This is a genomic window from Rhizobium indicum (genome assembly GCF_005862305.2).
GTDB classification, from domain to species: Bacteria; Pseudomonadota; Alphaproteobacteria; order Rhizobiales; family Rhizobiaceae; genus Rhizobium; species Rhizobium indicum.
On sequence record NZ_CP054021.1, the window covers coordinates 2,622,501 to 3,082,370 of the forward strand.

At 60.9% G+C, this 459,870-nt stretch carries 410 protein-coding genes, 2 tRNA genes, 9 pseudogenes and 2 riboswitches (1 of these 423 cut by a window edge); of the genes and pseudogenes, 228 read left to right on the forward strand and 193 right to left on the reverse strand.

Translation table 11 applies throughout. From position 1 onward, the window contains the following. Positions 1-89: 89 nt before the first annotated feature. From lhpI (FFM53_RS13025) to FFM53_RS13040, 4 genes are all read left to right on the forward strand, one after another. Positions 90-1,037, forward strand: a complete 948-nt coding sequence (gene lhpI, locus FFM53_RS13025) for a bifunctional Delta(1)-pyrroline-2-carboxylate/Delta(1)-piperideine-2-carboxylate reductase (protein WP_138389307.1) — start codon at positions 90-92, stop codon at positions 1,035-1,037. Beyond that, complete coding sequence (gene hrpB / locus FFM53_RS13030) at positions 1,034-3,499, forward strand: ATP-dependent helicase HrpB (protein WP_138389308.1); 2,466 nt, start codon at positions 1,034-1,036, stop codon at positions 3,497-3,499. Before lhpI (FFM53_RS13025) ends, hrpB begins: the two co-directional genes overlap by 4 nt. Before the next feature lie 23 nt (positions 3,500-3,522). Further along, positions 3,523-4,851, forward strand: coding sequence for an ActS/PrrB/RegB family redox-sensitive histidine kinase (locus tag FFM53_RS13035; RefSeq protein WP_407073882.1), 1,329 nt, complete (start codon positions 3,523-3,525; stop codon positions 4,849-4,851). Positions 4,852-4,919: 68 nt separating this feature from the next. Continuing rightward, complete coding sequence (locus FFM53_RS13040; protein WP_138389309.1) at positions 4,920-5,498, forward strand: ActR/PrrA/RegA family redox response regulator transcription factor; 579 nt, start codon at positions 4,920-4,922, stop codon at positions 5,496-5,498. Between the two features lie 23 nt (positions 5,499-5,521). Here the strand turns inward: FFM53_RS13040 and FFM53_RS13045 are convergent, their stop codons facing one another. After that, positions 5,522-6,016 (reverse strand): MmcB family DNA repair protein, encoded by a 495-nt coding sequence (locus tag FFM53_RS13045; protein WP_138389310.1) that lies wholly within the window; start codon positions 6,014-6,016, stop codon positions 5,522-5,524. Between the two features lie 179 nt (positions 6,017-6,195). On the opposite strand from FFM53_RS13045, the gene FFM53_RS13050 reads away from it, so the two are divergent. Then, positions 6,196-6,879, forward strand: a complete 684-nt coding sequence (locus FFM53_RS13050) for a L,D-transpeptidase (RefSeq protein ID WP_003544194.1) — start codon at positions 6,196-6,198, stop codon at positions 6,877-6,879. Positions 6,880-6,948: 69 nt separating this feature from the next. Here FFM53_RS13050 and FFM53_RS13055 read toward each other — a convergent pair whose 3' ends face one another. From FFM53_RS13055 to hslV, 6 genes are all read right to left on the reverse strand, one after another. After that, positions 6,949-9,120, reverse strand: coding sequence for a malate synthase G (locus tag FFM53_RS13055; protein WP_138389311.1), 2,172 nt, complete (start codon positions 9,118-9,120; stop codon positions 6,949-6,951). Positions 9,121-9,206: 86 nt separating this feature from the next. Next, a complete protein-coding gene (locus tag FFM53_RS13060) occupies positions 9,207-10,619 on the reverse strand; it encodes a cytochrome P450 (RefSeq protein ID WP_138332016.1) in 1,413 nt (470 codons plus the stop codon). Positions 10,620-10,667: 48 nt separating this feature from the next. Further along, positions 10,668-11,615, reverse strand: coding sequence for a DUF1402 family protein (locus FFM53_RS13065; RefSeq protein ID WP_138389312.1), 948 nt, complete (start codon positions 11,613-11,615; stop codon positions 10,668-10,670). Positions 11,616-11,799: 184 nt separating this feature from the next. Continuing rightward, complete coding sequence (gene hslU / locus FFM53_RS13070; protein ID WP_011649875.1) at positions 11,800-13,107, reverse strand: ATP-dependent protease ATPase subunit HslU; 1,308 nt, start codon at positions 13,105-13,107, stop codon at positions 11,800-11,802. After that, a complete protein-coding gene (locus FFM53_RS13075) occupies positions 13,104-13,616 on the reverse strand; it encodes a GNAT family N-acetyltransferase (protein WP_138332013.1) in 513 nt (170 codons plus the stop codon). Before FFM53_RS13075 ends, hslU begins: the two co-directional genes overlap by 4 nt. After that, on the reverse strand, positions 13,603-14,130 hold the full coding sequence (hslV, locus tag FFM53_RS13080; RefSeq protein WP_017962666.1) for an ATP-dependent protease subunit HslV: 528 nt from the start codon (positions 14,128-14,130) through the stop codon (positions 13,603-13,605). The genes FFM53_RS13075 and hslV overlap by 14 nt, the downstream gene beginning before the upstream one ends. Before the next feature lie 156 nt (positions 14,131-14,286). Between hslV and hisB the strand changes: the two genes are divergently transcribed. From hisB to coaA, 9 genes are all read left to right on the forward strand, one after another. Then, the gene (gene hisB, locus FFM53_RS13085; RefSeq protein ID WP_003544176.1) at positions 14,287-14,895 is read left to right on the forward strand and encodes an imidazoleglycerol-phosphate dehydratase HisB; all 609 of its coding nucleotides are present in this window, start codon (positions 14,287-14,289) and stop codon (positions 14,893-14,895) included. A 22-nt stretch (positions 14,896-14,917) separates the two neighbouring features. Further along, a complete protein-coding gene (locus FFM53_RS13090; protein WP_138389313.1) occupies positions 14,918-15,403 on the forward strand; it encodes a DUF2628 domain-containing protein in 486 nt (161 codons plus the stop codon). A gap of 2 nt (positions 15,404-15,405) precedes the next feature. Further along, a complete protein-coding gene (gene hisH / locus FFM53_RS13095; RefSeq protein ID WP_138389314.1) occupies positions 15,406-16,056 on the forward strand; it encodes an imidazole glycerol phosphate synthase subunit HisH in 651 nt (216 codons plus the stop codon). A 141-nt stretch (positions 16,057-16,197) separates the two neighbouring features. Next, entirely contained in the window at positions 16,198-16,380 is a 183-nt protein-coding gene (locus FFM53_RS13100) for a hypothetical protein (protein WP_029768237.1), read from the forward strand. Then, positions 16,377-16,934 carry a hypothetical protein gene (locus FFM53_RS13105; RefSeq protein WP_138389315.1) on the forward strand — a complete coding sequence of 186 codons (558 nt, stop codon included), beginning with the start codon at positions 16,377-16,379 and terminating at the stop codon, positions 16,932-16,934. The genes FFM53_RS13100 and FFM53_RS13105 overlap by 4 nt, the downstream gene beginning before the upstream one ends. Before the next feature lie 6 nt (positions 16,935-16,940). Next, the gene (gene hisA, locus FFM53_RS13110; protein WP_138389316.1) at positions 16,941-17,687 is read left to right on the forward strand and encodes a 1-(5-phosphoribosyl)-5-[(5-phosphoribosylamino)methylideneamino]imidazole-4-carboxamide isomerase; all 747 of its coding nucleotides are present in this window, start codon (positions 16,941-16,943) and stop codon (positions 17,685-17,687) included. Continuing rightward, positions 17,688-18,476, forward strand: coding sequence for an imidazole glycerol phosphate synthase subunit HisF (hisF, locus tag FFM53_RS13115; protein ID WP_138389317.1), 789 nt, complete (start codon positions 17,688-17,690; stop codon positions 18,474-18,476). A gap of 17 nt (positions 18,477-18,493) precedes the next feature. Next, positions 18,494-18,817 (forward strand): phosphoribosyl-ATP diphosphatase, encoded by a 324-nt coding sequence (locus tag FFM53_RS13120; RefSeq protein ID WP_017962659.1) that lies wholly within the window; start codon positions 18,494-18,496, stop codon positions 18,815-18,817. Beyond that, positions 18,814-19,809, forward strand: a complete 996-nt coding sequence (gene coaA / locus FFM53_RS13125) for a type I pantothenate kinase (protein WP_003544165.1) — start codon at positions 18,814-18,816, stop codon at positions 19,807-19,809. Before FFM53_RS13120 ends, coaA begins: the two co-directional genes overlap by 4 nt. Positions 19,810-19,920: 111 nt before the next feature. Here the strand turns inward: coaA and FFM53_RS13130 are convergent, their stop codons facing one another. From FFM53_RS13130 to FFM53_RS13140, 3 genes are all read right to left on the reverse strand, one after another. After that, positions 19,921-20,538 carry an alpha-ketoglutarate-dependent dioxygenase AlkB gene (locus tag FFM53_RS13130; RefSeq protein WP_138389318.1) on the reverse strand — a complete coding sequence of 206 codons (618 nt, stop codon included), beginning with the start codon at positions 20,536-20,538 and terminating at the stop codon, positions 19,921-19,923. A 1-nt stretch (position 20,539) separates the two neighbouring features. Then, positions 20,540-20,983, reverse strand: coding sequence for an alternative ribosome rescue aminoacyl-tRNA hydrolase ArfB (arfB, locus tag FFM53_RS13135; RefSeq protein WP_025396530.1), 444 nt, complete (start codon positions 20,981-20,983; stop codon positions 20,540-20,542). A gap of 108 nt (positions 20,984-21,091) precedes the next feature. After that, a complete protein-coding gene (locus FFM53_RS13140) occupies positions 21,092-22,702 on the reverse strand; it encodes a phosphoenolpyruvate carboxykinase (protein ID WP_138389319.1) in 1,611 nt (536 codons plus the stop codon). A gap of 337 nt (positions 22,703-23,039) precedes the next feature. On the opposite strand from FFM53_RS13140, the gene FFM53_RS13145 reads away from it, so the two are divergent. The 12 genes from FFM53_RS13145 to trxA (FFM53_RS13200) all read left to right on the forward strand — a co-directional run bounded on the left by FFM53_RS13145 (position 23,040) and on the right by trxA (FFM53_RS13200) (position 40,776). After that, positions 23,040-23,774 (forward strand): response regulator transcription factor, encoded by a 735-nt coding sequence (locus FFM53_RS13145; protein ID WP_191092491.1) that lies wholly within the window; start codon positions 23,040-23,042, stop codon positions 23,772-23,774. Positions 23,775-23,959: 185 nt separating this feature from the next. After that, a complete protein-coding gene (locus tag FFM53_RS13150) occupies positions 23,960-25,750 on the forward strand; it encodes a sensor histidine kinase (RefSeq protein WP_017989882.1) in 1,791 nt (596 codons plus the stop codon). Continuing rightward, the gene (locus tag FFM53_RS13155; RefSeq protein WP_138389321.1) at positions 25,747-26,199 is read left to right on the forward strand and encodes an HPr kinase/phosphorylase; all 453 of its coding nucleotides are present in this window, start codon (positions 25,747-25,749) and stop codon (positions 26,197-26,199) included. The genes FFM53_RS13150 and FFM53_RS13155 overlap by 4 nt, the downstream gene beginning before the upstream one ends. Positions 26,200-26,347: 148 nt before the next feature. After that, complete coding sequence (locus tag FFM53_RS13160; RefSeq protein WP_003544139.1) at positions 26,348-26,749, forward strand: PTS sugar transporter subunit IIA; 402 nt, start codon at positions 26,348-26,350, stop codon at positions 26,747-26,749. A 9-nt stretch (positions 26,750-26,758) separates the two neighbouring features. Further along, positions 26,759-27,034 (forward strand): HPr family phosphocarrier protein, encoded by a 276-nt coding sequence (locus tag FFM53_RS13165; protein ID WP_138389322.1) that lies wholly within the window; start codon positions 26,759-26,761, stop codon positions 27,032-27,034. 158 nt (positions 27,035-27,192) lie between these two features. Then, the gene (ahcY, locus tag FFM53_RS13170) at positions 27,193-28,593 is read left to right on the forward strand and encodes an adenosylhomocysteinase (protein WP_003544127.1); all 1,401 of its coding nucleotides are present in this window, start codon (positions 27,193-27,195) and stop codon (positions 28,591-28,593) included. Between the two features lie 203 nt (positions 28,594-28,796). Next, positions 28,797-31,382 (forward strand): sensor histidine kinase, encoded by a 2,586-nt coding sequence (locus FFM53_RS13175; RefSeq protein ID WP_138389323.1) that lies wholly within the window; start codon positions 28,797-28,799, stop codon positions 31,380-31,382. Further along, positions 31,379-32,896 carry a tRNA (adenosine(37)-N6)-threonylcarbamoyltransferase complex ATPase subunit type 1 TsaE gene (gene tsaE / locus FFM53_RS13180; protein WP_138389324.1) on the forward strand — a complete coding sequence of 506 codons (1,518 nt, stop codon included), beginning with the start codon at positions 31,379-31,381 and terminating at the stop codon, positions 32,894-32,896. Before FFM53_RS13175 ends, tsaE begins: the two co-directional genes overlap by 4 nt. 13 nt (positions 32,897-32,909) lie before the next feature. Next, a complete protein-coding gene (locus FFM53_RS13185; protein WP_138389325.1) occupies positions 32,910-33,641 on the forward strand; it encodes a nucleotidyltransferase family protein in 732 nt (243 codons plus the stop codon). 3 nt (positions 33,642-33,644) lie between these two features. Then, complete coding sequence (gene addB, locus FFM53_RS13190; protein WP_138389326.1) at positions 33,645-36,836, forward strand: double-strand break repair protein AddB; 3,192 nt, start codon at positions 33,645-33,647, stop codon at positions 36,834-36,836. Continuing rightward, positions 36,829-40,380: a double-strand break repair helicase AddA gene (gene addA / locus FFM53_RS13195; protein WP_138389327.1), complete on the forward strand. Its 3,552-nt coding sequence runs from the start codon at positions 36,829-36,831 to the stop codon at positions 40,378-40,380. Before addB ends, addA begins: the two co-directional genes overlap by 8 nt. Before the next feature lie 75 nt (positions 40,381-40,455). Next, positions 40,456-40,776, forward strand: a complete 321-nt coding sequence (gene trxA, locus FFM53_RS13200) for a thioredoxin (RefSeq protein ID WP_003544118.1) — start codon at positions 40,456-40,458, stop codon at positions 40,774-40,776. A 70-nt stretch (positions 40,777-40,846) separates the two neighbouring features. Here trxA (FFM53_RS13200) and FFM53_RS13205 read toward each other — a convergent pair whose 3' ends face one another. From FFM53_RS13205 to FFM53_RS13250, 10 genes are all read right to left on the reverse strand, one after another. Further along, positions 40,847-42,199 carry a bifunctional folylpolyglutamate synthase/dihydrofolate synthase gene (locus FFM53_RS13205; protein WP_171600302.1) on the reverse strand — a complete coding sequence of 451 codons (1,353 nt, stop codon included), beginning with the start codon at positions 42,197-42,199 and terminating at the stop codon, positions 40,847-40,849. 27 nt (positions 42,200-42,226) lie between these two features. Further along, the gene (gene accD / locus FFM53_RS13210) at positions 42,227-43,132 is read right to left on the reverse strand and encodes an acetyl-CoA carboxylase, carboxyltransferase subunit beta (RefSeq protein ID WP_138389328.1); all 906 of its coding nucleotides are present in this window, start codon (positions 43,130-43,132) and stop codon (positions 42,227-42,229) included. A 142-nt stretch (positions 43,133-43,274) separates the two neighbouring features. After that, entirely contained in the window at positions 43,275-44,114 is an 840-nt protein-coding gene (trpA, locus tag FFM53_RS13215) for a tryptophan synthase subunit alpha (protein ID WP_029874599.1), read from the reverse strand. A gap of 3 nt (positions 44,115-44,117) precedes the next feature. Next, complete coding sequence (gene trpB, locus FFM53_RS13220; protein WP_003544114.1) at positions 44,118-45,338, reverse strand: tryptophan synthase subunit beta; 1,221 nt, start codon at positions 45,336-45,338, stop codon at positions 44,118-44,120. 2 nt (positions 45,339-45,340) lie between these two features. Continuing rightward, positions 45,341-46,009 carry a phosphoribosylanthranilate isomerase gene (locus FFM53_RS13225; RefSeq protein ID WP_011649850.1) on the reverse strand — a complete coding sequence of 223 codons (669 nt, stop codon included), beginning with the start codon at positions 46,007-46,009 and terminating at the stop codon, positions 45,341-45,343. A gap of 167 nt (positions 46,010-46,176) precedes the next feature. After that, positions 46,177-46,935, reverse strand: a complete 759-nt coding sequence (locus FFM53_RS13230) for a M48 family metallopeptidase (protein ID WP_138389329.1) — start codon at positions 46,933-46,935, stop codon at positions 46,177-46,179. Positions 46,936-47,042: 107 nt separating this feature from the next. Then, positions 47,043-47,477, reverse strand: a complete 435-nt coding sequence (locus tag FFM53_RS13235) for a DUF2852 domain-containing protein (protein ID WP_017962639.1) — start codon at positions 47,475-47,477, stop codon at positions 47,043-47,045. Positions 47,478-47,622: 145 nt separating this feature from the next. Continuing rightward, entirely contained in the window at positions 47,623-48,900 is a 1,278-nt protein-coding gene (locus FFM53_RS13240) for a polyhydroxyalkanoate depolymerase (protein ID WP_138389330.1), read from the reverse strand. Between the two features lie 205 nt (positions 48,901-49,105). Next, positions 49,106-49,948: a fumarylacetoacetate hydrolase family protein gene (locus FFM53_RS13245; protein WP_138389331.1), complete on the reverse strand. Its 843-nt coding sequence runs from the start codon at positions 49,946-49,948 to the stop codon at positions 49,106-49,108. 144 nt (positions 49,949-50,092) lie between these two features. Then, positions 50,093-51,052: a glutathione S-transferase family protein gene (locus FFM53_RS13250; protein ID WP_138389332.1), complete on the reverse strand. Its 960-nt coding sequence runs from the start codon at positions 51,050-51,052 to the stop codon at positions 50,093-50,095. Positions 51,053-51,223: 171 nt separating this feature from the next. Between FFM53_RS13250 and FFM53_RS13255 the strand changes: the two genes are divergently transcribed. Further along, on the forward strand, positions 51,224-51,508 hold the full coding sequence (locus FFM53_RS13255) for a DUF2218 domain-containing protein (protein ID WP_138389333.1): 285 nt from the start codon (positions 51,224-51,226) through the stop codon (positions 51,506-51,508). A gap of 46 nt (positions 51,509-51,554) precedes the next feature. Beyond that, positions 51,555-52,154 carry a nitroreductase family protein gene (locus tag FFM53_RS13260; protein WP_138389334.1) on the forward strand — a complete coding sequence of 200 codons (600 nt, stop codon included), beginning with the start codon at positions 51,555-51,557 and terminating at the stop codon, positions 52,152-52,154. Positions 52,155-52,240: 86 nt separating this feature from the next. Here the strand turns inward: FFM53_RS13260 and gyrB are convergent, their stop codons facing one another. The 5 genes from gyrB to FFM53_RS13285 all read right to left on the reverse strand — a co-directional run bounded on the left by gyrB (position 52,241) and on the right by FFM53_RS13285 (position 57,567). Further along, entirely contained in the window at positions 52,241-54,676 is a 2,436-nt protein-coding gene (gene gyrB, locus FFM53_RS13265) for a DNA topoisomerase (ATP-hydrolyzing) subunit B (RefSeq protein ID WP_012759550.1), read from the reverse strand. A gap of 135 nt (positions 54,677-54,811) precedes the next feature. Continuing rightward, entirely contained in the window at positions 54,812-55,189 is a 378-nt protein-coding gene (locus FFM53_RS13270; protein ID WP_018244167.1) for a helix-turn-helix domain-containing protein, read from the reverse strand. Beyond that, on the reverse strand, positions 55,186-55,752 hold the full coding sequence (locus FFM53_RS13275) for a Smr/MutS family protein (RefSeq protein WP_138331986.1): 567 nt from the start codon (positions 55,750-55,752) through the stop codon (positions 55,186-55,188). Before FFM53_RS13275 ends, FFM53_RS13270 begins: the two co-directional genes overlap by 4 nt. Next, positions 55,752-56,870: a murein transglycosylase A gene (gene mltA, locus FFM53_RS13280; RefSeq protein WP_138389335.1), complete on the reverse strand. Its 1,119-nt coding sequence runs from the start codon at positions 56,868-56,870 to the stop codon at positions 55,752-55,754. The genes FFM53_RS13275 and mltA overlap by 1 nt, the downstream gene beginning before the upstream one ends. Further along, on the reverse strand, positions 56,863-57,567 hold the full coding sequence (locus tag FFM53_RS13285; RefSeq protein ID WP_003544090.1) for a Tim44/TimA family putative adaptor protein: 705 nt from the start codon (positions 57,565-57,567) through the stop codon (positions 56,863-56,865). The genes mltA and FFM53_RS13285 overlap by 8 nt, the downstream gene beginning before the upstream one ends. 131 nt (positions 57,568-57,698) lie before the next feature. Here FFM53_RS13285 and FFM53_RS13290 point away from each other — a divergent pair, with 131 nt between their 5' ends. Both FFM53_RS13290 and secB read left to right on the forward strand, forming a co-directional pair. Then, complete coding sequence (locus FFM53_RS13290) at positions 57,699-58,205, forward strand: FxsA family protein (protein ID WP_138389579.1); 507 nt, start codon at positions 57,699-57,701, stop codon at positions 58,203-58,205. Between the two features lie 101 nt (positions 58,206-58,306). Then, a complete protein-coding gene (secB, locus tag FFM53_RS13295; RefSeq protein WP_003544086.1) occupies positions 58,307-58,789 on the forward strand; it encodes a protein-export chaperone SecB in 483 nt (160 codons plus the stop codon). 68 nt (positions 58,790-58,857) lie between these two features. Here the strand turns inward: secB and dnaQ are convergent, their stop codons facing one another. The 5 genes from dnaQ to FFM53_RS13320 are packed head-to-tail and all read right to left on the reverse strand — an operon-like array spanning position 58,858 to position 62,488. Beyond that, on the reverse strand, positions 58,858-59,580 hold the full coding sequence (gene dnaQ / locus FFM53_RS13300; RefSeq protein WP_138331984.1) for a DNA polymerase III subunit epsilon: 723 nt from the start codon (positions 59,578-59,580) through the stop codon (positions 58,858-58,860). Beyond that, positions 59,573-60,184 carry a dephospho-CoA kinase gene (coaE, locus tag FFM53_RS13305; RefSeq protein WP_138389336.1) on the reverse strand — a complete coding sequence of 204 codons (612 nt, stop codon included), beginning with the start codon at positions 60,182-60,184 and terminating at the stop codon, positions 59,573-59,575. Before coaE ends, dnaQ begins: the two co-directional genes overlap by 8 nt. Next, a complete protein-coding gene (locus FFM53_RS13310; protein ID WP_138389337.1) occupies positions 60,184-61,041 on the reverse strand; it encodes a shikimate dehydrogenase in 858 nt (285 codons plus the stop codon). The genes coaE and FFM53_RS13310 overlap by 1 nt, the downstream gene beginning before the upstream one ends. Next, positions 61,034-61,633, reverse strand: coding sequence for a Maf-like protein (locus FFM53_RS13315; RefSeq protein ID WP_138331981.1), 600 nt, complete (start codon positions 61,631-61,633; stop codon positions 61,034-61,036). The genes FFM53_RS13310 and FFM53_RS13315 overlap by 8 nt, the downstream gene beginning before the upstream one ends. A 33-nt stretch (positions 61,634-61,666) precedes the next feature. Next, complete coding sequence (locus FFM53_RS13320) at positions 61,667-62,488, reverse strand: pyruvate, water dikinase regulatory protein (RefSeq protein ID WP_138389338.1); 822 nt, start codon at positions 62,486-62,488, stop codon at positions 61,667-61,669. A 401-nt stretch (positions 62,489-62,889) separates the two neighbouring features. On the opposite strand from FFM53_RS13320, the gene hemE reads away from it, so the two are divergent. From hemE to FFM53_RS13360, 8 genes are all read left to right on the forward strand, one after another. After that, positions 62,890-63,921, forward strand: a complete 1,032-nt coding sequence (hemE, locus tag FFM53_RS13325; RefSeq protein ID WP_138389339.1) for a uroporphyrinogen decarboxylase — start codon at positions 62,890-62,892, stop codon at positions 63,919-63,921. A gap of 2 nt (positions 63,922-63,923) precedes the next feature. Continuing rightward, positions 63,924-64,460 carry a protoporphyrinogen oxidase HemJ gene (gene hemJ / locus FFM53_RS13330; protein ID WP_138389340.1) on the forward strand — a complete coding sequence of 179 codons (537 nt, stop codon included), beginning with the start codon at positions 63,924-63,926 and terminating at the stop codon, positions 64,458-64,460. Positions 64,461-64,657: 197 nt separating this feature from the next. Next, positions 64,658-65,923 (forward strand): transcription termination factor Rho, encoded by a 1,266-nt coding sequence (gene rho, locus FFM53_RS13335; protein WP_012759538.1) that lies wholly within the window; start codon positions 64,658-64,660, stop codon positions 65,921-65,923. Positions 65,924-66,027: 104 nt separating this feature from the next. Continuing rightward, positions 66,028-67,347, forward strand: coding sequence for a tRNA uridine-5-carboxymethylaminomethyl(34) synthesis GTPase MnmE (gene mnmE, locus FFM53_RS13340; protein ID WP_138389341.1), 1,320 nt, complete (start codon positions 66,028-66,030; stop codon positions 67,345-67,347). Between the two features lie 72 nt (positions 67,348-67,419). Continuing rightward, positions 67,420-69,297 carry a tRNA uridine-5-carboxymethylaminomethyl(34) synthesis enzyme MnmG gene (mnmG, locus tag FFM53_RS13345; RefSeq protein ID WP_138389342.1) on the forward strand — a complete coding sequence of 626 codons (1,878 nt, stop codon included), beginning with the start codon at positions 67,420-67,422 and terminating at the stop codon, positions 69,295-69,297. A 25-nt stretch (positions 69,298-69,322) separates the two neighbouring features. Further along, positions 69,323-69,940, forward strand: a complete 618-nt coding sequence (rsmG, locus tag FFM53_RS13350; protein WP_138389343.1) for a 16S rRNA (guanine(527)-N(7))-methyltransferase RsmG — start codon at positions 69,323-69,325, stop codon at positions 69,938-69,940. A gap of 19 nt (positions 69,941-69,959) precedes the next feature. Further along, positions 69,960-70,754, forward strand: a complete 795-nt coding sequence (locus tag FFM53_RS13355) for a ParA family protein (RefSeq protein ID WP_011654065.1) — start codon at positions 69,960-69,962, stop codon at positions 70,752-70,754. A gap of 32 nt (positions 70,755-70,786) precedes the next feature. Then, complete coding sequence (locus tag FFM53_RS13360) at positions 70,787-71,668, forward strand: ParB/RepB/Spo0J family partition protein (protein ID WP_017962618.1); 882 nt, start codon at positions 70,787-70,789, stop codon at positions 71,666-71,668. 73 nt (positions 71,669-71,741) lie between these two features. On the opposite strand, the gene holA is transcribed toward FFM53_RS13360, so the two are convergent. The 3 genes from holA to leuS are packed head-to-tail and all read right to left on the reverse strand — an operon-like array spanning position 71,742 to position 75,934. After that, the gene (gene holA / locus FFM53_RS13365) at positions 71,742-72,782 is read right to left on the reverse strand and encodes a DNA polymerase III subunit delta (RefSeq protein WP_138389344.1); all 1,041 of its coding nucleotides are present in this window, start codon (positions 72,780-72,782) and stop codon (positions 71,742-71,744) included. A 10-nt stretch (positions 72,783-72,792) separates the two neighbouring features. Next, entirely contained in the window at positions 72,793-73,314 is a 522-nt protein-coding gene (gene lptE / locus FFM53_RS13370; protein ID WP_138331972.1) for an LPS assembly lipoprotein LptE, read from the reverse strand. Further along, a complete protein-coding gene (leuS, locus tag FFM53_RS13375) occupies positions 73,304-75,934 on the reverse strand; it encodes a leucine--tRNA ligase (RefSeq protein WP_138389345.1) in 2,631 nt (876 codons plus the stop codon). Before leuS ends, lptE begins: the two co-directional genes overlap by 11 nt. A gap of 200 nt (positions 75,935-76,134) precedes the next feature. Between leuS and FFM53_RS13380 the strand changes: the two genes are divergently transcribed. The 3 genes from FFM53_RS13380 to FFM53_RS13390 all read left to right on the forward strand — a co-directional run bounded on the left by FFM53_RS13380 (position 76,135) and on the right by FFM53_RS13390 (position 79,871). Further along, positions 76,135-76,794, forward strand: a complete 660-nt coding sequence (locus FFM53_RS13380; protein WP_138389346.1) for a YggS family pyridoxal phosphate-dependent enzyme — start codon at positions 76,135-76,137, stop codon at positions 76,792-76,794. 75 nt (positions 76,795-76,869) lie between these two features. Then, positions 76,870-78,780 (forward strand): propionyl-CoA synthetase, encoded by a 1,911-nt coding sequence (locus tag FFM53_RS13385; protein ID WP_138389347.1) that lies wholly within the window; start codon positions 76,870-76,872, stop codon positions 78,778-78,780. A 155-nt stretch (positions 78,781-78,935) separates the two neighbouring features. Beyond that, entirely contained in the window at positions 78,936-79,871 is a 936-nt protein-coding gene (locus FFM53_RS13390; protein WP_138331968.1) for a flagellin N-terminal helical domain-containing protein, read from the forward strand. 76 nt (positions 79,872-79,947) lie between these two features. On the opposite strand, the gene FFM53_RS13395 is transcribed toward FFM53_RS13390, so the two are convergent. After that, positions 79,948-80,652 (reverse strand): DUF1013 domain-containing protein, encoded by a 705-nt coding sequence (locus FFM53_RS13395; protein WP_007632151.1) that lies wholly within the window; start codon positions 80,650-80,652, stop codon positions 79,948-79,950. Positions 80,653-80,884: 232 nt separating this feature from the next. Between FFM53_RS13395 and acs the strand changes: the two genes are divergently transcribed. Then, positions 80,885-82,840 (forward strand): acetate--CoA ligase, encoded by a 1,956-nt coding sequence (acs, locus tag FFM53_RS13400; RefSeq protein ID WP_138331967.1) that lies wholly within the window; start codon positions 80,885-80,887, stop codon positions 82,838-82,840. A 223-nt stretch (positions 82,841-83,063) separates the two neighbouring features. Here acs and FFM53_RS13405 read toward each other — a convergent pair whose 3' ends face one another. Beyond that, complete coding sequence (locus tag FFM53_RS13405) at positions 83,064-83,288, reverse strand: DUF1674 domain-containing protein (protein WP_138331966.1); 225 nt, start codon at positions 83,286-83,288, stop codon at positions 83,064-83,066. 110 nt (positions 83,289-83,398) lie between these two features. Between FFM53_RS13405 and htpX the strand changes: the two genes are divergently transcribed. The 4 genes from htpX to purH all read left to right on the forward strand — a co-directional run bounded on the left by htpX (position 83,399) and on the right by purH (position 89,456). Beyond that, positions 83,399-84,361: a zinc metalloprotease HtpX gene (htpX, locus tag FFM53_RS13410; protein WP_138389348.1), complete on the forward strand. Its 963-nt coding sequence runs from the start codon at positions 83,399-83,401 to the stop codon at positions 84,359-84,361. Next, positions 84,352-85,740 (forward strand): RsmB/NOP family class I SAM-dependent RNA methyltransferase, encoded by a 1,389-nt coding sequence (locus FFM53_RS13415; protein WP_138389349.1) that lies wholly within the window; start codon positions 84,352-84,354, stop codon positions 85,738-85,740. The genes htpX and FFM53_RS13415 overlap by 10 nt, the downstream gene beginning before the upstream one ends. Positions 85,741-85,960: 220 nt before the next feature. Further along, positions 85,961-87,634 carry a heparinase II/III family protein gene (locus FFM53_RS13420; protein ID WP_138389350.1) on the forward strand — a complete coding sequence of 558 codons (1,674 nt, stop codon included), beginning with the start codon at positions 85,961-85,963 and terminating at the stop codon, positions 87,632-87,634. Positions 87,635-87,839: 205 nt separating this feature from the next. Then, on the forward strand, positions 87,840-89,456 hold the full coding sequence (purH, locus tag FFM53_RS13425; protein WP_138389351.1) for a bifunctional phosphoribosylaminoimidazolecarboxamide formyltransferase/IMP cyclohydrolase: 1,617 nt from the start codon (positions 87,840-87,842) through the stop codon (positions 89,454-89,456). A gap of 46 nt (positions 89,457-89,502) precedes the next feature. Here purH and FFM53_RS13430 read toward each other — a convergent pair whose 3' ends face one another. Both FFM53_RS13430 and FFM53_RS13435 read right to left on the reverse strand, forming a co-directional pair. Next, entirely contained in the window at positions 89,503-90,891 is a 1,389-nt protein-coding gene (locus FFM53_RS13430; RefSeq protein WP_138389352.1) for an MFS transporter, read from the reverse strand. Between the two features lie 26 nt (positions 90,892-90,917). Next, positions 90,918-95,693, reverse strand: a complete 4,776-nt coding sequence (locus FFM53_RS13435) for an NAD-glutamate dehydrogenase (RefSeq protein WP_138389353.1) — start codon at positions 95,691-95,693, stop codon at positions 90,918-90,920. Positions 95,694-95,969: 276 nt separating this feature from the next. Between FFM53_RS13435 and pdxY the strand changes: the two genes are divergently transcribed. The 3 genes from pdxY to FFM53_RS13450 all read left to right on the forward strand — a co-directional run bounded on the left by pdxY (position 95,970) and on the right by FFM53_RS13450 (position 99,274). Beyond that, entirely contained in the window at positions 95,970-96,845 is an 876-nt protein-coding gene (pdxY, locus tag FFM53_RS13440; protein WP_029874631.1) for a pyridoxal kinase PdxY, read from the forward strand. A gap of 71 nt (positions 96,846-96,916) precedes the next feature. Continuing rightward, a complete protein-coding gene (locus FFM53_RS13445; protein WP_003544008.1) occupies positions 96,917-97,558 on the forward strand; it encodes a carbonic anhydrase in 642 nt (213 codons plus the stop codon). A gap of 96 nt (positions 97,559-97,654) precedes the next feature. Next, entirely contained in the window at positions 97,655-99,274 is a 1,620-nt protein-coding gene (locus tag FFM53_RS13450; protein ID WP_138331959.1) for a GGDEF domain-containing protein, read from the forward strand. A gap of 45 nt (positions 99,275-99,319) precedes the next feature. Here the strand turns inward: FFM53_RS13450 and FFM53_RS13455 are convergent, their stop codons facing one another. From FFM53_RS13455 to FFM53_RS36910, 3 genes are all read right to left on the reverse strand, one after another. Then, entirely contained in the window at positions 99,320-100,141 is an 822-nt protein-coding gene (locus tag FFM53_RS13455; RefSeq protein WP_138389354.1) for a lytic murein transglycosylase, read from the reverse strand. Positions 100,142-100,418: 277 nt separating this feature from the next. After that, positions 100,419-101,453 carry an aspartate-semialdehyde dehydrogenase gene (locus FFM53_RS13460; RefSeq protein WP_003543997.1) on the reverse strand — a complete coding sequence of 345 codons (1,035 nt, stop codon included), beginning with the start codon at positions 101,451-101,453 and terminating at the stop codon, positions 100,419-100,421. A gap of 111 nt (positions 101,454-101,564) precedes the next feature. Beyond that, positions 101,565-101,777 (reverse strand): hypothetical protein, encoded by a 213-nt coding sequence (locus FFM53_RS36910; protein WP_011654045.1) that lies wholly within the window; start codon positions 101,775-101,777, stop codon positions 101,565-101,567. 87 nt (positions 101,778-101,864) lie between these two features. On the opposite strand from FFM53_RS36910, the gene FFM53_RS13470 reads away from it, so the two are divergent. From FFM53_RS13470 to FFM53_RS13490, 5 genes are all read left to right on the forward strand, one after another. Further along, positions 101,865-103,619 (forward strand): alkaline phosphatase, encoded by a 1,755-nt coding sequence (locus FFM53_RS13470; RefSeq protein WP_138389355.1) that lies wholly within the window; start codon positions 101,865-101,867, stop codon positions 103,617-103,619. Between the two features lie 96 nt (positions 103,620-103,715). After that, positions 103,716-104,183 (forward strand): hypothetical protein, encoded by a 468-nt coding sequence (locus FFM53_RS13475; RefSeq protein ID WP_138331956.1) that lies wholly within the window; start codon positions 103,716-103,718, stop codon positions 104,181-104,183. Between the two features lie 6 nt (positions 104,184-104,189). Further along, positions 104,190-104,882, forward strand: a complete 693-nt coding sequence (locus FFM53_RS13480) for an ABC transporter ATP-binding protein (protein ID WP_138331955.1) — start codon at positions 104,190-104,192, stop codon at positions 104,880-104,882. Beyond that, complete coding sequence (locus FFM53_RS13485) at positions 104,879-106,189, forward strand: ABC transporter permease (RefSeq protein WP_173883582.1); 1,311 nt, start codon at positions 104,879-104,881, stop codon at positions 106,187-106,189. Before FFM53_RS13480 ends, FFM53_RS13485 begins: the two co-directional genes overlap by 4 nt. A gap of 248 nt (positions 106,190-106,437) precedes the next feature. Further along, positions 106,438-108,324: an MFS transporter gene (locus FFM53_RS13490; RefSeq protein WP_138331953.1), complete on the forward strand. Its 1,887-nt coding sequence runs from the start codon at positions 106,438-106,440 to the stop codon at positions 108,322-108,324. A gap of 167 nt (positions 108,325-108,491) precedes the next feature. Here FFM53_RS13490 and lpxE read toward each other — a convergent pair whose 3' ends face one another. Then, positions 108,492-109,226: a lipid A 1-phosphatase LpxE gene (gene lpxE / locus FFM53_RS13495; RefSeq protein ID WP_138331951.1), complete on the reverse strand. Its 735-nt coding sequence runs from the start codon at positions 109,224-109,226 to the stop codon at positions 108,492-108,494. A gap of 279 nt (positions 109,227-109,505) precedes the next feature. Further along, on the reverse strand, positions 109,506-110,618 hold the full coding sequence (gene leuB, locus FFM53_RS13500) for a 3-isopropylmalate dehydrogenase (RefSeq protein ID WP_003543987.1): 1,113 nt from the start codon (positions 110,616-110,618) through the stop codon (positions 109,506-109,508). 166 nt (positions 110,619-110,784) lie between these two features. On the opposite strand from leuB, the gene FFM53_RS13505 reads away from it, so the two are divergent. Further along, positions 110,785-111,717 carry a pyridoxal-phosphate dependent enzyme gene (locus FFM53_RS13505; RefSeq protein WP_138389357.1) on the forward strand — a complete coding sequence of 311 codons (933 nt, stop codon included), beginning with the start codon at positions 110,785-110,787 and terminating at the stop codon, positions 111,715-111,717. A gap of 60 nt (positions 111,718-111,777) precedes the next feature. Here the strand turns inward: FFM53_RS13505 and leuD are convergent, their stop codons facing one another. The 3 genes from leuD to FFM53_RS13520 all read right to left on the reverse strand — a co-directional run bounded on the left by leuD (position 111,778) and on the right by FFM53_RS13520 (position 113,306). Continuing rightward, positions 111,778-112,386 carry a 3-isopropylmalate dehydratase small subunit gene (leuD, locus tag FFM53_RS13510; RefSeq protein WP_003543984.1) on the reverse strand — a complete coding sequence of 203 codons (609 nt, stop codon included), beginning with the start codon at positions 112,384-112,386 and terminating at the stop codon, positions 111,778-111,780. 134 nt (positions 112,387-112,520) lie between these two features. Continuing rightward, positions 112,521-112,943 (reverse strand): VOC family protein, encoded by a 423-nt coding sequence (locus tag FFM53_RS13515; protein WP_003543982.1) that lies wholly within the window; start codon positions 112,941-112,943, stop codon positions 112,521-112,523. Between the two features lie 129 nt (positions 112,944-113,072). Beyond that, complete coding sequence (locus FFM53_RS13520; RefSeq protein ID WP_017962593.1) at positions 113,073-113,306, reverse strand: hypothetical protein; 234 nt, start codon at positions 113,304-113,306, stop codon at positions 113,073-113,075. A gap of 137 nt (positions 113,307-113,443) precedes the next feature. Between FFM53_RS13520 and FFM53_RS13525 the strand changes: the two genes are divergently transcribed. Further along, positions 113,444-114,364, forward strand: a complete 921-nt coding sequence (locus tag FFM53_RS13525; RefSeq protein ID WP_173883583.1) for an HpcH/HpaI aldolase/citrate lyase family protein — start codon at positions 113,444-113,446, stop codon at positions 114,362-114,364. Then, entirely contained in the window at positions 114,364-114,570 is a 207-nt protein-coding gene (locus FFM53_RS13530) for a DUF1737 domain-containing protein (RefSeq protein ID WP_017962591.1), read from the forward strand. Before FFM53_RS13525 ends, FFM53_RS13530 begins: the two co-directional genes overlap by 1 nt. A gap of 102 nt (positions 114,571-114,672) precedes the next feature. On the opposite strand, the gene FFM53_RS13535 is transcribed toward FFM53_RS13530, so the two are convergent. Continuing rightward, positions 114,673-115,110, reverse strand: coding sequence for a metallopeptidase family protein (locus FFM53_RS13535; protein ID WP_003543974.1), 438 nt, complete (start codon positions 115,108-115,110; stop codon positions 114,673-114,675). Positions 115,111-115,271: 161 nt separating this feature from the next. Between FFM53_RS13535 and FFM53_RS36295 the strand changes: the two genes are divergently transcribed. The 5 genes and pseudogenes from FFM53_RS36295 (at position 115,272) to bfr (ending at position 122,105) form a co-directional block, all read left to right on the forward strand. Next, complete coding sequence (locus FFM53_RS36295; RefSeq protein WP_246412971.1) at positions 115,272-116,216, forward strand: ImuA family protein; 945 nt, start codon at positions 115,272-115,274, stop codon at positions 116,214-116,216. Positions 116,217-116,256: 40 nt separating this feature from the next. Then, the gene (locus FFM53_RS13540) at positions 116,257-117,672 is read left to right on the forward strand and encodes a Y-family DNA polymerase (protein ID WP_246413154.1); all 1,416 of its coding nucleotides are present in this window, start codon (positions 116,257-116,259) and stop codon (positions 117,670-117,672) included. Further along, positions 117,669-121,132, forward strand: a pseudogene (locus FFM53_RS13545) (error-prone DNA polymerase). Before FFM53_RS13540 ends, FFM53_RS13545 begins: the two are co-directional and overlap by 4 nt. A 123-nt stretch (positions 121,133-121,255) precedes the next feature. Then, a complete protein-coding gene (locus FFM53_RS36300; RefSeq protein WP_138331946.1) occupies positions 121,256-121,654 on the forward strand; it encodes a (2Fe-2S)-binding protein in 399 nt (132 codons plus the stop codon). Beyond that, the gene (bfr, locus tag FFM53_RS13555; RefSeq protein ID WP_003543950.1) at positions 121,620-122,105 is read left to right on the forward strand and encodes a bacterioferritin; all 486 of its coding nucleotides are present in this window, start codon (positions 121,620-121,622) and stop codon (positions 122,103-122,105) included. The genes FFM53_RS36300 and bfr overlap by 35 nt, the downstream gene beginning before the upstream one ends. A 134-nt stretch (positions 122,106-122,239) precedes the next feature. Here bfr and FFM53_RS13560 read toward each other — a convergent pair whose 3' ends face one another. From FFM53_RS13560 to rsfS, 6 genes are all read right to left on the reverse strand, one after another. Continuing rightward, entirely contained in the window at positions 122,240-122,773 is a 534-nt protein-coding gene (locus FFM53_RS13560) for an RNA pyrophosphohydrolase (RefSeq protein ID WP_138331945.1), read from the reverse strand. 49 nt (positions 122,774-122,822) lie between these two features. Next, the gene (locus tag FFM53_RS13565; protein WP_138331944.1) at positions 122,823-124,019 is read right to left on the reverse strand and encodes a divergent polysaccharide deacetylase family protein; all 1,197 of its coding nucleotides are present in this window, start codon (positions 124,017-124,019) and stop codon (positions 122,823-122,825) included. 77 nt (positions 124,020-124,096) lie between these two features. Further along, on the reverse strand, positions 124,097-125,419 hold the full coding sequence (locus FFM53_RS13570; RefSeq protein WP_138389360.1) for a S41 family peptidase: 1,323 nt from the start codon (positions 125,417-125,419) through the stop codon (positions 124,097-124,099). Further along, positions 125,409-126,809 carry a murein hydrolase activator EnvC family protein gene (locus tag FFM53_RS13575; RefSeq protein ID WP_138331943.1) on the reverse strand — a complete coding sequence of 467 codons (1,401 nt, stop codon included), beginning with the start codon at positions 126,807-126,809 and terminating at the stop codon, positions 125,409-125,411. Before FFM53_RS13575 ends, FFM53_RS13570 begins: the two co-directional genes overlap by 11 nt. A gap of 171 nt (positions 126,810-126,980) precedes the next feature. Then, positions 126,981-127,463, reverse strand: a complete 483-nt coding sequence (gene rlmH / locus FFM53_RS13580; RefSeq protein ID WP_011654027.1) for a 23S rRNA (pseudouridine(1915)-N(3))-methyltransferase RlmH — start codon at positions 127,461-127,463, stop codon at positions 126,981-126,983. A gap of 117 nt (positions 127,464-127,580) precedes the next feature. Beyond that, entirely contained in the window at positions 127,581-128,024 is a 444-nt protein-coding gene (gene rsfS / locus FFM53_RS13585; protein ID WP_032984631.1) for a ribosome silencing factor, read from the reverse strand. Between the two features lie 210 nt (positions 128,025-128,234). Between rsfS and FFM53_RS13590 the strand changes: the two genes are divergently transcribed. Continuing rightward, positions 128,235-128,612, forward strand: coding sequence for a winged helix-turn-helix domain-containing protein (locus FFM53_RS13590; RefSeq protein ID WP_138332030.1), 378 nt, complete (start codon positions 128,235-128,237; stop codon positions 128,610-128,612). On the opposite strand, the gene modC is transcribed toward FFM53_RS13590, so the two are convergent. From modC to obgE, 7 genes are all read right to left on the reverse strand, one after another. After that, a complete protein-coding gene (gene modC / locus FFM53_RS13595; RefSeq protein WP_138389361.1) occupies positions 128,613-129,680 on the reverse strand; it encodes a molybdenum ABC transporter ATP-binding protein in 1,068 nt (355 codons plus the stop codon). Further along, on the reverse strand, positions 129,677-130,378 hold the full coding sequence (gene modB / locus FFM53_RS13600) for a molybdate ABC transporter permease subunit (protein ID WP_138389362.1): 702 nt from the start codon (positions 130,376-130,378) through the stop codon (positions 129,677-129,679). The genes modC and modB overlap by 4 nt, the downstream gene beginning before the upstream one ends. Positions 130,379-130,715: 337 nt before the next feature. Next, entirely contained in the window at positions 130,716-131,507 is a 792-nt protein-coding gene (gene modA, locus FFM53_RS13605; RefSeq protein ID WP_138389363.1) for a molybdate ABC transporter substrate-binding protein, read from the reverse strand. A 498-nt stretch (positions 131,508-132,005) separates the two neighbouring features. Beyond that, positions 132,006-132,686, reverse strand: coding sequence for a nicotinate-nucleotide adenylyltransferase (locus FFM53_RS13610; RefSeq protein WP_138389364.1), 681 nt, complete (start codon positions 132,684-132,686; stop codon positions 132,006-132,008). Then, positions 132,661-133,947: a glutamate-5-semialdehyde dehydrogenase gene (locus FFM53_RS13615; protein WP_138389365.1), complete on the reverse strand. Its 1,287-nt coding sequence runs from the start codon at positions 133,945-133,947 to the stop codon at positions 132,661-132,663. Before FFM53_RS13615 ends, FFM53_RS13610 begins: the two co-directional genes overlap by 26 nt. Beyond that, entirely contained in the window at positions 133,940-135,109 is a 1,170-nt protein-coding gene (proB, locus tag FFM53_RS13620; RefSeq protein WP_138389366.1) for a glutamate 5-kinase, read from the reverse strand. Before proB ends, FFM53_RS13615 begins: the two co-directional genes overlap by 8 nt. Next, positions 135,096-136,190 (reverse strand): GTPase ObgE, encoded by a 1,095-nt coding sequence (gene obgE, locus FFM53_RS13625; RefSeq protein WP_012759481.1) that lies wholly within the window; start codon positions 136,188-136,190, stop codon positions 135,096-135,098. The genes proB and obgE overlap by 14 nt, the downstream gene beginning before the upstream one ends. An 84-nt stretch (positions 136,191-136,274) precedes the next feature. Here obgE and FFM53_RS13630 point away from each other — a divergent pair, with 84 nt between their 5' ends. Then, positions 136,275-137,141: an endonuclease/exonuclease/phosphatase family protein gene (locus tag FFM53_RS13630; RefSeq protein WP_138389367.1), complete on the forward strand. Its 867-nt coding sequence runs from the start codon at positions 136,275-136,277 to the stop codon at positions 137,139-137,141. 92 nt (positions 137,142-137,233) lie between these two features. Here FFM53_RS13630 and FFM53_RS13635 read toward each other — a convergent pair whose 3' ends face one another. The 4 genes from FFM53_RS13635 to rplU form a co-directional block, all read right to left on the reverse strand. Further along, entirely contained in the window at positions 137,234-137,821 is a 588-nt protein-coding gene (locus FFM53_RS13635) for a GNAT family N-acetyltransferase (protein ID WP_129422109.1), read from the reverse strand. Then, a complete protein-coding gene (locus FFM53_RS13640) occupies positions 137,818-138,474 on the reverse strand; it encodes a GNAT family N-acetyltransferase (RefSeq protein WP_027668026.1) in 657 nt (218 codons plus the stop codon). Before FFM53_RS13640 ends, FFM53_RS13635 begins: the two co-directional genes overlap by 4 nt. A gap of 126 nt (positions 138,475-138,600) precedes the next feature. Then, entirely contained in the window at positions 138,601-138,870 is a 270-nt protein-coding gene (rpmA, locus tag FFM53_RS13645; RefSeq protein ID WP_003543909.1) for a 50S ribosomal protein L27, read from the reverse strand. A gap of 34 nt (positions 138,871-138,904) precedes the next feature. Then, positions 138,905-139,222 carry a 50S ribosomal protein L21 gene (gene rplU / locus FFM53_RS13650; protein WP_003543907.1) on the reverse strand — a complete coding sequence of 106 codons (318 nt, stop codon included), beginning with the start codon at positions 139,220-139,222 and terminating at the stop codon, positions 138,905-138,907. 304 nt (positions 139,223-139,526) lie between these two features. Between rplU and FFM53_RS13655 the strand changes: the two genes are divergently transcribed. The 3 genes from FFM53_RS13655 to FFM53_RS13660 all read left to right on the forward strand — a co-directional run bounded on the left by FFM53_RS13655 (position 139,527) and on the right by FFM53_RS13660 (position 141,748). Next, positions 139,527-139,616: transfer RNA gene (locus tag FFM53_RS13655), tRNA-Ser, on the forward strand. A gap of 98 nt (positions 139,617-139,714) precedes the next feature. Further along, positions 139,715-140,068, forward strand: a complete 354-nt coding sequence (locus tag FFM53_RS37010; protein ID WP_425504957.1) for a DUF6538 domain-containing protein — start codon at positions 139,715-139,717, stop codon at positions 140,066-140,068. Between the two features lie 375 nt (positions 140,069-140,443). After that, positions 140,444-141,748 carry a DNA cytosine methyltransferase gene (locus tag FFM53_RS13660; RefSeq protein ID WP_138389368.1) on the forward strand — a complete coding sequence of 435 codons (1,305 nt, stop codon included), beginning with the start codon at positions 140,444-140,446 and terminating at the stop codon, positions 141,746-141,748. A gap of 814 nt (positions 141,749-142,562) precedes the next feature. On the opposite strand, the gene FFM53_RS13665 is transcribed toward FFM53_RS13660, so the two are convergent. After that, complete coding sequence (locus FFM53_RS13665) at positions 142,563-144,899, reverse strand: sensor histidine kinase (RefSeq protein ID WP_138389369.1); 2,337 nt, start codon at positions 144,897-144,899, stop codon at positions 142,563-142,565. A 199-nt stretch (positions 144,900-145,098) separates the two neighbouring features. Here FFM53_RS13665 and FFM53_RS13670 point away from each other — a divergent pair, with 199 nt between their 5' ends. Next, on the forward strand, positions 145,099-145,524 hold the full coding sequence (locus FFM53_RS13670) for a very short patch repair endonuclease (protein ID WP_138389370.1): 426 nt from the start codon (positions 145,099-145,101) through the stop codon (positions 145,522-145,524). Between the two features lie 562 nt (positions 145,525-146,086). Here FFM53_RS13670 and FFM53_RS36305 read toward each other — a convergent pair. The 4 genes from FFM53_RS36305 to FFM53_RS13690 all read right to left on the reverse strand — a co-directional run bounded on the left by FFM53_RS36305 (position 146,087) and on the right by FFM53_RS13690 (position 150,263). Further along, on the reverse strand, positions 146,087-146,239 hold the full coding sequence (locus FFM53_RS36305) for a hypothetical protein (RefSeq protein ID WP_246412973.1): 153 nt from the start codon (positions 146,237-146,239) through the stop codon (positions 146,087-146,089). A gap of 57 nt (positions 146,240-146,296) precedes the next feature. Next, positions 146,297-147,928 (reverse strand): ArnT family glycosyltransferase, encoded by a 1,632-nt coding sequence (locus tag FFM53_RS13680; protein WP_138389371.1) that lies wholly within the window; start codon positions 147,926-147,928, stop codon positions 146,297-146,299. A gap of 301 nt (positions 147,929-148,229) precedes the next feature. Next, positions 148,230-148,790 carry a DsbA family protein gene (locus tag FFM53_RS13685; RefSeq protein ID WP_138389372.1) on the reverse strand — a complete coding sequence of 187 codons (561 nt, stop codon included), beginning with the start codon at positions 148,788-148,790 and terminating at the stop codon, positions 148,230-148,232. A gap of 36 nt (positions 148,791-148,826) precedes the next feature. Then, positions 148,827-150,263, reverse strand: a complete 1,437-nt coding sequence (locus tag FFM53_RS13690; protein ID WP_138389373.1) for a DUF6880 family protein — start codon at positions 150,261-150,263, stop codon at positions 148,827-148,829. 201 nt (positions 150,264-150,464) lie between these two features. Here FFM53_RS13690 and FFM53_RS13695 point away from each other — a divergent pair, with 201 nt between their 5' ends. After that, the gene (locus FFM53_RS13695) at positions 150,465-150,719 is read left to right on the forward strand and encodes a DUF2934 domain-containing protein (protein WP_130718321.1); all 255 of its coding nucleotides are present in this window, start codon (positions 150,465-150,467) and stop codon (positions 150,717-150,719) included. A 33-nt stretch (positions 150,720-150,752) separates the two neighbouring features. Here FFM53_RS13695 and FFM53_RS13700 read toward each other — a convergent pair whose 3' ends face one another. Further along, on the reverse strand, positions 150,753-151,316 hold the full coding sequence (locus FFM53_RS13700; protein ID WP_138389374.1) for a GNAT family N-acetyltransferase: 564 nt from the start codon (positions 151,314-151,316) through the stop codon (positions 150,753-150,755). A gap of 141 nt (positions 151,317-151,457) precedes the next feature. After that, on the reverse strand, positions 151,458-152,102 hold the full coding sequence (locus FFM53_RS13705) for a ThuA domain-containing protein (RefSeq protein WP_138331931.1): 645 nt from the start codon (positions 152,100-152,102) through the stop codon (positions 151,458-151,460). A 268-nt stretch (positions 152,103-152,370) separates the two neighbouring features. Between FFM53_RS13705 and galE the strand changes: the two genes are divergently transcribed. Beyond that, the gene (gene galE / locus FFM53_RS13710) at positions 152,371-153,354 is read left to right on the forward strand and encodes a UDP-glucose 4-epimerase GalE (protein WP_138331930.1); all 984 of its coding nucleotides are present in this window, start codon (positions 152,371-152,373) and stop codon (positions 153,352-153,354) included. Then, entirely contained in the window at positions 153,332-154,891 is a 1,560-nt protein-coding gene (locus FFM53_RS13715) for an alkaline phosphatase family protein (RefSeq protein WP_138389375.1), read from the forward strand. The genes galE and FFM53_RS13715 overlap by 23 nt, the downstream gene beginning before the upstream one ends. A 124-nt stretch (positions 154,892-155,015) precedes the next feature. Here the strand turns inward: FFM53_RS13715 and FFM53_RS13720 are convergent, their stop codons facing one another. Further along, the gene (locus FFM53_RS13720; RefSeq protein WP_138331928.1) at positions 155,016-155,513 is read right to left on the reverse strand and encodes a DUF1993 domain-containing protein; all 498 of its coding nucleotides are present in this window, start codon (positions 155,511-155,513) and stop codon (positions 155,016-155,018) included. A 375-nt stretch (positions 155,514-155,888) separates the two neighbouring features. On the opposite strand from FFM53_RS13720, the gene FFM53_RS13725 reads away from it, so the two are divergent. From FFM53_RS13725 to FFM53_RS13780, 12 genes are all read left to right on the forward strand, one after another. After that, entirely contained in the window at positions 155,889-156,818 is a 930-nt protein-coding gene (locus FFM53_RS13725; protein ID WP_138389376.1) for a sugar ABC transporter substrate-binding protein, read from the forward strand. Positions 156,819-156,887: 69 nt separating this feature from the next. Next, positions 156,888-158,429: a sugar ABC transporter ATP-binding protein gene (locus FFM53_RS13730; RefSeq protein WP_138389377.1), complete on the forward strand. Its 1,542-nt coding sequence runs from the start codon at positions 156,888-156,890 to the stop codon at positions 158,427-158,429. A 34-nt stretch (positions 158,430-158,463) separates the two neighbouring features. Beyond that, positions 158,464-159,489 (forward strand): ABC transporter permease, encoded by a 1,026-nt coding sequence (locus FFM53_RS13735; RefSeq protein WP_018244091.1) that lies wholly within the window; start codon positions 158,464-158,466, stop codon positions 159,487-159,489. Positions 159,490-159,738: 249 nt separating this feature from the next. After that, on the forward strand, positions 159,739-160,797 hold the full coding sequence (locus FFM53_RS13740; protein ID WP_029874673.1) for a dipeptidase: 1,059 nt from the start codon (positions 159,739-159,741) through the stop codon (positions 160,795-160,797). Positions 160,798-160,834: 37 nt separating this feature from the next. After that, on the forward strand, positions 160,835-162,478 hold the full coding sequence (locus tag FFM53_RS13745) for an ABC transporter substrate-binding protein (RefSeq protein WP_138389378.1): 1,644 nt from the start codon (positions 160,835-160,837) through the stop codon (positions 162,476-162,478). A gap of 18 nt (positions 162,479-162,496) precedes the next feature. Then, on the forward strand, positions 162,497-163,564 hold the full coding sequence (locus FFM53_RS13750; RefSeq protein WP_138389379.1) for an ABC transporter permease: 1,068 nt from the start codon (positions 162,497-162,499) through the stop codon (positions 163,562-163,564). Next, positions 163,561-164,496 (forward strand): ABC transporter permease, encoded by a 936-nt coding sequence (locus tag FFM53_RS13755; protein ID WP_138389380.1) that lies wholly within the window; start codon positions 163,561-163,563, stop codon positions 164,494-164,496. Before FFM53_RS13750 ends, FFM53_RS13755 begins: the two co-directional genes overlap by 4 nt. Next, positions 164,493-165,326, forward strand: coding sequence for an ABC transporter ATP-binding protein (locus FFM53_RS13760; RefSeq protein ID WP_138331920.1), 834 nt, complete (start codon positions 164,493-164,495; stop codon positions 165,324-165,326). Before FFM53_RS13755 ends, FFM53_RS13760 begins: the two co-directional genes overlap by 4 nt. Beyond that, positions 165,323-166,072 (forward strand): ABC transporter ATP-binding protein, encoded by a 750-nt coding sequence (locus tag FFM53_RS13765; RefSeq protein WP_138389381.1) that lies wholly within the window; start codon positions 165,323-165,325, stop codon positions 166,070-166,072. The genes FFM53_RS13760 and FFM53_RS13765 overlap by 4 nt, the downstream gene beginning before the upstream one ends. A 162-nt stretch (positions 166,073-166,234) precedes the next feature. Continuing rightward, on the forward strand, positions 166,235-166,423 hold the full coding sequence (locus tag FFM53_RS13770) for a hypothetical protein (protein WP_020052143.1): 189 nt from the start codon (positions 166,235-166,237) through the stop codon (positions 166,421-166,423). Positions 166,424-167,363: 940 nt separating this feature from the next. Then, on the forward strand, positions 167,364-175,883 hold the full coding sequence (locus tag FFM53_RS13775; protein WP_138389382.1) for a glycoside hydrolase family 94 protein: 8,520 nt from the start codon (positions 167,364-167,366) through the stop codon (positions 175,881-175,883). A gap of 101 nt (positions 175,884-175,984) precedes the next feature. Further along, positions 175,985-177,223, forward strand: coding sequence for an OpgC family protein (locus FFM53_RS13780; protein WP_138389383.1), 1,239 nt, complete (start codon positions 175,985-175,987; stop codon positions 177,221-177,223). Between the two features lie 50 nt (positions 177,224-177,273). Here FFM53_RS13780 and FFM53_RS13785 read toward each other — a convergent pair whose 3' ends face one another. From FFM53_RS13785 to FFM53_RS13790, 3 genes and pseudogenes are all read right to left on the reverse strand, one after another. Further along, positions 177,274-177,627 carry a VOC family protein gene (locus FFM53_RS13785; RefSeq protein WP_138331916.1) on the reverse strand — a complete coding sequence of 118 codons (354 nt, stop codon included), beginning with the start codon at positions 177,625-177,627 and terminating at the stop codon, positions 177,274-177,276. 461 nt (positions 177,628-178,088) lie between these two features. Next, a pseudogene (locus FFM53_RS36315) lies at positions 178,089-178,449 on the reverse strand (transposase); the annotation flags it as partial. Positions 178,450-178,607: 158 nt separating this feature from the next. Then, entirely contained in the window at positions 178,608-180,371 is a 1,764-nt protein-coding gene (locus tag FFM53_RS13790; RefSeq protein WP_138331914.1) for a glucan ABC transporter ATP-binding protein/ permease, read from the reverse strand. Positions 180,372-180,688: 317 nt separating this feature from the next. On the opposite strand from FFM53_RS13790, the gene FFM53_RS13795 reads away from it, so the two are divergent. The 3 genes from FFM53_RS13795 to FFM53_RS13805 all read left to right on the forward strand — a co-directional run bounded on the left by FFM53_RS13795 (position 180,689) and on the right by FFM53_RS13805 (position 185,886). Continuing rightward, a complete protein-coding gene (locus FFM53_RS13795; protein WP_138389385.1) occupies positions 180,689-181,444 on the forward strand; it encodes a helix-turn-helix transcriptional regulator in 756 nt (251 codons plus the stop codon). A 215-nt stretch (positions 181,445-181,659) separates the two neighbouring features. Next, positions 181,660-185,124, forward strand: coding sequence for a pyruvate carboxylase (gene pyc, locus FFM53_RS13800; protein ID WP_138389386.1), 3,465 nt, complete (start codon positions 181,660-181,662; stop codon positions 185,122-185,124). 189 nt (positions 185,125-185,313) lie between these two features. Beyond that, positions 185,314-185,886 carry an NADPH-dependent FMN reductase gene (locus tag FFM53_RS13805; protein WP_138389387.1) on the forward strand — a complete coding sequence of 191 codons (573 nt, stop codon included), beginning with the start codon at positions 185,314-185,316 and terminating at the stop codon, positions 185,884-185,886. Positions 185,887-185,930: 44 nt separating this feature from the next. Here the strand turns inward: FFM53_RS13805 and FFM53_RS13810 are convergent, their stop codons facing one another. The 4 genes from FFM53_RS13810 to FFM53_RS13825 all read right to left on the reverse strand — a co-directional run bounded on the left by FFM53_RS13810 (position 185,931) and on the right by FFM53_RS13825 (position 189,379). Beyond that, a complete protein-coding gene (locus FFM53_RS13810; RefSeq protein ID WP_138331910.1) occupies positions 185,931-186,692 on the reverse strand; it encodes an amino acid ABC transporter ATP-binding protein in 762 nt (253 codons plus the stop codon). Further along, entirely contained in the window at positions 186,689-187,369 is a 681-nt protein-coding gene (locus tag FFM53_RS13815) for an amino acid ABC transporter permease (protein WP_138389388.1), read from the reverse strand. Before FFM53_RS13815 ends, FFM53_RS13810 begins: the two co-directional genes overlap by 4 nt. A gap of 214 nt (positions 187,370-187,583) precedes the next feature. Beyond that, positions 187,584-188,357 carry an amino acid ABC transporter substrate-binding protein gene (locus tag FFM53_RS13820; protein WP_131663109.1) on the reverse strand — a complete coding sequence of 258 codons (774 nt, stop codon included), beginning with the start codon at positions 188,355-188,357 and terminating at the stop codon, positions 187,584-187,586. 152 nt (positions 188,358-188,509) lie between these two features. After that, positions 188,510-189,379: a DMT family transporter gene (locus tag FFM53_RS13825; protein WP_138389389.1), complete on the reverse strand. Its 870-nt coding sequence runs from the start codon at positions 189,377-189,379 to the stop codon at positions 188,510-188,512. Positions 189,380-189,591: 212 nt separating this feature from the next. On the opposite strand from FFM53_RS13825, the gene FFM53_RS13830 reads away from it, so the two are divergent. The 4 genes from FFM53_RS13830 to hisC all read left to right on the forward strand — a co-directional run bounded on the left by FFM53_RS13830 (position 189,592) and on the right by hisC (position 194,048). After that, a complete protein-coding gene (locus FFM53_RS13830; protein WP_138389390.1) occupies positions 189,592-190,368 on the forward strand; it encodes a DeoR/GlpR family DNA-binding transcription regulator in 777 nt (258 codons plus the stop codon). 63 nt (positions 190,369-190,431) lie between these two features. After that, entirely contained in the window at positions 190,432-191,622 is a 1,191-nt protein-coding gene (locus tag FFM53_RS13835; protein WP_138389391.1) for an MFS transporter, read from the forward strand. Between the two features lie 97 nt (positions 191,623-191,719). Then, positions 191,720-192,970 carry a flavodoxin-dependent (E)-4-hydroxy-3-methylbut-2-enyl-diphosphate synthase gene (ispG, locus tag FFM53_RS13840; RefSeq protein ID WP_138389392.1) on the forward strand — a complete coding sequence of 417 codons (1,251 nt, stop codon included), beginning with the start codon at positions 191,720-191,722 and terminating at the stop codon, positions 192,968-192,970. A 16-nt stretch (positions 192,971-192,986) separates the two neighbouring features. Continuing rightward, positions 192,987-194,048, forward strand: a complete 1,062-nt coding sequence (gene hisC, locus FFM53_RS13845; protein WP_138389393.1) for a histidinol-phosphate transaminase — start codon at positions 192,987-192,989, stop codon at positions 194,046-194,048. Between the two features lie 9 nt (positions 194,049-194,057). Here hisC and FFM53_RS13850 read toward each other — a convergent pair whose 3' ends face one another. Next, positions 194,058-194,972, reverse strand: a complete 915-nt coding sequence (locus tag FFM53_RS13850; RefSeq protein WP_138389394.1) for a polyprenyl synthetase family protein — start codon at positions 194,970-194,972, stop codon at positions 194,058-194,060. A gap of 135 nt (positions 194,973-195,107) precedes the next feature. Here FFM53_RS13850 and mtgA point away from each other — a divergent pair, with 135 nt between their 5' ends. The 5 genes from mtgA (at position 195,108) to FFM53_RS13875 (ending at position 198,269) form a co-directional block, all read left to right on the forward strand. Further along, positions 195,108-195,845 carry a monofunctional biosynthetic peptidoglycan transglycosylase gene (mtgA, locus tag FFM53_RS13855; protein ID WP_128460421.1) on the forward strand — a complete coding sequence of 246 codons (738 nt, stop codon included), beginning with the start codon at positions 195,108-195,110 and terminating at the stop codon, positions 195,843-195,845. Between the two features lie 146 nt (positions 195,846-195,991). Continuing rightward, complete coding sequence (locus FFM53_RS13860; RefSeq protein ID WP_138331903.1) at positions 195,992-196,714, forward strand: DUF1868 domain-containing protein; 723 nt, start codon at positions 195,992-195,994, stop codon at positions 196,712-196,714. Positions 196,715-196,727: 13 nt separating this feature from the next. Beyond that, the gene (locus tag FFM53_RS13865) at positions 196,728-197,375 is read left to right on the forward strand and encodes a glutathione S-transferase family protein (protein WP_138389395.1); all 648 of its coding nucleotides are present in this window, start codon (positions 196,728-196,730) and stop codon (positions 197,373-197,375) included. Between the two features lie 155 nt (positions 197,376-197,530). Next, positions 197,531-197,716, forward strand: coding sequence for a 50S ribosomal protein L32 (gene rpmF / locus FFM53_RS13870; RefSeq protein ID WP_003543812.1), 186 nt, complete (start codon positions 197,531-197,533; stop codon positions 197,714-197,716). Between the two features lie 145 nt (positions 197,717-197,861). After that, positions 197,862-198,269 carry a hypothetical protein gene (locus FFM53_RS13875; RefSeq protein WP_138331901.1) on the forward strand — a complete coding sequence of 136 codons (408 nt, stop codon included), beginning with the start codon at positions 197,862-197,864 and terminating at the stop codon, positions 198,267-198,269. Here FFM53_RS13875 and phaR read toward each other — a convergent pair. Continuing rightward, positions 198,264-198,836, reverse strand: coding sequence for a polyhydroxyalkanoate synthesis repressor PhaR (phaR, locus tag FFM53_RS13880; RefSeq protein WP_029870831.1), 573 nt, complete (start codon positions 198,834-198,836; stop codon positions 198,264-198,266). The two genes, FFM53_RS13875 and phaR, sit on opposite strands and share 6 nt — an antisense overlap. A 238-nt stretch (positions 198,837-199,074) precedes the next feature. Here phaR and FFM53_RS13885 point away from each other — a divergent pair, with 238 nt between their 5' ends. Beyond that, positions 199,075-200,256 (forward strand): acetyl-CoA C-acetyltransferase, encoded by a 1,182-nt coding sequence (locus FFM53_RS13885; protein WP_012759437.1) that lies wholly within the window; start codon positions 199,075-199,077, stop codon positions 200,254-200,256. Between the two features lie 71 nt (positions 200,257-200,327). Continuing rightward, positions 200,328-201,053, forward strand: a complete 726-nt coding sequence (gene phbB / locus FFM53_RS13890) for a beta-ketoacyl-ACP reductase (protein ID WP_138331900.1) — start codon at positions 200,328-200,330, stop codon at positions 201,051-201,053. Between the two features lie 601 nt (positions 201,054-201,654). Here the strand turns inward: phbB and FFM53_RS13895 are convergent. Both FFM53_RS13895 and FFM53_RS13900 read right to left on the reverse strand, forming a co-directional pair. Next, positions 201,655-201,912 carry a YMGG-like glycine zipper-containing protein gene (locus FFM53_RS13895; protein WP_003589657.1) on the reverse strand — a complete coding sequence of 86 codons (258 nt, stop codon included), beginning with the start codon at positions 201,910-201,912 and terminating at the stop codon, positions 201,655-201,657. A gap of 27 nt (positions 201,913-201,939) precedes the next feature. Next, positions 201,940-202,095 (reverse strand): DUF3309 family protein, encoded by a 156-nt coding sequence (locus tag FFM53_RS13900; protein ID WP_007632343.1) that lies wholly within the window; start codon positions 202,093-202,095, stop codon positions 201,940-201,942. An 824-nt stretch (positions 202,096-202,919) separates the two neighbouring features. Between FFM53_RS13900 and FFM53_RS13905 the strand changes: the two genes are divergently transcribed. The 5 genes from FFM53_RS13905 to FFM53_RS13925 all read left to right on the forward strand — a co-directional run bounded on the left by FFM53_RS13905 (position 202,920) and on the right by FFM53_RS13925 (position 209,308). After that, on the forward strand, positions 202,920-206,156 hold the full coding sequence (locus FFM53_RS13905) for a helicase-related protein (RefSeq protein WP_138389396.1): 3,237 nt from the start codon (positions 202,920-202,922) through the stop codon (positions 206,154-206,156). A gap of 2 nt (positions 206,157-206,158) precedes the next feature. Next, positions 206,159-206,563 (forward strand): RNA-binding S4 domain-containing protein, encoded by a 405-nt coding sequence (locus tag FFM53_RS13910; protein WP_138331898.1) that lies wholly within the window; start codon positions 206,159-206,161, stop codon positions 206,561-206,563. A gap of 194 nt (positions 206,564-206,757) precedes the next feature. After that, entirely contained in the window at positions 206,758-207,096 is a 339-nt protein-coding gene (fdxA, locus tag FFM53_RS13915; protein WP_003567552.1) for a ferredoxin FdxA, read from the forward strand. Positions 207,097-207,490: 394 nt separating this feature from the next. Further along, positions 207,491-208,063: a CarD family transcriptional regulator gene (locus tag FFM53_RS13920; RefSeq protein ID WP_003543775.1), complete on the forward strand. Its 573-nt coding sequence runs from the start codon at positions 207,491-207,493 to the stop codon at positions 208,061-208,063. A 381-nt stretch (positions 208,064-208,444) separates the two neighbouring features. After that, positions 208,445-209,308 (forward strand): RNA polymerase factor sigma-32, encoded by an 864-nt coding sequence (locus FFM53_RS13925; protein ID WP_012759432.1) that lies wholly within the window; start codon positions 208,445-208,447, stop codon positions 209,306-209,308. A 113-nt stretch (positions 209,309-209,421) separates the two neighbouring features. Here FFM53_RS13925 and FFM53_RS13930 read toward each other — a convergent pair whose 3' ends face one another. Both FFM53_RS13930 and FFM53_RS13935 read right to left on the reverse strand, forming a co-directional pair. Further along, complete coding sequence (locus tag FFM53_RS13930) at positions 209,422-210,966, reverse strand: M48 family metalloprotease (protein WP_138331897.1); 1,545 nt, start codon at positions 210,964-210,966, stop codon at positions 209,422-209,424. Positions 210,967-211,357: 391 nt separating this feature from the next. After that, the gene (locus FFM53_RS13935) at positions 211,358-212,896 is read right to left on the reverse strand and encodes an MDR family MFS transporter (protein ID WP_138389397.1); all 1,539 of its coding nucleotides are present in this window, start codon (positions 212,894-212,896) and stop codon (positions 211,358-211,360) included. A 116-nt stretch (positions 212,897-213,012) separates the two neighbouring features. Between FFM53_RS13935 and FFM53_RS13940 the strand changes: the two genes are divergently transcribed. The 4 genes from FFM53_RS13940 to FFM53_RS13955 all read left to right on the forward strand — a co-directional run bounded on the left by FFM53_RS13940 (position 213,013) and on the right by FFM53_RS13955 (position 216,825). After that, a complete protein-coding gene (locus FFM53_RS13940) occupies positions 213,013-213,540 on the forward strand; it encodes a MarR family winged helix-turn-helix transcriptional regulator (protein WP_138331895.1) in 528 nt (175 codons plus the stop codon). Positions 213,541-213,597: 57 nt separating this feature from the next. Next, positions 213,598-214,254 carry a thiamine diphosphokinase gene (locus FFM53_RS13945; protein ID WP_173883584.1) on the forward strand — a complete coding sequence of 219 codons (657 nt, stop codon included), beginning with the start codon at positions 213,598-213,600 and terminating at the stop codon, positions 214,252-214,254. A gap of 3 nt (positions 214,255-214,257) precedes the next feature. Beyond that, positions 214,258-216,075 carry an ABC-F family ATP-binding cassette domain-containing protein gene (locus tag FFM53_RS13950; RefSeq protein WP_138389399.1) on the forward strand — a complete coding sequence of 606 codons (1,818 nt, stop codon included), beginning with the start codon at positions 214,258-214,260 and terminating at the stop codon, positions 216,073-216,075. A 120-nt stretch (positions 216,076-216,195) separates the two neighbouring features. Beyond that, positions 216,196-216,825 carry a hypothetical protein gene (locus FFM53_RS13955; RefSeq protein WP_138389400.1) on the forward strand — a complete coding sequence of 210 codons (630 nt, stop codon included), beginning with the start codon at positions 216,196-216,198 and terminating at the stop codon, positions 216,823-216,825. A gap of 71 nt (positions 216,826-216,896) precedes the next feature. Here the strand turns inward: FFM53_RS13955 and FFM53_RS13960 are convergent, their stop codons facing one another. Further along, a complete protein-coding gene (locus FFM53_RS13960; protein WP_171600246.1) occupies positions 216,897-218,786 on the reverse strand; it encodes an ABC transporter ATP-binding protein/permease in 1,890 nt (629 codons plus the stop codon). A gap of 114 nt (positions 218,787-218,900) precedes the next feature. Further along, a riboswitch (SAM riboswitch) is annotated at positions 218,901-218,978 on the forward strand. Positions 218,979-219,026: 48 nt separating this feature from the next. Between FFM53_RS13960 and metA the strand changes: the two genes are divergently transcribed. The 6 genes from metA to FFM53_RS13990 all read left to right on the forward strand — a co-directional run bounded on the left by metA (position 219,027) and on the right by FFM53_RS13990 (position 225,062). Continuing rightward, the gene (metA, locus tag FFM53_RS13965; protein ID WP_027668526.1) at positions 219,027-219,950 is read left to right on the forward strand and encodes a homoserine O-acetyltransferase MetA; all 924 of its coding nucleotides are present in this window, start codon (positions 219,027-219,029) and stop codon (positions 219,948-219,950) included. A 226-nt stretch (positions 219,951-220,176) separates the two neighbouring features. After that, on the forward strand, positions 220,177-221,199 hold the full coding sequence (locus tag FFM53_RS13970; RefSeq protein WP_138389401.1) for an aldose epimerase family protein: 1,023 nt from the start codon (positions 220,177-220,179) through the stop codon (positions 221,197-221,199). 164 nt (positions 221,200-221,363) lie between these two features. After that, the gene (locus tag FFM53_RS13975; RefSeq protein ID WP_003543751.1) at positions 221,364-222,137 is read left to right on the forward strand and encodes a GntR family transcriptional regulator; all 774 of its coding nucleotides are present in this window, start codon (positions 221,364-221,366) and stop codon (positions 222,135-222,137) included. After that, positions 222,134-223,165, forward strand: a complete 1,032-nt coding sequence (locus FFM53_RS13980) for an SIS domain-containing protein (protein ID WP_138389402.1) — start codon at positions 222,134-222,136, stop codon at positions 223,163-223,165. Before FFM53_RS13975 ends, FFM53_RS13980 begins: the two co-directional genes overlap by 4 nt. Beyond that, the gene (gene nagA / locus FFM53_RS13985; RefSeq protein WP_138389403.1) at positions 223,165-224,316 is read left to right on the forward strand and encodes an N-acetylglucosamine-6-phosphate deacetylase; all 1,152 of its coding nucleotides are present in this window, start codon (positions 223,165-223,167) and stop codon (positions 224,314-224,316) included. The genes FFM53_RS13980 and nagA overlap by 1 nt, the downstream gene beginning before the upstream one ends. A 17-nt stretch (positions 224,317-224,333) precedes the next feature. Further along, on the forward strand, positions 224,334-225,062 hold the full coding sequence (locus FFM53_RS13990; protein ID WP_130822695.1) for an SIS domain-containing protein: 729 nt from the start codon (positions 224,334-224,336) through the stop codon (positions 225,060-225,062). A 225-nt stretch (positions 225,063-225,287) separates the two neighbouring features. On the opposite strand, the gene efp is transcribed toward FFM53_RS13990, so the two are convergent. Beyond that, a complete protein-coding gene (gene efp, locus FFM53_RS13995; RefSeq protein WP_012759420.1) occupies positions 225,288-225,857 on the reverse strand; it encodes an elongation factor P in 570 nt (189 codons plus the stop codon). A gap of 149 nt (positions 225,858-226,006) precedes the next feature. On the opposite strand from efp, the gene epmA reads away from it, so the two are divergent. From epmA to FFM53_RS14040, 9 genes are all read left to right on the forward strand, one after another. Beyond that, entirely contained in the window at positions 226,007-227,068 is a 1,062-nt protein-coding gene (epmA, locus tag FFM53_RS14000; protein WP_138389404.1) for an EF-P lysine aminoacylase EpmA, read from the forward strand. Next, positions 227,065-228,117 (forward strand): lysine-2,3-aminomutase-like protein, encoded by a 1,053-nt coding sequence (locus FFM53_RS14005; protein ID WP_138389405.1) that lies wholly within the window; start codon positions 227,065-227,067, stop codon positions 228,115-228,117. The genes epmA and FFM53_RS14005 overlap by 4 nt, the downstream gene beginning before the upstream one ends. Before the next feature lie 263 nt (positions 228,118-228,380). After that, the gene (locus tag FFM53_RS14010; protein WP_003543737.1) at positions 228,381-228,632 is read left to right on the forward strand and encodes an acyl carrier protein; all 252 of its coding nucleotides are present in this window, start codon (positions 228,381-228,383) and stop codon (positions 228,630-228,632) included. Next, a complete protein-coding gene (locus FFM53_RS14015; RefSeq protein ID WP_138331885.1) occupies positions 228,632-229,813 on the forward strand; it encodes an acyl-CoA dehydrogenase family protein in 1,182 nt (393 codons plus the stop codon). The genes FFM53_RS14010 and FFM53_RS14015 overlap by 1 nt, the downstream gene beginning before the upstream one ends. 5 nt (positions 229,814-229,818) lie before the next feature. Further along, entirely contained in the window at positions 229,819-230,727 is a 909-nt protein-coding gene (locus tag FFM53_RS14020; RefSeq protein ID WP_138331884.1) for an amino acid--[acyl-carrier-protein] ligase, read from the forward strand. Between the two features lie 8 nt (positions 230,728-230,735). Beyond that, complete coding sequence (locus FFM53_RS14025) at positions 230,736-231,698, forward strand: DUF1839 family protein (protein ID WP_138389406.1); 963 nt, start codon at positions 230,736-230,738, stop codon at positions 231,696-231,698. Between the two features lie 16 nt (positions 231,699-231,714). Continuing rightward, positions 231,715-234,195, forward strand: a complete 2,481-nt coding sequence (locus FFM53_RS14030; RefSeq protein ID WP_138389407.1) for a glycoside hydrolase family 2 protein — start codon at positions 231,715-231,717, stop codon at positions 234,193-234,195. Between the two features lie 45 nt (positions 234,196-234,240). Beyond that, complete coding sequence (locus FFM53_RS14035) at positions 234,241-235,419, forward strand: glycosyltransferase family 4 protein (RefSeq protein ID WP_138331881.1); 1,179 nt, start codon at positions 234,241-234,243, stop codon at positions 235,417-235,419. A gap of 82 nt (positions 235,420-235,501) precedes the next feature. Then, positions 235,502-238,813 carry an oligosaccharide flippase family protein gene (locus FFM53_RS14040; RefSeq protein ID WP_138389408.1) on the forward strand — a complete coding sequence of 1,104 codons (3,312 nt, stop codon included), beginning with the start codon at positions 235,502-235,504 and terminating at the stop codon, positions 238,811-238,813. 91 nt (positions 238,814-238,904) lie between these two features. On the opposite strand, the gene FFM53_RS14045 is transcribed toward FFM53_RS14040, so the two are convergent. From FFM53_RS14045 to FFM53_RS14055, 3 genes are all read right to left on the reverse strand, one after another. Next, a complete protein-coding gene (locus FFM53_RS14045) occupies positions 238,905-240,083 on the reverse strand; it encodes a glycosyltransferase family 4 protein (protein ID WP_138389409.1) in 1,179 nt (392 codons plus the stop codon). Positions 240,084-240,333: 250 nt separating this feature from the next. Beyond that, the gene (locus FFM53_RS14050; RefSeq protein WP_003543721.1) at positions 240,334-240,570 is read right to left on the reverse strand and encodes an Lrp/AsnC ligand binding domain-containing protein; all 237 of its coding nucleotides are present in this window, start codon (positions 240,568-240,570) and stop codon (positions 240,334-240,336) included. Positions 240,571-240,638: 68 nt separating this feature from the next. Then, complete coding sequence (locus FFM53_RS14055) at positions 240,639-241,547, reverse strand: LysR family transcriptional regulator (protein WP_138389410.1); 909 nt, start codon at positions 241,545-241,547, stop codon at positions 240,639-240,641. An 84-nt stretch (positions 241,548-241,631) separates the two neighbouring features. Between FFM53_RS14055 and hglS the strand changes: the two genes are divergently transcribed. The 6 genes from hglS to FFM53_RS14085 all read left to right on the forward strand — a co-directional run bounded on the left by hglS (position 241,632) and on the right by FFM53_RS14085 (position 250,046). Further along, positions 241,632-243,062, forward strand: a complete 1,431-nt coding sequence (gene hglS, locus FFM53_RS14060; RefSeq protein WP_138389411.1) for a 2-oxoadipate dioxygenase/decarboxylase HglS — start codon at positions 241,632-241,634, stop codon at positions 243,060-243,062. 68 nt (positions 243,063-243,130) lie between these two features. Next, the gene (locus FFM53_RS14065; protein ID WP_138389412.1) at positions 243,131-244,414 is read left to right on the forward strand and encodes an NAD(P)/FAD-dependent oxidoreductase; all 1,284 of its coding nucleotides are present in this window, start codon (positions 243,131-243,133) and stop codon (positions 244,412-244,414) included. A 26-nt stretch (positions 244,415-244,440) separates the two neighbouring features. Beyond that, positions 244,441-245,979, forward strand: coding sequence for an L-piperidine-6-carboxylate dehydrogenase (gene amaB, locus FFM53_RS14070; protein ID WP_138389413.1), 1,539 nt, complete (start codon positions 244,441-244,443; stop codon positions 245,977-245,979). Positions 245,980-246,178: 199 nt separating this feature from the next. After that, positions 246,179-247,195, forward strand: coding sequence for an iron ABC transporter substrate-binding protein (locus tag FFM53_RS14075; protein WP_138331873.1), 1,017 nt, complete (start codon positions 246,179-246,181; stop codon positions 247,193-247,195). 149 nt (positions 247,196-247,344) lie between these two features. Continuing rightward, entirely contained in the window at positions 247,345-249,012 is a 1,668-nt protein-coding gene (locus FFM53_RS14080) for an ABC transporter permease (RefSeq protein WP_138389414.1), read from the forward strand. Beyond that, entirely contained in the window at positions 249,009-250,046 is a 1,038-nt protein-coding gene (locus FFM53_RS14085; protein ID WP_138389415.1) for an ABC transporter ATP-binding protein, read from the forward strand. The genes FFM53_RS14080 and FFM53_RS14085 overlap by 4 nt, the downstream gene beginning before the upstream one ends. A 68-nt stretch (positions 250,047-250,114) precedes the next feature. Here the strand turns inward: FFM53_RS14085 and FFM53_RS14090 are convergent, their stop codons facing one another. From FFM53_RS14090 to FFM53_RS14130, 9 genes and pseudogenes are all read right to left on the reverse strand, one after another. Then, positions 250,115-251,449 carry a glucoamylase family protein gene (locus tag FFM53_RS14090; protein WP_130662450.1) on the reverse strand — a complete coding sequence of 445 codons (1,335 nt, stop codon included), beginning with the start codon at positions 251,447-251,449 and terminating at the stop codon, positions 250,115-250,117. Positions 251,450-251,703: 254 nt separating this feature from the next. Beyond that, entirely contained in the window at positions 251,704-253,542 is a 1,839-nt protein-coding gene (locus FFM53_RS14095) for an ABC transporter ATP-binding protein (protein ID WP_138389416.1), read from the reverse strand. Positions 253,543-253,566: 24 nt separating this feature from the next. Continuing rightward, the gene (locus tag FFM53_RS14100; protein WP_138331868.1) at positions 253,567-254,322 is read right to left on the reverse strand and encodes a DUF1028 domain-containing protein; all 756 of its coding nucleotides are present in this window, start codon (positions 254,320-254,322) and stop codon (positions 253,567-253,569) included. Positions 254,323-254,324: 2 nt separating this feature from the next. Further along, a pseudogene (locus FFM53_RS14105) lies at positions 254,325-256,108 on the reverse strand (gamma-glutamyltransferase family protein). 21 nt (positions 256,109-256,129) lie between these two features. Further along, entirely contained in the window at positions 256,130-257,005 is an 876-nt protein-coding gene (locus tag FFM53_RS14110) for an ABC transporter permease (RefSeq protein ID WP_138389418.1), read from the reverse strand. Continuing rightward, entirely contained in the window at positions 257,002-257,949 is a 948-nt protein-coding gene (locus FFM53_RS14115) for an ABC transporter permease (protein ID WP_138389419.1), read from the reverse strand. The genes FFM53_RS14110 and FFM53_RS14115 overlap by 4 nt, the downstream gene beginning before the upstream one ends. Before the next feature lie 126 nt (positions 257,950-258,075). Beyond that, positions 258,076-259,584, reverse strand: a complete 1,509-nt coding sequence (locus FFM53_RS14120; protein ID WP_138389420.1) for an ABC transporter substrate-binding protein — start codon at positions 259,582-259,584, stop codon at positions 258,076-258,078. A gap of 93 nt (positions 259,585-259,677) precedes the next feature. Beyond that, positions 259,678-260,409: a FadR/GntR family transcriptional regulator gene (locus FFM53_RS14125; RefSeq protein WP_138389421.1), complete on the reverse strand. Its 732-nt coding sequence runs from the start codon at positions 260,407-260,409 to the stop codon at positions 259,678-259,680. A 211-nt stretch (positions 260,410-260,620) separates the two neighbouring features. Beyond that, positions 260,621-262,063: a M81 family metallopeptidase gene (locus tag FFM53_RS14130; protein ID WP_138389422.1), complete on the reverse strand. Its 1,443-nt coding sequence runs from the start codon at positions 262,061-262,063 to the stop codon at positions 260,621-260,623. Between the two features lie 473 nt (positions 262,064-262,536). On the opposite strand from FFM53_RS14130, the pseudogene FFM53_RS14135 reads away from it, so the two are divergent. Continuing rightward, positions 262,537-262,641, forward strand: a pseudogene (locus FFM53_RS14135) (LuxR C-terminal-related transcriptional regulator); the annotation flags it as partial. Here the strand turns inward: FFM53_RS14135 and FFM53_RS14140 are convergent. Beyond that, positions 262,640-263,572, reverse strand: coding sequence for a LysR family transcriptional regulator (locus tag FFM53_RS14140; RefSeq protein ID WP_171600227.1), 933 nt, complete (start codon positions 263,570-263,572; stop codon positions 262,640-262,642). The pseudogene FFM53_RS14135 and the gene FFM53_RS14140 sit on opposite strands and share 2 nt — an antisense overlap. A gap of 58 nt (positions 263,573-263,630) precedes the next feature. On the opposite strand from FFM53_RS14140, the gene FFM53_RS14145 reads away from it, so the two are divergent. Together FFM53_RS14145 and FFM53_RS37015 are read left to right on the forward strand one after the other, a co-directional pair. Then, complete coding sequence (locus FFM53_RS14145; protein ID WP_138389424.1) at positions 263,631-264,380, forward strand: SDR family NAD(P)-dependent oxidoreductase; 750 nt, start codon at positions 263,631-263,633, stop codon at positions 264,378-264,380. Positions 264,381-264,500: 120 nt separating this feature from the next. Beyond that, positions 264,501-264,740 (forward strand): annotated as a pseudogene (locus tag FFM53_RS37015) (hypothetical protein); the annotation flags it as partial. Between the two features lie 44 nt (positions 264,741-264,784). Here FFM53_RS37015 and FFM53_RS14150 read toward each other — a convergent pair. Beyond that, positions 264,785-264,859, reverse strand: a tRNA-Gly gene (locus FFM53_RS14150). Between the two features lie 256 nt (positions 264,860-265,115). On the opposite strand from FFM53_RS14150, the gene FFM53_RS14155 reads away from it, so the two are divergent. From FFM53_RS14155 to FFM53_RS14170, 4 genes are all read left to right on the forward strand, one after another. Further along, a complete protein-coding gene (locus tag FFM53_RS14155; protein ID WP_138389425.1) occupies positions 265,116-265,625 on the forward strand; it encodes a prolyl-tRNA synthetase associated domain-containing protein in 510 nt (169 codons plus the stop codon). 160 nt (positions 265,626-265,785) lie between these two features. After that, positions 265,786-266,760, forward strand: coding sequence for a thioredoxin (gene trxA / locus FFM53_RS14160; RefSeq protein ID WP_138389426.1), 975 nt, complete (start codon positions 265,786-265,788; stop codon positions 266,758-266,760). 262 nt (positions 266,761-267,022) lie between these two features. After that, positions 267,023-267,709 carry an LON peptidase substrate-binding domain-containing protein gene (locus FFM53_RS14165; RefSeq protein ID WP_171600225.1) on the forward strand — a complete coding sequence of 229 codons (687 nt, stop codon included), beginning with the start codon at positions 267,023-267,025 and terminating at the stop codon, positions 267,707-267,709. Between the two features lie 9 nt (positions 267,710-267,718). Then, positions 267,719-267,907 (forward strand): Trm112 family protein, encoded by a 189-nt coding sequence (locus tag FFM53_RS14170; protein ID WP_017962471.1) that lies wholly within the window; start codon positions 267,719-267,721, stop codon positions 267,905-267,907. 43 nt (positions 267,908-267,950) lie between these two features. Here FFM53_RS14170 and FFM53_RS14175 read toward each other — a convergent pair whose 3' ends face one another. Then, a complete protein-coding gene (locus FFM53_RS14175) occupies positions 267,951-269,165 on the reverse strand; it encodes a ubiquinone biosynthesis hydroxylase (protein WP_138389427.1) in 1,215 nt (404 codons plus the stop codon). Positions 269,166-269,248: 83 nt separating this feature from the next. Here FFM53_RS14175 and tesB point away from each other — a divergent pair, with 83 nt between their 5' ends. From tesB to FFM53_RS14205, 6 genes are all read left to right on the forward strand, one after another. Beyond that, positions 269,249-270,133: an acyl-CoA thioesterase II gene (gene tesB / locus FFM53_RS14180; protein WP_138331857.1), complete on the forward strand. Its 885-nt coding sequence runs from the start codon at positions 269,249-269,251 to the stop codon at positions 270,131-270,133. Positions 270,134-270,344: 211 nt separating this feature from the next. Further along, positions 270,345-270,695 carry a P-II family nitrogen regulator gene (locus tag FFM53_RS14185; RefSeq protein WP_003543684.1) on the forward strand — a complete coding sequence of 117 codons (351 nt, stop codon included), beginning with the start codon at positions 270,345-270,347 and terminating at the stop codon, positions 270,693-270,695. Between the two features lie 27 nt (positions 270,696-270,722). Further along, positions 270,723-272,153, forward strand: coding sequence for an ammonium transporter (locus FFM53_RS14190; RefSeq protein ID WP_138331856.1), 1,431 nt, complete (start codon positions 270,723-270,725; stop codon positions 272,151-272,153). 250 nt (positions 272,154-272,403) lie between these two features. Continuing rightward, on the forward strand, positions 272,404-275,091 hold the full coding sequence (locus FFM53_RS14195; RefSeq protein ID WP_138331855.1) for a DNA translocase FtsK: 2,688 nt from the start codon (positions 272,404-272,406) through the stop codon (positions 275,089-275,091). Between the two features lie 139 nt (positions 275,092-275,230). Further along, positions 275,231-275,899, forward strand: coding sequence for an outer membrane lipoprotein carrier protein LolA (locus tag FFM53_RS14200; RefSeq protein ID WP_138331854.1), 669 nt, complete (start codon positions 275,231-275,233; stop codon positions 275,897-275,899). Positions 275,900-276,216: 317 nt separating this feature from the next. Then, positions 276,217-277,020 carry an exodeoxyribonuclease III gene (locus FFM53_RS14205; RefSeq protein ID WP_138389428.1) on the forward strand — a complete coding sequence of 268 codons (804 nt, stop codon included), beginning with the start codon at positions 276,217-276,219 and terminating at the stop codon, positions 277,018-277,020. Positions 277,021-277,069: 49 nt separating this feature from the next. On the opposite strand, the gene FFM53_RS14210 is transcribed toward FFM53_RS14205, so the two are convergent. Together FFM53_RS14210 and FFM53_RS14215 are read right to left on the reverse strand one after the other, a co-directional pair. Then, on the reverse strand, positions 277,070-277,525 hold the full coding sequence (locus FFM53_RS14210; protein ID WP_029870886.1) for a cyclic nucleotide-binding domain-containing protein: 456 nt from the start codon (positions 277,523-277,525) through the stop codon (positions 277,070-277,072). 137 nt (positions 277,526-277,662) lie between these two features. Continuing rightward, positions 277,663-278,346 (reverse strand): response regulator transcription factor, encoded by a 684-nt coding sequence (locus FFM53_RS14215; RefSeq protein WP_017995455.1) that lies wholly within the window; start codon positions 278,344-278,346, stop codon positions 277,663-277,665. Between the two features lie 167 nt (positions 278,347-278,513). On the opposite strand from FFM53_RS14215, the gene FFM53_RS14220 reads away from it, so the two are divergent. Next, entirely contained in the window at positions 278,514-279,035 is a 522-nt protein-coding gene (locus FFM53_RS14220) for a L,D-transpeptidase family protein (protein ID WP_138331853.1), read from the forward strand. Positions 279,036-279,166: 131 nt separating this feature from the next. Beyond that, positions 279,167-279,997, forward strand: coding sequence for an aldo/keto reductase (locus tag FFM53_RS14225; RefSeq protein WP_138389429.1), 831 nt, complete (start codon positions 279,167-279,169; stop codon positions 279,995-279,997). An 86-nt stretch (positions 279,998-280,083) separates the two neighbouring features. Here FFM53_RS14225 and FFM53_RS14230 read toward each other — a convergent pair whose 3' ends face one another. The 10 genes from FFM53_RS14230 to ffh form a co-directional block, all read right to left on the reverse strand. Then, the gene (locus FFM53_RS14230) at positions 280,084-280,437 is read right to left on the reverse strand and encodes a cell surface protein (protein ID WP_138389430.1); all 354 of its coding nucleotides are present in this window, start codon (positions 280,435-280,437) and stop codon (positions 280,084-280,086) included. Between the two features lie 423 nt (positions 280,438-280,860). After that, positions 280,861-282,270, reverse strand: a complete 1,410-nt coding sequence (leuC, locus tag FFM53_RS14235) for a 3-isopropylmalate dehydratase large subunit (protein ID WP_138331850.1) — start codon at positions 282,268-282,270, stop codon at positions 280,861-280,863. A 283-nt stretch (positions 282,271-282,553) separates the two neighbouring features. Then, positions 282,554-283,366, reverse strand: a complete 813-nt coding sequence (locus tag FFM53_RS14240; RefSeq protein ID WP_138389431.1) for an amino acid ABC transporter permease — start codon at positions 283,364-283,366, stop codon at positions 282,554-282,556. A gap of 16 nt (positions 283,367-283,382) precedes the next feature. Next, positions 283,383-284,180 carry a basic amino acid ABC transporter substrate-binding protein gene (locus FFM53_RS14245; RefSeq protein ID WP_011653909.1) on the reverse strand — a complete coding sequence of 266 codons (798 nt, stop codon included), beginning with the start codon at positions 284,178-284,180 and terminating at the stop codon, positions 283,383-283,385. A gap of 145 nt (positions 284,181-284,325) precedes the next feature. Beyond that, the gene (rplS, locus tag FFM53_RS14250) at positions 284,326-284,880 is read right to left on the reverse strand and encodes a 50S ribosomal protein L19 (protein WP_012759374.1); all 555 of its coding nucleotides are present in this window, start codon (positions 284,878-284,880) and stop codon (positions 284,326-284,328) included. A 287-nt stretch (positions 284,881-285,167) separates the two neighbouring features. Beyond that, the gene (gene trmD, locus FFM53_RS14255) at positions 285,168-285,899 is read right to left on the reverse strand and encodes a tRNA (guanosine(37)-N1)-methyltransferase TrmD (RefSeq protein ID WP_138389432.1); all 732 of its coding nucleotides are present in this window, start codon (positions 285,897-285,899) and stop codon (positions 285,168-285,170) included. Then, a complete protein-coding gene (gene rimM, locus FFM53_RS14260; protein ID WP_012759372.1) occupies positions 285,899-286,468 on the reverse strand; it encodes a ribosome maturation factor RimM in 570 nt (189 codons plus the stop codon). Before rimM ends, trmD begins: the two co-directional genes overlap by 1 nt. A gap of 113 nt (positions 286,469-286,581) precedes the next feature. Next, positions 286,582-286,953 (reverse strand): 30S ribosomal protein S16, encoded by a 372-nt coding sequence (gene rpsP / locus FFM53_RS14265; protein WP_012759371.1) that lies wholly within the window; start codon positions 286,951-286,953, stop codon positions 286,582-286,584. Between the two features lie 49 nt (positions 286,954-287,002). Continuing rightward, positions 287,003-287,323 (reverse strand): chorismate mutase, encoded by a 321-nt coding sequence (locus FFM53_RS14270; RefSeq protein ID WP_003543666.1) that lies wholly within the window; start codon positions 287,321-287,323, stop codon positions 287,003-287,005. A 16-nt stretch (positions 287,324-287,339) separates the two neighbouring features. Beyond that, positions 287,340-288,926 (reverse strand): signal recognition particle protein, encoded by a 1,587-nt coding sequence (gene ffh, locus FFM53_RS14275; RefSeq protein ID WP_138331848.1) that lies wholly within the window; start codon positions 288,924-288,926, stop codon positions 287,340-287,342. A 470-nt stretch (positions 288,927-289,396) separates the two neighbouring features. On the opposite strand from ffh, the gene FFM53_RS14280 reads away from it, so the two are divergent. The 6 genes from FFM53_RS14280 (at position 289,397) to FFM53_RS14305 (ending at position 294,828) form a co-directional block, all read left to right on the forward strand. Then, positions 289,397-289,621, forward strand: a complete 225-nt coding sequence (locus FFM53_RS14280; protein WP_138389433.1) for a hypothetical protein — start codon at positions 289,397-289,399, stop codon at positions 289,619-289,621. Between the two features lie 116 nt (positions 289,622-289,737). After that, positions 289,738-290,643 (forward strand): diaminopimelate epimerase, encoded by a 906-nt coding sequence (gene dapF / locus FFM53_RS14285; RefSeq protein ID WP_138389434.1) that lies wholly within the window; start codon positions 289,738-289,740, stop codon positions 290,641-290,643. Continuing rightward, entirely contained in the window at positions 290,640-291,914 is a 1,275-nt protein-coding gene (gene mtaB, locus FFM53_RS14290) for a tRNA (N(6)-L-threonylcarbamoyladenosine(37)-C(2))-methylthiotransferase MtaB (RefSeq protein ID WP_138389435.1), read from the forward strand. Before dapF ends, mtaB begins: the two co-directional genes overlap by 4 nt. Positions 291,915-291,930: 16 nt before the next feature. Further along, positions 291,931-293,523 (forward strand): signal recognition particle-docking protein FtsY, encoded by a 1,593-nt coding sequence (gene ftsY, locus FFM53_RS14295; RefSeq protein ID WP_138389436.1) that lies wholly within the window; start codon positions 291,931-291,933, stop codon positions 293,521-293,523. Between the two features lie 76 nt (positions 293,524-293,599). Then, positions 293,600-294,244, forward strand: a complete 645-nt coding sequence (locus tag FFM53_RS14300; RefSeq protein WP_138389437.1) for a septation protein A — start codon at positions 293,600-293,602, stop codon at positions 294,242-294,244. Continuing rightward, positions 294,241-294,828 carry a DUF2585 domain-containing protein gene (locus tag FFM53_RS14305; RefSeq protein ID WP_138389438.1) on the forward strand — a complete coding sequence of 196 codons (588 nt, stop codon included), beginning with the start codon at positions 294,241-294,243 and terminating at the stop codon, positions 294,826-294,828. Before FFM53_RS14300 ends, FFM53_RS14305 begins: the two co-directional genes overlap by 4 nt. A 172-nt stretch (positions 294,829-295,000) precedes the next feature. Here the strand turns inward: FFM53_RS14305 and FFM53_RS14310 are convergent, their stop codons facing one another. From FFM53_RS14310 to ccmA, 5 genes are all read right to left on the reverse strand, one after another. Then, entirely contained in the window at positions 295,001-295,609 is a 609-nt protein-coding gene (locus FFM53_RS14310; RefSeq protein WP_138389439.1) for a DsbE family thiol:disulfide interchange protein, read from the reverse strand. Beyond that, complete coding sequence (gene ccmD, locus FFM53_RS14315; protein WP_012759361.1) at positions 295,606-295,785, reverse strand: heme exporter protein CcmD; 180 nt, start codon at positions 295,783-295,785, stop codon at positions 295,606-295,608. The genes FFM53_RS14310 and ccmD overlap by 4 nt, the downstream gene beginning before the upstream one ends. A gap of 2 nt (positions 295,786-295,787) precedes the next feature. Then, on the reverse strand, positions 295,788-296,549 hold the full coding sequence (locus FFM53_RS14320) for a heme ABC transporter permease (RefSeq protein WP_138389440.1): 762 nt from the start codon (positions 296,547-296,549) through the stop codon (positions 295,788-295,790). A gap of 48 nt (positions 296,550-296,597) precedes the next feature. Further along, entirely contained in the window at positions 296,598-297,257 is a 660-nt protein-coding gene (gene ccmB, locus FFM53_RS14325; protein WP_138389441.1) for a heme exporter protein CcmB, read from the reverse strand. Between the two features lie 226 nt (positions 297,258-297,483). Continuing rightward, entirely contained in the window at positions 297,484-298,128 is a 645-nt protein-coding gene (ccmA, locus tag FFM53_RS14330) for a heme ABC exporter ATP-binding protein CcmA (RefSeq protein WP_138389443.1), read from the reverse strand. Positions 298,129-298,390: 262 nt separating this feature from the next. Between ccmA and acnA the strand changes: the two genes are divergently transcribed. The 3 genes from acnA to FFM53_RS14345 all read left to right on the forward strand — a co-directional run bounded on the left by acnA (position 298,391) and on the right by FFM53_RS14345 (position 302,830). Then, the gene (gene acnA, locus FFM53_RS14335) at positions 298,391-301,081 is read left to right on the forward strand and encodes an aconitate hydratase AcnA (protein WP_138389444.1); all 2,691 of its coding nucleotides are present in this window, start codon (positions 298,391-298,393) and stop codon (positions 301,079-301,081) included. 236 nt (positions 301,082-301,317) lie between these two features. Beyond that, positions 301,318-302,058: a DUF1223 domain-containing protein gene (locus FFM53_RS14340; protein ID WP_003543652.1), complete on the forward strand. Its 741-nt coding sequence runs from the start codon at positions 301,318-301,320 to the stop codon at positions 302,056-302,058. A 370-nt stretch (positions 302,059-302,428) separates the two neighbouring features. Next, positions 302,429-302,830, forward strand: a complete 402-nt coding sequence (locus FFM53_RS14345) for a DUF2794 domain-containing protein (protein ID WP_129422205.1) — start codon at positions 302,429-302,431, stop codon at positions 302,828-302,830. A gap of 6 nt (positions 302,831-302,836) precedes the next feature. Here FFM53_RS14345 and FFM53_RS14350 read toward each other — a convergent pair whose 3' ends face one another. From FFM53_RS14350 to FFM53_RS14365, 4 genes are all read right to left on the reverse strand, one after another. Further along, positions 302,837-303,394 (reverse strand): GNAT family N-acetyltransferase, encoded by a 558-nt coding sequence (locus FFM53_RS14350; RefSeq protein WP_138389445.1) that lies wholly within the window; start codon positions 303,392-303,394, stop codon positions 302,837-302,839. Between the two features lie 110 nt (positions 303,395-303,504). Then, complete coding sequence (locus FFM53_RS14355; RefSeq protein ID WP_138389446.1) at positions 303,505-304,233, reverse strand: Bax inhibitor-1/YccA family protein; 729 nt, start codon at positions 304,231-304,233, stop codon at positions 303,505-303,507. Between the two features lie 180 nt (positions 304,234-304,413). Then, a complete protein-coding gene (locus FFM53_RS14360; RefSeq protein ID WP_138389447.1) occupies positions 304,414-306,957 on the reverse strand; it encodes an ABC transporter permease in 2,544 nt (847 codons plus the stop codon). Beyond that, positions 306,954-307,661: an ABC transporter ATP-binding protein gene (locus FFM53_RS14365; RefSeq protein ID WP_138331835.1), complete on the reverse strand. Its 708-nt coding sequence runs from the start codon at positions 307,659-307,661 to the stop codon at positions 306,954-306,956. Before FFM53_RS14365 ends, FFM53_RS14360 begins: the two co-directional genes overlap by 4 nt. Positions 307,662-307,733: 72 nt before the next feature. Here FFM53_RS14365 and FFM53_RS14370 point away from each other — a divergent pair, with 72 nt between their 5' ends. Continuing rightward, positions 307,734-308,378, forward strand: coding sequence for an arylesterase (locus tag FFM53_RS14370; protein ID WP_138389448.1), 645 nt, complete (start codon positions 307,734-307,736; stop codon positions 308,376-308,378). A 68-nt stretch (positions 308,379-308,446) separates the two neighbouring features. Continuing rightward, a complete protein-coding gene (gene thpR / locus FFM53_RS14375) occupies positions 308,447-309,040 on the forward strand; it encodes an RNA 2',3'-cyclic phosphodiesterase (protein ID WP_003543644.1) in 594 nt (197 codons plus the stop codon). On the opposite strand, the gene FFM53_RS14380 is transcribed toward thpR, so the two are convergent. Beyond that, positions 308,947-309,447 (reverse strand): low molecular weight protein-tyrosine-phosphatase, encoded by a 501-nt coding sequence (locus tag FFM53_RS14380; RefSeq protein WP_138331833.1) that lies wholly within the window; start codon positions 309,445-309,447, stop codon positions 308,947-308,949. The two genes, thpR and FFM53_RS14380, sit on opposite strands and share 94 nt — an antisense overlap. Before the next feature lie 34 nt (positions 309,448-309,481). Here FFM53_RS14380 and FFM53_RS14385 point away from each other — a divergent pair, with 34 nt between their 5' ends. Together FFM53_RS14385 and FFM53_RS14390 are read left to right on the forward strand one after the other, a co-directional pair. Then, positions 309,482-309,787: a 4a-hydroxytetrahydrobiopterin dehydratase gene (locus FFM53_RS14385; RefSeq protein WP_138331832.1), complete on the forward strand. Its 306-nt coding sequence runs from the start codon at positions 309,482-309,484 to the stop codon at positions 309,785-309,787. Between the two features lie 66 nt (positions 309,788-309,853). Next, entirely contained in the window at positions 309,854-310,246 is a 393-nt protein-coding gene (locus FFM53_RS14390) for a YkvA family protein (protein WP_138389449.1), read from the forward strand. Between the two features lie 34 nt (positions 310,247-310,280). Here the strand turns inward: FFM53_RS14390 and FFM53_RS14395 are convergent, their stop codons facing one another. Then, the gene (locus FFM53_RS14395; RefSeq protein ID WP_138389450.1) at positions 310,281-310,841 is read right to left on the reverse strand and encodes a sigma-70 family RNA polymerase sigma factor; all 561 of its coding nucleotides are present in this window, start codon (positions 310,839-310,841) and stop codon (positions 310,281-310,283) included. A gap of 336 nt (positions 310,842-311,177) precedes the next feature. Here FFM53_RS14395 and FFM53_RS14400 point away from each other — a divergent pair, with 336 nt between their 5' ends. From FFM53_RS14400 to FFM53_RS14420, 5 genes are all read left to right on the forward strand, one after another. Further along, positions 311,178-311,687 (forward strand): invasion associated locus B family protein, encoded by a 510-nt coding sequence (locus FFM53_RS14400; protein ID WP_017962430.1) that lies wholly within the window; start codon positions 311,178-311,180, stop codon positions 311,685-311,687. Between the two features lie 249 nt (positions 311,688-311,936). Further along, positions 311,937-313,166, forward strand: coding sequence for a dual-specificity RNA methyltransferase RlmN (gene rlmN, locus FFM53_RS14405; RefSeq protein WP_138389451.1), 1,230 nt, complete (start codon positions 311,937-311,939; stop codon positions 313,164-313,166). Positions 313,167-313,259: 93 nt separating this feature from the next. Next, on the forward strand, positions 313,260-314,213 hold the full coding sequence (locus FFM53_RS14410) for an ABC transporter substrate-binding protein (protein ID WP_138389452.1): 954 nt from the start codon (positions 313,260-313,262) through the stop codon (positions 314,211-314,213). A 130-nt stretch (positions 314,214-314,343) separates the two neighbouring features. Further along, positions 314,344-315,222: an ABC transporter permease gene (locus FFM53_RS14415; RefSeq protein ID WP_138389453.1), complete on the forward strand. Its 879-nt coding sequence runs from the start codon at positions 314,344-314,346 to the stop codon at positions 315,220-315,222. Further along, positions 315,219-316,013 carry an ABC transporter ATP-binding protein gene (locus tag FFM53_RS14420; protein WP_011653880.1) on the forward strand — a complete coding sequence of 265 codons (795 nt, stop codon included), beginning with the start codon at positions 315,219-315,221 and terminating at the stop codon, positions 316,011-316,013. The genes FFM53_RS14415 and FFM53_RS14420 overlap by 4 nt, the downstream gene beginning before the upstream one ends. Before the next feature lie 460 nt (positions 316,014-316,473). Here FFM53_RS14420 and FFM53_RS14425 read toward each other — a convergent pair whose 3' ends face one another. The 3 genes from FFM53_RS14425 to FFM53_RS14435 form a co-directional block, all read right to left on the reverse strand. Then, the gene (locus FFM53_RS14425; protein ID WP_138389454.1) at positions 316,474-316,839 is read right to left on the reverse strand and encodes a hypothetical protein; all 366 of its coding nucleotides are present in this window, start codon (positions 316,837-316,839) and stop codon (positions 316,474-316,476) included. 276 nt (positions 316,840-317,115) lie between these two features. Then, a complete protein-coding gene (locus FFM53_RS14430; RefSeq protein WP_131640836.1) occupies positions 317,116-317,757 on the reverse strand; it encodes a LysE family translocator in 642 nt (213 codons plus the stop codon). A gap of 84 nt (positions 317,758-317,841) precedes the next feature. After that, positions 317,842-318,693: an SDR family NAD(P)-dependent oxidoreductase gene (locus FFM53_RS14435; protein ID WP_138389455.1), complete on the reverse strand. Its 852-nt coding sequence runs from the start codon at positions 318,691-318,693 to the stop codon at positions 317,842-317,844. A 177-nt stretch (positions 318,694-318,870) separates the two neighbouring features. On the opposite strand from FFM53_RS14435, the gene FFM53_RS14440 reads away from it, so the two are divergent. After that, the gene (locus FFM53_RS14440; RefSeq protein WP_138389456.1) at positions 318,871-320,094 is read left to right on the forward strand and encodes an argininosuccinate synthase; all 1,224 of its coding nucleotides are present in this window, start codon (positions 318,871-318,873) and stop codon (positions 320,092-320,094) included. A gap of 484 nt (positions 320,095-320,578) precedes the next feature. Here FFM53_RS14440 and FFM53_RS14445 read toward each other — a convergent pair whose 3' ends face one another. From FFM53_RS14445 to FFM53_RS14465, 5 genes are all read right to left on the reverse strand, one after another. Then, the gene (locus FFM53_RS14445; protein WP_025397033.1) at positions 320,579-320,761 is read right to left on the reverse strand and encodes a hypothetical protein; all 183 of its coding nucleotides are present in this window, start codon (positions 320,759-320,761) and stop codon (positions 320,579-320,581) included. A gap of 34 nt (positions 320,762-320,795) precedes the next feature. Beyond that, positions 320,796-322,223: a TRAP transporter large permease gene (locus tag FFM53_RS14450; protein ID WP_138331823.1), complete on the reverse strand. Its 1,428-nt coding sequence runs from the start codon at positions 322,221-322,223 to the stop codon at positions 320,796-320,798. Next, complete coding sequence (locus tag FFM53_RS14455) at positions 322,220-322,867, reverse strand: TRAP transporter small permease subunit (RefSeq protein ID WP_011649261.1); 648 nt, start codon at positions 322,865-322,867, stop codon at positions 322,220-322,222. Before FFM53_RS14455 ends, FFM53_RS14450 begins: the two co-directional genes overlap by 4 nt. A 58-nt stretch (positions 322,868-322,925) precedes the next feature. Next, entirely contained in the window at positions 322,926-324,056 is a 1,131-nt protein-coding gene (locus tag FFM53_RS14460; RefSeq protein ID WP_138331822.1) for a TRAP transporter substrate-binding protein, read from the reverse strand. A gap of 608 nt (positions 324,057-324,664) precedes the next feature. Then, positions 324,665-325,822 (reverse strand): acyl-CoA dehydrogenase family protein, encoded by a 1,158-nt coding sequence (locus FFM53_RS14465; RefSeq protein ID WP_138389457.1) that lies wholly within the window; start codon positions 325,820-325,822, stop codon positions 324,665-324,667. Positions 325,823-325,987: 165 nt separating this feature from the next. Between FFM53_RS14465 and FFM53_RS14470 the strand changes: the two genes are divergently transcribed. After that, entirely contained in the window at positions 325,988-326,680 is a 693-nt protein-coding gene (locus tag FFM53_RS14470) for a winged helix-turn-helix transcriptional regulator (protein WP_138331820.1), read from the forward strand. Positions 326,681-326,854: 174 nt separating this feature from the next. Here FFM53_RS14470 and FFM53_RS36320 read toward each other — a convergent pair. After that, positions 326,855-326,996: pseudogene (locus FFM53_RS36320) on the reverse strand (integrase); the annotation flags it as partial. A gap of 156 nt (positions 326,997-327,152) precedes the next feature. On the opposite strand from FFM53_RS36320, the gene FFM53_RS14475 reads away from it, so the two are divergent. Next, positions 327,153-327,794 carry a LysE family translocator gene (locus FFM53_RS14475; protein WP_003543626.1) on the forward strand — a complete coding sequence of 214 codons (642 nt, stop codon included), beginning with the start codon at positions 327,153-327,155 and terminating at the stop codon, positions 327,792-327,794. Positions 327,795-327,820: 26 nt separating this feature from the next. Here the strand turns inward: FFM53_RS14475 and FFM53_RS14480 are convergent, their stop codons facing one another. After that, positions 327,821-328,252, reverse strand: a complete 432-nt coding sequence (locus tag FFM53_RS14480) for a hypothetical protein (protein WP_138331819.1) — start codon at positions 328,250-328,252, stop codon at positions 327,821-327,823. Positions 328,253-328,480: 228 nt separating this feature from the next. Between FFM53_RS14480 and FFM53_RS14485 the strand changes: the two genes are divergently transcribed. The 4 genes from FFM53_RS14485 to ppa all read left to right on the forward strand — a co-directional run bounded on the left by FFM53_RS14485 (position 328,481) and on the right by ppa (position 334,034). Next, on the forward strand, positions 328,481-330,568 hold the full coding sequence (locus FFM53_RS14485; protein WP_138389458.1) for a M3 family metallopeptidase: 2,088 nt from the start codon (positions 328,481-328,483) through the stop codon (positions 330,566-330,568). Between the two features lie 157 nt (positions 330,569-330,725). Continuing rightward, positions 330,726-332,546: a translational GTPase TypA gene (typA, locus tag FFM53_RS14490; RefSeq protein WP_113546755.1), complete on the forward strand. Its 1,821-nt coding sequence runs from the start codon at positions 330,726-330,728 to the stop codon at positions 332,544-332,546. A 247-nt stretch (positions 332,547-332,793) separates the two neighbouring features. After that, positions 332,794-333,300, forward strand: a complete 507-nt coding sequence (locus FFM53_RS14495) for a GNAT family N-acetyltransferase (protein ID WP_003543622.1) — start codon at positions 332,794-332,796, stop codon at positions 333,298-333,300. Positions 333,301-333,500: 200 nt separating this feature from the next. After that, entirely contained in the window at positions 333,501-334,034 is a 534-nt protein-coding gene (ppa, locus tag FFM53_RS14500) for an inorganic diphosphatase (protein WP_011653868.1), read from the forward strand. Between the two features lie 4 nt (positions 334,035-334,038). On the opposite strand, the gene FFM53_RS14505 is transcribed toward ppa, so the two are convergent. Then, a complete protein-coding gene (locus tag FFM53_RS14505; RefSeq protein WP_138389459.1) occupies positions 334,039-334,350 on the reverse strand; it encodes a DUF167 domain-containing protein in 312 nt (103 codons plus the stop codon). Next, positions 334,347-334,637 carry a YggT family protein gene (locus tag FFM53_RS14510; RefSeq protein ID WP_018448228.1) on the reverse strand — a complete coding sequence of 97 codons (291 nt, stop codon included), beginning with the start codon at positions 334,635-334,637 and terminating at the stop codon, positions 334,347-334,349. The genes FFM53_RS14505 and FFM53_RS14510 overlap by 4 nt, the downstream gene beginning before the upstream one ends. 139 nt (positions 334,638-334,776) lie before the next feature. Here FFM53_RS14510 and FFM53_RS14515 point away from each other — a divergent pair, with 139 nt between their 5' ends. Further along, complete coding sequence (locus FFM53_RS14515; RefSeq protein WP_138389460.1) at positions 334,777-336,024, forward strand: MFS transporter; 1,248 nt, start codon at positions 334,777-334,779, stop codon at positions 336,022-336,024. Between the two features lie 3 nt (positions 336,025-336,027). On the opposite strand, the gene FFM53_RS14520 is transcribed toward FFM53_RS14515, so the two are convergent. The 6 genes from FFM53_RS14520 to hemC all read right to left on the reverse strand — a co-directional run bounded on the left by FFM53_RS14520 (position 336,028) and on the right by hemC (position 341,875). Further along, the gene (locus FFM53_RS14520; protein ID WP_138389461.1) at positions 336,028-336,801 is read right to left on the reverse strand and encodes a glutamine amidotransferase; all 774 of its coding nucleotides are present in this window, start codon (positions 336,799-336,801) and stop codon (positions 336,028-336,030) included. Continuing rightward, positions 336,770-337,255 carry a tellurite resistance TerB family protein gene (locus FFM53_RS14525; RefSeq protein WP_017962409.1) on the reverse strand — a complete coding sequence of 162 codons (486 nt, stop codon included), beginning with the start codon at positions 337,253-337,255 and terminating at the stop codon, positions 336,770-336,772. Before FFM53_RS14525 ends, FFM53_RS14520 begins: the two co-directional genes overlap by 32 nt. A 17-nt stretch (positions 337,256-337,272) precedes the next feature. Beyond that, entirely contained in the window at positions 337,273-338,889 is a 1,617-nt protein-coding gene (locus FFM53_RS14530; RefSeq protein WP_138389462.1) for a heme biosynthesis protein HemY, read from the reverse strand. Between the two features lie 4 nt (positions 338,890-338,893). After that, positions 338,894-340,162, reverse strand: a complete 1,269-nt coding sequence (locus FFM53_RS14535; RefSeq protein WP_173883586.1) for a COG4223 family protein — start codon at positions 340,160-340,162, stop codon at positions 338,894-338,896. A 68-nt stretch (positions 340,163-340,230) separates the two neighbouring features. Continuing rightward, positions 340,231-340,938 carry a uroporphyrinogen-III synthase gene (locus tag FFM53_RS14540; RefSeq protein ID WP_138389464.1) on the reverse strand — a complete coding sequence of 236 codons (708 nt, stop codon included), beginning with the start codon at positions 340,936-340,938 and terminating at the stop codon, positions 340,231-340,233. Between the two features lie 7 nt (positions 340,939-340,945). After that, a complete protein-coding gene (hemC, locus tag FFM53_RS14545) occupies positions 340,946-341,875 on the reverse strand; it encodes a hydroxymethylbilane synthase (RefSeq protein WP_138389465.1) in 930 nt (309 codons plus the stop codon). 72 nt (positions 341,876-341,947) lie between these two features. On the opposite strand from hemC, the gene tsaD reads away from it, so the two are divergent. From tsaD to FFM53_RS14575, 6 genes are all read left to right on the forward strand, one after another. Beyond that, positions 341,948-343,057: a tRNA (adenosine(37)-N6)-threonylcarbamoyltransferase complex transferase subunit TsaD gene (tsaD, locus tag FFM53_RS14550; RefSeq protein ID WP_138389466.1), complete on the forward strand. Its 1,110-nt coding sequence runs from the start codon at positions 341,948-341,950 to the stop codon at positions 343,055-343,057. Further along, positions 343,054-344,037 carry an NAD(P)H-dependent glycerol-3-phosphate dehydrogenase gene (locus tag FFM53_RS14555; protein ID WP_138389467.1) on the forward strand — a complete coding sequence of 328 codons (984 nt, stop codon included), beginning with the start codon at positions 343,054-343,056 and terminating at the stop codon, positions 344,035-344,037. Before tsaD ends, FFM53_RS14555 begins: the two co-directional genes overlap by 4 nt. 9 nt (positions 344,038-344,046) lie before the next feature. Beyond that, positions 344,047-344,340, forward strand: a complete 294-nt coding sequence (locus FFM53_RS14560; RefSeq protein ID WP_138331809.1) for a YciI-like protein — start codon at positions 344,047-344,049, stop codon at positions 344,338-344,340. A gap of 2 nt (positions 344,341-344,342) precedes the next feature. Next, entirely contained in the window at positions 344,343-344,774 is a 432-nt protein-coding gene (locus tag FFM53_RS14565; RefSeq protein ID WP_003543603.1) for an EVE domain-containing protein, read from the forward strand. Next, the gene (locus FFM53_RS14570; protein WP_138331807.1) at positions 344,771-345,463 is read left to right on the forward strand and encodes a class I SAM-dependent methyltransferase; all 693 of its coding nucleotides are present in this window, start codon (positions 344,771-344,773) and stop codon (positions 345,461-345,463) included. The genes FFM53_RS14565 and FFM53_RS14570 overlap by 4 nt, the downstream gene beginning before the upstream one ends. Before the next feature lie 80 nt (positions 345,464-345,543). Continuing rightward, positions 345,544-347,223, forward strand: coding sequence for a glycoside hydrolase family 3 protein (locus FFM53_RS14575; RefSeq protein WP_138389468.1), 1,680 nt, complete (start codon positions 345,544-345,546; stop codon positions 347,221-347,223). Between the two features lie 590 nt (positions 347,224-347,813). Here FFM53_RS14575 and FFM53_RS14580 read toward each other — a convergent pair. The 9 genes and pseudogenes from FFM53_RS14580 to FFM53_RS14615 all read right to left on the reverse strand — a co-directional run bounded on the left by FFM53_RS14580 (position 347,814) and on the right by FFM53_RS14615 (position 355,580). Further along, positions 347,814-348,227, reverse strand: a complete 414-nt coding sequence (locus FFM53_RS14580; RefSeq protein ID WP_138331806.1) for a DUF3830 family protein — start codon at positions 348,225-348,227, stop codon at positions 347,814-347,816. Next, a pseudogene (locus FFM53_RS14585) lies at positions 348,224-348,475 on the reverse strand (hypothetical protein); the annotation flags it as partial. The pseudogene FFM53_RS14585 and the gene FFM53_RS14580, both read right to left, overlap by 4 nt. Next, entirely contained in the window at positions 348,408-348,620 is a 213-nt protein-coding gene (locus tag FFM53_RS37020) for a hypothetical protein (RefSeq protein WP_425504942.1), read from the reverse strand. The gene FFM53_RS37020 and the pseudogene FFM53_RS14585, both read right to left, overlap by 68 nt. Positions 348,621-348,631: 11 nt before the next feature. Then, the gene (locus tag FFM53_RS14590; RefSeq protein WP_138389469.1) at positions 348,632-349,360 is read right to left on the reverse strand and encodes an amino acid ABC transporter ATP-binding protein; all 729 of its coding nucleotides are present in this window, start codon (positions 349,358-349,360) and stop codon (positions 348,632-348,634) included. After that, positions 349,357-352,303, reverse strand: a pseudogene (locus FFM53_RS36840) (FAD-dependent oxidoreductase). Before FFM53_RS36840 ends, FFM53_RS14590 begins: the two are co-directional and overlap by 4 nt. Further along, positions 352,300-353,190: a 4-hydroxy-tetrahydrodipicolinate synthase gene (gene dapA / locus FFM53_RS14600; RefSeq protein ID WP_138389470.1), complete on the reverse strand. Its 891-nt coding sequence runs from the start codon at positions 353,188-353,190 to the stop codon at positions 352,300-352,302. Before dapA ends, FFM53_RS36840 begins: the two are co-directional and overlap by 4 nt. Positions 353,191-353,205: 15 nt before the next feature. Continuing rightward, a complete protein-coding gene (locus FFM53_RS14605; RefSeq protein ID WP_138389471.1) occupies positions 353,206-353,898 on the reverse strand; it encodes an amino acid ABC transporter permease in 693 nt (230 codons plus the stop codon). A 76-nt stretch (positions 353,899-353,974) separates the two neighbouring features. Further along, a complete protein-coding gene (locus tag FFM53_RS14610; RefSeq protein WP_138389472.1) occupies positions 353,975-354,811 on the reverse strand; it encodes an ABC transporter substrate-binding protein in 837 nt (278 codons plus the stop codon). A gap of 115 nt (positions 354,812-354,926) precedes the next feature. After that, positions 354,927-355,580, reverse strand: coding sequence for a GntR family transcriptional regulator (locus FFM53_RS14615; protein ID WP_173883587.1), 654 nt, complete (start codon positions 355,578-355,580; stop codon positions 354,927-354,929). A 112-nt stretch (positions 355,581-355,692) separates the two neighbouring features. Between FFM53_RS14615 and FFM53_RS14620 the strand changes: the two genes are divergently transcribed. Further along, positions 355,693-356,376, forward strand: coding sequence for a GntR family transcriptional regulator (locus tag FFM53_RS14620; RefSeq protein ID WP_138331801.1), 684 nt, complete (start codon positions 355,693-355,695; stop codon positions 356,374-356,376). A 315-nt stretch (positions 356,377-356,691) separates the two neighbouring features. Beyond that, positions 356,692-357,549, forward strand: a complete 858-nt coding sequence (locus FFM53_RS14625; RefSeq protein ID WP_138389475.1) for a LysR substrate-binding domain-containing protein — start codon at positions 356,692-356,694, stop codon at positions 357,547-357,549. A gap of 92 nt (positions 357,550-357,641) precedes the next feature. Here FFM53_RS14625 and FFM53_RS14635 read toward each other — a convergent pair whose 3' ends face one another. From FFM53_RS14635 to FFM53_RS14650, 4 genes are all read right to left on the reverse strand, one after another. Beyond that, the gene (locus tag FFM53_RS14635) at positions 357,642-358,940 is read right to left on the reverse strand and encodes an aspartate aminotransferase family protein (RefSeq protein ID WP_138389476.1); all 1,299 of its coding nucleotides are present in this window, start codon (positions 358,938-358,940) and stop codon (positions 357,642-357,644) included. Beyond that, entirely contained in the window at positions 358,913-360,199 is a 1,287-nt protein-coding gene (locus FFM53_RS14640; RefSeq protein WP_138389477.1) for a TRAP transporter large permease, read from the reverse strand. The genes FFM53_RS14635 and FFM53_RS14640 overlap by 28 nt, the downstream gene beginning before the upstream one ends. Continuing rightward, positions 360,196-360,660 (reverse strand): TRAP transporter small permease, encoded by a 465-nt coding sequence (locus FFM53_RS14645; protein WP_062941283.1) that lies wholly within the window; start codon positions 360,658-360,660, stop codon positions 360,196-360,198. The genes FFM53_RS14640 and FFM53_RS14645 overlap by 4 nt, the downstream gene beginning before the upstream one ends. A gap of 93 nt (positions 360,661-360,753) precedes the next feature. Next, complete coding sequence (locus tag FFM53_RS14650; protein WP_138389478.1) at positions 360,754-361,752, reverse strand: TRAP transporter substrate-binding protein; 999 nt, start codon at positions 361,750-361,752, stop codon at positions 360,754-360,756. Between the two features lie 221 nt (positions 361,753-361,973). Between FFM53_RS14650 and FFM53_RS14655 the strand changes: the two genes are divergently transcribed. Next, positions 361,974-362,231, forward strand: coding sequence for a CrpP-related protein (locus tag FFM53_RS14655; RefSeq protein ID WP_011653840.1), 258 nt, complete (start codon positions 361,974-361,976; stop codon positions 362,229-362,231). Between the two features lie 84 nt (positions 362,232-362,315). On the opposite strand, the gene FFM53_RS14660 is transcribed toward FFM53_RS14655, so the two are convergent. The 19 genes from FFM53_RS14660 to speB all read right to left on the reverse strand — a co-directional run bounded on the left by FFM53_RS14660 (position 362,316) and on the right by speB (position 383,597). Beyond that, on the reverse strand, positions 362,316-364,118 hold the full coding sequence (locus FFM53_RS14660) for an adenine deaminase (RefSeq protein ID WP_138389479.1): 1,803 nt from the start codon (positions 364,116-364,118) through the stop codon (positions 362,316-362,318). A 108-nt stretch (positions 364,119-364,226) separates the two neighbouring features. Continuing rightward, complete coding sequence (locus tag FFM53_RS14665; RefSeq protein ID WP_138389480.1) at positions 364,227-365,417, reverse strand: amino acid aminotransferase; 1,191 nt, start codon at positions 365,415-365,417, stop codon at positions 364,227-364,229. A gap of 83 nt (positions 365,418-365,500) precedes the next feature. Next, positions 365,501-367,114, reverse strand: a complete 1,614-nt coding sequence (hutH, locus tag FFM53_RS14670) for a histidine ammonia-lyase (RefSeq protein ID WP_138389481.1) — start codon at positions 367,112-367,114, stop codon at positions 365,501-365,503. After that, positions 367,111-367,293: a hypothetical protein gene (locus FFM53_RS14675; protein WP_138389482.1), complete on the reverse strand. Its 183-nt coding sequence runs from the start codon at positions 367,291-367,293 to the stop codon at positions 367,111-367,113. Before FFM53_RS14675 ends, hutH begins: the two co-directional genes overlap by 4 nt. 15 nt (positions 367,294-367,308) lie before the next feature. Then, entirely contained in the window at positions 367,309-367,887 is a 579-nt protein-coding gene (locus FFM53_RS14680) for a TIGR02444 family protein (protein WP_138389483.1), read from the reverse strand. Beyond that, positions 367,887-368,954, reverse strand: a complete 1,068-nt coding sequence (locus FFM53_RS14685; RefSeq protein WP_138389484.1) for an ABC transporter ATP-binding protein — start codon at positions 368,952-368,954, stop codon at positions 367,887-367,889. The genes FFM53_RS14680 and FFM53_RS14685 overlap by 1 nt, the downstream gene beginning before the upstream one ends. Next, positions 368,951-369,982 carry an ABC transporter ATP-binding protein gene (locus FFM53_RS14690; protein WP_138389485.1) on the reverse strand — a complete coding sequence of 344 codons (1,032 nt, stop codon included), beginning with the start codon at positions 369,980-369,982 and terminating at the stop codon, positions 368,951-368,953. The genes FFM53_RS14685 and FFM53_RS14690 overlap by 4 nt, the downstream gene beginning before the upstream one ends. Before the next feature lies 1 nt (position 369,983). Continuing rightward, positions 369,984-370,907, reverse strand: a complete 924-nt coding sequence (locus FFM53_RS14695) for an ABC transporter permease (protein ID WP_138389486.1) — start codon at positions 370,905-370,907, stop codon at positions 369,984-369,986. Next, on the reverse strand, positions 370,904-371,899 hold the full coding sequence (locus FFM53_RS14700) for an ABC transporter permease (RefSeq protein ID WP_138331788.1): 996 nt from the start codon (positions 371,897-371,899) through the stop codon (positions 370,904-370,906). The genes FFM53_RS14695 and FFM53_RS14700 overlap by 4 nt, the downstream gene beginning before the upstream one ends. A 67-nt stretch (positions 371,900-371,966) precedes the next feature. Further along, positions 371,967-372,905 carry an isocitrate lyase/PEP mutase family protein gene (locus tag FFM53_RS14705; RefSeq protein ID WP_017989680.1) on the reverse strand — a complete coding sequence of 313 codons (939 nt, stop codon included), beginning with the start codon at positions 372,903-372,905 and terminating at the stop codon, positions 371,967-371,969. Positions 372,906-373,050: 145 nt separating this feature from the next. Beyond that, positions 373,051-374,661, reverse strand: coding sequence for an ABC transporter substrate-binding protein (locus FFM53_RS14710; RefSeq protein WP_138389487.1), 1,611 nt, complete (start codon positions 374,659-374,661; stop codon positions 373,051-373,053). A 107-nt stretch (positions 374,662-374,768) separates the two neighbouring features. Beyond that, the gene (locus tag FFM53_RS14715; RefSeq protein WP_138389488.1) at positions 374,769-375,344 is read right to left on the reverse strand and encodes a UbiX family flavin prenyltransferase; all 576 of its coding nucleotides are present in this window, start codon (positions 375,342-375,344) and stop codon (positions 374,769-374,771) included. Continuing rightward, the gene (locus tag FFM53_RS14720) at positions 375,341-376,783 is read right to left on the reverse strand and encodes a UbiD family decarboxylase (protein ID WP_138389489.1); all 1,443 of its coding nucleotides are present in this window, start codon (positions 376,781-376,783) and stop codon (positions 375,341-375,343) included. Before FFM53_RS14720 ends, FFM53_RS14715 begins: the two co-directional genes overlap by 4 nt. Before the next feature lie 156 nt (positions 376,784-376,939). Beyond that, the gene (locus tag FFM53_RS14725) at positions 376,940-378,790 is read right to left on the reverse strand and encodes a LysR family transcriptional regulator (RefSeq protein WP_138389490.1); all 1,851 of its coding nucleotides are present in this window, start codon (positions 378,788-378,790) and stop codon (positions 376,940-376,942) included. 278 nt (positions 378,791-379,068) lie between these two features. Further along, on the reverse strand, positions 379,069-380,040 hold the full coding sequence (gene lhpI, locus FFM53_RS14730; protein WP_138389491.1) for a bifunctional Delta(1)-pyrroline-2-carboxylate/Delta(1)-piperideine-2-carboxylate reductase: 972 nt from the start codon (positions 380,038-380,040) through the stop codon (positions 379,069-379,071). Positions 380,041-380,196: 156 nt separating this feature from the next. Beyond that, positions 380,197-380,844 carry an amino acid ABC transporter permease gene (locus FFM53_RS14735; protein WP_138331783.1) on the reverse strand — a complete coding sequence of 216 codons (648 nt, stop codon included), beginning with the start codon at positions 380,842-380,844 and terminating at the stop codon, positions 380,197-380,199. Continuing rightward, positions 380,841-381,509, reverse strand: a complete 669-nt coding sequence (locus FFM53_RS14740) for an amino acid ABC transporter permease (RefSeq protein WP_138389492.1) — start codon at positions 381,507-381,509, stop codon at positions 380,841-380,843. The genes FFM53_RS14735 and FFM53_RS14740 overlap by 4 nt, the downstream gene beginning before the upstream one ends. Positions 381,510-381,653: 144 nt before the next feature. After that, entirely contained in the window at positions 381,654-382,451 is a 798-nt protein-coding gene (locus FFM53_RS14745; RefSeq protein WP_003543549.1) for a transporter substrate-binding domain-containing protein, read from the reverse strand. An 84-nt stretch (positions 382,452-382,535) separates the two neighbouring features. Then, positions 382,536-383,597: an agmatinase gene (gene speB, locus FFM53_RS14750; protein WP_173883588.1), complete on the reverse strand. Its 1,062-nt coding sequence runs from the start codon at positions 383,595-383,597 to the stop codon at positions 382,536-382,538. 261 nt (positions 383,598-383,858) lie between these two features. Between speB and FFM53_RS14755 the strand changes: the two genes are divergently transcribed. The 6 genes from FFM53_RS14755 (at position 383,859) to FFM53_RS14780 (ending at position 389,357) form a co-directional block, all read left to right on the forward strand. Continuing rightward, positions 383,859-384,935 (forward strand): extracellular solute-binding protein, encoded by a 1,077-nt coding sequence (locus tag FFM53_RS14755; RefSeq protein WP_064649722.1) that lies wholly within the window; start codon positions 383,859-383,861, stop codon positions 384,933-384,935. A gap of 93 nt (positions 384,936-385,028) precedes the next feature. Beyond that, positions 385,029-385,913, forward strand: a complete 885-nt coding sequence (locus tag FFM53_RS14760) for an ABC transporter permease (protein WP_138389494.1) — start codon at positions 385,029-385,031, stop codon at positions 385,911-385,913. Continuing rightward, on the forward strand, positions 385,910-386,749 hold the full coding sequence (locus tag FFM53_RS14765) for an ABC transporter permease (RefSeq protein WP_138389495.1): 840 nt from the start codon (positions 385,910-385,912) through the stop codon (positions 386,747-386,749). Before FFM53_RS14760 ends, FFM53_RS14765 begins: the two co-directional genes overlap by 4 nt. 10 nt (positions 386,750-386,759) lie before the next feature. Next, positions 386,760-387,824 (forward strand): ABC transporter ATP-binding protein, encoded by a 1,065-nt coding sequence (locus FFM53_RS14770; RefSeq protein WP_138389496.1) that lies wholly within the window; start codon positions 386,760-386,762, stop codon positions 387,822-387,824. A 131-nt stretch (positions 387,825-387,955) separates the two neighbouring features. Next, positions 387,956-388,825 (forward strand): LysR family transcriptional regulator, encoded by an 870-nt coding sequence (locus FFM53_RS14775; RefSeq protein ID WP_173883589.1) that lies wholly within the window; start codon positions 387,956-387,958, stop codon positions 388,823-388,825. Between the two features lie 178 nt (positions 388,826-389,003). Continuing rightward, positions 389,004-389,357: a RidA family protein gene (locus FFM53_RS14780; RefSeq protein WP_138389497.1), complete on the forward strand. Its 354-nt coding sequence runs from the start codon at positions 389,004-389,006 to the stop codon at positions 389,355-389,357. Positions 389,358-389,483: 126 nt separating this feature from the next. Here FFM53_RS14780 and FFM53_RS14785 read toward each other — a convergent pair whose 3' ends face one another. Then, complete coding sequence (locus tag FFM53_RS14785) at positions 389,484-389,975, reverse strand: hypothetical protein (RefSeq protein ID WP_138389498.1); 492 nt, start codon at positions 389,973-389,975, stop codon at positions 389,484-389,486. 315 nt (positions 389,976-390,290) lie between these two features. Here FFM53_RS14785 and sdhC point away from each other — a divergent pair, with 315 nt between their 5' ends. The 17 genes from sdhC (at position 390,291) to lpdA (ending at position 408,055) form a co-directional block, all read left to right on the forward strand. Beyond that, entirely contained in the window at positions 390,291-390,686 is a 396-nt protein-coding gene (gene sdhC / locus FFM53_RS14790; protein ID WP_138331774.1) for a succinate dehydrogenase, cytochrome b556 subunit, read from the forward strand. A gap of 10 nt (positions 390,687-390,696) precedes the next feature. Further along, positions 390,697-391,077, forward strand: coding sequence for a succinate dehydrogenase, hydrophobic membrane anchor protein (gene sdhD / locus FFM53_RS14795; RefSeq protein WP_018448193.1), 381 nt, complete (start codon positions 390,697-390,699; stop codon positions 391,075-391,077). A gap of 6 nt (positions 391,078-391,083) precedes the next feature. Further along, the gene (gene sdhA, locus FFM53_RS14800; RefSeq protein ID WP_028743656.1) at positions 391,084-392,925 is read left to right on the forward strand and encodes a succinate dehydrogenase flavoprotein subunit; all 1,842 of its coding nucleotides are present in this window, start codon (positions 391,084-391,086) and stop codon (positions 392,923-392,925) included. 18 nt (positions 392,926-392,943) lie between these two features. Further along, positions 392,944-393,723, forward strand: a complete 780-nt coding sequence (locus FFM53_RS14805; protein WP_003567268.1) for a succinate dehydrogenase iron-sulfur subunit — start codon at positions 392,944-392,946, stop codon at positions 393,721-393,723. A 382-nt stretch (positions 393,724-394,105) separates the two neighbouring features. After that, a complete protein-coding gene (locus FFM53_RS14810; RefSeq protein ID WP_011653815.1) occupies positions 394,106-394,621 on the forward strand; it encodes a protease inhibitor Inh/omp19 family protein in 516 nt (171 codons plus the stop codon). A 47-nt stretch (positions 394,622-394,668) separates the two neighbouring features. Next, entirely contained in the window at positions 394,669-395,832 is a 1,164-nt protein-coding gene (zapE, locus tag FFM53_RS14815; RefSeq protein WP_138389499.1) for a cell division protein ZapE, read from the forward strand. Between the two features lie 177 nt (positions 395,833-396,009). Beyond that, positions 396,010-396,972, forward strand: a complete 963-nt coding sequence (gene mdh / locus FFM53_RS14820) for a malate dehydrogenase (protein WP_003543522.1) — start codon at positions 396,010-396,012, stop codon at positions 396,970-396,972. A gap of 36 nt (positions 396,973-397,008) precedes the next feature. Beyond that, a complete protein-coding gene (gene sucC, locus FFM53_RS14825; RefSeq protein ID WP_138389500.1) occupies positions 397,009-398,202 on the forward strand; it encodes an ADP-forming succinate--CoA ligase subunit beta in 1,194 nt (397 codons plus the stop codon). Positions 398,203-398,221: 19 nt separating this feature from the next. Then, positions 398,222-399,124 carry a succinate--CoA ligase subunit alpha gene (gene sucD / locus FFM53_RS14830; RefSeq protein ID WP_020051980.1) on the forward strand — a complete coding sequence of 301 codons (903 nt, stop codon included), beginning with the start codon at positions 398,222-398,224 and terminating at the stop codon, positions 399,122-399,124. A gap of 173 nt (positions 399,125-399,297) precedes the next feature. Beyond that, on the forward strand, positions 399,298-402,282 hold the full coding sequence (locus tag FFM53_RS14835; RefSeq protein WP_138389501.1) for a 2-oxoglutarate dehydrogenase E1 component: 2,985 nt from the start codon (positions 399,298-399,300) through the stop codon (positions 402,280-402,282). A 15-nt stretch (positions 402,283-402,297) separates the two neighbouring features. Continuing rightward, positions 402,298-402,606, forward strand: a complete 309-nt coding sequence (locus FFM53_RS14840) for a YciI family protein (RefSeq protein WP_033181816.1) — start codon at positions 402,298-402,300, stop codon at positions 402,604-402,606. Between the two features lie 39 nt (positions 402,607-402,645). After that, positions 402,646-403,923, forward strand: a complete 1,278-nt coding sequence (gene odhB / locus FFM53_RS14845; RefSeq protein WP_138389502.1) for a 2-oxoglutarate dehydrogenase complex dihydrolipoyllysine-residue succinyltransferase — start codon at positions 402,646-402,648, stop codon at positions 403,921-403,923. 13 nt (positions 403,924-403,936) lie between these two features. Beyond that, positions 403,937-404,686: a DUF4241 domain-containing protein gene (locus FFM53_RS14850; protein ID WP_138389503.1), complete on the forward strand. Its 750-nt coding sequence runs from the start codon at positions 403,937-403,939 to the stop codon at positions 404,684-404,686. Then, complete coding sequence (locus tag FFM53_RS14855; protein ID WP_138389504.1) at positions 404,683-405,213, forward strand: hypothetical protein; 531 nt, start codon at positions 404,683-404,685, stop codon at positions 405,211-405,213. The genes FFM53_RS14850 and FFM53_RS14855 overlap by 4 nt, the downstream gene beginning before the upstream one ends. After that, positions 405,210-405,962: an SDR family oxidoreductase gene (locus FFM53_RS14860; RefSeq protein WP_138389505.1), complete on the forward strand. Its 753-nt coding sequence runs from the start codon at positions 405,210-405,212 to the stop codon at positions 405,960-405,962. The genes FFM53_RS14855 and FFM53_RS14860 overlap by 4 nt, the downstream gene beginning before the upstream one ends. 20 nt (positions 405,963-405,982) lie before the next feature. Next, positions 405,983-406,621 carry a LysE family translocator gene (locus FFM53_RS14865; RefSeq protein ID WP_138331765.1) on the forward strand — a complete coding sequence of 213 codons (639 nt, stop codon included), beginning with the start codon at positions 405,983-405,985 and terminating at the stop codon, positions 406,619-406,621. A 27-nt stretch (positions 406,622-406,648) separates the two neighbouring features. Beyond that, entirely contained in the window at positions 406,649-408,055 is a 1,407-nt protein-coding gene (lpdA, locus tag FFM53_RS14870) for a dihydrolipoyl dehydrogenase (protein WP_138389506.1), read from the forward strand. 128 nt (positions 408,056-408,183) lie between these two features. On the opposite strand, the gene FFM53_RS14875 is transcribed toward lpdA, so the two are convergent. Both FFM53_RS14875 and FFM53_RS14880 read right to left on the reverse strand, forming a co-directional pair. Further along, complete coding sequence (locus FFM53_RS14875) at positions 408,184-409,260, reverse strand: TraB/GumN family protein (protein ID WP_138389507.1); 1,077 nt, start codon at positions 409,258-409,260, stop codon at positions 408,184-408,186. Positions 409,261-409,449: 189 nt separating this feature from the next. Then, on the reverse strand, positions 409,450-410,385 hold the full coding sequence (locus tag FFM53_RS14880) for a tyrosine recombinase XerC (protein WP_138389508.1): 936 nt from the start codon (positions 410,383-410,385) through the stop codon (positions 409,450-409,452). Between the two features lie 139 nt (positions 410,386-410,524). Here FFM53_RS14880 and FFM53_RS14885 point away from each other — a divergent pair, with 139 nt between their 5' ends. Beyond that, complete coding sequence (locus tag FFM53_RS14885) at positions 410,525-411,475, forward strand: GNAT family N-acetyltransferase (RefSeq protein ID WP_138389509.1); 951 nt, start codon at positions 410,525-410,527, stop codon at positions 411,473-411,475. Positions 411,476-411,489: 14 nt separating this feature from the next. After that, on the forward strand, positions 411,490-411,987 hold the full coding sequence (locus FFM53_RS14890) for a GNAT family N-acetyltransferase (RefSeq protein WP_138389510.1): 498 nt from the start codon (positions 411,490-411,492) through the stop codon (positions 411,985-411,987). On the opposite strand, the gene FFM53_RS14895 is transcribed toward FFM53_RS14890, so the two are convergent. The 3 genes from FFM53_RS14895 to FFM53_RS14905 are packed head-to-tail and all read right to left on the reverse strand — an operon-like array spanning position 411,968 to position 415,496. After that, positions 411,968-412,900 carry a dihydrodipicolinate synthase family protein gene (locus FFM53_RS14895; protein WP_138389511.1) on the reverse strand — a complete coding sequence of 311 codons (933 nt, stop codon included), beginning with the start codon at positions 412,898-412,900 and terminating at the stop codon, positions 411,968-411,970. The genes FFM53_RS14890 and FFM53_RS14895 overlap by 20 nt on opposite strands. 14 nt (positions 412,901-412,914) lie before the next feature. Next, positions 412,915-413,787: an amidohydrolase family protein gene (locus FFM53_RS14900; RefSeq protein WP_138389512.1), complete on the reverse strand. Its 873-nt coding sequence runs from the start codon at positions 413,785-413,787 to the stop codon at positions 412,915-412,917. Next, positions 413,784-415,496: an IlvD/Edd family dehydratase gene (locus tag FFM53_RS14905; RefSeq protein WP_138389513.1), complete on the reverse strand. Its 1,713-nt coding sequence runs from the start codon at positions 415,494-415,496 to the stop codon at positions 413,784-413,786. Before FFM53_RS14905 ends, FFM53_RS14900 begins: the two co-directional genes overlap by 4 nt. A 240-nt stretch (positions 415,497-415,736) precedes the next feature. Between FFM53_RS14905 and FFM53_RS14910 the strand changes: the two genes are divergently transcribed. Next, a complete protein-coding gene (locus FFM53_RS14910) occupies positions 415,737-416,762 on the forward strand; it encodes a Gfo/Idh/MocA family protein (RefSeq protein WP_138389514.1) in 1,026 nt (341 codons plus the stop codon). Positions 416,763-416,792: 30 nt separating this feature from the next. After that, on the forward strand, positions 416,793-417,464 hold the full coding sequence (locus FFM53_RS14915; protein ID WP_017962371.1) for a GntR family transcriptional regulator: 672 nt from the start codon (positions 416,793-416,795) through the stop codon (positions 417,462-417,464). Between the two features lie 56 nt (positions 417,465-417,520). Here FFM53_RS14915 and FFM53_RS14920 read toward each other — a convergent pair whose 3' ends face one another. Continuing rightward, entirely contained in the window at positions 417,521-419,149 is a 1,629-nt protein-coding gene (locus FFM53_RS14920) for a GH39 family glycosyl hydrolase (RefSeq protein ID WP_138389515.1), read from the reverse strand. Positions 419,150-419,500: 351 nt separating this feature from the next. Here FFM53_RS14920 and FFM53_RS14925 point away from each other — a divergent pair, with 351 nt between their 5' ends. From FFM53_RS14925 to FFM53_RS14985, 13 genes are all read left to right on the forward strand, one after another. Next, positions 419,501-421,402, forward strand: coding sequence for an ABC transporter substrate-binding protein (locus FFM53_RS14925; RefSeq protein WP_138389516.1), 1,902 nt, complete (start codon positions 419,501-419,503; stop codon positions 421,400-421,402). Positions 421,403-421,469: 67 nt separating this feature from the next. Further along, positions 421,470-422,474 carry an ABC transporter permease gene (locus FFM53_RS14930; RefSeq protein WP_003543481.1) on the forward strand — a complete coding sequence of 335 codons (1,005 nt, stop codon included), beginning with the start codon at positions 421,470-421,472 and terminating at the stop codon, positions 422,472-422,474. A 6-nt stretch (positions 422,475-422,480) separates the two neighbouring features. After that, positions 422,481-423,338: an ABC transporter permease gene (locus FFM53_RS14935; RefSeq protein ID WP_138389581.1), complete on the forward strand. Its 858-nt coding sequence runs from the start codon at positions 422,481-422,483 to the stop codon at positions 423,336-423,338. A gap of 4 nt (positions 423,339-423,342) precedes the next feature. Beyond that, on the forward strand, positions 423,343-424,377 hold the full coding sequence (locus tag FFM53_RS14940) for an ABC transporter ATP-binding protein (protein ID WP_138389517.1): 1,035 nt from the start codon (positions 423,343-423,345) through the stop codon (positions 424,375-424,377). Continuing rightward, the gene (locus FFM53_RS14945) at positions 424,374-425,261 is read left to right on the forward strand and encodes an ABC transporter ATP-binding protein (protein WP_138389518.1); all 888 of its coding nucleotides are present in this window, start codon (positions 424,374-424,376) and stop codon (positions 425,259-425,261) included. The genes FFM53_RS14940 and FFM53_RS14945 overlap by 4 nt, the downstream gene beginning before the upstream one ends. Before the next feature lie 106 nt (positions 425,262-425,367). Beyond that, positions 425,368-427,584 (forward strand): primosomal protein N', encoded by a 2,217-nt coding sequence (locus FFM53_RS14950; protein WP_138389519.1) that lies wholly within the window; start codon positions 425,368-425,370, stop codon positions 427,582-427,584. An 80-nt stretch (positions 427,585-427,664) separates the two neighbouring features. Then, on the forward strand, positions 427,665-428,054 hold the full coding sequence (locus tag FFM53_RS14955; RefSeq protein WP_138389520.1) for an AGROH133_08824 family phage infection protein: 390 nt from the start codon (positions 427,665-427,667) through the stop codon (positions 428,052-428,054). A gap of 255 nt (positions 428,055-428,309) precedes the next feature. After that, the gene (locus FFM53_RS14960) at positions 428,310-428,876 is read left to right on the forward strand and encodes a F0F1 ATP synthase subunit delta (protein WP_012759251.1); all 567 of its coding nucleotides are present in this window, start codon (positions 428,310-428,312) and stop codon (positions 428,874-428,876) included. Then, the gene (atpA, locus tag FFM53_RS14965; protein ID WP_012759250.1) at positions 428,876-430,405 is read left to right on the forward strand and encodes a F0F1 ATP synthase subunit alpha; all 1,530 of its coding nucleotides are present in this window, start codon (positions 428,876-428,878) and stop codon (positions 430,403-430,405) included. The genes FFM53_RS14960 and atpA overlap by 1 nt, the downstream gene beginning before the upstream one ends. 28 nt (positions 430,406-430,433) lie before the next feature. After that, positions 430,434-431,318 carry a F0F1 ATP synthase subunit gamma gene (locus FFM53_RS14970; RefSeq protein WP_097618016.1) on the forward strand — a complete coding sequence of 295 codons (885 nt, stop codon included), beginning with the start codon at positions 430,434-430,436 and terminating at the stop codon, positions 431,316-431,318. Between the two features lie 23 nt (positions 431,319-431,341). Continuing rightward, positions 431,342-432,778, forward strand: coding sequence for a F0F1 ATP synthase subunit beta (atpD, locus tag FFM53_RS14975; RefSeq protein ID WP_017995355.1), 1,437 nt, complete (start codon positions 431,342-431,344; stop codon positions 432,776-432,778). After that, on the forward strand, positions 432,778-433,017 hold the full coding sequence (locus tag FFM53_RS14980) for a hypothetical protein (RefSeq protein ID WP_003543462.1): 240 nt from the start codon (positions 432,778-432,780) through the stop codon (positions 433,015-433,017). The genes atpD and FFM53_RS14980 overlap by 1 nt, the downstream gene beginning before the upstream one ends. Next, entirely contained in the window at positions 433,017-433,424 is a 408-nt protein-coding gene (locus tag FFM53_RS14985; RefSeq protein ID WP_012759246.1) for a F0F1 ATP synthase subunit epsilon, read from the forward strand. The genes FFM53_RS14980 and FFM53_RS14985 overlap by 1 nt, the downstream gene beginning before the upstream one ends. A 211-nt stretch (positions 433,425-433,635) precedes the next feature. Here the strand turns inward: FFM53_RS14985 and FFM53_RS14990 are convergent, their stop codons facing one another. The 7 genes and pseudogenes from FFM53_RS14990 to FFM53_RS36915 all read right to left on the reverse strand — a co-directional run. Beyond that, entirely contained in the window at positions 433,636-434,373 is a 738-nt protein-coding gene (locus FFM53_RS14990) for a sugar transferase (protein WP_138331749.1), read from the reverse strand. A gap of 167 nt (positions 434,374-434,540) precedes the next feature. Next, on the reverse strand, positions 434,541-435,761 hold the full coding sequence (locus FFM53_RS14995) for an acyltransferase family protein (protein ID WP_138389521.1): 1,221 nt from the start codon (positions 435,759-435,761) through the stop codon (positions 434,541-434,543). A gap of 182 nt (positions 435,762-435,943) precedes the next feature. Further along, entirely contained in the window at positions 435,944-436,954 is a 1,011-nt protein-coding gene (locus FFM53_RS15000; protein WP_138331747.1) for an ABC transporter substrate-binding protein, read from the reverse strand. Between the two features lie 68 nt (positions 436,955-437,022). Then, complete coding sequence (locus tag FFM53_RS15005) at positions 437,023-437,835, reverse strand: ABC transporter ATP-binding protein (RefSeq protein WP_138331746.1); 813 nt, start codon at positions 437,833-437,835, stop codon at positions 437,023-437,025. Next, positions 437,832-438,638, reverse strand: coding sequence for an ABC transporter permease (locus FFM53_RS15010; RefSeq protein ID WP_138331745.1), 807 nt, complete (start codon positions 438,636-438,638; stop codon positions 437,832-437,834). Before FFM53_RS15010 ends, FFM53_RS15005 begins: the two co-directional genes overlap by 4 nt. A gap of 90 nt (positions 438,639-438,728) precedes the next feature. Further along, positions 438,729-439,361: a YkoF family thiamine/hydroxymethylpyrimidine-binding protein gene (locus tag FFM53_RS15015; protein WP_138389522.1), complete on the reverse strand. Its 633-nt coding sequence runs from the start codon at positions 439,359-439,361 to the stop codon at positions 438,729-438,731. Further along, positions 439,352-439,465, reverse strand: a riboswitch (TPP riboswitch). Its footprint overlaps the gene before it by 10 nt. A 244-nt stretch (positions 439,466-439,709) precedes the next feature. After that, a pseudogene (locus tag FFM53_RS36915) lies at positions 439,710-439,799 on the reverse strand (FMN reductase); the annotation flags it as partial. A gap of 109 nt (positions 439,800-439,908) precedes the next feature. Between FFM53_RS36915 and soxR the strand changes: the two are divergent. The 10 genes from soxR to FFM53_RS15065 all read left to right on the forward strand — a co-directional run bounded on the left by soxR (position 439,909) and on the right by FFM53_RS15065 (position 450,795). Beyond that, positions 439,909-440,373, forward strand: coding sequence for a redox-sensitive transcriptional activator SoxR (soxR, locus tag FFM53_RS15020; RefSeq protein WP_017962353.1), 465 nt, complete (start codon positions 439,909-439,911; stop codon positions 440,371-440,373). A 111-nt stretch (positions 440,374-440,484) separates the two neighbouring features. Beyond that, on the forward strand, positions 440,485-441,255 hold the full coding sequence (locus tag FFM53_RS15025; protein WP_138389582.1) for an SDR family NAD(P)-dependent oxidoreductase: 771 nt from the start codon (positions 440,485-440,487) through the stop codon (positions 441,253-441,255). A 102-nt stretch (positions 441,256-441,357) separates the two neighbouring features. Beyond that, entirely contained in the window at positions 441,358-441,699 is a 342-nt protein-coding gene (locus FFM53_RS15030) for an ArsR/SmtB family transcription factor (protein ID WP_138389523.1), read from the forward strand. A gap of 191 nt (positions 441,700-441,890) precedes the next feature. Next, positions 441,891-442,784, forward strand: coding sequence for a LysR family transcriptional regulator (locus FFM53_RS15035; RefSeq protein WP_003543441.1), 894 nt, complete (start codon positions 441,891-441,893; stop codon positions 442,782-442,784). 136 nt (positions 442,785-442,920) lie between these two features. Then, positions 442,921-443,400: a formate dehydrogenase subunit gamma gene (locus tag FFM53_RS15040; RefSeq protein WP_138389524.1), complete on the forward strand. Its 480-nt coding sequence runs from the start codon at positions 442,921-442,923 to the stop codon at positions 443,398-443,400. Beyond that, positions 443,397-444,953 carry a formate dehydrogenase beta subunit gene (locus tag FFM53_RS15045; protein ID WP_173883590.1) on the forward strand — a complete coding sequence of 519 codons (1,557 nt, stop codon included), beginning with the start codon at positions 443,397-443,399 and terminating at the stop codon, positions 444,951-444,953. The genes FFM53_RS15040 and FFM53_RS15045 overlap by 4 nt, the downstream gene beginning before the upstream one ends. A 57-nt stretch (positions 444,954-445,010) precedes the next feature. Beyond that, a complete protein-coding gene (gene fdhF, locus FFM53_RS15050; protein ID WP_138389526.1) occupies positions 445,011-447,890 on the forward strand; it encodes a formate dehydrogenase subunit alpha in 2,880 nt (959 codons plus the stop codon). 37 nt (positions 447,891-447,927) lie between these two features. Continuing rightward, positions 447,928-448,752, forward strand: a complete 825-nt coding sequence (gene fdhD / locus FFM53_RS15055; protein WP_138389527.1) for a formate dehydrogenase accessory sulfurtransferase FdhD — start codon at positions 447,928-447,930, stop codon at positions 448,750-448,752. Beyond that, entirely contained in the window at positions 448,742-448,978 is a 237-nt protein-coding gene (locus FFM53_RS15060; protein ID WP_138331738.1) for a formate dehydrogenase subunit delta, read from the forward strand. The genes fdhD and FFM53_RS15060 overlap by 11 nt, the downstream gene beginning before the upstream one ends. Before the next feature lie 158 nt (positions 448,979-449,136). Then, positions 449,137-450,795 (forward strand): OFA family MFS transporter, encoded by a 1,659-nt coding sequence (locus FFM53_RS15065; protein WP_138389528.1) that lies wholly within the window; start codon positions 449,137-449,139, stop codon positions 450,793-450,795. A gap of 91 nt (positions 450,796-450,886) precedes the next feature. Here FFM53_RS15065 and FFM53_RS15070 read toward each other — a convergent pair whose 3' ends face one another. The 4 genes from FFM53_RS15070 to rocF all read right to left on the reverse strand — a co-directional run bounded on the left by FFM53_RS15070 (position 450,887) and on the right by rocF (position 455,959). After that, complete coding sequence (locus FFM53_RS15070; protein WP_138389529.1) at positions 450,887-452,647, reverse strand: methyl-accepting chemotaxis protein; 1,761 nt, start codon at positions 452,645-452,647, stop codon at positions 450,887-450,889. A 291-nt stretch (positions 452,648-452,938) separates the two neighbouring features. Next, entirely contained in the window at positions 452,939-453,415 is a 477-nt protein-coding gene (locus FFM53_RS15075) for a chemotaxis protein CheW (protein WP_003543427.1), read from the reverse strand. Positions 453,416-453,748: 333 nt separating this feature from the next. Then, entirely contained in the window at positions 453,749-454,948 is a 1,200-nt protein-coding gene (rocD, locus tag FFM53_RS15080; RefSeq protein ID WP_138389530.1) for an ornithine--oxo-acid transaminase, read from the reverse strand. Positions 454,949-455,023: 75 nt separating this feature from the next. After that, positions 455,024-455,959: an arginase gene (gene rocF / locus FFM53_RS15085; RefSeq protein WP_025396247.1), complete on the reverse strand. Its 936-nt coding sequence runs from the start codon at positions 455,957-455,959 to the stop codon at positions 455,024-455,026. Between the two features lie 123 nt (positions 455,960-456,082). Between rocF and FFM53_RS15090 the strand changes: the two genes are divergently transcribed. After that, positions 456,083-456,520, forward strand: a complete 438-nt coding sequence (locus FFM53_RS15090) for an Lrp/AsnC family transcriptional regulator (protein ID WP_011653765.1) — start codon at positions 456,083-456,085, stop codon at positions 456,518-456,520. Between the two features lie 60 nt (positions 456,521-456,580). Here FFM53_RS15090 and FFM53_RS15095 read toward each other — a convergent pair whose 3' ends face one another. Further along, positions 456,581-459,870, reverse strand: the 3' portion of a protein-coding gene (locus FFM53_RS15095; RefSeq protein WP_138389531.1) for a translocation/assembly module TamB domain-containing protein. 3,133 nt of this gene lie beyond the right edge of the window; only the last 3,290 of its 6,423 coding nucleotides appear in the window; its start codon lies off the right edge, out of view — the gene reads right to left on this strand; it ends in the stop codon at positions 456,581-456,583.

Sequence of the window (459,870 nt, forward strand, 5' to 3'; positions counted from 1 at the left end):
GGGCGCCCAACGCGGAATTCCAGGGTGCTTGCCTATGCCACGCCTCACTCGCTAGTTTGGCGATGAAGAAAGATCCGGCGGAGTCAAGAATGCTTGTCCTCGATGAAGAACAGACGCGCGCGGCCTTGCCCTGGCCGGAACTGATCGAGGCAATCGCCCGCATGTTCCAGAGCGAGTGCGTGATGCCGGTGCGTCACCACCATGAGATGGAGGTGCCGGATGAGGAGAGTGCCACACTGCTCCTGATGCCGGCCTGGGTTCCCGGACGTTATGCCGGGGTGAAGACGGTCTCGGTCTTTCCAGGCAATGTGCGGCGGGGCCTGCCGGCGATCTTCGGAACCTATCTTCTTTCCTCCGGCGCTACCGGGGAAATGCTTGCCGCAATCGACGGCGGCGAGTTGACGGCGCGGCGGACGGCGGCAGCATCGGCGCTGGCGGCCCGTTATCTCGCCCGCTCCGACGCGGAAGAGCTGCTCGTCTGCGGAACCGGGCGGCTGGCGCTCAACCTGATGCTTGCCCATGGCACGACCCGGCCGATCAAGAGGTACCGGGTCTGGGGCCGCAACGGGCAAGCGGCGGAAAAGATCGCAGCCGAAGCCCGGGCGCTCGGCCTGAGTGCCGCGGCGGTCGCGGATGCTGAAGCCGCAGCGCGGACAGCCGATATCATTTCCTGCGCCACGCTTTCCAGCGCGCCACTGATATCAGGCGAATGGCTGAAGCTCGGCGCCCATCTCGATCTCGTCGGCGCCTTCAAGCCGAGCATGCGCGAAAGCGACGACGAGGCCATCCGCCGTGCCTCCGTTTATGTCGACACCCGCGCCGGCGCCACCGCCGAGGCAGGCGACATCGTCCAGCCGCTGAAAAGCGGCGTGCTGAAGGAAGGCGACATCCGGGCTGAGCTTGCGGAACTCGTCAGCGGCGCCCATGGCGGACGAAGCCATGACGCAGAAATCACGCTGTTCAAGTCGGTGGGTGCGGCGTTGGAGGATCTCGCCGGCGCCATCCTTGCCTATGAGACAGTGACGGGCCAAAAGTGACAATCAGTGCATCCTTGCCGGAGCTTCCGGTTTCACATGTCCTGCCGGCCGTCGCTGCCGCGCTGGAAAAGCAAAAACGCGCCGTTCTTTCCGCCCCGCCCGGCGCCGGAAAGACGACGCTGGTGCCACTTTACCTGCTCGACAAGGCCTGGCGCGGCAACGGCAAAATCATCCTGCTGGAGCCACGGCGGCTGGCGGCGCGGGCAGCGGCAAGCCGGATGGCATCGCTCATCGGCGAACAGGTCGGCGAGACGGTCGGCTACCGCATGCGCCTCGACAACAGGATATCGGCAGCGACACGGATCGAGGTGGTGACCGAAGGGGTTTTCGCCCGGATGATCCTCGACGATCCGGAACTGAACGGCGTCTCGGTGGTGATCTTCGACGAGTTCCACGAGCGTTCGCTGGACGCAGACTTCGGACTCGCTCTGGCGCTCGACGTCCAGTCGGCGCTGCGCGACGATCTGCGCATCCTGGTGATGTCGGCGACCCTCGATGTCGAACGCGTGGCCGCCCTGCTCGACCATCCACCTGTTATCGAAAGCCTGGGGCGCAGCTTTCCGATCGATATCCGTTACCAGGATCGGCCGGGCGGCGAACGTATCGAGGATGCCGTGACGCGAGCTATACTCGATGCCCATGCCAACGAGGCCGGCTCGATCCTCGCCTTCCTGCCCGGCCAGGCGGAAATCACCCGGACCGTCGAACGCCTGCAGGGACGATTCGGAGCCGAAACACTGATTGCGCCGCTTTACGGCAATCTCAGCCAGAAGGAGCAGGATGCGGCGATCCGACCGGCATCCCAGGGGATGCGCAAGATCGTGCTTGCGACATCGATCGCCGAAACATCGATCACCATCGACGGTGCCAGGATCGTGATCGACAGCGGCTTGCAGCGTCTGCCGGTGTTCGAGGCGTCGACCGGGATCACGCGGCTGGAGACGGTGCGGGTGTCGCGGGCTTCCGCCGATCAGCGGGCCGGCCGTGCCGGACGAACGGAGCCGGGTATCGCCGTCAGGCTGTGGCACCAGGGACAGACCGCGGCATTGCCGGCCTTCACGCCGCCGCAGATCCTTTCCAGCGACCTCTCGGGGCTGGTGCTCGACCTCGCGCATTGGGGCGTTCAAGATCCGGCATCCCTTGCCTTCGTCGATCAGCCACCGGAAACGACGCTGAGGGAAGCGCGGGTGCTGCTTGGCCAGCTTGGCGCGCTCGACAAGGACGGAGCGCTGACAGCGCGCGGCAAGGTGATGCGCGATCTCGCTTTGCCGCCGCGGCTTGCCGCCATGGTCGTCTCGGCGGGAGAAGCGGGGCAGGCCCGGGATGCGGCGATGATCGCCGTGCTTCTCACCGAACAGGGGCTTGGCGGAACGAGTGTCGATATCGAGGAGCGGCTGCGACGCTTCAAGGCCGAGCGGAGCGAGAGAGCAGAGGCCTCGCGGCGGCTGGCGGTACGGCTGGCGAGCGGCCTCGACAGGGTTGCCTCAGCGGCGCCGGCGCTGGCCGGCCAATTGCTGCTGCATGCGTTCCCGGATCGAATCGCACTTCAGCGCGGCGGACGCGGGCGGTTCGTGATGGCGAACGGGCGCGGAGCAGAGCTGCCGGAAACCGAGAGGCTGGCCGGCAGCCAGATGCTGGTGATCGCCGACCTGACCGGACGCGCGGCACAGGCGCGGGTTCTGGCGGCAGCCGAGGTGACACGCGGCGACATCGAAGCCGAGTTGCCCGGTGAGATCAAAACCGGTGACCAGATATTCTTCGACCGCCAGAGCCGGCAAATCCGGGCGCGGCGGGCAACCCGGCTCGGCGCGATCGTCTTCGAAGAGACGCCCTTGCCGCGCCCTTCCGGGGCAGCAGTCACCCAGGCACTGGTGGAGGGAGTGCGCGAGCTGGGGCTCGATCAGCTTGCGTTCTCGAAAGAGGCAGTGCAGCTTCGCGAGCGGATCGGATTCCTTTACAGGACGATCGGCGAGCCCTGGCCCGATGTCAGCGATAATGCCCTGCTTTCCCGGCTGGACGACTGGTTCGCACCCTTTCAGACCGAGGCCCGCGGCCTTTCCGAGATTTCCACAGCCGGGCTTTCGAACGGGCTGATGTCGCTGGTACCGCACGAATTGCAGCGCGACCTTAGCCGGCTTGCGCCAACCCATTTCGAAGCGCCGACCGGCCAAAGGCATCCGATCCAGTATGAGGGCGAGGAGCCGGTGCTGACGATCCGCGTACAGGAGCTGTTTGGACTGAAGCAGCATCCGGCCATTGCCGGTGGCCGCCTGCCGCTGCTGCTCGAGCTCACCTCGCCGGCGCATCGGCCGATCCAGACGACACGCGACCTGCCGGGCTTCTGGGCCGGCTCGTGGAAGGATGTGCGTGCCGACATGCGCGGGCGCTATCCCCGGCATCCCTGGCCGGAGCGGCCGGAGGATGCGTTGCCGACGACACGGGCAAAACCGCGTGGTACATGAGACCCATTCAAGGAGCCCCCGGCATGATCGACAAGCCCAGCATGATCGACAACACGGAAGGCTATACGCAGGAGGACCGGCATAACAGCCGCAGGCTGCGCCTGCAGACATTGGTGCGGCTGCGCTGGCTTGCCGTTGGCGGACAGGCGCTGACGGTTTTCATCGTTGCCTTCTGGCTGAAATTTCCCTTACCTCTGGTTGCCAGTTCTTCGCTGATCGCCGCCCTTGCCTGGGTGAATTTCTACCTGACGATCCGTTATCCGCCGACGCATCGGCTGGAACCGCCTGCCGCCTTTGCGCTGCTCGGCTTCGACCTTTTGCAGCTCTGCGCGCTGCTCTTCATAACCGGCGGCCTTGCCAATCCCTTTGCAGCGCTCGTCTGCGTGCCGGTCATCATCTCCTTTGCCTCGCAGCCGATTCGCTACAGCACCGCGCTGATCGGCGTTGCGATGGTCTGCATCACGGTGCTTGCCTTTTCGCCCTTTCCGCTGCCCTGGTTCGACGGCGTCGAGATCAACGTGCACAACGTCATGCAGTTCGGTGTCTGGTGCTCGATCGCCTCGACCATGGCATTCGCCGCTTTCTATGCCTATCGGGTCTCGATGGAAGCGAGCCAGCTTGCCGATGCGCTGGCTGCGACCGAACTGGTGCTGCAGCGGGAAAAGCATTTGTCGCAGCTCGACGGGCTGGCGGCGGCCGCCGCCCATGAACTCGGCACGCCGCTTGCGACTATCAGCGTCGTCGCCAAGGAAATGGAGCGGGAGCTTAAGAATGATGATCGTTTCCGCGAAGACGTGATGCTGCTGCGCAGCCAGAGCGAACGATGCCGTGACATCCTGCGGCGGCTGACGACGCTTTCCTCCGAAGGCGAGGCGCATATGCGCCGCCTGCCGCTTTCGTCGATGATCGAGGAGATCGTCGCCCCGCACCGGGAATTCGGTATCGCTCTCGAGCTCATCGAAAAGAGCCCGCGCAAGGGTGAGCCGGTCACCGACCGCAATGCCGGCATCATGTATGGGCTCGGCAACCTGATCGAAAATGCCGTCGATTATGCGCGGGAGAAAGTGATCGTTACCGTCGAGCATGATCACGACAAAGTGCTGATCGTCATCGAGGACGACGGCAACGGTTATGCGCCCGATATTCTGACGCGGATCGGCGAGCCCTATGTGACCAAGCGGCAGAAAGAGGATACGGCGGGTGGCCTCGGGCTCGGGCTTTTCATCGCCAAGACGTTGCTGGAGCGCTCCGGCGCATCGCTGATTTTCGAGAACCGCGATCCGGAAAGTGCGGGCGCGCGCATCCGAATCGAATGGCCGCGCATGCTGATCGACGCAAATTCGACAAAATGACTTTGTCGGCATAAACAGGATATAAGCGGTTGACGCAGATCGGGCGTTCAACCGTCGGGACCGAGACGATGACAGAACAGAATCATGACAATTTCGCCGCGTCGAACGAAGACCATATCGGTCCCGACGCCAGCCTGCTGATCGTCGACGACGACGGGCCGTTTCTGCGCCGCCTGGCGCGGGCGATGGAGACACGCGGCTTCCAGGTGGAAACGGCCGAATCAGTGGCGGAGGGCGTTGCGAAATCGAAAGGCCGGCCGCCGAAATATGCGGTGGTCGACCTTCGGCTCGGCGACGGCAATGGGCTCGACGTCATCGAGGCGATCCGCCAGCGGCGCGACGACACCAGGATCATCGTGCTGACCGGCTACGGCAATATCGCAACGGCGGTCACGGCCGTGAAGCTCGGCGCCGTCGACTACCTCGCAAAGCCTGCGGATGCCGACGACGTGTTTTCGGCGCTGACGCAGCGGCCGGGTGAAAAGGCCGAGCTTCCCGAAAATCCGATGTCGGCCGACCGGGTGCGCTGGGAGCACATCCAGCGGGTCTATGAAATGTGCGAGCGAAATGTTTCCGAAACGGCGCGCCGGCTCAACATGCACCGGCGGACGCTGCAGCGTATCCTTGCCAAACGCGCGCCGAAATAGACGAGCACGTCGCGCGTTTATAATTAGACGTCGTCCACAGTGAACGGTTTTCCGTTCGACCATTCGGCCATCATCAGCCTTTGCGCGGCGGCACGCGAGAAGTTGAGCGTGACGGATTTGCGCGTGGCCGGCGCCATGCGGTGTTCCGGCGCCTCGCGAATCATATGGGCGCCATAGCCATCCGACAGGAACAGTCCGCATTCCTCGGGAAAGATCTCCAACGGCACATCCTGGTGAGTCGCGAAGAACAGGCGGTCGCAATGCAGCCTGTATTCCGGCCATTTGCGATCCACCCTGAAATCTTCGATCGAGGTCTTGATTTCGATGATCCAGACCTCGCCCTTTTCCGAAAGCGTGATCAGATCGGCGCGGCGACCGCTGGCCAGCGGCAGTTCGGGCAGCACGGCGTGGCGCATTTCATGCAGCAATATCTGCGTTCCGCGCCGCACCATCATGGCCCTGTCCGATTGCCGGCCATCGATTAACGGATTGTTATTGTAAACGCTCAAAATCGTCATGGATAACCATCGCGGGGGCTGGCGTGTTGTTGCAAAAAAACCATGCGCTTCTAATTTGCGCGGCAGACGAATTTGTCGCGCTGCAGTAGCCTTGCAAAGCGCAAGTTAATCGAAAATAAACCATAATCAACGATGGTCGAAAGACCGTTCTCCTTGCCCCAAAACTTCAAGAGTCATCCATGCGCATCCGCAATGCATTCCCTGTATTTGGCCTGCTGGCGACACTCGCTCTGGCCGGTTGCTCGACGACCTCAGACAGCGCATCCGTCGACAACAAGGGCGCAGGCCCGACGGTTCAGACGGCACAGATCTTCAATGACGCTTACGGCCTGACGAAGGATGCCGGATACTCCCTGCCGGCGATCCCGATCGACAGGGTCAAGCCGCAGTTCCGCCGTCAGGTCGTCAGCTACCAGACCACAGAGCGTCCCGGAACGATCATCGTCAACACGCGCGAGCGCTTCCTCTATTACATCCTGGCCAACGGCAAAGCGATGCGCTACGGCATCGGCGTCGGCAAGCAGGGCTTCGCATGGGCCGGCACCGCCTACGTCGCCTGGAAGCAGGAATGGCCGAATTGGCACCCGCCTAAGGAAATGGCCGTCCGTCGGCCTGATCTCGCCAAGTACGTCGAGGACGGCATGGGTCCGGGTCTCAGCAATCCGCTCGGCGCGCGCGCCATGTATCTCTTCAACGAGGACGGCAAGGACACGCTCTTCCGCCTGCACGGCACGCCGGAATGGGCTTCGATCGGCACCGCCGCTTCCTCGGGCTGCATTCGCCTGATGAACCAGGACGTCATCGATCTCTACAGCCGCGTCCGCCCGGGCAAGGGCACGTCCAAGGTCGTCGTCATTCAGTAAGCTAATTATCGAATTCGGTATAAAAAAGGCCGCCGAACTATCGTTCCGGCGGCCTTTTCGTATTCTCCGTCAGGCAGTCTGCTTCGCCTTGAGCTCGAGGCGGCGGCGGTGAAGCACCGGCTCGGTATAACCATTCGGCTGTTCCCTACCCTTCAGGACGAGGTCGAGGGCGGCCCGGAAGGCGACCGAATCGTCAAAATTGCCGGCCATCGGCCGGTAGGCGGGAACAGACGCATTCTGCCGGTCGACGACGGCGGCCATGCGCCTCATCGTCTCGATGATCTGAGCTTCGGTGACGACCTTGTGATGCAGCCAGTTCGCCATGTGCTGGGCCGAAATGCGCAGTGTGGCGCGATCTTCCATCAAGCCGACATTGTTGATGTCGGGCACCTTCGAGCAGCCGACGCCCTGATCGACCCAGCGCACGACGTAGCCGAGGATGCCCTGAGCATTGTTGTCGAGCTCGCGCTGGATTTCCTCCGGCGTCCAGTTCGGCCGCACCGCGACCGGCACGGAGAGAATATCGGAGAGTTTGGCGCGGGCGCGATCCTTCAGCCCCTGCTGAACACGGGCGACATTGACCCGGTGATAATGGGTGGCATGCAGGGTCGCGGCCGTCGGCGATGGCACCCAGGCGGTGTTGGCACCGGCCTTCGGGTGGGCGATCTTCTGTTCGAGCATTGCCGCCATCAGATCCGGCATCGCCCACATGCCCTTGCCGATCTGGGCGTGGCCGGACAAGCCGCATTCGAGGCCGATGTCGACGTTCCAGTTCTCATAAGCGGAAATCCAGGCCGCCTGGCGCATGTCGCCCTTGCGAATCATCGGGCCGGCTTCCATCGAGGTGTGGATCTCGTCGCCGGTCCGATCGAGGAAGCCGGTATTGATGAAGACGACGCGCTCGCGGGCAGCACGGATGCATTCCTTGAGGTTGACGGTCGTGCGGCGCTCCTCATCCATGATGCCCATCTTGATGGTGTTGCGCGGTAGGCCAAGCGCATCTTCAACACGCGAGAAGATTTCGACGGCGAAGGCCACCTCTTCCGGCCCATGCATCTTCGGCTTGACCACATACATGGAGCCGGTGCGGGAATTCTTCCGCCGGCCGGAGGGACCAATATCATAAAGCGCGATCAGGCCGGTGATCACAGCATCCATGATGCCTTCAGGCACCTCGTTGCCGTCGCGGTCGAGGATCGCCGGGTTGGTCATGAGGTGGCCGACATTGCGCACCAGCATCAGCGAGCGGCGGTGCAGCTCGAAGGCGGCACCATCCGGGCCAGCATATTGCAGATCCGGGTTGAGCTTGCGGATGAAGCTCGTTCCGCCCTTTGCCACCTCTTCCTGCAGGTCGCCCTTCATCAGGCCGAGCCAGTTGCGATAGACGACGACCTTGTCCTCGGCATCGACAGCGGCAATCGAATCCTCGCAGTCCATGATCGTCGTGATTGCCGATTCCAGCCAGACATCGGAAATATCAGCCGGATCGGCTTTCCCGATCGTCGTCGCCGCATCGATGACGATTTCAATGTGAATGCCATTGTTCTTCAGGAGAATATGCGTGGGAGCGGCGGGATCGCCGCGATAGCCGGCAAAACGCTTGCCGTCCGTCAGCATGGCCTGCTCGCCATCGATCGATCTGACGACCAGCGCTCCATCCTTGACGGCGAAGCTTCCGACGTCCTTCCAGCGGCAGTCCTGCAGCGGCGCTGATGTATCGAGGAAATCGCGCACCCAGGCGATGACCTTCTCGCCGCGCTTCGGATTGTAGCCCTTACCCTTCTCGGCGCCATCGCTCTCGGGAATGGCGTCCGTGCCGTAGAGCGCATCATAGAGCGAGCCCCAGCGGGCATTGGCGGCGTTCAAGGCGTAACGGGCGTTCATGACGGGAACGACGAGCTGCGGGCCGGCGATCGAGGCAATCTCCGGATCGACATTGTCGGTCGAAACCTGGAAGTCCGATCCCTCCGGCAGCAGATAGCCGATTTCGCGGAGGAAGGACTGGTATTCGTCCATATCCGCCGGGGCGCCATGCCGACGATACCATTCGTCAATCTTTACCTGCAGTTCGTCGCGTTTTGCCAGCAGCGCACGATTTTTCGGGGCGAGGTCGTGGATGATCGCCGAAAAATCGGCAAAGAACTTGTCCGCATCGACCGCCAGACCCGGCAGCACCTCCTTGACGAGGAAATCATGAAGGACGGTTTCGATGGCAAGACCGTTCTTATCAACGCGGCTCATGCGACATTCTCCCTGGCAACGACTTTTGAATGCTGCCACTTTGCCCGGCCTTCATTCATAGTCAATTCTGCAATAATTCGAAAGATTTATGCCTTCGTGGAAATTGTGCGCGGCGTCACGCGCATCGGCAGTCCATTCTGCGGCTGCGTCGTCAGCTTCTGCACCGGCCAAGGATTGGTCTGATCGGTGGAATCGAAGCGATAGCGATGCATCAGGACAGCAAGCGCGATCACTGCCTCCTGAAGTGCAAAGGTTGCGCCGATGCAGACACGCGGGCCAGCGCCGAAAGGCAGGAACTGAAAGCGGCCGATAGAACCGCGATTTTCCGGCAGGAAGCGTTCGGGCATATAGGCGCGCGGCCTGTCCCAGTGAAGTTCGTGGCGATGCAGCGTCCAGGGCATGACGAGCACCGTGACACCGGCCTCAAGCTCGACCCGCTCCCCCTTGGGGCTTGTCCAGGAATCATCTGATATGGCGGCGCGATTGATGGATGGCGCCGGCGGATAAAGGCGCAAGGCCTCCTCAAAGGCGGCGCGCGTCTGCGGCATCATATCCAGCCATTCCACAGGTTTGGCCCCGGTGGCGAGCACCGCGTCGATTTCTTCCTCCATCCCCTCGCGGATATGCGGGCTGTTCGATACGCAATACAGCGTCCAGGCCAATGCCCGGGCTGTGGTTTCATGCCCCGCGCCGATGAAGGTCAGGATATTGTCTTCGATCTCTTCTTTGGTCAGCCCGTCGGGGCCGGCCTGCTCCAGGAGCAGGGTCAGGAAATCCTCGGGCGCGCTGCTGCGGTCTGCCTTCATCTTTGCAAGCCGCATATCCATCGTGTTGCGCACGATGGCTCGGAATTTCTCCAGCACTTTCTGACCGCCGATGCGTGTCACACGTGGAACCCAGGAGGGAGCGCGCATCAGATCCATCGGATCGACGCGGCCCATGCGATGCAGGAGTTCATTGACGTCGTCGGCGAAATGGCCGCTCGATGTGACGATTTCGCCGGAGAACAATGTGTCAGCCAGAATCGCGAAGGTCAGCTCGGTCATATCGGTGCTGATATCGAAAATTGCGCCTGCCTCGCCTGCGCCCTCATATTTGCGGGCATAATCTTCGGACTGGCGCAGCATCTGCCCGGCAAAGCCTTGGGCATGGCGGGGCGTGAAAATAGGCGCCACCGCCTTGCGCGATCTTTTCCAGACAGGACCTTCGGCGGTCAGAAGGCCGTCGCGGAGGATCGGACGCAGGACGAGCTGGCGCACATCCGACATGCGGTAATTATTGGCATTATCAACAAGCACGTGCTTGATCAGGCCGGGATCATTGACGATCAGCGTCCTCTGGCCGAAGAAATTGGTGCGGATCCACGGCAGCGTGTAGGACGGCTCGCCCCAGAGTTCGAGCGGATTGCGCAGGATGATGCGAATGATTTCCAGCCGGCTCGGCGGCACGGTACGCGGCAGCGGTGCTGGCGGGACGAAGGGGTCCGGACGCATGTCCATCGTAAAAGCCTTTCGGGGAAGATCTAGGCCTTCCCGGCAAGCTTGAAGCTAGAGCAGGCCCTTGAGTTCGTCCAGCTTGTCGTTGATCAGCCAGCCGTAATAATTCTCTTCCGGCCAGACCGCCGCACCGGCGCCGCGGTTTTTCGCAGCAAGTGCTGCGGCGCGCTGGCGCGAATTGCCGACATTATAGAGCGTCGCCGTCAGGCCGGGATTGCCCGAGATATCCATGCCGGCGATCTCCTTGTAATCGTCGATCGACCTGCGGATCGAGGCCGCGACGAAGGCGAGCGAGATATCGGGATCCATGATGGCCCTGTAGACGGCGCCGGCATTCTTCTCGTTCAGCTTCGGATAGCCGGACACGCGGGTCACAAGATCGGAAAGCATCAGCGCCGTCAGCGGATTGACCTGGCCGAGGCCGAAGGTCTGGCCGGCATAAAAGGGCTGGAAGAAAACCGCGCTGAAACGGTTGTTAGGAAAGCTCGTGCCACCCACCGTCTTGCCGCGGAAATCGGTTTCCCAGACATCTTCGCGACAGGACCAGAGCGTGTAGGAATCGCTCTTGCCCTTGCATTCAGAAAATTGCGGCCGCGCCACGAATTCGTCGACGCTTTCCCCATCATAAGCGAAGCGGAAGCTTTCTCCGGCATAGGAGGCAGCCTTGACATAATAGGCCTGCAGCCGGTCGTAGGCATCGACATTATAGGTGTGTTCGCCGACGATCGCGCCGACGACATGGATCGGATTGATGCCGTAAGCGCTGGAGATCTTGCGGATCTTGCTCATCAGCTCGCGATCGGTCGCCAGAAGCTCATGAACCTTTTCGTATTTCAGATCGAAGCTGCTCTTGGTGCCCTTGGTGCGCCGGATGGAAGCGCCCGGAATATCGGGCTGCTCGGCATGACGATTGCCCGCCGGCACCGTCTGCATTGCGAAGGCAGGCGCCGAATTCACCAGGGCAACGGCAATCATAAGGCTTGTCAAAAGGCGTCGCACGATCCGTTATCCCGTCCGTTCCATCGTCCTGTTTGTGATGCGGCTGCCTGGACCAGAATCTTGGCCGAATAAAGCCGAGCGGAAACAAAACGGGCCTTCACTAGAAAGTAAAAGCCCCGTTGTCGAGAGTCGCGTTCGTCACAATCCGTCATTGCCGGGAAAGACATGAAGCGGTGCGTCGATATCACAGAATGAAGCGCGAGAGATCGGTATTCTGTGCTAGATCGCCGACATGTTCGCGCACATAGGCAGCATCGATCGTCACGGCCGTCCCGCCCCGATCTGGCGCGTTGTAGGAAATATCGTCCAGCACCCGCTCCATCACCGTCTGCAGACGGCGTGCGCCGATGTTTTCGACGGAGGAGTTCAGATGCACGGCGACATCGGCAAGCGCGTCGATTGCGTCGTCGGTGAATTCGAGGCTCAGGCTTTCCGTCTCCATCAGCGCGCGGTACTGGCGGATGAGGCTCGCTTCCGTCTCGGTCAGGATCCGGCGGAAATCATCCTTGTTCAGCGGACGCAATTCGACGCGGATCGGCAGGCGGCCCTGCAATTCCGGCAGAAGATCCGAAGGCTTGGAGACATGGAAGGCGCCGGAGGCGATGAACAGGATATGGTCGGTCTTGACCGGCCCGTATTTAGTCGAGACCGTTGTGCCTTCGACGAGCGGCAAGAGGTCGCGCTGGACGCCTTCGCGCGAAACGCCGGCGCCCATGCCACCGTCGCGGGCGGCGATCTTGTCGATTTCGTCGAGAAAGACGATACCGTCATTCTCGGTGGAGCGAACGGCTTCGCGCTGGATCACTTCGTTGTCGATCAGCTTGTCGGATTCGTCGCGGATCAGGTCACTATACGAGGCCTTGACTGTGGTGCGGACCTTCTTGGTACGGCCGCCCATCGCCTTGCCGAACATTTCCGACAGGTTCAGCACGCCGATATTGGCGCCCGGCATGCCGGGAATTTCGAAGCCACCCATGCCGGAACCGGCATCGGCCACCTCGATATCGATTTCCTTGTCGTCGAGTTCGCCGTCCCGGAGCTTCTTGCGGAAGTTTTCGCGCGTGGCAGGCGATGCCGTGGTGCCGACCAGCGCATCGAGAACGCGCTCCTCGGCGCTCACATGCGCCTTGGCCTGTACCTCGGCCCGCTTCTTCTCGCGCACCAGGCCGATGCCGACCTCGACGAGGTCGCGGATGATCTGCTCGACATCGCGGCCGACATAGCCGACTTCGGTAAACTTGGTGGCTTCCACCTTGATAAAGGGCGCGCCGGCGAGTTTTGCCAGGCGGCGGGAGATTTCCGTCTTGCCGACGCCGGTCGGGCCGATCATCAGGATGTTCTTCGGCATGACTTCGTCTCGCAGGCTCGGATCGAGCTGCTGGCGGCGCCAGCGATTGCGTAGCGCAATCGCAACGGCGCGTTTGGCATCATGCTGGCCGATGATGTAGCGATCGAGCTCGGAAACGATCTCGCGGGGGGAAAAAGTGGTCATTGCGTATCATTCTCCTGGCGGTCCAGGGCCATCAACAGCGCCCGGCCGTAATTAGTCGTTGTTTCGCCAAGTCCTTGAAAGCCCGCCTTGGTATAGGCTCTGATTGCGAATGCATTGTCAGGATGCGGATCGACCAGGATCCGCTGCGCGCCCTTTGCAAAGAGCATATCGCAGAACCCTATCATAAAGGCCGGTCCATGACCTTTGCCCGCGAGTTCCTCGATGCCAATGAACTGGTCGATGCCGTAGGTGCCCTTCGGCTGACCGGCGAGCGCTTCATCGTCCTCGTCGTCGAGATCGGCCGCCTGGATAAAGGCGAAGTCCTTTCCATTCAGCGTGACGATGAAGCACGAGACGGAGGCCGCATCGATATGCTTTTCCATCGAAGCCAGCGCCTTGGCCGGATCGCTCCACCAGCGCCTGACGTGCCGGCTTTCCAGCCATTTGGCGAGGAGCGGCAGGTCAACCGCGGCAAGCGGCCGGAAGGCATAGGGTTCAGCCTTCGGCATCCAGCGATTCCACCACGACGTTGTGGTTCGTGTAGACGCAGATGTCGGCGGCGATATCGAGAGCGCGGCGAGCGATCTCCTCAGCCGATTTGTCGGTATCCATAAGCGCGAGCGCGGCCGCGAGGGCAAAATTGCCGCCGGAACCGATCGCCGTCGTGCCATGCTCCGGTTCCAGAACGTCGCCATTGCCGGTGATCGCCAGCGTGATCGACTTGTCGGCGACGAGCATCATGGCTTCGAGATTGCGCAGGTATTTGTCGGTGCGCCAGTCCTTGGCGAGCTCGACGGCGGCACGCATCAATTGACCGGGATATTGCTCCAGCTTCTTTTCGAGCCTTTCGAGCAAGGTGAAGGCATCGGCGGTGGCGCCGGCAAAACCGGCGACGACTTCGCCCTTGCCGATGCGGCGCACCTTGCGGGCATTGCCCTTCATGACGGTCTGGCCGAGGCTCACCTGGCCGTCGCCCGCCATCACCACCTTGCCGCCTTTTCGAACTGTAATGATTGTTGTCATAAAACACCTGTCTGCCGGGCCGCATGCCGGCCCTGTTGAGCCCTATGTAAGTGGGCCGGAGCGGATTGCAAATGGGCCGGCTTTTCTCTTGCCCGGCTTCTGGATATTTCCCGATGCGCCTGATAAGGAACGGCCTTATTCCCGATGGAGGGCCATATGGCCGAGACCGCAGCAAGCCGCACGGGCAGCGTTTCCCGCAAGACCAACGAAACCTCGATTTCCGTTTCCGTCAATCTCGACGGCACCGGCAAATCGACGATCTCGACGGGCGTCGGCTTCTTCGACCATATGCTCGACCAGCTTTCGCGACATTCCCTCATCGACATGGAGATCGATGCCAAGGGCGACCTGCATATCGACGACCATCATACGGTCGAAGATACCGGCATCGCCATCGGCCAGGCGATCTCCAAGGCACTCGGCGACCGGCGCGGGATCACCCGCTACGCTTCGATCGATCTCGCCATGGACGAGACGATGACCAAGGCTGCGGTCGATCTTTCCGGCCGGCCGTTCCTCGTCTGGAATGTCGCCTTCAGTGCGCCGAAGATCGGCACTTTCGACACCGAGCTCGTTCGCGAATTCTTCCATGCACTCGCCCAGAATGCCGGCATCACCTTGCATATTCTCAACCATTATGGCGCCAACAATCACCATATTGCCGAGACATGCTTCAAGGCCGTTGCCCGCGCGTTGCGCACGGCGACAGAGATCGATCCGAGACAGGCGGGCCGTGTTCCCTCGACCAAGGGCACGCTCGTCTGAGCCCTTCAAGGGAGCGGCGGCAATGACATCCAGCTATATCTTCCTGACACCGCCCGGTGGCACGAGCGCCACGGCCGATGAGACGCGAACCATCCGTGACGGCTTCACGCTGCTCGGCTTCCTGTTTCCATGGGTTTGGCTGTTGGCGCATCGACTTTGGCTGCATGCGGCCGCGGCCTTTCTGCTGCAGGGGATTGGTGGTGCGCTGATGGACGAACCCGGCCTCGGGCCGGCGGGAGCGGCAATTCTGCTGGGCGTGAATATTCTGGTCGGTCTCGAGGGCCAGAATTTCCGTGTCCGCAACCTTGCTGCCAAGGGCTGGACCGAAGACGCGCTCATTGCCGCCGATACGATCGGCGTTGCTGAGCAGATCTATTTCTCGGACAGGGCGGTCATCGCAGCTAGTGACGACGCCGCGGCACCGGACTGGCAGAACAAGGCCCGTCCGAACGGCCCGCACGGCGATGCAACATCGCTTGGTCTCTTTGGTTTTGATGGAGGACGCTAACGATGCGCGTTGCGATTATCGACTACGGCTCCGGTAACCTGCGCTCGGCGACCAAGGCTTTCGAACGTGCCGCCCACGAAGCTGGCATCGATGCCCATATCGATCTCACCGACAGGGCGGAGGATGTTGCCGCGGCCGATCGTATCGTGCTTCCCGGTGTCGGCGCCTATGCCGATTGCCGGCGCGGCCTCGATGCCGTGCCTGATATGGACGAGGTGTTGATCGAGGCTGTCGAGAAGAAGGCGCGGCCGTTCCTCGGCATCTGCGTCGGCATGCAGCTCATGTCCTCGCGCGGCCTCGAGAAGACCGTGACGCACGGTTTCGGCTGGATTCCCGGTAACGTCGTCGAGATGACGCCGGATGATCCGGCACTCAAGATCCCGCAGATCGGCTGGAACACGCTCGACCTGAAGCGCGAACATCCGCTCTTCGAAGGAATTCCGACGGGGTCGCAGGGACTGCACGCCTATTTCGTGCATTCCTACCATCTTGCCGCCGAAAACGCCGAGGATGTTATTGCGACGGCCGACTATGGCGGTCCGATGACCGCTTTTGTCGGGCGCGACAACATGGTCGGAGCACAGTTTCACCCGGAAAAGAGCCAGAAGCTCGGCCTGGCCCTGATCGCCAATTTTCTGCGCTGGAACCCGTAGAGCCCGAACCCGTCAAGCATTGTTCACGCAATCCCGAAGCAAAGCGGCTACACGGTTTTGCTGGAATTTCTCCAAGGGCTGGCTTTTAATACAGCCGCCTTATTTCCCTTGTATGGAAACGGCGGAACAGGAGTGCGCTCGATGCCGGCTTCACGGAAATCAGGCAAGGTGTTCTACACGTTGCGGCCCTCCAGGGAGGGCTTGCCCCCCTTTTCTGATATCAAGCTTCCCGGCGGCACGATCATCCGCCGTGTCGACGAAGCCATCCACAGGAAGGCGCTTTCCAATGCAGCCAAGGCGCTGAAAGAAAGGCTGGACCGATGATCCATGAATCTTTCCCCGCGAACGACGGTTCGAGCCGGCGGCAAAACGGCGTCAGCGCCGGCGATATCGCCGAGGCCGTGCTGGAATTCTATATCGAAGGTGAGGACGATCTGATCGGCCTTCTCGCCTACGCACTCTACGAGCGGCAGAAGCGCGATTTCGTTCTCAGCCATCGCAAGCGAAATGCCGGCCGTTCGCCCGATGAGGCCGAGCTTGCCGCCGTCAACAGCAATTATCTCTCGACCGACCTGCGCAACACGCTGCGCGACCGCGCCTCGCAGATCCTTTCGAGTTATGCCGAAACCTATGTCGAGGCGATGGAGCCGCAGATCCGGCTGACTGCCGTCAACAGCGATGCGTTGCGCCAGGTACGAAGCATCGAGAAATCGATCAAGAGGCGCCTGGGCTTCTGGCGACAGGTCCGGGCCGGCTTTGCCGTCACCCTGCTCCTCCTTCTGCTTTTCGGCGCTGCGGCCATTGCCGCTGTCTTTTTCCAATCGGATATCGTAGATGCGTGGAATGCGCTGATGGTACCGACCACTCTACGGATGTAAGACGACATGATCCTTTTTCCCGCGATCGACCTGAAAGGCGGCCAATGCGTCCGCCTGAAGCTCGGCGACATGCAGCAGGCGACGGTCTACAACACCGATCCGGCCGCCCAGGCGAGATCCTTCGAAGATCAGGGTTTCGAATGGCTGCATGTGGTTGATCTCGACGGCGCTTTTGCGGGACATTCGGCCAATGGCGATGCCGTCGAAGCGATCTTGAAGGCAACGGACAATCCCGTGCAACTCGGCGGCGGCATTCGCACCCTCGATCATATCGAGGCCTGGCTGTCGCGCGGGCTGCGGCGCGTCATTCTCGGCACCGTCGCGGTCAGAAATCCGGCGCTGGTCATCGAGGCCTGCCGGAAATTTCCTGATCGTGTCGCCGTCGGCATCGATGCCAAGGGCGGCAAGGTGGCCGTCGAGGGTTGGGCGGAGGCCTCCGAACTCGGTATCATCGAGCTCGCCAGGAAATTCGAGGGCGCCGGCGTCGCCGCGATCATCTACACCGATATCGACCGTGACGGCATTCTGGCCGGCATCAACTGGAGTTCGACGCTGGAACTTGCCGACGCCATTTCCATTCCCGTCATCGCCTCGGGCGGCCTTGCCTCTCTCGACGATATCCGCCGCATGCTGGAGCCCGATGCGCGGAAGCTGGAAGGGGCGATTTCAGGCCGTGCGCTTTATGACGGTCGTATCGATCCCAAGGAAGCGCTGGCGCTGATCAAGGCGGCCCGGGCCAAGGAGACCGCATAAATGACCCTCAAGGCCCGTGTCATTCCCTGCCTCGACGTCAAGGACGGCCGTGTCGTCAAGGGCGTCAACTTCCTCAATCTCGTCGATGCCGGCGATCCCGTCGAAGCCGCGAAGGCCTATGATGCGGCCGGCGCGGACGAACTCTGCTTCCTCGACATCACCGCTTCCTCGGACAATCGCGAGACGATCTTCGATGTCGTGTCTCGCACGGCCGACCAATGCTTCATGCCGCTGACGGTCGGCGGCGGGGTGCGCACCATCGCCGATATCCGCAAGCTGTTGCTGTGCGGTGCCGACAAGGTCTCGATCAATTCGGCAGCCGTCAGCAATCCCGACTTCGTCACTGAGGCAGCCGACAAGTTCGGCGACCAGTGCATCGTTGTTTCGATCGATGCCAAACGCCGGCGCACGCAGGCGGTCGGCGGCGACAATCTCAGCGCCTGGGAAATCTATACCCATGGCGGCCGCAACGCGACCGGCATCGATGCCATCGAATTCGCCCAGAAGATGGTGGCGCGCGGCGCCGGCGAGCTCTTGGTCACCTCGATGGACCGTGACGGCACCAAGGTCGGCTACGATCTGGAACTGACGCGAGCGATCGCCGATGCGGTGCGTGTGCCGGTGATCGCCTCCGGCGGCGTCGGCGATCTCGACGATCTCGTCGCCGGGGTGAAGGAGGGCCATGCCAATGCGGTGCTTGCCGCGTCGATCTTCCACTTCGGCACCTATTCCGTCAGCGAGGCGAAGCACTATATGTCGAAGTGCGGCATCGACATGCGTCTCGACTGAACCTTGAAAGCGGACCTATGAGCGGATTTTCCCTTTCCGATCTCGAAAGCATCGTCGCAGAACGATCGAAAGCTTCGCCGGAGCAATCCTGGACAGCCAAGCTCGTGGCCGCCGGCCAGCCGAAAGCGGCAAAGAAGCTCGGTGAAGAGGCGATCGAAGCCGTGATGGCGGCGGTGACCGGCGACCGCGACAATCTGACCTATGAGGCTGCCGATGTGCTCTATCACCTATTGGTCGTATTGAAGATTGCTGAAATACCGTTAGAGAATGTCATGGCCGAGCTCGAGCGCAGAACCGCGCAGTCCGGCCTCAAGGAAAAGGCCAGCCGGCAGAGTTCATGAGTATCGCGACTGAGATTATCGGGGTGCCGGAAACGTTGGATCACTTCCAGTCGGAATCCTATTCGCCCTACCACTTCTTCTCTTCCGAACAATGGGCGAAATTCCGCGCCGACACGCCGTTGACGCTGACGAGCGACGAGGTCAAACGGCTGCGTTCGATGGGCGATCCGATCGATCTCGACGAGGTCCGGCGCATCTATCTGTCTCTGTCGCGGCTGCTCTCAGCACATGTCGAATCCTCGCAGATGCTGTTTGAACAGCGCAACCGCTTCCTCAGCCTGTCCGATGTGACGAAGACGCCCTTCGTCATCGGCATCGCCGGCTCGGTCGCGGTGGGCAAATCGACCACCGCCCGTATCCTCAAGGAGCTCCTGGGGCGCTGGCCTTCCAGCCCGAAGGTCGATCTCGTCACCACCGACGGTTTCCTCCACCCCAACGCCGTGCTGCAGCGGGAAAAGCTGATGCAGCGCAAGGGCTTTCCGGAAAGCTACGACACGGGTGCAATCCTGCGCTTCCTCTCGGCGATCAAGGCCGGACGGCCGGATGTGAAGGCGCCCAGCTATTCGCACCTCGTCTACGATGTGCTGCCGGACGAATACAAGATCGTCGACCGGCCGGACATCCTGATCTTCGAGGGCATCAATGTGCTGCAATCGCGTGACCTGCCTGCCGGCGGCAAGATCGTGCCGATGGTCTCCGACTTCTTCGACTTCTCGATCTATATCGATGCCGCCGAAGACGAGATCCACAACTGGTATGTCACGCGCTTCATGCGGCTACGCGAGACCGCCTTCCGCGATCCGAATTCCTATTTCCATCGCTATGCCTCGATCAGCGACGCGGAAGCGCTCGAAATCGCCGAGGATCTTTGGGCAAACATCAACCTGAAGAACCTGCGGCAGAACATTCTGCCGACGCGTCCACGCGCCGATCTCATCCTGAAAAAGGGCAAGGATCACCTGATCGAACAGGTCGCGCTGCGAAAGCTATAGCAGCGGTCGATAGAGCCTTTCCGTTTTTCTCCGAATCACGGAAACGCTCTATCGCTTTGTTTTTACGCAATTCCGGACGCAAAACCGCTGCGCACTTTTGCTGGAATTGCTCTAGTCGGTGGGATTGACGCGGCGAAGCGTCAGATTGATGCGGCCACCATTCTTCAGCAGCGTCGACGTCGCCGGATGGATGCGGTCGACGCCGTGGAAACACAGCCTCCCCTCGCCGCCCAGCACCACCAGATCACCGCTCGAAAGCTTGAAAGATAGCGTGCGATCATTGCGGCTGAGGCCGCCGACGCGAAAGAGGCAGCTGTTGCCGAGCGAGATCGAGACGACCGGGGCTTTGAGATCCTGTTCGTCCTTGTCCTGATGCAAGCCCATGCGCGCTTCGTCGGAGTAGAAATTGACGAGGCAGGCTTCCGGCGGCTTGTCGTAACCCGAAACGTCATTCCAGATATCGAGCAATTGCTGCGGCATATCAGGCCAAGGTCTGCCGGTTGCCGGGTGCGTGGGCTGGTAGCGATAGCCGCGCTCTTTGTCCGTCACCCAGCCAAGCGGCCCGCAATTGGTCATGCGCACGGACATCGGCTTGCCGGTGCCGGGCATGGCGGGCACATAAAGCGGCGCTTCGGCGACGACGGTACGGATCACCTCGACCAATGCCTCCTGACGCGCTCGGTCGAGGTAACTGGGGAGATGGCGGATGCCACTCAAGAGCTCCGGCATGTCACTCACCGCTGCCGCCGCCGGGGCGGCCGCGCATTTTCTTGACTTCTGAGCGACCGGATTTTTCCTTCAGGCGGCGTTCGACCGAACCCTTGGTCGGCCTGGTCTTCTTGCGCGGCGGCGGTGGCGGCTTGGCGGCCTCGAGAATCAGTTCCTTCAACCGGTCGCGCGCATCCTCGCGGTTGCGGTCCTGGCTGCGAAACCGGCTCGCCTCGATCATCAGCACGCCCTCCTTCGACAACCGCCGGCCGGCGAGCTTGATCGCATTGGTTTTGACACGATCGTTCAGGGACGGCGAATTCGCGATGTTGAAGAACAGCTGGACCGCGGTCGAGACCTTGTTGACATTCTGCCCACCGGGACCGCCCGCCAGAACGAACTGTTCCGTCAGCTCCCATCCGGCGATGGTGATCCTGTCATCGATATAGAGCGCGTCGCTGGCCATGCGGCGTTCTATCTCACATCGGCGGCGAATTGAAAATATCGGCTGTGACATGGGAAACCCGGCGATCTTGCGATGCCGGGTTTCACGTGAGTCAGAGGTTTGATCTGCCTATTCGGCAGCGACCTTTACGCCGGGGGCCGCATCACGGACGCCGCCGTCAACATGATTTTCGAACTTGGCGAAGTTCGCGATGAACATCGAGACCAGCTTTTCGGCCTGCGCGTCATAGGCTGCCTTGTCGACCCAGGTCGAGCGCGGATCGAGAATGCTGCCATCGACACCGTCGACGGAGACCGGCACGGCGAAGCCGAAGTTCGTGTCGGCACGGAATTCGGCCTGTCCAAGTTCGCCGCTGAGGGCGGCAGCGAGAAGTCCACGCGTCGCCTTGATCGGCATGCGCTTGCCGGTGCCGTAGGCGCCGCCGGTCCAGCCGGTATTGACAAGCCAGCATTGGACGCCATGGCGGCCGATCAGCTCCTTGAGCAGATTGCCATATTCGGCCGGATGCCGCGGCATGAAAGGAGCGCCGAAGCAGGTGGAGAAGGTCGCTTCCGGCTCGACGACACCCTTTTCGGTGCCGGCCACCTTGGCGGTATAGCCGGAGAGGAAGTGATACATCGCCTGATCAGGCGTCAATCGGGCGATCGGCGGCATGACGCCAAAGGCATCGGCGGTCAGCATGATGATTGTCTTCGGATGCCCGGCACGGCCCGTTTCCGAAGCGTTCGGGATGAAGTCCATCGGATAGGCGCAACGGGTGTTTTCGGTCAGCGACCCGTCGTCGAAATCCGGCTCGCGGCTTTCGTTCAGCACGACGTTTTCCAACACGGTGCCGAAACGCTGCGTCGTCGCGTAGATTTCCGGCTCGGCTTCGGCCGAAAGGCGGATGGTCTTGGCGTAGCAGCCGCCTTCGAAGTTGAAGATGCCGTTCTCGCTCCAGCCGTGTTCGTCATCACCGATCAGCGTCCGGGCCGGATCGGCCGAAAGCGTCGTCTTGCCGGTGCCGGAAAGGCCGAAGAAGACCGCCGCGTCACCGTCCGGGCCGACATTGGCCGAGCAGTGCATCGGCATCACGCCCTTGGCCGGCAGCAGATAGTTGAGCACGGTGAAGACCGATTTCTTCATTTCGCCGGCATAGGAGGTGCCGCCGATGAGGACGAGACCGTTGGTGAGATCGCAGGCGATCACCGTTTCCGAACGGCAGCCGTGGCGAGCCGGATCGGCCTTGAAGCTCGGCAGATCGATGATCGTCAGCTTCGGCACGAAGCTGGACAGCGCTGCAGTGTCGGGGCGGATCAGCAGATTGCGGATGAACAGTGAATGCCAGGCGAATTCGGTCACGACGCGGGTCGGCAGAGCATGACCTTCCTCGGCGCCACCGACGAGATCCTGGACGAAAAGCTCCTTGCCCGCGGCATGCGCCAGCATATCGTCGCGCAGAACGGCGAAATGCTCCGGCGAGATCGGCTTGTTGTTGTCCCACCAGATTTCGCCATCGGTATTGATATCGCGAACGACGAACTTGTCGCGCGGCGAACGGCCCGTGTGCTGGCCGGTGATAGCCCGCAATGCGCCTTGAGCGGTCAGTTCGGCTTCGCCCCGGCGGATCGCTTCTTCATAGAGCGCGGCGGCGGAAAAGTTGTAGCGAACGCTGGCTGCGCCGCCCAATCCAACCGTTGCCAGCTCTATTGCCGGGTTATGAACTCCGAACATTTCCATGGCTAGTTCCCTTCACTCAGGCTCGTTGCCGTTAAAACTAACCGCGAAAATACGGGCAGAAATTTTAAAACACAAGATGGAAAACTTGAGAAAATGCAGTGATATCAAACAATTAATCGATTTAAATTTATCGTCCTAATTTTAAATCGTTTGAATAGATCGCGTTTAAAGATTCGGGCGCACTACCTAAGATTGCTCGCGAATTTTACGACAATCTTCCCCTTTATCTTTGCCACAATTTGTTCCACCTTTATCCTCCATAAGCGCATCCGGTCACTGAGACCGCCTGGGGAGAGCAAATCCGGGAGATTGCGCACTGATGACGGAGACCAACACCATGCCGACAATCGCGCTCGTTGATGACGACCGCAACATCCTCACCTCGGTGTCGATCGCACTGGAGGCTGAAGGATATAAGGTCGAGACGTATACGGACGGTGCTTCGGCGCTCGACGGCCTGCTGGCGCGACCGCCGCAGCTGGCGATCTTCGACATCAAGATGCCGCGCATGGACGGCATGGAACTGCTGCGCCGCCTGCGGCAGAAGTCGGACATCCCGGTCATCTTCCTCACCTCCAAGGATGAGGAGATCGATGAACTCTTCGGCCTGAAGATGGGCGCCGATGATTTCATCACCAAACCGTTTTCGCAGCGTCTGCTGGTGGAGCGCGTGCGCGCCGTCCTGCGTCGCGCGTCAAGCCGCGAAGCCGCCGCCGCCGGCACGAGCCCCAGCGGCGCGCCGAAGACCGGCGCGGTGCAGCAGGCCCGCTCGCTGGAGCGCGGGCAGCTGGTCATGGACCAGGAACGCCACACCTGCACCTGGAAGGGTGAGGCAGTGACGCTGACGGTGACCGAATTCCTGATCCTGCATTCGCTGGCGCAGCGCCCCGGCGTCGTCAAAAGCCGCGACGCGCTGATGGACGCAGCCTATGACGAACAGGTCTATGTCGACGACCGGACCATCGACAGCCACATCAAGCGGCTGCGCAAGAAATTCAAGATGGTCGACAACGACTTTGATATGATTGAAACACTCTACGGAGTGGGATACCGCTTCCGCGAAGCAGCCTGAGCCCCGAGCGGCGCAGCGCGCTCCTGCATAATTTCCTAAATCGGCATCGATTTAAGGATTTAATTATGCAGCAGTTCAAAATGTCACAGCGTCCTTTGCGCGTCTGAAAAGACGCGCGGCGCTGTCGGAAATGTTGAGGGCTGCGGGCCGGCCCATCCGGCCCCGCCCTTCGAAAGGGCCTGTCATTGGCACAGTTGGTGCAGGAAAGGGATCTGGACGATGCGGAGGGCGTGAGCACCCGTCGCGTCCGAGGCCGCCGTTGGTCGCATCCCTTCACCCTGATCCGCCGGATCTTCGGCAATGCCGTCTTTTCGAGCCTGACACGGCGCATCCTGTTCTTCAATCTCGTCGCGCTGGTGGTGCTCGTCGGCGGCATTCTCTACCTTAACCAGTTCCGCGAAGGATTGATCGACGCTCGCGCCGAAAGCCTGTTGACGCAGGGCGAAATCATCGCCGGCGCCGTTTCGGCCTCCGCGTCGGTCGATACGAACTCGATCACCATCGATCCGCAGAAGCTGCTCGAGCTGCAGGCCGGCCAGAGCATCACCCCGGTGCCGAACGACGAGGACCTTGAATTCCCGATCGATCCCGAAAAGGTCGCGCCGGTCCTGCGCCGGCTGATCTCTCCGACACGCACACGCGCCCGCATCTTCGATGCCGATGCCAACCTGCTGCTCGATTCGCGCCATCTCTATTCGCGCGGCCAAGTGCTGCGCTTCGACCTGCCGCCGGTGGAGGAAGAGAAACAGACCTGGAGCGAGTGGTTCGCCACCCTCTTCAACAAGGCGCTGCAGCCCGGCAATCTGCCGCTCTATAAGGAAGCGCCGGGCGGCGACGGCTCGATCTATCCCGAAGTGATGAACGCGCTCACCGGCGTGCGCGGCGCAGTCGTGCGCACCACCGAAAAAGGTGAACTCATCGTTTCCGTCGCCGTGCCGATCCAGCGCTTCCGCGCCGTGCTCGGCGTGCTGTTGTTGTCGACACAGGCGGGCGACATCGACAATATCGTCCATGCTGAACGGCTTGCTATCATGCGCGTCTTCGGCGTGGCGACACTCGTCAACGTGCTGCTTTCACTGGTGCTGTCATCGACCATCGCCAATCCACTGCGCCGTCTTTCGGCAGCTGCCATCCGCGTCCGCCGCGGCGCCAAGACGCGCGAAGAGATCCCCGACTTCTCTGCCCGCCAGGATGAAATCGGCAACCTTTCCATCGCATTGCGCGAGATGACGACGGCGCTCTACGACCGCATCGATTCGATCGAGAGTTTCGCGGCCGATGTCAGCCATGAGCTCAAGAACCCGCTGACCTCGCTGCGCAGCGCCGTCGAAACGCTGCCGCTTGCCCGATCCGACGATTCCAAGAAGCGGCTGATGGACGTCATCCAGCACGATGTCCGCCGCCTCGACCGGCTGATCAGCGATATCTCCGACGCCTCCCGTCTCGACGCCGAACTCGCACGCGTCGATGCCGGCTCCGTCGACATGGAGGTGCTGCTGCGCGACCTGATCGAGGTTTCGCGCCAGGTTAGGAGCACCAAGAAGCAGGTGGAAATCGAATATGCGATCGAACGCAAGCCGAACGTCAAGACGCGCTTCGTCGTCAACGGCCACGATCTACGCATCGGCCAGATCATCGCCAACCTGATCGAGAATGCCCGCTCTTTCGTGCCGGAAAAGGGCGGCAAGATTACCGTGCGGCTGGTGCGGACACGCTCGCGCTGCGTCACCACCATCGAAGACAACGGCCCCGGCATCCAGGCGGAAAATATCGACCGCATCTTCGAGCGCTTCTATACGGACCGGCCGGAGGCGGAAGGCTTCGGCCAGAATTCGGGGCTCGGCCTTTCGATCAGCCGGCAGATCGCCGAAGCGCATGGCGGTTCGCTGAGAGCCGAAAACATCACCGATGCCGAGAGCGGGCATATACTCGGCGCGCGGTTCATCCTCTCTTTGCCAATCGGCGCCGCAGCATGACCGAGGCAGGTTTCAACGTCCATGCGACGGCGATCGTCGTCGGCAAGACGGGGCTGCTATTCAGCGGTCCCTCCGGCTGGGGAAAATCGATGCTGGCCTTCACCTGCATGACCGAGGCGCGCCGGCTCGGGCTTTTCACGGCGCTGGTCGCCGACGACCAGGTGCTTCTCTCCGGAGAGGCCGGCGCGGTGATCGCTACATGCCCGCCGTCGATCGCCGGGCTGATGGAGCTTCGCGGCACCGGCATCGTTCGGCAGGACCATATTCCGCGGGCGACCATGCATTATGCCGTGCTTCCTGGCAGCGCCTCCGGTGAAAACCGGGTGCCTCCAGAAGGCGAAACCGTAGGCCTTGCCGCCGGTTTTTCGCTTCCCGCATTGCGGTTGCTCACAGGCGTCTCTTCACCCCTTGCGATCCTGATGGCAAAAGTGCCTGGCATCGGGCACTGAGGCCTTCCGGATTGGTCAATCTGCCTTATATATTCGCATTTTTATCTTGCACTTCGGCTTTTCATAGCCAAGATGTGCCCCCACCGGTGGACGTAATTGCTGCATTGCGATATTGGGGCCACCGTTTGTATATGGGAGCAGTAATATCATGATCGGACTTGTGCTTGTCACTCATGGCAAGCTGGCTGAAGAGTTTCGTCATGCTGTCGAGCACGTCGTCGGTCCTCAGAAATTCATCGAGACGGTCTGTATTGGCCCCGAAGACGACATGGACCAGAGACGGCAGGACATTCTGGAAGCCGTTTCCGGTGCCGATGATGGCCACGGCGTTGTCATCCTGACCGACATGTTCGGCGGCACGCCGTCCAATCTCGCCATATCAGTCATGAGCAGCGGCCATACCGAAGTCATTGCCGGCGTCAACCTGCCGATGTTGATCAAACTTGCCGGGGTGCGCGGCGAGAACAACATGGAGAAGGCGCTGGTCGAGGCCTCCGAAGCCGGGCGGAAATATATCAATGTCGCGAGCCGTGTGCTCAGCGGAAAATAACGGGCATTCATGACATCGCTCTCCCGGGAACTCCTCATCATCAACAAGCGCGGTCTTCATGCGCGCGCTTCCGCCAAATTCGTGCAGATGGTCGAGACCTTCGATGCCGCCATCACCGTTTCCAAGGATGGAATGACGGTCGGCGGAACCTCCATCATGGGCCTGATGATGCTTGCGGCAAGTCCCGGCTCAAGCGTCGTCGTTTCGGCGAGCGGCAGCCAGGCCGAGGAAGCGCTGGAGGCCCTGGACAAGTTGATCCAGAACAGGTTCGGCGAGGAGATATGAGCTCCGATCGAGTTCATATAAACATATAAAGACTTCTTTATATCCTTATTGCTATCACCGGCGAAGCCTGCTAAACGGCGGACATGCCGTGCGCTTGCACGCGGGTCATTTTTCGCGCCTGCGCCAATTTTGAGACGTTTTTCAGCCTGGAGGCCTCTATGAGCACTGAAAAAGATTATGTCGTCGCCGATATCGGGCTTGCGGATTTCGGTCGCAAGGAAATTACGATCGCCGAAACCGAAATGCCGGGGCTGATGTCCTGCCGCACCGAATTCGGCCAGACAAAGCCGCTGAAGGGCGCGCGCATCACCGGCTCGCTGCATATGACCATCCAGACGGCCGTGCTCATCGAGACGCTGGTCGCGCTCGGTGCCGAAGTCCGCTGGGCCTCGTGCAACATCTTCTCGACGCAGGATCACGCCGCTGCCGCGATCGCCGCTTCCGGCGTGCCTGTCTTCGCCATCAAGGGCGAATCGCTCGAAGATTACTGGGTCTACACCGACAAGATCTTCCAGTGGGCCGATGGCGGCCTTTCCAACATGATCCTCGATGACGGCGGCGACGCCACCATGTACATCCTGCTCGGCGCCCGCGCCGAAGCCGGCGAGGACGTACTGTCTCACCCGCATTCCGAAGAAGAGGAAATCCTCTTCGCACAGATCAAGAAGCGCCTTGCCGCTTCGCCTGGCTGGTTCACCAAGCAGCGCGACGCGATCAAGGGCGTCACCGAGGAAACGACGACCGGCGTCAACCGCCTTTACCAGCTCAGCCAGAAGGGCCTGCTGCCCTTCCCGGCGATCAACGTCAACGACTCGGTCACCAAGTCGAAGTTCGACAACAAGTATGGCTGCAAGGAATCGCTGGTCGACGGCATTCGCCGCGGCACCGACGTCATGATGGCCGGCAAGGTTGCCGTCGTCTGCGGCTACGGCGACGTCGGCAAGGGTTCTGCCGCTTCGCTCTCCGGCGCCGGCGCCCGCGTCAAGGTGACAGAAGCCGATCCGATCTGCGCATTGCAGGCTGCGATGGACGGTTACGAAGTCGTTCTGCTCGAGGACGTCGTTTCCTCGGCCGATATCTTCATCACCACCACCGGCAACAAGGACGTCATCCGCATCGACCATATGCGGGCGATGAAGGATATGGCGATTGTCGGCAATATCGGCCACTTCGACAACGAAATCGAAGTCGCTGCACTGCGCAATCTCAAGTGGACCAACGTCAAGCCGCAGGTCGACCTGATCGAATTCCCCAAGGGCAACCGCATCATCCTCCTTTCCGAAGGCCGTCTGCTCAACCTCGGCAACGCCACCGGCCATCCGTCCTTCGTGATGTCGGCTTCGTTCACCAACCAGACGCTGGCGCAGATCGAACTCTTCACCAAGCCCGACCAGTATTCCAACCAGGTCTATATCCTGCCGAAGCATCTCGATGAAAAGGTCGCACGCCTGCATCTCGACAAGCTCGGCGTGAAGCTGACTGAGCTTTCTGCGGAACAGGCTGCCTATATCGGCGTCTCGCCGAAGGGCCCGTTCAAGTCCGACCACTACAGATATTGATCTGATCGTTAATATCCACAAGATGTAGAAGCCGCGGCATTGACAAATGCCGCGGCTTATTTTTTGGACGCTCCCTTCCCGCCGATTCCCTTCCGAAGTATTGTTTTAAGACTTGATTCGTGGCGCCGGACCCTGTTCGGCCGCTGCGAAAATGGGATGTCTTGTCGTAATGCGGCACATTGAAGGACGGAGACATACCGCGGATGTCGGAAATAAAAAGCAGCCTGCCCGGTCAGGCGGATGATGGCGCACGCGCCGATCGCCGCCCGCTGATGGCAGGCCAAGGATATAAATCTGCAACGGCACACGAGGCCGCAAAGCAAGAGCACGGATCATTGGCGCGCTTCCTGAAAAGCTGCGCGGCCGGCACGGCGCTTGCCGCCCTGGCGCGGCCGGCTCTGGCACAGACGGAGCAGCAGGCGGCGGCCTCGGCTCACCTCTTCACATCCTCGCAGGTGATCGGTGTTTCTGTCGTCATTGGCGTCATATCGGCAGCATTGCTGTCAACGCTGTGGCTCGTGCGCCAGCGCGGCAACCTGGAAAACGAGAGCCGGGAAATCCGCTCGGCGCTCTCCGATGCCCAGCAGCGCATTTCGCAATACCAGGCTCTGATCGCCGACAAGAACCGGCGGATCGTCATCTGGGACGGCAATGCACGTCCCGAACTGCTCGGCCAGCTTCCGCCTGAGACCGGCGCGCCGCAGGACGGCGAATTCCTGGCCTTTGGCCTGTGGCTGAAGTCACGTTCGGCTTCCGAGCTGGAAAAGGCGATCGACCGGCTGCGCGACGAGGCGCAAAGCTTCGATATGGTGGTCGAAACCATCCGCGACGAAATCCTCGAGGCGCAGGGCCGGGTTTCCGGCGGGCGTGCCTTCGTCCGCTTCGTGGCGCTCAACAATCTGCGCGCCGAACTCGCAGAGCTCAGGATCGAACGCGACCGGCTGATGACCTCGATCTCGGCCTTCCAGACCATGCTCGACGCGATCGACATGCCGGCCTGGCAGCGCGATCCGGTGGGCCGCCTCACCTGGGTCAACCAGGCTTATGGCGAGGCGGTCGAAGCGCGATCGCCGCAGCAGGCGATCAATGAAGGCCGCGAGATGCTGACGACCGTCGCGCGCGAACGCATTCGCGCCAAGACGACGCCGGAATCGCCCTTCCACGACAAGATCTCGACGGTCGTGCACGGCAACCGCACATTCTTCGACGTCGTCGACGTCAGGGTTCCCGGCGGCTCGGCCGGCATCGCGATCGATGTGTCCGACATAGAGGCAGTGCGCGCCGAGCTGGAACGGACGCTGAAGAGCCATGCCGAAACGCTCGACCATCTCGCCACGCCGGTTGCCATCTTCGACGGCGACCGCCGGCTGCAATTCTACAACCAGGCCTTCGTCGCGCTCTGGGAGCTGGATATCGCCTTCCTCGAAGGCCGACCGGACAATAGCGAGCTGCTCGAGCGGCTGCGGGCGGCCAAGAAACTGCCGGACCAGCTCAACTGGAAAAGCTGGAAGGAAGCCGCGCTTTCCGTCTATCGCGCGCTCGACACGCAAACCGATCTCTGGCACCTGCCGAACGGGCAGACGTTACGGGTCTTTGCGACCGCCCATCCGCAGGGCGGCGCCACCTGGGTGTTCGAAAACCTGACTGAGCAGGTCGATCTCGAAACGCGCTACAACACGCTGGTCAAGGTGCAGGGTGAAACGATCGACCATCTTTCGGAGGGTGTGGCGGTGTTCGGTCCTGATGGACGCATCCGCCTTTCCAACCCGGCCTTCCGCGCGCTCTGGGGGATCACCGAAACCGAAGCCAAGCCCGGCACCCATATCCGTGCGCTCGGTGAGGCCTGCGCGCCGTCCTATGACCGGCCGGACGGCTGGAAGACCTTCGCGGAACTGATCACCAGCTTCGACGACGAACGCCGCTCGGGCCAGGGAACGCTGGAACTCTTCTCCGGCCTCGTGCTCGACTATGCCGTCATCCCGCTGCCGAACGCGCAGACCATGCTGACCTTCGTCAACATGACGGACAGCGTGCGTGCCGAGCGCGCGCTGACCGAGAAGAATGAAGCACTGCGCAAGGCCGACGAGCTGAAGAACGACTTCGTCCAGCACGTTTCCTATGAACTGCGTTCGCCACTGACCAACATCATCGGCTTCACCGATCTCCTGCGCACGCCCGGCGTCGGGCCGCTTACCGAACGGCAGGCCGAATATATCGACCACATCTCGACGTCGTCCTCGGTTCTGTTGACGCTCGTCAATGATATTCTCGACCTTGCGACCGTCGATGCCGGCATCATGCGCCTCAATTATGCGGATATCGATCTCAACGATCTGCTCGACGACGTCTCGATGCAGATCGCCGATCGCCTCCACGAAAGCGGTGTCGCGCTTGAAATTACCGCTCCTGCCTATCTCGGCTCGATCGTGGCCGATCCGCAGCGGCTGAAGCAGATCCTTCTGAAGCTTCTGTCCAATGCGGCGAATTTCTCGCCCGAAGGCACGTCGATCTCACTGGAATGCCGTCGCGAAGGCACGGATTTCGTCTTCGCCGTCAGCGATCGCGGCCCCGGCATCTCGCCTGACATGATCGCGACCGTCTTCGACCGTTTTGCCACGGGGGCAAAAAGCGGCAAACGCGGCGGCGCCGGCCTCGGCCTCTCGATCGTCGACAGCTTCGTCAGTCTGCATCATGGCGATGTGACGATCGACAGCGAACCGGGCAAGGGCACGACCGTCGTCTGCCGTATCCCCTCGGTCGATGTACCGCATTCCGCCGCCGCCGAATGACGACCAGCGATGCGATCTCGCTTTTCCTGAAAGACGAGGCGGCCACCGTCCGCCTCGGCGAAGACTTGGCGCTGGCCCTGAAAGCCGGTGATTGCCTTGCCCTTTCCGGCGATCTCGGCGCGGGGAAATCCTCGCTCGCCCGCGCGATCCTGCGCGCGATCGCCGATGACGAGGGGCTCGAGGTCCCGAGCCCGACCTTCACGCTGGTGCAATCCTACGATCTGCGCATCGCCGTTTCGCATTTCGATCTCTACCGGCTCGGCGATCCCGCCGAACTGACGGAGCTTGGCTTCGACGAGGCCCTGCAGAACGGTATCTGTCTCGTCGAATGGCCTGAGATGGCGCAGAGCGAACTGCCCGTGGAACGAATCACCCTGACGCTGGCGCATGAAGGCAGCGGCCGCCGGGCAACGATCGAAGCCGCTGGCGCGCAAAATACACGCATCCGCCGCGTGCTGGCGATCCGCGATTTCCTTGATGCCGCCGGTTACCCCGCATCGAAACGCCGCTTCCTGACCGGTGATGCCTCGCTGCGCGCCTATGAGGCGATCTATCCGCAAGCCGGGAACCAACGCATCATCCTGATGGACTGGCCGCCGCTTGCTGAAGGCCCGCCGGTTCTCGACGGCAAACCCTATCCCAAAGTCGCGCATCTTGCCGAAAACGCTTATCCGTTCGTGGCAATCGCCGATACGCTGCGCAAGGACGGTTTTGCGGCACCCGAAGTCTACAAGGTGGATTATAACAAGGGTATCCTGCTGATCGAAGATCTTGGCAGCGAAGGCGTGCTGGATGCCCACGGACAGCCGGTTATAGAACGCTATCGCGAAAGCGTTGCCTGCCTGGCCAGGCTGCACGCCCTGAAATTTCCGCAGGACATCCCCGTTGGAAAGGGGCATGTCCACCATATTCCTGATTTCGACCGCACGGCGATGAAGATGGAGGTGCGGCTGGTGATAGACTGGCACCTGCCCTGGAAGCGCCAGGGCGCACCTGCAACGGAAGCCGAACACGCGGAATATCTGGCGATCTGGGATGCGCTCATCGATGAGCTCGCAACGGCCGAGAAGAACCTGCTGCTGCGCGACTTCCACTCGCCGAACATCATCTGGCGCGAACATGAAAGCGGTATTCGCAAGATCGGCCTCATCGATTTCCAAGACGCGATGATCGGCCCCACGGCTTATGACCTTGCCTCGATCGTCCAGGATGCGCGCGTAACGATCGAGCCGGACCTCTTCCGGCAGCTGATGGACGATTATCTGACGCTTCGCCGCGCAGAGAGCGGTTTCGACGAAGCCGGATTTATGAAAGCCTGGGCGATCATGTCTGCCCAGCGCAACTGCAAGCTTGCCGGCCTCTGGGTGCGCTTGTTGCAGCGCGACGGCAAGCCGGGCTATCTGAAACATATGCCGCGCACGCTCGCCTATCTAAACGTCGCGCTTGAGCATGAAACGCTTGCCCCCTTGCGCGATTGGTGCACAAGGGCTGGAATAGGCCAGAGCGAATCATAAGTTCCGGATCAGAATGACCATCAGACAAGCCATGGTACTGGCCGCGGGTCTCGGAACCCGCATGCGCCCGATCACCGATACGATCCCCAAGCCGCTGGTGAAGATCGACGGCAAGCCGATGATCGACTACGCACTGGATTCCCTGGTCGCGGCCGGCGTCGAACGCGCCGTCGTCAACGTTCACCACCACGCCGACCAGATGCTCGAACATCTTGGGAATTATCGCGGCCTCGATATCGTCATTTCCGACGAGCGGGGCGCACTGATGAATTCCGGCGGCGGCCTGGCGAAGGGGCTGAGGCTGCTTAGCCGCGACAATATCTTTGTCATGAATGCCGATCTCTTCTGGATCGGCGAACAGCAGGGGCGGCCGACGAATCTGCAACGCTTAGCCGGCTTCTTCGATGCGGAACGCATGGATATGGCGCTGCTTTGCGTTGGGATCGAGGATACGACGGGTCACAACGGCAAGAACGACTTCAGCCTCGCGGCCGATGGCCGGCTGACACGTTATCGCGACGATCCCTCCAATCCCGTCGTCTATGCCGGCGCGATCGCCATGAACCCGTCGCTGTTCGACGATGCGCCGAAGGATGCCTTCAACCTCAATATCTATTTCGACAAGGCGATCGCGCGTGGACGGCTTTTCGGCATGGTGCTCGAAGGCCATTGGCTGACGGTCGGCACGCCGGAGGCAATCGGCGAGGCGGAGGAAACGATCCGGCGATTGCGGACGTTTGCTTAAGCTATGGCGGAGCGGCACCAGCCACGCATCCTGACGATCCCGGCGGGCCTCTCCTTCCTGAAAACGCTGGCGACGACAGTTTGCGACGGCCGATTGACGCCGATTTTCCGGCACGACGTCGATGATCCGCTGTCGCTTGCCAAAGTCACGATCTACCTGCCGACCCGGCGCGCCGTGCGTGTGCTGCGTTCTGAATTCGTCGACCTGCTCGGCGGCCGATCAGCGATCCTCCCCGTCATCCGCCCGCTCGGCGAAACCGATGACGATAGCGGCTATTTCGACGAGGCGCTGCCGACAACGATCGATCTCGCCCAGCCGCTATCGAATACCGCCCGTCTGCTGGAGCTTGCGCGTCTGATCCTTGCCTGGCGAAATAAGTTGCCGGAGATCGTCCGCCACATTCACTCGGACTCGCCGCTCGTCGCGCCGGCAAGCCCGGCGGATGCGATCTGGCTCGCCCGCAATCTTGCCGAGCTGATCGATTCCATCGAGACCGAGGATCTCGACTGGTCGGAGCTGTCGAAACTCGATACCGGCGATTATGCCGCCTGGTGGCAGTTGACGGCGGAGTTCCTGCAGATCGCCAGCGCCTTCTGGCCCGAACGGCTTTCCGAACTCGGCAAATCCTCGCCGGCACGGCATAGAAACGCCATTCTGCGGGCCGAAGCAGGCCGGCTTTCGGCGACGAAACCCGCGGGACCGATCATCATCGCCGGTTCGACGGGTTCCGTTCCCGCCACCGCCGATCTCATCGCCGCCGTCGCCCATCTGCCTGAAGGTGTGATCGTGCTTCCAGGTCTCGATCTCTCCATGCCCGAAATGCACTGGCAGATGGTCGCGCCGGAACCGGCGCCCGGCCAACATGCCAATCCCGCAAGCCGGAGCCATCCGCAATATGGCCTGTCACTGCTGCTCAAGCGGCTGAAGCTGACACGCGCCGACGTCACGCTCCTCGACAGACCGGAGGCCGATCTTGACCGGCGGGCCGAAATCCTGTCGCGGGCCCTTGCTCCAGCGGAGGCGACCAGCGACTGGGGAGCGTGGAAGAGCGATCTGCCGGCCGGCGCGCTGTCTTCGGCCTTCTCTGATGTCTCGCTGATTGAAGCCGCCAATGAGCGCGAGGAAGCAACGGCGATTGCCATCGCACTCCGGCTGGCGCTGGAAAGACCGGGACAGGACGGCGAGAGCCGGGCAGCACTCATCACTCCGGACCGCAATCTCGCGCGGCGGGTGATGGCCGAGCTTTCCCGCTTCGGCATTCTCGCCGATGATTCGGCGGGCACACCGCTTTCGGCCATGCCGCAGGGCACCTTGCTGCAATTGCTGCTGGAGGCAGCGCTGCGACCGGGCGATCCGGTGGCAATCATCTCACTGCTCAAACATCCGCTTGCCCGCTTCGGCCTGGAGCGCGGCGCATTGATTTCCGCTACCGAGGCGCTCGAGCTGCTGGCGCTGCGCGGCGGTGTGGCCGAGGTGGATATCAGCACGCTCGAACCTCTCCTCACGCACCAACTTGCCGAACAGGCGCTGGACAGGCACGCGCCGCAATGGCGAAAATCGCTTTCGCCTGAGGCCGCCGACGCCGCATGCGACCTTGCCCGCCGGGTCACACAAGCGACCGAGCCTCTGGCTTCGGCGCTGATGCGGCACCGGCCGGAAGATCGTGGAAGAACAGTGCGCTTCACATTGTCCGAATGGGCCGAGCGCACTGGCCGTTCGCTTGAAGCGGTCGCGGTCGATCCGCAAGGCAATCTCGCCGATCTCTGGTCGAACGAAGCGGGAGACGCCCTCGCCGCCCTGCTCAGTGAAGTGATCGACACGGACGGCCAGATGGAGGCCGACGGACCGCAATGGATCGACATCATGGCAGCGCTCGCCGCCGGTCATGCGGTGAAACCACGGGCGCTCAGCCATCCGAGGCTCTTCATCTTCGGCACGCTGGAAGCCCGCCTGCAGAGCGTCGATACGCTGATCCTCGGCGGCCTGAACGAAGGCACCTGGCCGGGACAGACCGCCAACAACCCCTTCATTCCGCGAATGATGAAGACGGAGATCGGCCTCGAGCCGCCGGAGCGGCGCATCGGCCAGCTGGCGCATGATTTCGAGATGGCAAACGGCACACGCCATCTGATCTATTCGCGCGCGCTGCGCCAGGGCTCGACGCCGACCGTCGCCTCGCGTTGGCTGCAGCGGCTGCTGGCGCTCGGCGGAGAGGCGTTCGAAGCGGAATTGAAGGGACGCGGCAATCGGTTCCTCCAATGGGCCGCTCTCATCGATCGGGGAGATGCTCAGGCGCCGGTGCAGCGCCCCTCGCCGAAACCGCCGCTGGCGCTGCAGCCGAAATCCTATTCCTTCAGCGAAGTCGGCCGGCTGCGCCGAGATCCCTATGCCATCTATGCCCGTCGCATCCTGCGGCTTGACCCCGTCGACCCGTTCAATCGTGATCCAGGGGCGGCCGAACGCGGAACGCTCTACCACGAGATCATCGATCGATTCATCCGCGAGGCTCACATCGCCGGCACGCCGGATGCGGCAGCGGCGATGGAGGCCATCCTTTCCGAGCTTTTCGACATGGAAAAGTTGCCGCCGCATATCGACGCGGTGTGGCGGCCGCGCTTTCGCGCGGTGGCCCGCGTCTTCCTCGAATGGGAGGCCGGACGCCAGCATGGCATCCTGAAAACGCTGACGGAAGTACGGGGCGGCATGGAATTGGAGCCGATCAATATCCGGCTCACCGGCGTTGCAGACCGGATCGACGTCACAGGACCAAACTCGGCCGACATCATCGACTACAAGACCGGCTACAATCCCTCACCGGCGCAGGCACGTGTGCTTCTCGATCCGCAGCTTGCGCTTGAAGCGGCCGCCTTGAGCGCCGGTGCCTTCCGCGATGCCGGCAGCCTCGTGCCGCAGGACCTTCTCTATGTGCGTCTGCGACCCGGAAGCCGCTTCCAAGTCGATACCGTCAACAACGAGAGCTCGGCGCGCAGCGACAAGGCGAAATCGGCGATGGATCTGGCCGCCGAATCGATCGACCAGCTGGTCAAATTCGTGGGGTTGCTGCAATCCAGCGAGAGAGGCTTTACCTCGCGGCTGATCCCGGCCCAGCAATTCGATTTCGGCGGCGACTATGATCATCTCGCCCGCGTCTCCGAATGGTCGACGGCCGAAACCGAAGAGGGCGGCGATGAGTGATGTGACCGCCCTTCCCAACGATGACGATCCGGGCGCCTGGATCGGCTGGACGACGATCCAGCAGGCGATTGCCTCCGATCCGCTGCGTTCAGCATGGGTCTCGGCCAATGCCGGTTCCGGCAAGACGCATGTGCTGACACAGCGCGTCATCCGGCTGCTGCTATCAGGTGCGCGGCCTTCCGCCATTTTATGCCTCACCTACACCAAGGCCGCGGCGTCGGAAATGTCGAACCGCGTCTTCGAACGGCTGGCGGAATGGGTGGTGCTTGACGATGAAGACCTCGGCCGCCGCATCACACAGATCGAAGGTACGGCTCCCGACGGACTGAAGCTTGCCGAGGCACGCCGGCTGTTTGCCAAGGCGCTGGAGACACCAGGTGGACTGAAGATCCAGACGATCCATGCCTTTTGCGAGGCACTGCTGCATCAGTTCCCGCTGGAAGCCAACGTTGCCGGGCATTTCTCGGTTCTCGACGATCGCGCGGCGGTGGCGCTGCTTTCCGATGCGCGCCGGGCACTGCTGACGGCAACCGCGCCGGACGAAGACAGCGCCCTTGCCGAGGCATTCGCCTACGTGCTCAATCTCGGCGACGAATCCGGGCTTGAGAACCTGCTCGGCGACATCGTCGCCAATCGCAATGCCATTCGTCGTTTCACCGCGACGGCTGAACAGCAGGGCGGCGTGGAAATGGTTCTGCGCAAAAGGCTCGGCCTTGCCGTCGGCGACACGGAAGACAGGATCGCGGCGCAATATTGGCCTTTGCCGGAGCTTTCGGGCGGCACGCTGGAACTTTATCTTTCGCTTGCCGACCAGAAGGGCGGTGCCAAGGCGCAGGAGGTTGCCTATGGCCTCAGGCTCGCTGGGCGGGAGCGCGATGACGCAAGGCGCGCGCAATTTCTCGAGAAAATCTTTCTGACCGTGAAGGGCGAGCCCAAGGCGGACTCGCAATTCTTCGTCAAGGCCATGCTTGCCGAGGCACCGCAGCTGGCGGAGGCCATCGCCATTGCCCGCGCGCATGTCGCAGCAAGCCGTGACCGGCTGAAACTGATGCGGATGTACGGCGCCACACATGCAGCGCTCGTGCTCGCCGATCGGCTGAATCACGATTATGACGAGTTGAAGAAGCAGCGCAGCCAGCTCGATTTCGAGGACCTGATCACCCGCACCGCCGACCTCCTGACGAAAAGTGGCGTCGGCCCCTGGATCCACTACAAGCTCGATCGCGGCATCGATCATATCCTCGTCGACGAGGCGCAGGATACCAGCCCGATCCAGTGGAGCGTCATCCAGTCGCTCGCCGAAGATTTCTTCTCCGGCGAAAGCGCCCGGCCGATCGTGCGCACGCTTTTTGCCGTCGGCGACGAAAAGCAGTCGATCTATTCCTTCCAGGGGGCAAGGCCCGAGCGTTTCTCCGAGGAGAGCGACCGAACGCGGCGGCGCGTTTCCGATAGCGGGCAGAGTTTTTCCTCCGTGAGGCTGCCGCTCTCTTTCCGCTCGACCGCCGACGTGCTCGAGGCGGTCGACCACATTTTCAAGACACCCGAAAACGCGCGCGGCCTCAGTGCGGTCGGCGAACCGGTCGTGCATCGTTCCAGCCGCATCGGACATCCTGGCGCCGTCGATCTCTGGGAGATGGTTGCGCCGGAAGCGGTGGTGAAGGAGGAGGACTGGACGGCGCCCTTCGATGCGACGCCGGAAAGCGCGCCGGCCGCGATCCTCGCGCGGCGGATCGCCCATTCGATCGGCACGCTTGTTGGCCGCGAAACGATCGTCGACAAAGGCAAGGAGCGCCTGATCGAGGCCGGCGACATCCTGGTGCTGGTGCGCAAGCGCGACGCCTTCGTCAATGCGTTGACGCGGGCGCTGAAGCGCCGCGGCGACATTCCCGTCGCCGGCGCGGACAGACTGGTGCTGACCAGCCATATCGCCGTGCAGGATCTGCTGGCGCTCGGCCGTTTCCTGCTTCTGCCGGAAGACGACCTTTCGCTCGCCGCCGTGCTGAAGAGCCCGTTTTTCGATCTCTCCGAGGACGACATCTTTGCGATCGCCGCGTTGCGCGGCGACAATGAAAGCGTCTGGAGCCATCTCAAAAGCTTCGCAGCAGACGGCACCGAGCGCTTCCGCGCTGCCGTCGAGAGGCTGGAGCTGTTTCTCCGGCAGTCCAGGAGCCTGTCGGTCCATGATTTCTATGCGCGCGTGCTGGGCAGCTATGGCGGGCGGCGGCAATTCCTTGCCCGTCTCGGCACCGAGGTCAGCGATATCCTCGACGAATTCCTGACCTTCACGCTCGACCATGAGAGCTCCGGCCTTCCCGGGCTGCAATCCTTCATCTCGACGCTGGAGCTCGAAGCCCCCGTGATGAAGCGCGAGCAGGACAAGGGGCGCAACGAGGTGCGGATCATGACGGTGCATGCCTCCAAGGGTCTTGAAGCACCGATCGTTTTCCTCGTCGACGGCGGTTCGAAGGCCTTCACCCATACCCATCTTCCGAAGCTTCGCCTGATCGAGACCGGCCCAGACGAGCCGCCGATGCCCGTCTGGGTTCCTGTCTCGGATCTTTCCAATTCGCTTACCCAGGATGATGCCGCACGTATCCAGATGCTGGCGGAGGAGGAATACCGCCGGTTGCTCTATGTCGCCATGACGCGCGCCGCCGACCGGCTGGTCGTCTGCGGCTATCGTGGCGTGCGTGTGAACAATGACACCTGGCATATGATGATTTCGACGGCACTGCGCGACGACCATCCGCATGTGGAGGCGACCACATTCTCCGGTCCCGATGGGGAATGGCCGGGCATCAAATGGCGCGTGCCGCGGGTAGAACGAAGCTTCGAGCGTATCGATCGCAGCGAAGAGCGCGGCAGCGAGGAGACCTTGCCGGACGGCCTGTTGCGGCCATTGCCGCCGCAGGCTGAGCTGCCCCGGCCGCTCAGCCCTTCCGGTGCCGGGACGATCATCGATGAAGACGCGGGTGGCCTGCTGGTCGTTTCGCCGCTGTTCGGCGAAAAGGAGCGCAGCGATCGTTCACTGGAGAAAGGCAGGCTGATCCATCGCATGCTGCAGGCGCTTCCCGAAATTCCGCTTGTGGAGCGACCTGATGCGGCGAGCCGTTATGCTGAACGGGCGGCTCGATTCTGGCCGGAAGCCGAACGGCGCAAGCTTGTCGATTCGGTTCTGAAACTATTGGACGAGGAGGGTCTGCAGGCTGTCCTCGGTGCGCAGGCCCAGCCAGAGGTTTCGATCATGGGAACATTGACGCTCGAAGATCGGCGCTATGCCGTCTCCGGGCGCATCGACCGGCTTGCCGTCCTTGCCGATCGCGTCGTCATTCTCGACTACAAGACCAATCGGGTGCCGCCGGCAACGGAGGAGGCTATCCCCTTCGCGCACCGGGCGCAGCTGGCGATCTATCGCGAGATCCTGGCGCCACTCTATCCTGATAGGCGTATCGATTGCATGCTTGTCTATACCGAGAACGCCTCGCTCTTTACACTGAGCGAAAAGGCGCTCGGTTTGGCGCTTGCAGCGGTCAAGACAAAGTGAAATACCGGACATTGAAAATTCGGCACCGCACCATCACATGTGGTTCAACACCCAATTCCGTTAAAGGAGCAGCCCATGGCTACCGTGAAAGTCGATATCAATAACTTCCAGTCGGAAGTTCTGGAATCCGCAGAACCCGTCGTCGTCGATTTCTGGGCCGAATGGTGCGGCCCGTGCAAGATGATTGCACCGAGCCTCGAAGAAATCGCCGTCGAGATGGAAGGCAAGGTCAAGGTCGCCAAGCTGAATATCGATGAGAACCCGGAACTCGCTGCACAGTTCGGTGTGCGCTCCATTCCGACCCTTGCAATCTTCAAGGGCGGCGAAGTTGCCGATATCTCTGTCGGCGCAAAGCCGAAGACGGCTCTGTCGAACTGGATTTCGAGCGCCGCCTGATTGATATCGGCCAACTTATATTACTTGACGAAAAGCCCGGTTCGACCGGGCTTTTTTCATTTCACGGCCTTTATTTCGGGGGCGTGCCGTTGTCGGCAAGCACATCGCCGACGAGATAGAGAGAGCCGCCGACCAGGATGCGCGGCGGCAATGCCTCCGGATCGAGAACGGCTTTTATCGCTTCCAGCGCATCGCCGACCGTCAACATCGGTTCTGCAACCAAACCGGCATCATAAGCGGCATTCGACAATATTACCGGGTCGATCATCGCTTCGCTGCCGCGGATCGGCACGCAGAAAACCTTCTCGACCAGGCCGGTAAAGGCCTTGAAATAGCCGACCGGATCCTTGGTGTTGATCATGCCGGTAATCAGGAAAAGCGGCCGAGACTGGCGCTCCTCGAAATTGGCCATGGCTTCGGCGATCACTTCGCCGGCACCCGGATTATGCCCGCCATCGATCCAGATCTCGGCGCCGGCCGGCGCATGCGACAGCAGCCGGCCCTCACTCAGACGCTGCAGCCGGCCCGGCCATTCGACCGAACTCATCGCCTTTTCCATCATCGTCTCGGTGACGGCGAAACCCGCCGCCTTGACGGCCCGAATGGCGGCGGCGGCATTGGCATATTGATGGCGGCCGGGAAGGCGCGGCAGCGGCAGGTCGGCAAGGCCGAATTCGTCCTGGTAGACGAGCCGGCCATATTCCTCATGCGCCATGAAATCCTGCCCGAAGACGGTGCTCGGGCAATGCAGCCGTTCGGCCGTCGACATCAGCACGTCGAGAGCTGCGTCATATTCCTGATGACCGATGACAACGGGAAATCCCGGCTTCATGATGCCGGCTTTTTCGGCCGCGATCAGCTCGACCCTGTCGCCGAGATAGGGCTGGTGATCCAGCGAAATCGGCATGATCACCGAGACGGCCGGATCGGAAATGACATTGGTGGCGTCGAACCGGCCGCCGAGACCGACTTCGATGATCGCAGCATCGGCCGGATGTTCGGAAAACAGGATGAAGGTGACCGCCGTCAGGATTTCGAAAACGGTAATGTGCTGTCCTGCATTGGCATCGGCCACGCGACGCACGGCCTCGGCAAAGACGGCGTCGTCGACAAGCTGCCCGCGTCCGCCCTTTACGCCAATGCGATAACGCTCGTGCCAATTGACGAGATGCGGCGAGGTGTGGACATGAGCGCTGTAGCCGCCGGCTTCGAGCAGGGCGCGGCAGAAGGCGGTGACCGACCCCTTGCCGTTGGTGCCGGCGACATGGATCACCGGCGGCAGTTTCCTGTGCGGATTGCCGAGCACATCGAGAAGACGAGTGATGCGATCGAGAGACAGATCAAAACCCTTGGGATGCAATCCCATGAGCTTGTCGATCTCCTGTGCTGCCTCGCTCACCGCGGTTTGGCCTCTGGGTATCAATTCGGCACCCCGCCTGCTTGTCGGTTATCAGGCGCTCGCCGCCAGGGCAATCGCGCCGCCATTCATGTCGTTCGCCGCAGAAACCGGCTTCTTCGTCAGGATCTTCAAGAGGCGCGCCAGCGTTTCCGGAATATCGTGGCGCTTGACGACCATATCGACCATACCATGCTCCAGCAGGTATTCGGCGGTCTGGAAGCCTTCGGGCAGTTTTTCACGCAACGTCTGCTCGATCACGCGCTTGCCGGCAAAGCCGATTTCGGCGCCGGGCTCGGCCAGATGAATATCGCCAAGCATGGCATAGGAGGCCGTGACGCCACCCGTCGTCGGGTTGGTCAGCACGACGATATAGGGCTGGCCGGATTCTTTCAGCATGTCGACGGCAACCGTCGTGCGCGGCAGCTGCATCAGCGACAGGATGCCTTCCTGCATGCGCGCACCGCCGGAAGCGGGGAACATCACCAACGGGCACTTTTCAGACGTCGCACGCTCGAAAGCCTTGACGATCGCCTCGCCGGCGGCCATGCCGAGCGAACCGCCGATAAAGTTGAATTCGTGCACAACGGCCACGAGTTTCAGTCCCTGCACCTTTCCGACGCCCGCGAGGATCGTATCCTCCTGTTCGGTCTTCAGGCGGCTGTCGCGCAGGCGATCGCTATATTTCTTCGAATCGCGGAACTTCAGCGGGTCCTGCGCGACCTTCGGCTGCGGCAGCGATTCGAACTCGCCATTGTCGAAAAGATCGGACAGGCGGGCCTTGGCCGGCATCTTCATGTGATAACCGGACGCCGGAATGACCCATTTGTTGCCTTCCAGATCCTTGTGGAAGACCATCTCGCCCGTTTCCGGGCACTTGATCCAGAGGTTCTCCGGCACTTCGCGACGGCCCAGCATGGAATTGATCCGCGGGCGAACGTAGTTGGTGATCCAGTTCAACTCGAATACTCCTGATAGTCTAAAGCGCGCCGTGATCTTTTCAGATTCGCTGCCACGCTTTAGGTCCTAGTTTCCCGCATGTCGTTGCCGCAAAACCGCTGCACACTTTTGCGCGACATGCTTTATTGCCAATGTGGGCAAACTATTCGGCAGCAACAAGGCGCGCCGAACGTGTTCCCGTGGAAAGGCCGCGCACCAGCGTGGCAACCGCCTGAACGGTGTCCGCCGTTGCCTTTCCGTCATGCGTCAAGCTGGTCGCGACCTGATTGACGATCGCGGTGCCAACGACGACGCCGTCGGCCGAACCGCCGATGACTTTTGCATGTTCCGCCGTCTTGACGCCGAAGCCGACGCAGACGGGCAGCTTGGTGTGCTGCTTGATGCGCTCGACCGCGCCCGAAACCAGCGACGGATCGGGCAGCGCCGAACCGGTGATGCCGTTCATCGAGACGTAGTAGACGAAGCCTGAAGTGTTCTTCAGGACCTTCGGCAGGCGCTTCTCATCCGTCGTCGGCGTCGCCAGGCGGATGAAATTGATGCCTTTGCGGATAGCCGGAATGCAGAGCTCGTCATCCATCTCGGGCGGCAGGTCGACAACGATCAGGCCGTCGATACCGGCAGCGAGCGCGTCGTCGAGGAATTTCTCGACGCCGTAAATATAGATCGGGTTATAATAACCCATCATCACGATCGGCGTCGCATCGTTCGTCTTGCGGAAATCGGCCGCCAGCTGCAGCGTCTTCTTCAGCGTCTGGCCGCCTTTCAGCGCCCGCTGGCCGGCCAGCTGGATCGCCGGGCCGTCGGCCATCGGATCGGAAAAGGGCATGCCGAGCTCGATAATGTCGGAGCCTGCCTCCGGCAGCGCCTTCATGATGCCGAGCGAGGTGTCGTAGTCGGGATCGCCGCCCATGAAATAGGTCACAAGTGCCGGACGGCCCTCGGCCTTCAGCTCGGCGAAGCGTTTGTCCATGCGTGCGGTCATGTCTTACAGTCCCATTCCCAGAATCTTGCCGACGGTGAAGATATCCTTGTCGCCGCGGCCGGAGAGGTTCATCAGGATGATCTCGTCCTTGCCCATCGTCGGGGCGCGTTTGATCACCTCGGCAATCGCGTGCGAGGGCTCGAGCGCCGGGATGATGCCTTCGAGGCGGGTCAGGGTCTGGAAAGCTTCGAGCGCTTCGTGATCCATGATCGGCACATAGTCGACACGGCCGGTATCGTTCAGCCAGGAATGTTCGGGGCCGATGCCGGGATAATCGAGACCGGCCGAAATCGAATGGCCTTCCTTGATCTGACCGTCACCATCCTGCAGCAGGTAGGTGCGGTTGCCATGCAGCACGCCTGGCGAACCGGCGGTGATCGAGGCGCAATGTTCGTCGCCCTGCAGACCCTTGCCGCCGGCTTCGACGCCGACGATCTTGACAGAGGGATCATCCAGGAAAGGATGGAAAATGCCGATGGCGTTCGAGCCGCCGCCGACGGCAGCGATGACGAGATCCGGAAGACGGCCTTCGGCCGCCAGCATCTGCTCTTTCGCTTCGATACCGATCACCGACTGGAAATCGCGGACCATCTCCGGATAGGGATGCGGACCGGCTGCCGTCCCGATCAGGTAATAGGTATCCTCGACATTGGTGACCCAGTCGCGAAGCGCCTCGTTCATGGCATCCTTCAGCGTACCGCTGCCTGCCGTGACCGGTTTGACCTCCGCGCCGAGCAGCTTCATGCGGAAAACATTCGGCGCCTGACGCTCGACGTCGGTGGCGCCCATATAGACGACGCAGGGAAGGCCAAAGCGGGCTGCAACGGTCGCGGAGGCGACGCCGTGCTGGCCGGCACCGGTTTCGGCGATGATGCGGGTCTTGCCCATGCGCTTGGCGAGCAGGATCTGGCCGATGCAATTGTTGATCTTGTGCGAGCCGGTATGGTTCAGCTCTTCGCGCTTGAAATAGATCTTCGCGCCGCCGAGTTCGGCCGTCAGCCGCTCGGCGAAATAGAGCGGGCTCGGGCGGCCGATATAATGCGCGCCGAGATGCTTCAATTCGGCCTGGAATGCCGGATCGTTCTTTGCCCTGTTCCACTCATCCTGCAGGTCGAGGATCAGCGGCATCAGCGTTTCGGCGACGAAACGACCGCCATAAATGCCGAAACGGCCATCTTCATCGGGGCCGGAACGGAAGGAATTCGGTTTAGGCGTCTCGTTCACTCTCAACTCCCTGAGGCCATCATCGGCGCATTCGCCTTTTCGACCGCGTCAAAAAATTCATCGATCTTCGCGACGCTCTTCACGCCAGGCGCAGTTTCGACTCCCGAGGAGACGTCGATGCCCGGTGCCTTGGTGACGAAAAGCGCTTCTGCGACATTGTCCTTGTTCAGCCCGCCGGAAAGCATGTAGTCGACGCTGCCGTCAAGCCAGCTGAGAAGGCTCCAATCGAAGGAAATACCGTTGCCGCCAGGCAGTTCCGAACCCTTCGGCGCTTTGGCGTCGAAGAGGAAACGGTCGGCGATGCCGATATAGGCCTCGACGCGCTTCAGGTCGTCTGCCGTGCGCACCGAAAAGACCTTCATCACGGGCAGACCATAGAGCGCCTTTATGGTCAGCACATGTTCGGGGCTCTCATTGCCGTGAAGCTGGAGCATATCCGGCTTCAACAACGAGACGATCTCGTCGAGTTCGTCATTGGTCGGATCGACCACGACGGCGACGATTTTCGCCTTGCCACGCGCAGGTTCGGCCAGTTTTGCCGCCAGGTCCGGCTCGATATAACGCGGGCTCTTTTCGAAGAAGATAAAACCGATATGGGTCGCGCCGCGCTTCAGCGCGCGATCGACAGCCTCAGGCGTCTTCAAACCACAGATCTTGATATCCGGTCTCATGGCAGCGAAGTGACACGAAATGCGGAAAGAGTCGAGCCAATTTGCGACGGACACTGAATTTAGCGCGGCTCTCGGCTAGAGCGCCGCGCGTCCAAAGGACGCTCTATCACTTTAAATCTGCACATAATGCTTTCCGAAAAATCGATTCCGATTTTCGGGGTTATGCGCTAGTCGAAATCGATGGCATGCAACTGGCTGCCATGCCGCTTGAGCCAGGACTTCGCTTCCTCCATACCGGGGCAAAGCTTACGGCAGAGAACCCAGAAGTGCGGGCCGTGGTTCATTTCCTTGAGGTGGGCGACCTCATGGGCGGCGAGATAATCGATCACCGAAGGCGGCGCCATGACGATACGCCACGAAAAGCTCAGATTTCCCTCCGACGAGCACGAGCCCCACCGGCTGCGGGTATCCTTCATCGAGATCGAGCGGATCGGCGCTCTGATCGTTGCTGCATGCATCGTCGCCAGTCTTGCGAGATCGGCGCGCGCCTCCTTCTTGAGAAAGGCCGCAATGCGCCGTCCGACATGTTCCGGCATACCGCTGACGCGCAACACCGGGATGCCGTCTATGGAAACCGCCTCCGTCAGCCCGCGCAAGCTGCCGCTGTGCTGGATGCGATGGGAAACGCCGCGAAGGAGGATTTCGCCGCCGTCACGCAGGCCGGTATCGGTCGAAAACTTGGCAAGCTTGGTGAGTAGCCACCCCTGGTGACGATCGAGGAAAGCATTGACCTCACGCGCCGCAAGGCCTTTCGGCACCGTCATCTTCAAGGCGCGGCCACCCGGTTCGATGCGCAGCGTGATGCGTGTCGCCCGGTCGTGCTGCTTGATCGTCAGCGGCATGAGCCGGCCGGCGACGTCGAGCGTCCGCATTTCGGGCGGTGACGGCTTTCGCGCCTTCGACCTTGTTTTCAGAAGCGAGAACATGGGTGTTTTCTATACGATTCGCCGGCAAATCTAAATGATCGCCGGAAGGGCAAACGTGGAAAAACCGGCATCGCGAGATGCCGGTCATCAATTCATCGTTCAGGCGTTTACGGTGTCTGGTATTCAGCGACCGGGCCGTTGTCATCGCGCTTGGCGTTTCTGCGGTCGCGCATGAAACGGTCGAACTCTTCCTGATCCTTGGCGCGGCGGAGCTCGCGCAGATAGGAGTCGAATTCCTCGCGCATTTCGTCAAGCTTGCGGCGCTCTTCCTCCATGCGGTCGAGTTCGGCCTTGCGCCAGTCGTCAAAGGCGACGTTGCCGGTCGAAAAATGCGGGCGGTGACGGCCATGCGGGCGGCGGCAGGAGGCAAAGAAGCCATCGGTCGCCTGGTTGACGTCACGCTTGAAGCCGCGCAGACGGTCGCCGAAGATGATGTAGGCAAGCATGGCAAGACCCAGAGGCCAGAAAACCATGAAGCCGAGAATCATCAGGGCAATGGTAGCCGGAGTCCAATCCGGTCGAAGCAATGCTGACTGGTTCATCGTGCGGGTATCCCTCGCTTTCCGCGCCCGGCAGAATACCGAACGCTGAAATCGATGTGGTTACCGCAATAACCGCCTTCAAGACGATTGCCCGCGAAATCGGACAAGGCCTTGAATCCGTTTTGCTAATTCAGCTATCCCTGATTCAGCCCGCCCGGCCGCCCTTGATGACACGCCGGACCGGAGGCTTAACGGCAGAACGCGAATGCTGGCGGACGAAATCGATGATGCGCGGCGCGATCTCGCGGCGGAAACGCGAACCATTGAAAACACCATAATGGCCGACATCCGGCTGAAGATAGTGCATGCGCATATCTTCGGGAATGTTCACGCAGATGGTCTGCGCCGCCTCTGTCTGGCCGACCCCCGAGATATCGTCATTCTCACCTTCGACGGTCAGCAGCGCCACGTTGCGAATTGCCGCCGGATCGACGCGTTTGCCGCGATGCATCAGTTCGCCCTTCGGCAGCGAATGCTTGATGAAGACCTCCTCCACCGTCTGCAGATAGAATTCGGCGGTCAGATCCATGACGGCGAGATATTCGTCGTAGAAATCGCGATGTTTTTCCGGCTCGCCGTCGTTCTTCACAAGATGCATGAAGAATTCCTTGTGCGCGACGAGGTGGCGATCAAGATTCATCGACATAAAGCCCGAGAGCTGCAGGAATCCCGGATAGACCGGGCGCATGAAGCCCGGCTGCGGCCAGGGCACATTCATGATGACATTGTCGGAGAACCACTGCAGCGATCGCTCCTGGGCGAGCTTGTTGACCGCCGTCGGGTTGATGCGCGTGTCGATCGGGCCGCCCATCAGCGTCATCGACGCCGGCGAAAGCGGATCCCTGGCTTCTTCCATCACGGCAGCGGCTGCCAGCACCGGAACGGAAGGCTGGCAGACGGCGATGACATGCGTGTCGTGACCGAGGAAATGCAGCATCTCGATGACGTAGTCGACGTAATCGTCGAAATCGAACGTGCCTTCTGTCATCGGCACCATGCGGGCGTCAATCCAGTCGGTGATGTAGATATCGGCACTCGGCAGCAACGCCTCGACCGTGCCGCGCAGCAGCGTGGCATAGTGGCCAGACATCGGCGCGACGATCAGGATGCGCGGGTCATTGCGGCTGGCGGCGGGCGCATTGCGCGCGAAATGCAAGAGATTGCAGAAGGGGCGCGACCAGATGACCTCTTCGCGGACGGTCACCGTCTTGTCACCGATCGTCGTCTGCTTCAGTCCGAATTCCGGTTTCCCGTAGCGGCGCGTCGTACGTTCGAACATTTCGAGACTTGCCGCCATCGTGCGACCGAATGGCGTATGGGAGAACGGATTCAGCGGATTGGCATAGGCAAATCGCATGATATCGGCCGCGGCGCGAAACGGCGCCATGGCGGCATGGTTCAATTCATAAAGCTGATAAAACATTGGAAGGCGCCACCTTTCTCTATCGAAAAGATGACGCCGATTGAGAGGCATCGACTCTTTTCGTAACGCGGGCACGTCGCGCAGACTAACAGGTTTTTGTTGCACAGCAACATGGGCGTACCAGACCCACACAGGAAATGCCGCAGAATTGACCTGCGGCATCATAATCGACCTGAAAACTTAAGTTTCTCAGCAAGAAGCGTCGTTAACGATCCGCTATGAAGGTCTGCTTCTGCGTGCCGAGACCTTCGATGCCGAGTTCGACCACGTCGCCGGCCTTGAGATAACGCGGCGGCTTGAGGCCCATGCCGACGCCCGGAGGCGTGCCGGTCGAGATCACGTCGCCGGGGTGCAGCGACATGAACTGGCTGAGATAGGAGACGAGGAACGCAACCCCGTAAACCATCGTCTTCGATGAGCCGTTCTGCATCTTCTGGCCGTTGACCGTCAGCCACATGCCGAGGTTCTGCGGTTCGGGAATTTCATCCTTGGTCACAAGCCAGGGTCCGATCGGACCAAAGGTGTCGCAGGATTTGCCCTTGGTCCACTGACCGGACCGCTCGGTCTGGAAAGCGCGCTCGGACACGTCATTGGAAACGCAATAACCGGCGACATAATCCAGCGCTTCGGCTTCCGTCACATATTTGGCAGTTTTGCCGATGACGACGCCGAGTTCGACTTCCCAATCGGTCTTTTCCGAACCGCGGGGAATGATGACATTGTCGTTCGGTCCGACGATTGCGGATGTTGCCTTCATGAAGATGATCGGCTCGGGCGGCACGGTCGCACCGGTTTCGGCAGCATGATCCGAATAATTCAAACCGATGCAGATGAACTTGCCAGTGCCCGCGACGCAGGCGCCGATGCGGCCGGGTGCGATTTCCGGAAGGCTCTTCGGATCGATCGCCGCTATCTTTGCAAGGCCTGCCGGTCCGATCGCTTCACCGCCGATATCGGCGACATGACCGGAGAGATCGCGGATCTTGCCATCGGCATCGAGAAGTGCTGGTTTTTCACTGCCGGCTTCGCCAACACGCATCAGCTTCATGGAATTTCCTCCTCATCGAAAACGGATTTGCAGCCACCTATGAACGAATTATTCATCGGTGTCATTACGGCTTTGCCGGGAAGCGGTACGGCTTTGTCGCGATTCGGATGATTTTCTGCTGAAAACCGACCGTATCTTTCGGCATCATGCTCTAAAAATTTCCGCCAAATCAGGGCCGGCGGGAACGATCTTCGTCGGATTTAGGCTTTCGATCGAATAGTAACCGCGCTTGATGTGATCGAGGTTCACCGTTTCACTGATGCCCGGCCAATCCAGCATGCGGCGGCAGAAGGCGCGCAGCTTGGCATAGTCGGAAAGCCGGCGCAGATTGCATTTGAAGATGCCGTGATAGGCGACGTCGAAGCGCACCAGCGTTACGAAGAGCCGGATATCGCTCTCGGTCGGATGATCGGCGAACAGAAAAGACCGGCCCTCGAATTGCTGCTCGACCCAGTTGAGGCAAGAAAAAACATCGGCAAAGGCCTCTTCATAGGCGATCTGCGTGGTGGCGAAACCGGCGCGGTACACGCCGTTGTTGAGATCAGGATAGATGCGATCGTTGAAAGCATCGATCTCGGTGCGTCTCTCTGCCGGGTAAAGATCGATCGGATTTTTTGCCAGACCACCGAAGCCGCCGTTCAGCATACGCAGGATATCGGCGGATTCATTGTTGACGATGGTCTTTCTCTGCTTGTCCCAGAGAACCGGCACGGTCGCCCGGCCGGTGAAATCGGGTGCTGCCCCGGTATAGATTTCATGCATATAGGTTACGCCGTTGATATGATCCTTTGTCGCGCCGGGATAATCGCCGAAGCGCCAGCCCTGCTTGCCCAGCAGCGGTTCAACGACCGAGACGGAGATGACGTCTTCCAGGCCCTTGAGCTTGCGGCCGATCAGGGTACGTGAGGCCCAGGGGCAGATATAGGCGACATAGAGATGGTAACGGCCGGCGCTGGCTGCAAAGCCGCCCTCGCCAGTCGGTCCGGCACTGCCATCCGGGGTCACCCAATTGCGGAAACTTGAGGTCTGGCGGACGAAGCCGCCCTTTTCGTCCTTTGCCTGAACGGGCTGCCAGTCTTCGGTCCATTTTCCGTTCACCAGCATGCGCAACTCCCCCGAACGATTGACTAAACGGTTTATTATCCTGCTTCGACGCCGGCGTGAGGCCGCTTTTATGGAGACAGTCTGTACACCCAAACTGCGACGATGCTGCGCTTGCCAAGCCGGTGAAGCAGGAAATATGTCTCTGCTATACAAAATGACGTGGAGTTCGAAATGCATCTCTCGAAGGCCGTCGTGCGGACCGAACATGCAAGCCGCTACCTGCAGCAGCTCTGCAAACACTGGAGCCACAAGTTCAGCGTCGATTTTGATCCTCTGAAGGGCCGGGTGCCGTTCAGCGATACGGCCGAGGTAACGTTTGCGGCCGACGATGCGGCGCTGACCATGGCACTTTCCGTCGCCGATCCCTCGCAACAGGAAACGATGCAGCACGTCATCGACGATCATCTGAAGCGCTTCGCCTTCCGCGAAGAACTCGACATCGTCTGGACGGACTAAGCCCAGCCCCCGATCCAAATTTTCTCCCCCCAACCATGGAACAAGCATGACGAAGAGCAATAGTCGCGAATCGGAATATCCCATCGATTCGATGTTTCTCGATCGCTGGTCGCCGCGCGCCTTCACCGGCGAAATCATCGAGGAAGCGCAGCTGCTCGGTTTGCTCGACGCCGCCCATTGGGCGCCGTCCTCGGCCAACCACCAGCCCTGGCGCTTCATCTATGGCCTCAAGGGTTCGGAGCATTGGGAGAAATTCGTCGCTTTGCTCGACGATTCCAACCAGGAATGGGCCAGGCATGCATCGGTGTTGATCTTCGTCGTGTCGCGCACCTTCACCGGGGCTGCCGGCTCGGCTGAGGAAAAGCCGAGCTACACCCATTCCTTCGATGCCGGTGCGGCATGGGGGCATCTGGCGATCCAGGCGCGCCTCTCCGGCCTTTACGCCCATGGCATGGGCGGCATCAAGCATGAGGAGATCAGGCAGGCTTTCGCCATTCCCGAGGGCTACCGGGTTGAAGCAGGCGTCGCCGTCGGCCGGCTGGCCGACAAGAGCGTTCTTTCCGAACGCAATCAGGCCCGCGAACTCCCCAGCCAGCGCAAGCCGCTCTCCGAGGTCGCCTTCAACGGGCGCTTCGTCGCGAATTGAGCGAAGCCAAAGGCCAAGCAGATATCGGGCAAACGAAAGCCCCGCCATCCTAAAGATAGCGGGGCCATTTATTTTTGAAATATCAATTAGATATCGAGGTTTGCAACGCTCAGCGCATTCTCCTGGATGAATTCGCGCCGCGGCTCGACTTCGTCACCCATCAGGCGGGCGAAGAGACCATCGGCGTCGGTGGCGTCGTTGACCCTGACCTGCAGCAGCGAGCGAACGTTCGGATCGAGCGTCGTTTCCCAGAGCTGTTCGGCATTCATCTCGCCAAGACCCTTGTAGCGCTGCATGGTCAGGCCCTTGCGGCCGCTTGCGAAGATCGCGTCGAGCAGGGCGCGCGGGCCGGAGATTTCGATGTCGCCTTCACGGCGATGCAGCGACGGCGGCGTCTGATAGATTTCCTTGAGGCGCGCCGTCAGCTGGTCGATGTGACGGGCATCCGAGGAACCGATCAGCGCCATATCGAGCACGACGAGTTCCCTGACGCCGCGGACCATGCGCTCGAGGCGCAGACCGCCATCGGTTGTCACATCGCCCCGCCAGCCGCGCTCGGTTTCCTCGGCGATGATGTCGAGGCGCCCGGCCACTTCGTTTGCCAGCGCCAGCGCTCTGGCCGGGTCGCTGGCGAGCTCGGCGTTGAGGGCGCCGGCAATCGCCGCTTGTTCGACGGCGGAACGATTGTAGCGCGAATGGAGATTGTCGAGCAGCGCGCGCATACGCAGAGCATCGAGGATGACCTCGCGCAGATCCTGGCCGGCGCGAACCTCGCCGCTGCCGAGCCTCAGCGAAGCATCTTCCAGGCCCTGGCTGATGAGATATTCTTCGAGCGCCTTCTCATCCTTCAGATACTGCACCGACTTGCCGCGCGAGACCTTATAGAGCGGCGGCTGAGCGATATAGAGATGACCGCGCTCGATCAGTTGCGGCATCTGGCGGAAGAAGAAGGTGAGCAGCAGGGTGCGGATATGGGCGCCGTCGACATCGGCGTCGGTCATGATGATGATCTTGTGGTAGCGCAGCTTTTCGACATTGAACTCGTCCTTGCCGATGCCGGTACCGAGCGCGGTGATCAATGTGCCGATTTCCTGGCTCGACAGCATCTTGTCGAAACGGGCGCGTTCGACGTTCAGGATCTTGCCGCGCAGCGGCAGGATCGCCTGATTCTCGCGCGAGCGGCCCTGCTTGGCCGAGCCGCCGGCAGAATCGCCTTCGACGAGGAAGACTTCGGATTTTGTGGGATCACGCTCGGAGCAGTCAGCAAGCTTGCCCGGCAGCGAAGCGATATCGAGTGCGCCCTTGCGGCGGGTCAACTCGCGGGCCTTGCGCGCCGCTTCGCGTGCGGCGGCGGCCTCGACGACCTTGCCGACGAGGATTTTGGCTTCGCTCGGATGTTCTTCGAACCAGGTGCTCAGCGCCTCGTTGACGAGACTTTCGACAACAGGACGGACTTCCGAGGAAACGAGCTTATCTTTGGTCTGCGAGGAGAATTTCGGATCCGGCACTTTGACCGACAGAACCGCAGTCAGGCCTTCGCGGCAATCTTCGCCCTGCAGCGTTACCTTTTCCCTTTTGGTGATGCCGGAACTGTCGGCATAGGAAACGACCTGGCGCGTCAGCGCCGCGCGGAAGCCGGCCATATGCGTGCCGCCGTCGCGTTGAGGGATGTTGTTGGTGAAGCAGAGCACGTTCTCATGATAGCTGTCGTTCCACCACATCGCGACTTCGACGGTGATGCCGTCCTTTTCGCCGTGGATGGCAACCGGCTTGTCGACGAGCGACTTCTTAGCGCGGTCCAGATAGGCGACGAAAGCCTCGAGGCCGCCGTCATAACGCAGTTCTTCCTGCTTGATATCGGAATGGCGCTTGTCGGTCAGCAGGATGCGGACGCCTGAATTCAGGAAGGCGAGCTCGCGAAGGCGATGCTCCAGCGTGCCGTAGTCGAACTCCGTCATGGTGAAGGTGCCGGTGCTCGGCATGAAGCTCACTTCCGTGCCGGTCTCATTCGGCGCGTCGCCCGTAACCTTCAGCGGAGCATCGGCCACGCCATGGGTGAAGCTCATTTCATGGATCTTGTCGTGACGGCGGATCTTCAGCTTCAGCCAGACGGACAGCGCGTTGACGACGGAGACGCCGACGCCGTGCAGGCCGCCGGAAACTTTGTAGGAATTCTGGTCGAACTTACCGCCGGCATGAAGCTGCGTCATGATGACTTCGGCAGCCGACACGCCTTCGCCGGTGTGGATGTCCGTCGGGATGCCGCGACCATTGTCGGTGACGGTCACCGAGCCATCCGGATTGAGAGTGACAGTGACGATGTCGGCATGGCCGGCAAGCGCTTCGTCGATCGCGTTGTCGACGACTTCATAGACCATGTGATGCAGGCCGGAGCCGTCGTCGGTATCGCCGATATACATGCCGGGGCGTTTGCGCACGGCATCGAGGCCCTTCAGAACCTTGATGGAATCTGCGCCATATTCGGTGCTTACGCCGTTTTCCGTCGCGGATGTATCGCTCATTCTGTCGAGATTTTCCCTGTTGTCGTAAAGCTGCGGCGCGCCTTGCGAATCACCGGCTTTCTTCACTCTTGTATATAGGTTTTTTGAACCCACTTCCCAATGGCAAGCCCCTAAAACAAGGCATAAAACAGGGGATTATGACGCTTTTCCGTCGCCTTTGCCGCCATTTTCGAGAAGAGCCGATAGCCGGCCTATCTCCGCACTGTCAAGGTTGCGAATCTGCCGGGCCAGCCGGTTGGCAAATTCGGTATATTCGGGAGGCAAGCCGGAGGTATCGATCACGACGCGCGGGTCGGACGAGCGGGCGAGCAGGAACAGTTCCTCGGCCTCATCCCAGATGATGTTGAAATAGCCCGCGATGCGCTGTAGCAGATCGAATGTCGGCAAACCACGCTTTCCATGTTCGAGCGCCGAGAGATAGGCAGGAGAGACATTCAGTGCTTCCGCCATCTCCTTCTGCGAGACGCCCTTGCGCGCCCGCAACCTGCGAACCGCCTCTCCGAAGGGTGTCATGGCCTTTCCCCATGCCGCCGCGACAGGCGAATGTAGAGCGCGCCCTCACCGCCATGATGTTGTGCGGCCGACTCATAGGAGGAGATCAGGTAGCGGAATTCCGGCTTCGAGAACCAGAGAGGCACGGCCCGCTTCAGCGCGCCCTCGCTGCCCATGGAGCTGCCCTTGCCCGTGATCACAAGCACATGGCGCATGCCGCGCTCATGGGCGCGGATCAGGAAATCGAGAAGGATGGCATGGGCCTCGCTCTGCACCATCCCGTGCAGGTCGATCCGCGCTTCGAGCGCCAGCCGGCCCTTGGCGATCTTACGCTTGACCGGCTTTTCCAGCGGATGATGCACCCCGGCCGATGGCTTTGCCATTGATGGTGCTGTCGGCTGCAGCGGCGTGGGTGTGGCGGGCGTCTGCTTTTCCTGCTCCCGTTCGGCCGCCGCTTCGGCTTCGGCAAGAAAGGCATCAAGTTCGGTCAACGCCCCCGCCTTGCCGGGCATCGGCCGCGTGCTGCGGGCAACCTTGCCCCAGAGGATCCTCTCATCCGCACTCAGCTTGCGATCCCTGGCCATCAGTCGAATCTTCCGGCGGCGGTATTGGGAATGAGGATGGCGAAATCGGCGTCGTTGCGGACCGTGCCGGCACTTTCCCCGGCCATGTCCCCCGAGCCGGTGAAGATATCACCCCGCGCCGGCCCGATAATCGCCGAACCGGTATCGAGCGCCAGCATCAGCCTGCGGAACGGCCGGCCCTGGTCGAGATGGATGAGGCTTTCGGCGCGAATGAAAAAGGGAAAGCCGAAGGTATGGATCATCCGGTCGACCGCAAGCGCGCGCCCGGCGAGAAGCGGCACCTTGGCGGCCGCGATCGGACCTGCCTGCGGATCGGCAACCGGTGCATCACGGAAGAAAGTATAAGAGCGGTTATGCCATAACACTTCGTCGACGCGCTCAGGATTGCGCACCAGCCAGGCACGGATCGCCTGCATCGAAATCTCCGCCCGATTGATCTCGCCGCGCTCGATCAGTAGCTTGCCGATCGCCGAGAAAGCGTGGCCGGCTTTCGCCGCGTAGGTGATGCGGCCGATACGACCATCCTCATAACGCAGGCGGGCAGCACCCTGCACATGCACGAAGAAGACATCGACCTTCGACTTCGCCCAGGCGATTTCGAGCCCGCGGCCCTCGAGAAACCCCTGATCGATGGCGCGGCGGTCCGGATAGGCAGTGACGCAGTCCTCCTGCAGACGGCCGAAAACATAGGCCTTGTCGAGCCCGGCGGGGCGATTGGCGTCGTCGAGATCGATCAGATCGTCCGGACGCCGGTAGAAAGGAAAACGGAAAATTTCGTCCGGCCGCTCCGCCACGTCGATATCGGGTTCGTAGAAGGCGGTGACGAAGCCGGCATTGCCGTCCTTGCGGCGAATCAGAAAGGGCCGACAGCGCGTCTCGAAAAAGGCGCGCGCCGATTCCGGAGATGACGGCGTGAAATCTTCGGCGGCGGCGAGAAGCGGAAGCAGATCTTCGGAGCTCAGACCCAGCGATCCGGTGCGGTACGGTTTGACATCGGTGATTTGCCGCCGGCAGCTTCGCATAACTTCAAAAAGGCTGGAGGGATCATCATCCTTCCAGCCTTCCAGAGTGTCGAAGCTTATGGCCTGCAGGACGAAGTCCGATGCGTGGTCACTCATGTTCCGATTCGGTCGCCACAAGTTTCCAGTTCGGATCGCGCGAGCGGGTGTCGCGGGCGAAGGTCCAGACGTCGTTGACCTCGGCGACGTTTTCAGCGTCGCCCTCGATCAGAACGTCGGCCTTGTCGTAGGTCGCCGATATCAGCTGGCTGGCAATGCGCACGGTGATCTGTGCTTCGCTGCCCTTGGTCTCCGCATGGGTGATCTCAGCCTTGTCGATGCCGACGAAAGTGGACTTCACCTTCTCGCCCCGGGCTTCACGCTCGCCGATCGCCGCGTCGAAGCCGTCATAGACTTCGCGGGACAGCAAGTTTTTCAGCGTTTTCCGGTCGCCATCGGCATAGGCCATGACGATCATCTCGTACGCCATGCGGGCGCCGTTCAGAAACTCCTTCGGGCTGAAGGCAGGATCGGCCTTGTTCAGCGCACGCAGCGATTCGTTGAGCGGCGTTCCGGGCGCCGCGAAAGCATCGATGGCGGCGAAGCGATCCTCATCCTCCGTCGTCGCATCGCGCCGCGGCAGCGTCACGACCTTGCCAGCATCGGCGGCCTCGGCCGGAGCCGCATCCCGCGGCGTATAGAGATCGCGCGGCGGCTTCTCATTTCCTGTACGGCGCCCGAGCACGGAGCGGAGCTGAAAGAAAATCAGCACAGCCGCTACCAGGAAAAATAATGTGATGAAGTCGTTCGAACTCATATCGTATCGCAGCCGCCGTTAACATCTCTGATTTGTACTCCCATATAGTCTGCCTATACAGATGATTCAAATGATCGCTGGCATCTTCGCCAGCGCCAAGAGGAGACCGGCGAGCCCGGGACATGACCGACATGCGTTTTTCGATCCTGCCAGCCTCCATTCTGCTGCTGCCGTTCGCCGAAATTGCCGGTTTCGTCGTCGTCGGCCAGGCTATCGGATTGTGGCTGACGCTTGTTCTCGTCATGCTGGGTTTCGTTCTCGGCGTGGTTCTGCTGCGCCGGCAGGGCATCGGTATTTTGCGCCGCATGTCGAGCGAAGGACGAAATGGGGTGATGCCGGGCCGCGACCTGCTGCGGCCGGCGATGAACGTTATCGCCTCGCTGCTCCTGATCATTCCCGGCTTCCTCACGGATATCATCGCGATCCTCATTCTCATTCCGCCGGTGCGCGATCTCGTCTGGCGGGCGATCGCCAAACGCTTCGTCGTCGTCAATGCCAAGGGCGGCTCTTCTGCCAGCCCGCAACCCGATTTCCGCGACCGCAAGCCGAACTCGAAGGTGGTCGATCTCGACGAGGAGGACTATCATAGAGAGCCGGATCGCAGCTCGCCGTGGTCCGGCAAGCATCTTGGCGATTGAGGCACTGCGGCTGATCAACCGAGCCAAGCGCCCAGGGTTGTAAGCCCTTGCCTGAAATGTTAGATGGCGGCACCATTCCCATGCCCCTCGAGGAAAAGCCAATGGCAGACGATAACAACAGCAACGGTGCGGCCAACCCCACCCTTTCGATCCTTGCGCAATATACCAAGGATCTGTCCTTCGAAAATCCGGGTGCGCCGCGTTCGCTGCAGGCCCGCGACAAGGCGCCGACGATCAACATCAATGTGAACGTCAACGCCAACCCGCTTTCCGATACGGATTTCGATGTCGTGCTGTCGCTGAATGCCGAAGCCAAGGACGGCGACAAGACGGTTTTCCATGCCGAACTCACCTATGGCGGCGTTTTCCGCGTTGCCGGTTTCCCGCAGGAACACATGCTGCCGGTGCTCTTCATCGAGTGCCCGCGCATGCTTTTCCCCTTCGCCCGTCAGATCATCGCCGACGTCACCCGCAACGGCGGTTTCCCGCCGCTGATGATCGACCCGATCGATTTCACGCAGATGTTCGCTCAGCGCGTTGCCGAAGAACAGGCCCGCGCCAAGGTTCAGGCCGTTCCGAACTGACCCGATCCTTCTTGTCTGAAATGCGGATGCCCGGGCCTGGTCCCGGGCATTTTCAATTGAGGACCGGTTTAATCGAGATTGGCGTATTTCGCCCAGACGCTTTTTTCACCGAGCTTGGCGACGAGCGCCTCATGCGCCTGCTCCTCGGATAGGCTGATGCGCGGGGCGAGTGGGCGGGGCCGCTCAAGCACTGCGGCAACCACCACATCGTCTTCCATTGCCGTTTCGCCGTGGCGAGCCTGGCCCGACGTTCCTGATATGCTCAGGCCAAAGGCCGCCTGCCTGCCGCCGATCATCTCGATATAAACTTCGGCAAGCAGTTCGGAGTCGAGCAGCGCGCCGTGTTTGGTGCGGTGCGAATTATCGATGCCGTAGCGCCGGCAAAGCGCATCGAGCGAATTCGGCCCCATCGGATGTTTGCGCCGCGCCATCGACAGCGTGTCGAGCACCCGTTCCGGCAGGATTGGCGGTAAACCGATCCGCGCGAACTCAGCGTTGATGAAGCCCATATCGAAGGTGGCGTTATGGGCAATCCACTTCGCATCGCCGAAGAAGGTGAGGATTTGTTCGGCAACCTCGGCGAAAGGCTGCTTGTCCTTCAGGAATTCATCGGTGATGCCGTGCACGGCGAGCGCATCCGGATGAACCTTCTGATCTCCAGGATTGATGAAGATATGGATCGTGTTGCCGGTGGGGAAATGATTGAAGAGCTCGATGCCGCCGATTTCGATGATGCGGTCGGCGCGGTTGTCGAGGCCGGTTGTTTCCGTATCGAAGATGATCTCACGCATTCCGGAAATCTCCCTTGGCAATCCGCGTTTTCAGTTCGGCGACGATCTCGAACACCCGTTCCCTCGTCGTCGCGATACTGTGACTGGTGTCGATCAGATAATCGGCCCGGCGCCGCTTTTCCGTGTCCGGCGTCTGGCGTGAGAGAATCATGTCGAATTTTTCCTCGGTCATGCCTTCGCGCGCAAGCACCCTTTGGCGCTGAATCTGTGGATCAGTGCTGACGACGACGATGACATCCACTCTTGCCTCGGCGCCGGTTTCGAAAAGTAATGGAATATCGAGCAATACCATGTCGGCGCCGGCGGCGCGTTGTCGCTTCAGAAATTCCGTCTCACGTTTGCGAACCAGCGGATGGACGATCGCTTCCAGGCGTTTGAAGCCGTCGGGATCAAGAGCGAGCAGGCGGCCGAGTTCACGTCGGTCGACGGCTCCATCCTTCATCGTGCCGGGGAAGGCGGCATTCACCAGGGGTGCAGCCTCGCCGGCATAGAGATCGTGGACCACGGCATCCGAATCATTGACCGGGATTCCGGCATCGGCGAAGAGCTTTGCCGCTGTCGATTTTCCCATTCCGATGGAGCCGGTGAGACCGATCTTCAGCATCAGTGTGCTTCCATATCCGCGATGATGAGCGCACGCAGCGCCGCGTCGACGATGGGACGCTGGCCGAACCATTTTTCGAAGCCGGGTACGGCCTGGTGCAAGAGCATGCCGAGACCATCGACGATGGGAAACCCTTGCTCTTCCGCCTGCGTCAGGATCGGCGTCTTCAAGGGCACATAGACGATATCGGTGACGACGGCATCGGCTGCCAGAGGCGAGAAATCGAGTTGCGGCGCCTGCTCGCCGTCCATGCCGAGCGAGGTGGTATTGATGAAGAGGCCGGCCCCTTTCATCACTTCGGCAAGCGCTCCGGCCGGATGGGCCTGGACACGCGGGCCAAAACGATCCGCGAGTTCACGCGCGCGTTCGACGGTGCGGTTGACGACGTGAATCTCCTTGAAACCACGATCACGGACCGCCTGGATGATCGCGCGGCTGGCGCCGCCGGCGCCAAAGACGACGGCCGTGCCATGCCGGTCCCAGCCGGGATGGCGTTCGTCGAGATTGGCGATGAAGCCACGACCGTCGGTATTCGTCGCATGCAGGGCGCCATCCTCCCGCCAGAGCGTGTTCGAGGCGCCGAGTTCGCGCGATAGCGCGTCCGGCTTGTCGGCGAGCCGGAACGCCAATTCCTTGTGAGGAATGGTGACATTGCCTCCGATAAAGCCGGAACTGCCGTCCTTCAACGAGTGAATGAAATCGGCAAAGGCCTCGGGTGCCACTTCATGAGCGCGGTAGCTGCCCGGCAGACCGAGCGTCTTCAGCCAATATCCGTGGATCAGTGGCGAGCGCGAATGCTTGATGGGAAAGCCCGTGACAAACGCCTTCGGCCCGAATGTTTCACGTGAATCACCCATCGATCGCTCCGAGTTCTCGCAATTTTTTTAAGAGCGGCAGCATCGGCAGGCCGAGAATGGTGAAATAATCACCTTCGATCTTTTCGAAGAGCTGGATGCCCTCCCCCTCCAATTGATAGGCGCCGACGCTGGAAAGCGCCCGTTCGCCAACCCGCGCCAGATGCCTGGCGATGAACTCCACCGTCAGTGGCCGCATCGTCAATTCCGCATGGGCGAGATGTTCCCACAAGACCACGCCGTCGCTGACGATCGCGACGGCGCTGTTCAATCTGTGGGTTACGCCGGAAAGAGCTTGAAGGTGGCTAGCCGCGTCAGCCAGGTCCTTCGGTTTATGGAAGACGCTGTCGCCGAGCGACATTGTCTGATCCGAACCGATGATCAGGCAATCCGGAAAGCGGCTGCTGACCTCCTCCGCCTTGGCCCTGGCCAGGACGAGGGCCACGGCATCAGGCTTAGCACCGGCTTTTTCCAACGGCGCTTCGACGGCCCGTTCATCGATCCTTGCGGCATGCGCCTCGAAGGACAGACCGGCATTTTCCATCAGCATCCGGCGAAACGGGCTCGACGATGCAAGGATGAGTTTCGGTGTCATGGGTTCCTCGGCGTGCCGGCTTTTCGTCAGCGCTTAGCGCAGCTTCGGCCGCAGGGCAACGATTGCTGCGGCTGTTTCCTCGATTGAGCGGCGGGTGACGTCGATCAGCGGCCAGTTATGACGGGCGCAAAGCGAGCGGGCATATTTCAGTTCCTCGGAAATCGCGGCGCGATCGGTGTAGTGTTCGCGATCGAAACCCTGCGTCACCCCGAGCACCCGGTTTTCCCGCACCTGGGAAATACGGTCGGTGGTGGCGATCAGGCAGACGATCAGCGGTCTGCTCGCGACGAAGAGGCTCTCGGGCAATGGCACGCCATAGACGATCGGAATGTTCGCCGTTTTGATGCCTCGGTTGGCAAGATAGATGCTGGTCGGTGTTTTCGACGTCCGGCTGATGCCGATGATCACCACATCGGCATCGTTGTAATCGTCGGGCATCTGGCCGTCATCGTGATCCATGGTGAAATTCAGCGCTTCGATGCGCGCGAAGTAGCCGGCATTCATCACATGCTGAGCTCCGACCCGACGGCGCGACGGGGCGCCGAGATAGATCTGGAAGGCATTCATCACCGGCTCCAGCACATTCACCGAAGCGACACCCATCTCGATGCAGCGCTCATCGATCAGGCTCGCAAGCTCCCGGTCGACAATGGTGTAGAGCACGATGCCGGGGGCGTCATCGATCGCCTGCAGAACCGGCAGCAGCTGTTTGCGATTGCGGATCAGTGGATAGACATGTTCGATCGGCTGCGCCGATCTGAACTGCGCCGACGCGGCGCGCCCGGCGGAGATCAGAGTCTCTCCCGTTGAGTCAGAAATCAGATGCAGATGAAAGAAGTTCGTTCTGTTCTCCACGCTATTTTCCGCTGCCTGTTGAAAACACTGGATGAAACAGAGCTACGGCGGCGAGGCAGTCTCCGGCAAGGGAAAACATGCCTCCTTATCCACATTTCGGATTTTGCCGAACGGTTTCGGTTGGCCCTGTGGACGATGGGGAAGGGCTGGGCTTCTTGAAAGCTCGTCCACAGCCTGTCCACAGCTATGAGAAAAATTGTCGATCCGGAAGGATTTGGAATCATTTCTGGATTCGGCTTCTCCCCGAAATTTGGACGAGATGGACAAATCTTTCCGATGTTGTTTTGCAGCCGCGCGACAAATGGCATCGGCGGTGGATGGATTTTAATCCTTGATAGTCACCGACTCTAAGAAATAGAAGCCTTTTAAAATATCTTTGTTATTTTATAGGGAAGAAGCGCTTGAGCGATACGCGCCGAAAGATCATGAGGGTTTTGAGTGGCGAGAGTCTCTCCCCTCCTCCTCTCTGGCTGATGAGACAGGCAGGACGTTATCTCCCGGAATATCGGGAGACACGGGCAAAGGCAGGGAGTTTTCTCGATCTCTGCTACACGCCTGAGTATGCCGTCGAAGTGACATTGCAGCCGATGCGCCGCTATGGCTTTGATGCGGCCATTCTGTTTTCCGATATCCTGGTCATTCCAGACGCAATGAAGCGAAATGTCCGGTTCACCGAGGGCCATGGCCCGGAGATGGATCCGATCGATGAAGCCGGGATCGGCAGTTTGAACGGCGAAGAGGTTGTCGATTATCTCAGGCCGGTTCTGGAGACGGTACGGCGGCTGCGTGAAGAACTGCAAGCGGAGACGACGCTGCTCGGTTTCTGCGGGGCGCCATGGACGGTTGCGACCTACATGATCGCCGGTCACGGCACGCCGGATCAGGCCCCTGCCCGTCTCTTCGCCTACAAGCATCCCCGCGCCTTCGAGCATCTGCTGATGCTGCTTGCCGACGTATCGGCCGATTATCTCGTCGCCCAGATCGATGCCGGCGCCGATGCCGTGCAGATCTTCGATTCCTGGGCAGGTGTTCTCGGTGAGAAGGAGTTCGAGGCGTTTGCGATCAGGCCGGTTGCGCGGATGATTGCTTCCGTCAAATCACAACGGCCGCATGCTCGCATCATCGCTTTTGCCAAGGGCGCCGGCTATCAGCTTAAGACCTATCGCCAGAAGACGGGCGCAGATGCGATCGGCCTCGATTGGTCGGTCCCGCTGGCCTTTGCAGCCGAACTTCAGAAAGACGGACCGGTTCAGGGCAACCTCGATCCGATGCGCGTCGTTGCCGGCGGCCGGGCGCTGGAGGAAGGCATCGATGATATTCTGCAGCATCTCGGCAATGGTCCGCTGATCTTCAATCTCGGTCACGGCATTACACCGCAGGCCGATCCCGAGCATGTGCGTCTGTTGGTGGATCGTGTGCGAGGCGGGGCGTGACGATGGAAAAGCAGACCGATCGGAGGTCTGGCGCTTACGCCCGGCGCCGGGCTCATTTTGCGCTGGCCTTCTTTGCGCTGATGGCGGTCGGGCTTTTTGCCTGGAACCCCGATAATCTCTACCTCTGGGTCAAGGCGCTGCACATCATCGCGGTCATTTCCTGGATGGCCGGGCTGTTTTACATGCCGAGGCTGTTCATCTATCACACCGATGCGGAGCCCGGCTCGGTGCAGTCGGAAACCTTCAAGGTGATGGAGCGTCGGCTGCTTCGGATCATCATGACGCCGGCGATGATGTTGACGTGGATTTTCGGCCTCTATCTCGCCTGGTCGGTTTATGGATTCCAGGGCGGCTGGCTGCATGCCAAGATCGGTCTCGTCGTATTGCTGACCGCTGTTCATATGTTCTTCAGCCGCGCCGTCGGAGCGTTCGAGCGGGATGAAAATCGCCGCTCGGCGCGTTATTGGCGGTTCATGAACGAGGCCCCGACAGTGCTGATGATCCTGATCGTCATCCTCGTCGTGGTGAAGCCGTTCTGAGGAAAATCGTCCTCAGGTTAAATTTGCTTCATTTTAAGCAGCCCTCTTGCGGCAGCGATTGCGAGTCGCTATTTTCCGCGCATCTCATCTACGTGGCATGTGTGTAGAGTTCAGTCGTCTGCGAGCCCTTTCGCGGTACCGAATACGACCCAACATCGCCTTTCCCCTTTGAAATTAAAAAGAGTATTGGTCACTTCATGGCTGAAATGAAGCTTCAGGAACTTAAGAGTAAATCCCCGACGGATCTGCTGGCATTTGCCGAATCGCTCGAGGTCGAGAACGCAAGCACGATGCGCAAGCAGGAGCTGATGTTTGCGATCCTCAAGATGCTTGCCAGCCAGGATGTTGAAATCATCGGCGAAGGCGTCGTCGAAGTGCTGCAGGACGGTTTCGGCTTCCTGCGGTCGCCCAATGCGAACTACCTACCAGGCCCGGATGATATTTATATCTCCCCGTCGCAGATCCGCCGTTTCTCGCTGAAAACCGGCGATACCGTCGAAGGCCCGATCCGTGGACCGAAGGAAGGCGAGCGCTATTTCGCGCTGCTCAAGGTCAACACCATCAATTTCGACGATCCGGAACAGATCCGGCACAAGGTTCATTTCGACAATCTGACGCCGCTCTATCCAAACGAGCGCTTCAAGATGGAACTCGATATTCCGACCACCAAGGATCTGTCGCCACGTGTGATCGACCTGGTAGCGCCGCTCGGCAAGGGCCAGCGTGGATTGATCGTCGCGCCGCCGCGTACCGGTAAAACCGTGTTGTTGCAGAACATCGCGCATTCGATCACCGCCAATCATCCGGAGTGCTATCTGATCGTCCTGCTGATAGATGAACGCCCCGAAGAAGTGACCGACATGCAGCGCTCGGTTCGCGGCGAGGTTATCTCCTCGACCTTCGACGAACCAGCCGTCCGTCACGTGCAGGTGGCCGAGATGGTCATCGAGAAAGCCAAGCGTCTTGTCGAACACGGACGCGACGTTGTCATCCTGCTCGATTCGATCACGCGCTTGGGCCGTGCCTACAACACGGTCGTTCCCTCGTCAGGCAAGGTCCTGACCGGCGGTGTGGACGCCAACGCTCTGCAGCGGCCGAAGCGCTTCTTCGGCGCGGCGCGTAACATCGAGGAAGGCGGCTCTTTGACGATCATCGCGACCGCGCTGATCGATACCGGCAGCCGCATGGACGAAGTGATCTTTGAAGAATTCAAGGGCACGGGCAACTCGGAAATCGTCCTCGATCGCAAGGTCGCCGATAAGCGCATCTTCCCGGCCATGGACATCCTGAAATCCGGTACGCGCAAGGAGGACCTTCTGGTTCCGCGCCAGGATCTGCAGAAGATCTTCGTGCTCCGCCGCATCCTTGCTCCGATGGGCACGACCGATGCGGTCGAATTCCTGATCGACAAGCTCAAGCAGACGAAAAACAATTCCGACTTCTTCGAATCGATGAACACTTAATCCTTAGCCGGATTCACCCTTAAAGCTGGAGGCATCGTCACGATGCCTCCAGCTTTTCTGTTTGAGAGGAATCGATTTCGATTCCATCCGATGAACCAGGCGTTATGGCCATGTTGAATGATACCATATATGCGCTATCGAGCGGTGCCCTGCCGTCGGGTGTTTCAGTCGTTCGAATCAGCGGCCCGCTGACCAAAGACATATTGGTGAAGCTCGTGGGGTCCGTTCCGGTAGCCCGGCGTGCGTCTTACCGAACGATTCGAGCTCGTAACAATCAGCCGATCGATAGCGGCCTGGTGCTGTTTTTTCCTGCTCCAAATTCGTTTACCGGCGAGGATGTTGCCGAGTTGCAGATCCACGGCAGCAGAGCCGTGCTGGCGGCGCTGTTTCACGCGCTTGGCGATATTCCGGGTGTTCGGATGGCGGTTGAAGGCGAGTTCTCCCGCCGGGCTTTCGAGAATGGCAAGCTTGATCTCGTTGAGGTGGAAGGGTTGGCCGATCTCATCGGCGCCGAGACCGAAATGCAGAGGCGCCTTGCGGTCGAACATAGCGCAGGCGGGCTTTCCGCAGTTTACGATTCGTGGGCGGAACGATTAACGCGTGCCCGCGCGCTGATCGAGGCGGAGCTTGATTTCCCCGACGAGGATGACGTTCCAGGGTCGGTATCGGATGCGGTCTGGGCCGATATGGCGAAGCTTCGCAGTGATATCGGGGATCATCTGGCGGCGGCTTCGGCCGGCGAGATCATCCGAGACGGCTTCAAGGTGGTCATCGCCGGCGCTCCGAATGCTGGAAAGTCGAGCCTGTTGAACGCTTTGGCACGTCGAGACGTGGCAATCGTGACGGAGATTGCCGGAACCACCCGCGATGTCCTGCAGGTTGATCTCGATATTGATGGTTACCTGATCAAGCTCTATGACACTGCGGGTCTTCGCGAGGCGGAAGACAAAGTCGAGATGGAAGGTGTGCGGCGCGCGCGTGTGGCACTGCGTGATGCTGATCTTGTCCTGTTGCTGGTCGACATGACGAAACCGCTGATTCCCGACGACTTGGAGCAGTCCTCTCCGCATGTTACTGTCGGGACAAAGATGGATCTGACCGAAGTCGCTTCGAGTCGGTATGATCTGCAGATTTCGACCGCGACGGGTGATGGTCTGCCGGAACTACGGCGGTTGATCGGCGACATCGTTGAGAGACGTTGTGCTGGCCTGTCTATGGCAATCCCCAGCCGGCAGCGGCATAAGGATTCGCTAGCGAAATGTTTAGTGGCGATTGATGCGGCCATATCGCAGACGGATGTGAATCTTGAACTGCGGACCGAGGAGCTGCGAATTGCGGCTGAGTATTTGGGCAGAATTACCGGACGAGTGGATGTCGAACAGTTGCTCGGGGTGATCTTCTCCGAATTTTGTATTGGCAAATGATTCACGTGAAACCTTTGGAGCTAAAGGGCTGTACGGTTTCACGTGAAACGCCTGCCGGATATGGAGTCATGAATGACGGATAATGTCTTCGATGTGATTGTAATCGGCGGGGGCCATGCCGGGTCGGAGGCTGCCAGCGCAGCTGCGCGCCTTGGGGCAAAAACCGCTCTGATTACGCATAGGCGGGACACGATCGGAGTCATGTCCTGTAATCCGGCGATTGGCGGGCTGGGCAAGGGCCATCTGGTTCGCGAGATCGACGCGATGGATGGCCTGATGGGTCGCGTCGCCGATGTTGCAGGCATTCAATTCAGGATGCTCAACAAGAAGAAAGGCGCGGCTGTCCGAGGACCGCGGACGCAGGCCGATCGAAAGCTTTATCGCCTGGCAATGCTGGCGGCGATCGAAGCGACGCCGGACCTGGATATCATCGAAGGCGATGCGTTTGATCTGGACGTTGTCGATGGTTGCGTCGCCGGCGTGATCATGAAGGATGGTCGAACCCTGAAAGCGCCGGCAGTGGTTTTGACCACTGGAACCTTTCTGCGCGGTCTTATTCATATCGGGTCGGAAAAGACACCGGCCGGGCGTGTCGGTGAAGCGCCGTCGATCGGATTGTCTGCAACTCTCGCCCGCCTGGGACTGCGGCTGGGACGTCTGAAGACCGGCACACCCGCCCGGCTGGACGGAAAGACGATCGACTGGCAATCCGTCGGTCGACAGGGAGCTGACGAGGAGCTTGTCCCCTTCTCCTTCATGACCGACACGATTACCACGCCACAAATCGAATGCGGGGTCACCAGGACGACCGAAGCGACCCACCGCATCATTGTCGACAACATTATGCGCTCGGCAATGTATTCCGGGCAGATCGAAGGCGTCGGGCCTCGTTATTGCCCGTCGATCGAAGACAAGCTGGTGAAATTCGGAGAGCGGGATGGACATCAGGTCTTTCTCGAACCCGAGGGACTGGACGATGACACGGTCTATCCGAACGGAATTTCTACCTCCCTGCCGGCGGAGGTCCAGGCAGACTTCATCAAAACCATTCCCGGCCTCGAAGCGGCAAGAATACTGCAACCGGGCTATGCAATCGAATATGATCATGTCGATCCGAGAGAGTTGACTCCATCGCTGGAGGTCAAACGGTTGAGAGGCTTGTTTCTCGCCGGCCAGATCAATGGTACCACCGGATATGAAGAGGCGGGCGCGCAGGGATTGGCAGCCGGGCTGAATGCTGCATTGCGAAGCAGCGATTCGGAACCGTTCCATTTCAGTCGGACGAATTCTTATATTGGCGTCATGATCGACGATCTCACCTCGCGAGGCGTTACGGAACCGTATCGAATGTTTACATCGCGTGCGGAGTATCGACTGAGTTTGCGGGCTGACAACGCCGATATGCGCTTGACGCCGCTGGCCATGCGGCTTGGATGCGTCAATGGCGAACGAGTGCAGCGACTCACATCCTATCAAGCAGAGATCGAAACCAGTCGGGCGCTGTTGCAGTCGCTGGCGGTTACACCGAATGAGGCGCGCCGCGCTGGCCTGAATATCAATCTCGATGGACAGCGCCGAACTGCGTATGATTTACTGTCCTATCCGAATTATGATTTCGCCGCGCTCCGCCTTGTTTGGCCGGAGAAGCTGGGCATGATTGGACCGAAAGTCGCGGAAGCACTGGAAATTGAGGCTGGGTATTCGGTTTACCTCGATCGACAAGCCACGGCGATCAAAGATCAGCAACGCGACGAGGAGCGGCAGATACCGCTTGATTTCAGCTATGACGCGCTGTCCGGTCTCTCGAACGAGCTGAAGGTCAAGCTCAGCGCTGCTCGCCCTTTCAATATTGCCCAGGCTGCAATCGTTGAAGGGATGACGCCGGCGGCAATCGCATTGCTGCTCGTGCATTTGCGTCGACTATCCCCTGCCGAGCGCCATAGCGCTTGATTACAAGATTTGAGAGTCTTTCAGAATGGAATTAAACGGTTTGCGTGTTTCACGTGAAACACAGGAACGGTTGCAACACTTTGCAGCGCTGTTTCAGAAGTGGGCAAAAGCAATCAATCTGGTGGCGCCGTCGACACTCGATGATCTATGGCACCGGCACATCGCTGATAGCAGTCAGGTCTTTCAGATTCATCCTCAACCGATTACCTGGGTTGACCTCGGCAGTGGGGGCGGCTTTCCCGGCGTTATTACGGCGATTTTTCTAGCCGAGCTGCAAGGTGGATGGGTCCATCTGGTCGAAAGCAACCATAAAAAGGCAGCGTTTCTGCGGACAGCGCTGCGGGAGACAAATGCGCGCGGCAGCGTTCATAGCATTCGAATCGAAGATGCTTATACGGAGGTTGGCGAATGTGACGCGATTTCAGCGCGTGCCCTTGCGGATCTTGATTCGCTCATCGGATATTCATCGCCTTGGATGTTTGGCAAGGAAAATTGTCGTGGCTTCTTTCACAAAGGCCGGGATTACCGGAAGGAAATCGACAAAGCACGTGGTCGGTGGGAATTCGATCTGTTAGAACATAAGAGCGCCGTCGAGCAGGAATCTGTTATTTTGGAAGTATCAAATCTCCGGCGCTTGGTTTAACAGATCGGATATTGCGGCAATGGCTGGCGAACGACATCGGATTATCACCATCGCAAATCAGAAGGGTGGCGTTGGTAAGACGACCACAGCAATTAACCTGGCAACGGCGCTTGCTGCTATCGGCGAGCGTGTCTTGATCGTCGATCTCGACCCGCAGGGCAATGCCAGCACCGGCCTCGGTATCGATCGTCGTGATCGCAAGCTTTCCTCCTACGATCTGATGGTTGGTGATCGTGGGATCCCCGAAGTGACCCTCGAAACAGCGGTTCCTAATCTGTTTATCGTCCCGTCGACGATGGATCTTCTTGGCATCGAGATGGAAATCTCGCAGCAGAGCGATCGGGTGTTCAAATTGCGGAAAGCGCTGTCTTCGCCCGAAGCCATGGCGTTTTCTTATATTCTTCTGGATTGCCCGCCGTCGTTCAATCTGCTGACGATGAATGCCATGGCGGCAGCGCATTCGGTCCTCGTTCCGCTGCAATGCGAATTCTTTGCGCTGGAGGGATTGAGCCAGCTGCTCGAGACCGTCAGCCAGGTTCGCCGGACAGTTAACCCGCGTCTGGATATTCAGGGTATCGTCTTGACGATGTTCGATGCGCGCAACAATCTTGCCCAGCAGGTTGTCAATGACGTGCGTACGCATCTCGGGGACAAGGTTTACCACACGTTAATTCCGCGCAACGTCCGGGTTTCCGAGGCGCCGTCCTACGGTAAGCCGGCTATTCTCTATGACTTGAAGTGCGCGGGCAGTCAGGCCTATCTGCAGCTGGCCTCCGAGGTCATCCAGCGAGAACGCCAAAGACTGGCCGCGTGATATCATTTTAGGGGTGTAGGTGAGTGTAGATCATGAATGACGATGTATCAAAGAGGCGATTGGGCCGCGGCCTTGCGGCGCTGATTGGTGAAATGGATCAGCCTGTCCCGGTGGAAGCCGAGCGGACTATCAGCGCCGACAGAATGATCCCGATCGAGTTCGTCAGCCGTAACCCCCGCAATCCCCGTCGGTTCTTCGATGACTCCGAGCTGCACGATCTCGCAAGCTCCATTCGTCAACACGGTATCGTTCAGCCGATTGTTGTGCGGACGATGTCGCGGGATCGATATGAAATTATCGCCGGCGAACGACGCTGGCGCGCAGCTCAGCTTGCCGGGCTGATCGAGATTCCCGTCATTATCCGTGATGTGGATGATAAGACGGCGCTGGAAATCGCCATTGTCGAAAACGTACAGCGCGCGGATCTCAATGCCCTCGAAGAGGCCTTGGGTTATGAGCAGCTTATCGCGGAATACGGCTACACCCAGAACGACCTCGGCGAAATCATCGGTAAAAGCCGCAGCCATGTTGCCAACTCGTTGCGCCTGTTGAAATTGCCTGATCCGGTTCGCGATCTGCTTGCCGCCGGCAGCCTATCGGCTGGGCACGCGCGCGCATTGGTTTCGACATCCGACCCGGCAAGTCTTGCCCGTACGATCGTTGCCAAGGGCATGTCGGTGCGTGACGCAGAAAAGCTGGCGCAAAACAATATCAAGGCACAATCGGAGCCACAGCAGGCGGCCTTGCGGCGAGATCAGAAAGATTCCGACACGCTGGCGCTGGAACGGACGCTTTCCGATGCACTCGGCCTTGATGTTGCGATCAATCACAAGGCAAGCGGCGGCCAGATTAAAATTTCCTATAAGTCGCTAGAGCAGCTCGAGGAAATCTGCCGCTTGCTCGAGAGGCGTTAGAGCACCGACGCTCTAACTTCTTGAAACAACGCATCGTGCTTTCCGAAACATGATTATTGGGCCGACGTGCTGGTCAGGCGGATTTCCGGCCGGATTGAAGGGTGGTGGACAGAAGCGTTTGCATCGCAACGCTGTCTTCCAGCACCTGCCGCCGCCTGCTTTGCAGAATAGCGGCCTGTAGCCGATTGGATTCACGGGCGATGCTTTCCGCTGTCCACTGGCGCAGCGCCTGTTCGATGATCGGCTTGCGGCGGAAATGCAGATGCCGCCCCATTGTCTGCATGATTTGAGGCGGCTGCAGCCGTTTTTCATCCATTTCGGCGCGCATCGAATCCAGAAGCTGGAATTGCTTCAAGCATGCCTGCAGCACAAGAAAGATCGCGGTTTTCGAGCTGCTGATTTTTTGCATGGAGTGCAGAAAGGCGTTGAGATCACCGCCGAAGATGGCATCGACGGCGTCGTCAACCGAGATGGCGCTGGCGTCGCCGATTATTTCGGTAACGTGATGTTCTTCGACCGTATCGAAGCCGCGGCAGTAAAGAGCAAGCTTGCGCACCTCGTTTCGGGAAGCGATCCTGTCGCCGCCGATCAACGCGATCAGCGCCTGGCGCGCGGCCGGCGTAATGCCGAGCTTTTCTGCACTGAGCTCTGTATCGATCAACGCATTCAAGGCGCGGCTGTCATCGGCGTAGGAGGGGATCGTCATGACTGATCGTGCGGCTTCCGCGGTTTTGCGCAGCAGGGAACCCTTCTTGAGGTCACCGGCCTCGACGAGCAGATAGGCGGCTTCGAGCGGTTTATCGGCCAGCAACGCCAGGGAATCGACGAGATATTTCTCGTTGGCGGCACCGCGGATCCAGATCAGTTTCTCACCGCCGAACAGGCCAATCGACTGGACCTCGTCGACCAGCCGACCGGGGTCTTTCTGCAGGTCGCCAATATCGAGCTTCGTCAGCGAGAAGGGATCATCGAGAGCAACACCGCTCTTACCGGCGAGCAGGCTTGCCCGTTCGGAAACAAGGCCGCGATCCGGTCCGTAGATGACGTAAATCCGATAGTTCCGTGCCGATTTCTGCAGGAAAGTCTCGAATTCGTGGGATTTTATCTCTGCCACATCTCCGCCCTCAGCGGCTGAGGGCAGCGGCGATATCGGCTCCCACGAATTCCGCCACCTGATCCGCCGCGCGGTTTTCGGCATCACGGATCGCCCGCTGCTTGGCGAATTCCTGTTCGGAAAAATCCACCAGCGCCGTGGTCGCGCGGCTGCCGGCCTTGATGACGTGATCGTCGGTCGCCGAACGCAGCGTGTAGGTGACGCTGACGGTCACACGGCCAGCGCGCGACGTATCCGTCGAATCCGTCAAGAGTGTGTCGGCAACAGACGTGGTAGCGCGAATCTCAACCTGATATTGCGGGTTTACCGCTTCACCGGCACCGCGCGATGCAAGGAAGATCAGGCGATTGCGCACCTGCTGCTCGACGCGGCTGCTTGCTGGGGAAAAGCCGACCGAGGAAAGCTTTTCGACGACACCGGAACTCTCGGAGTAAAGCGGTCGGACCTGGCAGGCGGAGAGAAAAGCCGCCGAGGCAAAGATCATGGCGATGCCGGCATTGCGGGCCAGCTTGCAAGCGATATCAAACGACAATGTTTACAATCCTTTGGGGAACCACGATGATCTTCTTCGGTGCCTGTCCGTTCAGCGCGTTCTTCACCGCATCCAGATCCAGCACGGCGTCGGTGACGGCATTCTGATCTGCATCGCGAGAAATTGTCAATTCAGCGCGTTTCTTGCCATTGATCTGTACCGGCAGGACGACATCGTTTTCGATGACGAGTGCTTCGTCGTATCGCGGCCAGCTTGTCCGGGCAAGCAGGCCTTCATTGCCAAGCGCGGCCCAGCACTCCTCAGCCAGATGCGGCGTCATCGGAGAGACGAGCTGAATCAGGATCTCGGCGGCATCGCGCACCGCCGCGCGATAGATGGCATCGCCCTCGCCTGCCGCAACTCTCGTCATCGGTGCGGCCAGCGCGTTGACAAGTTCGTAAATTCGGGCAACGGCCTTGTTGAACCACAGCTTGTCATAGTCGTTCTCGACAGCCTTCAGCGTCTTGTGGGCGGCCTGCGAGATCGACAAGGCTTCCCCATCGGTGGCCGGCGCAGGTACCACGGCGGAGAGCGCATCCGCTGCTTCGGAAATCAAGCGCCACAGACGCTGGGTGAAACGATGGGCGCCCTCGACGCCTGCCTCGGACCAGATGACATCACGCTCTGGCGGGGAGTCGGACAGAACGAAGAAACGAGCGGTATCGGCGCCGTAGGAGGCGATGATATCGTCGGGATCGACGACGTTCTTCTTCGATTTCGACATTTTCTCGATCGAGCCGATCGCAACTTCTTCGTTGTTCGTCAGCAGGAAAGCCCGGCGTTTTCCATCGAGTTCATCGATACGGATATCGGCGGGAGCCACCCATTCGCGGCTGGCGCCGGCGCCGCGGCTATAGGTTTCGTGGACCACCATGCCCTGGGTGAAGAGACCCTTGAAGGGTTCGGTGGCCGCGACGTGACCGGTCTCGCGCATGGCGCGGGTGAAGAAGCGGGAATAGAGCAAGTGCAGGATCGCGTGCTCGATGCCGCCGATATACTGGTCGACCGGCAACCAGCGGTTTGCCGCCTCCGGATCGGTCGGCTTTTCTTCCCAGGGCGCGGTGAAGCGGGTGAAATACCAGCTCGAATCGACGAAGGTGTCCATCGTATCCGTCTCGCGGCGGGCATCCTTGCCGCAGTTCGGGCAGGGGACGTGGCGCCAGGTCGGATGACGGTCGAGCGGATTGCCCGGCTGGTCGAAGGTGACGTCGTCGGGCAGCTTGACCGGCAGGTCCGCCTTCGGCACCGGCACGACACCGCAATCATCGCAATGGATGACCGGGATCGGGCAGCCCCAATAACGCTGGCGGGAAATACCCCAGTCGCGCAGACGGAAATTGACCTTGCGTTCGCCCTGCGGCGCATTGCCGAGCGAAGCGGCCGACAGCCGGTCGGCGACGATATTGAAGGCTTCTTCGGTGGTCTTGCCGTCGAGGAAGCGTGAATTGATCATCACGCCATCACCGTCATAGGCGGTGTCGCCAACGGAGAAGCTTGCGGCATCGCCATCCCTCGGCATGACGACGGCCACCACCGGCAGGTCATATTTTCGTGCAAAATCAAGGTCGCGCTGGTCGCCCGAGGGGCAGCCGAAGATCGCGCCGGTGCCATAATCCATCAAAACGAAATTGGCGATATAGACCGGCAGCTTCCAGGAAGGATCGAGCGGGTGCCGGACGCGGATACCGGTATCCATACCCTTCTTTTCGGCGGTCTCGAGTGCTGCGAGCGAGGTGCCGGCGCGGCGGCACTCTTCGCAGAAGGCTTCGATATCAGGGTTCTTCGCGGCAGCATCCTTCGCCAGCGGATGATCGGCGGCGATTGCCAAGAAGGAAGCGCCGAACAGCGTGTCCGGCCGGGTCGTATAGACCGTGACTTCGCTCTCGCCGGCAGGTGTCGTTTCCGGCACGATCTCCCAGCGGATCGTCAGGCCTTCCGAACGGCCGATCCAGTTCTTCTGCATCACCCGCACTTTTTCCGGCCACTGGTCGAGCGTATCCAGCGCGTCCAGCAGATCCTGGCTGAAGTCGGTGATCTTGAAGAACCATTGTGTCAGTTCACGCTGTTCGACCAGCGCGCCGGAACGCCAGCCGCGGCCATCGATCACCTGTTCGTTGGCGAGCACGGTGTTATCGACTGGATCCCAGTTGACCTTCGACTGCTTGCGATAGACCAGGCCCTTCTCCAGGAAATCCAGGAAGAGATGCTGCTGGTGCTGATAATATTCGACGTCGCAGGTGGCGAATTCGCGGCTCCAGTCCAGCGAAAGACCCATGGCCTTCAGCTGCGCCTTCATCGAGCCAATGTTCTGGTGCGTCCAGGAGGCGGGATGCACGCCGCGCTCCATGGCGGCATTCTCCGCCGGCATGCCGAAGGCGTCCCAGCCCATCGGATGCAGCACGTTGTAACCGCGGGCGCGCTTGTAGCGGGCGACGACATCGCCCATGGCGTAATTGCGGACATGACCCATATGGATGCGCCCCGAGGGATAGGGGAACATTTCGAGGACGTAATATTTTTCGCGCGGATCGGCATTGTCGGTCTCGAAGACCTTGTCTTCATTCCATTTCTGCTGCCAGCGGGGCTCGGCATCGCGCGGATTATAACGTTCGGTGGCCATGGTATTCGTATTTCCGGAAAATCAGGGGAGTTGGTCGAGACCTTCACCATGAAACCACCGTAGCGTCAAGTTTTGCAGGCGCTGCGAGCGTCCGATCTTGGTCATGACTAGGCGATTTCGCGAAGGCGGGTCTTGGCAAGCACAGGCTGGCTGGTTAGTTCATTGCCGATCCTTTCATGCTGGTATGTCGAGGCAGAACGATGGAACTTCAAGAGCGCTTGAACGATGTGCGGTCGCGGATTGCGGCCGGGGAACGCGAGGCAGGTCGTCCGGCGGGTTCTGTTCAGCTCGTCGCGGTGTCGAAGACCTTCGAGGCGGACGCGATCCGCCCGGCCATCGAAGCCGGGCAGCGTATCTTCGGCGAGAACCGGGTGCAGGAAAGCCAGGGCAAGTGGCCGGCGCTGAAGGCAGAGCATCAGGATATCGAGCTGCATCTGATCGGACCGCTGCAATCGAACAAGGCGGCGGATGCTGTGGCGCTTTTCGACGTGATCGAAACGGTAGACCGGGAAAAGATCGCCCGCGCGCTTGCCGAGGAGATGAAGCGGCAAGGCAAGGCGCTGCGGCTCTATGTCCAGGTCAATACCGGGCTCGAACCGCAGAAGGCCGGCATCGCTCCTGACGACACGCCGGCCTTCGTCGCCCTCTGCCGCGACGAACTCGGCTTTTCGATCGAAGGTTTGATGTGCATTCCGCCGGCCGAGGAAAATCCCGGACCGCATTTCGCCCTGCTGGCTAAGCTCGCGCTCAAATGCGGCGTCGAAAAACTTTCCATGGGCATGTCGGGCGACTACGGGACGGCCATCGCCTTTGGCGCCACGAGCGTGCGTGTGGGATCAGCGATTTTCGGCACGCGCTGAAACGCTGCTTTGGTCGGGCTTCCCGTTCCCCTTAATGCCGCCTAGATTAGGTTTGCATGTCCTGGGGAGGAGCAGATGCGGAACGGCTATCATCAGGCCTATGCGGCCTGGAAACGCGATCCCGAAGCCTTCTGGCGCGAAGCGGCCAGTGACATCGACTGGTTCAAGCCGCCAGAGCGGATTTTTTCACCCAATGACGGCGTCTATGGCCGCTGGTTCTCAGACGCCGAAACCAATACATGCCACAATTGCCTGGACCGGCATGTGGCTGGCGGCCGCGGCGGCGAGACAGCCGTCATCTTCGACAGCGCAATGAACGGCGAAAAGCGCCGTTTCACCTATGATGAGGTGCTTCGGGAGGTGATGGCCATCGCAGCAGCACTGGTCGAGTGCGGCATCGGCAAAGGCGATCGCGTCATCCTTTATATGCCGATGGTGCCGGAGGCGGTCTTTTCCATGCTTGCCTGCGCCCGCATCGGGGCGGTTCACTCCGTCGTTTTCGGCGGGTTTGCCGCCAGCGAACTTGCTGCGCGAATCGACGATTGCGCTGCGAAGCTGGTGATCACCGCGAGCTGCGGGCTCGAGCCTGGTCGCATCGTCGCCTACAAGCCACTGGTCGATCAGGCAATCGAGATCGCGCGTTCGAAGCCGGATCGCTGTCTGGTGCTGCAGCGGCCGGAGCTTCGAGCAGATCTCGTCAGCGGTCGAGATCAGGATTTCGAGGCGGCAGTGGCGCAGCATCGTGGCGCCGAGATCGCCTGTGTCTCCGTCAAGGCCACCGATCCGCTCTACATCCTCTATACCTCGGGCACGACGGGCCAGCCGAAGGGCGTCGTGCGCGATAATGGCGGCCATATGGTCGCGCTCAACTGGTCGATGCAAAATATCTACGGCTTGAAGCCGGGCGAGGTCTTCTGGACAGCTTCGGATATCGGCTGGGTCGTCGGGCATTCCTATATCGTCTATGCGCCGCTGCTATCAGGCGTAACCACTCTGATCTTCGAGGGAAAACCGATCGGCACTCCGGATGCCGGCACATTTTGGCGCATCGTTTCGGAATATCAGGTGCGGGTGCTCTTCACGGCGCCGACGGCATTCCGCGCCATTCGGCGGGAGGACGGTGACGGTGAACTGATGCACCAATATCCCATGCCGGATTTGCGCGCTCTGTTTCTTGCCGGCGAGCGGGCGGATCCGGAGACGTTGAAATGGGCCGAGCGCATGCTCGGCTTACCCGTCATCGATCATTGGTGGCAGACGGAGACCGGCTGGCCGATCGCCGCAAATCCGCTGGGCCTCGGCGCTCTTCCCGTCAAGCACGGTTCGCCGGCGCTGCCGATGCCCGGCTATGATATTGCGGTGCTCGACGATGCCGGTCATCCGATCGAGGCGGGAACACTCGGCAATATCGTCGTGAAGCTGCCCCTGCCGCCCGGCTGCCTGCCGACCCTCTGGAACGCCGACGACCGTTTTCGCTCCGCCTATCTCGATGAGTTTCCCGGTTATTACAAGACGGCCGATGCCGGCTATGTCGATGAGGACGGCTATCTCTTCATCATGTCGCGCACCGACGACATCATCAATTGCGCCGGGCATCGGCTCTCGACAGGGGCGATGGAGGAGGTCTGTGCGCGTCATCCAGATGTCGCCGAATGCGCGGTTATCGGCGTGATCGATGCGCTGAAGGGTCAGGCGCCCTGCGGTTTCCTGGTGCTGAAACGACATGTCTCCCGCGACGCGACGGCGATCGAATCAGAGGTCGTGGCGATGATTCGTGATTCGATCGGACCTGTCGCCGCCTTCAAGACGGCCATAACCGTTAACCGGTTGCCGAAGACACGCTCCGGCAAAATCCTGCGCGGCACGATGCAGAAAATCGCCGACGGCATACCCTGGAAAATGCCTGCAACCATCGATGATCCAACGATTTTAGAGGAAATTGCCGAGGCGCTGCGCGGCCGCGGTTTAGGCTCCCTGCCGATGTGAATTAAACTTTCGGTAAGCCTAATTGAGGAATTGTTAACCATGTTGATGCAAGCATTTGTTAACGGCAATGGCTTGCATAGCAGGCTTTGCATGACGCGGTCGCCGTTACCGGCTTAGTCCGGATTGCCCCTTTCTCAACGATTGTGGAACGGATCATGACAAGCATCCTCACCAACAACGCTGCCATGGCAGCGCTGCAGACTTTGCGCGGCGTAAACGATAGCCTCAAGGACACCCAAGGTCGCGTTTCATCGGGTTATCGTGTCGAAAAGGCGGCTGACAATGCCGCGTATTGGTCGATTGCTACGACCATGCGTTCTGACAACAAGGCGCTTTCGGCCGTCTCCGACGCGCTCGGGCTTGGTGCAGCCAAGGTCGATACCGCCTATTCGGCCATGGATAGCGCTCTCGATGTCGTTAGCGAAATCAAGGCCAAGATCGTCGCCGCCACGGAAAAGGGCGTCGACAAGACGAAGATCCAGCAGGAACTCGACCAGTTTCAGGAGCAGCTGCTCAGCATTGCCCAGTCGGCGTCTTTCTCCGGCGAAAACTGGGTTGCCGGCGCCTCCGGCACGAAGAGCGTCGTTTCGTCCTTCGTGCGCGATGGCAGCAATGCCGTTTCAGTCAAGACGACGGACTACGTGCTCGATTCAGGCACGCTTGGAAACGTGCTTTTCGGCATGACCAGCACCGGTGCGATCGAGACGAGCAGCGGTATCATCGGTACGGCCTTCAACGGAACCTATGGCGGTACGGTCATCGTCATGCCGTCGATATATGCTCTCGACATCACTGGTTTCACCCAGGGTCAGCTCGACGCAGCCCTGGCCGGTATCGAACTGGTTCTCGGCGCCATGACCGCCGCCGGCTCGGCGCTCGGCTCGATCTCGACCCGTATCCAGCTGCAGGAAACGTTTGTCAGCGGCCTTCACGATTCGATCGACTCCGGCGTCGGACGCCTGGTTGATGCCGATATGGAGGAGGAATCGAGCAAGCTCACGGCGTTGCAGACGCAGCAGCAGCTTGCCATCCAGTCGCTTTCGATCGCCAATAGCTCGGCGCAGAACATCCTCACCCTGTTCCGCAGCTAATCGAAACAGGCCATCCGCAACAAAAAACCCGCCGGTCAGCTCATACCGGCGGGTTTTTCATGCGATCTATGATGTCTCAGTACTGATCGTCATCCTCGTCCTTCGGCGCCGAGCGCAGCGAGCTCAGCTTGCGGAAGACGGCATCGGCGTCGATTTCCTTTTCCTTTTCCTCCTCGCGCTCGTAGCTCGGGGTCAGGCGCTCGGTTTCCTGGGCCGATTGCAGCGTCGCGCCAAGCTCGGCAGCGGTCGGCAGCGGACGGCCCTTGGAGGCCTTTTCCACTTCCATGTCGAGATCGATCTGGCTGCAGAGGCCAAGCGTGACCGGATCCATCGGCGCCAGGTTGGCGGAGTTCCAGTGGGTGCGCTCGCGGATCTGCTCGATCGTCGATTTCGTCGTGCCGACGAGGCGGGAAATCTGCGCGTCCTTCAGCTCCGGATGGTTGCGAACGAGCCAGAGAATGGCGTTCGGGCGGTCCTGACGCTTGGAAACCGGCGTATAACGCGGACCGCGGCGCTTGGATTCCGGCACCCGCACCTTCGGTTCGGAAAGCTTCAGCTTGTGGTTCGGATTGGCCTCGGCGCGGGCAATCTCGTCGCGGGAAAGCTGTCCTGTCGAGATCGGGTCGAGGCCCTTGATGCCCTGCGCCGCTTCGCCATCGGCGATCGCCTTGACTTCGAGCGGATGCAGTTTGCAGAACTGCGCGATCTGATCGAAAGACAGTGCCGTATTGTCGACGAGCCAGATGGCTGTCGCCTTCGGCATGAGCAGTGTTTGAGCCATGGATATAGTCCTTCTATCGTCCGCGCCGGTCGCGGTCCGTGGATTGTCACCACAATGTCCGGGAAATATGGCGCTATATAACCGCACTGTCGCAGAATTGCAATTCTTCCGAAATGAAATGACCTTTGTCTAATTGCCGTGGCGATGCGAACTGCTATGAATTGCCGTGATTTCCAGTCCGGGCCCTTCCCAGCTCAATCGGCCCGTCGCATGTCCCATGAGGAGGAGTTGCATGTCGGAGAAGATCTACCCGGTCACGAAGCCGGTGAAGGCGCGCGCCCTGATCGATAAGGAAAAGTACCTGAAATGGTATGAGGAAAGCGTCGAGAACCCGGACAAGTTCTGGGGCAAGCACGGCAAGCGGATCGACTGGTTCAAGCCCTATACCAAGGTCAAAAACACTTCCTTTACCGGCAAGGTTTCGATCAAATGGTTCGAGGACGGTCAGACAAACGTCTCCTATAATTGCATCGACCGTCATCTGAAAACGAATGGCGACCAGGTGGCGATCATCTGGGAGGGCGACAACCCCTATATCGACAAGAAGGTCACCTATAACGAGCTCTACGAGCATGTCTGCCGGATGGCGAACGTGTTGAAGAAGCACGGCGTCAAGAAGGGCGATCGCGTCACCATCTATATGCCGATGATCCCCGAATCGGCCTATGCGATGCTCGCCTGCGCCCGCATCGGCGCGGTGCATTCGGTCGTCTTCGGCGGTTTCTCGCCCGAGGCGCTGGCTGGGCGCATCGTCGACTGCGAATCCACCTTCGTCATCACCTGCGACGAAGGCCTGCGCGGCGGCAAGCCGGTGCCATTGAAGGACAATACCGATACCGCAATTGACATTGCGGCACGCCAGCACGTGATTGTGGAGAAGGTTCTGGTCGTTCGCCGCACCGGCGGCAAGACCGGCTGGGCGCCGGGCCGCGACCTCTGGTATCACCAGGAAATTGCCACCGTGAAGGCGGAATGCCCACCGGTGAAGATGAAGGCGGAAGATCCGCTCTTCATTCTCTATACGTCCGGCTCGACCGGCAAGCCGAAGGGCGTGCTGCACACGACCGGCGGTTATCTCGTCTATGCGGCGATGACGCATGAATATGTCTTCGATTATCACCACGGCGACGTCTACTGGTGTACGGCCGATGTCGGTTGGGTGACCGGCCACTCCTATATCGTCTATGGGCCGCTTGCGAACTGCGCGACGACGCTGATGTTCGAGGGCGTGCCGAATTTCCCGGACCAGGGGCGTTTCTGGGAAGTCATCGACAAGCACAAGGTCAACATCTTCTATACGGCGCCGACGGCGATCCGCTCGCTGATGGGTGCCGGCGACGACTTCGTCACGCGCTCTTCGCGCTCTTCGCTGCGCCTGCTCGGCACGGTCGGCGAGCCGATCAATCCCGAGGCCTGGGAGTGGTATTACAATGTCGTCGGCGACAAGCGCTGCCCCGTCATCGATACGTGGTGGCAGACGGAAACCGGCGGTCACATGATCACGCCGCTGCCCGGCGCCACCGATCTGAAGCCCGGCTCGGCGACGATCCCGTTCTTCGGCGTCAAGCCGCAGCTGGTCGACAATGAAGGCAAGGTGCTGGAAGGCGCGGCCGACGGCAATCTGTGCATCACCGATAGCTGGCCGGGCCAGATGCGCACGGTCTATGGCGATCACGAGCGCTTCATCCAGACCTATTTTTCCACCTACAAGGGCAAGTATTTCACCGGCGATGGCTGCCGGCGCGATGCGGACGGCTATTACTGGATCACCGGCCGCGTCGACGACGTGCTGAACGTCTCCGGCCACCGGCTGGGCACGGCCGAGGTGGAATCCGCCCTCGTCTCGCATAATCTAGTTTCGGAAGCCGCAGTCGTCGGTTACCCGCATCCGATCAAGGGCCAGGGTATTTATTGCTATGTGACGCTGATGTCCGGTCACGAGGGATCGGATACGCTTCGGCAGGAACTGGTAAAACATGTGCGGGCCGAGATCGGCCCGATCGCCGCGCCCGACAAGATCCAGTTTGCGCCCGGCCTGCCGAAGACCCGCTCCGGCAAGATCATGCGCCGCATCCTGCGCAAGATCGCCGAAGACGATTTCGGCGCGCTTGGTGACACTTCGACGCTTGCCGATCCGGCAGTCGTCGACGATCTGATCGCCAACCGGCAAAACAAGGCGACCGCCTGATAGATCGAGCCGTTCCGGTCCCCTTCCGGGGCGGCTTATTTGCTTCCGCGTATTCGATGCGTGGTTTGCGGCATCCAAGCATGTTCACGGGCGAAGCCCTGAGAAGATTGCCGGCGAGGTCACGGCCGCTAGACGCGGCTGAAATACCTGGCGCCCAAAATATCGTTAGCCGGATTCTTAGTTCCATTCTGCTGCGGCCGCAGAAGCCAACAGTAATATTGGCTTAGAAATCGATCGCCCTGCCATTGATTTCGTAGTCGCCGAAGCGCGCCGGCTCGGCTCCGCCGCGGCCGCCGATCTCCGGCTGCAGTTCCAGCGGCTTCTGGCTCTTTCGCCGCTCTTCGGCTTCGGCAAGGGCGCGTCTGGCAGCCGGGGACAGCATCTTGCGCGGCGGCTCCGATCCCTTGGCCATCGGCGTTTCGCTGTTGTCATTATCGGCGTCCTGCATGGCCGTCTCCTGCCGGAAATATTGAAAATGGCTGATGAATAACCAAATCATAATGCGCCGGTGCCGGGATTGAAAGCTTGTGACGCCGAAATCGGAGATGGAGATCCGCCATGAACCTCGTTCGCACTGCCATGTTGCTTGCTTTCATGACGGCGCTTTTCATGTTTGTCGGCTTCCTGATCGGCGGTCGCGCCGGCATGATGATCGCATTTGTCATTGCTGCCGGCATGAATTTCTTCTCCTACTGGAATTCCGACCGCATGGTGCTTTCGGCCTATCGCGCGCAGGAAGTCGACGAGCGCAACGCGCCGGAATTCTTCCGGATCGTGCGCGATCTCGCCCGCAATGCCGGCCTGCCGATGCCGAAGGTTTATCTTTACGACAGCCCGCAGCCGAATGCCTTTGCTACCGGCCGCAATCCCGCCAATGCCGCCGTCGCCGCCTCGACCGGCCTGCTCAGCGCCTTGTCTGCCGAGGAGGTCGCAGCTGTGATGGCGCATGAACTGGCCCACATTCAGAACCGCGACACGCTGACGATGACGATCACGGCAACGCTTGCCGGCGCGATCTCCATGCTCGGCAACTTCGCCTTCTTCTTCGGCGGCAACCGTGAGAACAACAGCAATCCGCTCGGCTTCGTCGGTGTCATCGTCGCGATGATCGTGGCGCCGCTCGCCGCCATGCTGGTGCAGATGGCGATCAGCCGCACGCGCGAATATTCGGCCGACCGCCGCGGCGCCGAGATCTGCGGCAATCCGCTCTGGCTCGCCTCGGCGCTCGGCAAGATCGCGCGGGGCGCTGCCCACGTGGCGAACGAGGATGCCGAGCGCAACCCGGCGACAGCGCATATGTTCATCATTAATCCGCTCTCCGGCGAGCGCATGGACAATCTGTTTTCCACGCATCCGAACACGGAAAACCGCATCGCCGCGCTGCAGGACATGGCGCAAAGCGGCATGAATGTCTCGACGTCGCCGGCTCGTGCTGCTAATCCGTCGCGCAAATCGCGCTCTGTTCCGGATACGGGTCTTGGTCGCGGTGGTTCGCAACCGCCAAAAGGTCCGTGGTCTTGAATTCAGACGGCACGAAGAAGCCATTCCGCAAGCATAAGCCCTCCACCGAGCGATTTGCTCCGGTAAAGCCTGGCTTGCAGGCCCGGGCCGCGGCGGCAAAAATTCTCGCCGCCGTCGTCGACCGCAAGCTGCCGCTCGACGGCGCTCTCGATCATGAACACGGCAATCCGGCCTATAGGGCGCTCGGCGAAAGCGACCGGGCGCTCGTCCGCGCCATCCTGAACACGACGCTGCGCCATTTGCCGCGCATCGATGCCGCGATTGCCGGCCTGCTGGATTCGCCGCTGCCGGAGGGCGCAAGAGCGCTGCATCACGTGCTCGCAATCGGGGCGGCGCAGATCCTCTATCTCGATGTGCCGGATCATTCGGCCGTCGATCTCGCCGTCGAGCAGGCCAATCAGGATCCGCGCAATCGCCGTTTCGCCAAGCTGGTCAACGCCATCCTCCGCCGGCTCGGTCGCGAGAAGGAGCAGGTGCTCGACGCCATCGGCAAGGTCGCGCCGATGCCGGCCTGGTTCATCGCCAGGCTGGAAAAGGCCTATGGCCGGGACACGGCGCTGGCAATTTCGGAATCCCAGCTCGAACCGGCGGCAATCGATCTGACCGTCAAGTCCGATCCCGAAGGCTGGGCGAAGCGGCTGAACGGCGTTGTTTTGCCCACAGGCGGCATTCGTCTCGCCGCCTTCGACGGCGGCATTCCCTCGCTCGAAGGCTTCGACGAGGGCGCGTGGTGGGTGCAGGATGCGGCGGCAAGCATACCGGCGAAGCTTTTCGGCGATCTCTCGGGCAGACGTGCCGCCGATCTCTGTGCTGCGCCCGGCGGCAAGACGGCGCAGCTCATCCTTGCCGGCGGCGCGGTCACCGCACTCGACCAGTCGGAAAACCGGCTGAGACGGCTGCGCTCGAATCTCGACCGGCTCGGCCTCAAGGCGGAGACGATTGCGGCAGATCTGACGACATTCGAGCCGGCGGAGCGTTTCGACGCGATTCTGCTCGATGCTCCCTGCTCTTCTACCGGCACGACACGCCGGCACCCTGACGTGTTGTGGACCAAGGGGCCTGAGGATATCGCCAGGCTGGCGGCGCTGCAGGAGCGGCTGCTGCGTCATGCGCTGACATTGCTGAAGCCGGGCGGCACGCTGGTTTTTTCGAATTGTTCGCTCGATCCTGTCGAGGGTGAGGATGTCGTCGCGCGTGTTCTTTCCGATATGGATGCGGTCGAGCGCGTTCCGATCGGCGCCGGTGACTGGCCGGGCCTTGAGACGGCGATCACGCCGCTCGGCGAATTCCGCACGCTTCCCACCATGCTGAAAATGCCTGACGGCATCGGCTCCGGCCTCGATGGCTTCTATGCGGCGGTGCTGCGGCGCCTGGCCTGATTGCAAGGCGTGAGCGCTCGCGGCGATCTCTCGCACTATACGAGGTGCTTCATAGCCTCACGTCATGCACGCCGTTCTCTCCAAAACCTGCGGCATGATTTCAGGTGAAACGCGTCAATGTGCGTATATTCGAACCTTGTCACGAATTAATTCATTGCGGACGATGAAATCGGCCGCTTTTCACCTATTCTTAACCACGAGGGTCAATAGACAATAGAATATGCAGTCCGGTCGGCGTTTTGCGAGCATGTATGTTCGGGAGGCTTGGCGGCGCGCCTTGCGCCGCGTCGCGTTGTTGCGCCTGAAGCTCTTTCGTCATTCGATCAAGGTGCCCGAGCGTCTGATCGTCGCGCCGACCGATCTCCGCAGCATCGATCCGCATGTGGCCGACGAGATCCTCAACGGACGGTTTCTCCTGGCCGGGCGCATGCTGGAAACCAACGAGAAGTCGCCCTTCACCTTCACCCTGCCCTCGCGCCCCTTCGCGATCCGTCTTCACAGCTTCGGCTGGCTGCGGCATATGCGGGCGAACAAGACGGAGCGTAGTTCGGCTGTCGCCCGCGCGATCGTCGACAGCTGGCTTTCCATCCATGCCGGTCGCATGGAGGGGATTGCCTGGGAAACCGACGTCACCGCCCAGCGCGTTATTGCCTGGCTGTCGCATTCGCCGGTGGTACTGCAGAATGCCGACCGTGGCTTTTATCGCCGCTTCATGAAGTCGCTGGCGTTCCAGGTGAGATTCCTGCACCGGATGGCGCCGTTCACCCTCGGCGGCCTGGAGTTGTTTCGGCTGCGTATTGCGCTCGCCATGGCTTCCGTCGCCATGCCGGCGCGCGCCTCTACGCTCAGAAGGGCGGCGCAGGCGCTCGACCGCGAATTCGATAGCCAGATTCTATCAGATGGCGGCCATGTGTCGCGCAATCCGCGCGTCGGGCTGGAATTGCTGCTCGATCTGCTGCCGCTCCGGCAGACCTATGTCAATCTCGGCCATGACCTGCCGCAGAAGCTGATCTCCGGCATAGACCGGATGTATCCGGCGTTGCGATTCTTTCGCCATCAGGACGGGGACCTGGCGCTCTTCAACGGGGCGACCTCGACGCTTGCAAACGAGCTGATGTCCGTGCTGCGATATGACGAAACCGCCGGTCAGCCGTTCAAGGCCTTGCCGCATTCGCGCTATCAGCGGCTTTCCGGGGGAAAAACGGTGATCATTGCCGATACCGGCACACCGCCTTCAGGAGGCGCGCTTCGCACCGTGCATGCCGGCAGCCTCTCCTTCGAGATGTCGTCCGGCCGCCATCGCTTCATCGTCAATTCCGGTTCGCCGAAATTTGCCGGGCACCGTTATGTCCAGATGGCGCGCACGACGGCGGCGCATTCGACCGTCATCCTCAACGACACCTCGTCCAGCCGTTTTTCGCCCTCGCCCTTCCTGAACCACGCAATCACCGAACCGGTGAGGACAATCACCGTCGAGCGTGCCGAAACCGAAGACGGACGCGACGGCATCAAGCTCAGCCATGACGGTTACCTCAGGGTGTTCGGGGTGCTGCACGAGCGTGAGCTGACACTCAATGCCGCAGGTTCGATCGTGACAGGCCGCGACCGGCTCGTCGTCCGCGAAGGATATGAGCATGACGAGCCCTTGAAGGCCGTCGCCCGTTTTCATATCCATCCTTCGATCGTCCTGCATCAGAGTGACGGGGAGTCCGTGCTGCTGACGGCGCCGGACGGCGAAAGCTGGCTGTTTTCCGCACCTGGCAATGAAGTGCTGATCGCCGAGGACATCTTCTTTGCCGACAGCTCCGGCATTTGCGGCTCGGACCAGATCGAGATCGATTTCGATCTTGCCGAGAAGACCGAAATCCGCTGGTTTTTGTCCCGCAAAGGCTAGAAGCGGATGATTTTGAGCCGAGCAGCCAAAATCGGGATCCCATCCACAGCAAGGAAGTAAAGTACGATGCCGTCCAAAATGGCTCGTGCTTTTTGGCGTCATGCGCTGACGCCTGTTTGCGCGGCGGCAAAGCTGTGCTAACGCGGCGCCAGCATGCGAACATCCCTTGCGGATGTCCTCCCGAAGCCCGAACGGAGAAGGTTTCATGGCCGTCATTTCCAAGAAGATCCCCGCCCCCGACAAGGTCGAAATCAAGACCGCGCTCATCTCCGTCTTCGACAAGACGGGGATCGTCGACCTCGCCCACGCCTTGTCTGCCCGAGGTGTGCGCCTGCTTTCGACCGGCGGCACGTTTAAAGCGATCACCGCTGCCGGTCTTGCCGTCACCGATGTTTCCGCAATCACCGGTTTTCCGGAGATCATGGATGGGCGTGTGAAGACGCTGCATCCAACGGTGCATGGCGGCCTGCTGGCGATCCGTGACGACAGCGAACACCAGGACGCGATGAAAAAGCACGGCATCGAGGGCATCGACCTCGCCGTCATCAACCTTTACCCCTTCGAGGAGGTGCGCGCAGCCGGCGGCGACTATCCGACGACCGTCGAGAATATCGACATCGGTGGTCCGGCGATGATCCGCGCATCGGCCAAGAACCATGCCTATGTGACGACCCTGACCGATCCGGCCGATTATGCCGAACTGCTGGAGCAGCTTTCCGCAGATGACGGCAAGACCGCCTACGCCTTCCGCCAGCGCATGGCCGCCAAGGCCTATGCCCGCACCGCCGCCTATGATGCAACGATCTCGAACTGGTTCGCCGAGGCGCTGTCAATCGACACGCCGCGCCACCGGGTCATCGGCGGTGCGCTGAAGGAAGAGATGCGTTACGGCGAAAACCCGCACCAGAAGGCCGCCTTCTATGTGACCGGCGAGAAGCGTCCGGGTGTTTCGACGGCCGCTCTTCTCCAGGGCAAGCAGCTCTCCTACAACAATATCAACGATACGGATGCCGCCTACGAGCTCGTCGCCGAGTTCCTGCCAGAGAAGGCGCCGGCCTGCGCGATCATCAAGCACGCCAATCCCTGCGGCGTCGCCACCGGATCGAGCCTGGTCGAGGCCTATCGGCGGGCACTCGCCTGCGATTCCGTTTCCGCCTTCGGTGGCATCATCGCGCTCAACCAGACGCTGGATGCCGAAACCGCCGAAGAGATCGTCAAGCTCTTTACCGAAGTGATCATCGCGCCGGATGTCACGGAGGAGGCGAAGGCGATCGTCGCCCGCAAACCGAACCTGCGACTGCTGTCTGCCGGCGGCCTGCCCGATCCGCGTGCCGCGGGCCTGACGGCGAAGACCGTTTCCGGCGGCCTGCTCGTCCAGAGCCGCGACAACGGCATGGTCGAGGATCTGGAACTCAAGGTCGTCACCAGGCGGGCGCCGACGGCGCAGGAACTTGATGACATGAAGTTCGCCTTCAAGGTCGGCAAACATGTGAAGTCGAACGCCGTGGTCTATGCCAAGGACGGCCAGACGGCTGGCATCGGCGCCGGCCAGATGAGCCGCGTCGATTCCGCCCGCATCGCTGCGCTGAAGGCCGAAGAGGCCGCCAAGGCGCTCGGCCTCGCAGTGCCGATGACGCATGGCTCGGCGGTCGCCTCCGAGGCCTTCCTACCTTTTGCCGACGGTCTTCTGTCGATGATCGCCGCAGGGGCGACGGCGGTTATCCAGCCGGGCGGCTCAATGCGCGACCAGGAAGTCATCGATGCCGCCAACGAACACGGCGTCGCAATGGTCTTTACCGGCATGCGCCATTTCCGGCACTGATCGGGCGCGGGCCGTGGCCGGCGCTCTTCCTCGAGTAGGTTCGTCCCTATGCGCGATCGGCCGGGTAGGGCGTGCGGATCAGGAGCACCAGGCCACCAGCGAGGAACAGGATCAGCGTTGCCATTCCAAGCCGCGGTGATCCGCTCATATAGGTCACCAGCGAAAAGAGCAGCGTCGCCATGAAACTCGTGGCGCGCCCCGAAAGCGCGTAGATGCCGAAGTAGCGGCCGGCTTCCTCGATGTTGACGCTGCGGGCGAGATAGGAGCGTGACGAGGCCTGCACCGGCCCGAAGGCGAGCCCGATCAGCAGGCCATAGAGAATATAGGCCTTTTCCGCCGCCGTACCGAAGAGGCCGCCGGAATCCGCCACCGGCAGCGGCATCAGTCCGAACAGGGTGTAACCCGGTCCTGTCGAAATGATGCCGATGGTGGCGAGAAGCAGCATGGTGAGGCTGATGACGACGGTCACCTTCGAACCGACGCTCTTGTCGACGCGGCCGGCGATCAGGCAGCCGAAGATCGCGACGACATTCAGGATGATGCCGTAGATACCGATCTCGATCGTTGCCCAGCCGAACATGCCGGCCGCGAAGATACCGCCAAGGATCAGCAGGCCGTTGACGCCGTCCTGATAGATCATGCGGGCGATGAGGAATGTCAGGATGCCGCGGCGCTCTCTGAGCTCGCCAAGCGTGTTTTTGAGTTCCCGCAAGCCGGAGCGCACCGCGGTGCCGAAGGGAAGACCCTTGCCGACATCGGGCGTGAAGAAGAACATCGGCAGGATGAAGATCAGATACCAGGCGGCCGAGATCGGCCCGGTGATGCGGGCATCCTGGCCTGTCTCAGGATCGAGACCGAAAAGCGGATCGAGGCCGAGGACGGTCTTGCCGCTCTCGGGGCTCGCGGCCAAAAGCGTCACCACGGCAATGAGGACGATGATGCCGCCGAGGTAGCCGAGCCCCCAGGCGGTGTTGGAGAGCCTGCCGACCTCGTGTTTGCCGACCAGGCGCGGCATCATCGAATCGTTGAAGACGATCGAGAACTCGGCCGAGATCGAGGCGAGGATCATGAAAATGACGGGATAGAGAACAGGCGAGCCGGGTGCGGCGAACCACAGGCAGAAGAGGCTGGCGATCTTGATGACCGCGAAGAAGCCGATCCAGGGTTTGCGTGCGCCGGATTGGTCGGCGATCGAGCCGAGGACGGGTGAGAGAAGGGCGATGATCACCGAGGAGATCGTCGCCATGTTGCTCCACGTCGTCTGCGCGGAAACCGGGTCATCGGTCAGGCGGGAAACGAAATAGGGTCCGAAGATAAAGGTCGTGACCACGGTGAAGAAGGGCTGTGCTGCCCAATCGAAGAACATCCACCCCCAGATGCCCTTCTCCGTGGCCTTCGGCGGTTGCGTTCCTGTCCAGTCAATGCGATTCAACATCCGCTCCTTCTTTGACGCGGACTGTCTCACCTCACCCGGTCGCGCGCAAGATCGGTCAGGATACCTGCAGCAACGGTAATACGCGCGAGATTGGGATCGCCGCCGTCGCTGAGGCTTGAAAGTTCCTCGAGGATACGGTTGATGCGGATACGATCCTGCGCATGCCAGGCTTGAACGGGAAGCTTTTCCTTGCCGTGATCGGAAAGGGCCGAGATGACGATGTCGCGCCTTGCACTGGCGATCTGGTCGATGCTGCGGGCAAGCGCCAGATTCTCGTAATGGTCAGAGGTGAGGATCCGCCCGCCCGCCGCCAGCAGCCTGCCGATACGGAAGGTCTGCGACACGGCGATGTAGTTCTCGGCGGCGCGCACCAGGGGTTCGCCGGTGCGCTCGGCGATCTGCATGATCTCCGGCACCAGTGCGAAGATCGGGAGGCTGGCGATGTCGGCGGCGAGTTTTTCGGGCAGGCCCGCCTGGCTGTACTCCGCCTGGCGCACGGCGACCTCGCCGGCCACCTGTCCGGCGAAGGCGGTTTTCAGCTTCTTCAGGGCTGCCTGCAGCCGGCTAATCACTTCCGCCATATCGGCCTTGGTCATGCCCGTTTTCAACAGCAGGCGCGTCAGCACGATAAAGCTGTGGCTGATCTCCTCGTAGATGCGGTTCTGCATCTCGCCTGATATCTTGCCGTCCAGGGCGTCCGTCCCGGCCCAGAGGCTGGTCAGGTCGAAACCGTCTCTAGCGACGATTGCGGCGCGCACCACTTCCGGTGCCGAAGCCGCCGTTGCGTCCATCATGGCGACGGTGAAGCTTGGCCCGCCGCGGTTGATCGCTTCGTTGGCGAGCACGGTCGCGACGATTTCGCGCTTCAGGCGGTGGCCGGCGATATCGCCGGCATTCGACTTCTGCATTTTCACGGGGAAATAATTCGAAAGCGTCGCGATGAAATAGGGATCGTCGGGCAGATCGCTTGCGGCCAGCGCATCGAAGAGCACGATCTTGGCATAGGACACCAGTACGCCGATTTCCGGCCGTGTCAGCGGCTTGCCGGCCGTATAGCGCTCGGCCAGGGTCTGCTCGTCCGGCAGCGTCTCGACCTTGCGGTTCAGCTGGCCGGCGCCCTCGAGCACGCTCATGAAGCGGCCAAGCTCCAGACCGTTTGCCGTCCCCTTGCGTTCCGTCAGCGAGATCGCCAGCGACTGCAGGTAGTTGTTGCGCAGCACCAGGGTCGCCACTTCGCCGGTCATCGAAGAAAGAAGCTGGTCGCGTTTTGCGCGCGTCAGGCGTCCGTCATGCATGGCGGCTGCCAGCGCGATCTTGATATTGACCTCGACGTCCGAGGTATTGACGCCGGCCGAGTTGTCGATGGCGTCGGAATTGCAGCGCCCACCTTGCAGACCGTAGGCGATGCGGCCTTTCTGAGTAACGCCGAGATTTGCGCCCTCGCCGATCACCTTGGCGCGCACCTCCACCGCGGTGATGCGGATCGGGTCGTTGGCGCGGTCGCCGACTTCGGTGTCGGTTTCGGACGGCGCTTTCACATAGGTGCCGATGCCGCCGAACCAGAGCAGGTCGACCTCACTCTTCAGGATCGCCGTCATGATCTCGAAGGGCGTGGCGACAGCCTTGTCGATGCCGATTGCGGCAACTGCTTCCGGCGTCAGTTTGACCGATTTCGCTGCGCGAGAAATGATCATCGCACCCTTCGACAGCACGCTCTTATCAAAATCCTGCCAGCTCGAACGCGGCAGGTCGAAGAGCCGCTGGCGCTCCGTCAGCGTCTTTTCCATATCGGGGTCGGGATCGATGATGATGTCGCGGTGATCGAAGGCGGCAATGAGCCGGATCTTCGGAGAGAGCAGCATGCCGTTGCCGAAGACGTCGCCCGACATGTCGCCGACGCCGGCGACGGTGAAGGGCGTCGTCTGGATGTCGATGTCCATTTCCCGGAAATGCCGTTTCGCGGTTTCCCAGGCGCCGCGGGCGGTGATGCCCATCTTCTTGTGGTCGTAACCGGCCGAGCCGCCGGAGGCAAAGGCGTCGTCCAGCCAGAAGCCGGCTTCCTGCGCCAGTGCATTGGCGGTGTCGGAGAAGGTCGCGGTGCCCTTGTCGGCGGCGACGACGAAATAGGGATCGTCACCGTCGAGCCTGACGGTATCCTTCGGCGGGGCGATGTCGGCGCCAGATATATTGTCGGTGATCGAAAGCAGCGTGCGGATATAGGTCTTGTAAGCCTCGCGGCCAGTATTGAAGATCTCGTCGCGGCTGCCGCCGACCGGGAGCTTCTTCGGATAGAAGCCGCCCTTGGCGCCGACCGGCACGATGACCGCATTCTTCACTTGCTGCGCCTTGACGAGGCCGAGCACCTCGGTGCGGTAATCCTCGGCGCGGTCCGACCAGCGCAGACCGCCGCGCGCCACCTTGCCGAAGCGCAGGTGCACACCTTCGACTTCGACGCCGTAGACGAACATCTCGCGGAAGGGTTTCGGCTGCGGCAGCCCATCGACCAGGTGCGGATCGAGCTTGAAGGCCAACATCGGTTTCGGCGAGCCGTCCGGGTTCTTCTGGAAATAATTGGTGCGCAGCGTCGCATCGACGATGTTGACGTAGCGGCGCAGGATACGGTCGTCGTCGAGGCTCGGCACGTCGGCAAGCTCGGCCTCGATCGCCTGGTGCAGTTCGGCAAGCTTCTTGACGCGGGCCTTCTCCGAAAGCCGGGTGTCGAGTGTGTCGTGGAACAGCCGGAAGATGGCGGCGGCGACGACGGGATATTTATCGAGCGTCGTTGCGATATAGTCTTGCGAATAGGCGATGCCGGCTTGGCGGAGATAACGGGCATAGGCGCGCAGCACGTTGGTCTCGCGTGCCGAAAGCCCGGCCGAAAGAATCAGCCGGTTGAAGCTGTCATTGTCGATCGTGCCGGCGAAGGCGGCGACGAAGGCTTCCTCGAGGGCGGCGCCGTAACGCACCAGATCGATTTCGCCACCATTGCGGGCCTCGAGCTCCATGTCGTGCAGCACGACGAGTTTCTTTTCTCCATCGGCGACCGGCACCCCGATGTCGAAAGTGCGTTCACTGACGACATTGAAGCCGAGATTCTCGAGAAGCGGCACGCGGCGCGACAGCGCCAGCTGGCCGCCGGCGTGGAAAATCTTCAAGGAAAGGATGGGGCCCTGTTCTTCCTGACGATGGTAGAACTGGATGCGCAGCGGTTCGCCGGCGGCGCAGGCACCGATATCGGCGAGGTCGGCCACGGTTTCCTCCGGCGTGAAGGAATCCTGGAAGGCCTGGTCGACGGATATCTTCGGGGCCTTGGCGCCTGACAGCGCCTCGAAACGGTCGTCCCAGCGGGCCGTGATCTCGCGGATCACCTGCTCGAGTTTTGCCTGCGGAATGCGTGGCGTCTTGCCGCCCGAGCGGCCGATGATGAAATGCACGCGCGCCACGCCGCCTTCCGGGAAAGCCGGGTAATAGGCGGAGACACGGCCGTCATAGACAGTCTTCAGATAGGTGCCGATCCGTTCGCGGACGATCGAATCATATTCCTCACGCGGCACATAGATGATCACCGAGACGAAGCGGTCGAAATGGTCGATTCGCGGCAGGACGCGGACGCGCGGCCGATCGGCCAAGTCGTTGATCTGTTCGGCAAAACTTGCAAGCAGCGTCGTGTCGATCTGGAAAAGATCGTCGCGCGGATAGGATTCCAGGGTGTTGTCGAGCATGCGGCCGGAATGGCTCATCGGGTCGAAGCCGAAATGTTCCTTCACCTTGTCGATCTTGGAACGCAGCAGCGGGATTTCCGAGGCGAGCGAGGTATAGGCCGTCGAGGTGAAAAGGCCGACGATGCGCAGCTCACCGGTGACGTTGCCCTCCGCGTCGAAGCGCTTGACGCCGACATAATCCATATAGGCGCGGCGATGGACGATCGATTTCACATTCGCCTTGGTGACGATCAGGAAGTCGGGGCCGTCGAGGAAGGCAAGGATCTCAGGCGTCGTCGTCACGGCGTCCTTGCCGGTGCGCAGCACGAGAACATCGGGGTTGGAAAGGATGCCGAGGCCAGCACCCTTGTCGCGCTCGACCCTGGCATCGGTCCCCTTGCCGGAATAGACATATTCCCGCATGCCGAGGAAAGTGAAATTCTCATCGCGCAGCCAGGTCAGGAAAGCGACGGCTTCGTCGCGATCGGCCTTCTTCCGGCTGGCGCCGTTGGCCGCAAGCTCGGCGATCACTCCGTCGATCTTGGAAAGCATCGGCTTCCAGTCGAAAACCGACAGGCGGACCTGTTCGAGGACTTTTTCGATGCGTTTGACGAGATCGGCGGCCTGGGCGGAATTGAGGGGCGCTATATGAAGCTGGATATGGCTGACGCGGTTGGCCGGATCGCTCGGGTGATCTGCGGAATACGTCGTCAGCGCCTTGCCCTTTTCCATGACAAGGATGGGATGCACGGCCATGAACAGGTCGCGGTAGGTGCTCGTCACTTCGCCCATGACCGATTCAAACAGAAAAGGCATGTTCTGGTCGGTGACTGAAAGCACCGAGACGGCGATGCCATCAGGCGTCACATCGGCAATCGTGTCGATGCCGACGCGGGGCGCCTTGCCGTTCCAGGCAGCAAGTTCCTTTGCCGAATGCACCGCGGAGAGCGCCAGCATTTCCGGTGTATAGAGTTCGAGATCGTCATTGCTTGCCCGGCCGAAGAGAATTTCCGGATCGAGATGCGCCTCGCCTGTCGCCTTGGCGATCTTGCGCGCGCTTTCGATCTGCTTTTCCCGTTTCGGATTGTTTCTGGCAGCCATGGATCGCCTCCCTCAATGTCTGATTTTTTGCAAGCTAGCAGAAGATTCTTCGAAAAAATCTCTAAAAGAGCGGTCCGAAGGATTGTTTTGACGCTTTTTTGGCGCGGGAAACGAGAAATTGTAAGAGATTTTCCGCTTTCTTCGCCAAGCGAAAGCGAAAGTCCCGTCTTCCGGTTTTTCGTTCCGCCGAACATTTCCACGCCCGCATGAAGAATGGTTGACAGCGTGGCGTCAAAAAGATCATCAAACGCGGTCATCATTCGGATCTTGGATATCATGTCGGAAAATGCAGCGGGCGCAGTCATCGTCATTTCCAGCCATGTGGTGCGGGGCTCGGTCGGAAACCGGGCAGCCGTCTTTGCGCTGGAGACGCTCGGTCATCCGGTCTGGGCCTTGCCGACCATCGTGCTGCCCTGGCATCCCGGCCACGGCCGCTCGACGCGGCTGACTTTTGCGGAAACGGATTTCGACGCGGCGATCGACGATCTGATCCGCGCGCCCTGGATCGGCGAAGTCAAGGCGGTGCTCTCGGGCTATTTTGGCAATGCCGCCCAGGCGCGCTCCGTCGCCCGGCTGATCGGTGCGCTGAGGCAAAACAATCCCGAGCTGCTCTATGTCTGCGATCCCGTCATGGGCGATCTCGGCGGCCTTTACGTGCCGGAAGCGACCGCTGAGGCCATTCGCGACCATCTCATTCCGCTCGCCTCGCTCGCAACGCCGAACCGCTACGAGCTCGCATGGCTTTCGGGGGCAGCCCTCGAAGACAACAGCGCGATCATGGAGGCGGCGCTCGCGCTCGGACCATCGCGCATGCTCGTCACTTCGGCGGTGCCGATGATGGCGGGTGGTACCGGCAATCTCTATCTTTCCGGCCGTCACGCCCTTCTTGCCGAGCATCGTGTTGTCGAGAACCCGCCGAATGGTCTCGGCGACCTCATCGCCGCCGTCTTCCTGTCGCGCCTGCTCTCCGGGATCGAGGACGAAAAGGCACTGCAGCTTGCCACCGCCAGCGTCTTCGAGGTGCTTGCGCGTGCCGTCAAGCGCGGCAGCAACGAGTTGATGCTGGCAAGCGATGCTTCCAGTCTTTCGACGCCGATGGCCATGGTGCAGATGCGCCGCCTCGTGCACCCGGCGCAGCGGCGGAAAAAATGACGCATCTGCCGATATGCTCATTTTGCAGTGCAGCAGTTGATCTTGTCTTCGGCGCGCGCTAATCCAGAAGCATGCAGCGTTTTCCAAATCCCCTTCTGGACGGCTATCGCAACTTTATGAACGGGCGTTATGCCGACGCCCGCGACAGGTATCGGCAGCTTGCCGAAAACGGTCAGAGTCCCCATACGCTTGTCATTGCCTGTTCGGACTCTCGCGCGGCACCCGAGCTGATCTTCGATGCCGGCCCGGGCGAGCTCTTCGTCATCCGCAACGTCGCCAACATGGTGCCGCCTTACGAGCCGGACGGTCATTTTCATTCGACCTCGGCCGCACTCGAATTTGCCGTGCAGGTGCTGAAGGTCTCGGATATCGTCGTCATGGGCCACGGCCGCTGCGGCGGCATCCGCTCAGCACTCGATCCGAATGCCGAGCCATTGTCGCCCGGCGATTTCATCGGCCGCTGGATGTCGCTGGTCAAACCCGCCGCCGAACAGATCCAGAGCAACGACGTGATGACAGCGGCCGAGCGGCAGACGGCGCTGGAGCGTGTCTCCATCCGCAATTCGATCAACAATCTCAGAAGCTTTCCCGACATCAAGGCGCTCGAGGAAGCGGGAAAGATTCATCTCCACGGTGCCTGGTTCGACATTTCGACCGGTGAACTCTGGGTCATGGACGCCGAGACACGCGACTTCATTCGTCCCGAAATCTAGGGACATGCCAGTTTATCAGTTTTTTAAGGATTGTTGTTAAGCTCGCCGTCAATTGGTCGCGCACGACCGACGTTTTGATCACCGTGGCGATTGGCGATGAAGTTCGAAACCATCAAAAGGGTTATCCTGGCCGCCATCATGCTGCCCTTCGTCTTCATGCTCATTGAAGGCGTCGTCGTCATACGTTCTTCGGTCAATCAATACTGGAACCTCGAAAAGGACCGGCAGTTCGCCGATGTGCTTGCCCGTGGCGGGTCGATCGCCGCAACGGAGATTCTGACTGAGATCGGCGCCACCCGCCGCTACCTCGCAGACCCCAGCAGCAGGACTGCCATCGACATGCAGCAAAGCCGGGTGACGCTCGATCGCGAACGCCACGCTTTTTATGCCAGCCTGCCCTCCCGCGATGCGCTCGACGAGGGGCTCGTCGGCGAATTATCGATTCTCAGCCTTGCCTACAGCCGCATCGTCGCGGCGCGCAGCGCCGTAGACCAGGGGCGTTATACCGGCAGTGATCCCGGTTCCATCTACTGGTATGCGGCTCTCAAGCAGCTTGCCGTCGTCGATGCGCTTTCGCCGCTGATCAGCGATCCGGTGCTGCTTGAGAAATCCAACCAGCTGATGGGTATCCTGCTGACCTATTACGGCGAAAGGCTGATCACCGGGATCGGCACCCGTTATCTCAACCAAGGGGCTTCCGCCAGATTGCCGGTGGAGCTTTTCGTACAGGGCAAGGTCATGCTCGGCGAGGGCATGGATCACATGGTTTTCCATTCCTCCGCGCCGGTCGTGCGCCACATCGTTGCTTATCTCGGCCGCAGCAGCCAGGTAAAGGCGAATGCGATCACCGATGCCATTCTCGCCGGATCGCGGCCGACACGCGCCGTGCATGACGTCTGGGCCGCCGCGCAGAGCGAGCGCATGACCTTCCTGCAGCAGAAGATGATCGAGGCCGCAAAGGATATTCATGAGACCGGCGAAAGCCTTTCGACGCGCTCGCACATACACCTGACACGGATCCTGGCGCTGTGTGCCGGCCTGCTGATACTCGCCACATTGGTGCTGCTGCTGGCGGCAAAGGGCCTGCGCCTGATCGACCGGCTGACCCAGGATCGGGAGACGCTGGTGGGCGAGTTGCGCAGCGCCGCCCAGACCGATCTTCTGACCGGCCTTTACAACAGGCGCGGCTTCGAGGTCGCCGCATCCGCACTTCTCACACAGGCCGAGCACGGATCACGCTGGATTTCCGTCGTGCTGTTCGACCTCGATCATTTCAAGAAGATCAACGACCTTCACGGGCATGACGCCGGCGATGCCGTGCTCCGGCATGTCGCGGGCGTCGCGCGTGAGAATTTTCGTTCCTTCGATCTCTTGGTGCGCCATGGCGGCGAGGAGTTCCTGGCGCTTCTGCCGGATTCGACGCCTGACGATGCTGCAATCGTTGCCGAGCGTGTGCGGCTGGCGATCGAGGCGGCGGAAATCCCCCTGCCGAGCGGCGATGTTCTCAAGGTGACGGCGAGTTTCGGATGCGCCGGACGGGCAAATGAAGCCACCAACCGGAACTTCGAGGATCTGGTCAAACGCGCCGACCTGGCGCTTTACGCCGCCAAGGCCTCCGGCCGCAATTGCGTCGTCTCGGGACCAATCATCCAGGCCCCGGTGCAGGAGGAGCGACGCAAGGCGGCTTCCGGCGGCGGCTTTGATTCCCGCAAATGAAAAACGCCGCATATCGCAGCGGCGTTTTCGCGTATTCTATCGGGCCTATTTGCCGTCGATCTGCTGACCGATATAGGCGATCGCCTGCTGGTAGACGCTGGCGGCGTTCCAGCCCTGGATGGCGACGAAATTCGGCTCTCCCGGCTGATAGCCGGCGCCGGCGCGCCAGCCGTGGCCCTTGAGGAAATTCGCCGTCGAGGCTAGTGCATCGGCGCGGGAACCGACCATGTCGACGCGGCCGTTGCCGTCGCCGTCGGCGCCGAAGCGCACGACATTGCGCGGCAGAAACTGCGTCTGGCCGATTTCACCATGGGCAGCGCCCTTGGCCTGTGGGCTCAGATAACCCTCGGAGACGAGCTGGAGTGCTGCATAGAGCTGGTCGGTGAAATATTGCGAACGACGGCAGTCATAGGCAAGGGTCGAAACAGCCGACAGCGTATGCTGGTTGCCCATGTAGCTGCCGAAACCGGTCTCCATGCCCCAGATCGCAATCAGCGGGCCGGCCGGAACGCCGAAACGGCGCTCGATCGAGGCAAAAAGCGCCTGATTGGCGGCCTTCATGCTGCGACCGCGGGAGATGATCGCGGCACCGCCGCGCTTCTGCATGAAAGCGTCGAAGGAGAGCTTAAAGCTCTTCTGGCCGCGGTCGGCGGCAATCGTCGGCCTGTTGTAATTGACGTTGGCGAAGGCGCGGTCGAGGACCGAGCGGCTGACGCCGTTTGCCGCCGCTTCCTGCTTGAAGTCGGCGACCCATGCACCGAAACCGCTGCTATTATTACCGCATTGAGCGCCCTGGGCCGCTGCCGGCAGCGCGTGGAGGACGCCCGCCATCGTCAACGCCGCCAGAAAGAATGTTGTCATGCGCATGAGAAACCCCGCTTCCGATCTACTGAAGCGCGCCGCGGCCGATCGGGGCCATTCGACGCGCTCAAAGTCTTCGTTCTGTTCATGTCGCTGTCCCGAACCGCTGCACGGTTTTGGACGGCATGCTTTGGCTTGACGCCGGGCAGAATGCCAGCCGAAGGCGATCTTGTCACGACCACCTTTTTCAGCAAGCGCTTATGGACAGAAGCGTCCACAATTCGGCAAAAAGCCCTGCCTCATCATCAGCAGGGCTTTAGCATATTATGGTTTACAAATGGTATCAGGCAGCCTGCTTGCGCGGCTTGACGAGACCACGATTGACGAGCAGCTCGGCGATCTGGATGGCGTTCAACGCAGCGCCCTTGCGCAGATTGTCGGAGACCACCCAGATGTTCAGGCCGTTTTCGACCGTCGCATCCTCGCGGATGCGCGAAATGTAGGTCGCATCCTCGCCGGCGGATTCATAAGGCGTGATGTAGCCGCCATCCTCGCGCTTGTCGATGACGAGGCAACCCGGTGCATCGCGCAGGATGTCGCGGGCCTGGTCGGCGGTGATCTCGTTTTCGAATTCGATGTTGACCGATTCCGAATGACCGATGAAAACCGGCACGCGCACCGCGGTGCAGGTCACCTTGATCTTCGGGTCGAGCATCTTCTTCGTCTCGGCCAGCACCTTCCATTCTTCCTTGGTGTAGCCGTCCTCCATGAAGACGTCGATATGCGGGATGACATTGAAGGCAATACGCTTGGTGAATTTCTTGTTCTCGATCGGATCGGCGACGAAGACGGCGCGTGTCTGATTGAAGAGCTCGTCCATGCCGTCCTTGCCGGCGCCGGAGACCGACTGGTAGGTCGAGATGACGACACGCTTGATCTTGGCGAAGTCGTGCAGTGGCTTCAACGCCACCACCAGCTGGGCGGTCGAGCAATTCGGATTGGCGATGATGTTGCGCTTGGTGAACTGGCTGATGGCATCCGGGTTGACTTCCGGCACGATCAGCGGCACGTCGGCGTCGTAGCGCCAGGCCGAGGAATTGTCGATGACGATGCAGCCCTGCTGGCCGATCTTCGGCGAGTACTTCTTGGAGACCTCGCCGCCGGCCGACATCAGGCAGATGTCGGTATCGGAGAAATCGTAATTCTCCAGATTGGAGACCTTCAGCGTCCGGTCACCGTAGGAAACCTCGGTGCCCTGCGAACGCGAGGAGGCGAGTGCCACGACCTCATCGGCGGGGAAGCCTCGCTCCGAGAGGATGTTGAGCATCTCCCGGCCGACATTTCCGGTTGCTCCCGCAACTGCTACTTTGAAACCCATTTCTCAAGCTCTCTTTCTCTTCTCTCCTCTTGTCCGGTGAGGGGAAAGGCGCGACTAATCGCGTCTTCCTGTCCCCAGCCGAGCCGGGGAGAGAGCGGCAGGCCAGAGACGTCAGACGGTTTTCGTCGTCGTTTTGGCCTTGGTTTTGGAAGAAACCGGAACGGCAATGTCCACCCCGGCAACTCGTGCCCGGTCATTGCATTCGGCAATGGCGTGTTCGTCGCGAACCATGGAGATTCCTTTTCCGCTGTTGCTCTTAGAAGGTTTTCCACAGGAGTCAAGGTTTTTGCGCTCAGAGCCGGCAGGCGAAAGCGGCGACCGCAATGCTGCGACGTTTTGTCATGCCGCTGTCATCCTCGGGAGGTATCCCGGCGCGGTTGTTAATGTCTGCAACGAAAACGGGGGTTTTCCATGCGTACGCTTCTTGCCGCCTTTGCGGCCACCACCATCCTTGCGGGCGCCGCTCAGGCGACGACGGTCTATCCGCTTGATCGCGCGACGATCCTTGCCGGTTCGCCGTTCGATTTCAAGGTCGAGCTCAACAAGCAGGTCAAGCTCGAAGACGTGAAGATCACGGTCAACGGCCAGGACTATAAGACCGTGCTTGGGGGCGAGGCGCAGTTCGTCGAACTGGAAAAGGGCAAGGACGACAAGGCTCTCGGTTCCGCTATCCTGCTGCGCGGCCTGAAGATTTCCGCTCCTGGCGACTACAAGATCGAAGTCGCTGCCGGCGACGAAACGAAGTCCGTCACCTGGAACGTTTACGAAACAGCGGCCCAGCCGAAGGCCAAGAACATCATCTTCCTGCTGGGTGACGGGCTATCCGTTGCGCATCGCACCGCTGCCCGCATCATGTCCAAGGGCATGACCGAAGGTAAGGCGAATGGCCGCCTGAATATGGATGATCTCGAGCGTATGGCTTTTATCGGCACGTCGGCGACGAATGCCGTCGATACGGACTCGGCCAACACCATGTCGGCCTACATGACGGGTCACAAGACGGCCGTCAACGCGATCGGCGTTTACGCGGACCGTACGCCGGCATCCCTCGATGATCCGCGTGTTGAAACCTTCGCAGAAGCCGTTCGCCGCCTGACCAAGAAGTCGATCGGCATCGTTGCAACGGCCGAGGTCGAAGACGCCACGCCGGCTGCGGTCGTTGCTCACACCCGCAACCGCAACGACAAGGCCGACGTCGTCGGCATGCTGCTCGACGTCAAGCCGGAAGTCCTCCTCGGCGGCGGCTCGGCCTATTTCCTCGGCAAGGAAGTCGCCGGTTCCAAGCGCAAGGACAATCAGGACTACATCAAGCAGTTCCAGGATGCCGGCTACAAGCTTGCCACCGACAAGAACGAGCTCGCAGCCAATGCATCGGCTGAAGGCAATCTCCTCGGTCTCTTCCACACCGGCAATATGGACGTCACGCTTGATCGAGAGTTCCTGAAGAAGGGTACCGTCGACAAGTTCCCGTACCAGCCAGGCCTCGTCGCCATGACCAAGGTTGCGCTCGACCGCCTCTCGAAGAATCCTGATGGCTTCTTCCTGATGGTCGAAGGCTCCTCGATCGACAAAATGTCCCATCCGCTCGATTGGGATCGTGCCGTCTACGAAACCATCGAATTCGACCAGGCCATCGGCGTGGCCCGCGAATTCCAGAAGGCGCATCCGGATACGCTGATCGTCGTCACAGGCGACCACACACATGGCGTATCCATCATCGGTACCGTCGATGATGAAAAGCCCGGCACGGAAATGCGCGAAAAGGTCGGGACCTATGCCGAAGCTGGCTTCCCGAACTACAAGGACGAAAACGGCGACGGCTATCCCGATAAGGTCGATGTCAGCCGCCGCCTGTTCCTGAGTGCCAACAATGGCCCGGATCACTACGAGACCTTCCGTCCGAAGCTCGATGGTCCGTTCGTTCCGGCTGTCCAGAACGAAAAGAAGGAATATGTCGCCAACGAGCAGTATAAGGATGTTCCCGGCGCGGTCTTCGTTCAGGGCAATATTCCGAAGAGCGGCGATAGTGGTGTCCACGCAGCCGACGACGTCGTCCTTCAATCGGCTGGTCCGGGCGCTGAAGGTTTCCATGGTTACATGGAACAGAGCGACGTCTATCGCGTGCTCGCCGACACCTTCGCTCTCGGCGCCAAGCAGACGAACTGATCTGCCGATCCGGCCAGGCCGCTTGCCGGCCTTGCCCCTTTCACCGATCATGGTCCCGGCCGTTCAGCGGCCGGGACTTCATTCTTGGAGATCGCCATGGAAAAGCTCCCTTCGCTGCATCTCAGCCGCCGCGGCCTGATCGGCGCCATCGGCACGCTGGCCTTGGCCGCTGTTGCTCGCCCGAGTTCTGCTGCGGATTCCTTGATCAGCTTCGATGAGCTTTACGGCAAGTTCGGCGTGCTCGGCCTCGAATTCTCCGACAAGGTGAAGCGCCTTGCCGGCAAAGGGATCAGCATGAAAGGTTTCATGGCGCCGCCATTGAAGGCCGAGGCCCAGTTCTTCGTGCTCACCGAGGTGCCGATGTCGCTCTGCCCCTTCTGCTCCTCGGATGCGGACTGGCCGGACAATATCGTCGTCGTCTATCTCGGCGAGAAGCAGACCTTCGTGCAGCCGCGCCAGACGATCGAAGTGCGTGGTACGCTTGAATACGGTTCGTGGACGGATCCGGAGACAGGCTTCGTCAGCCTGCTGCGGATCCGCCAGGCCGAATATTCCGCCGTCTGAACCGATATGCTCGCTCTCGATATCGAAAACCTGACCGTTGCCTTCCCAGGCCTGTCCTCGCCGGCACTGGCGATCGACCGCCTGTCGATCGATGCCGGCAGCAGGGTCGCCATTACAGGCGCGTCCGGCTCCGGCAAGAGCACCTTCGTCAATATCGTTGCCGGGCTGGAGCGGACACGGCAAGGCCGCATCCGCTGGAACGGCGAGGATATCGCGGGTTTTTCAGAAAGCCGGCGAGACCGGTTCCGTGCCGCCAATATCGGCCTGGTCATGCAGGAGTTCCATCTCTTTCCCGGCCTGTCGGCGTTGGAAAACGTGCTGCTGCCGGCGCGGCTTGCCGGCGCTGCCACGGCTGATGTCATCGAGCGGGCGCATGCGCTTTTGAGCACGGTCGGTCTTTCCCGCCCCGACCAGAAGATCGAAACAATGTCGCGCGGCGAGATGCAGCGTGTGGCGATCGGCCGGGCGCTGCTGCGTAAGCCCGGCGTCATCATCGCCGACGAGCCGACCGCAAGCCTCGATGCCGAAAGCGGCGAGGCGGTCGGCGATCTCATCCTCGATCTGGCCGTTGCCGAAGGCAGCACGCTGATCGTCGTTTCGCACGACCAGCGCTTGGCCAGCCGCCTCGACCGGCGCATCACCTTCGGTTCCGGCCGGATCAGCGAAGATTCCGCGGCAACGGCGGGAGAAGCTGCATGATCCGCTTCATCCTTTCCGATCTTCGTCGCCTCTGGGCGGGATCGCTGGTGGTCGTGCTGCTGGTAGCGCTCGCGACCGCGCTTGGTGTTTCTGTCGTCCTGCAGGAGCGGGCGCTTCGTCTCGGCAGCGCACGCGCTGCCGACAAGTTCGATCTTGTCATCGGCGCCAGCGGCAGCGAGACGCAGCTTGTGCTGTCCTCCGTCTTCCTACAGCCCTCTCCTTTGCCGCTGATGCCGGGCGAAGTGCTGGGCAAACTTGCTGCCGATCCACGCGTCGATTGGGCAGCCCCGATCGGCTTCGGCGATTCCTTCTCCGGCTATCCGATCGTCGGCACGACGACCATGCTGGCGCAGAACCTGTCCGGTGGTTTAGCCGAAGGCAAGATTTTTGAGCGCGAGGGCGAAGCCGTGATCGGCGCGGCTGTCAAGTTGTCGCTCGGCGGTGAGATCAAGCCTATGCACGGTTCGCTGGAAGAGGGCGGCGAGACCCATACCGAACTCGTCTATCATATCGCCGGCCGCTTGCGGCCGACCGGCACCGCCTGGGACCGGGCGATCCTCGTTCCCATCCAGGCCGTCTGGCACATCCATGGCATGGAGGCGGAGGAACATGCGGAGGACGGTGAGCAGCACGAGCATGAAGCTGTGTCCGGAACGGATAACACCGAACATGGTCATGCGCATGAGAAAGCCGGCGCTGATCACGATGGGCATCAGCATCACGGCGAGGCCGATCCGGATGCTGTGCTTGATGAGAGCTGGACTGCGGGCGCTCCCGGCCTTCCCGCCATTCTGGTCAAGCCGAAGACGATTGCCGATGCCTACAAGCTGCGGCAGGACTATCGCAGCGGCAATACCGTCGCCGTCTTTCCCGGCGAGGTGCTGACCAATCTCTACGCCACGCTCGGCGACGCCAAACAGATCCTCGTCGCGGTCGCCTCGGGCGCGCAAGCTCTCGTCGCAGCCTCGCTGGTGCTGATCACGGTCATCCATATCGGCCAGCGCCGCCGTCAGATCGGCGCACTCAGGGCTTTCGGCGCCCCGCGCGGCGCGATTTTCGGTATCGTCTGGCTAGAATTCTTTTTCCTGGTGGCGGTCGGCATCGCACTCGGATTCGCGCTCGGTTATGCCGCGGCCCTCATCTTGTCCGGCATGTTCTCGCAAACGAGCGGGATCACTATGCCGGTCGGCTTCGCCCGCGAAGACGCCGGGCTTGCGGCGGTGCTGCTTGCCTTTGCCACAATTCTTGCCGCGCTGCCGGCAGTGCTCGCCTACCGGCAATCGCCGGCGCAGGCGCTAAGAGCATAACGGATCCACATCACAAACCGCTGTGAAACCTTCTTCCAAACTTCCGGCAGCTCTATCGTCACGGGCGGCGGAGAGCTTGATGTGCATGACAAAGCGTGGCGTCATTAGACTAAAGTCATAATCCGAAAGCCTCTCTCTTTTTGATCTGTCGTTTCTGGCACACTCCCGTCAGGCGTGTCGCGGCCAGGGGTATGCTTTGAGGAGAAGTAAGCCGCGCGCGTTGATCATCACTCTGTGGAGGACAGACAATGGCAAATGTCGCAAGCATCGACGGCGCGAAGGCCGGTCCGATGACCGGCGAGGAGAAGAAGGTCATCTTCGCCTCTTCGCTCGGCACCGTTTTCGAATGGTACGATTTTTATCTCTATGGTTCGCTCGCCACCTATATCGGTGCGACCTATTTCACCCAATATCCCGAGGCAACGCGTAACATCTTCACGCTGCTCGCCTTTGCCGCCGGCTTCCTGGTCCGCCCCTTCGGCGCGCTGGTGTTCGGCCGTCTCGGCGATCTCGTCGGCCGTAAATACACCTTCCTGATGACCATCATGATCATGGGTATGTCGACCTTCCTCGTCGGCATCCTGCCGGGTGCCGCCACGATCGGTATCGCAGCCCCGATCATCCTGATCGCGCTTCGCCTGCTCCAGGGTCTGGCGCTGGGCGGTGAATATGGCGGTGCGGCAACCTATGTCGCCGAACATGCGCCGAACGGGCGCCGCGGCTACTTCACCTCGTGGATCCAGACGACGGCGACGCTCGGCCTGTTCCTGTCGCTGATCGTCATCGTCTTTGTTCAATATCTGATGGGTGCGGCTGAGTTCGCCGCCTGGGGCTGGCGCATTCCGTTCCTGCTCTCGTTCGTCCTGCTCGGCATTTCCGTCTGGATCCGCCTGAAGATGAACGAATCGCCGGCTTTCCAGCGCATGAAGGCGGAAGGCAAGGGCTCCAAGGCGCCGCTGACCGAAGCCTTCGGAACATGGAAAAATGCCAAGATTGCGATCATCGCGCTTCTCGGCGCCACCATGGGCCAGGCGGTCGTCTGGTATGGCGGCCAGTTCTATGCACTGTTCTTCCTGCAGAACGTCCTGAAGGTGGACCTGTTCTCGGCCAATGTCATGGTCGCCATCGCACTTCTCCTCGGCACGCCGTTCTTCGTCATCTTCGGCGGCCTCTCCGACAAGATCGGCCGCAAGCCGATCATCATGGCAGGCCTTCTCATTGCGGCAGTGACCTATCATCCGCTGTTCAAGGCGATGACTTGGACGGCGAACCCGGCGCTTGCCGAAGCGCAGGCTTCGATTCGGGCAACGGTGACAGCTGATCCGGCGGATTGCAGGTTCCAGTTCAACCCGACCGGCACGGCGAAGTTCACCAGTTCTTGCGACGTGGCGACGGCATTCCTGACCAGGAACTCGGTGCCTTACGACGTGGTGCCCGGCACCGCCGGACAGCCGGCAACGGTGAAGGTCGGCAACGCGACGATCCCAAGCTTCGACGTCGTCGCTGCCGGCGACAAGGCCAAGGGCATGACCGCCGCCTTCGAAAAAGGGGTCAACATTGCGCTCCACGATGCCGGTTACCCGCTGAAGCGCGGCGCCGTCAAGGTGCCGGATTCCAAGCTCGATGCCTTCATCGCAGCCAATCCGGAACTGTCGCTCAACGCCGATGCCGTGCGCGCCGGCGAGAAGGAAACCGTACCAGCGGCGAAGCTGGTCGAGACCAAGCTGCTGACCGCGGATGAGGCCAATGGCGTCACCGACATGACGGTCTACAATATCGCCAATGGCGGCACTTTCGCCATGGTCGCCGATCCGGCCCGCGTCAACTGGATCGGCACGATCGCCGTGTTGTTCGTCCTTGTCTTCTATGTGACGATGGTCTACGGCCCGATCGCCGCTCTGCTGGTCGAGCTTTTCCCGACCCGCATCCGCTACACCGGCATGTCGCTGCCCTATCACATCGGCAACGGCTGGTTCGGCGGCCTGCTGCCGGCGACGGCCTTCGCGATGAGCGCTGCCGCGGGCGATATCTACTACGGTCTCTGGTATCCGATCGTCTTTGCGACGATCACGCTGGTGATCGGCCTGATCTTCCTGCCGGAAACGAAGAACAGGGATATCCACGCCATGGATTGAGCGGTGGATTGAGGCCAATCCTTGCTTGAGAAAAAAGGCCCGGCGCTCACAAGGCGCCGGGCTTTTCCATATTACAGCGCCGCGCGTCTTTTCGGACGCGCAAAGAACGCTGTAACATTTTGAATTTCTGCATAATTTTATCCTTAAATCGATTCCGATTTAAGGAGTTATGCAGTGTGAAACAGCCTCTTCGAGAGCGGCCAGCCGTCCGGCGCCAGCTTGAAGAGCAAGCCGCAGCGGGCAAAGACGATCGCCGTCAGCAGCGAGAACCAGGCGCCGAAGGCAAGGCCGGCGATGACGTCGCTTGGATAATGGGCGCCGACCATGACACGCGTCATGCCGAGCCAGATCGCGCAGGCGATGAAGGCAACGCGGTAGCGTGGAAATAGCAGGGCGAAGGCGGCGAAGAAGGCGCCGACCGTGGTGGAGTGGCCGGACGGGAAACTTTCGAAAGCGGAATGGCCCGAAAAGGGCGTGAAGGAAAACATGCCGTAGTCGTGGAAATGATCGGGACGCGCCCTGCCGATCGCACGCTTCAGCAGATTGGCGAGAAGTCCTGAGAAGACGACCGTGAAGAAGAGATAGGCGCCGATCCAGCTGACATAGAGCGCCTGCGCCTTGGAACGCGCCGTCTTCACAAGCTTGTAGCCTGCCCTGCCCTGAAAGAACAGCAGGATGCTGGTGTAGATCAGCCAGGCGGAATCGCCGAAACCGGTCAGCATCTCGCCGAGGTGTTTCACCGGCGCGGGAACTTCGCTGGCGCCGATCGGCGCGTCGAAGAGCAGCATCGAAAGGATCACGGCATTGAGCGTAACGAAGAGGCAGGCCTGCCAGCGCAAAGGCGGCATGCCGACGGCGCTCCGGCGCCAGCGCCTGTCCAGGGAAGCCCAAAATGCCCGCATTTCGTCGTCCGTTCGAATTTGTCCCAGAGCCCGCGCGTCCAACAGGACACGCTAAGGACGCTCTATTACTTTGAATTGACGCACGATCCTTTGTCGAAAATCGCTTCCGATTTCGGGATTATGCGCTCGTTAAAATCCGGCGCAAAAATACACGAGATTGTGGCCGAGAATAGTCCGTTTCGGATAATTCGACCAAGCGGGACGCGCTTCACCGCCCTCAATGGAAAAAGCCCTCCGCATGCGCGATGCGAAGGGCTGGATACTGTTTCACGTGAAATATCAGGCGGAAAGCGTCTTGAACTCGGCGAGGATCGCATCGCCCATCTCGACGGTGCCGACCTGCCTTGCGCCATCGGCCATGATGTCGCCAGTGCGAATGCCCTTGTCGAGCACGTTGGCGATCGCCTTTTCCAGATCGTCGGCTTCCTTCACCAGATTGAAGGAGTAACGCAGGCACATGGCGAAGGAGGCGATCATGGCGATCGGATTGGCGATGCCCTTGCCGGCGATGTCAGGGGCCGAGCCGTGCACCGGCTCGTAAAGCGCCTTGCGCTTGCCGGTCTTGCCGTCAGGTGCGCCGAGCGAGGCCGATGGCAGCATGCCGAGCGAGCCGGTCAGCATGGCGGCGACGTCGGAGAGCATATCACCGAAGAGGTTGTCGGTGACAATGACGTCGAACTGCTTGGGCTGGCGCACCAGCTGCATGCCGCCGGCATCGGCCAGCATGTGTTCGAGCTGGACGTCGGAATATTTCGCCTTGTGCGTCTCGGTTACCACCTGGTTCCAGAGCACGCCCGACTTCATGACGTTGCGCTTTTCCATGGAGCAGACGCGATTCTGCCGCGTGCGGGCCATTTCGAAGGCGACGCCTGCGATGCGCTCGATCTCGTAGGTATCATAGACCTGCGTGTCGATGCCGCGCTTCTGGCCATTGCCGAGATCGATGATTTCCTTCGGCTCGCCGAAATAGACGCCGCCCGTCAGCTCGCGGATGATCAAGATATCGAGGCCTTCGACCAGTTCCGGCTTCAGCGACGAGGCCGCAGCAAGGGCCGGATAGCAAATGGCGGGGCGCAGGTTTGCGAAGAGCTGCAGATCCTTGCGCAGGCGCAGCAGGCCGGCTTCCGGGCGCACTTCATAAGGCACGCTATCCCATTTCGGGCCGCCGACGGCGCCGAACAGAACGGCATCGGCGGCAAGCGCCTTCTGCATGTCGGCTTCTGAGATGGCAGCGCCATGCGCATCATAGGCGCAGCCGCCGACAAGGCCTTCATCGGTGACGAAACCGGCATTCATCGCCTCGTTCATATAGGCGATGATCTTGCGGACCTCGCCCATGGCCTCGGGACCGATGCCGTCACCCGGCAGCAGGAAAAGATTGCGCGCTGTCATGAAACCCTCCTGGGAAAAACAAGTTGCGGTTTCTTAGACCCCGGAAATGGGCATTTCAAGCGACAGAAGCGGTGAATCGGTACGCTTCGCTCCGAGCCGCGACGGTTGCTCCTGCGTCCACAAACGAATTAGAACGGTGACCCTATCTTTATTCTGGATGGTTCCCATGCCTTTCGCGCCTCTCCACCTCGACACGCCCTTGCTCCAGACCGCACCTGGCTACAGCGCCAGCGGCAAACCACTCTGGCTGAAGCTCGATGCGCTGCAGCCTTCCGGCAGCTTCAAGCTGCGCGGCGTTGGCCGGCTTTGCCAGCACGAGGTGGAAAATGGTGCGCGCGAAATCTTCTGCGCTTCCGGCGGCAATGCCGGCATTGCGGCGGCTTATGCCGGCCGGGCGCTCGGTGTGCCGGTCACGATTGTCGTGCCGGAGACGACGGCGGCCGACGTACGGCAGACGATTGCCGCAGCGGGCGCGAATGTCCTCGTTCATGGTTCGGTTTTCGATGAGGCCAATGCCCATGCGATCGAACTCGCCCGGAGCCGCAAGGCAACCTATGTGCACCCCTTCGACCATCCGCTTCTGTGGGATGGCCATGCCACGCTGATCGACGAGGTGGTGGCGAAAGGGGCAAAATTCGATTGCGTCGTCACCAGCGTCGGCGGCGGCGGGCTGCTTGCCGGCATCGTCGAGGGATTGAAGCGCAACGGGCTTTCCGATGTGCCTGTTATCGCCGTCGAAACGGAAGGGGCGGCTTCGCTCCATGCCAGCCTCAAGGCGAATGAGCGTATCACCCTTCCCGCCATTACCTCGATCGCCAATTCGCTCGGGGCGCGGCAGGTGGCGCAGCATGTCTTTGACCTGCCGCAGCAGCATCCGATCGAAAGTGTTCTCGTCAGCGACGCCGATGCCGTTGCCGCCTGCCTGAAATTTGCCGATGCGCAGCGCATTCTGGTCGAGCCGGCTTGCGGTGCGGCCCTTGCGGTTGCCGATGTGCATGCCGGGTTGCTTCAGCGCTTCGATAATCCGCTTATCGAAGTCTGCGGCGGCATCGGTGTGTCGCTCGAAAAACTCAGGGGCTGGAAAGAAAAATTTCTTTGACCCACACCAAAGAAAAAGCCGTGCGTAAGCCCGGCTTGATCGGTAACCGATTGGAAGGGCTCAGGCTGCCCAGGGGTGCGAAGCGGCGTTCTTCTTTTCGAAGCTGTCGATCGCCTTGCCCTTTTCCAGGGTCAGGCCGATATCATCGAGGCCGTTCAGCAGGCAGTGACGCTTGAACTCGTCGAGATCGAACTTGATCAAGCCACCATCGGGGCCGGTGATCTCGAGGTTTTCGAGGTCGACGGTCAGGATGGCGTTGGAGCCGCGCGAGGCGTCGTCCATCAGCTTGTCGAGATCTTCCTGGCTGACCTTGATCGGCAGGATGCCGTTCTTGAAACAGTTGTTGTAGAAAATATCGGCGAAGCTGGTCGAGATAACGCAGCGGATGCCGAAATCCAGAAGCGCCCAAGGTGCGTGCTCGCGCGAGGAGCCGCAGCCGAAATTGTCGCCGGCAACCAGGATCTTGGCATCGCGATAGGCCGGCTTGTTCAGCACGAAATCCGGGTTTTCTGAGCCGTCTTCGTTATAACGGGCTTCGGCGAAGAGGCCGGTGCCGAGACCGGTGCGCTTGATCGTCTTCAGATAATCCTTCGGAATGATCATGTCGGTGTCGACGTTGACAACCGGCAGGGGCGCTGCAACGCCCGTGAGCTTCACGAATTTATCCATGACCCATGCTCCATTTCAGCAAATCTACTTCCAGAATTTGCATCTAGTCCAGTTTTTCGCCGAAATGAAGGAGAATCTTTCACAGATGGCGGCCACGCGACGTTTCGCGCGGTCCGCTCAATTGCGCCTGTCCCTTATTTGGACGCTGCGTTCAACCCCCAGAGGACGCCGAACGGATCACGAAGCTGGCCATAGCGGTCGCCCCAGAACATCAGTTCGACCGGCATGACGACTTCGGCGCCGGCGGCAACCGCGCGATCCCACCAGAAATCGATATCATCGATCACCAGCTGGATTGCAAAGCCTTCATGGCCTTTGAAGGGATGGCCATATTCGGGATAGGCGTCCGACAGCATCAGGGAACTGCCGTTGATGTAGAGATGCACATGCATCGTTCTGCCGCTCTCGTCGACCGGCACGAGATATGCCTCTTCGGCGCCGAAAGCCTTCTTGTAGAATTCCGCAGCTTTCACCGCGCCGCCGACCGTAAGATAGGGCAGCAGGCCGTTCTTGACCGGTGGCATCTTGGTCGGGTTGCTCTCTGTCGTCGCATCCATGCTTGTCCTCCATTCGTTTTTTGAACGCCGGCTGAATGCCTGGCTGCTTCAAGGACGTAGCATGGAAGCGTGATCCGACAGTGTCGGCCGAAATTTTTCGGCGAACCAAAATTTTCAGCAAAAAGGTGATCAGAGATCGATGATCGTGCCGCGGCCGTCGTTCCAGACCCGCATCTCGCGCTGGCCGTTATTTGCCTTGGCGCGGACCGGAGCGGGCTTCATCTTCATCGAAAGCGCGCGTCCGACCATGAGCACGGTCAGGATGCCGCCGACGGCAAGCGTCACTGAAAAGGTGAGAAGCAGCATCGCCACGAAAACGGTGGCGCCGGCAAGCATGAGGAAGATGGAGCGAATGTTCTGCATGTTAGAGACCTTTCTTCGGAAAGGAATGTGGTCCTTCTCTTTCCTCTCTGCAAGGCAAGCATGGCTTTTTGTTGTTCTGTGGGAGGTTCTGGGGTGGGCTGCTTGCTTCGGCTTTCAAAGCTTGGCAGTAATTCGCCATGAGCCGAAACCCGACGACCCGCCCCATCCGCCTGCGCCGTTCGGTGCTGAGCGTGCCTGCCATCAATCCCCGCGCCCTTGAAAAAACCCATGCGGTCGATTGCGATGCGGTGATCTTCGATCTCGAGGATTCCGTGGCGCCGGAAAAGAAGGCGGAAGCGCGGGAAAATCTGAGGAATTTCTTTTCGGCTCGGCCGCTCCAAGGCAAGGAGCGGATCATCCGCATCAACAGTCTGTCCACCAATTTCGGCCTGGCGGACATGGAGCTGGTGACGGCGCTTGGTCCCGATGCCGTGCTGCTGCCGAAGGTCGACGAGCCGCAGGATGTCATGGCGGTGGGCGACCTTCTCTCCGAGGCCGATGCATCGGAAGATCTGCGCATCTGGGCGATGATCGAGACACCGCGCGGCATCCTCAATGCGGCTGCTATCGCCGAAGCCGGGCGCACGCCGGGCTCACGGCTCGATTGTCTCGTCGTCGGGCTCAACGACCTGCGCAAGGAAACCGGCGTGCTGCCGCAGCCGGGGCGGAACTATCTCGTGCCGTGGCTGATGCAGGTCGTCCTTGCGGTCAGCGCTTACGGGCTCGATGCGATCGACAGCGTCTTCAACGATTTCAGGGACGAACAGGGTTTCGATGCCGAATGTCTGCAGGGCCGGGCCATGGGCTTTGCCGGCAAGATGCTGATCCATCCGGCGCAGATCGAGCCCGCCAACCGGCATTTCGGTCCGGATCCGGCAGCGATTGCGGAAGCGGAGGCGATCATAGCAGCCTTTGCCGACCCCGCTTCCGATGGGCTGAATGTCATCAATGCAGGCGGGCGGATGGTCGAGCGGCTGCATCTTGTCCAGGCGGAAAGTCTGGTCCATAAAGCGCGCCTTATCGCAGCCCGCCAGGCTGCAGCACGAAAGACGATGTGATGAAACTCTACCGCTTCCTGACCGGTCCCGACGATGCTTCCTTCTGCCATAAGGTCACCGCCGCCCTCAACAAGGGCTGGTCGCTGGAGGGCTCGCCGACCTATGCCTTCAATGCCGCAACCGGTGCGATGCAGTGCGGCCAGGCCGTCGTCAAGCATGTCGAAGGCAAGGACTACGATCCCGAGATGAAGCTCTCCGAGCAGTGAGGTTTTAGCGCATAACCCCCGAAAATCGTAATCGATTTTCGGGGGTTATGCGTGATTGAAAGTGATAGCGCGTCCTTAGCGCGTCCTTGGACGCGCGGCGCTCTATCGTTCGGCGGCTTCCTCGGCGCTGGCCTCGATCCGCTCCATGTCATCGTCGCTCAGCCCGAAATGGTGGCCGATCTCGTGGATCAGGACGTGGGTGATGATGTCACCGAGCGTCTCGTCGTTTTCAGCCCAGTAGTCGAGAATGGGACGGCGGTAGAGGCGGATGCGGTTCGGCATCTCGCCGGTTTCCACCGTGAAACGTTCGGAAATGCCCCTGCCCTCGAAAAGGCCGAGCAGATCGAAAGGGGTTTCCAGCGCCATGTCCTCGAAAACGTCGTCATCGGGGAAATCTTCGATCTCGATCGTGAGGTTGGTCGTCAGTTGGCGGAATTCATCCGGGAGATGGCTGTAGGCCTCCATCGCCAGCGACTCGAAGGCGCTGATCGTCGGCGCATGGCGGTCCCGCCAATCATCGCTCTGGTCTATGCGGGCCATGAATATTCCTTCCTTTGCGGGCCCATATAGAACCTTTATCGCCGATTTTCGAGTGCGGAATCAAAGGCAGGAATATTTTCATAGAAAATGGCCGTTGACTCTTCATTAGCTCTCTGGAATCTATAAGAACATAACAGGAACAAGACGGATTGGAGAACGCCATGGCGCAGCACGCCCTGGCGCGCGAGCGGCTTTTTGCGCTCCGCGAAACCATCGCCAGACTGGAGGGAAGGCCCGCGCCGGCGCTTGCTGCAGCGGAACGGGAAGCCGTGGCGGAAGGACGTAAGACCCGCCAGGAGCGCACGCTGCCGCCCCTGCCGTTTGGGGTGGAGTTTCTCGACGGGGCGCTGGAAGGCGGCCTGCCGCTTGATGCGATCACCGAATTCCGTTCCGCTCTGTCTCGCGATGCCGGTGCTGCAAGCGGGCTGGCGATGGCTGTTGCCGCGCGGCTGCAAAAACAGGAAGCGGATGCCGGCCGCCTTCTGCCGTTGCTCTGGATCGGCGATGCCGTCGGCACGCTGGAGGCCGGCCGTCCCTATGCTCCCGGGCTTCGGGATTTCGGACTGAGCCCGGAGCGGTTTCTCCATGCGGCGCCGCGCAAGCTGGATGAGGCGCTCTGGCTGGCGGAGGTGGCGGTGGAAAGCGCTGCCTTCTCGGCCGTCATCTTCGAAGTGCGGGGCAATCCCGTCCATTTCGGCCTGACCGAAAGCCGCCGGCTCAGTCTCAGGGCGCATGCTGCCCGCCGTCCGCTCTTTCTTGTCCGTCAAGCGGGAGCGGAGGAGGCAAGCAGTGCGGCCTTGCGTCTGCATGTCGAACCGGCCCCGTCCGCTCTGCGGCCGTTGCCGGATGGATCGACACTTTCCGGCAGCATCGGCAATCCGATTTTCCGTCTCACACTGGAGAAGAGCCGAAATCCGGCCCCGCTCTCCTTTCTTCTGGAGTGGAATCCCCATGAACGCGAATTTCTCCCTGTCGCCGAACCAAACCTCGTTCGTCCTCCAGGCGAACAGTCAGCGCATTCTGGCGCTCAGCTTCCCGCATCTGCCAACGGATCGCATCGCTCGCAAGCGATGGGGGCTCTCCTGGCGTTCGAAAGGGCGTCCTGAGACGCCGCCTATCGTCTGTTCCGGCAAGCTCAACAATGCCATGCGGCTGACGGCACTGGACGAGTTGGCCGAAAGGCTGGGGTTGAGGAAGGAGCTGGGCGTTGCCGAAGCGCGCGCCATGTACCCGATGCTCGAGGTCGCGGAAGAGGATCCGGCGGCCGACCGCCGGTTGCTGGAGGCAATTGCCGACTGGTGCGACCGCTATACGCCACTGGTGGCGTTTGACGGCAAGGACGGTCTGTTTCTCGACATTAGCGGCTGCGCCCATCTTTTCGGCGGTGAAAAGGCGCTTCTCAAGGATGTGCTGTCGCGGCTTTTTCATATGGGGTTCGATGCCCGCGGTGCGATCTCATCGTCACCCGGCCTTTCCTGGGCCGCGTCCCGCTTCGGGCAAGGCGGCGTGATCGAGGACGAAGAGACGGAACATGTGCTGATGTCCTTGCCGGTTGCAGCCTTGCGGCTGGAAGGACAAACCGTCGATGCCCTGAAGAAGCTCGGTCTGAAATATATCGGCGACGTCATCGATGCGCCGCGAGCGCCGCTGACCCGCCGGTTCGGCCCGGAGCTGCTTCTGCGTCTCGACCAGGCGCTGGGACGTGAAGAGGAGCCGGTCTCGCCCCGGCGTCCTGTTGCCAGCCTCTCGGCCGAAAGCCGGCTGATCGAGCCCATCGGGACGGAAGAGCAGATCCTTGCCGTCACCAGGCAGGTCGCCTTATCGCTGCAGCCGTCGCTGGAGGCGCGGGGGGCTGGAGGGCGGGTGTTCGAACTGGTCCTGTTCCGCGTCGACGGCAGGGTCTTTCGTATCTCCGTCGGCGCTTCGCAGCCGCTTCGCGAACCAAAGTTCATCGCCGGGCTTTTTTCCGAGCGATTGCAGGCGGTCTATGACGATCTCGATGCCGGCTATGGTTTCGAGATCCTGCGGTTGAATGTGTTGCGGCACGATCCCTTCAACGAGGCGCAGGGTGATTTCGAGGGCGACCGTCAGGGAGAGGTCTCGCTTTCGGCCTTCGTCGACCGGGTCTCGGCCCGGCTTGGTGCGGATTGCCTGCAAAGCTTCCAGCTCCGCGAGAGCCATGTGCCGGAACGCGCCGTCATCACGGTTCCTGTGATGGAGAGCCTTCCCAGGCGGAAGATAGCGCAGGACATCCAGCTTCCTTTCCGCGAAGAGCGCCCGCTGCGGCTCTTTGCAACGCCGGAGCCCGTCGAGACCATACTTGCTGAAGTGCCGGATGGTCCGCCGCAGATCTTTCGCTGGCGGCGCATGCAGCATCAGGTGGCAAGAAGCGAAGGGCCGGAACGGATTGCCATGGAGTGGTGGATCGATGGAAGTGACGCCGAGGCGCGTGACTATTTCCGCATCGAGGATGAGACTGGACATCGTTTCTGGATCTATCGGCGGGGCTTTTATGGTCAGGCGCTTGATCCTCGCTGGTTCATGCATGGCGTGTTCGCATGACAATCGCGCGCGCATTCTTCGAGATCGGCACGAGGACGAATTTCTCGTTTCTTGAAGGCGCCTCTGGCCCTGAGGAGATGGTCGTGCAGGCCGCTCATCTCAGGCTCGGCGGCCTCGGGATTGCGGACCGGAATTCGGTTGCCGGCGTGGTGCGAGCGCATGCGCAGGCGGAGCAGCTTGAGGAGAGATACAAGAACAGGGATGAGATTCTGGCCCAGGCGAAGAAGGAAGGAAAAGAGGAGGAGATCCTCGATCCTATCCGGATTCAGCCGGGCGCTCGTCTCGTCTTTTCCGACGGAACGCCTGATATCCTTGCCTATCCGCAAAACCGGCGAGGCTGGGCGAACCTTTGCCGTCTTCTCACCGCCGGCAATCTGAAGGAGGAAGCGGTCAAGGAAGCTGCATCCTGACGGAAGCGGAACTCATGGAATGGGGGGACGAGATGATGCTTGCCCTCGTTCCGGATCGCACCCCTGTCGATCATCAGGCGGGTCAGTCGACGCTGGAAGATTATCTGGAACGGTTTCGCAGACGCTTCCGCAAGGCCTTTTTTATGGCGCTGGCGCCAGCCTATGACGGTCGCGACAGGCAGGTCTTTGCGGTGTTTTCCATGCTCGCCGCCCGAAACCGCGTGCCGCTGATTGCAACCAACCAGCCGCTTTATCATCATCCCGAACGCCGGCCGCTTTCGGATGTCGTGATCGCGATCCGGGAGCATGTACAGATAGCGCAAGCCGGATTCCTGCTGGCGCCGAATGCCGAACGCTATCTCAAGGATTCACGTGAAATGGCCCGGATCTTCCGGGACTACCCTGATGCGATCGAGAATACGCAGGTATTTTTCGACAGCTTGACCTTTTCCCTGAAGGAACTCGAGCACAATTATCCGCCGGAAAACGATCCCGGCGAAACGCCGCAGGAGACTCTCGAAAGGCTGACGAGAGCGGGAGCGGCAAGACGCTATCCCAAGGGTATCCCGCCCAAGGTGGCGCCACAGATCGAGTATGAACTCGATCTCATTAAAAAAAAGAAGTATGCCTCTTATTTCCTGACGGTTCACAGGATCATCCAGCACGCCCGCTATGAACTGAAGGTCTTGTGCCAGGGGCGCGGATCGGCGGCAAATTCGGTCATCTGCTATTGCCTCGAGATAACGGAAGTCGATCCTCAAAAAAGCACACTGCTCTTCGACCGCTTCATTTCTATGGATCGCGATGAACCGCCGGATATCGACGTTGATTTCGAGCATGATCGACGCGAAGAGGTCATCCAGTTCATCTATAAAAGATACGGCATAGAACATGCTGGGCTGACGGCGGGGGTGACGACCTACCGTACGCGCTCGGCGGGCCGCGAGGTTTCCAAGGCCTTTGGGCTGTCGGAGGATGTCCAGTCGGCGATCAGCAGCCTCGTCTGGGGCTGGTCGGAGGATAATCTCTCGGAGCGGGACGCGAAGGCGGCGGGTCTCGACGTCAAGGATCCGGTGACCCGAAACGTTCTTCAGTATGCGTCCGAACTTCTCGGCTTCCCGCGCCACCTCACACAGCATGTCGGCGGCTTCGTCATCACGCGTGATAGGCTCGATGAGGTGGTGCCGATCATGAAGACGGCGATGCCGGATCGCTACATGATCGAGTGGGACAAGGACGACCTCGACAACGTCAAGATCCTCAAGGTGGATGTGTTGGCGCTCGGCATGCTGACCTGCCTGCGAAAGGCCTTCTCGCTGCTGGAGTTGCATTACGATGTGAGGAAGACGCTCGCAGACCTCGGTAACAAGGAACATGGGGACGAAGGCGAGCCGGTTTACGAGATGATGGGCCGGGCCGATACGCTCGGCGTCTTCCAGATCGAAAGCCGGGCGCAGATGAGCATGCTGCCGCGTCTGAAGCCGAAGGTGTTCTACGATCTCGTCATCGAGGTGGCGATCGTGCGGCCAGGACCGATCCAGGGCGACATGGTGCATCCCTATCTCAAGCGCCGGGAGCAGCGGGCCAAGAACATTCCGATCAAGTATCCGAGCAAGGAGCTGGAAACGGTTCTGGAAAGAACCCTCGGCGTGCCCTTGTTCCAGGAACAGGCCATGCAGATCGCCATCACTGCCGCAGGCTTCGAACCGGCGGAAGCCGACAAGCTTCGCAGAGCGATGGCGACATTCAAGAGAACGGGTACGATCGGTAACTTCGAAAAGCGGTTCATTGAGGGGATGGTCTCAAAGGGTTATACTCAGGAATTCGCGCAACAGTGTTTCAACCAGATCAAGGGCTTCGGCGAATATGGTTTTCCGGAAAGCCATGCCGCTTCCTTCGCGCTGCTCGTTTATGCCTCCTCATGGCTCAAGGCCTATTATCCCGATGTCTTCTGCGCGGCGATGCTGAACTCCCAGCCGATGGGCTTTTATGCGCCGGCGCAGCTGGTCCGGGATGCACGCGAGCACGGGGTCAAGATCCTGCCGGTCGATATCAATGAATCGAACTGGGATTGCGGTCTGGAAGAGGCCGCTTTCGATCGGAATGCCGTCGATTTTCGGCATCATGAGATGCGCGAGATCATCAAGACCCGGCATGCGGTGCGGCTCGGCTTCCGGCAGATCAAGGGTCTCTCGACAGACGATATGGAACGGCTCGTCAGCCATCGAGGCGAAGGCTACAGCTCGGTGCGTGATCTCTGGCTGCGGTCCGGTCTGCAGAAATCCGTCATCGAGCGACTGGCGGATGCCGATGCGTTCCAATCCCTCAAACTGTCACGACGCGACGCGCTCTGGGCGGTGCGGGCGCTGGATGTGAGGAGTGCTACCGAGGAGCTGCCGCTTTTCGAGCAGGTCCGTCATGTCGACCTCCAGGCCGAGCCTGTAGCGAAGCTGCCGGAAATGCTGCCGGGAGAGCAGGTCATCGAGGACTATCGTTATCTCTCACTGTCGCTGAAGGCGCACCCTGTCTCCTTCCTGCGCGAGGAATTGCGCAAGGCCGGCGTGACGCGCAATGTCGATCTGTTGAAGGTCGCGAACGGAAAGAGGGTGACGATCGCGGGCCTCGTGCTGGTGCGCCAGCGGCCGGGTTCGGCCAAAGGCGTGATCTTCATGACGCTGGAAGACGAGACCGGCGTGGCCAATGCGATCGTCTGGTCGAAAATGTTCGACAAATACCGCTCGGTCGTGATGGGTGCCCGGCTGGTGAAAATCCGCGGCAGGCTGCAAAGTCAAAGCGGGGTGATCCATACCGTCGTCGAGCATATCGAGGATATGACGCCGGCGCTCGGTATCCTGCAACGCGAGGCCCGGCGTTTCGGCGTCTGCGAGCGGGCAGACGAGGTGCTGAGGCCGGGCGTCGATCAGCGACAGAAAAAGCTTGTAAATGCGCAGGAGAGGGCCGAGCTGGAAAAACGAATGGTTGCCACAGGCCGCCATGCGGGTGCAGCGGAAACCGCTGAGGTAATGCCGCGCGGACGCAACTTTCATTAAAAATGCATTGCAGCGATCAAGACCATGCGGCGCGCCTTCATTTGCCTTATGGCGTCATCATCCTGAAACCGCTGCATAATCCCGGACGATATGCATGAAGGCCTCACCGGACACCGCTGTTTGATGCTGCGGGACTCGAATTTTTTCTTGACAGCCACCATCTTCTTTAGCAGAAAACACGATAGTCAGTGTCATGTTTGGAATGAAGACGTGCTCGTCTGCAGCTGCAATTATATAAGCGATAAAGAAATCCGGGAGGTTATCACCAACCTTCTCGATGAAGACTGTTGGCAGCTTATCGTGCCTGCGAAAGTCTACCACGCCATGGAGAAACGCGGCCGCTGCTGCGGCTGTTTCCCCAACGTGGTCGACATCATTATCCAGACAACCGAGGAATATCACGCCCGTCGCCACTCGACGGAGACCGAAATATTTGATTTCATGTCCCGCTTGAAACAATTCCATGAGGAAAACAGGAGAGCGGACATTGAAAGGCGACAAAAAGGTCATCGAGCGGCTTAACGAGGCTTTGTTCCTCGAACTCGGTGCGGTCAACCAATACTGGGTTCATTATCGTCTTCTTGAGGACTGGGGTTACACCAAGCTCGCCAAGAAGGAGCGCGCCGAATCCATCGAAGAGATGCACCATGCCGACCGGCTTGTTGCACGCATCATCTTCCTCGAAGGCCATCCCAATCTGCAGACCCTTGCACCTCTGCGCATCGGCCAGAACGTCAAAGAAGTTCTGGAAGCCGATCTTGCCGGCGAGTACGACGCCCGCGCGGCCTACAAAAAGTCGCGCGATATCTGTCATGACGCAGGCGATTACGTTTCCATGAAACTTTTCGAGGAGCTGCTGGCGGACGAGGAAGGTCATATCGACTTCCTCGAAACACAGATCGACCTGCTCGAGAAAATCGGCGAGAGCAAATACGGCCAGCTCAACGCCGATTCCGCCAACGAAGCCGAATAATATTCGAACGAGATGCCGGCCGCCGATGGCGGCCGGTGTGCCAGATTTGACACCGTTGAACGCAAGTCGGTGCGGTCGGCACTCTTCGGAGGCATCATTGCCGAGCGCAAACGGAGGCGGTTATCCTGCCGTGATCAGTCTTCCGATTGAAGTGTTTCCAAGTGCTGGAACTCGGCCACCACCTGGTCGTAGACGGCGCGCTTGAAGGGCACGATCAGCCCCGGCAGTTGCCGCATCGGCTTCCATTCCCAGGCATCGAATTCCGGTTCATGGCCGCCAGGGGGCGGGTTGATGGCGATCTCGCTGTCGTCGCCGTCGAAGCGGAAGGCGAACCAGCGCTGCGTCTGGCCGCGGAATTTTCCCTTCAGCCCGATGCCGATCAGTGCCGGCGGCAGATCGTAGTTGATCCAGTCTTTCGCTTCGGCAAGCAGGGTCACCGTCTTGATGCCGGTCTCCTCGTAAAGCTCCCGGTAGGCGGCGTCCAATGGATCCTCGCCCTTGTCGATGCCTCCCTGCGGCATCTGCCAGAGCTGCGGCGAGCCATCATATTCGGAATTGCCGTCGGAGATGCGTCTTCCCGCCCAGACGAGGCCATCGCGGTTCAGGATCATCACGCCGACGCAGGGGCGGTAGGGCAGATCCTCGGCTTTCACGGTCGCCTGGCTCATCTCTTCTCCGTTCTGGGATTCTTCTCAGGGGTTCACTCAAGGATCCCTCTCAAGGATTCTTGGGGTCGTTGGAAAGGGCGGCAACGCCGACGATCTCGATGCCGCGCATCGCCGCCTCCTCGCTCCATTTGGCGATGGCGTCAACGCTCTCATCGAAAGCCGAAGCGACGCCGATCGCCTGGCCGTTCTTGCGGGCGATGCGCTCGAGCTCGTCGAGCTTCTTCAGGACGGCGTTGATATCGAGCTGGCCGTCGAGCTGCAGGTCGGCGAAGGCATAGGGCAGTTCCGTTCCCTTGGCGATCGCCGCCGTCTTCGACTGCGCCGATGTGCCGTCGTCGAGAAACAGCAACCCGCGCTTGCCGATGTCGCGCATGACAGGTTCCATGGCGGCGGGGTCGGACAGGAAACGGCCGCCGAGATAGTTCATGACGCCGGTATAGTTGGTGATCTCGCCCATCGCCTTGTGCAGGTTCTCGATGTTGCGGGCAGCCGGTTTCGTGGTCAGCAGCGTTTTGGGGCCTGGATCGTTCGCCGGGTAATCAAAGGGTTCGAGCGGCACCTGGAGAAGGATTTCGTGACCGCCGCGGCGGGCTTCCTGCATCCAGCGCTGCAGGCTGTTGCCGCTTGCAGCAAAGGCGAAGGTGATCTCTTCGGGGAGTTCGGCGATAGCACGCTGCGTTCCGGTCTGGCTGAGCCCGAGGCCGCTGACGACAATGGCGATGCGGACGCCGCGCGCGCCGGACGAGGGACGCGCATATTGATCCATCGGCCGCCGGCCATCGGGGCCGACGATCGGCAGCCTGCCAAAGGGCGTCTCTTCGAGCAGTGCTTCATTGGGCTGGGCTGCCATGCGCGGATCCTGGCCGATCTGCATGGCGTCGACCAGCACAGGCCCGCCGCCGTCGCGTGGGCGGGGACTGTATTTGGTGACGACCGAGCCGTCGCCGGTGACCATCTGCTCGACATTGGCGCCCGAGCGCGGGTCGGTGCGGGGCATGCCGTCTGCCGCTTGGCCCGTGGTGGCCGTCGGCGGCTGAGGCGCATTGGCAGGGGGTGTTGCGGCTTGTTCGGCCGCCGGCGGTTTGGTGCGTTCGAGCTCATCGCCGCGAAATGCCGTATAGAGGGAAAAGCCGCCTATTGCGAAAAGACAAAGACTGGCGGCGATACGGCCGAGGCGCAGGACACCTGGGCGCCGGCTGCCGGTTTTGCGGTTGCGGCCCAAAGGCGCATGCAGGTCCGTTCCCAATTTTTCGCCCGCTCCAAAACCGGGAAACAGCAGAAAGGCTCAAGGCCGGACGAGGTGCCCGGCCTTGAGCTGATCGATTACTTGGCGACGACGGCCTTGTCCGGGTTCGGCGGGAAGGCCGGATCGGTCTTCTTGCCGCGCAGAAGGTCGAGCGCGTAGTTCAGCTGAACGTCGTCCTTCGGGTCAGGCGGGACGTAGGCAACGGAGCCCGAACCTTCGTCCGTCTCGCTCTGGCCCTTGATGTGGCCGCGCAGGCTGGATTCGCCTTCGGTCACCATCTTGCCCTGCAGTTCCTCCGGCAGCGGCTCCTCGACCTTGATGTCGGGGGTGATGCCGGTGCCCTGGATCGAGCGGCCCGACGGCGTGTAGTAGAGCGCCGTGGTCAGGCGCAGCGCGCCGTTTTCACCGAGTGGGATGATCGTCTGGACGGAGCCCTTGCCGAAGGAGCGCGTGCCGAGAACGGTGGCACGGCGCAGATCCTGAAGAGCGCCAGCGACGATTTCCGATGCGGAAGCCGAACCGCCGTTGATCAGCACGATCACCGGCTTGCCATCCGTCAGATCGCCCGGGCCTGCATTGAAGCGGCGGGTTTCATCGGGATTGCGGCCGCGGGTCGAAACGACTTCGCCACGCTGCAGCAGGGCATCGGAGACGTTGATCGCCTGGTCGAGAAGACCGCCCGGATTGAGGCGCAGGTCGAGAACATAACCCTTCAGTTTGTCGGCCGGAACGGTGTCCTTGATCTTCTTGATCGCCTTTTCCATGTCGGGATAGGTCTTCTCGGTGAAGGAGATGATGCGGAGATAACCGACATCGTCCTCGACACGCGACTTGACTGCCTGGACGGCGACGACGTCACGGACGATCGTCAGCTCGATCGGCCTGTCGGCACCCTTGCGGATCAGCGTCAGTTTGATCGGCGTGTTGACGGCGCCGCGCATCTTCTCGACGGCGTCTTCCAGCTTCAGGCCGCGCACCGACTGGCCGTCGATCTCGGAGATGTAGTCGCCGGCGAGAACACCGGCCTTGGCGGCGGGCGTATCGTCGATCGGGGTGATGACCTTGACGAGTTCGTCTTCCATCGTGACTTCGATGCCGAGGCCGCCGAACTCACCCTTGGTCTGGGTGCGCATGTCCTCGGCGTCCTTCGCATTCATGTAGCTCGAATGCGGATCGAGCGAGGAGAGCATGCCGTTGATGGCGTTCTCGATCAGCTTGTCTTCCGCGGGCGGCGTCACATATTGCGCACGCACACGCTCGAAGACATCTCCGAAAACCGAAAGTTCCTTGTAGGTCGAGGATCCGGCCGCTTCTGCCGGCACACCCGCCGAGTAAATGACGCTCATTGCGGTCGCACCCATCAATGCGCCGACCAGAACAAGAGAAGCCCTACGAATCATTGCGTGCCTTTCCAGTGTCTTTGGCGGTCCACCACGGCCGGGAATCGACCGGTTTACCGTCCTTTCGAAATTCAATGTAAAGCGTTGGCCGGTTCGTTTCCAGCGCCAATGCAGTTGCGCTTGCCACTCTTTTCGCGCCCATCACGGCAAGCGGCTCGCCGGAGAAAACGAATTTTCCCTGACGGGTATTGATCGTATCCATTCCCGAGAGAACCAGGTGGTATCCATCGCCCGCGTCGAGGATGATCATCTGGCCGTAACTGCGGAATGCGCCGGCGAAAACCACCAGACCATCCGCAGGCGCCGTCACCACTGTCTCTGGATTGGTGGCGACCGTCATTCCCATGGCCTCGTGCCCGGTGCCGTCGGCATCGCCGAACTGGCGCAGGATATCGCCCGTAACGGGCACCTCCAATTTCGCCTTCAATTCTCCGAAGGGATATGCGGGCGCAATGCGGTTTTTATCGGGCACGCCGCTGTCGGCAAGCGCCTTGGCCTGGGCGCGCTGCTCGTCCGTCAGCAGCTTGCGGTTCTCCTCGGCCTGACGGGCGGCAGCGGCGGCATCCCGCACCGAAGCGATCTCGGATTCCATCGAGGCGACCAGGCCTTCAAGGCTCGTCGCCTTGCCCGCCAACTCCTCGGAACGTTTCCTTTCTGCTTCCAGTTCGGCGGCGTTGCTGCGGCTGAGCTTGTCGTTTTCGGCAAGCAGCAGGTCCATGCGCCGCTCTTCCTCGATGCCATCAGTCATCGTCCCGGTCAGCGAGGCCTTCTCGGCAGCACTTGCGGTCTGCAATGCGGCGAGGCTTGCGAGGTCTGCGGCAAGCTTGTCGGTTTCCTTGCGGATGCCGGGCACGACGGCGCCGAGCAGAATGGCGCTGCGCACGGAGGCGAGCGCGTCATCGGGGGTAACGAGCAAAGCGGGCGGCGGATTGCGGCCCATACGCTGGAGTGCTGCCAGCACCTCGGCCAGCAGGCCGCGGCGCTCGTGCAGGGAACGGCGGATGCCATCCTCCTTGACGCCAAGATCGGCAAGCTTCTTCTCGCTTTCGAGGATCTGCTTTTCGAGCGTCTTGCGGCGGGCGGCGGAATCAATCAGTGCCTGGCGGATGCTTTCCGTGCTCTTTTCGAGATCGGCAATGCTCTGCTGAAGCGCACTCACTTTGTCGGTGGAGAGGCTGATCGTTTTCGACAGGGTTTCGAGTTCGGCACGAGTCTGATCACGCTTGGTGGCAAGTTCGGCCGCCGGATCGGGCGGCGGCGGCTCGGCTGCCGGCTGCGGTGCTGATTGTGCCGCCTCGGGCGCGGCATCCTGCGCCCGGACGATGAACGGATTTGCCGACACGACAATCGCCGCTACACCGACGCCGGCCGCGATAGCCGGCAGGATCATGCGGTGTCGCCTGGTGGATGCTCTCGTCATGCGTGTTGGGGCACTTTCTCAAATCGCGCGGAGACTAAGCTGATTTGGTGCGCTTTGCCATAACGTTTGCAGGAGAACGGGCTGCCTAGCAAAACACGGCTGCGTGACATTGCGATTGTCGACGCATCGGGCCACGCGGCATCAGACGCGGTGATAGGGGTGGCCGGACAGGATGGTGACGGCGCGATAGAGCTGCTCGGCAATCAGTGTGCGCACGAGCTGGTGCGGCCAGGTCATTTTGCCCAGGCACAGCGTGGCGTCGGCACGGTCGTAAAGGGAGGGATCGAGGCCGTCGGCGCCGCCGATCGCGATTGTCAGCTCGCGTTTGCCCTGGTCGCGATAGGAGCCGAGCAGGTTTGCGAAGGCTTCGCTGTCGAGCGCCTTGCCGCGTTCATCGAGAAGAATGAGGATACTGCCATCGGCAAGCGATTTCAGAAGCATCGCCGCCTCTTCGCGCTTGCGGGTCTCCGCATTGGAGGCCCGGCTTTCGGCAACTTCGGCAACGCGGGTCAATTCGAGGCCGACGGCAGGGCCGGCCTTGGCGAAACGGTCGAAATAACGGGCGGCAAGATCCTTTTCCGGGCCGGACTTCAGCCGTCCCACCGCAAAAAGACCTATTCGCATTCATCCGCTCCCGCTCATGCAGCACATCGGGCGCACACTACGCCACCGGCCGGCTTATCTGTTTGCCGGCCAGCCAATGCCACGTCTCAGGCGCCGGACAGAATGCCGGCTTGCCTGTCAGTGCCGTGTTTCTTCATCCATATCCGGAGCCGCCCACATCTTTTCGATGTTGTAGAACTCGCGGATTTCGGGGCGGAACACATGCACGATAATGTCACCGGTGTCGATCAGGACCCAATCGCCGCCTTCCTGACCTTCGACGCGAGCCGTACCGAGGCCGTCATCCTTAAGATCAGTGAGCAGGTGATCCGAGATCGCCATGACATGCCTGTTGGATCGGCCGGAAACGACGATCATGTAGTCTCCCAGCGCCGATTTTCCGGCAATGTCGATGGTAACGATATCTTCAGCTTTGGAGTCCTCGAGGCTGGCGAGGACGGTTTCTAGAGCACGGGCGGCGGCATCGGCGCCACGTTCCGCACTCTTCGGGATGACGGCGAGCGTTTTTCCCTTGGCGTGTACTGTTGTCAGTGCTTTCCCTTTCCTGGAATGACAAACTATGCACAACACAGATCCGATCGAGACCGGATCATGGTTAAGATAGGCATCAAACCATTAATGTTTCAAGACATGCTAAGGTACGGAACGGCCGAAAATCCGATCTACCGTTCGAATTGAAGTATTTGACTGCTCGGGGCGGCCTTGTGCGGGCGGTGTACAGTTTCCATGCCGCAGCGTAAAGTGCGGCAAATTCCACGATCTCCAGATTCAATGACCGACTCAGCCGCAAAAACACTCATGCCCGTCCTGCGAATCAGCTTTCCGGATGAGGATCGCCTCGGCCATGGCAAGATGGAACTGCTGGAGCATATCCGCCAGACCGGATCGATCTCGGCGGCTGGGCGGGCGATGGACATGTCCTATCGGCGGGCATGGCTGCTGGTCAGCGAGATGAACCGGATGTTTAACGAACAGGTGGTGGAATCGCAGCGCGGCGGGCAAAAGGGCGGCGGCGCGGTGCTGACACCGTTCGGCGAGGAACTGCTCGAGCGTTTCCGTCGGATGGAAAAGACGGTGCGGACCAGCCTTGCGGAGGACCTCGCCTGGCTCGAGGCCAAGCGCAACCTGCAGCAGGGCGAGCGCGGCTGATCAGGCCTCCAGGGCAACCGTCTTGATGACGGCGAAGACCGCCCTTCCCGGTTGAAGATCCAGACGCTCGCAGGACAGCGTGGTGATCCGGGAAAGAATGATATCGCCGCCGCAATCGAGCCGGATTTCCACCGTTCCGTCCTCGGTCGACGACATCCCGTCTATCCTTGCTTCCAGGATATTCAGCGCGCTCAGCCCCTCGGGCCTTGCTGTCGCCAGCATGACATCGCGGGAGGGAATGCGGATGCGGACCGATTTGCCGGGCGCAAGGGCCGCACCCGGAATATGGAGCTGACAGGATTTCAGCGCGACCGTCGATAGATGGTGACGCGCATCGAAGCTTTCCACCGTGCCTTCCAGCAGTGCGCCCGCTTCCCGCCGGTCGGAGGCGGTGGAGGGGCGGCTCAATATGCCGATAGCGGGGCCGGTCGCTTCCACCTTGCCGTCATGCATGACGACGACTTGGTTGGCCAGCCGTGCCACCTCGGCGATCGAGTGGCTGACATAGACGATCGGGATGTCGGTTTTGTCGCGCAATCGCTCCAGATAAGGCAGGATCTCGGCCTTGCGCGCCTCGTCGAGGGCGGCGAGCGGCTCGTCCATCAGCAGCAGGCGGGGCGAGGAGAGAAGGGCGCGGCCGATGGCGACGCGCTGCTTCTCGCCGCCTGAGAGTTTCGAGGGGCTGCGCTCCAGCAGCGTCTCGATGCCGAGCAGGTCGACGATGCGATCGAAGCTCTCGCCGCGCGCCGTTCTCGCCGCGAACCAGCGGCCATAGAATAGATTGGCGCGAACGCTGAGATGCGGGAAAAGCCGCGCTTCTTGAAAGACATAACCGAAGCGGCGGCGATGTTTTGGGACGAAGAGGCCGGTTTCGGTTTCGGTCAAGGCCTCGCCGTCGAGGACGACGCGGCCTTCGTCCGGGCGGGCGAGGCCGGCGATGATGCGAATCATCGAGGTCTTGCCGGAGCCGGAGCGGCCGAACAGCGCGGTGACGCCCCGCTCGGAGGTGAAGGCGGCATCGAGCGAAAAAGCACCGAGCCTCTGTTTTGCCGCGACGATCAGCGTCATTCCGGGTCGATCCTCCGGCCGGCGAGGCGGGCGAGGAATTCGGAAGCGAGCAGGGCGGCCATGGAAATGACGACCGCGACGAGCGTCAGGCGGAGCGCGCCGGCATCGCCGCCCGGCACCTGGGTGAAGGTGTAGATCGCCGCCGACAGCGTCTGGGTTTCGCCCGGAATGTTGGAGACGAAGGTGATCGTCGCGCCGAATTCACCCATCGCCTTGGCAAAGGAAAGGATCATGCCGGCGATGATGCCGGGCAGGGTCAGCGGCAGGGTGATCGTCAGGAAGACCCAGACAGGGCCGGCGCCGAGCGTTCCGGCCGCTTCTTCCAGCTTGCGGTCGACCGCCTCGATCGACAGGCGGATGCTGCGCACCATTAGCGGAAAGGCCATGACGGCGCAGGCCAAGGCCGCGCCCGTCCAGCGGAAGGAGAGAACAATGCCGAAATATTGGTCGAGCAGGCTGCCGATCGGACCGCGGCGGCCAAACAGGATGAGGAGAAGAAAACCCGTGACGACCGGAGGCAGGATCAGCGGCAGATGAACGACGCCATTCAGCACCGATTTGCCCCAGAAGCGGCCGCGGGCAAGCAGCAGAGCGACGAGGATGCCGAAGGGCAGGCTCGCCAGCATGGCGACGATCGAGACGCGCAGGCTGAGCAGGATCGCCGTCCATTCCTCATTGCTCAAGCCGAAGATATCCAAATGCAGCTGTCTCCCTGGAAAATCCGGTGTCACCCGATGCCTGCCCCTCATCCGCCTGCCGGCACCTTCTCCCCGCTCGCGGGGCGAAGGGGAATAGCCGCAACCCTCTCCGTCCCTCGCCTCGCCAACGTCTCGCTGGGCACGTCCCCTCGCCCCGTTTACGGGGAGAGGGTTAGGGTGAGGGGCAACCATCGGCACGAAGCGGACACCCATTAGCCCTATGCCTGATATCTATCGATGCGGATGCTTAGGACACAAGCCCGAGCATGACGAAACAGTAATTGGCCGACTTTGTTAGCGCTGCGGTCGCCGATTCCGCGATCATCTCGCCCCTCGATCACTTGAGAATGGTGAAACCCTGCGCCGTGAAGAAGGCGGCTGCCTTGTCGGATTTCAGGAAGTCGAGATAGGCTGATGCATCCGGGTTCTTGCTCTCGGCGAGGATTGCGATCGGATAGATGATCGGCGGATGGGAATCGGCGGGGAAAGTACCGACGATGGCGACACCCTTATCGGCTGCGGCATCCGTCTGGTAGACGATGCCAAAGGGCGCTTCGCCGCGCGAGACGAGTGCAAGGGCGGCGCGCACGCTTTCGGCGCCGGCGACCTTGGTTTCGACCGATTTCCAGACGCCGAGCTTTTCGAGCGCCGCCATGCCGTATTTGCCGGCCGGAACGGATTTCGGCTCACCCATGGCAAGCCTGCCGTCACCCAAAAGCCCGGCGAGATCGAAGCCTTGGTTGATCTCGACCGGTTTTGCCCTGTCCTTTTCCGCAACGAGCACGATCTTGTTGCCGAGCAGGTTGGAACGGGTATCGGCCTTGATCAGGTTCTTCTTGGCGACGTAATCCATCCAGTCGAGGTCGGCCGAGATGAAGATATCGGCGGGGGCCGCGTTTTCAATCTGCTTGGCCAGCGCGCCGCTCGCCGCATAGGAGGTGACGGCTTCCTTGCCGCTTTCCTTTGTCCAGGCGGCATTGGCGGCGTCAAGTGCATCCTTGAGGCTCGCCGCCGCAAAGACGGTAAGTTTTTCGGCTGCGGCGGCAGGCGCCGGAAGCGCTGCTGCGCCAAACCAGAAGGCCATGATCGCGGCGGTTGCCAGTTTCATCCATCGGCGGCGGTTCTGCATAATTCATTCCCCGGAGTTCGAAATATTGCGACGAATATAATGGGCGAGGCATCTTGGCTAGGGATATATCCAGGAAAATATAACGGTATTGGACCGCGATGTCCGCAACGACCCAATCGTTACGCGTTGTCGAAGTGCATGGCTTGAGCCGCAGCGTGAGATCCATAGGGTTGAAATACCCGAGCGACAGGTTGGCAAACCGCAGGGACTCCCGGCGGCAGAGCATGCTCCGTCGATTTCTGCCAAGAAAAACGGCAATGCCAAAGCCGCAAGGCTGCACAGGATTGCAGGCAATGCATTGCTGCAATGCACCAATCGATATTCATCTTCCTGCGAAATATGCTACAACACACTCATCGAAACGGCTTCTCCTCCTCCCATAGCCGTTCGAATAGGATCGACAACACTCCTCCTCCCAGTTGTCGATCGAGTTTATAAGCCCGACGGATCTCCTCCCCCGTCGGGCTTTCTCGTTTTTGGGGTCTTCTTAAAATTAGGCTATTCGGCGTCGCTGTGCGACGAGCCGTTGCGGATTGCCGTCGAGCTCAGGCCGGAGCGCGGTCCGTGGATGAAGGTCCAGGCCGGGGCACGTTTCTTCCAGAGAACACGGGCATCGTCCTCGTCGACACGGGCGAAATCGAAGGTCCTGGCCATTTTGGAGGAGAGGAAGGACAGCGTCGCGCCCGGCCGGTCAATCACCGCAATCGGGAAAGTGCGGGCAATCTCCTGCCATTTCTGCCATTTGTGAAAGGTCTGCAGGCTGTCGGCGCCCATGATCCAGATGAAATGCACATGCGGATTGCGGGCCTTGACGCGGGCAAGCGTGTTGGCGGTGTAGCTGGTGCCGAGCGTCTGTTCGAAGGCGGTGACCTTGATGCGGGGATTGGCGGCAACACGCTCGCTTTCGGCGAGGCGCTCGGCGAGTGGTGCGAGCTGGTTGCGGCTCTTTAGCGGATTGCCGGGGGTGACCATCCACCAGAGCTGGTCGAGGCTGAGCCGCTTGAGGGCGATCTCGGCAACGAGCGCGTGGCCCTGATGCGGCGGATTGAACGAACCGCCGAACAGACCGACGACCATGCCGCGCTCGCTGTGCGGCATGCGGAGATAGTGCCGGTCCACATTCTCAATCGCCACGTCAGGCTCGGTCGTCACGTCAGGGCCGCGTCTGTCCGGCACCATGCACCCGATATTTGAAAGAGGTGAGCTGTTCGACGCCGACGGGACCACGGGCGTGCATCTTGCCGGTGGCGATGCCGATTTCCGCACCCATGCCGAACTCGCCGCCATCGGCAAACTGCGTCGAGGCATTGTGCAGCAGGATCGCCGAATCGACTTCGGTGAAGAAACGCGCGACGACGTCAGGGTCCTCGGCGATAACCGCCTCGGTGTGGTTCGAGGAATAGGTCTGGATATGGGCGATGGCGCCCGATATGCCGTCGACGACGGCAACCGAAATGATCGCGTCGAGATATTCCGTCGACCAGTCCTCCTCGGTCGCGGGCTTCATGCCGGGCGCAACCTTCAGCACCGTTGGCGAAGCACGGACCTCGCAGCCGGCCTCTGTCAGAACCTCGAGCAGCGGCGTCAGATGCGTGCCGATCGCAGCACCATCGACGAGCAGGGTTTCGACTGCGCCGCAGATGCCGGTGCGCCGCATCTTGGCGTTGACGATGATCTTTTTCGCCATTTCGATATCGGCCGAGGCATCGACATAGATATGGCAAAGGCCTTCGAGATGGGCAAAAACCGGCACGCGGGCCTCGCTCTGCACGCGGGCAACCAAGCTCTTGCCGCCGCGCGGCACGATAACGTCGATCGCACCGTCGAGGCCCCGCAGCATGGCGCCAACGGCAGCGCGGTCGGTGACCGGCACGAGCTGGATAGCATGCTCTGGAAGTCCCGCCGCCTTCAGGCCTTCGACCAGGCAGGCATGGATAGCCTGCGATGAACGGCGCGAATCCGAGCCGCAACGCAGGATGACGGCATTGCCCGCCTTGAGACAAAGGGCGCCGGCATCGGCGGTGACGTTCGGCCGGCTTTCGAAGATCACGCCGATGACGCCGAGCGGCGTGCGGACGCGCTCGATCTTCAGGCCATTCGGCCGGTCCCAGGCAGCGATGACTTCGCCGACCGGATCGGCAAGGGCGGCGATGGCGCGGATTCCCTCGGCCATTTCGGCGATGCGTTTGTCGTTCAGCGTCAGCCGGTCGACGAAGGAAGCGAGCATATCGGTGCCTTCGATGTCCTTCAGGTCCTTGGCGTTCTCGGCAAGAATCTGCGCCTTGTTGCCCAGGATCGCATCGGCCATGGCATTCAACGCGCTGTTCTTGGCCTCGGTGGACGCAAAGCCCAGCGGTCGTGCGGCAGCCTTTGCCTTGCGGCCGATGTCGTTCATCAGCACGTCAATGTCAGGGCGGCCTGGCGCAACGGTATCAAGCATAGCTCGCGTCCTTCTTCTGCCTTTCCGATTTCGAACCGACCTGCGCGGTCATCACCATGTCGTCGCGATGGACCATGGCGGCGCGCCCGGCATAGCCGAGAATGGCCTCGATCTCCGCCGACTTGCGGCCAGCAATGCGACGGGCGTCGTCGGCATCGTAGCTTACCAGACCGCGGGCGATCTCGCGGCCGGCCGGGCCGATGATCGCCACCGTGTCGCCGCGGCTGAAGAGGCCGGAAACGCTGCGAACGCCGGCGGGAAGCAGGCTCTTGCCGGCCCCGAGGGCGGTGACGGCGCCGTCGTCGACATGCAGTTCGCCGGCCGGCTGCAACTGCCCGGCAATCCAGGTCTTGCGGGCGGTAACGGGTGTGCCCGACGGTGCGAACCAGGAGGAACGCGCGCCGTTTTCGATCGCCGACAGCGGGTTGTCGGTCTTGCCCGACGCGATGATCATGGCGCAGCCTGATGCCGTCGCAATCTTGCCGGCATCGATCTTGGTGCGCATACCGCCGCGCGAAAGCTCGGAGGCCGCACCTCCGGCCATCGCCTCGATCTCCGGGGTGATTTCGGCAATCGTTTCCAGGAACGTCGCGTTCGCATCGAGATGGGGCGGCGCGGTGTAGAGGCCGTCGATATCGGAGAGAAGAATGAGCAGATCGGCGCCGGTCATCGTCGCGACGCGGGCGGCCAGCCGGTCGTTGTCGCCATAGCGGATCTCGCTGGTGGCGACGGTGTCGTTCTCGTTGATGATCGGCACGGCGCCGATCTTCAAAAGCTGATTGATGGTGGCGCGCGCATTGAGATAACGGCGGCGCTCCTCGGTATCGCCGAGCGTCAGCAGGATCTGGCCGGCGACGATCTCGTCGCGTGACAGGCTTTCCGACCAGGCGCGCGCCAGCGCGATCTGGCCGACGGCCGCCGCCGCCTGGCTTTCCTCCAGCTTCAGCGCGCCCGAGGGCAGGTCGAGCACCGAGCGGCCGAGCGCGATTGCGCCCGAGGAGACGACGAGCACGTCGATGCCCTTGGCTTTCAGGCCTGATATATCGGCGCACATGGCGTCAAGCCAGGCTTTCTTCAGCCCGGCTTTGCGGTCGACCAGAAGCGCAGAGCCGATCTTGATGACAATGCGCCGGTAACGGCCAAGCGGCTTACGGCTGGTCATCGTCCTCGTCCCCACCCTTGTCCTCGCCCTCATCGGTGACGACCATGTCGCGATGGCGCAGCTTCGGCACCTTGGCCGGCTTCTCCTCGGTATTGGCTTCGACGATGATGTCGCGGAGTGCGCGCAGCACCTCGGTCATGCCCTTGCCGGTGACGGCCGAAATCTGGAATGGCGTCTTGCCGCAGGCCTTGGCCAATTCCTTGGTCTTCTTCTTCAGTTCGGCATCATCGAGCACGTCGATCTGCGACAGTGCCACGATTTCAGCCTTGTCGGTCAGATCGTTTCCATAGGCTTCGAGCTCGTGCTTGACCGTCTTATACGCCTTGCCGACCTTTTCCTCCTGGGCGGAGATGAGGTGGAGCAGCACGCGGGTGCGCTCGACATGGCCGAGGAAACGGTCGCCGATGCCGACACCTTCATGGGCGCCTTCGATCAGGCCCGGAATATCGGCAAGGATGAATTCGCGCTCGTCGATGGTGGCAACACCGAGATTGGGATGCAGCGTGGTGAAGGGATAGTTGGCGATCTTCGGCCGGGCCCGGGTGACTGATGCCAGGAAGGTCGACTTGCCGGCATTCGGCATGCCGACGAGGCCGGCATCGGCAATCAGCTTCAGGCGTAGCCAGATGGTCTTTTCCTCGCCGGGCAGACCGGGATTGGCCCAATCCGGCGCCTGGTTGGTCGAAGTCTTGAAATGGGCGTTGCCAAAGCCGCCATTGCCGCCATGGGCAAGGCAGTAACGCTGGCCTTCGACGGTCAGGTCGCAGATCAGCGTTTCCTGGTCTTCCTCGAAGATCTGGGTGCCCACGGGAACCTTAAGCGTCACGTCGCTTCCATTGGCGCCGGTGCGGTTCCTGCCCATGCCATGGGTGCCGATCGTCGCCTTGAAATGCTGCTGAAAGCGGAAATCGATCAGCGTGTTCAGGCCGTTGACGGTCTCGACCCAGACGTCGCCGCCGCGTCCACCATCGCCGCCATCGGGGCCGCCGAACTCGATGAATTTCTCGCGTCGGAAGGAAACACTGCCGCCGCCGCCGTCCCCGGACTTGATATAGACCTTTGCTTCGTCGAGAAATTTCATTTTACTTCCAATATTCAGTGGCAGTTGGACGGCCCGTCTTGGCCCATTCGATATAGGCGGTTCCGACGGAGGTCAAAGATTATCGTGAATTTTGCGAGCTATAACATACAGTACGGCTTCGGTCTCGACGGCAGATACGATCTGGCGCGCATTGCCCGGAGCCTTGAGGGGGCCGATGTCATCGCGCTGCAGGAGGTGACCCGCGGCTTCTCCCGCAACGGTTTTGCCGACATGGTGGCCGATGTTGCGGCCTTCTTTCCCGACTATTTCTGGGTGTATGGGCCGGCTTGCGACATGCATGTCGAAGCGGCGGGAGGCGGGCTTCAGCCGGTGCCCGGCACCCGATTCCAGTTCGGCAATATGGTGCTGTCGCGATGGCCGATCCTCTCGACCCGAACGCTGCTTCTGCCGCGCAGCCGGACGATCGGCAAGATCAATCTGCAGCGCGGCGCAACCGAGGCGGTGATCGACACACCCGGCGGTGCGATCCGCGTCTATTCCATCCATCTCGACCATGTCTCCGCCGACGAGCGCATCCGCCAGCTGCAATTCTTGAACACGCATATCAATGCCTTCGTCCAGGAGGGTGGGTCGCTGACGGGTGGCGGTGAATTCGACCTGCCGGAGCCGCCGCTGCCGGAGGATTATATCATCATGGGTGATTTCAACATGGAGCCGGAATCGCCGGAATATTGCGCGCTTGCTGGGGCTGGCGGCGGATATTACGGCCGCGTGGCGAGGATCGGCACGCCGGTCGACGCCTTTGCGGCGCTGGAGGCTTACTCTCCGGAGAGCTACAGCTGGATGGATCCCGAAGATCAAGGCAAACGCATGCATCTCGATTACTGCTTCGTCAGTTGCGGCCTGCAGAGCCGGTTGAAATCCGCCCGGATCGATACACAATCCGTCGGTTCCGACCATTTCCCTCTATGGGTCGAGATCGGCGATTGATGGAGACGCCGCCGGTGCGGCGACGTCTCCTTTCTAGTCCTGGAGCATGATGTTGTCCGAAAACCGCATACACTTTTCGGCATCATGCTCTATCACGCAACCTTCCGTGGCTGCAGCATGCCCGGCTGCAGCACGGTTTCGATGTGCGACACCATGGTGTTGCGGGCGAAACAATAGATTTCGCCGCAACCCGTCATGCGGAAACCGAGCTTCTCCTGCAGTCGCAGCGAAGCCGGGTTGTCGGCGAAGACGCCGGAATAGATCGGCGTCTCCGGCATGCGGCGCGAGAAGCGCTCGATGATGGCCGCCACCGCCTCGCTCATATAGCCGCGCCGCCAGTAATAGCGGTTCAGCCAGTAGCCGAGGTGCCAGCGGCCGTGGCGCAGCTCGATCGAGACGTTGCCGATATGGACATCGTCCTTGCCGGTAATCGCCAGCGGCCAGTCGGGCAGGGTGCCCGAGGTGACCGGGATCAGCCAGTCCAGCGCATCCTGCCGATCGAACGGCGCGGGTACGCGGGACAGCATGCGCGTGACCGCGAAATCGGAGAGCGATTCCGCGATATCGGGCGCGTCGCTCAGCCTGTGGGGGCGGAGCGTCAGCCGGGCGGTCGAGATAACCGGCGCGGGGCCGGGCATCATCGGCTTGACCTCTGGCCTTTGCAGCGCAGTCGTGCTCATGCGATGTTCCCCCAGCTTCTGAGAGACATCCAGGTCTTGCGGTCGAGCCTGTACCATTCGACCGGCACGTTGCTGCCGAGCGCCAGCGAGGCGGCGAGCCCCGAACCCTGGAACTGGAAGCCGCACTTCTGGATGACGCGGCGCGAGGCGACATTCATTACCCGGCAACGGGCGTCGATCTGATCGACGTCCTGACGGGTCCTGAACACCATATCGACCAGGGCATGGCAGGCCTCGGTCGTATAACCCTTGTTCCAATAGGGCTCGCCCAGCCAATAGCCGATCTCGACGGTCTTGCCGTCTGTCTGCGGCTCCACACCGCAGCAGCCGATAAAGGCGCCATTTTCGGCCTTGGTGATCGCATAGACGCACTTGCCAATCTCGCCATTTTTCGTGCGACGCACGAAGTCGGCAGCATCATCGGCGGTATAAGGGTGCGGCATACGCGATACCATGGTGGCGACTTTGGCGTTATTGGCGAGATGGGCAAGGGCGTCGATGTCTTCTTCGTGGGGCGCGCGCATGACGAGCCTTTCCGATAACAAGACAGGGCAATCGGTCCTTAACCGTTCCGGCCTCAGCCGCTCCGTGGAAGACCGCTGGTCTTCCCGGGGAGACCGTGATTGGTCTACCCTTAACAATTCGCCTTGCATGGTTCAGTCCTCCTTGAGGGGTAAAGAAAAAGGGGAGATGGCGCCCCATCTCCCCTGTTTTCTAGACTGAACCTGATACGGCCAGCCGGGTCGATGAGACGCCGGCTGTTTTTGAGCGCTACCGGCTTATTCCGCTGCTTCCGCTTTCGGCATGACAGACACGTAGACGCGACCGTTGGCCTTGGTTCGGTAGTTCACATTGCCGGCGGTAAGCGCAAAAATCGTGTGATCCTTGCCGAGGCCGACGTTGGAACCCGGATGCCACTCAGTACCGCGCTGACGCACGATGATGTTGCCTGCAATGACGGCTTCGCCGCCGAACTTCTTCACGCCAAGGCGCTTGGACTGAGAATCGCGACCGTTGCGCGATGAACCGCCAGCTTTTTTGTGTGCCATTGGAGTTCTCCTTTAAAACCTTGTCTCGTTGATCTTACTTGGCAGCCACGATGTCCGTGATACGGACGACCGTGTGATGCTGACGATGGCCCCGCGAACGCTTCGAATTCTGACGGCGGCGCTTCTTGAAGGCGATGACCTTCTTGCCGCGGTTCTGTTCGACGACTTCTGCCTTGACAGAGGCGCCGGTTACGAAGGGCGCACCGATCGCAGCGTCGGCGCCTTCGCCGATCACGAGCACTTCGGTGAATTCAATGGAGTCGCCAGCGGTGGCTTCCAGCTTTTCGATGGTCAGCACGTCGTTGGCTGCCACACGGTACTGTTTACCGCCGGTCTTGATGACTGCGAACATTTTTTATCCTTTCATGTTCGTTCCAGCGCTCCCCGCTAATTGAGCAGGTGGCTGTCTTTTTATCAGTCGAAGTTAAGCAGGGATTTCAGAGGTCTAATCCTCGAACTCTTCCTGCCGGTGAAGCCCCGCGCGAGCGCGGGACGGCCAAGGCGCGGATTTCTCCAAACCTATTGCGCAGTCGAGATACGCGAGTGACAAAAAGGTGTCAAGGCAAAAGGATGGAATGCTTCGACTTTTCGGCTTGCCAGCCTGTCATTTGCCCGTTATGAGAACGCCCGCGCCGAACAAGCGCCGACCAGACCGCGGAGAGGTGGCAGAGTGGTCGAATGCACCGCACTCGAAATGCGGCATACCTGCAAGGGTATCGTGGGTTCAAATCCCACCCTCTCCGCCATAATTCCTCAGAAGCACTGAAAATGCTCAAAAGCTTGAGCTGTAAGGGTTTTGTAACCGTCGCTTTGGTACACAAAGGCGGTCCACATGGTCCTGAAAATGTCACGCACGACGCGAAACCACGCAACCGGTATTTATCAATTCCGAAAGCGCGTTCCGGAACATCTGATTCCCCTTCTCGGAAAGCGAGAGGAAAAGGTGAGCCTTGGAACGCGCGATCCTCAAGAAGCCAAGATCGCTCATGCCCGCATTCTAGCCCGCACGGGCCAGGTGGCGGCAGTTGGCCGCGGGAGTAGTTTCCCTTTCCCAGAAGCAGGCTGTCGCCATGTCCGGGGTCGTTCAGTTGACCAAGGACAATGCCCTCTTAAAGATTACTGCCGACATTGTTTCCTCCTAGTATGTATTGCTAGGGAATCGTGCTTGCCGGCGGTCAGGAAAACAAAGGAAAAGTGAACTGTATAGACCGAATACAGCTTATCACTGCGTTCTAAGCATCGGCTCTCCGAGGCCTGGGCAGGGGCCATGTCGCCGCCACTGGAGTCGAGGCAACCGCGTGTCTCCTTGGTGACGTTGCCTCCGTTGGATACTTGGGTAGTTGGCCTTTGCCGCGGCGGTGTACGAGCCCGTCCAGGCTCTGCAGATATGATGAGGGCAAGCCAGCGCACGATCTGCTACTTAACCAGTTGTAAACCTCAACTATCTAGGCTCGAAACTATAATCCGCATGCGTCATCCCATAGAGATTTGACAATGAACGAAGGACATCGTGGATGGCTTGTCTGATGCTATCGCCCTGGACAATCCATGAACGCCGTGCGATGCCAGTCGCATGAAACCAACAACTATCGACCTTTTCGCCGGATGCGGCGGCCTTTCGCTTGGGTTGGGGATGGCCGGTTTCAAGACCCTGTTTGGCGTCGAGGCCCATCCTGATGCATTTGCAACCTACAAGCATAATCTACTGAATAGGCGCTCCGCCACCCACAGCTGGCCCAGATGGCTAGAGAAAAAGGCCTGGTATGCACAGGACCTTTTGGTACAACATCAAGCCGAACTCCTTGCCCTTCGCGGAAAGGTGGACCTGATCGCTGGCGGACCGCCATGCCAGGGTTTCAGCATGAACGGCCTGCGTCGTCCGGATGATCCCCGAAGCCGGATGGTCGACGTCTATCTTCAGTATGTTGAAACCCTACGGCCTCGCCTCGTCTTGCTGGAAAATGTTGTCGGCTTTCAGTCGATGAAACATCGAGCTGGCGGGACCTACCGCGACTACGTGGCCCGGGTGTTGGATGGTCTCGGGTATGATACGTGGTGCGATGTCTTACGGGCGGCGGACTGGGGTGTTCCGCAGCGACGGCCGCGGTTTGTCCTAGTTGCCGCCATCAAGGGGACGCTGCGCGGGATTGATCCAATTCAGCGAATGCGCGTCAGCCGAAAGACTTTCCTCAAGGCAAGAGGGCTTGGTCCGGGGGAAACGGGTGCGAAGGCTGCGATCTCGGACCTTGAAGAAACTGATGGATTGCACCTCGATGCCGAGTGGGGCCATCGCGGGTTCAAGACCTTGCGGCGCGCAGCTACGTCGTCTAGCCCTTTTCAGCAACTGATGAGGATTCGAAGTCCCGCCCAGCCGACCGACATGCGTCTGCCGCGCCATACTGAGGCAGCCGCTCAGCGCATGAAAAACATTCTCGATAACTGCGAGCGTGGTGTGTGTTTGCGACCAGAGGACAGGATGCGCCTCGGTATCAAGAAGCGGTCAACCACGCCGCTCGATCCGAACGTACCGTCTCCGACGATTGGGACGCTGCCTGACGACTTCATCCACTACTCTGAGCCAAGGGCAATGACTGTCCGCGAACATGCGCGCCTGCAGTCATTCCCGGATTGGTTCTCATTTCAAGGCCCCTACACAACGGGCGGACCACAACGAAAGGACGCCTGTCCACGTTTCACTCAGGTCGGGAACGCTGTACCTCCGCTTTTGGCCGAAGCGCTTGGCGAAATGCTGCTAGGCTTGTTGCGGCACCGTGAAATGAATGAGATCGTTCATTTCGCGGAGGGCGTCGATGTGCGCTGCAAAAACCCTTCGGATTTCCGGGAAGTCCCCGACACCGATCTCATCGCTTCCCTGTAGCACCCAGCCTGCTTCGCCCCTGATTTCAATGACGTGGCCAAGGATATTTCGCTTCTTGAGGACTTTTTTGTCGTATTGGGCGCTAAGCCGCCTCAATTCACGTAACCGTTCAACTTGCTCGGCACTGAGGCCGAATGGCCTGGGGTCGGCTGCAACCACCTGAGTGAGCCGTCGAAAATGCTTGAAGAGCTTCGTGCTGTCTACTGCCAATGTACCGAAGCGCGCATCCAGATCGACCTCAAGGGCGGCTTCGTACTTTTCCTTCATCGACGCTACAAATGTTAGGACGTCCTCGTCGAGTTCTGACACTTTCGCGGCGCAGTTTGTATCGCGCGCGGCCATGCACTGTATGGCCTTCTTCATGACATCATCGCATTCCGCGACAACCCGCATCGCCAGTCCCCGCATTCCCGAGAGCCTGTCCAGCGATCTTGCCGTTTGGTCAATGAGTCCGCCCGTCCGGTCAATGAAGCGTTCCCGAGCGCTGCAATAAACTCCTTCGACCTTTTTTTCGGCGATCATCTGGCGAAGGCTGTCTTCCGGGACGCTACCTGAATAAAAGAGTATAGTAGTAGATGGGAACAATCTACGGATCGCAGGTGCGATATCGTCACCGTTTTCATCCTTCAGGCGATAGTCAAGAAGTATAATGTCAAATCGGTGGTAAAGACCATGTTCCCTGGATAGTTCTTCTATCCCGTCGCTGTTCGGAATTACTTCTATCCTCGCAATAAAACCCGCTTCCAGGACGCGCCTCCGCAGATTTTCTTCTTCTTCACGGCTAAAGGAATCTTCAATCCAAAGAATTCCAAAGTCAAGATTCATGTTTATCCCCAAAAATAGCAATATCGAAATCAGCGCGGCTGCCATCACCAACAAGTTCGATCGTACCACCCATCTTCTGGATGATTTGACGGATGCTGTATAAACCCAGTCCTGTCCCTGTGGCCGACCCAGTGTAGCCGCGTTCAAATATCTTGGCGGGATCGACTTTTCGTTGATCAATGCCTAAGCCATCGTCCGAAACTCTGATGACGACGCCATTCTGTCCCTTTTTTGCAGCCTTGAATTCGAGCTTGCTGGCCTTCGCCTTCCGGGCATTGTCTTGAAGGTTATCGACAATGACCGCGACATCGACCGGTGAGAACTCGCGGTGAAGTGACAAGCCCGACGCGTCGAAGGTGGCATGCGGCATCCCCGGAACTTCTGCCAGGCGTACCTCGAAGTACTCCTTGAGGAATTTCATTAGATCGCCACGCACTTCGTCAGTCTCCAAATCCACTCGGATATTCGGAGCGAAGGAAAGCACGGTTCGCAGCCTATCGCCTGAAAGACTCGCTTCTGCTAGGGATACCGAAACTCGACGAGCTGATTGTCGGATCGAGGCGAAAATGTCCTCCACATCTCCTACATCTTCCAACTCAAACTCTTCGGGGAGTGTGGCACCGGAAAGTACATTCCTGATTTCATGCGCAGCGTTTGAGACCGCTGCGCGAATATGACCAGAATGAATGATGGCTTGGTGCATCAGTAGTTGGACACGCTCGACATCTACATCCTGGCTCCGTCCAAGAAACGCGGCTTGTTGTTCCAGTCGCTCGATTATGGCGTCGGCTCGCTGCCGTTCCTCAATGGCGCGCTGCGCAATCTCTCTCGCCTCTTCTCTCGAAGCCCGAAGTTCCTCGATCCGCCTACGCGCGTCTTCCACCTGCCGCAGGAGCGAGTTATCTCCCCTGCTCTCTGCGACCTCGGACATCGCCTTGAGCGCCGCGTCCGTCACCTGATCGGGATCGTCGGACACCCTGACCAATTCTTTGTCGTAGTATAGGATTTCAACGTCTTTGGTTCGAGCCAGTGTACCAATGACAGACAGAACCCGTTCCCGCGCCCTATCTGTCTCAAGACCCTCAGATGTATCGCGTTCCTGATCGCGTGCGTCCGCCCAATTCACGCCGACGACATATCTTTCGAGCCGAAAGATCATGTACCTCCGGATTGCCTCGAACAGGGCGCGACTTCGGGCGTCCTCGACAAGTCCGGCGTCACGGCTCGACACTTCGCGGAACATCTTTGGAGGGGCCGTGACGTCAACCCGACCGATGATATCGCGGGTTCCAAGGTAGCGAGATTGCCCTTGTTGCTTCCTTCGGTTTAGCCCGAAGGTATCGTCAAATTCTTCCCCTATCGGAAAAATTCGGAACCGATTGAGGAATAGAAATATGCTTCCAAACTCAATTGGTCGCACTCCCATGCGAACAGTAAACGTATGTTTCGCAGACCTGTTCAGGAAGTAGATGTGTCCTTCAACGCGGCAATCACTTAGGTCGCTTAATGGCGACGGCTCACGTATGGCGTAAATCTTCCTGCCACGGTCAAAAAGGGTGCTCGCGATCGTGCCGCCTTCTATCACGACCTCGATTCGACTTGTTTTTTCCTGCAGCAGTCCAGCGACGTCATTGCCAACCGGCCCGTCCACGCCTTCTATCTGCTCAGTGGAGCCATCTAGCAGCCACGTTTGGACTTTCACATGGGTGGTGGTCCCAAACGGATCGATCAGCTTTGCTAGGTCTTTGCGCAGTCGCCGAATCCGATCCGCATTCCATTCCTGACGCGTGTTCCTGATTACCAGGACAGTACCATTCGCGGCAGGCGCTTTGGCATTTGCAACGGAAGGGAAAGCCCTAACGGTGTCAAGGTTCACCTGAACGTCTTGAAATTCGTCGGTGCTGCTTGCTTCGAATTTCGTCCAATCAATTTCCAATCTTGATATGGACTTGCTGCCTTCCACTCGGCTGTATAGCTTCAATTGCTGCCCGAGGGTATCACAAGCGAATCTGCCGATGCCTTTGCTACCGGCAAACTGGCCAGCTGGCTTGATTTTGTCCCGGTAAGTATCGGGGTCAACAAGAGCCTTTTCTGAGTACGCAACGAACAGCCATTTATCGCGAATATCCTTTTGGGACATTCCGATACCGTCATCGACAATCGTAATTGTTCGTTCGCCAGGATCGAACTCAATGTCGACCTTCTTTGCTTTTGCATCGAACGAATTCTTAACAAGTTCGAATATTGCGACAAACTCATTGGTCACGAGGTCGCGACCAATAATATCTTTTAGATACGAGCTGATTCGAAAAGTCTCTGTCCCCATGCCTTCTTTTACTCCAAATAAGCTGCTGCAATAGGGGGCTAAGCCACCTCTACACGGAAAAATCGGCGGGACCGTATCGTCGACATTCAGTGGTTGCTGATGCTTTTGTGGCAGGTGTCGATATCAATGAATTTCCAAAGATGGAATCAAGCGTTCTGGTCCTCCCTTTGGGAAAGGCACGAAGCAGCGGGAGCAGTATTTGGTCGATTTTCTTACCCCGAGCGAACGCTCAAAGCGCATGTCAAGCATCCGCTCAAAGGATACCAAACCTGAAATCTCGCTTCGGAAGGCGGTGCATCAGTTGGGTTTGAGATATCGGCTTGGTGGAGCGGGCCTCCCCGGAAAGCCGGATCTCGTTTTCTCCCGCCATAAGTCGGTGGTCTTCGTGCACGGCTGCTTCTGGCATCGTCATCTGGAGTGCAATGTGGCGTCAAACCCAAAATCCAATCCTGACTTCTGGAATGCCAAGTTTGAAAGAAATGTCAACCGCGATCGGAGGGTCACTTCAGAACTGGAAGCTCTGGGTTGGAGGGTCATCGTGGTTTGGGAGTGCCAGGTATCCGCACGGTCACGCCTTGGTCCCACTGCTCTGCAGTTAGCAAAACAGATTGCTTGCCCGGGCTAGCGCTCCAAACTCCTCACCGACCATCGGCTCGACAATCGGCGCTTGACGCTTCCACGAGCAGCATAACCGTGAAAAAAGTCGCGATCACGGGGCGGAAACCCTACGTAGCGCGGCCGGTTGCGATATGTCCCCACTGACCCAGAGCCTTGCTTTACCCGAACCGGCTATGAACACTTCTTCTGGCGCGACGAGGCATTTGGCGATGGCGAGTTGTGGGATATCTCGTTCAACATTAAACCATTAAGCGCAAAGCGGTGTTTCGTGGTTGTGCATATTATTCTAGTTCCACGAGCGTTGACCTTTTGCTCGACCGCGGGATATGACTAGCCACCACATTGGTACACACACCACAAAATCGACTTTTCGAAACCCATATTTTCTGGGCTTTTCGGATAAGGGGCGGGAGACCCACCCTCTCCGCCATTGGCCTTCGGCCGTAATGGGTGTCCGTGTCCTCCTGCTATTTTCAATCTTTCGGCGAAGGCTACGTAGAAGTGGACGTCGAGATTGGCCGTCTCCTTGACCATCTGCGCACACGCCGCGCGGGCTCAAGCCGCCGTCGTCAGAGCCATTTGCTGCAGCCCGGCTGCTTGAGGTGAGCGGTGCGCGACCGATTGCGGCCGGCGCCGAAACGGCCGTGCACCACGTCGCGAAACTCGTCGCAGACACGCAGCGGACCCAAGACATGGGTGACGAAAAACGCGATCGTCTCCACCGCGAAAGTGCCAGGCGTGATGCGGTCGAAGGCCCATGGCCCAGACTGTCGCGGCTCTCATGGACGGGTGATCCTATAGATCAGCAAATTATTCAAATCTACAAGCTTGGTTGCAGTCCTGTCCAGATGGTCGATAACCCCATCATGATGCTCGATGAACAGCCGGCCGTCCTTGTCGGCGGCGTTCTTGGCCACGCCGAACAGATCCGCGCCCTGCGCGCGCAGTTCCTCGAGCTGCGCGATCGCGGTGGCGTCATCCGCAACGAATTTCGACCATTCGGCATCGCCTCCGCCAGGCGGGAACACCCAGCCGCGCGCCCTGCTGTAGTAGACTGCGACGGGATCGCCGACCTCGGGCGCGATGGCGACGACAAGGTCGCCTGGTTGCGCCAACCGCGCCAGTTCCTCGCCAAGCAGTTTGCCGTTCATGGCGATTGGCTTCTTCATCGTCCTGACGAGGGGAACGGTCGACCAGGCAAGCGTGAGGGCCACGATGCAGATCGAGCGAAGCACAACCGACGGCGTTAGAATGGTTCTCGATGCAAGCGTTGCCAGAAGAAGCGCGCCGTGGCCGCAGAACATAGCAACCGGCACATGGAAGATGTGGAGATTCCACACATTGCTGGTGATCTCGCCCGCCGCCGCCAGATAGATGATCAGAGCCGCAGCCAGCCACACATAGGGAATGGCCGAAAGGGTGCGTTGCTTCGGGTCTTCGGCGGGGCTGGGCGGTAGCCACAAGCCGACCGCGAGCAGCACCATGAACGGATAGCCGTAGAACCACAAAACCGAGGTGTTCCATACGGATTTGAAGTAGAAGCTGTTCCTGTAGTATGTCCAGAAGCCGAAATCCCAGATATAGCCGCCGGTGCCGGCGATATGAAACGGCGGATAGCTGCGGCCGAGATAAATCGCCCAGCTGAAATAAGCGCCGATGATGGCCAGGCTCAAAAGCCCCGACAGGAAAACCCATGTCGCGTGCTTTCCTTTACTTTCCAGAATCCAACAGACCATCAGATAGAAGATGACAGCGCCGGCCGCGATGCCGGGTGGCTTTGACAGCACGCCGAGCGAGAAGCTGACCGTGGCGAGCGGCAAGAGCCAGCCGCTGCCGCCGGCCCAGTATTTGGCGAACAGCCAGACGCCAAGAGTGACCAAGGCCAGCATAGCGGGATCGGGAAGAAACGAACTGTCGATCATGATCGCCGCCGGCATCAGCGCGTAGGCCAGTGCCGCCGCGTGGGCGTGCATCTCATTCCAGCATAGCGCCGTTAGCCTGTGGAGCGAAAATACTGTCACCAGACCGAAGGAGGCAGCAACCGCGCGGCCGAACCAGTCGTGCCAGCCGAAGAGTTGGTAGAGCAAGGCGGTCAGATAGCTGACGATCTGAAACTCGCGGCCCTGATAGCTTGGCCCGGGTCCGGTCCAGCTGACCTCTGGAAAAAAGATGTTCCAGCTGCGCTGCTGGAAATTGTCGGCCATCATTGCGGTGCTTATCTCGCGCCAGCTGAAGCTGTCGACCAGCGGCAAGGTGATCTTATGGAACCTGAAGACGATGGCAATACACAGGATCCCCAGCAAGATCACCGTGTTGAGGCTAGGGTAGTTGGGAGCAGCCATGTCCCAGTCGCTCGTCTGTTGCTGACATTGCTGACCTTCGGCCCGATTCAATTTCGGGTCGTCGTTCATCTGAACTGTGTCCTTCCCACTGACGCCGGACACGGCGCGATACGCGCCGGCATCGAATCGAGAGGAAGGTGAGGCTGAGCGGAATTTCGCCGCCGGCGCGGTCGGCTGCGGGGCGGCTCGTAGGCTTCACCGAGCAGTAGCTTGGAAGGCTTGCGGGGCGGCTTTGTCATGACGGCAGTTCATCAGCAATGCCTTAAAAAGCAATTAGCCCAGATTCATTACCGACTCCATCCGCCATGCGAACACAATAAGGGCATCGGCGAGACGACTCAGCTTGATAGTCTCAGGCACACGGCCAGCGTCAATTGCCCCGCGCCTTCTTCACCCAGGCGCCAACCTCATCGCCGCTGCTCATGTCGGGCTGCACCAGTCCGTCGATCATGAAAGTCGGCGAGACATGGATGCCGTTCTGCCTGGCATATTTGCAGTGCCACTTGATCTCCCGGTCGAGATCCGGGATTACGAAGGCTTCTTTCAGCTTGGTGCCGCTGTAGCCTTCCAGGCGCTCGATGATCTGGTTCGGCGTGACGTTCATATTCGGGCCGCCGGCATGGCGTTCAAACTCGAACTCCTCGCGATGTGCGGCGATGGCAGCCATCACCTTCTTTGCAGTTTCCTTGCCGCCTTCCAGAGTCGAAGCTGCGATGATGCAGCGGACGAGGACGCCCGAATACATGTGCCAGGGTTGCGACTGCAGGCGGATCTTCACGGTGATCTTGTCTTCGCCGGCCTGGCTCAGCAGTTCGTCGAACTTGTTAAACGCTCTGACCGAATAGGGGCAAGTCGGCTCCAGGAAAGCTTCGAAGATGCGGGGCCCGGTTCCCCAGGTGAGCGGATCGGCGTGCCAGGAAGTGGTCGTCATGGGATTCCTCTCTGAAGGTAAGGTATCGGGAGAAACTTAGGTCACCAGGCTCCAGAAGCCATGCTTCTTGCCGTGTCGACGCTTAAGTTCTGCGACATAGACGTCATGGGGTCTGGTGTTGCCGAAGTCATCGATATGAGGCGCAAGCGACGCGCAGTCCGCGAGATGCCTCGCCGCATGCTTATGGCGGCTGGACCGGCCGCTATCGAGCGTGAAATCGATCATGGAGCGCAAGACGATGGTTGCCGCAAGCGGATGTTTCTCTGCCAGAGCTTCGGCCGCCGCCGGCATCAGCTCATAGAGATCGCCGTTCAGTTCCGCCTTCCGCCTCATCACGAGTTTCGCTGCCTCGGCAGGTGCCGTCCAATTCAGGAAAAATGTAAGTGCTTGGTGGACGTCCGGGAAAGCCTGGGCATAAGCGAATGCCTTCTCCTCCGCCTCCAGATCGTCGAAGTCCGGCAGTCGCTTGAGGAAAGCCTTCAGGTGCTCGCCATGCAGCGACTGCTCGAAACAAGTCCATCTGTAGGTTTGGGCCTCCTCGGTGCGCCCCAGGGCCTCGAGCGTCTCGACGCGCGCGAGCTGCCATTCGAATGGCATGTCGGCCTGGCCTTTCGTATCGACCTCATTCAGCGCCTCAAGTGCTTCCTTCGCCCGGCCGGCCGAGACCAGACGATTGGCGATGTCGGCCGCAATCATCGGCATCTTGCGCGTTTTCTCGGATTGCTGCGCGATGTAGGCATCAACATCGCCCTGGGCGTCGGCAATTTCCTGCAAGGCTATGCGCACCGTCAGATCTCGCTGAGTGCCGTAAATCTCATCTTCGTAAAGGGGGCCTCCGCTGCCCCAGCCGATGATCTCGCGCTTGTCTTCCGTCGGCTTGTCTTTCGGCTCCTTGGACCATTGGACGAAGAGGGTTTTCAGGCAATCGAGACCATCCTTGCCGAGAGCTGGCGCCATCGCCGCAATCAGGTTGTCGTACTGGCCGTAGCCATCGTCTTGCACGGCTTTGAACACCTTGTCGGCCAGGACATTGGCGCCGATCTTGGCGGACGCGGCGATTGCGGCAGCATCCTCGCAAGCCTGATGAAAACTTTGGATGAGAGAACCGCTGCTGTCGCTGGATCTTTCAAAGATCGGATTCGCCAGGGCGAGGAACTGCCATATCAGTTCGAACGCCTCCTGGGGATCATCGGCGGCAACCGTCTCTGCGATCGTCTTGCGCTGGGTTTCGAGATCGCTCTTCAGCGCTTTCACTTTGCGCCAGTTGATGACGGTACGAGCGCGGGCAATGCTCGTAAGCCGCTTTCGCACCTCACGCGCCACCTCGGCGCCGCCGTGATTGCCGGCAAGCTCCATTCGAAGCCGTCGCTTGTGGGCTGCACTGCCCATGCTGACCTCGATCAGCAGCTCGGCAAGGCGCTGCGCACCAAGGGATTCGAGATTCTTCGCATTAAGTGTTGTCTTGGCTGCCATCGGTCATCGCTGTCGTTTCTGCGGGTGACCCTACCCCGGGGGCAGTACGAGGCCAAGCTCCTGGAATGTATGCACAGGATAATCCTTCGGCACCTCGGTATTAGCTAAAAACTAACGCTGCCTCGTAACGACTCCTAAAGCCGGTTTTGGCACCTTGTTGCCTGTCGAATATTGCTTCCAAATTTCTCGCTGGGGTTGATTATGAGTCATAATAAAGACGCCTGGGTCAGCCAGCGCGCTTATTCGTTGTGGGAATCGGAAGGCAGGCCGGATGGGCGCGGGGAAAGCCACTGGGCGCAGGCGTTGAGGGAGTTCGAGCAGCTTGAGCTGACGAAGGCTTCGCCTGATGGAAACGATCTCATCGAGAAGCTGAAAGCAGCCGGGCGGCTGATGCGGATCTATGATCAGGCGGCGCCCGCCGTCGAGAACGACCGGCAGATCAAAGCGGCTCGCTAGACCATGTTGCCGCTCCCCTGAGTGCCGAAATGTTCAGCGGCATTCCAGACGGACGATCGGTCTTGCCGGCAGGCGTCTTGCCACTTCGGCGAAACCGGCATCAAGGAAGGTGGAGAGTGTCCCCGGATAGAGCTCGGCCGCTCTCGAAGCGTGGAGCTGGTCGACGGGATAGGCCTCAAGGCATTCGGCCCCGTTTGCCTTCGCAAATTCGACGGCATGTTTCAGCAATAATCGCGATAATCCCTGCCGCCGGAACGGCTTGCGGACGATGAAGCAATTGATCGACCAGACCGGCTTGTCATCGACCGGCGCAAAGGGTTTTGAGCGGCGTAGCCGATCGAATACGGCGCGCGGCGCGACACCGCACCATCCGGCCGGCTCATTCTGGTGATAGCCGAGAATTCCGGGCGGGCGTTTGGCGAGTAGACTTCGGAACCAGTTGCGATTTCCCTCGCCCCATCCTGCCTTGTAGTCGGCATTCGGAAGATACCAGTAGGCGCAGCGACAATTCCGGCCGTCGGCGCAATCGTCGAAAACCGCTTCTATATCGGCCAGGCGGTCGGCGGTGGCGGGGAAGAAAGAGAAGCGATCTTGCATCCGGGCAAGTTATGGCGCGGGCGGATGATCGGCAAGCGGCCGCTCCTTGCCGGCCGATCAGGCGAGGCTGCCCCGTTCTTTAGCCGCCGACGGCGCCCGTATATCGTTGCCGATCCTCATCCGCGGGCGATCGTCCTGACGCTACTGGCGTGCGGCCCAGCTCAGGCCCCGCCGCAGGATGAGCGGCATATAGGGATGGTCGAATTCGGCTGCGACATGGCCGAGGGCGGAATAGAAGATGCGGCCGGCGCCGAAATGGCGCTTGAAGACGACGGGCATCACGATATTGCGGGCCGCCGGATCGTAGGCGCCGGTGAAGGTGGTGGTCGCAAGGATTTCGACTGTGGGATCGTAATGGAGATAATATTGCTCCGAACGATAGTCGAAATCGGGAATGCCCTCCATGACGGGATCGTCCTGGCGGGTGATGGCGACGCGGAAGTCGATGATGTTGCCGGGATGGGCGACCCAGGTGACGCCCGAGACATAGCGGAAAGGCGCGCTTTCCTTGAAGGACGTGGCAAGCGCGCCGTGATGGCCGGCAAGCCCGAGCCCGCCACGCACGGCTTCGACGAGGGCGGTGGCATGTTCCTTCTCAAGCTTTTCACCGGTGATGATCGGCACCAGCAGATCGGCTTTCGCCAGCGTCGGAGATCCGAATACGCCGAGATCGCCGGTCACCTCGACTGTAAAATCGTCCTCGCGCAGAAGATCGGCGACAATATGAGCGCATTGCTCCGGCTCATGGCCTTGCCAGCCGCCCCAAACGACCAATGCCTTCCTCATTCGCGCTCTCCCTGCCTGATGGCTGCAGACCGTTGATCATCACATGGTGGTGCAAGCCCCTTAGATCTGGCGGCTATGCAAATCACGCGAATAATTCATGTTTCTTCCTGATCCGGCACAAATTGCGCAGGCGGCGTATCGCTCCCGGTCGAGCGTGGCTTCGGCATTTGACGTATTGTCCGTTGACGCCGATCGCAGTTCCTTCTTTTTATTGACGTGTATCTCGTCTAGGTTTCTCCCATCTCTCAATGAATAGTAAGGGTGGTGCATGGCAGGTGAAACGGTTCTTGTCGTCGGCGGCGCCGGCTATATCGGCTCGCATACGTGCCTCGACCTGGCGAACAAGGGCTATACGCCTGTCGTCTTCGACAATTTTTCGAACGGTCATCGCGAGTTCGTCAAATGGGGGCCGGCTGAGGAAGGCGATATTCGCGATCGCGCCCGTCTGGATGAGGTGCTGGCCAAGCACAAGCCGGCGGCGATCCTGCATTTCGCGGCGCTGATCGAGGTCGGCGAATCGGTCAAGGATCCGGTTTCCTTCTACGAGAACAATGTGATCGGCACGTTGACGCTGCTTTCGGCGGCGCAGGCGGCTGATATCAACGCCTTCGTCTTCTCCTCCACCTGCGCGACCTACGGCCTGCCGCAGAGCGTGCCGCTCGACGAAACGCACCGGCAGGTGCCGATCAATCCTTACGGGCGGACGAAATATATCGTCGAGCAGGCGCTTGCCGATTACGACCAGTACAGGAGCCTGCGCTCGGTGGTGCTGCGCTATTTCAATGCAGCCGGCGCCGATTTCGAGGGCCGGATCGGCGAATGGCATCAGCCGGAAACGCATGCAATACCGCTAGCGATCGACGCGGCGCTCGGCCGCCGTCAGGGTTTCAAGGTGTTCGGCAGCGACTACGAGACGCGCGACGGCACCTGCGTGCGCGACTATATCCATGTGCTCGATCTTGCCGATGCGCATGTGCGCGCCGTCGAATATCTGCTGAAGGGCGGCGATTCCGTCGCGCTCAACCTCGGCACCGGCACCGGCACGACAGTCAAGGAATTGCTCGGCGCCATCGAGGACGTGTCGAACCGGCCTTTCCCGGTCGAATATATTGGCCGTCGCGAAGGCGATTCGCATACGCTGGTCGCCAATAACGACAAGGCGCGCGACGTGCTCGGCTGGGTGCCGCAGTATGATCTGTCTCAGATCATCCGCTCTGCCTGGGACTGGCATGCAAAATCCAACCAGCATTGAGCCAACTAGCATCGAGAAGGCGCGCCGACCGAACATCCTCCTGATCACCGCGGATCAGTGGCGCGGTGATTGCCTGTCGGCCGTCGGCCATGCCTGCGTAAAGACGCCGGGTGTCGATGCGCTGGCGCGCGAAGGTACGCTCTTCCGGCGGCACTATGCCGGGGCGGCACCCTGCTCGCCGGCGCGGGCCACGCTCTATACCGGCCTTTACCAGATGAACCACCGCGTCTGCCGTAACGGTTCGCCGCTCGATGCCCGCTTCGACAATCTGGCGCTGGCCGCCCGGCGGGCGGGATACGACCCGACGCTGTTCGGCTATACGGATACGGCGCCCGATCCGCGCGGGATGGATGCCGGCGATCCGCATCTGACGACCTACGAAGGCGTGCTGCCGGGCTTTACGGCTCGCCAGCTTCTGCCGGAGCATGAGAAACAATGGCTCTCCTGGCTCAGGTCCCGTGGCCATGCGGATGCCGTCAGCCGCGATATCCATATTCCCGTCGGTGCCAGACCCGGAGACATTTCCGATGCGTCACCTGCCTATTCGCGCGACGAGACCCAGACGGCGTTCCTGAGCGGTGAATTCATCCGCTGGATGGGCGAACAGGACAGGCCGTGGTTTGCGCATGTCTCTTTCTTACGTCCGCATCCGCCATTCTCCGTTCCGGAGCCGTTCAACCGGATGTTCACGCCGGGCGAGGGACCGGCTTTTGCACGCGCGGCAAACTGCGAAGCCGAACAGGACAGTCATCCCTATCTCGCCTATGCCATGCCGCGTTCCGAAAAAGGCCACTTTATCCACGGTGCAGCGGGGCCGCTCAGCGGCTGGAACGCCGAAGATTTCGGCGCGATCCGGGCGATCTATTACGGCATGATATCAGAGGTCGATGCGCAGCTCGGCCGTATCTGGCAGGCTCTCAAGGATGCGGGCGTCTGGGACGACACGCTTATTGTCTTCACCTCTGACCACGCCGAGATGGCAGGCGATCACTGGACGCTCGGCAAGGGCGGCTTTTTCGATGGCAGCTATCATATTCCGCTTGTCATTCGCGATCCCGCAAGCAGTGCTGCGGGTGGGGTCGTCGACAAATTCACCAGCGCTGCGGATATTTTTCCGACACTTTGCCAAAGGCTCGGCATCGACGCGAAGAACGGGCTCGATGGCAGGTCGCTCATGCCGTTTGTCAGGGGTGGGAGCGGACAGGGTTGGCGGGATGCGGCATTCTGGGAATTCGATTTCCGCGACATTGCGCATGGCGAGGCCGAGCAGCATTTCCGGCTGCGGTCCAACGAATGCAACCTCGCGGTAATCCGCGACGCGCGGTTCAAATACGTGCATTTTACCGCATTGCCGCCGCTGCTCTTCAATCTTCGCGACGATCCGATGGAGCTCGACAATGTCGCGGCGGATCCGGCCTATGCGGCGATACGGCTCGACTATGCCGAAAAGCTGCTGTCGCTCCGAGCGCGCCATCTCGATCAGACGCTCGCCTATACCGAGCTGACGGAAAGAGGGCTGGTGACGCACCGGCCCTGATAGAGCATCGCCGTCTTCTTCGAATGACGGCGATACTCTCTTTCTCTTTTACGCAATTCCCGGCAAAAGCGTTTCACGCTTTGCCTGGCAAAACCGCTGCACACTTTTGCTGGAATTGCTTTGTTCAGCCGAGATAATCGCGCTTACCGATCGGCGCACCCTGGTTGCGCAGGATGGCGTGGGCCGTCGCGACATGGAAATAGAAATTCGGCAGGGCGAAGGTGGCGATATATTCGTCACCCGGCAGCACGATACCACTCTTTCCCGGCAGGGTGATCTGGCGGGTTTGCGTGTCTTCCAATGCTTCCGCCGAGAAGCCGGCGAGATAGGCGTCGGTCTTTGCCAGGCGCTCGCGCAGGTCGTCGAACGTCTTTTCGTTGTCCTCGAACTTCGGGGCGTCGGTCGCCGTCAGGCGGGCGAGCGCAAATTTGGCGCTGTCGCTGGCGCGTTGATACTGGCCGGAGAGCGGCAGCATGTCGGGCGCCAGGCGAGCGGCGACCAATATTGCAGGATCGATATTCTTTTCCTTCGCATAGGCTTCGGCCTTGTCGAGGTAGGTTTTCAGGCTGGCGAGGCCGCGCTGGAACATCGGAACGGTGAGGCGATACATCGAAATGGACATTTGTCCTGTCTCCAAAATCTTCAAATGATTGGGTCGCGGCGAGAGGTCGAAGGCGCCTGCGGCCGTGAGCCTGCCTTCGATCCTCCCATAGATGGATGCTCGCTTGGTCTTTCACAACACGAGGAATGTGGGCGTCGGTCGTGAGGTCCCACGGCATTTCGCTCTCATCCATATCTCGTCGCCGCTAAAGATACTTGACGCCGTTCCCAGAAAATGGAATGAATATTCCGCAGAACAGATTTAACGGTTTGTTTGTTCCGTTTTGCGGAGCGCCGCGGGAGAGGTGGCGCAGGGGAATTGCGGCTTCAGAGCAAATGCCTGGAGCTCCGGCGTGAGGAGGGTGCAGCCGGGCACCGCTTTGTGGAGGAAGTGAAAATGAAAAAGTTTATCCTGGGCACTGCGATGGCGGTCGTCATGTCGACGGCCGCTCACGCGGAAACTGTCGGCGTCTCGATGGCGAAATTCGACGACAATTTCCTGACGGTTCTGCGCAACGGCATGACCGATTATGCAAAGACACTGAGCGGTGTGACGCTGCAGGTCGAAGACGCACAGAACGACGTTTCCAAGCAGCAAAGCCAGATCCAGAATTTCATCGCCTCCAAGGTCGATGCAATCGTCGTCAACCCTGTCGATACCGATGCGACCACGGCAATGTCGAAGCTCGCGGCCGATGCTGGTATTCCGCTTGTCTATGTCAACCGTGAACCGGTCAACGTCGACACGCTGCCGGACAATCAGGCCTTCGTCGCTTCCAACGAGCAGGAATCCGGCACGCTGGAAACCAAAGAAATCTGCCGCATTCTCGGTGGCAAGGGCAAGGCCGTCGTCATCATGGGCGAGCTCTCCAACCAGGCTGCGCGCATGCGGACGCAGGACATCCATGACGTCATCAAGACGGATGAGTGCAAGGGCCTGGAGATCGTCGAAGAGCAGACCGCCAACTGGGACCGCACCCAGGGCGCCGACCTGATGACCAACTGGCTCTCCAGCGGTATTGAATTCGACGCTGTGATCTCCAACAACGACGAAATGGCGATCGGCGCCATCCAGGCGCTGAAGGCGGCCGGTAAGGATATGAGCAAGGTCGTCGTCGGCGGTGTCGACGCCACGCAGGACGCGCTTGCCGCCATGCAGGCGGGCGATCTCGACGTCACGGTGTTCCAGGATGCCGCCGGCCAGGGAAAGGGCTCGCTCGATGCAGCGCTCAAGCTCGCCAAGGGCGAAAAGATCGAGAAGAAGGTCTACATCCCCTTCCAGCTCGTCACGCCTGCCAACGTCAAGGACTTCGTCAGCAAGAACTGAGGCGAACGGCACACAGGATGCGGGCTTTGCCCGCATCCTTTTCGCCTACCCGTATCCGGAGGAGACGATATGGCCGTCAGCCCGACAACCATGGCCGCCGTGCGCGCAAGCGGCGCGGTCCCGAATGCGGAATATCTCTTGAGCGCCGAGGGTGTCCGCAAGGAATTTCCTGGAGTCGTCGCACTTGACGACGTGCAGTTCCGGCTGAAGCGCGCCACCGTGCATGCGCTGATGGGCGAAAACGGCGCCGGCAAATCGACATTGATGAAGATCCTCGCCGGCATCTACACGCCGGACAAGGGCGATATTCGCCTGAAGGGGATCGAGATCCAGCTGAAATCTCCGCTCGACGCGCTGGAGAACGGCATTGCCATGATCCATCAGGAGCTGAACCTGATGCCGTTCATGACGGTCGCAGAAAATATCTGGATTCGCCGCGAACCGAAGAACCGCCTCGGTTTCATCGATCACGGCGTGATGCACCGCATGACCGAGGAATTGTTTACTCGGCTCAATATCGCCATCGATCCCGATATCGAGGTCCGGTTCCTGTCGGTCGCCAACCGGCAGATGGTCGAGATCGCCAAGGCGGTTTCCTATAATTCCGACGTGTTGATCATGGACGAGCCGACTTCGGCGCTGACGGAGCGCGAGGTCGAGCATCTTTTCCGTATCATCCGCGACCTCAAGGCCCAGGGTATCGGCATCGTCTACATCACCCACAAGATGAACGAGCTTTTCGAGATCGCCGACGAGTTCTCCGTCTTCCGCGACGGCCGATATATCGGCACGCATGCCTCGACCGACGTCACACGCGACGACATCATCCGCATGATGGTCGGGCGCGAGATCACCCAGATGTTTCCCAAGGAAGAGGTGCCGATCGGCGAGGTCGTGCTTTCCGTCAAGGATCTTTGTCTCAAGGGCGTCTTCAATAACGTCTCCTTCGAGGTCAGGGCCGGCGAAATCCTCGGCGTGGCCGGCCTGGTCGGCTCCGGCCGGTCGAATGTCGCCGAAACGCTGTTTGGCGTGACGCCGGCAAGTTCCGGCTCGATCGAGCTCTACGGCAAGCCGGCGGCCATTTCTTCGCCGACCGAGGCCATCCGCAATCGGATGGCGTTCCTGACCGAAGACCGCAAAGATACCGGTTGCCTGCTGATTCTCGATATTCTCGAGAACATGCAGATCGCCGTTCTGCAGGACAGATACGTCAGGGGCGGCTTCGTACAGCAGGGCGCAGTCGAGGCAACCTGCGAAGACATGGCAAAAAAGCTGCGCGTCAAAACGCCCAATCTGTACGAGCGGGTGGAAAATCTTTCGGGCGGCAATCAACAGAAGGTGCTGATCGGGCGCTGGCTGCTCACCAATCCGCGCATTCTCATCCTCGACGAGCCGACGCGCGGCATCGATGTCGGCGCCAAGGCGGAAATCCACCGATTGGTCACGGAAATGGCGCGAGATGGTGTGGCGGTGGTGATGATCTCGTCCGAGATGCCCGAAGTTCTCGGGATGAGCGACCGCATCATGGTCATGCACGAGGGACGCGTGACCGGTTTCCTCAATCGCGACGAAGCAACGCAGATCAAGGTGATGGAGCTGGCTGCGCAGTGATGCGTTGACGGCGATCGCCCAAGGGAGGCTTGACATGACTACCAAGGCAGCAGAGAGCGCGGCTCCGCTCGCAACCCGGCAAAGGCGGCGGCGCATACCGACGGAACTCAGCATTTTCCTTGTGCTCGTCGGCATCGCGCTCATTTACGAAGTGCTCGGCTGGATGTTCATCGGCCAAAGCTTCCTGATGAATTCGCAGCGTCTGACGATCATGATCCTGCAGGTCTCCGTCATCGGCATTATCGCCGTCGGCGTCACGCAGGTCATTATCACCGGCGGCATCGATCTTTCGTCGGGTTCGGTCGTCGGCATGACGGCGATGATCGCAACGAGCTTTGCCCAGTCCTCGACCTGGGGACGGGCCGTTTTTCCCTCGCTGACCGACCTGCCGGCTTTCGTGCCGATCGTCGTTGGTCTGCTGATCGGGGCGGCCGCCGGTCTCGCGAACGGCGCGCTCATCGCCTACACGAAGATCCCGCCGTTCATTGCCACGCTCGGCATGTTCGTTTCGGCCAGAGGTGTCGCGAAGTGGTATACGAAGGGACAGCCGGTTTCGGGGATCACCGAGCAGTTTCATTTCATCGGAACGAAAGCCTGGCCGGTTGTCGTCTTCCTGGTCGTTGCACTGATCTTTCACATTGCGCTGCGCTATACGCGTTATGGAAAGTTCACTTATGCCATCGGCGCGAACCCGCAGGCCGCGCGCGTTTCCGGCATCAACATCGAGGCGCATCTCGTCAAGGTCTATGTGATTGCCGGATTGCTCGCCGGCCTTGCCGGTATCGTCACGGCGGCACGCGCTGAAACCGCACAGGCCAGCATGGGTGTCGGATATGAACTCGACGCGATCGCCGCGACCGTCATCGGCGGCACCTCGCTCACCGGCGGTGTCGGGCGCATCACCGGCACCGTCATCGGCACGATCATTCTCGGCGTCATGACCTCGGGCTTCACGTTCCTCAGGATCGACGCCTATTACCAGGAGATCGTCAAGGGCCTCATCATCGTCGCGGCTGTCGTCATCGACGTCTACAGACAGAAGAAACGCCGCAAGCACTGATTTCTGGCATGCAATGATTTTTTACGGGAGCTTCGGCTCCCGTTTCATTTTCAGCATCGACGGAATTCTGAAAAAAGAGGTGGCGAATTCCGTCAGCTTTTCTATTCTGCCGCTTCATTCGCCCTCTACAGCGCCGCGCGTCTGAAAAGACGCGCAAAGGACGCTGTAGCACTTTGAATGCTGCATAATTTTATTCTTAAATCGATTCTGATTTAAGGGATTATGCAGTAGGGCAGCGCAGGAAGACAGATGCAATTCGTATTTGATGGTCACAACGACGTTCTCCTTCGACTCTGGACACATTCAAAAGATGGCAGCGACCCGATCGCGGAATTCGCAGACGGCACGACGGTCGGCCATATCGATGCGCATCGGGCTAGAGAGGGCGGTCTTTCAGGCGGTCTCTGCGCCATCTATATTCCTTCAGGCGATCTCGTCTTCGCCGATCCGGATGCCGATGGCCGCTATATGACGCCGATGGCGGCCCCTCTCGATCCGCTGCCTTCGCTTGCCATCGCCAATGAAATGGCGGCGATCGCGCTGCGGCTCGACCAGGCCGGCGCCTGGCGGCTCTGCCGGACGGTGAAGGATATCCGCGGCGCCATGGCGGACGACATTTTCGCCGCCGTCATGCATATGGAAGGCTGCGAGGCGATCGGCGCCGATCTCTCGGCGCTGGAGGTGTTCTATGCGGCAGGGCTGCGGTCGCTCGGTCCGGTCTGGAGCCGGCACAATGTCTTCGGTCACGGCGTACCCTTCGCCTTCCCGATGTCGCCGGATACGGCGCCCGGCCTCACCGATGCCGGCTTCGCGCTGGTCAGGGAATGCAATCGTCTCGGTATCCTGATCGACCTTGCCCATATCACCGAGAAGGGTTTCTGGGACGTGGCGAAGAAGACGGACCAGCCGCTGGTCGCCAGCCATTCCAATGCCCACGCCCTGACGCCGGTCGCGCGCAACCTGACGGACAGGCAGCTCGATGCGATCCGCGAAAGCCGCGGGCTCGTCGGCATCAATTATGCCACCGCCATGCTGCGTGCCGATGGCCGCTCGGACAGCGATACGCCGCTTGCCGACATGATCCGCCACATCGACTATCTTGTGAACCGCATCGGCATCGACTGCGTGGCGCTCGGATCGGACTTCGACGGGGCCACCATTCCCGAGGAAATCGGTGATGCAGCCGGTAATCAGAAGCTGATTGCCGCTCTCAGAGAGGTTGGCTATGCTGACGCCGACCTGGCAAAACTTGCCCGTGAAAACTGGCTTCGCATTCTGGCTCAGGCTTGGCGGGAGGACCACGCCTAAGCCTTTCGTATCCAATCAAAAAACAGGGGAACAGACCATGATGATGACCAAGCTCAACCGCAATTTCCGCATGCTTTCCGCGGGAGCTGCGCTTTCACTGCTGATGATGGCCGCATCCTCGGCCTTTGCCGAGACGCCGAAGGATACGCTGGTCGAAGGCTTCGCCATCGACGACATCATCACGATGGATCCGGGCGAGGCTTTCGAGCTTTCGACGGCCGAAATCACCACCAACAGCTACAGCCTGCTCGTCCGTCTCGACATGGACGACACGTCCAAGGTGAAGGGCGATCTGGCCGAGAGCTGGAGCGTTTCCGATGACGGCCTTACCTATACGTTCAAGCTGAAGTCAGGCCTGAAATTCGCCTCCGGCAACCCGATCACCGCCGAAGACGTCGCTTATTCGTTCGAGCGTGCCGTCAAGCTCGACAAGAGCCCGGCCTTCATCCTCACCCAGTTCGGCCTGACCGGCGACAACGTCACGGAAAAGGCCAAGGCGGCCGATGCCGGCACCTTCGTCTTCACGGTCGACAAGGCCTATGCACCGAGTTTCGTGCTCAACTGCCTGACGGCAACCGTCGCTTCCGTCGTCGACAAGAAGCTGGTGCTGGAGCATGTGAAGGCGGTGACGCCCGATGCCGACCACAAATACGACAACGACTTCGGCAATGAATGGCTGAAGACCGGCTATGCCGGCTCGGGTCCCTATAAGATGCGCGAATGGCGCGCCAACGAAGTCGTCGTGCTGGAGCGCAACGACAATTATTATGGCGACAAGGCAAAGCTCAACCGCGTCATCTACCGCTACATGAAGGAAAGCGCTGCCCAACGCCTGGCGCTCGAAGCCGGTGATATCGATATCGCCCGTAATCTCGAGCCGGGCGATATCGACGCGGTTTCGAAGAATGCCGATCTGGCGACAACGAGTGCGCCGAAGGGCACGATCTATTATGTCAGCCTGAACAACAAGAACGAGAACCTGAAGAAGCCGGAAGTCCAGGAAGCCTTCAAATATCTGGTCGATTACGATGCGATCGGCGCAACGCTGATCAAGGGTATCGGCGAGATCCATCAGACCTTCCTGCCAAAGGGTCAGCTCGGCGCACTCGACGAGAATCCCTACAAGCTCGATGTCGCCAAGGCCAAGGAACTGCTGGCCAAGGCCGGCGTACCCGACGGTTTCTCGATCACGATGGACGTGCGCAACAGCCAACCGGTGACTGGTATCGCCGAATCCATGCAGCAGACGCTGGCGCAGGCCGGCGTGAAGATGGAAATCATCCCCGGCGACGGCAAGCAGACGCTGACCAAGTACCGCGCCCGTACCCATGACATGTATATCGGCCAATGGGGTTCGGACTATTTCGACCCGAATTCCAATGCCGACACCTTTACCGGCAATCCTGACAATTCCGATGCCGGCACGGTGAAGACGCTCGCATGGCGCAACACCTGGGAAGCGCCGGAGCTCGACAAGCAAGCCAAGGCAGCACTTCTGGAACGCGACGCTGCCAAGCGCGCCGCCATATATCAGGACATCCAGAAGAAGTATCTGGCAAACAGCCCCTTCGTCTTCATCTTCCAGCAAACCGAGGTGGCCGGCTACCGCAAGAGCGTGAAGGACTTCAAGCTGGGTCCGAGCTTCGACACCAATTTCGTCGGTCCGATCGCCAAGGAATAGTCCGGCAGGATTGGTCGCTTGAGCACCGTCGAAACAACGCAGGAGGCGCGGCCCCGAAAGGGCCGTGCTAGGGCCTTTGCAAAGGCGTTAGGGCGGTTTCTGTTTGCCGCCGTCACCACCTATCTCGGCCTTCTGGCCGTCACCTTTTTCATCGGCCGCGTCGTGCCGATCGATCCCGTGCTCGCCATCCTCGGCGACCGCGCGCCCAACCATGTCGTCGAGCGCGTACGCCAGGAAATGGGCTTCAATCTGCCGCTCTATCAGCAGTTCTTCATCTATATCAAAGGCATCCTGTCCGGTGACTTCGGCAATTCGGTGCTGACGACCAATCCTGTGATGGTCGATATCCGCCGTGTCCTGCCGGCGACAATCGAGCTCGCAACGCTCGGAACGATCATCGGCGCCGTTGTCGGCGTACCGCTCGGCGTTCTCGCCGCCGTGCGCCGCGGCAGCATTGTCGACCAGGTGGTGCGCGTCGTCGGCCTCATCGGTTATTCGGTGCCGATCTTCTGGCTGGCGCTGATCTCGCTCGTCATCTTCTATGCGCGACTGCGCTGGGTGGCCTTTCCCGGCCGCATCGACATCGTCTTCGAATATACGTTCACGCCGATCACCGGCCTCTACCTGCTCGACAGCGCCTGGCAGGGGCAATGGGATGTCTTCTATGATGTCTTCCGCCACATCATCCTGCCGGCCTCGCTGCTCGGCTATTTCTCGCTCGCCTATATCAGCCGCATGACGCGCAGCTTCATGCTGAACGAGCTTTCCCAGGAATATATCGTTGCCGCCCGCGCCAAAGGGCTTTCGGAAACGCGGGTGATCTGGGGCCATGCGCTACGCAATGCCGCTGTGCCGCTCGTCACCGTGATTGCGCTTTCCTATGCCGGCCTGCTCGAAGGATCGGTGTTGACCGAGACCGTTTTTTCCTGGCCGGGCATCGGGCTCTACATCACCAATTCGCTGCAGAACGCCGATATGAACGCCGTGCTCGGCGGCACGATCGTCATCGGTACGGTCTTCATCGGCATCAACCTTCTGTCCGATCTTCTCTACCGGACGCTTGATCCGAGGACGCGAAACCGATGACGGCCAATGCCAGCCCATCTCCTGCGATGAGCCGCCGCGAATGGCTGCTTTCCGACCGGCCGCAATCGCGCCTGCAAGCCCGCCTCGGCCGCACTTATGTCACCTGGCGGCAGTTCACGGCAAACAGGCTCGCGGTCGTCGGCCTGCTGATCATCGTGGCGCTGCTTTTCATCGCCGCCTTTGCCGATGTGCTCGCCACGCATAATCCCGTTGTCGGCGATCTGCGCAATGCTCGGCTGCTGCCGCCCGGCACGGGGGGATTCTGGCTCGGTTCGGATGATCAGGGCCGTGATATCTATTCGCGGCTGATCTACGGATCGCGATTGACGTTGCTCGTCGTCGTGCTCGTCGCCGTCATCTCCGCGCCGGTCGGCCTGATTGTCGGCACGGTCTCCGGTTATGCCGGAGGCTGGGTGGATGCGACGCTGATGCGCATCACCGATATCTTCCTCGCCTTTCCGAAGCTGGTGCTGGCGCTCGCCTTTGTCGCAGCCCTCGGTCCCGGCATCCAGAACGCGATCATCGCCATCGCCATTACATCGTGGCCGCCCTATGCTCGCATTGCGCGCGCCGAGACGCTGACGGTCCGGCGGTCGGACTATATTTCGGCGGTGAGGCTGATGGGCGCCTCGCCGCTTCGCATTATCGTGCGGCATGTCATGCCGCTCTGCATTTCCTCGCTGATCGTGCGTGTGACGCTCGACATGGCGGGCATCATCCTGACGGCGGCCGGTCTCGGTTTCCTAGGCCTGGGGGCGCAGCCGCCGCTGCCAGAATGGGGTGCGATGATCGCCTCGGGACGGCGCTTCATCCTCGATCAATGGTGGGTCGCGGCGATGCCCGGCATCGCCATCCTCATCGTCAGCCTCGGCTTCAATCTTCTCGGCGACGGCCTGCGCGACGCGCTCGATCCGAAGGAGAGCGGCCAATGACCACACTTCTAACCGTGGACAAACTCAAGGTCAGCTACCCCACGCGCACCGGCGTGATCGAGGCCGTGCGCGGCGTCTCCTTCACGCTCGGCAAGGAAAGGCTCGGCATCGTCGGCGAATCCGGTTCCGGCAAGTCGCAGACCGGACGGGCGATCATGGGCCTAACGCCGAAACACGGTATCGTCACGGCCGACAGGCTTAATTTCAACGGCATCGATCTCATCAATGCGTCTGCCGGCGAAAGGCGCAGGCTGCGCGGCAAGCGCATCGCCATGATCCTGCAGGATCCGAAATATTCGCTCGATCCCGTCATGTCGATCGGACGGCAGATCTGCGAAACGCTGCGCACGCATGAGAAGGTCGGCAAGGCGGAGGCGCGCGATCGCGCGCTCGCCATGCTGGAAGCGGTGCAGATCCGCGATCCGAAACGTGTCTTCGACCTGCATCCGCACGAGGTTTCGGGCGGCATGGGGCAGCGTGCGATGATCGCCATGATGCTGATTGCCGGGCCTGAACTGCTGATTGCCGACGAGCCGACCTCGGCGCTTGACGTGACGGTGCAACTCGATGTGCTGCGGATCATGGACAGGCTGGTGTCCGAGCGCGGCATGGGGCTGATCTTCGTCTCCCACGATCTGAGGCTGGTCTCCTCCTTTTGCGACCGCGTCATCGTCATGTATGCCGGCAAGGTCGTCGAGGAGCTGGCGGCGGCCGATCTCAAACATGCGCAGCATCCCTATACACAGGGGCTGCTGAACTGCATGCCCGAGATCGGCGCGAACCGTCATCCTTTGCCGGTGCTCGACCGCAAGCCGGAGTGGGCGGCATGAGCGCAGCTCTCGAGATCGACGATCTCAGCGTCGTTTACGACCATTTTCATGCGCTGAAGGATGTCAGCATTACTGTCGAACGCGGCGAATCCTTTGGTCTCGTCGGCGAGTCCGGCTCGGGAAAATCGACCTTGCTGCGGGCCGTTGCCGGACTTGCGCCGATCAGCGGCGGCGCGATCAACATCGATGGCGAGGCGCTGAAAGGTTCGAAGCGCAGCAAAGTCTTCTATCGACGCGTGCAAATGGTCTTCCAGGATCCTTATGGTTCGCTGCATCCGCGCCAGACGATCGATCGGCTTCTGCTCGAACCGCTTGCGATCCACGGCATCGCCGACAGCGAGAAGCGGATCGCCCGCGCGCTGGACGAGGTCGGCCTCGGCAATGGTTTCCGTTTCCGCTACCCGCATCAGCTCTCCGGCGGCCAGCGCCAGCGCGTGGCGATCGCTCGGGCGCTGATCGTGGAACCGTCGATCCTGCTGCTCGACGAGCCGACATCGGCGCTCGACGCCTCGGTGCAGGCCGAGGTGCTGAACCTGCTGGAAGAGATCCGACGCGACCGCAAGCTCACCTTCGTGATGGTCAGCCATGATCTCGGGGTCGTCACCCATATGTGTGAAAGGCTCGCCGTGATGCGCAACGGCGCCGTCGTCGAGCGGCTGAGCTCGCAAGAACTGGCGCAAGGCGCGGTTCACGAGGAATATACGAGAAATTTGATGATCGCGAGCAAGGGTTTCGTCAAAGCCTGAAAGTCAATCTTTTCAAACCGTTGAAAAGAAAAGACCGGCAGCGGTGTTAAGGATAATGCTTCCCTAAAAGACGACCATTCAGCTAGACTATTGACAGCTGCCTCGCTTCTGTCATGATCCCGTTAACGATTGTTAGCTTTCGTGATCGATGGAGGTTGATGCATGTTCTTTCTCGGTGGGATGACCATGGGTTACCTCGATCCTCCTGTTCGAGCCGATCGCCGGGAACAGATTTCGGCATCCATTCCTGCGGAAAAGGACCGTCGGCTGATCGAGACTTCCTCCAACCCGTCGCAGAACGAGAACGCCGTCGAGCGCTCGTTGATCTGGGCATGGCGCACGCTCTGCTAAAAGGGCTGGTTGAATTTTCTCTTCCGCTCGCTCTAGACGGAAATTTATCTCTACCTACTTGATAGAGAAAGTAAGAATATAAACGCGAGCCGCACAACCGGCCGCACGAGAACAACGGAGGCGACATATGGCAGATCTGGGTATTTCGCATGCTCACGTGAACCAGTATGGTTCCGTACCGACTAAGAAGCCGCTTACCACACGCCACAGGCTTCAGACGATGCTCCACGGCGCGATCTTCACTGCAGCATTCCTGTTCGTCGTAGCCATGGTTTGCGGCGTCGTCGGATAATCCGGCCTGAGCAAGCGTCGGCAGATGCCGGCGCTGCGGCGGTTTCCGCCTTTATTGAATTTCGGAACATTTAATTTGTCTCGGCATTCTCCTGGCACTCGAATGTCAAAGGGAGAATGGTCACGAGAGGCATTTTGGCATGGCGATCGGCATTCCGATCCCCATCATTCTTCCGTACTTTTTTTCACGCCATCCAAAACACGCCCGAGCGATCTTGATCTCAAACGGAAGCGGCGTGGGTCACAAGCCGTCCAAACCGCCGCCACGCATGGTCAGGCGCTCATGCGTCTTTCGTTTTTCTGAAATCGAAGAGCTCTTGCCTTGTCGGAACCAGGTGCCGGCATTTTCGTTATTTCCACCGCCCAGACAAGCTCGCCGGGCCGCGGCGCATGTCTCTTGACTTGAATTTTCCCGAGGGTGTCCAAATTTTCGACATGGCTTTCGCGCAGAGGGTATCGATGGTCTTGATCCCGTCGGGTCACGTCCTGATCAGGGCGTAGCCCGTTTGTATTGCTTGGCCCGAGTGTCGTTCACCCCGGCTTCATCGATCTTTGAAGAATAGGGCCCCGTTCATGTAGCAGTCATGATAAGCAGTGCAAAAGGCTGAGCAAAACAGCCATAACTTCGTTTGGATCCAGAACCGAACCCATGTCTATTTCTCATCTTTCTCCGAGCCTTCCGCGCGAACCCGATATGAAGCAGATCGATCACAACGGTTCGATCCGTTCGACCTATCTGTCGATCGAGGACATCAAGGCGATGGGCGATGCGGTCGCCCGCAACGGCGTCGACCAGCTGCCGGCTTTCGCCCCCTTCGATTTCTTTGCGCGCCATAAGGAAAACGAGAAGGAAATCCTGCGCGTCTACCGGACCACGGCGACCGACGTCGAGGCCGGCGAGACGATCACGCCGGCGGCAGAATGGCTGCTGGATAATCACTATATCGTCGAAGAGGCGATCCAGGAGGTGCGGCGCGACTTCCCCCGGCGATTCTATCGCGAATTGCCGACCATGGTCGTCGGCGGCGTCGAGGTGCCGCGCACCCTCGTACTTGCCTGGCTCTATGTCGCCCATACCCACAGCACGATCTCGCAGGAAAGTCTGACGGCGCTGGTCGACGGCTTCCAGGCCAGCGAGACGCTGAGGATCGGCGAACTCTGGGCGTTGCCCTCTCTCGTGCGCTACGTGCTCGTGGAAAACCTTCGCCGTATTTCGAGCCGCGTCGAAGCCAGCCGCCGGCTGCGCCGCCGCGCCAACGAGGCGGCCGACGAATTGGTGCGCCTGACCGATCCGGCCGGGGCGGCCGCCTATCTGAAGACGCTGGAACCGCTTGCCGAGGACAATACCTTCTCGACGCAGTTCCTCTATCGCTTGCGCGACGGCTCGCAGACGTCGAGCCTGGCGATCACCTGGCTTGACGAGCGGTTGGAAGAGCTCGGCCGCAACACCGAAGAGGCGACCACGGCCGAACACAGCCGGCTCTCTTCTGGCAACGTGACGATGGGCAACATCATCCGCAGCCTTCGCGAGATCGATGATGCCGAATGGTCGGTCTGGGTCGAGCAGGTCAGCCATGTCGACAAGCTGCTCTGGGAGCATTCGGATTACGGCATCCTCGATTCCGGCTCGCGCAACAAATATCGCAAGCAGATCGAGAAGCTGGCCAAGCGCTCGCCGCTGTCGGAAATGGAAATCGCCCAGCTGGCGCTCGACATGACCGATGCCGCCAAGGCCTCCGACGAGCCGCAGCCGCATGAGCCGAATGTCGGCGGCTTCCTGTCGGGCGCGCAGCGGCCGAAGCTCGAGGCGCGGGCGAATTATCGCCCGACGGTCACCCAGCATTTCGTGCGCGCTGTGCGCCGGTTCAACTGGCTGGCGATTGCCGTGCCCGTCATGCTGCTGACGGTTATCGCCATGGCGATCGTCGGCAAGTTCATGGCGAATGCCGGCATGGGTGCGGTCGAAATCGCCCTGCTGCTGATCATGTTCTCGGTGCCGGCGTCGGAAGGGGCGACAGGCCTCTTCAACACCTTGCTGTCCTTCTTCGTGACGCCGGCGCGCCTCGTCGGTTACGAGTTCAAGGAAGGCATTCCGGAAGATGCGCGCACGCTGCTCGTCGTGCCCTGCCTGATCTCGAACCGCGACAGTGTCGACGACCACGTACGCAATCTCGAGGTCCATTATCTCGCCAATCCGCGCGGCGAGATCTATTTCGCGATGCTGAGCGACTGGCCAGACAGCGACGTCGAGGAAACGCCTGCCGATCTCGAGGTTCTCGATTATGCCAGGCGCGAAATCGCCAATCTCTCCGCTCGTTATGCCTATGACGGCAAGACGCGTTTCTATCTGTTGCATCGCCGCCGCCTCTACAATCCCTCGGAAGGCGTCTGGATGGGCTGGGAACGCAAGCGCGGCAAGCTGCATGAGCTGAACATGCTTCTGCGCGGCGACCGCGACACGACCTACCTGCCGGGCGCCAATACCGTGCCGGCCAATGTGCAATATGTCATGACGCTCGATGCCGATACGCGCCTGATGCGCGATGCCGTCACCAAGCTCGTCGGCAAGCTCTATCATCCGATCAACCGCCCGGTCATCAACCCGAAAACCGGCCGCGTCGAAAGTGGCTATGGCGTGCTGCAGCCGCGTGTCACCCCGTCGCTGACGACGGGCAAGGACGCGTCGGTCTTCCAGCGCGTCTTTTCGATCAACCGCGGCCTCGATCCTTATGTCTTCACCGTTTCCGACGTCTATCAGGATCTCGCCGGCGAAGGCACCTTCACCGGCAAGGGCCTTTACCATGTCGATGCCTTCGAAGCGTCGCTGAAGGGCCGGATCGACGAGAACTCCGTGCTCAGCCACGATCTTCTCGAAGGTTCGATGGCGCGTTGCGCGCTCGTCACAGATCTCGAACTGGTGGAGGATTTCCCGATCCGCTATGAGGTGGAAACCTCGCGCCAGCATCGCTGGGCGCGTGGCGACTGGCAGCTTCTCCCCTACATGTTCAATCCGAAATACGGCGTCACGGCACTCGGCCGCTGGAAGATGTTCGACAATCTGCGCCGCTCGCTGACGCCGATCGCCTGGTTCTTCGCCTCGGTGCTCGGCTGGTATTTCATGGGGCCGCTCGGCGCGCTCATCTGGCAGATTCTGCTGATCTTCTGCCTCTTCGTCGCGCCGACACTGTCGCTCATAAACGGCATCATCCCGCGCACCAGCGATATCATTGCCCGCGCTCATCTCTATACGGTCTGGGCCGATATCACGGCCGCCAATGCGCAGGTTGCGCTGCGCATCGTCTTCATCGCCGATTCGGCTTGCATGATGGCGGATGCGATCGGCCGTTCGCTCTACCGCCTGTTCGTCAGCCGCAAGCTGATGCTGCAATGGCGGACCGCCGCCAGCGTTCAGGCCGGCGGCCAGGGCACGTTGATCTCCTACTACAAGGCGATGTGGCATGCACCGGCGCTGGCTCTGCTGGCACTCGGTTTCGCAGCCCTTCCCGGCGACAACGCCTTCCTCGTCGGCATTCCCTTCGCGCTGCTGTGGATATTATCGCCGGTTGTCGCCTGGTATGTCAGCCAGTCGGCGGAGACCGAGGACCGGCTCGAGGTTGCCGATTCCGTGTCGAGCGAACTGCGCAAGATCGCCCGGCGCACCTGGCGCTATTTCGAGACCTTCACGACGGCCGAGCAGAACTATCTGCCGCCGGACAATATCCAGGAAACGCCGCATGTGATCGTTGCGGCGCGCACCTCGCCGACCAATATCGGCGTTTATCTGCTTTCCGTCGTCTCCGGCCGGCATTTCGGCTGGTTCTCCTTCGAGGAGACGCTCGAGCGGCTGGAGCAGACGATCGCGACGATCGACAAAATGGAGAAATTCCGCGGTCACCTGTTCAACTGGTACCACACCGATACGCTGCAGACGCTTGGTCCTCGTTATGTCTCGGCCGTCGACAGCGGCAATCTCGCCGGCCATCTGATCGCCATTTCATCGGCCTGCCGCAACTGGGCCGAGGCGCCGTCCGCTCATATGCAGGGCAATCTCGACGGCGTTGGCGACACGGCCGGCATTCTCGGCGAAGTGCTGGCGGACCTGCCCGACGATCGCAAGACCGTGCGCCCGCTGCGCCGACGCCTGGAGGAGCGCATTGTCGGTTTCCAGAACGCGCTTGCCGCCGTCAAGCGCGAGCACGAATTCGCCTCCATCCGTATCATCAACCTCGCCGTTCTCGCGCGTGACATCGAGAAGCTCGCCGCCAATCTCGACCATGAGGTCAAGTCGAAGCAGAGCGAAGAGGTCACCTTGTGGGCGGCATCGCTGGTGAAGGTCTGCGAGGCGCATATTTCCGACAGCACCTTCGATCTTTCCAAGGTCGATGCGCTGAGGCCGCGGCTGGTGGCGCTGCGCGACAAGGCGCGCGATCTCGCCTTCTCGATGGATTTCGGCTTCCTGTTCCGGCCAGAGCGGCGTCTGCTGTCGATCGGCTATCGCGTCGAAAGCGGTGAACTCGACCAGGCCTGCTATGACCTTCTCGCCTCGGAATGCCGCCTGACCAGCCTCTTCGGCATCGCCAAGGGCGATCTGCCGACGGAACACTGGTACCGCCTCGGCCGTCAGGTCGTGCCTGTGGGGTCGCGCGGCGCGCTGGTTTCCTGGTCCGGCTCGATGTTCGAATATCTGATGCCGCCGCTCGTCATGCAGGAGCGCGGTGGGGGGATTCTCAACCAGACGAACAATCTGGTCGTCGTCGAGCAGATGAACTACGCCCGCAAGCTCGGTATTCCGTGGGGCATTTCGGAAGCGGCCTTCAATGCCCGCGACCATAACCTCAACTATCAGTACACGAATTTCGGCGTGCCGACGCTCGGCCTGAAGCGCGGTCTCGGCCACAACGCCGTCATCGCGCCCTACGCCTCGCTGCTCGCCGCCCAGTACGACCCGCCGGCCGCGCTGGAAAACCTGCAGAGGCTGCGCAAGGTCGGTGCACTCGGCAAGTTCGGCTTCCACGACGCCGTCGACTTCACGCCGACGCGCGTGCCGGAAGGCAAGAAATGCGCGGTGGTCTACAATTATTATGCCCACCATCACGGCATGTCGATCGCGGCGGTCGCCAACGTCGCCTTCAACGGTCATCTGCGCGAGCTCTTTCACGCCGATCCCGTCATCGAGGCGGCGGAACTGCTGCTGCAGGAAAAGGCGCCGCGCGACATTCCCGTCATGAGCGGCAAGCACGAGTCCGACACGCCCGCCAGCATCCAGGACGATCTCCTACGGCCGGAGCTCAGGAAGATCAGCGATCCGGCTTCCCGCGACCGCGAACTCGTGTTCCTGTCGAACGGTCATTATTCGGTGATGCTGACGGCGACGGGCGCCGGTTATTCCCGCTGGAACAATCTTTCCGTTTCCCGTTGGAAGCCTGATCCGACTGAAGACCGCTGGGGCAGTTTCATCTTCCTGCGCGATACCGCCACCAATGAATGGTGGTCGGCGACATCAGAGCCGAAGGGCGTCGAAGGCGAAAAGATCAAGGTCGAATTCGCCGACGAGAAGGCGCAGTTCACCAAGATGGTCGGCGACCTCACAAGCGAGGTGGAGTGCATCGTCGCGACCGAGCATGATGCCGAGGCCCGCCGCGTCACCCTGCTCAACATGGGCACGGAAGACCGTTTCATCGAGGTCACCTCCTATCTCGAACCGGTGATCACCTCCGACGATACCGACAATGCGCATCCGGCATTCGCCCGCATGTTCGTCAAGACAGAGATCGGCAAGCGCGGCGACGTCATCCGCGCCGAACGCAACAAGCGCGATCCGAACGAGCCGAACATCAGCATCGCGCATCTGATCGTCGACAATGCCGGCGACACCCGCCATACCGAATTCGAGACCGACCGGCGCAAGTTCATCGGCCGTGGCCGCAGTCTTGCCGATGCGGCGGCCTTCGATCCGGGTGCCACGCTTTCCGGCAGCGACGGCTTCATGCTTGATGCCGTGATGTCGCTGCGCCGCACCGTCCGCGTACCGGCCGGCAAGAAAGTCAGCGTGATCTTTTGGACGATTGCGGCGCCAAGCCGCGAGGAAGTCGACAAGGCGGTTAATCGCTACCGTCATCCCGATGCCTTCACCCACGAGCTCGTCCAGGCCTGGACACGCACGCAGGTGCAGATGCGCCATGTCGGCGTCACCTCCCAGCAGGCGGCGGCCTTCCAGCATCTCGGACGCTACCTCGTCTATCCCGACATGCAGCTGCGCAAGGACGAGGCGACCGTCGAGGCCGGCCTGCAGTCGCAATCAGCGCTCTGGCCGCTGGCAATCTCCGGCGACTTCCCGATCTTCACGCTGCGCATCAACGACGACATGGATCTCGACATCGCCCGCGAGGCGCTGCTGGCGCAGGAATATCTGCGTTCGCGCGGCGTCACCGCCGATCTGGTGATCATGAACGAACGCGCTTCGTCCTATGCGCAAGATATGCAGCATGCGCTCGACGCCATGTGCGAAAACGTGCGCCGCATGGGCCAGGCCGACGGGTTGCGCCAGCATATCTTTGCGGTTCGCAAGGACCTGATGGAGGAAGCCACCTATCATGCGCTGATCGCGGCTTCCCGCGTCACGCTGCATACCAAGAACGGCAAGGTGGTCGATCAGATCAACCGCGCTGTCGCGCTGTTTGTACCCTCCAAGGAGGAGCTGCAGGAGATGGAACGGGCCGAGCGCAACAAAGCCCCCGTCAAGCGTATCGCGCCGGTGCCGCCAGCTGTCGTGCCGGCCGTCGTCATCGAGGAGGAAGGCGATCTCGACTTCTGGAACGGCATCGGCGGCTTTGCCCGCGACGGGCGCGAATATGTCGTTCGGCTGCCTGGAGGTCATGCGACGCCGCAGCCCTGGATCAATGTCATCTCCAATGACAAGTTCGGCTTCCATGTGTCGGCCGAGGGCTCAGGCTTCACCTGGAGCGCCAATTCGCGCGACTATCAGCTGACCTCCTGGTCGAACGATGCCGTGGTCAACCGTTCGGGCGAGGCATTCTATCTCACCGATCTGGACAGCGGTGCCGTCATGACGCCGTTTGCAGCGCTTTCCCGCCGCCCGGACATCCGCTTCGAAGCCCGCCACGGGCTCGGTTATTCCGTCTTCTCCAGCGTTCAGCACGATATCGCGCTCGAGCTGACACAGACGATCGACCGCGAAAAGCCGGTGAAACTGCAGCGCCTGCGCTTGCGCAATACCGGTTCGGCTAGCCGTAAGCTGCGTCTCTACGGTTATGTCGAATGGGTCCTCGGCAGCAATCCGGCCCGCACGGTGCCTTTCATCCTGTCGAGCCATGACGAGGAGACGGGGGCGCTGTTTGCCACCAATCCCTACAGCATCGATTTTTCCAACCGCACCGCCTTTTTCGCGGCGAGCGAGACGCTTTCGAGCTTCTCGGCAAGCCGGCGCGAATTCATCGGCAAGGCGGGAACGATCCAGACGCCGCAGGCCGTCACCTCCGCCGCTGCCCTTTCCGGTACGACCGATCTCGACGGTGATCCGGCCGCGGCGCTTGCGATCGACATCGAGCTCGGCGCCGGCGAGGAGCGCCACTTCACCTTCTTCCTCGGCGATACGCCAACGGAAGAAGAAGCGCGCGCCGTCATCGCCGATATCCGCAAGGCTTCGTTCGACGATGCCGTCGAGGCGAACCGCGCCTTCTGGCAAGACTTCACCGGCAGGCTGCAGATATCGACGCCGGATCGTGGGATGAACAATCTCGTCAATACCTGGCTGCCGTATCAGAGCCTCGGCTGCCGCATCATGGCGCGCACCGCCTTCTACCAGGCAAGCGGAGCCTTCGGCTTCCGCGATCAGCTGCAGGACACGCTGGCCTTCGTGTTGCACGAACCCTCGCTTGCCCGCCGGCAGATCCTGAATGCCGCTTCGCGGCAATTCCGCGAAGGCGATGTCCAGCATTGGTGGCTGCCGGGAACGGGTGCCGGCGTGCGCACGCTGATCTCGGACGACGTCGTCTGGCTCAGCTATGCAATCCATCACTATTGCAGCGTTACCGGCGACAAGGACGTGCTCGACGAGGAGATCGCCTTCCTGGAAGGGCCGGCACTGCTCGAAGGCCAGCACGACTCCTTCTACAAGCCGGAAATTTCCGAGGACAAGGCGAGCGTCTACGAACACGCGGCGCTGGCGCTCGATCTCGCCATCGCCCGCAAGGGGGAAAACGGCCTGCCGCTATTCCTTGGCGGCGACTGGAACGACGGCATGAACCGCGTCGGCATCGGTGGGCGCGGCACCAGCGTCTGGCTCGGCTGGTTCCTGGCGGGCGCCTTGCGCTCCTTCATTCCCTATGCCGAAGAGCGCGGCGACACGGTCCGGGCAGAGCGCTGGTCGGCGCATCTCACCGAGCTGAAGAAGGCGCTCGAAACAGCGGCCTGGGATGGCGGCTACTATCGCCGCGGCACGTTCGACGACGGTGCACTGCTGGGCTCCAGGGAAAGTCCGGAATGCCGGATCGATTCGATCGCGCAGTCCTGGAGCGTGCTGTCGGGCGAGGGCGATCCGGCCCGCGCCGTCACGGCAATGGAGGCCGTGCTCGATCAGCTGGTCGACGAGGATGCCCGGATCATCCGGCTGTTCACGCCACCTTTCATCAATTCCGCTAGGGATCCCGGCTATATCAAGGCCTATCCGCCGGGTGTGCGCGAAAATGGTGGGCAATATACCCATGCCGCAACCTGGGTGGTGATGGCGCTGGCGGAGCTGAAGCGGGGCGACGATGCTTTCCGCTGTTTCCAGATCCTCAATCCGATCACCCACTCGCTCGACAAGGCTTCAGCGGAGCAATACCGCGTCGAACCCTATGTCGTCGCGGCTGACGTCTACGGCCATGATCCCTATACGTCGCGCGGCGGCTGGACCTGGTATACCGGGTCTGCCGGCTGGCTCTACCGTGCCGCCGTCGAGGGCATCCTCGGCATCCGGCTGCAGGACGGCCGGCTCTATGTGCGCCCGTCGCTCCCGTCGGAATGGGACGGTTTTGCGGCAGAGGTGGAGCAAGGCGGCGGCAAATACCGCATTTCGGTCTCAAAAGCGTCCAATGACAGCGGCTACACTCTGTCAATCAACGGCTGCGAAGTCACCGATCCCGAAGAGGGATATCCGCTCGGATAACAGCGTTCTCCACGCTGAAAAACACGGCGATTCGCGACGGCCAAAAAGGGAACCCTTTTGGCCGTCGTCGCGTTTGCAAATCGGATAATAAGGAGAAACCCATGGCAAGCACGCCGACCGAAGCCATCGTCACGGGGCGCAGTTCCCTATCCGCAGCTGCGCCAGTGCGTGACACGAGGCTCGACGTCTTGCGCGGCGTGGCGCTGATCATGATCTTCATCAATCATGTTCCCGGACAGATCTTCGAATATGTGACGACGAAGAATTTCGGTTTCTCCGATGCCGCCGAAGCCTTCGTGCTGATCTCGGGCATTGCCGTCGGCCTTGCCTATGGGTCCCGCTTCCAGCCAGGCAACCGGCTGACGGTGGCGATCAAGGCGGTAAAGCGCGCCTTTACGCTCTATCTCGCCCATATGATCACCACCTTCATGACGCTGGCGCTCTTCATCTGCGGTGCATGGCTGTTCCATCGGCCGGGATTGCTGGTTGAAATCAATATCCTGGCGGTTCTGATGAACCTAAAGGAAGGCATTCCGGCACTGCTCCTGCTCGGCCACCAGATCGGCTACAACAATATCCTGCCGATGTACGGCGCGCTGATGCTGATGGTGCCTATTATCCTGCTCTTAAATGCGCGCAGCCCTTGGCTGGCGCTCGGCGTATCGGCCACGGTCTGGCTGCTTGCGGGCATCTATGAAGTGGCGCCGCACAACATGCTGATCGAGAGCTACTGGTTCCTCAATCCGCTCTCCTGGCAGTTCCTATTTTCGATCGGCATCGTCTCGATGCTGCATATCAAGCGCGGCGGCACGATCCCGCAGCATCCGCTGCTGCTGACGGCCGCTGCCGGTTACGTCGTGCTGTCCTTCGTCTGGGTGACCGGCCATCTCTGGATTTTCGGCAACTCGCTGGCAGCACTCGGCCTGCCGACTGTTATCACCGGTTTCGACAAGACCTTCCTGTCGCTGCCGCGGCTGCTGCATGTGCTGGCGCTGACCTATCTCGTTATCAGCATCCCCGCGCTCTCGCGTATCCTGCGCCGTCCTGTGGACCATCCGCTGACGATCCTCGGCCGCCATTCGCTGAACATCTTCGTCGCCGGCACGATCCTCGCCATGATCGGCCAGGTGGTGCTCTACATCACCAACAAGGACCAACTGGTCGGTCCGCTCTTCGTGATTGCAGGGATCGCGATACAATTCGCCTATGCCTATTATCTCGAGCGCAAACGCCAGCAGGGCAAGGTCAAGGGGAAACTTGTCACCGATACCGCCACCATCCCCGTTCGGGTCCGCATTGGCGGAACGGCAAATGCCTATCGCCGGAACGATCGGAAATAGGGCTCGGATTTTTCCCGACATGAAGGAGCCGGTGGCCGATGGCCGCCGGCTCAATTTTTATGGACGAGGATGTTCACCAGCTTGCCGAAGGGATCGCGCACATAAAAGCGCCTGACGCCCCAAGGCTCGTCGGCCGGGCCGTACTCGATCGGGAAGCCTGAGGCCGACATCGCCGCGAAAGCAGCATCGAGGTCATCGACTTCGATCGAGAGGTCGGGCACCTCCGTTCCGGAACCGCCTTCACTGGCGATGCTGAGCTGAACGTTCATCGAGCGCGCCGCGCCGAACGTCGTGATCCACCCGTGATCCATGATGACGTCAAGACCGAGGATATCCTGATAGAAGCGCCGGGCCGGGGTGATATCCGCTGCCTGGATATTGGCGACGATGCGCAGGACCTTCATGGGTTCGCTCCCGAAGTACTCCATGATGGGAAAGGATAGCGGGGATCAGCGCGGCGATCAATTATGTGGACAGGTGTGGAGACACCGTATCTTACGGCGATCCTCCTTTGCTCCGCGCGGCATGTCCCGCAAGGAGGGTGATCGGCAGGAGGCTTGCTCTGACGCAAAACACCAAACGCCAGGAAGGCCTGACCCAGCCAAATGCTATCGCGGTGGGAAGCCCGCGCGGCATCTCATCTCCCTCCTTGTGTAAAGTCCGGAGATATAGCCAAGAGATGTTCGGAGACATGCCTGACACTTCTGTGATGATTTCTCGCGCGGTCGGCATCGTTTGGCAGAGAGATGCCCGGCAGGTGCGATACCGTCGCTTGGTTTTCGCCAACGGTTTGAGGGTATGACCCACCTCGGCCCCATCTTCGCGATCGTTGCGCGCAAAGCGCAGGGAGCGGATCGCATATGGGCCTTGTCGTCAGTCCACCTCTGGAACGCCCCAGCGCCTGATCCTTTGCCCCTTTTCCACTTGCCGCCTGTTGATGGGTGCGCACGATGGTGCTGTCGATCATTAAGTACCTATTGTCCGGTCAGTGAGGGCATCAAGGGCCCTCTCCCCTACTCCGGCGTGGTATCAGCGACTGAACCGGCGGTTGGACCGCCTTCCACTTGCCGTAGCGCTCCGGCATGCCCTGCGAGTGCGCGCCCGAGCGCAGGATCCACAAACATCCGATCACAAAGGACCGGCTATCCCCCTATCCGACCGGGATCGCTGGCTTTGTCTGGCAACAAAGGCGCAATTCTCGACCATTGCGCCTCGTTCAACCGTATCGCTTCACTCCCATCAAAGGCCCCGTGCTGCAGTACCCTATGAATCAGTGATCAACCGATTTGCGAATCTTGAATATCGATCGGTCCTCAGTCGGAGAGCAAACAAAAAGGCCGGAAGGGCGTCACCCTTCCGGCCTTTATCTGGAAACCTGAATCGATCAGGCGGCTTCGGTGGTATGGGCCTTGCGGACTTCTTCGTCCGTCAGGATGCCGCTGGCGCGCAGCAGGGCGGCGAAGCGGCCGTTGCTGTGGCTGAGTTCGTCGAAGCTGCCCTGTTCGACGACGCGGCCGTCATCCAGGAAGAGCACCATATCGGCTTCGCGGACCGTCGACAGGCGGTGGGCGATGATGAAGGTGGTGCGGTTCTGGCGCAGATTGTCGATTGCGGCCTTGACGCGGTTTTCGGTTTCGACGTCGAGCGCCGAGGTCGCCTCGTCGAGCACCAGGATTGGCGCGTCCTTGAGGATGGCGCGGGCAATCGCGATGCGCTGGCGCTCGCCGCCGGAGAGCTTGTTGCCGCGTTCGCCGACATGCGTATCGTAGCGATCCTCACGCGTCTCGATGAAGTCGGCGGCGGCGGCGGCTTCGGCCGCACGGCGCATGTCTTCCTCGCTGGCGCCCTCGCGGCCAAGGCGGATATTGTCGCTGATCGAACGGTTCAGCAGGCCCGCATCCTGGAAGACGGTGGCGATGTGGCGACGCAGCGACTTGCGGGTCACCTTGGTGATATCGGTGCCGTCGACGAGGATCTTGCCGCCCTGGGCGTCGTAGACACGCTGCAGCAGGTTGACGAGTGTCGTCTTGCCGGCGCCGGTCGGGCCGACGATCGCGACCGTCTGGCCTGCCTTCACCGAGAAGGAGACATTGTGCAGGCCCTGCGAGCTGTTGCCAAAACCGAAGGAGACGTCGCGGAATTCGATCGCACCCTTAACGTCCTTGATCTCGCCGTTGCCGGCAGGCTCTTCACGTTCACGCACCGAGTCTTCCAGCGCATAGAATTCCTCAAGCTTAGAACGGGCCTCGAAAATCTGCGTGGCGAACTGGCGCATCAGGTCGAGACGGCCGATCAGGAGATTGGCAAAGCCGATGAAGGCGATGACGTCGCCGACGCGCAGCTGGCCGGCCTGGACGAGCATGGTGCCGATGATCAGGACCACCATCATCGCGATGGTCGACGCCATGCGGTTCAGTGCGCTGGCGATCGCCCACCAGTCGAGCACCGGATACTGGGCTTCGAGCAGACGGTCGGCAAAGGATTTCAGCGCCCTGGTTTCGGCCTCGATGCGGTTATAGCTGTGCAGGACCGAAACGTTGCTGATCGAGTCGCTGACATGCGAAAAGACGGTGTGATAATGGTTCTCGACCGAAGCCTGACCGTCCTTGGTGCGGCTCATGACGACGCGGCCGATCAGCCAGTAGGCGATGGCAAGCACCATGAGCACGGCGGAAAGGCGCATGTCCATCGCCATTGCGGTCGGTATCAGAAGGGCAAGCGCGATAACCGTCGACAGGTGGTTGCGCATGAATTCCAGCCAGAGGCCGAACAGCGTTTCGCAGGCGCGCAGCAATGTATGCAGCGCGTTGGAGGTGCCGCGCTGATGGTGCCAGCCAAGCGGCATGGAAATGATGCGGCCGAAGGCTTCCGTCAACAGCGTCGCCCGCCGGCCATGGGCTAGCCGGTCGGCCTCGCGGGCCACCAGAACGAAGGCAATGGTGTTGAAGACGGCGAAAGTCGCCCACATGAAGAGGATGGGCTTGACCTCACCCTTGCCCGAAATCGCATCGATGATACGACCGAACAGGATCGGCTCCGCGATAGTGATCGTCGCAAGAACAATGTTTGCGACAACGACCAGGGATACGCGCAGCTTGTAGGCGCCAAGATAGCGCAGAGCTCTTGCATAGACCTTAAATAGCGTCACGTCGAACCTCTTGTGCATCTGCGAAAACGGGATGATGCGATGCTACAAAAGGCTACCTGAACGGGCGATTAACGGAGTATTCAGGCTTCAACCGATGTGATGATTGATACGATCGTACTATTGCAGGACGCGACGAGATGGCCATGGCGCCGAAATTGCCGTTCGGCTATATCTCGCGACAATTTGCGCTTGCATTTTATTAAATGTTTAGCGCAGCATTAAGTTACAGACTGCATTTATTGAAGACCGTTTCGCGACCAGATTGACCAGCCGCCGACGGCCTCATGCGGGCATCAGGTCCGGGCAAGGGGCATTTTGTGAATATTAATTCGTTAATTCAATTGCTTGTAATTCTGGAAGAATGCTCAAATCCTGAAGCTGTCGTCACCGAACTGGAGCAGATCCTCCACGGTTGTGGCTTCGAATATTACGGTCTGCCACGCCATTTGCCGCAGACCCCGATGCAGCAGAATCCGGAGCCTTGGGCTGCGGCGCTTGCCGGCCGCTGGCCGGAACAATGGCCGCAGATATATACCGCGAAAAAATATGCTCTGATCGATCCGATGGTGCGCTATCTCGCTCATGCGCAGCGGCCTTTCCGCTGGCGGGAGGCGATGGCGGCATTCCGCAAGGACGCCTATAATCGCCGCATGGAGCAGATGATGGTCGATGCCTTCGGGCACGGGTTGGAGGATGGCTACATCTTTCCCATCCACGGACGCAACGGCATTCTCGCCAGCCTTAGTCTCGCCGGCAAGCCGATCGAGCTGTCGCCGGTGGAAATCGCATTGCTGGAGGCGGTGGCGCGCAAGGCCTTCTGGCGGTTGCTCGATCTGAAAGGCGAGGCGCAGGCACTGGAAACCGTGCTGCCGGCCGACACGCCGCTGACGCGGCGCGAGATGGAAATCCTGCATTATCTCGCCGAAGGCATGACTTCGATGGAGATCAGCAAGATGCTGAAGATCTCAAACCACACCGTCGACTGGTATATGAACGGCTTGCAGGACAAGCTGAAGGCGAAAAACAGGCAGCAGGCGGTAGCGCTTGCCTTCCGTCATGGCCTGATAAGTTAGAGCAATTCCGCTTCTCATCGAAGCGAAACCGCTGTGCTTTTATTTTTTACGCAACTCCGGACGCAAACCGCTTGGCGCTTTTCCTGGAATTGCTTCAGCATGTCGAAAAATTGCATTTCGCAGTCGCAAGATAAATTGAACTTTCTGTGACAAGAAGTTAAGAATTTCCTTCGCGGGTGCAGCATTCCCGTGTCTGAACGTCTGAGGAGACCGTTTTGCCCATTTCCAAGATTCTCGTTGCCAATCGTTCTGAAATTGCCATCCGCGTGTTCCGCGCGGCCAACGAGCTTGGAATAAAAACCGTGGCGATCTGGGCGGAAGAGGACAAGCTGGCGCTGCACCGCTTCAAGGCGGACGAGAGCTACCAGGTCGGCCGCGGCCCGCATCTTTCCAAGGACATGGGCCCGATCGAGAGCTATCTATCGATCGAGGAGGTGATCCGCGTTGCGAAACTCTCCGGCGCCGATGCCATCCATCCCGGCTACGGCCTGCTGTCGGAAAGCCCCGAATTCGTCGATGCCTGCAACAAGGCCGGCATCATTTTCATCGGCCCGAGGGCCGATACGATGCGCCAGCTCGGCAATAAGGTTGCGGCGCGCAACCTGGCGATCTCGGTCGGCGTTCCCGTGGTGCCGGCCACCGGGCCGCTGCCGGAGGACATGGCCGAAGTGGCGAAGATGGCGGAGGGGATTGGCTACCCCGTCATGCTGAAGGCCTCCTGGGGCGGCGGCGGGCGCGGCATGCGCGCGATCCGCGATCCAAAGGATCTCGCCCGCGAGGTGACGGAAGCCAAACGCGAGGCGATGGCGGCCTTCGGCAAGGACGAGGTCTATCTGGAAAAGCTCGTCGAGCGCGCCCGCCATGTCGAAAGCCAGGTTCTCGGCGATACGCATGGCAATGTCGTGCATCTCTTCGAGCGTGACTGCTCGATCCAGCGTCGCAACCAGAAGGTCGTCGAGCGCGCGCCGGCGCCCTATCTCTCGGAGGCGCAACGCCAGGAACTCGCCGCCTATTCGCTGAAGATCGCGGCTGCGACCAATTATGTCGGCGCCGGTACCGTCGAATATCTGATGGATGCCGATACCGGCAAATTTTACTTCATCGAAGTCAATCCGCGTATCCAGGTCGAGCATACGGTGACCGAAGTTGTCACCGGCATCGACATCGTCAAGGCGCAGATCCACATCCTCGACGGCTTTGCGATCGGCACGCCGGAATCGGGCGTGCCGCGCCAGGAAGATATCCGTCTCAACGGTCATGCGCTGCAGTGCCGCATCACCACGGAAGATCCGGAGCATAATTTCATTCCGGATTACGGCCGCATCACCGCCTATCGCTCGGCGTCCGGTTTCGGCATCCGCCTCGATGGCGGCACCTCCTATTCAGGTGCGATCATCACCCGCTTTTATGATCCGCTTCTCGTTAAGGTCACGGCATGGGCGCCCAATCCGTCCGAAGCGATCGCCCGCATGGACCGGGCGCTGCGCGAATTCCGTATTCGCGGCGTGGCAACCAACCTGACCTTCCTCGAAGCGATTATCGGCCATCCGAAATTCCGGGATAACAGCTACACGACACGCTTCATCGATACGACGCCGGAACTCTTCCAGCAGGTCAAGCGCCAGGATCGCGCCACGAAGCTCCTGACCTATCTCGCCGACGTCACCGTCAATGGCCATCCCGAGGCCAAGGATAGGCCGAGGCCGCTGGAAAACGCTGCCGAGCCGGTGGTTCCCTACGCCAACGGCAATGCGGTCAAGGATGGAACGAAGCAGCTTCTCGACACGCTCGGCCCGAAGAAATTCGGCGAATGGATGCGCAACGAAAAGCGCGTGCTTTTGACCGACACAACGATGCGTGATGGCCACCAGTCGCTGCTCGCCACCCGCATGCGCACCTATGACATCGCCCGCATTGCCGACACCTATGCGCATGCGCTGCCGAACCTTCTGTCGCTCGAATGCTGGGGCGGCGCGACCTTTGACGTCTCCATGCGCTTTCTGACCGAGGACCCGTGGGAGCGCCTGGCGCTGATCCGCGAGGGCGCGCCGAACCTTCTGCTGCAGATGCTGCTGCGCGGCGCCAACGGCGTCGGCTATACCAATTATCCCGACAATGTCGTCAAATATTTCGTCCGCCAGGCGGCCAGAGGCGGCATCGATCTCTTCCGCGTGTTCGATTGCCTGAACTGGGTCGAGAACATGCGTGTCTCGATGGATGCCATTGCCGAAGAGAACAAGCTCTGCGAGGCGGCGATCTGCTATACCGGCGATATCCTGAACTCGGCCCGTCCGAAATACGATCTGAAATACTACACCGACCTTGCGGTCGAGCTCGAGAAGGCAGGCGCGCATATCATCGCGCTCAAGGATATGGCGGGCCTTCTCAAGCCTGCGGCTGCGAAGGTTCTGTTCAAGGCGCTGCGCGAGGCGACCAGCCTGCCGATCCATTTCCACACGCATGATACATCGGGTATTGCGGCCGCGACCGTTCTTGCCGCTGTCGATGCCGGCGTCGATGCTGTCGATGCGGCCATGGACGCGCTTTCCGGCAATACCTCGCAGCCCTGTCTCGGTTCGATCGTCGAGGCGTTGCGCGGTACGGAGCGTGATCCGGGCCTCGATCCGGAATGGATCCGCCGTATCTCCTTCTATTGGGAAGCGGCGCGTAACCAATATGCCGCCTTCGAAAGCGATCTGAAGGGTCCGGCATCCGAAGTCTATCTGCACGAAATGCCGGGTGGCCAGTTCACCAACCTCAAGGAACAGGCCCGCTCGCTCGGCCTCGAGACCCGCTGGCATCGGGTGGCGCAGGCCTATGCCGACGCCAACCAGATGTTCGGTGATATCGTCAAGGTGACGCCGTCTTCCAAGGTCGTCGGCGACATGGCGCTGATGATGGTGTCCCAGGATCTGACGGTCGCCGACGTCGTCAGCCCCGACAAGGAAGTCTCCTTCCCGGAATCGGTGGTCTCGATGCTGAAGGGCGATCTCGGCCAGCCGCCGTCAGGATGGCCCGAAGCGCTGCAGAAGAAGGCGCTGAAGGGCGACAAGCCCTATACCGTGCGCCCCGGCTCGCTGCTCAAGGAGGCCGATCTCGATGCGGAACGTAAAGTCATCGAGACGAAACTCGAGCGCGAGGTCAGCGACTTCGAATTCGCGTCCTACCTGATGTATCCGAAGGTCTTCACCGACTTCGCGCTCGCCTCCGATACCTACGGCCCGGTCTCGGTGCTGCCGACGCCCGCCTATTTCTACGGTCTCAAGGATGGCGAGGAGCTGTTTGCCGACATCGAGCGCGGCAAGACGCTCGTCATCGTCAACCAGGCGATGAGCGCCACCGACAGCCAGGGCATGGTGACCATCTTCTTCGAGCTCAACGGCCAGCCGCGCCGCATCAAGGTGCCGGACCGGGCCCATGGGGCGACGGGTGCCGCCGTCCGCCGCAAGGCCGAACCAGGCAATGCCGTTCATGTCGGCGCGCCGATGCCGGGTGTCATCAGCCGTGTCTTCGTCTCACCCGGCCAGGCCGTCAATGCCGGTGACGTGCTCGTCTCGATCGAGGCGATGAAGATGGAAACGGCGCTGCACGCGGAAAAGGATGGCACGATTTCCGAAGTACTGGTGCGGGCCGGCGATCAGATCGATGCCAAGGACCTGCTCGTCGTCTACGCAGGCTGAAGGGCTGCCGTCTTCGCAAAGGCGTCCGTCAGCCGACTTTGCGAGCGGGCTCCCTTCACTCGATTGTGTATGATCGGCCTGTCAAAAAGCTGATTTTCCGAAGCCTTCGCGCCTTGCCCGGCGCGGAGGCTTTCTCATAAACTTGCGCTCCCACCATTCGCCCCCAAGACCAATCAGGAAATGATATCCATGAGCAAGTTGAAGATTGCCGTCATCGTCGGCAGCACGCGTATTGGCCGTTTTGCCGAGCATCCGGCCAAGTGGATTGCCGCTATCGCCGCAGAGCGCCAGGACATCGAGGTCGAGGTTCTCGACCTGCTCGAATACCCCATGCATTTTTTCGGTGAGCAGCGTGCCACGACCGCTGAAAGCGAGACGGCAGAGCGCTGGAAAAAGAAGCTGCGTGAATTCGACGGCTTCATTTTCACCGTTGCCGAGTACAATCACGCTCCGACGGCGGTTCTGAAGAACGCCATCGACCTCGGCGAGTTCATCCACAAGCCGGTCGGTTTCGTCGGTTACGGCGGCGTCGGCGGCGCACGTGCGGTCGAGCATCTCCGGCTGATCTTCGTGGAAATGGGTGCGGCTTTGGTGAAAACGGGCGTGCATATCGCGCTTGGCGAATATCTCGGCGTCCTCAAGGAAGGCAAGAGCCTCAGCGATTACGCGCATCTCAACGAAGCCGCGAAGAACCAGCTCGACCAGCTCACCTGGTGGGGCAATGCGCTGAAGGCGGCGCGCTCGGTCGTCACGGCCTCCTGATTGGAGTTCCAGCCATGCCGGGATGTTCGCATCCCGGCATTGGCTCAAATATCGTAAGTATGGGCGGCGTTGATCGTCGAGATGAAACGTTTGGTGCGTTCGCGCTCCGGCGCACTGAAGATTGCTCTGGCGCTGCCCGTTTCCACCACGCTGCCGGCTTCCAGGAAAACCACGTCATTGGCGATCTTCGAGGCGAGCCGGAGATCGTGGGTCGCCATCACCATCGTCGTGCCTTCGCTGGCAAGCTTGCCCAGCACATCGACCACTTCGGCCGAAAGCTCGGGATCGAGGGCGGATGTCGGCTCGTCGCACAGAAGCACGCGCGGCGACGGCGCCAGCGCGCGGGCGATCGCGACGCGCTGCTGCTGGCCGCCCGACAATGTCGAAGGCCAGGCATCGGCCTTGTGGGTCATGCCGACCTTGGTCAGCAATTCCATCGCACGCTCGCGAGCTTTTTCTTTCGGCCATCTCAGCACCGTCACCAGGCCTTCCATGACATTCTCGATCGCGGTCTGATGCGGGAAGAGCTGGAAATTCTGGAAGACCATGCCGGTCTGGCGGCGGATCTTCTGGATCGCCGGCCAGCTCGTTCGTTTGCCCGGTGCAAAGGCCAGCTTCTCCTCTCCGAGGCGGATGGAGCCGGCGGTCGGAATTTCGAGCAGGTTGATGCAGCGCAGCAGTGTACTCTTGCCGCCGCCGGAAGGCCCGACCAGCGCGGTGACACTGCCTTCGGGGATACGGATACTGATATCCTTGAGGATGACGGCGTCGCCGAAGCGCTTTTCGATGTTGGAAAGCTCGATCATGCATTTGCCTCCAGCATGCCGCCATAACGCGCGAAGCGGCGTTCCAGCCGCACCTGCAGCTGCGAGAGGACGGAGCTCAGGACGAGATAGACCAGCGCCGCCTCGATATAGAGGATCAGCGGCTCATAGGTGGTGGCGACGATGCGCTGTGCTGCCTGGAAAAGCTCAGGCACGGTGATGGCCGCAGCAAGCGAGGTGTCTTTGACCAGCGAGATGAAAGTGTTCGACAAAGGCGGCACGGCGACGCGAGCCGCCTGCGGCAGGATGGTGCGGCTCATCGCCTGGCGCCAGCTCATGCCGATCGAATAGGCGGCTTCCCACTGGCCCTTCGGCACCGAGGAAATGACGGCGCGGATGATCTCGGAGCTATAGGCGCCGATATTCAGCGTGAAGCCGATGAGGGCGGCCGGAAAGGCATCGAGCAGGATGCCGAGGCTCGGCAGGCCGTAGAAGATGACGAAGAGCTGTACGAGTAGCGGCGTGCCGCGGATGACCCAGACATAGAAGCGCGCGACGGCCGAAAGCGGCATCGGCCCGAAGAGCCGGGCGATCGCGGTGGCGAGCCCAAGCGCCAGGCCGAAGACGAAGGATAGCAGGGTCAGCGGAATGGTGAAGATCAGCCCCGCCCAGAGGAGCGAGGGGAGTGATTCCGCCATCAGTTGGAGCCAGTGCGCCAAGGGAGTTCCCTCTCGTCGGTTGGGTCGCGATATCTCGAAATACCCCTCCCCAACCCCTCCCCACAAGAGGGAGGGACTTATCTAGGTGCCGCCTCGCGAGAAATAGCGACCGAGCGGCAGGCCGAAACGTTTATTTGGAGATGAGGCGGCCCGCCGGCGAAGCCCCTCCCCCTTGTGGGGAGGAGTTGGGGAGGGGACTTTTCTTCAGTTTAACTTACTTGGAAACGTCCTGGCCGAAATACTTGTCGGCGATCTTCTTGTAGGTGCCGTCGGCCTTGATGTCGGCAAGCGCCTTGTTGATTTCGGCGAGAAGCTCCGGCTCGTTCTTGCGGATGATGATGCCGGAGTAATCGGCATTTTCCTGCTCGGCGACGATCTTCACCGGTGCGTCCGGCTTGTGCTTCTTGAAATCGAGGAAGGAGAGGCTGTCGTTGATCGTGGCGTCGGCGCGCTTGGTCAACACCAGCTGGATCGACTGATCGAAACCGTCGGTGCCGACGAGCTCGGCGCCGGCTTCGGTTGCGAGCTTGCCGAAGTTGCTGGTCAGCGACTGGGCGGACTTCTTGCCCTTCAGGTCGGCGAAAGACTTGATGCTGTCGTCGCCGTCGCGGGCGATCAATACGGCCTTGGAGGCGATATAGGGCTCGGAGAAATCGTATTTCTGCTTGCGGGTTTCGGTGATGCCGACCTGGTTGATGACGGTGTCGTAGCGCTTGGCATCGAGGCCGGCGATCAGGCCATCCCACTTGCCTTCGACGAACTCGGCTTTGACGCCGAGCTTGGCGGCGATCGCTTCGCCGATCTCGACGTCGAAGCCGACGAGCTTGCCGCTTTCGTCATGATAGGTGAAGGGCGCATAGGTGCCTTCGGTGCCGATCTTGAAGACGCCGGCCGATTTGATGGCGGCGAGGTTTTCACCGGCATGGGCAGGCAGGAGGGCCGCGGCCTGAATGAGGGCAGCGGCGGCGACGGTTTTCAACCAGTTCATTGTTTCATCCATCCTTGGGAGGTTGTTATCGGATGGGGATAGTTGGCAGAAAATTATGGCGCCGGAAGCGTAGAAAACTGCGAATAAAAGCAGCAACTGCAAATATTTTTCTCAAACGGCCGCTCGAACCATGAATCCCGCAGAAACAGGCATCAGGCGGTGATGCGGCGGCGCAGTTTTTCGCTGACGATGATGATCAATCCGGCGCCGAGGATCATCGCCGCGCCGACGACCACATTGTGCGTGGGGATATCGGCCCAGATTAGATAACCCAAGAGGAAGGCCCAGATGAGAGAGCTATATTCGAATGGCGCAAGCACGGAGACGGGCGCCTGACGCATGCCTTCGAAAAGGGCGAACTGCGCGCAGCCGGCAACGATGCCGGTGGCGATGAGGAGCGCGAGCTGCGTCATATCGGGGGTCTGCCATGTCCAGATCACGGCAACGCCGGTCATGGCAAGGAAAAAGACGTTGGAAACGGTGAGCTGGATAATCGTCTTCTCATGCAGCGAGGTCTTGCGCAGCAGCACCATGGCAGAGGCCCAGAGCACGGCCGCCTGCAGCGCCAGGTAGACCGGCCAGGAGATGGTGAGGCCGATCGGATTGCAGGCAATGAGGACGCCGACGAAGCCGACGCCAACGGCCAGCCAGCGCGCCGGCGTGACCTTCTCCTTCAGGATGAACCAGGCAAGCAAGGTGCCGACGACAGGTGCGGCGTAATAAAGCGTGGTCACTTCGGCAAGCTGCAGGTGGCTTGCGGCGGAATAATAGGAAAGCCAGGCGCAGAGCAGAAGCACACTGCGCGCAATCATCGGCTTGATGATCGGCGACCTCAGCGTCTGTTGGACGAGCTTGCCGCGGCCATAAGCGAGACAACCGACGAGGATCGTGAGGCTGCGGAAAAACAGGATCTGCCAGACCGGAATGCTAACCGTCAGGATTTTGATGATCGCATCATGGAAGGTGAACGCCATATAGGCGAGGGTCGTGAGCAGGATGCCCAGGCTGACGGAGTTTTTCACGGGGAGAACGGACCAGGTGGCGGATATGCCGGCGGGAATCGGGAACGATCAATCGATATTCCCGCCTCCCGGACCGGTCAATAGGGCATATTCGCTCTGGTGGTGGAGCTTTGTTTCCGAACGTCAGAAAACGTGTGACCGTGCATATTGCCTGCACGATCGTAAGCGGTTATGCACGTTTTCGGTTTATGAGGTCTCGATCCGGTAGGAACATGCAGGATTTTTTGTTGCGAGAGCGCCAAGGCGTGATTTCCGAGAGGCTGCGGCTGAACGGCCGCGTGCTGGCGACGGAGTTGGCGCTCGAATTCGGTGTCTCCGAGGATACTGTGCGGCGGGATCTGCGGGAGATGGCAGCGGCAGGGCTCTGCGAGCGGGTTTATGGCGGTGCATTGCCGGTCTCGCCGGCGCATGGAAGCCTGACGCAACGCATCGGCTTTGCCGCTGACCGGAAACAGGCGCTGGCGCGCGCAGCGGCAAAGCAGATTGCCGCCGGTTCGACCGTGTTCTTCGACGCCGGCAGCACCAATCTGGCGATTGCCAATGCGTTGCCGGCCGAACTTGTACTGACGGCTGCGACCAATGCGCCGGCGATTGCTGCAGCGCTAATCGACAAGCCTGGCGTCAACGTCATCCTGATCGGCGGGATGGTCGACCGGCAGACCGGCGGTTCGCTCGGCGCCAAGGCCTTGCGGGATATGGAACAGATTTCGCCTGATCTCTGCATTCTCGGCGCCTGTGGCGTCGATCTCGAAGCCGGCATCACGGTGTTCGGCTTCGAGGATGCGGAGTTCAAGCGGTTTGCGGCATCCAGGAGCAGAAAAGTGTTGGTGGCTGCAACCTCGGAGAAATTCGGCACGGCTGCCCCCCATAGCATCCTGCCGGTTGCGCATTGCGAATGCCTGGTCGTCGAGCACGATGCCGATCCGGCCATTCTCGCCCGTTACCGCGAGCGCGGATGCAGAACTGTTCTCGCCGAGCAAACGAACTGAGGCGACGTCATAGAGTTTAGGGAAACCGGGCGGGTGAAAGCCCGGCAATGAGGAAGACCGGAAATGGATAGTCATGTGAGTGCGCCGGGAGCCCGGAGCGGCTTCATTACCAGAAGCAGGGCGGCGGTTTCCCTGCTCTTTCTTATGAATGGTTTTGTTGTCGGCTGCTGGGCGCCGAAGATCCCGGATTTTGCCGAGCGTCTGGCGCTGACCAAGTTCGAGCTTGGGCTGATGATCCTGGTCTTCGGCGTCGGCTCGCTGGTCATGATGCCGATCGCCGGTGCGCAGATCGCCAAACACGGCTCGCGTGTCGTCGTTCAGGTCCTAGCTGTCTGTGTGCTGCCGTTGCTGCTGGCATTGACGCTCGCGCCAAACGTGCTCACCGGGGCAATCTCGCTCTTCCTGTTCGGCGGCTTCATCGGCGCAATGGATGTGGCGATGAATGCCAATGCAGTGTCGGTCGAGAAATCCATGCGCCGCGCCATCATGTCGTCCTGCCATGCTTTCTGGAGCCTTGGCGGACTGATCGGCTCAGGTCTCGGTGGCATCGTGATCTCCAAGCTCGGCATTCTCGGCCATGCGCAGCTGGCGACGGTGCTGGCGGCGATCTTCCTTGCCGTCGCCTGGCCGATGATCCTTGCGGATCCGCCGCATCCCGACACCAAGAAGGAAAAGACGAAGCTGCCGATGGTGCCGCTGCCGTGGCTGCTCGGATTGATGGCGCTGTTCAGCATGGTGCCGGAAGGTGCTGTTCTCGACTGGGGCGCGCTCTATCTTCGGCAGGAAATGGATGCGTCCGTGGCACTTTCCGGTCTTGGTTTCGCAGCCTTTTCGGCCACCATGGCAATCATGCGCTTTGGCGGCGACCTGGTGCGCGACCGTCTGGGCGGCGTCAAGACGCTGCGGATCTGCACGCTTTTTGCCATTGTCGGCATGCTGCTTGCTGGCCTGGCGCCCAATGCCGAGCTTGCCATCCTGGGCTTTGCGTTTTGCGGTATCGGCATTTCCAACATGGTGCCGATCGCTTTCTCGGCGGCGGGCAATATTCCAGGACTCAAGCCCGGCATCGGCATCTCGGTGGTCACGACCATGGGTTATTCCGGCATGCTGGTTGCGCCATCGTTGATCGGCTTCGTCGCCGAGCATATCGGTTTTGCCGTCGTTTTCATGGCGCTGCCGGTGCTGCTCATCGTCGTTCTGCTGCTCTCCAACCTGGCCCATTATGCCGATGAGACCTCCGGAGGCGGTCACTGAGCCGCCTCCCAACAAAAGTGATATCAGGGGCGGTTGACAAGCAGCCGGCCTTGATCCACCTGAAAAGCACTGTTTTTTAGGGGTGCAAGAACTCTCCATGTCTTCAGCCGCCGATTTTGATCCGAAACCGCGCCGTGCTTCCGTTGCCGTCGATGTCGGCGGTGTCATCGTCGGCGGCGGGGCGCCGGTCGTCGTGCAGTCCATGACGAACACCGATACGGCCGATATCGATTCCACCGTCGCGCAGGTCGCCGCTCTCCACCGGGCGGGTTCGGAACTGGTGCGCATCACCGTCGACCGCGACGAGAGTGCGGCCGCCGTGCCGAGGATCCGCGATCGGCTGCTGCGCCTCGGCATGGACGTGCCCTTGATCGGCGACTTCCATTACATCGGCCATAAGCTGCTCGCCGATCATCCGGATTGTGCCGAAGCGCTGGCGAAATACCGCATCAACCCCGGCAATGTCGGCTTCAAGGACAAGAAGGACAAACAGTTCGCCGAGATCATCGAGATGGCGATCCGCTATGACAAGCCGGTGCGCATCGGCGTCAACTGGGGCTCGCTCGATCAGGATCTGCTGACGGCGCTGATGGACCGGAACGCCGAAGCCGGATCGCCGCTTTCGGCCCGCCAGGTGACGCGCGAGGCGATTGTGCAATCGGCGCTGCTGTCGGCTGCCCTTGCCGAAGAAATCGGCCTGCCGCGCAACCGCATCATCCTGTCGGCCAAGGTCAGCCAGGTTCAGGACCTGATCGCCGTCAATTCCATGCTCGCCGAACGCTCCAATCATGCGCTGCATCTCGGCCTGACTGAAGCCGGCATGGGCACCAAGGGCATCGTCGCCTCGTCGGCGGCGATGGGCTTCGTGCTGCAGCACGGCATCGGCGATACGATCCGCGTGTCGCTGACGCCCGAGCCGAACGGCGACCGCACGCGCGAAGTCCAGGTGGCGCAGGAAATCCTGCAGGTCATGGGCTTCCGCCAGTTCATACCCGTCGTTGCGGCCTGTCCGGGCTGTGGACGGACGACGTCGACGGTGTTCCAGGAGCTTGCCCAGAACATCCAGAACGACATCCGCAAAAACATGCCGGTCTGGCGCGAGAAATATCCTGGGGTCGAGGCGCTGAACGTCGCCGTCATGGGCTGCATCGTCAACGGGCCGGGCGAAAGCAAACATGCCGATATCGGCATTTCGCTTCCGGGCACCGGTGAAACGCCGGCCGCCCCCGTCTTCATCGACGGCCGGAAGGCGCTGACATTGCGCGGTGCCAATATCGCCGCCGATTTCGAGGCGCTTGTCGTCGACTATATCGAGAAGCGTTTCGGCCAGCGGACGGCGGCGGAATGAACGCCCGCAACTTCGGATGAGCCAGTACTGGTCGCCCATCGTCAGCAAGCTTCGGCCCTATGTCGCGGGCGAGCAGCCCCGTATCGCGAACATGCTCAAGCTCAATACCAACGAAAATCCTTATGGGCCGTCTCCGAAGGCGCTCGAGGCGATCCGGGACGCGGCGGACGATCGTCTGCGGCTCTATCCCGATCCCACTGCCACGGAATTGCGCGAGACGATCGCGGCTCGTTTCGGCCTGACGGCTGAGGAAGTATTCGTCGGCAATGGCTCCGACGAGGTTCTCGCGCATGCGTTCCAGGCGCTGCTGAAACACGAGCGGCCGCTTCTCTACCCCGATGTGACCTACGCCTTCTATTCGACCTATAGCCTGCTATACGGCGTCGAAGCGATCGAGGTGGCTGTTGACGATGGGTTCCGGATCCGGCTGGAAGATTACGACAGGCCCTGCGGCGCGATCATCATCCCCAATCCGAATGCGCCGACCGGCATCGGCTTGCCACTTGCCAGTATCGAAGCACTTCTTGCCACCCATCCGGATGCGGTCGTCGTCATAGACGAGGCCTATATCGATTTCGGCGGCGAGAGCGCCGCCGGGCTCGTTTCAACCTATCCCAACCTACTGGTGATCCAGACCCTGTCGAAGTCCCGTTCGCTTGCCGGTCTGCGCATCGGCTTCGCGCTGGGGCAGCGGCCGCTGATCGAGGCGCTGGAGCGGGTCAAGGACAGCTTCAATTCCTATCCGCTCGATCGTCTGGCGCAGCTTGCGGCGACGGCGGCGATCAAGGACGAGGCGTGGTTCGAGACATGCCGGAGGAACATCATCGCCAGCCGGGAAATCCTCGTCTCTGAACTCGAAGCTTCGGGTTTCGAGGTCTTGCCGTCGCAGGCGAACTTCGTTTTCGCGAGGCACCAAAGCCGTTCGGGGGCAGCGCTTCAAGCCGCTTTGCGGGAGCGCGGCATTCTCGTCCGGCATTTCGCCAAACCGCGTATTTCCGACTTCCTGCGGATCAGCATCGGCACGGATGAGGAGTGTGCCCGTCTCGTTTCCGCTCTCAAGGAGATACTGGCAGCCTGACCTGCCGCTTCAGCTCTTCCGGTCGGCGATGAAATGCGCCGCAGCAATGAGGGTCGAGGCACGGGCGCCATAGGGGGCAAGCAGGGCCTCGGCATCGCGGACATGCTGGTGCAGTTGGGTCTCGGCCCATTCCATGCCGCGCAGGGCCACAAGCGTTCCCTTGCCGCGGGCCGCATCCTTGCCGGTCGCCTTGCCCATGGTCGCGGTGTCCGAGGTCAGGTCGAGAATGTCGTCGGCAAGCTGGAAGGCAAGACCGATCTTTTCGCCGAAGGCGCGCAGGCGGCGGCGATCTTCCGGCGGGCTTGCCGAGATGACGGCGCCGGCTTCACAGGCGAAGCGGATCAGCGCGCCTGTTTTCATCGCCTGCAGGCGGATGATGCCGGCCTCGTCGGGGGCCTGCTTTTCCGCCGCGAGGTCGAGCGCCTGGCCGCCGGCCATGCCGCCGAGACCGGCTGCGCGGGCAAGGGCCAGCACCAGCGATGCCTTGCTCGTATCGGGAAGGGTCGTTTCCGGCGAGGCGATAATGTCGAAGGCGTAGGTCAGCAGGCTGTCGCCGGCGAGGATTGCCGTCGCTTCGTCGAACTTTATGTGTACCGTCGGTTTGCCGCGGCGCAGGTCGTCATCGTCCATGGCAGGCAGGTCGTCATGCACGAGGGAATAGCAGTGGACGCATTCAAGTGCGGCGCCGACGCGAAGCGCTGCCTCTGCGTCGCCGCCGAGAAGGGCTGCACTTTCGACGACGAGAAACGGACGCAGCCGCTTACCGCCGTTCAGCACGGCATAATGCATGGCATCGCGCAGCGTCTCGGGTCTGGCGATTTCATCGGAAAGGGGGCTTGGCGAAAGCAATAGGTCGAGCAGCGCCTCGATTTCGCTGGCGTTATTCTTCAGCCTCGTCTCGAAAGTGTCCCGGTTCGCGTCCATGGGCGCTGTTTGGCATGAGCGCCCACGGGCTTGCAACGGAATTGTCGATGGCGGCAGCAAGATTCGCCACGCACTCTGGCATAAGCTCTGCACAGGCGTTATGAGAACGACAGGAGCGAAATCGGACTGGGGACATTGGATATAGCGCCGGAGAGAGAGGACAGCGTCGACATGCCGGCTCGTCGGCGATGGTTCGGAGACGGGCGTGTGTTGAAACGCATTGTTCTTGCCGTGCTCGTCTTGCTGATTCTTCCCTATGCGCTGATCTTTTTCTATCTGCTGCCTTTCATTCATCCCGTCTCGACGCTGATGCTGCGCGATCTCGTGCTGCTGCGGGGTTACGACAGGCAATGGGTGTCGCTTGATAACATTGCCCCGGTTGTGGTGCAGTCGGTGATGATGTCGGAGGACGGGCAATATTGCTTTCACGGCGGTGTCGACTGGGCGGAAATGCGCATGCTGGTCGAGGATACGCTGAAAGGTCAGGCGACACGTGGCGGCAGCACCATCCCGATGCAGACGGCGAAAAACCTCTTCCTCTGGAACGGCCGCTCCTTCGTGCGCAAGGCGCTGGAACTTCCGCTCGCGGTGAGCACGGATTTCGTCCTGTCGAAACGGCGGCTGATGGAAATCTATCTCAATATCGCCGAATGGGGTCCCGGCATTTACGGTATCGAGGCGGCGGCCCAGCATCATTTCAAGGTGCCGGCCTCGAAGCTGACGCGGCGCCAGGCATCGCTGCTTGCCGTCTCGCTGCCGAACCCGATCGACCGCAATGCCGGCAAGCCCGGACGAGGTCTTCGCCGGCTCGCCGGCGTAATCGAGAGACGCGCACAAGGTTCGGGCGATTACATCAGGTGCATCTATGATTGAGATCAGAACTTATCGTTAGAACAGGATGTCGTCCGAAAACCGCTCACACTTTTCGGTATCGTGCTCGAGACGTGGCAAGTGTCATCTGACATTCTTGGTTCTGCCATATGGGCGAATGCAGTCCAACCAGAGCCCCCGAGTCGCCCATGACCATCACGACATTTTCGCCCGAGCTTCTCTTTTATTCGAAGAGGCACAATCCAACCCCGCCCGCCCATCTCGGCAGCCGTTATCGCAAGGTCGGCGGCTTTCTGCCGGAAGCCGGCAACACCATCGTTTGCCATATCGAGAAGGGTTCGCAAACGCAGGCGGTGCTGATCGAGGCGCGTGAGAAATATCTGGCGATGCCCGAAGCCCCGCAGTTCCTCTTCACGCCGATATCAAGCATTCACATGACACTTTTCGAAGGTGTCATCGAGACCAGGCGCCGCCAGGATTGCTGGCCGGGCGACCTGCCTCTCGATACGCCGATCGACGACATGATAGCGCTGATGGCGGCCCGGCTCGAAGGTTTCTCGATGGCCGATCCCTTCAAGGTCGCCATCGTCGAAGCTCGCCCGTCGGGCCTGCTCGTCGACGGGGCGACGGAGAGAGACCGCAAGGTCATGCGCGCCTGGCGCAATGCGCTGGCCGAGCTTCTGGGCTATCGCCAGCCGAACCATGAGGACTATAAGTTCCACATGACCTTCGCCTATGCGATCGAACGGTTGGAGGACGAAGCCTTGCCGCGATGGCAGGCAATGCTCGACAACGTGGCCGACGATGTCCGCCGCAAGGCCCCTGTTTTCGAGCTGACCCCGCCGGCATTCTGCCTGTTCGAGGACATGAACCATTTCCACGAATTGTTGATCTTCGATTTTGAAGCCTGAACGGGAGAAGCCCATGGATAGACCGACGCTCTACATCGCCAACAAGAACTATTCCTCCTGGTCGTTCCGGCCGTGGATGGCGCTGACGGGCGCCGGCGTCGATTTCGAGGAAGTCCTGATCCCCTTCGACTATCCTGGTGGCAACCCCGATATCAAGGCGGTCTCACCGACCGGGCGAGTACCACTTCTGCAGCACGGCGCATTGAAGATCTGGGAATCGCTGGCGATCATCGAATATGTCGCCGAGCTTTATCCGAACGCCGGCCTTCTGCCGAGGGATCGCGCCGAGCGGGCGCTCGCCCGTTCGGTTTCGATGGAAATGCTTTCGGGCTTCCGGGCGCTGCGCGGTGCCTGCCCGATGAATATCCGCCGGCCGAAGGGCAAGATCGCGTTGCCGGATGGTGTCGACGCCGATATCAGCCGCATCGAGACGATCTGGCGCGACCTCCTGCAGCAATCCGGCGGACCGTTTCTGTTTGGCGCGTTCAGCGGGGCGGATGCGATGTTTGCGCCTGTCGTCAACCGGTTCGAAATCTATGATCTCGTCAGCCAAAACGATACGCTGGCCTATATGGAGACCATGAAGGCGCATCCGGCCTGGCGGAAATGGGAAGAGGCGGCCCGCGCCGAGCCTTGGATCGTGCCGGAAGACGAAGTCTGAGCCTGGAATCATCGGCTTTGCAAAAAATACGCATGGGGACTGGTCAAGGTCACCCCTTGCATGTATAAGCGCGCCAAATTCCGAAATCGCGACATGTCCGTTTCGGCCGCCGGTGTGGCCGTGGGAATGTTTTGCCCGCAAGTGGAGTAAGAGAAATGGCTGTACCGAAGAGAAAAACAAGCCCGTCCAAGCGCGGTATGCGCCGTTCGGCAGACGCCCTGAAGGCTCCGACCTACGTCGAAGACAAGAATTCCGGCGAACTGCGCCGCCCGCATCATATCGATCTGAAGACCGGTATGTATCGCGGACGCCAGGTTCTGACGCCGAAGGAAAGCGCATAATTTCCCGATCCGGCTTGTCCGATCGAAGTTTCAAGGCCGGCGTCACGCCGGCCTTTTGCATTTCGACAATATAATATTTGCAATGACTTGCGGTGGGGCAAGGGTTTGCGGCAGTATTGTTCCATGATGCACTGGGAGATTGCCGATGATAGCCGCCATGCCCCTGATGATTATCCCATTTATTCTTTACAATCTTGCGATGCTGGGCCTGATGGGCAATGGCGGCATTCCAGCACTGCAACATGATATCATCGTGCTGTCGATGATCTCGGGCGCGATCTGGAGCATGGCGCTCGGTGATCTTTTCATCGTCATCGCACTTGTCGTGCTGTTCTTCGAAATCCTCAAAGCGACCAGAACTGGTCCCGGCAATCTCGTCAACCACATGCTGTCGATGCTGGTGTTCATCGCTTTCCTGGTCGAGTTTTTGCTCGTCCGGGATGCTGCGACGCAGGTCTTCTTCATTTTGATGACGATCGCTCTGATCGATGTCATCGGCGGTTTTGCCGTATCGATCCGAAGCGCCGGGCGGGATGTCTCGATCGGATTATAGGTTGTCGAGTTTGTTCTGAAGGGCGCGGAGCTGTTCCTTCAGCTCATCGATATCCTTGGCCTCGGCCTTGCGGCTTTCCTTGGCAGGCGGCGTCATGAAGGGCGAGAACATCTGCATCGCCTGCTGAAACAGCTCGGTGTTGCGGCGAACATGGTCCTCGACCATCTGCATCGGCAACTGCAGGTTCTTGCCGAGCGGCGTTTCGCCGAAGGCGCGGTTTACTTGCTCGCGCATCTGGGCCTGTTGTTCGGTGAAGGAGCGCATCGAATGTTCGAGAAAGCTCGGCACGACCATTTGCATCTGGTCGCCGTAATAGGTGATGAGCTGGCGCAGGAAGGAGATCGGGAGCAATGTGTTGCCGGTCTTCGATTCCTGTTCGAAGATGATCTGGGTCAGCACCGAATGGGTGATGTCATCTCCGCTTTTTGCATCTTGTACGTTAAATTCTTCGCCCTTCTTCACCATCTCCGCCAGGTCTTCCAGCGTCACATAGGTGCTGGTGCCTGTGTTGTATAGGCGGCGATTGGCGTATTTCTTGATAACGATCTGACCCTCATGCTTCGCCATATCAGTCTCCTGAACCCCCGTCTGATTTATGGATATTCCTCCACTTGAGACTGTAAACGCAAAAGAAGGCCGGTGACAATCTCTTTGTGCGATGCGGCAAACCTTTAACAGAGCAGATGAATTGGGCTTTGAAAGGCTTTGCCGAAAAATGACAGCAGCCGGTCTTCGCGTTTGACTTGTGCTCCAAGCTTTGCCAGTTTCCACTTATGTAAGTGAGACGAAAACGAGGAGCGTCCCCATGAGCAATCCATCCATCGTCATCGCCAGCGCAGGGCGAACAGCAGTCGGCGCCTTCAACGGTGCTTTCGCGACGGTCCTCGCGCATGAGCTCGGGGCGGCCGTCATCAAGGGCGCGCTCGAGCGTGCCGGCGTCGATGCCGGCGAGGTGGATGAGGTCATCCTCGGCCAGGTGCTTGCCGCCGGCGAGGGTCAGAACCCGGCCCGCCAGGCGGCGATGAAGGCCGGCATTCCGCAGGAAGCGACGGCCTGGGGCGTTAACCAGCTCTGCGGCTCGGGCTTGCGCGCCGTCGCGCTCGGCATGCAGCAGATCGCCACCGGCGACGCCAAGATCATCGTTGCCGGCGGCCAGGAATCCATGTCGATGGCCCCGCATGCCGCGCACTTACGCGGCGGCGTCAAGATGGGCGACATGAAGATGATCGACACGATGATCAAGGACGGCTTGACCGACGCTTTCCACGGCTACCACATGGGCATCACCGCCGAGAATGTTGCGCGCCAGTGGCAGCTTTCGCGCGACGACCAGGATCAGTTCGCCGTCAGTTCGCAGAACAAGGCGGAGGCAGCGCAGAAGGCCGGTCGCTTTGTCGACGAGATCATCCCCTACGTCATCAAGACACGTAAGGGCGACGTTACGGTCGATGCTGACGAATATATCCGTCACGGCGCGACTATCGAGGCGATGGGGAAGCTGCGCCCGGCCTTCGACAAGGACGGCACGGTCACGGCCGCGAACGCGTCCGGCCTCAACGACGGTGCCGCTGTGGCGGTGCTGATGAGCGAAGCGGAGGCGGTCCGGCGCGGCGTCCAGCCGCTCGCCCGCATCGTTTCCTGGGCAACAGCGGGTGTCGATCCGCAGATCATGGGCACCGGACCGATCCCGGCTTCGCGCAAGGCGCTCGAAAAGGCCGGCTGGTCGGTCAACGATCTCGATCTCGTCGAAGCCAATGAGGCCTTCGCGGCGCAAGCCTGTGCCGTCACCAAGGATCTCGGGTGGGATCCGTCGATCGTCAACGTCAATGGCGGAGCGATCGCGATCGGCCATCCGATCGGCGCCTCCGGTGCGCGCGTTCTCAACACGCTGCTGTTCGAAATGAAGCGCCGCGGCGCCAAGAAGGGTCTCGCCACGCTGTGCATCGGGGGTGGCATGGGTGTGGCCATGTGCTTTGAAGCGCTTTAAATAGCATACGATCCATGTTTGATTGAAGATCCCGCCAAGCGGTGGGGCGAAAAACAAAAGGGGAGCGGAACATGAGCAGAGTGGCTTTGGTCACCGGGGGTACACGCGGCATCGGCGCGGCAATATCCATGGCACTGAGAAATGCCGGATACAGGGTCGCCGCCAGCTATGCCGGCAACGACGAGAAGGCCAAAGCCTTCCACGACGTTACCGGCGTTCCGGTGTTCAAATGGGATGTTTCGGATTATCTCGCCTGCGGCGAGGGAATTGCCAGGGTCGAAAGCGAGATCGGCCCGGTCGAAATCCTCGTCAACAATGCTGGCATCACCCGCGACGCGATGTTCCACAAGATGACGCAGCAGCAATGGCACGAGGTGATCAATACCAACCTCACCGGCCTGTTCAACATGACGCATCAGGTCTGGACCGGCATGCGTGACCGCAGCTTCGGCCGTATCGTCAATATCTCGTCGATCAACGGCCAAAAGGGCCAGATGGGCCAAGTGAATTATTCGGCGGCCAAGGCGGGCGATCTCGGTTTTACCAAGGCGCTGGCTCAGGAGGGGGCGAACAAGAACATCACCGTCAACGCCATTTGCCCCGGTTACATCGGAACGGAAATGGTGCTTGCCGTGCCGGAGAAGGTGCTGAACGAACGTATCATTCCGCAGATCCCCGTCGGCCGGCTCGGCGAACCGGAAGAGATCGCGCGCTGCGTCACCTTCCTCGTCTCCGACGATGCCGGCTTCATCACCGGTTCGACGCTGACGGCCAATGGCGGACAGTTCTTCGCCTAGGCTTTCTGTCTTCACGTCGACATTAGGAATTAGATTCAAAGCGATGGCGCGTCCGGCAGGATCGCGCCATCGCTGTTTATGGGCGTCTCGTGATGCCGGTTGCGATTTTGTGGCCGGAGCAGTCGCGCTGTTTCGAGAAGATCAAGAGCGGCGGTCTGTGTTCGGACGTCGCTGTGGCCGAACTCTGGCCGGCACTTTGCGCAGCGAAAGATCATTGGCGCTGAGGGCTGATATTGCGGTTGTCAGGAAAGCCGACGCGATGAGAACGGCGACGAGGGAATTCAGCAAAATCTGAATCATGGAAGCGTTTCCTTTCCGGTGCGCCGGGCGGCTCTGCCTGTCCGTTGCGCTCCAAAACAGGATGATCTTAGGCCGGGTCGGCCTAAAATCATCCTGTTCTACATTTACAGTGAGAGCATGATGTCGTCCGAAAACCGCTCACACTTTTCGGCATCATGCTCTGAAGGAAATATGTGCCTGCCCGTTGGGCGGCGCTAGATTTGACTTTCGCAACCGATTGTCAACGTCTCGTTGACGGATACGACCGGCAAAGAAAACGGGCGCCGAAGCGCCCGTTGGGAGTCCGATATGCTTGTGCCGATCAGCGGCAACGAGCCTCATAGCGGCGACCGTAGCGGTCGCGATAGACGCAGTAGCCGCGGCGTTCGACCGACTGGCCGATCAGAGCGCCAGTCAGACCGCCGGCAACGGCGCCGACGGCGGCACCACCCCAGCTGTTGGTGACGACACCGCCGATAACAGCGCCAGTGCCGGCGCCGATCGCCGTGCCTTGCTCGGTCGCTGTGCAAGATGCGAGTGCGCCCACGAGCGCACCAATAAGAACAATCTTCTTCATCATGTCGTAACTCCCCAGGTTAGTTGGCCTTTAGACGCGGCCCATTAGTACAAGGATAATGATAATCACGAGAACTAGCCCCAAACCGCCAGAAGGTCCATAGCCCCAGCCACGGCTATAACCCCAATTCGGCAAGGCTCCAATCAAGAGCAGAATGAGGATAACAAGTAGTATCGTGCCAAGCATGGTGTGTTTCCTTCATTTCATCCGCAATTTGGATGGACTGGAAACACGTATTGGCGATTTTTGTTCCCGGTTAAGCTCTGGAAATGTGACGAAGCCTGATTCACGGTTTAATTTCCGTCATTTCCGAAAATTGCCGCTATGGTTAAAAAGACATTTAAATACAATATGTTGCGGTGAACAAAGCGGGAAAATCGCGATGTCGCCGATTCGTCAGCGATTCGTTCCGTTTTTGATCGGCGAGCCGAGAGTGGCCGCCCCTGAGTTAACGCTGCGACTTAACGCCGTCTGAATCCGGTTTCCGAAAGATTAATGCCGATCTGACGAGGGCGGGGCGAAGGATCTGCCGCCCATGCGCATTCTAGGACCTGGACCTGATAGCGCCACAAGATGTGGGCGTGAACGAAAGGCGAAAACGGCGGAGTCAGCGATTCGTCTCCGATTCGTTCCGGCTTTGGTCGAGAGGTTAATTTCGGGCGGATTTTCGCCTATCCAAGATCGGGCGGGAATTGCGGAGTCGCGATAGCGAAAATATGAACAGGTGAGAGTCTTGCGATTCAGCATCTAGTGGGAAAAAGTGATTCAAAATCAATACTTAGCCGTGAACAAAAGCTGAATCAGCGGGAGTCATCGATTCGTCGCTGATTCGTTCTTGCGCTGTTCCGAATCGGAAATTCGGGCGTTCCACGGGACTCGCAAAGGTCGTAATCCCCGATGCATTTTGAAATCTGCCCTTGCGTTTGCGACGGCAGCTGTCCATGTGTTGTCCAGCTTCCATCGAGGAGCCGAGATTTTCCTGGGGCCACCCGCCTCATTTGCATGGACTCATGACTCTGATTTCGCAGCCGATGATTCTGAGCGGGCGCGGTGTGACCGCGGTGCTCGGGCCGACCAATACCGGCAAGACCCATTATGCCATCGAGCGCATGGTTGCGCACGGGACGGGCGTGATCGGCCTGCCACTTCGGCTTCTGGCCCGCGAGGTCTATACGCGGGTGGTAGAGAAGGTCGGCGCGCAGAATGTGGCGCTGGTCACCGGCGAGGAAAAGATTTCGCCGCCCAATGCGCGTTTTTCCGTCTGCACTGTCGAAGCGATGCCGCGCGAGACCAAGGCTGCCTTCGTCGCGATCGACGAGGTGCAGCTCGCCGGCGATCTCGAACGCGGCCATATCTTCACCGACCGCATCCTGCATCTTCGCGGCCGCGAGGAAACGCTGCTGCTCGGCGCGGCAACGATGCGGCCGATCCTGCAGCAGCTCCTGCCCGGCATCACTATCGTCGAGCGGCCACGGCTTTCGCATCTTTTCTACGCCGGGCAGAAGAAGATCACACGGCTGCCGCAGCGCTCGGCCATCGTCGCCTTCTCCGCTGACGAGGTCTACGCCATCGCCGAGCTTATTCGCCGGCAGCGCGGTGGCGCGGCGGTCGTGCTCGGCGCGCTCAGCCCACGCACCCGCAATGCGCAGGTGGCGCTCTATAAGGCGGGCGACGTCGAATATCTGGTGGCGACCGATGCGATCGGCATGGGCCTCAACCTCGATGTCGATCACGTCGCCTTTGCCCAGGACCGGAAATTCGACGGCTACCAGTTCCGCAATCTCAATCCGGGCGAACTCGGCCAGGTCGCCGGGCGCGCCGGACGGCATGTGCGGGACGGGACCTTCGGCGTCACCGGGCAAGTCTCGCCCTTCGATGACGAACTGGTGCAGCGCATCGAGGGGCACGAATTCGACAACGTCAAGGTTTTGCAGTGGCGGACGACGGAGATGGACTTCTCCTCAATCGCATCGCTGCGCGCCAGCCTTGAGGTGGGACCGCGCGTGCCGGGGCTGACGCGGGCATTGCCTGCGGTCGACCAGCAGGCGCTGGAACAGCTTTCGCGCTATCCCGAGGTCATCGATCTTGCCGACAGGCCGGCGCGCGTCGAAAAACTCTGGGAGGCTTGCGCGCTTCCCGATTATCGGCGTATCACCCCAGCACAACATGCCGATCTTATCTCGACCCTCTTTTCCGATCTTGTCCGCTATGGCACGGTGAATGAGCAGTTTCTTGCGGAGCAGGTTCATCGCTCCGATCGAACAGATGGGGAAATTGACACGCTTTCGGCGCGAATCGCGCAGATAAGGACCTGGACCTACGTTTCGAATCGGCCCGGTTGGCTTGCCGATCCGACACACTGGCAGGAAAAGACGCGGGAAATCGAAGATCGATTGTCCGACGCGTTACATGAAAGGTTGACGAAACGCTTTGTTGATCGCAGGACATCTGTGCTCATGAAGCGCCTGAGAGAGAATGCGATGCTGGAAGCTGAAATCAGTGTGAATGGCGATGTCTTCGTTGAAGGACATCATGTAGGGCAATTGAGCGGGTTCCGTTTCACGCCGGTGGCGGGAACGGACGGACCGGATGCCAAGGCGGTTCAGGCTGCGTCGCAGAAGGCGCTCGGGCTCGAGTTCGAAGCCCGCGCGGCCCGGATGCATGCCGCCGGCAACAGCGATCTGGTGATCGGTTCGGATGGGTTGATCCGTTGGCTGGGCGACCCGGTGGCGCGGCTTTCGGGCAGTGATCACATCATGCGTCCGCGCGTGATCCTGCTGGCCGACGAACAACTGACGGGCAATGCCCGCGATCACGTCGCCGCCCGCATCGAGCGCTTCGTCAATCATCATATCAGCACGGTGCTGAAGCCGCTCGATGATCTGTCGCGCGCCGAGGATCTGCAGGGCCTTGCCAAAGGGCTTGCCTTCCAGCTCGTCGAGAATCTCGGGGTGCTCTTCCGCCGCGACGTGACCGAAGAGGTGAAGTCGCTGGACCAGGAGGCCCGTGCCTCCATGCGCCGCTACGGCGTGCGTTTCGGCGCCTATCATATCTTCGTTCCCGCACTTCTGAAGCCGGCGCCGGCCGAGCTCATCACGCTGCTCTGGGCGCTGAAGAACGACGGTCTCGACAAGCCCGGCTACGGTGATCTCATTCCGGTGCTTGCCGCCGGCCGCACCTCCGTCGTCACGGATCCGACCTTCGAGCGGATGTTCTACAAGCTCGCCGGCTTCCGTTTCCTCGGCAAGCGAGCCGTACGCATCGACATCCTGGAACGGCTGGCCGATATCATCCGTCCGCTGCTGCAATGGAAGCCCGGCCAAAACAACCGTCCGGAGGGCGCCTATGATGGCCGCCGCTTCACGACGACGACGGCGATGCTGTCGATCCTCGGTGCGACGCTCGAGGACATGGAAGAAATCCTCAAGGGTCTCGGCTATCGCGCCGATGCCGTGAAGGCGGAAGAGGCATCACTACATCTTGCAGCGCAGGATGTGGCCTCGGTGCCTGCCGCCAGCGCACAAACGCCTGCGGAAGAGACAGCCGAGAAGGCCGATCACGACGATGCCGATGGCGCTGCGGAAGAGACTGCTGCCGAGCCATCCGCAACCGAGGCGGCTTCGGCGGTCGCCCACGCGCCGGTGACGGAAGCGGTCGAAACTCCCGCTCCGGCCGAACCGATCGAGACATCCGCTCCTGCGGAAGCGGTATCGGCTTCCGAGGAAGCAGGATCTGCTCCTGGGGAAGCCGGCGAGCCGACGGAACCGAAGCCGGTTCTTCTGTGGCGTCTTGGCGGTCGCAACGACAATCAGCGCCAGGCGCGCGGCGGGCATGGCGAACGCCGTGGCGGCCAGGGCCAGGAGCGCGGTCAAAACCAGGAGCGCGGCGACCGCAATCGCCGGCCGGGCGGCGGTGAAGGCGGCGAGGGCAATCGCAATGGCGACGGCCGCGACAACAATCGCCAGAACCGTGGCAAGGAAGGCGGCGGTCGCGATGGTGGCCGGCCGCAGCAGGCAAGAGGCGACCGCAATAACCAACCACGGGGCGACCAGCCGCGCGGTGACCGGCAGGACCGTGGCGATCGCAAGGATCGCGGCGAGCGTAACGATCGCAACGACCGCAACAACAATCGTGGCGGCTCGCAGCCGTTGCGCTTCGAGGCCAAGCCGCCGCGCAAGGAGAAGCCGATCGATCCGGATTCGCCTTTCGCCAAGCTCGCTGCTCTCAAGGAGCAGATGAAGAAGTAATCATGAGCGGGGAGACACAGCCGACAAGCGGTTCGCGCCAGCGCATCGACAAGTGGCTGTTCTTCGCGCGCATGGTGAAGTCGCGCTCGCTGGCGCAGAGCCATATCCAATCGGGCCATGTGCGCATCAACGGCGAGCGTTGCAGCCATCCAAGCCAGATGGTCAAGCCGGGCGACCGTATCGAGCTAACGCTGGAGCGGCGCGATGTCGTTCTCGTCATGCGCCTTGCCGGCGAACGGCGGGGGCCTTACGAAGAGGCGCGCCTGCTCTACGACGACCAATCCCCGCCGCCCGATGAGGCAAAACGTCTCACGGCCTACGAGCAGGCGATCCGGGCGACCGGCACCGGCCGTCCGACCAAAAAGGAAAGACGTGCAATCGACAGGCTGATGTCGGACGAGGATTAGAAAACTCTGTCTGCGGCGGCGGCTTTTGCAGATCGTTTATCCTTGAAATCCGGCGATAAAGCCGATAGGTCACTGACAACCTGCCGGAAGCGTGCTTGCCTCCCAAGCCTGCTCACGCTTTTCCTCCGGCACGGGGATAGGCGCGACGTTCCAGGTTGCCCGGCCCCATCCGCATGGAAATCCTGGAGTTCTTCATGACCTATGTCGTGACCGACAATTGCATCAAGTGCAAATACACCGATTGCGTGGAAGTCTGCCCTGTCGACTGCTTTTATGAGGGCGAGAATTTCCTCGTCATCCATCCCGACGAGTGCATCGATTGCGGCGTCTGCGAACCTGAATGTCCCGCCGAGGCGATCAAGCCCGATACCGAGCCGGGCCTCGACAAATGGCTGAAGATCAATACCGAATATGCCACGATCTGGCCGAATATCACGGTCAAGAAGGACCCGTTGCCCGAGGCCAAGGAAATGGATGGTGAGACCGGAAAATTCGAGAAGTATTTTTCGGAGAAGCCCGGTTCCGGCGATTGAGACAGCACCCACATTCGGCCCCCGGATTCGGGCGGCCGCGGGGCGAAACGTTTTTAAAAGCTGCGTGAGGCATATGGGTGACATGTGTTGCCCGCATGACTCAAGCGAAGCAAATTATTGATTTCCTCATATTTTTATGATAGGTTTCGTCTACTGTTCCATTTGTGGCATGACGCATGCCCAAAACCATCACGAAAGCAAAACAAATCCGTACACGGTTTCCGTGACATATCAACGCTTTGAGCGCCGGGTCCCAAGATCGTGCGCAAGAAGTCTTTGCTTTTGCCCGATGGGACCAGAGTGAAGTCACCCGACGGATACTACCGTCTCACCCGGGCCTGACTGACCCGGCTCCGGCCGCCGCCGGAAGCGTAACAGGGAGTTTTTGAATAGAATGACGACTCAGCAGAAAAAGCCTTCTACAGCACGTCACGGCTTCAAGACCGGTGAATCGATCGTCTACCCCGCTCATGGCGTCGGTACCATCACCGCTATCGAAGAGCAAGAAGTTGCCGGCATGAAGCTCGAACTTTTCGTTATCGATTTCGAGAAGGACAAGATGCGTCTGAAGGTTCCGGTCGCGAAGGCGATGAGCATTGGTATGCGCAAGCTTTCGGAAACGGATTTCGTCGAGCGTGCTTTGAAGGTCGTGCAGGGCAAGGCGCGCGTCAAGCGCACCATGTGGTCCCGCCGCGCCCAGGAATATGATGCCAAGATCAATTCCGGCGACCTGATTTCCATCGCTGAAGTCGTGCGCGATCTCTATCGTGCCGAGAACCAGCCCGAGCAGTCCTATTCCGAGCGCCAGCTTTATGAGGCTGCGCTCGACCGCATGGCGCGCGAAATCGCCGCTGTCAACAAGATGTCGGAAACCGAAGCCGTTCGCCTCGTCGAGACCAATCTCAACAAGGGTCCGAAGCGCGGCAAAGCGATCGAAGAAGACGATTCACAGGACGAAGCCGCATAAAAGCGACGCCTGTCTTCTATCAAAAAACCCGGCCTTCGAGCCGGGTTTTTTTATTGGAACTTTTTCCCGACTGCCGCGTTTATCACACGTAATTGCGAACTGCTCGTCGGGCAACGGCCTCAACGGGCGAACTGCTATTCCGTCAATGTTCGATGAGGAGCGGATCATGCCTTTTCTATATTGCCAATCCGGCAAAGTGAAGAAACAGGTCCAGCCCGGCCGTCTTACCGGCACATGATGAGAAATAGGGCCTCCCCCTGAAAAGTCCAGGGGCGAGGCTTTTATGCATTCAGAACCCCATTCAATCCGGACAGCGATGTTCCGGAAGATGAGTTTTATTGTTCATTTCAGGGCGAGAGAGGCCTGTTTCGGGAGATCGAAATGAAGAACATGTCTGCAGATCGGCGCATGATCAAAATCGCGATGGCCGCGCCTTATCTCGCCCGCCAGGAAGAGCACGATCTCGCCACCCGTTGGAAGGATCATGACGACCGCGGCGCGCGCAACCAGATCGCCATGGCTCATATGCGCCTCGTCATATCGATGGCCGGCAAGTTCCGCAATTTCGGCCTGCCGATGAGCGATCTGGTGCAGGAGGGCTATGTCGGTCTGCTCGAGGCCGCCGCCCGCTTCGAGCCGGAACGCGACGTGCGCTTTTCCACCTATGCAAGCTGGTGGATCAGGGCGTCGATCCAGGATTATATCCTGCGCAACTGGTCGATCGTGCGCGGCGGCACGAGTTCGGCGCAAAAAGCGCTGTTCTTCAATCTGCGCCGTCTGCGCGCCAAGCTCGCCAAGGGCGACACCCAACTGACGCTGCAATCCATTCACCAGGAAATCGCCGCGGCCCTCGGCGTCAGCCTCTCCGATGTGCAGACGATGGATGCCAGGCTTTCCGGCAACGACGCTTCGCTGCAGGCGCCTTCGGTCTCCGGCGATGCCGAGAGCGCGGAGAAGATGGACTTCCTCGTCAGCGACGATCCCCTGCCGGACGAGCAGGTGTCCAACATGATCGACGGCGAACGCCGCCGCGTCTGGCTCGCCTCGGCGCTGAAACATCTCAACGAACGCGAGATGAAGATCATCAGCGCCCGACGACTGGCGGAAGATGGTGCCACGCTCGAAGAGCTGGGTGCCGATCTCGGCATTTCCAAGGAGCGCGTGCGTCAGATCGAAAGCCGGGCGATGGAGAAGCTTCGCAGCGCGCTCGTCAGCGCCGATCCGCATATGGCGGCCTACGCCTGAACCGAAAGCGCGTCGCGCTTTAGGTCATTGTCGCAAAAGCACCGCACAGTTTTGCGCCAGATGTTTTATCCCCTCCAGCAGCAGAGACTGGCCCGGCGCAAGCCGGGCCTCTTTTATTCGGCGATGATCTTGACGCGATCGCCTGTTGCAACGGCTGCACCCGTGGGCAGGGCGTTGATGAGCTTGAAGAGATCGAGCTTGCGGTCTGTGCCCATCATGCGGGCGGCCAGTGTCGAGATGTTCTCGCCCGGCCGGACGGTGACGACGCGGATGCGCAGCGGCTTCAGCGAGGCGGCCTCTGCCGGCGTCATGCGGCGGAAACTCGCGCGCAGGACATTCGCCGTTGGCTCAAGGGCGCCGCTGCCTTTCGGCACGGCGGTCAGGAAACGGAAGATCTGCGAATTGTTGCGGATCACGGTCACATCGAAATCCCAGCGGTCGGCGCTGGCGCGCGCGGTGGCTGCTTCCATGCCGTTGATGGTGATCGGCTGGATGGTCGACGGGTCGAGGCCGGTCACCCAGCCGCTGGAGATATAGTTGGTGAGGCTCTGGTTCTGATTGTCGGCGACGCCGTCGAAGCGGACGGCAATGTCGTTCGGGCCGGTGGCCATCACCGCTTCGACCTTGTTGTCGATGTGGAAATCCGGGGGCACGTCGAAGCGGATGCCGAGACCGCCATGCAGGAAGGTCTGGCCGCGCACATAGCCTTCTTCCGGGCTGTCGCCGTAGAGCAGCCCGTCTATGCCGTCGAGATAATAATTGCGACCCTTGTCGCCGACCGAGCCTTCCTGGCCGAAGGCGCGGGCGTGGGTGCGGGCAAGTTCGATGCGCTGGGCCGAATTCGGATGGCTCGACAGGAAGTCAAGGCTCTGGTCGGCTTCGGGATCAACTGACATGAAGCGACTGTAAGCGGCCATCGAATCGAGGAACCGGGCGGCGGCATAGGGGTCGTAGCCGGCTTCGCCGAGCATGCGCACGCCGATGACATCGGCCTGCAGCTCCTGCTGGCGGGAGAAGGCGGCGAGCCGCAGCTTGCCGCGGGCAAGCGCCTGTTTGCCGGCGATGTCGCTGGAGAGGACCTCGGCGACGACGCGGCTGGCGATGACCTCAGCCTCTTCGCGCTTCTGCCGCTCGATGCCGTGGTTCGCGGTCACATGGCCCATTTCGTGCGAGAGCACGGCGGCGACTTCCGAGGCGTCGTTGGCAAGGGCGAGCAGGCCGCGGGTAACATAGAGATAACCGCCCGGCAGCGCGAAGGCGTTGATCGCCGGCGAATTCAGGATGGTGATGCGGTAGGACTGGCTCGGATTTTCCGACACCGCCGTCAGCGCGCCGGCGATGCGGGCGACGAGGCGCTCGGTTTTGGCGTCCTTGTATTCGCCGCCGTAGCTGGCCACGATGCGCGGATGCTCACGAGCGCCCATCGCCGCGCGCGGATCGTTCTTCTGCACCTCGTCGACGATCTGCGGATTGGATGAAGGCGAAACACTGGGCTGATAGGATTGGTCGATCAGCGATTGACAGCCATTCAGCGCCATTGCGAGGGCCGAAAGCAGCATCATGCGACGCGCGAAGCGCCGCGGTGCGGAGATGGCATCACTGGAAAGCGCGGGCGATTTCCACGTCGTCAAGCTGTCCAGTCTGGTTCTCCGCATCATGTCGCTGTCTTGCCGGTTTGCCGCAGATTCGGACCGACCGTGGCAAGGGGAACTCAACAGGTGCGCACCCCTGATCTCGCGCTGCACAATCGGCCGATACAAGTCGTTGCTGTAGCTGATTTACGCATCGGTTGCATAGCGAGACTCTGTTTAAATGTGGCGCCGTTGCATTTTAGCAAGCCTCAGGCATTAAGGCTTCCTTTCGCTCGGATGAAATTATGGCGAAAGTTCCGTCACAAAGCCGAGATTCGTCGACGGCGCGGAAAAAGAACGGCCCGATTGAAGCAACCGGCTCGATAGCCACAGTCTTGCGAGAAAATTACAACCCTTGATATAGGCATCGAGAGGGAACGCCTCCTGATGAAGCATTCTCTCGCAGGTAACGATTCGACTATTCGGCGGCTTCCGCCGTCGCCGGTTGCGGCTTCGTCGTCTCGCCGGCGCGGGGCAGCTGCACGGGTTTCAGCATGATGGCGGCGGCAAGGCCGATCAGCGCAATGGCGCAGGAAGTCATGAAGAGCGGCGAGAACGCGGCGGCATAGGTATCGGCGACGGCCTGGCGGCTCGCTTCAGGAAGGGCGGCCATCATTTTCGGCGTCAGCTGCTTGATATCGGCGACGCCGGGAATGGAGACGCCGACCTTGCCGAGCTCGGAGGCGATGATGGCGCCATAGATGGAAATGGCGATCGAGGCGCCGCCCATGCGCGACAGCGTCACCGAGCCGGTGGCGGCGCCGACGTCGCGGGCGGGTGCTGCATTCTGTACGCCGATGACGGGAACCTGCTGGGCAAGGCCGATGCCGATGCCGTGCAGCATCATGACCGCGCCGATGAAGGCGATCGGCGTTCCGGCGTGGATCTGCGACATCAGCGCAAAGGCGATGGCGCTGCAGGTGAGGCTTGCGATGGCGAAGGGCTTGTAGCGCCCCGTCTTCGAGATGATGCGGCCTGCGGAAAGCGACCCGCAGACGAGGCCGCCGGTCAGAAGGATGAAGAGCAGGCCGGCGGCCGACGGCGAAAGGCCGGTCGTGGTCTGCAGAAAGAGGGCGAGATAATTGACCATGCCGATGGCAATGGCGCCGCCCATGATCGAGATCACCAGAAGCAGGCTGAAGGTCGAATTGCGAAACAGCTGCAGGGGAACGATAGGTTCGGGCGCGCGGCGCTCGACGAACACCCAGGTGACGGCGCAGACGATGCCGAAGACAACGATGCCGATGCTCTCAGGCGAAATCAATGCACCGAACAGTTCGCTGCTGTCGGTCGCAAGCACGATGCTTGTCGTCGTCATGGCAAGCAGGAGCGCACCGGCATAATCGATCTTGGGGCGGCGATGCGGTTTGCGGTACGGCAGCATGAAGGCAAGGCCGGTGAGCACGATGAAGCCGATCGGCACGTTGACGAGGAAGATCGAGCGCCAGCCGAAGAGATCGCTCATCGTACCGCCGAGCACCGGGCCGATCGCGCCCGATGCCATCAGCACGAGGCTGGAATAGCTTTGGTAGCGCGCCCGCTCGCGTGGCTCGAACAGGTCGGCGTTGACGGCGAAGATCGATACCATGATGCCGCCGCCGCCAAGGCCCTGCAGCACACGGGCGGCGATCAGCGTGTCCATCGAGACCGCAAGGCCGCAGACTGTCGATCCGACGGTGAAGATCATGATCGCCGTCATCATCACGTATTTGCGGCCGAACAGATCGCCGAGCTTGCCGTAGACCGGCATGACGGCGCTGAGCGACAGGAGATAGGCCGAGCCGATCCAGCCGAAGCGCTCGAGATGGCCGAATTCGCCAACGATCGTCGGCAGCGCCGTGGAGACGATCTGATTATCGAGCGTCGCCATGAACATGGCGGTCATCAGAAAGAAGAAGAGGATAAGCCGGCGACGAGGATCCGTCACGAGCGGCGCAGGCGCGAGTTGCATGTCCATGGGAGGCATCGTTCCGGGTTGAGATGCTTTTATGTGCTAACAGCATATAGTTGTCAATGGCACATTAATGACATCGGCATATTCAATTTTTGAATCGGCTCTGTTATGGTCCTGTGATGAGCGACGTCCTGACCAAGACCCCTTCTGTGGAGCCGGCCGAGCCGGATTGTGAAAACGTGCCGCGTATCGGCCGGAGCATGGCGCGCATGCGGCTGATGACCGGGCGGCGGCTGATCGGCCGGCTGGCGATCCAAAGTGCTGCACCAGGCCTCGAGCTTTCGCATCTCGACGTGCTCGATGCCGTGCGCAGGGCGCAGCCTGCCGGCGAGGTCACGGTCGGCATGATCGCGGAGATGCTGCGCATCGATCCGTCACGGGCAAGCCGGGTGGTGGCCGACATGGTCGGGCGCAACGTATTGCGCCGCGAGGCCTCGCAGACCGATGCGCGGCGGATCGTCGTCGTCATGACCGAGGTCGGCCAGGACCTGCTTGCCGAGATCGTCGCGCAGAAGCTTGCGATCATTTCCGAGATCGTTTCCGACTGGCCGCAGGAAGATGTCGAGCGCTTCGCAGCGCTTTTCGAGCGCTTCATCGGCGGCTACGAGGCGGTTTTCCTGTCGCGCGACAAGGATACGCCGGGCTGAGGCAGACGCGGTCGTTCGCCGGCCCTTCCCCTCGACCCCTCGTTTGCGCTAAGGGCAATGCCCATGAGCCAATCCACCTTCACCATTCTCCTTGGCGGCGAACTCAGCCTGACGGAGCGCCTGCGCGATGCCATCGAAGACAGCCGCTTCATTGCGGCCGATGGCGGCATGCGGCATGCGGCAGCACTCGGCATTACGCCGGAGCTCTGGGTCGGCGATTTCGATTCGACGCCTGATGATCTCGCGGGTGCATTTCCCGATGTGCCGAAACAGCCCTATCCGGCTGCGAAGGCGGCGACGGACGGTGAAATCGCCGTGGCGGAGGCAATCGCGCGGGGCGCGCGGCGGCTGATCCTCGCCGGTGCGCTCGGCGGCGAGCGTTCCGACCACGCGCTTCAGCATCTGCTGTCGGCCGTCAGCCTGGCGGAAGAGGGTTTCGACCTGCTGCTGACCTCGGGCAAGGAAGAGGCGGTGCCGCTGGTTGCTTGTACGATCGAACTGGACCTTCCCAAAGGCAGCCTGTTTTCCGTGCCCGGATTCAGCGAGCTGAGAGGGCTTACCATCGAGAATGCGCGTTATCCGCTGGCAGATTTCCATCTGCCTTTCGGCTCGTCGCGCACCATTTCCAATGTTGCGGAAGGCAAGGTTCGCTTTTCGCTCCGCAGCGGCCGGGCAATCGTGCTCGCCCGGCCCTACGATCTTTCCGGAGTCTGATTTTTGGCCCCTCCCATTCTGAAACTCGACGATATCTTCCTGAGCTTTGGCGGCGCACCGCTTCTGGCGGGTGCTGGCCTGCAGATCGAGCCCGGTGATAAAATCTGTCTCGTCGGGCGCAACGGCTCGGGAAAATCGACGCTGCTGAAGATTGCCGCCGGCCTGGTCGAGGCGCAGTCCGGCGAGGTCTTCCGCCATCCTTCCTCGACGGTGCGTTATCTCGAACAGGCGCCGGATTTTGCCGGCTTCAACACGGTGCAGGCCTATGCCGAGGCCGGCCTCGGGCCAGGCGATGACCCCTATCGTGTCACCTATCTGCTGTCGCATCTCGGGCTGAGCGGCGATGAAGACCCCAGAATGCTGTCCGGTGGCGAATCGCGGCGCGCAGCCCTTGCCCGCGTTATGGCACCCGAGCCGGACATTCTTCTGCTCGACGAACCGACCAACCATCTCGACCTGCCGACCATCGAATGGCTGGAAGGCGAGCTGCAGAAGACACGCAGCGCCTTGGTGCTGATTTCGCATGACCGGCGTTTCCTCGAAAAGGTCTCGACGGCAACCGTCTGGCTCGACCGCGGCACCTCGCGGCGACTCGACAGAGGCTTTGCGCATTTCGAAGCCTGGCGCGACCAGGTGCTGGAGGCCGAGGAGCTGGAGCAGCACAAGCTCGGCAAGTCGATCGAGCGTGAGGAGCACTGGCTGCGCTACGGCGTCACGGCGCGGCGCAAGCGTAACATGCGCCGTCTCGGCGAGTTGCAGACGATGCGCTCGAACTATCGCGGCCACAAGGGGCCGCAGGGCACGGTGCAGGCGACGGTTTCGGACGCGCAGGAATCCGGCAAGCTGGTGATCGAGGCCGACAAGATCACCAAGAGCTTCGGCGAGCGGGTAATCGTCACGCCGTTTTCGATCCGCGTGCATCGCGGCGACTGCATTGGTCTCGTCGGACCGAACGGCGCCGGCAAGACGACGCTGCTGAAGATGCTGACCGGGCAGCTTTCGCCCGATAGCGGCATCGTCAAGCTCGGCACCAATCTGGAGATTGCGACGCTCGACCAGAAACGCGAGGATCTCGACCCCGAGGATACGCTTGCCAACTATCTGACGGATGGGCGCGGCGAAAACCTGCTCGTCAACGGCGAGCAGCGCCATGTCACCGGCTACATGAAGGAATTTCTGTTCCAGCCGGAACAGGCGCGTACGCCGATCAGAAACCTCTCCGGCGGCGAACGCGCCCGGCTGATGCTGGCGCGCATCCTTTCGCGCCCGACGAACCTCTTGATCCTCGACGAGCCGACCAACGATCTCGATATCGAAACGCTCGATCTCCTGCAGGAGATTGTCGCCGGTTTTCCCGGCACCGTCATTCTCGTCAGCCACGACCGCGATTTCCTCGACCGCACCGTGACCTCGACGATCGCACCCGCCGTGCCGGATGCGCCTGATGGTCGCTGGATCGAATATGCCGGCGGCTACTCGGACATGCTTGTACAGCGCAAGGGCGCGCTCGAGGAGCGCAAGAGGGCCGAGAAGGCGGCGGAGAAGCCGAAGACGCAGCAAGCAACAGCGTCAGGCAGCTCGAAGGTCAAGCTCTCCTTCAAGCAGAAATTTGCACTGGAAAACCTGCCGAAGGAAATGGCGAAGACCGAAGCCGAAATCGCCAAGCGCGAAAAGGTGATGGCAGATCCCAATCTTTTCACGCGCGATCCCTCAGCCTTCAACCGGCTTGCCGGCGAGATGGAAAAACTGCGCACCAGCCTGACCGACATGGAAGAGGAGTGGCTGGAGCTCGAAATGCTGCGGGAAGAGCTGGAAGGCTGAGATTTTCTCGAGGCTCGAGGCTCACTTTTCCTTGATTCGTCAGTGTGTCGTCCTGCGGCATAAGGTGCCGTCCGGCAGCCGGGGATATTGCCGATCGCAATGGCGACAAGGAAAAGTCATATGTCTCGCAAGCCTCATTCCCGTTTTCTCACAGCACTTACTGCCGGCAGCCTCGTTGCGCTTGCCCTGTCGCAAGCCGCACAGGCGCAGGATGCCCAGCGCATTCGTGTTCGCGGCGCAATCGAAAGCCTCAGCGGCGATACGCTCGTCGTCAAGACGCGCGAGGGCAGTGATGCGACGGTCGCGCTAAAAGCCGGCTGGAAGGTCGGCGGCATCAAGAAAGCCTCCGTCGAGGATATCAAACCCGGCGATTTCGTCGGCGTCGCTTCGCTTCCGAAGGGCACGGGCCCGGACGGGGCGATCGAGGTGCTGATCTTTCCGGCGTCGATGAAGGGAACCGGTGAGGGCAACCGTCCCTGGGATGCGCAGCCGAACAGCCAGATGACCAACGCGACTGTCAGCAACGCCGTCAAATCCGTCGACGGCCACACGATCACGCTGACCTATCAGGGCAAGGAAAAGACCATCTCGATGGCCGATGGCACGCCGATCGTGACGTTGGCGCCTGCGACCAAGGATGATCTGAAGCCCGGCGCCGGCGTCGTCGTCACCGGCGAGAAGGCGGCGGATGGCAGCATCTCGGCCAGCCAGATCGCCGTCGGTCTCAACGGCGTCATACCGCCTATGTGACCAGCGGCTCAAATCCTTGTCTTATGCGTGCCGTCATCCCAAAACCGCTCCACACTTTTGGGCGGCATGCATTAAAGCGCCGGCGCGGGCACGGCGGCAGCGCCCGCACTGGCGCTGGCGCCGGTCTGGACGGCAGGCGGCTCCTCGGATGCTGACGGCAGCGCCTGCAGATGCAGCACGCGCGGCCTCAGCGCCTCGAGATAGGCCTCGGAGCGGCCGATATAGATCATGCCGCTTTCGGGCATCGAGGTGAGCAGTTTGGCCATCGTTTCCTGTAATTCCGGCTCCATGCCTTCCAACACTTCGTCGAAGATGATCCAGCGCGGGCGCACGAGAAGCAGCCGGGCAAATCCGATCGCTTTCTGCTGGTCGCCGTCGAGCATCTTGTCCCAGCGGGCGCGGGTATCGAGCCTTGCGATCAGCGAATGGAGACCAACCTTGTCGAGGGCCGCCTCGACGGCGGCTTTCTCGTAGGCTTCGGGACGTTCGGGAAAGGCCAGCGCCTCGCGCAGCGTGCCGCCGGGAACATAGGCAACCTGCGGAACGAAGAGCATGTCGTCGATTGGCGGCAGGCCTATCGTGCCGCTGCCGCACGGCCAGAGGCCGGCCATCGCCTGGAAGAGCAGCTTGCGATTGACGCTGTGATCGCCGTTGATCATGATCTTTTCGCCGGCCTTGATCACGACATCGGTTTCACGCAGGCGAAAACCGCCGCATTCCTCGATGTCTTCGCCGACCTTGGCGACGATCACCACATCCTTCAACGTCAGCGTGTCGGGCGCGGCGTTTTCATAGGCGATGCTGTCCTTGAGGTCGAAGTCCTCTTCCATCTCGACCAGCGCCTGGCGGAAATCGGTGACGCGCATCAGCGTGGCGCGCCATTCGGCGATCGGGCCGAAATTGGAGACATACCAGCGCAGCGCCGTGTTGACCTGGTTGAAGGCACCGACCGACATCATCAGCTGGCCGAGGGTGAGGCCGCCAGAGAAATAGGCGGGGGCGGCAACGATGATCGGGATGACGATCACCAGCCAGCCATAGCCGGCCGAAACCCAGGTGAGATTGGTATTGGCCATGGCAAGCCGCTTGACGACTGTCAGGACCGAGCTGATGTCGGTGTTGATGCGCCGGCGTTCGTTCTCCTCGCCGCGGGCAACAGTAATTGCCGGCATGTTCTCATTGGCATGCATCAGCGTGAAGCGAAGCTCGGCCTCTTTCGAAAAACGGTCGGCATTGAGCTTCACCAGCTTCCGACCGACGACCTGGCTCAGCACCGAGGCGGAAGCGGCATAGAAAATCGCCGCCCAGACCATGTAGCCTGGAATGGAGAAGCTATGGCCGCTGATGCGGAAGATGAAGCCGCTGGAAAGTTCCCAGAGCACGCCGATGAAGCTCACCAGAAGAATGGTCGACTGCAGCAGGCCGAGAACCAATCCCGTCGTGCTTTCGGCGAGGTTGCGGGAATCTTCGTGCAGGCGCTGGTCCGGATTGACGCCGATCAGGCCGCTGGAGGCAAGCCGCAGCGCCCGCTTGCGCTTCAGCCACTGGTCAACCAGATCGCGGGACAAGCCTTCGCGCATATAGAGCGCCGTCATCTGATTCAGCCAGGCCTGCAGCACGTTGAGCAGCAGCAGTGTGCCGGCGATCATCGCGAAGATTTCGAGTTGGTGGAAGAATTCGCCGAGGTCGCGGCGCTCCAGCGAGTCGTAGAAGGGCGCATTCCACTCGTTCAAAATGACCTGGCCGTAGGACGTCGCCAGGATAACGAGGATCAGCACGGTCGCCAGAAACAGCACCTTGCCACGCACTTCCGAATTCCAGAATGCTGAGAACATGACGCCGAGGCGATATGTCAGGCTTAAATCATACCCTACCCTATCCTGCCTCCGGATGCCCGGCCTCCCCTCGATTTTATCTGCCATTACGCTTTTCCAAATCGCCCATACCCTTATAAATAACATGGTGGCGTTACCGGTCTATCAACAGATTCTATCAGTCATTAAAGTGTGATGATGCTTGCATGAGTCTCTCCTGCATGTACTCGCCAGTTGATTCGCAATCCGACTGGGTCTAATTAAGGCCTCCGTGGTGATTTGGCCGGCCGGCTTGCAGCCACGTTAAAAAAGTCGCTAAAGGGCCGCGTGCGGACCGGTAGCGATTTTTGTCGCCGCCGGTTTTTTGTTTTTGATCGAGTGACCGCAATGCCCATCAAGATCCCCGATACGCTGCCCGCCTTCGAAACCCTGGTTCAGGAGGGTGTGCGGGTGATGACCGAGACGTTGGCGATCCGTCAGGATATCCGACCGTTGCAGATCGGGCTGCTCAACCTCATGCCGAACAAGATCAAGACCGAACTGCAGATGGCCCGTCTCGTCGGCGCCTCGCCGCTGCAGGTGGAGCTGTCGCTTATCCGTATCGGCGGCCACAAGGCGAAGAATACGTCCGAGGACCATCTGCTTGCCTTCTACCAGACCTGGGAAGAAGTAAAGCACCGCAAGTTCGACGGCTTCATCATCACCGGGGCGCCGATCGAGCTTTTGCCCTATGAGGATGTCACCTATTGGCCGGAGATGCAGGAGATTCTTGACTGGACGGAAACGAATGTCCATTCGACGATGAACGTCTGCTGGGGCGCGATGGCGGCAGTCTATCATTTTCACGGCGTTCCGAAATACGAGCTGAAAGAGAAGGCCTTCGGCGTCTACCGCCACCGGAACCTGAAGCCTTCCTCGATCTATCTCAACGGCTTTTCCGACAATTTCGAAGTGCCGGTGTCGCGCTGGACCGAAGTGCGCCGCGCCGATATCGAGAAATCCGAAAGCCTGGAGATCCTGATGGAGTCCAGCGAAATGGGCGTCTGCCTCGTGCATGAGAAGAGGGGCCGGCGGCTCTACATGTTCAACCATGTCGAATATGATTCCACGTCGCTTTCCGACGAGTATTTCCGCGACGTCAATGCCGGCGTGCCGATCAAGATGCCGCACAATTACTTCCCGCATAACGATCCGGCGCTTGCGCCGCAGAACCGCTGGCGCAGCCATGCGCATCTTTTGTTCGGCAACTGGATCAACGAAATCTACCAGACGACGCCCTTTGATGTGGAAGAGATCGGCAGCGATCTCTGACCGTTGCCGATCACGCCTGGAGCCGATGCCGCCGCACCACTGCTGTGGCTTTTCTTTCTGATCCGCCGGTTGCGGATCGAAGCAAATCCGGGCAGGTTCCTGTCCTGAAGCCTACCACACCGCGCGTCTTCGTCGGACGTGCAATGCACACTTTCAATCGCTGCACATTCCTCAAATCGATTCCGAATTGAGGAATTTTCAGCAGGGACAGAATGGACGGTCGATCATGTCGGATAAGTTGGAGCGGGACGTTTTCGGGCAGACGCAGGCGGGCGAGACCGTCTATCGCGTCGTGATCAAGGGCGGCGGGCTGACGGCCAAGATCATCAGCTGGGGCGCGGTCATCCAGGATCTGCGTCTCGAAGGACATGATGCGCCGCTGCAGCTCGGCTTCGACGATTTCGACAGCTACCTCCTCTATTCGTCCTACTTCGGCGCGACGCCCGGCCGCTGCGCCAACCGCGTCGGCGGCGGCAGGTTCACGCTTGACGGCAAGGACTATCAGCTCGAGCCGAATGAAAACGGCGTCACGCATCTGCATGGCGGCAGCGACAATATCGCCAAACGCAATTGGACGATCGTCGAGCATGACCACGACCGCGTGGTGCTGAAGATCGTCGATCCCGATGGCCGCGCCGGCTATCCCGGCAATTGCACCATCCAGGCGACTTTCTGGGTGCATGGCAATGGTGAACTGTCGATCACCTACGAATCGACCAGCGACCAGCCGACGCTCGCCAATGTCTGCCAGCACGCCTATTTCAATCTCGACGGCCGCGAAGATGCACTTGGCCATGACATCATGATAGCCGCCGATCACTATCTGCCGACTGATGAGAAGCAGGTGCCGACCGGTGAGATCCGTCCCGTCGAGGGCACGGAATTCGATTTCCGCGAGATGGCGCCGATGAAGCGTTTCGTCGGCAGCCAACAAGCGTTTTACGACCATAATTTCTGCCTGTCGGGCGAGCGTACCGCCAAGCGGAGCGTCGCGCTTGCCCGCAGCCTCTATTCCGGTGTGTCGCTGGAAGTGCGCAGCACGGAGCCAGGCGTGCAGTTCTATGCCGGCTTCAAGCTCGATGTCGGGGCGCCCGGCATCGGCGGGCGCAAATACGGTCCATTCGCCGGCTTCTGCCTGGAGACACAGGTCTGGCCGGATGCCATCAATCACCAAGGTTTTCCGAATGCGGTCCTGCGCCCCGGCGAAGTGCTGCGCCAGGAGACGGATTATATCTTCACCAAGAACTGAGCATCCTCCAGCGCCGCGCGTTTAGTAACGCGCGGCGCTGGAGGATGCACGGCTGTCAAATTTGATCGCTATGAAACCCTCGACGGTCCGCCGGCGAGGGTTTTTTTATTCCGTGCTCGATTCCGACTTGCCGATTGGTTCTATATAGGTTCTATTGTGCGCCCATGGATAGAACCAGTCTGATAGCGGAACTGAACAGCCGCGGCCTGCGTGACGAGGCGCTGACCGGGCCGCTTTACAAGCGGCTGGCGCAGACGCTGACCGGCCTCATTCAGGAAGGGCTACTGAAGCCCGGCACGGCGCTGCCGGGCGAGCGCGACCTTGCCGAGGCTCTGAAACTCGGCCGCGTTACCGTGCGCACCGCCTATCGCGATCTGATGGCATCCGGCGCACTGGAATCGCGCCATGGAAGCGGTACTTTCGTATCGAGCAGGGTGGAACGCATGGAACAGTCGCTGTGGCGGCTTTCCTCCTTCTCCGCCGACATGCGCTCGCGCGGGCGTCTGCCGGCCGCACGGATATTGTCGCGGGCGGTCAACACGCCGTCGCCGGAGGAATCCTTCCTGCTCGGCCTCGGCGGCGACGAGCCGGTGCTGAGGCTCGACCGCTTGCGCCTTGCCGACGGCCTGCCGCTGGCGATCGAACGCGCCGTGGTGCCGATCAAGTTCCTGGGGCACGACGCCGGCGGCGAGGGATCGCTCTATGATGCGCTGACGGCCAGTGGCCACAGGCCCGTGCGCGCGCTGCAGCGGCTGACCGCGGTCACGCTCGATCCGTCGTCTGCCGCGATCCTGAACGTCAAATCAGGCGCGCCGGCGCTTCTGATCGAACGTGTCTCGCGCCTGGAAGACCAGCGCGTCGTCGAATACACCCGCTCGCATTATCGCGGCGATGCCTATGATTTCGTTGCCGAATTGAGAATCGGAGATGACCTATGAATGACAACCAGTCACTGATGCTGCAGGAAGCCGGCCAATCGCCAGAGGTGGTCGCCACGCTGCTCGAAAAGGAAAAACCGGTCTTTGCCGAGATCGCCCGGCTGTTTTCGTCCGCCCGCCCGAGCGTGGTGACGACGGCGGCGCGCGGCTCCTCGGACCACGCCGCCACCTTTTTCAAATATCTGTTCGAGATCACCTGTGGCGTTCCGGTCGCCTCGCTCGGCCCGTCGATCGCTTCGGTCTATGGTGCGGCGCTGCATCTGAAGGGCGGTGTCCATTTCACCGTCTCGCAGTCGGGTGCCAGCCCCGACATCGTCGCGCTGCAGGATGCAGCGAAGAAGGGCGGAGCAACGACGATCGCCGTCGTCAACGTCACCGATAGCCCGCTTGCGAAGCAGGCCGACATCGTTCTCGGTCTCAATGCCGGCGCGGAAAAGAGTGTCGCGGCGACAAAATCCTTCATCGCCTCGGTCGCCGCCCTTTCCGGGGTGACGGCTGCGATCGGCGGTGCGTCCGATTTGCAGGCGGCGCTCGGCAAGCTGCCGGAGGCGCTGTCGGCGACCGCCGGGATCGACACGGCGGCAGCCGAGGAGGTGCTCTTCAACGCGACCTCGCTTTATACGGCCGGCCGTGGCCCAGCCTTCGCGATCGCGCTCGAAGCTGCGCTGAAGGCCAAGGAAACCTCCGGCCTGCATGCCGAAGCCTTTTCGCTGGCGGAACTGATGCATGGCCCGATGCGCCTGGTGCAGCCGGGCTTCCCGATCGTCGCCTTTGCGCCTGACGACGCGGCCTTCGCCAACAATGTGCAGGCGCTGGAACGCCTGCAGAAACTCGGCGCCACCACCGTCGGCTTCTCGACGCAGCCGCTTTCCGGCGTCCATCTGCGCGTACCGACGACGGGCAACGGCCTTGTCGATCCGCTGGTGTCGCTGCTTGTCTACTACCGGCTGATCGAGTCGGTGACGCGCCGCAAGGGCTTCGATCCCGACAAGCCGGCAAACCTGCTCAAGGTGACGGAGACGGTTTGATGGCCCGCAAGATCTTCCTCGGCGCCCGCATTTTCGACGGCGAGCGCTTCCACGACGACAAAGCCCTCATCGTTGCCGGCGGCCGCGTCGAAGCGATCGTCGCAAGAAATGATCTGCCGGACGGCGAGGTGGTGACGCTTGCCGGTGGTGTTTTGTCGGCCGGCTTCATCGATGCGCAGGTCAATGGCGGCGCCGGGCGGATGCTGAACGACCAGCCTTCCGTTGCCTCGATGGACATCATCGCCGGCGGGCACCGTCCCTATGGCACGACGTCGCTGCTGCCGACGCTGATCACCGACACATCAGAGGCCTCCATTGCCGCCATCGAGGCCGCCAAGGAGGCAGTGAAAATGAACCGCGGCGTCGCCGGCTTGCATCTCGAAGGCCCGCATCTGGCGCCTGCGAGGAAGGGCGCGCATCTGGCCGAACTGATGCGGCCGGTGGAGGACCGCGATGTCAAAGCCTTCATCCGGGCGCGCGAGGCGATCGGCACGCTGCTGGTCACCATGGCCGCCGAGCAGGTGACGGTTGCCCAGGTGCGCGAGCTTGCGGAAGCCGGCGTCACCGTCAGCATCGGCCATTCCGATTGTTCGAGCGAGGCGGCGGAAGAACGTTTCGATGCCGGCGCGCGGGGCGTCACGCATCTCTTCAACGCCATGAGCCAGTTGGGACACCGGGCGCCCGGTCTCGTCGGCGCAGCGATCGATCATCCCTCGACCTGGTGCGGCATCATCGCCGACGGCCATCATGTCGATCCGAAGGCCCTGCGCACGGCGCTGCGCGCCAAACGCGGCGAAGGCAAGCTGTTCTTCGTCACCGACGCGATGTCGCTCGTCGGGTCGGAAAAGGACTCGTTCACGCTGAACGGGCGCACCGTCCGGCGCGAAAGGGGCGGCTTCTGCTCGAAGCTGGTGCTGTCCGACGGTACGCTGGCCGGTTCCGACGTCGACATGATCTCGACGATCCGTTACGGCGTCACCTATCTCGACCTGACGCTCGCCGAGGCCTTGCGCATGGCGACCCTTTATCCCGCGCGGTTTCTCAGGCTTGCCGATCGCGGCCATCTTTCGCCGGGCGCGCGTGCCGATCTCGTGCATCTCACCGATGCGCTTGCCGTCACCGCCATCTGGCTCAGCGGCGAAGTAGCCTGAAATCAAGGATAAGCCGGATGACTGACATTACCGATGCCTACTTCTCCAATCTGATCGGCCGGCTGGAAGAACTCAAGCAGACGCTTGCCCAGCCGATGGCGCAGGCAGCAGCCGTCATCCTCGATGCTGCCCATGGCGACAAGCGCGTCTATGTCTTCGGCACCGGCCATTCGCATATGCTGGCGGAAGAGGTGCACTATCGTGCCGGCGGGCTCGCCTTCACCGTGCCGGTACTCGTCGGCTCGGCCATGCTGCACGAGGGCGCGGTCATCAGTTCGGTCTATGAGCGCACGCAGGGCCTGGTGCGGCCGATGCTGGAGCGTTACGGCATGCAGCCGGGCGATGTCATCATCATCGCCTCCAATTCGGGCGTGAACGCCGCGCCGATCGAGGCCGCCGACTATGCGCGCGAAATCGGCGCAAAGGTGATTGCCATCACGTCGATCGCCTATTCCTCAGCGATCGCCAATGGACGCCGGCGGCTCGCCGACGTGGCCGATGTGGTGCTCGACAACGGGCTGCCACCGGGTGACGCCGTCGTCGATCTCGAAGGCACGGGGCTTAGGGTTGGGCCAGTCTCGACGGCGGTCGGGGTGACCGTCATCAATGCGATCTTCGCCGAAGTCGCCTCGGAGCTTTCCAAATCCGGCGATGCGCCAATTTATCTCAGCGCCAACATGCCGGGTGCTGCCGAGATCAACCAGAAGCTCGTCAAGAAATACCGGCCGCGCAACCCGCATCTCTAAAGCATGTCGCGCAAAAGTGTGCCGCGGTTTTGCGATAACGACATGCGTAAAAACAAAGACCTAAAGCGCGATGAGCGAATCTGAAAGATCGCGACGCGCTTTAGAGCTTGATGCCGAAAAGTGTGAGCGGCTTTCGGACGGCATCACGCTCTACTTATTAATTGAGACGGCGGATACAAAAAAAGGCCGGCGTGAGCCGGCCTCTTCGATAGGCTGAAACCAGGATCAGTCCTTGGCGCGTTCGACGTAGGAATTGTCTTCCGTCGCGATGACGACGCGGGTGCCGGCATTGATGTGCGGCGGCACCATGGCGCGCACGCCGTTCGACAAAATCGCCGGCTTGTAGGAGGACGATGCCGTCTGTCCCTTGACGACCGGTTCCGTCTCCATGATTTCGAGCGTGACGTGGCGCGGCAGTTGGAGCGCCAGCGCAATACCTTCATGCATCGAGAGGATGCAGGACATGCCTTCCTGCAGATAAGCCTTGTCGTCACCCATCGTGGCGACATCGACGACGACCTGATCGTAGCTCGCCGGGTTCATGAAGTGGAAGCCTTCGCCGTCTTCATAGAGAAACTGGAAGGAGACGTCTTCGACGAAGGCGCGCTCGACCTGTTCGGTGGTGCGCCAGCGCTCGGAAACCTTCACGCCGTCGACGATGCGGCGCATGTCGACCTGGGTGACCGGCGTGCCTTTGCCCGGATGAAAGTTCTGGGCGGTGAGAACGACGTAGAGCTTGCCGTCGACATCGAGAACGTTGCCCTTGCGGACCGAAGAGGCGATGACCTTGACCATAAGACTTCCTTGTAACTCGGCTTTCGGCGTCGTAAATGACTGTCGAGACGCCCCCGAAGACGCAAATGTTTTTCTTTGGGGCGCAACTAACCTAAAATCCGGGAAATAGCCACCCCCCATACCGGCCTCTCCGGCGAAGAAAGCTTGGAATGAACTCTTCGGCGAAAGCGTCCCCCTGGTGGACCCCGTCCGTGCATGCAGACCGCCGTCCGCTCCTGATCGGACGCAATGCGATCCAGGCGGCGTTGCGCGGGTTTTTCGCGCGCGAGGATTTCATCGAGGTGGATACGGCGGTGCTGCAGGTCTCTCCCGGCAACGAGGCGCATCTGCATGCCTTCGCGACGGAAGCGCTGACGACGGATGGGCAAAAGGCGCCGTTCTACCTTCATACCTCGCCGGAATTTGCCTGCAAGAAGCTGCTTGCGGCGGGCGAGGAGCGCATCTCGTGTTTTGCCCATGTCTATCGCAACCGCGAGCGCGGGCCGCTGCATCATCCTGAGTTCACCATGCTCGAATGGTATCGGGCCGGCGAAAGCTACGAGAGCCTGATGATGGATTGCGTGCGGATCCTGGCGCTGGCGACTGAGACGGTGAAGACCGGCAAGCTTGCCTATCGCGGTGCCGAGAGCGATCCCTTCGCCGGGCCGGAGCGGACCAGCGTTGCCGAAGCGTTCGAGCGTCATGCCGGCATCGATCTTCTCGCCTCGGTCGTAGCCGACGGTTCGACCGATCGCGACCATCTGGCCGCCGAGATGAAGCGCGTCGGCATGCGTGTTGCCGATGACGACGGTTGGGCCGATCTCTTCAGCCGGGTGCTGGTCGAAAAGATCGAGCCGCATCTCGGTTTCGGCCGCATCACCATTCTCGACGAATATCCGGTCTCGGAGGCAGCCCTTGCCCGTCCCTCGGCGCGCGACTCCAGGGTTGCCGAACGTTTCGAGCTCTATGCCTGCGGCGTCGAGCTTGCGAACGGCTTCGGTGAACTCACCAACGCTGCCGAACAGCGGCGACGGTTCGAGATCGAGATGGCCGAGAAGGCGCGGGTCTACGGCGAGACCTATCCGATTGACGAGGATTTCCTCGCCGCGCTGTCGCTGATGCCTGAGGCAAGCGGTATCGCGCTCGGCTTCGACCGGTTGGTGATGCTGGCGACGGGAGCATCGCGCATCGACCAGGTGCTCTGGGCGCCGGTGGCGGAGTATGGAAGATGAATGTCGTCAAATCGATCAAGAGCGTCCACGATCTTGTGAAGGCGGGGCTGGTCGTGCCTGCCGATCGTGCGAGGCTTGAGGAGGTTGCGGCGCGCTACGCGATTGCGTTGACGCCTGCGATCAGCAAGCTCATCGATCGAGCCGATCCCGATGATCCGATCGCTCGGCAATTCGTGCCCGATGCGGCAGAACTCACGATCGCCCCGGAAGAACGCACCGATCCGATCGGCGATCATGCCCACAGCCCCGTCGAAGGCATCGTTCACCGCTATCCCGATCGTGTCTTGCTCAAGGCCGTGCATGTCTGCCCGGTCTATTGCCGCTTCTGCTTCCGGCGCGAAATGGTCGGGCCGCAAGGCCTCGGCACGCTCGATGCGGCGGCGATGCAGGCCGCTTTCGATTACATCCGCGGTCATGAGGAGATCTGGGAGGTCATCCTCACCGGCGGCGATCCGCTGGTGCTTTCGCCGCGCCGGCTCCGCGAGATCATGGAGGCGCTTGCCGAGATCGCGCATGTGAAGATCGTGCGTTTCCATACGCGTGTTCCGGTCGTCGACCCCGAGAAGATCGATGCGGCGCTGATCGCCGCTCTGAAGGCGAGCGGCAAGACGGTCTATGTCGCGCTGCATGCCAACCACCCCCGGGAACTGACGCCGGAAGCGCGGGCGGCTTGCGGCCGCCTCGTCGATGCCGGCATCGCCATGGTCAGCCAGTCGGTGCTGCTCAAGGGTGTCAACGACGATCCCGACGTGCTGGCGAAGCTGATGAAGGCCTTCGTCGAAATCCGCGTCAAACCCTATTACCTGCATCATCCGGATCTGGCGCCTGGCACCAGCCATTTCAGAGTGACGATCGAGGAGGGGCAGGAGATCGTCGCGGCGCTGCGCGGGCGGATTTCCGGTCTCTGCCAGCCGGCCTACATCCTCGATATCCCCGGCGGTCACGGCAAGGCCGTCGTCAGTGGGAGCGCGATCCGGGCAACAGGCGACGGATGTTATTCCGTCACCGATTATCGCGGCGGCGAGCATTCCTATCCGCCGGCCGATTGAGACAAAACGCGGCGTTTGCGTGTCATTTCTGTACTCTCCACGCCAGAAACCAGAGTGTGTCGCAGTATCGAAATTACCTTAAGTCATTGATTTAAGGTGGTTGTTTACGACGGAGCGGGAGTGATCGCTAAAATCCTAACTGTGAGCCTTAGTCATATTTAACTCAATTAATTAGCGGAATGTTCTGTTTTCCGCACTAAAAGAACGCTCATGACAAGGCGATGAACGCCGGTTCGGGATCATGAGAATCTTGGAGTGATGGGATGAATAAGGCAATCCGCGACCTCGTAGCCAAATTCGGCAAGCTTCCTGGGTCGATCGACCAGGTCGCCGACGACGCCGATCTTTATGCGGCGGGTTTGACGTCCTTTGCTTCTGTGCAGTTGATGCTTGGCCTCGAAGAGGCCTTCGACATCGAATTTCCCGACAATCTCCTGAACCGCAAATCCTTCGCGAGCATCTCGGCCATCGCCAGGACCGTCGATCTGATCCGGGACAGCCGGAAGGTCGCCTGATGAATTTCCCCGTCAAGATCATGCAGGACGGTCTTGTCACAAGGGTAGCCCGTGTCGCCGAAATCGCGGCGAAACACGCGGATACCGTTGATGCCGAGGCCCGCTTCCCCCGGGAAGCCGTCGATGCGATGAAGGCCGAAAGGCTGCTCGGCATCCAGGTGCCGCGCCACTTCGGCGGCGAATCCGCCTCGATCACCGAGATCGCCGAATTGTGCTCGATGCTCGGCCAGGCCTGCGCTGCAAGCGCCATGGTCTTCGCCATGCACCACATCAAGCTGTCGAGCCTCGTTGAACATGGCGCCGACAGCGAATGGCATCGCGGTTTCATGCGCCGCATCGCAGCCGAGCAGTTGCTGATCGCATCCGCCACCACCGAAGGCGGTATCGGCGGAAATCTGCGCAACAGCATCTGCGCGGTCGAGGTCGATGGCGACACGTGCCGCCTCGAAAAGGATGCGACCGTCATTTCCTACGGCTCGCACGCCGACGCCATCCTTATCACCTCGCGCGCCCATGCGCAGGCGGCTTCCTCCGATCAGGTGCTGACGGCCTTCCTCAAGGACCAGTACACGATCGAGAAAACGCATGTCTGGAATACCCTCGGCATGCGCGGCACCTGCTCCGATGGGTTCCTGTTCAAGGGCGAAGCGCCGGCTTGCCAGATCCTGCCGAAGCCTTTCGCTGAGATCGCGGCGCAATCCATGCTCGCCTCTTCGCATCTGCTTTGGAGCGGCGTCTGGTACGGCATCGCCGTCGATGCCGTTGTGCGCGCCCAGGCTTTCGTGCGCGCTGCCGCCCGCAAGGCGCCGGATGCCCAGCCGCCGGGCGCGCTGCGCCTCGCCGAGGTTTCGAACCTGCTGCAGATGGTGAAATCCAACGTGGTTGCCGGCCTCAAGGCCTATGAGGATGCCAAGGCCGATGCCGACAGGCTGTCTTCGATGGGATTTGCGGTGGCGATGAACAATGTCAAAATTGCCTCGTCCGAGACGATCCTGGAGATCGTCAACCATGCCATGCTGATCTGCGGCATCATGGGCTACAAGAACGGCACGCCCTTCAGCCTCGGACGCCATCTGCGCGACGCGCATTCCGCACAGCTCATGATTTCGAATGACCGCATCCTCGGCAACACGTCGAGCATGCTTCTTGTCCATAAGCAGGACACTAGCCTACTGGGGTGACAGTCATGGATATGCAGACCTCGTTTCTGGACCGGCTTTTCGAATCCGGCTTGTTGATCGATACCGGCATCGACGGGCTCTACGGCCGCAGCGGCCAGTTCGAAGACGTGATCGCTGCCTTCGAGCGCCTGATCGACACGTTCGGCGGCGCCGATGGTGCCGAAGCCATGCGTTTTCCGCCCGGCATGAACCGCGCCTTCTTCGAAAAGAGCGGCTACATGAAGAGCTTTCCGCAGCTCGCCGGCACGGTGCACAGCTTCTGCGGCAGCGAGCTCGATCATGTCAGCCTGCTGCAATGCATGGAAGTCGGGGAAGACTGGACCAAGGGACAGGAGGCGACCGACATCGTGCTGACGCCGGCTGCCTGCTATCCGCTCTATCCGACGATCGCCAAGCGCGGCAATCTGCCGGAGACGGGCGGCCTCTTCGACCTGCAATCCTATTGCTTCCGCCATGAGCCGTCGAAAGACCCTGCCCGACAGCAGCTGTTCCGCATGCGTGAATATGTCTGCATGGGCACAGAGCTGCACGTCACCGATTTCCGCCAGCGCTGGATGGATCGCGGCGTCGAGATGATGAAGACCGTCGGCCTCGAGGTGACGATCGACGTTGCCAATGATCCGTTCTTCGGCCGCGCCGGCAAGATGCTCGCCAACAATCAGCGCGACCAGAACCTGAAGTTCGAGCTGCTGATCCCGATCACCTCGGCTGCCAATCCGACCGCCTGCATGAGCTTCAACTACCATCAGGATGCCTTCGGCACGAAATGGGGTCTCAATCTCGAGGACGGCAGTGTCGCGCACACCGCCTGCGTCGGCTTCGGACTGGAGCGCATCGCCCTTGCCCTCTTCCATCATCACGGACTCGATGTGAAGCACTGGCCGGCCAGCGTACGGAAAGCGCTGTGGGGCTGAGCAAATCGATGACATCGGTCTTTTCGGGAATCGACCCGGAAACCTACCGGGCGCATGCGCTGCATACCGGCGAGCGCGCCTGGCCGGAAACCAATTGCTATGTCGATCTCTGGATCGAGGTTCTGGCGACATCAGGCGTTGCGCCCGAGGCGATGCTGGGTTTTACCCTGACGCAGGATTTCGAGGGCGACCAGTTCACCTTCTTCAAGGTGCCGCTTGAGGATCTGGAAGCGCTCTACGGCATTCGTGTGACCGAGCTTGCCATCTACGACCGTGTCGAACGCCATGTCGAGGTTCAGATCGCGCGGGCTCGTCTCTGCCTGATCGAAATGGATTCCTTCTACATGCCGGATACGCGCGGCACGGCCTACCGGCAGGAGCACGGCAAGACGACGGTTGCTATCAACCGCCTGGACGTTGCGGCCAAGCGCGTCGATTATTTCCACAATGCCGGTTATTTCCGTCTCGAAGGCGAGGATTTCGACGGTTTGTTCCAGCTGCATCTGACGGAAAACGACCCGCCATTCCTGCCCTACACGGAATTTGCGCGTTTCCCGGAAAGGCCGGCAGATGAGGCGCATCTGCGCGCGAGCGCACGGCGGCTTGCCGGTTTTCATTTTGCCCGGCGTCCCCGCGAAAACCCGATCCGCGCCTTTGCAAGCGTCTTTCCGCAACAGGTCGAATCGCTGGCGGAACGGCCGTTCGGCTTCTTCCACAAATACGCCTTCAACACGCTTCGCCAGGTGGGCGCCAATTTCGAGCTGGCGGCCGATTACCTCGCCTGGCTTTCCCCTGGTGAATTCGCCGCTGCCGCCGAGCATGCCAGGCGTATTTCGGAGGTGGCGAAATCGGTGCAGTTCCAGCTTGCCCGCGCCGTCACCCGCAGGAAGTTCGAGCCGTTGCAGGCAGCACTTGATCCGGCCGCCGATGCATGGGATTCCATGATGGCGTCGCTTGCGGGGCGAATCTGAGGCCGGAGATCTGACCATGCGGGGGCGTTTGGCAAGCATCGGTGCCGAGGAAAGTCTACTTTCCGAAGGCTGGAACCTGATCCTGACGGAGCCGGGCGCCTGCGCCGTGCCGCACGACATCCCGCTTTCCGCACAGTTCATTCCAGCACCCGTTCCAGGCACCGTCGCCGCAGCGCTTGAAAAAGCCGGGCTCTTCGACCGGGAAAATCCCGAGCCGCTGAACACGCGGGATGCCTGGTATCTCTGCCGGCTTTTCGATGCCGAACCCGGCGACGCGATCCTGCGTTTCGCAGGGCTGGCGACGCTCTGCCACGTCTTCCTGAACGGCCAGGAAATCCTGTTTTCCGAGAGCATGTTCACGGCGCACGAGATTCCGGTGACGCTTTCGGGCGGCGACGAACTGGCGCTGTGCTTCCGGGCGCTTGGCCCCCGCCTGTCGGAGCCGGGCCCGCGCGCGCGCTGGCGGCCGCAGATGATCACGCCGGCGGGCTTGAAGAATTTCCGCACGACGCTGCTCGGCCACATGCCGGGCTGGTGCCCCGATATCCATGCCGTCGGGCCATGGCGGCCGATTTCGATGGTGCGGCGTCATCCCGTCTCGATCGACAATGTCTCGATCCGCGCCGTATTGGAGGAGAGTGGTGTCGGCCGCCTCAGCGTTTCCCTGCATAGCAATGCCGAGGATCCGGCAATGCTGCTGCGCTGCGGCGGGATGGAGCAGCCCTTCGAGAAGGTCGGCGACAGTCATTACTCGGCTATCCTCAAGCTTTCCGACATCGAGGCCTGGTGGCCGCATACGCATGGCGCTCCGCGTCTCTACGCGCTGACGCTGGTTTCCGACGGCGTGGAATATCCGCTCGGCAGGACCGGCTTTCGACGTATCGACATCGACCGTGGTGCCCATGGCGATGACTTCGCGCTCCTCGTCAACGGCGAACGCATCTTCTGCCGCGGCGCGGTGTGGACGACGGCCGATATCGCGCGATTGCCGGGCGGGCGGGCGGACTATGAGCCGTTCCTGCGGCTTGCCGCTGCAGCTGGCATGAACATGATCCGCATCGGCGGCACCATGGCCTACGAAACGCCGGATTTCTTCGCGCTCTGCAACGAACTCGGTCTGCTCGTCTGGCAGGATTTCATGTTCGCCAATTTTGATTATCCGCGCAACGACAAGGCTTTTCTTGGCCACGTGCATGCGGAGGTCGAGGAATTCCTCCACGGCGTGCAGGCGTCGCCTTCGCTGGCCGTGCTCTGCGGCGGCAGCGAAGTCCACCAGCAGGCGGCAATGCTCGGCCTGCCGGCGGAATTCTGGAGCGGGCCGGTCACCGATGAAATCATCCCGGCGGTCGTCGCGCGCATGCGCCCCGACGTGCCCTATGTGCCGAACTCGCCATACGGCGGAGCGATGCCCTTTTCGCCCAATGCCGGTATCGCGCATTATTACGGCGTCGGTGCCTATATGCGGCCGATTGCCGATGCGCGCCGCGCCGATGTGCGTTTTGCCTCGGAAAGCCTCGCCTTCGCGCATGTGCCGCAGCAAAGGACGCTGCAGCGTCATCTCGATGTGCCCGCCGTCCACAGCCCGCTATGGAAGGCTCGCGTGCCCCGCGACCGCAGTGCATCGTGGGATTTCGAGGATGTTCGCGACTTCTACCTGCAGCTTCTCTACGGTTTCGATCCGGCTGAGCTGCGCCGCGAAGATCCGGAACGCTATCTCGATCTCTCCCGCGCCGTTACCGGCGAGGTGATCGAGGAGACTTTTGCTGAATGGCGGCGCAAGGGCTCCGCCTGCAATGGCGCGCTCGTCTGGACGCTGCAGGATCTGCTGCCCGGCCCCGGCTGGGGAGTGATCGACTCCACCGGAGAGCCGAAGCCGGTCTGGTATGCGATGCGCCGTGCATTCCGGCCGGTGCAAGTGGTCTTCACCGACGAGGGAACGAACGGTCTCGACGTGCATGTCGTCAACGAGACGGATGAAGCACTCGATGTCGAGCTCGAGGTCGTCTGTCTGCGCGGTGGAAAACAGCAGGTCGTCAGCGGCAGCAGGGCCTTCAAGCTGGCGGCAAGAGATACGGAGCGCCTTGCCTGCACCGCGCTGTTCGGCGCCTTCTTCGACACGACCTATGCCTTCCGTTTCGGGCCGCCGGCGCATAATGCCAGTGTGGCGCGCCTGCGCTCGCTGGCGGACGGCGCCATTCTCGCCGAGAGCTTCCACTTCCCGTGCGGACGGGGGAAGGCGCTGCATGATGCAGGTATCGAAGCATCATTCACCAGAGACGGCGACGACTGGTTCGTTGACCTCAGGGCCGACCGGCTGGCGCAATCTGTGCATATCGACGTCGAAGGCTATCGGGCCGACGACGACTGGTTCCACCTTGCCCCCGGCGCGATGCGGCGCGTGAAGCTCCACGCGCTGTCCGGCGTGGAAAGCGACATTCCGCCTGCGGGCGAGATCAGAAGTCTAGGCAGTTCGCATCGCGTCGCAATCGAGGGCTGACGCCGCTGCGAAGGATGATGCCGATCCATTGGGAAAGACCGTGATTTGAGAACGATATACCGCTTTCTGCGCGCCCATGTTCTGCAGCGGCTGATCCCGCGGTCGCGTCTTGCTTTCAATCCGCGCAGGCCGGTGGAAATCGTCGGCTATCTCTCGATGGCGGTCGGCGTCGGCGAATCGGCAAGGCTCTGCGCCGGCGCATTGTCGGAGGCGGGGCGGGCGATTTCGCTCTCCGACGTCAGCACGCATCCTGACGAGAATTCCTTCGCCGGATGGATGCCGTCGCATCTCTCCACCGAACCCGCGGGAAGCCGGATCTGGCATCTCAATCCGCCGATGCTGCCGCGCGCCATCCTGAAGAAGGGCGTGGCGAATTTCACCCGCGCCTTCAACATCGGCTATTTCGCCTGGGAGCTCGAAGTCGTGCCGGCCGAGTGGCGCAATGCGATGCATTACATGAATGCCGTCTTCGTGCCGTCGGAATTCACCAGGCGGGCGATTGCGCCCCTCACTGCGGCACCGGTCATCGTCGTTCCGCATCCCGTCACCGAGAAGCCTGCGACGGAAGGCATGCGTCAGAGATTCGGCATCGAGGAAGACGCCTTTCTCGTCAGCTTCATCTTCAGCGCCGGCTCCTCGATCAACCGGAAGAATCCGCAAGCCGTCATCGAGGCCTTCTGGATATTTGCCGCCGAATGCCCCAGCGCCTTCCTGTTGATGAAGGCCAGCGGCGATATCAACAAGGATGAGGGCCTGCGCGAACTGGTCGCCTCGGTCGCGGGCAATACCCGGATCAGGATCGTTACCGACAGGATGTCGGATTCCGATATCAATGGCCTCATCCGCTGCTCAGATGCCTATCTTTCACTGCATCGTTCCGAGGGTTTCGGGCTGACGGTGGCCGAGGCGATCATGCAGCGTACACCCGTCATTTCCACGGCCTGGTCGGGCACGGTGGATTTCTGCGATCCCGACAATAGCTGGCTGGTTGCCTCTCCCCTCATTCCGGTGGTCGATACCCATCCCGAATTTGCCGGGCTCGAAGGCGCGGTCTGGGCCGATCCCTCACCCGAGGCGGCGGCCGCGCACCTGCAAGATATCTTCCGCACACCCGAGCGTGCACGAGAGAAGGCCGAGAAGGCGCGGGAGTTCCTGCTACGTTACCTCGCGGAAAACAGCTACGAGAAGGCGCTTCAGACGCTGGCGGCGATGCAGGCCAGCTAAGGTGCCACTCCGCTTTATTTTAACATTTTCGCATTAGAGATGGCGGGTATGCGGCGGTAGGCCGATCCTGACGGATGGACAGATGTCGAAGGGTATTATCGCAAACTCGGTGATGAACGCGGCGGCAGGCATGCTGCTGCTTCTGACGGGCTTTGTGTCATCGATCATAACCGCGCGGCTGCTCGGGCCGGAAGCCAACGGCATCGTCGCCTTCTCGCTCTGGCTGGTGGTGACCGGCGCCTCGATCGCCGAGCTCGGCTCCAGCATCACGCTGCTGAAGACGTTGCCGCAACTTTCGGCGGAAGGCTTCGACGCGCGCCGCCGGCGGGGTTTTGCCGCCATCCTCGTCAGCTTCATGATGTTCTCGACCGTCGTGCTGCTGGCGCTCTACGCGCTGTTCTTCCTCACCTCCGAAAAGATGCACTGGGCCGACACCGCGCCATCCGTCGCTCTGGTCACGGGCGTGCTGTTCTTTATCCAGGCGATCGGATCCTTCGTCAAATTCTACCTGATCGGCGAAAAGAAGCTCGGCGCTTTCTTTAAGCTGACGGTCGCCGTCTCGATCGTGCAGCTTGCCGGCGTTGCCGTCGGCGCCGTTTTCTACGGCGTCGAGGGCGTTCTCGTCGGTTATGCGCTCGGCCAGCTCGTGCTGTTTTTCGCCACGCTGCCGATCCTTCTGGCGCGGCGCGACTGGTGCGGGGTCTCGCTGAAATATCTCGCCTCCTCTTCCGTCATCCTGTCGATCCAGTTCATCATCGATTCCATTTTCCTCAACCGCCTCGAGCTTCTCTTCCTGCAGCAGTTCTGGTCGGTGGAGATGGTCGGCTATTATGCCGTCGGCCTGTCGATCGCCAATATCGCGCTGCAACTGCCGATCCAGATGACCGGCAGCCTGCTGCCCTATTATTCCGAGCGGCGGCACAGCAGCGACGATTCGACATTGCCGGTCGAGGTCTTTACCGCCGTTACCCGCAGCATGGCCTATATCGTGCTGCCGATGAGCCTGGGGCTCGCCGCGATCTCTAGCGAACTGGTGCTCGTGGTGTTCGGCGAAGCATTCCGCCGCAGCGGGACGGTAGTGGCGCTGCTTGCGCTTGTTGCTCCCGCCTATACCTTCATGCAGATCCTCAGCCTCTATTTGCTGTCGATGGACAGGGCCCGCTCCCGCCTGAACATCAGTGTGATAGGTGGCCTACTGATGGTAGCGGGTTGTTTACTGATCGTACCTAGGCTTGCCGCCGAGGGTGCCGCACTCGTGCGCATCCTCGTATTCGTTGCGATGTCGGTGATGATGATCAGACAGACAGGATTCGGATCCCAGCTTTCGGGTCTCTACGCAAGCCTGACGAAGGTGACGCTCGCCTCCGTGCTGTGTGCTTGCGGAGCGACTTCCGTGCTGGAATTCGTCCAGGGTCCGGCCGGATTGGTCGGCGCCATCATCGCCGGCGCATTCGCCTATTTTGCAGCACTCCGGGTGCTGCGCGCCGTGCCGGGCGAGGATGTCGAAGTCATGCGCTCCATTCTCGAGAAGATGCCGTCCCTGCTGCGGCGACCGGTTGGCTACGCGATCAATTTCATCGCGCCGCGGCTTCCCGGCGATCCCGATCGTGCGAAGGTCGCGCCCGGTGAATTCTCGCTCGAACCGGCCGAGGGGGCGGGACGCAGCGCCGCCCTGCCTGTGGTCTTCGACGGCACGATCGGGCTGTTCATGCCTGAAAATCCTCTCGCCAAGAAACGTTCGGCCGCGGTGCTCTTCGTCAGTCCCTGGGGTTTCGAGGAGATGTGCAGCCGTAAATTCTTCCGCGTCGCGGCCGAGCATTTCTCGGATATCGGCGTGCCGAGCCTGCGCTTCGACTATCGCGGCACCGGCGATGCGCTCGATTTCGGCGCACTGCCGGCGAGGCTGGAAACCTGGGAAGATTCGATCCGTGCGGCCGCCGATAAGCTCAAGTCGCTGAGCGGCTGCGACCGCATCATCCTCATCGCCCAGGGCCTCGGTGCGACGCTTGCCCACCGCGTCGGCTCCTCGATCGAAGGCGTCGACAGCCTGGTCATGCTGGCGCCGGTGCTGAGCGGCCGGGCCTATCTGCGCGAACTCAACATGTGGTCCAAGATCATCGATGCCGATCTTGGCCTCGGCAAGGAGCATGTCCAGATCGCCAAGGTGCAGATCGCCGGGCTCGTCATGCCCGAAGAGATCGCCGCCGAGCTCGGCAAGCTCAACATCACCTCGCCGCAGGGGCTCGCAACCTCCCGCTACCTGATCCTCGAACGTCCTGCCAAGGCCGAGGATACCGGCTTTGCCGATGCGCTGAAGGCGCTTGGCGCCGATGTCGAGCAGAAGGCTTTCGAAGGCTATGACGAGCTCGCCACCAACCCGCTGTTTGCCAAGACGCCGATGGCTGTCGTGGCGCTGCTGACGACGTGGCTGGAGGCAACGACGACAGAGACATCCGCCGCCCATTCGCCGACGGCGATCGACAACCCGCCGCTTGCCGGCGATGGTTTTGCCGAAGCTCCGGTGCGTTTCGGAAGCCATAATCATCTGGTCGGCGTCGTCAGCCGGCCGCTCGGCGAGATCAAGGGCAATGCCGTGCTCTTCTTGTCGACGGCCTATGACCGGCATGCCGGCTGGGGACGGACGACGGTTGATATGGCGCGCGAGCTCGCCCGCCAAGGCGTCGTTTCGCTGCGCTTCGATTCCGCCAATGTCGGCGACAGCCCGCCCCGGCCGGATGCGCCGGAACAGGTGCTTTATTCGGATACGCAGACCGGAGATGCAGTCGCCGCGCTCGATCTGCTCGAAGGTGTCGTCGCCGGCCCCGTCATGGTCGCCGGCCGATGCAGCGGCGGCTATGTCGCCTTCCGCGCCGGCGTCGCCGATGAGCGCTTGAAGGCTGTCGTGTCGATCAATCCCTTCGTCTATTACTGGGATCCTGACATGCCGGTGCGCAGGGAACATGTCGTCTCCGTTCCCCGCAGCCTCGATGATTACAGCCAGCGCCTGGCGCGGCTCGACACGCTGAAGCGGCTGCTGCGCGGCCAGGTGGACGTCGTTGCGGCGCTGCAGAATATCGTCATCGCCGCCGGCCGCCGGTTGTCGCCATGGATTGCGCCGCTGCTCGAGCTGCTTCCCGACCGGCGCCATATCGCCCGCGAGGTCCGGCACTCCTTCGCGCTGTTCGGCAAGCGCAAGGTGCCGCTGACGCTGATCTACAGCGAGGGCGATGTCGGGCTCGACCATGTCTATTTCCACTTCGGGCCGCGCGGCGCCAGGCTTTCCCGCTATCCGAACGTGCGGCTGCTGATGCTGCCGGATGCCGACCACAATCTGACGCCGCCGCAATCGCGCAAATTCGTGCTCGACGAGATCATTCGTCTCGCCAGAGCATGATTGCTCGCCATAGCATGATTGGGGATTTTACAGCGCCGGGGGTCTTTTCACACGCGCAAGGCTGTAGCGCTTATGCGGTAGGAAGACAGGATCAGATGCTTTCTGCGGCGCTGACATCAAGCGATCTGTAGAGATCAATATAATGTCCGGCGACGATATCCCAGGAATAGCCGCGGGCGGCGTCGAGAAGCTCGGCGCGAACGGCGTCCGGTTGGCGCGAAAGGTGTTCATATGCCGTTTCGATCGCCGTGGCGGCGCTCTCAGGATTGGTGAAATCGGCAAGCATGAGAACAGGATGCCGGGCGGCAAGCGTAACAAAGGCATCGTTGGCATTCAGCACCGGCAGGAGGCCGGCGCTCATCGCCTCCAGCGCCACCAGGCCGAAACCTTCATATTCCGAGGCGGAGGCGAGAATCGAGGCTTCTGCGATGATGCGCCGGATGGTGTCGTTCTCGGGCGACACATGCAGGGTGACGCGGCCGGACAGATGACGGCTTTCGATTGCGCCTTCGACATCCGCCCGGTTCAGGTCGGATTCGGCGCCGACGATGTCGAGATGCCATTCCGGATCGCGGGTCTTCAACATGGCCATCGCATCGAGCAGGTGGTCCAGCCGTTTGTTCACCGAAAATCGGCCGATCGTGACGATGCGGCGCTTTGCCCGGCGTGAAGCGGTGTCGGCAAACTTGCCGATATCGGCGCCGTTTTCGATCAGCAGGCTGTCGGGCACGATTTCTGAAAACTGCTTGAGGTCGGAGGCGCTGCAGCAGACGACGCGGCGATAGGCCATCGCCGAAGCGCGGGTCAGCGTCCGGAACCAGATCTTCTTGATCGCCGCGTATTTCCGCGTGTGGAAGAAGCCGCCATGGGTGGTGACGATCATCGGTTTTCCGTGCAGCAGCCGGCCCCAGGCGAGCGCGTCAAAGAAGAAGTCGATGGCATGGACATGCACCAGATCGGCATCGGCAAGATGGCGGAAAACCTGCGGTGCCAGCGGATAGCGGCTGGTGCCGAACCAGGGAATGCGCACCACCTCGATGCCGTCGATATCTTCGCGAAGCGGCAGCTTGTCCTCAGGCGCGGTGAAGAGCGAATCCAGCGTGACGACGCGCACGCGGTAACCACGGCGCACGGTCTGGCGGGCGAGATTGGCGACCACGTCTTCCAGGCCGCCGCGATTGGGCAGGAATTGGCGCACGACATGGACGATCAGCGGAGCCGTTTCCAACTGCGGCATCGCGTGCACCCTATCTGCCTCGACGATCGACATTTTTCACCTATCGCTGCACGTACCGGCCCGCGCTGATGCGGGCCCCGTGATAACAACGACCAGATATGCCCGGCGTTAAGGCGCGGTTTAGGTGACCGCTTGCGAGGGCCAATCTTCGCGAAAAAGGTTAACCGTGTCTGACGGGAATTCAGAGCGTTTCCGTTTTTCTCGAATCACGGAAACGCTCTATCTCTTTTGTTTTCACGCAATTCCGGACGCAAAACCGCTGCGCACTTTTGCTGGAATTGCTCTAGAATGCCTTGAAGGTCAGCGTCGTTAGCGAGCGGACGATGCCGGGAATATTGGCGATGTTGTCGTTGATGAATTTGCCGATATCCTGGCCTTCCTCGATATAGACCTTCAGCAGCAGATCGTAGTCGCCGCTGGTCGAATAGAGCTCCGAGACCAGTTCGGTCTGGTAGATGGCGTCGGCGACATCATAGGTCTTGCCGGGTGCGCATTGGAGCTGGACGAAGATCGGCTTCATGAAGATTTCCTGCAAAGTTGTTTGGATCGCATAATGGTCGAAAGCGCCCTGCCGATGCAAGCCGTTCGTCACGCAGTCGGATTGGCGGTCGCTTCGGCGACGATCCAGTCGCGAAAAGCGGCAAGCGGTGCATAATCGGCGCGCTCGGGCGGAAAGGCGAGATAATAGCGCTCGCGACTTTCCATTTCACGGTCGACAGCGGCGACGAGATCGCCGCGCCCGATCTCCTCCTGCATCAGGAATGTCGGCAGCAGGGCGACGCCGAGGCCGGCGATTGCCGCCTGCGCGGCGGTGGCGAACTGGTCGAAGAGCATGCCGTGCACGCTTTCGAAGGAAACGCCATTGCCGGCGAACCATTGCTCCCAGGCGTCAGGACGCGTCGTCAGATGCAGAAGCGGAACGGCGAGCAGATCCTCCGGTCCTGAGATCGCATATTGCTTCAGAAAATCCGGACTGCAGGCCGGCACCGTGCGCTCCGACATCAGAAGCGCGAGTTCGGCGCCCGGCCAGTGCGGATGGCCGAAATGGATGGCGGCGTCGATCGAATCGAGGCGGAAATCGAAGGGCGAAAGCCGGGTCACCAGATTGATGGTCACGCCGGCATTGGCGGCGAGAAAGCGCCCCAGGCGCGGCGCCAGCCAGCGTGTGCCGAAGGTCGGCAGGATGGCGAGATTGAGCGTGCCGCCATGCGGATTGGCGCGCAGGTTCAGCGAGGCGCTCGATATCCGTCGCAGCGCCTCGCGAATCTCGCGGGCATATCCGTCGCCGGCGAGCGTCAGCCGCATGGTCTGGCGTTCGCGCCGGAAGAGCTCGACGCCAAGTTGCTCCTCCAGCGCGCTGACCTGCCGGCTGACGGCGCTCTGCGTCAGATCGAGTTCGCGCGCCGCTGCCGTCACGCTGCCGGTGCGGGCAACCGCCTCGAAGGCGGCGAGATGCGAAATCGATGGCAGGAAACGTCTAGACGTCAGCATGATCATTCCGTTTCAGAATGGGCTATTTCCGAAATAGCGATATTTGCGGCTTTGTCGCGCGTGTAAAGAGGTTCATCCTGCAAAAACGGAATGAGCCGGAGTTTCCCAATGCCGCAAGCCTTCGTTTCCCCAGACCGCATCCGATCGCTGTTTACCGAGGCGATGTCGCAGATGTACCGGGCGGAGGTGCCGCAATACGGCACGCTGATCGAACTGGTGGCGGATGTGAATGCAGGCTGCCTCGAGAATGATCCCGATCTGCGCGATCGTCTGGCCGGCGCCGGCGAGCTGGAGCGCATCGATGTCGAGCGTCACGGCGCCATCCGGCTCGGTACGGCAGACGAGCTTTTCACCATCCGCAGGCTGTTTGCGGTCATGGGCATGCAGCCGGTCGGCTATTACGATCTTTCGGTCGCCGGCGTGCCGGTTCATTCCACCAGCTTCCGGCCGATCGACGAGGCAGCGCTCAACGTCAACCCGTTCCGTGTCTTCACCTCGCTGCTGCGACTGGAACTGATCGAGGACGAGGGGCTGCGCCGTGAGGCCGAAGCCATTCTGGCGAAACGGCGGATCTACACGCCGCGCGCCGTCGCGCTGATCGAGCGCCACGAGCAGAACGGTGGCCTGAGCGAGGCGGAAGCGACGGAATTCGTCGCCGAGGCGCTGGAAACCTTCCGCTGGCATGGCGAAGCGACGGTCAGCGCCGAAACCTACAAGCGCCTGCACGATGCCCATCGGCTGATCGCCGACGTCGTCAGCTTCAAGGGACCGCACATCAACCATCTGACGCCGCGCACGCTCGATATCGACGCGGTCCAGGCCCGCATGCCGGAACGCGGCATCACGCCGAAGGCTGTCATCGAAGGGCCGCCGCGCCGTCATTGCGATATCCTGCTGCGACAGACGAGTTTTAAGGCGCTGGAGGAAACGATCGCCTTTTCGAATGGTGATGGTGCCGTTCAAGGTACGCATACCGCCCGCTTCGGCGAGATCGAACAGCGCGGCGTAGCGCTGACGGCGAAGGGCCGGGCGCTCTACGACCAGCTGCTCGCCTCGGTTCGCGGCGAGGTGCAGGTGGGCGCCGGCGGCGCCAAGGCCGGCGCCTACGACGATGAACTCGCCGCGCGTTTTAAGGCACTCCCGGATAGCTGGGATGAGCTGCGCAGGGCGGATCTGGCCTTCTTCCGCTATTCCGCGACGCCTGCGGGCATTGCCGCCGCGGCCGGCAGCAGGCTGTCCGGCGATCCGGGGGCGCTGATCGCCAAGGGTTACCTCGCCTTCACTCCGATCGTCTACGAAGACTTCCTGCCCGTCAGCGCGGCCGGCATCTTCCAGTCGAACCTCGGCACCGACCAGCAGCAGAACTACGCGACCCGCTCGAACCGTGACGCCTTTGAGGCGGCACTGGGTGCTACCGTTCAGGACGAGCTGGTACTTTACGCCGAACGCCAGGCGGCATCGCTGGATTCGGCACTGGCCGCGCTTGGCCTTGCGGACCTGCCGCTGAAGACCGTTGCGTGAAATGGCAGGTTCAACACTTTCTTTTATGCATTAGTGTACCCGCGATTTCGCTCTGATCGGACTGAGCCATGCTGAATGATCCGCGCTCCCACGGCCTCTGGGAAAAGACAGCGCCCGAAGCGCCGACGACCTCGCCTCTCGACGGCGCGATTTCGGCCGACGTCGTTATCGTCGGCGGTGGTTACACCGGCCTCTCTTCCGCCCTGCATCTTGCCGAAGCCGGGTCGAAGGTGGTGTTGCTGGAGGCCAAGGAGATCGGCTTCGGCGGTGCCGGGCGCAATGTCGGGCTGATTAATGCCGGCATGTGGGTGATGCCGAACGATCTGCCCAACGTGCTTGGCCCGGTGCATGGCGAACGTCTGCTCGACCTGCTCGGCAATGCGCCGAAGCTCGTCATGGAGCTGGTCGACAAACATCAGATTGCCTGCGAACTCGAACGGAACGGTACGCTGCATTGCGCGGTCGGCGCGGACGGACTGAAGGAGATCGAGGATCGCGCGGCGCAATGGTCCGCCCGCGGCGCAGCCGTGACGCTACTCGATGCCGCGGAAACGGCAAAACGCATCGGCAGCGATGCCTATGCCGGTTCGCTGCTCGACAAACGCGCCGGCACGCTGCAGCCGCTTGCCTATGCGCGCGGCCTTGCCCATGCCGCCGTCAAGGCCGGCGTCGCCATTCATACGTCCAGCCCGGTCGTTGCAACGGAGCGTAATGGCAGCCGCTGGACCGTGAAGACGGCAAGCGGCGAAGTCAGCACGGAGTGGATCATCGTCGCAACGGATGCCTACAGCACCGGCCCGTGGGAGCAGGTGCGCAGCGAACAGGTGCATCTGCCCTATTTCAATTTCGCCACCGTGCCACTCGGCCACAATCTGCGTCAATCGATCCTGCCGGGGCGGGAAGGTGCGTGGGATACCAAGGAAATCCTCTCCTCCTTCCGTATGGATCAGGCCGGCCGTCTCGTTTTCGGCAGTGTCGGGGCGCTGCGCAATACTGGGCTTGCCGTGCACAAGGGCTGGGCCAAACGCGCATTGAAGCGGCTCTTCCCTGATATCGGCGATGTCGAATTCGAGTGCGAATGGTATGGCCAGATCGGCATGACCGACAATGCGCTGCCGCGCTTCCACAAATTCGCGCCTGGGGTCGTCGGCTTTTCGGGTTACAATGGCCGCGGCATTGCGCCCGGCACGGTCTTCGGCCGGACGCTGGCGGAGCATATCCTCGGCCGGATTGGCGAAGCCGATCTGCCGTTGCCGTTGACTGCGCCCATCGAACCGAGCTTCCGCGCGCTCAAGGAAATATGGTACGAAGCCGGCGCTCAGGTCGCCCATTTCGCCGATGCCCGCTTCTAAAGCACAATAAGATTGGAAACACGACAATGACCATCGCCGTCCTCGATCTCGCCACCGAAACCGCCAAGCTGCTTGCCGAACTCGGCGTCGATGCCGGCCGCTATCACGGCGGCACGCTTTCCGTCACCTCGCCGGTCACCGGCAAGGAAATCGGCAAACTCAGGGAACATTCCGTTTCCGAGACGAAAGCGGCGATCGAAGCGGCGCACCAGGCCTCCCTCGAATGGCGTGCCGTGCCGGCGCCGAAGCGCGGCGAACTGGTCCGCCTGCTCGGCGAGGAACTGCGCGCCGCAAAGACGGCGCTCGGCCGTCTTGTCTCGATCGAGGTCGGCAAGATCACCTCCGAAGGCCTCGGCGAAGTGCAGGAGATGATCGACATCTGCGATTTCGCCGTCGGCCTTTCCCGTCAGCTTTACGGTCTGACGATCGCCACCGAGCGCTCGGAGCACCGGATGATGGAAAGCTGGCATCCGCTCGGCGTGATCGGCATCATTTCCGCCTTCAATTTCCCCGTTGCCGTCTGGTCGTGGAATGCAGCACTTGCGATGGTCTGCGGCAATTCCACCGTCTGGAAGCCCTCGGAAAAGACCCCGTTGACGGCGCTTGCCGTGCAGGCTCTGTTCGAAAAGGCGCTGAAGCGTTTCGTCGCCGAGGGCGGTACCGCACCGGCCAATCTGTCGACGCTGATCATCGGCGGCCGTGAGGTCGGCGAAGTGCTGGTCGACCATCCGAAGATCCCACTCGTTTCCGCCACGGGCTCGACGGCCATGGGCCGCTCCGTCGGTCCGCGCCTGTCGCAGCGTTTTGCCCGCGCCATTCTTGAGCTCGGCGGTAACAATGCGGCGATCGTCTGCCCGAGCGCCGATCTCGACCTGACGCTGCGTGGCGTCGCCTTCTCCGCCATGGGCACGGCCGGCCAGCGCTGCACGACGCTGCGCCGTCTCTTCGTGCATGACAGCATCTACGACCAGTTGGTGCCGCGCCTGCAGAAGGCCTACGGCTCCGTCACCATCGGCAATCCGCTGGAGACCGGCACGCTTGTAGGACCGTTGATCGACGGCCAGGCTTTTAAGAACATGCAGGCAGCGCTTGGCGAGGCGAAGTCGGCCGGCGGCACGGTGACCGGCGGCGACCGCGTCGAAACCGGCTCGACCGAGGCCTTCTACGTTCGCCCGGCGCTTGTCGAAATGCCCGATCAGACCGGACCGGTCGAGCATGAGACCTTCGCGCCGATCCTCTATGTGATGAAATACAGCGATTTCGACGAAGTGCTGGCGCTGCACAATGCCGTGCCGCAAGGGCTGTCGTCGTCGATCTTCACCAACGACATGCGCGAGGCTGAAACCTTCGTCTCGGCGCGCGGTTCGGATTGCGGCATCGCCAACGTCAATCTCGGGCCATCGGGTGCCGAAATCGGCGGCGCCTTTGGCGGCGAGAAGGAGACTGGCGGCGGCCGCGAATCCGGCTCTGATGCCTGGAAGGCCTATATGCGCCGCTCCACCAATACGATCAATTACGGCAGGACGCTGCCGCTGGCGCAAGGCGTCAAGTTCGACCTCGAATAGGCGGGCTGAAAGAGAGGCGGCGCTCGGGAGTGCCGCCTTTTTGTTCAAATCGAGACTTATTCCCTTGTAATATGAAATATTTAGTCAAGATATTGTGATGTCTTTTCCTGCCAAGCCAAACTTGAAATTGCCAGTCAGGAAAAATATACGCCTCTGATCGCCCTTGGAGAGCTCGGGTGACATCGCTACGGAGGCCATCATGAAAATTGCTCTTAACCGTTTTTCCCTCGCGCTTGCCGCTTCGCTTCTTTCCGCCACCGCGCTTTCAGGCAGCGCCAATGCGCAGGATGAAGGTCTCGTCGTCTACAATGCCCAGCACGAAAGCCTCGGCCGCGAATGGATCGATGCCTTCACCAAGGAGACCGGCATCAAGGTCACCATGCGCCAGGGCAGCGACATGCAGTTCGCCAACCAGATCATCCAGGAAGGCGACGCCTCTCCGGCCGACGTATTCCTGACCGAGAATTCGCCGGCGATGACGCTGGTCGATGGCGCGGGCCTTTTCGCTCCCATCGAAAAGGAAACGCTGGATCAGGTTCCGGATCAGTATCGCCCGGCTGACGGCATGTGGACCGGCATTGCCGCCCGCACCACCGTTTTTGCCTATGACAAGACGAAGCTCACCGAAGACAAGCTGCCGAAGTCGCTGCTCGACCTCCAGGATCCGGCCTGGAAGGGCCGCTGGGGTGCGGCACCTGCCGGCGCCGACTTCCAGGCTATCGTCGCAGCCCTGCTGCAGCTGAAGGGCGAAGATGCCACCAAGGCATGGCTGAAGGGCCTCAAGGACAACGCCACCCCCTACAAGGGCAACAGCGTCGCCATGAAGGCCGTCAATGCGGGCGAAGTCGAAGGCGCGGTCATCTATCACTACTACTGGTTCGGCGATCAGGCGAAAACCGGCGAGAACAGCAAGAATGTCGGCATGCATTACTTCAAGAACCAGGATCCGGGCGCTTTCGTCAGCGTTTCGGGCGGCGGCGTCCTGAAGTCTACCCAGCACATGAAGGAAGCCCAGGCTTTCCTGAAGTTCGTCACCGGTAAGGCAGGCCAGGGAGTTCTCAAGGACGGCACCTCCTATGAATATGCCATCGGCAAGGATGCGCCTTCCAACGACAAGCTCACGCCGCTTGCCGACCTCAACGCGCCGAAGGTCGAAGCTTCGACCCTCGACAGCAAGAAGGTCGTCGAGCTGATGACGGCCGCCGGCCTGATCTAAAGCGTGGCGCGCCACACTTTAGATCTTTGGTTTTCCGCATGTCGTCGTCGCAAAACCGCGGCACACTTTTGCGCGACATGCTTTGACCTTTCTGCCGCAGGCGTCTTCCGGCCAAAACTATTGCATTTGGCTCAAGAAAACCTTAGGGCATGACGACATCCGGCAACCGCCTTTCAAAGGCGGTTGCCTTCCTTTTTCAGCGTGTAAAGGCATCGGCCTTGCTGCAGGACAACAGATTGCTCGCATCCGGCAACCAGGCGCCGGTCGCGCCGAGGGCCACGCGAATGGTTTTGCCGCGCGGACGTATGCCGCACGCTTCGGTGATCCTGCTTGCAACCGTCGTCGCGATCTTCAGTCTCGTGCCGCTCGGCTTCATCGGCTGGGTAACCTATGATGTCGGCTGGGAAACGGTGAAGACCCTGGTCTTCCGGCCACGCGTCGGTGAACTTCTCGTCAATACGGTTCTGCTGGAATCGATCACCATCCCGGTGTCGATCGCACTTGCCGTGACGCTCGCCTGGCTGACCGAGCGGACGGACATTCCTTTCGGCCGGCTCTGGGCCTGGCTGGCGATCGCTCCGCTCGCCGTGCCTGCCTTCGTGCACAGCTATGCCTGGGTCAGCCTCGTTCCCGGCATGCGCGGCCTGCAGAGCGGCGTCTTCGTCTCGGTCATCGCCTACTATCCGTTCCTCTACCTGCCGGTCGCCGCAGCGCTGCGCCGTCTCGATCCGGCTATCGAGGATGCCGCGGCCTCGCTGGGCCTTAATCCCTGGCGCGTCTTCTTCCGCGCCGTGCTGCCGCAGCTCAGACTTGCCATCTGCGGCGGCTCGCTGCTGATCGCGCTACATCTGCTGTCGGAATACGGCCTGTTCGTGATGATCCGGTTCGACACGTTCGCGACGGCGATCGTCGACCAGTTCCAGTCCTCCTACAACAGCCCGGCCTCCAACATGCTCGGCGGCGTGCTCGTCGCCTGCTGTCTTTTTCTGCTCGGATTCGAGGTGCTGGTGCGCGGCAATGAACGTTATGCCCGCGTCGGCTCCGGCTCGCCACGTCCGGCGGACCGCCGTCGGCTGGGCTGGTTCGTGGCGCCGGCCATGCTGCTGCCCGTCGTCCTGGCGGCGCTGACGCTCGGCGTGCCGCTGGTGACGCTTGGCCGCTGGCTCTATCTCGGCGGCACCGATATCTGGCGCATCGAAGTCGGCAGCGCTTTCCTGCAGACCATCGTGCTTGCCGTTGTCGGCGGCGTGCTGGCGACGATTGCCGCAGCACCGATGGCCTGGCTTTCCGTGCGGGCGCCCGGCCGCTTCCAGCGGGTGCTCGAAGCCTGCCATTATTATGTCGGCTCGCTGCCGGGCGTCGTCGTGGCGCTGGCGCTGGTGACGATCACCGTGCGTCTTGTGCTGCCGCTCTATCAGACCTTCGCAACGCTCATCGTCGCCTATGTGATGCTTTTCCTGCCGCGCGCCATGGTCGGGCTGCGCGCCAGCATCGCCCAGGCGCCGGTGGAATTGGAGCGCGCCGCGATGGGTCTCGGCCGCACCCCGGGTCAGGCGGTGCGGCAGATCACCATGCGGCTTGCAGCACCGGGAGCCGCAGCCAGCGTCGCGCTGGCCGCACTCGGCATCACCAATGAACTCACGGCGACACTGATGCTGTCGCCCAATGGCGTCGATACGCTGGCGACGAAATTCTGGTCGCTGACCAGCGAGATCGATTATGTCTCGGCCGCCCCCTACGCCTTCATGATGATCGTGCTGTCCCTGCCGCTCACCTTGATGCTCTACCTCCAATCGAAACGGACCGCCGGCCAATGACGCTGCTTACGATCGAGAACATCAGCAAGCGCTATGGCCCCGTCCAGGCGTTGAAGGATATTTCGCTCGACGTCGCGGCGGGCAGCCGCACGGCGGTCGTCGGCCCGTCCGGTTCAGGCAAGACGACGCTGCTGCGCATCATTGCCGGCTTCGAACAACCCGATGTCGGCAGGGTGACGCTGGATGGCGACCTGCTCGCCGACGGTCCGGCGACGGTACCGGCACACAAGCGCGGCATCGGCATCGTCTCTCAGGACGGCGCGCTGTTTCCGCACTTAAGCGTTGCCGAGAATATCGGCTTCGGCTTCGAGCGAGGGGCCGCTGATCGCGAGAAGCGCGTGCTCGAGCTGCTCGACATGGTCGAGCTCGACCGCGGCATGCTGATCCGGCGCCCGCATCAGCTTTCCGGCGGCCAGCAGCAGCGTGTGGCGCTCGCCCGCGCGCTCGGCCGTAAGCCGCGGCTGATGCTGCTCGACGAACCATTCTCGGCACTCGATACCGGCCTTCGTGAGAATATGCGCAAGGCGGTTGCGCGCGTGCTGCAGGCGGCCGGCATCACCACCATTCTCGTTACCCATGACCAGGAAGAGGCGCTGACCTTTGCCGATCAGGTGGCGGTGCTCAGGGAAGGACGGCTGATCCAGGCCGGGTCGCCGCAATCATTATATCTGCATCCGCGCGATCGCGAGACGGCGCTGTTCCTCGGCGATGCCGTGCTGCTTCCCGCCATCATCCGAAACGGCCTCGCAGACTGTGCCCTCGGCCGTGTTGCCGTCGAGGGCAGTCGTCAGGGGAAAGCGGAAATCATGCTGCGGCCCGAGCAGATCCGTGTCGTCGCCGATGAAAGCGATCGCGACTATGGCGGGCGTGTCGTCGAGGTGGAATTCGGCGGCGCGGTCTGCACGGTCGCCGTCTCGCTCGACGGCGTGGCGCTGCCGCCAATCCTGATCAAGACCTCGAGTGTCGCGCTTCCAGCGCGGGGAGACCTCGTTCGCCTCGATATCGCCGGCAAGGCGCATGTCTTCGAAAACTAAACTAAGAGCCCGCAGCTCCCATTGGACGCGCGGGCTCTAAAATCGATTTCGATTTCCGGGGTTATGCGCTAGCCGAACTTGCGCACCACTTCTTCCGGCTCGATACCTTCGAGCCAGCCGCCGGTAAAGCCGGCCCGCTCGAGCCCGAGGCGGATGACCGGCGATTGCCGCATCAGTTTCCAGATGAAATCCGAACGGTCGTTCTCGATGGTCATGACGACAAGCCCCTGGTCGATGCCGACGGTGCGGTCGTCCACCCAGCCTTCCGGCCGCTTGGTCTTGACCGTCGGGTTGAAGCCGCCGGGGAAGCCGCCTTCCAAGAGCAGGTTCGGATAGGTGGTCAGAAGCGCCTTGGTGCCGTCGAGAGCCGCCTGCCGGTCGTAGGGCAGGCAGGCAAGTGCTGCCCAGGGTGCGATCGTGCCGTCATCGGGGCCGAGCGGTGCGCCGCGGGCGGCGTAACCCAGAACCTTCGGCTGGCGGCCGCCGCGCATGCGCCGTGTCGGCGGCGGGCCGTCACAGGCGGAGAAACCCCAGATATTCCTGTTATAGCCGACGAACTGGCCGGGATTGCGCTCGGCATAGTCACGCTGGACGTTGATCATCACCTGCGTATTGCGGAAATAATCCCAGTTCCGCTCCGCCATCGGCTTGTCCTGAATGGTGCGGAAATCGATCCAGGCATGCGAGAAGAGGTGGATGAAGAGGGGTCCGGCATAGAGATAGGACTGCTCGCCATGCAGCATCCAGGAATAGCTTGACGTAAAGGCGTCGTAGCTCGATTGCGGAATGGGATGCGTCGGCGAGGCAAGCGCCAGCGTATAGAGGATGATCGCCTCGTCGAAGCCGTGATAGCGCCAGCGCAGGAAGCCGGAAGAGGGCTTCCAACCCATGGCAATAGTGTCGCCCTTGTTCAGCGCCCAGCGCCAGTCGACGCGTTCGTAGATGAAGGTGGCGAGTTCGCGGATTTCGGTTTCCGTCTCGTCGTCTTCGCGATTGAAATATTGCGCGGCCGTGAGGATGCCGGCGACAAGCAGCGCCGTGTCGATGGTCGAAAGCTCGCTGTTCCAGGCGCGATGGCCGGTATCCATGTGCAGGAAATGATAGAAGAAGCCGCGGTGGCCGGTGGCGTGGCGTTCCTCGCCCTGGCGCGCCTCGGCGAAGAACCGCAGCGTATTGACCGTGCGTTCGGCTGCCTCCTCGCGGCTGATCCATAAACGCTCGACACCAACAGGATAGGAGGAAAGCGCAAAGCCGACGGCTGCGATGCTGCACGGGACCCCGCCGATCGAGGTATCCGCCACAAGGCCGTTTTCGGGATTGGTATATTTCAGGAAGTACTTGAACGCCGAATGCTGCAGCCTGTCGACGAGCGCTGCATCAATGTCTTCAATCCGTTGCAGCATAGGCTCCTACCCAACTGTTGCATCGCCCCATGCTTCAACATGGGGGCCGTCCCCGGGCAAATCAAACCTTTTTGATTCGCAAGGATAAGAGAACACAAAAGGGTGGAATCGGTCGTTAATAATTATCGGTAAAATAATATCTAGCAGAAGTCATATAAGCGGTGCAGCAAAAAAGACAGCCCGCGCGCCACCGGCACGGGTTATTTTCCCGCAATACTTGTTTTCCTGATGCTTTGGAGAGTGGATTTTCACGTTCAGGCGGCTTCATCGAGCCGCACCAGATGACCTGCCGACACTTCCCGATATCGGCGCGGCGGCGCGACGTAGCCGACCGGGCGAACGGGGCTTTTGAGCTCGTCGGTTCCGAGATTGCGCTTGATGCCGCGCCGCGAGGGGTCCGGAACCGGCACGGCTGCCATCAGCTTCTTCGTGTAGGCGTGCTGCGGGTTGCTGAACAGTTGTGCGCGCGGACCGATCTCGACGATTTCGCCGAGATACATCACTGCGACCCGATGACTGACCCGCTCGACCACCGCCATGTCGTGGGAAATGAACAGGAAAGCGAGGTTGAGGCTTTGCTGCAGATCCATCAGCAGATTGCAGACCTGCGCCTTGATCGAGACGTCGAGGGCCGAAACGCTTTCGTCGGCGACGATCACCTTCGGATCGAGTGCGAGCGCGCGGGCAATGCAGATGCGTTGGCGCTGACCGCCGGAGAATTCGTGCGGATACCGTTTCATCATGTCGGGTTTCAGTCCGACACGTTCGAGAAGATCGGCCGCCTTTTCGCGAGCCTGGGCGCCAGTGCCGAGGCCGTGCTCCGTAATCGGTTCGGCGACGGCGGCGCCGACGGTCATGCGCGGATTGAGGCTGGCGAAGGGATCCTGAAAGATCATCTGGATGCTGCGGCGCATCCGTCTGAGACTGACTGCGTCAAGGCTCAGCACGTCATAACCGTCGAGGCTGACACTGCCGCCGTTCGGCTGGACGAGGCGGGTGATCGAGCGGCCGGTGGTCGATTTGCCGCAGCCGGATTCGCCGACGAGCGACAGCGTCTCGCCCTGGAAGAGATCGAAGGAGACGTCCTCGACCGCATGGATCGCGCCCGTCTTGCGGCCAAGCAGCCCGCCGCGGATATCGAAACGGGTAACGAGGTTCTTGACTTCGAGGATCGGCGTCCGGCGGCGGTCGACGGTATCGGCCACCTCGACCGGCTCGCGCCGTTCACCAGTCGTGGTATCGACGACGGGGAAACGAAGCGGCCATTTCCGGTCGGCCATCGAGCCGAGGCGTGGCACGGCCGAGAGCAAAGCGCGGGTATAGGGATGCCTGCCGCGATGGAAGATGTCGTCGGTTGTGCCCGTCTCCACCGCCTGGCCGCGATACATGACGATGGTGCGGTCGGCGATTTCGGCGACGACGCCCATGTCATGGGTGATGAAGAGCACGGACATGCCCTCTTCTTCCTGCAGCATCTTGATCAGATCGAGGATCTGGCCCTGGATCGTCACATCGAGCGCCGTTGTCGGCTCGTCGGCGATCAACAATTTCGGCCGGCTGGCGAGCGCCATGGCAATCATCACCCGCTGGCGCATGCCGCCGGAGAACTGGTGCGGATATTCGTCAAAGCGCGAGGCGGCGTTGGGGATGCGGACCTTTTCCAGCAGGCGCACGGTCTCGGCCCGCGCCTCGGCCTTGCCGATCTCGCCGTGGCAGGTGAGCGCTTCGGAGATCTGGCGGCCGATGGTGAAGATCGGGTTGAGGGATGTCATCGGCTCCTGGAAGATCATGGCGGCGTCGTTGCCGCGCACCCGGCGCATCTCCCTTTCCGAAAGGGTGAGAACATCCTTGCCGTTCAAGGTGATGGCGCCATCGATGCGGCTCGATCCCTTGGCGAGCAATCGCATGATCGAGAGGGAGGTGACGCTCTTGCCCGAGCCGCTTTCGCCGACGATTGCAACCGTCTCACCAGGCAGGACGTCGAAGGAGACGTCGCGCACCACCGGCTTCCAGTCGCCATCGACGAGGAAGGAGGTCGTCAGGTTCCGGACGGAAAGAACCGGAGAGGCGGAGGCCGAAGAAACATCACTCATGCCATTCCCTTAGTTTTATCTGGTTCACATCTTCAAAGGCGCGGCGAAGGAGGCGGAAGGCCTGCCTTCAGCGATACGGGCGGCTTCCAGCGCCGCGATCTTTTCATCGATCTCGCGCCTGTCGGTCATGCCGTTCGGATTTTGCCGCGTCGCCATCGTCTCCGCGACATGCAGGTAGCGTTCACCCGCCACTGCATGGAGGCGGACAAGTTCGGCGAGCGGATCGGGATGATCGTCGGCGCGGATGCTCAGCCACGGATAATCCTGATCGCGGTGGATGACGAGGGCGGCGGACTGCCTGCCGCGCTTGTCGCCGCCGGCATCCTCGCCTGCCTGCATCGCCAGTAGCAGGCGTTCGGCCAGCGGCTTGTCCATTGCCTTGTTGTAAGTGGCAAGTGTTTCGGCGACGACGTCGGGACCCGCGAGCATGTTGCCGGCGACCGAGACGTTTCCCGCGATCAGATGCCCCGCCCAGTCGATGCATGCGGCGCCGGTGAAGGCGGCGTTGCGCCCCTTCGCATCGATGAGGTGCAACTGCCGCTGATTGCGGCCGGCGTCACGCGCGGTCAGCTCGGCGATGATCTCCTCCGGTGCCCTGCCTGCAGAAAGCAGCGACAGGCCGTCGACGCCGTAAAGCGGGCTGACGAAGGCCTGGGTGGCGACGGCGCCGATGCCGCCGCGAATATGCGGCACGAGGGCGCCCACGGCAAAGAAGCGGCTCGCGACGGCGATGCCGAGATAACCGGTCAAGGGATCACGGGCGACGATGGACCAGGTCATGGCTATCTCCCGATCGCATAGGCCTGCATCAGGCGCGGGGTAGCTGCGGCGCGCAGCAGCCCATCGGCATCGCGTCTCGCGGCGGTCAGCCGGCCGATCGTCCAGGGATCGGCGACCGTCAGCTTGTGGCCCTTGCGGCGCAGGGCATCGAGGACATCGGGGCCGAAATTTGCTTCCGCCATCAGGCTGCCGGGCTCGCGGGTGCGCGGATAGAAAGAGCCCGGAAAATGCGAGGTGTGGAACAGCGGCTGGTCGATCGCCGCCTGCAGGTTCAGCTTGTGATTGATATAACGCAGGAAGAAGGAGAGCTGCCATTGCTCCTGCTGATCGCCGCCGGGTGTGCCGAAGGCCAGCGTCGGGCGGCCCTCATAGAGGGCGAGCGAAGGCGTCAGCGTCGTGCGCGGCCGTTTGCCCGGCGCAAGCGACGTCGGCAGGCCTGGTTTCAGCCAGAACATCTGGGCGCGGGAGTTGAGGCAAAAGCCGAGGCCGGGCACGGTCGGCGAGGATTGCAGCCAGCCGCCGGACGGGGTGACAGAGACCATGTTGCCGTCGCGGTCGATCACGTCGATATGCACGGTATCGCCGCGCTTTTCGGAAAGATGCGCCATGGTTGGCTCGTAGACGGCGCCGGTCTTCGAATCCGCACCGAGCATCTTTATCGTCAGATCATGCTGCGCTTCGAAGCCAGGCACGATGCCGGGGCGAAGATCGAAGGAGGCGTCTGCACCGACCAGCTTGCGGCGCTCGGCGGCATAGGTCTCCGACAGCAGATGCGCTATGGGAACCTCCGAAAAATTCGGATCGCCGTAATAGACTTCGCGGTCGGCGAAGGCGAGCTTCATCGCTTCGACGACGGTATGGACGAAATCGGCGCCAGCGGGATCCATCGCGGCGAGATCGAAGCCTTTGAGGATCGACAGGGTCTGCAGGAAGACCGGGCCCTGGCCCAGGGGCCGATCTTGGCGATCGTCCAGCCATGATAATCATAGGTCAGCGGCTCCTCGATCGTTGCCGACCAATTCGCCATGTCATTGGCGGTCAAAACGCCCTTGTGGCGGTTGCCGCTTGCATCCATCACCTCTGCGGTCTTGAGATAATCGTCGATCTTCTCGGCGACGAAGCCGCGATAGAAGGCGTCGCGGGCCGCCTGCACCTGCGCTTCTCGGCCGCTTTTCACTTCCGCCTCGGCGATGAGGCGCTTCCAGGTTTCGGCAAGCACCGGATTCCTGAAATTTGCATGCGCTTGGGGGGCGCTGCCGCCTGGCAGCCAGGTCTCGTAGGAGGTCGGCCATTCCTTCTCGAAGAAGGCGGCGAGCCCCTTAATGGTGGCGGAGACGCGCGGCAGCATCGGATGGCCGTGCTCGGCGTAATAGATCGCCGGCTCCAGCACATCGCGCACGCTCATCGAGCCATAGTCGCGCAGCATCAGCATCCAGCCATCGAAGGAGCCGGGGATGACGGTCGCAAGCAGCCCGTCGCCGGGGATCAGGCTCAGGCCTTCCGCCGTATAGTGTTCGATCGTCGCGCCGGCGGGGGCGGGGCCCTGCGCGCAGATGACCTCGACCTTGTCCTTTTTCTTCGAATAGATCACCGCCGGCATATCGCCGCCCGGACCGCAAAGATGCGGCTCGACGATCTGCAGCACGAAGCCCGTCGCCACTGCCGCGTCGAAAGCGTTGCCGCCCTTTTCGAGAATGCTCATGCCGACGGCCGAGGCGATCCAGTGCGTCGAGGTGACGACACCGAAGGTGCCGAGGATCTCGGGACGGGTCGTGAATGCGGTCATGTCAAATGTCCTTTCGAGAAATCATGCTTCGCGCGGATCGAGCGCATCGCGCAGGCCGTCGCCTAAGAGATTGAAGCCGATGACGACGAGGAAGATTGCGGCACCCGGCCACATCGCCATCCATGGCGCCTGGGAGAGGAAATTCTTGGCGACGTTCAGCATCGAGCCCCAGCTCGGCGCCGGCGGCTGCTGGCCGAGGCCGAGAAAGGAGAGGCTCGCCTCGGCGATGATCGCAGTGGCGATCGTCAGCGTCGCCTGGACGAGGATCGGTGCAAAGACGTTCGGCAGGATATACCGGGTGATGATGCTTGAGGACCGGAGGCCGATCGAGCGGGCGCCCTCGACATATTCCTCGGTCTTTACCGAGAGCACCTGGCCGCGCGTCAGCCGCACGAAGACGGGCATGGCCGAAAGGCCGATCGCGATCATCGCATTGGTCAGGCTCGGGCCGAGAAAGGCTGCAAGCGCGATGGCGGTGATCAGGAAAGGCATGGCCAGAAAGGCTTCGGTGATGCGGGAGATCACCATGTCGATCCAGCCGCCGAAATAACCGGAGATCAGGCCGAAGGGCACGCCGATGACGACGGCGATCGCGACCGAAAAGACGCCGGCCATCAGCGAGGCCTGCGCACCCCAGATCATCCGGGAAAGAATGTCGCGGCCGATGTCGTCGGTGCCGAGCCAATGGGCGGCGGAGGGCGCCTTGCGGATCGCCGACCAGCTTGTGGCGTTCGGATCGGGAATCGGAAGGAGGGGGGCGGCAATAGCGAGAATGGCGAAGAAGGCGATGATCGCAAGGCCGACGAGGGCGCCCTTGTTGGCCTTCAGCTTGCGCCAGGCGCGGCTCGGCGTGCGGTCGATCGCAGAGGGAATGACGGTCTCTCCGATCGCGGTCATAGGGCGGCCCTCATGCGTGGATTGAGCAGGACATAGAGAATATCGGCCAAGAGGTTCATCAGGATGAAGCCGATCGCCGTGCAAATCACCACACCCTGGACGACGGCGTAGTCACGGTTGAAGACGGCGTCGACGATGAGCTTTCCGAAACCCGGAATGGTGAAGATCTGCTCGGTTAGCACGGCACCGGCAAGCAGTTCGCCGAAGAGCAAGGCAGTCAGCGTCACGATCGGCAGCATCGCGTTGCGGAAGCCGTGTTCGAGCACGACCGAGCTTTCAGCAAGCCCCTTGGCGCGGGCGGTGCGGATGTAATCGGTGCAGAGGACGCTCAGCATCGCCGAGCGTGTATGCCGCATCAGGGTCGCTGCCAGCGCATTGCCGAGCACGAAGGAGGGCATCAGCATGGTCTCCAGCGAACGCAACGGGTTGCTGAAGAATGGTTCGTAGCCGGATGCCGGCAGCCAGCCGAGATTGACCGAAACCAGTAGGATCAGCATGATGCCGAGCCAGAAATTCGGGATCGACAGGCCGGTCAGCGCGATGATGTTGGCGAGATAGTCGATCATCGTGTTCTTCTTGACGGCCGCCAGGATGCCCATCGGCACGCCGATGACAAAGGCGAAGATCATCGACATGATGGCAAGCTGGATGGTGACCGGCAGCTTTTCGCCGATGAGATGCAGAACCGGCTGGTTGGTGCGCAGCGAGATGCCGAGGTCGCCCTGCAGTGCCGCACCCAGCCAGCGGACATATTGATAGGGCACGGGATCGTTCAACCGGTATTTCTCGCGCAGGAATTCGAGAACCTGCGGGTCGCGTTCCTCACCGGCCATGGCAAGGATCGGGTCGCCGGGCAGCAGCTTCTGCAGCGAGAAGACGAAGATCGAAATGATCAAAAGCGTCGGTATGGCGACCAAGAGCCGTTTGGCGATGTAGGTGTACATGGGCGATCCTGACACGACTGGGATCATGCGGCGGAGGATTTCCGCCGCGTGATTTGCTGGATCAAAAAGTAGAGCATGATGTTCGTCCGAAAACCGCTCACACTTTTCGGCATCATGCTCTAGGGATCAGCCGGCTTTCTTGACGCCGACGAGGCGGATCATGCCGTCCGGCGACGGAACGAAGCCGGTGATGTTCTTGTGCAGCGCCCAGATCCAGGACTGATGGCCGAGATAGATGATCGGCAGATCATCGTTGAGGATGACGGCGGCGGCATCGTATTTCTGCTTGCGCACGGCATCGTCGGTCGATGCACGGGCTTCGTTCAGCAGCTTGTCCACCTCGGCGTTGCAGTATTTCGTGTCGTTGATGCCGCCCTTGCAGGTGATGAACTGATGGATGTTGCCATCGGGATCGACGCGGCCGGACCAGTCGGAACGGCTGAGCTGATAGTTGCCGGCCGTCTGTTCGCTCAGCAGGGTGGCGAATTCCGTCGATTTCAGGCTGACGTCAAAGCCGGCTTCGCCGACCATCGACTGGATGATCTGCATCATCTGCATGGCAACGGGATTGTTCGGGATCTGCAGCTCGATCGGCACGCGGTCGAAACCGGCTTCCTTGATCAGCGCCTTAGCCTTGTCGAGATCGCGGGCGGGCACGGGAATATCCTTGTCGAACCACGGGCTGCTCGGCGGGAAGGGCTGGTTGCCGGCAACCGCCGTACCCTCATAGACGATCTGGTTGACGGCATCGCGGTCGATCGCCAGCGAGAAGGCCTGGCGCAGGCGCTTGTCCTTGCCGAACGGATTGTCGGCGCGCGCACCATTGCCGATATTGGTGTAGAGCGCCATGTAGCCGGTGCCGACGGCGTCGGCATAGACGAGGCTCGAATCGGACTTCACGGCTTCAGCATCGGTCGCGGCCAGACGCTCGATCATGTCGAGATCGCCGGAACGCAGATTGGCGAGGCGCACCGTCGTATCCGGGATCGGCAGATAGGTGAGCTTGTCGATGAAGATCTTGTCCTTGTTCCAGTAGTCCTGGAACTTTTCGAGCACGATGCGGTCCTGCTGGACACGCTCGACGAACTTGAACGGACCGGCGCAGACCGGGTGATCGCCGAACTTGGCGCCGAGTTCCTTGGCGGCCTTCGGCGAGACGATCATGCCGGCGCGGTCGGAAAGCTGGGCAAGAAGGGTGACGTCGGGCGCCTTTAGAGTGAACTTGACCTCGTATTCGCTTGTCGCCTCGACTTTTGCGACCGAGGTCAGTTCGCTCTTACGGCGTGATTCCGGCAGGGTGATGTTGCGCTCGATGGTGGCGACGACGGCTTCGGCGTTGAACGGAGTCTCGTCATGGAACTTGACGCCCTGGCGCAGTTTCATGGTGAGCTCTTTGCCATCGGCCGACCAGCTCCATTCGGTGGCAAGCTGCGGCACAATCTTCAGATCCGGTGAGACGTCGACCAGCTTGTCGCACATCGCGGTATAAACGATGCGGCCGACGAAGGTGCGCGACTGCGCGGGATCGAGCACGTCGGCATCGTCCTGCAGGCCGATCTTCAGGTCGACGGCGAAGGCAGGAAGTGCAAACAGTGCGCCGGCAACGGCGGTGGTCAGCAATTTGGCGATCTTCATTCCATTCTCCTCTGTCTATTTTTGTTTGGTTTTTGCTTCCATTCCGGCGGTTATGGCCCGCCTGTGTTTTTTCTCCCGGCTCACCTGCCCTGTTCAGGCGAGGGTCTTGTCGGCCTCCGTTTCGCTGTGATCGAGCGAGGTGATGCGGACGAGGCTTTCCAGTAGCGTCAGCAGATGCTGGCGCATCGCTTCGCCCGCCCTGGCCGGATCGCGGGCGGCGATCGCATCGACGATCGCCGTGTGCTGGTTAAAGGTGACGGGCCGCGTCCGGCTGGCGCTGCGGGCGCGCTCGCGGATCGTCTGCCAGGCCTCGTCCTGGCGCACGCGGTTGATCACGTCGAAGATGGTGAGGAAGAAACCGTTGCCGGCACATTGGGCGATCTGGCGGTGCAGCGCCCCGTCCCAGAGCTCTCGCCCGTCGGCATCGGTGCTTTCGTAGATCTTCTTCACCAGATCATACATGCGCTCGATATCGGCGGCTTTGGCGCGCATGGCGGCAAGCTGGGCGAGCTGCGGCTCGATGCGCAGGCGCACTTCCATGACTTCCATGAGATCGGTGCCGGCAACGATCGAGCCGACATGATCGCTCCAGCCGTCGGGGCGCGGCCCGGCATAGGTGCCGGAGCCTTGGCGGCGCCAGATGCGGCCCTCGGCCTCCAGCACTTCGAGGGCGCGACGGACGGCACGGCGGCCGACGCCAAGCATTTCCGAAAGGGTGCGCTCGGTCGGCAGCTTACCGTCGGCGTCGAGACTGTCGGACCGCAGGAGAGCCCTCAGCCTCTCCAGCGCATAATTCGAATTGCCCTGCGTCTCATCTATCGGCATTCGCTTAAATGGTCCGTACCAATTTTCTATTGGTTCAGTGCAAACCAAATCGCGCCGACCGTCAAGCGCTTTTTTGTGCAAATGGAAATCTGCCCGTTTTTTGCTCAAATCCCGCTATTGCCGCGATACTGGAAAACGGTCGATCGCGCCGACAGGGCGGCGGCGCGATCGACAATGTCATCCAGAAAAATGCAATTGGTTCAGGTGAAACTCAGTCCGGCGTCGAGCGTGCGGAGAGAAAGACCTGCGGCTCGAAGGCAAAATCCTTGTCGAAGGGGTAGGTCGGATGCTGCTTGCGCAGCCGTGGCAGACGCTCGACGAACTGGTCGACGACACCTGTTGATAGCGCCATCAGGTTCGGATTGGCGAGCGGCGCCAGTTCCGGCGAGAGATAGCCCGATTTGACGACAATGATCTTCGCTTGGTGCGGGTCGAGGCCGAGCCGGGTGAAGTCAACGATGTTGTGATAGGGCCGACGCTTGGCGGAAAGCACCAGATCAATACCACTGACCGAAACGACCGCCTGGCGGTCGGCGGGATCTGAAGTTTCGTGCAGGAACTTGACCGTGAAGCGGGCGATGACCGGCTTGCTACCCTTGGTGTCGAGCGAGGCGCCGACGCTGAGCTCCAGTTCCGCGCCGACGCCGGCAGCATAACAGGCCCCGGTCGCCGCCGTGTCGGCGATGCCGGCAAAGACGACGCCGGTGGCATCCCTGGCGATCAGTTCCGCCAGCACATCGGCCCGGTCCCCGACGCCGCCGCCGGTCGGATTGTCGCCGGATTCGGCAAGCACAACAGGGGCGGTCGGGCTTGCGATTGCTCTCGCGACGCATTCTTCGAGCGAGCCGGTCTCGCAGCCAAAGACAAAGTCTTCGCGCGCATCCCAATAAGCCCTCGCGAGACGTTTGGCCTCGCGTTCCAGCACGGCGCGGTCGGTGCCGGTCATGATGGCGGCAGCCGTGGCGCGCGGTTCGTCGGCCCAGACATAGCCGACCATCAGCGATGCATCCCAGACGCCGTCGAGCGCGTCGATCCCGGGCAACATGTCATAGAGGCTCTTTGCCGGCTCATCGACGGTGCTGGTGCGCTCGCCGGGCAGCACGACAGGGATCGGCGCCCAGAGGAGGCTCGGCCGCTCGCCGGTTTTGAGGCTCTTCACCAGCATGGAGACGGAACGGCGCATCGTCTCCTCGACATCGATATGCGGCGCGGTGCGGTAGGTGGAATAGATGTCGAGTGCATCGATGATGCGCTGGGTGACGTTGCCGTGCAGGTCGTAGCTTGCCGAAACCGTACAATCCTTGCCGACCAGCGCCCGGGCCGCGCTGATCCAGTCGCCTTCGGCATCCTCCATGCTCTCGACATACATGGCGCCGTGCATGGCGAGGTAGAGACCGTCGAGCGGCAGCATCGGCTTCAACCGCTCGAGGAATTCACCCTTGAAGGCTTCGTAGGTGGCGCGCGAAACCGGACCGCCGGCAATGGCCCGGGCATGGATCGTCGGCAGGAACTCGGCATCATAATCCCTGAGGAAAGCGAAATACGGCGCTTCCAGCAGCGCCTCGCTGCGCACGACGCGAAAATCCTTCTCCTCGTTCAGGACGGGATTGTATGTGCTGCATTCGATATGAATGCCACCGACGGCGATGCGCATGGGAAACCTCAGTTGATATTGGGAGCAATCAGGACGTTATGAGCGGCGATGCGTTGGATACGGACCGGTATCGCCCGAAGGAGTTCGTGCTGCGATAAACTGAACATTCAGGGTCCGATCCGAAGACGCGTCCTTTTGCCTCGACAATAAGTTTACAAACGAACCAATCAACCAAAATAAATTACAAACTTGATCTTCTAAGCCGGTGTGGACGTGGACGTGCCATAATCAGTAAGCCTCCGACCTGCTCAGTTTCTTCCGTCGGATGCCGCGGGCCGATTGCTGCCGACAAACATCAGCGTCGCCATAAAGAAAAAATCCCACTTCGGGATCCCGAAATCCCCCCGCTTCGGGATTCCGAAATTCGTCGCGTTTTGGGCGGTGTCGCCACGGGGAAACATCCAATGATTTCAACACCGCAACCAATTTCGGGATTCCGAAGTGCTATATAGATTATGGTGGGGGTCTGGCTGCTGACGCATCGCGAGCGCGAGATCCTACGCGAGGTGGTGACGCGCGGACGCCTCAACAAACAGATCGCTTTCGACCTCCGCATCAGCGACGTCACGGTCAAGCTCAGATGGCTTCGAGGGCTTTTGCTTCCCCGGCGATGAAATCGCAGACCAGTTTTACGCGCAACGGCACAGTGCGACCAAAGGCGTGCAGTGCATTAAAGGGAGCGCTCGGGAACGCAAACCCCGCCGCGAGTGTAACAAGCGTGCCGCCTGCCAGGTCTTTCGCGACCAGACATCGCAGAAGATAGGCTGCTCCCAGCCCACTGAGGGCAGCCTGAATGAGTGCGGCCCCTGAGTCGCAATCGACGCGCCCGAAGGGAATGAAGCTCGTCCCGTCCGGCAGGCGCAGAGGCTGCGTGATACCACCCAGTGCATAGCGGGCAAAGGGCAGAGCGGCCAGCGCTTCGGCAGTTGCAGGATTGCCCCAGGTCTTCAGAAAGGTCGGAGACCCGACGATCGCCATCGGCAGGTCGGCCAGGTGACGAACCATGAGGTCCCCCGGTGCGGGATTTCCAACGCGCAGCACAACGTCGTAGTCCTCCCTGATCAGATCGACGAACCGATCCGTAAGCCCGACTTCGAGATGCAGGTTCGGATAGTCGGCTGCAAAGCTTCCGAAGAGGCGCGGCAGCAATAGAGGCGCCATTTCGCTAGGCATGCTGATGCGCAAGCGACCCGAGGGCGCAACGTCGGACCTGATAGCCTCTTCACTTGCATCCAGGTCCCGCAACAGCGGCGCAACGCGGTCGAAGAAAAGTTGCCCGTCCTGGGTAAGCATCAGGGCGCGCGTGGAGCGCAGGAACAGCCGGGCGCCAATCTTCTTTTCCAGCCGCGCCACGCTCTTCGACACCGCTGACGGTGTCGTCGCCAGATCGCGGGCCGCGGCGCTGAACGATCCGGCCTCTACCGTCCGCACAAAAGCCATCAATCCGGGCATCTCGTTGAGCAGATTCGGCATTTGCACCTCCGCGGCACAGATCATGTGCCCGCCCATGATCTAATGACGAAGGGTGGCAGCGTTTATCTAATTTCTCGTTGAAAGGAGATAAACAATGCAACACCTCAAAGACAAGGTCGCCGTCATCACCGGCGGCAATAGCGGCATCGGCAAGGCGACCGCTCGGCTGTTCGCGGAAGAAGGAGCGCAGGTCATCATTTCCGGGCGCCGGCAGGATGCTGTCGACCGCGCCGTGCAAGAAATCGGTCCGTCGGCTATCGGCTTCGTGGGTGATGCCGCCGACCTGGAAGATCATCGCAGGCTGGCGGACACCGTGAGGAGCCGCTTCGGCGGGATCGACATCTACATGGCCAATGCTGGGATCATCAATCTCACCACCTCCGCCGAGGTGACTCCGGCAGACTATGACCGGCATTTCGCAATCAATACGCGCGGCGTGTTCTTCGGCGTGCAGACGATCGCCCCTCTGATCCGCGACGGCGGAAACATCATCGTTACGAGCTCGCTTGCGGCCACGAAGGTCCTCCCGGACCATGCCGTCTATGCCGGTTCAAAGGCAGCAACCGCCGCCTTTGCGAAAAACTGGGCGATCGAATTCAAGTCGCGGCGGATCCGCGTCAACATCCTGAGCCCGGGACCGGTCGAGACGGAAATCCTCGCCAAGCTGGGCGTATCGGAGGCCGAGCGGCCGGCATTCGAAGATTACATGGCTTCCCTGATCCCCGCCGGCCGTCTCGGCCGACCGGAAGAGTTGGCGCGCGCCGCACTCTTCCTCGCCTCCGATGCAGGAAGCTTTGTCAACGGGGTCGAGCTTCATGTCGATGGCGGTATGACCCTGGCTTAAAAGGCCTGCCCTTTGCCAGCCCCAACGGCTCTACAACCTGCGAAGCTGTCGGTCCAGTGGCCGAGGCTCGGCGGGTATCGAACGTATCAAGCCCGGCCATCGGCAGCAGAACGGTCCCCACTGGCCGAGATCGACTATCCCTTCCATGATCGCGAGGTGCTGTGACTAATTGCGGACGCATCTGCGTGCATCGCAAGAAGATCAAAATCTGGCCGGACAGAAACTGGGAATCAAGGAGGTCGATGATGATATTTGGCTTGTCAGCTTCATGCACTATGATCTGGGATACATCGATCTGGAGCAGAGGGCTTGCAAACCATAGAAAACCCGTTCGGCACGAGGTTGTCACCCATGTCTTAGGAACAATCCGTTACCTATGTCTTCGGTATGGGAAATTGGAAAACTGGAGCGGGCGAAGGGATTCGAACCCTCGACCCCAACCTTGGCAAGGTTGTGCTCTACCCCTGAGCTACACCCGCTCAATCCGCATCGGTCCGGGGTAGTTGTTGGACCGTGGGCGCCGCCTCGCGGCGACCGGCGCTATATGGCCTAACGGGTTTTCAAATGCAACAGGGAAATGACGGAGAGGCGAAGAAAAATTCTGGTGTTCGCAGACGCCCGGCGGAAAGGCCGCAAATGCGGGGCAAAGCGTCGGTCGCAAAGATTGCCAAACGATGTGGACCGACTTAATCAGGACGCCTCGCTTTTTTCCCTTCCTGCCCAATGGATTGCCCCATGTCAGAAAATGCCCCGAAGACAAGAGAAGAATTGTTTGCCTTTCTCGATGGGCTCGGCATTGCCCATAAGACGATCGACCATGCGCCGGTCTTCACCGTGGCGGAATCGGTCGCCTTGCGCGACGAGATCCCCGGCGGCCACACCAAGAACCTCTTCATCAAGGACAAGAAGGACAGGTATTTTCTGCTGACCGTGGAGGAAAATGCCGAAGTCGATCTCAAGCAGGTGCATAATTTGATCGGCGGGTCCGGCCGGGTCTCCTTCGGCAGGGCGGAAAAGCTGATGGAATATCTCGGCGTCATCCCTGGGGCGGTCACCGCTTTCGGCGCGATCAACGATACCGCGGAGAATGTCACCTTCGTGCTCGACGCGGAGCTGATGGCGCACGAGATCGTCAACTGCCATCCGCTATCCAATGATGCGACGACCTCGATTGCGAGCAGCGACCTTATCCGCTTCATGGAAGCGACGGGACATAAGCCGCTTGTCTTGAAAGTGACGTCCTGACATACGATTTTAGCGCTAAAGCGCGTCGCGATCTTTTAGATTCGCTTGCCGCGCTTTAGTCTTTGGTTTTGCGCATGTCTTTATCGCAAAACCGCCACACAGTTTTGTGCGACATGCTTTAGCAAAGACGCCGGCAGGATCGGCGCGGCGGGAGATACCTATGAGCGGCAGCGACAACCCCTATAACGGTTCCTTCGGAAATCAGATGACGGCGACGACAAGCTTTAGTGCTGCGCCGGAACCCGCGGCTGCGGCCGGCAGCTATATCACGGATACGACGACCGCGAGTTTCGCCAAGGACGTCATCGAGGAATCGCGCAAGCAGCCGGTGCTGGTCGATTTCTGGGCGCCCTGGTGCGGTCCGTGCAAGCAGCTGACGCCGGTCTTGGAAAAGGTAGTCAACGAAGCCAAGGGCCGCGTTCGGCTCGTCAAGATGAATATCGACGATCATCCCTCGATCGCCGGCCAGCTAGGCATCCAGTCGATCCCCGCTGTCATCGCCTTCGTCAACGGCCGTCCTGCCGACGGTTTCATGGGCGCGGTGCCGGAAAGCCAGATCCAGCAGTTCATCGACCGGATCGCCGGTCCGGCCGGCGCCGACGAGGCGGCCGAAATCGAAGCGGTGCTTGCGGAAGCGGCGGAACTGCTTGCCGCCGGCAATATCAACGAGGCCGCTCAGCTCTACGGCGCCGTCATGCAGGCCGATCCCGAGAACGCCAAGGCGCTTGCCGGCATGGCCGAATGCATGATCGCCGCCAACCAGCATCAGCGGGCACGCGAAATCCTGACGGAATTGCCGGAAGAGCTGGCGAAAGACGCCGGCATCCAGGCTGTGCTGATGAAGCTTGAGCAGATCGAGGAGGCCCGCAAGCTCGGCGATCCTGTTGCGCTCGAGCGCGAACTGGCCGCCAATCCCGACGATCACGAGGCACGGATCAAGCTTGCCAAGATTCGCAATGTCGAAGGCCGGCGCGACGAGGCGGCCGACCATCTGCTGCTGATCATGCGCAAGGACCGCGCTTTCGACGATGATGGCGCCCGCCGCCAGCTGCTGCAGTTCTTCGAGGTCTGGGGCTTCAAGGATCCGGCGACGGTTGCAGCGCGTCGCAAGCTTTCGGCGATGCTGTTCTCGTAGGGCGCACCACGGACGGTCTATCGCATTGAATCCGTGCATGATCTTTTCCGAAAGTCGATTCCGATTTTCGGGGTATTCGCAACTGCATAATTCCTTAAATCGGAATCGATTTAAGGTTTAAATTATGCAGTGATTCAAAGTGTTACAGCGTCCTTTGCGCGTCTAAAAAGACGCGCGGCGCTGTAAGTTCGAGCATCTGCCCTTGCGTTTTCGGGCGAGGGCACCACATTCTCGTCAAGACGGGCATGCCCGTTTTACAAGAATGCGGGACGGTTTCATGCAAGTCGGGAATGCCAGATACCTGAAGCCGGGCGATCTGCCTGATGCGATCGCTGTCTTCCCCCTGACCGGCGCCCTTCTCCTGCCGGCCGGGCAGCTTCCTCTCAACATTTTCGAGCCGCGCTATCTGGCGATGCTGGATGCCGCACTGACCGGAAACCGACTGATCGGCATGGTGCAGCCGGCACTCGGCGAACACGAGGACAAGGGCAGCGAGCCCAACCTTGCCGCTGTCGGCTGCCTCGGTCGGATCACCTCCTTCGCAGAGACCGGCGACGGGCGCTACATCGTATCGCTGACCGGCGTCTGCCGCTTCCGGCTGCTGGAGGAAAAAGCGACCAGTGATCCCTTCCGCATCTTCCGTATCGCCCCGTTCATCGCCGATCTCTCGGCCGCAAACGAGGAGGAGGCGGTCGACCGCGCAGCGCTTCTGACCGCCTTCAAGGCCTATCTTGATGCCAACAAGCTGGAGGCAGACTGGGAGAGCGTCGAGCGGGCGAGCAATCTGACGCTCGTCAATTCGCTGGCGATGATGTCGCCCTTCGGGCCGGCGGAAAAGCAAGCGCTGCTAGAGGCGCCCGACCTGAAGACGCGGGCCGAGACGCTGATCGCCATTACCGAAATCGTGCTGGCGCGCGTCTTCGGTGACTCCGACACGGTTCTGCAGTAGACTTCAGCCATGGACGAAAAACTCAGCCGCGTCGATCCAAAGTTGCTCGATCTCCTGGTCTGCCCGCTCTCCAAGGGCCGGCTTTCCTATGATCGCGAACACAATGAGCTTGTCTCGGAAAAGGCACGACTTGCCTATCCGATCCGCGACGGCATTCCGATCATGCTGGTGTCCGAGGCCCGCCGCCTCGACGACTAAAACGCGTCGCGGTTTTCCGTCCGGAATTTCGTAAGAACAAAGGTTAAATCGTCTGGCCGGCAAGCAGCCGCGGATTGTCCTTTGCCGTCGTTCCGGCCGCCTGGCCGATGAAGAAGGATTTGAGACGCGGCAGCCGGTCGACGATGCCGAGGCCGACATCGCGGGCGATGCGGATCGGCGTCGCGTCGTTGGAGAAGAGCCGGTTCAGGACGTCGGTCGTCACCCCCATGCGGAAAGTGTCGAAGCGCCGCCAGGTCTGGTAGCGCTCGAGAATATTGATCGAGCCGATATCGAGGCCGAGGCGGTCGGCCTCCACCACGGTTTCGGCGAGTGCCGCCACATCCTTGAAGCCGAGATTGAGGCCCTGACCCGAAATCGGGTGGATGCCGTGGGCGGCGTCGCCGGCAAGCGCGAAACGCGGCGCGACGAAGGAGCGGGCGAGCGTCAGGCCGAGCGGGAAGGCGCGCTTGTCGCCGATCACTTTCAGGCTCCCAAGCTTGTGGCCGAAGCGGCGTTCGAGTTCTTCCTCGAAGATCAGGTCGTCGGCGGCGACCAGCCGGTTGGCATCCTGCGTGCGCTCCGTCCAGACGAGCGAGGAGCGGTTGTTCTTGAGCGGCAGGATGGCGAAGGGGCCGGCCGGCAGAAAATGTTCCTCGGCGCAGCCGTCATGCGGCCGCTCGTGTTCGACGGTTGCAACGATGCCGGACTGGCCGTAGTCCCAGGTGACGGTCCTGATGCCGGCGAGATCGCGCAGCGTCGAGCGCACGCCGTCGCAGGCAACCAGCAGCCGGGTTTCCAGCGCGCTGCCGTCCGAAAGCGTGACGGTGACATGGGTGTCATGGGTCTTCAGCTCCGTGGCGCCGAGCCCGTGGCGGATGTCGATGCCGAGCCGGTCGCAGGCGCCGCGCAGGGCGGCGACCATCGCGACATTCGGTATCATGTGGGCGAAAGGCCGGCCGTCGGCCACTTCTCCGTCGAAGGTCAGAAAAACCGGACGCACCGGATCGGAGGTCTTGGAATCGGTGACGATCATTTTGGTGATCGGCTGGGCTTCCGGTTCGATTTCGTTCCAGATGCCGAAGATCTCGAGCATCTTCGCCGCCGCCGCGATGATGGCGGAAGCGCGCGTATCGTTTTTCCAGACATGTTCGGGCGCCGCCTCGACGACGGCGACATTCAGATGCGGCGCGGCCTGTTTGACCGCGACAGCGGCGGAAAGGCCGACATAACCCCCGCCCACAACCAGCATGTCCAGCATCGCGCCGCTCCCGTACCTTATGCCTCAGATGTGCTCTATATAGATCATCGCAACCTCACTTCCTACCGCTGGGAGACATAGAAATGACGGGCGAGACATCATGGCCTTCGGCGATGGAGACGCTGCTTTCGACGCTCGACCTCGAGCCGATCGAGGTCGATATCTTCCGCGGCCGCAGCCCCAAGGTCGGCTGGCAGCGGGTCTTCGGCGGCCAGGTGATCGGCCAGGCGCTGATGGCGGCGCAGCGCACCATCGAGGGCGAGCGTTTCGTCCATTCGCTGCATGCTTATTTCATGCGTCCCGGCGATCCCACGGTGCCGATCATCTATCAGGCGGAGCGCATCCGCGACGGATCGAGCTTCAACACGCGGCGTGTCGTCGCCATCCAGCACGGCAAGGCGATCTTCGCGCTGTCGGCCTCCTTCCAGGTGGAGGAGCCGGGCTTCGAGCACCAGATCGCGATGCCCGAGGTCGAGATGCCGGAGGCGCTGCTCGGCGAGCAGCAGATCAAGGAACAGTATCTGGCCCACGCGCCGGAAGCGATCCGAAAATACTGGCAGCGTGAGCGGCCGATCGAGATCCGTCCGGTCTCGCTGACGCATTATTTTTCCGACAGGAAACTCGATCCGAAGCAGGATGTCTGGGTGCGCGCCACCGGTCCGGTTCCCGACGACCGGCTCTATCAGGCGGCGGTGCTTGCCTATCTTTCGGACATGACGCTGCTCGATACGTCGCTCTATGCGCACGGAACGTCCATCTTCGACCAGAGCCTGCAGGTGGCGAGCCTCGATCACTCCATGTGGTTCCACAGACCCTGCAAGCTCGACGACTGGCTGCTTTATACGCAGGACAGTCCGTCGGCTTCAGGCGCCAGGGGATTAACCCGGGGTAGCCTGTTTACACGATCCGGTAGCCTGATCGCATCGGTCGCGCAGGAAGGCCTGATTCGGAAAAAGGCAAATGAATAAAAATTGTGCAACTTTATAAATTTGCGCGTTATTTGTGCGCTTATTGGCCAATCATTTGCCTGTTTATTGGCACTCTTTATTATAACCTTTACTTTTCAATAACTTACCACCCGCCTCGAATCTGGCACGTCCCTTGAATGTGTATTGGCCGGTCGCTGTTCAGGAACGTCAGCGGCAAGGAGAGTCGGCTCCGCGCCGAGGATAACGAAGGATGGGAAACCAGATGAAAATTGTGATGGCCATTATCAAGCCGTTCAAGCTCGATGAGGTCCGCGAAGCCCTTACGGCGATCGGTATTCAGGGGCTGACCGTAACCGAGGTGAAGGGCTACGGGCGCCAGAAGGGGCACACCGAAATCTATCGCGGCACCGAATATGCAGTCAGCTTCCTGCCGAAGCTCAAGATCGAAATCGCGGTTGCATCAGAACTCGTCGACAGGGCGGTCGAGGCCATTGCGGCATCGGCCAAGACCGGCCAGATCGGCGACGGCAAGATCTTCGTCTATTCAATCGACCATGCCGTGCGCATCCGTACGGGCGAAACCGATTCAGAAGCGCTGTAAGAACGGCAGATCAAGGAGCTTTTTCCAATGTCAATTTCGAAGTTTTCTTCCACCTTTGCGCGGCTTTGCGCAGCAACGGCTGCCCTTCTGGCGCCGGCCGTTGCTTTCGCGCAGGAGGCTGCACCAGCTGCCGCCACCGCTGCTGCTGCTCCTGCTTTCACCATGGACAAGGGTGACAATGCCTGGATGCTCGTCTCCTCGGCGCTCGTCCTTTTGATGACCATTCCCGGCCTTGCGCTTTTCTACGGCGGTCTCGTCCGCGCCAAGAACATGCTCTCGGTGCTGATGCAGGTTTTCATGATCACGGCCGTCGTGGCGCTGCTCTGGGTGACCTACGGTTATTCGCTCGCCTTCACCGACGGTGGCTCGCTGAACAGCTTCGTCGGCGGCTTCTCCAAGGCGTTCCTCGCCGGCGTCAATACCTCGTCGCTCGCTGAAACCTTCTCGAAGGGCGTCGCAATTCCGGAATACACCTTCATCGTGTTCCAGATGACGTTTGCCTGCATCACCCCCGGCCTGATCGTCGGCGCGTTCGCCGAACGCATCAAGTTCTCGGCCGTCATGCTCTTCGTCGTGCTCTGGGTCACCTTCATCTACTTCCCGATGGCACACATGGTCTGGTTCTGGGGCGGTCCGAGCTCCTACACCTCGCCGGCCGGCCTGATCTTCTCCTATGGCGCAATCGACTTTGCCGGCGGCACGGTCGTTCATATCAATGCCGGTATCGCGGGTCTCGTCGGCGCCATCATGCTCGGCAAGCGCACGGGCTATAAGAAGGAAATCATGGCTCCGCACTCGATGACGCTGACCATGGTCGGTGCCTCGCTGCTCTGGGTCGGCTGGTTCGGCTTCAATGCCGGGTCCAACCTCGAAGCCAATTCCTATGCCTCGCTTGCCTTCATCAACACCTTCGTCGCCACGGCTGCCGCCGCTGTGTCCTGGTGCATCGTCGAAACCCTCACCCGCGGCAAGGCTTCCATGCTGGGTGGCGCTTCCGGCGCCGTCGCCGGTCTCGTCGCCATTACCCCGGCGGCAGGCTTTGCCGGCCCGATGGGCTCGATCGTTCTCGGCTTGATCGTTTCGCCGGCCTGCTACTTCTTCGTTGACGTCGTGAAGAACAAGTTCAACTACGACGACAGTCTCGACGTCTTCGGCGTCCATTGCGTCGGCGGCATCATCGGCGCTCTCGGCACCGGTATCCTCGTCAACCCGGCACTCGGCGGTGCAGGCATCGTCGATTATTCCACCGCGGATTTCGCAGCCTCCTATGCCGGCACGGCAACCCAGGTCTGGGCTCAGGCCAAGGGCGTGCTGACGACGCTGCTGTGGTCGGGCATCGGCTCGGCGATCCTCTACAAGATCGTCGACGTCGTCATCGGCCTGCGTGTGACCGTCGAAGCCGAACGCGAAGGTCTCGACCTTTCGACCCACGGCGAAGCCGCCTACCACTCTTCCTGATCACAGGGTTTGCGGCGCCCGGCAGAAGGGCGCCGCTTCACGGCCCGTCGCGGCCTATCTAACCATAGACCGCATTTGGCCCGGACCTTTCAAGGTTCGGGCTTTTTTCATTTCCCGGTTCGGAATGCACGTCCAGGCATGCATGGTTAACATCGCTTTAACCCGGCTCTGATTAGGTAGAGCGGACGCATTTTGGCACGGCGAAGCTTCAGCGATTCGCGTGTCCTCAGGCATTGGACGGGTTAGACACATGGCAAGAAGCACGTCGCCGGCAATGGATGGCCGTCCGGATCGGTTCTCCTTCTCGGCATTCATGCTACGGCAGATCCAGGCGCTCATCGGCTTTGCGATCTTTCTGCTGCTGGCGTTCTGCGTCGCGGCGCTGGCGACATGGAATGTTGCGGATCCGAGCTATTCCTATGCGACCGCCAACTCGCCGACGAATATTCTCGGTTACACCGGTGCTGCTTTTGCCGATATCGTCATGCAGTTCCTCGGGCTTGCCAGCGTCGTTTCGATGTTGCCGATCGTCGCCTGGGCGCTGACGCTGATCTCGGGCCGCCGCTTCAGCCGTATTCCCGCCCGTGCCGGCGCCTGGTTCGGCGGTTCGGTGCTTTCCTGCGCCGTACTCGGCTGCTTTCCGCCGCCGCTCACCTGGCCGATCCCGAACGGCATCGGTGGTGTCATCGGAGATATGATCCTGCGTTTTCCCGCACTTTTCGTCGGTGCTTATCCCACCGGCACCTTCGCCATGGTGGTCGGCTGCATCTTTGCCGCGCCGACCGCCTGGATGATGCTCTTTGCCTCAGGCCTCGTCGGCCGCAGCGACGCAGACGACGAGATCGAGGAGGACTACGTTGATACCCGTAGCAAGGCTCGCGTCGTCGGAGACGAGGACGAGGAGGAGGACGAGTCCCGCTGGGTCGCTTTCAGCGGTGCCGTGACGCATGCCTGGTACATGAGCCAGGGTCGGCTGCGCCGGCTCTTCGGCATGGGACCGCGCAAGCGCCGTCAGGGCGATTACGAATCACCTTATGATTTCAACGATGACGAATTCGGCACGCTGAACGAACCCGTTCGTGCCAAGGCGCTGACCGTCCGCGGCGAGCGCATGGAACCGTCGATGGAGCCATCGATGGGAGCAAGGGCGGCATCACCGCGGCGCATCGTCTCGGCGCCGTCGATGTCCATCGATGACGATGACGATAATGACGACGACCTGCCCTTCGATAACGACATGCCGCCGCGCCCGGCCGATATCCTGCCCGACGACGATGATGACGACTGGATGATCCGCGCGCCGGCAAAGGCCGCCGGCAAGCCGGAACCACGCGTCGTCCCGGTGGTCGCGCGTCCGAAGCCCAGCGCCCGCATCGAGCGGGAAGCGCAGGGCTCGTTCATTCGTCCCGAGGGTTTCCAGCTTCCGTCGATGCATCTGCTCGCCGAACCGAAGAATGTCGTGCGCGACTCCACGCTTTCGGCCGATGCGCTGGAACAGAATGCCCGGATGCTCGAGGGCGTGCTCGAAGATTTCGGCGTCAAGGGCGAGATCATCCATGTCCGCCCCGGCCCTGTCGTCACGCTCTACGAACTGGAGCCGGCGCCCGGCATCAAGTCGTCGCGCGTCATCGGCCTTGCCGACGATATTGCCCGCTCGATGAGCGCCATTGCCGCCCGCGTCGCCGTCGTGCCCGGCCGCAACGCGATCGGCATCGAATTGCCGAACCAGACGCGTGAGACCGTCTATCTGCGCGAACTCGTCGCCTCCCGGGATTTCGAAGGCAGCAAGGCGAAGCTCGCCATGGCGCTCGGCAAGACGATCGGCGGCGAAGCCGTGATCGCCGATCTCGCCAAGATGCCGCATCTGCTCGTCGCCGGCACCACCGGTTCCGGCAAGTCGGTCGCCATCAACACGATGATCCTGTCGCTGCTCTACCGCATGACGCCGGAACAGTGCCGGCTGATCATGATCGACCCGAAGATGCTCGAGCTCTCCGTCTATGACGGCATCCCGCATTTGCTTTCGCCTGTCGTCACCGATCCGAAAAAGGCCGTCGTCGCGCTCAAATGGACGGTGCGCGAGATGGAAGAGCGCTACAAGAAGATGTCGAAGATCGGCGTGCGCAACATTGACGGCTTCAACACCCGCGTCGAGCAGGCGCTGTCGAAGGGCGAGGCGATCTCGCGCACGGTGCAGACCGGCTTCGACCGCCATACCGGCGAGGCGATGTACGAGACCGAAGAATTCGATCTGCGGCCGATGCCCTATATCGTCGTGATCATCGACGAGATGGCCGACCTGATGATGGTCGCCGGCAAGGATATCGAAGGCGCCGTCCAGCGTCTGGCGCAGATGGCGCGTGCGGCCGGCATTCATGTGATCATGGCGACACAGCGTCCGTCGGTCGACGTCATCACCGGCACGATCAAGGCGAACTTCCCGACCCGCATCTCCTTCCAGGTGACCTCGAAGATCGACAGCCGCACCATTCTCGGCGAACAGGGCGCCGAACAGCTGCTCGGCATGGGCGACATGCTCTACATGGCGGGCGGCGGGCGTATCCAGCGCGTGCACGGCCCGTTCGTTTCGGATGTCGAGGTGGAAGAGATCGTCTCCTACCTGAAGACCCAGGGCTCGCCGCAATATCTCGACGCGATCACCGCCGATGACGATGAAGACGGCGATTACGGCGGCGGTGGCCCGGCCGGCACGTCCAATCTTTCCGAATCGGAAGATCCCTACGACCAGGCGGTCGCCATCGTGCTGCGCGACGGCAAGGCGTCGACCTCCTACGTCCAGCGCCGGCTGGGCATCGGCTACAACCGTGCCGCCTCGCTCGTCGAGCGCATGGAGAAGGAGGGCATCATCGGACCGGCCAACCATGCCGGCAAACGCGAGATCCTTGTTCCGACCGAAGGCGACATCCTCGACCGCTGACAGAACAGGCATATATTTCCAATACAGCCGCTTTTGCGGAAACCTGATAGCGTCGAAGCCGTTACCTCTCGCAGGCCGATCGCAACGCCTTGAAGACGCCGCCTTTCGGCAGCATGCAGATCGCATAAAGGAGATTTAGATGAGTCACTCCGATACCTTCCTCTCCGGCCTGACGGTAACGCGCCGCGACCTTCTCGGCGCCTTCGCCGTCGCTGCGATAACGAGCGCTATTCCCTTCGGCGCTTACGCGCAGGCGGCGGCTCCCGCCTCCGGCAAAGCGCAGGCGATCGCCGATCATTTTTCCGGTGTCACGACAATGCAGGGCGAATTCGTGCAGTTCGGCCCGCGCGGCGAACAGACCGGCGGCAAGTTCTTCATTCAGCGCCCCGGCAAGCTGCGCTTCAACTATGACGATCCGTCGCCGATGCGGGTAATTGCCGACGGCAAGAACGTCGCCATCGGCAATACGAAGCTCAAGACCTGGGATCTCTATCCGCTCTCCAAGACCCCGCTCAGCCTGCTCCTGGCGCAGCGTATCGACCTGTCGGCCGGCATGGTGAAGGGCGTGAAGGAAGAGTCCGACCTGACGACGATCGCGCTCGGCAACAATACGGTGTTTGGAAACTCGACCATCACCATGATGTTCGACCCGAAGACCTACGACCTGCGCCAGTGGACGATCACCGACAATCAGGGCAAGGATACCTCGGTGATGATCTTCAACGTCAAAACCGGCATGCAGTTCGACGATCGCGTCTTCCGCGTGCCCTATGAGACCATTCCCGGCACGCCTCAGTCGCGCGACTGAGAGCTTTTCGGTTGATCGCCGGCCGCTTTTACCAGATCCAGATGTTTTCAGGCCGGATTAGGTTGAAAACATCCGGATCTCAATCAAAGATTTGAGCATGATGTCGTCCGAAAACCGCTCACACTTTTCGGCATCATGCTCTATCTCTTTGTTTCCACGCAATTCCGGACGCAAAGCCGCTGCGCACTTTTGCTGGAATTGCGCTAGCGGCCGGTTCCCTCGCGTCCACCTTTGTTTTAAAGCCCTTTCATAAAGCGCATCGCGTCGAGCCGGGGTTCGGCCGGCATGCGGGCATTGGACGCGAGAGGGTATGGGGCATGGGCTTTTCGATCACCACCTGGAACATCAATTCGGTGCGGTTGCGCATGCCCATCGTCGAGCAGCTCGTTCTCAAGCACAGGCCCGATATCCTCTGCCTGCAGGAAACCAAGGTGACGAACGACCTGTTTCCCGCGGCACCGCTCAGGGCGATGGGCTATAATCACATCATCATCCATGGCCAGAAGGGCTATCACGGCGTGGCGATCGCCTCGCGCATTCCGTTGACCGAGGATCACCGGCAGGATTATTGCGGCGTCGGCGATGCGCGCCACATCTCGGCGATCTTCGAGCACGGCAATCGCCGCGTTCGGCTGCACAATTTCTATGTCCCGGCCGGCGGCGACGAGCCGGATCGCACGATCAATCCGAAATTCGGCCACAAGCTCGATTTCATCGAGGAGATGAAGCTGCTGAAAGCCAATGGCGAGGCCAACACCTCAGCCATCCTCGTCGGTGACCTCAACATCGCGCCGCTGGAGCATGATGTCTGGTCGCACAAGCAGCTTCTGAAGATCGTCAGCCATACGTCCGTCGAAACCGAGGGGCTGCTCGAGGTGATGAAGCGCGGCGCCTGGCTCGATCTGATGCGCCAGCATGTGCCTGCCAGCGAGAAACTCTACACCTGGTGGAGCTACCGCGCCAAGGATTGGGAGGCCGCCGATCGCGGCCGTCGTCTCGACCATATCTGGTCGTCGTCGGATCTCGGGCCGCATCTGAAGCGGATAGAAATCCTGAAGGAGGCGCGCGGCTGGGACCGGCCCTCCGACCACGTACCGGTGACGGCGCATTTCGATTTCTAGGGCGATGCGGTTCAGCTTTTCGTAAAGCGGAGAACTGCTCTAACCGGGATCAGTTGAAGCGGTAGAACTGGCTTGCGGCCTTTGCCGCGAGTTCGGCAAGATTGTCGCGGATCCGGTTCTCGATCAGCCGGGCTGCGTCCGGATATTCCTCGATCAGCCGGTGGAACAGGGCGCGGGTGATGCGGATGATGCTGGTGTCCTCGCGCGCTACCGCGGTGAACTTACGCTCTACCAAGGTCACCAGCGCCAGTTCGGAAACCAGGGTTCCGGGGCCGGCGATCCCCCCTGTCCTCTGCATGCCGTCGCTGCTCGTTGCGCTCAGCTCCAGGCTGCCGCTGAGGATGACATAGGCGCTCTCGGCGGGCGAGCCCTGGCGAAACAGCATCTGGCCGGCAGCGATCATGCGCCGGTCGGCGCCAAAGGCGATCAACCGCAGCTGATCCTCGTTCATGTCTTTGAACAGAGGAAGCTGCGCGAGCATGTGGATGTCGTCGGTCAGCGCCATGCGGGCTTTTCGCCTTAGAGCAATTCCAGCAGAAGTGTCTAGCGGTTTTGCCAGGAAAAGCGTGAAACGCTTTTGCCGGGAATTGCGTGAAAACAAAGAGATAGAGCACTTCCGTGATTTGGAAAAACGGAAATGCTCTAGGGTATGATCTTGTAGCCGCCGTTTTCCGTGACGAGGATTTCAGCATTGGAGGGATCGCGCTCGATCTTCTGGCGCAGGCGATAGACGTGGGTTTCCAGCGTATGCGTCGTCACCCCGGAATTATAGCCCCAGACCTCTTCGAGCAGCACGTCGCGGGTAACGACCTTCTGTTCGGCGCGGTAGAGATAGCGGATGATTGCCGCTTCCTTTTCCGTCAGCCGGATCTTCTGGCCGTTATCGGTGGTCAGGAGCTTCTGGCTCGGCTTGAAGAGGTAGGGGCCGACGGTGAAGGTCGCGTCCTCGCTCTGCTCATGCTGGCGCAGCTGCACGCGGATGCGGGCGAGCAGCACGGCGAAGCGGAAAGGCTTGGTGACATAATCGTTGGCGCCGGCTTCGAGACCGAGGATCGTGTCCGAATCGGTATCGTGGCCAGTCAGCATGATGATCGGCGCCTTGAAACCGCCCTTGCGCAGCAGCTTCACTGCCTCGCGGCCGTCCATATCGGGCAGGCCGACATCCATAATCAGCAGGTCGATCGGCGTCGCGCGGGCGGTCGCGACACCCTTGCCGGCGTTGGCTTCCTGCAGAACCGTGAATTCCTCATACAGCGACAATTGCTCCGTCAGCGTCTGCCGAAGGTCATCGTCGTCATCCACCAGAAGAATGGTGCGTGCGGTCATGCCGTTTGCGTCCTCATGTTAAGTCCCCTAGTCCTACGCCAAATTCCTGGTTTGGCAAGGATCGGGCAGCGGGCTGTTGCCGGGTCGGTTTCGATATGATTTCAATCGAAGCCCCAGACAAGGCACGACATGCGAGAAAAATGGAAAAAGCAAGGCAGAGGCGAGGTATGACGCCGTCGACGATCGTGGTGCGTCCTGCGCCGGGGCGCAAGAGCCGGGCGATCGTCCGGTTCGGCGCCATCACCGTGCCCGCTGCGATCGGCCGCTCCGGCCGCACCGTGATGAAACGCGAGGGCGACGGCGCCACGCCGATCGCCTCGATGAGGCTGATATCGGGCTTCCGGCGTGGCGAGCGGAACGGCCGGCTCGTCACTCCGCTTTCCATCCGCCGCATCCGGCCCGACATGCTCTGGTGCGATCAATCTGACAATGCCAGCTACAACCGCCTCGTCCGGGCGCCGTTCAGCGCAAGTCACGAGGAGATGCGGCGCAGCGACTGGCTCTACGATATCTGCCTGGTGATGGACTGGAACATCTCCTCGCGTGCGCGCAATCGCGGCTCGGCGATCTTCTTCCATCTCATCCGGCCGGGCTACGAGCCGACGGCGGGCTGCGTGGCGGTGAGCCTGCGCGACATGCGCCGCCTGCTGCCACACATTCGAAAGGGAACGATTGTCCGCGTCGTCTGATTGTCTTCCGGATGCGGTCACCTATATGTTTCCGGTGACCGAACGCTCCGGCTGAAATGCGTTCAGGGACGTCCGCAAGCGCGGGCGCAATTCATGCCTCGTCCAATTCTTCAAACTCCCGGAGATATATTGTGACCGCTCAACCTATCATCACTTTCCATGACGGACATTCCATTCCACAAATCGGCCTCGGCGTCTGGCAGACGCCGCAGGATATTGCCGCTCCCACCGTGCGCACGGCGATCGCCGTCGGCTATCGTCACATCGATACGGCTTCCGGCTACGACAACGAAGAGGGCGTCGGCGAAGGCATCCGCTCTTCCGGCCTCGACCGCAAGGACATCTTCGTCACCACCAAGCTCAGGAATACCGATCAAGGCTTTGACAATACGCTGCGCGCCTTCGACGGCAGCCTGAAGAAGCTCGGTTCCGAATATGTCGACCTCTATCTCATTCACTGGCCGTCGCCGCATCGCGGCCTTTATACAGAAACCTGGAAGGCTTTCGTGCGCATCCGGGAAGAGGGCCGTGCCCGCTCGATCGGCGTGTCGAATTTCAATCCCGAACATCTTGAGCGCATCATCGGCGAAACCGGCATCGTCCCCGTCATCAACCAGATCGAGCTGCATCCCGACTTCCAGCAGAAGGCGGCGCAGGCGGCTCATCAGAAGCTGAACATCGCCACCGAATCCTGGAGCCCGCTCGGCCAGGGCAAGTTCATCTCGAACGCGGTGATCGGTGAGATCGCCAAGAAGCATCAGAAGACGCCGGCCCAGGTCATCATCCGCTGGCACATCGACACCGGCCTTGTCGTCATCCCGAAATCGGTGACGCCGTCGCGCATCGAGGAGAATTTGCAGGTGTTCGACTTCAAGCTCGATGCCGACGATATGGCCGCGATCGCCAAGCTCGACAGCGCCGGTGCCCGCATGGGGCCGGATCCGATGACGGCAACCTTCTGATCGTCGTCTCGATTATCGCCAAGCCAATCAGCGGCCGCCTCGGGAGAGATCACCCGCGGCGGCCTTTCTATGATGGGCCTGCCGCTTCAATAATTACATTTGGACGAGCCGTTGGTCGGGGTAAAACCGTAGTTGCAGGCATTGTTCAGGCGCTGCGGCCGTCCGATCGAGCCGGTATATTCGTCCGAAGCAAAGGCGCGCGAGGGGTACCAGTAGCCGTTCGTGCTCTTGATATAGCCGGGCCGGGCGTTGCTATAACCGCGATATCCGTTGAGAGTTGGTGCTTTGCCTTGCGCGACCTGTTGCCATAAGCTGGAAGAGACCGTCATCGGCGGTGCCGGCGGATGGATCGGCGCAGCCGCAGCGGCATCGATTGATGCCAGCGACGCGAACACGCCCAGGATGGTTTGCGGCAGGCGTCCTGCCATTTTCTGTCTCATGGCTATTCTCCCAGATCACACAACGCGGAACTTTGCTCCTGCATAATTCCTTAAATCGGAATCGATTTAAGGATGAAATTATGCAGCAATTCAAAATGTTACAGCGTCCTTTGCGCGTCTGAAAAGACGCGCGGCGCTGTAGCGCAGCCAAGCCAGTGATCGCCGAAACCGGCAATGGACGCGCGAAAGCGTGCCTGTCGAAAGTCGCGCGAGATGCGTCTGAAAGCGCCATCTGGATGAAGCCACAGGCATTCCCCGATGTCGATTGCCCGAACGGGTGAAATCGAGAATGCGGGTCATTCACTGACGAGCCCAAGAAAGCAATACCCACCAGGCGCCGAAGACAGGGGGGTGCCACAAATGCGAAGCCCACCGATGCGCAGGGGCATCGGTGGGCTTTTGATTGTCATCCGTTTTGATGGATCAGTTCCACTCGCGGATATCGACGAAGTGGCCGGCGATTGCGGCTGCGGCTGCCATTGCCGGCGAGACGAGGTGCGTGCGGCCCTTGAAGCCCTGACGGCCTTCGAAGTTGCGGTTCGAGGTCGAAGCGCAGCGTTCGCCCGGCTTCAGGCGGTCGTCGTTCATGGCAAGGCACATGGAGCAGCCCGGCTCGCGCCAGTCGAAACCGGCGGCCTTGAAGATCTTGTCGAGACCTTCGGCTTCCGCCTGTTCCTTGACGAGGCCGGAACCCGGCACGATCATCGCGTCGACAGTCGGGGCAACCGTCTTGCCTTCGACGACCTTGGCGACTTCGCGCAGATCCTCGATGCGGCCGTTGGTGCAGGAGCCGATGAAGACGCGGTCGAGCGTGATGTCGGTCATCTTCGTGCCCGGCTTCAGGCCCATATAGTCGAGCGCGCGCCATTTGGAGGTGCGCTTGGTTTCGTCCGGAATGTCGTCCGGGTTCGGAACGATGCCCTGGACGGAGATGACATCCTCGGGCGAGGAGCCCCAGGAAACGATCGGCGGCAGGCTGGCGGCGTCGAGCACGACGACGCGGTCGTAATGAGCGCCCTCGTCGGTCTGCAGCGTCTTCCAGTAGGCGATCGCCTGTTCCAGCGCCTCGCCCTTCGGCGCGCGCGGCTTGCCCTTGATATATTCGAAGGTCTTTTCATCCGGGGCGATCAGGCCGGCGCGGGCGCCGCCTTCGATCGTCATGTTGCAGATGGTCATGCGGCCTTCCATCGACAGCGCGCGGATCGCTTCGCCGGCAAATTCGATGACGTGGCCGGTGCCGCCGGCCGTGCCGATCTCGCCGATGATGGCAAGGATGATGTCCTTGGCGGTGACGTGCGGCGGAAGCACGCCGTCGACCCGCACCAGCATGTTTTTCGCCTTCTTCTGGATCAGCGTCTGGGTCGCCAGAACATGCTCGACCTCGGAGGTGCCGATGCCGTGCGCCAGCGCGCCGAAAGCGCCGTGCGTCGAGGTGTGGCTGTCGCCGCAGACGATGGTCATGCCGGGCAGGGTGAAGCCCTGTTCCGGACCGACGATGTGGACGATGCCCTGGCGCTTGTCGCTTGCCGAATAATATTCGACGCCGAATTCGGCGGCGTTGGTCGCCAGCGCTTCCACCTGGATGCGGCTTTCCTCGTTCTTGATGCCGAGGTGGCGGTCGGGCGAAGTCGGAACGTTATGGTCGACGACGGCGAGCGTCTTTTCCGGCGCGCGAACCTTGCGGCCGGTCATGCGCAGGCCTTCGAAAGCCTGCGGCGAGGTGACTTCGTGGACCAGGTGGCGGTCGATGTAGAGAAGACAGGTGCCGTCTGCCTGTTCGTCGACCAGATGATCGTCCCAGATCTTGTCGTAGATGGTACGCGGTGCGCTCATGGCGTTAAGTCCGTTTTTCTAAAGCTTTTGGAAAATCGAGAAATGGCAGATCAGGCTCCGCCGGCCGTCATTCGATCAACGAAGTCGGCTGTTGAGCGCACCGGACACGCACGCAAAAAACCGCGCCGGCAGGCGATAGTGATCCTGCAGCACGAAAATATGCGCACCAATGCATCTGAACTTGGATTCCATGGCCCTGCATATAGCGATTTTTCGCGGCGGCTTCAATTTGAATCATCAGTAGGCGCTCTGCGGCCTCTCAGCGGCGCAGCGTATTGATCGCTTACCGCGATTTCATCCATTTCTCCGTCCGCCGCAGCGCCAGCGACAGGCCGATCGTCAGGATCAGATAGATATAGGTGACGATCGAATAGGTCTCGAAGAAGCGGAAGGAACCGGCGGCATAGACCTTGCCCATCTGGGTGATGTCGGCGACTCCGAGCACCGAGACGAGCGAGCTGTCCTTCACCATCGAGACGAAATCGTTGGAGAGCGGCGGGAAGATCACCCGGATCGCCTGCGGGAAGACGACGGAACGAAAGCGTCGGTAGCGCGACAGGCCAAGCGCCTTGGCCGCCTCGATCTGGCCGAGATCGACCGACTGGAAACCGGCCCGAAAGATTTCGGCGATGAAGGAGGAATAGCCGACCGTCAGCGCGATGATCGCTCGGCACATCAGCGAGAGATCGCGCACCAGGATGGGCTCGGCCACGCCTGATGTCACCAGCGGTGAAATCAGGAAATTATAGCCTGCAACCAGAGCCGGTGCGCCGACGAAGGCGACGTAGAACAGCAGCACGAGGATCGGTATGCCGCGGATGATCTCGATGTAGAAGCGCGCAATCTGACGCAACACCTGGCTGTCGGCCATGCCGAGCAGGCAGATGCCGAGGCCGAGCACGGTGGCGAGCACGAAGGCGACCAGCGTGACGAAGACGGTGACGCCGACACCGTTGACGACGGTGCGGAAGACCTGGGCATAGATATCGTTGGCGACGATGACAACGGCAAGCACGATGCCGATCGTGATGAGGGCGACCAGCCACCAGGGATAGTCGTCCTTGACGTGTCTGTCTGGAGATGGTCGCAGGGCCATCAATAGTTGCTCGGCGTCATTCGCCCATCTTGTAGTCGAGAAACCACTTCTTGTTCAGTCCATCCAGCGTGCCGTCGGCCTTGAGTGCGGCGATGGCGGCATTAACAGGGGCGACGAGGTCGGACCCCTTCGGGAAGATGAAACCGAAATCTTCGGTGCCGAGCGGCTCGCCGATCAGCTTCAAGGCGCCGTTCGAGGCGTCGACATAACCCTTGCCGGCGGTGCCGTCGGTCAGCACGACGTCGACGTCGCCGGCCTTCAGGGCCTGGACGGTGGCGCCGAAGGTTTCGAAGAGCTTGATGCGCGGGTTCTGCTCGTTGCCATCAAGCACTTCGTAGACGGCGGTGTAGAAGGGCGTGGTGCCGGGTTGTGCGCCGACCAGGCCATCCTTGAATTCGCCGAAGGACTTGGCGTCGGTGAAGCGCTTCTCATCGCCGCGCACCAGCATGAACTGCTGCGAGCGCATATAGGGATCGGAGAAATCCACCTTCTGCTTGCGGTCTTCCTTGATGGTGATGCCGGTCATGCCGATGTTGTACTGGCCGTCGGACACCGCCTGGATCATCGCGTCCCAGCTGGTGTTCTGGTATTCGACCTTGAAATTCAGCCGCTTGGCGATCTCGTTCATCGCATCATATTCCCAGCCGATCGCCTTGCCGGATTTCGGATCGACGAATTGCAGCGGCGGATAGGCATTCTCGGTGACGACGACGACGCTCTTGCCGCCGAGATCGGGCAGTTCGGCGGCCGATGCGGCGAGGGGTAGAAGAGCAAGGGCGGCGAAGCTCGCAAGAACGGTACGACGAAACAACATTGAACGGTTCCCCAAAATTGAACGGCAAAAACTGTCACGGAAGATAGGCCCGAGGCAAGGCCGCCGGCTGCGCACCGAAGCAAAAAATAGAAAAGGCGACCCGAAGGTCGCCTTTCCAAGCAAAGAATTTTGCGTGGCGCAGGTCTTATTCTGCTGCCGGTTCCGCTGCAGCGGCGGCTGCTTCAGCGGCGGCCTTTTCAGCGGCGGCCTTGGCTTCCGCAGCTTCTGCTGCTGCCCTCTCGGCGGCGAGCGCCTGAGCTGCTGCAACCTTTTCAGCTTCGATGCGTGCCTTTTCCTCGGCAATGGCGGCGCGCTCGGCGTCGTTGAGCTTGCGGGCGCGGACGCCGGTGTCTTCAACGATACGGGCAGACTTGCCGCGACGGTCGCGCAGGTAATAGAGCTTGGCGCGACGGACCTTACCGCGGCGAACGACGTCGACGCTTTCGATCATCGGCGAGTAGATCGGGAATACGCGCTCGACGCCTTCGCCGTAGGAGATCTTGCGGACCGTGAAGTTTTCCTGCAGGCCGCCGCCGGAGCGGGCGATGCAGACGCCTTCATAGGCCTGAACGCGGGTACGGGTGCCTTCCGTGACCTTGACGTTGACGCGGACGGTGTCGCCCGGGGAAAATTCGGGAAGCGTGCGCTTGGCTTCGATCTTGGCGGCCTGTTCGGCCTCAAGCTGCTGAATGATGTTCATCGTCTTAACCTTTGGTTCTTCTGAAACAGCCAGAGCGCTCGACACTGATCCTTCGGAACTGGCCTCAGGACTTTGCCCGTCAAGGGCGGGAGCGGATTCGCCATTCTTTGTTTGCTGGCAGACGGGGATAAACCCCATTTCCGCGTGCGCCAATACACGAAAGGCCAGGGCTTGTCATCCCTTGGGCGGCATTTTTGTGAAAAGGGCTGCGAAATCAGCCGTTTTTCTCACTTTACAGCGCCGATCGCCTTTTCAGACGGCGCAAAGGACGTTGTGACATTTTGAATCTACGCATCGTGCTTTCCGAAATTCGATCCCGATTTTGGGGCCGATGCGTCAGACTTTTCCAGCAGATCCGGCCGCCGCTCCCGCGTCAGCCGCACCGCTTCCTGATGCCGCCATTTCTCGATCGCGCCGTGGTTGCCCGAGGTGAGGATCGCGGGGATTTCCCGGCCTTCCCATTCCTGCGGCCGAGTATAATGCGGATGTTCCAGCAGTCCGCCTTCGAAACTTTCGTGCAGGCCGGAAAGATCGTTGCCCATGACACCAGGCAGGATGCGGATAATCGCATCGAGCACGATCAGCGCCGCCGGCTCGCCGCCTGATAGCACGTAGTCGCCGATCGAGACCTCTTCCAGTCCACGCGCCTCGATCACCCGCTGGTCGACACCCTCGAAGCGGCCGCAGACGATGATGATTCCGTCGCCCGCCGCGAGCTCGCGCACACGCTCTTGCGTCAGCGGCCGGCCGCGCGGGCTCATCAGCAGCCGTGGGCGGGTATCGTTTTCTGAGGCGCTGTCGATCGCACGTGCAAGAACGTCGGCCTTCAGCACCATGCCGGCGCCGCCGCCGGCCGGGGTGTCATCGACGGTGCGATGTCTGTCGGTGGCGAAGTCGCGGATCTGAACCGTGTCCAGCGACCATTGCCCCCGCTCCATCGCCTTGCCGGCGAGCGAGAAGCCCAGATGCCCCGGAAACATTTCCGGATAAAGTGTCAGCACGCTCGCCCGGAAAGCCATTACTTCTTCTTTTTCGGCTTGTCGGGAGTGAATTTCGAAAGCTCTTCGGGATCCTCGACCAGCCCCGCCGCCAGCGGATCGATCAGCAGCGTGCCGGCCTCGAGGTCGATCTCCAGCACCGAGGCTTCGGAGAAGGGGATCAGCACCGGGCGCTTGCCCGGACCTTTGAGTTCCAGCAGGTCGCCGGCGCCGAAATCGAAGACGCCGGTGACGGTGCCATAGCTGACGCCCTTGTCGTCGCGTGCCTCGAGCCCTTCGAGATCGGCATAGTAGAACTCGTCGTCCTCCAGCTCCTCGTCCGGCAGGTTGTCCCGCTCGATATAGAGTTCAAGCCCGTTCAGAGCCTCGGCGGCATTGCGGTCGTTGACGCCGCGGAAACGGACGACGACGACATTCTTCATCTCGCGGATTTCGAGGACTTCGAAGCTGCGGCCGTCCATGCTGTGCAGATGGCCGTAGTCGCCAAGCGCACCGGGATCGGCCGTATAGGCCTTGGCGCGCACCTCGCCCCGGAGGCCCTGCGCGCCACCGATCGTCGCCATCAGAACGGGGTTTTCAAGCTTGGTCATGGGTTCCTTCATGTGAAGCCGAAAGACAGGTTTCTCATAAACGAAGTGCGTGCGATTGGAAACGAAAACGGGCGGCATGTCGCCATGCCGCCCGCTCGAAGGGGGTGTCGCGATTATTCCGCGGCGTCTGCAGCAGCAGCGGCGGCGTCGGTGACCTTCTGAGCCTTTTCGGCGGCGCGTTCCTGGGCGCGCTTGCCGGGCTTTGCCTTGACCGGGTTGTTCTTGACCTCGCGCTTGGCAACGCCTGCCTCATCGAGGAAGCGCAGAACGCGGTCGGTCGGCTGGGCGCCGTGTTCGATCCAGTGCTTGATGCGCTCGGCGTTCAACTGAACGCGCTTCTCATCGTCCTTGGCAAGCATCGGGTTCCAGGAACCGAGGTTTTCGAGGAAGCGGCCGTCACGCGGGCTGCGCGCATCGGCGAGAACGACGTGGTAATATGGGCGCTTCTTGGAACCACCGCGGGCGAGACGAATTTTCAGTGCCATGTTCTTTACTCCTTGGGCTTTTCTTGACCGCTTTTTTGAGCGGTACGGGTTATCGGGCTGCAGCGCTCTGTTCAGCGTGATCCGCAGCGATCTGCTCATGATGCCGGATGACTTCCTTGATTACGAAGTTCAGGAACTTCTCGGCGAAATCCGGGTCCAGATTGGCGGCTTTCGCCAGCTGGCGAAGGCGTTCGATCTGGTATTCCTCGCGCGCCGGGTCGGCCGGCGGCAAATTGTATTTGGCCTTCAGCACGCCGACCTCTTTGGTGCAGCGGAAGCGTTCGGCCAGCATGTGCACGAGAGCGGCGTCGATATTGTCGATCGACTGACGATAGCTCGCGAGCTGGGCTTTGACGTTTGGATCAATCATGGGGCAAGCGATCCTTTCACTTCTTCTTCGGCAATCCGGGCAATCCCGGGAAACCACCGCCAAGGCCCGGCAGCTTGGCGCCGCCGAGGCCCGACAAACCACCCGGCATACCGCCGAGACCGGGCATGCCCCCACCCGGTTTTCCAAGCCCCGCCGCTTCCGCCTGCTTCTGCAAGGCCTCGAGCTGTCGGGGATCGATATTCGAGAGATCGGGCATGCCGCCACCCATGCCGCCCATGCCGCCGCCGAGGCCCATCTTGCCGGCAAGGCCGCCCATCATCTGCTTCATCATGCCGCCTTTGCCCTTGCCGCCCATCATCTTCATCATGTCCGCCATCTGGCGATGCATCTTCAGAAGCTTGTTGATGGCGGCGGCATCGGTGCCGGAACCGGCGGCGATGCGCTTCTTGCGCGAATGCTTGAGCAGGTCGGGATTGGTGCGCTCGGCCTTGGTCATCGACTGGATGATGGCGATCTGGCGGCCGAAAAGCTTGTCGTCGAGGCCGGCTGCGGCCATCTTGTCCTTCATGCCGGCCATGCCGGGCATCATCCCCATGATGCCGCCCATGCCGCCCATCTTCTGCATCTGGCGCAGCTGGTCGGCGAGGTCGTCGAGATCGAACTTGCCCTTGGCCATCTTGGCGGCCATGGCGGCCGCCTTCTCGGCGTCGATGTTTTCCGCCGCGCGCTCGACGAGCGAGACGATGTCGCCCATGCCGAGAATACGGTCGGCGATGCGGCGGGGATGGAATTCCTCCAGCTCGCTCATCTTCTCGCCGACGCCGATCAGCTTGATCGGCTTGCCGGTGACGGCGCGCATCGAAAGGGCGGCACCGCCGCGGCCATCGCCGTCCATGCGGGTCAGCACCAGACCGGTGATGCCGACGCGTTCGTCGAAACTGCGGGCGAGGTTGACGGCGTCCTGACCTGTCAAACTATCGGCGACCAGCAGGATTTCATGCGGGTTCGAGCGCTTCTTGATGTCGGCCATCTCGACCATCAGGGGCTCGTCGATATGCGTACGGCCGGCGGTATCGAGGATGACGACGTCATGGCCGCCAAGCTTTGCGGCTTGAACGGCACGAGCAGCGATATCGGTCGGCGACTGGCCTGATATAATAGGCAGCGTGTCGATATTGGCCTGGGCGCCGAGCTGGCGAAGCTGCTCCTGGGCTGCCGGACGGCGCGTGTCGAGCGATGCCATCAGCACCTTCTTCTTCTCGCGCGTCGACAGGCGATGGGCGATCTTCGCCGACGTCGTCGTCTTGCCGGAGCCCTGCAGGCCGACCATCATGATGACGACAGGGGCAGCGGCATGAAGGTCGACGCCAACGCCTTCGCCGCCCAGCATCTCGATCAGTTCGTCATGCACGATCTTGACGACCATCTGGCCGGGCTTGATCGACTTCAGGATCTCGGCGCCGACGGCCTTTTCACGCACGCGGTCGGTGAAGGAACGGACGACGTCGAGCGCAACGTCGGCCTCCAGCAACGCACGGCGAACCTCGCGCAGCGCTGCGGAAACATCGGCTTCCGAAAGCGCGCCACGGCCTGTCAGTCCATTCAGAATGGATCCAAGACGGTCCTGGAGGTTTTCAAACATCGGCTCTTCCTTGATACGTTTCGGGCGGGTTCTTACCTGCCCGGAAACGTCGTGCTTTTCCTTGACGAAAACAAGACGCAAAGCCAAAAAGCACCCGAGGGCGCATCGCGCTGTCGGGTGTTGACCTCCGGGATCTTAAGGTCCCGGTCGGCGGCTCGGAGTCATGCGGCTCGTCGCGGATTGGGCGCGATAAACAGGAAAGCCGCGCGAAAGTCAAGGCAATGCGGACAAATGACCGCATGGCGGACTTCTCGGAAGCCGTTTCACCCAGCGGTTGCAGCGAAGGTACATATTCAAGCAAATCGATGTAATGGCTCGCGCAATCCCCCAGGGTTTCAGGTTTTGACGATAAATATTCCAGTCGAGGCCTGAATTCGCTAGCAACGCCGGTTGCAAATTATTCGGCGTGTGATTCTACTTTCTACTTAAGTGCGTCCTGTAAAATGATTCGTGAATATCCTTGATGCCGAATGAATCGGCGGAGATATCGAATGTTAAATCCTGATATTGAGAGCTGGGCGCTGGCGCGGGCCCATCATATTGTCCTGAACGAAGGCCTGAATCTTGCCAAGGCGGCACAGGATCTGGATCGCAAGCGGTCCCGCTCGCTGGTCTACGAGCTGAGAAAGGTCATCACCGCAGCGATTGTCGAAGCCCATGCTGCGTCCTTCGGTCCCGACGGTGCACAGCGGTAAAAGCTGAACTGCTGCCTCGAAGGGTCAGCAGGCCGCAACGCCTGCCCGGCATCACCCACTGGTAATTCCTTCGCATTTCCGCCATATACACCGGAAAGACAGACGGAATGATACCCATGAGCGCAACGGTCGAATTTGCGAGGATGAACGGGCTTGGCAACAAGATCCTGGTCGTCGACATGCGCGGCCGGCCGGACAAGGTGACGCCGGCGGCGGCTTTCGCGCTCAATGCCGATCCGCAGACTGAGTTCGATCAGATCATGGCGATCCATGATCCGAAGGCCGAAGGCACCGATGCCTTCATCGATATCCTGAATTCCGATGGCTCGAAGGCGCAGGCCTGCGGCAACGGCACGCGCTGCGTCGTGCAGGCGCTTGCCGCCGAGACCGGCAGGAAGGTCTTTACCTTCCAGACGGTCGCCGGCATCCTCAATGCCGTCGAGCACGAGGACGGGACGATCTCGGTCGATATGGGCCGGCCGGTGTTCGATTGGGACAGGATCCCGCTGGCGGAAGAATTCCACGACACCAGCCGCATCGAGTTGCAGATCGGTCCGATCGACAAGCCGGTGCTGCATTCGCCGTCGGCGATGTCGATGGGCAATCCGCATGCGATCTTCTGGGTGGACAGGGACGTGATGTCCTATGATCTCGCCCGCTTCGGACCGCTGCTCGAAAACCATCCGATGTTTCCCGAGCGCGCCAATATCACGCTGGCGCAAGTGACGTCGCCGACATCGGTGACGACGCGCACTTGGGAGCGTGGCGCGGGACTGACGCTTGCCTGCGGTTCGGCTGCCTGTTCTGCTGCCGTCAGTGCTGCGCGCACCGGCCGCACCGGCCGCAAGGTGACGATTAATGTGGCAAGCGCCAAGCCGCCGGCCACGCTTTCCATCGAATGGCGCGAGCGCGACGATCATGTCATCATGACCGGCCCGGCCGAATGGGAATGGTCGGGCAGGGTCGATCCTTCGACCGGTCTCTGGTCGCGCGATGGTACCCGAGAGGCGGAGGCGCAGTGAGCGGCATCGAGGTCATTACCTTCGGCTGCCGCCTCAACACATATGAATCCGAAGTGATGAAGGCGCAGGCCGAGAAGGCCGGGCTCAACAACGCCATCCTGGTCAACACCTGTGCCGTGACCGGCGAGGCCGTGCGCCAGGCCCGCCAGGCGATCCGCCGGGCACGGCGCGACAATCCGCATGCCCGCATCATCGTCACCGGTTGCGCCGCGCAGACGGAAAAACAGACCTTCGCCGCGATGGCAGAGGTCGATGCCGTGCTCGGCAACGAGGAGAAGCTGACCAGCGCCTCCTATCGCAGCCTGCCGGATTTCGGCGTTTCGGCCGAAGAGAAGCTCCGGGTCAACGACATTATGAGCGTCAAGGCGACGGCGCCGCAGATGGTCAGGCACATCGACGGCCATGTGCGTGCCTTCATCCAGGTGCAGAACGGCTGCGACCATCGTTGCACCTTCTGCATCATTCCCTATGGCCGCGGCAATTCCCGCTCCGTACCGATGGGAGCCGTCGTCGATCAGGCCCGCAATCTCGTCGACGGCGGTTATCGCGAGATCGTGTTGACCGGCGTCGATGCAACCAGTTATGGCGGCGATCTGCCGGGCGCCCCGACGCTCGGGCTTTTGGCGAAGACGCTGCTGAAACAGATCCCCGATATCCGCCGCCTCAGGCTTTCCTCGATCGACAGCATCGAGGCCGATGCCCATCTGATGGATCTCATTGCCGACGAGCCACGCTTCATGCCGCATCTGCATCTGTCGCTGCAGCATGGCGACGACATGATCCTGAAGCGCATGAAACGACGGCATTTACGCGCCGATGCGCTGCGTTTCATTGAGGATGTGCGCCGGCTTCGCCCCGAAATGAGCTTCGGCGCCGATATGATCGCCGGCTTTCCCACAGAAACCGAAGAGATGTTCGAGAATGCCGTGCGGCTGGCGGAAGAGGCTGGCATCGCCCATCTGCATGTCTTCCCCTACAGTCCGCGTCCCGGCACACCGGCCGCCCGCATGCCGCAGCTCGACCGGTCGCTGGTCAAGGATCGTGCCGCAAGGCTGCGCGCCGCTGGACATAGGCTGCATCAATCCCATCTCGATCAGATGATCGGAACCCGGCAATGGCTGCTTGTTGAAAACAACGGCCTGGCGCATACGGAGAACTTCACGCTGGTCGCAGCCCCCGGCCTTCGTCCCGGCGAACTTGTGCCGGTCACGATCACCGGCCACAATGGCAAGCATCTCGACATGCAATTGACGGCCGCAGCCGCGGCCTGACTTTCACGGAATCCCCATGGCGCTCAGTTTCATCAAAAAGGTCTTCACCTTCGGCAAGCCGGCTGAAGAACCTGTGCCTGCGGCCGTGGAAAGGGAGCTGGAGCCGCGTTCGCGCGACGAAGATCTGCCGGTTGCCGACGATCCGGTGCTGGCCGAGGAAATGGATACGGCCGGTGGGCCGGCTGCCGATATTGACGAGGGCGGGGTCGCAGCGGTTGCTGAAGATGATGTCGAATCCTCAATCCTGCCCGCCGCCGACCAACTGAGCGACATGGGTGTCGTTCCGCTCTCATTGCTGGAAGCCGAGGCAGCAGCGGAGGCGGAGGCTGAAATCCAGGCGGTCGCCGAACCCGTTGCGGAAATACCCGCTTCTGTCCCTCTGGAACGTCTCCCGCACGAGGCGGGAGATCCTGTGGAGACCGGAGCGCCAGAACAGCCGGCTGACCTCGAAGAGATCGTTGAAAAGCTTCCGGAAGAGGTTCCGGCTGAGCCGGAAGAGATTCCGACTGAGGATGACGCAGGACTGGATTCGCCCTCCCAGCCAATCTCCCCACCTGTGGGGGAGATGCCCGGCAGGGCAGAGGGGGGTAGCCCCATGGCAGAACCGGAGATTGGTTCTCCCATCCTCCCCAGGGGCTTTGCCACCGGACCGAAGGTTGTCGAGCCGGAGCCCGTTGTCCTGCAGCCAAAACTCAGCTGGTTCCAGCGCCTGCGCAATGGCCTTGCACGCACCTCTTCGCAGCTGACCGGCCAGATCACCGCGCTCTTCACCAAGCGCAAGCTCGATGACGAGACGCTGCAGGATCTCGAAGACCTGCTGATCCAGGCCGATCTCGGCGTCGAGACCGCCATGCGCGTCACCGATACGCTCGCTTCCGAGCGTTATGGCAAGGATGTCACCGGCGAGGATGTCAGCCGCATCATGGCGTCGGAAATCGCCAAGGTGCTGAAGCCGGTCGCCAAGCCGTTGCAGCTCGACCTTTCGCATAAGCCGCATGTCATCCTCGTCGTCGGCGTCAACGGCACGGGCAAGACGACGACGATCGGCAAGCTTGCGGCGAAGCTTTCCGGCGCCGGGCTGAAGGTGATGCTGGCTGCCGGCGATACTTTCCGTGCGGCGGCGATCGAGCAGCTGAAAATCTGGGCCGACCGGACGAAATCCGAATTCATCGGCACCAAGCTCGGCGCGGATGCCGCAGGCCTTGCCTATGATGCCTTCGAACAGGCAAAGGCGAAAAAATGCGACGTGCTGATCGTCGATACCGCCGGCCGCCTGCAGAACAAGGCCGAGCTGATGGCCGAGCTCGAGAAGATCGTGCGCGTGCTCGGCAAACTCGATCCCGATGCGCCGCATACCGTGCTGCAGACCCTCGACGCCACCACGGGGCAGAACGCGCTCAGCCAGGTCGAGATCTTCCGCAACGTCGCCGGCGTCAACGGGCTGATCATGACCAAGCTCGACGGCACGGCGCGCGGCGGCATTCTCGTCGCCATCTCCGCCAAGCACAAGCTGCCGGTCTATTTCATCGGTGTCGGCGAGGGCGTCGAGGATCTGGAGCCGTTCGAGGCCGAGGATTTTGCCCATGCCATTGCCGGACTTGGGCAATGATGCCACAGATATGCCGCCGAAAGCCTGCAAGGCACGGCCGGAAACAGGTTTCCAGGAAAACAGGTTTGAAGAACGCATGAGCACCGAAAGCGATATCACCCCGTCTGCTGCCGACCGGCATCACCCGCTGCTGAAACTGGCGCTGGAACTCGGGCCGCTGATGATCTTCTTCTTCGCCAATCTGCGCGGCCAGTGGCTGGTGGAGACCTTTCCGGCTCTTTCCGAATTGGGCGGACCGCTGTTCGTCGCGACCGGGCTCTTCATGGCGGCGACGATCATCTCGTTGATCGTTTCGAAGATCGTGCTCGGCCATCTGCCGATCATGCCTTTTGTATCCGGCATCGTCGTCGTCATCTTCGGCTCGCTGTCGATCTGGCTGCAGAACGAGACCTTCATCAAGATGAAGCCGACCATCGTCAACGCGCTCTTCGGCGTGGCACTGCTCGGCGGGCTGGCCTTCGGCAAGTCGCTGCTCGGCTATGTCTTCAACGCCGCCTTCCAGCTCGATGCCGAGGGTTGGCGCAAGCTCACTATCCGCTGGGGCATCTTCTTTCTCTTCCTTGCCATGCTGAATGAAGTCGTCTGGCGCAATTTTTCCGACGGTACCTGGGTCGCCTTCAAGGTCTGGGGCACGATGCCGATCACCATCATCTTCACGCTGGCGCAGATGCCGCTGGTGCTGAAGCATAGCGTCAACCTGGAAACGGAAGGCGAGAAGTGAGCGCTGTCGACTTAGAATCTCGCGTAAGACACCAGAACTTCTGGTTCGTCGCCTGCCTTGTGGTCCTGGTCATTCAGATCGCTGCCGAATTTATGATGGGCCGCGTGCCGATCTGCGCCTGCGGTTATGTCAAGCTGTGGGAGGGCGGGGTCAATACCAGCGGCAATTCGCAGCATCTGTCGGATTGGTACACGCCGTCGCACATCATCCACGGCTTCCTGTTCTACGGCCTCGCGCATCTTATCCTGCGCGGCAAGCCGCTGGCGGCAAGGCTGCTGCTGGCGCTGGTCATCGAATCCGGCTGGGAGCTGCTCGAAAACTCCCCTCTCATCATCGACCGCTACCGCACGGCGACCATCGCGCTCGATTATTACGGCGACAGCATCCTGAATTCGGCGATGGACACCGTCTTCATGTGCGTCGGCTTCTTCTTCGCGCGGCGCGCGCCGGTGGCGCTGACGGTGGCGATTGCCATCTTCTTCGAGATTTTTACCGGCTACATAATCCGCGACAACCTGACGCTCAACGTTGTGATGCTGATCTGGCCGGTTGAGGCGATCAAGGTCTGGCAGAGCGGGGGTTAAGACCCCTCCCCAACCCCACCCCACAAGGGGGAGGGACTAACTCGTGGCACCGCCTCGCAAACCAGACCAACTGCACACTGGACGTTTGATAGGACGCACGGCAAGAGCCGCACGTTAAGTCCCTCCCCCTTGTGGGGAGGGGTTGGGGAGGGGTTTTTTGTGGATCACTCACTCAGTAAGTCGGCTTGCCGAGCACCTTTTCCATCGCTGGAAACAACCCTTCCTTCAGGCTGATATCGTCGAAGGGGCCGACGCGCTTGTAGAGGATGGTGCCATCAGGCCCGACCAGATAGCTTTCCGGAATGCCGTAGACACCCCAGTCGATCGCTGCCTTGCCGTTCGGGTCGATGCCGATCGCCTGAAAGGGGTTGCCGAGCTCGCCGAGGAAACGCAGGGCGTTGTCGCTCTGGTCCTTGTAATTGATGGCGACGATGTTCAGCCGTCCGTCTTTTGCCAGTTCTTTCAATACCGGATGTTCGTCGCGGCAGGGGAGGCACCATGAGGCGAAGACGTTGACGAGGGTCAGCTTGCCCTTGATTGCCGCATCGGTCAGCGCCGGCAGGTTGGCGCCGTCGAGCGGCGGCAGGTTGAGCGCCGGCGCCTTGGTGCCGATCAAGGCGGAGGGAATTTCGGCGATGTTCTTGCCATGGAAGTCCTGGTCGTAGAGCATCTTTGCCGCCGTGGCGGCGATGCCGCCGAAGACGACGAGCGGCAGCAGCGCCAGTGCGTAACGGCTCAGCCCGCGCGGCTTGGCGGCGGTGTTTTCCGGCGTGTCGTTCATTCGCCATCCCCCACACTGTCCTTGGGGCGCGCCGAACGGCGGCGGATGCCGGCAGCCTCAAGGGCTGCAAGTTCCCTGCGGCGGGCGCGGCCATCGGCCCAGGTCCAGGCCGTGACTGCGATCGTCACCAGGGCTGCAAAGCCATAGGAAGCGTAGACGTAGAAGGCATGCGTCACTATTAATCCTCCCGGCTCGCCATGCGGGCGGCAAGACGGCGCTGGGCGGCAATGCGGCGGCGCCAGATCTCGTTCCTCATCGCCATGATGTGCAGCGTGAAGAAGAGCAGGGTGAAGGCGATCGCCATGACGAAGAGCGGCCGCAGGAATTCCGGATCGATCGCCGGGCCGTCGAGGCGCAGCACGCTTGCCGATTGGTGCAGCGTGTTCCACCACTCGACCGAGAATTTGATGATCGGGATGTTGACGAAGCCGACGAGGATGAGCACGGCGCTGACGCGCGCGGCCTTCGACGGATCATCGATGGCGCGGCCGAGCGCAATCAGCCCGAGATACATCAGGAAGAGGACGAAGACGGAGGTCAGCCGCGCATCCCACACCCACCAGGTGCCCCACATCGGCTTGCCCCAGAGCGAACCGGTGACGAGCGCGAGCAGGGTGAAGGCGGCGCCGAGCGGGGCAGCGGCCTTGGCGGAGACATCGGCCAGCGGATGGCGCCAGACCAGCGTACCGATCGCCGAGAGGCTCATGATCGTATAGCACATCATCGAAAGCCAGGCCGAGGGCACATGCACATACATGATGCGCACGGTCTCGCCCTGCTGGTAATCGCCTTCGGTGGCGAAGCTCAGATAGAGACCGACGATAAAACAGAGGGCGGTGATGCCGGTCAGCCACGGAATGGCGCGCGCCGCCAGCGCCAGAAACCGCGTCGGGTTGGCGAGATCACTGAATTTGCTGATGGCAAGGCTCGTTTCGCTCATGTCCGCTTCCTTACCTTGATCCGGCTTTTCCCGCAATCGAACGCCCCATCAATCCGCTGTGTTTCGCAGCGCCAGGGCGGCGGCTGCCGGGCCGATGACCGCGAAGAAGAGTGTCAGCGCAATGAGAATCAGGAAGGGCGGCAGGAAGGGGGCGGCATCCTCGACTGCGGCATAGGTGGCGCTGACGCCGAAGATCAGCACCGGGATGGTCAATGGCAACACGAGGATCGAGACCAGCAGGCCGCCGCGGGGCAGCGCCACGGCAACGGCAGCACCCACGGCGCCGATGAAGGTGATGGCGGGCGAGCCGACTAGCAGCGTCAGTATGGTCGCGCCGATCGCGGTCTCGTCCATGTTCATGAAGAGGCCGAGCAGCGGCGAGGCGATGACCAGCGGCAGGCTAGTGGCCGTCCAATGGGCGAAGCATTTGACCAGCACGGTGAGGACGAGCGGTGTTTCCTGCATCAGCATCAAGTCGAGCGATCCGTCATCGCGCTCGGCCTGGAACAGGCGGTCGAGGCCGAGAAGGGCGGCGAGCAACGCGCCGATCCAGACAATGGCGGGGCCGATGCGCGACAGCAGTTTGAGATCGGGACCGACGCCGAAGGGAATGACGGCGACGATGGTCAGGAAGAACAGCACGCCGATCAGCGCACCGCCGCCAGCGCGAATCGAGAGTTTCAGGTCGCGGAAGAAGAGGGCGGTCATGCGGGGCAGCTCTCTAGATGTGCGGTGGACGGGGCACCCCCCTCTGCCCTGCCGGGCATCTCCCCCACAAGGGGGGAGATCGGCTGGATGCTCTTGCTTCCCCAAACAATCGGCCATCCAAATCGGCAATCCGGTTGCGAGGCGGGAAAGCTGAGCAGCTTGTGATCTCTCCCCCTGTGGGGGAGATGCCCGGCAGGGCAGAGGGGGGTAGCCACACCGAGATACATCAACCCCATATCCCCGAATCCACGCCGGCAAAGCCCGTCATCTTCAATTCCTGCGCATTCCTCAGCCCCAAGGGCTGATGCGTTGCCGCCAGCACGATGCCGCCCTTTTCCAGATGCGTCATGATCAAATCGGCAAACAGCCGGTCGGCGCTGGCGTCGAGTGCGGCGGTCGGTTCGTCGAGGATCCAGACGGGGCGGTGGGCGACGAGCAGCTTGGCGAAGGCTATCCGGCGCTGCTGGCCGGCGGAGAGATAACCGAAGGGAAGGTGGGTGATGCCGGAAAGACCGACGGCGTCAGTGGCGTCCTCGACGGAAAGGGGGGCGGAGCCTGTATTGCCGAGAAAGGTGCGCCAGAAATCGAGGTTTTCTGCAACCGTAAGTTCACTCTTCATCGCATTTCGATGGCCAAGGTAGTGGCTGACCTCGCCGGGATCCCTGCCTCCCAGGCTCTCTTCGCCGTGAAATATGACAGTGCCTTTTTCCGGCCTGAGGAGGCCGGCGACGACACGCAGCAAAGTGGACTTTCCCGATCCATTTATTCCGGTCAGGACAAGCGCCTCGCCGGCCGCCAAGTGAAAGGAAATGTTAACGAAAATGAGATCCTCACCGCGCCTTGCAGCCAGATTTTCGGCGGTGAGATGCATGCGTCGGCTCTTTCCTGGTTTCGGCTTGCAGCGGGGTCAAAAAATGTCCGATTTTGACTGTGCTCGGGTATGGCAAGTTTTTAGGAAATTATCTATAAGACCTGCAACCACGCCAGCGGTCGGCGTGAATTTCATCCTTGCGCCGAACTTGGAGCGTCTGTTCCACGTGCGGACAGCGGAAATGGCCGTACCCGCATCCTGATGTGCATTAAGTGCATAGGCGTTCGCACGACTGTGTTGGCTATCAGAAACGGGGTATCTCGTGTCTAAATCTCTTGACAGTTTCAATTGTCGTTCCACGCTTTCCGTCAACGGGAAGGACTATGTCTATTACAGCCTGCCCAAGGCTGAGGCAAACGGTCTGGCCGGCGTGTCGAAGCTTCCCTATTCGATGAAGGTGCTGCTCGAAAACCTGCTGCGCTTCGAAGACGGCCAGTCGGTCACCAAGGAACACATCCTGGCTGTCGCCGAATGGCTGAACAACAAGGGTGCGGTCGAAAACGAAATCGCCTATCGCCCGGCGCGCGTGCTGATGCAGGACTTCACCGGCGTTCCCGCCGTCGTCGATCTTGCCGCGATGCGCGACGCGATGGTGTCGCTCGGCGGCGATCCCGAGAAGATCAATCCGCTTGTTCCCGTCGATCTCGTCATCGACCACTCCGTCATCGTCGACGAATTCGGCACGCCGCAGGCTTTCGCCAGGAATGTGGAGCTGGAATACCAGCGCAACGGCGAGCGCTACCGCTTCCTGAAGTGGGGCCAGCAGGCTTTCAAGAATTTCCGCGTCGTGCCTCCCGGCACCGGCATCTGTCATCAGGTCAATCTCGAATATCTCGGCCAGACCGTCTGGACCAAGGAAGAGGACGGCGAGACGATCGCCTATCCCGATACCTGCGTCGGTACAGACAGCCACACGACGATGATCAACGGTCTCGGCGTTCTCGGCTGGGGTGTGGGCGGTATCGAAGCGGAAGCTGCGATGCTCGGCCAGCCGGTCTCGATGCTGCTGCCCGAAGTCATCGGCTTCAAGCTGACTGGTAAGCTCAAGGAAGGCGTCACGGCGACCGACCTCGTTCTCACCGTCGTGCAGATGCTGCGCAAGAAGGGCGTCGTTTCGAAGTTCGTCGAATTCTTCGGCCCCGGTATGGACAACATGCCGCTCGCCGACCGCGCGACGATCGGCAACATGGGTCCGGAATATGGCGCGACCTGCGGTTTCTTCCCGGTCGACGTCGAAACCATCAATTACCTTACCATGTCCGGCCGCACGCATGACCGGATCGCGCTCGTCGAAGCCTATTCGAAGGCGCAAGGCATGTGGCGCGAGGGCGATGGTTCCGAGCTCGTCTTCACCGACACGCTGGAACTCGATCTTAACGACGTCGTGCCGTCGATGGCCGGCCCGAAGCGTCCGGAAGGCCGCATTTCGCTTGAGAATATCGCGACCGGTTTTGCCGGCTCCATGGATGCCGACTACAAGAAGCCCGGCCAGTTGAACAACCGCTATGCGGTTGAAGGCACCGACTTCGATCTCGGCCACGGTGACGTGGCGATCGCTGCCATCACGTCGTGCACCAACACGTCCAACCCGTCAGTGTTGATCGCCGCCGGCCTTCTCGCCCGCAACGCCGTTGCCAAGGGCCTGAAGACGAAGCCGTGGGTGAAGACCTCGCTGGCACCTGGAAGCCAAGTCGTCGGTGAATATCTCGCCAAGTCGGGCCTGCAGGCCGACCTCGACAAGCTCGGCTTCAACCTCGTCGGCTTCGGCTGCACCACCTGCATCGGCAATTCCGGCCCGCTGCCGGCACCGATCTCGAAGACGATCAACGACAAGGGCCTCATCGTTTCCGGCGTTCTCTCCGGCAACCGCAACTTCGAAGGCCGCATCTCGCCCGACGTGCAGGCGAACTATCTCGCATCCCCGCCGCTGGTCGTCGCTTATGCGCTTGCCGGTACGGTGCAAACGGATCTAACCAAGGAGCCGATCGGCGAGGACCAGAGCGGCAACCCGGTTTATCTCAAGGACATCTGGCCGACCTCGAAGGAAGTTCAGGAATTCATCCTGAAATACGTGACCCGCGAGCTTTACGAAAGCAAGTACGCCGACGTCTTCAAGGGCGACGTCAACTGGCAGGCCGTTCAGATCCCGCCGGGCCAGACCTATGCCTGGGACGACAATTCGACCTATGTGCAGAACCCGCCCTACTTCGTCGGCATGGGCAAGAAGGGCAGCGGCGTTTCCGACATCAAGGGCGCCCGCGTCCTCGGCCTGTTCGGCGACAAGATTACCACCGACCACATCTCGCCGGCCGGTTCGATCAAGGCGGCATCGCCGGCCGGCGCCTACCTGATCGACCACGACGTCGCCGTTGCCGATTTCAACCAGTACGGCACGCGCCGCGGCAACCATGAAGTGATGATGCGCGGCACCTTCGCCAATATCCGCATCCGCAACCACATGCTCGGCCCGAACGGCAAGGAAGGTGGCTACACCATCCATTACCCGTCGAAGGAAGAGACCTCGATCTACGACGCCGCGATGCAGTACAAGCAGGAAGGTGTGCCGCTCGTCATCTTCGCCGGTGTCGAATACGGCAACGGCTCCTCGCGCGACTGGGCTGCCAAGGGCACCAACTTGCTCGGCGTCAAGGCGGTGGTCGCCCAGTCCTTCGAGCGCATTCATCGTTCGAACCTGGTCGGCATGGGCATCATCCCCTTCGTCTTCGAAGAGGGCACGACCTGGCAGAGCCTCGGCCTCAAGGGCGACGAACTCGTCACCATCGAAGGTCTGGAAAAGATCAAGCCGCGCGAGAAGAAGATCGCCAGGATCACCTATGGCGACGGCACCGTGAAGGAGGTTCCGCTGCTGTCGCGCGTCGATACGCTCGACGAGGTGATCTACCTCAACAATGGCGGCATCCTGCAGACGGTTCTGCGCGATCTCGCTGCCTGATTTTTAAGAGACTTATTTGATAATAGCCGCCGGAAAGCAATCTCCGGCGGCTTTTCTTTGGTGCGACGACAGTATTTGGACGGGCTCACGATGATTTGTTTTATGCAAGTTCCCGTCGAGCTACGTCTCACCCGTTCGTGACTTTTCGTTTGGACCCGGAAGGATTATTCGTACGTTCATATGTCAGGGCCCCCGGTTCAAACATGCCGTCGGCGCTGAAAAAGAGGTGCAGGTGAATGTCCCCCCGTTTTTTGATTCCGCTGATTGCCGGCGTTGTTCTCTCAGGCCCGCTACAGGCCGAAGACGGCACGCCGAAAGGTGTCGTCGAACTCTTCACGTCGCAGGGCTGCTCCTCCTGTCCTCCCGCTGATGCCGCTTTCCGCAAGCTGGTGAACCAGGGCGATGTCATTGCGCTCGCCTATCATGTCGATTACTGGAACTATCTCGGCTGGGCCGATACGCTGAGCTCCAAGGAAAACACCGAGCGGCAGTATGGCTATGCCAAAACGATGGGCCGCAGCAACGTCTACACGCCGCAGGCCATCGTCAATGGACGCGACCATCTGGCCGGCGCCGATCTGAATGGCATCAACAGCAAGATCGACACCTATAGCAGCGAAGGCAACGGGCTGACCGTTCCGATCAGTGCCGCGATGCGCGGCGACGAGCTGGAGATCAAGATCGGCGCGGGACAAGGCAAAGCCAATGTCGTCATGGTCTATTTCGATAAGGAAAAGACGATCGACGTCGAAAAAGGCGAGAACAGCGGCCAGAAGATCTCCTATCTGCACAGCGTCACCAATGTCGAAACCGTCGGCATGTGGGACGGCAAGGCGACCAGTCTGACGCTGCCGGCCAGCGTCCTGCAGCGGCCGCAGCTCGAGGGCTGCGCCATCCTGCTGCAATCGGCGACCGCAGACGGCGATCCGGCGGCGATCCTTGGCGCGACCGTGGTGATGGCTGGCAAAAATATCTGAGATTCATCCGGTTGCGGATGAAGTGCTGGGGCGGCCCGGCCGAGCGTATTCGGGGCTGGGGTTAAGGTCGATACGCTCCGCCGGGCCCTTTGGCGCGCTGGCGCCAAACTGGAATTCATAAATCTCCTGCAAATGAGGCGCTGTTTTGACTGAAATGCGGCGCTGCGGAGAAAGCGTTGACCTGTCCAGCGCATCATGCTTTCCGAAAATCGAACCCAACTTTCGCAAGACATGATGCGCTGACTCAAAGTGCTACAGCGTCCTTGCGCGAGAGACGTGCGGCGGAATGTGACGGCTGGCACTCTTGCAATTTGCGGCGGCTCGGGCAAACTGTCACCCTCCTGTCACATGTGGAGGCCTTGTGAGACTGATGACAGATCAGCCGGATTTGCGACACGGCGAAAGCCGTTCCGTCGACCACAGTTCCTCAGTCGTCGTCGATCTCAGGGAATACAAACAAAGCAAGGACCCGCTTCCGGTGACCTTCCACCGGCGCGAACTGGACGCGATCCTCTGGATCTACGGCCGGATGGTCGGTGATGGTGAATGGCGCGACTACGCCATCGATCACCTGAAGGACAGGGCGGTCTTTTCCGTTTTCAAGCGTTCCGGCGAAATGCCGCTCTTCCGCATCGAGAAAAACCCGAAGCTCGCCGCCAAGCAGGGCGCCTATTCCGTGATCAGCGTCAACGGCACGATCCTGAAGCGCGGTCACGAGCTGAACCAGGTGCTGAAGGTCTTCGACAAGGCCCTGAAGCTCGTCGACAAGTAAACCATATCAGCCGTTAAACAGCGTGCCGGGATAGGTCGACGGGTCCGGATCTGTGCTCATGCCTTCGCCGAGGGCGCGCTGCATGAACATCGTATCCAGCCAGCGGCCGTGCTTGTAGCCGGTGCCCTTCATCAGACCAACCTCCTCGAAGCCGGCCGTGCGATGAAGCGCGATCGAGGCGGGGCTGGCGCCGCCGATGACGGCTGCCATCTGACGAAAGCCGAGGGTGGTGCAACGGATGATCAGTTCGGCGAGCAGCGCCTTGCCGATGCCGCGGCCGCGGGCTTGCGGCGCCAGATAAATCGAATCCTCGACCAGCCAGCGATAGGCAGGACGCGTGCGGAAGGCCGAGGCGTAGGCGTAGCCGAGCAAGGCCCCGTCCGTGCCGATGGCTGCGATATAGGGATATTGCTGGCCGACGATGGCCGCAAAGCGTTGCGCCATCTCGGCCTCGGAGGGCGGCACGATCTCATAGCTCGCGACGCCGTTCAGGACCGATTCGCGATAGATATCGGCAATGGCGGGAATATCGGCGTTCGAAGCATCGCGCAGGAGGAAGGACATTTCAGCAGCATATCCATAAGGGCGGCAAGGGCTTTCTAAAACCATTCCGTGAAAGCCTACGCAACAAAAAAGGCGGCCGAAGCCGCCTTTTCGATCTCAGTCTGCCCTGCTTATTTACGGTTGCCCATGAACTGCAGCAGGAACATGAAGAGGTTGATGAAGTCGAGATAGAGCGTCAGCGCACCCATGATCGCCTTGCGACCGGCCACGGCGACGTCATCGGCTTCCAGGTACAATTCCTTGATCCGCTGCGTATCGTAGGCGGTGAGGCCTGCGAAGATCAGCACGCCGAGCACCGAGATCGCGAACTGCACGGCAGACGACGCCAGGAAGATGTTGACGATCGAGGCGATGATCAGGCCGAACAGACCCATCATCAGGAACGAGCCCATCGCCGACAGGTTACGCTTCGTCGTGTAGCCGTAAAGCGACAGCGCGCCGAAGGAGGCGGCGGTGACGAAAAAGGTCTGAACGACGCTCTGGCCCGTGTAGATCAGGAAGATCGACGAGAGCGACAGGCCGACGAGCGCGGCGTAGACCGCAAAGGTCGTCTGGGCGGCGGCCACCGTCATCGTATTGATCCGGAAGCTCAGGAAGAACACCAGAGCCAGCGGCGCCAGGATGACCACCCACTTCAGCGGGCTCAAATAGATCGCCTGACCGAAAGCGGTCAGCTCACCATTGGCGAAGGCGAATTGGAACGACAGATATGCGGCCACACCGGTGATCGCCAGACCCAGCGCCATCAGGTTGTAGACCTTGAGCATATAAGCGCGCAGGCCTTGATCAATCATCTCGCCGGTCTGAGCGCGGCTTTGATAGTTACGAAGATCAGCCATAGTTTCCTCTTACAAGCTCCGATGGAAATACGGTGTCGGGGTTTTCGACCCGGGCGCCGCTGCGGAGCTCCAGCATGCCTGCGGATAATATGAGGCTTTCGCCCTTTGCAAACAAGAGGCTTGCAAAGGCTCGGTCGGTTAAATCGCCGTAAGGTGAAGGGTTTGGGTGCCGCTGCCCGGTCAAAGCTCGCGCAAGACGGGGGCCGCCTTCTGCCCGAGGATGCGCCAGGTGCCGATAAGGCCGATGCCGACGGTGAGGACGAGTGCTGTGACGAGCGTCAGTCCCGCCACGTCGGGCAGAAAGGTCGACGGCAGACGCATGATGCGGGCGACGATGAACCAGGCGGCGACGCTGCCGGCGATCAGCGCGAAGATCGCAGTCGCGAGGCCGAGGATCAGATATTCGTAGCTGAAGGCGCGGATCAGCATGGCGCGCGTGGCACCGAGCGTCTTCAGCACCACCGCATCGTGGGTGCGCGCCCGGTTTCCGGCGGCAAGCGCGCCGGCAAGGACGAGGATCGAGGCGATCAGGGCGACCGAGGCCGCAGCGCGGATTGCGGTCGCGAGCTGTGCGACCAGCTGGTTGACGATATCGATCGCGTCCTTGACGCGCACACTGGTGATCGTCGGATAGGTGTTGGTGACGGATTTCAGGATCGCCGCATCTTCGGCCGGTGTCGAAGAGGGATCGGTCAGCGTCGCCAGCCACGCATGCGGGGCGCCGCGGAAGGTATTCGGCGAGAAAACCATGACGAAATTGATCGACAGCGATTCCCACTCGACGCGGCGCAGATTGGCGATCTTCGCCGTGATGTTGCGGCCGAGCACGTTGACGGTCACCGTATCGCCGAGCTTGAGGCCGAGTTCATGCGCCTCTTCCGAGGAGAAGGAGACGAGCGGCTCGCCGCTGTAATCCTTGTCCCACCATTTGCCTTCGGTGAGGGCGGCGTTCTCCGGCAGGGTTTCGGCATAGGTTATGCCGCGATCGCCGTTCAGCACCCAGCGGCCGGAGGCCGGCACGTTCATCTTGGTGACGTCCTCGCCGTTGAAGGCGATGATCCGGCCGCGCAGCATCGGCACTTCGACAAGCTTGCCCTGCGGCGCTTGCGCCTGGACGAGATTGCGGAAGGCGCCGACCTCGGCGCTCTGGATATCGACGAAGAAGAAGTTCGGCGCACCCTCGTTCATGCGGCCGGTCAGCTGCTGGCGCAGGTTCCCGTCGATCAGGGTCAGCGTCACCAGCAATGCGAGGCCAAGGCCGAGCGAGAGCACGACTGAGGGCGTCAGTGCGCCGGGGCGGTGGATGTTGCCGATCGCAAGCCGCAGTGCCGGCGAATTGACGCGCGGGCTGCGGCGCGCGAGCCAGGCGATCAGCGCGGCGACCAGGCGCAGGACGACAAAGGCGAAAACGATCGCGCCGACGAAGACGACGGCGATGAAGCGGTCATAGGCGGTGAGGATGGCAAGGCCGGCAAGGGCGGCCATGAACAGGGCGGCTAGCAGGATGTAGGGCCAGGAGGGCAGGTGGCGGGCCTCGAAGCCTTGCTCGCGGAACAGCGCGGTAGCAGGCACTTCGCGAGCGTGGCCGAGCGGCAGGATGGCAAAGGCGAGCGTCGTCAGGATGCCGAAGAGCGTCGCCAGCAGCAGGGCGCCGGGATAGAGGGTCGGCACGGTCGAGACCGGCAGGAATTGTGCCAGGAATTGCGCGGCAAGCATCGGCGACAGGGCGCCGATGACGAGGCCGATCAGGATCCCGCCGAGAGCGATGATGGCGATCTGGAAGAGATAGATCAGAACGACGACCTGCGCCGGCGCACCGAGACATTTGAAAGTGGCGATGGTGGTGCGTTTGGAATCGAGGAAGGCGCGCACTGCATTGGCGACACCGACGCCGCCGACGATCAGCGCGGTGAGGCCGACCAGGGTCAGGAACTGCGAGAAGCGGGTGATGTTTTCGGTGAGCGAGGGCGCGGCGCGGTCGCTGGTGCGGATCGCCCAGCCGGCGGAGGGGAATTCCTTCGAGGCGCGCGCCTGGATGCCCGACATCGCGGCCTTGTCGTCCAGCCGGATCTTGTAGGCGTGTTCGACCAGGCTTCCCGTCTGGATCAGCCCGGAGGCTTGGAGCGCCTGGCGGCTGACGAGCAGACGCGGCGCAAAGCCAAAACCTTCCGACAGTGCGTCCGGCTCGGTTTTCACCGTGCCGGTGATGCTGAGCTTGACGTTGCCGAGCAGCAATTCGTCGCCGACCGCAAGCCCGAGCCGATCGAGAAGCAGCGGGGCTGCGACCGCACCATAGGTGCCGCCTTGGCCCGAAAGCAGTGCTGCAAGCGGATAGTCCGGCTCGGCCACGAACTTGCCGTAGAGCGGGTAGGCGTCATCGACGGCCTTGACCTCGACCAGCGCCTGATCGGAACCGTCGGGCTTGCGGGCCATCGAGCGCAGGCCTGTTGACACCGAAACGGTGCCGAGGCCTTCGAGGAAACCTATTTCCTGAGGTGTGGCTTCGCGATTGTTGAGTTCGAAACGGACGTCGCCGGCCAGCAGTTCCTGCCCCTGCGAGGCGATCGTGTCGGTGATCGACTGCGAAACGGAATTAACGGCGGCGATGGCGCCGGTGCCGAGCGCGATGCAGGCAAGGAAGATGTAAAAGCCGCGGATGCCGCCGCGCAGCTCGCGCAGCGCCAGGCGAAAAGCGAGGGAGACGCGTGGCGTGATGATCCTCATGCGATCGCCGCTTCGCTGCGGCGGGCGGCGCTGTCGCCTTCGATCCTGCCGGAGCGGACGCGAATCTGGCGCGAGCATCGGTTTGCGAGCGAGACGTCGTGGGTGACGAGAAGCAGGGTCGTGCCGCGTTCAGCCTGCTTGGAGAACAGAAGGTCGGCGATCTGGCGGCCGGTCTCGGTGTCGAGATTGCCGGTCGGCTCGTCGGCGATCAGCAGGGCAGGCGAGGGGGCGAGCGCCCTGGCAATTGCCACGCGCTGCTGTTCACCGCCGGAAAGCTGACCGGGATAGTGGTGCAGCCGTTCGCCGAGCCCGACCGATTTCAGCTCGCGATGAGCGATCTCGAAGGCGTTGCTGACATTGGCGAGCTCGAGCGGCACGGCGACGTTTTCCAGCGCCGTCATGTTGGCGATCAGGTGAAAGGACTGGAAGACGATGCCGATGTTGCGGCCGCGGAAATCGGCGACCTGGTCCTCGCTGAGGCTATGGAGCGGCGTATCGTTGATGTTGATTTCACCGCTGTCGAGCCTTTCCAGCCCGGCAAGCACCATCAGCAGGGTCGATTTGCCGGAACCGGAAGGGCCGACGATGCCAACGGATTCACCGGCCGCGATATCGAGATCGATGCCCTTCAGCACATGGACGGAGGCGGCTGCGCTACCAAGGGTCAGATCGGCGCCCTTCAACTCGATAATGGTTTTTGCCAACAGAAATCGCCCTATATATGTCCGTAATCGAATGGCCGCATAACGGCACTTCGCCAATCTAGGGAAGCTAGCATGAGATTTAAAGTTGCCGCCCTTCAATTCACCGTCATCGCCGTCTCGCTGGCCCTTGCCACTGCAGCCAATGCCCGGACAATCAATCTCGTCGGCTTTGGAGACAGTTTGATGGCGGGCTATCAGCTGCCGCTCGGCGACGGCTTTCCAGAAAAGCTGCAGGCGGCCCTGAAGGCGAAGGGGCTCGATGTCACCATTGCCAATGCCGGGGTCTCCGGCGACACGACGACAGCAGGGCTTGCGCGCGTCGACTGGTCGGTGCCCGACGGCACCGATGGCGTCATTCTCGAGCTGGGCGCCAATGATGCGTTGCGTGGTATCCCGCCGGAGGAGAGCGAGAAGAATCTCGATCAGATGATTACCCGGTTAAAGGCGCGCGGGATTGCCGTGCTGCTCGCCGGTATCATAGCGCCGCCGAACATGGGAGCGGATTATGCCGCACGATTCAACCCGATCTATCAGAAACTCTCGGAAAAACATAAGCTTCCACTCTATGCCTTCTTCCTCGACGGCGTCGCGCTGGAGGCCGGGTTGAAGCTTGAAGACGGCATGCATCCAAATGCGAAAGGTGTCGACGTCATGGTCGAAAAGATGGAGCCTGCTGTCACAAATTTCGTCGAAACGATTTCTTCTGTGAAGAAATAGGGGCTTGCGCGGTTATTGATTGCATGATTCCGTGTGAGCACCTGCAAAAGATTCGGGGAGTGCTCGTGATGCCGAGACTGTTTACCGCCCTCGAAATTCCGCGCAATGCGGCGATGAGTCTTTCATTGCTGCGCGGTGGCCTCCCCGGAGCACGATGGATCGATGTGGAGAATTACCACATCACCCTGCGCTTCATCGGTGATGTCGACGGCCGCACGGCCGATGAAATCGTTGAACGCCTCGACCGGATCGACCGGCCGGAATTCCAGTTCCGGCTGGAAGGCATCGGTTCGTTCGGTTCGAAGAAACCACATTCGGTCTGGGCCGGCGTCTCGCAATCGCCTGAAATGTATGCCCTGCAGGGCGAGATCGAGCGCATCTGCCAGCGCATCGGCCTGCCGCCGGATCCCCGCAAATTCATGCCGCATGTGACGCTGGCGCGGCTCAAATCCTCGCGGCTCGACGATGTCGTGCAATATCTGGCCGGACGCGGCAACTTCCACACAGCAACCTTCACCGCACCGCGCTTCGTGCTGCTTTCGTCGCGCGAATCGGTCGGTGGAGGGCCTTACCTCACCGAGGAAGTGTTCCCGCTGCACGAGGCACGCTCGACGCCCAGCGTTTCGAGCAGCCTGCAGCAGCCGGTCAAGAGCCTGGTGTAGACCAACTCGAAACCATCAGGGCCGCCATAATAGGGATCGGGAATATCCTCTCCCGTTCCCAGTGCGGTATCACCGAAAAGGTGGATATTCGCTCCATGCGGCGCGCTCTTTTTGAGCGCCGCCAGGTTGTCGCGGTCCATGGCGAGGATCAGATCGAAATCCCTGAAATCCCTCGACTGAATGCGCCGGGCGCGCTGCCCCGATATGTCGATGCCGTGGTTTTTCGCGGTGGCGATCGAACGCCGGTCGGGCGGATCGCCGTCATGCCAGCCGCCGGTGCCGGCGGAAGCGATGGTAAAATCGCCGGTCAAGCCTGCCTCGGCGACGAGATGGCCAAAAATTCCCTCCGCGAGCGGAGAACGGCATATATTGCCCATGCAAACGAAGAGGATGCTGATGCGTTTCATCGGTAACCTGTCTGACAGAGAAGAGGACCATGGCATGAAAATGGAAAAACTGGAACGGACGGCAGCCGAGGCTGAGCTGGCCGAGCTTTCGGGCTGGGTGCTCAATGATGCGGGTTCGTCGATATCGAAGACGTTCAAGTTCGCAAATTTCGTCGAGGCTTTCGGCTTCATGACGCAGGCAGCGCTTGCGGCCGAGAAGCTCAACCATCATCCCGAATGGTTCAATGTTTATTCCCGGGTGGATGTCACGCTGAACACGCATGATGCCGGCGGGCTGACGGAGCTGGATTTCAAGCTCGCCAAAGCCATGGAGAAGGCTGCGGCGCGACGTGTCGTTTGAAAGCGGGGCCGATTGAAAGACTGGGCGCCGTCACCATATGTTCGCATGGACAAAAGGGATGCAGGGATGGACGAGGTCAAATTCGGGGAAATCCTGTTGCCGGGCGACGAGGACACGCAGAGCCGGCGCGAGAAGACCGTCAGGCAGAAATTCTGGCCGACGTTCCGGCGGGCCGTGCGGCAGATCCCGTTCTCGCGCGATGTCGTCGCCGGTTTCTATTGCGCGCTCGATTCGCAGACGCCAACGAAGGTGCGCGGCGTGCTGCTTGCAGCACTCGCCTATTTCGTCATGCCGATCGACATGATCCCGGATATTTTCGCCGTCATCGGCTTTTCCGACGACATCGCCGTGCTTTCGGCCGCTTTCGCCATGGTGCGCGGCCACATCCGGCCGGGCCACTATGAAGCCGCCGACCGCGTTCTCGCCGATCGGCCGGAAGAAGCGATGAAGACGATTTAAAGCGCATCGCGGCGAGCCTTTTGGCGAGATCGCATCAGGCGATTTCGCGTTCCAGCACCTTGCGGAGCTTGCCGAAGGCAAGTCGGATACGCGACTTTACCGTGCCGAGCGGCAGTCCGGTCGCTTCGGCGATCTCCGAATGCGATTGACCGAGGAAGAAGGCGGCGCGCAGCATGTCGCGCTGTTCCTCCGGCAATTGGCCGACGGCGGCGCGTATCTTGGCGTCGCGATCGTCATTGGCGATCATTTCTTCCGCGCCGATATCGGCCGGCGGTTGCAAGGCCGGATCAGTCTCATCGAAGATGCGGGTATTGGCGCGGCGCTGCATGTCGATGCGGCGGTTGCGGGCAATGCGGAAAAGCCAGGTCGAAAGGGAAGATCGCGTGGCATCGTAGAGCTCTGCCTTGTGCCAGAGCACGATCATGATCTCCTGGACCAGTTCCTCGGCCTCGCCTGATGTCATCCTCTGGCGCATCAGCCAGGCCTTCAGGCGGGGTGCGAAATAGTCGAACAGGATGGAGAAGGCCTGCTGGTCGCGATCGTCCGCGACGGCCTTCGCGAGGGCAGCGAAACGCTGTCTTTCCTCGGCATCCATATCTCCTCACCAGCCCCCTGCGACAATAATTTCGTCCCGGATTTCCAAGTCTTACTGAGGTACAACGGATTTGGGAAAGGTCAAACTCTTGCCTGAATCTTTGTGTCTTAAATTCAGCCGAACGGACGGCCAGTGCCATTGGGGCACGGTGTCGCGGTCGATACCGTCAAAGGGGCGAAAATTGACACTCGAGCTGAAATGACACAGGCACATACAAATCGCAGCCATTGTTGACCATTTGGTAACCTGAATTAAGTCAAAATAAAGCAGATCGTGATTATGCGGCGCCCGCTATGATCGCTTCGGGCCTTGAATCGCAAGAACCGGCAGGAATCCATGTTTGTAAAAAGTATCGTATCCGCTCTCGCACTCACCCTTGTTATGGCCGGAGTTGCGACAGCGCAGCAGGCCGCGCCGAACCGCATCCAGCAGTTCCAGGCGTGGGGCGCTTACTCCTACAAGTCGGGCAACAGCACCGTCTGCTACGTGCTTTCCGTTCCGACGGCAAAGCAGCCGGCAAGCGTCGACCACGGCGACAATTTCTTCATCGTCTCTCAGCGTCCGGGCCAGAACATCTCCTACGAACCGCAGGCGATGATGGGCTACACGGTCAAGGAAAATTCGAAGATCAACGTCGTCATCGACAACAAGACCTTCGTGATGTTCACCAAGGACAAGGCCGGATGGGTCGAGAACGCGGCGCAGGAGCCGGCCCTCGTCGCCGCGATGAAGACCGGTCATTCGATGACGGTCAACGCCGTTTCGCGCAAGGGCACCGGCACCTCCTACAGCTACTCGCTCTCGGGTATCTCGGCTGCGCTGAAGCAGATCGAAACCTGCAAGTAAGCGGTCCTTTAGGCCGAAGAATTTCATGGGCCGGCCTTGCGCCGGCCCATGCCGTTTCCATCTATGGTGACGCGCGGGCAAAATGATGCTAAAGCCGGCGCCAACAGCGGACAGATCGCGATTTCAGTCGCCGTTCCGCCATTCAATTTCTGCCAATGTGCCGTCATGCACCCGCCAGTCTTCCGGCTTAGCCCTGAAGTTCGCAGGGTTTGCGGGGCGGTTACGTGTTCGAATTCGGGATGAAAGACTATGTCCGTCATGGATGCGATTGATGTCATCAAGCCTCAGGCGCCCCGCGCCGCTTCCGGCGTCGAGAAGCCGTCCCTGATTGGGCTGTCGCGTGAGGAGATGGGCGCGGCACTCCGGGAAAAGGGTGTGGCCGAGAAGCAGATCAAGATGCGCGTCTCGCAGCTCTGGAACTGGATCTATGTGCGCGGCGTCTCCGACTTCGACCATATGACGAATGTCGCCAAGGACATGCGGGAGATGCTGAAGCAGCATTTCACCATCGCGCGTCCCGAGATCGTCGAGGAGCAGGTCTCCAACGACGGCACGCGCAAATGGCTGCTGCGCTTTCCGCCGCGGGGCGCCGGGCGTCCCGTCGAGATCGAGGCCGTCTACATTCCGGAAGAGGGCCGCGGCACGCTCTGTCTTTCCAGCCAGGTCGGCTGCACGCTCACCTGTTCCTTCTGTCATACCGGGACGCAGCGTCTGGTGCGCAACCTGACGGCGGAGGAAATTCTTTCGCAGCTGCTGCTTGCCCGCGACCGGCTTGGGGACTTTCCGGACCGTGAAGCGCCGCAGGGTACGATCATGCCTGCCGAGGGCCGTAAGGTCAGCAACATCGTCATGATGGGCATGGGCGAGCCGCTTTATAACTTCGATGCTGTCAAGCAGGCATTGCTGATCGCAACGGATGGTGACGGCCTGTCGCTGTCCAGGCGCCGCGTGACGCTTTCCACTTCTGGCGTTGTGCCGGAGATCTTCCGCACCGGCGAGGAAATCGGCGTCATGCTGGCGATTTCGCTGCATGCGGTGCGCGACGATCTGCGCGACCTTCTGGTGCCGATCAACAAGAAGTACCCGCTGAAGGAGCTGATCGAGGCCTGCCGGTCCTATCCAGGTCTTTCGAACGCGCGGCGCATCACCTTCGAATATGTGATGCTGAAGGATGTCAACGACGGCCTGGAAGACGCCAAGGGGCTGATCAAGCTCCTGAAAGGCGTGCCGGCGAAGATTAACCTCATTCCGTTCAATCCCTGGCCCGGCACCAATTATCAGTGTTCCGACTGGGAGCAGATCGAGAAGTTCGCCGATTTCATCAATTCGGCAGGTTATGCCTCGCCGATCCGTACGCCGCGCGGCCGCGATATTCTTGCCGCCTGCGGCCAGTTGAAATCGGAATCGGAACGCATGCGCAAGACCGAACGTCTGGCCTTCGAGGCGATGATGATCGCCAATCACGGCGCCGACGACTGATCAGCAAGTTTGATCCATGCTACAATTCTCCGCGATTGATTTCAGGGGGCGCTTTTCCTAAAAGTGCCCCCAAAATCATTCAGGAGGATCCCCATGCGCCCGATTTTGCTCGCTCTTGCCGCCACTTTGGCCCTTTCCCAACCCGCAAAGGCTGATGACGTCACCGTCGCCGTGACGGCGATCGTCGAACATCCGGCGCTGGATGCAGCGCGCAAGGGCGTTCTCGATGCGCTGACGGCCGCCGGCTACAAGGAAGGCGAGAACCTGAAATTCGTGTTCGAATCGGCGCAGGGCAATCCGGCGACGGCAGCCCAGATCGCCCGCCAGTTCGCCGGTGACGAGCCCAATGTCATCGTGCCGATCTCGACGCCATCAGCCCAAGCGGTCGTTTCCTCGACGCGTGACATTCCTGTCGTCTTCACGGCCGTCTCCGATCCGCTCGGCGCCCAGCTCGTCAAGAACATGGACAAGCCCGGCGGCAATGTCACCGGCCTCTCCGATATGTCGCCGGTCGCCGAGCACCTTGCGCTGATCAAGGAAATCCTGCCCGAGGTGAAAACCATCGGCTATCTCTACAATTCCGGCGAGGCGAATTCCGTTTCGCTGCTCGCCGTGCTGAAGGCTGAAGCCGAAAAGGCTGGCCTGAAGGTGGTCGAATCGGCCGCCACCAAGTCGGCCGAGGTCCAGGGTGCGGCACGCGCGCTCGTCGGCCGCGCCGACGCGATCTACATTCCGACCGACAACACGATCATCTCCGCGCTCGAAGGCGCTGTCGCGGTGGCCGAAGAGAGCAAGCTGCCGCTCTTTACCGCCGATACGGATTCGGTTTCGCGCGGCTCGATCGCCGCCCTCGGCTTCAACTATTATGATGTCGGCAAGCAGACCGGCGAGATCGTCGTGCGTGTGCTGAAGGGCGAGAACCCGGGCGATATCGCGGTCAAGACTGCCGCCGGCAGCGACCTCGTCGTCAACAAGTCTGCGGCCGAGAAGATGGGCGTCACCCTGCCGCAGAGCGTGCTTTCCCGCGCTACCAAAGTCATCGAATAAACAAGGCGACTGCCGTCGCTGATCGAGTTTGCAGCCGCTCCCGTTCCACACGGGGGCGGCTGATGGTATTAAAAGCCTGATGTTTCGCGCAGGGCGCGGAGCGGAAACGGACAGAAGAGGGGCGGAAGCCTTGAGCCAAATCGCATTCTGGGGGGCCGTCGAACTCGGACTGGTCTATTCCTTCGTCGCCCTTGGGGTCTATCTCGCCTTCCGTGTTCTGGATTTCCCCGACCTGACGGTCGACGGCTCCTTTCCGCTTGGTGCAGCGGTGACGGCCGTGCTGATCATTGCCGGTGTCAATGCTTGGCTTGCGGCTCTGATCTCCATGGCCGCCGGTGCCGCCGCGGGCATGGTGACAGCACTGCTCAACGTGCGCTTCAAGATCCTCAATTTGCTTGCCTCGATCCTGACGATGATCGCACTGTTTTCTGTCAATCTGCGCGTGATGGGCAAACCCAATGTCGCCCTCATCAATGCCGACACGATGATCAGCCCGTTCTTCGGCCATGGCCTTCGCGATTTCTACGTGCGGCCGCTCTTCGTCGGTGTTCTCGTCGTCGTCGCGCTCATCCTGGTCTGGCGTTTCCTGGAAAGCGATGCCGGCCTGGCAATGCGGGCGACCGGCGCCAATCCAAGAATGGCGCGGGCCCAGGGCGTCGATACCAGCCGGCAGATCTATCTCGGCATGGCGATCTCGAATGCGCTGGTGGCGCTCGGTGGCGCCCTGTTTGCCCAGACGAACGGCTTTGCCGACGTCACCTCAGGCGTCGGCACGATCGTCGTCGGTCTCGCTGCCGTTATCATCGGCGAGACGCTGCTTGGGCGGCGCGGTCTGCTGATCGCGTTGATCGGCTGCGTGCTTGGCTCGATTCTCTATCGCATCGCAATCCAGCTGGCGCTTTCGAGCGACGTCATCGGCCTGCAGGCGTCCGACCTCAATTTCGTCACCGCCGTGCTGGTGACCGTGGCGCTCATCCTTCCCCGTTTGCGCGGAGGTGCCGCGTCGTGATCAACCTCAAGAACATCAAGGTCGTCTTCGGGCGCGGCACGCCGCTGCAGAAGCAGGCGCTCTCGGGTGTCAGCCTGACGATCGAGGAAGGCTCCTTCGTCACTGTCATCGGTTCGAACGGCGCCGGCAAATCGACGCTGCTCGGCGTGCTCGCCGGCGATGTGCTGGCAAGCGAGGGGCAGGTGCTGATCGGCAGTGCCGACGTCACGCGCAAGACGACGGCGGCGCGCGCCGGGCTGGTCGCCCGTGTCTTTCAGGACCCGTTGACCGGAAGCTGCGGTGCCTTGTCGATCGAGGAGAACCTGGCGCTTGCGGCGCGCCGCGGCGAACGGCGCGGGCTCGTTTCGGCGCTTGGCGCAAAACGGCGCGACCATTTTCGCGAGAGGATCGCCGAGCTCAATCTCGGGCTCGAGAACCGCATGAAGGACCGCATGGACCTGCTTTCCGGCGGCCAGCGGCAGGCGGTCTCGCTTGTCATGGCGACGCTGGCGGGCTCGGAGGTGCTGCTGCTCGACGAACATACGGCGGCCCTCGACCCCGGGATGGCAGAATTCATCATGGGCCTGACCCAGAAAATCGTTTCCGAGCGCAAGCTGACGACGCTGATGGTGACGCATTCGATGCGCCAGGCGCTCGACTATGGCCACCGGACGGTGATGCTGCATGGCGGTGAGATCGTGCTCGACGTTGCCGGCGACAGCCGCAAGACATTGCAGGTCGAGGATCTGATCGCGATGTTCCGCAAGATGCGCGGCCAGACGCTGGATGACGATGCGTTGCTGATTGGTTAGCGGGCAGCTGATCATTTCACGACCGCGGGCGGATCGATCAACCGACCGCGGGCGGATCGATCAAACGACCGCGGGCGGATTGCTGCTGAAACACGAGCGGCGCTGCGATCCAAATATCAAATCTTCTGCTGAAAGAAGATGATATCGGTGATCATATGCCGCTCGTCCTCAGACGCTAGAGCCTTTCCTGGTCAGATTGAAGCATTCTGTTGGCTCAAACGGAGTCGGATGGTCGACCGGCCGGCGCGCGTCGTAGCCAAGCTCTACGGCCAAGCCGGCCGGTCGATCAGGCGGCCCGTTTCAGCCAACCCGAAGGGCCGGGCATCTTTGCGCCAGGATCAGAGGCAATCGGCTCGGACGTACCAAGGGGTATGCCCTTCGCCAATCGCCTCTGCCCTGACGAAAACCTGCTCCGGCAGAATGATTCAATCTAACCCGGAAAGGCTCTAGGGGACCGTCATCAAGAGCAGACTTCCACCAGCACGCGATGGCCGTACTGGTTGAGCCATTCCGGTTGGCACTGTTCCGGGTAATAGTCGTCATCGCCGAAGAACAGACGATTTCTATCATGGAAGGCGAAACGGCCGTCGCGGTGTCCGCCAAAAGGGCCGGCTCCGCCGAAATTATGCGCTCCGAAGCCGCGATCGGCGAAATTGCCGCCGCCCATATGGGAACCGCCGCCGAAGTGGCCGCCATCACGCGAGAAGCCGCCACCGCCATGGCCTCCGCCGCCGTGAGCTAAGGCAGGTGTTGTCGCTGTAAGGGACGTGGCGGCAAACGTCAGCGCAACAACCCCTGCTGTTATGATATTGCGGAACGTAATCATTGACTTATCCTTTCAAGGTAGCTCTTCGTGAGCCGTAAAGGATATGTGGGCAGCGAAGGTGGCGTGGCCTAGCCACAATTGCCGACTTACGATCATATGTTGATCACAAGTAATCGCGCGAAAGGCATGGAATAATTTTGGAAGACGACGAAATTCGCGGTCACTGCCTGCTCCGGCATGGCGTCTCGCGAATATTGGTGTCGTTGGCGGCGGATCGGTTCACGACCGCGGGCGGATCGATAAGCCGACCGCGGGCGGATTGCTTCGCAACCGCGGCTATCTCGACTGGGTGAGCAGGATCTTCGCGGCAAAGATCGAGAAGACGCCGGCGAAGGTGTAATCCATGCCGCGCAGCACTTTCTTGTTGTTCTGCAGCCAGGAGGCCAGCCAGTCGGCGGCAAAGACGACGCTGGCATTGACCGGCATGCCGATCAGGATGAAGCAGAAGCCGAGAAAGAGCAGCTTTTGGGTGACGGCCGGATCGCCGGCGCTGACGAATTGCGGCAGGAAGGTCATGAAGAAGATGATGACCTTGGGGTTCAGAAGATTGACCCAGAAGCCCGACGAGATGTTCGAAAGGGCGGTGCCTTTCTGCTCCTCGACCTTGGCGACGGTGAGCTTCGAACCGAAGCGGATCGCCTGTACCGCCAGCCAGAGCAGATAGGCGGCACCGCCGGTCTTCAGGATCAGGAAGGCGGTCGGCGAGGCGGTGATCAGCGCCGAAATGCCGAAAGCGACCAGCATGGTGTGGACGACGATGCCGAGGCTGGTGCCGACGACAACGAAGAGGGCCGCCTTCTTGCCCTGGGCCAGCGCACGGCTGATCGACAGCGTCATGTCGGGGCCTGGGGTTGCCGCGAGCAGCAGCGTCGCGGCGGCAAAGGCCAGAAGGGTCGGCAGGCTGGGCAGAAAATCCATGACACACTCTGAAAGCCGAAAAGGATCTGGGATCTCTTACCCGGCTTTCAGAAAATTACCAATCAAACCTTCTGATGGCGCCGATTACTTCTGGTCGAGGAAGGCCTTGAACTTGTCGGCGTAGTCCTTGTGCCAGCGTGACAGCGGCGGACGGTTCTCGATGATATCGCCGGCCGCCCAGGCCATCCGGCGCTCGTCGACCGGACGCGCGACGTCGTTGTCTGGGCAGAGAATATAGAAATCGCTGCGTTCGAGGCTTTCGACCATGAAATCGACGGTCTGTTCCGGCGTCCAGGCGGCAGCCGGTTTTTCGGCGCGGTCGCCCTTGGTAAGGCCGGTGAAGACGAAGCCGGGGATCAGAAGGTGGGCGGAGATCTTTCCGCCTTCGGTGTTGCGAAGCTCATGCTGCAATGCTTCGGTGAAGACTTTCACACCAGATTTGGAGATGTTGTAGGCGGGGTTGCCGGGCGGCGTGGTGATGCCCTGCTTGGAGCCGGTGTTGATGATCAGGCCTGGCTCGCCATGCGAGAGCATCTTCGGGCCGAAGGTGCGCGTGCCGTTGATCACGCCCATCAGGTTGACGGCGAAGATATTGTCCCAGTTCGCCTGCGGGCTGAAGATCGAGGTTTCCGGGCCGATGCCGGCGTTGTTCATCAGCACGTGCACACGGCCGAAACGCTGGAGCACGGCGCGTTCGAGCGCTTCCAGCGAGTCTCTGCTGGCGACGTCGGTCTCGACCGCCATCACATTTTCCTCGCCGGCAATGGCCTTGAGTTCGTTGGCCGCATCGGCCAGCCGATCGCCGCCGAGATCGGCGATGGCGACGCTCATGCCGCGTCCGGCGAAATATTTCGCCGCGGCAAGACCGATGCCGGAGGCGCCGCCGGTGATGACGGCAACATTGGACTTCTTGAAAATGTCTTGAATATTCGTCACGGGGCAGCCTCTCCTCGAGCATTTGCGGACGCTGGCGAATATGGGCTCTGCTTTCGCGCTGTCAAACGGTATCGGCACCATCAGCGTCGCACTTGGTCTTGCGTCACGCGCCAATCTCGCTAAAAGTGCCGCGACACCGGGTTTTCGCCGGCCTTTTATGCAACGGACCTCATCATCATGGCATCATACAAAGACGTGAAGAAAGTCGTTCTCGCCTATTCCGGCGGCCTCGACACCTCGATTATCCTGAAGTGGCTGCAGACGGAGCTCGGCGCCGAAGTCGTCACCTTCACCGCCGATCTCGGCCAGGGCGAAGAGCTGGAGCCGGCGCGCAAGAAGGCCGAGATGCTCGGCATCAAGGAGATCTATATCGAGGATGTGCGCGAGGAATTCGTGCGCGATTTCGTCTTCCCGATGTTCCGTGCCAATGCCGTCTACGAGGGCGTCTATCTGCTCGGCACCTCGATCGCCCGTCCATTGATTTCCAAGCATCTGATCGATATCGCCCGCAAGACGGGTGCGGATGCGATCGCCCACGGCGCGACCGGCAAGGGCAACGACCAGGTTCGTTTCGAACTGTCCGCCTACGCCCTGAACCCCGATATCAAGATCATCGCGCCGTGGCGCGACTGGGCGTTCAAGAGCCGCACCGATCTGCTGGCCTTCGCCGAACAGCATCAGATCCCGGTTGCCAAGGACAAGAAGGGCGAGGCGCCGTTCTCCGTCGACGCCAACCTTCTGCATTCCTCCTCCGAGGGCAAGGTTCTCGAGGACCCCTCCAAGGAAGCGCCTGAATATGTGCATATGCGCACCATTTCGCCTGAGGCCGCACCCGACAAGGCGACGACCATCAAGGTCGGCTTCGAGCAGGGTGACGCGGTTTCGATCAATGGCGTGCGGATGAGCCCAGCGACGCTGCTCGCGACACTCAACAATTACGGCCGTGACAACGGCATTGGCCGTCTCGACCTCGTCGAGAACCGCTTCGTCGGCATGAAGTCGCGCGGCGTCTATGAAACGCCCGGCGGCACCATCCTGCTCTCGGCGCATCGCGCCATTGAATCGATCACGCTCGATCGTGGCGCCGCCCATCTCAAGGACGAGATCATGCCGCGCTACGCCGAGCTGATCTATTATGGCTTCTGGTTCTCGCCGGAGCGCGAGATGCTGCAGGCGCTGATCGACAAGAGCCAGGAGCATGTCGAAGGCGAAGTGACGCTGAAGCTCTACAAGGGCAATGTCATGGTCATCGGCCGCGAAAGCGACAAGTCGCTCTATTCCGACAAGCTCGTCACCTTCGAGGACGATCAGGGTGCCTACGACCAGAAGGATGCGGCCGGCTTCATCAAGCTCAATGCGCTGCGCCTGCGCACGCTCGCCAAGCGAAACCTCGCGAAGTAATCACGGTTCGCTTTAGAACCGGATATCAGCCCGCCGGCATTGCCGCGCGGGCTTTTTCGTGGAGTGAGGTGGCAAACGCCACCAAACTCTAGAGCGTTCTGGATGGCCGGATTGCAACAACAACGGACATCGGCTCGGCTTGGATAGACGACCGCTACGGGGCCGACGGCGGACCGTCCGCTGCGAGGACACCTAGCACGAAAGCGGACATGCGAGGCCTCGGTGCGAAGGTCCGGGATCGGCCCGGAGCAGTCGTAGACCGCGAGTATGACGTACGGCTCGATTTGGCGCTCATCGCGGACGTTGCGCACCGACGCCTTCTCGACGCGAGTTAACCGGAAGTTCGCGTAACGACGGTGCCTCTCGCTTGCACAGGGAGGGGCCATGGGTGATCAATTTCCAAGCCAAGCCCGTAGGTCGATGGACGAACGGGCTTTTGCAGCGGATTGCCATCACGAAAGGGCGGCGGTTGAACGATTGCAGTCTATCCAGACGATTTCGACGGGCGGCGCCGAAAGAGCTGATCCCAGATGTCGTACCCCGCAGGGACAATCCCGATCAGCAGTGCAGCGGCCAAATCGAACCGTGGAACAAACGCCAGGATGACCGCGCAGAACGCGACAAGCGTCACGAATGCAAATATTGCAAAAAACCGGCTTCTGTTCATCGGTCTATCCTTTCTGAATGGGCCAGACACTGCGTCATCTCTGTACTCCATAGAGTAGATTCGGCAGCATGTAGACGATGCTCGGGAACAGATAGATGACCACCATGCAGAGAATGACGATCAACATATACGGCATCATGCCGCGGAAGATGTCGGTCAGTTTGACATGCGGAGGCGAGACGCCCTTCAAGTAGTATGCCGACATCGCCATGGGTGGTGATAGGAAGGCCGTCTGCAGGTTGATGGCCACGAGGATACCGAAGAACAGCGGATCGATCCCGAAATGCGGCAGCAGCGGAATGAAGATCGGGATGAAGATGACGATGATTTCAGTCCATTCCAGAGGCCAGCCGAGAATGAAGATGATGATCTGGGCCAGGATCAGGAACATCAGCGGCGACATGTCCAGGCCGGTCACGAAGTCACTGATGAACTGTTGGCCGCCGAGATAGGCGAATACCGATGCGAAGGTCGCCGAACCGACGAACAACCAGCAGACCATCGCGGTCGTTCGCGCCGTCAGATACACCGACTCCTTCAGTCGCTGCCAGGTCAGCGCCCGATAGGCCGCAGCAAGCGCCAGTCCCCCCAATGCGCCGATTGCGGCGGCTTCCGACGGCGTTGCCAGGCCAAAGAGAATGGCACCCAGCACCGCAAGAATCAGAAAGGCGAGCGGCGCGAAGGATGTAAGCATCATCCAGGCGAGTTGGACCGGCGTGTGCTCGCCCACATCTTCTTTCGTTGGCCGCGGCGCCAGTTGCGGCTGCAGGATTGCTCGCACCACGACATAGATGAGATAAAACCCGGCCAGGGCGAGGCCGGGCAGGAGCGCCGCCGCATACATTCGGACAACCGAGATCCCGGAGGTGGCCGCATAGACGATCAGCAGGATGGAAGGCGGGATCAGGATCCCGAGCGTGCCGCCCGCGCAGATCACGCCCGTCGCGTAGCGCACGTCATACTTTGCCTTCAGCATCGCTGGTAGGGCGAGCAGTCCCATCAACGTCACCACGGCCCCGACGATGCCGGTTGCCGTGGCAAAGAGTGTGCAGGTGGCCAGGGCGGCGACCGCCATCGAGCCGGGCACCCGGCGCGTGACGCTGAATAGCGTCGAGAACAGCCGATCGACGATGTTGGCTCGCTCGACGATGTAGCCCATGAACAGGAACAGCGGGATAGCTGTCAGCACGTCGTTCTGGATGACCGAGTAGGTCTGGTTGACGAACAGATCGAAGATCCGGTTGTTGAAGAAACCGCCGATCCAGGTCTCCGCCAGTGTAAAGGCATCGCCGCCGGATTCGAGCGTGCGGTCATAGCCGCGCCACATGCGGCCGGCATCGAAATAGGCATAGTATCCGAAGCCGACACCCAGAGCCATCAAGGTGAACGCCACCGGGAAGCCGAGGAAGATGGTGAGGATCAGGATGAGGAGCATCCCGACGGCGATATGTGCATCCGTCATTGAGCGTCCCGATCCCGTGGTTCACGTCCAGCGTCAAGTTCCCGCGACGGAAGGAAACCCTCGTCCTCGGACTTGAGCACGTCCAGGCTTTTTGTTTCCAGTAGTACCTTTTCGAGTTCTTCGACATCTTCGGCCTGCTTCGGCCATTCGCCCGTCCTTATGCAGAGAATGCAGCGGAAGACCTGCGCCACGCCCTGCAGGAACAGGAGAATGCCGGCGGCGACGATCACGGCCTTGAACTGGAAGATCGGCACACCGGCGGGACTGTTGGAACTGACCTCCAGGTAGCCCCAACTGCGTGCGGCATATTTCCAGCCCGAGAACACCAGCGCGGTTATACCGGGAAAGAAAAAGATGAAGTACAACACCAGTTCCAGCCTGGCCTGCGTGCGCGGTTTCCAGAGCCGGTAGATGAAGTCGCCGCGCACATGGCCATCACGCGAGAGGGTATACGCTCCCGCCATCATGAAGATCGTTCCATAGAGCATGTAGCTCAGATCGAAGGCCCAGGGGGTCGGCGCGCGAAAGAGGTAGCGTGCAACAACCTCATAGCCGACGCCGAAGGCCATGATGAGTATCCCCCACGCGAACACCTTGCCGAACCACGCCGACAAATCGTCGGCGAATGCAATGTAACGGAGCATGCAAGCGCCTCCCTACCTCGATGAGGGACGAGGCCCGGAAATACCGGGCCTTCACCATCTATTTTCCGAGGTTCAATTTTCCAGGGAAATAGTGCTCATAGGCGAGTGCGAGATCGGCGGAGTTCATCAATTCGTAGTACACGACCCTCTCCACCCACTGCCGCTGACTGTCGAGCACCTTCTTCATGAACGCATCCGCTTCAAGCGTGGGGATGATCTCATCCCAGGCCTTCAGTTGCGCATCCAGAATTTCCTTTGGAGTACGGTGCACGGTCACGCCATGTTCGGCCTGGAGTTTTCGAAGGTCGCTTGAATAGTTGTCCATCGCGGACGCTGTATTCGCCGTGCTTGCTGCCTCCACGCCATATTCCAGGATCGCCTGCAGATCGTCGGGAAGGTCGTCAAACACATCCTTGTTGAAGAGGAACTCGAAAGATTCGCTCGCTTGATGGTAGGACGACAGCATGTAGTTCTTGGCGACATCCTGCGAACCAAACCGTATGTCAGAGGAGGGATTGTTGAACTCGAAGGCGTCGATGACACCTCGCTCCATTGCCGGCACGATCTCGCCGCCCGGAAGTTGAGCGACGCTCATGCCCATATTCTGCATGAGATCGGCGGCGAGCCCGACCGTACGATATTTGAGGCCGTTGACGTCGTTCACGGTCGCGACCTGGTTCTTGAACCAGCCGAACGGCTGCGCGGGCATCGGGAAGCCATAGAAGCCGTAAAGGTTCAGCCCCATGATGTCCTGGGTGAGTTCTCGGTAGAGATCCTTGCCGCCACCTTGATGGAACCATCCGAGCATGGTGGTTGCGCTGCCGCCAAATACCGGCCCGGTACCGAAGAGGGAAGCTGCCTTGTGCTTTCCGTACCAATAGACGGGAACGGTGTGGGCTGCGTCGATCACGCCATCGTTGACGCCGTCGAGCACCTGAAACGCGCCGACGACCGTACCGGCAGGCATTAGTTCGAACTTCAGGCGTCCGCCGGACATTCGTTCGACCCGTTCGACGTACTGGCGGGCAAAATCCATCCAGATGTCCGACGCGGGCCAGGATGTTTGCATTTTAATGACGGTGGGTGCCTGGGCCAGCACGGCCGGGGCGGCAAGAGCCCCAACTGCGGTTACTCCAACGAGCGTAGATGCTCCCAGCAACTCTCGACGCGATACTGCCTTTTTGTTCATTGTTCTTCCTCCCTGGATTGTTGTCGAATTCTCCCTGCATTTCCTGGTAGTCTGCTAAGTTGAAGAAGAGGGCTCCCAACCTCTTCGCGATCAGTATCAACAACTGATTGTTCTCATTTGTCAATTATGCACACTTTTTGCAATTCTGACAGACGTTCAAGTGTTGTTGATGGCAGCTTGGGGCTGTGGTCCAACGGCCAAGGCACAGTACCGCTGCTCCGCGTTGTCCGGACTACCTCAGCTTAGAAAGAAAAAGCTGCTTTCGCCCGTCGACGATGAACTGGAGCCATGTGCTGAACTGGAACCATGTGTTCGTTTTTGATCGCCTTCGTCCCAAGTCGATTAAGCCGACGAGAGCCGACGTCCACACATGGCGCACAGATGTCGTCTCGTCAAACCAATGCTATGGCCGCTTTCGGGGAGCGGCAACAATTGCCTCTATGACCGAGAAGAGGCGCATTGCTGCCGTGGTCGAGGTCGCATATCGGCCCAAAGCGCACAAGAGGTTGCTCTGTCGTCCCTGCTGGCGGGGCTCATCCATTCGAAATCTGGACGTCAAACTACCCACCTAGCCTATGATTCCGCGGAGTTCGTCGTTGCGCCAGGCGCTAGAAAATCTTCTCGGTGGGAAGTCCGAGCGCGAATGAACCCGCGTATTGCGCCTGGGCTCCGGGCTGCATCGGATGATAGCGAGCGCCCTGTATGTCGCGGAAGCAGCGCTCCAGCCCGTTCTCTCGATAGAATGCCGCGCCGCCTGCGACCTCCATTGCAAGCTCCGTCACCTCGATAGCGTGCCGTGCGACCAAGGAACGGCCGATCATAACCTCGTTGACGGTTTCCGCGGACGGTTCGTTTCGAGCAACTACCTCTAACATCCAGCGATGCGCGATCTGTGCGGCCCTCAGAGACGTTTCCATACGCCCGACCAACCCGATCACATGATCGCTGTTGGCCTTGCTACGGACCATCTTGACTGCGATGTCGCGGGCGCTCTCGGCGACGCCAAGATAGACCGCGTAGATCAGAGGAAACGCGATCATGCCGATGACTTGAAATACCGGATGCCATTGCCCCGCGCTTCTGGAAAATGCGACACTCGCATCCGGCACGAAGAGGTTTTCGATGATGATATCGTTTGACCCGGTTCCCCTCATTCCAAGTGTTCGCCACGTATCCTCTATCGAAACCTCTGGCGATGCCATGGGAACGCCGAAATGAATGACGGAGCGCGCGCCGTCCTGTTCTTCATAAACGGCACCGGTCATCAGGATGTTTCCTGCCGCCGCGCCGGAAGTGAAGCGTTTGCGCGCGGTGATCCGGTATCCGCCATCAACTTTCATGGCCTTGCCCGATCCGCCGATCCAGTCCGATCCGCCGCTCGAGAGCAATATGATTTGCTCCGATGCAACACGTCTCAGGAGCGGCTCCACCGCGGCCACCTTTTGATGCCGCCAGCGCCAGGCGGGGATGGCGACTTGATGGGTATGCATGGAAAAGGCAAGCGCAGTGGACCCACATGCACGAGCAATGGATTTGAGCATCTCAGAAAGTTCGGGCACTTCCGCGCCCAGCCCGCCCAATTCGATTGGAACGCCTGCTCGCACGAGTCCAGATTCCTTTAGAAGCGCGTAATTCTCGCTGACGAAGGTGTTGCTCTCGTCGATCGATGCGGCGCGTTGCGCGATGGTGGGCAGGACCGAATTGGTTAGTTCGACAATGGTCCGACCGCCGGCAATGTTCTGTTTTGGTTCTGTAAGCCCGAGCATATCAATGCCTCCTATCTCGTGAGGATTGAAACTCTGCGCTCGTTTCACAATTGCGGCTAGTACACGAACTGTACTGAACGCCGCCGCCGTATGGCCAGGCAAGGAGCATTTGGCGGACCGGTTGTTTTGCAATATTGTGCCTGATCCAGACCGGTGGAGGTCCTTATGGTAGAGCGTGACGGCTACGGGCAATTCTGTCCAGTATCAATGGCGTCGGAAATCCTCTGCTCGCGGTGGACGACCTTGGTCGTCCGCGAATTCCTTTGCGGATCGACGCGCTTTAATGAGTTGCGTCGCGGTCTACCAAAAATGTCTCCGGCACTCCTATCAAAACGACTGAAAGAACTGGAACAATCGGGCGTCATCACGGTGACAAGGAGTGCGAACGGCATTACCGATTACCAACTCACGGCAGCGGGCGAAGAATTGAGACCTCTGATCATAGGTCTCGGAAATTGGGCTCAACGGTGGATGGAATCGCGACTTTCCTTGAAGAATCTCGACCCTTCTCTGCTCATGTGGGACATGCGGCGGAGCCTCGATACAAGAAGACTTCCGACCCACCGTTGTACGATACAGTTTCTGTACCCGGAACTTTCGGCCGCGCAAAAGAGATGGTGGCTTGTGGTCGAAAACGGAAAAGTCGATCTCTGCAACTTCGATCCGGGCTATGATGTAGACCTTCTCGTTGAAGGGTCGCTCCGTTCGATGACCGCAATTTGGATGGGCCTCACGACCATACGTCAGGAAACCGATGCAGAAACGCTGAAACTTGAAGGGGACAGGGTCCTCGCGCGCGACATGCAGGAATGGCTCGGTCTTAGTGTGTTTGCCAAAACCCCCCGGATGAGGGCTTGAACCATCGAAGGCGAGTGGTTCTGACGGATACAGCCCAGCAACGAAGACCCGTCACCCAGCCGGAAAATTGGCACGCACGCCTGCAGAAGCCGATGCCCGCTTTGGCGCATAGCCGCTCAATCGAACTGCTAAAACCGGAAACGTTTTCCCTAAGAGGCACGGCCCCGCACTCTGTCAAATCTCTGTATGCTCCGCTAGTTCCAACGCATCCTCGATGTCCACACCAAGATACCTGAACCGTGTTCTCGATCTTGGTATGTCCGAGCAGGATCTGGATTGCTCGAAGATTGCCCGTCGCTTTGTAGATCATCGCGGCAGCCGCATCCTTCAACAACGAACAGATGTCCGCCTCGGGTCGAAAGCCGCCTCCGGTAGCGTTTGCTACCTAATCCCACTCTTCGTGGCAGTGCACCACCCTTGACGGACGGCCGTGATCGCTTAGTCTGCTGTCATCATCCTCCGGAGCATTTCCATGACGCAGTCTTTGCTCTTCGGCGCCTTTCTGGCGGCCCTCTTCTACGTGCTCATTCCAGGCCCCGCCTTCCTGCAACTGCTCGGCATTGGCGCCGGGCAGGGCCGCAAGGCCGGCGCCTTCTTCATGATGGGGCATCTGGTCGGGGACCTCATCTGGTCGTCGCTGGCGCTGATCGCGATCGTCGGCGCAAAGACGATCGGAACCTTGGTCTTCGACCTGCTCGGCCTTGCCTGCGGCTTCTACCTCGCCTGGATCGGCTGGAGCGCCGTCAATGCCAAGCCGAAAGCGGAGGGACAGGCGCTGGTGGTGGTCGAGCGACCGTTTCGCCGCGGTCTGATCTTCGGCGTCACCAATCCGAAGGGTTATCCGGTGGCGCTCGCCACCTTCACCGCACTGGTTGCAGGCTCGGCCGGCGCGCTCGATTTCGAGGCGTTGCCGGTGCTGCTTGTCGTGTCATTCGTCGGTTTCGTTACTGCCGACATCATCCTGATCGGCATCATCGGCGCCGGTACGGTGCGGCGCTTCTATCGTGCCCATGAGCGATTGATCGTGCGCTGCTCCGGCGTGCTTTTCATGGGATTTGCCGCCCAGGCGCTCTGGCACGCAACGCCCGGCCTGCTCGGCTGGCGCAAAGCCTGACCTAGATTTTCGGCATCATGCTCCGATCAGCCATCCAGGAAATTGACGATCGATTTCAGCGTCTGGACCTCATTGGGATCGCCGATCGACATGGCGATCTGCAGCTGATTCTTGTAATAGTCGAGGAAATTGAAGCTGGTGCCGTCGGTGACGCTGGAGAGATCGATGATATTGCCGAGCGGATCGATCGCATGCATCGGCAGCGGTTCGGAGATCGCGGCGTAGGTGCTTTGATCGATCAGGCCACTGTCGAAACCTTGGCGTGCGTAATTGCGCAGTTCTCCAGGGCTGACCGCGGTGAAATCCGGGCCTTCGCCAACATCGTCTTCGATCTGGAACGAGGCCGGGGCGGGAGCTCTGGTCTCGATTTGAATATCAGAGGTCTTCGAACTTTTTGCGTTATTAGGATTGTTTTTAAAAAGCAAACTCTGAGAAGACCGCACAGAAAAAATTTCCATGGCGCATGTCCCCTTACAAGAAGATCACCTGGAAACTAGCGCTTGCGCGTGATTCGCGTCAATCGTTAACGATTGGTTAATTTTCACGTATCAATTGTTGTCCACCAGATTTGGCAGGCGCCCGCCAGATTTGGCAGGCGAGGCAAAAGGTCCTTCCCGGCAACATACCAATTCTATGACGGCTCTCCTATATTGACGATCCATCTGCATGCCAAAAGGAATTCTCCGATGCCTTCTCCACATGATTTCAATCCGGCGCTGGTGACCTGGGACGGTCTTCACGGCTTGCCGCGTTTCGATGCCCTGGATGACGGTGATTTTGCCGCCGCCTTCGAAGCCGCTCTTGCCGCGCATGAAAGGGAGATCGACGAGATCGCCGGAAACGGCGATGCGCCGACATTCGACAATACGGTCGTGGCGCTGGAGATTGCCGGCGATGCGCTGTCGCGTGTCTCGGCGCTGTTCTGGAACAAGGCAGGCGCGCATACCAATGATGTGATCCAGGCGCTGGAGCGGGAAATCTCGCCGAAGATGTCGCGCCACTATTCGAAGATCGGGATGAATGCAGCGCTTTTTGCCCGCATCGACACGCTCTGGGAGAACCGCGAGACGCTTAACCTGACGCTCGAACAGACACGCGTGCTGGAGCGCCACTGGAAAGGCTTCGTCAAATCGGGCGCCAAGCTTGAAAAGGCCGAGCAGGAAAAACTCGCCGCGATCAATGAAAAGCTTGCCGGCCTCGGGACGCAATTCGGCCAGAACGTGCTGGCCGACGAAAAGGCCTGGGCACTGGTCCTTTCCGACAGCGCCGAGCTCGAGGGCCTGCCGGAATTCCTTCGCGACGCGATGGCGGCGGCAGCGCGCGAACGCGGCGAGGAGGGCAAATATGCCGTGACGCTGTCACGCTCGATCATCGAGCCGTTCCTCACCTTTTCGGAGCGCCGCGATCTGCGCGAGCAGGCTTTCAAGGCGTGGGTGGCGCGCGGCGAAAATGACGGGGAGACGGACAACCGCGCCGTCATCCGCGAAACTTTGGCACTGCGCCATCAGGTGGCGACGCTGCTCGGCTACGGCAATTTCGCCGAGCTGAAGCTCGACAATACGATGGCGAAGACGTCGGATGCGGTGAACGGCCTGCTGAGGGCTGTCTGGGCGCGAGCGGTGAAACGCGCCGGCGAGGAGGAGACCGATATCGCGGCGTTGATTGCTGAGGAGGGCCGGAACCACGAGGTCATGCCCTGGGACTGGCGCCACTATGCCGAAAAGATCCGGGCGCGGAAGTTCGATTTCTCCGAAACCGAACTAAAGCCCTACCTGCAGCTCGAGAAGATTATCGAAGCGTGCTTCGACGTCGCCGGCCGGCTGTTCGGCGTCCGGGCCGTCGAGAAGAAGGGCGTGGCCGCCTATCACCCGGATGTCCGGGTGTTCGAAATCAGGGACCGCGAAGACAAGCTCGTCGCCCTGTTCCTCGGCGATTATTTCGCCCGCAGTTCGAAACGATCAGGCGCCTGGATGAGCTCGCTGCAATCGCAGCACAGGCTGGAGCTGAAGAACGGCCGCCACGGCGAATTGCCGATCATCTATAATGTCTGCAACTTCGCCAAGCCGGCTGAAGGCAAGCCGGCGCTGCTGTCGCTCGACGATGCCCGCACGCTGTTCCACGAATTCGGCCATGCGCTGCACGGCATGCTTTCGAACGTCACCTATCCCTCGGTTGCGGGCACCGGCGTTTCGCGCGATTTCGTCGAGCTGCCGTCGCAGCTCTATGAGCACTGGCTGACGGTGCCCGATATTCTGAAGCGTTATGCCGTGCATGTCGAAACCGGCGAGCCGATGCCGCAGGCCTTGCTCGACAAGGTGCTTGCCGCCCGCACCTTCAATGCCGGCTTCAATACCGTCGAGTTCACCTCGTCGGCGCTGGTCGACATGGCGTTTCACACGAGAACGACCGTCGAGGACCCGATGGCGGTGCAGGGCGAGGTGCTGGCCGAGATCGGCATGCCGAAATCGATCGTCATGCGCCATGCGACGCCGCACTTCCAGCACATCTTTTCCGGCGGCTATTCGGCCGGCTATTACTCCTACATGTGGTCGGAGGTGCTCGACGCCGACGCCTTTGCCGCCTTCGAGGAGACGGGAGACGCCTTCAACAGCGAGATGGCGCGCAAGCTCAAGGACAATATCTATTCCGTCGGCGGTTCGGTCGATCCGGAAGACGCGTACAGGGCCTTCCGCGGCAAGCTGCCGAGCCCGGATGCGATGCTCGTCAAAAAGGGACTTTCGACCTTCGAGGAATTGACAGGCAGCGACGCCTAAGACAATTTGATGACACGCTATGATGCGGCGGGGCGACAGCCTTGCCGCAGCTTTTGCGCGTTCCCCCCTTTCGCAAACGCAAAAAAAACTGTATGGACGCCCCAAACTAATAGGCGCGTCCTCTAGAGCGTGCGCCCCAGCCTCAGAGATTTCACATATGTCACTTCGCAATATCGCGATCATCGCGCACGTTGACCATGGCAAAACGACCCTGGTGGATGAGCTTCTCAAGCAGTCCGGCTCGTTCCGCGAAAATCAGCGTGTCGCTGAACGCGTGATGGACTCAAACGATCTCGAAAAAGAACGCGGCATCACCATTCTCGCCAAGGCGACCTCGGTGGAATGGAAGGGTGTCCGCATCAACATCGTCGACACCCCCGGCCACGCCGACTTTGGCGGTGAAGTCGAGCGCATTCTCTCGATGGTGGATGGCGCGATCGTTCTCGTCGACTCCTCTGAAGGCCCGATGCCGCAGACCAAGTTCGTTGTCTCCAAGGCGTTGAAGGTCGGTCTTCGTCCGATTGTCGCGATCAACAAGATCGACCGTCCTGATGGACGCCACGAAGAAGTCATCAACGAAGTCTTCGATCTTTTCGCCAATCTCGACGCGACCGACGAGCAGCTCGACTTCCCAATCCTCTACGGTTCCGGCCGCGACGGCTGGATGAACGTCAATCCGGAAGGTCCGAAGGATCAGGGTCTTACGCCGCTTCTCGACCTGGTGCTCAAGCATGTTCCGGAGCCGACCGTCCACGAAGGTCCGTTCACGATGATCGGCACGATCCTCGAAGCCAACCCCTTCCTCGGCCGCATCATCACCGGCCGTATCAATTCCGGTTCCATCAAGCCGAACCAGGCCGTGAAGGTTCTCCACGCCGATGGCAAGACGATCGAAACCGGCCGTATTTCCAAGATCCTCGCCTTCCGCGGCATCGAGCGCACGGCAATCGACGAAGCGCATCAGGGCGATATTATCGCGATCGCCGGCCTTTCCAAGGGCACGGTCGCCGACACCTTCTGCGATCCTTCGATCACAATACCGCTGCCGGCGCAGCCGATCGATCCGCCGACCGTCACCATGTCCTTCATCGTCAATGATAGCCCGCTGGCCGGCACCGAAGGCGACAAGGTGACGAGCCGCGTCATCCGCGACCGTCTCTTCAAGGAAGCGGAAGGCAACGTCGCCCTGAAGATCGAAGAAGCCGAAGGCAAGGATTCGTTCTACGTGTCCGGCCGCGGCGAACTTCAGCTCGCCGTTCTCATCGAAACCATGCGTCGCGAAGGCTTCGAGCTTGCTGTGTCGCGTCCGCGCGTCGTGATGCACAAGGATGAAAGCGGCCAGCTTCTGGAGCCGGTCGAAGAAGTCGTCGTCGACGTCGACGAAGAACATTCCGGTGTCGTCGTGCAGAAGATGTCCGAGCGCAAGGCCGAAATGGTCGAGCTGCGTCCGTCGGGCGGTAACCGTCTCCGCCTGCGTTTCTACGCGCCGACCCGTGGCTTGATCGGCTACCAGTCGGAGCTGCTGACGGATACGCGCGGTACGGCGATCATGAACCGCCTGTTCCACGACTACCAGCCCTACAAGGGTGTGATCGGTGGCCGCGTCAACGGCGTGCTGCTCGCCAACGCCCCCGGCGAAGCCGTCGCCTATGCGATGTTCAATTTGGAAGATCGTGGCCCGATGATCATCGAGCCGGGCGAAAAGGTCTATGCCGGCATGATCATCGGCATCCATTCGCGCGACAACGACCTTGAAGTCAACGTCCTGAAGGGCAAGCAGCTCACCAACATCCGCGCCGCCGGCAAGGACGAAGCGGTGAAGCTGACGCCGCCGATCCGCATGACGCTTGATCGCGCGCTCTCCTGGATCCAGGATGACGAGCTGATGGAAGTGACACCGAAGAATATTCGTCTGCGCAAGATGTATCTCGACGCAAACGATCGCAAGCGTTTCGAAAAGACGAAGGCGGCTCTCTGAGCGCCATTCAAAGTGCTGCAGCGTCTTGGGTCTCTCGAAAAGAGGCGCGGCGCTGGAGAGAAATCCTTAAAAACCCCGGCCTTCGCGCCGGGGTTTTTTATTGTGCGCCGCGTCGATTCCGTCTTGTGACAATCGTTAAAAAAGCGTTAACTTTTGATCGTCGTCCACATATCAAGTCTGTGGGCAATCGATCACAATGCCTCTGTGCATATGGTTAGTTGCCTTCGGCGGGACCAGAGTAAACGTTATGAAGACGTTGTCGATCGATGTCCGGCGGGCCGAGCCGCAAGATGCCCGAGCCATATCGGAAACACATAGGCTTGCCTGGCAACACACCTATGCAGGCATCATTCCGCATCGCGCACTGACGCAGATGATCGAGCGGCGCGGCGAAAGCTGGTGGCGCAAGGCAACGCGCGGACCGGCGACGCTGCTGGTTCTCGATGTTGCCGGGACAGTCGCCGGCTACGCGACGCTCGGCCTCAATCGCGCCCGCGCTCTGCCGCAGGAAGGCGAGATTTACGAGCTTTATCTTCGGCCTGAGTATCAGGGCATCGGCCTTGGCAGGATGCTGTTCGGCGAGGCGCGCCGGCTCTTGAAGTCGCTCGGCTGCAACGGGCTGGTCGTCTGGTGCCTCGAGGATAACGAGACCGCCAGCCACTTCTACCGCAATCATGGCGGCGTCGATTTCTGCGAAGGCATGGAAAGTTTCGACCACAGGCAATTGAAGAAGATCGGCTTCATCTGGAGCTGAACGGCCATTCAAGGTGCCACAGTGCCCTCGGCGTCTGAATAGACGTGCGGTACTGGAGTCGGCGTTCGCCTATCTCCTATTGGAAACTTTTGATGTGAATGCGGGCCAGTGCAGTCAAGCATTGGCGCTGTGCGATGTTGCGTTGCCACATGAAACTGATTATCTGGCTGCCAGCACATTCAACCTCGCGGGAGTTTCTTATGCGCATCGACGCCATTTCAATCGGTAATAATCCACCTGAGGACGTCAACGTTATCGTCGAGGTTCCGGTCGGCGGTCATCCCATCAAGTATGAGATGGACAAGGAAGCCGGCACGCTGGTGGTCGACCGTTTCCTCTATACGCCGATGACCTATCCGGGCAATTATGGTTTCGTGCCGCATACGCTGTCGGAAGATGGCGACCCGATCGACGTGCTGATCGCCAGCACCCGCCCGCTGGTTCCCGGCTGCGTCATCAATGTGCGCCCGATCGGCGTCCTGAAGATGGAAGACAATTCCGGCAAGGACGAGAAGATCATCGCCGTGCCGTCGCCGAAGCTGACGCTGCGCTATGAGAAGGTGAAGGACTACACCGATCTTCCCGAGATCACGCTGAAGCAGATCGAGCATTTCTTCGAGCACTACAAGGATCTGGAACCCGGCAAGTGGGTGAAGATTTTCGGCTGGGGCGACTCCAAGGAAGCAGGCGAACTCATCCTCGAAGCCGTCGAGCGGGCCAAGAAGAAAGGCTGATCGCTCAGCCTAAAAATATCTCGAGCTTTTTTACCAAATCCTCCGGATCGCCGTCGATCCGGAGGATTTTTTTGCGCGTGGTCTTGCCCGAGATGAGGTTGACGCTGGATTTGGGAATGCGCAGGGATCTTGCGATCAAAAGGATGAGCGCCTTGTTGGCCTTGCCTTTCTCGGGCACGGCAGTGACGCGTGCCTTCAGGAAAGCTTCGCCCTCGCCGTCAGCCTCAACGCCGTCGAGAGCATCACGCCCGCCATTCGGCGTCAACCGGACGGCGAGGCGCAGATGGTCATCGAAAAGGCTCCAGGGACGGCTCAAGCGACCAGCGGGTACAGCGTGGTCCAAAGCAGGGTGCGCAGGAAGAAGATGATCAGCAGCAGGATGATCGGCGAAATATCGATGCCGCCAAGGTTCGGCAGCAGGCGGCGGATCGGCTTCAGCACCGGTTCGGTGACATTATAGAGGAATGTGCCGACCGAATTGACGAACTGATTGCTGGAATTGATAACATTAAAAGCATAGAGCCAGGAAAAAATGGCACTGGCAATCAGGATCCAGGTGTAAATATTCAAAGCCAAATCAATGGTTTGAAACAGCGCAAACATCATCGTCTCCAATTCGTTGTTGACAGACATGTAGACATTGGCGACTAAACGGGCAAGTGCCGTGTGGAAACGCACGGTGAATCATGTTTAACGGGCGGCTTTGCAGCTCTTCCGGCGCCCGTCTCCTCGGAAAACATCCATGTCGTTTTCGCCCACCGGAGACCGTTTTGCCGCGTTCCGGCATTCGTCCTACACGCGGTTCTTCTTCGCGCGCTTCCTGCTTTCCTTCTCGCAGCAGATCGTCAGCGTCGCGGTCGGCTGGCAGATGTACGACCAGACGGGCAGTGCGATCTATCTCGGCTTGATCGGTCTCGTGCAGTTCCTGCCGTCGCTGCTGCTCATCCTCGTCACCGGTTCGGTGGCCGACCGGTACAATCGCCGGGCGATCGCCTCCCTCTGCTCGCTGGTGAGCGCGCTCTGCACGCTGGCGCTGCTCGTCATGACTTTGATGGGAAGCTTCACGCCGCTGCCTGTCTTCGCGGTGCTTTTGATCTTCGGCATCGAGCGCGCCTTCATGTCGCCGGCAGTGCAGTCGCTGGCGCCCAATCTGGTGCCGGAGGAGGCACTCTCCAATGCGATCGCCTGGAATTCGTCGTCCTGGCAGCTCGCGGCAATCACCGGGCCGGTGTTCGGCGGCCTGCTCTACGGTGTCAGTGCGCCGACTGCCTATACGGTGGCGGTGATCTTTTCCGTGCTCGGTGCCGCCCTTCTCTACATGATCCCGAAACCGGTGCAGAAGACGACGGGCGAGACCAAGAGCTGGGCGATGATCCTCGGCGGCTTCAGTTTCATCCGCACCGAAAAGGTGGTGCTCGGGGCGATCTCGCTCGATCTCTTCGCCGTGCTGCTCGGCGGGGCCACGGCGCTGATGCCGATCTTCGCACGCGATATCCTCACCCTCGGTCCCTGGGGCCTCGGACTGCTGCGCGCCGCACCGGGACTTGGCGCCATCGTCATGGCGATCTTTCTTGCCGCCTATCCGCTCAGACATCGCGCCGGCATCTACATGTTCATCGGCGTTGCCCTGTTCGGCATCGGAACGATCATCTTCGGCATATCGACCAACACCGAGGTCTCGATCGCTGCGCTGGCGCTGATGGGAGCGGCCGACATGGTGTCGGTCTATGTGCGCGAGAGCCTGATTGCGCTCTGGACGCCGGATCAGCTGCGCGGCCGCGTCAATGCGGTCAATATGGTCTTCGTCGGCGCTTCGAACGAACTCGGGGAATTCAGGGCGGGCACGATGGCGGCGATCTTCGGCGCGGTGCCGGCGGTCGTCATCGGCGGGGTCGGGACGCTTGTCGTGGCGGCGATCTGGGCGTCGAGTTTCCCCAAACTGCGCCGGATCGACACGCTCGACGCGCCTACCCCAGCGCAATCGATTTAAGGATTAAGCGCGAAGGGCGATAGAAGACGTCGCCTTTGCTGTCTTTCCTTCGAAGACGATGTCGAGAAATTCGGTCAGCCAGGCTTTCAGCGGCGCGTCGAAGAGCATGCGGCCTTCGAGATGTTCGCGGCCCTGCTGGGCGTTCGGCAGGATGAAACGATGGGCACCATGCACGACCCAGCGATGCATCATCACCCGGGTCAGTTCGGCATGGAACTGTAGGCCCCAGGCGTTGCCGTCGTAACGGAAGGCCTGGTTCGGATAGGCATCGCCTTCGGCCAGCAGGTCGGCGCCGCGCGGCAGCTCGAAGCCCTCGCGGTGGAAATGATAGACCATCTTCGGCCAGTGCATCAGCAGGCGGCCCTTCTCGGTCGGGTGCAGCGGATACCAGCCGATCTCCGTCGAGCCGTCGGCATTCGACTGCACCTTGCCGCCGAGATGACGGACCAGCATCTGCGCGCCGAGGCAGATGCCGAGATAGGGGCGTTTTTCCCGCAGCGGAACGTCAATCCAGTCGATCTCCTTCTTGACGAAGTCATCGGGATCATTGGCGCTCATCGGCCCGCCGAAGACGACGGCGCCGGCATGGTCTTCAAGTGTTGTCGGAAGCGGCTGGCCCAGAACCGGGCGACGGATATCGAGACGGTAGCCCTTTTCGACAAGCAATTGGCCGACACGGCCGGGGCTCGACCGCTCCTGGTGCAGGACGATGAGGATCGGGCGGCCGTCGCGGTTTAAGTTTTGCTCAGTCGGCATCATCTTGCGCAACCTGGACATCTGTCACCCTGGCGGCGGCCTCCTGCCGCTTCTGGATGCGCTCGCGTGAGGAGACGCCGAGCAGATCGGCGATACGCCAGATCACATGGTCTTCCATTTCGCTGCGCTCGCCATCGGCATAGACGATGTCCCAGAGGATGCCGATCAGCTCCAGCCGTTGCTCGGTATTGAGATGGCGCTTCAGGTCGGCGGTAAAGCGATAATAGTCGACGGCGGAGCTTTCTGCCTCGAGGCCGGCGGCCATCAGAGCATCGAGCTGCTTGCCGTCGAGCGCATACTGCTCCTTCAGGAGCTTGCGCAGTCGCTTCTTCTCGCTGGCTTTGATCTGGCCGTCGGCCTCCATGACCTGCATGCAGAGCGCTGCCACCGTGATGCGCGGATCATCAGGGGCGAAGCCTTTCTTCGGGTTGTCGGCGGTGAGCTTCTGGAAAAATGCCTGAAAGCGTTCGAACATGCGGTTTTCGTTCCATTTCAAAAAAGGCGGAGCCGTGTCTTGGGTTCCGGTTCCACCCTGGGATCGCGAACGCCGGGATCATCCGGCAGTCCGCCAAAGAAAGGTTTCGCCTCGCTTGGCGCCGGCGCTTTATCGCTCACGACCGGTTCGACGGGTTTCGGTTTTGCCGATCTCGGTGCCGGCGTGGGGCGCACGGCCTCGGCAATCGTCGCGGCGCGTTCCAGCTCAATGATGCGATGGTCGTTGACCGGGCTTTCCGGCCTGACGTCACGCAGCGGCGGCAATGTCTTCAAAGCCGTTTCGATCGAGGCCGGGGCCGGACCGTCTTCGAGCGCACCCTCGATCTGGCCGAAGGGCGCCTTCCATTCGAAGGCGTCGAGACGGCCGGTCACTGGCGATACCGGCAGCCACTTGTCCGACACGGAGCCGTCTGCCACCCAGGCCGGATCGCGCGGCGCCTTGAGCGCCTGGGCCAGCCAATGGCGCACGCGGCCCTGGTCTCCGGTCTCGGCTTCTTCGATGTCGGCCAAGAGCAGGTAGGCGGCTTCACGCGGCTGCATGCGCGCCGCTGCTTCCGCTTTGGCGCGAGCCTTGGCGAATTCCTGCGCGTCGAGGGCTGCCTGGGCGACGACGAGAAGGGATTCGACGTTGTTCGGTCGCTGTCCTTCCAGCCGTTCGGCACGCTTCAGCCGGTCGAGCGTGGAATCGCCGCTGCGGGCCCTGACATAGGCTTGGCCGATCTCGGGATGAGGGGCCGATTTCCATGTCTGTTCGAGGATCGAGGCGGCCTTGCGGACGCCACCTTCGCGAAACAGCGCCTTTGCGGCGATGAGGGCCGCCGGAATGAAATCGGCGGCAAGTTTCAGCGCCTGCAGAGCGTCGTCGCGGGCACCCGTCGGGTTGCTTTCCAGCTTCTCGCCGGCGCGCGCCGTCAGGAGCACGGCGTGCAAACGGTTGGCTTCGGCCTTTTCGACGACGCGGGCGGCCTTCTGCTGTTCGAGCAGGCGGATCGCATCGTCCCAGTGGCCGGCCTGGCTGCGATATTCGAGCGTCGCCTGTGCGGCCCAGGGAAGATATGGCGCGTTGTCGGCAGCCTTTTCGGCATATTGGCGGGCCGCCTCGTTGGCCCCGAGACGGCGGGCTTCCAGATAGAGGCCGCGCAGGCCGAGTTCGCGCGTCTCGGGATCGTTGGCCATGGCCTCGAACTTGGCGCGCGCCTCATCATGGCGACCTTCGATCAGGGCGGCCTGGGCCTCGAGCAGGTTGATCAGCGGTTCCTGATCGGCGCGGATGAGGCCACGTGAGCGGGCGGCCATCTTGCGGGCAAGCAGCGCATTGCCGGCGCCGGCGGCGATCAGGCCGGTCGACAGCGCCTGATACCCGCGGTCCCGCTTGCGGGCGCGAAAATAACGCGTCACCGAATGCGGCGAGGTCCAGACCAGGCGGACGAACCACCAGGCGATCATCACGGCGGCGACGAGGGCGATGATTGCGCTGGCGGCGACGATCAGCTTCGTCTGGTAGATCTGGCCCTCCCAGATCAGCGAGAGGTCACCGGGACGATCGGCGAGCCAGGAAAAGCCATAGGCAAGAAGCAGCACGAAGAGGGCGAAGACGACAAGGCGGATCAGCATGTTCTTACTCCTCCTTGCCGGTGCCGGAGACCGCTTTCGACAGCGCCCCGCCGACCAGTTCCTCGACGCGGATGCGCGCTTCGAGCGATTGCTTGAAGGCGGCGGAGGCCTGTTTGCCGAGGGCGGGCAGGCTGTTCCATTCGGCGGAGGCGCCTGGCAGGTCGCCGTTCTTCACCTTTTCCTCCATGCGGGCGGCGATGGCTTCGACGCTTTCACCCTCGATATTGCCGACGGGACGAACGGTCACCAGCGACTTGGCGCTCGACATCAGCCGGTCCGACCAGCTCTGGTTCGGATCCGGCTGGTTGACGGCTTCGACGATCGCGGTGGCGACATCGGGAACCTCGCCCACCAGCTCGGTGCGTGAGGGAATGCCGGTCTCGGCAAAGGCTCTAAGGTCGGCGACGGCTGGATCGTCAGGCGCGACGCCGGCGAAGGTGTCGAGTTCGGCCAGGAACGGGCCACCGCGATCGATCGCCGCCTTCAGGGCGGCAGCGGCGATCGCCCGGGCAACGGCGACGTCCTCGCGCGGCTCGTTCAGCTTCTTTTCGGCCTCTTCGAGGCGCTTGGCGATATCGGCGCCGTTCGTCGTCTGCTGCTCGGAAGACTGGGCAAGCGTCGAGCGCAGCTGGTCGACCTGACCGGTCAGTTCTGCAATCTTCTGGTTGAGTGCATCGACATTGACAGAATCGGCCGGCGCGACGGCCGCGGGAGCCTTTGCAGCCGTTTCCAGCACAGCGACGCGTTTCGCAAGCTCGCCGTCATCTGTGCTCACCGGATTGGCGGCAAGGTTGGCGACGGCCTGTTTCAGGCCGTCGATCTCACCGGCAAGATCGGCTGTCTCCGGCGAGGTCGTCTGCGGCGCGGAGGAGCCCGGGAGGTAACCCGCATACTGGATGGCGCCGGCGCCAAGCAGCGCCACGAGGCCGCCGAAGATGCCGGCGGCAATGAGGCCGGAGGTGCCGGCGCTCTTCGGCGCGGGCTGTTCAGGAGGAGGGGTGAAGGAAGGTTCTGGAGCTGCCGGTTCCTCCTCCGGCGCATCCATCACAGGCTTCTCTTCATGTTCGGCATGCGACGCAGTCTCGGTTTCGGGCGCCAGGCCGACATCGGCGGTGGTGCTGTCGGCATCGCCGGTTTCATTGTCTACCGGTTTTTCGGTATCGGCTGCAGCGGCGAATTCCTGTGCATCGAGGTCGATCGTGACCGGTTCGTCGGCGCTCTTCGAATGGCGTGGCGGGTTTCCCGATACCATGAGGTCCTCTTTATCCTGCATTGCAACGAAACTAGACAGTGATGCCAGTTAAGGGAAGAGGTTAGATCAAATTTGGGCGGTTAGAGCCTTCAAAGCAGCGACAGAAGACTTTTCTCATCCGCCATCGGTGAAATCTCGCTGCTTTTTTTCAGAGCCGTCGGGATGGCTTGCGCCACCGCTTCGCTGAGGCAGAGAAGGCGGACTGCACTGTGTTCCGGCAGGGCCGATCGCAGGTCCGGCACGCGAAAGAAATCCTCCGCCGTCTGCCGGGAATAGAAGAGAATGGCGTCAGGAGGAGACCTTGAGAAAATCGCTTCGATCTCGGCCGGGCCGGGAACGATCGGCTGCATGCGGTAGCATTCGGCGATGGAAAAACGGATGCCTAGTTCTCGCAATCTTCCTTCAAAAGTCTCGGCGCGCGGTGTGCCGGCAAGATAGAGCAACCCGTCGGCGCCCCGCGCCGCGACGAGATCGGCGAGATCACGGCCGTTGCCCTGGGATGAGGCGACCGATCGGAAGCCGAGGCTGCGCGCCTCTTGCGCCGTCGTTTCGCCGACCGCAAAAAGCGGACGGGCAAGATGCGGGTGAAGTTGCTCGCCGAGCGCGGAGAGGACCCTGATGGCTTCGGCGCTGGTCACCGCGATTGCGCCGCTGGTGGTTGCAAGCGCATCTGCGGCGGCATTGCCGTCGTGCAGCGGCTGACGCAGCGGCAGCAGTAGCGGCTCGTGGCCCATATCGCGCAGACGTTGTGCGGTTCTAGTTGCCGAATGCGCGGAGCGGGTGACGAGCACGCGCATGGCCGCTTCAGTGCCAGTCGTCGAAAAAGGCGCTGCCGGCCCTGGCACGCACGTCCTGGCCGGCGCGGGTGCCGAGTGCTGCCGCATCGCGGCGGTGGCCGTCGGTCGTCACCGCATGCTGGCTGCGGCCGTCGGGTGTGATGATGAGGCCGGAGAACCGGATCAGGTCGCCTTCGCAGACGGCATAACCGCCGATCGGCGTGCGGCAGGAGCCGTCGAGTGCGGCGAGGAAGGCGCGTTCGCAGGAGACGGTGTCGAAAGTCGGCGCGTCGTTGACCGGCGCCAGCAGATCGTCGACCCTGGCATCGCCGATGCGGCTTTCAATGCAGATCGCTCCCTGCGCCGGCGCCGGCGGGAAGGTGTCGGGATCGAGGATATCGGTCAGCACGTCGACCTTGCCGAGGCGTTTCAGGCCGGCAAGCGCCAGCAGGGTCGCATCCACCTCGCCTTCTTCGAGCTTGCGCAGGCGCGTTTCCACCAGGCCGCGGAAGGTGATGACATTGATATCCGGCCGCATCCGGCGGATCAGCGCCTGGCGGCGGAGCGATGAGGAACCGACAGTGGCGCCATGCGGCAGGTCGATCAGTTTGCGTGCGGTGCGGCCGATGACGGCGTCGCGGATATCTTCGCGCGGCAGATAGGCGGAGAGATAAAGCCCCTCGGGCAGCTTCGTCGCCATATCCTTGGCGGAATGCACGGCGAAATCGAGCTCGCCGGCGGTAAGCTTCTGTTCGAGCTCCTCGGTGAACAGGCCCTTGCCGCCGATCTCGGCCAGCGACCGGTCGGTGATGCGGTCGCCCTTGGTCGTCAGCACGACGATCTCGAACATGTCCTCGGGCAGATGATGCGCCGCCATCAGCCTGTCGCGGGCTTCATGCGCCTGGGCAAGCGCCAGCGGGCTGCCTCGCGTGCCGATCCGGAAAGGTTTTGTTTGCATCCGTTCTATTCCGTTGTTACCGGAGTTCTCGTAAACGGGTTTCCATCCCATCGCAATCAACGAACAGGTTTCATGGTTCCCTTTCTGCGCATCCTTGGCATCGAAACGAGCTGCGACGAGACCGCCGCCGCGGTCGTCGAGCGCGATGCGGAGGGGCATTCCAACGTGCTGTCGGACGTGGTGCTTTCCCAGCTCGACGAACATAGCGCCTATGGCGGCGTGGTGCCAGAGATTGCCGCACGCGCCCATGTCGAAGCGCTGGCCGAGCTGATCGAGGAAGCGCTGAAGCGCGCCAATGTGTCGCTCGATGATGTCGACGCCATCGCCGCCACGTCGGGGCCGGGGCTGATCGGCGGGCTGCTGGTGGGGTTGATGACCGGGAAGGCGATCGCCAGAGCCGCCGGCAAGCCGCTCTATGCGATCAACCATCTCGAGGGCCATGCGTTGACGGCGCGGCTGACGGACGGGCTGTCCTTTCCCTATCTGATGCTGCTCGTCTCCGGCGGCCATACCCAGCTCATCCTGGTGCGTGGTGTCGGGCAATACGAACGCTGGGGCACGACGATCGACGATGCGCTCGGCGAAGCCTTCGACAAGACGGCAAAGCTGCTCGGCCTGCCCTATCCCGGCGGCCCGGCGGTGGAGCGGATGGCGCAGGCCGGCAATCCCGATCGCTTCGACTTTCCGCGGCCGCTGGTCGGCGAGGCAAGGCTCGACTTTTCCTTCTCCGGCCTGAAGACGGCGGTGCGGCAGGCGGCGCAGGATATCGCGCCGCTTAGCGATCAGGACGTCGCGGATATCTGCGCCTCGTTCCAGAAGGCGGTTTCGCGGACGCTGAAGGACCGTATCGGCCGTGGCCTGCAGCGATTCAAGACGGAATTTCCAGCGACATTCCCAGCGACTGGCGAAAAGCCGGCGCTCGTCGTTGCCGGCGGTGTCGCCGCCAATCTCGAACTGCGCGGCACGCTGCAGGCGCTGTGCGACAAGAATGGCTTCCGCTTCGTCGCGCCGCCGCTCAGGCTCTGCACCGACAATGCCGTGATGATCGCCTGGGCGGGACTGGAGCGGATGGCGACCGGCGCCGCACCGGATGCGCTCGACGTGCAGCCACGCTCGCGCTGGCCGCTCGATTCCAATGCGGAAACGCTGATCGGTTTCGGAAAACGAGGGGCCAAGGCATGAGCGAAAACATCGCCGTCGTTGGATCGGGGGCTTTCGGCACGGCGCTTGCCGCGGTCATCGCGCTTGCCGGCCGCAGCGCCGTAAAACTCGTCGGGCGCGATCCGTCCCTGATTGCCGATCTGAAGGCCGAACGGCTGCATGATGCGGTGCTGCCCGGCATTCTCCTGCCCGATACGCTGGAATTTTCCGCCGAGGCGGATGCGATCACTGGTGCCTCCATCGTGCTGTTTGCAATGCCGTCGCAGGCCCAGGCCGATGCGGCGCGGCAATACGGACCTTATCTTTCCAAGGATGCTGTCGTCGTCACCTGTGCTAAGGGTATCGAACGGGCGACCGGCAATCTTCTGACCGACATGCTGGAACGGGAACTGACGGACCATTCCGTCGCCGTGCTCTCCGGTCCGGGTTTTGCCGCTGATATCGCCAAGGGCCTGCCGACGGCGATGGCGATTGCTGCAGCCGACATGGAAATTGCGGAGCGGCTCGCTCAGGCGATTTCCGGGCGGACCTTCCGGCTCTACGCTTCCAACGACCGGATCGGCGTGCAGCTCGGCGGCGCGCTGAAGAATGTGCTGGCGATCGCCTGCGGCATCGTCGAAGGCCGTGGCATCGGCGATTCCGCGCGCGCGGCGCTGATTGCGCGCGGGCTTGCGGAAATGTCGCGTTTCGTCGTCGCCAAGGGCGGCCAGGCGGACACGGTGCGCGGGCTTTCCGGCCTCGGCGATCTGGTGCTGACGGCAACGAGCCATCAATCGCGAAACCTGCGCTTCGGCATCGCGCTCGGGCGCGGCGAAAAGACCGACCCCCTGCAGGGTGCGCTGGTGGAAGGCGCGTTTGCCGCCTCCGTCGCCTCGCGGCTTGCGGCGGAATTGAAGGTCAGCATGCCGATCACCGATGCCATTTCCGCCATCATCGACGGCAAGCTCGATATATCAGAGGCGATAGAGCAGCTGATGACGCGTCCGATCACCACCGAATAGGAGACAGACATGCTTTTCGCCCTTCTCTGCAAGGACAAACCGGGACATCTGAACGTGCGCATGGATACGCGTCCGACGCATATCGAATATCTGAACAAGCTGAATGCCGAGGGCACGCTGAAGATCGCCGGCCCGTTTCTCGATGACGACGGCAAGCCCTGCGGCAGCCTGATCATCGTCGAAGCGGAATCGAAAGAGGCGGCGCGTTCGCTTGCCGATGCCGATCCCTATGCCAAGGCCGGACTATTCGAAAGCGTCGACGTCAAGGCCTACAACTGGGTCTTCAACAAACCGGAGGCGTGAGCATGGCGCATTGGCTCTATAAATCCGAACCCGCATCCTGGTCCTGGGAGCAGCAGAAGGCTGCCGGCGAAAAGGGCACAGAATGGACTGGCGTCCGCAACTATCTGGCGCGCAACAACATGCGGGCGATGCAGATCGGCGACAAAGGCTTCTTCTATCATTCCAATGACGGGCTGGAGATCGTCGGCATCGTCGAAGTCTGCGCCCTGTCGCATCCCGATTCTTCCGCCAAGGGCGATCCGAAGTGGGATTGCGTCGATATCCGCGCCGTCATGGACGTGCCGAAGCCGGTGACGCTGAAGGATGTCAAGGCGAGCGAGAAGCTCGCCAAGATGGCGCTCGTCACCTCGATGCGGCTTTCGGTGCAGCCGGTGACCGAGGAGGAATATCTCGAAGTCTGCCGCATGGGCGGACTGGACAATCCGCCGCGTTGAAGACCGATCCGCAAGCTTTCATCCGCGCCAATACCAGCCTGATGCCACCGCCGCATGTGCCGGAGATTTCGCTCCATCTGGCAAGCGAGGCGCATGAGCTCTGGTTGAAGACGGAGGAGGAGCTGGAAGCGATCGGCCTGCCGCCGCCCTTCTGGGCTTTTGCCTGGGCGGGCGGCCAGGGACTGGCGCGCTATGTTCTCGATCATCCCGAGACGGTGCGCGGCAAGCGCGTGCTGGATTTCGCCAGCGGTTCCGGCCTTGTCGGCATTGCGGCTGTGATGGCCGGCGCCCGGGAGGTCATGGCTAGCGATATCGATCCCTGGGCGGAGGCAGCAGTCCGGCTGAATGCCGAGGCCAATCGCGTTTCGCTCGGATTTACCGGCGCCGATCTGATCGGGCAGGCGGTCGATGCGGATGTCGTGCTTGCCGGCGACGTCTTCTACGATCGCGCGTTCGCCGATGCGCTCGTTCCCTGGTTCGCAAAGCTCGCAGCCGACGGCAAGAGGGTGCTGGTCGGTGATCCCGGACGCAGTTACCTGCCTCGGGATCGGCTGGAATTCTGCGCGGTTTATGAGGTGCCGGTGACGCGGGCGCTGGAGGACAGCGAAATCAAGAAGACGACAGTGTGGCGTTTCGCTATTTCGACGCGGCACGAGATATCCAAAATGTTCCCGACGAACTTAACCTGACATCACCGCGCTGGCTTATGACGGGATAGCGTGCATATTCACACGGGCTATCCGCAGAGCGTTGATCAACGGGGGAACTTATGACGATCTACGACGAGCTTCGCAAAGCGCCGTTCAACCTCGACGACGCGGCGATATCCTGGATCCGGGACGTCTATGCCTCGCTCGATCTCGATGACAAGATCGGCCAACTCTTCACCTTGATCATGATCGGGACGGATGAGGAGGATTTCAAACGCATTGCTTCACTAAGGCCGGGCGGCGTAACGCGCTTCTTCACGGCTGACCTCGAGTTCGAGCGGCGGGTCATCTCTGACCTCGTGGCCAAGAGCAAAGTCCCGCCCATTATCAGCGCAGACCTCGAAGGCAGCCGTCATTCCTTCGCTTTCGGCACTCCGGTGCTGGGCCAACTCGGCCTTGCCGCCGTCGACGACGTTCAGGCGACCGAGAAAAGTTCGGAAATCTTGGCGCGCGAGGGCCGCGCGATGGGCGTGCGCTGGTCCTTCACGCCAGTCATCGACATAAATGCCGCGTTCCGATCGCCGATTGTCGGTACACGGTCATATGGCTCCGATGTCAACAAGATTGAGCGGCACGCGGTTGCCCATGTTCACGGTCTCCAACGAAATGGTGTTGCCGCCACCGCAAAGCACTGGCCGGGCGAGGGATACGACGACCGCGATCAGCACCTCGTTACGACGACCAATCCGCTTTCCATGGACGAGTGGAAGGAAACCTTCGGTCGGCTCTATGGAACGTTGATCACCGAAGGCGTGTTGGCAATAATGAGCGGGCACATTTCCCTTCCGGCCTACATTCGATCGAAGATGCCAGATGCCGGGCTTGAAGCTTTCCGACCGGCCTCGGTTTCCCGGTTGCTGAACATTGATCTTCTCCGAGACGAACTCGCCTTCAATGGCATCATCGTCTCTGACGCGACACCCATGGGAGGGCTGTCCGCCTGGGGCCACCACCTCGATACGCTGCCTGATATCATCGCGAATGGCTGCGACATGATCCTGTTCAGCGATGAACCTGAAGAGGATATGGCAGCGGTCAAGGCTGCCGTCGAAGATGGGAAAATTACTCCGGAACGACTTGAGGAAGCGGTTCTTCGCGTGCTGGCGCTCAAGGCGCATCTCAAACTTTTTCAACCGTCAGATGTCCTCCCCGATGCGGCTGAAGCGCGCCATCTGCTTGCGCATCCAGACAATGTCGCTGCATCCAGGGAATACATCGGCCGCTCGCCCACGCTTGTGAAGGACGTCAATGGTATCTTTCCGCTCGATCCGGCGAAGACAAAGCGTGTGCTGCTCGTCGACGGCGGCATCATTCATCCGCTCATGCCGCAGCCACTGGAATTCTTGCTACCCGCGCTGTTGCGGAAGGAAGGTTTCGAAGTCACGATCGACCGACCGGACATCGTGCCGACCCCCGACGACTTCGACCTCGTCCTCTACGCGCTAGGCGACGAGTCGCTGCTCGTGCGAGGTCGGATATTCGTCGACTGGCATAGGATGGGTGGTGGGGGCCTTTTCAAGGCCATGTACCGACCCTGGACGAATATTCCCTCAGTAATGATCTCCTTTGGGCACCCCTATCACCTTTACGATGCGCCGCGTGTACCGGCCTATATCAATGCGTACTCCACCATGGACAGCGTCCAGGAAGCCGTCGTTGATTGTATGCTCGGTCGCAAGCCCTTCCTCGGCACCAATCCGGTAGACCCTTTCTGTGGCCTTGAAGATGCGCGATATTGAAGTCGTTGGGAGCAGGCTGCCGGCCTATTGGAACGGGGCAACAGGCGCGTTCCAATGGACTATCCCGGCGACACAGTTCGTCAAGTGTCGCACGCACCGCATCCGTAGAAATGACGCCGCCTCGACGGGAATAGAACCGTCGGCATAGCACCGCCTTACCTGCTCGACAGGGCTATCACAGCGTCATTGCGCATCACCACCTCTATATGTGCGCAGAATGCTGAGAGACGGACGAGGAGGAATTGGCGACGAAGCCATGAGCCTCTGTAGAAGAGACATCTTACGCGTTTTGGGCTGCTTCTGCGACGGAGGTAGTTCTTGCGCCGCTCTTTTCGCAAGTTCGAAGTCAAAATCAAAAGACATTTCGGGCCTCGTCCACCATTTGGAAATCTCGAAGACTAGAATGCAGGAAACGTGCCAACCGCTGCGTTAGGCCTGGCACGCCGGCGTCAACCCTGTCGCCTCGCGCTATTGCGCCTAGAACAGGATGATTTTAGGCCGGGTCGGCCTAAAATCTGAATCCTGTTCTAAATTATATAGTTAGAGCATGATCTCAGCCGAAAACCGCCCACACTTTTCGGCATCATGCTCTAGGATACTGCCTCAAATCGAATGGATTGCGCGCCTTCCCACAGCGTGAGGCGCCCAATTTCGGCGAGTTGCTCGAGATTGGAGGTGATTGTGATGAAATGATTGCCAGCCAGTTGGCCCATTTTCGATGAAAAATCCACGCCTCCGTAGGCAAGCAGGATTTCCGTTTCGCTAATGCCTCCCGGGTAAAGGATGATATGACCGGGGGCAGGATGGCTCGTATGGTTCTCATAACCGACGCCGAAATCATGGTCGCCAAGCGGGATCCAAACGCCCTCGCCAGACCAGCGAACGTGCACAATTTTACCGTCGAACGGCATCTGCTTGATGAATGCTTCACAGGTTTTGGGCGCTCTGGCAGTTTCCAGGACAGCGTCGAAGATGAATGGCCCTGCTGTAATTTTCAGTTTCATGATGTCGCTCTTGTTAGATTTGACTGCTTGTTGATTTGTCTCGCCGCGGCTTTCCGATATTGCCCGTGGCCCTTGGTACCCACCTGGACGCCGTTTTCGACGACAGGCTTTCCGGCGACAATTGTCGTTATCGGCCAGCCGGTGATCTCGATCCCCTCGTAGAGCGAATAGTCTGCGCCATCATGCAGTTCCGCATGACGGATGGTCCGTTCGATGGCTGGATCCCAGATCGCGATGTCCGGATCCGCCCGAGGCGTCGATCGGGCGCGCAGCACCCGACAGGCTCTGCCCGATCTGGACAATCTTGCCGTCTTTAATGCCGATATCCGCCTGGAAAACTTCCGCGGCAGTCGCAACCGTGCCGTTCCGGATGATGAGATCGTAGTTGCTCACAAGCCTGACCTTCAGTGTTGCAGGATTTTGCCAAGGAAAGCTTCGGTCCGCGGATTGTGTTTTCCCGCGAAAAACTCCTCGCTCGGACGATCCTCGACGATCTCGCCCTGATCGATGAAAATCACGCGTGTCGCCACCCGGCGGGCAAATCCCATCTCATGGGTGACGACCATCATCGTCATGCCGTCCTTTGCCAGTCCGCTCATGACTTCGAGCACTTCGGAAATCATCTCTGGATCAAGCGCGGAGGTCGGCTCGTCGAAGAGCATGGCGAGCGGATCCATCGCGAGCGCGCGAGCGATCGCCACGCGCTGCTGCTGCCCGCCGGAGAGTTGGCTTGGATATTTTTTCGCGTGGTCCGTCAGCCCGACGCGATCAAGAAGCGCCATGGCCTTGGCGTGGGCGGCAGTTTCGCTGCGGCCAATGACAATCTTCTGCGCCAGCATGATATTGTCGATGATCGTCAGATGCGGAAACAATTCGAAGTTCTGGAAGACCATGCCTACCCGTGTGCGAAGATTCGGCAGATCGGTCTTCGGGTCGCCGACCTCGATACCATGCACCCGGATCGAACCTTCCTGAAACTGCTCGAGCCCGTTGACGCATTTGATCAATGTCGATTTGCCCGACCCCGAGGGACCGCAGACAACCACGACCTCACCGCGCTCAACGTTCACCGAGCAGTTCTTAAGGACAGCGAACTGACCGTAATATTTGGTAACGCCAGTGATCTCAATCATGCCCGGCCTTTCTGGAAACGCGCGATGGAAAAGGGTTGCAAGGCTCGATCGGTCTCGCGACCGAGAACGAGCCGGGATGTTAACTGGCCGACGATCGGGCCGAGCGTATAGCCGTTTGAAGTGACGGCGTTGAAGAACCCGGGCATTGACGGATGTTCACCGAGGATCGGCGCACCGTCGATGTTGATGTTCATCGCCGCCCAGCTTCGGATGACGTGAAGTTTGCGCAGAGCGGGAACGACGTGCTGGGCAACCCAAAGGTTCCCCTCAAGGCTCGACAGTAGCGGGCGTGGATGTTGGTGGACGGGATCGAGGCCTGCGGTCCAGCCGCCGCCGATAATGAAGTTCCCGTTTGCCGCCTGCTTGAGTGTCAAATGGCGGTCGGCATGGGCGACGAGACACGAGATCAAAGGTGCTGCGGCCTCGGTAACCACCATCTGCAGCGGAGCACCGAATACCGGCACGTCGACACCGAGCATCGCGCCGATCCTTGAAGCGAAGGCTCCGGCTGCATTGACGATCCGTTTTGCCCGCACTATGCCCCTTGATGTCTTGACCTCGAACCCGTCGTCCGAGGTCCTTATCCCGGTGACCTCGCAATTTTCGAAGAGTTGAGCGCCGTCTCGCCGTGCCGCCTCCAATATATATTGCGTCGCAACGAGAGGATTGATCTTGCCCTCCTGGGAGCAGTAGGCAGCGCCGACGAAGTGAGAAGACAGAGCAGGCTCCAGGGAGCGCAGTTCCTCTTGCCCGATCAAGCGGCAATCGATCCCGGCCGCGCACTCCACCCCGACCTTTTCCGCCAGAAAACGCATGTGGTCATCGGTTTCGGCCACCATGAGGCCGCCTGTGACCTTCATCTCGAAATCCTGTCCGAGCTCGCTTTGCAGCGCGGCCCAAAGAGCGATTGAATCCCGCTGGAGGGGAAGTGTTTGAGCGGCCGCTCCGCCGCCACCTTCGGCACGGGCACCGTGGTCGAAGGAAAGCAACTGGGCATGAAGGCTCCCTGCATTCCCTCCAGACGCCAGCGAGTTCGCAAAAGCGCGCTCCACCACCACAACGTCCTCGCCTTCCCGGGCAAGGAAAAGCGCCGTCGAAAGGCCTGCAATGCCGGCGCCGATTATCAGCGTGGACGTTTCTGCCACCGGCAAAGGTTGAGGATTCGCCGATGGGGGCTTTTCCGGCAAAAGTGCGCGCTTGTGGCCGCCCCATTCCGGCTTTTCGACTGCAAGCGCCGCCAGCGGAATAGGGCGAAGTGGCATTTGCGGAGCCAGAAAACCGCTTGTTTCGCCCGTGAGGTGCCGCTCTTTCGCGACGTCGGCGATCGCTTTGCCGCAGTAGCGGCTCTGACACCGCCCCATGCCTGCACGCGACAGGCGCTTTAATGTCGAGACGTCCTGCGCACTATTTGCGCTGAGCGTCCTCAAGACACCGTAAGTCACCCCTTCGCAACGGCAGATCAATGCATCATCTGGCGGAATTGCAGCCTTTGTCTTTGCGTCGTCCTTCGGCGCAAAGACCTGCCAAAGCGCCCGCTGAAACCGTCTGTGTCGGGCGAGCCTTTTCACTGCGCTTTCGTCGGCTTGGACAAGGAAGCTCAGTTTTCGCGCAATCGCGGGCGGCGATCTGCCCTTCTGCCATCGCAACATGCGCACCGCCGAAACGCGCCGCTTCACCGACAATATGCACGTTTGCAAGCGTTGTCTGACCGTCGAGATCTCGCATTGCCCGCAGATCGCCGTCGGTGACCTCATGGCCGCATCCGAGTAGCCGGGACAGCTCATTGGAGGATGTGAAATTGCCGCCGATAAGGACCGTGTCAGCATCGAGATTGGTCTCGCCGTCTGGTCCGGCGAACGTGACGCTCTCGACACGTTGCGAACCGTTGATCGAGGTGAGCACGCTATTCCAGTCTATCTTGACGCCCATGGACCTCAGCGTCGATATCTGGCGCAATCCGTGACGGGCGAGCGCGGGATCCGTTGTCAGGAGGCCGAGGGCTGCCAGCGGCCGAGACCAGGGTGGCGGTGCTGCTTCCAGCAAGGCGACTATGGAGGCTCCTGCCTTTCGAAGTTCGTTTGCGACCTGCATATTCAAAGGACCGTTTCCGGCGACAATGATCCTTCGGCCGGGCACGGTTCCGTAGCTCCTCAGCAACGTCTGGGCGGCCCCTGTTGTCATCGCACCAGGAAGTGTCCAACCCCGCACCGGTGTAGGGCGTTCGTAGGCCCCCGTCGCGATGATCAGTATTTTCGGCTTGCAGTAGAACGCCTGGCCGGATCCATAGCAGGCAATAATAAGCGAACCGTCGTCGTCACGTGCGGCACCCCACACCACTGTAGCGGTTAGAAATGTCACGCCGTGATCGCGCACTTGCCCTATGAGCGCTGCGCCGGACAAAGCCTGCTCGTCGCCACTCAAATGCTCGGCGGCGCTCCGTGTCGAGGGCTGTTTGAAATACTGCCCGCCGGCAGACGGCCGTTCATCAATAACAGTCACCTTGGCGCCGGCCGCAGCAAGGACCTCCGCTGCGGCAAGCCCTGCAGGCCCCGCTCCGACGATGAGAACGTCCATCGTCCTTGTCGTCAAGGACTGCGGCACACCGCAGAGATCGGCAATCTGACCAGTGGCAAGATCTGGCCGCGCAGCAGGGCGCAGGACCTGCATGTCATCGTCGACAGTGGTCATGCAGGCCCGGTGGCTGACTTTTCCGTCGATCGTCACGAGACAGTCGTGACAGACACCCATTCCGCAGAAGAGGCCACGGCCGTCACCTTTGATGCCTCGGGAAAATTCATGCTGCCCCGTCGCCTCGATGGCGGCGGCAACAGACATGCCCTTTTCGGCAAATATCTGCAGACCGTCGACCGAGAGCCTGACCCGCGCATCGTCGGGCCTCAAACTCTGGTTTATGGAAGCGACGGGCATCATGGAATTCCTCAGACGCTGAACGTCAGACCGAAATCGGCCACCAGCCTCTTCATGGCGGCGTCCTGCTCGGGTGGCAACGGCAGGCGCGGCGGACGCGGCAGGCCTGCGCCAAATCCCATGTGGGTCAGCAGTGACTTCGTTCCTGCGACATAGGCCTGGCCCCCGACCGCCTGAATGACAGGCAGCCATTTGAGGTAAAGCTCTCTTGCCTCATCGAACTTTTTCTCATTTGCGACAAGTTCGAAGATCCGCGCCATCGGTCCTGGCGCAACATTTGAAGCCACGGCCACCCAGCCCTGCGCACCCATAACGAAAGACTCGAACCCGAGAATACCCCCGAACACAGTCATATCGTCGCCGGCCAGCCGGATGATATCGCGCACGCGCGTCACTTCGAGAGTGGACTCCTTGATATAATCGCAGCCGTCGATTTCGGCGATGCGCTTGACCAACTCCGGCGTCAGATCGACGTTTGCGGTCGCGGGATTGTTGTAGACCATAATCGGGATAGCCACGGCAGACGCAATGCTCTTGTAGTGATGAACGAGTTCGTCATCCGTTGGGGTGGAATAGAACGGCGGAATAATCATGACACCGTCAGCTCCCATTGCCTCGGCCTTGACGCTAAGGCGAATGGACTCCCGCGTATCTTCCGCTCCTGTGCCGATCAGAACAGGCACCCGTCCCGCGACAGTTTCGATGACGGTCCTCGCCACACTATCGCGCTCTTCCTCGCTGAGCGACAGAAACTCACCCGTCGATCCAAGAGGGATCAGGCCATGGATACCTTCCTTGACCTGCCAGTCGGTAAAGGCAGCCAGCCCCTTCAGATCGACCGCGCCACTGGGATCCAAGGGAGTAATCATCACGGTGTAGACACCGCGGAACATCTTCTGCATTTGAGAATCCTGGTTCTAGCGCTTCTCGTTAATGGAAAGCCGAGATCCGGCTTGACCGAGACGCTTTTCGATATGGCTCTGGAAGAAGTCCCAGAGTGTTGTGAGGAGGAGGTAATAAATCGCCGCGACCGCAAACAGTTCGAGCACCATGAACCGCTCCTGGATGAGAACCTGGGTCCGGCGAAGGAGTTCTTCGACCGAGATGACGGAGGTGACAGAGGTCGTTTTCAAGAGACCGTTCACCGAATTGCCGAGAGGCGGAACGATAACTTTAAAGGCTTGCGGCATGACGATGTAGCGCATGATCTGACGCTCCGTCATGCCGAGCGCGCGCGCTGCCCTGGTCTGGCCTTCCGGCACGGCTTCGATGCCGGCGCGAATGATCTCCGCGAGATAAGCCGCCTCGTTGAGAGCCAATCCGAGCAACGCCGCCTCTATGACGGTGAACTTGATGCCGAACAGCGGAAGCGCCGTGTAGATCGCAATCAACTGTACAAGAAGCGGCGTGCCGCGAAAAAGCCAGATATACGCCTTGGCAAGGTAGTATGGCACCCGCCGCGACGATCGCCGCATCAATGCAAGAGCAAAGCCCAGAATAAGCCCCGCAATCAACGAGACGACGGTGAGCCAAACGGTCGTGAACACCCCGCCAAGTATAAAGGGGTTGAACAGATAACCGAAGAAGCCAGACCAGTTCCAAAGCGACATGAAGACGACTTTCTGCAAGAGGTTTGGCGCGACGTGGTCGCGCCCGCCTCATCTCTAAACGATCTTTGAAATCAGTTCAGCGGCCGGGGCCTTTGACCGAATAGTCACCCGCGACCATCGGCAGACCGTATTTGTCAAAGAGCGCCTTCAGAGATCCATCCGCCTTCATGTCTTTCAACGTCGCAGACACGGCATCAGCCAAAGCCGGGCTTTTGAATGCGACAGAAACCGGAGCGGGGTAGAGGCCGCTGATTGCCCGTTTGAAGTCCCCGCGAGAATCGTACTCCTTGGCAACCGCGTCGATCGACACGACACCCTGGACCTGGCTTGCCCGCAGAGCCTGGAAGGCCAGGGCGAAATTATCGAACGTCTGGATGGTCAAGCCTTCTTTGCCCGCGTCACGCAGTTCCTTGTCGAGAAGGCGTGTCTTTGTTTCCTCGAAACCACCAATTTCGACACCGATCGTCATGCCGGCTAGATCATCTTTTGCGGCGACGCTTTTCTTCGAATCCGGCGCCACGGAGATGCTGATGGCCTGATCTTCATAGGGGATCATCTGCATGATCTTGGCGCGTTCCTCGGTGAAGAAAATGCCCGTATTGATCATGTCCCAGCGGCCAGCCTGCAGACCCGGAACCATCGCGGAGAATTCGATCCGGACATATTCGGGTTCAAGGCAAAGGCGCTTGGCGATCTCTTTGCCGAGGTCGATGCGCATGCCCTTCAGATCACCCGTGGAGTCGATGAACTGGAGCGGAGGAAGCGTTGGATTGGTCGACATGACGAGCGTGCCGGGCTTGATCAACTCGCCTGCCGCCACTTTGGGTTCGCAGGATTGAGCGAAGGCAAAAGACGCTGTGATCGACAGGAAGGACGCGGCAAGAACGCTGCGAGAGAAGTGTGAACGGAGCATGGAGAGCCTCTGGAGTTCGGTTCTTTATCGTTGGATCCCGACCGTGCATTCAAATGGGATCCCACTTTTATACAAAAGTTCGCCGTAGATGCAAGTGCATTCTCAGCTCGTCGATTCAGTAGTTCGCAAGCACGCCCTGACGGACGACTTCGAGATGATCGGTCATGGCTCGGCGAGCCGCCTCGGCATCGTTGGTGGCCAAGGCAAGCAGAATCGCTCGATGTTCCCGCACGCCCGGCTTTGCGCGCACGACAGGCAGCTGCCGCTCGAAGATCGTTGTGTAGCGCCGCATCTCCCCAATAGTGGTTGCCATAAAGGGGTTGCGGCTCTCGCTTGCGATATAGTTGTGAAGCGCATCGTCAAACGCCCAGACCACCTCTGGGTCAGGTTCGGGGTCGGCCTCGATCTCGTCAAGCATCCTTGTCAAAGGATCCAGTTCAAGTCGCGAAACGTGGGAACTGGCGAGCGCGGCTGCAGTTGGTTCGAGCAGCATCCTCATGGTGAGACTGTCAAGGTAGTCCTTGAGACTGATGACCCTGACCGAGAGAACGCCTTTTTCGTTTCTGACAAGTAGTCCCTCTCCTTCGAGACGTCCCAGCGCGTGGCGCATGGGAGAACGCGAAACGGCATGTTTCGTCGCCAGGCGGCGTTGCTGGACGACCGATCCCCCCGCGAGCCTGGCTGATAGAATATCGGCCAGCAGGGAACGGTAGGTTTCGTCAGCAAGGCTGGAGTCGCCAACTTCATTCAGACCATCGTCCATCTGCACTCGTTCCAGTCCTTTTCCAAATCGGCTATCATATGTAACAAGTGATCGCGTAAGGAAAGCACGATGCCGCGTCGAGCGGCCAACGCCCTAAAGAACAAGGAAATGGCAAACAGTGACAGACGCTTTGGCGGCCCCGGGTCGGAAAATCGCGGAGAAAGGGCAGCACAATCTTGCATCGCTGACCTACAAGGCCGTGTCCGACATGATCCGGCATCGCCGGCTGAAAGGCGGGCATGTCATCGTTGAGGCAAGGCTTGCCGAGACACTCGGGATTTCGAGGACGCCGCTGCGCGAAGCGCTGCAGAGGCTAGAGGGCGAAGGCCTGGTTCGCAAGGGCGATGGCCGAAACTACGTCGTGCGACAGGTGGATGTCGGCGAGTATCTTCAAAGCTTGAAACTGAGATTGTTGATCGAACCTGAAGCAGCGGTATTGTCGATCAACGCCATTCCGCGACGTCTTTTGATGAGCGTCCGGCAGGAAATTCACGACCTTTTGGGCGCGACGGCGTATCACACAGACGCGCATTGGTTCTCGGATGACAATCTCCATAACATGATCATCGATCATTGCGGTAACGCGGTAATGGCAAAGGTACTGCGGGAGCTTCGGGCGACCACGCGTCTCTTCGAAATCGACCGCCTGAAAGATCGCCTGAAGCCGGACTCCACGGAACATCTCGTTATCATCGAGGCGATCGACCGGGGCGAGGTCGAAGAAACGCGCCGAGCTGTCGGCCAACACATCGAAAGCCTAATCGCATTTACGCGAATGCATCTACAAGTCGCTGACCTTTAGTATTGCAGTTGCATTTTTGTGTGTCACGGCAAGACGGGTTGGATGCGGGCGGAGGCGGGGGGCGACACCGGCCCGTGGTGGCAGCAGGCTATTCTGGTGCGTGGTCATTGGGACGCGGCTGGTTGTGCGACATCGTGTGTGTCCATGCCCTTGAGACATTGGCTGGCCAAATCGGCGTGTTCGCATCATGGCCAGCGCTTTACTCACCTGAGGAAAGGGAGAATGATATCTGCAGTCCGCCGGTCTTTTGGTGAACCTCGCTTGGTCGGAACGATCAGATCGCCGCACGTCCCATAGCGAGTTCCAAGGTTCAAAATGCAGCACTTCGACACAGATGCGCTCGCGACATTCGTGGCAGTGGCCGACGCCGGTGGCTTTACTGCAGCAGGGATGAGGATCGGCAAGTCGCAAGCGGCCGTCAGTCTCATCATCGCCCGTTTTGAAGAACAGATCGGGCGGAAGCTGTTTGACCGGACAAGACGCGGCGTGCACCTGACTGAAACAGGCGAGATCCTGATTGGCTATGCCCGCCGTATCATTGCGATCGAGGACGAGGCGCTGGCAGCGCTCGATCCAGGTGCCATGCGCGGCTATGTCCGTCTTGGAATGCCGGACGACTACATCGAGCTGTTTGGCAAGCCTTTGATCGAAGAGTTTTCGCGCGCCAATCCCCGTATCCAAGTCGAGATCCAGTGCGACTTCTCCCGCTCCCTCGAGGCGATGGTCGAACACGGCACTATCAATCTCGCTATCATCACTCGTGCACCGGATTCAATCGTCGGCGAATTGCTGCGTCGCGAGCCGCTGGTCTGGTATGGACCTCCGGATGGGCAGATTGAACGACAGCGGCCCCTCCCTCTTGCCTTGTTTCCAGAGAAGGATTGTCGAGCACGGCCCCATATCGTCCACGCTCTCACCCAGGCCGGCATCGGATGGCGAGCGGCATGGACATCCTCACATCTGCCGTCGATTCAGGCGGCGCTGGATGCGGGTGCCGCGGTTACAGCTTTGCCGGCCTCGGTCGTCGCTTCGCGACACCGCCGTCTGACCGCGGAAGACGACGGCCTGCCGTCGCTGAAACCGCTTGAGATCGCCCTTCTCGTTCCACATGGCGCGCGCGCCGCTGTTCGCACGGTCGCTAGCTTCGTCCGCTCGCATTTTCAGCAGCTTTGACACTATCTACTGTCCCCGTGATCAGGGTCGCGATCCGGTGAACGGCCAGTTGCAGGGCATATGGGTTTCAGGATCCCAAAACAGGAAATTGGCTAGGCCGCCATGTCTCTTGCGGCGTCTTCAAAAATACCGATCATCTCGTCGATAACGTCATCGGTATGGGCATTGGAAAGATAGAGACGACCGAAGGCAAACGGCATGATCAACAGCCCGCGGCGGCGCAGCGCCTCGTGAAGTTTGAGGGTCATGACGGCATTTGCCCTGTCCAGCGTCTCTGCGTAGTTCGAGGGCGGGCTATCGGCAAACCAGATTGTAAACACGGAGCCCTCCCCAGAGGTTGAAACCGCCCTGCCATAACTGGCAAAAGCTGAATTTATGCCATGCCTTAACCGCTCGCCGCGCGCCAGCAAGGCGGCGTAATCGAGGTCTCTCAGAACCTGAAACGTTGCGGTGACGGCGGCTGTGGCCACAGGATTGCCGCTGTAAGTCCCGGCGCGGTTGACTGTACCCTCTTCTGCAAGCGCCATGAGGTCGGGTCGACCGACGACAGCGGCCACTGCGACGCCACTGCCGATGGCTTTGCCCACGGTGGCCAGATCTGCTTCCACCTCCATGCTATGCCCCGTCAGCCCGAATCGCGTGCGAAATCCCATCAGCACTTCGTCGAGAATGACAAGCGCGCCATGGCGCCGCGCCGTCGCTTCCACATGAGCAAGATAGCCGGGCGCTGCCGGGATGCATCCCGCATTGGCCAGCATCGGTTCCAGGATGACGGCAGCGATGCCACTGTTTTCCGCGAACAGTTGATCGACGTCATCGAAGTCGTTGAAGCGCAGCAGCGTGGTTCGCTCGTGCACCGGCCTTGCGTTTGTGAGCATTGCCGCATCGGCGGATCCCGCCTGGCCTAGCGTGACGTCGTCATACCAGCCATCATAGCCCGCAGCCATTTTTGCGATATAGGAGCGGCCCGTGGCAGCGCGAGCAAGTCGGCAAGCGAGATGAACAGCCTCACTGCCGGTATTGGTAAAGATCGCCCGCGACAAGTGCTGCGTCGCCGCGGTCAGCACGCTGGCAGCTTCCTCCTCTCCATCATGGGCAAAGGCCGGCATCGGCCCATTGCGCAGGGCGGCAGTGACTGCCTTGACAACCAGCGGATTCGCATGGCCGATCACCGTCGCCCCAAATCCGAGCGCCGTATCGATATACTGGCGCTGTCTGTCGTCCCAGATATAGGCACCTTGGGACCGTCGGGCGACAAAGGGTTTGCCGTCCATGGGTGGCAAGGCCCGCCCGGCGCTGGAGATTCCCCCAACCAGATGTGTCGTCATCGTATTTGTCCATTCGTTGCGGCCACGGACGGTTGCTAGAACCCGAAGTAACGCGGAAGCCATTCCGTCGTCTCCGGAATGAAGGCGACGAGCAGGAGGCAGATGTTGCTGGTAATGAAGAACGGGATAAGCCTGCGCGTAACCGCGTTCACCCCGACCTTGGCGACGTTGCAGACGACGAAGATGTTGGTGCCCACTGGTGGCGTGAACAATCCAATACCCAGCGCCATCGTGAAGATCAGACCAAGTTGATAGGGCTGAAGCCCTGCTTCGACGCCGATCGGATGAACGATCGGTGCGAGGATAATCAGAGAAGGCCCAAGGTCCGCCCAGGTGCCGACGAAGGTCAAAAGCGCCAGGATGAGCAGGATCGTGATGGTCGGACCGGCCCCCCAGGCATGAAGGAGCCCGGCGGTCCATTGCGGAATCTGCTCGACGGTCAGTATCCAGGAAAATGGAACGGAAACAGCCATGATGATCATAATTGCGCCGGTCATGCGCACCGTCTCCACCCCGATCTTCCAAAGGCCGGCCAAGGTAATTTCGCGGTAGAGGACACCTCCGACCAGAAGAGCCCAGACCACTGCCACGAAGGCAGCCTCCGTCGTTGTCGCAAGCCCACTCAGCATGGAACTGAGAACCGCAATAGGCATCATTAACGCAGGGAGCGCCCGCAAAACGTGCTTGCTGAAGCTTGTTACGGTCGGACGGGTCTCCGACTTTGGAAAGTTCTCCTTCACCCCGACCCACCAGGCCGTGAGCATGAATGTGACCGCCAACATAAGACCCGGAATGATGCCTGCTGCAAATAGCCCACCGATTGATGTATCCGTTATGACCCCGTACATGATCATCACAACGCTCGGCGGCAGGATGATGCCGAGCGTCCCGGCTGCGGCCGTAACTGCTGCAGCGAAGTCTCTTGGATAGCCCCGTTCGGCCATCGCCGGGATCATGATGGCGCCGACAGCACCCGTGTCGGCCGTGGCCGATCCGGTAATTCCGCCATAGATCATGCAGGTCGCGACATTGACGACACCCAATCCTCCTCGCACCCATCCGACCATGTCATTGGCAAGGTCGATGATCCGGCGTGTCAGGCCACCCTCGTTCATGATGCCGCCGGCGACGAGAAACAGCGGGATGGACGCCAATGAAATGGAATCGGCTCCCATATAGACCTGTTGCGCAAACCAGGAAGGTGGGAGCGGAACCAGACCGAAATAAATGACGACAAGAGTGGAAAACGCGATCGACCATGCGACCGGCACACCAGTGTAGAGCGTGATGGCGAAGACGCCGAAGAGAACCAGAAGCGTCATTGGCCACGCTCCCGGAATGCTGAAACGATGCGCGCAATCGCAATGACAGCCAGAGTGGCGCCCATGAAGACGATGATGCTCTGAACGGTCCAACTCGGCGCGCGCATGACGGGAGTGGGAACAAATCCCGTGCGCGCAAGCATGGCCTTGCCGCTCCACAGAAAGGCGGCGGCAACGGTGAGCAGGATGAGATTGTGATAGATGCGAAACCAGCGGTTCCGACCACTGGTGGACGTGTTGCCGTCGATGGAAACATTTTCGCCGGCGACCTCCGACAGAACAGCACCGATCGCGGTCGTCCACAAAAACAGGATGCCGACCATTTCAAATGACCAAGTGATTCCGGAGAGACCGAGATAGCGGCCCACGGCGCCAAGCCCGGTCGAGAGGATTAGGGCGACGACAACGAGGACACCAACGATCGTCATCACGAAGACCGCTGAAGAAGCCAGGCGTTTCATGGGGCTTTCCATCAAAGGAGGAAGTGGTGCACGAGCAACGAATGCGGCAAGGACACGTCGGAGGACCGATCGCATCCTCGCCGTAGGCATTGCCTATTTTCCGGCTGCTGCCGAGCGCACGGACGACACCAGATCGTCCCCCCATTCCGCCCCGAATTTCGCGTAAACAGGATCAACCATCGCACGGAAGGGTGTCGTGTCCACCGTCGTTACGGTGACGCCCTTCGACTTGAGGTCCTCGATGACCTGGGCATAGACCTCGTCAAGTTTTCCGCGGTACCAGATCGTCGTCTCTTCGACTGCCTTGGTCACCGCAGCCTGGTTTTCCGGGCTCAGAGCGTCGAAGCGCTCCTTGTTCATGAACCAGTAATTCGGCGTCCAGATATAGTTCGAGACCGATAGGAACTTCGCGCTCTCATACCATTTCTGATCCGCGAAATCGCGTATTTCCGGCTCCACGCCGTCGACCACATGCGATTGCAGCGAGGTATAGACCTCCCCGAATGGAATCGATTGCGGCAGGGCGCCCAGCTGTTCGATGGTTGCAAGAATGACGGGGTTGGGCGGTGTCCGCAGCTTCAGACCCTTGATATCCTCCGGTGTGGCGATTGATTTGCTGACGGTTGCAAATTGACGGAAACCGGAATCAAGCGCTCCCAGCATCTTGAAGCCGTTGTCGGCACCCGTGTCGAAGACTTTCTTCCCGACTGGTCCGTCGAGAAAGGTGTGCGCCGCGTTTGCATCGGAAAACAAGAACGGCAAGGTGACGACGTTGAGCTTCGGATCGATCGCATCGGCAACGCCGCCTAGGCCGATATCGATGGAGCCGGAGCCGACACCATCGGCGATCGGTCCCTCATCGCCCAACTGACCATCTGGAAAAATCTGGACGGTGAGGCCGCCCTTGGTTTCGCCGGCGAGCTTGTCGGCGAACATGATGACAGCCTCCTGAATGAGGCTCTTCGAGCTTGACGCGTGGGCGAGCCGAAGAGTTTCGGCATTCGCTTGGCCGGTGCAAAGCAACAGGATGCCGGCGATGGTGGACATGGAAAGCCGACCGGCGTGAGCCCGCATGATATTGAACTCTAACATGTTACCCTCTTTGTCATTGTTATGACCAAGAGTATGTGCGGCCTCTCTCAGGGGTTCAATCGGTAAAGCAACGTCTTCGATCAGGAAACGTTATGTTGCTATATCAGATCGTTATGCTGCGCCGCTTGTCACGCAACTGTCCCAAATTAACCCATTAATTAGCATTCACTTGCATGCGCAGACCACGATGCTACCGTCGCCGACATCGTGGGGGATCGCGTATGACAATTGAAGAGCTGATCGATCTGCAGGAAGCAGGCTCAAGGGCGCGGGTGCTCGGCCTGAAGGCCCACGAAAACCCATACCTCGCCGCCCATAGGATGCCTACTGGTGATACCGGCGCCCTCGGAGATTGGCTTGCGCGCCACGACGCGTGGAAGTTCGGTTGGGAAGCGGAGGACGCTAGCCGCGAAGGTAGAATTGTTACGCACTTCAAGGAGCTGATCTCGATTGCCAAACGAGGTGCGCTCGATGCCTAACGTTATTGATGGTGGTTCGCTCGCGACGCGTTCGGTTTTCTTGCCCGTCACGGCGAACCTCTTTCACCATCGGATTGCCAGCGTTCAGGCCTTTTCGAAGAGCGGTGAGATCACCATTTCCGGCACCAGCACCAGGCCCTTGTCGGTTATCCGGATTTCCGGGATGACCGACAGCGGGATAAGGTTGAAGCCCATATAGGCGATGGTGCAGCCTGCCTTTTCCCATTCGAGCTTCAAGGCCTTTACCTCGTCGGCGACCTGGTGCACGCGCTTGTCGGACAAAAGCCCGGCGATCGGCAGCGGCACCATGGCCGTCACCTTGCCGTCCATGACGACACAGACGCCACCCTGCTTTTCTTCGATCGCGTCGAGCGCCACCTGCATGTCCGCGGCATTCGTGCCGGCGACGATGATGTTGTGGCTGTCGTGGCCGACCGAGGATGCGACGGCGCCTTGTCTGAGCCCGAAACCGTTGAGCAGTCCGTGGGCGACATTGCCGGCAGACTTGCCGTGACGCTCCACCACCGTCACGAAGCAGAGGTCGTGCTTGTCGAAATGGGCTTGCCAGTCATTGGCCGGTTCCAGCGTGACGGTGACATGGCCGAGGGTAATGCCAGGCAGCTCCGTCTTGATCGTATGAGCGACGACCGTCTCCGTCGGTAGGTCCGGTGTCAGCTTGAGATTTTTTGGCAGCTTGACCGTGTGGTAGGCGGCATCCGGATAGCGGTACGGTTTCGACAGGGCTTCGTCGAGGATCGGCGTGATCTTCTTGCCGTCGACGACGAGTTCGCCGCCATACCAGGTGCTAACAGGCGTAAGGTCGTCGCTGAGAAGCATCAGGTCTGCGCGGCGGCCGCCGCCCAGACCGCCGATTTCGCCTTCCATGCCGAACCGCGTCGCGGCGTGCAGCGAACCCATCGCCCAGGCCTGTTCCGGCCTCATGCCGTATTTCACGGCTTCGCGCGTTACCCAGTCCAGGCCGAAGGCAAGCAGATCTTCGGCATCACGGTCGTCGGTGCAGACGGCGACGCGCTTGTGGGAGGCGCCGAGCTCGGTGATCGTCTTGATCGCCTGCGGCAGCGAATGCCAGGGAGTCTTGGGCGGGCCGCCGCGCAGGAAGATCCATACGCCGGCTTCCAGCAGGTCGTCGGCAATGTCGCGGTCGATGGCTTCATGCGTGTCGGTGACGCCGGATGCGGCATAGGCGGCAACGAACTCTCGTCCGTAGACATGGCCCGACACCGGCCTGCCGCGCCCGAGTGCTGCAGCCAGGATCGCATGGCTGCGCTCGTCACCCATCGCAACGGGGACGAAATCCATCTTCTCGCCGAGAGCCACGGCTTCCGGCCACTTGTCGAACAGGGCGGCGATCTTATCCGGCGTCAGGTCGCCGCCGGCTGTTTCCAGATCCGGCGTCGTCGCCGGCACGGTGCTCGGCACGGTCAGGAAGATCGACAGCGGCGCCTGCCGTGCATCCTCGAGCATGGCCTCGACGCCGGCGACGTCCATGACGTTGCCGATCTCGTGGCTGTCGCAGAAGATCGTCGTCGTGCCGTTGAGGAGCGCCGCTTCGGCATAGGCGCAGGCCGTCACCATCGAGGATTCGATATGGATATGCGGATCGACCAGGCCCGGGGCGATGATGCCACCCCCGGCGTCGTAGAGCTTGGCGCTCCCGCCTCTGTAGCTGCCGGCAGGCTTCACGGCTGCGATGCGGCCACCCGAAATCCAGACTTCGCGTCCGTCGAGAAAGCGCTCCGAATAGGTAGACAAGACGCGTGCACCCTGGATGACCAGGTCGGGTTCGCGACGAGCGGAGGCGACATCGGCAAGACGGCGGGTCATGGTCGAGAGCGGCTGAACGGAGAAGCGGGTAAGCGTGCTCATGAAAACCTCATTTCCAGGGCTCGGGGGAGGACAGGCAAGATTGTAGGGAACGCCGTAAGGGGAGGGAAGCGCGAATAGTTCTTGTCTCTGGCCTCAAACGGATGCCAGTCAGCGTTTTCCGCGAACTGCCAGAACCGCTTCTGCAAAGGTGTCGATCTGGCTGGCCCGCAGCCCGGCGACATTGATGCGTCCGTCCTCGACGATGTAGATGGCGTGGCGCTCGCGCAGCATCACGGCTTCACCGGGTGTCAGACCGATCAGCGAAAACATGCCTTTGTTCTTGGCGAGGAAATCGTAGTCGCTGCCATTGGTGAAACGCCGGAACGAGGCAGCAAGCCCCTGGCGCAGCGACAGAATGTTGGAGCGCATACCGTCCAGTTCGGCGCGCCAGTCGGCCGCGAGTGCCGGGTCTTCCAACACGGTGCGAACGATAGCCGAGCCATGATCCGGCGGCATCGAATAGACGAGACGAGCTCGCACCGTGAGTTGCGCCTTGGTTGCATCCGCCCGATCCGCGTTGGCGGCGAGAATGAATGCCGCACCTGTACGCTCGCGATAGATTCCGAAATTCTTCGAGCATGACGCGGAGACGAGCATTTCCGGAACCATGCCGGCGAGCAGCCGTACCACGAAGGCATCGTCCTCGAGACCCTCACCAAACCCCTGATAAGCGATATCGACCAGCGGAACGAGCCCGCGCTCGGCGATGATCTCCGCCAGCGTCTGCCATTGCGAAGGGCTCGGGTCGGCGCCCGTCGGATTGTGGCAGCAGCCGTGCAGCAACACGACATCGCCCCGCTCCGACCGTGAGAAATGATCGAGCAGGGCGTCGAAATCCACCTCACCTGTTCGGCTGTCGAGGTACGGGTAAGTGACGACCCGAAGCCCGTTGTCTTCGAGGATCGACACATGGTTCACCCAAGTCGGATCGGGCACATGGACCGCAGTACCCGGGCGCGCGAGGGAGATCAGGCCGGCGAGCACCGTCAAGGCGCCTGCTCCGCCCGGCGTCTGGATGCCGCGAATTCGCTCCCACGGCGCGGCCTCGCCGAAGACAAGCCTGCCGATGAGATCGCAAAAAACAGGATCTCCGGCCGGGCCGACATAGGCTTTGGTCGTTTGCGCGGTATGGATTCGTTTTTCTGCCTCCCTCACCGCCCGCGGGATCGGCGTCGTACCGGAGGCGTCCCGGTAGACTCCGACGCCGAGATCGATCTTGTTCGAACGACTGTCCTGCCGGAAAATCGGCATCAACGACAGGATCTTGTCGGCTGGCGGCATTATCAGATCATCGAACATGGTTCTCTCCGGTCAGGGAATTGCAGGCGGCGATGAAATGCCGGCGCCTCATGATGCGGCCGCAGCCCAAATCAGCCGACCGCCTATTTCAGCGCGCCGATCTTGTTCTCGATGGCCTCGAGAAATGCGCCGGACCGCACGATCTCGAGAGCCGGTGTGGTCTGCTTGGGCATGTAGCTGTCCTCCTGCTGGAACGGGATCGCGTCGCGAAGCGCGTCATAGAGCACCTGGCTGCCGGTTCCGAGCTTGTAGCCGCCGAGCGCCTCTTCGGTCAGGAAGATGGCGCGGGCCGCAAGCAGGCATTCGACACCAAGGATCTTCGGCATGTTGTCGACCACCTGGCGCGTCTTGCGGCATGCCCATGTCGCCATCGAAACATGGTCTTCCTGGCTGCTCTTGGTCGGGATGGTATCGGCAACGGCGGGGAAAGCCAGCGTCTTGTTTTCCGATGCGACGGACGCCGCAGCCGTCGAGATGATGCCATAGCCGTAATTCAGGCCAATCGGCTTGCCGGCAAGGTTCGGCGGCAGGCCGTAGTTCAACGTCGTGTCGCAGAGCGAGAACAGGCGTCGCTCGGAAATATTGCCGATTTCCACCAAAGCGATCGTCAGGATGTCCATGGCAAAAGCGATGGGTTCGCAATGAAAATTGCCGCCGGACAGGAATTCCAGCGCGCCGAGTTCGTTCCAGAAGACGAGCGGATTATCGGTCGCGGCGTTGAGCTCGCGCGTGATCAACTCCTTGGCGTGCTCCAACTGGTCGCGGCAGCTTCCATGCACCTGCGGTAGGCAACGGAAGGAATACTGATCCTGGATCCGGGCGGTGTGTTTCGGATGCAGGATATCGTCCTCGAGGCGTACCGCACGTGCTGCCTCGGTCGTGCGACGGCTGCCCTCGATAATGCGACGAATATTTTCCGCAGTCGCGATCTGCCCGGGCTGCTTGCGCACGAGATGAATGCGGGGATCGAATGCCGCCTGCTCGCCGCGGATCGCCTCCAGACTGAGCGCGCCGGCCGCATCGGCGGTCTTCATCAGCATCTCGGCGTCGTGGAGGTTGAGAACCGCCATGGCCGCGCAGAGGCTGTTGCCATTGATGAGGGCAAGGCAGTCCTTCGCCTTGAGATCGAAAGCAATCGGGGAGATGCCGGCCTTTTCCAGAGCCTGCGGCGCTGGCATGCGTTCGCCCTGGTAATAGGCTTCCGCCTCCTCATAGCCGATCAGCACCGAAACCATGTGGGCGAGCGGCGCCAGATCGCCAGACGCGCCGACCGATCCCTGGATCGGCACCACAGGGTGAACGCCGCGGTTCAGCATCTCAACGAGACGATCGACCACCTCGATCCGCAGGCCGGAAACCCCGAGGCAGAAGGCGTTGATGCGGACGGCCATCATGGCGCGGACGATTTCTTCCGACGCCGGCTCTCCGATGCCGGAGCAATGAGAGAGCACGATATTGCGCTGGAAGCGGTCATTATCGGCCTGGTTGATGGCATAATCCTTGAGCTTGCCGACGCCGGTGTTGAAACCGTAGGTTGGCGGCGCGTTTTCGGTCAGCCAGTTTTCCTCGATATAGTTTCTCACCTTGATGATTTCGGCGCGCGCCGCATCGGCGAGCGCTACCTTGGCACCCTGGCGCGCGATGCGAACGGTATCTTTGATCGTCAGGCTGTCACCGTCTAGAATTATGGCGTTCATCTCGATGTCCTTGAAGCTCGATAAGTGTGAGAAAGTAACTGCCGAAATCGAACACGCGCGCCGGGAGCGCAGCCTGTCTCGATCGCAGCGGCAATGCCATCAGTGACGGCGACGTAGTTTTCCGCGACACCTTCTTCGGTGACGATGGTTCCTGTCATGACGGCGTCGAAATCGCTCATGATGTCTTCAGACCCTCAGTGCGCATGATGGGGAAAGCCGTGGCACACGGCTTTGGCAGCGTCTCGTAGCTGTCCGACCAACGTCCCTGCTTCGGGTTCCGGCATGGAAATCGTTTCGAGATAACGGGCTGCCAGCCCGCTTGGCCCTTCGAGCGAGAGAAAGTCGTCGGCCAGGCGCCGGACCTGCAACCGTTCCGCCTCCAGCTCCGCTGCCTTGATCTTTTCGTAAAATTCAATCTCTGCCACCTTCCTGCGGCCTTGACGCAGGGTTAGCCGAAGATGCCGCAACGGCAGGACGAAAAGCGAGCGCCATTCGCCGGCACGTTCCAGAAGCTGCTGCATCTCGCCGTCATCCGCGCCGTGTCCGTCACTATCCGCAAGAGCGAAGAACAGCAGGGACGGCACGTCCACCGCATGACTGTTCTGGGCTTCGAGGCACCAGGACGCGATGCCGGGCTCGCCGTAGAGCCGGACCATGACATCGAACACATTGGCACAGAAAGCAGCGCGCCTCGCAGCTCCGGTATCCTGTTCCGAGCACGCGTTGCCGCTTGCCAGCCTTTTTTCTTCGAATGCATCAGGGGCTTTTTCCATCACGCTTGTTCCGCCGTCTTCATTCCGGGCGCCGGCTCGTCGTGAGGGAAATGACAGGCCGCGAATTGGCCGTAGGGCATCGCCGCAAGCTTCGGTTCCTGCGCTGCACAGACCGCCTGAGCGCGTGGGCAACGCAGGCGGAACCGGCATCCGGACGGCGGCGCGCTCCGCGACAAGGCCTGCGTCGGCGTTGCGCTAGGCACGATTTTCCGGCTGGCATCGGGAACCGGGACTGCTTCCAGCAGCATGCGGGTATAGGGATGCGCCGGACGCTGATAGATGGCATCGCCGGTTCCGATCTCGACGATCCTGCCCATGTAGAGGACGGCGACCCTGTCGCTGACATTGCGCACGACGGCGAGATCGTGGGAAATGAAGATCAGCGCCAGGTTACGCTTCTGGCGGATATCCTGCAGAAGATTGATCACATGCGCCTGCACCGACACATCAAGAGATGCAACCGGCTCGTCGCAGACGATCAGCTCCGGCCCAACGGCGAGCGCCCGCGCGATCGCAATGCGTTGGCACTGGCCGCCGGAAAACTGATGCGGCCTGCGGCCCTCCACCATCGTCCGGCTCATGCCGACATCGTTGAGCGCACGATCGACCCTTTCCAGTCTTTCCGCTTTGCGGATGCCCTGGATCTCGAGGCCTTCTCCGACGATATCCTGCACCTTGCGGCGCGGATTGAAGGAAGAAATCGGGTCCTGGAAGATCATCTGCAGCTTGCTGCGGATGGCGCGAAGATCGGAAGCAGACAGGTCGGCAAGATTCAGGCCGTCATATTCGACGTGGCCGTCGATACGCGTGTCCGCCTTCGGCAGAAGCTTCAGGAGGGCACGGCCGATGGTCGTCTTGCCGCTGCCCGACTCTCCGACGAGACCGAGCGTTTCCCCAGGAGCCACGTCGAAGGAGACGCCGTCGACCGCAACAAAGATCTTGCCGCCGCGCCGGTATCTGACCGAGAGATCGCGTACCTTCAAAAGCGCGTCGTCGCGCAGGAAAGCAGCGAAGGCATGCGGCGCGGCACCTGTATCGACGGCCTGGCCGGAAGCCTCGTCATTCATGACAATGCCCTCCTTTCGACCGCAGTGTCGGCTGCATCGCCGGTTTGAACAGGCACATAGCAGGCGAAGCGGTGCTTGCCGTCCGCACTGGTGGTCATCGGCGGCATCGAGACATGGCAGCGGGCCTCGGCGGCGGGACAGCGCGGTGCGAACGGGCATCCCGGCGCGGGGTTGGCAAGATCGGGCGGACGGCCCGGGATCGTGCGCAGTTTCGTATGAGCCGGCTGGTCCATGCGCGGCATCGCCGAAAGCAGAGCCTCGGTATAGCGATGGCGCGGATGGGAAAAGACGGTGTCCGTCGGTCCGTATTCCACGACATGCCCGCCATAGAGCACGAGGATGTCGTCGGTGCGTCCCGCGACGATGCCCAGATTGTGCGTGACCAGGATCATCGACATCTGCCGCTGCTGCTGGATAACCTGCAGCAGATCGAGAATTTCCTTCTGAACCGTCACATCCAGCGCGGTCGTCGCCTCGTCGGCGATCAGCAGATCCGGCTGGCAGGCAAGTGCCGTGGCGATCATGATCCTCTGCTTCATGCCGCCCGAAAACTGATGCGGATAATGCCCGTAACATTCCGCCGCATCGGGAATGCCGACGCTTGCCAGCAGTTCGATCGCGAGCGCCTTCGCCTGCGCCTTTCCAAGCCGCAGATGGAAGCGGCTTGCCTCTTCGATCTGCCGCCCCACCCGCACGAACGGATTGAGGGATGTCATCGGGTTCTGGAAAACCATCCCGAACTTGCGGCCGAGAAAGGCGCGGCGTTTCGTCTCGTTAAGCGTCGAAAGATCGGTCCCGTCGGCGAGGATGCGACCGCTGGTTTTCATGCCCTCCGGCGCAATGCCCATGATCGTCTTGACCAGCATGGATTTGCCCGCGCCGGATTCTCCGACGATGCCGAGCGTCGTGCGCGGCGGGATGCTGAAGCTGACGTCGTGCAGTACGCGGATCGGCCCGAACGGCGACCAGAAATGACAGGAGAGCTCGTGACAATCGAGGACCCGGGTGGTGTTCGCTGCCTCATTCATATCAGAGTTCCCTGCCGCGATGGTTCATGCGACGGGCCAGACAATCCCCGACCGTATTGAGCGAATAGACCGTCAGCACGATGGCGACGATCGGTCCGAAGATCAGCAGTGGAAAGCGGCTGAGCAGGTCGGTCGAGCTGGCGATCATCCCGCCCCAGCTCGGCGCCGGCGCCGGAATGCCGTAACCAAGAAAGCTCAGCGACCCCTCCGTGATGATCAGCCCTGCCATCAGCGGCGGAACGATGGCCGTCAGCGCCGGAACGAGATTGGGCAGGATCTCGCGCAGCAGAAGCCGCATGTCCGATGCGCCCATGGCACGTGCTGCCAACACGTAATCACGGTCGTTCTGGGCAATCACGCCGCCTTTGGCGATGCGTGCATAGGTTCCGATGTCGAGCAGGCCAAGCGCCAGCATCATCGTGAAAACCGAATTTCCGGTCACCGATATCAACGCCAATATGACGAGGATCGGCGGAAGGGACGCCATGGAATTGGCATAGAGATCAACGATCCGCTCGACCGGGCCGCGATAGAAGCCGGCCAGCATTCCGAGGATCATGCCGATCACCAGCGAGATCAACGTCGCAACCGAAACGATGGCGAGCGTCGTTCGCGCACCGTAAAGCACGCGGGACACGATGCTGCGCCCGAGCGCATCGGTTCCGAACAGGCCGTTCAGGCTCCATTCCGGGCCTTGCGAGAAATCGCCATAGGGGAAGCTTGCCCGAACGAGACCCGGAATGAACTCCACGAAAACCGAGGAGACGATCAGGACCGCCAGGAACACGAAGGCGAACCATTCCATCGGATGGCCGCTCGGCATGCGGAAACGCGCGGTCTTCGGCATCGCGGCATTCAACGTCTCCGCCAATGCGACCGCTTCGCCGGGCACGAGGTCCGTTTGTGTTGGCTGGAGGCGGCTCATGACACGTCCACCCGCGGATCGATAAGCGCGTAACCGAGATCGACCAGGATGAAGATCACGACGAAGATCACCACCGTCAGCGACAGAATGGCCTGCATGACGGGCAGGTCGTGGCTGCTGACCGCATTGAGAACGGTCCAGCCGATGCCGGGCACCGCGAAATAGCTCTCGACGATGAAGGAACCGCCGAGCAGATAGGTCATCGACAGGCCCATCACCGTCAGCACCTGGGGAGAGGCCGGGCGCAGCACGTGGCGCATCAGGATATAGCGCGTCGGCAGGCCCTTGGCCCTGGCAACGAGGACATAGTCCTCCTGGAGGATCGCGACGAATTCGCTGCGGCTCACCCTGTAGAAATAGGCTGCCTGGTGCACGCTGAGGCACATCACCGGCAAGGCGACGTAATAGAGATTGCCGATCGGATCGTCGCTGAAGGTGACCCAGCCGGTCGCCGGCAGCCAGCGCAGCACGATTGCGAAGACGAAGCCGAGCAGAACCACGATGACGAAAGTCGGGATCGACAGCATGACCGAGGAGACCGCCCGCAGCACCGTATCGACGATGCCGCCCGACCGGCTGGCCGTATACATGGCGAGCGGCACGCCGATCAGGAGCGAGACGAACATCGCAAGCAGCGCAATCTCGAACGTCACCGCCGCCCGGTCGACCAGGAGTTTTGCCACGGACTGCTGGCTGAACATGGTCTGCCCGAGATCTCCCTGAAGAAGCCGCCCGAGCCAGCCGAGATAACGTTCCCAGACCGGCAGATCGTAACCGTAACGGCTGTTCAGCGCATCGATCTGCGCCTGCGTCGCGTTCTCTCCGAGGATCAGCTGCGCCGCCGACCCCGGCATCAGGCTCGACAGAGCCGTCGCCGAGAACGTCACCAGCAGGAAGACCGGAATGCCGGCCAGAAGCCGGACGCCAACCGCTTTCAGATAGGAGAGCTTGGCAATTCGCAACGATCGGACTCCGATTGTAAGGTGGAACATCCGATGCCGGACTGGACCGGCATCCGGATTTCGCAAAACGAGACGGCAGAGCGGCCGGTCTCCGGGATCAGAGCGCCTTCCATCTGTCCTCGGCATCGAGCCAGCCGCTGTCCCGCTCCAGCGAGGCTTTCTGCTCGGCAGGCGTCATGCCGCCCATGCTATGCTCGTCCGCATAGCGTGTGCTGCGGTCCTTGAAGACATGCCGACCGTAATCCATCATGCCATACATCGATCCCTTCTCGAGATAGTGCATGGTCACCAGGTTGAAGCCGAGCGCCTCGATTTCCTCAAGCCGCACGAAGGGCACGCCGTTGACGGTCGCGACATCGCCGAACATCTTCCAGCCGGGCAATTCCTTGGCCACCTTCCGGCATTCCTCCAGCGTGCGCAGGCCGTGCACATAGGTCATTTCAGCACCGAGTGCTGCGGCGCGCACGCAGCGTTCGATAGCATCGTCCAACCCCTTTTCGAGCTTGGATTCGGTGCGGGCTATCACCACGCAATCGCTGCCTTGACAGGCTTCGATCGAGGCCTTGATCTTGGCGAGCCACAGTTCCTGCGAGACGACCTCATGCGGCACGTTGCCATCGACCTTGCCGGCCAGCGTCGCCGCCTCCATGGCGCGGCCGAACCGCGCATAGCCGCGTTCATTGGGCGTATCCTCGATCAGGATCGCTCCGGCGCCGGCTTTGGCGAGACGATAACAGGTGCGGAAGGTCTGGACGACATCGCCGAAGCCGTCATCGGCATCGATGACCAGCGGCAAAGGCGAGTAGTCGGCGATGCGGTCGGTCGCGTAGACCAGTTCCTCCTGATTGTGCAGGCCAAGATCCGGCACGCCGGACATGCTGAATCCGAGTGAGGCGCCGCTGAGCAGGATCGCCTCGAAGCCGGCCATTTCCGCCGCCTTTGCGGAGTAGCAATCCCAGACGCAGGGCGTGAACACCTGCTTGCGGGAAACCAGGTCCCGAAACTTCACCTTCTCGCGATTGCCGATCATCGTCATCCACCTTTTCCGATCGCCCCGCGTCGCAGGGCCCATTCTGTCGTCTTAACGTCTCTGGCGTGTACGGTCGTCCAGCCCATCGACCGGCCCTTCGCCGCCCGCCCGGATCTTCCGGGCGAGCCTGCGCGTCTTGATCCGGGACCTGCTATTTCTGGCAGGCATCCGCGCAGACGTAGAGGAACTGCTTTTGCAGGATGCCGCCATTCGAGGGAACGACGCCGCCGGTATTGTTGCGCAGCAGCAGCGAGCGCGTCTGTTCCCCGAAGATGTAGACCGGCATTTCGGTTGCAACGAGCTTCTGAACCTTGACATAGGCGGCTTTGACAGCAGCAGGGTCGAGGGTGGAGCTAGCCTCCTTCAATGCAGCGTCCATCTCGGCGCTCTTGTACTGTCCCCAGTTGAAAGCTCCGCCGGAACTCAGCAGATTGGAAATGTTCGGCTCTGCACCGTTCGACACCAGCACCCCGCCTTCGACGCAGATGTCGAAGTCGAGCTGCGTCTTGCACCGCTGGATCAGCGAGGCCTGGTCGACCTCGACGATCTCAGCCGAGGCGCCTTCATAGCCGGTCAGCACCTGCTGAATGTAGGCGGCAAGACGCTTCAGGTCCGAGTTGGTATAGGTGACGATCTTGATCGAGAATGGCTTGCCGTCCGCCTTCAGAGCATCGAACAGTTCCTGCGCCTTCTTCGGATCATAGGCGGGAAGAGATGAAGCGCTGTCGAAATACGGCGAATTCTCTCCAAAATAATTGCTGGGTGCCTTATATCCGGGCATCTGCGTGAAGGCCTGCATCAGCCGCGCGCGGTCGATGGCGGAATAGAAGGCCTCGCGGGCGCGAACATCCGTGAAGATACCCTTAGCCTGGTTGAGATAGGCGCGGTTGATGCCGCGGATCGGGATCTCGCGGGTCGCAACCCCCGGCGCCGTTGCGTTCGAGCCGAACTGATAGGGATAACCGGCCATCATCGTTGCGCCGCCCTGCACGACGGTGGCGATGCGGCTGTTGGTTTCGGGAATGATCGCAAACTTGATCGTATCCAGATAGGGGCGCGGCTGATCCCAATAACCGGGATTGCGGGCCATGGTCATCGATATGCCCTGGTTCCACTCGGTCAGCGTAAAGGCGCCGGCGCCCACCGGCTTGATGTCGGTCTTTTCCTTGGCGGCCTTCAATGCTGCCGGCGAGGCGATGAAGGGGCACAGCTCGGCGACCTGGGCTGCGAAATTGGCGTTCGGGGAGGACAGCTTGATCGTCAGCGTCTGTGGATCGACGACGGCGATCGCCTTGTTCCAGGAAGAGATGAACGGTTGCGCCGGCGAAAGCGTGGCCGGATCGGCGGCGCGGTCCCAATTGTATTTGACGGCTTCCGCGTCATAGGGCGCGCCGTCCGTGAACTTCATGTCCTTGCGAAGCTTCAGGGTCCAGGTCACGGCGTCGCTGCTGGTCAGGCTTTCGGCCATGCCGCCGGTCACGACGCCCTTGTCGTTGACGTAGACGATGAAGCCGTAGACGGCGTCGAGCACATCCATCGGACCGCCGGGATAGGTGCCGGCGGTGATCGCCGGATCCCAGCTCTTGATGTCCGAACCGTTGATAATGGTCATCGTGCCGCCGCTCACGGGTTTTTCCGTCTGCGCACTCGCGTGAGACGCGGCGAGCATCACGGGTGCGGCCGTCGTCAGCGACAACAGCAAGGCGGCGGCGCCGCGCATGAACAGGCTCTGCAACCTTCTGGAACGATTGTCTGACAACATCACTCTATCTCCTTTTTTTGAGTTCCCCTGGGGGAGTGATTGTGCGTCGTTGTTTTGCATGCGGTTGACATGATGGCCCGGCAGCTTTCAGCGCTGCTCTTCATGGCTCAGTCGTTATAATCCTCCGTCCAGCGCCTGACCGTCGGATGATGAAGCCCGAATTGATCCAGCGCACGCCCCACGGTCTGGTCGACCATTTCGGCGATTGATTTCGGCAACGTGTAAAAGCTCGGCACCGGCGGCATGATGACGGCGCCGTTGCGTGTTGCTTGGTCCATCAGCGCGATATGGCCCGCATGCAACGGCGTTTCCCGCACCATCAGCACCAGCCGGCGGCGTTCCTTCAGGCAGACATCGGCGGCGCGCACGATCAGATCGTCAGCATAACAATGCGCGATCCCGCTCAGCGTCTTGATCGAGCATGGCGCAACCAACATGCCGTCGCACCGGAAGGAGCCGGAGGCGATCGAGGCGCCGATATCGCCGTGGCTGTAGACCCGGTCGGCGAGGCCACGGATTTCGTCCGCGGTCTTTCCCGTCCCTTCGGCCAGTGCCGTGCGGATCGCCGAGGGCGATATGACGAGATGCGTCTCGACATCGTCGAAATCCCGGAGCATCTCCAGCGCACGCAGTCCGTAGATTGCACCGGAAGCCCCTGATATGCCGATGATCAATCGTCTCAAATCAGTATCTCCGGCTTGACGCGCAACAGCAGCTGGCGCATCCGTTCGTAGGAATCCGGCGGCGGAAGCGCCTTGTCGAACCCTTCACTTCGATCGCCTGCCTTCATCGTGGCGTCGTAACCGACCTTGGCGATCACGCCGCCGTCTTCCTGAGGCTCGGACCGGTCTGCCGGAAGGTCCGTGACGATGAGAATGTCGCGCTCCGCGCGCATGCGCGTCATCTTCGCCAATTCGACGGCATCGAGATCCCACGGGTCGACATCGCTGTCGACGATCGTGATGTTCTTGACGATGCTGACCGCACCCCAGCAGATCGACATGATGCGGCGTGCCTGTCCCGGGCGGGGCGCATCGACCTGCACGACCACATTGTTCCGTCCGCTGCCTGACGCGGTGACGGCAACCTCGCCGACATTGAGAACGGACCGCCGGATGACGGCCTTGAGGCTGGCAGCGATCGGCACCGCGCCGAGATAGAGGTGCTCCATATGGTAACCGGGCTCGATCACCTGCAACATCGCGTCGGAGCGGCAAGTCATGCATTCAAATCTGACGCGCACCCCGGAACCGTAGTCCTCGTACATGCCGTGATATTCCGAGACCAACCCTTCAAGGATCGGCTCGTCGATATGAATATGACCTTCGAGCACGATCTCCGCCTCTGCAGGCACGGCAAGATCGATCGACTTGCAGCGGACAAGGCGCACCGGCTCTCCGAGCAGCGATCCGGCGCAGTGCATTTCGTCGTCACCGAGCCCCAGATAGAAGCAGGCGGCAAGCTGAATGGCGGGATGCGCGCCGAGGACGACGGCGAAGGGGAGCGGCTCGCCTTTGGCGCCCGCCTTGCGGGCCATGATGGCGAGATGATGGTTCGGTGCAATTCCGATCATCGCCTCATTCGGACCAAGCACCTTGATACGGGCATAGGACGCGTTGCCCAGGCCCGTTTCAGGGTCACGCGCCACGATCAGACCCGCGGTAATGTAAGGACCGGTCTCCTTGGAAAAGAACGTTGGGACTGGAAGCCGGGTCAGGACGTCGTCCTGGAAGAGCTGTTGCTGTACCGGTGCATCGTCCACGAATACCGGCGGCACCGGAGACGCGATCGAGGACAGCAGCTTTTCCTGGATATCGCTTTTCGCAACGTCAAGCGCCAGGGCGACACGATCGAGATCCGACAGGATGTTGCCGAAGATCGGCATGTCGTGACCTTTGATGCAGTCGAGCCGCACCGCCGCCTTTTCATCGACGATGGAAAGAATGGCCGATACGTCGTGGATCGGGTCGACTTCCTCCGAAATCACCAGCAGCCGACCGCGACGGTCGAGCTCCTGAAGAATGCCCCGACACGACTGATCGCTTTCGCTGCGTGGCATTGCAGCGCCGGCCGTCCTGGATGTCATGGCCGCGTTTTCAAGCGGATCAGGGTGATCATTCATCCGGCAATCCTGTGAAAGTCATTTTCGAGGGCTGTTTTGATGCGGCAAGTATCAGCCGCAGGCCGGAGGCTGGGTAGCTCGAAAATCATGAATTGGAGGATAGGAAAATCAGAATGCTCCGCGCATGAGCGCGATTCGACACGATATGTTTTTAGATCACACCTGTCGGCCGAAGACGGCAACGAGTGACTGGATCATCGTCCGTTCGGCCTCGGACAGCGTCCTTTCGCCGGAGAAAATCACCGAGAGGTTTCCGGCGATGACGTCTTCCGTAATTGGCGCCGCGGTGAGGCGCCCGCTGTCGATATCCTGCTGGACCGAGGACACCGGCAGGACCGTACAGACCGGCAAACGGCGGACCATGGCGATGGCCAATGGCAGAGAACCGACGTCCATGACCGGCTCGACACGCAGATGCCGCGCGCTGGCGGCTGCCATGAACGCCTGATGGATACTGAGATGCTTGATTCCGAGAACCAGCGGATATCCGCAAACTTCGGCCAGTGGAATCTCCGTTCGACCAGCAAGGTCCAAGGCCGGATTGGCAATGACCGACAGGCGCTCGCTCGGCCCGAGATGGATCCGGGTCATCTGCGTCTGGACGGCACCGACAATGGCCAGATTGAGCTCTCCCGCACGTACCTGGTCGTGAAGCACAGCGTTGGAACCTTCGATGATTCTCAGCCGGTATTCGGGATGGCCAAGGCGGGTTGCCGTCAGTGCCTGCGCCACCTTGTCGGTCATGACGCTGTCATGCCCCGAACTCGGCAGCATGCCGATTGAGATGGTCGCCTGTGTGTGGGCGGCAATATCCAGACTAGCCCGAACGAGGCTATCGATGCGCTCTTCGATCTCCAGGGTGAAGGGAAGCAATGCCTTGCCGGCCTTCGTGCTCTCGGCACCGTTGCGCCGCCGTTCGAACAGGGGTTGCCCGACAACTGCCTCGATTTTCTGAATCTGAGTCGAAACGGAAGGTTGCGTAATATGCGCCGCGCGCGCCGCCGCCGAAATACCTCCGCTGAGATGCGCAAGGTTGAAGTAGTGCAATTGACGTGCCGTCAACTGCGGTCGAAAGACGATATTGGCCTCCGTTGCCTCCAGATTTTTCTTGAGGCTACAAAGCAGGGCGGACACGACCTCCTGGTCCGGCCCGTTTGCGCGCACGCCCAAGGTGCTCGACAAAGGCGGAACGAGGGGCTCCAGATGCAGGCGCGCCAGTCCGAGCCGGTCGGCGACCATGCTGCGGGGCATCAGGAACCGCATCTGCGGAAACTCGTTGAGCAGCCGATGAAGGTCTGCCGGCTCCTCATCCATCAGGATCATGCGATCGTGGATGCCATGCTCGTCCGCATATCGGATGACGGCATCGCGAAGTGCCTGACGCATTTTCAAAACGACAAATTTCTGATTGGGGGAGCGAAGATCAACCGCGGCCTCCGCCGTTCCGACGGAAAACCAGACCTCATCGTAAAAGGGCGTCATCGCAGGCAGGTTCGCAGATGGCACGCCGGTCATATAGCCGACTTCGATTTCCATCGAACTCGTGCTGCCCGGGATTTCCGCGGCCCTGTCATCAACAAGGGATTTTCCTCGCCCGTCTGCAAATATCACGTCGATCAGCAGGTCGGGTCGCTGGCGTTCCATATCTTCGACGGTACGTCCGATCGCCTTCGAAAATCGACCGATGGAGAAACTGAGATCGAGACGAATATCGATGCGAAGATGGTCCGTGTCCCCATTCCTCATCCGGCGCACGAACCTTTCGCGATGAAGGATGGCCGTTGCCTGCTGAAACAGCCAGAAGGCTGCCGGTAAAGGACTGAGGTGACCGCTTTTCCGGATGAAGAGCTTGAGTTGAAGTTCATTTTCCAAAGTACGCAGACTTGATGTCAGCGCCGAGGGAGCAATCCCAAGCTCGCGCGCGGTCTCTGCCAGCGTCGGGCTCTGACAGGCCAGCACGAAATGGGCCAGTTGCTGGATTTCGATGCGCGGCGGATTTGTATTCACTGCGGGTCTATATCGGATTGCACAAGGAGCTTACCCGACTATGGCACACAAAGCACTATACCGCACGAATATCAGCGCCGGCCCGTTGCTTCCCCTTCGCCCACCGAACCGACATAGGTCGGTTTCGGACTTTGGTCGGGCGCAGCACTGGCGATCGAATCCCTGGACATGCCAGGAGCGTCGAACCGGGAGCCCGTCTATTGAGGGTGCTCATTCCTCCTTAGAAAAATCGAGAATCTCCCGTCCCGATCATTCGTGATCGCCCGGATCAAAAGACGTCAGCCTGCGCTCAAGACTGCCTCATACACCATTGTCGCGGCGGCAAGATCAGCCAACGCCGTTCCGACTGCCTTGTAGAGAGTGATCTCGTCATTGGACGTTCGCGCTGGAACATCCCGGCGGCACAACTCGTCAAGTGTCGCACGCACCGCATCTGCAGCAATGACGCCCGCCCTGATCGGCTGAACCAGATCGCCCGCTTCGTGAAGGGCTTCGTGCGTGTCGATATAGACCGAGGAGCGCCGAAGCGCCTCGTCATCGGCCTCGCGCATCGCCGGGGTGAAGCCGCCGATCAGATCGACATGGGTGCCCGGCCGCAGCCATTCGCCCCGGATAAGCGGTGCTGTCGCCAGCGTCGCCGCGCTGACGATATCGGCTCGCCGCACTGCTGCTTCCAGATCCGTGACGGCAGTGGCCTGGAGCCCACGTTGCCGGAGGCTCTGCGCCAGCCGTTCGGCGCTGGCGGGATCGATATCCCAGATATCGACATCTGCGATCGGCCGGACGGCGCGGTAGGCATCGGGTATGAGGCTCGCGACGCGGCCTGCGCCGATCACCAGCAGGCGGCGGGCGTCCTTTCGGGCAAGATAGTCCGCGGCAAGGGCCGATGCCGCGACCGTGCGGCGCGCCGTGATCGTGTTTCCGTCAAGGAGCGCAAGCTGCATCCCGGTCCGACCATCATAGAGCATGTAAGTCGAGGTCAAACCGGGAATGCCGCGCACCGTGTTGCCGGGAAAGACGGTGACGATCTTGATGCCAAGGTAGCGCTCCGACCGGTGCGTTTCATGCCAGGCGGGCATCAGAAGCAGCGTCGCATCTGGCTCACCGCTATTGGCTATCGTGTGGTGATGCCGCACCGGCACGACACAGCCTTCGGCAAATGCTTGCCGCAGGGTCGCAACCAGCGCACCGAAAGGGAGGAGCTCGCCCGTTGTCCGGGCATCGAGAATACGGATTTGTGTGTCGGTCATTGAAACGATCTCCCGATAAGTTCTGGCTGCTGGATAAGGCGAATTCTCTGTGATTGAACGAGAGCGGCGCCGCCGCTGCGCGGCGTACCAGCTTTCAACCGGCATCGGCCCTTTGGACACGTCGTTGCGATCGGAATGCGGAGCATTGAACACCGCTCAGCCAAACGTCGCTTTCTTCTCCAGAAATCTGGCGTATTGCGTCAGCGGATAGCACAGGGCGAAGAAGATCACTGCGACGAGACCGTAGACCTTGAAAGGTTCGAAGGTCGCGTTGTTGATGGCGTTTGCGGTTTTCAGCAGTTCGTCGAAGCCGAGGATCGAGGCCAGTGCGGTGCTCTTGATCAACTGGACCAAGAACCCGACGGTCGGCGCGCGGGTGATCCGGAAAGCCTGCGGCAGGATGATAAGGCGAAGTTCGAGGAGACGATGCAAGCCCAGGCTGGCTGCGGCGTCCCATTGCCCGCGCGGCACCGCCTCGACGCCGCTCCGCCAGATTTCGGCAAGATAAGCGCTGGCGTAGAACGTCAGGCCGCAGACGGCGGCGGTCCATGACTCGATCCGGAAACCGAGCATCGGCAGGCCGAAGAACATCAAAAACAGCTGCATCAGGAGCGGCGTTCCCTGAAACAGGGCAATGTAGCCGGACGCGAAGCGGCGCGGCCAGCGCGTTTTCGATATCCGCGCAGACAGGATCGCCAGGCCAACGATGGCGCCGCCGGCAAAGGCTGCGAGCGAAAGCAGTAGGGTCCAGCGTGTCGCGAAGACAAGATTGCGCAGAATGTCCCAGAAGGTGAACTCAATCATGCCAGACCGGCTCCCAGAAAACGGCGTTTCCCGGCGAAAAGGAGCCGGCGAAGTGCGGCGGACATCGAAAGGTAGATCAACGTCGCCACCAGATAGGTCTCGAAGGAGCGGAAGGTGCGCGACTGAAGCAGATCGGCCTCCTGCGCCAGCTCGCGGACGGATATTTGCGAAACAACCGCCGATTCCAGCATCATGATGATGATCTGGCTCGTCAGCGCCGGAAAAATGATGGCGATCGCCTGTGGCAGGATGATCTTGAAGAACACCAGCCGAGGCCTGAGGCCGAGTGCCTGCGCCGCCTCCTTCTGGCCTCTCGGTATGGCATCGAGCCCGGCCCCGACCACCTCGATCGTGTAGGCCGCCATGTTGAGGGTCATGGCAAGGACGGCGGCAGTGATCGGATCGAGGCGAATGCCAAGACTAGGCAAGCCAAAGAAGATGAAGAACAGCTGCACCAGGAATGGCGTGTTGCGCATGATTTCCACATACAGGCCGACGAGCTTGCGCAACCAAGGATAAGGTCCCCGGCGCGCGGCTGCGCCGAGAATGCTGAGAACGATCCCGAGGACCGATGTGGAGACCGTCAGTGCAAGCGTCGTGCCTGCGCCATAAGCCAGAGCTCCCATTCCGTCCCAAAGCCAATTGAAATCGACGCTGTATCTCATCGCTTGTCCTTTGGAGCCGGATGATCCGGGCCGGGTCGGCCCGAAATCCCGATCCGCCTCTCAACCAAAGAATTGGAGCATGATGCCACCGCAATCGCTTACGGCTTTCGGCATCATGCTCTGGTGAGTGGGAGGCCGTGCTCGTCAGTCCTTCAGGTTTTCAGGGTTGAGCGGCGCTTTCAGCCAGCTCTTCGAGCTTGCGTCGAGCGAACCATCGGAGATCATTGCGGCGACGTTGTCGTTGACAACCTTCTTCAGGCCTTCCTCGCCCTTGCGGAGCGCGATGTGCGAGGGGGAGCTGAGGAGCTGGAACTTCTGCTCCGGCTTCAGCTCGTCCTGTCGTGCCAGAACCTGCGCGCCGACATCGTTGCCGACGACCATCAGCTGGGTCTGGCCGGATATGAAGGCCTGGATGACCGAATTATAGTTCTCGAAACGCTGGATCGCAGCCGAGCCGGGGGCGACGGCCGTCAGCGACGTGTCTTCGAGCGTCCCACGATTAACGGCAACGGTCTTGTCGGCGAGGTCTTCCTTGCCGCTCACCTTCAGCGCAGCCGGACCGATGACGGCGATATAGTAGGGGGCGTACGGGGCGGCAAAATCGATAACCTCGGCGCGCTCCTTCGAATAGCCGACGCTCATAAGCAGGTCGACGCGGTCGTCGTTCAGGTAGGCGATCCTGTTCTGGCCGGTAACGCTGACCAGATTGAGTTTCACGCCGAGCCCGTCGGCGATCTTCTGGGCGACGTCGACGTCATAGCCCTTGATGCTCATATCGGCGCTTGCCGAAGAGAAGGGCGGGAAATCGGAGAAGATGCCGATGTTGATCTCGCCTGCGGCTTTGATATCGGCAAGTTCGTCGGCCTGCGCGGCCCCTGCCAGGATGCCGAATACGGCAATTGCCGCGGTGGCGGTGTAGCGCAATTTCATAAGAGCAGTCATGTCGTTCCCCTTTTTGAGACGTGTTGTGCGACAGGTGATGGATGGCAGCGGGCGCGAGGCCCGCTGCCGTTGTGGAGCTGGTTCTCAGGTCAGCTTTGTCCTGACCGCGGGACTGAACATCGCGAGGCACAGGAGTTCGAAAAGGACCTGCGCGGCGATCTGCGCGGTGTTGGTGGTGTTGTCGTATTGCGGCGCGATTTCCACGACGTCGCCACCGACGAGGTTGATGCCCTTGAAGCCGCGCAGCAAGGTCAGGGCCTCCCTCGGCTGAAGCCCGCCGACTTCTGGCGTGCCGGTTCCCGGGGCGAAGGCCGGATCGAGGCTGTCCACGTCGAAACTGAGATAGGTCGGACCGGCACCGACAACCTCCAGAGCCTTTGCGATCACCGCCTTGAGCCCCATCTCCACCACCTCTTCCGCGTGAATGACGGTCATGCCGGAGGCAAAGGAGAACTCCCAGAGATATTCGCCGCCGCCGCGGATGCCGATCTGGATCGTACGCTTCGGATCGAGCACGCCTGCCAGAACCGCCTCGCGGAAGGGCGCGCCGTGATGGAACTTCGAGCCCTCATAGGGACCAGCGGTGTCGCAATGAGCGTCGATGTGGATCATGCCTACCGGCTGGCCGGCCGCCAGGCCCTTGAGGATGGCGCCGGAGATCGAATGGTCGCCGCCGACCGACAGCGGGATGACCCCGGTTGCCGCGATCATCCGGTAGCAGGCCTCGATGTCGGCATGGCATTCGGCCAGGTCGAACCGGCTGCGCATCGGCACGTCGCCGACATCGGCGACCTTTAGCCCTCCCATTGGCGCGACACGCAGAACATGCTCGTAAGGGCCTATACGCTCGACAGCCCGGACGGCCCGCGGCCCCAGCCGCGCGCCTGCGCGATTGGTGACGCCGAGGTCCATCGGCACGCCGATCAAAGCCACGTCAAGCGCCTCAAGCACCTCGGGCTGCAAGCCGTTCTCGATAAAACGGGCATCCAGAAAGGTCGCAGGATCGGCGAAGGGCCATTTGCGGCTGTCGCCGTCCTTGAATACGCTCGCCGCCACGGCGCGGAAGTGCGGATCTTCCATCTCCCCGCCTGCAGCGCTGCCGAAGCGCTTTCTCAAGTCTTCCAGAAAATCCCGGTCAATGGTCAAGGCAGGCTCCCACGGTATTGATGCTGCCATCATCATCGGCGCCGCCCGCTTCTCTTGGAACCGCGAAAATTCGAGAGGGGATATAACGATTCTTGATAGACCAGGTCTGCCGAGGCTCCGCGAAGCGGGTAATGCGTTCATCCGGACGTTCAGAAAACTTTATAACCCGGCGAGAATTTTCCCACTACCGCGGTTGGTAACCTCCAAGCAGTCTCCGATGCGAACGGTCCGGCAGAGGGCCGACAACAAAGGGGACCTACCATGTTGCACGATATGACACGCCGCCGCTTCCTCGGATCCGCCGCTGCCGCGGGGATTGCCGGCACGATGACCGGGTTTGCGAGATCCGCCGCAGCCGGCAGCGGCAATCTGACCGCCGTCGAATGGGGCGGCGATGTCGTCGAAGCGATGAAACAGATTGCCGCCGACCAGAATGCGGCGACATTCAACTGGGTTCTTCATCAGGGCGGCGCGGGCGCGATCCTGCCAAAGATCAAGGCCGTCTGGCCGAATGTCGACTACGACTACGTCGCCGGCTGGGAAGGCTCGTTCAACAGCATGGTGAAGGAGGATTGGCTCGAGACCATCAATCCTGCCGATATTCCCAATCTTGCGAATATTCCCGAGAAAATCATCATTCGTGACGGCAAGGGCAACATCAAAGCGGTCCCGCGCGCAGTTGGCGGCATGTATTTCGGCGCCCGAACCGACACGGCTCCGATCGCCGTGAAGACCATCGATGATCTGCTGAGCCCCGATCTCAAGGGTGCGATCTGCTGGCCGGGCCCGACACAGAGCATGATGCTCCAGATTGTCGCGCTCGCCCTTCACGCCGGCGGCAGTGAAACGAATATGGAACCCGGGTGGAAGCTCATGACGGAATTGGCGAAATCCGGCAATATCGGCCGCGTCGCCATCACCGATATTGACTTCACCAATTCGCTAACGTCGGGCGAGACCTCCGTCGGCTTCTTCGCTGAGCCCGGCTGGGCGGCCGTGGCGAAGAACTTCCCGGTTACGCGTTTCACCAAGGACAGCAACTTCAAGGCCTTCCTCTACCAGAGCGGTTTCGGCGTGCTGAAGAATAGACCGAACACCAAGGCGACCCTCGATTTCGTCAACTTCGCGATCAGCCCGGACATGAATTCGCTCTACGCCAAGGTGGCTGGCGAAGCGCCATTGAACAGCAAGGCGGTCACGCCCGACAACCTCAAGCATCTGTCCTTCACGTCGGACGAGTTTTCGAGCTTCGTCTATGTGCCGGACTACAATGTCGTTCTCGAACAGCAGGATGCCTGGTCCAAGCGCTGGGAGCAGGACATCGCCCCGTTGCTCTAAAGCGTGTCGCGGCAGGTTGTCGAAGGCGCGGGCGCGGCTTCGACAATCTCCCTTTCTCGTGGCCCGCAAGGGCGAGGAAAAGGCTGTTCCACCATGACCAAGGTAAGGCGGCAACCCGTTGCCATTTCTATTCCGGATCGCCGAGATGCTGCCCTGACGCTCGGGCCAGCCCTCCTGGTGTTCGCATTCGGTTTTCTGTCACCGCTCATCAACCTGGCAATCGAAAGCTTGAAGGAGTTTACGCCGGGGCGCGTCGGCTCCGTGGAAAATGCCGCAGCGACGGTTCAAAACTATTACGAGCTTGCAAACCAGGCGTTTGCAAGCGTCCTGCTGACGACCTTCTGGATCGGTGGAGTGGCCGCGATCATCGGCCAGCTTGTGGCATTCCCGCTGGCCTATTTCATCGTGCGGCGCATTTCGCCGCGGATGCGCACGCTCACCCTCGGCTTTTTGATTACGCTTGTTCTTTCCAGCGTCCTGATCAAGACGTATGCGATCGAACTGACCTTCGGGTCGGTCGGCATCTTCCGACCCTTCCTCTTGACACTGGGCCTCTCTCCCAACAGCCGCGAATATATCAATATCGTCGTTATTGCGGGTCTGGTTCACTCGATCATACCGGTCGCAACGCTAACGTTGATTGGCGCGATGCAATCGATCGATCCGCGTCTGCTCGATGCAGCCCAGTCGCTCGGCGCGCCGGGATGGAAAGCCCATCTGTCGATCACGCTTCCCCTGAGCTTCCCGGCCCTGATCTCAAGCACGCTCGTGTCGCTGACTTTCGCGATCAGCGCCTTCGTCATTCCCATGGTGCTCGGGAGGGGCCGGGTGCTTTTCATGTCGAACGTCATCTACACCCGGTTCAGCGATATCGCCAACTATCCGAGCGGCGCGGCGATCTCGCTCGTCATGCTTGCCGCGGCCTTGGCGGTCGTCGCTGTCATAACGTTTGCGCAGGCGCGGAGGGTTTCCCAATGAGCATGCAGTCTTTTGCAGCGAGAACCGGAGACCGGATCGCCGGTTCCCTTGCCTACGGTGTCATCGGCCTTGGATTGGCGTTCCTCGCCATCCCGTTGGTGATAACCTGCGTCATGGCTTTCGACGCCAGGACCTATCTCGGCCCGATGCCGCCACCTGCCTTGTCGCTTCACTGGTTCGAACGGCTCGTCTCCCAGGCGGATATCCTTGCCAGCCTGCGCACCAGCCTCATCCTGGCGGTACTCACGACGGTTCTGTCCGTCACGATTGGAACTGCGGCGGCTGTCGGTCTTGCCCGGGGCAATTTTCCAGGAAAGGCAGCGCTGACTTCGGCCTTTCTCTCGCCGCTCATCGTCCCGCCTGTTGTCATTGGATTCGGCCTGCTGCTTTTCCTGTCCAAGGCCGGTATCACAAATGGTATGGCGCGCCTGCTCCTCGGCCACGTGATCATTACGTTGCCCTATTGCATAAGGACCAGTCTCGCCAGCCTTCTCGGTAGCGACCAACGATTGACGGAAGCCGCAATGATTCTCGGCGCCACCGAGCGCCAGGCCTTCTGGACCATTACCCTGCCGCTGATGCGGACGGGCGTCGTCACCGGCGCGATCTTCGCCTTCGCAATTTCGATGGATGACGTATCGATCAGTCTCTTTCTGAGCGATCCATCCGCAACGACCTTGCCTGTTACGCTGGTCAGCAACATGCGCGCGGCTTTCGATCTGACGATCGCTGCGGCGGCCGTGGTCCTGATTGCCGTCACCGCGTTGCTGATCGTCGTGCTGGACCGTGTCGTCGGCTTCGACACAGTCGTCGGCCAAGGCCTGTTTCGTTCATGAGGACAATACGATGATTTCTGCCGTGGAATTTCAAGGGGTCAGCAAGCGCTTCGGCGAAACTGTCGCCCTCGGTGATGTCTCCTTCTCGGTGAACCCAGGTGAAACAATCGCACTGCTTGGACCGAGCGGCTGCGGCAAGACCACCATTCTTCGGCTCATTGCCGGATTCGAGCGGCCCGACAAAGGCTCGATCCTAATCGACGGCGAGCCGATGGCCGGATTGAAACCCTATGAACGCAATGTCGGGCTGCTGTTCCAGCACTACGCCCTTTTCCCGCATATGACCGTCGAACAGAACATCGGCTACGGACTTCGCCATCGCAACCATCCGCCGGGGCAAATACCGCGCCGCATTGCCGAGCTGCTTGAGCTCGTCCGGCTCGTCGGTTTCGGACAGCGGCGGCCGCACCAGTTGAGCGGCGGCCAGCAGCAGCGCGTTGCGCTTGCGCGGGCGCTTGCCACTCATCCGAGCCTCCTTCTTCTGGATGAGCCGCTGTCGGCCCTCGACGCCAAACTTCGGCATGAGCTGCGCACCGAATTGAAGGATGTGCTCGCCGCGGTCGGCTCGACCGCCATCGTGGTAACCCACGACCAGGAGGAGGCGATGAGCCTGGGAGAGCGTATATTCGTGATGAACCGTGGAACAATCATGCAATCCGGCAGGCCGGATGATGTGTATTGGCGTCCAGACTCGCGTTTCGTTGCGGATTTCATGGGTCGGACGAATTGGATTCATGGCTCGATTTCGGCCTCGGGCGGAACGGCCGGCAAATTTCGCTCCGAATCCGGCTGGGAGTTTCCGGTCGCCTCCACGGCAAGTCTTTCAGGTGCCGCCGAGATTTGCGTGAGGCCGGAAAGCGTCGAGATATCGTCCGGCGCTCCGGCTGCCGGAGCCATGCCCGGACGTGTTGCCGACGTCGTGACACTCGGTGCCTTCAGGCATGTCGTTCTGGACCTTGCCAGTGGCGACCGCATAATCTCGGCTTGCCCGAACCGTCCAGACATAGCCTTCGCTCGCGGGCAGGAGATCAGCGTTTCCATTCCCCCCGAGGCATGCGTTCTCTTCGCGCGATAGGCTGGCATTGATGGGGCGCAGCTTGCGCTGCGCCCGGGCTAAGGGTCACCAGTTGCCGGAAGGACATGGTTCGTCCAATATCCACTTATAGGCGGAGAGGCCCTCGGCTCTCGAGCGCCACAAAGTATGGAATGCGGCCTCTGATGCTTGATCTTGATTCCTATCTGCTTCGTGCATTTCTGACCGTCGCGGAGATCGGCACCGTCAATGGAGCAGCCGTCAAGCTGAACAGAACGCAGGCGGCCGTGAGCATGCAGATCCGCAAGCTGGAGGAGCTTGTCGGCGTTACGCTGTTTTCGCGTTCGTCAAAGGGCCTCGAGCTCACGAGCCATGGGCAGATCATGCTGGCTTATGCCCGCGAAATGGTCGCCCTCAGCGACGAGGTCGGGAAAAGGCTGACAGGCAAGATGATCGAGGACCGCATTCGCCTCGGCGTCGTTGAGGACTTCGCAGCCGGCCACCTGATCGACATTCTTAGTGCCTTCAGAGCCCAGAACCCGAAGGTCGAGATCGACATCATTGTCGAGCCGAATCGCCGCCTCGCCAAACTGTTTGAAGACAGGAAGCTGGATCTCGTGGTTTGCGACATCACCTGCCTCTCGCGAAAACCGACCCTGATCTGGACCGAATATTTGATGTGGACGGTCAGATCCGACTTCGTGGTGGATGCGGAAAAACCGCTTCCCATCATTATGTTCGAGGAGGAGTGTCCCTGGACGCTCCCGACGATTGCAGCTCTGTCCCAGCGGAACGTCAAGTGGAAGACGGCGTGCGTCGCATCGACGCTGGTCGCTATGGCGACCGCGGTTCGCGTCGGTATCGGTATCGCGCCAATGATGCTCACCACGAAACCGGAGGGTTGCCGGACGCTTGACAGATCGGCGGATCTGCCCGGTCCGGTGCGTATCGAGATCGGTCTCTATGCTCAACCCGAGACGGCCGAAGGTGCGCGCTACCTTGTGGACTTCATTTCGCGGCATACGGCCATATTGTCCAGCTAGAGCATGATGCCGAAAAGTGTGATCGGTTTTCGGAAGACATCATGTTCTAGGAGCGTTCAGCTTCCATTATATCGGGTCAATTTAATTCCCTCTACCGGAGTTGCGAGCGAAGCCCCACAGTGATCGGATGAAGGGTCGACGACCCAATCTCAAGCATTCATGGAAGTCTGCGAATACGATGATGGGGCAAGCCAAAGTTGACGAAACTCTCCTTGCGGACGCCGCCTATCTGCCCGGCCAGGTCGCAAACCTGACGAGGGGAGCGAGCGTGACGGCGCAGACCAACGAAATACTGGAGCGCATCAATGACATGCTGCTGCGCGAAGGTACCGACAAGTCAGAGGTCATTCTCGCCAATATCTGGCTCAGGGACCTTGCCTCATTCGAGGAAATGAACAGAGCCTGGGATGCTTGGATGCCGGATAGCGGAACGCCACGGCGGGCGACGTTTGAGGACAAGAATCTCCCGCCGATGTGTGCCATCCGTATCGACGTAGCCGCGTCGCGAAAGAGTGGGGCCGGGCAAATTTGAGCCGCTTGCGTTCGTCATCGTGCTCTAAAGTGCGTCGCGATCTTTCAGACGCTCCTCGCGTTTTAGGTCTTTGTTGTTGCGCATGTCGTTATCGCAAAACCGCGGCACACTTTTGCGCGACATGCTCTAAGGCCGGATGACGCAGACATTGGCCTCATAGGTGCAGGGATCGTCCTGTACTGCGATATCGATGACCTTTGCTTTCGGGGCCAGCAGCTCTGGCCGTGCAGAGGGATAGAAGCCATAGCGCTCGCCGCCGACATAGGTTCCGCCATCGGCCTGATAGACGTAAGACGTGCCGGCATAGGTGTCGCCGCCGTCACTCTGTGCCTGTGGTGCGACGACGATGATATTGTTGCGGGTGACGCGATTGGTCGCCGGCGATGAAAAATGTTTCAGGAACGGCATCCGTTCTTTGCGGTTCCGATATCGATAGGCGTTGTCGAAACGGATGCCGCGATTGCGCGAGTTCACACGTTCGCCGAGAAGCAGTCCGCCATGAAAAGCGTGGCGGTGGTCGGAAAAGCGACGATCATGACGGCGGTCGACGGCTTCGGCGGGTAGTGCCGCAAGCACGGACAGGGCAAGCAGGGCGACTGCGGACAGACTGCGAAACATGGGTGGCCGGCCTCCGGAATTCCGATCCCTAACAAATCGTTAACGCCAGATTGCGCCAAAAGCCGGAGCTTGTCCATTCAGGTCGGACAAGCGGCACAAAATTTGAGCGGAAAAGACCAGTTTCGTTAGCCTGCAAACTTCCCGGTAACGCGAATCGATTAAATTAAAAGCAGACAGCGATTGTGCTTGTCGTCGGCGGTTCCGGTGATTAAACGTCGCAATTGATGCAACGCACACAGAGAATTTTGTCATTCGTGTGGTTGACTGAGCATGCTCCGAAATCCGGGAGCGCAGAGAAGCCGCCGCGAGGTTCTGATGGCGAACGTGACAAATAACCGGCCCCTATCGCCGCATCTGCAAATCTACAAACCTATTCCCACCATGGTCATGTCCATCGTCCACCGCATTACCGGTGGCGCGCTCTACGTCGGCACGCTGCTCGTCGCCTGGTGGCTGATCGCGGCGGCAAGCGGACAGGGCTCCTATGACTGGGCCAACTGGGTGCTCGGCAGCCTTCTCGGCAAGCTCGTGCTTCTCGGCTATACTTGGGCGCTGATGCACCACATGCTCGGCGGCTTCCGCCACTTCATGTGGGATCTCGGCTATGGCTTCGGGAAAGAGTTCTCGACCAAACTCGCCATCGCCAACATCATCGGGTCGCTCTGTCTGACCGTGTTGGTCTGGGTGATCGGCTTCCTCATTCGCTTCTGAAGGTCCCCTCATGGATATGCGCACCCCCCTCGGCAAGGTTCGCGGGCTCGGCTCCGCCAAGGACGGCACGGATCATTTCTGGCGCCAGCGGCTGACGGCCGTCGCCAATGTTCCGCTGATCCTCTTCTTCGTCATCTTCATGCTCGCCTATGCCGGCGCGCCCTATGCGGATGTGGTTCGCGCGCTGTCGAACCCCTTCGTCGCGGTGGTCATGGGGCTGATGGTGATCTCGGGCGTCATCCACATGAAGCTCGGCATGCAGGTCATCATCGAGGATTACGTGCACGGCGAATTCGGCAAGATCGTTCTCCTGATGCTGAACACGTTCTTTGCGATCCTGATTGCCGGCCTCTGTCTCTTCGCCATTCTGAAAATCGCATTCGTAGGATAAGCTGACATGGCACCGACTTCACCCGCCCAGAATGGCAAAGCCTACAAATATGTCGATCACTCCTACGACGTGATTGTCGTCGGCGCCGGCGGCGCCGGGCTGCGCGCCACGCTCGGCATGGCCGAGCAGGGTTTCCGCACGGCCTGCATCACCAAGGTATTCCCGACCCGCTCGCATACGGTCGCGGCCCAGGGCGGCATCGCCGCCTCGCTGCGCAACATGACGCCGGATAGCTGGCAGTGGCACCTCTACGACACCGTCAAGGGTTCCGACTGGCTCGGCGACGTCGACGCCATGCAGTATCTCACCATGGAAGCGCCGAAGGCGGTCTATGAGCTCGAGCATTACGGCGTGCCGTTCTCGCGCAACGAGGAAGGCAAGATCTATCAGCGCCCGTTCGGCGGCCACATGCAGAATTACGGCGAAGGCCCGCCGGTACAGCGCACCTGCGCCGTTGCCGACCGTACCGGCCACGCCATCCTGCATACGCTCTACGGCCAGTCGCTGCGCAACAATGCCGAGTTCTTCATCGAGTATTTTGCGCTCGACCTGATCATGTCGGAAGACGGCAGCCGCTGCACCGGCGTCATCGCCTGGTGCCTGGATGACGGCACGATCCATCGCTTCGCCGCCAAGATGGTGGTGCTGGCGACCGGCGGCTACGGCCGCGCCTATTTCTCGGCAACGTCAGCCCATACCTGCACCGGCGACGGCGGCGGCATGGTGGCGCGCGCCGGCCTGCCGCTGCAGGACATGGAATTCGTTCAGTTCCATCCGACCGGCATCTACGGTTCGGGCTGTCTGATCACCGAAGGCGCGCGCGGCGAAGGCGGTTACCTCGTCAACTCCGAGGGCGAGCGCTTCATGGAACGTTACGCCCCTTCGGCCAAGGACCTTGCTTCGCGCGACGTCGTTTCGCGCTGCATGACGCTTGAGATCCGCGAGGGCCGCGGTGTCGGCAAGGCGAAGGACCACATCTTCCTGCATCTCGACCATCTCGATCCGGCCGTTCTTCATGAACGCCTGCCGGGGATTTCCGAGAGCGCCAAGATCTTCGCCGGCGTCGACGTCACGCGCGAACCGATCCCGGTTCTGCCGACCGTTCATTACAATATGGGCGGCATTCCCACGAATTATTGGGGCGAAGTGCTGAACGCCGACGGCGCCAATCCGGAACGGATCATCCCCGGCCTGATGGCTGTGGGTGAGGCCGGCTGTGCCTCGGTGCACGGCGCCAACCGTCTCGGCTCCAATTCGCTGATCGACCTCGTGGTCTTCGGCCGGGCCGCTGCGATCCGCGCCGGCGAGGTGATCGACCGCGCCGCGCCGATCCCGCATCTCAACGTCGCAGCCTGCGACAAGATCATGGACCGCTTCGACGGTCTGCGTCACGCCAGCGGCGGCACGCCGACGGCGGAGCTGCGCGAGAAGATGCAGCGCGCCATGCAGGAAGACGCCGCGGTGTTCCGGACGCAGGAATCGCTGGAATCCGGTTGCCGGCGCATCTCGGCAATCTGGGGCGAGATGAAGGACATCAAGGTCACCGACCGCTCGATGATCTGGAACTCGGATCTGGTCGAGACGCTGGAGCTGCAGAACCTGATGGCCAACGCCATCACGACGATCTACGGCGCCGAGGCCCGCAAGGAGAGCCGCGGTTCGCATGCCCGCGAAGATTATACCGAGGGTGCATTCGCTGGCCGCGACGACGTCAACTGGCGCAAGCACACACTCGCCTGGGTGAACGAGGCAGGCGATGTGAAACTCGACTATCGTCCTGTTCACACCGAGCTCATTGCCGAAGGCATCGATCCGCACAAGATCGAGCCGAAGGCTCGCGTGTACTGATCTCAAGAGGAACCGGACATGGTTGAACTCGCTCTCCCCAAGAATTCTCAGATGCGCGAAGGCAAGGTCTGGCCGAAGCCGGCGGGTGCCAAGAACACCCGCGAGTTCCGCGTCTACCGCTGGAGCCCGGACGACGGTCAGAACCCGTCGATCGATACCTTCTATATCGATGTCGACGATTGCGGGCCGATGGTGCTCGACGGTCTGCTCTACATCAAGAACAAGATCGACCCGACGCTGACGCTGCGCCGCTCCTGTCGCGAGGGCATCTGCGGCTCCTGCGCGATGAATATCGACGGCACGAACACGCTCGCCTGCACCAAGGGCCTTGACGATATCAAGGGCGCGGTGAAAATCTATCCGCTGCCGCATCTGCCCGTCGTCAAGGATCTGGTTCCGGACCTCACCAACTTCTATGCCCAGCATCGTTCGATCGAGCCATGGCTGAAGACGGTGTCGCCGGCGCCGGCCAAGGAATGGAAGCAGAGCCACGAGGACCGGCAGAAGCTTGACGGCCTCTATGAATGCATCCTTTGCGCCTGCTGCTCGACCTCCTGTCCGAGCTACTGGTGGAATGGCGACCGCTATCTCGGCCCGGCCGTTCTGCTGCAGGCCTATCGCTGGCTGATCGATTCCCGAGACGAGGCGACCGGCGAGCGCCTCGACAATCTTGAGGATCCGTTCCGCCTCTATCGCTGCCACACGATCATGAACTGCGCGCAGACCTGCCCGAAGGGCCTCAACCCGGCCAAGGCGATCGCCGAAATCAAGAAGATGATGGTCGAGCGCCGGGTTTGATCGGCGTGCAGGCCGATGGCGGAATGACGGCTTCGATCCCGAAGCCGTCACCGAGATCTGCTCGCGGCTCCTCAGTGGTGCGCGGATAGACAGCCGATCGGTGCTGGTGAAATCCTCCTGCAGAACTCTCTGGAGCGGTATTCCGAGACATTGCGCGAGTTCGACAGGGATCCTGACAGAGATGAACGCGCGCAACACCTTGCTGACAAATTCTGTGTGCAGGAAGTTTTGCAGCGGGACAGTTGAACTGTATCGTTTTTCGGTTAGTTGTTGTCACGGGCAATTTATGCAGCACGACTTGATTAACCAAATCGAATTACGATAATCGGACTTGTCTCACGCCCGTTTCTCTACGGCGATAGCCGAATTCAGGAGTATGATGATGCAGTTGCGATATGCGATGACAGGTCTGGTGGTGGTTCTGTCGCTAGCCGGTTGTCAGCGTACGGCATATGATTACAGCTCCAACGCCAGTGCCGGCCCGGCGCCGTTGACGGCGCAGCCGGTGCCCTCGGTGCAGGGCGGGCAGCTTCCGCCGCCGACCGGCGGCTCGCAGTTTCCGGCCGCGCCGACGACAACGGCGCCGATGCCGGGCGCTGAGCCTGGTGCAATGGCCGCGAATGCGCTCGATATCACCAAGGAATCGATGGTCGGAAGCTGGCGCGTCAACGGTAGCTGCGACATGTTCCTGACGCTCACCAATCTCGGCAGCGGTTCGCGCGGCGGAACGCGTGGCTGTGTCGGCGAGCTGACGGCGATGGGCTCCTGGGAGGTCGCCGGCAAGCAGGTGCTGCTCAAGGACCGCTCGGGCAACCAGCTGGGCAGCGTCTACAAGACGGCCGACAACCGCTTCCAGGGACAGACGAGCACAGGCCAGTCGATCAGTCTCAGCCGGTAAATGTTCCGGCGGGTCTCCTGCGATGACTGACAGGCGGATATGCCCTCATGCAACCAATGCCGGATTATGCGCTCAGCGTCTGCGAACAGCTTAAAGCGCTGACCGCATCGGGCGCACTCCAGGTCGATTCCGCCCAGATGGACGTGGCAAAGAGCCTCGACCGGGTGCTTGCCGGCCTGAAGCAGCGGCGGCCGGCGGCAAAATCGAGCGCGCTCGGCTGGCTGTTTGCCGCCAAGAAGAAATCCGCCGACGGCATCAAGGGGCTTTACATCCACGGCAGCGTCGGGCGCGGCAAGACCATGCTGATGGACATGTTTTTCGCGATGGCGCCGTGCAGGAAGAAACGGCGGGCGCATTTCCACGAATTTATGGCGGATGTGCACAACCGCATTGCAGCGCACCGGCTGAAGCTCAAGAACGGCGAGACGAAGCAGGCCGATCCGATGCCGCCGGTCGCCGCAGCGCTTTACGACGAGGCAGAACTGCTCTGCTTCGACGAGTTCACGGTCACCGACATCGCCGACGCGATGATCCTGTCGCGGCTGTTCTCCGAGCTTTTTGCGCGCGGATGCGTGCTGGTCGCGACCTCGAACGTCGAGCCCGACAATCTCTACACGGATGGTCTCAATCGCGGCCTCTTCCTGCCCTTCGTCGCCTTGCTCAAGCAGCATGTCGATGTCGTCAGCCTGGATTCACCGACCGACTACCGGATGGAGAGGCTGAGCAGCCAGCCGGTCTATCTGGTGCCGATCAACGAGCATAACGACATGGCGATGGATGCGTCCTGGACGCAGGCGCTGCATGGGCGCAAGGCGCAGCCGCTGGATATCCCGATGAAGGGGCGCCACATCCATGTGCCGCTCGCCGTCGACCGCATGGCGCGGTTTTCTTTCGCCGATCTTTGCGACAAACCGCTCGGGGCGGTCGACTTCCTGGCCATCGCCGAGCGTTTCGATACGGTCTTCGTCGATCACATTCCCTTGCTCGGGCCGGAAAAGCGGAACCAGATCAAACGGTTCATCATTATGGTCGATACGTTCTACGATCATGCCGTGCGGCTTTACATTTCCGCAGCGGCGATGCCGGAGGAACTGCTGCTGCAACGTCGGGGCACCGAGGGCTTCGAATTCGACCGCACGGCGTCGCGCCTGTTCGAGATGCGCAGTGCGGAATATCTTGCGCTGCACCATGAGAAACGCGCCGCAGAGTAACAATCCGGTGACAGAATACCTTACGTTTACGTAAGATTTTTTGTATCTAAACGATTGAAAACGCTGCATCAAAAATAATGAATTGCCATTTTTTGGCTTTGGGTCTATGCGATTGCGTCATTGGGCGGTGCCTTGCGCGTCCGTTCGACGAATTTGATCGCAAAGGAAACAGCGAAAATGGCGCGTAACAAGATCGCACTCATTGGTTCTGGCATGATTGGTGGCACGCTGGCGCACCTCGCCGGCCTGAAGGAACTGGGCGACATCGTTCTCTTCGACATCGCGGACGGCATTCCCCAGGGCAAGGGTCTCGATATTTCCCAGTCGTCGCCGGTCGAAGGCTTCGACGTCAATCTGACAGGCGCCAGCGACTATTCCGCGATCGAAGGCGCTGACGTCTGCATCGTCACGGCGGGCGTCGCCCGCAAGCCCGGCATGAGCCGCGATGACCTTCTCGGCATCAACCTCAAGGTCATGGAGCAGGTCGGTGCCGGCATCAAGAAATATGCCCCCAACGCCTTCGTGATCTGCATCACCAATCCGCTCGACGCCATGGTCTGGGCGCTGCAGAAGTTTTCCGGCCTTCCTGCCAACAAGGTCGTCGGCATGGCCGGCGTTCTCGACTCCTCGCGCTTTCGCCTCTTCCTCGCCAAGGAATTCAACGTGTCCGTCCAGGACGTCACGGCCTTCGTTCTCGGCGGCCATGGCGACACGATGGTGCCGCTCGCCCGCTATTCGACGGTTGGCGGCATTCCGCTCACCGATCTCGTCACCATGGGCTGGGTCACCAAGGAGCGCCTCGAAGAGATCATCCAGCGCACCCGTGACGGCGGCGCCGAAATCGTTGGCCTGCTGAAGACCGGCTCGGCCTATTACGCCCCGGCCGCCTCGGCGATCGAGATGGCCGAATCCTACCTCAAGGACAAGAAGCGCGTTCTGCCCTGCGCGGCCCACCTCTCCGGTCAGTACGGCGTCAAGGACATGTATGTCGGCGTTCCCACCGTCATCGGCGCCGGCGGCGTCGAGCGCATCATCGAGATCGATCTCAACAAGACCGAGAAGGAAGCCTTCGACAAGTCCGTCGGCGCCGTCGCCGGTCTCTGCGAAGCCTGCATCAACATCGCGCCTGCGCTCAAGTAGTCGATGGGCTGAAGTAATCGAAACAGGGATACACCCATGAACATTCATGAATATCAGGCCAAGGCTCTGCTGAAGGGCTATGGCGCGCCGGTTGCCGAAGGTGTCGCTATTCTCAAGGTTGAAGAAGCAGAGGCTGCCGCCAAGTCGCTTCCCGGTCCGCTTTACGTGGTCAAGAGCCAGATCCATGCCGGCGGCCGCGGCAAGGGCAAGTTCAAGGAACTGTCGCCGGAAGCCAAGGGCGGCGTGCGTCTCGCCAAGTCGATCGACGAAGTGGTCGCCCATGCCAAGGAAATGCTGGGCAACACGCTGGTGACGGCGCAGACCGGCGAAGCCGGCAAGCAGGTCAACCGCCTTTACATCGAAGACGGCGCCGACATCGCTCGCGAACTCTATTGCTCGCTGCTGGTCGACCGCTCGGTCGGTCGCGTGGCTTTCGTGGTCTCCACTGAAGGCGGCATGGACATCGAAGCTGTCGCTCACGACACGCCTGAGAAGATCCAGACGATCGCCATCGATCCGGAAGCCGGCGTGACGGCTGCCGACGTTGCTGCGATCTCCAAGGCTTTTCAGCTCGAGGGTGCTGCCGCCGAAGACGCCAAGACGCTTTTCCCATTGCTCTACAAGGCCTTCGGCGAGAAGGACATGGCTCTGCTGGAGATCAATCCGCTGATCGTCATGAAGGATGGCCACCTGCGCGTCCTCGATGCCAAGATGTCTTTCGATGGCAATGCGCTCTTCCGTCACGACGACGTCAAGACGCTGCGCGACGAGACCGAAGAAGACGCCAAGGAAATCGAGGCCTCGAAGTGGGACCTCGCCTATGTCGCGCTCGACGGCAACATCGGCTGCATGGTCAACGGTGCAGGCCTTGCCATGGCGACGATGGACATCATCAAGCTCTACGGCAAGGAGCCGGCTAACTTCTGCGACGTCGGCGGCGGCGCCGGCAAGGAGAAGGTTGCTGCAGCTTTCAAGATCATCACCGCGGACCCCAAGGTCGAAGGCATTCTCGTCAACATCTTCGGCGGCATCATGAAGTGCGACGTCATTGCCGAGGGTGTCATTGCCGCGGTCAAGGAAGTCGGCCTCAAGGTTCCGCTCGTCGTGCGTCTTGAAGGCACCAATGTCGAGCTCGGCAAGAAGATCCTGAACGAGTCGGGTCTGGCGATCACGGCGGCCGACGACTTGGACGATGCGGCCAAGAAGATCGTCGCGGCGATCAACGGCTAATTTTGAAGGATCTGAAAGAATGTCTATTCTCGTCAATAAAGACACCAAGGTCCTCGTTCAGGGTCTGACCGGCAAGACCGGCACGTTCCACACCGAACAGGCGCTTGCTTACTACGGCACCCAGATGGTCGGCGGTATCCATCCGAAGAAGGGTGGCGAAACCTGGACCGGCGCAAAGGGCGAAAGCCTGCCGATCTTTGCAACCGTTGCCGAGGGCAAGGAAAAGACCGGCGCCAACGCGACCGTCATCTATGTTCCGCCGGCAGGAGCCGCCGATGCGATCATCGAGGCGATCGACGCCGAGATCCCGTTCATCACCTGCATCACCGAAGGCATCCCGGTCATGGACATGGTGCGGGTCAAGGCTCGCCTCGACCGCTCCACGTCGCGCCTGCTCGGTCCGAACTGCCCGGGTATCATGACGCCGGAAGAATGCAAGATCGGCATCATGCCGGGCTCGATCTTCCGCAAGGGTTCGGTCGGTATCGTTTCCCGCTCGGGCACGCTGACCTATGAAGCCGTGTTCCAGACCTCCAATGAAGGTCTCGGCCAGACGACGGCCGTCGGCATCGGCGGCGACCCGGTCAAGGGCACCGAGTTCATCGACGTCCTGGAAATGTTCCTGGCCGATGAAGCGACCCAGTCGATCATTATGATCGGCGAAATTGGTGGTGCGGCTGAAGAAGACGCAGCGCAGTTCCTCAAGGACGAAGCCAAGAAGGGCCGCAAGAAGCCGATGGCTGGCTTCATTGCCGGCCGTACGGCGCCGAAGGGCCGCACCATGGGCCATGCCGGCGCTGTGGTTTCCGGCGGCAAGGGCGATGCGGAATCGAAGATCGCGGCGATGGAATCGGCAGGCATCAAAGTATCGCCCTCTCCGGCCCGCCTCGGCAAGACGCTGGTTGAAGTCCTCAAGGGCTAAGCCACCTATATAGACCGGGCGGAGGAACGGCATCTGCGTCTTCCGCCCGGCCTCGACAACACGAGACTCAGCAGATGCGCCGCGGACAGGCGGCAATCGGAATGCGGCAGCCGGCCATCAAGCCGGCAAATTCATCAAAGTCAGGAGGCGGACGGAAGCGTCCGCATATCACCATGGCACGGCAAGAAGCCAACGAGCAGTTTCAGATCACCTCGTTTCTGGATGGCGCCAACGCTGCCTATATCGAGCAGCTCTACGCGCGGTACGAAGAAGATCCCGCATCGGTCGACGATCAGTGGCGGTCCTTCTTCAAGGCGCTGGAGGAGGATCCCAGCGATGTGAAAAGGGCGGCCAAGGGCGCTTCCTGGCGCAAGAAGAACTGGCCGCTTCAGGCAAGCGGCGATCTGGTATCGGCTCTCGATGGCGACTGGGGCATCGTCGAGAAGGTGATCGAGACCAAGGTCAAGGCCAAGGCCGAAGCTCAGGGCAAGCCTGCTGACAGCACCGAGGTGCTGCAGGCGACGCGCGATTCCGTGCGCGCCATCATGATGATCCGCGCCTACCGCATGCGCGGCCACTTGCACGCCAAGCTCGACCCGCTCGGCATCGCCGCTCCCGTTGACGACTATCACGAGCTCTCGGCGGAGAATTACGGCTTCACGGCTGCCGATTACGACCGTAAGATCTTCATCGACAACGTGCTCGGCCTGGAATACGCGACCATCCGCGAGATGATCGAAATCCTCGAGCGCACCTATTGCTCGACGCTCGGCGTCGAATTCATGCATATCTCCAATCCTGAAGAGAAGGCCTGGATCCAGGAGCGCATCGAAGGACCGGACAAGGGTGTGGCCTTCACGCCGGAAGGCAAGAAGGCGATCCTTGCCAAGCTCGTCGAAGCCGAAGGCTACGAGCAGTTCCTCGACGTCAAGTTCAAGGGCACGAAGCGTTTCGGCCTCGACGGCGGCGAATCGCTGATCCCGGCGCTGGAACAGATCCTCAAGCGTGGCAGCCAGCTCGGCCTCAAGGAGGCCCTGTTCGGCATGGCCCATCGCGGCCGCCTGAACGTGCTCTCCCAGGTCATGGGCAAGCCGCACCGGGCGATCTTCCACGAGTTCAAGGGCGGCTCGGCCGCTCCCGACGAGGTCGAGGGCTCGGGTGACGTCAAGTACCATCTCGGCGCTTCCTCAGACCGCGAATTCGACGGCAATAAGATCCACGTTTCGCTGACGGCGAACCCGTCGCATCTCGAAATCGTCGATCCTGTCGTCATGGGCAAGGCCCGCGCCAAGCAGGACATGAATGCCACGGTCTGGGACGGTGACATCATCCCGCTTTCCGAACGCGCCAAGGTTCTGCCGCTGCTGATCCACGGCGACGCGGCCTTTGCCGGCCAGGGTGTCATTGCCGAAATCCTCGGCCTTTCCGGTCTGCGCGGCCATCGTGTCGCCGGCACCATGCATGTGATCATCAACAACCAGATCGGCTTCACCACGAACCCGGCCTTCTCGCGCTCGTCGCCCTATCCGTCCGACGTCGCCAAGATGATCGAGGCGCCGATCCTGCACGTCAACGGCGACGATCCGGAAGCGGTGGTCTATGGGGCGAAGATCGCCACCGAATTCCGTATGAAGTTCCACAAGCCTGTGGTGCTCGACCTGTTCTGCTATCGCCGCTACGGCCACAATGAAGGCGACGAACCGTCCTTCACGCAGCCGAAGATGTACAAGGTGATCCGCGCCCACAAGACCGTGCTGCAGCTCTACGCGGCCCGTCTCGTCGCCGAGGGCCTGCTCACCGAAGGTGAGGTCGAGAAGATGAAGGCCGATTGGCGCCTCCACCTCGAGCAGGAGTTCGAAGCCGGCCAGCAGTACAAGCCGAACAAGGCCGATTGGCTGGACGGCGAGTGGTCGGGCCTGCGCACGGCCGACAATGCCGACGAGCAGCGCCGCGGCAAGACCGCTGTGCCGATGAAGACGCTGAAGGAGATCGGCCGCAAGCTGTCCGAGATCCCGGCGGGCTTCAATGCGCACCGGACGATCCAGCGCTTCATGGAAAACCGCGCCAATATGATCACCACCGGCGAGGGTATCGACTGGGCGATGGCCGAAGCGCTCTCCTTCGGCGCGCTCTGCGTCGAAGGCAGCAAGATCCGCCTCTCCGGCCAGGATTGCGAACGCGGCACCTTCTCGCAGCGCCACTCGGTTCTCTATGATCAGGAAACCGAAGAACGCTACATCCCGCTCGCCAATCTTTCGCCGACGCAGGGGCGCTACGAAGTCATCAATTCGATGCTTTCGGAAGAGGCCGTGCTCGGTTTCGAATACGGCTATTCGCTTGCCCGCCCGAATGCGCTGACGCTCTGGGAAGCGCAGTTCGGCGATTTCGCCAACGGCGCGCAGGTGGTCTTCGACCAGTTCATCTCGTCGGGCGAACGCAAGTGGCTGCGCATGTCGGGCCTCGTCTGCCTGCTGCCGCATGGCTATGAAGGCCAGGGTCCGGAACATTCCTCGGCCCGCCTCGAGCGTTTCCTGCAGCTTTGCGCCGAAGACAACATGCAGGTCGCCAACGTGACGACGCCGGCGAACTACTTCCACATCCTGCGCCGGCAGCTGAAGCGCGACTTCCGCAAGCCGCTGATCCTGATGACGCCGAAATCGCTGCTGCGCCACAAGCGGGCGGTCTCGACGCTTGCCGAAATGGCCGGCGAATCCGCCTTCCATCGCCTTCTCTGGGACGATGCCGAGGTGATCAAGGACGGCCCGATCAAGCTGCAAAAGGACAACAAGATCCGCCGCGTCGTCATGTGCTCCGGCAAGGTCTATTACGATCTCCTCGAAGAGCGTGAAAAGCGCGGCATCGACGACATCTATCTCTTACGTGTCGAACAGCTCTATCCGTTCCCGGCAAAGGCGCTAATCAACGAGCTGTCGCGCTTCCGCAATGCCGAGATGGTCTGGTGCCAGGAAGAGCCGAAGAACATGGGCGCATGGTCGTTCATCGACCCCTTCCTCGAATGGGTGCTCGCCCATATCGACGCGAAGTACCAGCGCGTCCGTTATACCGGCCGTCCGGCCGCCGCCTCGCCGGCGACGGGCCTGATGTCCAAGCATCTGTCGCAGCTCGCCGCATTCCTCGAGGATGCATTGGGCGGTTAAAACAAGGGGGGCGCAATGGCTTATTTCTTTCTGAGACTGCAGCCGCCGCGCCCCACTTTCCCGCATGACGGGACCGGGGAGGAAATGGCGGCGATGAAACGCCATGCCGAATACTGGCATCGGAACGCTCTTGCGGGATCGGCGATCATCGTCGGCCCCGTCTTCGAGGGTGAAGGCGCCTGGGGCATGGCGATCGTCGAGGTCGAGGATCAGGCGGCGGCGCAGCTTCTTGCCGACGGCGATCCGATCATCGCTTCCGGTTTCGGTTTCCGCTTCGATATCCTGCCGATGCCCTCGATCATCTCGCGGCCGCCCGCCGTCTGAAACGCATAAACGAAAACACACGAAATCAGGATCTGAACAATGGCCACAGAAATCCGCGTTCCAACTCTCGGTGAATCCGTCAGCGAGGCAACCGTCGGCACCTGGTTCAAGAAGGTCGGCGACGCCATCAAGGCCGACGAGCCGATTCTCGAGCTTGAAACCGACAAGGTGACCATCGAAGTTCCAGCACCCGCCTCCGGCACGCTTTCGGAAATCGTCGTTGCCGCCGGCGAGACCGTCGGCCTCGGCGCGCTGCTCGGCCAGATCGCCGAAGGTGCCGCCGCTGCCGCCGCGCCGGCTGCCGCTGCACCGACCGCCGCTCCTGCTGCTCCGGTTCCCGCCCAACCGGCCGCTGCTGCTCCGGCCCAGCCGGCGGTTGCCGCCGCCGCTGCGTCGTCATCGAGCGCCTCCGTCTCCACCATGCCGCCGGCGCCTGCGGCTTCGAAGATGCTTGCCGAAAACAACCTTTCCGCCGATCAGGTCGACGGTAGCGGCAAGCGCGGCCAGGTGCTGAAGGGCGATGTCATCGCCGCCGTCGCCAAGGGCATTTCCGCTCCGGCGGCCGCACCTGCGGCGACGCCTGCCGCCGCGCGCGGCCCGTCGACGGTCGAGGATGCCTCGCGCGAAGAGCGCGTGAAGATGACGCGCCTGCGCCAGACGATCGCCAAGCGCCTCAAGGATGCGCAGAACACCGCCGCCATGCTGACCACCTACAACGAGGTGGACATGAAGGCGGTCATGGACCTGCGCAACAAGTACAAGGACATTTTCGAGAAGAAGCACGGCGTCAAGCTCGGCTTCATGGGCTTCTTCACCAAGGCGGTGACGCATGCGCTGAAGGAATTGCCGGCCGTCAACGCCGAAATTGACGGCACTGACGTCATCTACAAGAACTACTGCCATGTCGGCATGGCCGTCGGCACGGACAAAGGCCTCGTCGTTCCCGTCATCCGCGACGCCGACCAGATGTCGATCGCCGAAATTGAGAAGGAGCTCGGCCGTCTTGCCAAGGCAGCCCGTGATGGCTCGCTCTCTATGGCCGACATGCAGGGCGGCACTTTCACCATCACCAATGGCGGCGTCTACGGTTCGCTGATGTCTTCGCCGATCCTCAACGCACCGCAGTCCGGCATTCTCGGCATGCACAAGATCCAGGAGCGGCCGGTTGCGATCGGCGGCCAGGTCGTCATCCGCCCGATGATGTATCTGGCGCTGTCCTATGATCACCGCATGGTCGACGGCAAGGAAGCGGTCACCTTCCTCGTGCGCGTCAAGGAAAGCCTGGAAGATCCTGAACGTCTGGTTCTCGATCTCTAAGGGAGCGCTTTCGATGCGGAACCGGATCATGCGAGCGGCGCGTCTTCTTCTTTGCGCTGCCGCCGCGCATGTCCCGGTCGCCGCATCGGCTGCCGGCTGGGATATCGGCAAGGCAAGCAGCAATTTCGAGCTGGTGGCGCTTGGTGATGCCGAGCTTTCCGGCCGGTCGATCGGCGTGATCCATATGGGCAATGTCGAGCTGACATCGGGGCGCATCGTTGCAGCCGATCCGCTTGCCCAGCCCGACCGTCCGGCACTCGCAAGAACGGTTGCGCCTGGCGAGTATCCGGTGACGCTCTACCAGGCCTTCGGGCGCATCGCCGCTGCCAGCATGCGGTTTGCCGAGGGCAAGCCGGATCGTTGGGAGCTTGCGGTCCTGCCAGGGCAGGACCTGGCGACGCTGAAGGACGGCGAGATCTTCGGCTACCCCGTCGATGCCGGCCTCGGCTGCTACATGGATGCCGATACGCTTGATTTGATCGGAGAGCGTGAGGCCCAGGTGCAGGTGCAGAAACCGGATTCCGACGTCAACTATTACGACGACGTGCTGGCGTCGGACCTCGACGCCAACAAGGGCATCTATGCGCTGCACCGGCCGGTCGCCGGCAGACGAGGCAATGTCGCGGTGTTCTGGAGCGGCTGGGGCGACGGTTTCTATCCGGTCTTCTGGGGGCTCGACAGGGATGGCCGCGCGCTGGTGCTGCTGACGGATTTCAGCGTTGTCGAGAATGCCGACGGGCGGAAGGAGCCGAAGCTGCAATGAGCGGAAGGACCGGGATCACGACGAGACGGAAAGGCGTGGCTGCAATCGCAGCCGCCGCGTTTTTTGTCGTTCCGGCGTCCACCTTCGGTGCCGCATGCAAGCAGGAACAGGCTGTCTACGCCGATCGCGACGGTGCCTATGAATTGCGCTTTTCACCGCTGAATTCTCCATCGGCTGCCGCCAGCAACCAGTTCAAGGTCAGCGCACTCAAGACACCCGTCGTGATGGAAGGTTATGTCATGCCGTCGGAAGATCCGGTGCGCGCCATCGGCATCCTGATGTTCAACTGTCCCGAGGGTGATGCGACCGGCGCCGATCTCAATGCCTGCACGGTCTGGCAGGGCGCCGTCTATGGCATGGATGCCGAGGGCGAGATGGACAATCTGCAGCCCGAAGGTGCGGCGGCGGCTGAAAAACTCGTGCTTCCCGGCCTTGGTCCTGCCATCCGCGAATCCAGCGCCTGGGGCGAGGGCAAGGCTACGGTGGCACCCTGGGACGTGCTGACATTCAAGGAGTGTGCGACATGAGCGATGCACCTGTTGTTCTCATTACCGGCGGAAGCCGGGGTATCGGCGCCGCGGCTTCACGGCTCGCCGCGCGCCAGGGCTGGCGTGTCGCGGTGAACTACGCCGCCAACCGCCAAGCCGCGGATGCCGTCGTTGCGGCGGTCGTTGGGGATGGCGGCGAGGCCGTGGCGATCCAGGGCGATGTCGGCAAGGCTGCGGATATTGTCTCGATGTTTACGGCAGTCGACCGGCATTTCGGCCGGCTCGACGGGCTCGTCAACAATGCCGGCATCGTCGACTATCCCCAGCGCGTCGACGAGATGTCGGCAGAGCGGATCGAGCGCATGCTGCGCGTCAATGTGACAGGCTCGATACTCTGCGCCGCGGAGGCCATACGCCGCATGTCGAGCCGGCATGGCGGGAAGGGCGGGGCGATCGTCAACATCTCGTCGATGGCGGCGATTCTTGGTTCGGCGACGCAGTATGTCGATTATGCCGCTTCGAAGGCAGCGATCGACACCTTCACCGTCGGGCTGGCACGCGAGGTCGCTGCCGAGGGCATCCGCGTGAATGCGATAAGGCCAGGCGTCATCGAAACCGACCTCCATGCCTCCGGTGGCCTGCCGGATCGGCCGCGCGAGCTGGCGCCGTCGATCCCGATGCAGCGCGCGGGCACGCCCGAGGAGGTGGCGGATGCGATCCTCTATCTTCTTTCACCTTCGGCTTCCTATATAACCGGCGCGATCCTCAATGTGAGCGGCGGCCGCTAGAACGACGGGCGAAAAACAGCATGCAGTATATTCTCGAATTCCTCGGCCTGATGGCCGTCTTTTCGATCTTCATCGTCGTGCCGGGCGCCGATTTCGCCGTTATCCTGCGCCAGAGCATCGTGCATGGGCGACGCGCCGCCATCATGACCGGGCTCGGCATGGGCTTCTCCCTGCTTTTCCATATCAGCTACACCATTCTCGGCCTCGGCCTGATCGTATCGAAATCACTGATGCTGTTTGCCGCCATCAAATGGGCGGGCGTCGCCTATCTGGTCTATCTCGGCATCAAGTCGTTCCGCGAACCGGGATTCAAGGTGCAGGATATCGAGGTGACGGCCGAAGACCGCAAGCCAGTCTCGATGCTGAAGTGCCTGGGCATGGGTTTCATCACCAATGCGCTGAACCCGAAGCCGGTGCTGTTCTTCCTGTCGCTGTTTTCGACGCTCGTGCATCACGACACGCCGGCGCTGATCCAGTTCTCCTATGGCATCGGCATGGCGACGGCGTTGGTCGCCTGGTTTGCCGGCGTCTCCTATTTCTTCACGGTCAAGGCGATCCGTGACCGCTTCATCGCCAGCGGCAAATGGTTCAACCGCATCACCGGAGCGGCACTTGTCGGCTTCGGCTTCCGCCTCGCTTTGTCGCGCGCGGCCGATTAAACGAAAAAATCCAAAGGGAAAGAAGCAATGTCCTACGATGTGATCATTATCGGAACCGGCCCGGGCGGCTATGTCTGCGCCGTCAAGGCGGCCCAGCTTGGCCTCAAGGTCGCCGTCGTCGAAAGGCGGGCGACCTATGGCGGCACCTGCCTGAACGTCGGCTGCATTCCGTCGAAGGCGCTGCTGCATGCCTCCGAAATGTTCCATCAGGCCGGCCACGGGATGAGCGCGCTCGGCATCGACGTCCCGGCGCCGACGCTCAATCTCGGCAACATGATGGCCCACAAGGATGCGACGGTGAAGTCGAATGTCGACGGCGTCGCCTTCCTCTTCAAGAAGAACAAGATCGATGCCTTCCAGGGCACCGGCAAGATCGTCTCGGCCGGCAAGGTTTCCGTCACCGCCGATGACGGCAAGGTGCAGGAGATCGAAGGCAAGAACATTGTCATCGCCACCGGCTCCGACGTCGCCGGCATTCCCGGCGTGCAGGTCGAGATCGATGAAAAGACCATCATCTCGTCCACCGGCGGCATTGCGCTGGAGAAGGTGCCGGAAACGCTGATCGTCGTCGGCGGCGGCGTCATTGGCCTCGAGCTCGGTTCCGTCTGGTCGCGCCTCGGCGCCAAAGTCACCGTCGTCGAATATCTCGACACCATCCTTGGCGGCATGGACGGCGAAGTCTCCAAGCAGTTCCAGCGTATGCTTGCCAAGCAGGGCATCGATTTCAATCTCGGCGCCAAGGTCACCGGCGTCGAAAAGGGCGACAAGGGCGCCAAGGTCACTTTCGAGCCGGTCAAGGGCGGCGACAAGGTGACGCTCGACGCCGAAGTCGTGCTGATCGCCACCGGCCGCAAGCCCTATACGGCGGGTCTCGGCCTCGAAGAGGCCGGTGTTACGCTCGACAATCGCGGCCGTGTCGAGATCGACGGTCACTACAAGACCAATGTCGCCGGCATCTATGCGATCGGCGATGTGGTCAAGGGTCCGATGCTGGCGCACAAGGCGGAAGACGAGGGCGTGGCGCTTGCCGAAATCCTCGCCGGGCAGCATGGCCATGTGAACTACGAGGTCATTCCGAGCGTCGTCTACACCCAGCCGGAAATCGCTTCCGTCGGCAAGACCGAGGAAGAGCTGAAGGCGGCGGGCGTCGCCTACAAGGTCGGCAAGTTCCCATTCACGGCGAACGGCCGGGCGCGTGCGATGCTGGCAACGGACGGCTTCGTCAAGATCCTTGCCGACAAGGAAACCGACCGGGTGCTCGGCGGCCATATCGTCGGCTTCGGCGCCGGCGAGATGATCCACGAGATCGCCGTGCTGATGGAGTTCGGCGGTTCGTCGGAAGATCTCGGCCGTACCTGCCACGCGCATCCGACCATGTCGGAAGCGGTGAAAGAGGCTGCGCTCGCAACCTTCTTCAAGCCGATCCATATGTGACCTTACCTATTCGCAACAACGCATGCAGCCGCTTGCCGTGAGGCAGGCGGCTGTTTTATTGGGTGTGTATCGGCGCTGTTGGAAAGCAGCGTGCTCAGTCGAATGACGACCAGCTGGCCGCCGCGGCCTCAGTTCACCGCCGTCACGGTGAAGCCCTGCTGGCGCAGCAGTTCGATGACGCCGTCCTTGCCGGGCAGATGCAGGGCGCCGACGGCCATGAAGACGTTGCCACCGTCGAGGATCGGCGCGGCGCGCTCGGCCATCACCTTGTTACGGTCAAGGATGACGCGCTGCTCGAAGGCGGCATAATCGCTGTTTTCGCCTTCTTCCTCCGGTGTCACGGTTTTCAACATCGGCATGGTCATGCCGATATCACCGGAGAGGTAGAGGTCGGTCATCGTCTCGACGACATCGCTCATCTTGTCGCCGAGTTCCAGCGTCTCGATCAGCGACTTCAGATGGAATTCGACCGGCAGATCGGCCATGGCCTGGATCTGCTCGGCAAGGGTTTCCAGCCCCTTGACCTGCTTGCCCTGAGCAATGGCATCGGTGGCGATCTTCTGGTCGAGGAACTGCGCGCCTTTTGCCTTGCGGGCGATTTCGCAGGCCGGCAGGGCGACGGCGCTCGAAATCATCCAGGGCCGCATCCGGGAAACGGCGCTGATCGGGATACCGCGCTGCTTGAGGCCGGTTTCGAGACGCTTGTAATCCTCGGGGGAAAGCAGCTTGTCGATCGTCGTGCCGTCGGTGAACATCGTCAGCTCCGGCTTTGCGAGCAGGGCGGCGGTCGCCTTCCGCTCATCGAGGATCTCGTCGGATTCGATGATGATCGTGTCGGCGGCGTCGTGGGCTGCCTGGGCGCGCGGCGGCAAGGCCAGCACGCGCGGATCGGTGACATGCATGCTGCCGAGCAGCCACGAGGGTGCCAATCCCGGCTTCTCGATCTTCCAGAAGATACCCTTGCCGTTCGGCGTGGCGTCGGCTTCCTTCAGCGCCTCTGCGTAGCGGGCAGGGTCGTTCTGCTGCAGCTCGACCATCAGATTGCGGCCGGTGCAGGCGACGTCTTCGGCCGCTGCCGGCCTTGCAGTCAGGAAGGCGGCAAACAGGGCGGCAAGAAGCAGAATGTGAAAGGCTGCGATCAGCCAGAGCAACAGATTGGCCGGCACTGCGAGGTAAGACGTCCGGCGGCCGATTGATGTCGTCATGATGGGTGTTCCGATCACATGCTATAGGCTTCATGCTCTACGCCTGGCTTGCGCATATTCCTTTAAGAGAATGCCTTAACGAGAGCTTAAAGCGCCTCACATTCAATCGCATCCATGCGATGCGCTTTAAGCCTATCGTTTATGCAAGTCGTTGCCCCATAACCGCTGCGCACTTTTGGGCGACATCCATTACGCTCGCGGATGCGCCCGATCATACACCTCGAGCAGCCGCGATGCATCGACGCCGGTATAGACCTGCGTTGTGGAAAGGCTGGCATGGCCGAGCAATTCCTGGATGGTGCGCAGATCACCGCCACCGGCAAGCAGGTGGGTGGCGAAGGAGTGGCGCAGTGCATGCGGTGTCGCCGTCTCCGGCAGACCGAAGGCGCTGCGCATCTTCTGCATCGTGCGCTGGATGATCGCCGCTTGCAGCTTGCCGCCGCGAGCGCCGCGAAACAGCGGTTCTCCGCTTTCGAGATGATATGGGCAGAGCGCTCGGTATCTCTCGACCGCGTCGAAAACCACAGAGAGCAACGGCACCAGCCGCGTCTTGTTGCCCTTGCCGGTGACGCGGAGAGCCGTTGCGCCCTTCTGCAGGTCGGCGGGAGTCAGATCCAGCGCTTCGGAGATGCGCAGGCCGCAGCCGTAGAGCAGCGTCATGACAGCGGCGTCGCGCGCAGCAATCCAGGGCTCGTCATGGAGCTGGGCGTCGTCGCTGACGACGGTGATCGCCTGGGTGTCCGACAGCGGCTTGGGCAGTGATTTCGGTTGTTTCGGGGAGCGCACCGCGCCGGCGCCGGCGGCGTTGACCAAGCCCTTCTTTTCGAGATGGCGCAGCAGCGAGCGAAGACCGGCGAGATTGCGGCCGAGCGATCGGGCGCCGGTGCCCTGTTTGCGCCGGGCCGCCAGGAAGGCGCGGAAATCGGCGGAGCGCAACTCCCTGATATCGCCAAGCGTCACCGGGCCGGCGAGATGGCCGGTCAGAAAGGTCAGGAACTGGCGGGTATCACGCTCGTAAGCGTCGAGCGTGTGCTCGGAAAGACGGCGCTCACTGGCGAGGTTTTCGAGCCACGCGGCCCGTTCCGTCATCAGGCGCTGATCGGCGATAACAAGCAGTTCGTTCACGTTGCGGGCCTTGATTTTGCCTTCAAGTCCGCCAATTTGGAGCAGGAACAGTTATGGAATTGATAATGCCGGCCAAGCCTTTGTCATCCTTCGATCATATTCAACTGCGATAGCTTATACCCCATAGACAGGATCTTTCATGGCACGGCGCGATTCCATGACGGCTTTCGGACAGCTCGCGGAAGCGATCGCTCTCGTTTCACAGGGAAAGCCCGGTCATATCGTCGATACGCTGATTGCTGAACGCGGCCAGAGGATCGTGAAAAATCCGCTTTGGCCGGTCATGCGGCCGTTCCTCTACACGCTGCTGCGCTATAACAAGGCGCTCGAATTCGCCAATGCGGTCGCCAAAATGCCGGGCTTCCAGTCGTTCGAATATCTGAGCGATGTGCTGAAGCTTGACATCGGCATCACCAATGGCGAACGCATTCCTGATACCGGCGGCTTCCTCCTCGTCAGCAACCATCCGACCGGCATCGCCGACGGCGTTGCCGTCTTCGATCTTTTGAAAGCACGACGGCCGGACATGATGTTCTTTGCCAATCGCGATGCCATCCGCGTCAATCCGCGCTTTGCCGAGATGATCATTCCCGTCGAATGGCGGGAGGAGCATAAGAGCAAGCTGAAAGCGCGCGAAACGCTGCAGCTAACCAACCATGCGGTGAAGGAAGGCAAGGCGACAGTGCTCTTTCCCTCAGGCCGCATCGCCTATTGGGCGAACGGCCGGCTGAATGAGCGTCCATGGAAAACCTCGGCTGTCGGCCTGGCGCGCAAATACAATCTGCCGATCCTTCCCGTCCATATGACGGCACGCAATTCCGGCCTGTTCTACTGGCTGGCGAAATGGTCGACGGAGCTTCGCGACATGACCGTGTTCCACGAACTGTTGAACAAGCGCGGCGACCGCTTCGATTTCGTCATCGGCAATCTTATTCCGGCCGAACAGTTGGACGGCGACCTCAACGAGGTGACCAAGGCGCTGGAGAAACATACGGTGCAGGACATGGCTAGAGATGGAGACGCGAGTTTCGTTCCGGTCGGCCTGCCGGCTGCGGCGCCGCGCCGCGAGATTCCGGTTCCTGCAATCTAACCGCCAGGATTGCCATGACGATCGATATCCGCAGGCTCCGCGATCGATTGCCACAGGAGATCGCAGATCTCGAAAGCGAAGCCCGGCGGGAAGGCTATCTCCATCTCACCCGTCTTGTCGACGAATGGTCGACCGGCGACAACAGGTTCGATCGTGACGGCGAAAGGCTGCTTGGCGCCTATGCCGATGAGGTGCTCGCCGGCATCGGCGGCATGACTGTCGAAACGACCATGTCAGGGGTGCTGCGGATGCGGCGTTTCTACATTCGTCCCGCAATGCGCGGACGTGGCATCGGCCGGATGCTTGCTATGGCTCTGCTCGACCATGCGCGTTCCTTCTGCACCGTCGTCTCCGTTCATGCGGGAAACGAGGGTGCGGCGAGGTTCTGGGAGTCGCTCGGGTTTCAGCCTCACGGACGAGATGGACATACCCATCTGCTCGCGCTGCAGCGCCATAGCGATGATCCAGCGGCTTCGGATTTGCGCCAGTGTGTTACGCCCCGATCTCCTTGATGCGGATGGCCTGGCGCGCCAGCAAGCGCTCGACATCGGCAATATCCAGTGTCGAGAGCTTGGCGCCCGGCTTGCGCAGGGTGGCGGACTTGATCACACCGCGCTTGGCAAGCACATATTTGCGCGAGGCAAGGCCGATGCCCTGTTGCTGTTCATAGCGGGCGAGCGGCAGATAGGCATCGAAGATCGCATGGGCGCGATCGGGATTTCCGGCTGCATAGGCCTCGACGACACCAACCATCATCTCGGGATAACAAAAGCCGGTCATGGCGCCATCGGCGCCGCGGCCCATCTCTTCGGGCAGGAAAAGCCCGCCATTGCCGCAGAGGATCGAGATACGCCGCATGGCGCCCTTGTCGCTGGCGGCGCGAAGTGCTGAGATTTTCGACAGCCCCGGCCAATCTTCATGTTTGAGCATGACGCAGTTCGGCACCTCGTTGACGATGCGCTCGATGACTTTGGGCGCGATCGTCACATTGGTGGTGAGCGGATAATCCTGCAGCACGAAGGGCGTATCGCCGAGGGCCTCGCCGACCGACTGGTAGAAGGCGAAAGCCTGATCGTCGGTCTTGACGGTCCAGGGTGGCGCGACCATGACGCCGGCGGCACCCCCGCCCATGACGGCTTCGGCGAGTTCGCTCATCGGCGCAAGCCCAGGCGCCGACACGCCGACGACGACGGGAAGGCGCCCGTCGAGGCGCTTCAGCACGCGCTCGACCACGATTCGCGATTCTTCGGCCGTCAGCTTCGGCGCCTCGCCCAGTTGGCCGAGCACGGTCAGGCCGGTAACGCCGGCGCCTTCATAGAAATCGACCATGCTGTCGATGCTGGCGAGATCGAGCGCGCCGTCATCGGTGAACGGGGTTACGGCGATCACATAGACGCCCTTGGCATCTTCAGTCAGTCTGGCCATTGGTGCTCTCCAATTCAGCGGCCGAAGAACAGCGCTTCGGCATTTCGAACAAAAATTTTTTCAGCAATCGCGGGTTCGCCGATGGCGGCCTGCATGGTCTCTACCAGCTCAGCGTCATCGGGCATGCCGTCCCACAATTCGGTGTGCGGCCAATCGCTGCCCCAGAGCAGCCTTTCCGCATGGCCGGCGGCAAGGGCGCTGCCGACCTCGGTGAAACCGTCGTAATTCACATCCTTCGTCAGACGATAGGGCGCGGTTACTTTGACGTAGGCCTCGGCTCTGTCCATCAGTCTTTTCAGCGCATCGACATGCAATGATCTCGTCTCTCTGGCAAGCGGAATGAAGCCGAGATGGTCGATGACGATGGGCAGGCGGATGCCGGACAGCGTTGCCGCAATATCGGGAAGTTGTTCGGGATTGATCTGCAACTGCAGCGACCAGCCGAGAGGGGCAATGCTTTGCGCCAATGTCCTGGCGGCGGCGAGCGGGAGGCCGCCCTTGTTGCGCGTATTGATCCGCACGCCGCGCACGCCGAGCCGGTCAAGCCGCTCTATCTCGGTCTCTGTGGTTTCGGGATCGATGACGACGATGCCACGCAGACGATCTGGATAGGCGGCAAGCGCCTCGAGCAGCACCCTGTTGTCGAGGCCATAGACGCTTGGCTGCACCAATACGCCCTTGGCGATGCCAAGGCTGCCGGAGAATTCGATCCAGTCGGAAATCGTCGCGATGTCAGGCGTGTAGCTGCGTGGGGTGTTGAGCGGAGCGCCGGCGCGAAAGACGTGGAAATGCGTATCGACCGTGCCTTGCGGCAGTGCCGCACGCGGCAGCCGCGTCAGCGACCGACGGGGCAGGCAAAGCGGTGCCTCCATATCAGCGGCGCTCATCGCGCGTCGAGCTCCTCGCTTTGCAGGAAGTCGAAGTCGGCGCCTTCGTCGGCCTGGAGCACGCGCTCCTGATAGAGCTTCGCATAGCCGCGCGACGGGGCCGGGGAAGGCCGGTTGACGACATCAAGCATGCGGCGATCGAATTCCGCCTGGTCGATATCGAGATCGATACGCCGGCCCTCGACGTCGAGGCGAATGCGATCGCCGGTGCGTACGATCGCCAGCGGGCCTCCATCGGCAGCCTCAGGCGCGATATGGAGAATGATCGTGCCGAAGGCCGTGCCGCTCATGCGGGCATCGGAAATCCGCACCATGTCCTTCACACCCTGCCGCGCGAGCTTGCGGGGGATGGGTAGATAGCCGGCTTCCGGCATGCCGGGCGCACCCTTTGGTCCGGCATTGCGCAGAACCAGAACGTTATCGGCATGGACGTCGAGATCGTCGCTGTCGATGCGCAGCGTCATATCCTCGACGGAATCGAAGACGACGGCGCGGCCGATATGCTGCAGCAGATCCTTGGAGGCAGCGGATTGTTTGATGACGGCGCCGCGCGGCGCAAGATTGCCGTGCAGGACGGCGATCGTCCCGATCGGCTTTAGCGGTTTCTCGACGGTGCGGATGATGGTCTGGCCCGGCTCGTCAACGACATCGTCGATGATCTCGCCGATCGTTCTGCCGTAGACCGTCGGAGCGTTGCCGTCGATTTCATGGCGCACCGCCTTCAACAGAGCCGGGACGCCGCCCGCCTCGTGGAACTGCTCCATATAATGCTGGCCGGAGGGCTGCAGGTCGACGAGCAGGGGAATGCTCCGGCCCAGCCGGTCGAGTTCGGCCATGTCGAGGCGTAGGCCGAGGCGGCCGGTGATTGCGGCAAGATGGACGACGGCATTGGTCGACCCGCCCATTGCCTGCAGCGCGACGAGACCGTTGCGGATTGCCTGCGGCGTCAGAATATCGCGCACGGTTGGGGCAGCCTCATCCATGGCGAGACGCGCGGCCACACGCCCCGTCTCCTCGGCGAGGCGGACCCGTTCGGATTCGACGGCGGGCGCCGAACCGGCGCGAGGGAGGCAGAGACCCATGACTTCGGTCAGGTTCGCCATGGTGCTCGCCGTGCCCATCACCGTGCAGGTGCCGATCGAGCTGGCCAGCTTGTTGTTGACCTCGGCGATCTCGGCCTCGTCGATCTCTCCGGCGCGGAAGCGTCCCCAGAAACGGCGACAATCCGTGCAGGCGCCAAGCCGTTCGCCCTTGTGGTGGCCGACGGCCATCGGGCCGGTCGGCAGGAAGATCGCCGGTATCTCGCTGCTGGCGGCCGCCATGATCTGGGCCGGCAGGGTCTTGTCGCAGCCGCCGATCAGGACGACGGCATCCATCGGCTGGGCGCGGATCATCTCTTCCGTTTCCATCGCCATCAGATTGCGCAGATACATCGAGGTCGGCGAGGCAAAGCTCTCGTGGATCGAGATCGTCGGAAACACCATGGGCATCGCACCCGCCAGCATCACGCCGCGCTTGGTTGCCTCGATGAGTTGCGGCACATTGCCGTGACAGGGATTGAAATCGCTGTAGGTATTGGCGATGCCGACGATCGGACGGTCGAGCGCATCGTCCGAATAACCCATGGCCTTGATGAATGCTTTGCGCAGGAAAAGGGAGAATCCCTGATCGCCATAACTCGTCAGCTTGCGGCGAAGACCGTTCGACAAACCTGTTCCTCCCTCGCCAAATTGATCCATGGCCGTGACGTCAGGGTAGAGGGATACGGATGATTGTCAATAAATAAGATGGCTCCACTGTATCGTATTTTTGGATTTCTTCGGCGATCACCATAAAATACAATGGTAATCTCCGAAATTGGCGCTTTCGTTCGGCAATCAAATGATTGGCTTTTGCGAAGAAGCGGGATAGATTATTGATAAAATGGGATTGAATACAGAGGAAGCGTAATGATGGGAACGGAACGACGGCGTATCGGCATTGTCGGTGCCGGCTGGGTCAGTGCCTACCATCTGCCTGCATGGATGCGGCAATCGGAAAGAGCCGAGGTCGTGGCGATTGCCGACCCGTCGCCAAGCGCCATCGAAGCCCGGCTTGCCGCCTTCGATATCGCGCGCAACTATACGAGCGTGCAGGCGATGCTGGATGCCGAGCAGCTCGATGCCGTTGATATCTGCGCGCCGCGGGAATTCCATGTCGAACTGGTCCGGCTGGCGGCGGCAAAAGGGCTCAACATCATCTGCCAGAAGCCGCTCGCACCCTCCTACGGCGAGGCGGTCGACCTGCTGGCAAGCCTTTCCGGCAGGGGCAGGCTGATGATCCACGAGAACTGGCGGTTTCGCGCCTATTATCGACGGCTGAAGGCGTGGCTCGACGAGGGACTCGCCGGCGAGATCCGCCATGTGCAGTTCGAATTCCTGTCCAGCGGCATGATCGCGGATTCGGAGGGAAGAAGGCCGGCGCTGATACGCCAGCCGTTCTTCCGGACGCAGGAGCGGCTGCTGGTCATGGAGGTCATGATCCATCATCTCGATACGCTGAGATATCTTCTGGGCGAGATGGAGGTGGTCAGCGCGCGGCTTGAGAGGAGCAATCGCGATATCGTCGCGGAGGATGTCGCAAGCGTCGTCCTGCGCCGGCTTAGCGACGGCGTTCTCGTCACCATCAATGCCAATCTCGCCGTGCATGGCGCGCCGCCGGCGCCGCGCGATCACCTCCGCATCTTCGGGGCGCGCGGCACGCTCGAACTTAACGGCAATCTGCTCTCGGCCGAGGGTGCGCAGCAGCGCCGGGAAAGCTTCGATCCTGACGAGACCTACCAGGGCGCCTATGACGCGACCATTGCGCATTTCCTTGACAGCCTCGATGGAAAGGTCGCGATGGAGACATCGCCGGGCGATAACATCAAGACGCTTGCGCTTGTCGAGGATATCTATCGCCTGAGCCGGTTCGACCCGGGACGCAATCCACTGTAACATGGCCCGCCGCCGTCAGAGGAGATGACATTGCAGACGCTCAACGAAAGCCGCGAAGACGGCATCGAGCATGATGATCTAAGTATTGCCCGCGCGCTGGAGGAAGACATTATTTTCGGGCGGCTTGCGCCCGGAACCCGCCTGACCGAAGACACGCTCCTTGCCCGCTTTCATGTCACGCGCCATTTCGCCCGGCAGGCGATCGTGCAACTCGAGACGATGGGCATCGTCGTTCGGGAGCGCAACAAGGGGGCGACAGTCCGTTCGCTGACTGCTCGCCAGGTTCAGGAAATCTACGATGTGCGTGAGTTGCTGCAACGGCAGGCGGCGCTGTGGATAAAGCTGCCGGCACCCGAGGCATTGATCGAGGAACTGCTGGCGCTGCACGAGGAGCATGGCCGGCACATCGAATCCGGCTATCTCAGGGGAGTGCACGAGGCCAATGACAAGTTCCACCTGACGCTCTTCGGCGCCTGCGGCAATGCCCATCTGGTGCAATCGATCGAGCTCTATATGCGGCTCAGCCTGCCGGTTCGCGCCAATTCAATGTCGAGCAAGGAGTCGCTGCGCATCTCGCATGAGCACCACCGGCTGATGATCGAGATGCTGCGTGGTGGGGATAACTGGGTTCTGGCCCAGCTCTGCGTCGACCATTTGCAGCCGAGCAAGAAACGTTATCTTGCCTATGTCAGCGAGAATTGACCGGGTCGTTTGAAAGGGAGCGCAAACTTTCGATTGCGCTCCCTTCGCCTACCGGCTCACCAATCGAGGCGCAGGAGAGACACGCCTTGACGCGGTAGGGAGACCTTGAGGGCGATCTTGCCGTCATCAACCTTGACCGACGTCTCACCGTCGATCTCGGCGAGCTTTCCCGAGGCTTCCAGTCTGGCATAGTCTTCGCCGGCCGGATTCTGCGGCTTGCCCATCGCTTTCCAGACGCCGAAGGCGTTGGAATGCTCCTCGTCCATCCTGAAATGCTTGAGCGAGGCGGACTTGTCGCCCCAGCCGTCGAGATTGACCGTGATATTGGCGGACGGCCCGGCTTCATCATCGTCGTGGTAGTGCCAGACGAGAATGGAAACACCCTTGTCGTCGCGGGTTGCCACGACGTTGACATCGGGCTTGCCGCGAACGCCATGGCTCATGATATCTTCGATGTCGCGGCGATAATCGCTTTCCGATTCCAGCCATTCGCCGCCGAGTTTGCCGAGCATGCGGAAGCCGTTGAGAACAGCCTTGTCGACGCCGTTAGTAGCAAGATCGCGGAAGCCGTCGAAATAGGGCTGGTCGTCGAAGAGAAAGGCCCAGGTCACCGCGCCTTCGATGTGGATGTTGGCGCGTCTTGCAAGCTCATAAGTGCGGATCATGCTCTCGACGACATAGACGCCGTAGAGCGGGCCGTTGCGATAGCCGTTCTGGGGATGAACGCGTGCGGAGCAGGCTGCACAGCCTTCCGGATCGGATTCGCCGATCACCACGGGCAGGTGCCGGAGTTCCGGAAACTCATTGATGATGGCAAGGTTCGTCTCGATGTCGCGGAGCTGCTTGTGCAGGCCCATCCGCACATGACCCTCGTAGATCACAGGATTGCCCTTGGCGTGGAAGGCGAGGAAATCGATCGGCGACTTGTTGTCGACCACGTGCTTGAGGAAGGCGCGCAGAAAGGTCTGGGCTTTTTCGTTGGCAAAGGCGCCGCAGGTGTGCGGCCCGCCGACGCGGGCATTCGGAAGCGCGCGTTTCAAGGCCTTGGCGCTGACGTCATACATTTCGCAGAACTGCGGGATGGTGCCGGTCCAGTAGTGACCGTCCGGCTCGTTCCAGACTTCCCACGGCCAGCTTGAAACGACGTCCTTGCCATATCTTTCGGCCAGATGGCGCGCCCATGCTTCGATCAGGTCGCCCCATTTCTTCAGGTCGTTTGGCGGGGCCGTCCAGCCGGTGGTGATCGTTGCGTATTTGTCGGCCGGCTCCCATTGGTGGCGATAGGGACCGTCGAAATCGGAGAGCGCTTCGGGCGTGAAGCCGATCTGGATGAGCGGAATGTTGCCGGCTTCGACATAGGTGTCGAAGATCTTGTCGATGACCGTCCAATCATAGACCGGATTGCCGTTCGCATCCTCGGTATAGGCATTGGTCGAACCCCATTTGAGGGCAGGCAGGCCATCGCCGCTGGTCAGAAGATTGTGCGCGCGGATGCGGGGTGGCTCGGGGCTGAGTTCTGTCAGTTCCTTGAGCAGCTTCCTGCCATGCGGGGAGTAAGTGTAGTTCGGCTCGTCGTATCCGAACCAGTTCCACAAGGGTTCGTATTTGCCGGTCGGCCGGTTGGCGTGAACGGAGATTGTCACGTCATAGGGGCTGCTCATCCTGGTGTCCTCTTGAACGGTCATGCCAAAGCCTCCTCCCGAAAGCAGGCGACCTGTCTGGTGATGAAGTGCGGCCTCTTGGGAGGGGCGCCGCGCTCGCCGCAAAAGCTAAGCGAAATGCTCACTTTGTCAATAATATAAAAAAGCAGATCGTCGCCACGCGGCAAAAACACCTGAAAATGCGCTATTTTTTATGGCCGGCAAAATTATCAGTTGCCGTTTCTCAAAAAATTGTCGATAACTATGGCGTGAGTTCGCCCACCGCCGAGGAGTGCATGTGTCCCTGCGGCATGTGCAGGCAGGGTTCGCTGGACGCTATCGTCAATTGATTACGGGAAGCGCTCGCCGTGGCGAGTTGAGGAGGAGGAACATCCGATGAAGTTCCGTAAATATGCAGCCATTGCCTTATTGTCTCTCATGGCCCTTCCGGCATCTGCGCAGGATTTCATTGCCGGCATACCGCGCAACGAAACGCTGATCATTCAGGGCACGCCGCAGCAGAATGCCGACTGGTTCAACGTCTGGGCTCCGGGCGGCGGGGCGGCGGCAAACCTCAACGGCCTGCAGCAGCTGACCACCGATACGCTGTGGTTCATCAATCCCGAGGGCGGCAAGGATGCCTGGCAGAATGCGCTGGCCAGCGAACCGCCGAGCTACAATGCCGATTTCACCGAGATGACGGTGAAATTGCGCAAGGGCATCTTCTGGAGCGACGGCGTCGAATTCACCAGCGACGACGTGGTCTATACCGTGCAGACGCAGATCGACCATCCCGGCATGGCCTGGAGCGCGCCCTTCACCGTCAATGTCGCGAGCATGGAAAATCCGGATCCGCAGACCGTCGTCTTTCATCTGAAAAAGCCGAACTCGCGCTTCCACACGCTTTTCACGGTGCGCTGGAATGCCGCCTGGATCATGCCGAAGCACGTCTTCGAGAAGGCCGCAGATCCGCTGTCGTTCAATAATAATCCGCCGGTTTCGCTCGGGCCCTACCAGCTGCAGAGCTATGACAAGGGCGGCAACTGGACGATCTGGAAGCTGCGTGACGACTGGCAGCGCACGTCGATCGGCCTGGCTGCGGCACAACCGCCCGAGGTCAAATACGTCGTCTATCGGGCCGCCGGCAATCCAGAAGCGCGCGTCATCGAACAGCGCAACCACAATCTCGACGTCATCAACGACATGGCGCCCGAGGGCATGTTCTCGATCATGCGCGACAGCAAGAGCACGGCCTCCTGGCTAAAGGGCTTTCCTTTCGCGCATCCGGACCCGACGCTGCCTTCCGTTCTCTTCAATACGAAGAAGGCGCCCTTCGACAACAAGGACGTGCGCTGGGCTCTCGCGTTGCTGATCGATATCCGCGAAGTGGCGCTCGGTTCCTACCGAGGCGCGGCCAATATCGCCGCCCTTGCCACGCCGCCGACGGGTTCTGCCCCCGACGATTATTACGCACCGATGCAGGACTGGCTGACGAATTTCGAGCTCGACACCGGGTCTCGCAAGATCAAGCCCTACGATCCGAACATCTCGGCGCAGATCGCCAATATGGTGCGTAGTCAATGGGCCGATCAGATCCCGACCGATCCGGCCAAGCTGCAGCGCACATTCGGCTTCGGCTGGTGGAAGAAGGACGTTCAGGCTGCAACCGAGCTGCTGCAGAAGGCAGGCTTCAAGAAAAGCGGCCGCCAGTGGGTGAAGCCTGACGGCACGCCCTTTACGATCCGGCTGCAGGTGGAAGGCGATGCCATCCCGACGCTTGCCCGCGCCGGCACGGTGATCGCCCAGCAATGGACGCAAGCCGGCATCGCCACCAAGGTCGATGTCGCCGGCCCGACCAATGGCCAACGCCTCGGCACCGGCGATTTCGAGACCGCCATCTACTGGAGCATCGAGACTTGGGGCGGTCATCCCGACCTCTCCTTCTTCCTCGACAGCTATCATTCGGAGTTCATCAAGCCGGTCGGGCAGATCCAGCCGCCGCGCAATCTTCAACGCTGGCAGGATCCGCGTCTCGACCAGCTGATCGAGAAGAACCGATCGATCGCCTTCGATTCGCCGGATGTCGCCAAGCTCGGCCAGGACTTCCTGAAGCTTGCCGTCGAGGAAATGCCGATGATCCCGCTGATGGCCTACAACAAGTTCGCGCCGCTCGATACGACCTATTGGACCAACTATCCGAGCGCGGACAACCCCTATTCGGCCTCGGGTCCGAACTGGTCGAACATCCGCTACATGGTGGTCGGGCTGAAGGCCAATCCGGATGCGCCGAAGCCTTGATCGAGGCACAACAAAGGAAACAGCCGGCCGCCGGCTGTTTCCTTTCTGCTATTGAAGGGTCGATGTCATGAACGGCTTTCTGATCTATGCGGCAAAACGCTTTCTGCAATTTCTCTTCGTGGTCTTCACCGGCATCACGCTGGCCTTCCTGATCGCGCATTTTTCGCCGGTCGATCCGATCGAGCAGACCGTATCGCTGTTGACGAGCTTCGGCTCCACCGATCCACAGGCCGTCGAAATCCTTCGCGAATCGCTGCGCGAGCTCTACGGTACCGGCGGACCGCTGCTGGAGCAGTATTTCACCTTCTGGGGCCGCGTCCTGACCGGCGATTTCGGCCCGTCGCTTTCCTCTTTCCCGACCCCCGTGATGACCGTTATCGGCCGTGCACTGCCCTGGACCGTCGGGCTTCTGACGCTTGCAACGATCATTTCCTGGATCATCGGGAATTTTCTCGGCGCGCTTGCCGGCTATTTCCGCAGCAGCAAGCTGCTGAAGGTTGCCGGCATCGTCATCATGGCGCTGCAGCCGATCCCGACCTACATCATCGGTCTCAGCCTGGTGATCCTCTTCGGTTTCATCTGGCCGATCCTGCCAATCAGCGACGGCGCCCAGGTCAATCTCGCGCCGGCCTTCAACTGGGCCTTCATCAGCTCGGTGATCGAACACGGCATCCTGCCGGCCCTGACCCTCGTGCTCGTCGGCATCGGCGGCTGGTTCATCTCGATGCGCTCGCTGGTTTCCAACATCGTCACCGACGACCACGTCGTCTATGCCGAACTTGGCGGCGTGCGCTCGCGCAGCATCTTTTCGCAATATGTGGCGCGCAACGCCATGCTGCCGCAAGTCACCGGCCTGGCACTCAGTCTCGGCAACGTCTTCGGCGGCGCCGTCATCGTCGAATTCGTCTTCAATTATCCGGGGATCGGCAAGCTTCTGATCTCCGGCATCTATTCCGGCGACTACAGCCTCGTGCTCGGTGTCACCACCATCGCCATCATCGCGGTTGCCGCCGCGGTCTTCGTGATCGACATCATCTATCCGCTGATCGATCCGCGCGTGAAACTGGGGTAATCCGTGATGTTCAAAGTCCTCAGAGACCTGCTGCGCTACAACAAGGAGTTCCTGCTCGGAACCGTCCTGATCTCTATCATCCTGGCGCTGATCGTGGCGTCGTTCTTCTCGCCCTATGACGAGAATGCCATCTATGTCGTCGCGCCCGACATGCCGCCTTCGGCCGAATTCTGGCTCGGCACCACCTCGCGCGGCCAGGAGGTTTTCTGGCAGATCGCCGCCTCGATGCGCAACACGCTGTTCTTCGGCATCATCGTCGCCTTCGTCAGCCGCATCATCGCCATCGCCGTCGGGCTGATCTCCGGCTATATCGGTGGGCGAACCGACCAGATCATCATGGCGGTCAACGATACGCTCGGCGCACTGCCGAACATTCCGATCCTGCTGCTTCTGGTCTTCGTGCTCCGCGACCAGATGACGTGGTTCATGCTGGCGATCACCGCAGCATTGCTCGGATGGACGCACGACAGCCGCCTGATCCGTTCCGTCGCCCTGTCTCTGCGTCAGCGGGAATTCACCCGGCACGCGGTCTTCTCGGGCATGCGCACACCGCAGATCCTCATCCGCGAACACCTGCCCTATGTCATGCCGATCGTCTTCTTCACGACGATGAACAACATGATCTGGGCGATCGGTCTCGAGGTGACGCTCTCGGTGCTCGGATTTTCCGACATCAACCGGCCGACGATCGGCGGCATGATCTACTGGGCCAATGCGCATTCCGCGATGGTATCGGGCATATGGTGGTGGGTCGCCTTTCCGATGCTCTTCGTCGTCATCCTGTTCCTCGGCCTGTTCATGCTGGCCATGTCGGTCAACGAATATATCGACCCGCGTTCGCGGCTCGCCCGCATGGGAGCTTGAGGAGATGCAGAACCTGATGAGGACGCAGCCTTTGACCCTTGCTGAAAACGCCATGGACGCACTGACGATCGACGGGCTGAAATGCTATTACGTCAACGATTATTTCGGTGTGCGGCGGGAAATCCGCGCAGTCGACGATATCAGCCTGACCATCCGCAAGAACGAGATCTACGGCATTGCCGGCGAATCCTCGAGCGGCAAGACATCGTTGATCAAGACGCTGGCCGGCGCCATCCGCCCGCCGATGCGCGTCGTCGGCGGGACGGTGAAATTCAATTTTGCCGACGGGCCGATCGATGTCTATGGCGAACCGGCGAAGATGAAGGCGGCACGCTGGCGTCACCTTTCCTACATTATGCAGGGCTCGATGAACGTGCTGAACCCGGTCAGAAGGGTCAAACACGCCTTCACCGATTTCGCCTCCCGCCATATGAACCTCGATCCCGCCGCCTTCCGCGCGCGCGTCGAGGCGCATCTTGCCAGGCTGCATCTCGATCCTCATGTGCTCGAGGCCTTTCCGCATCAGCTTTCAGGCGGCATGCGCCAGCGCCTGACCATTGCTCTCGCCACTGTCTGCGAGCCGGAATTCATCATCGCCGACGAGCCGACGACGGCGCTCGACGTGCTCGTGCAGCAGGACGTGTTGGCGCTGATCAAGGAAGTGCAGGCCCGCTTGCAGTCCTCGGTCATCTTCGTGACCCACGACATGTCCGTGCATGCCGCCATCACCGACCGGTTGGCCATCATGTATGCGGGACGGCTGGCGGAGGAGGGGCCGACGCAGGCGATCTTCGACAATCCCCAGCATCCCTATACCGTTCACCTGATCGGCAGCCTGCCACGCATCGGTGATGTCTCGACGCGAAAGAGCCTTAAGGGCAAGCCGCCGGCACTTTCGGATCCGCCTTCGGGATGCCGTTTCCATCCGCGCTGTCCGATCGCGATCGACAAATGCGCACGTGAAGTGCCGGCCATGCTGCCGAGCGCGACGGGAGGGCGGGTCGCATGCTTCCGTGCCGGGGAGTACCAGATCCAATGAGCAGCAATCTCCTCGAACTCGACCATGTGACCAAGCTCTTTCCGATCGGCGGTTTCTTCTCGCGCGAAAAGATGAAGGCGGTCGACGATGTCAGCTTCGCGCTCAGCGCCGACAAGCCCGAGATATTCACGATCGTCGGCGAATCCGGCTCCGGAAAATCGACGCTGGCGAAGATGATCCTCGGCAGCGAAAAGGCCGATCGGGGCAGTATTCATTTCGACGGCACGGATGTGAAGGCGGTCCGGTCCCGCAGGGATCGCGAGGCTTTCATGGCCAAGGTCCAGCCGGTCTTCCAAAATCCGTTCGAGGCCTTCAATCCGCTGACCCGGATCGACGAGTATCTGCTGGCCACCGCCCATCGCTTCAAAGGAGCAAATAGCCGCGCCGAGAAAGAGGCGCTTGCCGACTTTGCCCTCCAACGCGTCGGCCTGTCGATGGCGGAGATAAAGGGCCGCTTCTCGCACGAGCTTTCAGGCGGCCAATTGCAGCGCATCGCGGTCGCCCGTGCGCTGATACCCGAGCCGAAGCTGATCGTGGCGGACGAGCCGGTCTCGATGGTCGACGCATCGCTTCGCATGTCGATCGTCAATCTCTTCCGCGATCTGCGTGATGCTCTCAACGTCTCGATCGTCTACATCACCCATGACCTTGCGACGGCCTATTACATTTCCGACCGTGTGGTGATCATGCGCAAGGGCGTGGTGGTGGAAAGCGGCGATGCCAGGGACGTGCTGGAAAATCCGAAACACGCCTATTCGATCGCCTTGAAGAACGCGGTCCTGCCGCCCAATCCGCGTGAGGCATCGGCGATCCTGCGCCTGCGGCAGCGCGCTGCCGAGACAAATGAAGCCACTTCCGGCAGTGGCGACCGCCTTGCCAGGTGAAGCGCAGTTTCTGAGCTTCACGGTTTAAATCGTCGCGACGACCCGGAACGCGTCGCTCCGTCTTTGCGGTTCCAATTCCATCGATTTGCGGGCATGGTCTCGCGCGATGAGCACAGATTCGTCCGATCTCTTTGGCGCGCTTTTCGAGGCACCGCCCGCGAACCGAACGGTTCCCGTGCTGGTGCCGATGCCGGCGCCGAAACCCTATTCCTATTCGGTGCCGGATGGCATGGCGGTCGAGCCCGGTTCGGTCGTGCAGGTGCCGCTTGGCCCGCGGCAGGTGATCGGCGTCGTCTGGGACGGCGGCGAAGACGGCGTCGATCCGAAGAAGCTTCGGCCGATCAGCCATGTCTTCGACTGCCCGCCGCTTTCCAGGGAGATGCGGGACTTCATCGATTGGGTGGCGACCTATACGCTCTCGCCGCCCGGCCTCGTCGCGCGCATGGCGCTCCGGGCGCCGAACGCCTTCGAGCCGGAACCGATGGTGGAGGGGCTGAAGCTCGTCGGCGGCGAACCGGAGCGGATGACGCCGGCGCGCGCCCGGGTGCTCGATACGGCCTCCGACGGCTTTTCCTGGACACGCAGCGGCCTTGCGCATGCGGCGGGTGTCTCGACGAGTGTCGTAGACGGGCTGATCACGCTCGGCATCTTCGAGACTGTATTCCTGCCGCCGCCGCCGGTTGTCGCGATGCCGGATCCGGATTTTGCCGCAGCACGTCTCGAAGGGCCGCAGAAGCAGGCGGCCGAAGAGATCGTTTCCGATGTCCGCAAGGGCGAATTTTCGGTGTCGCTGATCGACGGGGTAACCGGCTCCGGCAAGACGGAGGTCTATTTCGAGGCGATTGCCGAGACGCTGAAACGCGGCAAGCAGGTGCTGATCCTGCTGCCGGAGATCGCGCTGACGGCCAGTTTCATGGAGCGTTTCCAGGACCGCTTCGGGGCAAAGCCGGCCGAATGGCATTCCGATCTTGCGCCGCGCATGCGCGAAAAGGTCTGGCGCCAGGCGGTGACCGGCGAAGTGCGGGTGGTGGCCGGCGCTCGCTCGGCGCTCTTCCTGCCCTTCGAGGATCTCGGCCTGATCATCGTCGACGAGGAACACGATCCCGCCTACAAGCAGGAGGATCGCGTGTTCTACAATGCTCGCGACATGGCCGTCGTGCGCGGCCGCATCGGTGATTTTTCCGTTATTCTGGTGTCGGCGACGCCGTCGGTCGAAAGCCAGGTCAACGGCCAGAGCGGACGCTACAGCACCGTCCACCTGCCGACGCGTTTCGGCGATGCGGCGATGCCGGACCTGCATCTGGTCGATATGCGCAGGCATGCGCCGGAGCGGGGCGGCTTCCTGTCGCCTGTGCTGATCCGGGCGATCGGCAAGACGGTGGAGAAGCGCGAACAGGCGCTGCTGTTTCTCAACCGGCGCGGTTATGCGCCGCTGACGCTCTGCCGGGTCTGCGGCCACCGGTTCCAATGCCCGCAATGTTCGAGCTGGCTGGTGGAGCATCGTTTCCGCAAGCAGCTGCAATGCCATCAATGCGGCCATGCCGAGCGCACGCCGGAGGCATGCCCGGAATGCGGCACGCTCGACCATCTCGTCGCCTGCGGGCCAGGCGTCGAGCGCATCGCCGAGGAGGTGGAACGGCATTTCCCGGAGGCGCGAACGATCGTTCTCTCTTCCGATATCATGGGCGGGGTGAAGCGGCTGCGGCTGGAGCTGGAAGCGATCGCCAAGGGCGAGGCCGATATCGTTATCGGCACCCAGCTTGTGGCAAAGGGCCACAATTTTCCGCTGATGACGCTGGTCGGCATCGTCGATGCCGATCTCGGCCTTGCCAATGGCGACCCGCGCGCGGCCGAGCGCACCTTCCAGCTTTTGTCGCAGGTGACCGGCCGGGCCGGGCGCACCGGCCTCAAGAGCCATGGGCTGCTGCAGACCTACCAGCCGCAGCATCCTGTCATGCAGGCAATTGTCTCCGGCGATTCCGACGCCTTCTACGAGCGCGAGATCACCGAACGCGAACGCGCCCTATTGCCGCCCTTCGGCAGGCTGGCGTCGATCATCGTTTCTGCCGAAACCCGCCACGACGCCGAAAACCATGCGCGCGGCATGCGCAACGCCGCACCGCAGGTGTCAGGCATCTCGGTGCTCGGTCCGGCCGAAGCGCCGCTTGCGCTGGTGCGCGGCCGCCATCGCTTCCGTCTTTTGGTGCATGGGCGGCGGAACTCGGACATGCAGGGGTTCCTGCGGGCGATGCTGTCGCAATCGCCCAAGGAGCGCGGATCGGTGCAGGTGCAACTGGATATCGATCCGCAGAGTTTTCTCTAAATCAAGTGAAGTCGCCATTTCCTCCTTTTTCGGCCCATGCCATAAAACACTGATTCATCCAGGTGATTTGGGGCTGATGCATGGAGTTTTACTTTCCGACCGAGCTTGGCGAGCAGCTTGCCTTTTGCTCCGCGGCTTTCACGGCGCTTGCCGGCTTCATCATGATGTTCGCGCCGGGCCATACTTTCCGTCTTCTCGGTTTGCAGGCGCAGGAGGGGCGGCCGGAAGGATATGGAGAGGGACGCTCGATGGGTGGTTTCTATCTCGGCTTCGGCCTGTCGGCGATCATGCTCGCCCAGACCACGATCTATATGGCGCTCGGCGCCTCCTTCGCGATGGCGGCCTTTGCCCGGATCGTCTCGATCCTGTCCGATAAGGGGAGTAATCTCGTCAACTATTTACTCCTGGTTGTGCAGATCGCTTTGGCCGCGCTACCGCTGCTCTACGTTTTCGGCTTCATCCAGACGTGACTCTCGCTGCCGGCAGACGGCTTGTTCGGCCTGCTTTCAGGCCATTGCGCGATTTTGCAGACAGAAATTCATGCGAAAGGCGTATTCGGGCATTACGCGTGTTGCGAGTCCGAACATCCTATGTTAGACGGACCCCGAATTTCGGAAGAAGCAAGAGGCTTCTCTTGTGATTTCTGGGGGAAATCAAAACGAATTCAAGATCATAGGTTCGGCGCCCGCCGAGAGCCGGATTTTGGGTTGAAATCAGGGAAATTTGTGCCAGTGGCAGACACGTCCCAGCTTACTTCTGGTGTTGCCGAACGCTATGCCTCGTCGCTTTTCGAACTGGCGCTCGAGCAGGGCGCCGTCGACAGCGTCACCGCCGATCTTGATCATTTCCAGGCGATGCTGGATGAGAGCGCCGATCTGAAGCGCTTTGTCGCAAGCCCGGTTTTTTCCGCTGAAGACCAGCTGAAGGCGATCGTCGCCATTAGCGAGAAGGCCGGTATCAGCGGTTTCTTCGCCAATTTCCTGAAGGTCGTGGCGCGCAACCGCCGCCTGTTCGCCCTGCCGGGCATGATCAAGGCCTTCCGCATCATCGCCGCGAACCATCGCGGTGAAATCTCCGCCGAGGTCACCTCGGCGCATGCGCTTTCGCAAGCGCAGGAAACCGAATTGAAGGTGGCACTCAAGAGCGTTACCGGCAAAGACGTGACGATTGCCGTCACGGTTGATCCGTCAATTCTTGGTGGTCTGATCGTGAAGGTCGGGTCCCGTCAGATTGATACGTCTCTTCGTACCAAACTCTCTACCCTTAAGCTCGCATTGAAAGAGGTTGGCTGATGGATATCCGCGCCGCGGAAATTTCCGCAATTCTCAAAGACCAGATTAAAAATTTCGGCAAAGAGGCAGAAGTCTCGGAAGTCGGCCAGGTTCTCTCCGTCGGTGACGGTATCGCTCGTGTCTACGGTCTGGACAATGTCCAGGCCGGTGAAATGGTCGAGTTCCCGGGCGGCATCCGCGGCATGGCTCTGAACCTCGAATCCGACAATGTCGGCGTCGTCATCTTCGGCTCCGACCGCGACATCAAGGAAGGCGACACCGTCAAGCGGACCGGCGCCATCGTTGACGTTCCGGTTGGTCCGGAACTGCTTGGCCGCGTCGTCGACGCGCTCGGCAATCCGATCGACGGCAAGGGCCCGATCAACGCGACGCGCCGTTCGCGCGTCGACGTCAAGGCTCCCGGCATCATTCCGCGCAAGTCGGTCCATGAGCCGATGTCGACCGGCCTCAAGGCCATCGACGCGCTGATCCCGGTCGGCCGCGGCCAGCGCGAGCTGGTCATCGGCGACCGCCAGACCGGCAAGACCGCGATCCTTCTCGATGCCTTCCTCAACCAGAAGGCCATTCACGACAACGGTCCGGAAGGCGAAAAGCTTTACTGCGTCTACGTCGCCGTCGGCCAGAAGCGTTCAACCGTCGCCCAGTTCGTCAAGGTGCTCGAAGAGCGCGGCGCACTGAAGTATTCGATCATCGTTGCCGCCACCGCTTCCGATCCGGCGCCGATGCAGTTCCTGGCACCGTTTGCCGGCTGCGCCATGGGCGAATATTTCCGTGACAACGGCATGCATGCGCTGATCGGTTACGACGACCTGTCCAAGCAGGCCGTCTCCTACCGCCAGATGTCGCTGCTGCTGCGCCGCCCGCCGGGCCGCGAAGCCTATCCGGGCGACGTTTTCTACTTGCACTCGCGCCTGCTCGAGCGCGCTGCGAAGATGAACGACGACAAGGGTGCCGGTTCGCTGACCGCTCTGCCGGTCATCGAAACGCAGGGCAACGACGTGTCGGCCTTCATCCCGACCAACGTGATCTCGATCACCGACGGCCAGATCTTCCTTGAAACCGATCTGTTCTACCAGGGTATCCGCCCGGCCGTGAACGTCGGTCTGTCGGTTTCCCGCGTCGGTTCGTCGGCGCAGATCAAGGCGATGAAGCAGGTTGCCGGCTCGATCAAGGGCGAACTTGCCCAGTATCGCGAAATGGCCGCCTTCGCTCAGTTCGGTTCGGACCTCGACGCTGCGACGCAGCGCCTGCTGAACCGTGGTGCACGCTTGACCGAACTCCTGAAGCAGCCGCAGTTCTCGCCGCTGAAGACGGAAGAGCAGGTCGCCGTGATCTTTGCAGGCGTCAACGGCTATCTCGACAAGCTGCCGGTCGCTTCTGTCGGCAAGTTCGAGCAGGGCTTCCTCTCCTATCTGCGTTCGGAAGGCTCCGCCATCCTCGACGCGATCCGCACGGAAAAGGCAATCAGCGACGATACCAAGGGCAAGCTCAACGCTGCTCTCGATAGCTTCGCAAAGTCTTTCTCGTAATCAGGCCCTAAGTTAGGACGGATCACGGATGCCTTCACTTAAGGATCTGAAAAACCGGATCGCCTCCGTCAAGGCGACGCAGAAGATCACCAAGGCGATGAAAATGGTCGCCGCGGCGAAGCTTCGGCGTGCGCAGGAGGCGGCCGAGGCCGCCCGGCCTTATTCGCAGCGCATGGGTGCGGTTCTGGCGAACATCGCCAAGGCCGTCACCGATGCCGACGGCGCCCCGACGCTGATGACCGGCACCGGCCAGGACAAGGTCCATCTGCTGGTGGTCTGCACGGCCGAACGTGGTCTTTGCGGCGGTTTCAACTCGCAGATCGCACGCTTTGCACGCGAACATGTCCGCAAGCTGCTTGCCGAAGGCAAGACGGTGAAGATCTTCACCGTCGGCAAGAAGGGGCACGACATCCTTCGCCGCGAATTTGCGTCGCTGATCATCGAGCGCAAGGAATTGCGCGACGTCAAGCGCGTCGGCTTCGAGAATGCGGACCAGATCGGCAAGCGCATCATCGAGATGTATGCTGCCGGCGAGTTCGACGTCTGCACGCTGTTCTATTCCGAGTTCAAGTCGGTGATCAGCCAGATTCCGACGGCGCAGCAGCTCATCCCGGCTTCAACGGGAGCTGTGCAGGCCGAAGATGCTGCACATGCAGGCGCCGTCTACGAATACGAGCCGGATCCGGCATCGATCCTCGAAGATCTGATCCCGCGCAACATCTCCGTCCAGATCTTTCGCGCGCTCCTTGAGAACGTCGCGGGCGAGATGGGCGCAAAGATGAGCGCTATGGACAATGCGACGCGTAATGCCGGTGAGATGATCAACAAGCTGACGCTGAGCTACAACCGCCAGCGTCAGGCGCAGATCACCAAGGAACTCATTGAAATCATTTCGGGCGCGGAAGCGCTCTGAGGCTAGGAAAAGAGGGTCAGAAAATGGCTGAGGCAGCTACCCCCAAGATCGGCTCTGTCGGCAGAGTCACCCAGGTTATCGGCGCCGTCGTCGACGTTGCATTCGAAGGCGAACTGCCGAAGATCCTGAACGCGCTGGAAACCAGCAACAACGGCAACCGCCTGGTTCTCGAAGTTGCGCAGCACCTTGGCGAAAACGTCGTCCGTACCATCGCGATGGACTCGAGCGAAGGTCTCGTTCGCGGCCAGGAAGTCGCCGATACCGGCGCTCCGATCATGGTTCCGGTCGGCAACGAGACGCTCGGCCGCATCATGAACGTCATCGGTGAGCCGGTCGACGAAGCCGGTCCGCTGGTCACCGCTCACAAGCGCTCCATCCACCAAGAGGCGCCGTCCTATGTCGAGCAGTCGACGGAATCGCAGATTCTGGTGACCGGCATCAAGGTCGTCGATCTTCTGGCTCCCTATGCGCGCGGCGGCAAGATCGGCCTCTTCGGCGGCGCCGGCGTCGGCAAGACCGTTCTGATCATGGAATTGATCAACAACGTCGCCAAGGCGCATGGTGGTTATTCGGTTTTCGCAGGCGTCGGTGAACGCACCCGCGAAGGCAACGACCTCTACCATGAAATGATCGAATCGAACGTCAACAAGCATGGCGGCGGCGAGGGCTCGAAGGCGGCGCTGGTTTACGGTCAGATGAACGAACCGCCGGGCGCCCGCGCCCGCGTTGCTCTGACCGGCCTGACGGTCGCCGAACACTTCCGCGACCAGGGCCAGGACGTTCTGTTCTTCGTCGACAACATCTTCCGCTTCACGCAGGCAGGTTCCGAAGTGTCGGCTCTGCTCGGCCGCATCCCGTCGGCCGTCGGCTATCAACCGACGCTCGCAACCGACATGGGCCAGATGCAGGAGCGCATCACCACGACGACGACCGGCTCGATCACCTCGGTTCAGGCCATCTACGTTCCGGCCGACGACTTGACCGACCCGGCGCCGGCAACCTCGTTCGCTCACCTTGACGCAACGACGGTTCTGTCGCGCTCGATCGCTGAAAAGGGCATCTACCCGGCGGTCGATCCGCTCGACTCCACGTCGCGCATGCTCGATCCGCTGGTCGTCGGTGAAGAACATTACGACGTCGCCCGTAAGGTCCAGTCGACGCTGCAGCGCTACAAGGCCCTGCAGGACATCATCGCGATCCTTGGCATGGACGAACTGTCCGAAGAGGACAAGATTGCTGTCGCCCGCGCCCGCAAGATAGAGCGCTTCCTGTCGCAGCCGTTCTTCGTCGCCGAAGTCTTCACCGGCTCGCCGGGCAAGCTGGTTGCTCTCGAAGACACGATCAAGGGCTTCAAGGGCCTCGTCAACGGCGAATACGATCACCTGCCGGAAGCTGCCTTCTACATGGTCGGCTCGATGGAAGAAGCGGTCGAAAAGGCCAAGAAGCTCGCAGCTGCTTAATGAGCGATGCGCTAGACGAGATATTCTGCTGCGACTCCCTGAAAGGGGTCGTGGCGGATCTTCCGGAACCGGCAGCGCCGACCGTCTATCGCGCCGATAATGGCGTGCTGATGATGGTGGTGGGGCTGGTCCAGAGCGAGGAAGGTCTCGGTTATCTCGACCAAGCGATAATGCACTGCCCGTTCTGCGGGACTAAATTGCAAGATGCGAAAGCCATAGCCGAGAAGGTAAGTCACTGATGGCTGACAATTTCAACTTTGAGCTCGTTTCGCCGGAGCGTCTGCTGCTGTCGGAGATGGTGACCGAGGTCGTCATCCCCGCGACTGAAGGCGAGATGACGGTCATGGCAAACCATGCGCCGACGATGACGACGATCAAGCCGGGTGTCGTGAGCGTGCGTTCTGCCTCCGGCAAGAAGCAGGACTACGTCGTGTTCGGCGGTTTTGCCGATATCCTGCCGACCGGCTGCACATTGCTCGCCGAATCCGCAGTTCCGGTCGAGGAACTCCACAAGGACGAACTGACGCGCCGCATCGAGGCCGCCCGTAAGGAACTCGAACATGCCGAGCTGCACGAGCACAAGTCGAAGCTCGAACACTTCATCATGGAACTGACGCACCTGCGCGGCGTCGTTCAACAGGATTGATTACAATCGGTAAGATCCATGAAAAGCGGCCGCGATGGCCGCTTTTTTGTTTCTGCCTTTATCTGTCGATGTACGGAAAACAGCGCTATCGGCCGAGTTGAAATTAAGACGCGGCCGCAGCAATTCAAAGGGCTAATGCGACCTTTGCGCGTCTGAAAAGACGCGTGACGCTGCAGGGGTCGCCTACCTCTGGCAGTGATGCCGGATCGTCTCAGAAACCGGTGCCGCCGCGCAGCTCGATGACGACCGTCTTGAACAGGATCTTCACGTCGAGCAGCAGGCTGAAATTCCTGACATAATAGATATCGCAGGCGATGCGAGCGCGGGCTGCCAGCGGCCGCGCCGTCGGGCCGCGCCAGCCGCGCGTCTGCGCAAGGCCGGTGATGCCGGGGCGCATGATGTGGCGGTGGTGGTAGTCCGGCACCAATTCCTCGTAGAGCCGGCCGGCTGCCCGCATATTGATGGCGTGGCAGCGCGGGCCGACCAACGACATCTCACCCCTGAGAACGTTGAAAAGCTGCGGCAGCTCGTCGATATTGGTCTTGCGCAGCAGCGCGCCGACGCCTGTCACCCGGCTGTCGCCCTTGACGGTCTGTTGAATGCCGCTGGGATCGCAAGCTTCTGCGCGCATCGACCGGAACTTGAAGACCGTGATCTTCCGGCCGTTCAGCCCCCAGCGGATCTGCCGGAAAAACACCGGACCGCCATCGTCGAGTTTGATGAAAAGAGCGATTGCCAGAAAAAGCGGCGCCAGCACGATGAGGGCGCTGAGTGAGGCGACGATGTCGATCAACCGCTTCACGCTGAGCCGCACAGCCATCTTTCTTTCGATAAGGGAAAAGCTATCCGGCTGGCGAACGTTGGAGTTCGCTATAACCAGGGTCTTGGTTTTGTCCTGACGCTGAGACGGATCGAAGCGTGGATTCGTCTTCGAAGTAAAAGCATTCATTACGCAAGGTCCACAAGTTTAGATGCGATACTGAACAACATGGAGACAAATACATGGTCACGTATCGTTTGTCATCGGTATAAATAAGAATTTGATAACCCTAAAGATGCCAAAAATGGGAGTATTCCGCGTTAACCTTAACGCCTGTAGTTGCGCTTACGGGAAATTTATACTTTGAAAGGAGTAGCCCGATTGGGTTGACGAGATGTCAGCCGGTTGCCGAAATCGATCGCCGGTTTTTCCAGCAGGAAGTAGCTGAGGGTTGCGACCAGAAGGATGAGCGCTGCCGCCAATCCGCAAGACTGCAGCCAGCCGGTAACGACATTTTCCGAGGAAACGCCGAACGAACCCGGGTCGAGCCTCTGGATCAATATCAGAATGATCTCCTGCCAAATATAGATGCCGAAGGAGATCTTTGCGATATAGCGGACAGGAGCGTTGTCGAGCAGCCTGCCCAGGTGTTGCGAATGGCTGAGCGAAACGAGCGCCGTTGCGACCGCCAGCGGAAAGACCGGAAAACCGTAGGGGATTTCGAGCCAGCCGTAAGCTTCGGCAGAGCCGCCGGGTGATATGACGAGGCGGTAGGCGGCAATGGCGAGGCCGAGGAGCGCTGCGGCATCGAACCAGGAGGAGCGCCTTCTTGGCAGCATGACCTCGACGCCGGCGGCAAGCGCGCCGAGCGCGAAGACGGCGAAGAAGCCGATCGGGTTATATCTCGGCATCCATTCCTTCGCCCCGCCCTGCAGGCCGTACTGCCAGCCGCGTTCGATGTCGTCGAGCGGAAAGAGGGTCAGGATCAGCACATGGGCGAGGAGTACGCCCGTGATGACACAAAGCCAAGCGAAGCGGGTAAGCAATGGGCGCTGCCTGAGGAATGGCAAACGAAACAGCAGGAGAAAGCAGACCGGCAGGAGCACATAGCTGGTGACCTCGAAGGGAATGGACCAGAGCGGCCCGTCGGCTTCGACAGGAAACAAGGTGCGCCAATGCCACTGGCTCATGAACAGCAGCCCGGAGACGTAGCGGAGCACAAGCTCAGGCGTCAGCGGCAGGGCAAGCAGCGTCAGGCTGAGGGCGAAGCCGGTGGTGGCGGCGAACCAGAAGCCCGGAGCGATGCGCGCCATCCTGCGGATCGTATAATGCCGCAGGCTCGGCATGTCGCTGCCCGCGTCGAGCGCGCGCCAGAAGGGATGGGCAAGAAGGAAGCCGCTGAGGACGAAGAAGACGGCGACGCCGAAATTGCCGAAGCGGAGGATGTTTGCGGTCGGTCCGAGTTCATCAGGGATTCTGCGCATATCCAGCCGCAGCGCGAAGTGGTGGGCGAGCACCAGCAGACAGGCCGTCGCGCGCAGAAAGTCCGCTCCGGCCAGTCTCTCTTGTAGTCGCATCCTGCCTCCCCACCTTGCCCAGAGCATGATGCCGAAAAGTGTGAGTGGTTTCCGGACGACATCATGCTCTACTTCTTTGATTTAGATACGGATTCGGACCTTAAGCCGATCCGGCCTAAGATCTGAATCCGTATCTAGGATTTTGCAGCGGAAAGCCGCGACGGGCAAGGCAGGCGTTGGGCTCAGTCGAGAAGTTCGTTGGTATAATAGGTGGAAAAGTCCGGCTTCTCCTTGAGTGCGGCGCCATTCGCATCGACCAGAATACCGTTCTCCATCAGGAAGCTGCCGAGGGCCTCGGCTTTTGCCGGGTCGAGCTTACCGATCACACCGGCTTCGGATTTCAGGAAGTGCCCCTCGATCAATGCCTTCTGAGAAGCCTTTACCAGTTCCGTATTCATCAGTGCGCCGTTGCTTCCAGAGATCAGCAGGTCGCAGGCTTCGTCGGGATGGTCGACGGAGTAGGTATAACCCTTTCGTGTCGCCTGGATGAAGGCGCGGGCGTGTTCCCGGCTTGCGGAGAGATAGGCGTCGCTGGAGACGATGACCGTCGTCTGCTCGTCGGGAATGCCATAATCGGAATAGTGGAAGCGGCCGATCTTCCGGTTTTCCAGTTCGGCAGCGATGCCTTCCCAGGTGTAGATCTCCAGCGTGAAATCGATCGAGCCATTGTCCAGCGCCTCGTAAGCGGAGGTGCCGAGGGTGACGGTCTTGACGTCGCCTTTGCCGCCGTCATTGCGGATCATCGCGGAGATCAGCGCGCTCTCCCAGGTGCCGCCAAAGCCGCCATAGGTCTTGCCGTCGAGGTCTTTCGGGCTCTTGATGTCGTCGCGTCCGCCCTTGAAGATCAGGCGTGCGGTTTCCGTCTGGACGACGCCGTAGACCATCTTCACGTCACCGCCGCCAGCGCGCTGCGTCAGGGTCTCGATCTCGCTGCTGATGCCGAAATCGGCAACGCCGTTCGACACCAGCGTTCCGGCGCTGGTATCGGTGAAGGGAAGAATCTCGACATCGAGCCCGGCATCGGCATAAAAGCCCTTCGCCTTGGCGACATAGATGCCGATATGGTTGGTGTTGGGCGTCCAGTCGAGCGCGATGCGAACCTTTGCGGGCGCCGATTGGGCGAAGGCGGGGTGGCCGGCGAGGCTTGCCGCGATGGCGGCGAAGATCGTCTGGCGACGGGTGAGAAGCAGCATGGTGACCTCCTCAGGTCTCTAGAGCATGATGCCGAAAAGTGTGAGCGGTTTTCGGACGACATCATGCTCTAACTCTTTAACTTAGAACAGGATTCAGATTTTAGGCCGACCGGTCTAAAATCATCCTGTTCTAGCGGATGAAGCAGGGTTTGCAGGATTTCGGTTTCGATCGCCTGGGCCGCCGGCGAGCCGAGATCGGCAATGCTTCTCGGACGGGGCAGGGGAACGCGGAATTCGCGGATAATACGCGCCGGACGGGCCGAGAGCACGTAGATCCGGTCGGAAAGGAACACGGCCTCGCGAACATCATGGGTGATCAGCAGCGCCGTCCAACGGTGTTCGGTCCACATGCCCTGCAGCCATTCCTGGATCTGCGTGCGCGTCAGCGCGTCGAGGGCGCCGAAAGGCTCGTCGAGCAGCAACATGTCCTGGGTCTGGACGACGGTGCGCAGCAGCGCGGCGCGCTGGCGCATGCCGCCTGACAGTTCGGAGGGATAGTGATGCTCGAAGCCTGCGAGGCCGAAGCGCTCGAACAGAGGCGCGACGGCGGCGCGGGCCGCGCGGCGGCTCATGCCGCGCACCTCGAGACCGAGTGCGGCATTGTCGATGATCCGGCGCCAGGGCATCAGCGCATCGCGCTGCGGCATGAAGGCGAAGGAATGCGGCGCCTGTTCCAGCGGCGCGCCCTTGAAAAGCATGGTGCCGGAATCGGGCCGAAGCGCCTGTGTCAGCAATCTCAGTACCGTCGATTTTCCGGAGCCGGATGGGCCGACGATCGAAACGAACTCGCCGCTTTCGACAGCGAGTGAAATATCGCCCAGCACCTTCATGCCGTCGAATGACTTCGAGATGTTGTGCAGTTCAACCATTGCATCGCTCATCGGCGCAGCTCCCCGGATTGTTGCCAGGGCATGACGAGGCGCTGGATCAATAGCGTCGCTCCGAAGAGGCAGAGTGTCAGCACGGCGCTGACGACGACGGCGGCGAGCACGAGATCGGGGCGGAAGTTGTTCTTGGCGTTGAGGATATAGATCCCGAGGCCGCGGGCGGCACCGGCATATTCGGCAAAGATCGCGCCGACGACGGCATAGGTGATCGAGATCCGCAGGCCGGCGAAGAAATAGGGCAGCGAGGAGGGAAGCCGTGCCAGGCGGAAAATACGCCAGCGGCTCGCCTTCATCGAATTCAGCAATTCGGCGATGTCGCGATCGGTCGATTCATAGCCCTGCAGCAAGGCGACGAGCAGCGGGAAGAAGGTGACGAGCGCCACCAGCAGGATCTTCGGCAACAGGCCGAAGCCGAACCAGAGGACGACGAGGGGGGCGATCGCCACCAGCGGCAGGGTCTGGCTGGCGATGAAGATCGGCAGCAATGCCCGGCGCATGAAAGGCACGAAATCCATGAGGATCGAGGCGGCGAAGGCGAAGGCAAGCGACAGGGCGAAACCACCGAGTGTCGCGCCGAGCGTCGGCCAGGTGTTTGATATCAGTGACTCGCGGTTCAGCCAGCCCTGGATGACGATGCGCGAAGGTGCCGGCAGGATGGACGGTTTGATGCCGGATAGATCGACATAGAGTTCCCATGCCGCCAAGAAGGCGCAGCCGGCGAGCAAGGCGGGTATGCCCCGGTAGAGAGCGGAGCGGAGCGCGGCAAGTCGCGAATCCGATGGTTTTGACGGTGTCATCAGCGTTCGATTTCAAGCTTTCGTCGGGCACCGCATAATTCCTTAAATCGGAATCGATTTAAGGATAAAATTATGCAGCAATTTAAAGTGTTACAGCGTCCTTTGCGCGTCTGAAAAGACGCGCGGCGCTGTATTGGCCGACACCGTGATGTCGAGGGTCACATGCCCTTCGGGTTCGCCGAAGCGAAAGAAGGCCTCACGAATGGTGGTGAAGACCGCGCCGGCATCGCCAGAGAGCCTGGTGCAGAAATTCTTGGCACGGTCGAAGGTGCCGGAGCGCTTCAGGAAGTCGATGCAGCCATAGATCTCGTCCATATGGGTACCAGTTCCCATGACGTAGAGCGAGAATTGCGCAGCGGTCGGCTGTCCGGTTTCGGCGGTGATGTCAACGGCGGCAAGTGCGGCTGTTATGCGCTCGGCAAGCGGCTCCGCCTGGCCGAGGGAGGGGTTGATGCCGCAGATGGCGTCGTCGGGTTCGCCGGGGCAGCCGCGTGAAACGGCAGCGGACAGCACGCAATGCTCGCCGGTCTTTGCGGCGGCGATGAAAAGATCGTGCATGGCGGCGAAGAGAATGTCAGGCGGGCCGACCAGCAGTGTGGAGATGTCATCGGTCTCGATGCGCAGCCGGTCGCGATAGGGATCTAGCGCCTTGACGGCATCGAGAATGATGCCGACGAAATTGCCGGACATCGGATAGAGTGACACTTGTGCGCCTGAGAACATCTGAACCTCGCTCCGCTGGCATTACCCAGATCAGCTTTGAAGGGTCCAGAGGCTTGCGCCTCACATCTCAGCCCCGGCAATACGGAGCTCCCCTGTTATTTGCGCGGAAACTATCACCGGGGGTTTCTCCCCGCAACCGCAAAATTGCGAACCCGTCCGTGCGGTCGGAATGAGCCTGATGTGACGGGAAACACCCGGACGGAGGTCCTGTCCGGGTGTTCCCAACGGTTCCGTACCTGCCGGGAACGGAACCGGAGCTTCCTGCCTCAGGCGGCTAGCGCATAACCCCGAAAATCGGAATCGGTTTTCGGAAAGGATTATGCGTAGATTCAAAGTGATAGAGCGTCTTTAGCGCGTCTGAAAAGACGCGCGGCACTCTATGTCGGCATAGGGACGATTGCTGCGGGCGGTAACAAGCGCCCGTATCCACCATTCCAGCCCTCGCCATCATCTGGTGTTTGCATGCGTCGCTCCTTGTTGCGATTGAACTTTACGATTGCGGGAGCAAGGGTTATAAAACCTCAACTATTCTTGAGGTCAAGAGGTGATGGATACAATTCCGGCAGCGCCGCTCGGCAAGCTCCTGACGGTTGGCGAAGTGGCGGAGCGCAGCGGCCTCGCCGTCTCGGCGCTGCATTTTTACGAGACCAAGGGGCTGATCTCGAGCATCCGCTCCCGCGGCAATCAGCGGCGCTATGGGCGCGATGTGCTTCGCCGGCTCGGGATCATCAAGGTGGCGCAGCGTGTCGGCATTCCGCTTTCGGAAATCCAGGCGGCGTTCGAGTCCTTGCCGCAAGGACGCACGCCGACCGTCGCCGACTGGCAGACGCTGTCGGCGCTGTGGAAGGATGATCTCGACGCGCGAATCAGGCGGCTTAGCCTGCTGCGCGACCGGCTGACCGGCTGCATCGGCTGCGGCTGCCTGTCGATCGAAAGCTGTCCGTTGCGCAACCCCTGCGACCGGCTCGGCAAGGAAGGGCCGGGCGCGCGGCTTCTGGAGACCGAAAACTAACCCCTGTTTTCACCGGGAAAGATCGATACGCGCCTTTCTTTCAGTCGGCGCGCTCATATGTTAATGGCGAATGACACAACCGGCGGCACTGTCCGCGAGGAGGACGGCTTCGTGTTCCATCCCAGACTGTTCGAAAATCGCAATGTCGTGGTGACCGGCGCCGGCCGCGGCATCGGCCTTGAAGTGGCCCGGCAGTTCCTGGACTGCGGCGCGAAGGTGATCGTCCATACCGGGCGCAAGCCGGGACGCGACCTGCCGGATTTCCTGCTGACGGCTGAATCCGAAAGACGGGCGCTGCTGCTTAATGCCGATTTCTCTGCAGTCGGTGGGGCAGCGCAATTTGCCGAGGATACTCTCGCCTTCTTCGATAAGGTCGATGTGCTGGTCAACAATGCCGGCACCATGCTTGGCCGTTTTCCCGCCGCCACGCTCACCGATGCAGAATATGAGGCGGTCGTGCGTCTTAACCAGACATCGGTGGTGGCGCTGACGCGGGCGCTGCTGCCGGCATTGAAGGCGGCTAGTGATGCTGCCATCGTCAACACAGTTTCGATTTCGGCGTTGACCGGCGGCAGCCCCGGTTCCTCGATCTATTCGGCCTCGAAAGCCTTCGTTGCGACCTATTCCAAGGCGCTTGCCCGCGAGCTTGCACCGGACGGCATCCGCGTCAATTGCGTATCGCCGGGAACGATCGAGACGGATTTCCATGAGCGCTATTCCTCGCGCGAAAAGCTGGAGCAGACGAGAAAATCCATCCCCCTGCAGCGGCTCGGCACGGCGGAGGATTGTGCTCCCGCCTATCTGTTCCTGGCCGCTCCCTCGCTCTCGGGCTACATCACCGGACAGGTGATCGAGATCAATGGAGGTCAGCTTATCTGCTGATTTGTTTGGACTTTTTTTGACATTTCATCACTTTTGACCAATTCGCTTGTGCGAATATGCTATTGTGCTGATCTACTCATTGCCTCCCTTCCGAGATACCGTATGCCTTTGCCCAAACCCGAGCCGGGGATGTCCGGCCAGGAATTGCACAAACTCGCTGGAAAAGCCCATGAAGCGAGCGATCTGCTGAAAGCGCTAGCGCACCCGACCCGACTTCTGATCCTCTGCATATTGACGAACGAGGAGCGCACGGTGGGTGAGATCGAAAGTATCCTCGGCATCCAGCAGGCAATGGTTTCGCAGCAGCTGGCGCGGTTAAGGCTCGAAGGCCTGGTCCATACGCGCCGCCAGGGCAGGCTGGTCTATTACAGCATCGGCAATGTCAGCGTGCTTGCCTTCCTCGAATCGGTGTTCGATCTTTTCCCGGCTGCAGAAAACAGCTAGAGCATGATGCCGAAAAGTGTGCGCGGTTTTCGGACGACATCATGCTCTATTTCTTTGATTTAGATCAGGATTCAGATTTTAGGCCGATCGGGCCTAAAATCATCCTAATCTAGAGATCGCCCTTGCGGAGCACGGCTGCTGCGTCGAAGATAAACTGACCCGGACGATGTCACGCCGGATCGGGAGACCGGATGATCGACAAGCTGGAATTCTTCATCGCCCTTGCCAATGAAAAGCATTTTGGCCGCGCCGCGGAGGAGTGCGGGATCTCGCAGCCGACGCTTTCGGCCGCCATCCGGCAGCTCGAGGATCAGCTCGGCGTCATGCTGGTGCAGCGCGGTTCGCGGTTCCAGGGGCTGACGCCGGAGGGGCAGCGCGTGCTCGAATGGGCCCGGCGCATCGTCGGCGATGCCCGCACGATGCGCGAGGAGATGCGCGCCGCGCGCCGCGGCCTTTCCGGCCACATTCGCCTCGCCGCCATTCCGACCGCACTTGCCATGCTGTCGCGCATCACCACGCCCTTTCAGGAGCGCCATCCCGGCGTGACCTTCTCGATCGTCTCGCGGAATTCTCTGCAGGTGCTGAGCATGCTCGAAAACCTCGAAATCGATGCCGGCATCACCTATCTCGAAAACGAGCCGCTCGGCCGCGTCACGACCGTTCCCCTTTATGCCGAGCGCTATAATCTGATCACGGCTGCCGGCAGCCCGCTATCTGATCGCGACAACGTGACCTGGCGGGAGATCGGCGACCTTCGGCTTTGTCTATTGACTGCCGACATGCAGAACCGCCGGATCATCAACCGCCACTTGACGGAAGCAGGCGCCACCGCGCATCCGACGCTCGAATCGAACTCGATGATTGTGTTGTTCTCGCATGTCAGGACTGGACGCTGGGCGAGCATCATGCCGCGCAACGTCGCCAAATCCTTCGGATTTCCAGTGGAAATCCGCATGATCCCGATCGTCGAGCCGGAGGCGCATCATCTGGTCGGCCTTGTTGCGCCTTATCGCGAGCCCTTCACGCCGCTTGTCTCGGCCTTGCTGCATGAAGCGAGAGTGCTCGTGCAAGATGAAGAACTTTGATAGAGAAAACCTATCAAGCAACGAGATAGCTTTATTGATCGCCGGCTGCTTCCCTGAGATGGTGGTTGCAGAATAGCACTCGGCCGGGGGGAGGCCCGCTATTCCGCAACGAGCAAGCGGCTGGGAGGGCTGCCTTATGACCATTCATATCGCCGAAGGCGATATTGCAGCACGCACCCGAGCCATCGTCGCCGATCTTCGCTTTCTCGAAGGGCCGCTGCTTCCCATTCTGCACGAGGTTCAGCAAGAATTTGGCTACGTGCCGCAGGAAGCCATGCCTGTTATCGCGGAGGAATTGAACCTCTCCCGCGCTGAGGTGCATGGCGTGGTGACCTTCTATCACGATTATCGCGACCATCCCGCCGGCCGGCATGTGCTGAAGCTCTGTCGCGCCGAAGCCTGTCAGTCGATGGGCGGCGATGCGCTGGCTGAACGCGTCAAGGCGCTGCTCGGCATCGATTTTCATCAAACGACGCTCGATGGCGGCGTGACGCTGGAGCCGGTCTACTGTCTCGGGCTCTGCGCCTGCGCGCCGGCAGTTATGCTCGACGGCGAGGTCTATGGCCGGGTCGACGATCAGACGGCGGCGGAACTCGTCGCGGAGGCACGCCGATGACGGTCAGGATATATGTTCCGCGCGATGCCGCAGCGCTGGCGCTCGGGGCCGAAAAGGTGGCAAAGGCGATTGCCCAGGAGATCGCCGCCCGCGGCTTCGATGCCGAGATCGTGCGCAACGGCTCGCGCGGAATGTTCTGGCTGGAGCCGCTGGTGGAGGTCGAGGTTGCCGGCAAGCGCATCGGCTACGGGTCGGTGAAGGCGAAGGATGTGCCTGATCTGTTCGATGCCGGGATGATTGATGGAGGCGAGCATCGGCTCTGTCTCGGGGAGGTTGAAGACCTCCCGTTCCTCAAGGAACAGACCCGCCTGACCTTCGCCCGCTGTGGCGTCACCGATCCGCTTTCGCTTGGCGATTACGAGGCGCATGGCGGTCTTGCCGGCCTTCGCCGCGCCATCTCGATGACACCAGTCGATATCGTCAAGGAAATCACCGATTCCGGCTTGCGCGGACGCGGCGGCGCCGGCTTTCCCACCGGCATCAAGTGGAAGACCGTTCTCGATGCCGCCGGCGAACGCAAATATATCGTCTGCAATGCCGATGAGGGCGACAGCGGCACCTTTGCCGACCGGATGATCATGGAGGGCGATCCCTTCGTGCTGATCGAGGGCATGGCGATATCAGGGCTCGCGACCGGGGCGACCAAGGGCTTCATTTATACGCGTTCGGAATATCCGCATGCGATCGCTGTCATGACCGAGGCTGTCGGCATCGCACGCCAGGCCGGCATTCTCGGACCATCGGTGCTCGGCTCCGGCCGCGCCTTCGATATCGAGGTGCGCACCGGCGCCGGCGCCTATGTCTGCGGCGAGGAGACGGCGCTGCTCAACAGTCTCGAGGGCAAGCGCGGCATCGTGCGTGCCAAGCCGCCGCTGCCGGCGCATAAGGGGCTGTTTAACTGTCCGACCGTCATCAACAATGTGATCTCGCTGGCTTCGGTGCCCGTCATCATGGAAAAGGGCGCGGCCTTCTACCGCGATTTCGGCATGGGCCGCTCACGCGGCACCATCCCGCTGCAGATTGCCGGCAATGTCAGATATGGCGGCCTCTTTGAGACGGCCTTCGGTCTTTCGCTCGGAGATATCGTCGACAGGATCGGTGGGGGGACGGCGACGGGACGGCCGGTCAAGGCCGTGCAGGTCGGTGGACCGCTCGGCGCTTATTTCCCCCGGGCGCTGTTCGACACGCCGTTCGATTACGAATCCTTCGCCGCCAAGGACGGGCTGATCGGCCATGCCGGCATCGTCGTCTTCGACGACACGGCCGATATGCTGAAGCAGGCGCGTTTCGCCATGGAATTCTGCGCCGTCGAAAGTTGCGGAAAGTGCACGCCCTGCCGCATCGGCTCGACGCGCGGCGTGGAGACGGCCGACAAGATCGCTCACGGCATCGAGTCGGAGAAGAACCGGGCGCTGCTTGCCGATCTCTGCAACACGATGAAGTTCGGCTCGCTCTGTGCGCTGGGTGGGTTCACACCCTATCCTGTGATGAGCGCCATGACGCATTTCCCGGAGGATTTTTCGCCGGCACCTCTGGTGGAGGCGGCGGAATGACGCGTTTTTCATGGAACGCCTGCGCTGACCTCACCATCTCAAGCAAGGAGACCCATCATGTCTCTCATCCATGAAATCGACTACGGCACCCCGGCTTCCAAATCCGAGGCCATGGTGACGCTCACCATCGACGGACAGCAGATCAGCGTGCCGGAGGGCACCTCGATCATGCGCGCCTCGATGGAGGTCGGCATCAAGGTGCCGAAGCTCTGTGCCACCGATATGGTCGATGCTTTCGGCTCCTGCCGGCTCTGCCTCGTCGAGATCGAGGGCCGCAACGGCACGCCCTCCTCCTGCACGACGCCGGTGGCGGCAAACATGGTGGTGCACACGCAAACGGGGCGATTGAAGGATATCCGCCGCGGCGTGATGGAACTCTATATTTCCGACCATCCGCTCGACTGTCTCACTTGCGCAGCCAACGGCGATTGCGAATTGCAGGACATGGCAGGCGCCGTCGGCCTGCGCGATGTGCGCTACGGCTATGAGGGCGACAATCACGTCAAGGCGCGCAGCAATGGCGACATCAATCTGAAATGGATGCCGAAGGACGAGTCCAATCCCTATTTCACCTATGATCCTTCTAAGTGCATCGTCTGTTCGCGCTGCGTGCGCGCCTGCGAGGAAGTACAGGGAACCTTCGCGCTGACGATCGAGGGGCGCGGTTTTGGCTCGCGCGTTTCGCCCGGCATGCATGAGCATTTCATCGATTCCGAATGCGTCTCCTGCGGCGCCTGCGTCCAGGCCTGCCCGACGGCGACGTTGACGGAGAAGTCGGTGATCCAGATCGGCCAACCGGAGCATTCGGCCGTGACCACCTGCGCCTATTGCGGCGTCGGCTGTTCTTTCAAGGCGGAAATGCGCGGCGAGGAACTGGTGCGCATGGTGCCGTGGAAGGACGGTCAGGCCAATCGCGGCCATTCCTGCGTCAAGGGCCGCTTCGCCTATGGCTATTCCACCCATAAGGACCGCATCCTCAATCCGATGATCCGCGAGAAGGTCAGCGATCCCTGGCGGGAAGTGAGCTGGGACGAGGCCTTCGCGCATGTGGCGCTGGAGTTCCGCCGCATCCAGTATCAATACGGCCGCGAGGCGATTGGCGGCATCACCTCGTCGCGCTGCACCAATGAGGAAACGTATCTGGTGCAGAAGCTGATCCGCGCCGGTTTCGGCAACAACAATGTCGATACCTGCGCCCGCGTCTGCCATTCGCCGACGGGTTACGGCCTCGGCCAGACCTTCGGCACGTCGGCGGGCACGCAGGATTTCGACAGCGTCGAGCATTCCGACGTCGTCATCGTCATCGGCGCCAATCCGACCGACGGACATCCGGTGTTCGGCTCGCGGCTGAAGAAGCGGCTGCGCCAGGGCGCCAAGCTCATCGTCATCGACCCGCGCCGCACCGATATCGTCCGCTCGCCGCATATCGAGGCCTCCTATCACCTGCCGCTGAAGCCCGGCACCAATGTCGCGGTCATGACGGCGCTGGCGCATGTGATCGTCACCGAAGGCCTCTTTGACGAGGCGTTCATCCGCGAGCGCTGCGACTGGTCGGAGTTCGAGGATTGGGCCGCCTTCGTCGCCGAACCGCAGCACAGTCCCGAAGAGACCGAGATCTTCACCGGCGTGCCGGCGGCGGATCTGCGCGGTGCGGCACGGCTCTATGCCAAGGGCGGCAATGGCGCGATCTACTATGGGCTCGGCGTCACCGAACACAGCCAGGGCTCGACCACGGTGATCGCGATTGCCAATCTGGCGATGGCGACCGGCAATATCGGCCGTCCCGGCGTCGGTGTGAATCCGCTGCGCGGCCAGAACAATGTGCAGGGCTCCTGCGACATGGGCTCGTTCCCGCACGAACTGCCGGGCTACCGGCACATTTCCGACGATGCGACGCGCGATATCTTCGAAAAGCTCTGGGGCGTGAAGCTCAACAACGAGCCGGGCCTGCGTATTCCGAACATGCTGGATGCGGCAGTCGACGGCTCCTTCAAAGGCATTTACATTCAGGGCGAAGACATCCTGCAGTCCGATCCCGATACCAAACATGTCGCGGCCGGGCTTGCGGCGATGGAATGCGTCGTCGTGCAGGATCTGTTCCTCAACGAGACCGCCAATTACGCCCATGTCTTCCTGCCGGGCTCGACCTTCCTCGAGAAGGACGGCACCTTCACCAATGCCGAACGACGCATCAATCGCGTGCGCAAGGTGATGTCGCCGCGCAACGGCTATGGCGACTGGGAAGTGACGCAGAAGCTTGCCCAGGCGATGGCGCTCGACTGGAATTACACCCATCCGTCGGAAATCATGGACGAGATCGCCGCGACGACGCCGAGTTTTGCCATGGTCTCCTACGACTATCTCGATAAAATGGGCTCGGTGCAGTGGCCCTGCAACGAGAAGAACCCGCTCGGCTCGCCGATCATGCATGTCAACGGCTTCGTGCGCGGCAAGGGCAAGTTCATCCGCACCGAATACGTGGCGACGGACGAGCGTACCGGTCCGCGCTTCCCGCTGCTGCTGACAACCGGCCGCATCCTCAGCCAGTACAATGTCGGAGCGCAAACGCGGCGGACCGAGAATGTCGTCTGGCATGCCGAAGACCGGCTGGAAATCCATCCACACGATGCCGAGCAGCGCGGCGTTCGCGACGGCGACTGGGTGAAGCTCGGCAGCCGCTCCGGCGACACGACGCTCAGGGCGCTGATCACCGATCGCGTCGCGCCGGGTGTCGTCTATACGACCTTCCATCATCCAACGACGCAGGCGAACGTCATCACCACCGATTTCTCCGACTGGGCGACCAACTGCCCGGAATACAAGGTAACGGCGGTGCAGGTCTCGCCCTCTAACGGGCCGAGCGAATGGCAGCTCGAATATGACGAGCAGGCGCGGCAGTCGCGCCGCATCGCCGGCAAGCTCGAGGCGGCGGAGTGACGATGCGGGGGCGGCTCTGTAGGCAGGAACGCGTATCATGACATTCACCGTCACCGCCCGTGCTCCCGAAACCGCCCGCCGCAACGGCGTCCTCCAGACCGGTTCGCGCATCGTGCCGGAAGAGGTGCCGATCGCTTTTTCCTATGGCGGCAGTTCGCATGCGGTGATGATGGCAACGCCTGATGATCTCGAGGATTTTGCGATCGGATTCAGCCTGACCGAAGGGATCATCACCGGGCCGGCGGAGATATCAGGCATCGAGGTCGTCGAGGGCGAGCAGGGGATCGATGTGCAGGTGAGCCTGATCGACGACGTCGCCGATCGGCTGCGGGCACGACGCCGTAGCATGGCGGGACCGGTCGGCTGCGGGCTCTGCGGCATCGAAACGATCGAACAGGCGGTACGGCCGGTGCCTGACGTTTCGACATCGCCGTTGGCGCTGTCGCATGCGGATATCGTCCGCGCCGTTTCGCTTCTGAACGAGGCGCAGCCGCTGCATCGTGAGACGCGGGCGGTGCATGGCGCCGGGTTCTATCTTCCCGACAGGGGGCTGATTGCCGTGCGCGAAGATGTCGGCCGGCACAATGCGCTGGACAAGCTCTGCGGCGCCGTTATCCGCGCCAGTGAAAGAGGCGGGGATGGCGCCGTCGTCGTCACCAGCCGGCTCTCCGTCGAGATGGTGCAGAAAGCGGCGATCCTCGGCAGCCCGGTGCTCATCGCCATATCGGCGCCGACGGCTCTCGCCATCCGCACGGCCGAAGAAGCCGGCATGACGCTCGTCGCGCTGGTGCGCGGCGAGGATTTCGAGATTTTCACCCACCCGCACCGCATCTCGCCCGGAAGCATTGCCGATGTCGCATGATACCAAGACCAAGCTCGTTTATATGGCAAACCAGATCGCCACCTTCTTCAAGAGCCAGCCGGAAAGCGAGGCAGCGCAGGGGGTCGCCACCCATATCAACAAATTCTGGGACCCGCGCATGCGGCGGCAATTGTTCGAAATTCTGGAGAATGAGGAGAATGGCCTGGACGCGCTCGTGCTTCAGGCCATTCCTCTGATTAGAAAGCCGGAGCCGGTAACACACTAAAGCGCGTTCCTCGCGCTTTAGGTATTTATTTCAATGCTTTAATTCCAAAATCCAGGATCGGTCCGTGCGGAAGGGAGGCAGGAGCAACCTGCCTGCGCATGTGCCGGTGGACAGTAAAGGCTGAAATCAAACCAGATTTGAATCAAGGAGGAGTTTTCATGACTGCAGCGGAAACACGTACAGACGGGGCGTTGGCGGGCCTAGGCCTGCTCGATCGGGAAAGGATCGTCGCAAGGCCCGGGTTCAATCGGTGGCTGGTGCCGCCGGCAGCGCTCGCCATCCATCTCTGCATCGGCATGGCCTATGGTTTCAGCGTGTTCTGGCTGCCGCTTTCCAGGTCGCTCGGGATCACGGCCTCGACGGCCTGCCCCGATCTGACACTTGCCTCGGCGCTGTTCACCACGACCTGCGACTGGCGCGTTGCCGACCTCGGCTGGATCTATACGCTGTTCTTCGTTCTGCTTGGTTCGTCCGCCGCCATCTGGGGCGGCTGGCTCGAGCGCGCCGGTCCGCGCAAGGCGGGCGTCGTTTCCGCCTGCTGCTGGTGCGGCGGCATCATTCTTGCCGCGATCGGCGTCATCACCCATCAGCTCTGGCTGATGTGGTTGGGTGCCGGCGTCATCGGCGGCATCGGTCTCGGTCTCGGCTACATCTCGCCGGTCTCGACGCTGATCAAATGGTTTCCCGACCGGCGCGGCATGGCGACCGGTATGGCGATCATGGGCTTCGGCGGCGGTGCGATGATCGGCGCCCCATTGGCCAACCTGCTGATGAATAGTTTCAAAACCGACAGTTCGGTCGGCGTCTGGCAGACCTTCATCGTCATGGCGGTGATCTATTTCGTCTTCATGATGGGCGGCGCCTTCGGCTATCGCATTCCGCCGGCCGGCTGGCGTCCCGAGGGTTGGACGCCGCCTGCAGCCAAGAGCACGATGATCACCACGAAACATGTGCACCTGCGCGATGCCCACAGGACAAAACAGTTCTGGCTGATCTGGGCGGTGCTTTGCCTCAACGTTTCGGCCGGTATCGGCGTTATCGGCATGGCCTCGCCAATGCTGCAGGAAATCTTCGCCGGTTCGCTGATCGGCCTGCCGGATGTCGGCTTCGCCCAGCTCGACGCCGGGCAGAAGGCATCGATCGCCACGATCGCCGCCGGTTTCGCCGGTTTGCTGTCGCTCTTCAACATCGGCGGACGATTCTTCTGGGCGTCGCTGTCCGACAAGATCGGCCGCAAGAATACCTATTATTGCTTCTTCGTCCTCGGCATCGTGCTCTATGCGCTGGCGCCCACTTTCGCAGGCATGGGCAACAAGGCGCTGTTCGTTCTCTCCTTCGGCATCATCCTGTCGATGTACGGCGGCGGCTTCGCGACGATCCCGGCCTATCTTGCCGATATTTTCGGCACGCAGTTCGTCGGCGCCATCCACGGCCGGCTGCTGACGGCCTGGGCAACGGCCGGCATCGTCGGGCCGGTCGTCGTCAACTATATCCGCGAAGCGCAGATTGCCGCCGGCGTTGCACCCGGGCCAACCCTCTATACCGGCACCATGTATATCCTCGCCGGCATGCTGGCGGTCGGGCTCATCGCCAATGCGCTGATCAGGCCTCTTTCGGACAAGTGGTTCATGTCCGATGACGAGGTTGCTGCGCTGCAGGCGAAGTCGGCGGCGGTCAATGCCGGCCCGACGGGTTCCTTCGGCATCGGCACAGGCGGGCTGGACGCCAAGGCGATGCTTGCCTGGGCCGTCGTCGGCATTCCGCTGCTGTGGGGTGTCTGGGTGACGCTGAGGGCAACCTTCGCGCTGTTCGGCTAAGCCATCAAAGCGCGTCGCATGGGTTTCATGCGGCGCGCTTTATCTTCGTATACAGCGCATCTGATCAAAGTGCCGCCTGCACCGGTATGGTTCAGAACTCTTCCCAGCTCTGGGCGGTCGCTGCGCCTGCACTATGCGCCTTTGCGACACGTGAAACGAGGTGCAGCGCCGGTGAGCCCGCCTGTCTTGGCCCAGCTCCGCCGATGGACTGCGTTTGACCCGGTAGGCGGAACCTCGCCAGCAGGACACGCAGCGTTTCGGCTTCTCTCGCAAGGCTGTGGCTGGCGGCGGTACTTTCTTCGACCATCGCGGCATTTTGCTGGGTTGCCTGATCCAGCGTATTGACCGCCTGGTTGATTTCCTTGAGGCCGGTTGCCTGTTCCCTGGAGGCTTCGACGATGGCGACGACATTGCCGTTGATATCGCCGACCTGTGCGACGATCGCCTCGAGCGCCTTGCCGGTCTCGCCGACGAGGCCGACGCCGTTCTTGACATGCTCGCCCGACGTGTTGATCAGTGCCTTGATCTCCTTGGCAGCTTTGGCGGAGCGCTGGGCGAGCTCCCGCACTTCCTGAGCCACGACCGCAAAGCCCTTGCCGGCTTCACCGGCGCGGGCCGCCTCGACGCCGGCATTCAGCGCAAGCAAGTTCGTCTGGAAGGCGATGTCGTCGATGACGCCGATGATGTTGGTGATCTCGCGGGAGGACTGTTCGATCTGACCCATGGCGGCGACGGCATTGCGGACCACGACGCCGGAATGTTCGGCGCCCTGTTTGGTGATGGCGACGAGGCGACCCGCCTCGTCGGCGCTACGGCTGGAATCGTTGACGGTCGTGGTGATCTCCTCCAACGCGGCGGCCGTCTCTTCGATCGATGCTGCTTGCTGTTCCGTTCGCTTGGAGAAGGAGTCGGCCGCTGCGCCGATCTCGCTCGACCCTGCGGCGATCGCACCGGCATTCTCACCGATCGTCTTCATGGTCTCGGATAGGCCTTTGACAGCGGTGTTGAAATCGTGCCGCAGCTCCTCCATCGATGGAACGAAAGGCGTGTCCACCGTTCTTGTCAGGTCGCCTTCGGAGAGATTGCGCAGCGCTGTGCCGAGAAGGGAAATGGCGCTCATGCGCTGGGTAACGTCGGTCGCGAACTTCACGATCTTGTAGACTTTGCCGTCGGCATCGAGGATCGGGTTGTAGGCCGCCTGTATCCAGATTTGCCGGCCACCCTTGCCGAACCTGACAAATTCGTTGGCGATGAACTCGCCGTGCGCCAACCGCTTCCAGAAGTTGGTGTAGTCGGCCGTATCCGTATAGGCACGATCGCAGAACATGCTGTGGTGCTTGCCGGTGATCTCGGCGAGCGAATACCCCATGGCATTGCAGAAATTCTCGTTGGCGGTCAGGATTTCACCCACCGGGGTAAATTCGATCACCGCCTGCGAGCGCGAGATCGCCTCCAGCTTGCCGGAATCCTCCACCGCCTTCTTTTTCGTTGCGGTGATGTCGGCCGCGAATTTCACGACCTTGTACGGTTTGCCCCCTTTGAAAACCGGATTGTAGGACGCCTGGATCCATATTTCCCGATTGCCCTTGGCAAAGCGTTTGTAGGCGCCGGCGTCATATTCGCCGCGCCCGAGCCGCGCCCAGAATTCGCGATACTCCGCGGTTGCCGTATAGGTCCGCTCGCAGAACATGCCGTGATGCTTACCAACGATCTCGCTCAGGCTGTATCCAAGCGCGTTGCAGAAATTTTCGTTCGCCTTGAGGATATTTCCTTTGAGATCGAATTCTATGATCGCCTGCGATTTGGAGATGGCATCAAGAATGTATTTCGTATCGGAGCTTAGACCAAACATTCCTGTCCCTTTGAGATGCGCAGCTTTGCTGCTTAGGCTGGTAGACGCAAAGGTCGACGAGGAGTGCCGGTCCCGGGACGAACCGTTGACCGGTTCGCAATCCCAATGTGCCGCAAACGTGTCATCCGAACGCTTCACAATCATGCTGACGGGGCATGGTTAATATTGCGTATAAAAGCTGTTGCTAATTTTATGATGTCAGGATGAAAGTCGCAGCTTAGCCGGGTGTCTGGCGCAATAAAAAACCGCCTGAGAGGGCGGTTTTTCAATAAATTAGTGGTTTTTCAAAGATCAGGCGGCCAGTTCATCCGTCTCGTTTTCCTTGAACATCTTGGCGAGGTTCAGAAAGCAGATCATGCCATTCTCCGAGGCGATGATGCCTTCGCAATAGGCCCGGTCGAAGGAGGCGGTTACCTCGGGCACCGGCTGGACCTGGCTGGACGAGATGGTGAGAATGTCCGAGACGCGGTCGACCAGCATGCCGATGACCATGCTGTGAACTTCGGCGACGACGATGGCGCTGCGCTCATTGGCGACCGTGCTCTTCATGCCGAGCTTGAAAGCAAGATCGATGATCGGGATCACCGAGCCGCGCAGGTTCATGACACCGATGACATCGGCCGGTGCATGCGGGATCGGCGTCGACGGCGCCCAGCCGCGGATTTCGCGGATGGTCGTGGTCTTGACGCAGAATTCCTGATCATGCAGGCGGAAGGCAATAATTTCGAGCGTATCGCCGCTGAAGTTAGTCGAATTGATCGTGGCCATTAGAATTCTTCCCAACTATCGTAAGCCAGGGCAGAAGCGGATGCGCCACCATTGGCGCGGACAAGCTTTGCCTTCATACCACGCGATGGCTTTGCGCTCGGCGAAGCATCGTTACGGTTATCGATGACTTTAGCGAAAGAGTGTTGCCCAAATCTAAATTGAAAGACGAGATTGAGAAGGTTTTTAAGCTCGGATGAAGGGGAGGCAGTTTTGCTGCCGATCTCCTCCAGCCGATATTTTTGCAGCAATTCAAAGTGCTACAGCGTCCTTTGCGCGTCTAAAAGACGCGCGGCGCTGCAGTCGGGATTCTGAAGAAGAATTTCGCCGATTTACTCAGCTTATCGTCTTTTCGATCTGCGAGACCGCCCAATCGACCTGCTCCCTTGATATGACCAGTGGTGGAGCGAGGCGAATCGTGTGGTCGTGGGTGTCCTTGGCGAGAAGGCCGCGCTCCTTCAGCGCATGGCAATATTGCCGGGCGCCGCCGGCTTCGGGTTCCAGCTCGATGGCCATCATCAGGCCGCGGCCGCGTACGTCCCTGACGATGTTCGAGCGGATCGATCTCAGGCCTTCGAGGAAGTAGTCGCCCATAACAGCGGCGTTCTCGATCATGCCCTCTTCCGCCAAAACCTTGAGTGCTGCGCGCGCCACTGCGCAGGCGAGCGGATTGCCGCCGAAGGTCGAACCGTGCTGGCCGGGCTTCAGCACGCCCAGAACTTCGGAATTCGAAAGCACGGCCGACACCGGATAGAAGCCGCCGGACAGCGCCTTGCCGATCAGCGTCACGTCGGCCTCGATGCCTTCGTGCTCCTCGGCCAGCAGCTTGCCGGTACGGCCGAGGCCGGTCTGGATCTCGTCGAGGATGAGGGTGACGTTGTTTGCCGTGCAAAGCTCGCGGATGCGGGTGAAATAACCCGACGGCGGGATGATGACGCCGGCTTCCCCCTGGATCGGTTCGATCAGGGCGGCCACGGTATTTCTGTTGATTGCGGCGGCGAAAGCCTCGGCATCGCCGAAGGGAATGATGCGGAAACCTGACGTGTAGGGGCTGAAACCGCTGCGGGCCTCGGGATCTGTGGAGAAACTGATGATGCTCAGCGTCCGGCCATGGAAATTATCGGCGCAGACGATGATTTCCGCCTTGCCCTCCGGCACGCCCTTGACCTCGTAACCCCATTTGCGCACCGCCTTAATGGCGGTCTCCACCGCTTCGGCGCCGGAATTCATCGGCAGGATCTTATGCGAGCCGGTGAGAGCCGCGAGCTCTTCGTAGAGATAGGCGAGCTGATCGTTGCGAAAGGCGCGGGAGGTGAGCGTCAGCCTGCCTGCCTGTTCGACCATGGCGGCGAGGATTTTCGGATGGCAGTGGCCCTGGTTGACGGCGGAATAGGCCGAGAGACAATCGAGATAACGGTTGCCGTCGGTATCCCAGACATAAACACCTTCGCCACGCGTCAGCACCACGTCGAGCGGCTTGTAGTTATGGGCGCCGAGCCGTTGTTCCGTGGCGATCAGTTTTTCCGAAGTGTTCATGGTCGTACTCCCTCTAATCTTATTTCACGCATGTCGTTATCGCAAAACCGCTGCACACTTTTGCTCGACATGCTCTTACGCGGCGCGTGTCGGACGATCGAAGATGCGGCGGCCGAAGAGGCTTGCCGTCAGTTCCACCAGGATGCGGGCGCTCTTGCCGCGATCGTCGAGAAACGGATTGAGCTCGACGAGATCGAGCGACGAGACGAGGCCGCTGTCCGAAAGCATTTCCATCACCAGATGCGCCTCGCGAAAAGTCGCGCCGCCCGGAACCGTCGTGCCGACGCCCGGCGCAATCTCGGGATCGAGGAAATCGAGGTCGAGGCTGACATGCAGCAGGCCGTTCGCCTTGGTGACGACATCGAGGATCTCACGCATGATGGCGCCAATGCCCTGCTCGTCGATCGCGCGCATGTCGAAGACATTGACGCCGTGTTCGTGGATTTCCTCGCGCTCGCGCGCATCGACCGAACGGATGCCGACCTGGAAGACATTCTTCGGATCGACGAACGGACGGTCCTTCGGCAGGATCTCGGCGAACTCCGCCTCGCCGCAGAAGAAGGCGACCGGCATGCCGTGAATATTGCCGGAGGGCGAGGTGGCCGGGGAATTGAAATCGGCATGGGCGTCGAGCCAGAGCACGAAGAGCGGGCGGTCTTTGCTGGCGGCATAACGGGCCATTCCGGAGACGCTGCCCATGGAGAGGCTGTGGTCGCCGCCAAGAATCAGCGGGAAACGGCCGGAGGCGGCCACGTCGTGGACGCTGCTTTCGAGGGCGCGCGTGAAGGCGCCGACGATCCTCAGATTATGGGCCTTCGGGTGGTTCGGCAGGTCCATTGCTGGCACGATCCTGAGATCGCCGATATCGGCGACGTCATGGCCAAGCTCGATCAGCGTCTGGTCGACGCCGGCTATGCGCAGGGCCGCGGGGCCCATGGCAGCCCCTCTGCGGCCGGAGCCTTCTTCCAGCGGCGCGCCGATGAGGGTGACAGATCGCGATTGCGCATTCATGTGGAGGGCTCCGTGTTGAGGCCTGTTTCGGCCGATAGTGGGACAAAGGGCTGGCGGCAAAAAGATGGAAAAGTGTCAGAAATGGACTATGATTGCGCAGATTGATAAACCCATTTTGACAAAGTGATCAGCGTGGATGATCTCGACACCGAACTTCTGAGTGCACTTCGCCATAACGCCCGGATTTCCGTCTCCTCGCTTGCGGCGATGACCGGCGCATCGCGGGCAACGGTTGCCACCCGTATCGACCGGCTGGTGGCCAGCGGCACCATCGTCGGCTTCACCATCCGCACCGGCCATGAGACGCGCTCCGCCGGCGTGCGCGCCATCGTCATGATCGAGGTGCTCGGCAAGCTCGCCGACAGGGTGGCCGATCAGTTAAGGGGCCTGCCGCAGGTGCGCGCGCTTCACAGCACCAACGGCAAATGGGATTTCGTCGCCGAACTCGAGGATCGCGACCTTGCCGCCTTCGACGAGACGCTGCGCCGCATCCGGCTAATCAACGGCATCAATTCGACCGAGACCAACATCCTTCTGAAGACCAGCAAAACCGGTTTCTAAGCCGGCTTAAAGCTCGTGCATGCTGTCCTCAAACTGCTGCACAGCTTCTTGCGAGAGGCATCAATATTCCCGTTCGTAGACAATCCCGGCTTCGCCCTCACCGTTGCCACCGGCCCCCCCGCGCAGCTTGACGCCGCGGCCGACATCGAGGTTGATCACCGCCTTGGCGCCAGCCGAACCGCCCTGCTGCAACTCGAAATAGGTGCGGTCGTTGAGGTAGCGGCCGACGCTGACGCTCGTCTGGCCCTTGGAATCGGTGCTGACGTCGAAATCGTCGACGCCGAGCTGGTTGCGCAGGCCTTCGAAAAGCGACGTCGAGCGGTTGCCGGCCAGCTGACTGACCGCGTCGGCGAGCTGAGCGATCTGCACCGGCGAGAGCTTCGACATCGACTGGCCGAAGATCAGCTGCGCCAGCACCTCGTCCTGCGGCAGTTCGGGCGAGGAGGAGAAGGTGATCGCGGGGTCGGTAGCGAGGCCGGCGACGTCGACGGTCAGCGTCGTCGAGCCTGAGGCCGAGGTCGCTTCCATATCGAGCGCCGGCGTCAGGTCGCCGGCGAAGGTGATCCTGCTCTTGTCGGAAAAATCCAGCCGGCGGTTGAGAATGGTCATGCGGCCGCGGCGCATGGTGAAACCGCCGGTCACGATGGGTGCAGCCGCCGTTCCGCGGATCGTCACCAGACCGCCAAGCTCGGCATCGATGCCGCGGCCGCGCACGAAGATATGCGAGGGCGCGTCGATTTCGAGATCCAGCGTGATCACGGAGGATTTCTCTCCGGGTTTCTGCTCGCCGTCATCCCGCAACTGCGCAAGTACAGCCCGCGGCGCATTCTTGTGGCGGATGTCGATTTCTCTCAGCGAGGTGGGCAATTTTTCCGGGACCGTGATCGAGGTCTTGTCCAGTCGAAGCTTGCCGCTTAGCGTCGCATTGGTGATCGGCCCGCGCAGGCCGACCGTGCCATTGACTGTCGAGACGACAAGGGTTCCATCGACATAGACCGCCTTGTCGAGCTTGATCGAAATGTCAGCGGGAAAACCTCCGGCCGGCTGGATGCCGATGGTGCCGCTGGCCGAAATCGTACCGCCGCCGCCAAGGTTGCCGGTGAGGCGCGATATCACGGCCTGGCTGCCATTGAAGGTCACGGTCGCCGTCAGATTGTTGACGGCCATATTGCGCCGAACGTCGACGAGCTTTGCGCCATTGGTCGAGACAGTGCCGTTGATGACGGGTGCTGCGGCCGTTCCGCCAATCTGCAGGTTGACGGTGGCGACGCCGTCCGCGACGAGGCCCTGTTGCGCAAGCGGGGCGCCGAGCACGGCGAAAGGAAGATTGCCTGTGAAGCGCATGTCCATGGCGCGATTGCCTGTGATGACGACGCTGCCGCCGCCCTTCAGCGACATGCCGGCGTCACCGGCAAGACTGGTATCGACCGTCAGCTTGTTTCCGGCAAGTTTGCCTGATGCGCCGATGCTGAACGGCGAAAGGCCGGCACCTTTTGTCTGGCTCGTCGCTGCGTTCTTCCAGTCGACCTTGAAGTCGACGGAGGGCGCCGATAGCGCGCCGGTGGCTTTTACGGTCGCAGAGACCGCGCCCTCGGCTGCAAGGCCGGGAACGAAGCCGTTGGCAATGCCGGCCGGAAGATTGTTGGTATTCGCCGTGACATCGAGCGACCGGATCGACGTGCCGGCGATGGCAAGATTGCCGGCAGCTTTCAGCGCGATGCCGCCGCCGCCGTTGAGGGCGGCATCGAAATCCAGCCTGTCACCGGTGTATTTTCCCGTCGCCGCCAGCGCAAGGCGAGATAGGCCGGCAGCCTTGGTGTGGCTGGTAGCGGCATCCTTCCAGTCGAGCTTGAAATCGACGATCGGATTTGCCGGCGTTCCCGACGTCACGGCGCTTGCCGAAAGCGTGCCTTCGGCACCGAGTCCTGGAACGAAGGCGTTTGCGATATTTGCCGGCAGCGCCGGAATATCGGCATTGATCGAAAGGTCCCGAATGGCAGTTCCCGCGATTGTGACGCCGCCCGTCGCCTTGGCCAACACACCGTCCTTGCCGGCGAGATTGGCTTCGAAATCGACCCTGTCATTGGCGAACTTGCCGGAAGCCGCAGCACTCAGGCCCGAAAGGCCGCTGCTCTTGGTCTGGGCGGTCGCAGCGTTCTTCCAGTCGAGCTTGAAATCGACCGCCGGCTTTGGCAGCGCGCCGGAGGCAGATGCTGTTCCCGAGACTGTGCCTTCGGCCGCAAGACCCGGGACGAAGCCGTTGGCGAGGCCTGCCGGAAGGTTGGCGAGATCGGCCTTGACGTCAAGATTGCGGACCGACGTGCCTGAAATCGCAATATTGCCGGCGGCCTTCAGCGACAGGCCGTCCTGGCCGCCGAGATTGGCTTCGAAATCGAGCCTGTCGTCGGCGAAGCGTCCGGATGCGGCAAGCGCTAAGCCCGAGAGATGAGCGCTTCGGGTATGGCTGGTCGCAGCATCCGTCCAGTCGAGCTTGAAATCGGCTTTCGGTGCGGCGGGTGTCCCGGTGGCGGACAGGGTGCCTGATACCGTGCCGCCGGCCGCCAGATCGGGAACGAAGGCATTTGCGAGACTGGCCGGAAGCTTGGCGATCTCGGCATCGACCTTGATGCTGTCGATCGCCGTACCCGCCAATGCGACATTGCCCATGGCCTTCAGTGAGAAGTCTTTATCGCCGCTGACTGCCGCATTGAAATCAAGCTTGTTGTCGGCAAATTTTCCCGATGCGGCCACGCCGAGCGCGGCAAGGCCGGCACGTTTCGTGTGACTCGTCGCAGCATCCTTCCAATTGAGGTCGAAATCGGCACTCGGGGCGGAAAGCGACCCGCTGGCCGAGATCTTTCCTGAGATCGCGCCTGCGGCGGCGAGATCGGCGACGAAGCTGTTTGCGATATTCGCCGGGACATTTGCCAGCGCTGCATCGACTTTGATGCTGTCGATCGCCGTACCGGCCAATGCGACATTGCCCATGGCCTTCAGTGAGAGGTCTTTATCGCCGCTGACTGCCGCATTGAAATCAAGCTTGTTGTCGGCAAATTTTCCCGATGCGGTCACGCCGAGCGCGGCGAGGCCGGCACGTTTCGTGTGGCTCGTCGCAGCATCTTTCCAATTGAGATCGAAATTGGCGGTCGGAGCGGAGAGCGACCCGTTGGCCGAGACTGTTCCTGAGATCGCGCCTTCGGCGGCGAGATCGGCGACGAAGCTGTTTACGATATTTGCCGGTACATTCGCCAGTGCGGCGTCGATTGTGACGTTGCCGAGCGTCGTGCCCGTGATGGCGACATTGCCGGTTGTCTTCAGCGAGAGACTGTTGGGGCCGCCGATCACGGTGT

Bases quoted from the DNA above. Each gene is read 5' to 3' on its own strand.
- FFM53_RS14760 (WP_138389494.1), top strand. From the start codon at position 385,029: ATGACCAAGGTAAGGCGGCAACCCGTTGCCATTTCTATTCCGGATCGC.
- FFM53_RS14675 (WP_138389482.1), bottom strand. From the start codon at position 367,293: ATGAGCGATTTCGACGCCGTCATGACAGGAACCATCGTCACCGAAGAA.
- FFM53_RS13920 (WP_003543775.1), top strand. From the start codon at position 207,491: ATGACGACTCAGCAGAAAAAGCCTTCTACAGCACGTCACGGCTTCAAG.
- fdhD (WP_138389527.1), top strand. From the start codon at position 447,928: ATGACATTCACCGTCACCGCCCGTGCTCCCGAAACCGCCCGCCGCAAC.
- FFM53_RS14745 (WP_003543549.1), bottom strand. From the start codon at position 382,451: ATGACTGCTCTTATGAAATTGCGCTACACCGCCACCGCGGCAATTGCC.
- FFM53_RS14650 (WP_138389478.1), bottom strand. From the start codon at position 361,752: ATGTTAGAGTTCAATATCATGCGGGCTCACGCCGGTCGGCTTTCCATG.
- FFM53_RS14005 (WP_138389405.1), top strand. From the start codon at position 227,065: ATGAATGTCGTCAAATCGATCAAGAGCGTCCACGATCTTGTGAAGGCG.
- fdhF (WP_138389526.1), top strand. From the start codon at position 445,011: ATGTCTCTCATCCATGAAATCGACTACGGCACCCCGGCTTCCAAATCC.
- FFM53_RS14190 (WP_138331856.1), top strand. From the start codon at position 270,723: ATGTCAATTTCGAAGTTTTCTTCCACCTTTGCGCGGCTTTGCGCAGCA.
- ftsY (WP_138389436.1), top strand. From the start codon at position 291,931: ATGGCGCTCAGTTTCATCAAAAAGGTCTTCACCTTCGGCAAGCCGGCT.
- hslV (WP_017962666.1), bottom strand. From the start codon at position 14,130: ATGACAACAATCATTACAGTTCGAAAAGGCGGCAAGGTGGTGATGGCG.
- tsaE (WP_138389324.1), top strand. From the start codon at position 31,379: ATGACGACCAGCGATGCGATCTCGCTTTTCCTGAAAGACGAGGCGGCC.
- trxA (WP_138389426.1), top strand. From the start codon at position 265,786: ATGAGCGGCAGCGACAACCCCTATAACGGTTCCTTCGGAAATCAGATG.
- FFM53_RS14270 (WP_003543666.1), bottom strand. From the start codon at position 287,323: ATGATTGATCCAAACGTCAAAGCCCAGCTCGCGAGCTATCGTCAGTCG.
- FFM53_RS13935 (WP_138389397.1), bottom strand. From the start codon at position 212,896: ATGGACATGCAACTCGCGCCTGCGCCGCTCGTGACGGATCCTCGTCGC.
- modC (WP_138389361.1), bottom strand. From the start codon at position 129,680: ATGACGCTGATCGTCGCGGCAAAACAGAGGCTCGGTGCTTTTTCGCTC.
- FFM53_RS14560 (WP_138331809.1), top strand. From the start codon at position 344,047: ATGCTTTTCGCCCTTCTCTGCAAGGACAAACCGGGACATCTGAACGTG.
- FFM53_RS14165 (WP_171600225.1), top strand. From the start codon at position 267,023: ATGCGGGACGGTTTCATGCAAGTCGGGAATGCCAGATACCTGAAGCCG.
- FFM53_RS13360 (WP_017962618.1), top strand. From the start codon at position 70,787: ATGAATGACGATGTATCAAAGAGGCGATTGGGCCGCGGCCTTGCGGCG.
- FFM53_RS14425 (WP_138389454.1), bottom strand. From the start codon at position 316,839: ATGATTACGTTCCGCAATATCATAACAGCAGGGGTTGTTGCGCTGACG.
- FFM53_RS13355 (WP_011654065.1), top strand. From the start codon at position 69,960: ATGGCTGGCGAACGACATCGGATTATCACCATCGCAAATCAGAAGGGT.
- FFM53_RS14430 (WP_131640836.1), bottom strand. From the start codon at position 317,757: ATGGATTTTCTGCCCAGCCTGCCGACCCTTCTGGCCTTTGCCGCCGCG.
- FFM53_RS13720 (WP_138331928.1), bottom strand. From the start codon at position 155,513: ATGTCCATTTCGATGTATCGCCTCACCGTTCCGATGTTCCAGCGCGGC.
- FFM53_RS13570 (WP_138389360.1), bottom strand. From the start codon at position 125,419: ATGATTCGTAGGGCTTCTCTTGTTCTGGTCGGCGCATTGATGGGTGCG.
- FFM53_RS13165 (WP_138389322.1), top strand. From the start codon at position 26,759: ATGACATCGCTCTCCCGGGAACTCCTCATCATCAACAAGCGCGGTCTT.
- FFM53_RS14735 (WP_138331783.1), bottom strand. From the start codon at position 380,844: ATGATTGAGTTCACCTTCTGGGACATTCTGCGCAATCTTGTCTTCGCG.
- FFM53_RS13930 (WP_138331897.1), bottom strand. From the start codon at position 210,966: ATGATGCGGAGAACCAGACTGGACAGCTTGACGACGTGGAAATCGCCC.
- FFM53_RS14110 (WP_138389418.1), bottom strand. From the start codon at position 257,005: ATGACCGCGATCGGAGAGACCGTCATTCCCTCTGCGATCGACCGCACG.
- FFM53_RS13090 (WP_138389313.1), top strand. From the start codon at position 14,918: ATGACATCCAGCTATATCTTCCTGACACCGCCCGGTGGCACGAGCGCC.
- FFM53_RS14465 (WP_138389457.1), bottom strand. From the start codon at position 325,822: ATGCTCGGGCTTACAGAACCAAAACAGAACATTGCCGGCGGTCGGACC.
- FFM53_RS14025 (WP_138389406.1), top strand. From the start codon at position 230,736: ATGACATCGGTCTTTTCGGGAATCGACCCGGAAACCTACCGGGCGCAT.
- FFM53_RS13120 (WP_017962659.1), top strand. From the start codon at position 18,494: ATGAGCGGATTTTCCCTTTCCGATCTCGAAAGCATCGTCGCAGAACGA.
- FFM53_RS14055 (WP_138389410.1), bottom strand. From the start codon at position 241,547: ATGATCATGCTGACGTCTAGACGTTTCCTGCCATCGATTTCGCATCTC.
- FFM53_RS13755 (WP_138389380.1), top strand. From the start codon at position 163,561: ATGACGGCCAATGCCAGCCCATCTCCTGCGATGAGCCGCCGCGAATGG.
- FFM53_RS15075 (WP_003543427.1), bottom strand. From the start codon at position 453,415: ATGGCCACGATCAATTCGACTAACTTCAGCGGCGATACGCTCGAAATT.
- FFM53_RS14765 (WP_138389495.1), top strand. From the start codon at position 385,910: ATGAGCATGCAGTCTTTTGCAGCGAGAACCGGAGACCGGATCGCCGGT.
- FFM53_RS14900 (WP_138389512.1), bottom strand. From the start codon at position 413,787: ATGAGCGCCGCTGATATGGAGGCACCGCTTTGCCTGCCCCGTCGGTCG.
- proB (WP_138389366.1), bottom strand. From the start codon at position 135,109: ATGACCAGCCGTAAGCCGCTTGGCCGTTACCGGCGCATTGTCATCAAG.
- FFM53_RS13470 (WP_138389355.1), top strand. From the start codon at position 101,865: ATGCGTACGCTTCTTGCCGCCTTTGCGGCCACCACCATCCTTGCGGGC.
- FFM53_RS14445 (WP_025397033.1), bottom strand. From the start codon at position 320,761: ATGAACAGAAGCCGGTTTTTTGCAATATTTGCATTCGTGACGCTTGTC.
- addA (WP_138389327.1), top strand. From the start codon at position 36,829: ATGAGTGATGTGACCGCCCTTCCCAACGATGACGATCCGGGCGCCTGG.
- FFM53_RS14590 (WP_138389469.1), bottom strand. From the start codon at position 349,360: ATGATTGAGATCACTGGCGTTACCAAATATTACGGTCAGTTCGCTGTC.
- FFM53_RS13530 (WP_017962591.1), top strand. From the start codon at position 114,364: ATGAAACTCTACCGCTTCCTGACCGGTCCCGACGATGCTTCCTTCTGC.
- FFM53_RS14340 (WP_003543652.1), top strand. From the start codon at position 301,318: ATGTCCCCCCGTTTTTTGATTCCGCTGATTGCCGGCGTTGTTCTCTCA.
- FFM53_RS13040 (WP_138389309.1), top strand. From the start codon at position 4,920: ATGACAGAACAGAATCATGACAATTTCGCCGCGTCGAACGAAGACCAT.
- rlmH (WP_011654027.1), bottom strand. From the start codon at position 127,463: ATGCGAATAGGTCTTTTTGCGGTGGGACGGCTGAAGTCCGGCCCGGAA.
- FFM53_RS13245 (WP_138389331.1), bottom strand. From the start codon at position 49,948: ATGAAGCTGATGCGTGTTGGCGAAGCCGGCAGTGAAAAACCAGCACTT.
- FFM53_RS13290 (WP_138389579.1), top strand. From the start codon at position 57,699: ATGCGTTTTTCGATCCTGCCAGCCTCCATTCTGCTGCTGCCGTTCGCC.
- FFM53_RS13175 (WP_138389323.1), top strand. From the start codon at position 28,797: ATGTCGGAAATAAAAAGCAGCCTGCCCGGTCAGGCGGATGATGGCGCA.
- FFM53_RS14170 (WP_017962471.1), top strand. From the start codon at position 267,719: ATGGACGAAAAACTCAGCCGCGTCGATCCAAAGTTGCTCGATCTCCTG.
- FFM53_RS14245 (WP_011653909.1), bottom strand. From the start codon at position 284,180: ATGTTGTTTCGTCGTACCGTTCTTGCGAGCTTCGCCGCCCTTGCTCTT.
- FFM53_RS14835 (WP_138389501.1), top strand. From the start codon at position 399,298: ATGGCACGGCAAGAAGCCAACGAGCAGTTTCAGATCACCTCGTTTCTG.
- FFM53_RS13970 (WP_138389401.1), top strand. From the start codon at position 220,177: ATGTCGGATAAGTTGGAGCGGGACGTTTTCGGGCAGACGCAGGCGGGC.
- FFM53_RS13635 (WP_129422109.1), bottom strand. From the start codon at position 137,821: ATGAGCACGACTGCGCTGCAAAGGCCAGAGGTCAAGCCGATGATGCCC.
- mdh (WP_003543522.1), top strand. From the start codon at position 396,010: ATGGCGCGTAACAAGATCGCACTCATTGGTTCTGGCATGATTGGTGGC.
- FFM53_RS13745 (WP_138389378.1), top strand. From the start codon at position 160,835: ATGATGATGACCAAGCTCAACCGCAATTTCCGCATGCTTTCCGCGGGA.
- FFM53_RS13380 (WP_138389346.1), top strand. From the start codon at position 76,135: ATGGAACTTCAAGAGCGCTTGAACGATGTGCGGTCGCGGATTGCGGCC.
- FFM53_RS14020 (WP_138331884.1), top strand. From the start codon at position 229,819: ATGGATATGCAGACCTCGTTTCTGGACCGGCTTTTCGAATCCGGCTTG.
- FFM53_RS14205 (WP_138389428.1), top strand. From the start codon at position 276,217: ATGGGCTTTTCGATCACCACCTGGAACATCAATTCGGTGCGGTTGCGC.
- FFM53_RS14300 (WP_138389437.1), top strand. From the start codon at position 293,600: ATGAGCACCGAAAGCGATATCACCCCGTCTGCTGCCGACCGGCATCAC.
- FFM53_RS14685 (WP_138389484.1), bottom strand. From the start codon at position 368,954: ATGAATGACGAGGCTTCCGGCCAGGCCGTCGATACAGGTGCCGCGCCG.
- addB (WP_138389326.1), top strand. From the start codon at position 33,645: ATGGCGGAGCGGCACCAGCCACGCATCCTGACGATCCCGGCGGGCCTC.
- mltA (WP_138389335.1), bottom strand. From the start codon at position 56,870: ATGAGTGACCACGCATCGGACTTCGTCCTGCAGGCCATAAGCTTCGAC.
- FFM53_RS14855 (WP_138389504.1), top strand. From the start codon at position 404,683: ATGAGCGGAAGGACCGGGATCACGACGAGACGGAAAGGCGTGGCTGCA.
- rocF (WP_025396247.1), bottom strand. From the start codon at position 455,959: ATGAATGCGCAATCGCGATCTGTCACCCTCATCGGCGCGCCGCTGGAA.
- rho (WP_012759538.1), top strand. From the start codon at position 64,658: ATGGCTGAAATGAAGCTTCAGGAACTTAAGAGTAAATCCCCGACGGAT.
- FFM53_RS13455 (WP_138389354.1), bottom strand. From the start codon at position 100,141: ATGCGCATGACAACATTCTTTCTGGCGGCGTTGACGATGGCGGGCGTC.
- ispG (WP_138389392.1), top strand. From the start codon at position 191,720: ATGTCTTCAGCCGCCGATTTTGATCCGAAACCGCGCCGTGCTTCCGTT.
- rimM (WP_012759372.1), bottom strand. From the start codon at position 286,468: ATGACCAAGCTTGAAAACCCCGTTCTGATGGCGACGATCGGTGGCGCG.
- FFM53_RS13430 (WP_138389352.1), bottom strand. From the start codon at position 90,891: ATGTTGAATCGCATTGACTGGACAGGAACGCAACCGCCGAAGGCCACG.
- FFM53_RS13830 (WP_138389390.1), top strand. From the start codon at position 189,592: ATGCAGGATTTTTTGTTGCGAGAGCGCCAAGGCGTGATTTCCGAGAGG.
- hemC (WP_138389465.1), bottom strand. From the start codon at position 341,875: ATGCAAACAAAACCTTTCCGGATCGGCACGCGAGGCAGCCCGCTGGCG.
- FFM53_RS13260 (WP_138389334.1), top strand. From the start codon at position 51,555: ATGACGAAGAGCAATAGTCGCGAATCGGAATATCCCATCGATTCGATG.
- FFM53_RS14665 (WP_138389480.1), bottom strand. From the start codon at position 365,417: ATGTTCGATGATCTGATAATGCCGCCAGCCGACAAGATCCTGTCGTTG.
- hisA (WP_138389316.1), top strand. From the start codon at position 16,941: ATGATCCTTTTTCCCGCGATCGACCTGAAAGGCGGCCAATGCGTCCGC.
- FFM53_RS14040 (WP_138389408.1), top strand. From the start codon at position 235,502: ATGTCGAAGGGTATTATCGCAAACTCGGTGATGAACGCGGCGGCAGGC.
- FFM53_RS14230 (WP_138389430.1), bottom strand. From the start codon at position 280,437: ATGAGACAGAAAATGGCAGGACGCCTGCCGCAAACCATCCTGGGCGTG.
- FFM53_RS14680 (WP_138389483.1), bottom strand. From the start codon at position 367,887: ATGGAAAAAGCCCCTGATGCATTCGAAGAAAAAAGGCTGGCAAGCGGC.
- FFM53_RS13050 (WP_003544194.1), top strand. From the start codon at position 6,196: ATGCGCATCCGCAATGCATTCCCTGTATTTGGCCTGCTGGCGACACTC.
- FFM53_RS13105 (WP_138389315.1), top strand. From the start codon at position 16,377: ATGATCCATGAATCTTTCCCCGCGAACGACGGTTCGAGCCGGCGGCAA.
- FFM53_RS14175 (WP_138389427.1), bottom strand. From the start codon at position 269,165: ATGCTGGACATGCTGGTTGTGGGCGGGGGTTATGTCGGCCTTTCCGCC.
- FFM53_RS14660 (WP_138389479.1), bottom strand. From the start codon at position 364,118: ATGAGCACGCTTACCCGCTTCTCCGTTCAGCCGCTCTCGACCATGACC.
- FFM53_RS14955 (WP_138389520.1), top strand. From the start codon at position 427,665: ATGGAGTTTTACTTTCCGACCGAGCTTGGCGAGCAGCTTGCCTTTTGC.
- FFM53_RS13540 (WP_246413154.1), top strand. From the start codon at position 116,257: ATGCGGCTGACGGCACTGGACGAGTTGGCCGAAAGGCTGGGGTTGAGG.
- galE (WP_138331930.1), top strand. From the start codon at position 152,371: ATGGCAGGTGAAACGGTTCTTGTCGTCGGCGGCGCCGGCTATATCGGC.
- lhpI (WP_138389491.1), bottom strand. From the start codon at position 380,040: ATGACCGACACACAAATCCGTATTCTCGATGCCCGGACAACGGGCGAG.
- dnaQ (WP_138331984.1), bottom strand. From the start codon at position 59,580: ATGCGTGAGATCATCTTCGATACGGAAACAACCGGCCTCGACAACCGC.
- FFM53_RS14240 (WP_138389431.1), bottom strand. From the start codon at position 283,366: ATGGCCCTGCGACCATCTCCAGACAGACACGTCAAGGACGACTATCCC.
- FFM53_RS13715 (WP_138389375.1), top strand. From the start codon at position 153,332: ATGCAAAATCCAACCAGCATTGAGCCAACTAGCATCGAGAAGGCGCGC.
- FFM53_RS14695 (WP_138389486.1), bottom strand. From the start codon at position 370,907: ATGAGCCGCCTCCAGCCAACACAAACGGACCTCGTGCCCGGCGAAGCG.
- FFM53_RS14755 (WP_064649722.1), top strand. From the start codon at position 383,859: ATGTTGCACGATATGACACGCCGCCGCTTCCTCGGATCCGCCGCTGCC.
- FFM53_RS14980 (WP_003543462.1), top strand. From the start codon at position 432,778: ATGAGCGATGCGCTAGACGAGATATTCTGCTGCGACTCCCTGAAAGGG.
- FFM53_RS14280 (WP_138389433.1), top strand. From the start codon at position 289,397: ATGAATCGGCGGAGATATCGAATGTTAAATCCTGATATTGAGAGCTGG.
- FFM53_RS13895 (WP_003589657.1), bottom strand. From the start codon at position 201,912: ATGATGAAGAAGATTGTTCTTATTGGTGCGCTCGTGGGCGCACTCGCA.
- FFM53_RS13860 (WP_138331903.1), top strand. From the start codon at position 195,992: ATGACCATCACGACATTTTCGCCCGAGCTTCTCTTTTATTCGAAGAGG.
- hemJ (WP_138389340.1), top strand. From the start codon at position 63,924: ATGGAAAAGCAGACCGATCGGAGGTCTGGCGCTTACGCCCGGCGCCGG.
- rpmA (WP_003543909.1), bottom strand. From the start codon at position 138,870: ATGGCACACAAAAAAGCTGGCGGTTCATCGCGCAACGGTCGCGATTCT.
- FFM53_RS13130 (WP_138389318.1), bottom strand. From the start codon at position 20,538: ATGCCGGAGCTCTTGAGTGGCATCCGCCATCTCCCCAGTTACCTCGAC.
- FFM53_RS13775 (WP_138389382.1), top strand. From the start codon at position 167,364: ATGTCTATTTCTCATCTTTCTCCGAGCCTTCCGCGCGAACCCGATATG.
- FFM53_RS14555 (WP_138389467.1), top strand. From the start codon at position 343,054: ATGAGCGAAAACATCGCCGTCGTTGGATCGGGGGCTTTCGGCACGGCG.
- FFM53_RS14100 (WP_138331868.1), bottom strand. From the start codon at position 254,322: ATGACCTGGTCCATCGTCGCCCGTGATCCCTTGACCGGTTATCTCGGC.
- FFM53_RS13785 (WP_138331916.1), bottom strand. From the start codon at position 177,627: ATGAAGGTCCTGCGCATCGTCGCCAATATCCAGGCAGCGGATATCACC.
- FFM53_RS13225 (WP_011649850.1), bottom strand. From the start codon at position 46,009: ATGAGACCGGATATCAAGATCTGTGGTTTGAAGACGCCTGAGGCTGTC.
- sdhD (WP_018448193.1), top strand. From the start codon at position 390,697: ATGGATATGCGCACCCCCCTCGGCAAGGTTCGCGGGCTCGGCTCCGCC.
- leuB (WP_003543987.1), bottom strand. From the start codon at position 110,618: ATGACAGCGCGCAATCTTTTCCTGCTGCCGGGTGACGGCATCGGTCCC.
- FFM53_RS14700 (WP_138331788.1), bottom strand. From the start codon at position 371,899: ATGTTCCACCTTACAATCGGAGTCCGATCGTTGCGAATTGCCAAGCTC.
- efp (WP_012759420.1), bottom strand. From the start codon at position 225,857: ATGGTCAAGGTCATCGCCTCTTCGGTCCGCAAGGGCAACGTTCTCGAT.
- purH (WP_138389351.1), top strand. From the start codon at position 87,840: ATGGCCGTCATTTCCAAGAAGATCCCCGCCCCCGACAAGGTCGAAATC.
- FFM53_RS14575 (WP_138389468.1), top strand. From the start codon at position 345,544: ATGACGATCTACGACGAGCTTCGCAAAGCGCCGTTCAACCTCGACGAC.
- FFM53_RS13145 (WP_191092491.1), top strand. From the start codon at position 23,040: ATGCCGACAATCGCGCTCGTTGATGACGACCGCAACATCCTCACCTCG.
- FFM53_RS14370 (WP_138389448.1), top strand. From the start codon at position 307,734: ATGAGATTTAAAGTTGCCGCCCTTCAATTCACCGTCATCGCCGTCTCG.
- rplS (WP_012759374.1), bottom strand. From the start codon at position 284,880: ATGAACATCATTCAGCAGCTTGAGGCCGAACAGGCCGCCAAGATCGAA.
- FFM53_RS13700 (WP_138389374.1), bottom strand. From the start codon at position 151,316: ATGCAAGATCGCTTCTCTTTCTTCCCCGCCACCGCCGACCGCCTGGCC.
- FFM53_RS14890 (WP_138389510.1), top strand. From the start codon at position 411,490: ATGACGATCGATATCCGCAGGCTCCGCGATCGATTGCCACAGGAGATC.
- FFM53_RS13945 (WP_173883584.1), top strand. From the start codon at position 213,598: ATGCCCATGAGCCAATCCACCTTCACCATTCTCCTTGGCGGCGAACTC.
- FFM53_RS14865 (WP_138331765.1), top strand. From the start codon at position 405,983: ATGCAGTATATTCTCGAATTCCTCGGCCTGATGGCCGTCTTTTCGATC.
- FFM53_RS15065 (WP_138389528.1), top strand. From the start codon at position 449,137: ATGACTGCAGCGGAAACACGTACAGACGGGGCGTTGGCGGGCCTAGGC.
- FFM53_RS13575 (WP_138331943.1), bottom strand. From the start codon at position 126,809: ATGATCCTGCCGGCTATCGCGGCCGGCGTCGGTGTAGCGGCGATTGTC.
- FFM53_RS14075 (WP_138331873.1), top strand. From the start codon at position 246,179: ATGAAAATTGCTCTTAACCGTTTTTCCCTCGCGCTTGCCGCTTCGCTT.
- FFM53_RS14995 (WP_138389521.1), bottom strand. From the start codon at position 435,761: ATGCGACTACAAGAGAGACTGGCCGGAGCGGACTTTCTGCGCGCGACG.
- mnmE (WP_138389341.1), top strand. From the start codon at position 66,028: ATGGCCATGTTGAATGATACCATATATGCGCTATCGAGCGGTGCCCTG.
- FFM53_RS13420 (WP_138389350.1), top strand. From the start codon at position 85,961: ATGCAGTCCGGTCGGCGTTTTGCGAGCATGTATGTTCGGGAGGCTTGG.
- FFM53_RS13475 (WP_138331956.1), top strand. From the start codon at position 103,716: ATGGAAAAGCTCCCTTCGCTGCATCTCAGCCGCCGCGGCCTGATCGGC.
- FFM53_RS14310 (WP_138389439.1), bottom strand. From the start codon at position 295,609: ATGAACGACACGCCGGAAAACACCGCCGCCAAGCCGCGCGGGCTGAGC.
- FFM53_RS13160 (WP_003544139.1), top strand. From the start codon at position 26,348: ATGATCGGACTTGTGCTTGTCACTCATGGCAAGCTGGCTGAAGAGTTT.
- FFM53_RS13450 (WP_138331959.1), top strand. From the start codon at position 97,655: ATGAAGTTCGAAACCATCAAAAGGGTTATCCTGGCCGCCATCATGCTG.
- FFM53_RS15005 (WP_138331746.1), bottom strand. From the start codon at position 437,835: ATGAGCGATGCAATGGTTGAACTGCACAACATCTCGAAGTCATTCGAC.
- FFM53_RS14355 (WP_138389446.1), bottom strand. From the start codon at position 304,233: ATGGCTGATCTTCGTAACTATCAAAGCCGCGCTCAGACCGGCGAGATG.
- gyrB (WP_012759550.1), bottom strand. From the start codon at position 54,676: ATGAGCGATACATCCGCGACGGAAAACGGCGTAAGCACCGAATATGGC.
- dapF (WP_138389434.1), top strand. From the start codon at position 289,738: ATGAGCGCAACGGTCGAATTTGCGAGGATGAACGGGCTTGGCAACAAG.
- FFM53_RS13315 (WP_138331981.1), bottom strand. From the start codon at position 61,633: ATGACACCGAAACTCATCCTTGCATCGTCGAGCCCGTTTCGCCGGATG.
- FFM53_RS13640 (WP_027668026.1), bottom strand. From the start codon at position 138,474: ATGCAAGGCGAATTGTTAAGGGTAGACCAATCACGGTCTCCCCGGGAA.
- FFM53_RS13045 (WP_138389310.1), bottom strand. From the start codon at position 6,016: ATGACGATTTTGAGCGTTTACAATAACAATCCGTTAATCGATGGCCGG.
- FFM53_RS14360 (WP_138389447.1), bottom strand. From the start codon at position 306,957: ATGAGGATCATCACGCCACGCGTCTCCCTCGCTTTTCGCCTGGCGCTG.
- FFM53_RS14380 (WP_138331833.1), bottom strand. From the start codon at position 309,447: ATGAAACGCATCAGCATCCTCTTCGTTTGCATGGGCAATATATGCCGT.
- FFM53_RS14950 (WP_138389519.1), top strand. From the start codon at position 425,368: ATGAGCACAGATTCGTCCGATCTCTTTGGCGCGCTTTTCGAGGCACCG.
- sdhA (WP_028743656.1), top strand. From the start codon at position 391,084: ATGGCACCGACTTCACCCGCCCAGAATGGCAAAGCCTACAAATATGTC.
- FFM53_RS13990 (WP_130822695.1), top strand. From the start codon at position 224,334: ATGACTGACATTACCGATGCCTACTTCTCCAATCTGATCGGCCGGCTG.
- FFM53_RS15070 (WP_138389529.1), bottom strand. From the start codon at position 452,647: ATGTTTGGTCTAAGCTCCGATACGAAATACATTCTTGATGCCATCTCC.
- FFM53_RS13285 (WP_003544090.1), bottom strand. From the start codon at position 57,567: ATGAGTTCGAACGACTTCATCACATTATTTTTCCTGGTAGCGGCTGTG.
- mnmG (WP_138389342.1), top strand. From the start codon at position 67,420: ATGACGGATAATGTCTTCGATGTGATTGTAATCGGCGGGGGCCATGCC.
- fdxA (WP_003567552.1), top strand. From the start codon at position 206,758: ATGACCTATGTCGTGACCGACAATTGCATCAAGTGCAAATACACCGAT.
- FFM53_RS14635 (WP_138389476.1), bottom strand. From the start codon at position 358,940: ATGGCTTCCGCGTTACTTCGGGTTCTAGCAACCGTCCGTGGCCGCAAC.
- FFM53_RS14080 (WP_138389414.1), top strand. From the start codon at position 247,345: ATGACGACATCCGGCAACCGCCTTTCAAAGGCGGTTGCCTTCCTTTTT.
- FFM53_RS13505 (WP_138389357.1), top strand. From the start codon at position 110,785: ATGCCTTTCGCGCCTCTCCACCTCGACACGCCCTTGCTCCAGACCGCA.
- FFM53_RS13520 (WP_017962593.1), bottom strand. From the start codon at position 113,306: ATGCAGAACATTCGCTCCATCTTCCTCATGCTTGCCGGCGCCACCGTT.
- FFM53_RS13240 (WP_138389330.1), bottom strand. From the start codon at position 48,900: ATGTTTTATCAGCTTTATGAATTGAACCATGCCGCCATGGCGCCGTTT.
- ffh (WP_138331848.1), bottom strand. From the start codon at position 288,926: ATGTTTGAAAACCTCCAGGACCGTCTTGGATCCATTCTGAATGGACTG.
- htpX (WP_138389348.1), top strand. From the start codon at position 83,399: ATGAACCTCGTTCGCACTGCCATGTTGCTTGCTTTCATGACGGCGCTT.
- coaA (WP_003544165.1), top strand. From the start codon at position 18,814: ATGAGTATCGCGACTGAGATTATCGGGGTGCCGGAAACGTTGGATCAC.
- FFM53_RS13660 (WP_138389368.1), top strand. From the start codon at position 140,444: ATGAAACCAACAACTATCGACCTTTTCGCCGGATGCGGCGGCCTTTCG.
- FFM53_RS14195 (WP_138331855.1), top strand. From the start codon at position 272,404: ATGGCAAGAAGCACGTCGCCGGCAATGGATGGCCGTCCGGATCGGTTC.
- FFM53_RS13385 (WP_138389347.1), top strand. From the start codon at position 76,870: ATGCGGAACGGCTATCATCAGGCCTATGCGGCCTGGAAACGCGATCCC.
- rocD (WP_138389530.1), bottom strand. From the start codon at position 454,948: ATGAACACTTCGGAAAAACTGATCGCCACGGAACAACGGCTCGGCGCC.
- FFM53_RS14200 (WP_138331854.1), top strand. From the start codon at position 275,231: ATGAGTCACTCCGATACCTTCCTCTCCGGCCTGACGGTAACGCGCCGC.
- FFM53_RS14530 (WP_138389462.1), bottom strand. From the start codon at position 338,889: ATGCTGATCCGCCTTGTCGTCTTCGCCCTCTTCGTGCTGCTTCTTGCC.
- lpdA (WP_138389506.1), top strand. From the start codon at position 406,649: ATGTCCTACGATGTGATCATTATCGGAACCGGCCCGGGCGGCTATGTC.
- trmD (WP_138389432.1), bottom strand. From the start codon at position 285,899: ATGGCTTTCCGGGCGAGCGTGCTGACACTTTATCCGGAAATGTTTCCG.
- FFM53_RS13230 (WP_138389329.1), bottom strand. From the start codon at position 46,935: ATGTTCTCGCTTCTGAAAACAAGGTCGAAGGCGCGAAAGCCGTCACCG.
- FFM53_RS13765 (WP_138389381.1), top strand. From the start codon at position 165,323: ATGAGCGCAGCTCTCGAGATCGACGATCTCAGCGTCGTTTACGACCAT.
- FFM53_RS13910 (WP_138331898.1), top strand. From the start codon at position 206,159: ATGAGCGGGGAGACACAGCCGACAAGCGGTTCGCGCCAGCGCATCGAC.
- FFM53_RS13665 (WP_138389369.1), bottom strand. From the start codon at position 144,899: ATGGGGACAGAGACTTTTCGAATCAGCTCGTATCTAAAAGATATTATT.
- FFM53_RS14350 (WP_138389445.1), bottom strand. From the start codon at position 303,394: ATGTCCTTCCTCCTGCGCGATGCTTCGAACGCCGATATTCCCGCCATT.
- FFM53_RS13730 (WP_138389377.1), top strand. From the start codon at position 156,888: ATGGCCGTCAGCCCGACAACCATGGCCGCCGTGCGCGCAAGCGGCGCG.
- obgE (WP_012759481.1), bottom strand. From the start codon at position 136,190: ATGAAATTTCTCGACGAAGCAAAGGTCTATATCAAGTCCGGGGACGGC.
- FFM53_RS13275 (WP_138331986.1), bottom strand. From the start codon at position 55,752: ATGGCCAGGGATCGCAAGCTGAGTGCGGATGAGAGGATCCTCTGGGGC.
- modA (WP_138389363.1), bottom strand. From the start codon at position 131,507: ATGCAGAACCGCCGCCGATGGATGAAACTGGCAACCGCCGCGATCATG.
- FFM53_RS13480 (WP_138331955.1), top strand. From the start codon at position 104,190: ATGCTCGCTCTCGATATCGAAAACCTGACCGTTGCCTTCCCAGGCCTG.
- FFM53_RS14460 (WP_138331822.1), bottom strand. From the start codon at position 324,056: ATGAACAAAAAGGCAGTATCGCGTCGAGAGTTGCTGGGAGCATCTACG.
- FFM53_RS13820 (WP_131663109.1), bottom strand. From the start codon at position 188,357: ATGAACTGGTTGAAAACCGTCGCCGCCGCTGCCCTCATTCAGGCCGCG.
- FFM53_RS14045 (WP_138389409.1), bottom strand. From the start codon at position 240,083: ATGTCGATCGTCGAGGCAGATAGGGTGCACGCGATGCCGCAGTTGGAA.
- FFM53_RS13395 (WP_007632151.1), bottom strand. From the start codon at position 80,652: ATGGCTCAAACACTGCTCATGCCGAAGGCGACAGCCATCTGGCTCGTC.
- FFM53_RS13905 (WP_138389396.1), top strand. From the start codon at position 202,920: ATGACTCTGATTTCGCAGCCGATGATTCTGAGCGGGCGCGGTGTGACC.
- FFM53_RS14860 (WP_138389505.1), top strand. From the start codon at position 405,210: ATGAGCGATGCACCTGTTGTTCTCATTACCGGCGGAAGCCGGGGTATC.
- acs (WP_138331967.1), top strand. From the start codon at position 80,885: ATGTCGGAGAAGATCTACCCGGTCACGAAGCCGGTGAAGGCGCGCGCC.
- coaE (WP_138389336.1), bottom strand. From the start codon at position 60,184: ATGCTGAAGATCGGTCTCACCGGCTCCATCGGAATGGGAAAATCGACA.
- FFM53_RS13865 (WP_138389395.1), top strand. From the start codon at position 196,728: ATGGATAGACCGACGCTCTACATCGCCAACAAGAACTATTCCTCCTGG.
- FFM53_RS14395 (WP_138389450.1), bottom strand. From the start codon at position 310,841: ATGGATGCCGAGGAAAGACAGCGTTTCGCTGCCCTCGCGAAGGCCGTC.
- soxR (WP_017962353.1), top strand. From the start codon at position 439,909: ATGGATACAATTCCGGCAGCGCCGCTCGGCAAGCTCCTGACGGTTGGC.
- FFM53_RS14220 (WP_138331853.1), top strand. From the start codon at position 278,514: ATGACGCCGTCGACGATCGTGGTGCGTCCTGCGCCGGGGCGCAAGAGC.
- FFM53_RS13185 (WP_138389325.1), top strand. From the start codon at position 32,910: ATGACCATCAGACAAGCCATGGTACTGGCCGCGGGTCTCGGAACCCGC.
- phbB (WP_138331900.1), top strand. From the start codon at position 200,328: ATGAGCAGAGTGGCTTTGGTCACCGGGGGTACACGCGGCATCGGCGCG.
- FFM53_RS15015 (WP_138389522.1), bottom strand. From the start codon at position 439,361: ATGTTCTCAGGCGCACAAGTGTCACTCTATCCGATGTCCGGCAATTTC.
- hisC (WP_138389393.1), top strand. From the start codon at position 192,987: ATGAGCCAGTACTGGTCGCCCATCGTCAGCAAGCTTCGGCCCTATGTC.
- FFM53_RS14990 (WP_138331749.1), bottom strand. From the start codon at position 434,373: ATGAATGCTTTTACTTCGAAGACGAATCCACGCTTCGATCCGTCTCAG.
- FFM53_RS13140 (WP_138389319.1), bottom strand. From the start codon at position 22,702: ATGGAAATGTTCGGAGTTCATAACCCGGCAATAGAGCTGGCAACGGTT.
- lpxE (WP_138331951.1), bottom strand. From the start codon at position 109,226: ATGCGGGCATTTTGGGCTTCCCTGGACAGGCGCTGGCGCCGGAGCGCC.
- trxA (WP_003544118.1), top strand. From the start codon at position 40,456: ATGGCTACCGTGAAAGTCGATATCAATAACTTCCAGTCGGAAGTTCTG.
- FFM53_RS14215 (WP_017995455.1), bottom strand. From the start codon at position 278,346: ATGACCGCACGCACCATTCTTCTGGTGGATGACGACGATGACCTTCGG.
- FFM53_RS13390 (WP_138331968.1), top strand. From the start codon at position 78,936: ATGACAAGCATCCTCACCAACAACGCTGCCATGGCAGCGCTGCAGACT.
- FFM53_RS13960 (WP_171600246.1), bottom strand. From the start codon at position 218,786: ATGTTATTTATAAGGGTATGGGCGATTTGGAAAAGCGTAATGGCAGAT.
- FFM53_RS14130 (WP_138389422.1), bottom strand. From the start codon at position 262,063: ATGCGCATCGCCGTCGGTGGCATTCATATCGAATGCAGCACATACAAT.
- FFM53_RS14085 (WP_138389415.1), top strand. From the start codon at position 249,009: ATGACGCTGCTTACGATCGAGAACATCAGCAAGCGCTATGGCCCCGTC.
- sdhC (WP_138331774.1), top strand. From the start codon at position 390,291: ATGGCGAACGTGACAAATAACCGGCCCCTATCGCCGCATCTGCAAATC.
- hisH (WP_138389314.1), top strand. From the start codon at position 15,406: ATGCGCGTTGCGATTATCGACTACGGCTCCGGTAACCTGCGCTCGGCG.
- hslU (WP_011649875.1), bottom strand. From the start codon at position 13,107: ATGACCACTTTTTCCCCCCGCGAGATCGTTTCCGAGCTCGATCGCTAC.
- FFM53_RS13035 (WP_407073882.1), top strand. From the start codon at position 3,523: ATGATCGACAAGCCCAGCATGATCGACAACACGGAAGGCTATACGCAG.
- FFM53_RS13740 (WP_029874673.1), top strand. From the start codon at position 159,739: ATGCAATTCGTATTTGATGGTCACAACGACGTTCTCCTTCGACTCTGG.
- hutH (WP_138389481.1), bottom strand. From the start codon at position 367,114: ATGAACGCCATAATTCTAGACGGTGACAGCCTGACGATCAAAGATACC.
- FFM53_RS13760 (WP_138331920.1), top strand. From the start codon at position 164,493: ATGACCACACTTCTAACCGTGGACAAACTCAAGGTCAGCTACCCCACG.
- FFM53_RS13780 (WP_138389383.1), top strand. From the start codon at position 175,985: ATGGCAAGCACGCCGACCGAAGCCATCGTCACGGGGCGCAGTTCCCTA.
- FFM53_RS13680 (WP_138389371.1), bottom strand. From the start codon at position 147,928: ATGAACGACGACCCGAAATTGAATCGGGCCGAAGGTCAGCAATGTCAG.
- amaB (WP_138389413.1), top strand. From the start codon at position 244,441: ATGACCATCGCCGTCCTCGATCTCGCCACCGAAACCGCCAAGCTGCTT.
- FFM53_RS14010 (WP_003543737.1), top strand. From the start codon at position 228,381: ATGAATAAGGCAATCCGCGACCTCGTAGCCAAATTCGGCAAGCTTCCT.
- FFM53_RS14625 (WP_138389475.1), top strand. From the start codon at position 356,692: ATGCAGCACTTCGACACAGATGCGCTCGCGACATTCGTGGCAGTGGCC.
- FFM53_RS13850 (WP_138389394.1), bottom strand. From the start codon at position 194,972: ATGGACGCGAACCGGGACACTTTCGAGACGAGGCTGAAGAATAACGCC.
- pdxY (WP_029874631.1), top strand. From the start codon at position 95,970: ATGTCGGAAAATGCAGCGGGCGCAGTCATCGTCATTTCCAGCCATGTG.
- FFM53_RS14935 (WP_138389581.1), top strand. From the start codon at position 422,481: ATGTTCAAAGTCCTCAGAGACCTGCTGCGCTACAACAAGGAGTTCCTG.
- FFM53_RS13955 (WP_138389400.1), top strand. From the start codon at position 216,196: ATGTCTCGCAAGCCTCATTCCCGTTTTCTCACAGCACTTACTGCCGGC.
- FFM53_RS37010 (WP_425504957.1), top strand. From the start codon at position 139,715: ATGTCACGCACGACGCGAAACCACGCAACCGGTATTTATCAATTCCGA.
- FFM53_RS14155 (WP_138389425.1), top strand. From the start codon at position 265,116: ATGTCAGAAAATGCCCCGAAGACAAGAGAAGAATTGTTTGCCTTTCTC.
- atpD (WP_017995355.1), top strand. From the start codon at position 431,342: ATGGCTGAGGCAGCTACCCCCAAGATCGGCTCTGTCGGCAGAGTCACC.
- trpA (WP_029874599.1), bottom strand. From the start codon at position 44,114: ATGACCGCACGCATGGACAAACGCTTCGCCGAGCTGAAGGCCGAGGGC.
- lhpI (WP_138389307.1), top strand. From the start codon at position 90: ATGCTTGTCCTCGATGAAGAACAGACGCGCGCGGCCTTGCCCTGGCCG.
- FFM53_RS14065 (WP_138389412.1), top strand. From the start codon at position 243,131: ATGCTGAATGATCCGCGCTCCCACGGCCTCTGGGAAAAGACAGCGCCC.
- FFM53_RS13695 (WP_130718321.1), top strand. From the start codon at position 150,465: ATGAGTCATAATAAAGACGCCTGGGTCAGCCAGCGCGCTTATTCGTTG.
- FFM53_RS14440 (WP_138389456.1), top strand. From the start codon at position 318,871: ATGGCATCATACAAAGACGTGAAGAAAGTCGTTCTCGCCTATTCCGGC.
- FFM53_RS13255 (WP_138389333.1), top strand. From the start codon at position 51,224: ATGCATCTCTCGAAGGCCGTCGTGCGGACCGAACATGCAAGCCGCTAC.
- FFM53_RS14115 (WP_138389419.1), bottom strand. From the start codon at position 257,949: ATGTACACCTACATCGCCAAACGGCTCTTGGTCGCCATACCGACGCTT.
- FFM53_RS14015 (WP_138331885.1), top strand. From the start codon at position 228,632: ATGAATTTCCCCGTCAAGATCATGCAGGACGGTCTTGTCACAAGGGTA.
- FFM53_RS14525 (WP_017962409.1), bottom strand. From the start codon at position 337,255: ATGTTCGAACGCTTTCAGGCATTTTTCCAGAAGCTCACCGCCGACAAC.
- zapE (WP_138389499.1), top strand. From the start codon at position 394,669: ATGCAACCAATGCCGGATTATGCGCTCAGCGTCTGCGAACAGCTTAAA.
- FFM53_RS14780 (WP_138389497.1), top strand. From the start codon at position 389,004: ATGATGGGGCAAGCCAAAGTTGACGAAACTCTCCTTGCGGACGCCGCC.
- dapA (WP_138389470.1), bottom strand. From the start codon at position 353,190: ATGCAGAAGATGTTCCGCGGTGTCTACACCGTGATGATTACTCCCTTG.
- FFM53_RS15035 (WP_003543441.1), top strand. From the start codon at position 441,891: ATGATCGACAAGCTGGAATTCTTCATCGCCCTTGCCAATGAAAAGCAT.
- FFM53_RS13060 (WP_138332016.1), bottom strand. From the start codon at position 10,619: ATGGACATGCGTCCGGACCCCTTCGTCCCGCCAGCACCGCTGCCGCGT.
- FFM53_RS15010 (WP_138331745.1), bottom strand. From the start codon at position 438,638: ATGACACCGTCAAAACCATCGGATTCGCGACTTGCCGCGCTCCGCTCC.
- FFM53_RS14515 (WP_138389460.1), top strand. From the start codon at position 334,777: ATGTCGTTTTCGCCCACCGGAGACCGTTTTGCCGCGTTCCGGCATTCG.
- FFM53_RS36295 (WP_246412971.1), top strand. From the start codon at position 115,272: ATGGCGCAGCACGCCCTGGCGCGCGAGCGGCTTTTTGCGCTCCGCGAA.
- FFM53_RS14455 (WP_011649261.1), bottom strand. From the start codon at position 322,867: ATGCTCCGTTACATTGCATTCGCCGACGATTTGTCGGCGTGGTTCGGC.
- FFM53_RS14095 (WP_138389416.1), bottom strand. From the start codon at position 253,542: ATGAGTGATGTTTCTTCGGCCTCCGCCTCTCCGGTTCTTTCCGTCCGG.
- FFM53_RS13900 (WP_007632343.1), bottom strand. From the start codon at position 202,095: ATGCTTGGCACGATACTACTTGTTATCCTCATTCTGCTCTTGATTGGA.
- typA (WP_113546755.1), top strand. From the start codon at position 330,726: ATGTCACTTCGCAATATCGCGATCATCGCGCACGTTGACCATGGCAAA.
- FFM53_RS13535 (WP_003543974.1), bottom strand. From the start codon at position 115,110: ATGGCCCGCATAGACCAGAGCGATGATTGGCGGGACCGCCATGCGCCG.
- FFM53_RS13590 (WP_138332030.1), top strand. From the start codon at position 128,235: ATGACCGACTCAGCCGCAAAAACACTCATGCCCGTCCTGCGAATCAGC.
- FFM53_RS13940 (WP_138331895.1), top strand. From the start codon at position 213,013: ATGAGCGACGTCCTGACCAAGACCCCTTCTGTGGAGCCGGCCGAGCCG.
- FFM53_RS14985 (WP_012759246.1), top strand. From the start codon at position 433,017: ATGGCTGACAATTTCAACTTTGAGCTCGTTTCGCCGGAGCGTCTGCTG.
- leuC (WP_138331850.1), bottom strand. From the start codon at position 282,270: ATGAGCGCACCGCGTACCATCTACGACAAGATCTGGGACGATCATCTG.
- FFM53_RS14390 (WP_138389449.1), top strand. From the start codon at position 309,854: ATGGACGAGGTCAAATTCGGGGAAATCCTGTTGCCGGGCGACGAGGAC.
- FFM53_RS14930 (WP_003543481.1), top strand. From the start codon at position 421,470: ATGAACGGCTTTCTGATCTATGCGGCAAAACGCTTTCTGCAATTTCTC.
- FFM53_RS14540 (WP_138389464.1), bottom strand. From the start codon at position 340,938: ATGCGCGTGCTCGTCACCCGCTCCGCGCATTCGGCAACTAGAACCGCA.
- phaR (WP_029870831.1), bottom strand. From the start codon at position 198,836: ATGGCGAAGCATGAGGGTCAGATCGTTATCAAGAAATACGCCAATCGC.
- hisF (WP_138389317.1), top strand. From the start codon at position 17,688: ATGACCCTCAAGGCCCGTGTCATTCCCTGCCTCGACGTCAAGGACGGC.
- FFM53_RS14485 (WP_138389458.1), top strand. From the start codon at position 328,481: ATGCCTTCTCCACATGATTTCAATCCGGCGCTGGTGACCTGGGACGGT.
- FFM53_RS14125 (WP_138389421.1), bottom strand. From the start codon at position 260,409: ATGCCGATAGATGAGACGCAGGGCAATTCGAATTATGCGCTGGAGAGG.
- FFM53_RS14145 (WP_138389424.1), top strand. From the start codon at position 263,631: ATGCAACACCTCAAAGACAAGGTCGCCGTCATCACCGGCGGCAATAGC.
- FFM53_RS13770 (WP_020052143.1), top strand. From the start codon at position 166,235: ATGTTCTTTCTCGGTGGGATGACCATGGGTTACCTCGATCCTCCTGTT.
- rpsP (WP_012759371.1), bottom strand. From the start codon at position 286,953: ATGGCACTGAAAATTCGTCTCGCCCGCGGTGGTTCCAAGAAGCGCCCA.
- FFM53_RS14785 (WP_138389498.1), bottom strand. From the start codon at position 389,975: ATGTTTCGCAGTCTGTCCGCAGTCGCCCTGCTTGCCCTGTCCGTGCTT.
- FFM53_RS13310 (WP_138389337.1), bottom strand. From the start codon at position 61,041: ATGGGTGATTCACGTGAAACATTCGGGCCGAAGGCGTTTGTCACGGGC.
- FFM53_RS15040 (WP_138389524.1), top strand. From the start codon at position 442,921: ATGACCATTCATATCGCCGAAGGCGATATTGCAGCACGCACCCGAGCC.
- FFM53_RS14840 (WP_033181816.1), top strand. From the start codon at position 402,298: ATGGCTTATTTCTTTCTGAGACTGCAGCCGCCGCGCCCCACTTTCCCG.
- FFM53_RS13270 (WP_018244167.1), bottom strand. From the start codon at position 55,189: ATGACACCCTTCGGAGAGGCGGTTCGCAGGTTGCGGGCGCGCAAGGGC.
- leuS (WP_138389345.1), bottom strand. From the start codon at position 75,934: ATGGCCACCGAACGTTATAATCCGCGCGATGCCGAGCCCCGCTGGCAG.
- FFM53_RS13460 (WP_003543997.1), bottom strand. From the start codon at position 101,453: ATGGGTTTCAAAGTAGCAGTTGCGGGAGCAACCGGAAATGTCGGCCGG.
- FFM53_RS14605 (WP_138389471.1), bottom strand. From the start codon at position 353,898: ATGTCGCTTTGGAACTGGTCTGGCTTCTTCGGTTATCTGTTCAACCCC.
- FFM53_RS14495 (WP_003543622.1), top strand. From the start codon at position 332,794: ATGAAGACGTTGTCGATCGATGTCCGGCGGGCCGAGCCGCAAGATGCC.
- ccmB (WP_138389441.1), bottom strand. From the start codon at position 297,257: ATGACCGCCCTCTTCTTCCGCGACCTGAAACTCTCGATTCGCGCTGGC.
- rpmF (WP_003543812.1), top strand. From the start codon at position 197,531: ATGGCTGTACCGAAGAGAAAAACAAGCCCGTCCAAGCGCGGTATGCGC.
- FFM53_RS13705 (WP_138331931.1), bottom strand. From the start codon at position 152,102: ATGAGGAAGGCATTGGTCGTTTGGGGCGGCTGGCAAGGCCATGAGCCG.
- FFM53_RS13525 (WP_173883583.1), top strand. From the start codon at position 113,444: ATGAGCCGAAACCCGACGACCCGCCCCATCCGCCTGCGCCGTTCGGTG.
- FFM53_RS13615 (WP_138389365.1), bottom strand. From the start codon at position 133,947: ATGCTTGATACCGTTGCGCCAGGCCGCCCTGACATTGACGTGCTGATG.
- FFM53_RS14090 (WP_130662450.1), bottom strand. From the start codon at position 251,449: ATGCTGCAACGGATTGAAGACATTGATGCAGCGCTCGTCGACAGGCTG.
- FFM53_RS13100 (WP_029768237.1), top strand. From the start codon at position 16,198: ATGCCGGCTTCACGGAAATCAGGCAAGGTGTTCTACACGTTGCGGCCC.
- FFM53_RS14885 (WP_138389509.1), top strand. From the start codon at position 410,525: ATGGCACGGCGCGATTCCATGACGGCTTTCGGACAGCTCGCGGAAGCG.
- atpA (WP_012759250.1), top strand. From the start codon at position 428,876: ATGGATATCCGCGCCGCGGAAATTTCCGCAATTCTCAAAGACCAGATT.
- FFM53_RS15060 (WP_138331738.1), top strand. From the start codon at position 448,742: ATGTCGCATGATACCAAGACCAAGCTCGTTTATATGGCAAACCAGATC.
- FFM53_RS14120 (WP_138389420.1), bottom strand. From the start codon at position 259,584: ATGAAGATCGCCAAATTGCTGACCACCGCCGTTGCCGGCGCACTGTTT.
- FFM53_RS14895 (WP_138389511.1), bottom strand. From the start codon at position 412,900: ATGGCCAGACTGACTGAAGATGCCAAGGGCGTCTATGTGATCGCCGTA.
- FFM53_RS14655 (WP_011653840.1), top strand. From the start codon at position 361,974: ATGACAATTGAAGAGCTGATCGATCTGCAGGAAGCAGGCTCAAGGGCG.
- FFM53_RS14705 (WP_017989680.1), bottom strand. From the start codon at position 372,905: ATGACGATGATCGGCAATCGCGAGAAGGTGAAGTTTCGGGACCTGGTT.
- FFM53_RS13685 (WP_138389372.1), bottom strand. From the start codon at position 148,790: ATGACGACCACTTCCTGGCACGCCGATCCGCTCACCTGGGGAACCGGG.
- FFM53_RS14775 (WP_173883589.1), top strand. From the start codon at position 387,956: ATGCGGCCTCTGATGCTTGATCTTGATTCCTATCTGCTTCGTGCATTT.
- FFM53_RS13810 (WP_138331910.1), bottom strand. From the start codon at position 186,692: ATGATCGAGCTTTCCAACATCGAAAAGCGCTTCGGCGACGCCGTCATC.
- ppa (WP_011653868.1), top strand. From the start codon at position 333,501: ATGCGCATCGACGCCATTTCAATCGGTAATAATCCACCTGAGGACGTC.
- FFM53_RS13875 (WP_138331901.1), top strand. From the start codon at position 197,862: ATGATAGCCGCCATGCCCCTGATGATTATCCCATTTATTCTTTACAAT.
- FFM53_RS15000 (WP_138331747.1), bottom strand. From the start codon at position 436,954: ATGCTGCTTCTCACCCGTCGCCAGACGATCTTCGCCGCCATCGCGGCA.
- FFM53_RS15030 (WP_138389523.1), top strand. From the start codon at position 441,358: ATGCCTTTGCCCAAACCCGAGCCGGGGATGTCCGGCCAGGAATTGCAC.
- arfB (WP_025396530.1), bottom strand. From the start codon at position 20,983: ATGGCCAGCGACGCGCTCTATATCGATGACAGGATCACCATCGCCGGA.
- FFM53_RS14520 (WP_138389461.1), bottom strand. From the start codon at position 336,801: ATGTCCAGGTTGCGCAAGATGATGCCGACTGAGCAAAACTTAAACCGC.
- FFM53_RS13055 (WP_138389311.1), bottom strand. From the start codon at position 9,120: ATGAGCCGCGTTGATAAGAACGGTCTTGCCATCGAAACCGTCCTTCAT.
- FFM53_RS14940 (WP_138389517.1), top strand. From the start codon at position 423,343: ATGCAGAACCTGATGAGGACGCAGCCTTTGACCCTTGCTGAAAACGCC.
- FFM53_RS14640 (WP_138389477.1), bottom strand. From the start codon at position 360,199: ATGACGCTTCTGGTTCTCTTCGGCGTCTTCGCCATCACGCTCTACACT.
- hglS (WP_138389411.1), top strand. From the start codon at position 241,632: ATGAGCCGGAGTTTCCCAATGCCGCAAGCCTTCGTTTCCCCAGACCGC.
- FFM53_RS14185 (WP_003543684.1), top strand. From the start codon at position 270,345: ATGGGAAACCAGATGAAAATTGTGATGGCCATTATCAAGCCGTTCAAG.
- FFM53_RS13250 (WP_138389332.1), bottom strand. From the start codon at position 51,052: ATGCTGGTGAACGGAAAATGGACCGAAGACTGGCAGCCCGTTCAGGCA.
- rplU (WP_003543907.1), bottom strand. From the start codon at position 139,222: ATGTTCGCAGTCATCAAGACCGGCGGTAAACAGTACCGTGTGGCAGCC.
- FFM53_RS13075 (WP_138332013.1), bottom strand. From the start codon at position 13,616: ATGCCGAAGGCTGAACCCTATGCCTTCCGGCCGCTTGCCGCGGTTGAC.
- rsmG (WP_138389343.1), top strand. From the start codon at position 69,323: ATGGAATTAAACGGTTTGCGTGTTTCACGTGAAACACAGGAACGGTTG.
- FFM53_RS14140 (WP_171600227.1), bottom strand. From the start codon at position 263,572: ATGGGCGGGCACATGATCTGTGCCGCGGAGGTGCAAATGCCGAATCTG.
- FFM53_RS13405 (WP_138331966.1), bottom strand. From the start codon at position 83,288: ATGCAGGACGCCGATAATGACAACAGCGAAACGCCGATGGCCAAGGGA.
- FFM53_RS14320 (WP_138389440.1), bottom strand. From the start codon at position 296,549: ATGAGCGAAACGAGCCTTGCCATCAGCAAATTCAGTGATCTCGCCAAC.
- metA (WP_027668526.1), top strand. From the start codon at position 219,027: ATGCCCATCAAGATCCCCGATACGCTGCCCGCCTTCGAAACCCTGGTT.
- FFM53_RS14875 (WP_138389507.1), bottom strand. From the start codon at position 409,260: ATGACGACATCAATCGGCCGCCGGACGTCTTACCTCGCAGTGCCGGCC.
- rlmN (WP_138389451.1), top strand. From the start codon at position 311,937: ATGTCCGTCATGGATGCGATTGATGTCATCAAGCCTCAGGCGCCCCGC.
- thpR (WP_003543644.1), top strand. From the start codon at position 308,447: ATGCCGAGACTGTTTACCGCCCTCGAAATTCCGCGCAATGCGGCGATG.
- FFM53_RS14850 (WP_138389503.1), top strand. From the start codon at position 403,937: ATGCGGAACCGGATCATGCGAGCGGCGCGTCTTCTTCTTTGCGCTGCC.
- FFM53_RS14805 (WP_003567268.1), top strand. From the start codon at position 392,944: ATGGTTGAACTCGCTCTCCCCAAGAATTCTCAGATGCGCGAAGGCAAG.
- FFM53_RS13435 (WP_138389353.1), bottom strand. From the start codon at position 95,693: ATGGCTGCCAGAAACAATCCGAAACGGGAAAAGCAGATCGAAAGCGCG.
- FFM53_RS14450 (WP_138331823.1), bottom strand. From the start codon at position 322,223: ATGACGGATGCACATATCGCCGTCGGGATGCTCCTCATCCTGATCCTC.
- FFM53_RS13610 (WP_138389364.1), bottom strand. From the start codon at position 132,686: ATGGTGCCGGACAGACGCGGCCCTGACGTGACGACCGAGCCTGACGTG.
- FFM53_RS14645 (WP_062941283.1), bottom strand. From the start codon at position 360,660: ATGAAACGCCTGGCTTCTTCAGCGGTCTTCGTGATGACGATCGTTGGT.
- FFM53_RS13235 (WP_017962639.1), bottom strand. From the start codon at position 47,477: ATGAACCAGTCAGCATTGCTTCGACCGGATTGGACTCCGGCTACCATT.
- FFM53_RS13885 (WP_012759437.1), top strand. From the start codon at position 199,075: ATGAGCAATCCATCCATCGTCATCGCCAGCGCAGGGCGAACAGCAGTC.
- FFM53_RS14925 (WP_138389516.1), top strand. From the start codon at position 419,501: ATGAAGTTCCGTAAATATGCAGCCATTGCCTTATTGTCTCTCATGGCC.
- ahcY (WP_003544127.1), top strand. From the start codon at position 27,193: ATGAGCACTGAAAAAGATTATGTCGTCGCCGATATCGGGCTTGCGGAT.
- FFM53_RS15045 (WP_173883590.1), top strand. From the start codon at position 443,397: ATGACGGTCAGGATATATGTTCCGCGCGATGCCGCAGCGCTGGCGCTC.
- odhB (WP_138389502.1), top strand. From the start codon at position 402,646: ATGGCCACAGAAATCCGCGTTCCAACTCTCGGTGAATCCGTCAGCGAG.
- FFM53_RS14475 (WP_003543626.1), top strand. From the start codon at position 327,153: ATGACGCAGTCTTTGCTCTTCGGCGCCTTTCTGGCGGCCCTCTTCTAC.
- FFM53_RS14810 (WP_011653815.1), top strand. From the start codon at position 394,106: ATGCAGTTGCGATATGCGATGACAGGTCTGGTGGTGGTTCTGTCGCTA.
- FFM53_RS14710 (WP_138389487.1), bottom strand. From the start codon at position 374,661: ATGTTGTCAGACAATCGTTCCAGAAGGTTGCAGAGCCTGTTCATGCGC.
- FFM53_RS13515 (WP_003543982.1), bottom strand. From the start codon at position 112,943: ATGGATGCGACGACAGAGAGCAACCCGACCAAGATGCCACCGGTCAAG.
- FFM53_RS14385 (WP_138331832.1), top strand. From the start codon at position 309,482: ATGAAAATGGAAAAACTGGAACGGACGGCAGCCGAGGCTGAGCTGGCC.
- FFM53_RS13560 (WP_138331945.1), bottom strand. From the start codon at position 122,773: ATGAGCCAGGCGACCGTGAAAGCCGAGGATCTGCCCTACCGCCCCTGC.
- FFM53_RS36300 (WP_138331946.1), top strand. From the start codon at position 121,256: ATGCTGCGGGACTCGAATTTTTTCTTGACAGCCACCATCTTCTTTAGC.
- sucD (WP_020051980.1), top strand. From the start codon at position 398,222: ATGTCTATTCTCGTCAATAAAGACACCAAGGTCCTCGTTCAGGGTCTG.
- leuD (WP_003543984.1), bottom strand. From the start codon at position 112,386: ATGGATAAATTCGTGAAGCTCACGGGCGTTGCAGCGCCCCTGCCGGTT.
- FFM53_RS14610 (WP_138389472.1), bottom strand. From the start codon at position 354,811: ATGCTCCGTTCACACTTCTCTCGCAGCGTTCTTGCCGCGTCCTTCCTG.
- ccmA (WP_138389443.1), bottom strand. From the start codon at position 298,128: ATGCATCTCACCGCCGAAAATCTGGCTGCAAGGCGCGGTGAGGATCTC.
- FFM53_RS14210 (WP_029870886.1), bottom strand. From the start codon at position 277,525: ATGGCGCTGACCGACGACATCCACATGCTCGCGCAGCTTCCTCTGTTC.
- FFM53_RS13835 (WP_138389391.1), top strand. From the start codon at position 190,432: ATGGATAGTCATGTGAGTGCGCCGGGAGCCCGGAGCGGCTTCATTACC.
- secB (WP_003544086.1), top strand. From the start codon at position 58,307: ATGGCAGACGATAACAACAGCAACGGTGCGGCCAACCCCACCCTTTCG.
- FFM53_RS14470 (WP_138331820.1), top strand. From the start codon at position 325,988: ATGGTAGAGCGTGACGGCTACGGGCAATTCTGTCCAGTATCAATGGCG.
- FFM53_RS14920 (WP_138389515.1), bottom strand. From the start codon at position 419,149: ATGACCGTTCAAGAGGACACCAGGATGAGCAGCCCCTATGACGTGACA.
- FFM53_RS14410 (WP_138389452.1), top strand. From the start codon at position 313,260: ATGCGCCCGATTTTGCTCGCTCTTGCCGCCACTTTGGCCCTTTCCCAA.
- FFM53_RS14690 (WP_138389485.1), bottom strand. From the start codon at position 369,982: ATGAATGAGGCAGCGAACACCACCCGGGTCCTCGATTGTCACGAGCTC.
- FFM53_RS13725 (WP_138389376.1), top strand. From the start codon at position 155,889: ATGAAAAAGTTTATCCTGGGCACTGCGATGGCGGTCGTCATGTCGACG.
- FFM53_RS13690 (WP_138389373.1), bottom strand. From the start codon at position 150,263: ATGGCAGCCAAGACAACACTTAATGCGAAGAATCTCGAATCCCTTGGT.
- FFM53_RS13805 (WP_138389387.1), top strand. From the start codon at position 185,314: ATGAGCAAGTTGAAGATTGCCGTCATCGTCGGCAGCACGCGTATTGGC.
- FFM53_RS13975 (WP_003543751.1), top strand. From the start codon at position 221,364: ATGGATAGAACCAGTCTGATAGCGGAACTGAACAGCCGCGGCCTGCGT.
- FFM53_RS14030 (WP_138389407.1), top strand. From the start codon at position 231,715: ATGCGGGGGCGTTTGGCAAGCATCGGTGCCGAGGAAAGTCTACTTTCC.
- FFM53_RS14910 (WP_138389514.1), top strand. From the start codon at position 415,737: ATGATGGGAACGGAACGACGGCGTATCGGCATTGTCGGTGCCGGCTGG.
- FFM53_RS13485 (WP_173883582.1), top strand. From the start codon at position 104,879: ATGATCCGCTTCATCCTTTCCGATCTTCGTCGCCTCTGGGCGGGATCG.
- FFM53_RS14400 (WP_017962430.1), top strand. From the start codon at position 311,178: ATGTTTGTAAAAAGTATCGTATCCGCTCTCGCACTCACCCTTGTTATG.
- FFM53_RS13155 (WP_138389321.1), top strand. From the start codon at position 25,747: ATGACCGAGGCAGGTTTCAACGTCCATGCGACGGCGATCGTCGTCGGC.
- hisB (WP_003544176.1), top strand. From the start codon at position 14,287: ATGGCCGAGACCGCAGCAAGCCGCACGGGCAGCGTTTCCCGCAAGACC.
- nagA (WP_138389403.1), top strand. From the start codon at position 223,165: ATGGCCCGCAAGATCTTCCTCGGCGCCCGCATTTTCGACGGCGAGCGC.
- FFM53_RS13735 (WP_018244091.1), top strand. From the start codon at position 158,464: ATGACTACCAAGGCAGCAGAGAGCGCGGCTCCGCTCGCAACCCGGCAA.
- FFM53_RS13445 (WP_003544008.1), top strand. From the start codon at position 96,917: ATGCAGCGTTTTCCAAATCCCCTTCTGGACGGCTATCGCAACTTTATG.
- FFM53_RS14565 (WP_003543603.1), top strand. From the start codon at position 344,343: ATGGCGCATTGGCTCTATAAATCCGAACCCGCATCCTGGTCCTGGGAG.
- FFM53_RS14720 (WP_138389489.1), bottom strand. From the start codon at position 376,783: ATGAATGATCACCCTGATCCGCTTGAAAACGCGGCCATGACATCCAGG.
- FFM53_RS14535 (WP_173883586.1), bottom strand. From the start codon at position 340,162: ATGCAGGATAAAGAGGACCTCATGGTATCGGGAAACCCGCCACGCCAT.
- FFM53_RS14970 (WP_097618016.1), top strand. From the start codon at position 430,434: ATGCCTTCACTTAAGGATCTGAAAAACCGGATCGCCTCCGTCAAGGCG.
- FFM53_RS14740 (WP_138389492.1), bottom strand. From the start codon at position 381,509: ATGAGATACAGCGTCGATTTCAATTGGCTTTGGGACGGAATGGGAGCT.
- FFM53_RS13925 (WP_012759432.1), top strand. From the start codon at position 208,445: ATGAAGAACATGTCTGCAGATCGGCGCATGATCAAAATCGCGATGGCC.
- FFM53_RS13490 (WP_138331953.1), top strand. From the start codon at position 106,438: ATGGCAAATGTCGCAAGCATCGACGGCGCGAAGGCCGGTCCGATGACC.
- FFM53_RS14945 (WP_138389518.1), top strand. From the start codon at position 424,374: ATGAGCAGCAATCTCCTCGAACTCGACCATGTGACCAAGCTCTTTCCG.
- FFM53_RS13980 (WP_138389402.1), top strand. From the start codon at position 222,134: ATGAATGACAACCAGTCACTGATGCTGCAGGAAGCCGGCCAATCGCCA.
- FFM53_RS14480 (WP_138331819.1), bottom strand. From the start codon at position 328,252: ATGGAAATTTTTTCTGTGCGGTCTTCTCAGAGTTTGCTTTTTAAAAAC.
- FFM53_RS14050 (WP_003543721.1), bottom strand. From the start codon at position 240,570: ATGAAGCCGATCTTCGTCCAGCTCCAATGCGCACCCGGCAAGACCTAT.
- FFM53_RS14770 (WP_138389496.1), top strand. From the start codon at position 386,760: ATGATTTCTGCCGTGGAATTTCAAGGGGTCAGCAAGCGCTTCGGCGAA.
- tsaD (WP_138389466.1), top strand. From the start codon at position 341,948: ATGGTTCCCTTTCTGCGCATCCTTGGCATCGAAACGAGCTGCGACGAG.
- tesB (WP_138331857.1), top strand. From the start codon at position 269,249: ATGACGGGCGAGACATCATGGCCTTCGGCGATGGAGACGCTGCTTTCG.
- FFM53_RS14510 (WP_018448228.1), bottom strand. From the start codon at position 334,637: ATGTTTGCGCTGTTTCAAACCATTGATTTGGCTTTGAATATTTACACC.
- FFM53_RS14345 (WP_129422205.1), top strand. From the start codon at position 302,429: ATGACAGATCAGCCGGATTTGCGACACGGCGAAAGCCGTTCCGTCGAC.
- FFM53_RS14580 (WP_138331806.1), bottom strand. From the start codon at position 348,227: ATGAAACTGAAAATTACAGCAGGGCCATTCATCTTCGACGCTGTCCTG.
- epmA (WP_138389404.1), top strand. From the start codon at position 226,007: ATGAACTCTTCGGCGAAAGCGTCCCCCTGGTGGACCCCGTCCGTGCAT.
- sucC (WP_138389500.1), top strand. From the start codon at position 397,009: ATGAACATTCATGAATATCAGGCCAAGGCTCTGCTGAAGGGCTATGGC.